This window comes from Bacillus aquiflavi (assembly GCF_019915265.1).
In the GTDB taxonomy this organism is placed as follows: Bacteria; Bacillota; Bacilli; order Bacillales; family Cytobacillaceae; genus Bacillus_BT; species Bacillus_BT aquiflavi.
In genome coordinates this window covers 749,729-1,211,101 of sequence record NZ_CP082780.1, presented here as the reverse complement: position 1 = coordinate 1,211,101, position 461,373 = coordinate 749,729, and the positions used below count along the sequence as shown (strand labels likewise).

Genomic DNA, 461,373 nt, shown 5'->3' with positions numbered 1-461,373 from the left:
TTATTTCTTCCTCAACTTCCACATCATATTCGGCCGCAATTAATTCTATTGCATCTTTATCAAGTTCTTGATTAATTGTGGTCATAACGCCTAACATAAATAACTTCTTGATCACTTCAGAAGGCTCACGATGTAGTTTTTTTGCTAATTCAGCAACTGTTAATGATTCACTATAGGTTATTTTTTGTGGGAGCGCTTGTTCCTTTTTTTGTTGGGATTGCATTTTTTGTGCTTGATCATTTGACTTGCCCTTTTGCTTTTTTCTCTGTTTATGTTTTTGTTTGTTCACATTTTTATGATCTTTTGATTGTGTATCTTTTTTCCCATCACGTACACTGCTATTTTGATTATTTTTCGAAGATCTGTTATTTTTTTGTACACTTTGCGCTTCGGATTTTTTCGGTTTTTGTGTCTTTGCTTCGTTTTCATTTTTCTTATGATAAAATCCATCAAGCTTTTGAATTGTTTCATTGTCAATGGTGGTCATATGGTTAGAAACCTCTATATTCATCTCTTTTAGTTTTGCAATAACATCTTTACTTGAAATATTTTGTTTTTTTGCGTATTCATAAACGCGCATTTTACTCATATTTTCACCCCCGCAATAATTAATCGAGCATCTCTAAAAGCTTTTTTGCAAATCCTTTATCAAGGACAGCGACAACGACCCGAGCTTCTTTTCCGATCGCCTGCCCGAGTAAGTATCTGTTTTCCACACTTGTGCAAGGGACATGATAAGATTTGCATTTGTCAGTAATCTTTTTTGTCGTATTAATTGATGCATCTAAAGATAATATTACAAGTTTTGCTCGCCCACTTCTTACTTCTTTTAAGACAAGCTCTTCACCTGAAATCACTTTTTGTGCTCGATTGGCTAAGCCAAGTAATGACAACCATTTATTTTGCATCATTCAGTAATTCTGTTCTCCTTCTCTACCATTTGTAACAATTCTTCGTAAAGAGATTCATCTACATTAACATTAAGTTGACTCGCCAAAATATTTTTTTCCTTAGCGAGAATAACTACTTCTTTATTTTTTGAAAGATATGCACCCCGTCCGGATTTTTTCCCAGTTAAATCAATCGATACGGCTCCCTCTTTAGAGCGAACGATGCGAACAAGTTCTTTTTTCGGCTTCATTTCACCAGTAACAACACATTTTCGCAGTGGGGTTTTTTTTTTTTACGCTTTTTCACGATTCACTCACCTCTTCATTCAATCTTCATCAAAAAAAAAAAAGTCAAATTCATTTTCGATTGATTCCTGTGAGAGTAAAGGTGCGTCTTCCCTAGGATATATCCCCGCTTCTTTCGCTTCCGATTCACTTTTAATATCAATTTTCCATCCAGTAAGTTTTGCAGCTAAACGTGCGTTTTGACCACGCTTTCCGATTGCAAGTGAAAGTTGATAATCTGGAACAATAACGGTTGTGCTTTTTTCAGCTTCATTGACAATCACATCTAGTACTTTTGAAGGACTTAGTGCATTAGCTACAAAAACAACTGGATTGTCAGACCATTTAACAATATCAATTTTTTCTCCTTTTAACTCGTTTACTATTGCTTGAACACGAGTGCCTTTCGGTCCAACACATGAGCCGACAGGGTCTACATCATGATGATCAGAATAAACGGAAATTTTCGATCTGTCTCCCGCTTCACGAGCAACTGATTTAATTTCTACGATACCATCATATATTTCTGGAACTTCAGCTTCAAATAATCTTTTCAACAGACCTGGGTGTGTGCGGGAAACGAAAATTTGCGGACCCTTAGTTGTTTTTTCTACTTTTGTAATAAATACTTTAATTCTATCATGCGGCTTATACTGCTCATTTGGCATTTGCTCATTTACTGGAAGCAATGCTTCAATTTTTCCTAGACTTACATAAATGAACTTTGGATCAAGCCTTTGAACGATACCTGTCATAATATCTTCTTCCCGATCAATAAACTCAGAGTAAATAATTCCTCGTTCAGCTTCTCTTACACGCTGGGTGACAACCTGCTTAGCTGTCTGTGCAGCAATACGGCCGAAATCTTTCGGTGTTACTTCAAGTTCAACTATATCTTCTAGCTGATAGTTTGGGTTAATTTTCATCGCTTCTTCTAATGAAATTTCAAGTCGAGGATCAAAAACCTCTTCAACAACATCTTTTCGGGCAAATACACGCATCTGGCCTGATTCAAGATTTAAATCAACTCGGACATTTTGAGCTTGATTAAAGTTTCGTCGATATGCAGACACGAGTGCTGCTTCAATCGCTTCAATTAATATATCCCTAGAAATGCCTTTTTCTTCTTCAAGCAAAACAAGAGCATCCAACAACTCATTGCTCATGAGATTTTTATCCCCCTTTTAATCACTTTATCAAATCTATTGAACACATTATGTGAATGAGACGGCTAAACGAGCGCTTGCGATTTTCCCGTAAGGAATGTCGATTGTTTTTTTTCTAGTTTTTACTGTTATTTCAATTAAAACAGTGTTGCCATCAAAATTTATTAGTTTACCTTCAAACGATTTATCACCATTGATCGGCTCATATGTTTTAATAAATACATTTTTTCCAATCGCATTCTCATAGTCTGTTTCTTTTTTTAAAGGACGTTCTGCTCCAGGAGATGAAACTTCCAAAAAATAGTTATGAGGAATCGGATCGATTTCGTCGAGTTTTTCACTTAACTGTTCGCTAACAAGCCCACATTCTTCAATGTCTACTCCCGTTTCTTTATCAATGTACACACGGAGGAACCAATCTTTCCCTTCTTTTACGTATTCAACTTCCACCAAGTCTAAATGAAGTTCATCAACGATCGGGATTACTAACTTTTCGACCACTTCGACTACCTTACTCATCTTCTCCCTCCTTTTTTGTCCAAATTACATATAACAGTTAAACATTATAAAAACTGTAATTTAATGTTTTAAAAAAATCCAAACAATACGAAAGAGTGGGTCGCCCCACTCTTGTTCCCGAGAGTTATTGATAGTATTTCCAATAGAACTATACCATAACCAATTTTTTAATGCAAATAGAACACGTATTTTAAGTCTTTAAGATCGGGCGATGTTCATGTAAGACTTTCTTACACGATAAAATTCTCTTAACAGTGAACTCGTTTATTCCTATTAAAAAAGCGATAATTGGTTTGCTTCAGGTAAACCGTTTAAACAACCGTGTTGATCTAGATACTCCATAATTGTTTTTGATACTTTCCCCCCCCGCTTTTGTAAATCTTCTTTTGATAAAAACTCTCCTTCTTCTCGAGCCCTAACAATATTTAACGCAGCATTTGTCCCTAAACCAGGAATAGAATTGAACGGAGGTATTAACGAATTGCCATCAATAATAAATTGATCCGCACTTGAGCGATATAAATCTACTTTTTTGAACGAAAAGCCGCGTTCACACATTTCGAGTGCAAGCTCTAACACAGTTAACATGTTTTTTTCTTTCGGTGATGCATCTAAGCCCTTTCCATTTATTTCTTCAATCCGTGCACGAATTGCTTTTGAACTGCCGACCATCGCTTCAATGTCAAAGTCTTCTGCTCGTACCGTAAAATAAGCAGCATAATAATAAAGAGGATAATGAACTTTAAAATATGCGATCCTTACCGCCATCAGTACGTACGCCGCAGCATGAGCCTTTGGGAACATGTATTTTATCTTTTTACATGAATCGATATACCAGTCTGGTACTTCATTCTTCCGCATTTCTGATTCCATTTCTTCTGTCAAGCCTTTTCCTTTCCGAACCGATTCCATAATTTTGAAGGCAAACGCGGGCTCTAAACCTTGATAAATGAGATAAACCATTATATCATCACGGCATCCGATTACTTCACTTAGTGTACAGATCTTATTTTGGATTAACTCTTGGGCATTTCCCAGCCAGACGTCAGTACCATGGGAAAGTCCCGAAATTTGGACAAGTTCAGAGAATGTCGTTGGCTTTGTGTCTTCTAACATTTGCCGCACAAATTTTGTACCAAATTCCGGTATGCCAAGCGTTCCTGTTTTACACATAATTTGTTCTTCAGTCACTCCTAAAGATTCTGTGCTGCTAAAAATTTTCATTACTTCTGGATCATCAACCGGGATAGACTTTGGATCAATTCCGCTTAAATCTTGAAGCATCCTAATAACAGTTGGATCATCGTGACCTAATATATCTAATTTTAATAAGTTATCATGTATTGAATGGAAATCAAAATGAGTTGTCCTCCATTCAGATTTTTTGTCGTCTGCTGGATATTGAATCGGCGAGAAATCAAAAATATCCATGTAATCAGGGACAACGATGATTCCTCCCGGATGTTGTCCTGTTGTCCGTTTTACCCCTGTACACCCTGATGCCAGTCTATCAATTTCAGCTCCACGCAAGTGTAAGTTATGGTCTTGTTCATATGCCTTTACATAACCAAATGCTGTTTTATCAGCGACTGTACCAATCGTTCCTGCCCGATATACATTATCTTCACCAAATAGTACTTTCGTGTAATTATGGGCGATAGGCTGATATTCCCCAGAAAAATATGACGATAGGTAACGTTTTGAAGCAATGAATCTCCACGTTTTCCCCCGCCCCGCACCGTGCATGATTCTTTCGAAATCACACGGCGCTCCATCATAACTTTTAACGATTTTTTTAATGTTAATCGTTAGTTATGACTTGAGCCCTTCCCTTAGAATAGTTTTTTCCTCAGACTTATTGGTTATTCAGTCTTCATCGGCTACCCTTCAAACGGTACTACGGCTCTACTGCCATTCTGACAAATCGTGATTATTCCGTCAGCGGTATTTTCACGAACCTCTTCAAAGGCGGTTAAGACCTCCAAGTCCAGAATTTCTCACGTTCCATATTTTCTATCCATCATAAACTTCCTTAGGTGCCCTCTAAACGCCGGTAACAGCAATATTCCCCTGTAAGGAATATAGGACTTTCATAATTTGATACTTACTCATCCCAAGTTACTAAGCTATCAGCTCTTCTAGCATTTCTACTAGATGACATTAACGACGATTCAGTCGAGGGTTCGCCCCTAATTATTAGATTCTCACCATAGAAGTTCATGGACGCCCGGCCTATCAAGTACAGGTTCCTTATTTCGGATCCTTTTCGACAGCTTCAATTCTGTTTCGGTACTTTTCAGCCGACTTCAACGAGCTTCGTACACACTTCCTCTTAACCAGTTTGTGTGCACGTCGTAGTTTAGCGGTAGCTCTTCAAGGCGTTACCCTCTCATTTAGCTACTCGAAAATATAGTTCTCCTAACATACAACGTTAGTGGTTACTCTTTTCAAGTAACAACGTGACGCACTCAAATCAATGTCAGGTACTTTATCGCCCTTAAAACCTAAGAACGTCTCAAACGGTATATCATGGCCATCCTTTTTATACTTATCCCCGCAATTAGAGCAATTTTTATCAGGCAAGTCGAAGCCGGACCCTACTGAGCCATCATTAAAAAAAATTCCGATTGCTTACAAGTAGGACAAACATAATGAGGTGGCAATGGATTTACTTCGGTTATATCTGTCATTGTCGCAACGAAAGAAGATCCTACTGAGCCACGAGATCCAACGAGATAACCATCCTCAAGCGATTTTTTTTTTACAGCTTATGCGAGATGAGGTAAATCACGGCAAACCCGTGGCCAATTATACTTTTAAGTTCCTTATCTAGCCTTTCTTGGACAATTTCAGGGAGATTCTCCCCGTATATGCTGCGAGCCTTAGCATAACTCATTTCTCGAATTTCATCATCGGCTCCATCGATTTTTGGTGTATATAAATCATCTTTAATTGGCTTTATCGGCTCAATCATATTCGCAATTTTGTTCGTATTAGTGACAACAATTTTTTTTGCAACTTCTTCACCAAGAAAAGAAAAACTGTCAAGCATTTCATTTGTCGTTCTAAAGTGAACATCTGGTAATTTGTGACGGTTTAATGGATTAGCTCCTCCTTGTGAGCTAATTAATATTTTTCGATACACTTTGTCATTAGGATTTAAATAATGAACATTTCCAGTTGCAACTACAGGTATGTCAAGCTTGTCCCCTAGCTTCACAATATTTCCGATAATTTCCTCAAGCGCTGTTTCATCTCGAACTAGCTCCAACTCTAATAAATGGGCATATACTTCTTTCGGATGCACTTCTAAATAATCATAAAAGTGAGCAGCTTCTTCAACTTCCTCAGGTGCTTTTTGCATCATCGCTTCAAACACCTCACCTTTATCACAACCTGATCCAATTAAAATTCCCTCTCGATATTTTTGTAGCTGTGAGCGAGGGACACGGGGAACACGATAAAAATAATTTAGATGTGAAATCGAGACAATTTTAAATAAATTTTTCAAACCTACTTCGTTTTGAGCAAGCAAAGTACAATGGAATGGACGAGCCCTTTGATAAGCATTTCCTTTTCCCATATTATTGTTTAGCTGGTCATGGTACTCAATACCTTTCTCTTTCACATCAGTAAGCATTCTTAATAATAAATACCCTGTTGCTTCCGCATCATATATTGCCCTATGATGCTGGGTAAGTTCAACATTGAATTTTTTCGCTAATGTATTTAAGCGATGATTTTTCATTTCTGGATATAAAAATCTCGCAAGCTCTAGTGTATCAATAACCGAATTTGCCGCTCTTTCAAAGCCGATTTTTTTATAACCAACATTTAAAAAACCCATATCAAATGTTGCATTATGCGCAACTAATACTGCATCATCTACCCATGTACGAAATTCAGATAAAACTTGAGAAACTTCTGGGGCATTTTGCACCATTTCATCTGTTATTCCAGTTAAGTTGATCGTAGTTGCTGACAACGGATGATGGGGATTAGCAAATCGTTCAAATCGATCAATTATTTCTCCATTATGAATTTTAACTGCAGCCAATTCGATGATTGTATCGTACACTGCTGATAATCCTGTTGTTTCGACATCAAAAACAACATACGTATCATCGGCAAGTAGACGATGAGCTTCGTTATAAGCAATTGGCACACCATCGTCAACTAAGTTGACTTCAACACCGTATAGAATTTTAATATCGTTCTTTTTTCCAGCACTATATGCTTCAGGAAAAGATTGGACTACAGCGTGATCAGTAATAGCAATTGCTTTATGCCCCCACTTTTTTGCCTGCGAAATTAGCTCACTTACTTGTGTGACAGCGTCCATTTGACTCATTGGTGTATGTAAATGTAATTCGACTCTTTTTTCGCTTTTAGGAGCAGTATCTTGACGTTCTTTCGGCTTAATTTCATTTACATCATTCGCAATCATAACTAAATCGCGAACAAATGTATCGTTTTGAACACTTCCCCTCACCTTTAACCACATTCCTTTACGCACTCGTTGAAACTGGGAAGCATCTTCTTTATCTCGAGAAAACATTTTTACTAATATGGAACTTGAGTAATCAGTAATTTTAAACGTCAACAACGTCCGACCGCTTCGAAGCTCTTTAGTTTCTGCGTGAAACACATATCCTTCTATTGTAATGCGACGTTCTTCATCCACGATATCTACTAACTTTCTAAATTCAGTATCATCCTTGATTTGATAGCCAATCAAAAGTGGTCCTTCTGCTAAATTCCCATCATTAGCTTCTTTTTCAGTTTCTCTTTTCTGCATTTCAACTAAAGCTTGCATTGCTTTTTCTTGATCTTCTTTTTCTTTCTCTTGCAAAAAGTGCTCATATTCATTATTGCTTAATTGATCGATAATCTTTGTTTCAATCGTGATCGGCGGAAAACCAAAACTTTCATAAATCAAGGAAATCATTTCAGCATATTTTCTTTTTATTGTTAATCCTTCCAATTCACTTTTTACGTTGATAATCAGCTTATTACCCTGTACGGTCGGAATTTGCTCATTTAATAACTTGAGTAACGGAGGGGAGATTCCTTCCATTTCCTTTATGCAACCTTGCCAATAATCAATCATTAGCTCCTTTGAACTTGAAGAGTTGGAAACTTTTATTGTATAAGAGACTGATGCGATATGTGAAAAGGCTTTTTCTAGTTTTATTATAAATTCTGAATATACATTAAAGGGGATCAAACGATTAAATAGAAAATGAAAGTGCCATTTCCGCGCCCCCTTCTCTATGACAACTTTTTCTATTTGAGCATTTTCGAAATATTTAACTACAGCATCTTCAGTTAATTTTAATTGCTGGAGTAAGAGTTGGAATCGCTCTTTTTTGCCTATGGCGTGATCGCTCATCATTCTCTCTCCTCTCAATTTCTCTTTATCTTTTTTGACATCGATTGTAAACATTCGTATTATATCATAAATTGCTTTAGCCATTATATCCATTGTATAGAATCAATCTTTATCCAAAAATAAACAGGTACCTTTTCATTGGATACCTGTTTTTCAAGAATAATTATTTGTTTTTAAATAGTTCTGCTAATGTAGAAAGAAGTTCATCTTTATGAATTTCTATCATTTCGCCGCTTTTTCGGATTTTCAGTTCTACCATTCCTTCAGCCGCTTTTTTTCCGATCGTCATCCGAACTGGTAAGCCGATTAAATCTGAATCAGCAAATTTAACACCAGGACGTTCTTTCCTATCATCAAATAATACGTCATAACGATTTTCACCTAACAGATTATATAACTCTTCTGATAGCTGTCGTTGCGTGTCATCTTTCATGTTAATTGGGATTAAGTGTACGTCATATGGAGCAATATCAACTGGCCAAATAAGCCCGTTCTCATCATTAAATTGCTCTGCAATTGCCGCGACGATACGTGAAACACCAATTCCGTAACAACCCATTATCATCGGCTTTGATTTTCCATTCTCGTCTAAAAATGTTGCATTCATCGCTTCACTATAACGGGTTCCAAGCTTAAAGACATGTCCTACTTCAATTCCCTTGGCAAACTTAATCGTTCCTTGTCCATCAGGAGATGGATCGCCTTCTTGAATAAAGCGCAAATCGACAAATTTGCTTACGTTAAAGTCACGTCCAACATTAACATTTACGAAATGATAATCCTCCTCGTTTGCGCCACAAACACCATTTACAATTGCTTCAACTGCATGATCAGCGACAATCTCCAAATCACTTACATGAACAGGACCTAATGATCCTACCGAACATCCTAGTACTTCTTTCGTTTCATCTGCTTCCGCTAACTCAACAATCTGTGCTTCAAATAGATTTTTCAGCTTAATATCATTCACTTCATGATCACCGCGGACAAGAACGAGTACATATTTGTCATCTACTTTAAACAGAAGCGTTTTAATACATTTTTCTTTCGGAGTATTTAAAAATGAAGAGATATCTGCAATTGTTTTTTGCTGCTTTGTCTCGACCTTTTGCAATTCTTTTATTGTTTCATTGCTTTTGTCATACTTCGTAATAACAGGCGCCATCTCAATATTAGCAGCGTAATCTGAAGAGTCAGAGTAAGCAATCGTATCTTCTCCTACTTCCGAAAGAACCATAAATTCATGTGTGTCTTTTCCGCCCATCGCTCCTGAGTCGGCAATTACTGCTCGGAAATTTAGCTGGCAACGCGTAAATATATTAGCATAAGCCTGAAAAATCTTTTTATATACTTCATCTAGGCTCTCAGTGTTTGCATGAAAAGAATATGCGTCCTTCATGACAAATTCCCGACCGCGTAAAAGTCCAAATCTCGGTCTTTTTTCATCACGAAATTTTGTTTGGATTTGATATAACGTAAGTGGTAAACGTTTATATGATTTTACTTCATCACGAACGATACTTGTTATTACTTCTTCATGGGTTGGACCGAGGGAAAATTCCCGTCCGTGCCGATCTTTAAGTCGGATTAATTCCGGGCCATAGGAATACCAGCGCCCCGATTCTTGCCATAGCTCGGCTTGCTGTAATGCAGGCATTAACAACTCCACTCCACCTGCGCGATCCATTTCCTCGCGAACAATTTGCTCTACCTTTTGAAGAACTTTTTTTCCAAGTGGTAAAAAACTGTAAACCCCACTTGCATTTTGCCGAATAAAACCAGCTTTTAACAATAATTGATGACTTCTTATTTCAGCATCAGCCGGAACCTCTCTTAAAGTAGGGATAAGGGTCATACTTTGTTTCATCTCTATACACCTCTTCAAATCCTAATCAATTGTAAATAAATAGTTGTTAATGCTGTTTTACAAAAAGAAACGTTGAATATCATTCCAAGTAACGATTAACATTAACAACATTAACAGAGCTAATCCGATAAAATGAACCATTCCTTCTTTATGTCGGTCAATCGGTTTCCCTCTTACCGCCTCTACAGCGAAAAATAGAAGTCGGCCACCGTCAAGGGCTGGTATCGGCAGAAGATTCATAATTCCAAGGTTGATGCTTAAAATCGCTGCCCATTTCATTAAGTAAAAAACCCCAGATTTCGCTACTGTGTCTGTTGAAACATAAATCCCAACTGGACCTGAAAGCATATCAATCGAAAATTGACCTGTAACGAGTTTTCCTAGAAGAAAGATAATTTCTTTCGTCCAATAGTATGTTTCTTGAAATCCATAACTAATTGCTTTTAATGGTGATTTTTCAACCGGATTAAAAACACCGATCAAACCGTATTTTTTTCCTTCATCAATTACTTGTTCAGTAGGAGTGACCGGGATTTCTAGCTCTTTCCCGTTACGCTCTACATAAAATTCAAGCTCATTCCCCGGATTTTTGCGAATCATTTCAGTAATATCTTCCCAGCTTGTTATGTCTGAACCATCAATACTTCGGACAATGTCCCCTTCCTTTAAGCCTGCTTTTTTAGCTGCACCATCCTCAGTAATTTTTCCTAGAATTGGTTCATTTATAGGTACACCTTGCATAAATGCAAGCAGAATAAAAACGACTAACGCTAAAATGAAGTTCATCATCGGACCTGCGAAAATAGCCATTGTTCTTTGGCCAAGCGTTTTTGAAGCAAACTGACGATCATACGGCGCGATTTGTGTTTCGATACCATTTTCAATTAAAGATGCATCCCGGCTAATCTTAAACGTCTTTAGCGTTTCATCATCGCCGTCTACATAACCCTTAATCGTTAAGTCATGTTCAATATCTGCATCCTCTACTTCCATAATTCGTGCTTCCGGGTACTTTACTTTATTATTTAAAATAATTTTATGAACCGTTTCATCGCTTTTAAATATTAATCCGACACGATATCCAGGTTTGATTTCGACCATTTCTGGGTCTTCCCCCGCCATGCGAACAAAACCACCGATAGGCAGAAGGCGAACCGTATATAATGTTTCATTTTTTTTAAAGGAAAAAATTTTCGGTCCAAAACCAATTGCAAACTCCCGGCAAAGAATCCCTGCCCTTTTTGCAAAAATAAGGTGCCCGAGCTCGTGAAAAAAAACGAGAGCGCCGATAATAATAATAAAGGCTATTACTGTTTCCACATAAATAACCACCTTTTTATAGGAGTGAATGTACAAATTGACGAGTTTCTTGATCAACTTCTTGAATAACTGATAAACTCGGATTTTCTATTGCTGTATGATCCATCAATGCTTTTTCGATTAATGTTTCTATTTCTAAAAAAAAAGTATTTTACCGCTAAGAAATGCAGCGACAGTAACTTCATTTGCAGCATTTAAGACTGTAGGCATTGTTCCGCCAGTTTTTCCAGCCTCGTATGCAAATTGTAAACAGCGGAAACGCTCAAAACTAAGCTGTTGAAAATGGAGCTTTCCGATTTCCGCTAAGTTTAAGCGATTGGCTGATTGAAGAGGTAAACGGTCCGGATACGATAATGCGTATTGAATTGGAACGCGCATATCAGGTGTGCCTAACTGTGCAATGATACTGCTATCATGAAATTCTACGAGAGAATGAATGATACTTTCCTTATGCATTAAACAGTCAATTTTCTCATAGGGAAGAGAGAATAGCCAATGTGCTTCAATGACTTCTAGTCCCTTGTTCATCATTGTAGCGGAGTCAACTGTAATTTTTGCCCCCATTGACCAGTTTGGATGATTTAAAGCTTCTTCAACCGTTACATGTTTCAATTCTTCTCTCTCTTTATCGCGAAAGCTTCCGCCAGAAGCAGTTATAATGAGCCTTTGAATATTCTTTTCCTTTTTTCCCTTGAAGAGATTGGAAAATTGCTGAATGCTCACTGTCCACCGGCAAAAGTGCAACTTTATTTCGTTTAGCGGCTTCCATTACTAGATGTCCAGCAGTAACAAGCGTTTCTTTATTTGCAATTGCAATTGTTTTCTTGGCTTCTATTGCTTGTAAGGTCGGATACAATCCCACACTGCCTAAGACAGCATTTACTAAAATATTCGCCTCATCAAAAACAGCTACTTCAGTTAAGCCCGTTTCTCCATATGTAAATTTTATTTTTGGAAATTCTAGCTTCAAGCTTTCATATGCAGCTTTATCTTGCACAGAAACAAGTTTTGGATTAAATTGTTTCATAATTTTTCTTGCTAATTCCACATTATGACCGACAGACATCGCAACAAGCTTAAATTGGTCAGCATGCTCCTTAATAACTTGTAAAGTTTGTGTGCCAATTGAACCAGTTGCTCCTAACAAACTTATCTTTTTCAAAAAGCTCCACTCCTATTTATAAAAAAAAAACATTGCTTTCTTTTGACTACAGATGCAAAAAGTGTAATAACGGCAGAACAAACAATAAGCTATCAAACCGATCTAATACCCCACCATGTCCAGGTAAAATATTACCAGAATCTTTAACATTGTAATGCCTTTTTAAAGCGGATTCAACTAAATCACCTATTTGTCCAAAAACAGATAACAATACAGTAAGAATCAGTAATTTTGGAATTGAAACATTTATATCTGTAAAGACTAAAAATAGCAAGGCTGCGATAATTGCGCACACAATTCCACCAATAGAACCTTCTATTGTTTTTTTTGGACTTATTTCTGGCCACAGCTTATTTTTTCCTAAAGAACGGCCAATAAAATATGCCCCTGAATCTGTTGAAAAAATAACGATTAATGAATAGAAGATATAAGCTAATCCAGCTTCTCTCGTTTCAATTAAATAATAAAAACCTATGCCGATATACAAAATTGCTAATGTTGAAAATGCAACATCATCGAATGTAAAGCGATTTTTCGTTACGACTGTATATGTTAAAAACAGCAGGACAGCTAATAGTGCTAGTTCTATTTTTGTATAGTTTATCTCATCAAGAAAATGCTGATATTGTTTCGGCAGCAAAAAGATCCAAAGAAGGGCTAAAGAGATAAAGCCCGGTACTGAGAATATGCTCAGCTTTCTCATCTTTAAAAGTTCATAAAGACCAATGGATGCTACTAAATATGTTGCTGCAACGAACGGTATTCCACCATAGATGATGATCGGTAATAGTAATGCTAGTGCGACAATCGCTGTCACAATTCTTTGCTTCATTTCATTTTCACACCTTTTTCTCTATCTAATTGTCAGTGAAATAAACAGATATGTTCTCCATATTTTAAACTCCCCCAAAACGTCTTTGTCTGTTTTGAAATGCTGCAATTGCTTCAAGGAAATGTGTCTCGCTGAAATCCGGCCATAATACATCTGTAAACCAAAATTCTGTATAGGCGAGCTGCCATAACATAAAATTGCTTAAACGAATTTCACCGCTTGTTCGAATTAAAAGATCCGGATCAGTTAATCCCGCTGTCATTAAATATTTGGAAAACATTTCTTCACTTATTTCAGTTTCGTTCATTATACCACTTTTGTAATCATTTAAGACATGTTTTATTGCTTCTAAAATTTCTGCTCTACTTCCATAATTCAAAGCAAAGTTTAAAATTAATCCTGTATTATTCTTCGTATCATTTATCGCCTTTTCTACAGCCGATAAAGTATGCTTCGGCAAATTCTCTTTATAGCCGATCATTTTAACTTGTACATTTTCTTCAACAAGCTCAGGAAGAAAAGTTCCTAAAAATTCTTCAGGAAGCTTCAATAAATAGTCTACTTCCATTTTAGGACGTTTCCAATTTTCTGTTGAGAAAGCGTATAATGTTAATGTTTTAATGTTGAGATTGCTTGCTAACTTGGTCACTTTTCGGACAACCTTCATTCCTTCATGATGTCCAGCAATTCTCGGCAAAGCTCTCTTCTTTGCCCATCTTCCGTTTCCGTCCATAATAATCGCTATATGTGAAGGAAGTGGTTGCTGCTTTATTTCTAAAATTTTTTCTTGGAGATCAGAAGAATGACTTCGATTCTTCCATCGCTTAATTTTATTCAACATAAGACTGGTCCTCCAAATGGGTTACCTACCCTCCAGTAAATAATGGATCCCCATCAATATCAATTGTTAAAGTTAGGGTAAACGCTTCTCAGACTGTAAATAAAAGGTGCTACAATTGTTCTTGGAGAGCCCTTTGTCTAACAATGTGAGAAGATTATTTAAATGTCTTCTCAAGCTTCGACAAAGTCAGAAGCCCGAGGGTCAGACATCCCTATTTTATTATCATACCAAAAAAATAAACAGATATCTTCATAAAAGTTTATGTATAAATGTGAAAAGTAAGAATAACAACTTTAAGATTCAGTTAGACAAAAAAACCCCCTATATAAAGAGGGTCTTCTCGTTATAAAAAGTGTTTTTGTTCTTACTTATTTAAAATGGTAGACCGTGTTACTGTAAAACATGATTCTGATAATTAAACTTCCATGATCTCATTTTCTTTTTCTTTTGTAACTTGGTCAATTTTCCCAATATACTCATCAGTTAGCTTTTGGATGTCGTCTGTGTATCCACGCAGGTCATCCTCAGTTATATCACCATTTTTTTCAAGCTTTTTCAATTCTTCATTTCCATCACGACGAATGTTGCGGATCGCAATCTTCGCGTCTTCCGCTTCTTTTTTAACAACCTTTACGAGTTCTTTACGTCGTTCTTCTGTTAATGCCGGAATAACAATTCGAATAAGATTTCCGTCGCTTGTCGGATTTAAACCTAAATCTGATTTTAAAATTGCTTTTTCTATTTCACCAATGACTGTTTTGTCGTAAGGCTGAACAACTAACATCCGCGCTTCTGGAGTTGAAATAGAAGATAATTGATTAATCGGTGTTGGTGCACCATAATAATCAACAAAAATTTTATCTAATAAAGCCGCATTTGCTCTTCCAGCACGAATACTAGCCAATTCGCGTGTATAAGCTTGGATTGCTTTTGTCATTTTATCTTTTGCGGTTGATATGACTTGTTTCGGCATTATTTTTTCCCCCTTACAATTGTTCCGATTGTTTCACCCATTACGGCGCGTTTAATATTTCCTTGTTCCATAATTGAAAAAACGATTAAAGGAATGTTGTTATCCATACATAACGAGGATGCTGTTGAATCCATTACAGCTAATCCATCTTTTAAAACATCTAAGTAGGATAGCTCTTCGTATTTTTTAGCATTTTTGTCTTTAAGAGGATCAGCAGAATATACACCGTCTACATTGTTTTTCGCCATTAAAATAACATCTGCCTCTATTTCTGCAGCACGTAATGCAGCTGTCGTATCAGTTGAAAAATACGGATTACCTGTCCCTGCTGCAAAAATAACAACACGTTTTTTTTCTAAATGACGGATTGCACGACGTCGAATATACGGTTCAGCAACTTGTCGCATTTCAATGGATGTTTGAACCCTAGTTTCGATTCCTAACTGTTCTAGGCTATCTTGCAATGCTAATGAGTTCATTACGGTAGCAAGCATCCCCATATAATCTGCTGTTGCTCTGTCCATCCCCATTTCACTACCAACTTTTCCGCGCCAAATATTTCCGCCACCTACAACAACGGCTACTTCAACATCTAATACGGCAATTTCCTTTACTTGTTCAGCAATTGATTTTATGACTGATGGATTAATTCCGAAGCCTTGTTCTCCCGCCAATGCTTCTCCACTTAACTTTAAAACGACACGTTTATATTTTGGGCTGCTCATAAGAACCTCCATATGTAGTTTAAGGTGTTGTCATATTTCTTAAAACAGGGAACACAGTGTGTTCCCTGTATACTAAATATTTACCTCTGTTTCGTCTAGCTGTGCCCTCTTACGGCTCGAATAAAAGCAGCTGTTTAAAAGGACTTTTTCATAAGCTATTTATTATTTTTTAACTTGGTTCATTACTTCCTCAGCAAAATTATCTTGGCGTTTTTCAATGCCTTCTCCTACTTCATAGCGAACAAACTCACGAACAGTTCCGCCTTTTGATTCAACAAATTGACGTACTTTTAAATCAGGGTTTTTAACAAATGCTTGGTCAAGAACACAAACTTCCTCAAAAAATTTGCTTAAACGGCCTTCAACCATTTTCGCAACAATTTTTTCCGGCTTGCCTTCATTAAGTGCTTGTTGTGTTAATACTTGACGCTCACGCTCTACTTCTTCTTCAGAAACTTCGTCGCGTGATACATATTTAGGGTTTAAGGCAGCAATATGCATTGAAATGTCTTTCGCTGCTTCTCCATCGGTCGTTCCTTCTAATACAGATAAGACAGCAATGCGTCCTCCCATATGAAGATATGCGCCGAATACATCTTCGTCTGTTTTTGTTTTTACTTCGAAACGGCGAAGAGAGATTTTCTCTCCAATTTTTGCAATTGAAGCATTAATATATTCAGAAACAATTGTCCCGTCTTCCATTTTTTGAGCAAGCGCTTCATCTACTGAAGCAGGTTTATTTGCAAGTAGTTGTTTTGCTAATGTCTTTACAAGTTCTTGGAAACCTTCATTTTTTGCTACAAAGTCTGTTTCTGAGTTTACTTCAAGAATAACAGCTTCATTTCCTTCAGATAAAATATATGTAGTACCTTCAGCAGCGATGCGATCAGACTTTTTCGCAGCTTTCGCAATCCCTTTTTCACGAAGAAAATCGATTGCTTTTTCTAAGTCTCCATTTGTTTCTTGAAGCGCCTTTTTACAATCCATCATTCCTGCGCCTGTTTTTTCACGAAGTTCCTTTACCATTTGAGCTGTAATGGCCATGTATAACTCCTCCTTATATTAGTAAGCATCAAAATACAAACCTTCACTATTTTCTTCAAAAAAAGGTGATAAAGGGAAACTCCCCTCTTATCACCTTTATCCTCTGTAATCGTTCAAGTGCCAAGCTGCATTAAAAACGCTTGATCCTTGCAAGGTAAAACATTTAAGCAGTTGTAGTAGTTTCTTCTCCTTGTTTCGCTTCTAAGATCGCATCTGCCATTTTACCTGTTAAAAGTTTAACAGCACGAATTGCATCATCGTTTGCTGGAATGACATAATCAATTTCATCTGGGTCACAGTTTGTGTCAACAATTCCTACAATCGGAATGTGTAATTTATGTGCCTCTGCAACTGCGATGCGCTCTTTACGAGGATCAATAATGAATAGAGCATCAGGCAACTCTTTCATTTCTTTAATACCGCCAAGGAATTTTTCTAAACGTTCTTGTTCTTTTCTCAATTGAACAACTTCTTTTTTAGGCAAAACATCAAAAGTTCCGTCTTCGGCCATTTTTTCGATATCTTTTAAACGTTGAATACGCTTTTGAATTGTTTCAAAGTTTGTCAACGTTCCACCTAACCAGCGTTGGTTTACATAATACATTCCAGAACGTTCAGCTTCATCTTTAACAGAATCTTGAGCTTGTTTTTTAGTACCGACAAAAAGAATTTTCCCGTTGTTACCAGCAAGCTCCTTAACAAAGTTATAAGCTTCTTCAACTTTTTTTACTGTTTTTTGAAGATCAATAATATAGATGCCGTTACGCTCAGTAAAAATATATTTTTTCATTTTTGGGTTCCAACGGCGAGTTTGATGACCGAAGTGAACTCCGGCTTCAAGTAATTGCTTCATTGAAATAACTGACATGCTTGTTCCTCCTATTGGTTTTAGTTTCCTCCGCCTACATCATTTTTAAACAGTAACTGTTTTTAAAAAACAGCACCGACTGTTTAAATCCATAGGCGTGTGTATTAACACCATTTCATAATATAGCACATGTATTATTGACAATCAAGTTATTCCTATTCATTAATACGAATTTTTTACATTATTTTAATGTTTTAGAAATGCGCTAAGATTGCTCTTCATCATAAACTCATTAAAAGCCCCCCACCTAATCAAAAAGTTAGCTGAGGGGAAATTTAACTAATTTCACACTATTCGACAAACGAGTTCTATGAGTCCTTCCTTATGCTGTGTACATTGAGACAAGCGTCTTTAAACAGTATTTAAAACTATTTGCTTTTCTACAAGCTATAACTAGTTTGCTTTTAATTTTTCAAGTTCAACTAAAAATTTATCATTTAATACTTTTATATAAGTACCTTTCATTCCAAGTGAACGAGATTCGATCACCCCAGCGCTTTCTAGTTTTCGTAACGCATTTACGATAACAGAACGTGTAATCCCTACTCTATCAGCAATCTTCGAAGCAACTAACAGTCCTTCATTTCCATTCAATTCTTCAAAAATATGTTCAATTGCCTCTAACTCACTATATGATAAAGAGCTAATTGCCATTTGAACAACCGCTTTGCTTCTGGCTTCTTCTTCAATTTCTTCAGCTTTTTCCCGCAATATTTCCATTCCAACAACGGTAGCCCCATATTCTGCCAAAATAAGATCATCATCATGAAATTTTTCCGTTAACCGTGCCAATATCAATGTTCCTAACCGCTCTCCGCCGCCATTTATAGGTACGATTGTTGTTAATCCTGTCTTGAATAAGTCTTTATTCTCAACTGGGAAAGCTGTATATTCACTTTCTACATCAAGGTTCGGTGAAGTCTCTTGAATATTAAATAAGTTTTTTGTATATTTTTCAGGAAATTGGCGATCTTCAAGCATCTTTTTCATCCGCTCATTTTCAATCTGCTGATTGACTGCGAAGCCTAATAGCTTTCCGCGGCGGCTAACGACAAATATATTAGCTTCAATTACATCACTTAATGTTTCCGCCATTTCTTTAAAATTGACTGGTTTTCCTGCTGCTTTTTGTAACATTGCATTAATTTTTCTTGTTCTCGTTAATAAGTCCATTGTTTCTTCCTCCTATATACTGCGAAGCATTATCCCTTATAATTATTATTTCGATCTTAGTAATGTTTAATCGTTTTCTTCCACTAAAAATAGATCTCTTAGAGGATAAACTGGCTTAAATCTTTATTTCTTGAAATCGCACCAAGCTTATCTTCTACATACTGTGGTGTAATCTTAACATTTCCCATTGAAATGTCTGGCGCTTCAAATGATAAATCTTCAAGTAGTTTTTCTAAAATAGTATGCAAACGCCGAGCCCCGATATTATCAGTGTTCTGGTTAACTTCATAGGCTACTTCTGCAATTCTACGAATAGCATCGTCAGAAAATTCAATTTGTATACCTTCTGTTTCTAACAATGCTTGATATTGTTTAATGATTGCGTTATTTGGTTCGATTAAAATTTTCGTAAAGTCGTCGACCGTAAGCTTCGTTAACTCAACTCGAATTGGAAATCGCCCCTGTAATTCTGGAATTAAGTCGGATGGCTTTGCCATATGGAAGGCGCCAGCAGCAATAAATAACACGTGGTCTGTTTTAACTGGCCCATATTTCGTTACGACTGTTGATCCTTCAACAATAGGTAAAATATCCCTTTGAACACCTTCACGTGAAACGTCTACGGAAGAATTCCCTGAATTTTTACTAGCAATTTTATCAATTTCATCAATGAAAATAATCCCCATTTGTTCCGCACGATGAATCGCTTCCTGAGTTACTTCATCCATATCGATCAATTTTTGCGCCTCTTCATTTGTTAATATAGTACGCGCTTCTTTTACAGTTAGCTTACGCTTTTTACGCTTCTTTGGCATAAAACTGCTTAACATGTCCTGCATATTCATTCCCATTTGTTCCATGCCAGATCCTTGAAGCATGTCAAACATAGAAGGCTGCTGCTCTTCAACATCGACAGTAACTGTTTCATTTTCAAGTTCGCCTAGTTCAAGCTTTGTTTTTACTATTTTCCGTTTTTCTTTAATAGACAGCTCTTCACTGCTTTGCGTCTGTTCTTCTTGTTGATGATTTCCACCGCCAAATAGCATTTCTAATGGGTTTTTATAGTTACTTGATTTTTTATTAGATGGAACAAGGAGTTCGACGATTCGACCGTTTGCCTGCTCCTCAGCACGTCCTTTGACAACTTGCATTTTTTCTTCTTTCACTAAACGGACAGAAGTTTCAATTAAATCTCGCACCATTGATTCAACATCACGTCCTACATAACCAACCTCTGTAAATTTAGTGGCCTCCACTTTTACGAACGGAGCACGCACTAGCTTTGCTATCCGCCGAGCTATTTCCGTTTTCCCTACCCCGGTAGGGCCAATCATCAATATATTCTTTGGAATTATTTCATCCCGAAGCTTTTCACCGAGTAAACTGCGGCGATACCGGTTTCTTAATGCTACCGCAACTGCCTTCTTAGCATCCGTTTGACCGATAATAAATTGATCGAGTCGTTCAACTATTTGCCTTGGGGTTAAATTAGTCGTACTCATTTTCGACCTTCACTCCTTTCAAGATAATTCTTCAACGATAATATGTTCATTTGTATAGACACAGATTTCCGCCGCAATTTCTAATGCGGCCTTTGCAATATCTTTTGCAGACAAACTACTTCCACTGTATTTTTTTAACGCGCGACCAGCTGATAAAGCATAATTGCCTCCAGATCCGATCGCTAAAATTCCATCATCTGGTTCAATTACTTCACCTGTTCCCGAAACTAGAAGTAAACTATCTTTATTCATAACAATTAACATTGCTTCTAGACGGCGAAGCACTTTATCACTTCTCCATTGTTTCGCAAGCTCTACTGCAGCACGCTGCAAATTCCCATTAAATTCTTCAAGTTTTCCTTCAAACATTTCGAACAATGTAAAAGCGTCAGCTACAGAACCAGCGAAACCCGCCAATACACGTCCATTAAATAATTTGCGCACTTTTCTTGCTGTATGTTTCATCACAACTGCATTTCCAAACGTTACTTGGCCATCTCCTGCCATCGCACATTTGTCATTATGATGAATGGCGAAAATCGTCGTTGCATGAAATTGATCCATTAATAAACCTCCTTTAGGAACTAAGCCCTTGGGTGATAAGTCATATATGTCCTTCGCAAATGTTCATTTGAAACATGGGTATACACTTGTGTGGAAGACAATGACGCATGGCCAAGTAATTCCTGAACAGTTCGCGAATCCGCTCCGTTATTTAACAGATGAGTCGCAAACGAATGTCTTAACATATGCGGATATATCTTCCCATTTAATGCTGTTTTTTTTATCATCTTATCTAAAATAGTGCGAATTCCTCTTGCTGTTAATGGTTCACCTCTAAAGTTCACAAATAGAGCATGATGATCTTCAGACTTACGGATTAATTGGTTTCGGCCATCCTCTATATATAATCGGAGTGAATCGCTGGCGAAACGACCAAAAGGAACATAACGCTCTTTATGACCTTTTCCTTTAATTAATACAGTTCCTAAAGACATATCAAGGTCGTGTATGTGAATTTGAACACATTCGCCTACACGGATTCCAGTCCCGTACAAAACTTCAAGCAATGCTTGATTTCTTTGTCCAAGAGGTGTTGTTACATCACACACTTTGAATAGCTGTTGAAGTTCTTCCTCATAAAAAAAAAGAGGTAAGCGACTTTCACTTTTAGGTAAAGAAATGAGAGCTAATGGGTTTTCAGTAACTACTTTTTCCCTCAAGAGAAATGTAAAGAAACTTCTTAAGCTTGAGATTTTACGAGCAATCGATTTTTTTGCTAACTTTTTCTCGTAAAGTTTTGTTAAAAAAAGTCTCACATCAAAATCCGTAACATCATTTAAATCTTTAATTGTTTGCTCAACCATGAACATAAAGAATTCACTAATATCACGATGATAATACTCAACTGTATATTGTGAACAATTTTTTTCAATTTGTAAATATTGAATAAATAACTTTAAAGAAACGTTCACATTTCCCAAAAGTATTCACCTCATTAAGGCCACTAAATATTATCATAATTAAGCGGCCATTGCAATAAAATTTACATATTTTTCATAAATTTCTGAATTGTTTGTAATGCTCTTGTTGCGTGTTGTTCATTGCGTTCTTTTTTTCCTTTAATTTTCATATTTAGTTCAGGAAGCAAACCAAAGTTTATATTCATCGGCTGAAAATTATCGGGATTTGCAGTTGCGATGTATCTAGCTAAACTTCCAATAGCTGTTTCATGAGGAAATTCAATCGGAGTTTGCCCTGCCACTATACGCGCTGCATTTATTCCAGCAATTAAACCACTAGCCGCAGATTCAACATACCCTTCGACACCTGTCATTTGTCCAGCAAAAAACAAGTCTTCTCTATCCTTTAACTGATATGTAGCTTTCAAAACTTTTGGTGAATTAATAAACGTATTGCGATGCATGACACCATAACGAACAATTTCTGCATTTTCTAAGCCTGGAATAAGACGAATGACTTCCTTCTGCGCTCCCCATTTTAAATGAGTTTGAAAACCGACAATATTATAAAGTGTTCCAGCCGCATCATCCTGCCGTAATTGAACAACTGCAAATGGTCTTTTTCCAGTATGAGGGTCTTCTAATCCAACTGGCTTCATCGGACCAAAAAGCATCGTCTTTTTACCGCGAAGAGCCATGACTTCTATCGGCATGCAGCTCTCAAAAAATATTTCCTTTTCAAATTCCTTTAACGGAGCAGTCTCAGCATTGATTAATGTGTCATAAAAGCGATCAAATTCTTCTTCTGTCATTGGACAGTTTAAATAAGCTGCCTCCCCTTTATCATAGCGAGATTTTAAATATACTTTACTCATGTCAATACTTTCTTTTTCAATAATCGGTGCAGCTGCATCATAAAAGTATAAATAATCTTCCCCTGTTATTTTTCGCAAACTCATTGAAAGTGCTTTGCTCGTTAATGGGCCAGTAGCTATAATTGTCGGTCCTTCAGGAATATCCACTACTTCTTCATGGACAACAGTGACATTTGGATGGCTTTTAACTTGTTTAGTCACCATTGCGGCAAATTCGTGCCGGTCAACTGCCAACGCTCCTCCAGCTGGAACAGAACTTGAATCAGCTGCTTTTACAATACAAGAGTCTAATAGCCGCATTTCTTCTTTTAAAACACCAACTGCGTTTGTTAAAGAATTGGCTCTTAATGAATTGCTGCACACGAGCTCTGCAAATTTGTCTGTATGATGAGCGGCTGTTTGCTTAACTGGTCTCATTTCATATAGGAAAACTTTTACACCTCGCTGTGCTATTTGCCATGCAGCTTCACTTCCTGCCAGTCCAGCTCCGATCACTTTAACTGCTTCTTTCATTTTACGTACCTCCAGTGGCTCTTATGACTTAACTTTTTATGTTCAAAAAAGCATATAAAAATATATATTACAATTAGAAAAATATGTTCAATCATCCATCTTGCATTCTACACTACGTTCTCATAAGAAAAAAGTTTCAAGCACCAAACTATTAGAAGTTAGATGTCACACTTTTTATTTTTCCCCCAACAAACAAGAATAGCAAACTACTGATGAAAAGACAATATAAAAGGGTGAGCTTGAACTCACCCTTAACTTTGCTGTTTTTCTTTATAATCACATTCAGTACACTGTACTTGAATACCTTTTTTAAGTTTCTTTTCAACGAGCAATCCTTCGCATTTTGGACAGCTTCTTGAAATTGGTTTGTCCCACGAAATAAAATCGCAATTTGGAAAGGTATCACAGCCGTAAAAGATTCGCCTCTTTTTGCTTTTTCTTTCAATAATATTTCCTTCCTTGCACTTCGGACATTTAACACCAATTTCTTTGACGATTGGTTTTGTATTCCGACAGTCTGGGAAATTACTGCAAGCCATGAACTTACCATATCGTCCCATTTTAAAGACCATTGGATTCCCGCACTCTTGACAGTCTTCTCCAGCTGGTTCATCTTTAATTTCTACTTTTTCCATTTCCTTCTCAGCTTTTTCTAAACGAGGCTCAAAATCACGATAAAAGTGATCGATGATGGCAACCCAATTTTCTTTCCCTGCTTCAACATCATCTAAATCTTTTTCCATTTTAGCTGTAAATTCGACGTCGATAATTTCTGGAAAAAACTCCAAAATTAGCCCCATAACTATTTCACCGAGCTCGGTCGGAACGAAACGTTTATTTTCTAGCGCTACACATCCGCGCTTTTGTATCGTATCAAGTGTAGGCGCATAAGTGGATGGACGACCAATTCCTAATTCTTCTAAAGCTTTAACTAACCGTGCCTCCGTATATCTTGGAGGAGGTTGAGTGAAATGCTGCTTCGGATTAATATCTTTATTAAATATTTTATCTCCTACTTTTAAATCTGGCAGCAGTCCATCTTTTTCTTCAATTTGATCATCGCTTCCTTCAACATAAACCTTCATAAAACCAGGAAACTTTACAGCAGAACCGGTCGCACGAAATACAACCTCTCCATTTTGTAAATCTACACTCATTGTATCCATTACAGCTGGGCTCATTTGGCTTGCTAAAAACCGCTCCCAAATTAACTTGTATAATCGGAATTGATCTCTTGATAAAAACTGTTTCATCTTGCTCGGTTCACGTAAGCTGCTCGTCGGTCGAATCGCTTCGTGGGCATCTTGGGCATTCACTTGTTTTTTTTCTCTTTTAACCGCACCTTGATAATATTCCTTGCCGAAAGCAGATTCAATATATTCTCGAGCTTCCGTTTGAGCAATTTCTGATACTCTTGTTGAATCTGTTCTCATATAAGTAATTAACCCGACTGTCCCTTCCTTTCCAAGATCTATTCCTTCATAGAGCTGTTGGGATAACATCATTGTCTTTTTAGCACGGAAATTTAATTTACGCGCTGCTTCTTGCTGTAAAGAAGAAGTTGTAAACGGAGGTGCCGGATTACGTTTCCTCTCTTTTTTCGTTACAGTTGTTATAGTAAAAAAGTTGTCTGATAATTTATTTAATATATTTTTAACTTCTTCTTCTGATTGCAGCTCAAGCTTTTTGGCACCAATTCCATAAAAAGCTGCTTCAAAAGTTTCTTTACCTTTTAAAAAGTCCCCTTCAATTGTCCAATACTCTTTAGGCTCAAAACTTTTAATTTCTTTTTCTCTTTCAATAATGAGCCTTACGGCAACAGATTGAACACGGGCAGCACTAAGTCCTTTTTTCACCTTCTTCCAAAGCAAAGGACTAATATTGTAGCCAACTAATCGGTCTAATATGCGCCGAGCTTGTTGAGCATCAACCAAATCCATGTCGATTGGCCGCGGGTACTTAAAAGATTCTTTAATGGCATCTTTCGTAATCTCATTAAATACTACACGGCAGTTTGATGTTGTATCAAGATTTAAGCTATTTGCAAGATGCCATGCAATCGCTTCTCCTTCACGGTCAGGGTCAGCTGCAAGAAAAATTTTCTTTGCTTTTTTTGCTGCGGTCTTGATTTCCTTTAATACCGGTCCTTTTCCTCTAATCGTAATATATTTTGGTGCGTATTGATTTTCTATATCAATACCCATTTGGCTTTTCGGCAAATCACGAATATGACCCATTGAAGCCTTAACTTTATATTTTTTTCCTAAATATCGTTCTATCGTTTTTGCCTTTGCAGGCGATTCAACAATTACTAAAAAATCTGACATTCAGTAATCCTCCTTAAGAGGGAAAATTATTTGTGTTTATTATTAAGCAGTTATTGGCTGACTAATTAGAACTATGCAATCTAGTAATGACGAAAATGCTATTATTCATCTCGCTTTATCATAAAATGAATGTTATGACAAAAGAAACGGATGGAACAAACGGTTGAAAGCGTCTACAATACTTCTCCTAATGCAGCTTGTTTTCTGGTAAATAAAAAAATATTATTTTATACGCCTTATTTCTTTAGTAAATATCCCTTATTATTAAATAACTTTCTTTCGTTTGTCAAATAACATTTTTAAAGTTTGCTGCCATAAATGAGGTTTGCCTTGCTTATAAATGAACAATTTCTTCCCTATTTTTTCTAAGAAATCGATATACAAAAGGGATTTAATTAAAAAAAATGATCGAAATCTTTTTCTAACACCTGTTGCAAAATGTATAACAGATTATCAATAATTTCAACTATTTTGATGTATTATTTTATAATACAGTAAAAACGGCTTATAAAAAGAATCTTTTTAATGTCTGTTATAGGATATGATCTAAACTTTAAGCACGAATTGTTAGTTCTTCCAAAATATCTAAAGGGGTGATCACTAATTTTGCTCCTTTTTGAATAAGCTGATTTGTACCAATTGAAAACGGACTCATAATCTGACCTGGCAGGGAGAAAACTTCTCGTCCTTGTTCTAAAGCGTAATCTGCTGTAATTAGTGCTCCGCTTCTTTTTTTTGCTTCAATAATTAACACCCCTCTGGAAAGACCGCTAATAATTCGATTCCTCATCGGAAACTGCCAACGGACAGGCCTTGTATGAGGAGGGTATTCAGACAGAATTAAATGTTGATCCATTATTTTTAAAGCCAAGTTTTCATTTTCCTTAGGATATATATGATAAAATCCCCCTGCAATCACTGCAATTGTTTTACCTCCTAAATTTATTGCTGTTTGATGAGCGTATGAATCTATTCCCCTCGCTAGACCGCTTACAATTAAAAATTCCTTTTTTATAAGCTCCGGGAATAACATATTAATAGCTTGTCTACCGTAACTCGATCCTTGTCTTGAACCTACTACTGCAAGCTTAAGATTATTTGTAAGTAATTTCATATCTCCTTTTACATAGAGAATCCAAGGAGGCTGAAAAATCTCTTTTAATAAAGGGGGATAACATTTATCAAAAATAGCGACTATTTCAATGTTTTCTGTATAATAGTGGTGAATTTTGTTAAGAAGGCGATCCGAATGTAAGTCGAGAAGTGTTTGCTTAGATGTTAAAGGGGGTAAATGTAGTAGTTGCTTTAAATCATATTCTGTAAGATTATACATCGTTTTTAATGTCGGGTCATGTTTTAATAAACGAAAAATTGACTTCCAGCCAATTCCGCGACAATGGTGCAAATGTACAAGACGCGATTTTACATCTTCCACTTTAATTCCTCCAATATTTTTTTATCTTGCAAACTTTCCTTAAAGAATTATTTCATTTTATAGGGAATTTACATAGTTGGTGGCTGAGTGAAGGTGACAGTCGAGGTTTAAAAAATTTCTCAGTTCATTGTCAGTTTGTAAAACAATAGTTTGATAGCTGAATCAATCGCCCTTTTTATAAAAAAGGACTCAGACTGTTATTGAAACGCTTGCATTTTTCGTTGTTAGCTAAGAATCTAGTTCTATTCGCCTCCATTGATTAATAAGCGCTTACAACCAGTCTGAGAAAATCATTTTAATATTTGAATCGATATATTCTTTTAATATTAATGAGTTTTACACTTTTCATATAGACCTTTTTCTTTTATAACAGAGATTAATGTGTCTCCAATGACTGAAGGTGTATCTGCGACTTTAATCCCACATTCGTTCATGACACGAATTTTCTCATCAGCCGTTCCTTTTCCGCCAGAGATAATCGCTCCTGCATGCCCCATCCGTTTTCCTGGAGGAGCCGTACGTCCGCCAATAAAGCCGACAACGGGCTTAGTCATATTGTCTTTTACCCAGAGGGCAGCTTCTTCCTCAGCTGTTCCGCCGATTTCACCAATCATAATGACTGCATATGTTTCAGGATCCTCGTTAAATGCTTTTAAAACATCGATAAAGTCTGTGCCATTAACAGGATCGCCACCAATTCCTACTGCAGACGTTTGACCAATACCAGCTTGTGTTAATTGGTGAACTGCTTCATAAGTTAACGTCCCAGAGCGGGAGACAACTCCAACATGACCTTTTTTATGAATATAGCCTGGCATAATTCCAATTTTACACTCGTCAGCCGAAATAACACCAGGACAGTTCGGACCGATCAGACGCGTTTTCTTTCCTTCCATGTAGCGTTTTACCTTTACCATATCAAGTACAGGGATATGTTCTGTAATGCAAATTGCAAGTTCCAACTCTGCGTCAACAGCTTCCATTATTGCATCCGCTGCAAAAGGAGCTGGGACATATATTACCGAAGCATTTGCGCCAGTCGCTTTTACTGCTTCATCTACTGTATTAAAAACCGGCACCCCTTCTACTTCTGTGCCACCTTTACCAGGCGTTACCCCTCCGACAATTTTTGTACCGTATTCAAGCATTTGTTTTGTATGGAAAAGGGCTGTAGAACCAGTTATCCCTTGAACAATCACTTTAGTATCCTTATTAACAAAAACACTCACAACTTTTCCCGCCTTTCTTTGTTTACCTTGCCCTTAACGCTCTGGCAAGGAGCGATATAACACACTGTTAACCTACTAGTGAAACAATCTTTTGTGCACCGTCAGCCATTGATTCTGCCGCTACTATGTTTAGACCTGACTCTTTAAGAATTTGTTTGCCCAAGTCTACGTTCGTTCCTTCTAGACGAACAACGAGAGGTACTTTTAATTCAACTTGCTTTGCTGCTTCAACGACTCCTGTAGCAATAATGTCACATTTCATAATTCCACCGAAAATATTAACAAATATTCCTTTAACATTTTGATCTGAAAGGATAATTTTAAATGCTTCCGTTACCTTTTCAGCTGTTGCACCGCCCCCTACATCTAAGAAGTTTGCAGGTTCGCCGCCATAATATTTGATAATATCCATTGTTGACATTGCGAGTCCAGCACCATTTACCATACAGCCAATGTTTCCATCAAGCGAAATATAGCTTAAATCGTATTTAGACGCTTCTATTTCTTTCGGATCTTCTTCATCAAGATCGCGATATTCAACAATATCTTTATGGCGATAAAGTGCATTATCGTCAAAGTTTAGCTTTGCATCTAGTGCCATTACTTTACCGTCACCCGTTACGACAAGAGGATTAATTTCTGCAATTGAGCAGTCTTTTTCTACGAAAGCTGTATATAAACCAATCATAAATTTAACTGCTTGGTTTACTAACTCTTTCGGAATGTTAATATTAAAAGCTATCCGTCTTGCTTGGAATGGCGTTAATCCAACAACTGGATCGATTTGCTCCTTAAAGATTTTTTCAGGAGTTTTTTCAGCAACTTCTTCGATTTCAGTTCCACCTTCTTCAGATGCCATTAAAACCACTCGAGATGTTGCCCGATCTAGTACAAGACCTACATAATACTCCTTCTTAATGTCGCAGCCTTCCTCGATAAGAAGTCGTTTTACTTCTGTACCTTCTGGACCAGTTTGATGTGTTACAAGTGTTTTCCCTAAAATTTCACTAGCATATGTACGTACTTCTTCTAAATTTTTAGCAACCTTTACACCGCCAGCTTTTCCTCTTCCGCCTGCATGAATTTGTGCTTTTACAACACATACTTCTGTGCCTAGCTCTTTTGCCGCTTCAACAGCTTCCTCTACTGTAAAAGCTACTTTTCCGTTTGGAACCGTCACCCCGTATTTTCTGAGGATTTCTTTCCCTTGATACTCATGGATATTCATTTTCCATCCTCCTATCAAAACTCATCAATAAATACACTGCGCTTTCATTTTATATAATGACACATATATTGTCTACCTTTATCGAATAAATATTATCCTTCTCGAAAAATTTCAAAAATGATTTAAGGACAAAAAAATGACTTATTTAAGTTAAATAATGTATTAATTCAGGTTTCCCCTTTATATCAGAATAATATTTAAAAGGAGAATTTTCTGTCATTTCAATGAGATTCATTATGTTTTAAAAGACTATTAATCAACAAATCTGTTATTTTTGATTGGTGCAAAACTCTTTCGATGATACGGACTAGCTCCATATTTTTGTATTCTTGCTAAATGTTCTTTCGTTCCATAGCCCATGTTGCTTTTAAACGCATATTGCGGAAATTCTTTGTCGATATTTTTCATAAATCGATCCCTCGTAACTTTTGCAATAATAGAAGCTGCCGCAATAGATACACTATTTGCATCCCCTTTAATAATCGATTGCTGTGCAATTGGCGTCGTCAGCTCGATCGCATCGATTAGCAGAAAATCAGGGAGTTTCTTTAAATCTACTATCGCGGCTAGCATTGCTTTTTTTGTCGCTTCATAAATATTTATTTTATCAATTTCATGAGCATGGATGACCCCTATACCGATACCAACAGCATGTTCTTTAATATAATTATAGTATTCTTCACGCTTTTTTTCTGATAGTTTTTTAGAATCATCGAGTCCTGGCAAAAAAAACTCTTTTGGAAGAATAACAGCTCCTGCAACTACAGGGCCAGCTAACGGTCCCCGTCCCGCTTCATCAATACCGGCTATACAATTAAATCCTTCCGATCGAATTTTTCTTTCATAAGCAGTCATTTGCATAAATTTCTCTTGAAGAAGCTGTTCTTGTTGCTTATGTTTTCGCCATCTTTTCAGTAGTTGTTTAACACCCTTTCGCTCATCTTGGTCGATTGCAGCAATAAACGGGTCTTCCTCATCGGAAATTTCAATCAGCTTTTGTTGTATTTGCGACACAGTTAGCCTTTTCATTCGTTGATTTCAACTCCTTATATATGAATACGGATAAGGATAAAGACCCTCACAATACAGGGTCTTTCAGATTAGTGACAAATGCTTGCTTTCTTCGTTTTCAGCCCATAAACGATTTGTTCAATCCATTTCCATCTTGTTGCCCACACCTCGACTGACAAGCATGTTTCAGAAAATTATTTTAATATTTCACAATCTTTATCCTTAATCTACATTTTTAGGCTTTTCAAAGGTGAGTGTGCCAAGCTTTCCGCCCCTAATATCTTTTATGATATGCTCAGTTACTTTGTCATAATTAATTTCCCCGCCAGCCATTAAACAGCCGCGCAATAAACCAATATGATCATATAGCATACTGATGCTGGTTGGATTTTCTTGAAGCTGATATCTTTTCTTTAACCTTTCTGGATACTCACGCTCTAAAAATGTTAAACCGTATAAGGCAACGTCCTGTAAATTCAAAATTGTATCTTTAATCGCTCCAGTAAGTGCCAGCTTTAAGCCGACCTCTTCTTCTTCAAATTTCGGCCATAAAATTCCGGGTGTATCTAACAGTTCAAGTTCTTTACCAACCTTTATCCATTGTTGGGCTTTCGTAACCCCTGGAGTATTTCCAGTTTTTGCTATATTTTTATTAGCGAGTCGATTAATCAGCGTTGATTTCCCAACGTTCGGAATCCCTACAATCATCGCTCTAATTGGTCTTGGTTTTACACCTTTTGCTTTTAAACGAGCAAACTTTTCATTGAGAAGTTCTTTAGCGGCATTCACAATCTCTTTTAGACCTGTCCCCGTCTGCGAATTTATCGCTAATGCCTTCATGCCTTGATGATTAAAGTATTCTATCCATTGCTTCGTATATTCCCGATCAGCGATATCCGCTTTATTTAATAGTATAATTCTTGGCTTATGTTGGATTATTTCATCAATCATTGGGTTTCGCGATGAGTAAGGAATTCTTGCGTCAACCAGTTCAAAAATAATATCAATTAGCTTAAGTTTTTCTGTTACTTCGCGTCGGGCTTTTGCCATATGCCCTGGAAACCATTGAATTGTCAAAAAATCACTCCTTTTCAAATGAATCTTCTCTTGTAAAAAAACCGAAACAATAACATTATGTAAAGTAAGTAATAAATTTATTTCACAATCCGAATGCCTTCAATCGGCCAAAAAACGACTCTTGTCTTGCCAATGACTTTTTCCATTGGAATGGCCCCGATATGACGGCTATCTTTACTAAAACGCCGGTTATCTCCCATAACAAATAAATGCCCTTCTGGTACAGTTTCACGATCGATTTTTTCCTCAAGGGTGAAAGGCTCGGTTAAGGGACCATCAATAACCTGCTTTTTATATTCCTCTAAATACGGCTCCTCATATGCTTTACCGTTAACGTAAAGTGTATCATTTTTATATTCAATTCGATCACCCGGCAAGCCAATTACACGCTTTATATAATCTTTATTTTCCGGGGCATGAAAAACAATGATATCAAATCGTTCAGGTTCACCAATCGTATAACTGAATTTATTCACAATCATCTTATCCCGATCATGGAGTGTCGGCATCATCGAAAAACCATCTACAAGAATTGGCGCAAACAAAAATTTGCGTATTAGAAAAGCTAATAAAACTGCAATAATTAGTGCTTTTATCCATTCTAAAAGTTCATTTTTCTCTTTTGGCATCTTTTTCCCCCTTGTCACTTTTAATATATACCCTTATTTTACATAATTAAGCAATTTTTAAACATAGCGATCATTATTTTTTACTCAATCGTAATAAACATAAATATGTATTTTAGTAAGAAAAAGGAGCTTGATAACAAGCTCCTTTCTGGTCTTCCATTATCGAATTTCTTTAATACGAGCTGCTTTTCCACGAAGAGCACGTAAGTAGTAAAGTTTCGCACGTCTCACTTTACCGCGACGCATTACTTCGATCTTCGCAATTTTTGGTGTGTGTAAAGGGAAAGTACGTTCAACACCTACGCCGTAAGAAATTTTACGAACAGTAAATGTTTCGCTAATTCCACCACCACGACGCTTAATTACAACACCTTCAAACACTTGGATACGCTCCCGTGTTCCCTCTACGACCTTTACATGAACGCGTACAGTATCACCAGGACGGAAAGCCGGAAGGTCAGTGCGAAGCTGTTCCTTTGTAATTTCTTGAATTAATTTGTGCATCGTATTCAACTCCTTCCAACAGATGCTCTTGCAATACATGTTTGTTGCAGCGGAACATCGTTATACAGACAAACGGCTATTGAATTAAGCCTATGTCACAAAGAATATCTTACCATAAATAAACGTTCGGCCGCAATAGCTATTATCACTGTTTTTCAAACTCTTGCAGCCATTTTTTTTGCTTATCCGTTAACTCTAGCTCTTTTAATAAATCGGGCCGCCGCAAAAATGTCCGTCTTAGCGACTCTTTTTCCCTCCAATCATCAATTAACCGATGATTTCCTGATAAAAGTGTTTCAGGAACTTTCATCCCTCTAAATTCAGCAGGTCTTGTATAATGAGGGTGCTCTAATAGCCTCGTACTAAAGGAATCATTTACATGCGACTCGTTATTGCCAAGGACTTTAGGAATAAGACGAACGACACTGTCGATAACAACCATTGCAGCAAGCTCGCCGCCTGTTAATACGTAATCACCAATTGATATTTCATCAGTCACTAAATATTGCCGAATCCGTTCATCATAGCCTTCATAATGACCGCAAATAAAAATAAGATGATCTTCACAAGCTAGCTGCTCTGCCTTTCTTTGCGTATATCGCTCTCCTTGAGGACAAAGAAGAATAACTTTCGGGTTTGTGCTATGCGATTTTTCTTTCAAATCTGTAACTGCATCAAAGATTGGCTGAGGCTTTAATACCATTCCTGCTCCCCCGCCATAAGGATAGTCATCGACAGTTCCGTGTTTATTATCAGCATAGTCTCGAAAGTTAACGAGGTTATATTTCACAATCTGTTTTTCAGAGGCCTTTTTCAAAATGGATTCTCCAAGCACTCCTGAAAACATTTGAGGAAACAATGTTAAAATATCAATTTTCATCATGACAACAAACCTTCCATCGGTTCAATTAAAATGAGCTTTTCATTTGTATCGACCTTTTTCACTACTTGCTCGATGTAAGGAATCAGATAATCATTCCCATCTCCATCTTTTACAACCCATACATCATTCGCTCCAGGAGTTAAAATCTCAGTTACTTTGCCTATTTCTTCACCTAATGTTGTAAAAACAAGACAACCGATAATTTCATGAAAGTAAAATTCACCTTCCCCTAACTCCATTAATTGGTCTTCAGAAACTTTTAAAGTCCCGCCTTTCATCGGCTCTACTTCATTAACATTATTATATTCTTCAAAAGTTAGGAGATCAAACGACTTGTGTATGCGATGGCTTTTTACAGTGAGCTGGAGTGGTTTGCTTTCCTTTTGTTTAAATAAATACAACGTATTTCCAGGTTGATAACGTTCCTTTGGAAAGTCTGTCTTTGAGATGACCCGAACTTCTCCCTTAATACCGTGTGTGTTAACAATTTTTCCGACGTTAAACCATCTTTTCATCTTTATCACCTCGAGCGAATCTCTTGAACAATTCCATCCTTTATGATAATCGTTTTCTCGTTAATAATTTCCTCCCAACAGTCACCTTCATTCACATCAACAATTCCTTGAACTTCTTTTTCTTTAAGTTCACTTCCTATCGGGAGCATATGTAGCTGTTCAATTTGAAAATCAATAATTTTCATTTTTTCTTTTCGCAACTGAATTTCTTTTTCAAAATGTTTTCTCAAATGATCACTTTGAAACTTTTTTGCTTTTTCCAACTTTTTTAACTCAAAATAAAGCTGATCACTTTCTTTATGAAGCTGGCTTTTTTCTGAATGAAACTTATTCATTAGCTCACGTTTGCTTTTTTCAGTTAAAATTTGTTTCACCATGACAGTTTGGAGAATTTTCATTACAGCACCTCCTTGTCTTTTAGAACTAGTGCTAAAAATGTGAAATAAAGGGAGGGGCAACCCCCCTCCCTTTACTCACAAATCTCTAAATAAATCTTCTTCTGTTGTGATGATCCTGCTGCATAGACAACAGTTCGTATCGCCTTTGCGACTCGCCCCTGCTTTCCAATTACCTTTCCCATATCACTTTTATTTACAAAAAGCTGATAAGTTATACGGTGATCATCCTCTGAAGCTGTCACCCGGACTTCATCTGGAAAGTCAACAAGAGGCTTTACAATTGTTTCAATTAATTCTTTCATTCTATCGATGTTTACTTACCGTTTTTAGCGCTATGGAATTTTTCCATAATGCCTTGGGTAGATAATAGATTACGAACTGTGTCAGACGGCTTTGCACCGTTTTGTAACCACTTAAGTACTAGATCTTCATCGATTTTCACTTCAGCTGGTTGAGCTACTGGATTATATGTTCCAATTGTCTCAATGAAACGTCCGTCACGAGGAGAACGTGAATCAGCTACTACAATACGATAGAAAGGAGACTTTTTCGCTCCAACACGTTTTAAACGAATTTTTACTGCCATTTTAAATAGCACCTCCGAATAGTTTTACACAAGATAATATATTAACAAAATCACTACTACTTTGTAAAGTGTTTTTTCTTTACAGACTGTTTTTACATAAACGGAAACTTAAATCCGCCTTTTTTCTTACCTTTTTGCTGCATATTTGTCATTTGCTTCATCATCTTTTTCATCTCTTCAAATTGCTTTAACAGCCGATTAACTTCTTGTATAGTCCTACCACTGCCTTTTGCAATTCGCTTTCGGCGACTAGCATTTATAATTTCAGGGTGCAGCTTTTCATCCTTTGTCATTGATTTAATAATTGCTTCAACATGTGCAAGCTGCTTATCATCAATTTGTATATTGTTTAACCCTTTAATTTTATTTGCACCGGGCATCATTTTTAAAAGCTCATCAAGAGGCCCCATCTTGCGTACTTGACCTAGCTGATCAAGAAAATCATCAAAAGAAAAGGATGCAGTCCTCATTTTCTTCTCAAGCTCTTTTGCTTTTTCTTCATCAACCGTCGCTTGAGCTTTTTCAATTAAAGTAAGGACATCTCCCATACCAAGAATACGTGATGCCATTCGCTCAGGATGAAATGCTTCAATAGCATCCATTTTTTCACCGAGACCGATAAACTTAATTGGTTTGTCTGTTACGGCACGTATTGATAAAGCCGCACCACCACGTGTATCCCCGTCAAGCTTTGTTAAGACGACTCCCGTTAAGCCAAGCTGTTCATTAAAGCTTTGGGCAACATTAACTGCATCTTGACCAGTCATTGCATCAACGACAAGGAGAATTTCGTCTGGCTTGGAAAGCTCTTTAATTTCTTTCAGCTCATTCATTAAAGTTTCATCCACATGCAAACGCCCCGCAGTGTCGATCAGGACATAGTCATAATGTTCTTCTTTCGCTTTTGCAATTGCTTGCTTGGCAATTTCAACTGGACTTATTTTATCGCCAAGGGAAAATACAGGCATATTTAGCTGCTTACCTAACGTTTCCAACTGTTTTATCGCCGCTGGCCGATAAATATCAGCTGCAACTAACATAGGGTTCCGATTATATTTTTTTCGGAGTAGATTTGCTAGCTTCCCAGTTGTTGTCGTTTTTCCTGCACCTTGCAGACCAACCATCATCACAACAGTTGGGGGTCGATTAGCAACTGCAATTTTGCTTTGCTCTTTGCCCATCAATTCAGTTAGTCCATCTTTTACAATTTTAATCACTTGTTGGCCTGGAGTTAAGCTTTGCATTACCTCTTGGCCTACAGCACGTTCGCTTACTTTTTTAATGAAGTCTTTTACGACCTTAAAGTTAACGTCTGCCTCTAAAAGTGCCAAGCGAACTTCGCGCATCATTTCTTTTACATCAGCTTCAGTTACTTTTCCTTTGCCGCGAATTTTCTGTATTGTGCTTTGCAGTCGGTCGGCTAGTCCTTCAAACGCCATGCATGCCGCCTCCTCATCTAATTTCTCAAGCTCAACAATGACAGCAAGAAGCTCGTCTGCCGAGGAAGAACCCTCACTTACAAGCTCCTTCATTTGTCTGATCAGTCTCGCTCGCTCTTGAAATTTTGTAAATAATAACAGCTTTTCTTCATACTCCTCAAGCATTAATTCTGTTCGTTTTATATTGTCAAATACTGCTTGACGACTGACATTATATTCTGCTGCAATTTCTCCAAGAGAGTAATCATCCAAATAATAGAGAGACATATAGCTTTGCTGTTTCTCAGTTAACAACGACTGGTAAAAATCATACAAGTAATTGATTCGCGTTGTTTTTTCAAGCATGCTCATCTCTCCCTTGTTAAGTGAAAATCCTTTACAAGATATAGTTTACACAGTCAGTTATTTCATGTCAAGTTCTTACCTTTACATCTGAAAAATAAAGAAACACTTTATTAATTGGTTCCCTATCAATTAAAACATTTACCTTCTCCTTCTCTTTCGGGCGTTAAGAAGACGTTTCATTCGCTCTTCCTGCAAGTACTCTTCCTTTAAATGATCTGTTTGCTTTTCATTCAGCCTCGTTTTTTCTAAAATAGCTTCATCCTTTTTTTGTTCTTCTGTAGGCAACACTTCTTTCGGGCGACTCACTTTTACCCGTTTCTTATCTTTCTGTAAACTTTCAACAGCTATTTCTATCGTCCTTTTTTGGCTCCATTTCTCAACTAAATGGAAAAAAGGCTTGAGTCCGAAACGACGAACAACAATTTCTAAAAATAAACATAAAAATGCGGCTAATATTAGCCATTGGCTGATTTCCTGCTTTTCACTAGAGCGAGAAGCTAACGGGCGAAATGATTCTTTTACATCCTTTAATTCATTCCCGATATTTTCAAGCAAATGGCGGTTTATTCCTTTTTTTAAATACTCATCTGAATATGGAATCGTAAAGCCTGTTTGGTACACATTAAAACTCCCGTCTTGTTTTGGCTGTTTTACTTGCAAAAAGTACATTCCTGGTTCATTTTGAAGAACAATTTCGTATTCTCCTGGTGCAATAACTTTCGTTGTACTGTTTGCAACAGCACCTGATTGAGAAACAACAGCCGTTTCAATCGGTAATTGTTCGCCATTTTTCGATTTTAAATGAATAATCGTTTTTCCGTTTTGTTTTTTAAGTGATAAATGAAATGGTTCACGATCGTATTTCGGTAATGTACTAGTTACAACTTTATTTACAAATTGTGGCCAATTTGACCAGCTTGCAAAATCACCAGTCCATTTCCCTGATACATCCGAAGTAAATGCAAACGTGGCTCCTAATCCATACTGCCAAGAAGCTAAAATCGGATCTCCTTTTTCACTTAAAATTTGTACTTGCGCCTTAGGTTTTGGTGTTGTCGCAATATAAGCATTCATTTCTGGGATGCCTGCTTGAAATAACGACAGCCATTCTGGATAAGGCTGCACATTTGGATAAAATGGGTTGTCCTCGATATAAGTTCTCGCTGCTATAACAGTTTCCCTCGAGAGAATACTTGGAATAACCGTGGCATCGGTGACATCGTAAAACCTTCCCGTTCCTTGTGCTGCAAGACTTTCCAACAATAAACGATCAGCATCTTGCCCTAATGCGACTGTTGATAAAGTAATATGATTCTCTTTTCCATCTACTATTAAACGTTCGAAATTTTCATGTGTACCAGCTTGACCGTCAGTTAATAGAATGATATGTTTTCGTTGGAGCGGCAGCTTTGAGAGGTCCTTATACGCTTTTTCTAATGAAGTAATAATTTCTGTCCCGCCTCCAGGGGTGATTGAGCTAATTTTTTCTATTGTCTCTTCCTTATTTTTTAACGGTTTCGTCTCAACTATTACGTGTGGTTTACTATCAAAAGCAATAAAACCGAGAGTATCGTTTTCTCGTAATAATTCTACAGAACGAGCAGCAGCTTCTTTTGCAAGGGCTAATTTGTTCCCTGCCATACTCCCAGATCGATCTAAAACAATCATTAAACCGAGAGAAGGAATTTCATTCTTGCCCTTAATATCCATATTTACCGGCAGCAACTTTTCAATTGGCGTTTTAAAATACCCCCCTAGACCGAAACTTTCCTCACCACCTAACATAACAAATCCGATTCCAAATTCTTTAACAGCTTGTTCAATCAATTTCATTTGCTGCTCTGTTATAAATGTGGCGGAAACATTGTTAAAGACAATTGAATCATATTGTAAAAAACTCGCTAAAGATGTTGGCAATTTATTAGCTGTTACCGTTTCAACAATTACTCCTGAGGCTTTTAGAATTTGCACAAGTTGTGATTCTTTTTCTTCTTGAACGATGAGCACTTTCGGCGTTCCTTCTACATTTGCAACCGTATGTAAAATGTTGTTTTCTGTATATGCGTCAACATCTGCTGTCACTTCACCTTTATAGACAAGCATCCCTGTTTCAGCAACGACATGTTTGAAAGTAAAAGCATTCTCTCCTTCTTTCACGTGGACCTTCTCACTTATCACTTGATTGTTGTTCACGGAAATATGAATTTCTGCTTCCTTTTCAGCATTACTATTCACTTTTACAGAAATCTCTGCCTTTTCTCCTTCATACAATAATGACGGAACCGATAGTTCAGTAATCGCAACGTCTTCGCTTAGCGGACGTTTCATCGGAACATAATCTAATTCAATATTTTGCTGTTTTAATAGCTTGGCAATTTCTTTGCTATTACCGCTTGTTTCATTTCCATCGGAAAATAACACAACCCGCCCACTCGCCTCTTTCGGGATGAATGAAGTAGCAAATTGCAACCCTTCTTCAATATTCGTTTCCTGTTCATTTACGTTTCCATTAAATTCTTGAATAGCTCTGTTATGTGAGCTAATGGTTTGTTCAATCGTAGCATTGCCAGCAAATGAAACGATTGCATATGAATCTTGTTCATCCTTTTCAGCGATACTTTTTTCAATTTCATTTAACACGTCTTCTTCTAGACCTTTTACACTTGCAGAACGATCGACTAAAAATACAACTACCTTTTCTTTTACTGGTAAAACTAAATGGGGTACAGTTAAAGCAAAAATTAGCAATGAAAAGACAATTCCTCTTAAAGTGACAATTATTATTTTTTCACCTTTTTTCGCTACTGAACGCTGTTGTTTTAAAAAAATGAACAGCACTGCACCTGCTGGAATGAGCAATAATAACACGAGCGGATAGTTAAGTTCTAGAGCCATGACGGTACACCTCCCATTCAAGGAACAAAATGAAGAGAGCGATTGCAGCAAGCCAGAACCAAACAAAATGATACGATCTTTTTTCCATCTCTTTATCCATTTTACGTGCTTCGTTAAAAATGAACGATTGAGCAACATCAATGTCTTTCTCGCGATCATCAAGTAAAACCGAAAAATAATTCACGTGATCCCCAGCAATCACTTGATAAACCCCCGGTTTTGACGGTGCAATAAAAGCTTCTTTATTCATTTGAAATGAAAACAGATTTTCACCTGCTTCATTAAAAATTTCCCATACAAATCCATCTTCCACGTTGAACCATTTCTCTTCCCCAGGTAAAAAATATCCTAGAAAGCTCGTTTGCTGAGAGAGCCATTGATAACTGTTGTAAAGAAAAATAGGAAAACCCGGTTGAAGCGGCCAATCAGTATTTTCAATAGCAAAATTCAAATCGATTACAGGTTGTCCGTTTATTAAACCTTTTTGAATAAGTGGAGTATCCCCGCTTTTTGCCACTACATCAAGACCTTCAATTACTCTTGTGCTTGCTGATTGAATAAACACTTGATCTAAATTAACGTATTCTAAAAAGTGATCTTTTTCGACAACTATTTGTTCTGTAAGAGGCGTGTTGTTTTCTTCTTTAGAACGAACGATCAAAAGCGGTTGTTTCGTATGTTGAATATTAGTTGTATCTGTCGTTACAATCATCCCGTTACGTTTTTTATTTACTTCGTGCAAGCTTTGTTCATTCAGTTGAATCACTTCTGCACCAATTGTTTCTAAGCCTTTAATGATAAATGGGTTGACATCATTAAGCGCATAAACGACCGGTGCTGTATTTGTAAAAATGGCCGTCTGTTTATTATCAATTTTGTAGCCATCAGCAACATGGAGGATTGCTTGATAATATTTCGCCTTCGGTAAAGTAGGGATTTGAACGACATGTTGTTCGTTCGGATTTGCTTTGACTGCTGTTTCGAATAATTTTTTCCCTTCGCTTTTAACTTCTAACGTAAAGCTGATCTCTTCATCAGCTTGATTTTCAATTACAGCCACTCCAGAAATCGTTTCATTAACTGGGGCCACTCCAAAGGATAGAAGGGAAACGTTGTTCACTTTTTCACCAATGTTATGCACCTCCGCATATTGCTCTTGTCGCAGTGTTGTAAGCTGCTCCTTGGTTACCCCATCAGAGAAAATATGGATAGCTGTATCTTTTTTTTCTGATAAAGCTTCTGCTAATTGCAGCGCTTTTTCAAAATTTTCATGTTGATACGTAAGCGTTAATTCTTTAATCTTTTTACGGACAGCGGTCATATTTTCTTCCTGCTTTACGATAATTTTCGGCTTACTTGAAGCAACAATAATAGTGATTTCTTGATTTTGAACTTGTTCAATGATCTGAAGCATTTTTTTCTTTGCCACTTCAAACCGGCTTGCTTCACCATCTTTGGCAGACATTGAGGCTGAAGAATCAACGATAAAAATAAGATGATCGCCTTTTAAGCCATCAACCTGCCAGAAAGGGCGACTGAGAGCAAACATAAGCAAAATAAAGACGATTAATTGTAACCAAAATAGTAGCTTGTTTTGCAATTTTTGTAAAAATGGACTTGCTTGCCATTCTTTCATTAATTGCTGCCAGAGCATATTTGAAGGGATAACGATTGCTTTATACTGCTTTCGAAAAAAGTAAAATAAAATAAAAGCTGCGATAAAGAAAATTAACAGAAAAAATAGCGGATTCATAAAACCCATTTTTTTACACCTCAAAACCAGCCTTTAGCGGTACAATCATGAAGCAAAATCGTTTGTAAATCTTTACTATCTGTCGTGAATAAATAAAAAAACCCGTAACGTTTACAAGCTGACTCTAACTGTTCATTATGTTCTTTAAGGCGCTTTTCATATTGTTCAATCATCGTTCGCTGAATGCTAACATTCACTGCTGCATTTGTCTCACTATCAATTAGTTTTTCATCACCCTCATAAAGGGGTATAATCTCCTCTTTACTTAACAGTTGAATAAATCGGACTTCTTGGTGAATTGACGCTAGTTTTTGAAAAATGTACTCATAATGTTCAAGCGGTTCAAGACCGTCAGTAATGATGATCGTCAGCTGACTTTTTTTCATCATATTTTTCTCAAAAAATTTTGTAAAGTTTGCTGTTTTCTCCTCCTCTGTCAGTCGTAAGATTTCGTATAAAACATGCTTTCCGTACATCGCACCTTTACGAATGAGCTTCTGGCCTCGAATTCCTGTTACTGGGATAAATGATAAACGATCATCATTTATTAAGGCGATGTAACTGAACGCTGCCGCGATTTGTTTCGCGCGTTCCCATTTTGTATCAATGACTCTCATCGAAGAGGTAGCATCTAAATAGATGGCAACAGAGAGCTCCTGCTCATCAAGAAATCTTTTAATATAATGTTTTTTTGTACGACCGTAAATGTTCCAGTCAATATGACGAACATCGTCCCCAGGCTGATAAAGACGAAAGTCAGAAAAATCTAATGAGGCTCCAAACGCTGCTGCACGCCTTGTCCCTTTATGAATTCCCCACTTTTTCTTTTTCACTTGCAATTTACGTTTCTGTAATCTTCCTAACAGTTCTTTTGATAAGATCATTAAATAGCCGCTCCCTGTTTTCGGACAGATGCTATTGCTTCTTCTATGATTGTGTCTGGGGAAATCCCGCTTGCTTCCCCTTCAAAGTTTAAAATTAACCGGTGCCGCAAAACTGGTCGTGCCACATGTTTAATGTCTCCAATCGAAACATGATAACGCCCTGAAAACAATGCTCTCGTTTTTGCCATATGAATAAGACTTTGTAATCCACGAGGTCCGCTTCCGTATTGCACAAATTGCTTTACAGATTGTGGAGCATCGTCTGAGCGGGGCTGTGTTGCACATATAATCGCTACAGCCAATGTTAAAATTTCTGAAGAAATTAATACTTCTTTGCACAGTTGCTGGATTGCGACAACTTCCTTTCCATCAATTACTTCGGTTAATTTTATTTGCTCTGTTCCAGTTGTCCTAAGCGCAATTTCTTTTAATTGCTCAGCCGTCGGGTATTCAACATGAATTTTACTCATAAAGCGATCAAGCTGTGCCTCAGGTAATGGGTACGTTCCTTCCAAATCAATTGGGTTTTGCGTTGCTAACACAAAAAAAGGGGTTAACATTTTCTTTGTTTTCCCCATAACTGTAACCGTTCGTTCTCCCATCGCTTCTAGTAAGGCACTTTGAGTTTTTGGTGTTGCTCGGTTAATTTCATCTGCTAACACGATATTGGAAAATAGCGGTCCTTCGTGGAATTTAAACCGCTGTCTTCCTTGTTCATCCGGTTGCAGGATCATCGTGCCAGTTATGTCTGCTGGCATTAAATCAGGGGTAAATTGTATTCGGGAAAATGCTAATGATAACGATTCGGAAATTGTCTTTATTAACATCGTCTTCCCTAAACCGGGAAGCCCTTCTAAAAGAGCATGTCCACCCGAAAAAATACTCCACAATACTTGATCAATTACTTCCTCTTGTCCAACAATAAATTTTTTTTTTTCTTGTCTTACATTTGCCATTTTTTCTGCTCCAGCAATAAATTTCCGTTCTATTTCGTTAATATCCGACATAGCGTCACTCCTTATTTGGATCTACATTTAAAAAATAGGCTTTTACAATATCCTCTAAGTCATGTGGAAGTTTCATCCGGTTAATACTTTCTCTATAAGCCTCTTCATATTGTCCGTATACCTCTTCATACGGTCGTATGCTTCCCTTTAAAACAAGCTCATCATTTTCTGCTTGTTGCTCTTGACCTTTTTCGAATGAGCCAAAATCTTCTTTTATATGATGATCCCCAGTAATTCTTTCAGGAAAAGTAAGAAGATGCTGAGAATTTGCATCCAACTCTGATCCTTTTTCGTTACTGTTTTCTATTTGTGAACTAATTCCCTCTTTATTACTATTACTGCTCTCTTTTTCTGCTTTCAATGAGTCTGTTTCATTTCCGCTCTCATTCTCTTTTTTTGCGTTCGAGCTTGTTTCATTTCCGCTCTCGCTTTCTTTTTCTGTGCCTATATGTTCATTAGCTCCACTATCTTTACTATCATTTTCCTGATTTTTTCCATATCGTTGAGATGAAGAAGACAAATTTGTTGTTGTAGGATTCAATCCGTTTGCTACCATCTCCTGTTTCAAATTTTCTGCTTGTGCAACCAGTTCTTTTTGAACCGCAGAAAGAGAAGCCATCCTCTCGTCTGCTTGTAATGCTTCATCTATTTTCTTTTGCATCGCAGAAACTTGTTGTCCTATTTTTCCGTTTTCCATTTTCGAGAACTGATTTAAAGCGCTTTTTTGTTCGTTATTAAGATCCTCTCGTTTTTTTTTCAGTTTTTTTCTAGCTCATTTTCTACTTGTGCTGTATCTTTCGCTTCGATTGCTTTTGATAATTCAGACAATCCAGCTTCATCAAGTTGTTGCTGCCACTTTTGCAACTCTTCTCCTTTTTCCTTTTCTTTTAATTCCTTTAATTGAAGCTCGTTCGTTTGTTTTACAAGCTCTGTTAAAGCATCATCAGCAGTATCGTGTTTACTTATTTCCTTTCTTGCTTTTTCAACTTCTTCTTTTGCGATCGAATCAGTTATTTTTTTCTCAATAGTTGCTAATTCCTTTTCGTTCTTTTTCATCAGTTGTAATTCTTTTGTTTTTTTTGCTCGCAATATTCATCTTTTTCATTTGGGAAAAACATTAATAAACATGCAATGCTTATTAGAACTCCTCCTGATAGTAAGTGTTGGAAGTTGAACATTTGTTTTTTTCTCTTTAACACTATTTGCTGCTGTCTTCTCATATGATCAACAGTATCGATTAATTGCAGCCGCTTTATCAGTCCATCCTCTTGTAAAAAAGACATCGCCGTAATGACACGATCATCAGGGACAAATTTATTATAAATAGCCGCAGCATCGTACAAATTAGGTCTTCTCTTCCATATTCGAAACATAAAGATGAGACATAAAACCCCAATCAAAATAAAAAAATACCGCAATAAAAATGGAAGAACAATGAATCTCGCAAAGATAAGGAAAATTAACAGCACACATCCGCTATACACGAGCATTTGTTGTCCTTCTTTTAAAATATGCTGCTTTGTAAGCTGATGACGGACAGCCTTCAGTAAGGTAAGGAATTGTTTTTTTTTTTTTCATCCATTCTCTCATTCCTTAGACATTTCTTTTACATTCATACTTGGGCGGAGTTTCCGAATACTTAGAAATAATGCCAACAACATAATAACTGTATATGTAATAATATAAGCGATCCAAAGTGGCATTTGATTTCCTCCTGTTATAAGATACACTCGATCTACAAGCATCACATCGAAAATGTCTAATAATACAATCCCCGGGTTAAAGGTCGCTAAAAAGTATGGAAGAAATGAAAATGTTACTTGTTTGCTAGAAATCCCCATAATAATAATTGCTAACACACCAGTCCCTACAAACAAAAACAGTGTTACCCCATATGTCGTTACAATTGAAATGATTGTTTTACGAAAAAGAGTCGAAAATAAAATGCCTATACTCCCAAATGCAAAAGTAGTAAATAAATAAAAAGCTAACGTTATCATTAATTGGCCAGGAGAAACACCTCCGAACAAAAACACAAAGCTATAAATAGGAAGACTAGCAATAATTAAGAATAATAAATATGAAAAGGCCGAAATAAGCTTGCCGATTATAATACTTGTTGAGCTTTGACTCGTTGTTAATAAAATATTTAATGTTTGTTTTTCCCGTTCGCTGCTAATGACCCCAGCAGTTAACCCTGGGGTCATAAATAAAATTAAAACGAGCTGTAAAAACGAAAGTAAATGAAACGTTGTTCGACTTTGGTGGGTCCCAAAAAAATTAACGCCAGAGCTAATTGATTCAAGAAAAATTAAGCCGAGAACGATGATACTTACGACTAATAGATAAAAGAAGATTCCTAAAAAAGATTTTGCAGAGCGGAAACGCAGTTTAAATTCTTTATTTAGTACTGGGTTTATCAATAAATTTCTCATGTTTGTTCCACTCCTTTCATCATTTCCATAAACACATCTTCGAGATTTGTTTCTACTTCAGAAAAACTAATAACTGGAATATTCTGTTTTAGGGCTCGCTGTAATAATAAAGCTTGTTCTTCTTTATCTCCTCGATATAATAACTCAAAGCTCGATTCTTCTTCGTGAACGATTACTTTGGAAACGTGATGATCGTCTTCAAAAAAAGCTATCGCTTCCGCACGATCGCCATTAACTTTTACAACAATCACTGCTTCTCCTTTTAACCTTTGTTGAATTTCGGCAACCGTTCCTTTTGTAATAAGCTTACCTTCATCAATAATCCCGAGAACATCGCACGTTTCCGCTAATTCTTTGAGAATATGAGAGGAGATGAGTATTGTCTTTCCCATTTCTTTTAATTCTTTTAAAATCTCCCTCATCTCCATCCGAGCCTTCGGATCTAAGCCAGATGCCGGTTCATCAAGGATAAGTACTTCAGGGTCATGTATAAGAGAACGAGCTAAACATAAGCGCTGTTTCATCCCTCTTGAAAGAAGATCAACATAAGCGTCTCGTTTATGAGACAAGTTAACTAATTCTAACAATTGGGGGATTAATCCATTCCGTTCTTTTACAGTTATTCCATAACTAGCACCATAAAAGTCTAAATATTCATATGCCTTTAGCTGGTCATATACACCGAAGAAATCAGGCATATAGCCGATTTGTTTTCGTACTTGCTCTGGTTCGATAGAAATATTATATCCGTTAATAAATGCTGTTCCTGATGTCGGTGATAATAAAGTCGCCAAAATTGAAAATGTTGTCGATTTTCCCGCTCCGTTTTGTCCTACAAATCCAAAGACTGTTCCTTTATCTATTTGGAGATTTAAACGATCAAGTGCTGTAAAATTGCCATATCGCTTCGTTAAATTGATGACCTTAATCATTGCAGTCCCTCCCCTTCCAATCTAATACTTGGCATTGAAACATGGATACTTTCTATTGTTGATTTTTTCAGTCTAATAATTAGCTCGCCATCTTCATGTATATAATGGTTAACATTGTCCGTAATATCGTGACGGGAAGTAGTAATTGGTTCAAATTGACCCGTTTTATGATTTAAAATCGAATAATTAAGCTCTTGATCCCAAAAACTCATTTCCAGTCTTTTAAATAATGTTTTGTCTACTCTAATTTGTTTCGGAAGATGTACAACAAAGTCGTATACTCCGTTTTCAAGTAGAGCCCCCTTTGAAGTACCATTATAGTTATCAGGCGCTACCCCATCGATAACGACTATTTCATAACTAAACATGTTTGATTCTAACCTGAACGCTCCTTCAAATTGATCATCAACTAAAAATGGCTGTGAAATTAACGATAGGGATGTTGTATCTCCTTGTTTACCTTTCATCTGCACTTTATTAACTGGGTCAGTTGTATAACCAATTATAACTGGCAAATTTTCCTTGCGGGCATCGTTTAATAAATATTCTGATGTAATGTACTCCATGCTTTCCTTTTTGACGGAAGCGATTTTTTCCTTATTTATCGCATTGAAATGATCGTAAGTAAGTTCAGTCGGAGACGATAATATTTTCTGATTCAGTCGCTCACGCACATGTAATGTTCCTCCCTGAATAACATTGCCAAGCTCATATTTCTCCTTACCAACAAGAGCGTATATATTTTCAAAATCAAAAGGTAAATTGTTCTTAATCGTTCCAACTAAAGCTCCTTCCTCTATAGTGAGGTCAACTTCAAAATGACCAACATCTTGCTTTTGTGCTTTTCCATATACGGTTCGCGTTGACCAATATTCCACATTTGGAAAAATTGTCATTCGTTCTGTTCCTGTTTCCTCAAGCATTGAAAATTGTTTTTGATCTTCAAAAGGCCGATCTAACAATTTAGGAATGCTGATAAATTCATCTTTTGCGTTCGCAAGTTGATATTCTCCACCTTTATTGGAGAAAAATGATACTGCCATATACCCATTTAATCCATTATCCTTTACACTATATACACCCAGTTGACTTATTTGCGGTTTTGAAAGCCGATCCTTTGCACCGATCCCAAACAGTGCAGCTGAAGCGACTAGTGAAAAAGCAGGAATAAGCCACCAAGCATGTTCGCGTTTATCAAACCTTCTTAAAACATAATAAGAACCAGGTCCAACGATAAGAAGATACACAATTAAAAAGATGACTAAAAAACTTATTTTAAATTGAGAAGAAAAATATTCATTCACTGCAGCAAAAATTTTATAAAGAGGATCAAAATAACGATCGGGTGATTGAGGATGATTTTTTATTTGCTTCTGATCAATTTCCTCTACCATCGTCTTAAACCAGCTTTCATACCCTTTCCACGTTGATAACTGTTCGTTACTTAATGAAAATGTTGTTTGGACAACACTTCCTTTGCCAATTTTTTTCTGAATGATAACTGGCATTGAGTCTGCTGTTTTTAACACAATTGCTTCGTTATCGACAGCACCAGTTGTTACGGTTAATTGTTGAAAATCTATTTGCTCACTTTGTTCTGTTTTTAAAAAAGATAAATCGTGAAGAGTTTGTTCTGTCTCCATTTCCATTGGGATAAATTTCGATAAATGACCTAATGTTTTGTTCATGTTAGGTGATGTACCGACGATTAAATTCCCACCGTTCTTTACCCAATTCACAATCGCTTGCTGCTGTTTTTCACTTAATTGTGAGACTGGATAACGATCAATAATTAAGAAATCAAAAAATTCCAAGCCTAATGATTCTTTTGGTAGTGTTTCTTTATTTAATTGGAACGTTTCTTCCCCGAATAATTCGCGAAGTCTATCTGGATCTTCACTTAAAATTCCTTTTGTAAGTGCTGGAGTATTTATAAATTGAGGCGCTAATTTGTCTTTTCCGTTAAACTTTATTTCCTCGCCAGTTCTCCAGCCCCCTTTATATAAATGGATACCAGCTTCATTTTGTTTTAAATATGTATAATTTTCAGATAATCCAGGAAGTGAGATCGTATACGTTTTCTTACTTCCTTTTGGTGCTTCGATCCGAACTACGTGGGCACCGCCCGTTTGGTGATCTGTAAAATAGTCGACAACTAAATCTCCGCTGAAATCAGGTCCATCGTTTTCCACTGTTATTTTTATCGGAAATCCTTTATTATTTTTAATCTTTCCATCATAACCCTCTTCAACTAATATTTTTATTAAGCTGTTCTCCGCTGAAGCTAGATTAGTAGGAAAAAAAATTAAAAAACAAACTACGATAATAAATATGTAAAATACTCTTTTCTTCTGCATCAACTTCCCCCTTTTCTAAAGCCAGACTTTTTCCCTCACTTGCTACAAGATGATAATATCTATTCATTGCTTTTTCCTTTTCCATTACCTAAAATAATATAATATTTCTTCCCGTCATTCCTCACATCACCTACAATTACATCGCCTGTAAATCTAATATTGTTTCTTTCCGTCTTGTTTACGTACAAATGTTTTTTCCCCTCTAACTTTAATGTTGGGAGGTTAAATTCATCCTTATTCGCGATTTGTTGTTCTATCTTATCTGTTAATTCATCATTTTCCCATAAATTATAATAGGTTTTCTCTACATCTTTTGTATAAAATAACGGTTCATAAAATGTTTTTTTTTTTTAATTCGTCTTCCTTATTGTAATGAAAAGAAACTTCTTTATAATCTTCATTCCTATTTCTTTTTATATACACATCAACCCCCCCGTTACATCATACAAAAAATATATATCTACTCCCTCTTAAAAATTCTGACAACGCTGGGCTATCCTTTGTTGGAAAGCCCTTCACATATGTGACTTTACTAGTATCATAGCGATAAAAAAAGAGGAGCGTACAAGCAAGTAACAAAATACAGATCATCAATCGTATTCTTTTTTGTTTCACCCCAATACACTCCTCCTTAACTTTAAAACCAATCTAAATCAACGACATAAGCTGTCGGATTCTTTTTATCCCCCTGCAAATCAATGATAACGTTAGTTGAACCGGCATCGCCAACGATAGGGGCATGATAATGTAAGCCTAAAATAATATAATCTTTATTAAAATAAACAATTTTTTAGCTATTCCTACACCTGCAGCACTTTTAATGCCCGCTTCTTTTGCGATTTTTTTAAAACTAATTTTGAATTCCGCTTCGTACGTGTCGTTACCAGCTAGATAATTTTCAATCTTTTGAATCCGTTGAATGCCATCTTCTAGTTTTCCTTTTGCTCCATTAAGATACACATATTTGCCGTCTTCACTTAAATAATCTTCTTCACCAATTTCTTTTAGCTGCTTATCTTTTCTGTCATATACGAAGCGATAGATGAATGTTTTTTCAAACCTATGATCACTTTTTACATTAGAAAATAAATCATGAAATTCATCAAGTTCTCCGCTAGCTAACGTTTTATTAAATGCCTCTGGATCGGTACTTGTCGGTACGATACGCGATAAATCTTGTTTAATAAAAAGAGCAATAGATTTATTTAACTTTTCTTCCTGATTTAAATTTTTTAAATATACAATAAAATGATCAGCATTCATATTATACAGATTAAAAACTAACTCATCATCTGGCTTAAGTTTAAATTTTTCCATAAGCTCAGGTAAATCTAATATTGTTTCTTTCTGTCTTGTTTTAACGTACAATTGATTTTTCTCTTCTAACTTTAATGTTGGGAGGTTAAATTCATCCTTATTCGCGATTTGTTGTTCTATTTTATCTGTGAATTCATCATTTCCCCATAAATTATTAAAGGTTTTCTCTACATCTTTTGTATAAAATATCGGTTCATAAAATGTTTTTTATTCGTCTTCCTTATTGTAATGAAAAGAAACTTCTTTATAATCTTCATTCCTATTTCTTTTTATATACACATGAACCCCGTTAACATCATACAAAAAATTATATCCGCTTCCTGGCATCATACCCCTTAAAAATTCAGACAACGCTGGGCTATCCTTTGTTGGAAAGCCCTTCACATATATGACTTTATTTCCACAGCCAATAAGTAGGAGTGAAGAAATAAACAACATGCAAATGACGACAGCTTTTTTTCTCAACCTTTTCACCCCCCTTTGCTTACTCTTGTTGTGTTTTTATTTACTTTTTTAATTAATTCGATAAACTCCTCATTCTCTATTTCATAAATATGAGGCGGCTTCGTAAGGCGAACCGCTCCTCCATCCACTTTATATGATAAACGCTGATCAATTAACGCTCCTAACGATTCCGCTTGTTGACTTTGTATTGAGACAGCACCATCATTTGATGATTGCTCTACATCTACTCGTCCTCCAGTATAAGAATAAGTAGGGAGACTCGTAGCCTGGACTTTGACATCATATCCTGCCACTGCGGTTATATCCATTTCTTCCAGTTTTCGATACACTTCTGGATTTGCCGCTTTCAAATAAGTCATCTCCTCGCTTAACGCTTCGCTCGTCATATCAGTATAAACATTACTATGTTCGATTCCTTTATCTACTCGTCTATTTTCTGGATTTGGATCTACATATCCACTATATTGAGTTGGCTCTTTATCAACTAATTTCTGTACCCATTTCCAGCGTAAAATGGAGACGTTATTCCCGAGCTTGCCCATCGTATTTTTATCGTACGGTGTCCCAATTGTCGTTATGCTTCGCACTTGATCAGGGTAGTCCATCGCAAATTGGAAAAACCTTCGCCCACCATAACTATGGGCAAACAAATCAATCTTTGTCGCTTCGTTCACTAATCCCATTTCCGTCAATCTTTTCGCTACATCGTCACTCGTTTCTTGACGGTGTTCGTTTTTATGTTCAGTATCGTAAACGATGTGGAGGCGTCCTTGTTTATTTTTAAATTCTTTTTTCAATCTTAATTTTTCAAATTCCGCAATTTTCTTTATTCCTCCATCTTCATTTACTACAAAATATTCATTCTTCCCTTTCCTCATTTCACGCATAATTACATCGCCTGGTTGAGCCGCTTTCTTAGCACTTTCAAGAAATTGCTCTCCATTCGATTCGATCCCGTGCACATAGACTGAGACATTTTTAAAGCCAGAAAAGTCGCCTTTTACATTGTTTACTGAGTTGTATAATCGTGTAATGTCATTTAATGCTTGGCGCAAAGGTGAGCGGTATACACGGACTGTATTTTCAAACTCCATTTCCACTTCATCTACTTCGGCTTTTAGTTCTCGATATACTTGTTGAATGTAGTCTATATCATCTATCATAAAATGACATTTTATTTCTTTCCTCGAAGGGGACATCAACTTTCATATATTTTTTTATTACGTCATCCCGACAATCTTCTAAATGTTCAATCCAACTATTAATCTTCCCTTTTATCTCTCCTGCATCGAAAGTAATCGTATCTTTGTTTGCATTGGCTGTTAAGCTTGTGTGATTAAGTTTGTTCCATTTTTTCGAGAATGCTTGTTTAAGTAAATTCGAACCGGTTTCGGTGATGATTTCATTTGCTTCGACTTGATGCTTATTGATTTTAGCAAATGGTGTGGTCTTACTTTGTTGGTTTAGTCTCCTAAAAATTCAGACAACGCTGGGCTATCCTTTGTTGGAAAGCCCTTTACATATGTGACTTTACTAGTATCATAGCGATAAAAAAAAGAGGAGCGTACAAGCAAGTAACAAAATACAGATCATCAATCGTAATCTTTTTTGTTTCACCCCAATACACTCCTCCTTAACTTTAAAACCAATCTAAATCAACGACATAAGCTGTCGGATTCTTTTTATCCCCCTGCAAATCAATGATGACGTTAGTTGAACCGGCATTGCCAACGATAGGGGCATGATAACTTAAACTTAGGATTATAAAATCCTTATTAAAATATAAGATATGTGCATGTTTTTTTACACCTGCAGCACTTTTAAAAAGCCGACTCTTTCGCTATTTTTTTAAAAAAATTTTGAATTCCGCTTCGTACGCGTCGTTACCGGCCATATAGTTTTCAATTGTTTGAATCCGTTGAATGCCGTCGGATAAAGGATCTTCTAGCCCATTAATATACACATATTTTGCCATCTTCACTTAAATAATCTTCTTCACCAATTTTCTTTTAGCTGCTTATCTTTTCTGTCATATACGAAGCGATGTCTGAAAGACTTTTCATACCTATGATCATTCTTTACATTAGAGAATAAATCATGAAATTCATCGAGTTCTCCGCTAGCTAACGTTTTATTAAATGTCGCTGGATCGGTACTTGTCGGTACGATACGCGATAAATCTTGTTTAATAAAAAGAGCAATAGATTTATTTAATTTTTTCTTCCGGATTTTTATTTACTAAATATATAACGAAATGATCATCATTCACACTAAAAAAATTAAAAATTAACGGATCTTCAGGGTTGAGTTTAAATTTTTCCATAAGTTCAGGTAAATCTAATATTGTTTCTTTCTGTCTTGTTTTAAACGTACAATTGATTTTTCTCCTCTAACTTTAATGTTGGGAGGTTGAATTCATCCTTATTCGCGATTTGTTGTTCTATTTTATCTGTTAATTCATCATTTTCCCATAAATTATAAAAGGTTTTCTCTACATCTTTTGTATAAAACAACGGCTCATAAAATGTTTTTAAGTCATCTTCCTTATTGTAATGAAAAGAAATTTCTTTATCATCTCTACTTCCATTACTTTTTGTATACACATGTATCCCATTAACGTCATACAAAAAATTATATCTACTCCCTGGCAGCTTACCCCTTAAAAATTCAGACAACGCTGGGCTATCCTTTGTTGGAAAGCCTTTCACATATATGACTTTACTAGTATCATAGCGATAAAAAAAGAGGAGTGTACAAGTAAGTAACAAAATACAGATCATCAATCGTAATCTTTTTTGTTTCACCCCAATACACTCCTCCTTAACTTTAAAACCAATCTAAATCAACGACATAAGCTGTCGGATTCTTTTTATCCCCCTGCAAATCAATGATAACGTTAGTTGAACCGGCATCGCCAACGATAGGGGCATGATAATGTAAGCCTAAAATAATATAATCTTTATTAAAATAAACAATTTTAGCTATTCCTACACCTGCAGCACTTTTAATGCCCGCTTCTTTTGCGATTTTTTTAAAACTAATTTTGAATTCCGCTTCGTACGTGTCGTTTACCAGCTAGATAATTTTCAATCTTTTGAATCCGTTGAATGCCATCTTCTAGTTTTCCTTTTGCTCCATTAAGATACACATATTTGCCGTCCTCACTAACGTAATGAGGTTCTTCAACATAATGAATTTTTTTTTTTTTTTTATCAAAAACTCCATATCCACCATTTAAAATAATATACCTATTATTCAGCTCTGTTTTATATAATAATTTTTTAAACTCTTTTAACTCGCCTTTTTTAACGCTATTTGTAAATTGTTTATAAAAAGTGCTTGTAACAACAACATCAGAAAAATCCTTTTTCATAAAAATTCCGATCAACCCATTATGATCATCTATTTTAGTATTCTCAATATTCACCTCAAATGCATTAGAATTGACAGAATAAACATTAATAATTAATTTGTCAGTAGGTGTCATTCCATATTTATGTAACATTTCTGGTAAGTTAAATGACTTTTTTCCGGCTGATGTTTTGATTGTTAATTGATTATTCTCTTCTAAAGTGACCTCTGGAAGATCATAATCTTCCAGGTTATTAATTTGATGCTTCAAATCATTTTTTGCGTCCGAACCATGTTTTAATGCCCAAAATGCTTTTTCTGAATTTTTACTTTGAAACATCGGCTTAAAATGTTCACTTAGCTGTTGATCGGTAAATGAAAAATATTTAATATTATTTAAATCTGTATTATTATTAATTTTTGCATAAATATATTCATTATTTTTCTGAAATAAATAATTCCCGTTATTTTCTGTCATATAATATCGAAAAAACTCCATTAAAGCCGGGCTATCCTTTGTTGGAAAGCCCTTCACATATGTGACTTTTTTTCCACAGCCAATAAGTAGGAGTGAAGAAATAAACAACATGCAAATGACGACAGCTTTTTTTCTCAACCTTTTCACCCCTTTGCTTACTCTTGTTGTGTTTTATTTACTTTTTTAATTAATTCGATAAACTCCTCATTCTCTATTTCATAAATATGAGGCGGCTTCGTAAGGCGAACCGCTCCTCCATCCACTTTATATGATAAACGCTGATCAATTAACGCTCCTAACGATTCCGCTTGTTGACTTTGTATTGAGACAGCACCATCATTTGATGATTGCTCTATATCTACTCGTCCTCCAGTATAAGAATAAGTAGGGAGACTCGTAGCCCGGACTTTGACATCATATCCTGCCACTGCGGTTATATCCATTTCTTCCAGTTTTCGATACACTTCTGGATTTGCCGCTTTCAAATAAGTCATCTCCTCGCTTAACGCTTCGCTCGTCATATCAGTATAAACATTACTATGTTCGATTCCTTTATCTACTCGTCTATTTTCTGGATTTGGATCTACATATCCACTATATTGAGTTGGCTCTTTATCAACTAATTTCTGTACCCATTTCCAGCGTAAAATGGAGACGTTATTCCCGAGCTTGCCCATCGTATTTTTATCGTACGGTGTCCCAATTGTCGTTATGCTTCGCACTTGATCAGGGTAGTCCATCGCAAATTGGAAAAACCTTCGCCCACCATAACTATGGGCAAACAAATCAATTTTTGTCGCTTCGTTCACTAATCCCATTTCCGTCAATCTTTTCGCTACATCGTCACTCGTTTCTTGACGGTGTTCGTTTTTATGTTCAGTGTCGTAAACGATGTGGAGACGTCCTTTTCTAAATTTATAGGCATTTTCTGTTTTTAATTGATCAAAAGTTATCGAATCCTTATTTATTACCTTGTCTCCAGATTTGTCCTTATAAACAATAAAATACTCTTTTTTCCCATTTCTCATTTCACGCATAATTACATCGCCTGGTTGAGCCGCTTTCTTAGCACTTTCAAGAAATTGCTTTCCATTCGATTCGATCCCATGCACATAGACTGACACATTTTTAAAGCCAGAAAAGTCGCCTTTTACATTGTTTACTGAGTTGTATAATCGTGTAATGTCATTTAATGCTTGGCGCAAAGGTGAGCGGTATACACGGACTGTATATTTTCAAACTCCATTTCCACTTCATCTACTTCGGCTTTTAGTTCTCGATATACTTGTTGAATGTAGTCTATATCATCTATCATAAATGACATTTTATTTCTTTCCTCGAAGGGGACGTCAACTTTCATATATTTTTTTATTACGTCATCCCGACAATCTTCTAAATGTTCAATCCAACTATTAATCTTCCCTTTTATCTCTTCTGCATCGAAAGTAATCGTATCTTTGTTTGCATTGGCTGTTAAGCTTGTGTGATTAAGTTTGTTCCATTTTTTCGCGAATGCTTGTTTAAGTAAATTCGAACCGGTTTCGGTGATGATTTCATTTGCTTCGACTTGATGCTTATTGAGAATTTGCTTCACGATCTGCTCCCTTGCCATCCTTATCAATCCCCCTTCTTTACACGCTGCATTTGATTTGAGAGTAGGTGATCTACACGCTTTAATTCTTTGACAAGATTTTCGGAATCTCCAATCAATTGTGTGACACGTTCTTTAATTCATTTATTACAAATTGGATTTTATTCTGCGCCTCTGGCCAAACCTCTGTTACATCACCCCATGGGAAGTCAGTGCTTGCAATAATATGATTTAAGAGTGAATGAAAAACTGTCAATATCTCCTCAAAACCAGCAAGGTTAGAGTGGAACGTGCTTGTTGCCTGTTCCAGCGCCGTTGGATCTAATTTAATTTCTGCTTCAACTCTTCCTGCTGAATACGTATATTGACGTTCCGCTCTTGTTGCGATCGGGGGCGCACACCCATTAATACCCTCATCAGTCGTATTTATACCAGCTATAAAGCTTTTGACAGTATCAACAAATAGCATTAATCCGAATGACGCCTCGCTAAAGTAATGAATCTGATCATCCATCTTCTGTTGAAGAGTCTGTGCTGCTGTTCCAGTATGTCGATCAAGCTCTTTCCGAAAATAAACCATCTGTTCGAATACTGTCTGAAACAAACTTTCCAACCTTACAGTTACATGAGAAATATGATCTCTCAATTCTTTATTAAACTGAAAAATCCCCATCATCCGCACCTCTGTTATCCGTACTCTCTGCCTCGATTATTAATGTTTCTAATTGCATTTCCTTTTCATCGACATAACCGTAATGATAGACAACTGCGATATCCGCATGATTAAACATAATAAATTTCTCTTTTGCATCGATAAACCCATTCGGATATTCTACAGCTGCATAATCTCTTATGATCTGATTTGTTTCAGAATATAATTGTCTTCCAACTACTAATAGACGTCTTGCATCCTTTTGTAAGCCAACAACACTTCCTATAGGAAGATATTTTTTCGAAAAAAAAACATAAGCAATCACCTTTCTATCTTTACAAAATCTTTCAAGATTTGATTATTTTCACCTTTTGTCGAAATTATAGCAAATTTTTATGACTAAGTTTGACAAAATAGGTGATTTCACCTAAAACAATGAAAAAGTCATAGACGGAAATATCTAGTCATCATCACAAATAACAAATAACATTTTTATCGGAAGAAAGTATTTATTCTGTGAGTAAACATCAGGTCTTTTAGCAGATTACAAAGTTCTATTCTATCAAGCTTAACTTTCATTTATCCTCAAATAAAAAACACCTGTAGATTCCTAACGAACATCATAGTAGGTTCTACAAGTGTTTTCCCTATCCACTTTGGTGGGGTTACCTTTTTATCAATTGATATGATCTTCTTCAACTAAATTCGCAAACAAACCGTATACGTATTGTTCTGCATCAAATTGTTGAAGATCGTCCATTTTCTCACCTAAGCCAACAAATTTCACGGGAATGTGAAGTTCATTGCGGATCGCAAGGACGATACCTCCTTTTGCCGTTCCATCGAGCTTAGTTAACACAATTCCGCTTACATCCGTTGCTTCTTTAAATGTCTTTGCTTGTACCATTGCATTTTGCCCGGTTGTTGCGTCTAAAACGAGCAAAACTTCGTGAGGGGCGCCCGGAATCTCTCTTTCTATAACCCGTTTGATTTTCTCCAGCTCTTTCATTAAGTTCACTTTATTTTGCAACCTTCCAGCAGTATCGCAAAGAAGGATGTCTGCATTACGGGCACGAGCTGCTTGAATCGCATCGTACATGACAGCAGCTGGGTCTGAACCTGCCCCTTGCTTAATGACTTCTACACCAACGCGTTCTCCCCAAACTTCTAATTGCTCTATGGCGCCTGCACGAAAAGTATCACCTGCCGCTAATAGTACATTTTTACCTTCGTTTTTGTATTTGTAAGCGAGCTTGCCGATTGTTGTCGTCTTACCTACGCCGTTAACACCAACAAATAAAATAACAGTTAGTTTGTCATCCTGAATATTTATCTGTGTTGATCCCTCTTCTCCCGCTTGATAAATCTCAACAAGCTTTTCAGATATCACATCCTGGATTTCTTTTGGATCTTGAATATTACGGCGCTTTACTTCCATTTTTAGCTCATCGATTAACTCCATCACTGTTTCAAATCCAACATCAGCGCTAATTAAAATCTCTTCAAGTTCTTCAAAGAAATCCTCGTCTATTTTCCGATACTTTGCGATAAGATGATTTACTTTATCTGCAAAGCCTTCTCGAGTTTTCGTTAATCCTTCTTTAAACTTTTCTGTAATATGATCTGCCTGTTGTGAAATCTTTTCCTTTAACCGTTTAAAAAAAATCATCTTACTTCACTCCTTTATGATGATTTTACAAGTTCTTTTGTGTCTTCAAGACGGACAGAGACTAATTTAGAGACACCAGACTCCTGCATGGTTATCCCATACAGAACATCCGCTTCTTCCATCGTCCCTTTTCGGTGTGTAATGACAATAAATTGAGTTTCAGAACTATAGCGTTTTAAATATTGACTAAATCTTTGAACGTTTGCTTCATCAAGTGCTGCCTCAACCTCATCTAGAACACAAAATGGGACAGGACGAACCTTTAATATAGAGAACAGAAGGACAATTGCCGTTAATGCACGTTCTCCTCCTGACAATAGGCTTAAATTTTGCAGTTTCTTACCAGGAGGTTGTGCAACGATTTCAACACCTGTCGTTAATAAATTATTAGGATCTGTTAATTGTAAATCAGCCCTTCCACCTCCAAATAAAGTTTGAAAAACAGCTTCAAAGTGAAGGCGTATATCAGAAAATGTTTGCACAAACCGTTTTTTTACTTCCTCATCCATCTCATCGATCACTTGAAATAATGTATCTTTCGCTTCTTCCAAATCATTTTTTTGAGCAAGTAAAAATTCAAATCGTTCCGATACTCTGTTATATTCATCAATTGCCCCGAGATTAACGGTTCCAAGTTCGTCGATTGAAAGCTTAATTAATTTTACTTTTTGCCGTGCTTTTTCTACTTCCATTGTTAATGGGTATTGTTCTTTTGCTCCTTCAAACGTTAGTAAATATTCTTCCCTAAGATGTGCGAGTTTGTTATCGAGTTCAACGTCTAAACGATTCAGCTTTACTTCTTCATCTTTTAAAATTTGAATCATTCCTTTATGTTGACGCTTTAATTCTTTTACTTCAAGTTCAAGTTGCTCAAGTTCGACTTGAATGTCGAATCGTTCTTGTCTCCTGGAAGATATTTGCTGTATTGTAGCATTTTTATCATGTCGTTTTTTTTTTTTCGCCGCTGTATCTTCTAAGGAGTTTTCACCGGATGAACTATTTTTCATTTCATCACATAAGTATTGTAAATCCTCTTTATAAACAGATACTTTTTCTTCATTTTCTCTTATTTCGGCAGATAATTGGTCAATTCGTTCACGACAATGATTTAACTGTTCTTTTTTTGCCGTTAAGTGAACTTTTAAATCAGCCGCTTTTGTTGAAAGCTCTTCTTTAGTCGTTAAATTATTATTTTTTTGAGCTGTTAATAAGGTGATTTGATTGTCAAGGTAAGCAATTTCTTTTTCAGTTTGCGAAAGTGTTGCTGCCAATTCCAGGCGACGGCTTTCCATTGTCTGTATGTCATCATGAAATTGTCCTTTTTCTAAATCATATAAAGTAAGACGTTCATTTATATTTCGTTGTTCGATCTCTATTTCTCGTATCTTGCCTTTACATGATTGCTCCTGCAATCTAAGCTCCTCACCATTTTTACGCAAAGACTCAATCTTTTGCTCTTGTGCTTGAACATCTTTTTTTAATGTTTTCACATCGTCTTCTAGCTTAGCGGTTTTTTCTTCCATCCCAACTAGCTTGTCTTTGATATCTTTTAACTCAACTTTACGGCTAAGAAGTGAAGAGGATTGTTGTTTTAATGCTCCACCTGTCATCGATCCACCTGGGTTTACAACGTTCCCGTCTAATGTAACAATTCTACTTCGATAATTGAGAAGTTTCGCTAAATCATTTGCGCCTTTTAGATCATTTGTAATCACGACTGTTCCAAGCAGGTTCGACACAACGGATGCAAACTGCTTATCGTATTGAATAAGCTTATTAGCGATCCCAATAAAGGAAGGGTGGTTTGTGATCATTTGGAATTGCATGCTAGTCAACGTTTTTTCTTTTATAACAGACAACGGTAAAAATGTTGCTCTTCCAAAGGAATTGTGTTGTAAATATTGAATTGCTTTTCTCGCGTCTTTCTCCGTTTCAACGACTATATGCTGCATCGCACCGCCTAGTGCGGTTTCAATTGCGATTTTGTATGCTTTTGGTACTTGAATTAGTTCAGCAATCGCACCATGTATCCCTATTAACTTACTTTTTCTTGCTTTTAATATTTCTCTGACACCTTGATAAAAACCTGCATAGTCTTCTTCTAATTCCTCAAGCATTTCCTTTCTTGATTTTGTTTGCTGCAGAAATTGATATGCTTTATATAAGTTTGTTTCCTGTTTTTGATAGCGATTTTTAAGCAACTCAAGCTCATGTTGTTCTTTTTTATATACGATTACTTGTTCCTGAAGCTGACACTGTAGCCTTTCAAGTGACTGCTGCAGTTCTTTTCTTTGTCCATTTATTTCTTTTCGTTCGTGAAGATATTTTTTATTTTCATTATCTAATTTTGAACTCCGAATGCTCAGCTGTTCAATTTGTTGATGTAAATAATGTAATTCATTTTTAGCATTTGCTTGTTTGTTTAATTGCTCAATGTAGTCACTCTTTAATGAGTCAATTTGTTCTTCAATATTTTCACTAAATAAAGCCAGCTGTTTATTCTTTTCGTCAAGCTCTTTTTTAAGTAATGCGATTTCTTCCTCAAGACTGTTAGCTGTTAATTGTTGTTCTTGCTTTTGCTTGTAAAATAAGGAGATTTTTTCTGAAATAGAATGAATTGTTTTCTCTAATTGATCTTTATTTTGAACTGCATTCTTTTTACGTTCCTTTAATACTTGTTTGCGGCCTTCAAGCTTTTCAAGCTCCTCACTTACGTTTAATAATGCTGTTTGCAAGCTATTAATCGATTCATCAAGTACAGACATTTGTGTACGAAGTTCTTCTGTTCTTGCTTCTTTCATATGTATAGTCGCCGAAAGCTTCACTTCTTGATCGATATAATCGTCCAACTGTTTAGAAAGCTGTTCCCAACGTTGATGTAAATCTTCAATCTCAACGACTGTAAGTGCTACTTCAATTTTTTCAAGCCCAGCTTTCTTCTCTATATATTCATTTGCAATCGATGCCTGTCTTTTTAATGGTTCTACTTGAGCCTCTAATTCATGTAAAATATCATTTACGCGATTGAGATTATCTTGTGTTTCTGTAAGCTTTGTTTCCGCTGTTTTTTTGCGATTTTTATATTTTAATACTCCAGCCGCCTCTTCAAAAATAGTCCGTCTGTCTTCTGCCTTACTATTAAGTATTTCTTCCACCTTTCCTTGACTTATAATCGAGAACGCTTCTCTTCCGAGTCCAGAATCTAAAAATAAATCGACAATATCTTTCAGTCGACATGGTTGTTTATTTATATAAAATTCACTCTCACCAGTGCGATACACTCTTCTTGTCACACTTACTTCGTGAAAATCAACTGGCAAAAATTGATCATCATTTTGTAAAATTAATGTGACTTCAGCAAAATTTAAACCTTTTCTTGAATCACTGCCAGAGAAAATGATGTCCTCCATCTTTGCACCGCGAAGTGACTTTACTGATTGTTCACCAAGCACCCAGCGAATCGCATCAGTTATGTTACTTTTCCCGCTTCCATTAGGTCCAACTACAGCTGTCACACCCGGAACAAAATCAATTTCGGTCCGTTTGGCAAATGATTTAAATCCAATAATCTCTAATCGTTTGAGGAACATGGATGATTCCTCCCTTCTCTAGATCCTAGTAAGATGTATTGAACTACAACTTTTTTATTTTTTCTAGCGCCATTTGTGCGGCAAACTGTTCAGCTTCTTTTTTTGAACGGCCTTTCCCAATTCCTAGTTCATCCCCATTTAATGTTACTCTTGAAACAAATTCCCGATTATGAGCAGGACCCTTTTCCTTTAAAATTTCATATTCGACTGTACCTGCTCCATCTTTTTTAATAAATTCTTGAAGCTGACTTTTGAAATCCATCACATGAGAAAAAGCACCAGCATTTATTTTTGGAAAAACAGATTTTTTCAAAAAGGAGATTACCGTTTCGATTCCTTGATCTAAATATAATGCACCAATAAAAGACTCAAAAACATCTGCAAGCAGTGCCGGGCGGGTTCTGCCACCTGTCAACTCTTCTCCTTTTCCGAGAAGAACGAAGTCTCCAAACGATAGTTCGTTCGCAAACGAAACGAGAGAGGGTTCACATACAATAGCTGCCCTTAATTTCGTTAATTCTCCTTCACTCATTAGCGGATATTTTTTATATAAAAATTGAGAAACAGTTAGTTCTAAAACAGCATCTCCTAAAAACTCTAGTCTTTCATTATCTTCAAACGGTTTTTTGCGATGCTCATTCACATAAGATGAATGAGTAAATGCTTGAATGAGTAATTTTTCATTATGAAATACTAAACCTAACTTTTGCTGAAATTGTCTGAATTTCCTTTCTTGAGCGCGATTATTTTTTCTACTTGCTTCATTTTCTTTTTTGCGCATTGATTATCCACCTTGCCCTGCATAAATTTAATCCACTATATATCGTTAACATAAAAATACGAATAATTGTTTGTCGGCCTTTATCATATAATAAACTTTGTACATGATAAAGCCTAGTTACAAACGGAATCTCCTAACTGTTGGCATTCGTCATGATCAGCTTATATACAACTGTTCTATTCACTTACCTCTTGCTTCACGCCTAATCGACATACGTTTTCACTCTAAAGCTGGATCTGTCTATAAACTGGAAAGCCCCGTTAAAAACGGAGCTTCCTGACTGTTGACAAACACTCGCATTCCTTGGTGCTTGCTCTTCGTTGAATGCTCATAACAATTGTTCTTTTTGGCTTCCGACTCATGCTTCACCCTTCGACTGATAAACGTTTTCATTCTGTCTGTGAGAACAGATGCGCCTACAAACTGGAAAGCCCCGTATAAACGGAGCTTTCTAATTTTTTAGTACATGCGAGCTATTATTATGAAACGTATAATTTCCTCGGCGATTACTGGATATTTTTTATGTAATTCACTGCATCACCGACAGTGGTAATATTTTCAGCTTCATCGTCGGAAATTTCCATATCAAACTCGTCTTCTAATTCCATTACAAGTTCAACTACATCAAGGGAATCTGCACCGAGATCATCTTTGAAAGAAGCTTCTAATGTAACTTGAGCTTCATCTACACCTAGACGGTCAACAATGATCTTTGTTACACGTTCTAATATATCTGCCATTCATGTTCACCTCCCCTCAAGTCATTATATTGTATTTTTTAAAAATAATAAACTTGTTAAGGATGTTTTTTTGTTACATAATCATTCCGCCATCAACATGAAGTGTTTGCCCTGTCATATAAGCACTGTCTTCAGAAGCTAAAAATGAAACTACTTTTGCAATATCTGTCGCTTCTCCAAAACGAGCAAGCGGGATGAGTTTTAACATCTCATGTTTAATCTCTTCACTTAACTTATCAGTCATATCTGTTGAAATAAACCCAGGAGCTACAGCATTGACGGTAATTCCACGGCTTGCAAGCTCCTTAGCCGTCGTTTTAGTTAACCCGATTACTCCCGCTTTAGCAGCAACATAGTTTGCTTGACCAGGATTCCCACTCACACCGACAACTGAGGCAATATTAATAATTCGCCCGCTTCTTTGCTTCATCATTTGCCGCGTTACTGCTTTTGTGCAAAGAAAAACCCCTTTCAAGTTGGTGTTAATAACATCATCCCATTCTTCTTCCTTCATGCGCATAATTAAATTGTCTTTTGTAATTCCAGCATTATTGACAAGAATATCAAGCGCACCGAAACGATTGATCGTTTCTTTTATCATGTTAACGACAGAATTGTTGTCACTTACATTACCTTGAACTGAGAAAGCCTCTCGGCCAATTGATGTAATTTCAGCGACTACTTCGTTTGCTTTATCCTTGCTCCCGGCGTAATTAATTGCAACATTTGCCCCTTGCTTAGCAAGTTCAATCGCAACTTCCCGGCCAATCCCTCTTGAAGCTCCTGTTACTAAAGCAGTTTTTCCAGCCAACTTCACACCGTTTCCCCCTTTAATACTTTAATTGCAGCTTGATAGCTTGCTTCATCTGAAACAGCGACAACTTTTACAGTTTTGTCAATTTTCCTTACAAGAGCCGACAATACTTTTCCAGGTCCGATTTCAATAAATGTATCCACACCGAGTTCGATCATATTCTTGACTGAATCTTCCCACAATACTGGAGAATATAGCTGTTCAATTAGTCTTTGTTGAATATCATCAGCTTCCGTAACAGGTGATGCAGTCACATTTGCGATAAGAGGTATTTCAGCGTCTTTAATCGTCATTTCATTTAACACTGTTTGTAAACTTTCAGCTGCCGGTTTCATTAACAGTGAATGAAATGGTCCGCTTACTTTAAGTGGGATTGCACGTTTTTCTCCCCGTTCTTTTACTTTTACAGAAGCAAGCTTAATTCCTTCTTTTGTTCCAGAGATAACAATTTGACCTGGACAATTAATGTTAGCCAATTGAACTAAATGTCCACTGCTTGTGATCTCATCAGTTACAGCTTGGAGTGCCTCTCGATCAATTCCTAGAATAGCAGCCATTGCTCCTTCTCCATTTGGAACTGCTTCTTCCATAAATTTACCTCTTTTTCGAACAGCATATACTCCTTCTTCAAAAGTAATTGCCCCTGCGGCCACTAATGCTGTGTATTCTCCGAGACTATGACCAGCAACAAAGTCGGCTTTAATCCCTGATTGTTTAAAATACTCTAAAATAGCAATACTTGCTGTTAATAAAGCAGGTTGTGCGTTCATTGTTTTTGTTAATTCATCTTCTGGTCCCTCAAAAATAATTTTTGATAATTCATAGGAAAGCTTCTCGTCTGCCTTGTCAAAAAAAGTTTTTACAAAGGGGTTTCGATCTGCTAACTGCTTCCCCATGCCAATTGTTTGTGATCCTTGTCCCGGAAACATAAATGCGACTTTTTCCATGTAAAAACTCCTCCTCTTTTTATGATTTTATACTCAATCTTATATTTTCCTGCTCTGCAACAGCTTTTATCGTGCCAGAAACATCATTTTGCACCATTTCCCGTGCCTGTCGAACGGCGTTGAATACAGCGTTTGCATTTGATGAGCCGTGAGCTTTTATTACTGGCGCTTTTAAACCAAATAAGCCAGCACCACCATATTCGGTATAATCCATTTGAGCTTTTAATTTTTTAAGATCTGGTTTTAAAACAGCTGCTGCTAGTTTGCTTTTCATGCTGCCAGTTAGTGCGCCTTTTAGCATTTTAAAAACTGACATTGCTGTACCTTCAATCGTCTTTAAGATCATATTTCCGGTAAAACCGTCAGTTACAGCAACATCAGCTACACCATCTAATAAATCTCGCGCTTCTATATTTCCAATAAAATGAAGGTTTGTATCTTTCAATAGCTCAAACGTCTTTTTTGAAAGTTCATTTCCCTTTTTTTCTTCTGTACCGATATTTAATAAACCTATTCGCGGATTTGTAATCCCTCGCACTTTTTCACAATATACTGAGCCCATAAGTGCATATTGCAGAAGGTGTTCCGGTCTTGCATCAACGTTAGCACCGACATCAAGGAGTAAAAAACCTCTTCCGTCAATTGTTGGAAGTGTTGGTGAAAGAGCCGGCCGCTCTATTCCATCAATTCGCCCGATGACAAATAATCCTGTTGCCATTAACGCCCCTGTATTTCCTGCTGATATACATGCGTCTGCCTTTTTATCCGCTACTTCTTTTGCCATTAATACCATTGATGCATCTTTTTTCCGGCGGACAGCTCTTACTGGTTCATCTGTCCCTAATATAACTGTTTCTGTATGTAAAATATGAATTCTCTCTTCATTAGTTAAATACTGTCTTATTTTTTGTTCATTTCCTACAAGGGTGATTTGTATATAACGAAAAGCTTCAACCGCTTTCATTGCACCTAAAACAATTTCCTTTGGTGCATGATCTCCCCCCATAGCATCGATTGCTAGTTTCATATACTGCTCTCATCCTTTTAATTATTTTTTGAACGATACAGTTCAAATAAGCCTTTAAATACAAGCTCCTTCTTGACATAGCTGTTTACTTCGACGACGGTCCAGTCATGAGCATTATCTAAGTCAACTACTTTTGCTTTCGCAATGACTCGATCGTTTTCTTTAACAGATTTGGTAAATTGGATATTTGCCTTTGCTGTTAAAGCAAATTCATCGTTAATGATTGCTACTGCCAGAGAATTAGCCTGTGCAAAAAGATGATGCCCCCGTGCAATTTTATTTCGTTTAAATACATGCTCTTTTTTGACATCGAAAATAGAAATTGCACTTTTATCTAAATCAATGTCGATAATTTCACCGATGATCTCATCAATAGGCAGAGAGCGAACTTCGTCAGCAAACTTTTTTTCTGCAACATTTTTTATTCTTTCCCGCAATTCAGGAATAGAAAGCTCGAGTCGATCTAAACGAATTGTTTGTACACTTACTGAGAAAAAATCAGCGAGTTCCTCATCAGTGACAAAAGGATTTTCTTTAATTGTTTCAGCAAGTAATTTTTGTCGTTGTTTTTTTGTTCTCCTCATTTATATCACCCGTTCAAGATCTTATGACTAGGTACTAATAGTAGTATATAATTTAAAAAAGTAGATTTCAACATATTACTTTTTCATATCACAACGATATTAAAGATGATTTTAGGCTCACTTGTGTGAGACTTCAGTCTGATACACTTTTAGCTGAAATCGGTTCAAATTGTTAGAAAGGAAATGAGCCAATAAATCTACAAGGTTATTGTCGTCTTAAAACTTATTTTAGTCTAGTTTTTCTCCGCGTAAAACCCCTGACTTTTCTAAATAATCCCGTAAATATGCATATTCATTGCTTTGCCAAAATTGCTCTGTTTGAACCATCATTGCTGCATCTTTTCGAGCTGTTTCAAGAGCGCGATAGTCATGGACCATGTCTGCTATTTTAAACTCGGGAAGACCACTTTGTTTTTTACCGAAAAAATCACCCGGCCCTCTTAACTCTAAATCTTTTTCGCTTAACAAAAACCCATCGTTTGTTTCCGTCATAATTTTCATTCTTTCTTTCCCTACATCTGATTTTGGATCTGCAAGCAAAACACAATACGATTGCTCACTCCCGCGGCCAACTCGACCGCGCAGCTGATGAAGCTGAGCTAGTCCAAATCGCTCGGCATCGTATATAAGCATAAATGTTGCGTTCGGAACATTTACACCAACTTCTACAACTGTCGTCGAGACAAGTACTTGTACTTCATTTACCGTAAATGCTTTCATGACTGTTTCTTTTTCCTCTGACGTTAATCGCCCATGCATTAAACCAACGTTGAAACGGTTATCAAAATAATTTGTAAGGGTCGTATAAACATCGATTGCATTTTGTACATCAAGCTTGTCCGACTCCTCAATTAAAGGACAAATAACATATGCTTGACGGCCTTTTATTAGTTCCTTCTCCATAAAAATGAGTACCCGTTCTAACATATGATGCTTTGCCCAATATGTTTCAATCATTTTTCGTCCTTTTGGCATTTCATCAATAATCGAAACATCCATTTCACCAAAAAAAGTGATCGCTAACGTTCTCGGAATTGGAGTAGCTGTCATAAAAAGAACATCAGGATTTTCACCTTTTTCTCGTAAAATTCGCCGTTGTTCTACTCCAAAGCGATGCTGTTCGTCAGTTATGACAAGCCCTAGCTTTTTGAACTTTACTTCTTCTTGAATAAGCGCATGTGTACCGACAAGAAGATGAATATCGCCTGCTTGGAGATCGGAAAGGAGTTCTTTACGTCTCTTTCCTTTAACAGAGCTTGAAAGTAATTGTACATTTACTCCAAATGGTTCGAATAACTGAGTTAGTGAATGTGCGTGCTGCTCTGCTAAAATTTCTGTTGGCACCATTAAAGCACCTTGAGATCCGGATAAAACACAAGCATACAGAGCGATAGAGGCAACTACTGTTTTTCCAGATCCAACATCACCTTGTAAAAGGCGGTTCATTCTATAAGGAGAATTGAGATCATTTAATATTTCTTGAACTACGCGCGTTTGAGCATTCGTGAGCGGAAACGGAAGTGAAGCTATAAAGGCGTTTAATTTGTTTTCGTCGTATTTGTGGATCATCCCTTTTGATTGCTCGCGTTCAAATTTTCGAAGTGCTTGCATTTTTAATTGAAATAATAAAAATTCCTCATAAACAACCCTTCTGCGTGCTTGTTTTACATCTTTAGCAGAACGGGGAAAATGACATGCGGTAAGTGCAGCTTTTTTTGGCAGCAGCCGATATTGCTTTAAAAGATGTGCTGGAAGCGTCTCTTCTACTTGATCAGCAAATTGATTAAGAGCAAGCTGAATAAAACGCCGCATTCCTTTTACAGTGATAGATCCTTTAACTGTGTAGACTGGTTCAAACATCGTTGTCATTGAATAATGGCCCCGTTTCATTTCATTCGCTGTAATCGTTTGCCGATGCTGATCCCATTTTCCAGTTACTGTTATAGTTTCGTTTATCGCAAGCGATTTTTTTAAATATGGTTGATTAAAAAAAACGACTTGAATAAGAGCACGGTCAACGAGTAAACGAACGGTTAATCTAGAGCGCTTTCTCCCATAATAAATAAGGGAAGGTTCGCTTTGTATCTTACCCTCGACTGTTACCCTTTCATTATGCTTAACGTCCATTAAATGACAAAGTCGATAATCCTCATAGCGATAAGGAAAGTGCTCAAGTAAATCGTTAATAGTATGAATATTTAATTGTGCTAAAGCATTTGCCGTTTCTTCTCCAATACCCTTTATTACGGTAACAGATTGAAGTAATTGTTCATTCACGATTAGTATGCGGAGCACCGAAAATCTTTGCTTCTAATTGACGACCAGTCGGTGTTGCCGCTAAACCTCCTTGTGCAGTTTCTTTTAATGCTGTCGGCATCGTTTGTCCAATTCGAAACATAGCTTCAATTATTTCATCACATGGAATACGGCTTTTTATTCCAGCTAAAGCCATATCGGCTGCTACCATTGCATTAGCAGCACCCATAGCATTTCTTTTCACACACGGTACTTCTACTAAGCCAGCAACAGGATCGCAAACTAAACCAAGCATATTTTTTAACGTGATTGCCATTGCCTCAGCACATTGATCAGGTGATCCCCCAGCCATTTCAACGATTGCCGCCGCTGCCATTCCTGCTGCTGAACCAACCTCTGCTTGACATCCTCCTGCTGCTCCAGAAATCGATGCATTATTAGCGACAACATAACCGAATGCGCCAGCGGTAAATAAGAAAGCAACCATTTCCTCACGATTCGGATTTAATTTGTTCTTAACTGCAAATAATGTCCCTGGTACAACCCCACCTGAACCAGCTGTTGGTGTAGCACAAATTGTTCCCATTGCCGCATTTACTTCATTTGTAGCTACAGCTTTACTAACAGCATCAAGCATTGTTTCTCCTGATAAAAATTTACCTTTTTTAATGTAAGCCTGTAATAATACAGCATCTCCACCTGTTAAGCCAGAGTGAGATTTAACCCCCTTTAATCCTCTGTTAATCGCTTGCTCCATTACTTTTAGATTTTGCTCCATCCTTCGTATAATTTCTTCCCGAGAACGTCCTGTTACATCTATTTCCTGCTCAATCATAATCTCAGAAATCTTTTTATTTTCACTCGTTGCGAGCTGAACTAATTCTGCGACGTTTCTAAACTGCATAGCGGTCTTCCTCCATTCATCAAATATGTTAATCAACCATTTTTGTTACTTGAACTACATTCGGTAATTGCTCGATTTCTTTCATTACTTCATGATTTATATTGTGATCGACTTCAATTGTCATTAAAGCTAATTTACCTTTTTCCTTTCGAGAAACTTCCATATGTCCAATGTTAATTTCGTATTTAGCTAGTACATTGGATACGTTTGCTATTGTCCCGAAACGATCGTTATGCACAACGAGGAGCGCTGGATGATGACCTGATAGTTTGAGCTCAAACCCGTTTAATTCAATTATTTCTATTTTTCCACCTCCGATTGAAATCCCGACAAGATTTAACTCGCCATCCTCATCTCCGATAACAATCCTCGCTGTATTTGGATGATTAGGAATAGCTTCTTCCTCCCGAAATTGAATAATAATCCCTCGGCTTCTTGCAATCTCAATCGCCTTAATAATTCGTTCATCAAATGTATCAAAATCTAGTAATCCACCAACAATCGCAACATCGGTCCCATGTCCTTTATATGTTTCTGCAAATGATCCATAAAATGAAATATTTGCCCATTTTGGCTCCCTTCCAAACAATTCTCTTGCAACACGTCCAATCCGGGCTGCACCAGCAGTGTGAGAGCTTGAAGGCCCCATCATTACAGGACCGATAATGTCAAAGACACTTTTATATTTCACGCTTATCTCCACCTTTACATAGAATAATTTAGTCCTATTTTATGATAATTTAGATTATAGTTGTTTATTTTTTCGAAAATTTTTTAGAGGAAAAAATAGAAGGGATTCATCCCTTCTATTTTAGTGAAACTATTCAATTGCAAAAAAAAATGCGTATAAGGGCTGGTTTCCTTTATGAACTTCTACTTCAACTTCATGATATTGATCCTCAACATATTTACTTAAATTATTTACAGCCTCATTACTTGCATCTTCACCAGATAAAATCGTTACAATTTCTGTCTTTTCATCGATCATTTTGTCAAGTAAACTCTTTGCTGTTTCAACTAGATCTTTGCTTTTTGTAACAATTTTTCCATCTGCAATTCCCATAAAATCATTTTTTTCGATTGTAAGACCATCAATATTTGTATCTCTTACAGCATATGTAATTTGACCTGTTTTCACATGCTGTAACGCTTCAGACATTGTTTGTTTATTTTCTTGTAAATCCACTGATGGATTAAACGCTAACAATGCCGATATACCTTGTGGAACTGTTTTTGATGGGATGACAACGATTTCATCATTCAGAACCTCAACTGCTTGTTCAGCAGCCATAATAATATTTTTATTATTTGGAAGAACGATTATTTTCTCTGCATTTGCTTCTTTTATCGCTTTAACGATATCCTCAGTGCTCGGATTCATTGTTTGTCCGCCTTCAATTACTACGTGTGCACCGATACTTTTGAATAATTTAGCAATTCCAGATCCCATTGATACAGTTATAATGCCGTATTCTTTCTTTTCCTTTTTCTCATCAGTCGTATCTGTGTTTAACTGGGCATTCGTCTCACCGACAATAGCAGAATGCTGCTGGCGCATATTTTCAATTTTCATGTTAATGAGACTGCCATAACGCTGCCCATATGTTAATACCTCACCAGGTTGTTCTGAATGAATATGTACTTTGACGAGTTCGTCGTCAGAAATGACGAGCAATGAATCTCCATACTTACTTAAATCTGAACGGAACATTTCTTCAGAGAATGAATGCTTTGCAAGCTTTTCAGCTTCAAACTTAACCATAAATTCTGTACAGTAACCAAATTCAATATCTTCTGTATTCATATGACTTTGCACGCTTTTATGATGTTGCGCACTGACGAGCTCTTCCATTGATGGTAATACAACTGAAGAAGGAAGGCTCTCTCCTTTTAGCTCTGCTAAAAAGCCTTCGTATACTAACAATAAACCTTGCCCGCCGCTATCAACAACACCAACAGACTTTAAGACAGGAAGTAATTCAGGTGTTCGATCCAATGATGCTTTTGCTTCTGCAACAATCTCTTCCATTATTTTAACGATGTCTGTCTGCCTTTTTGCTACTTGAACAGCCCTTTTTGCGGCATCTTTGGCGACAGTTAAAATTGTCCCTTCTACAGGCTTCATCACAGCTTTATATGCCGTTTCGACTCCAGCCTCAAAAGCTCCAGCAAATTCTTTTCCGTCTATTTCCTGTTTCTTCTCAATTGCCTTCGCAAAGCCGCGAAACAGTTGGGATAAGATCACACCAGAATTTCCTCGTGCACCCATTAATAATCCTTTTGAAAGCGATGCCCCAACTTTTCCAATGTGGCCTTGTACGTTATTTTTCACTTCCTTGGCACCAGAAGTCATTGATAAATTCATATTCGTTCCCGTGTCACCATCAGGAACAGGAAAAACGTTCAATGCGTCGACCATTTTCGCATTTGCCGCAAGATGATTTGCACCTTGAATGACCATTTCGGCAAAACGCTTTCCATCTAACAATGTTATAGACACAAATTTTCCTCCTAACTACAGGTTCGTTACACGAACTCCTTGCACAAAAATATTGACAGAATCGACAGCTAGTCCAACTGTTTTATCAAGAGTATATTTCACTTTTGATTGTACATTGTGAGCAACTTCAGATATCTTTGTACCGTAGCTGACCATTATGTACATATCAATATGAACTTCTTCATCTTCTTGGCGAACGATCACACCGCGGGTAAAATTTTCTCTCCGCAAAATCTCAGATAGACCGTCTTTTAGTTGGTTCTTTGATGCCATTCCAACAATGCCATAACAATCTGTAGCTGCACTGCCGGCAATTGTTGCAATTACTTCATTAGAAATTTCAATTTGTCCGTACTGTGTTTTTAATTCAATGGACATGAATCGTTCCCCCTTTAAAGAATTGCTCGTTGACTACTGACATTTTACTATAACCGATAGGATTTTAAAAGTCATACTTTTCCTTAAATTAAGCATTTATATATAAATGATGTCAAGGTGTTTTTCTTGAAAGCTTTTATATCAACTATTGCATTCTAATATGTTGTATGATAAATTATTAAAGTATCTTTAATGATAACAGAAAAAAAAAATCTGGCTTGTCTGGCGGATTTTTTTACAATGAGGAATGAAAAGCTAAAATATATTTTCAGCTTTACGGTTAGGAGGGAAATGACTATGCCACGTAAATGTGTCGTTACAGGTAGAAGAACTACTACTGGAAATGCTCGCTCCCATGCTATGAATGCATCTAAACGTACTTGGGGAGCTAACCTTCAAAAAGCTCGTATTCTTGTTGACGGAAAACCTAAGCGCGTCTGGGTTTCAGCAAGAGCACTTAAATCTGGGAAAGTAGAACGAGTATAACTTTTATTCATTCACGGGTTTTCCCAGTTAACGATTTAAAAGCCAAATAAAAGATAAAGTGAATTAGCAGTTTATTGCTAATTCCTTTTTTTATGCATGCTCATTCGTATGAAACAGCCATTTACACAAATGAGCCGATAAATTAATAGAGTGATAAACATTAAAAATTGCCCAGTCCCGTACGTTAAAAGTTAATATTCGAACCAAAATGAGCACCCTTTCTTCTTAAAAAAGGGTGCTGATAAATTTAATTTAATTCATAAATATTCATTCTCCTTTTTTAAAGGCCCCTAGCATGGCGCGGACAATACCGCCGATTACCTTCGGAAGTTTAATTGTATAAAATTTCATTATGTCCCTCCTCACCAATTCACGCTTACTAATCACAAATCTGGTCCTCACACCATAATATTCAAAAGGAAGAGATAAGTACTATTTTTCGCAAAAAGGCTCTTAATCAGAGCTCCTTATTATTAATAATATGCCTTTTGAAAAAGAAAAAGTACCATGTTCATTAATAAGTTCGTTACTTATACATAGTGTTGACCCTATTGGAATATGACAATCTTTTAAAGGGTATTTAAATCCTCTAAGAGTAATTCCGCTAACTGTAGGCGTAATTGGAATAAAAGAAACATACTGTTTATCTTTCATTTTTGTGATCGAATAAGTTCCAGGTTGTTTCATGGAGACAATATTTTTATTATCGATTACTTCGATGTCTATTCTACTATGTTGAATTCCTTTAATAAGCAGTTGTATATTAGCGAATAGGTGATCAAGACGACCACCTGTAGCCCCAAAAATGCGAATTTTCCTAGCGTTCGTAAATAAAGCCCAATTTAATGCTAGTTCTAAATCTGTTTGATCTTTTTCTGGTTTGAATTTTTGGATTTCGCTCACTTTTTCCTTTATCGATATCATCTCTTCAGAAGTGACCGAATCAAAGTCGCCAAAAGCATATTGAGGATTAATTCCTTTTGAAAGTAGTGTTATGACGCCTCTATCGACACCAACCCATGTAACAGAACTGTCGTCATACGTGAATAAATCAGGAAGAAATTCGCTTGGTCCTCCTGCAAGTATATTAACAATCATCATATCCCCACCGCTTAAAGTTTCAATGCATATAGTAATATCTTAATAGAACTATTTATCCACGAAGAACTGAAATAGCTTTAGCACGATCTTGTTCATTATATATCGCTGAACCGGCAACTAACACATTTGCACCCGCGGCAATACAAAGCTTTGCCGTTTCTTTATTTACACCGCCATCTACTTCTATTTCAACATTTAGTTCTTTAGACTTAACCATGTCGTTCACTTTTGATATTTTAGGTAAAACAGATTTAATAAACTTTTGTCCGCCAAATCCAGGATTTACAGACATTAATAATACTAAATCCACATCTTCAATCATATGTTGAATTGATTCAACTGGTGTTGCAGGGTTTAACACAACACCCGCTTTTACACCAAACGACTTAATAAAATGAATGGTTCTGTGTAAATGTGGGCATGCTTCAACATGTACTGTTATATAATCAGCTCCTGCTTTTGCAAATGCCTCAATATATTGATCAGGATTTTCAATCATTAAATGAACATCTAAAGGAAGTTTTGTAATCGGTCGGATTGCCTCCACAATAAGGGGACCAATTGTAATATTAGGAACAAAGTGCCCATCCATTACGTCCACATGTATGTAATCCGCCCCTCCTGCTTCAACACTTTTTATTTCTTCACCTAATGCAGCAAAGTTAGCTGATAAAATAGATGGCGCAATTTTTACCATGTTAATACCTCGGCTTTCTTTCTTTTATTTCTTGTAAAAAATTTTTGTAATTTTTATAGCGATATTCTGGTATGACTTTATTTTCTACAGCTGCTTTAACAGCACAATGTGGTTCTTTTAAATGGAAACAACCTCGAAATTTACACCCTTCACCTATATTGTTTATTTCTGGGAAAAAAGTGGCTAATTGTTGTGCTTCGATCCCGGTAAATTCTAACGAACTAAAGCCCGGAGTATCTGCGACAAACCCATTTCCTATTTCCATTAGCTCTACGTGGCGAGTAGTATGTTTACCCCTACCAAGATGTGTTGATATTTGAGCTGTTTTTAAATTCAATTCAGGATTAATCATGTTTAGCAATGATGATTTTCCTACCCCGGATTGTCCGGCAAAAACAGAAATTTTCCCATTTAAATATGGAAGTAGTTCATTTATCCCATCAGTTGTTTTCGTTGAAATTAATAATACTTTATAACCAATACGGCTATAATCATTTTTATATCGTTGTATTATTTCTGCTTGTTCCCTATTTGTAATATCCATTTTTGTTATACAAATAAGCGGATGGATGTTATTAGCTTCAATAAGCACAAGAAAACGATCAAGTAATGTAGTACTAAATTCAGGCTCTACCGCCGAAAATATTAGAACGGCCTGATCTACATTTGCAATTGGTGGACGGATAAGCTCATTTTTCCGCTCCTTCACTTCAAGTATATATCCTTCATTATCTTTTTCAGCTTGAAATACAACATAATCTCCAACGAGAGGGGTAAGTTTTTTTTTTCGGAATACTCCCCTCCCTTTACATTGAAAGACTCCATTTTCCGAAAGCACATAATAAAAAACGCTTACTGCTTTAATAATCTTGCCTTCTGGCATAGCATCACTCCTTATTGTCACCATTATTCAGGATAGGGTATTACTTCGTCAATAATCACGCTTCGATCACGGATCACCTTATAGCCCGCTTTTTCGCCGTGAGCGATTGTAAATTCAAGCCGCTTTTTAGTTGTTTCTGTCATATAAAAAGTTTCAAATGGTTCCGTCATACTTCTGTTCATATCCTCTATATAAATTTGTACTTCTTGTTGTTGCCCTTCTTCAGAAGGTTCATACGGAATCGTAATTTCTTTTATGACTGTTTTTGGCGGAATTTCCTTTTTTCCTTTTGAAATCACTACTGTAACTTTTTCGCCCTTTTTCAAAGCCGTGCCTGGTGCAGGTGATTGGGAGATCACTAAACCGCTTTGAATCGAATCATGGTATTCCTCTTGAGACATGTCAACTAATAATCCTACTGATTCAGCGTAGTCTGACACTCCCCGTCTATTATATTCTGTTAAATTTTTTAACGTAATCTTTTCTGTTCCTTTACTAACGGTAAACTCAAGTATCGTCTCTTCCGGAACGACAGCTTCACCGGCAGGAGGATTTTGCTCAAGGATCGTTCCTGGTATGCTATCACTATTAACTTCTTTTTTTATAATATCTTTAAAATTTTTGTTCTCTAATAGTCGCACAACTTCGTCATATTGGCGTTCACTATAATTAGAAAGCTCAAACTTTTCTTTTCCTGTACTTACGTACATATTAATTTTCGATCCTTCTTTTATTTTTTGTCCTGCTTTCGGTTCCGTTTTGATCACATGGTTTTCAAGAATTTCCTCATCGGTTATTTTAAAAGTTTTATCGATGCTAAAACCTGATGATTCTAATTTTGAAATAGCATCATTTACCTCTAATTTAGCTACATTAGGAACTTCAATATCTTTTGGCTTCAACATCTTTGGGAGAACAGTAACCGTTAAAATTGCAAGAACGATCAAAACAACAAAAGTTGATGTCAGTATAATGGGCCACTTTTTTCGATGTTTCTTCTGTTTTTGATTTGTATTGATATGATTTTTTTTATTTTCTTTATTATTATTATGAATAATCGTTTCATCTAAATCTGTATATTGCTCATCATTAGTAATAATAGGGATTGCCTTCGTTGCATCATCATCATTCGGCACGATGAACTTTGCTTCATTCAATCTTTCAGGATTTAACGAAGTACTTAAATCTTCTTCCATCTCCTCCGCATATTCATAGCGATGAAATGAATCCTTTGCTGTTGCTTTTAGAACGATATTTTCGACACTTTGCGGGATATCTGGATTCCACCTTTTAACCGATGGTGTTTCTGATTGTAAGTGCTTTAATGCAATTGAAACTGCCGATTCCCCGGAAAATGGAAGTCTCCCTGTTAATAACTCGAACATGACAATTCCTAATGAATAAATATCTGACTTTCTATTTGCCATGCCTCCTCGTGCTTGCTCAGGTGATAAGTAGTGGACAGATCCTAATACCGAATTCGTTTGTGTTATTGTTGTTGCGCTTAGCGCCATCGCGATACCAAAATCCGTTATTTTAACATTTCCGTCCTTATCCATTAAAATATTTTGCGGTTTGATATCACGATGAATAATATGATTTTGATGGGCATGTGAAATAGCTGAAGTTAGCTGTTTCATAATTTCGATTGCTTTTTCAACTTTAAGTGGTGAATTTTGTTGTATGTACTGCTTTAATGTTTGTCCATCGACAAACTCCATCACAATATAATATATATCGCCCTCTTCACCTACATCATAAATACTGACAATATTCGGATGAACTAAGCTTGTAGCAGATTGCGCTTCACGGCGAAATCGGCGAATAAACTCTTCATCATTTGCAAAATCAAGGCGGAGAATTTTTACAGCAACATCACGGTCGAGTATCATATCATGAGCTAGATAAACATTAGCCATGCCTCCTCCACCGATTATTTCAAGGACTTTATACCGACCGTTTATCCTTCTCCCTATTAACATTGCTCATCACCTAATTCATGATCGTCACGATACTCGACAATTACTAGGGTAATGTTATCTTCTCCGCCATTGTCATTAGCCATTTTTATTAAATTGGCTGCTTTTTCCTCAATTGAAATATTTTTCATCAACTCATCGTTAATCTCTTGATCACTTACTTTATTAGATAATCCGTCAGAACAAAGTAAAAGAATATCATCTTCTTCAAAGGTGATCGTTTTAATATCTGTCTCGACATGATCTTCTGTTCCAAGAGCACGAAGCAATACATTTTTCCGCGGATGATGCTCGGCATCTTCTTTCGTTATTTGCCCAGAGCGTACGAGTTCATTTACGAGAGAATGATCTTCCGTTAGCTGCTGAAGACCTGTTTCGTTCAAAATATAGCAGCGGCTGTCACCAATATTTGCTATCGTTGAAAACCGTTTTGTGCAAATGGCAGCAACAAGTGTTGTACCCATTCCTTGACATTCTTGATTATTTTTTGAATGGGTAAACAGTTTGTTATTAACATTGTTGATTTTTTCTTTTAACCACTGTTCTGCAATTTCGGGAGTTGTAATCTCCTTTGTTGATTTCCACCATTCCTTTAGTGTTGGAAGCGTCATTTCACTCGCGACATCACCTGCGCGGTGGCCACCCATACCATCAGCTACAATTGCTAAATAGTCTTTATCAATGTTAATAAAAACGCCTCCGCTATCTTCATTGTGGGGACGGATTTTTCCTCTATCTGTCATATATACAGCCTTCACTTTGTTTCACCTCGTCTCGTCTTTTCGTTCCTTTGCACGAAGTTGTCCACATGCTGCATCAATATCATGACCGTGCTCACGGCGAATCGTTACATTTATTCCATTGTTTTTTAAAAAGTTTTCAAATTTAAAAATTTGCTTTCGCGGTGTTCGTACATAGTTGCGCTCAGGTACATAATTTTCTGGAATTAAGTTCACATGACATTTTAAACCTTTTATTAATTTTGCTAACTCTTCAGCATGTTCAGCTTGATCGTTAACTCCGCCGAATAGGCCATATTCAAAACTCACTCTCCTTCCCGTTTTTTTAATATAATAATTTACTGCTTTCATTAATTCAGGTAGCTTATATGCTCGGTTTATCGGCATTAATCTGCTTCTTAGCTCACTGTTTGGGGCATGTAGAGAAATAGCAAAATTAATTTGCATATTTTCATCAGCGAATTGGTAAATTTTCGGGATAATACCACTAGTAGAAACTGTAATATGTCTTGCTCCGATATTCAACCCATGATCATCATTAATAATTTTTAAAAAATTTAACATTTGCTCATAGTTATCAAATGGTTCACCAATTCCCATAATTACTATATGGCTGACTCTTTCCTGAACTTCATCGAGAGCTTGCTGTACTTTTACAACTTGAGCAACAATTTCTCCAGCTTCTAAATTTCGTTTTAATCCTCCGAGAGTTGAGGCACAAAAAGTACATCCGATTCTACAGCCTACTTGTGTCGTTACACATACAGAATTGCCATAATCGTGACGCATTAAAACTGTTTCAATAGAATATCCATCATGAAGCTCAAATAAAAACTTAATCGTACCATCCGATGATTCTTGCTTGATAATTGTATTTAAAGTTGTGATCGTAAAGTTTGCTTCCATTTTTTCGCGCAGACTTTTCGATAAGTTCGTCATTTCGTCAAATGTGGAAACTCTTTTACTATACAGCCAATCATAAATTTGTTGTGCACGAAAAGGCTTCTCTTCGTTTTCCTGTAACCACTTCTTTAATTCATTGATTCGCAAAGAATAGATCGAAAGCTTTTTCGTTATTTTCTTATCAGTTGTTTGTAAATTCAACTATGACACCCTCTTTTTTATACAAGCGATAAAAAAGCCATCGCTTCCAAAGTCTTGCGGAAAAACTTGAAGTTTTCCACCATGAATAAATGGTCTTACTGCGCTAGGCATTCTCATTTTAAATTGAGGATCAAATTCAAAATGAGAATGCCCCTTTAAGAATATATCCACTACTTGATCGTTTTCTTCCTTTGCAACTGTACATGTACTATACACGAACAATCCTCCCGGTTTTAACAATGGAGCTAACGCATCCATTAACTCAAGCTGTACTTTTTGCAGCCTAGTTAAATCCTGTTCTTTTTTTGTATATTTAATGTCAGGTTTTCGCCGGAGCACACCTAACCCTGAGCATGGTGCATCTAATAGTATTCGATCAAAGGATTCTTTCGGAAAATAGTCGGCTGCTTTTCGACTATCTAATACTTTTGTCTCAATATTTGTTAATCCTAATCTTTTTGCATTATCGGAAATAAGCTTTACTTTATGTTCATGTAAGTCTAACGAAATAACCATGCCTGTTGCATTTAATTTTTCAGCAATATGCGTGGATTTACCGCCAGGTGCTGCACATGCATCAAGTATCATTTCGTCTTGTTCGATATTTAACGCATACGAAACTAGCATTGAACTTTCATCTTGAATTGTAATAAGCCCTTTATAAAATACTTCTGAATGAGCTAAATTGCCTTTTAAGCATTTGATTGCTTCTGGAATAATTGGACTTTTTTCAATTTGGTATCCTTCTTCTTCAAGCAGCTGAATACATTTTTGACGAGAAACTTTTGTTATATTCACTCTTGCCGTCTGCAATGGAGCAGTTAAGTTTATTTCACACATTTCCTTTGTTTTCAAAAAACCATATTGTTCAACCCAGCGCTCTACAATCCAGCGTGGATGACTCGTTTCAATCGATAGCCTTTCGATCGGATCTTCAATTGATTTTAAAGTTGGCACTCCTTCTCGTTGAATAGAGCGAAGCACTCCATTTACGAAGCTGGCAATTCCTTTATGTCCTCTTTTTTTAGCAATTTCAACGGCTTCATATATTGCTGCACGTTCCGGAATTTTATTTAAATAAATCATTTGATAAAGTGTTATTCTTAAAAGATGCAGCACCCAGTTATTAATTTTTTCCCTTTTTAAGAAAGGCTTTAAAAAGAAATCAAGAGTCATTCTACGCTGAAGAGTTCCATATGTAATTTCAGTTAAAAGCGCTGCGTCACGAGAGTTAAATTGATTTTTTTGATCGCAGCATTTAAGAGCAAATTGCTATATGATTGATTTTTTTCAACCGATTCTAATAACTCAAGCGCAGTTTCACGTACGTTTTTATGCTTTTTGTTCATCGTGGTCTCCTAGTCTTGTCCCTACCGTTAATTGCGCACCAGCTCCTCGTAAAAACTGTGCCGTACTCATTCGTTTTTTTTTTGCTGGTTGGAGCTCGGTAATATTAATCGCGGTTTTATTTCCAGTAGCAACAACAAGGCCTTCTTTTTCAATCGAAAGGATCGTACCAGGTTGATCTTCTGTTGCCACTTTCTTTTTTTCTCCGCACCAAACTTTTAAAACGTTTTTTTTTATTGTTGTGTAAGCAACGGGCCAAGGATTTAAACCACGTATATGGTTATAAATTTCCTCACCGGATTTTGCCCAGTCGATTTTCTCTTGCTCACGGTTAATATTAGGGGCATATGTTGCCTTTTTGTCATCTTGTTGGATTGCTTTTATTTCCCCATTTATGAGTTTAGGCAACGTTTCTGATAATAAATTTGCCCCAGCTAAACTAAGTTTATCATGTAAGGTTCCTACATTATCATCTTCAGAAATGTTTACTTCAACCTGTGTTAATATATCTCCAGCATCAAGTTTTTCCGCCATATACATAATCGTAATTCCTGTTTTTCCTTTCCCTTGCAAAATTGCGTAATGAATCGGAGCGCCTCCCCTTAACTCTGGCAAAAGCGATGCATGGACATTAATACAGCCGTATTTTGGCGCTTCTAATAATGATTTCGGCAATATTTGGCCGAAAGCTGCAGTAACGATTAAATCAGGTTGTAGCTGTAAAATTTTATTAATATCATCCTGTTCACGAATTTTTTCTGGCTGAATTACTCGTATTCCATGTTTTTCTGCCTCTACTTTGACAGGTGGCGGTGTAAGCTGTCTCTTTCTCCCAACTGGTCGATCAGGCTGTGTGACAACCCCTACTACATCAAAGCCGTCAGAGATGATCCGTTTTAAAACTGGAACGGCAAAATCAGGAGTACCCATAAATATTATTTTTGTCATCTTCCATCATCCCCTACTGTGTCATCTTTATTTAATCATGAATATTCGATTTACATCATAATATATGGATTCATATCAACAGATATTGTTAAACCGTTTGCTATATCATGCTGATAATGGTCTAACACTGCTTTTAATGTTTGACTTAGGTTTTGTTCTTGTTTGTATTTTATCAAACATTGGTAACGATATCTATTATTGATCCTTTGTATTGGCGATGCTACTGGCCCAAGGACAATCGCATTGTTTGATAGACGTGCGCGAATAAATTCGGCAATTTTACCTGTTACTGAGATTACTTTCATTAATTGTTCATGGCTTACGGTTAGCATGACAATAAAGTAAAACGGCGGATACTTATGAATTTTACGAACAACCATTTCCTGTTCATAGAAGCGATTAAAGTCCTGATTACCTGCAAGCTTAATGCTATAATGTTCAGGAGTATAGGTTTGAATAATGACTTCCCCGGGCAATTTATGCCGCCCAGCACGCCCGCTTACTTGAGTCAGCAGTTGGAACGTCTTCTCAGATGAACGAAAATCAGGAAGATGGAGCATCGTATCTGCAGATAAAACACCGACAAGGGTAATATTAGGAAAATCAAGTCCTTTTGCAATCATTTGTGTCCCTAATAATATGTCGCCCTTCCCGCGTTGAAAATTATCCAGTAATCGCTCATGCGCACCTTTCCGGCTTGTTGTATCAACGTCCATCCGAATCACTCTTGCTTCTGGCAATAACTTACCTAATTCTTCCTCTACCTTTTGCGTCCCAGTTCCAAAATAACGAATATGTTTACTTGAACATTCTGGGCATTTAGTTGGCACGGATGTTTCAAACCCGCAATAATGACATTTCATTTGCTGATTGAAACGGTGATAAGTCAAGGATATATCGCAATGAGGACAATTTAAAACGTAGCCGCAATCTCGGCAAATAACAAAAGATGAATGACCTCGCTTATTTAAAAATAAAACAGTCTGTTCTTTTTTCTCTAGTCGGTCTGTTAATTTTTCAAAGAGAAGGCGCGAAAACATCGAACGGTTACCTGCTCTTAACTCTTCGCGCATATCGATAATTTCAACTGCAGGTAAAGCTTGATTATTCATCCGTTTTGCTAACGTTAACAACTGATAAACTCCTTTTTTCGCTCTTGCAAACGTTTCAAGTGATGGCGTTGCACTTCCAAGAACGACAGGACAATTGTGAAATTTCGCCCGCTCTATTGCGACATCTCTTGCATGATAGCGAGGATTTTCTTCCTGCTTGTAACTCGTTTCATGTTCCTCATCAATAATAATAATGCCGATATTTTTAAATGGAGCAAAAATGGCTGAACGAGCACCAACAACAACTTTTGCTTCACCGCGCTGAATTTTCCTCCACTCATCATATTTTTCACCTGCTGACAAACCGCTATGTAAAACAGCTACTTCGTCACCAAAACGGCCTTTGAAGCGCTTAACCATTTGCGGTGTTAAAGAAATTTCGGGAACAAGAACAATTGCTTCTTTTCCTTTAGCAAGCACTTTTTGTATTGATTGTAAATACACTTCCGTCTTGCCACTTCCTGTTACTCCAAACAATAAAAAAACGCGATTAATTTCTTGTTCAATTGACTGATGAATTGGTTTTACTGCGTTTAACTGTTCAACAGTAAGAGGAAGAGGAACTGTTTTCGCAAATGTTCTATCTTTATACGGGTCTCGATAAACTTCTACATATTTTTCAGTTAATAGACCTTTTTTGATGAGACTTTTTACCGTAGCTTGTGAAACATCTAGCCGTGCTAAAAGTTTTTGCAATTCTACCGGCTCAAAATGATCAATGAAATAAGCGAGCACTATTTTTTGCTTCAATGCGTTTTTTTGCAATAATTTTAGTTGCTCAATTAAAATTTCAATCGAGTGAGCGGGAGAAATATATTTTACTTTTTTCTTTTTTAGCCGCTCTTTTACTTCATAAATAACTTCAACTGTTCCTCTAGCTGCTTCTTTTTGAAATAGAGTAATATGTTCATTTTTTGCAATGTCCTCCCAAGAAACTGTTTCACTTTTTTCAAAAAAAAGACGGATTTCCTTTGGAAGGATCTCAATATTTTCTCGTGATAAAAGCTTTATCTTTTTTCCATATTTTGCTTTAAATGCGGCAGGTAGCATCACTTGGAAGGCAGAGATTTTAAAGCATAACGTATTTTCTGCCAGCCAATTACCGAGTTGTAGCAACTCATCTGTTAACACAGGAACTAAATCCATTGGTTCAATGATTTCTTTTAAAGCATGAATGTCGGAATGTTTTTTTACTTCGGTTACAAACCCTTGAATTCTCCGCGGACCAAATGGGACTATAACCCTCATGCCCGGTTGAATTGTGTTAAGCCATTTATCTGGTATTAAATAATCGAATGTCTTATCTGTTTGCTTTGTAATTACGTCAACAATGACACTAGCGCCGTTCATTACGTTCATCCTTTAACAGTAACGAAATTTCACTAAGTAATTTTTGAGCGACTTGTTGTTTACTCATCGTCGGTAAGCTTTCCTTCGTACCATCCCGTTTGTAAATCGTTACAATATTTGTATCAGACCCAAATCCAGCCCCTGACTGAGTAATATTATTTGCAACAATCATATCCGCATTTTTCTTTTTTTTTTTTCTTTTGTGCATTTTCTTCAACATGTTCTGTTTCTGCTGCAAATCCTACTAACAGCTGGGTTGTTTTCCTTTGTCCGAGTTCAAATAAAATATCATTCGTTCTTTCTAATTGTAGACTAAGGTCCCCTTGCTTTTTTTTCATTTTTTGATCATAAACTATTTTTGGACGATAATCCGCTACAGCTGCAGCTTTTACGATCACATCCGCTTGATCAAAGTGTTTCATTGCGGCATCGTACATTTCTTTAGCACTTTCAACATCTATCACTTCAACACCAGAAGGTGCGGTTAGCTGAACAGGACCAGAAATTAAAATGACTTTTGCCCCAGCTTTTGCGGCTTCTTCCGCAATTGCATAGCCCATTTTTCCAGTTGAGTGGTTAGTCATAAAGCGAACAGGATCAATTTTTTCTCTCGTCGGTCCGGCTGTAACAACAATTGTTTTCCCTGTTAGTTCAAGAGTTTTTTCGTTAAAAAAGGTATGAATTAATTCAATTATTTTGTCTGGCTCTTCTAACCGCCCTTTTCCAACGTATCCACAAGCTAAGTAGCCTTCACTTGGTTCGATAAACTGATAGCCAAATTGAGCAAGCTTTTTGATATTGTTGCGAACAGCAGGATGCTCATACATATGCACATTCATCGCAGGGGCAATCCAAACAGGGGCTGTTACTGCCAATAACGTTGTTGTGATCATATCATCAGCTAATCCATTCGCAAGCTTGCCGATAATATTGGCTGTTGCAGGTGCAACAATAGCGAGATCAGCCCAATCAGCTAAATCAATATGAGCAATCACTTTAGGGTTCTTTTCTTCAAATGTATCAGTATAAACTTCATTTCTTGATAATGCTTGAAACGTTAACGGCGTGACAAACTTAGCCGCTGATTCACTCAAAATGATTTTTACTTCAGCACCAGCTTGTACTAGCTTACTCGTTAATGCAGCCGCCTTATAAACTGCAATTCCGCCAGTAACGGCAATAAGTATTTTTTTTTTCTGTATCACACGTAAATCCCACCCATTATCTTTTCATTCAAATTTTCTTATTTCATTATGAAGGATGATCATTGTTTTTTCATCTTTTTGATAGAATAAAAATAACAACCTAATGATATTAGGTTGTTATCGCACCATACAAATTACTTATTTCACAGCAGTTTCTTCTTGTTTACTTTTAGTTGTATAATGAAGTTTACCTAAATAAATCTCTTCCAATGCCTTACCGACAAATTTACTGGAAACGTAATTTTCAAGCATTGGATCATAATGATCCTGTAAACTTCGGGCACGTTTTGCTGCTACTGATACTAATGAGTATTTTGAATCGATTTTTTTTAGTAATGAATCTATCGAAGGATAAAGCATTTCTTTATTCTACCTCCAGCATTTTTTTATATCTTTCTGCTACTCGATCTCTCCGGCAATGTTCAGCCGTAATAATTGCCTTTATGCGGCTGCATGCTAATTTAACCTCGTCATTTTCGACAACGTAATCATATAATTCCATCATTTCAATTTCTTCTTTAGCCGTTTTCATCCGATTGGCAATTAATTCTTCTGTCTCTGTTCCTCTGTTCACGATGCGATTCTTTAATTCAGATAAACTTGGTGGAGCGAGAAAAATAAATAAGCCATCTGGGAATTTTTCTCTTACTTGTTTTGCACCTTGAACTTCAATTTCTAAAAAGATATCTTTCCCTGTAGCAATTGTTTGTTGGACATATTCTATTGGAGTTCCATAATAATTCCCAACATATTCGGCATACTCTAACAGTTTATCTTCAGCGATTAATTTTTCAAATTCTTCTCTTTCTTTGAAAAAATAATCAACACCATCTACTTCTCCTTCACGCGGCTTGCGTGTTGTCATTGAAATTGAATATTCAAAAGCTACATCTGGCTGTGAAAAGATCTCCTTCCTTACAGTGCCTTTACCTACACCAGATGGGCCTGAAAGAACTATTAATAAGCCTTTTTCTTGCATAAAAAAATCCTACCCTTCATCCATAATCTCATCACGATCATTCAACCTATGAGCTACTGTTTCTGGCTGAACAGCCGATAAGATTACATGATCACTATCCATAACGATCACTGCTCTAGTCCGTCTGCCGTATGTCGCATCAATTAAAGAACCTCGATCACGTGCATCTTGGATAATTCTTTTTATCGGGGCTGACTCAGGACTAACAATCGAAATAATTCGGTTTGCAGAAACAATATTACCGAAACCGATATTAATTAATTTAATTGACGTCATCTTGACCCTCCAATCATCAGTTCATTATTTTCACCGTGATGGCAAGATTCTAAACTGCCACTTATTCAATATTTTGAACTTGTTCTTTCATTTTTTCTAGTAAGCTTTTCAAATCGACAACTTGTTTGCCGATAAATGAATCGTTTGCTTTTGAACCGATTGTGTTCACTTCTCGGTTCATTTCTTGAAGTAAAAAATCGAGCTTTCGACCAATCGGATCATTTAATGCAATTGTATGTTTAAATTGTCCAAGGTGGCTTTGCAATCTTTTCAATTCTTCATTAATATCTACTTTATCTGCAAATATTGCTACTTCTGTTAATATGCGAGTTTCATCTACCTGTCCAGATAATATGTCTTCTATCTTTTTATATAGCCGTTCTTTATATTGATTGACAACACTAGGAAAATAAGTTTCCAATTGATGTATATGCTGTTCAAATTGCTGTAATTGCTCGCGAATATCCTTTTCAAGTTCATTTCCTTCAATATACCGCATTTCTATTAATTGCTGAGCAGCTTCCTCAATTGCATTTAATACTAAATCTTCTAGTTCTTCATTACCTGTATCCTCTTCTTCAATTGAAATAAACTCGTCTTTTGTTACTAAATCTTGAATAGATATAAGTTCGTCAAGTTGGTATTTTTCTTTTATTTTCATTAGCGCTCGGTAATAATCATCAAGAAGATTCCAATCAATATGCACTTTACGATTGATAAATCCTTCTCCTTCAAGCGTTATGTATACTTCTACTCTACCCCTATAAATATATTCACCAAGCTTTTTTTTTATTTTTTCTTCGATTTTTAAAAGTTGGCGAGGCATACGAATGTTGTATTCACGAAAACGGTGATTAACAGTTTTTACTTCAGCTGTAACAGAAAAGTTGGTTGAATAAACTTTACTTCTTCCAAAGCCTGTCATACTCACAACCATATTATGCACATCCATTCAAAAAAGAAGATCGATGGCTCTCATCATTAAATGAAAGAAAAGGTAATAGAATTTATTCTATTACCTTTTGTGATTATACCATACTTTATTTTGTTTTTCTTGCAAAAAGTGAACCAATTAGTAAAAAAGTCGGTAATGAGGCTAATCCAATAATAAGCAGCCAATCACGCATATCAATCGGTACAGTATTAAAAATTGGCTGCAACGGCGGGTAATATATAACGATAAGCATTAAGGCAATTGAAGAGATGACAGCCCATACTAAATAAGGGTTGCCAAATGGATTACGGGCAAAAATCGACCGCTCGCTGCGACAGTCAAAAACATGAATTAATTGTGCTAATACTAATGTTGCAAACGCTACTGTCTGCGCATAAATTAATTCTTCTGGATATTGATTATAAACTATAATAAAGGCGATAAGAGTCACCATTCCAATTAAAAATCCTCTTGAAATAACTTTCCAAGCAAGTCCTCTAGCAAAAACGCCCTCTTTCGGACTGCGCGGTTTTCTTTTCATCACATCACCTTCTGGTTTATCCAAACCTAATGCCATTGCAGGTAAACCGTCTGTTACTAAATTGACCCATAAAATTTGAATTGGAACAAGAGGTAATGGGAATGCTAAAATCATTGCAAATAACATAACTAATATTTCACCAACATTTGAAGCAAGCAAGTAGCGAACAAATTTACGAATGTTTTCATAAATATTTCTTCCCTCTTTGATTGCTGATTTTATCGTTGCAAAATTGTCATCAAGCAATACTAATGATGATGCTTCTTTTGCTACATCAGTTCCAGTAATCCCCATTGCTATCCCGATGTCCGCTGCTTTAATCGCTGGGGCATCATTCACTCCGTCACCTGTCATTGCAACAACATGGCCATTATTTTGTAATGCCTTTACAATTTTTAATTTATGTTCCGGAGATACTCGGGCAAATACTATCACATCATTAACTATATTTTTAAGTTCATCAGCTTTCATTTTAGATAATGCTTTTCCATCAAGAATTTTACCTTCATTTGTTAAAATTCCCAATTGCTTCGCGATTGCTTTTGCAGTAATTACATGGTCTCCAGTAATCATGACTGTTTTAATCCCTGCCGCTTTGCACTCTTTAACAGCCTTTTTCACTTCAGGACGCGGCGGGTCAATCATCCCTTGTAATCCGATAAACGTTAAATCTTTTTTAGCTTCCTTCTCATTTAAAATCGTTTCATTTTCTGAAACGGGTTTAAAAGCAATGGCAATTGTTCTTAAAGCAAGTGACGCTAGTCCATCCACAGCATTCTGCACCTTTGCTTTTTTTTCATTTGTTAACTGCTGTAATTGTTCATCCCATAAAATAGCTTTACATTCTCCTATTACGACATCAGGGGCACCTTTTGTTACGATAAACTGACGACCTGATTGATCTTTTACAATGACTGTCATCATTTTGCGGGTTGAATCAAAAGGGAACTCACGAATAATACTAAATTGCTTTAAGACACTTTTCCGCGTGTAGCCTGCCTTCATAGCAGCAACAAGCAACGCTCCTTCTGTCGGATCTCCATCAATCGTAAATTTATTATTTTTTTTAAATATTTCCGCATGGTTACAGAGCATCCCGAAGGTTAAAAGCTGTTGCAGTACCTTTTCTCTTTCCGGATGTATTAGCTGGTGTTTTGCATTATAAAACTTTCCCTTTGGCTCGTAACCAATTCCATCAACAGTCCACGTCTCCCCGCCACTCCATAAATGAGTGACTGTCATTTTATTCTGAGTCATCGTTCCAGTTTTGTCTGAACAAATAACAGATGCACATCCGAGTGTTTCAACAGCAGGAAGCTTTCTGACAATTGATTTTTGTTTAATCATCCGCTGAACCCCGAGTGACAAAGCAACTGTGACAATTGCCGGCAGCCCTTCAGGTATAGCAGCAACCGCTAACGATACCCCCGCTAAAAACATCGTATAAATGTCATGTCCTCGAAATACACCGATAACAACGACTAAAACTGTAAGCAGTAAGGCGACAGTTATAAGGATTTTCCCTAATTGCTCTAGACGGCGTTGCAGCGGAGTGATCATCGTTTCTGCTTTTTGCAGTAAATCAGCAATTTGACCCATCGCTGTTTTCATTCCTGTCGCAATGACGATTCCTTTTCCGCTTCCTCTTGTCACCATTGTCCCTTTAAAAGCAAGATTTTCCATATCACCAAGTTGTAATTCACTCTCATTTAAATCACGGCAGCTTTTTTGAACTGGCAATGACTCTCCAGTTAAAGCTGATTCTTCTATTTCCAAACTATTTACTTCGATTAAACGTACATCTGCACCGATGCGATCCCCATTTGAAAATTTTATCACATCGCCAACAACAACTTCCTTTGACGGAGTTTTTACCCACTGGTCATTTCGTAACACTTGAACTTGGGGTGCGGATAATTCTTTCAGCGCCTGTAGTGATTTTTCCGCTTTACGTTCTTGAAAAAATCCTAGCAGGCCATTAATCAGCACAATTGCAATAATAGCAATTGCATCAATATATTCACCTAGCAGACCTGAAACTAGCGTAGCAGCCAATAAGACGAGAACCATGAAATCTTTAAACTGGCTAAAAAATATTAATAATGTAGATTGTTTTTCTCCCTCTTCTAACTCATTAAAGCCGTATTGTTGAATTCTCTTTTTTACTTCTTGCTCGCTCAATCCAGTTTGTGCATTCGTCTTTAATATTTTTTCGATTTGATCTTTATTCATTTGATGAAATTTCATAAGGAAATCTCACTTCCCTTCAATTGTTTTTTAGGCAAATTTCTTTTATAAAAAAACAGGCGGATTCATTTCGCCCCATTTGTACAAATTTCCTTTTCTCTAAAGAAATCTTATTCAGACTCGTCCTAAAAAAAGCTATGATTAAAATCAACAATATAAGAAAAGGATGTTTTATCATGTCATTTGACGGATTATTTACAAAAGCAACTGTTGAAGAGCTTTCCAACTTGTTAGTTGGTGGACGAATTACAAAAATTCAACAGCCATATAAAAATGAAATTGTATTAAATGTTCGAGCTAAGCGGATTAACCATAAGGTTTTACTTTCTGTCCATCCAAATTATGCTCGCGTTCAACTAACGAAAGAATCATTTGAAAACCCACAAGAACCGCCAATGTTTTGTATGTTGCTGCGTAAACACCTCGAAGGGTTTTTTTTAGAAAATATTACTCAAGTTGACTTAGACAGAATCATTGTGTTTCAAATCAAGGGGCGAAATGAAATAGGGGATTTATCTTACAAACAATTAATTGTAGAAATAATGGGAAGGCATAGTAATATCATTTTAGTTGATCGTAACAAGAATTTAATTCTCGATAGTATTAAACACGTCTCCTTTGCGGTGAATAGCTATCGTGCAGTATTACCTGGACATGAATACGTCAGGCCACCTAAACAAAACAAACAAAATCCTTTTGCCGCAAACGAGACAGCTCTTTTGCAAAAAATTGATTTTAATTCTGGAAAGCTTGATAAACAGTTAGTTGCTCAATTTGCAGGGATTTCTCCTTTATTTGCAAAAGAAGTCGTTTTTCGTGCTGGAATTGCTAACCGTGTCTCATTGCCAAAAACATTTTTAACTTTAATGAATCAACTAAAAGAAAAAAAATATTTGCCTGCGATTTCGAGTAATAAAAACAAAGAAGCTTTTTACTTATTCCCACTAGCCCATTTAAGTGGAGAGAGAAAAGAATTTTTTTTCATTAGGGGATATGCTTGATCGATTTTATTTTGGAAAAGCCAAACGGGATCGTGTAAAGCAGCAAGCAACCGACTTAGAGAGATTTATCACAAATGAAAAAGCAAAGAATATAAAAAAAATAAAGAAATTGCAACGAACTTTGCAAGAAGCGCAAAACAGCAAACAATACAAACTATTTGGCGAGCTTTTAACAGCGAATCTCTATGCAATTACTAAAGGTATGAAGGAAATTGAAGTGATTAACTATTATCATGAAAACGGTGAAAAAGTAACGATTCCTTTAGATCCGCAAAAAACACCATCTGAAAATGCCCAAAAATATTTTTCAAAATATCAAAAGGCAAAAAATGCAGTGATGATCGTAAAAGATCAGATGAAACTTGCAGACAGAGAAGTGCAATACTTTGATACATTGCTGCAACAAATTGAAACAGCTGCTCCAAAAGATATTGAAGAAATCCGTGAGGAACTTATCGAAGAAGGGTATTTACGCAACCGGCAAAAAAAGCTAAACAAAAAACGCGGAAACAAACAACCCATTCTTGAAAAATATTGCGCGACCGATGGAACAGAAATCATTGTAGGAAAGAATAATAAGCAAAATGATTACTTAACAAATAAGCTTGCAAATAAAGATGAGACTTGGCTACATACGAAAGATATACCAGGATCACATGTAGTCATTAGAAGTAAAAACCCATCAGAAGCAACAATAATAGAAGGAGCAATATTAGCGGCTTATTTCAGCAAGGCGCGCAACTCAAGTTCAGTTCCAGTTGATTTTACAAAGGTGCGTCGCGTAAAGAAACCGAGTGGTGCCAAGCCAGGCTTTGTTATTTACGAAAACCAACAAACGGTATATGTGACACCGAGTGAAGAATTGGTCATTCAGCTGGATCAAAATAGCAGATCTTAATATCAAGTGATATCATCAAGATAAAAAAGTCATTCTTTGAAATTGCAATTTATTAAGACTAGTTGAAAACGCTTGTCGAGATGGGCAGCACAAGGCGGCATATATAACTGGCGTTTTAGGAGCTAACAACGAAGTGCAAGTAACGGAATGCGAGCGTTTGTCAGCCAGTCTGTAGCTCTTTAAGTGAACTTCACGATAAAGTCTCGCTAACCAAGAAAATCTTGAAAATAACAAAATTTACGTTTATTATATTTATATACATGTATAAAAAATACTTCTATAGATAAATTTTCTATGAAAAATTGGTGAAGCCATGAAAATCTTACATGCCCGTGAGATTTATATTGGCATTGAAGTCATTCAACAAACATTGAAAACCACCTATGAACAAGTGAGTAAAATTGAACATGCTGTTGAAAGAATTATTCAACTAGAAGATTCACTCAAAGGAAAAGGCGGCGAAGCGATTCGTGCTTTTTTTCAAAACGTACATAAGCCTTTCCTCTTATATCTTCAGGCATTCATTACCGATTATGATACAATTTTAGAAGAAATTAAATACTTACTCCAAGCGTTTGAACCAGCAGAAGATGGCTTTATTCACGAAAGTTTTTTAGAAAATGATGTCACGAATGGGTTAGATCGTCTTGAGAGACGAGTTACATCGATAACAAGTGAAATTAACAATGCGATACATAGTGTACAAGACATCGTCAGTTTGCCACCTATCCAAGCTGAAGAAACAATCTCTTATATCAACCAAGCGCGCCAACATAACCAAATGACGATCGAAAACCTCCATTCCTTTGATGAGCAAGCAACTCGTTTACTCGATCGCACCTGTGATGATTTGTTAATGATGGCCAGCTTTATGAAAGAAATAGAAGCGATGACTCAAAGCAGTCAATTGCCAATTTCTCATGACAGCGTATCAAAAATGATGACAAGCGAGGCTTATCGCAAGCTTTTGGGTAGCTTGGTGAAAAAGGTCGGACTTGAGCAAATCAATACGGTCGAAAGAGATCCATATGGAAACGACAACAGTATCAAATATCATGTATATGCAGACGGCTTGATTGTGATGGAAGCCGATAGATCTGGCAAAATTCATTATGAAGTTGTTCCAGCAATACCCGAAGAAATAAGGGATGGTGTCATTACTTCACCAGTTGATCGTGCATTTGAAGGTGTCATCGATGGAGCGGGAAAAGCGCTTGGCGATACGATAGACGGTCTCGTTTCTCTATACAAATTTGCCGAGGAAAATTTACAACCGGGTCATATCAATTATATCGAAAAATCCATCTTCGCTTATCAACTCATCCATGACCCAAAGAAAAAGCTAGAGGAAATGAAGGATAAAGCAATCAATTTCCCAAAATATATGTGGGAAGGGATGAAAAACGCCTGGAATCGAGATGTCTAACGGTGATGCCCACAGCCGTGCTGAATTCTTCTCCTATGGTTTAACAACAATCGGGATTGGCGTAATCGGAGATAAAGGATTAAGTAGAGCAGGTCAGCTTGGGAACGCTACAAAACTCGGTCATGTTGGAAAGATTGGAAATGTTGCAAATAAGATCCCGCCACCGATACCGATTACTAAAGGATTAACTCCCGCTTTTGCCACAGGCACAGCTAATCCGATTCCATACAATGTCATGGATGACTTGTACAATCGAATCCATCAGGCGAGTAAGGAAGCGTTTGGAGACAGTCGTGGTGGGAAAGTGTCTGGGGGTGTGGGAGAAGGTAGTAAAAGAGCCAGCGTAGTTAACCGTCCAATTCAAACTATTAAAAATAGGTATCCAAATGAAGTCCAGAAAGGTAAAACATTCAATGTTACACTTATAAATGGTAATTTAAAAATTAGAGATGGGATAAAAGAAGTAGATTTTATTATTGATGTAAATAACAATTTAAAGGTAGGAAGAGGTCACTCACATTTGGCGAGTGGTAAGGATGTTCAAGCGGCTGGAAAATTGAAAGTTGATGAGCTAGGGAATGTGAGAAAAATAACGAATGAGTCTGGTCACTATACGCCAACTCCTAAACAAGCAAAAAATTATGAACAAATTTTTAAAGAAGCAGGAATTAAAACAAAAAAAGCATGGTTAGAGATTCATCAATTAGAGCTAACGAATTCTGGTTATGTTAATTTAGGAAAATTGAAAAAAACAGAATCAATTAAATTGAAGTAAAGGAGGTAGCAGGCGTGTGTAGAGTAACTCAAATGAATGAGGAAATTTTTGCTGAAAATCTGCTTAAAACTGTTAATGAATTAAAAGAAAATCGAGGGATTTCAAGTAATAATTATAAATTTATTATAGAACCCATAGAGGAAGAGGGAAAAACTTTAGATGGCGGAGACGAAATGATGAAGCGCTTAGTTTTATCCAAAGATAATATAGGTGGAAAAAGATTATTAATAAATGATGTTGTAGGCATTTTAGGAGGGCTTTTTCCAAGAGCTCCAATTTGGATTAATGTGTCTTTTGTAGAAATAGATGGAGATACGGCTATATTTAAGTTGGAAACTAGTTTGCGTTTTAGAAAGCCAACATTGCTTAGAAATGCTGAAACAGGTCACGCTCCATTTAAAGCAATCATTTAATTAGTAGGATAACTCAATACGAAGAATTTCATTACTTTATAAATTTTCAGAAAAGAAAAAAGCTAATTCAAATGAGAAAAAGGTTCCAATAAAGGAGCCTTTTTTCATCTCGCCAGTTGATCGTGCATTTGAAGGTGTCATCGATGGAACGGGAAAAGCGCTTGGTGACACGATAGACGGTCTCGTTTCTCTATACAAATTTGCCGAGGAAAATTTACAACCGGGTCATATCAATTATATTGAAAAAGCAATCTTCGCTTATCAACTCATCCATGACCCGAAGAAAAAGCTAGGGGAAATGAAGGATAAAGTAATCAATTTCCCAAAATATATGTGGGAAGGGATGAAAAACGCCTGGAATCGAGATGTCATCAACGGAGATGCCCATAGCCGCGCTGAATTCTTCTCCTATGGTTTAACAACAATTGGGATTGGCGTAATCGGAGATAAAGGATAAAGGATTAAGTAGAGCAGGTCAGCTTGGAAATGCAGCAAAACTCGGTAATGTTGGAAAGGTCGGAAATGTTTCAAACAAGATCCCGCCACCGATACCGATTACTAAAGGATTAACTCCCGCTTTTACTACAGGCAAAGTTAATACGATTCCATACAACGTAATGGATGACTTGTACAATCGAATCCATCAAGCGAGTAAGGAAGCGTTTGGAGACAGTCGTGGTGGGAAAGTGTCGGTGAGTGTTGGGGGATCTGGTAAGGGATACAGTATAACCAGAAAGCTAGGAACAGGAAAAGTTGGAGATTTTAATAACATACAAGGTTCTACTATTGATGACATCTTGTCAAGAATTCCAACTGATGCTAAAAAACGTATTTTAACCCCACAGTCAGGGAAGGTAACTGAAGGATTTGAATATACTTGGAGGAATTCAGACGGTAAAAAAAAGACGGTCCGTGTTCATGGTCCAGATGCTTCCGCTCCAGTTGGAAGTAATGCTTCAAATGGTTGGATTATACGAGTACAGGAAGGAAAAAAATATCTTGATCCAGTAACCGGTGAATATCAGCCACGTGGCATAACAAATCCTAATAGCCCTAATTATAGTGACGATTTAGCAAATAGAACTCATATTCCTATTCAACCACCAAAAAAAAAATGATATGAAAGTGAAGTGATTTTAATATGTCTTTTGAAGGAAAATTATTTAAATTATTGAATGATAATAATTTAAATAAGGATGAAAAATTGAAGAGTTTAGGCACTATTGGAGATATTTTAGAATATGGAAATATCAGTAGGGATGAAGCTATTGAAGAAATGAATATTCTAATAAAACATCTTGTTCAGCAAGATGATAACGATATTAAAGAAGCAATTTTAAGCATTATTTTGAATGCGGAAGACACTAGATCAATTGATAAGGAATTGGATTTAGATCCAATTGTTTCCAATCTAAAAAAATTTAATGATGAATGCATTAGTTATATTTTATCAATGCTAGGTTATTCCGGGAAAGAAAAATATAGAAGCACAATTGAGCAGTTTAAAAAAAATCCCCGATTGGAAGAGGACGTAGAAGACGCTTTACTTGAGTTAGATTTTAGAATTAAAAATCAAAATTAATTGTCTATCTTGTGAATTTTTCTAAAAAATCACATGTAGAACAAAGCAGTCAAAAGCGACGTAAGAAATGTAATGCCTATTGACTGCTTTTTTTGGCTTATTATATTTGTTGGGGTTTTTACACAATTGCATGCAAAATAAAACATGCTTGAATTAATTATTTTAAATAAAAAGAGTCACTAGTATTGTATTCATAATAAAGGACACATACATGGATAAGAATAAACGAAATACATTATTTGGACAATGGTTTTCATAAATAAATTCTCAATTAATTGATGAACAGGTGAAAACATTTAAATTAGATTTCTATACGAAAATTAACCACAGAGTCATTTCTAAAATTACTTCCTTTTTCACCGTTACAAGAGGTCGAAAGCCTTTTTGGGTGATTGCCCACAGCCGCGCTGAATTCTTCTCCTATGGTTTAACAACAATTGGGATTGGCGTAATCGGAGATAAAGGATAAAGGATTAAGTAGAGCAGGTCAGCTTGGAAACGCTACAAAAAACTCGGTCATGTTGGAAAGGTCGGAAATGTTTCAAACAAGATCCCGCCACCGATACCGATTACTAAAGGATTAACTCCCGCTTTTACTACAGGCAAAGTTAATACGATTCCATACAACGTAATGGATGACTTGTACAATCGAATCCACCAAGCGAGTAAGGAAGCGTTTGGAGATAGTCGTGATGGGAAAGTGTCGGTGAGTGTTGGAGAAGGTAGTAAAAAAGCCAGTGGGGCTGAAAAGATTATTACTGATGGCAGTCATTTAGAAAATGGGGAATTAAACCCAAATATAAAATATAAAGCGGGAGAACATGGATATTCTTATGAGACAAATTCAAAGGGGGAGATAACTCATGCAAGTGCAGACGATTTGAAAATAAAAAAACACGCAGGAAGATTACCACATAATCCTAACACACCTAATAAATTACCTGGAGACCATGCAGGACACATATTTGGCGATAGATTTGGTGGCTCTCCAGAACTAGATAACTTGGTTTCTCAAGCAAGGAAAGTAAATCAAAGTGCATATAAGAAAATAGAAAATACATGGGCTAAAGCTATTGAACAAAGAAAAAAGGTCTCAGTAGATATTAAAATTAATTATGAAACTGGGACTTCACGTCCAACTTCTTTTGAGGTAAACTATTCAATAGATGGTGCTGACTATTATGAACGTATAACAAATAAGCAAAAGGAGAACTAGCTAGTGAGTAAAATATTTGAAGATGATTTTATGGATATACAAGCAGATATGGTATCACTTTGCTTAGAATATGTAGATTCCAAGGCAGAAAATATATATATTTATGCTTCTAATGAAAATGGAGTATTTTCGTTCAATGCATTTTATAAAATAAATGGAAAAATTGTGAGAACAAATGAAGTTAATAATGTGTTAGCTGAGACTAATGAAAAGATAGATGATAATAAAGAAAGAAGATTATCAGTGTTAAAAATAGGTGTACAAGATTTACAAAGAATAGTAGATTTATGTAAACAATATAATCAAAGTATACCGACAGAATTAAAGTTAAAATATGATGTCAAATCTAATAATTTAGAAGCTGATTACAAATATGAGAATGTATACTCAGATGATAATAGTTTAACTTCTTTTGATAATTTCAATGCATGGTATGAAGAGGTAAAAGCAAGTAACGTATAATGACATCTATGTTAGAAATTTTGTCTCTTCACCATTGTTTGTGATTCGGAAAAAATTCTGGTAATTAGTTAGCTAGATTGGAGCCACTCAAAATCTTTCCTTCTTCAGCTTACAAGCTGGCTAGTTGGTGGAAAGGAAGCGGTCAAGTGCTTTCCTTGACGGCTTCTTTTCCACCAACTATTATTTACTAAATGCTGAAGAAGAAGTGGCTAAGCAATCTGTTTATTGTAAGTTTTACCTGTACACTCCAAAAATACACGTGTCCTGAATCTTTGAGGATTTCTATAGCCATAAGCTCGTCGTTTAATATTCTTAATTTTATGATGGGTGCCTTCTATCCTTCCATTAGTAGAGGGGGTATGAAAGTACAGCATGGTTTTTGGGATTTTTCAAGTGTTAACGACCGTGTCAGCTAGTCTAAAGAGGACGATGAAGTAATACCGCCCTAAAATTAGCAGAATAAAGAGAAAAAAAGTTTCAAATCAAAAAAGATTGTAGGCTAACTCCATTTTAAGAGTTTACCTACAATCTTTTTACTTTGTTTCCCAATTAGTAGGATTTTTTCGCCAAGCTTTAAGTTTTTTGAGATCAGCATTTGTAATTAATCCACTTTCTTCGGCAACTGAAATTAATGTTGTAAAATCAGTTAGAGAATAAGCGTGAATGTTTGCTTTTAAAAGCTGTTCTTTTCCTTTTTCAAGTTCATAGGTGAAAATCGAGACAACCCCAAGCACGTCACAGCCTGCCTCTTTTAATGCTTCAACTGCTGTAATAACACTTCCGCCTGTTGAAATTAAATCTTCAATGACAACGACCTTTTGTCCTGCTTCTACTTTTCCTTCAATTTGATTTCCTTTTCCGTGCTGTTTCGCCTTAGAGCGAACATAACACATTGGTAAATTTGACAGATCACTAACCCATGCGGCGTGAGGGATTCCTGCTGTTGCAGTCCCAGCAATCACTTCAGCCTCTGGGAAATGTTCTGTCATTAATGCTTTTAAACCGTTAGCAATTTCTTTACGAATCTCAGGATATGATAATGTCAATCGATTATCACAATATATCGGAGAACGAATTCCAGAAGCCCATGTAAACGGTTCATTTGGGCGTAGAAAAACAGCGTTTATATTGAGTAAATGCTTTGCAATCGAACGCTTCATTTAAATTGCCCCCTCCCATTCTTTCTTTATGAATAAATAGTTTTTTCTACGGATTTTCAGCTCTAGTAATTGATCTTCCGACAACAATTGCGGAAACACCTGATTCTCTCGCAAGCTTTGGAGTAGCAACTCGCTTTTGATCTTGAGCAGCTTCAACCGCTAACCTAATACCCGGTGAAACTGTTAAGAAAGAGTTGCTTAACTTAGAATGAATTAATTGTGATTCATATGTTGAGCAGACAACACCATCAAGCCCTGAGTCGTTTGCAAGCTTTGCATAATGGAGAACTGATTGTTCTAGGGAAACAGGAATTAACTGTTCTTGTTTCATTTGTTCCTCTCCAGTGCTAGTTAACTGTGTGACTGCTATGCAATACGGGCGCTTTTTTCCAAAAGATGTCCCAGCTTCAAGCCCCTCAAGAGCCCCTTCCATCATTGCTCTTCCACCTGCAGCATGGACATTAACTAAATCACAACCGAGTCGGGCTAAACCTTTCATTGCACTTTTAACTGTATTTGGGATATCGTGAAGCTTTAAATCAAGAAAAACACGGTGGTTTTGTTCTTTTAAATAGTCAATAATTGACGGTCCTTCCTGATAAAATAGCTCCATGCCAACTTTAACAAATAACGATTCATCTGAAAAAAATCGAAGAAAGTTTTTCACTTCTTTTTTTGACGGAAAATCAAGTGCAACGATTAATGGCCGTTCCATATTTCCTCCAACTCCTTCCTGTACATTCCGAAATATGATCATATCCAAACTTCTTTAATAAACTTGGCAGTTCTTCAATTATTTTTGGACATACAAACGGATCAACAAAATTGGCTGTACCAATAGCAACTGCACTTGCCCCCGCATAAAAGAACTCAAGTACATCTTCAGCTGACTGGATGCCGCCCATGCCGATAATTGGCAAGTTTACATGCTGACTCACTTCATAAACCATCCGGATGGCTACAGGCTTAATGGCTGGACCGCTTAATCCGCCCGTTACATTTGCAATAATCGGTTTTCCAGTTTTTGTATCTATTCTCATTCCAAGTAATGTATTAATGAGGGTTAATCCGTCTGCTCCGCCCTCTTCAACCGCTTTTGCAATTTCAACTATGTTCGTTACATTTGGCGATAGCTTTACATATACAGGTACGCTAGAAACTTCTTTTACTTTTTTCGTCAACTCTTTTGCTACCTCTGGGAATGTTCCAAAAGCAATTCCGCCTGTTTTAACGTTCGGACAGGAAATATTTAACTCAAGCGCATGTACGTTAGGCGCTTGTGATATTTTTTTAGCAACCGCAACATAATCCTCCATTTGTGAACCAGCTACACTTGCAATAATTGGAACGTCAAACTGTTCAAGCCACGGCAATTCTTCTGTTAATACTTTCTCTAATCCAGGGTTTTGTAAGCCAATCGCATTTAGCATACCTGCAGGTGTTTCTGCAACACGAGGTGTCGGATTGCCGAAGCGCGGCTCTAATGTCGTCGCTTTAATCATCATTGCACCAAGAACGTTTAGGTCATACAACTGACTGTATTCCCGTCCGAATCCGAAGCATCCTGAAGCAGGCATAATAGGATTTTTTAAATGAAGCCCTGGAAGCTGTACGGCTATCGTCTTCATAATAAAACCTCCCCTGATTGGAATACAGGTCCATCGCTGCAAACCTTTTTATAAGAGTGACCATGCTCATCGCCAACTGTATGGCAAACACATGCAAAACAAGCCCCTATCCCACATCCCATTCGTTGTTCCAAGGATAAAAATACTTTTTTATTCGTAAATTTACGTTCTAAAGCCTTTAGCATTGGAGTCGGTCCACAGGTATAAAGCACATGAAAGTCCAATTGATGTTTATCAATTACATCTGTAACGAACCCTTTCGTTCCGTATGTACCGTCTACAGTTGCAATAAAGGTTTTACCAAGACGCGCAAATTTTTCTTCATAAAAAACAGCATTTTTTGTTTGAAAACCAAGAACATGAATAACATTTACACCATTCTGTACGAGACGTTTCGATAGCTCATAAAGGGGAGGTACACCAATTCCTCCACCTACTAAAAGAGCTGTTTCACCTTGATTTGTTTCTGAAACAGGAAAGCCATTTCCAAGGGAACCGAGTACATTAACGACATCCCCTTGCTTTTTTTGAGCAAGCAGAGAAGTTCCACGGCCTTCTTTTCGATAAATCATTGTAAATTCATTTTGATCGTAATTGATTGACGAAATACTTATGGGTCTTCTTAACAACGGATCAAGTCCATCTGTTACTTTTAAATGAACAAATTGACCAGGCTCGTCCATATTCGCAACAAGGTTTCCTGACAATGTAAGCTCATAAATAGAATGAGCAATCTCCTGTTGTTGGACGACTATACATGCTTCTTGTTCAATCACAGTTATACCGCCTCCTAGTTAGCATCTTTTACACCCATCGGTTCCGCCGAAAACTCAATCGACTCCAACACTCGTAAAATTGCTTCTGCCGTATCTAAAGAAGTTAAACATGGAATCCCATTTTCTACTGCCTCACGACGAATTCGAAAGCCATCCCGTTCAGGCTGTTTTCCTTTCGTTAACGTATTAATAACGAATTGTGCGCCGCCATTTCTAATGACATCTAAAAGATCTTCATCACTAGAACCTATTTTTTCAACAACTTTTACTGGAATTCCAGCTTCATTCAACGTTCGCGCTGTTCCATTTGTCGCCATTAATTGATATCCTATCGTTACAAATCGTTTTGCAATTTGTAATGCTTCCTCTTTGTCTTTATCAGCAATTGTTAACAAGACTGTTCCATAGCGATGAATTTTCATGCCTGATGCAACAAGTCCTTTGTATAATGCTTTTTCTAACGTAACATCTTTTCCCATTACTTCACCGGTTGATTTCATTTCAGGTCCAAGATTAATATCAACCCTTCGTAGTTTTTCAAAAGAGAAAACTGGTACTTTTACGTATACACCTTTTTGTTCTTGTAAAAGCCCTGGTTGAAAACCTTGTTCAATTAATGATTGACCTAAAATGACTTTAGTTGCCACTTTTGCCATCGGGACATTTGTAATTTTACTTAAAAGAGGGACTGTCCTACTTGAACGTGGGTTTACCTCTATTACATAAACATCCTCATTAACGGCTACATATTGAATGTTTAGCAAACCAATGATGTTTAAACCTTTCGCAAGTCTATCTGTGTAATCAGCAATTTTTATTTTTACATCGTTTGATAAGCTTTGAGGAGGGTATACAGCAATCGAGTCGCCTGAATGGACACCAGCCCGTTCTATATGCTCCATAATTCCAGGGATTAAAACATTTTCCCCATCACAAATTGCATCTACCTCAATTTCTTTCCCTGTTAAATATCGGTCAATTAAGACTGGATGTTCTGGATTAATATTCACTGCATTTTTCATATAATGAAGAAGCTCTTTCTCTTTATAAACGATCTCCATCGCACGTCCGCCAAGAACGTAGGAAGGCCTAACTAAGACGGGATAACCGATTTCCGCTGCAATCCCGACAGCTTCCTCAACAGATGTTGCTGTTTGTCCTTTTGGCTGTGGAATATCTAGCTCTACTAACGCATGTTCAAACTTATCTCGATTTTCAGCTCGATCCAAATCTTCAAGTGAAGTTCCAAGAATGTTCACACCACGTTCCACAAGGCTTGCAGCTAAATTAATCGCTGTTTGTCCACCAAATTGAACTACGACTCCTTCTGGTTTTTCATGATCAATTACATGCATTACGTCTTCTATCGTAAGCGGCTCAAAATAAAGTTTATCTGAAATGCTAAAATCAGTTGAAACCGTTTCGGGATTATTATTGATAATAATTGCCTCATAACCCGCTTCCTTAATAGCCCAGACAGAATGAACTGTTGCATAATCAAATTCAATCCCTTGCCCGATGCGGATAGGTCCAGAACCGAGAACAACAACACTTTTGCGCTCAGAAACAAGCGATTCATTTTCTTCTTCGTACGTTCCATAAAAATATGGGGTAGTAGACTCAAATTCGGCTGAACAAGTATCAACCATTTTATAAACAGGTGTAATTCCTTCTTTTCTTCTCCACTCGTATACTTCCTTTTCAGATACATTCCAAAGCTCAGCAATCTTTTTATCTGTAAAACCAAGTTCTTTTGATCTAATTAACGTTTGCCGATCATACGGAACCTTTGCTATCGCTTGTTCAAACGCAATGATTTCTTTTATTTTCTTTAAAAAGAAAAGGTCTATTGCGCTCCACTTATAAACTTGTTCAATTGAAATCCCCCGTCGTATCGCTTCAGAGATAAAAAAGAGCCGTTCGTCTCCTGCTTTACGGATTCTTTTTTCAATCATATCATTTGAATATGTTTCAGCATCTTTCAATTGTAAATGATAAGTATCAGTTTCTAATGAGCGGACCGCTTTTAAAAGCGACTCTTCAAAAGTGCGGCCGATCGCCATGACCTCTCCAGTTGCTTTCATTTGCGTCCCTAATAAACGGTTTGCCGACTCAAATTTGTCAAATGGCCACCGTGGGATTTTCGTGACAACATAATCAATAACTGCTTCAGAACAAGCATATGTTTGTTCTGTAACAGGATTTTTTATTTCATCTAATGTAAAGCCAATAGCAATTTTTGCGGCAATTTTTGCAATCGGAAACCCGGTTGCCTTGGACGCTAATGCAGAAGAGCGGCTTACACGCGGATTCACTTCAATGATATAGTATTGAAAGCTATGTGGATCAAGAGCAAGCTGGACATTACAACCTCCCTCGATTTCTAAAGCACGAATAATTTTTAATGACGTACTTCTTAATAATTGAATTTCTCTATCGCTTAATGTTTGACATGGTGCAACGACAATCGAATCACCCGTATGAATCCCAACTGGATCAATATTTTCCATATGGCAAATAACAATTGCAGTATCATTCGCATCGCGCATCACTTCGTACTCAATTTCCTTAAATCCAGCTATACTTCTTTCTAATAAACATTGGTGAACAGGGCTGCTTTTTAAACCATTTTTAACAATTTCCTGAAGTTCCTCTTCGTTATCACAAATTCCGCCGCCTGTTCCACCGAGTGTATATGCTGGACGGACAATAACAGGATAGCCAACTTCTTGAACGAAATTGTAAGCCTCTTCGAGATTATGGACAATTGCACTTTCTGGCACAGGTTCGTTAAGCTCATTCATTAATGTTCTAAAAAGATCACGATCTTCTGCTTTTTCTATTGCCTCAAGATTCGTTCCGAGAATTTCTACTCCACATTCGGCTAACACACCTGATTTAGCTAATTCTACTGCTAAGTTTAATCCTGTTTGCCCGCCTAAAGTCGGTAAAATGGCATCTGGGCGCTCTTTTCGAATGATTCGACTAACAAATTCATGAGTTAATGGCTCAATATAGACAACATCTGCAATTTCCGTATCTGTCATGATTGTCGCTGGATTTGAATTTATTAGTATGACTTTATAACCTTCTTCTTTTAATGCAATACAAGCTTGAGTACCTGCATAATCAAACTCCGCCGCTTGTCCAATGACAATTGGTCCCGATCCGATCACTAAAATGCTGTTTATATCTGTACGTTTCGGCATGTTATAGCACCTCTTGTTTTTCAGATTTAACCATTTGTAAAAATTGATCAAACAACTTGTTAGCATCTTCTGATCCTGGTGAAGATTCTGGATTAAATTGAACACCGAACGCAGCTATGTTCTTATGTTTCAATCCTTCAATTGAACCATCATTAACAGCAAGATAGCTAACTTCTAACTCAGTTCCTGCAAGTGAATTTTCATCTACTGTGTAGCCGTGATTTTGGGAGGTAAAAAGTATTTTTCCAGTCTGTAAATCTTTCACAGGATAGCTTGCGCCCCGATGACCTATTTTCATTTTTTTTATTTTTGCTCCACATGCTAATGCAAGCAACTGATGCCCTAAAGAGATTCCGAATAGCGGAACTTTTCCTAAAAGGCTATTAATAACACTGGCAGCTTCTTGAACATCTTCTGGATTGCCGGGACCATTTGAAAAGATAACCCCATCAGGACTTAAATTTAATATTTCTCCTGCACTCGTATGATATGGCACGACAATTACATCACAATTTCGTTTGTTAAGCTCTCGTAAAATACCATGTTTCATCCCAAAGTCAACAAGTACAACACGATAACCTCTCCCAGGACTTGGATAAGGGGTTTTTGTTGATACTTGCTTTACTTGATCGTTTCGAAGCTTCGTTGCTTGCAATCGCGGAAGAACCTCTTCAACTTTTGTATCAATACTACAAATGATTCCTTTTAATGTCCCATATTTGCGAATAATTCTCGTCAGTTTTCTCGTATCAATTTTGGCGATTCCTGTTATATTTTTTTGCTTTAAATATTCATCAATGGCTAGCTCATTCCGCCAATTTGATGGAAAATTAGCTGCTTCTTTCACAATTAGACCACTAATAGCTGGATTAATGGACTCAAAATCATCACGATTCATCCCATAATTACCTATTAACGGATATGTAAATGTAACAATTTGTCCGCAGTAGGAAGGATCAGATAAAATTTCTTGGTAGCCTGTCATACTTGTATTAAACACAACTTCACCAATCTTTTCCGTGTCACTTCCGATTCCTTCCCCTACAAATACTGTTCCATCTTCTAATATAAGTTGTCGCTTCATGCTTTCACACTTCCTTTGCTCCATACAACTTTTCCCTCGGCTATTGTTGCAATTGGCCATCCCTTACATTTCCAACCTGTAAACGGAGTGTTTTTTCCTTTCGAAAGGAAGGTAGTTGGATCAATTGTTTCTTCGTTCGTCAGATCAAGAATAACAATATCTGCTACAGCACCTGTTTCTATTTTCCCCTAAGGAAGGTTAAAAGTTTGAGCAGGCTTCACAGTTAAAAAGTCAATTAATTCTTTTAGCGATAATATTCCTTTTTCAACTAAGTTCGTATATAAAAGTGGGAACGCTGTTTCTAGGCCTACTATTCCGAAAGGTGCTAATAGCATTCCTTCTGCCTTTTCTTCTTCTGTATGAGGTGCATGATCTGTTGCAATAAAATCTATTGTTCCATCAAGCAAACCTTCAATGAGGGCATTTCGATCTTCTTTTCCTCTTAGAGGCGGATTCATTTTAAAGTTAGAATCTAATTCTGGAATATCTTCATCACATAATAATAAATGATGAGGCGTTACTTCTGCAGTAACATGAATGCCAGCACGCTTTGCATTGCGGACTGTTCTGACAGATTCTTTCGTACTGATATGACAGACGTGGTAATGACAATTAGCAGCTTCTGCAAGCAGTACATCTCTTGCAATATGCACAGACTCACATACAGACGGAATCCCATTTATTCCATGCTTTTTTGAAAAAACACCTTCATGGACTGCTCCTTTATTAATTAAACTATTATCTTCACAATGGGCTACAATTGGCATTTTCAGAGCTGCTGCCTGTTTCATTGCTTTAAGCATTTTTCCCGCTTCTTGAATACCAACACCATCATCTGTAAAAGCAAACGCTCCTGCAGCTTTTAAATCACTGAAATTCGTTAATTCCTCTCCGAGCTCACGAACAGTGATTGAAGCATATGGAAGTACACGAATAACTGCAGTTTCTTTAATCCTGTTAATAAGCCACTCCATTTGCTCCTTCGAGTCTGGAACAGGTCTTGTATTTGGCATTGCTGCAACAGTAGTAAAGCCTCCTTTTGCTGCGGCAAGTGTACCAGTTGCAATCGTCTCTTTTTTCTCGCCGCCTGGCTCACGAAGATGAACATGAACATCAATAAATCCTGGAGCAAGTAAACTGCCTTTTGCATCTATTATTTCGTCAGCAATCGAATCGATGAATTCGTTAATTTCAGTGATCACCCCATCTTCTATGAAAATGTCCACCTTTTTAAGGGTCCTGTTGCTAGTAAGCAATTGACCATTGATGATTTTTAGAGACATCTTTCTTTCCTCCCTCAACAGTTTTTAATGCTTTATTTAAAACAGCCATTCTGACGTATACACCATTTTCCATTTGTTTAAATATTCTTGAACGCTTTGATTCAACAAGATTATCAGCAATTTCCACATTCCTATTGACAGGTGCCGGGTGCATAATAATACTTCCAGGTTTCATTTGCTTCTCCCTGTCTACTGTTAAACCGTAGAGCTTATGATACTCATTAGCACTTCTTTTATCCTTATGTTCGTGGCGTTCATGTTGGATTCTAAGCAGCATGACAACATCTGATGTTGAAATTGCTTCATCGATTGTTTCATAGCGCCCTTTCCCGATTATATGATCATCAAACCATTCTTCAGGTCCTGAGAACACAACGTCTGCACCAAGTCTTAAAAGGGCGTCGGCATTAGAACGAGCAACACGGCTATGTCTTATATCACCGATAATTGAGATTTTTAATTGCTCAAATTTCCCAAATTCCTGCTGAATTGTTAATAAATCTAATAACGTTTGCGTAGGATGATGCCCACAGCCATCTCCAGCATTAATGATTGGAATGGAGATTCGATCTTGTAATTCAGTAAAATATTGATCTTTTTTTTGGCGGATTACGAGTACATCGACTCCGATAGCTTCCAGCGTTTTAGCCGTATCATATAAAGTCTCGCCTTTCAATACGCTTGATGTACTTGCTTCAAAAGGAATGACCTCTAAACCAAGTTTCCGTTCTGCCATTTCAAAGCTGCTTTTTGTTCTTGTGCTTGGTTCAAAGAACAAATTTGCTACAAACCTTTGATTTTTTTGTTTATGAAATTCACCTGTTGAAATTTTATTTGCTTCTGCTAATATTTCGTGAATTTCATCTACTGACAGCTGAGAAGTTGTTAGCAAATGCCTCATTTCAAGAAGCCTCCTTCGAATTGTTGTTGCCTTTAAAAAAACACCCTAAATCGGATGATCAGGGTGTTATGCATGTTTGTAAAAAGGCAAGAAATACATTCTAATTTGTTTGCCGTTTTTACTCATAACACCCTTTATAGCCTCACTGGACTATTATTTAAAGGGTGAATATTAAGCAATAGTTTTATTATTATCTTGTTCCGGTTTTTCAAAAATATTTTCTGTTCCAAAGCCGTCTTTGCGACCTGGCAAAATTAAGTTTAAAATAATCCCAACAATTGCTGCTAAAGCCATCCCCGATAATGACAGACGTTCACCAATTTGAATAAATGCCCCGCCTACTCCAATCACAAGAATGACAGACGAAATAATTAAATTCCTTTTAATCCCAAGATCAACATTGTTGTCGATTAACATTCTTAATCCACTCGAAGCAATAATTCCAAATAATAGAATTGAAACACCACCCATTACTGCGGAAGGAATCGTACTAATTAATGCTGTTATTTTTCCAATAAATCCGAATAAAATGGCGATAACAGCTGCACCGCCAATTACAAAAACACTGAATACTCGTGTAATGGCTAATACCCCGATATTTTCTCCATAAGTCGTATTAGGAGGTCCGCCAATAAAAGAAGCGATAATTGTGGCAACTCCATCTCCTAATATAGAACGGTGCAAACCTGGATTTTGAATAAAGTTTTTCCCGACAACTTTACTTAATACCATCTGATCGCCGATATGTTCAGCAAGAGTGACAATGGCTACAGGCACCATAATAAGTGCGACTTCCCAAGAAAATGACGGAGTATAGTGTACAAACGGAACGACGAAGTCTGGAATCTCAAAAAGTTGAGCATTTTTAACTATACTTAAGTCTACTATTCCAGCAAAATAAGCAATTATATAGCCTGCAACGATCCCGACAAGAACCGGGATTAAAGATAAAAATCCTCTAAGAAAAATCGCACTTATAATCGTAATTGCTAATGTTGCAAGTGCTACCATAAAATGAGTTGAACTGTAAACTAGTTCATTGACTGGTGCACCTGGATTTTCATACATTGCCATGTTTACTGCTGTTCCGGCAAGTCCTAAACCGATGACGATAATGACTGGACCGACGACAACAGGAGGCAATATTTTCATAAGCCAATTAATACCAAATTTACTAATAAAGAGGGCGATTATTCCATAAATGATACCAGCTAGAAAACTGCCAATCATCGCAGCTTCTGGCCCTCCAATAGATTTTGCCAATATAATTGGTGCAATGAAAGCGAACGATGAACCTAAGTATGCTGGAATTCTTCCTTTCGTAATGAGCAAATAGGCAAGTGTACCAAGTCCGCTTGAAATAAGAGCTACACCAGGGCTTAAATCAACGAGTATTGGCACAAGCACCGTAGCTCCAAACATAGCAAATAAATGTTGTATACTTAACGTCAGCCATTTTCCTAACGATGGTACATCACGGACATCTAAAACAGCGTTCGTTTTACTTTTTGTTTGTGACATCTTTATTCCCCCATCATGTCATGAGATTTCCAAAAATAAAACCCTCTTTACAGCCGTTAAATTAGGCACAAAGAGGGTATAAAAACATAACAAAAGTATTTTTTGGATCTCTTTTGTCTGTTTCCCCTTTGTCAGCCTCTCTGGACTGCTTTTAAAAGGGCTATTTAGTTTTTTCATGTATTGTGACTTGGTCAATATGATCTACTTCAATTAATTCAACTACAATTCTTTCTGAGTTTGCGGTTGGGATATTTTTTCCTACATAATCAGCTCTAATTGGCAATTCACGATGGCCTCGATCTACTAACACTGCTAATTGAATTGCAGCAGGACGTCCACAGTCTATTAAAGCATCCATCGCGGCTCGAACAGTTCTGCCTGTATATAAAACATCATCTACTAATATGACCTTTTTATCAGTAATATCTACTGGAAGATCTGCACCCTTTACAAGCGGTTCTTTATCAATTGTTTTTGTTGATAAATCATCGCGATACAGCGTTATATCTAACTCGCCAACAGGAAGCGTTTTTCCTTCAATTTGCTCGATTCGCTCTGCTAATCGCTTAGCTAAGTAAATTCCTCTTGTACGAATACCGACAAGAACAAATTTGTCTATTCCTTTATTTTGTTCAATCATTTCATGAGCTATTCTAGTTAATGCTCTGCGAATAGCTTGTTCGTCTAAAAGGACTGCTTTTTGTGTCATTTCCTCACCCTTTCTCTTTTATGACGAAACGGGTAAAAAAAAACCTCTCACGCATAGCAAGGTGAGAGGATTCACGAGTTCTATAACAGTAATAACATATTCCCGTTTCCTTCTCAGCCTCACAGGACTGTTTTAAAGGACTATTCGACTATAGTTTATCTTAATCTAAATGAATTCAAACTGTCAATAGTTATTTTCAAGCATCTTAATAATCTGTCGAAACTCATTTGGAAGTGGAGCCTCAAATTGTAAATACTCTCCTGTCCTCGGATGGTGGAATCCTAATATACCTGCATGAAGAACTTGACCTTCGATTGATAATGTTTTTCGCGGTCCATACTTCGGATCACCTGCAAGAGGGTAGCCAATATATTTCATATGAACACGGATTTGATGAGTTCGGCCTGTTTCTAATTGACATTCAACAAATGTGAATTCCTTAAACCTTTTTAAAACTGCAAAATGAGTGACAGCATGTTTTCCATCATCGATAACAGCCATTCTTTGGCGATCTTTCGGATCTCTGCCAATAGGAGCGTCAATCGTTCCATAATCATGCGGAATCACTCCATGGACTACTGCTTTATACTTCCGGATGACTGTTTTTTCGATTAACTGCTTTACTAGTTTTTCATGAGCAAAATCGGTTTTAGCGATCATTAATAAACCAGAAGTGTCCTTGTCAATTCGATGAACAACTCCAGGCCGCAATCCGTCGTTTATGTTTGATAAGCTGTGACAATGTTCTAAAACACCGTTAATGAGCGTTCCTCTTGGATGTCCAGGAGCAGGATGAACAACCATTCCTCTCGGTTTATTCACGACAATACAGTCTTGATCTTCAAAATAAATATCTAGATTCATTTTTTCAGGAATGACTTTAAGCTCTTCATCCTCTTCAATATGAATGATCATTTTATCGTTAAGGATGCATTTATAATTCGGTTTTACTTTTTCTCCGTTAACAAGAACATTTCCTTCTTTGACCCATTGTTGAACTTGGGTTCTAGACCATTCATTATTAAGTGTTGATAATACTTTATCTATTCTTTCACCAGCTTCATGTTCATGAATGGTGTGTTCCTTTTTTTCCATGTGTTTTCTCCTTTAATTTCCGCTCTTCCAGAAACATATAAATCATGAATAAGATAACACCGATTACAAGTGCAGAATCAGCAATATTAAATACTGGGAAGTCGTAACCAAAAATATATGTATTAATAAAATCGACTACTTCTTGACGAAAAACTCTATCGATAAAGTTTCCAATTGCCCCACCAAGTATAAGACCTAATGACACACCAAAAAGATGATGATTTCTGGCGGTCTTTTGAATGTAATAAATAATTGCAATAATCACAATTACTGTGATGACGTAAAAAAACCACATTTGTCCTTCTAAAATACCCCACGCTGCACCTTTATTACGATGGGAAGTAATATAAAGGAAATCTTTAATAATTTCAATATTATCTCCTAAATTCATTGTTTTAACAATTAACCATTTTGTCCATTGATCAAGTATAATAACAAAAAACGCAATTAAATAATAAATTAACACGAAGGCTACCTCCAGCTTGTTATCCAATAGGTTACCTTTGCATTTTAGCACAAATTGATAGTATGAACAAAGCTTAATTACATTAGTTAAGCGACTTTTTAAAATGTTTGCGAATAACTTCTACATCTTTTTTCGTTCTTATCGTTGGAATAATGGAAAGTATCTCAAATGGAATTAATTCGTTTGAAGTTTCACAACGCCCAAAAGTACCACTATCAATTTTATTTATCGCTTGTTCAATATCAGAAATTTCCTCATTGATCATCACTGCGACAGTGTCAGACATTTTTTTTCCGTCAAGCTGTTTTGTTAGTAATTCCTTTTTCATTTTATGAAGCTCATTATATAATCGCAGAACATTATATTCCATATCATTCCCTCCACAGTTCCTTCTAGCTATTCATTATTATCTCCGTATTTTAAAAAACTGTGTGATATAACTTTTAACAGTGTCATCATCATTTTCCGTTAAAGAGAAAAAATCCTTGAAGCAAAATACGCTTCAAGGATTTAAATTAAATGTTTACTCTCTATCCTTTAACAACCGTTGCACAACGTGGACATAATGTCGGATGGTCTTGATCTTGACCGACATGAGGAGTGACAACACAGCAGCGTGCACACGTTTCTCCTTCAGCTTTGGAAACGACAACTGCAGCGTGATCAAGCTTTAATGCGTACTCAGGTGCTTCCTCAATTGTTCCAGCAATCTCAAGATCAGAAACGATAAACAGTTGCTTTAGACTTTCTGAGATTGAATCAAGCAAATTTTTTGTTTTTTCATTCACATATAATGTAACCTTTGCTGTTAATGATTTTCCAATTAACTTCTCGTTCCGTGCCTCTTCTAATGCTTTTAAAACATCATCACGTAGTGTTAGGATTGCTGTCCATTTTTCTAATAATTCTTTTTCATTTGGAAATTCTTTCTCCTCTGGGAAATCTGTTAACTGAACACTTTTTTCTTTTACCTCCGGGATATACTGCCATACTTCATCTGCAGTATGAGGAAGAATAGGTGTAACTAATTTTGTTAAAACAATTAAACATTCGTAAATAACCGTCTGCATTGCACGACGCTCAAAATTGTTCTTCGCTTCAATATAGAGAACATCTTTGGCAAAATCTAAATAAAACGCACTTAAATCAAGTGTACAGAAATTGTTAATTGCATGATAAATACTTGCAAAATCAAACTGATCATATGAATGATCTACACGTTTTACTAAGTTATTTAATTTAATGAGCATGAATTGGTCAACTTCACGAAGCTTATTATACTCAATTGAATGTATTGACGGCTCAAAATCAGCTAAGTTTCCGAGTAAAAAGCGGAACGTATTCCGAATCTTCCGATATACCTCGGCTACTTGCTTTAAAATTGCATCCGAAACACGAACATCGCCTTGGTAATCTACTGAAGCTACCCATAGACGGAGAATATCGGCACCTAACTGCTTCGTTACTTTAGCTGGATCAATAACATTTCCTAATGATTTACTCATCTTTCTTCCTTGACCGTCTAAAGTAAAGCCATGGCTTAATACACCTTTATAAGGTGCTTTATTTGTTACTGCAACAGCTGTAGATAGAGAAGAGTTAAACCAGCCGCGATATTGGTCAGAGCCCTCTAAATATAAATCAGCAGGTCGTTGTAAATCTTCTCTTTCTACAAGAACAGCCTGATGAGAAGAACCAGAATCAAACCATACATCCATAATGTCTGTTTCTTTCTCAAATTCCCCATTTGGGCTTGAAGGGTGAGTAAAACCTTCCGGAAGCAATTCTTTTGCTGATTTTTCAAACCAAATGTTTGAACCATGTTCACGGAATAAGTTTGAAATATGCTCAATTGTTTCATCGTTAATAATTGGTTCCCCATCTTCGCCGTAAAAGATTGGCAACGGGACACCCCAAGCACGTTGTCTTGAAATACACCAATCCCCACGATCTCGAACCATATTGTAAAGACGTGTTTCACCCCACGCTGGAACAAACTTCGTATCTTTAATTACTGATAATAATTTATCACGAAAATCTTTGATCGAAGCAAACCACTGTGAAGTTGCTCGGAAAATAATCGGTTTTTTTGATCTCCAATCATGTGGATAAGAATGCGTAATAAATGAAAGCTTCAGTAAAGCCCCCACTTCATCAAGCTTTTCAGTAATTGGCTTATTTGCTGCATCATAAAATAACCCTTCAAATCCTGGAGCCTCTTTTGTCATATAACCTTTTTCATCTACAGGGCAGAGAACATCCAGACCATATTTTTGGCCAACATAAAAGTCATCTTCCCCATGTCCAGGAGCGGTATGAACACACCCTGTCCCAGCCTCTGTTGTTACATGCTCGCCGAGCATTACTAACGAGTCCCGTTCGTATAAAGGATGTTGGGCAATAATATGTTCTAGCTCACTTCCTTTTAACGTTTTTTTAATTGAAACGTTCTCCCATCCAACTTCTGTAGAAACTGCTTCAAGTAAATCCTCGGCAACAACATACTTTTGTCCCTGGACTTTTACAACAACATAAATAAACTCAGGATGAACTGAAATTCCAAGGTTTGCTGGGATCGTCCAAGGAGTTGTCGTCCAAATAACAATTTTTGTATCTGGATCAAGTACTCCTTTTCCGTCTTTTACATTGAAAGCCACATAGATTGATGGGGAACGTTTATCTTTATATTCAATTTCTGCCTCTGCAAGCGCAGATTCACTTGATGGAGACCAGTAAATCGGCTTTAAACCTTTGTAAATATAACCTTTTTTCGCCATCTCGCCAAATACTTTAATTTGTTGCGCCTCATATTCAGGTTTTAATGTAATATATGGATTTTCCCAATCTCCGCGAACACCTAAACGTTTAAAACTTTCCCGCTGATTGACGATTTGTCCATAGGCATATTCTTCACAAAGCTTTCTAAATTCCGCAACAGACATTTCCTTCCGTTTTTCACCTTTGTTTGTCAACACTTGTTCAATAGGCAATCCATGAGTATCCCAGCCTGGAACGTAAGGTGCACAATAGCCGCTCATTGATTTATAGCGGACAATAAAATCCTTTAGAATCTTATTTAATGCATGTCCAATATGAATATTGCCGTTTGCAAAGGGCGGTCCATCATGGAGAATATACTTTGGTCTATCTTTTGTTCGTTCTTGAACCTTTTGATAAATACCTATTTTTTCCCATTTAGCTTGAATTTCAGGCTCTCGTTTAGGAAGATTCCCCCTCATTGGAAATTCTGTTTTTGGCATTAATAACGTATCTTTATAATCCATTTCTTTTCCTCCTGCTAACAACTTTTGATATTCATTTTTTCATCATAAAACAAAAACCCCCTCATCCCAAAAAGGGACGAGAAGGTTTTCTCCCGCGGTACCACCCTTATAGACATTTTGGCTAATGTCCACTTATCATTCGTAACGTGAATATTCGTCAAGCCTACTAAATCAAACGTTCGACTTGAGACTCAAGGGTGATTTTCCAATTCAATTCTTACACTGGGCTTCCACTATCCCCAGCTCGCTGATGTGTGCCATCACTCACTTATAAGATGATAATGAATTGTACTGTCCCTTTCATTGTCGCTAATTTATGATTAATCTTTTAATAATTTCATTTATACTTTAAAAAATTATATGCACAACGTTATTATTTGTCAAGGATGCACACTCTCTTCTTCTTTACGTTCTAATTCAGTTGCATCTAATTCATATTCTAATAAATGATCCCAATCATCATTATTTAATAAATCCAGTTGAGCTTCAATAAGCATTTTAAAGCGTGTCCTGAATACCTTCGATTGTTTTTTTAATTCTTCAATCTCCATTGCAACCTTTCTCGCCTTTGATAAGGCTTCATTTATAATCCGATCCGCGTTTTTTTCAGCCTCTTTAATAATCAGTTTCGCCTCTTTTTGGGCGTTACGCTTTACTTCTTCTCCTGCCTCTTGAGCGACAATAATAGATTTATTCAAAGTTTCTTCGATATTCATAAAATGTTCAAGGCGTTCATTTAGCGCAGCTAATGTTTCTTCTAGCTCTTTTTTCTCCCGAATAATTATTTCATAATCCTTTATGACTTGATCTAAAAATTCATTTACTTCATCTTCATCATATCCTCTGAAACCTTTGCTAAATTCTTTATTATGTATATCTAACGGCGTTAATGGCATGAAAGCCACCTCCCTATTAACAGTCTCTTCACTATGTAATTTAATTATTTCTACAATTGGTGAGAAAATCCTTCAAAAAAAGATGATTTATTTAGACTGTGACAAACGCTCATATTATTCTTATTGTTGTTTTTATGCATATAAATGAATTTAACTTTTCTCTCATTTCATGCCTGGGCATTGATGGCAAGCGTTTGCAATTAGTCTGTTAAGCTGTTATTTTTGTATTCCTACAATCATCCGCCATTTTTCTTTTTTTGTTTTTCCATCTATCGATAAAACTTTTCCTCTTCCTCCTCCTCGAACTGAGATGATGTCACCTTCCTCACAAATAAATGAAGCTTGGCTAATAACTGTCCAGTTTACTTTAACTAATCCTTGTTGAACATACAATTGTGATTTTTGCCGAGAAATACGGAACATAGATGAAATGACTGAATCAACCCTTAATGAGGATACAGTAATTGAATGTTCTTTCCAACATTTTTCCTCTTGTATAGCCATATATAACGGGATTTTTTTTAATGTAACGGCAGCTTTGCCAATAGAACGGAGCTCCATTTGAATATATTCACTAATTCCTTCGGCAGCAAAAAATTGCACGTTATCACCATTTAATAATATATCCCCGAATTTTCCTCGTTTTAAACCAAGTGACATGAGACTTCCAAGAACGTGCCGATGCTCAATTGAAATAAATTTTTTCGGATAGTCGATTTGAAAAAGTGTAATATGAAAATCCTCTTTTTCTATAGGCAAATACTCAGGATATAGAAGTGCCCTTTTTCTTTCTGAATCATCCGTTCCTCCGAACAACTCCCATTTCACATTTGAATGCGTTCCAATCATAGCTTGTAAAATATGTTGTTCTCGCGGATCCAAAAAGTCAGTTAATTTTTGGGCGTATGCATTTTCAACATAGGTTCTCCATTGAATCACTTGGTCAATGAACTCTTTTTCTTCTTGTCGAAAATGCTGATAAATTGACATATAGCGTAACCCTCACAATCACTTTTGTTCCATATAAACAATATCTATTTTACCTTAAATATGCCCACAACGAAATTCTTATTTTTTAATGAGAAAAAGGTCCTTATATGGACCTTACAGACTGTTACAAACGCTCGCATTCTTCGTTGTAAGCACATAAGCTTTTGTTCTATTCGCTTCCGCCTCGTTGCTCGACACCTCGACTAATAAGCGTTTGTAAGCAGGTTCTCAAGCATTTGCTTCAAATATTGAGTTTGTCCCCAAGCTTAAGACTTTTATCTGAACCTTGTAGACACAAGCTTACACAAACCAATAATATAGCTGCTGCATACCTGTCGTGGCAAATCTTAACACAATGATAGCAACAATTGGAGAAAAGTCTATCATTCCAAATGGCGGGATAATTTTTCTAAATGGTTCCAAATAAGGTTCGCATATACGTGCTAAAAATTGTCCAATACTTGACTCGCGAGCGTTTGGAAACCATGACATTAATATGTAAATGATTAACGCCCAGGAATAGTAATAAATTATTTGCCCTAAAATATTCAATACTAAAGACATACTTGTCTATCACCTCTATTATAGAATATTACTCCTCTATCAGTTCAGAAATACTCCCCGCAACCTCCACATTTTCAGGAGTGCAAAGAAAGATATTTGGTCCGATCTTTTGAATATCGCCGCCTATTGCATAAACAGTTCCGCTTAAAAAATCAATAATTCTTTTCGCTTGTTCATGTTGGATGCGCTGTAAATTAACAACTACAGCTCGACGACTTTTTAAATGATCAGCAATTTCTTGTGCCTCTGCATAAACACGGGGCTCCATCAAGATTACTTTTGAAGACTTTTGTACACTTTGTAAGCTGACAATGTTTTGCTTAGGTGTATTTTTAGAAGGTTTTACCGTCTCTTCCTCTTCGATGATTTCTTCTTCCTTATACTCATCATCTAAGAAAAAAAACGATTTCACTTTTGATTTTAAACTCATATTTAACGCCTCCTAGTCATCTTCACCAACAAGAGCCGTTCCTACTCTTATCATTGTTGCTCCTTCCTCAATCGCAATTGAAAAATCATTAGACATTCCCATTGAAAGTTCATGGCACGGAGCATAATCTAAGTTTAACTTTTGGAGCTCGGTTTGCAATAGTTTTAATTTACGAAAACAGCTTCTAATAACAGGCTCATTATCTGTTAAAGGAGCCATCGTCATGAGGCCGACTACTTTTATGTTTTCAAATTCTTTTAGCTTCAAAATAAATTTTTTTACTTCTGAAGGCTCCATTCCTTGTTTCGATTCTTCCCCTGATACATTTACTTGAACAAAACAATTTATTTTCCTATTTGCACGTTTGTTCATTTCCTTTGCTAATGAAAGACGATCTAAAGAATGGACGTAATCAACTTTATGAATAATGTTTTTTACCTTTCTAGACTGCAATGTTCCGATAAAATGCCAAACGGGCTTGTCCCCTAGGGCTTCCCACTTTTCTAAAAAGCCATTATCCCGATTTTCCCCAAGGTGAATAATTCCGGCTTCAACTGCCTCTTTGGCTCTCTCTATTGAAACATATTTTGTTACAGCAATAATTTTTACATCGTTAACATCTCGATTAACTTTATGACAAGCTTCTTGTATTTGTTTTTGTATTAACTTTAATTTGCTTTCAACCTTCATTTTATTTATTGTTACCCTCCTTCCAGCCGATAAAACTCATCATTCGTCCAGTTATTCCTTGATCTCGACGATGAGAAAAAAACTGTTGATGATGACAGCTGGTACAAAAATTCGTCGTTTCAATATTTTCAGCTGGAATTCCAGCTTTTAAAAGGAGCTGTCGATTAAAGGAACGTAGGTTTAATGAATATTGTCCATCCTTTACTTCGTGATATGGCCTTTCTTCCCCTTGAGCTAAGTTTCTTTCTATTTGTGAAATAACTAAGTCATCTACAATATAACATTTTTCACAAATAGATGGGCCAATAACAACAAAAATTTCGTCCTCTTTAATCCCTTCTTTCTTTAAGCAATGGATCATTTCCCCGCTAATATTGCTGACTGATCCCCTCCAACCAGCATGAGCAATCCCAAGAGCCCTTTGTTTTGGAGCAAAAAAAATATAAAGGAACACAATCAGCAAAGCAAAGGGTTAACAAAATGCCCTTTTCGAAGGTATAAAAATCCGTCTGTCCTTTTAAAGCTGTCAGAGTAACGAAACGCTCCTTTTCCTTTATTAACAGATGTTACTTTTTTAATAAAATTTTCATGGGTTTGCTCAGCACCGACCCAATTATGAAGCGGAAACTGAAGAGTATTAGCAAAATCCTGCCGATTTTTACAAACAATTTCTTCTTCATCACCTACATGAAATGCAAAATTTGCACTGTCATATGGAAAATGACTTTTCCCATCATTTTTTGTTGTAAATCCAACAGTTAAATTTGGATTTTGCCGAGCCCAATGTTTTATTATAAAATATTTATCATTTTTTAATTCTAAAGGTTCCATATTATCCCTCAGTGTTTTAATCTAGTTTACCACAGAAAAAAGCGAAGTCACAGTAAAAACAAAGTTATCGTTTTTATTTTTCTTCTTCTAGTGGCTGCTCATGATTAGCATCCTTATATCGAACTAAAATAACATCTTCCCCTATTTTTAAAATATTTTTCCAAGGGATCATAATTGGTTCCTCTTTCCCAAAAAAACCTAGTACCTTTCCTGACCCAGTAATAATGATGGCATCTATTTTTCCTGTGTCTAAATTAATATCGATATCTCCAATGTTACCTAATTTTTTTCCATCAGAAATATTTACAACATCTTTCATTTGAAGATCGGATATTTTTACCATTTATCATCACTCCTCACTTCCTCATTATACTCTATAACACTATATGAGAGTGAATATTGAAAAAATGTGCTTTTCTAATATAAAAAGGGTTTTTAAGAGGAATCGGTGAGAATTTTACTAGGGGAACTTAGCAGAAACACTTAAAAACATTCAAACGTAAAGCTGCCAATTTGGCAGCTTTACGTTTGAATGTTTTTATTCATTTGTTTAATTGCAGCTTTTTCTAGCCTCGATACTTGGGCTTGAGAAATGCCTATCTCCTCAGCTACTTCCATTTGTGTTTTTCCTTGAAAAAATCTTTTGCGAAGTATTAACTTTTCCCGATCATTTAAACGTCTCATTCCTTCTTTTAAGGCAATCTCTTCAATCCATTGATGGTCCCGATTTTTTTCATCGCTCAACTGATCCATTACATAAATGGGATCACCGCCATCGTTGTAAATTGGTTCAAATAGGGAAACGGGATCTTGAATTGCATCAAGTGCAAACACGATCTCTTCATGAGGCACTTCTAATACGCGCGCAATCTCCTCAGCTGTCGGTTCCCGAGATGCTTCACTTATTAATTTTTCTCTTACTTGCAGTGCTTTATAAGCAATATCCCGTAAAGAACGAGAAACGCGAATCGGGTTATTATCCCGTAAGTAGCGTCGAATTTCTCCGATAATCATCGGAACAGCATATGTTGAAAATCTAACATTTTGACTAAGGTCAAAGTTGTCAATTGACTTCATAAGACCGATACAACCGACCTGAAAGAGATCATCAACAAATTCACCCCGATTATTAAAGCGTTGAATGACACTTAAAACAAGGCGTAAGTTGCCATTAACTAGTTTTTCCCGTGCTGTCATGTCGCCATTATGCATTTCTTTAAAAAGCTTTCTCATTTCCTCATTTTTTAACACGGGAAGTTTTGAAGTATCTACACCACAAATTTCAACTTTATTTCGAGTCAATTCTTTTCCCTCCTTACAGGAGCTGATGTACAAAGTTCAGTATCTCCTCGGGTGGGAAAAATATGCATGATCTTGTCTTAACCCTGTTGTTAAAAATGAGGGAAAAACAGCTTAACTTATTGATAAATTCACATATTAGCTTCAAAAAAACTTCCAAAAATTTTTCCAAAAAAATTTTTTAAACCATTTTATTGAATTCTTTTCGCAATCTTTTAATAATTCTTTTTTCTAATCTTGAAATATATGACTGAGATATCCCAAGCATATCCGCAACATCTTTCTGAGTTTTTTCCTCCCCAGTACCTAAACCGAAACGAAGTTCCATTATTTGTTTTTCTCGGTCTGATAATTGATGAAGCGCTTTAATTAAAAGCTTTCGATCAACATTTGCTTCAAGGTCCTTCGTAATAATATCCTCATCTGTACCTAACACATCTGATAATAGAAGCTCATTCCCATCCCAATCAATATTCAGCGGTTCATCGAAAGAGACTTCAGAGCGCAATTTATTATTTCGACGTAAATACATGAGAATTTCATTTTCAATACACCGTGAAGCGTATGTAGCTAACTTTATCTTTTTTTCAGGATTGAATGTATTTACTGCTTTAATTAGTCCGATCGTTCCTATACTAATTAAATCCTCGATATTTATCCCTGTATTTTCAAACTTCCTGGCGATATAAACAACAAGCCGTAAATTTCTTTCAATTAATATTGATCTTGCCGCTTGATCTCCTTTCGGTAGTTTTTTTAATAGTAACTCTTCCTCATCTTTATTTAAAGGAGGCGGCAATGCTTCGCTTCCGCCAATATAATAAATTTCATCTGTTTTAATTTTTAATTTTATTAAAATCTTATACCAGTAGTATGTTAAGCGAAGTTTTAATCGTTTCATAAATGTCTCCTCCTAATAATCTGTTTATCTTTTGACAAAAATGGCTGTATCACTTTTCGTTTCTTTATAACTAACCTACTTTCCCTTTTTGTTGCCCTGCTTTAAATCCAGTCAGCATCTTCGGGTGCACGATACATTGAAAACGATCGTCAGCAGACAGCTCCTGCATTGTAAAGGAAACGAGCGATTTTTTAACGATAAGTGTTTCTTCATCTTTTTCAATAAACATGTGGTCGGGCTTAACCGCTACGATTATTTGATGCTCTTGTCCAACAACTTTACAAGGAATAAATCGTAGTTTATTTTCTAGTTCGCTAGGAATCTCCATCGTACCAGTTAAGATTGACTCAGGATTTTCAGCTATTTGATAGATTGACTTTGGAAGCTCGTTCCGTTCTCCTTTTAAAGAGGCAACCATAACTGGTATTTTTGTTAAAGGATCGTAAAGCTGATTTCCGCTATCGACTAATCCTATAAACTGATAGGAACATTCATGAATAAAAATAGTTACGTTAACCAACTGATCGAATTGAATTTTTGTCATCTCAATATTTTCAAGCCTTTGTTTTGAAAAATGCCATGCAATTGGAAAGCCGAGCAACACGAATAACCAGCTAATAGGATCTCCGAAACCTTTTATGCTCGAGAGCATCACTGATGAAGATAATTTCATATCAAATTTCAAAAAATAATGAACGCCGATTAATGCACCTCCTATCAAGAAAGTAAATAAATAGAGGGTCATTAAACAGGTTAAGAAATAACGCATACGCTTATACCCGAATGTAATCAAAATCATGACAATCGAAAAACACAATTTTGAAATGGGGTGACCAGTAAACGTATTAAGTGGAGTGATAGTTAATAAAATAATTAGTGAACCAACAAAACCTCCAGCGAAAACCCTCCAAAGCAAAATTTTCCTTTTTAATATAGTTGCCGTCAAATAAAGGAGGAGACTGTCAAATAAAAAATTTAAAAGCCAGATTACATCTAAATAAACAGTCATAAAATCCTCCTCTTTTACCTTATATTTTCTACCTATTATTCTGTTACGAAAAAGTATAACGTACATCCCTTCTAAAAGTGTGTCATTTCCTGTAATCAAAATAGAAGAACTTTTCGCTTTTCTTTTCGGAATTTGTCTATATATGTTTCTATTCATTTATTAAACTTTTTAACGCCATTTTTTTACGTTCCTCAATGAATAGGGAATCTTTTAATCTTTTTCTTTGCAACAAAACAAAAACAGGTATAAATCCTTTTTACATGGATTCATACCTGTTTTTTATGAGTTGCAAACTACTATGTTTTTTATCTTCTACGATTTCGATTACGAAGGAAAGTAGGTATATCTAACGTATCTTCAGCAAACTGAGAGCTTGTCCCACGGGAATGTTGCTGCTCTTGAGGGGGCTCTTCACGTTGTTTCGGTTGCTCACGAGTAGCTGCAATGCTTTGTTTCAATTGTCCTAATCCTGTTCTTGTAGATTTTGCTTGAACAACTTCCTCATTAAAACCAGTTGCAATTACTGTTACGACGATTTCGTCATTTAAGTTCTCATTGATTACTGAACCAAAAATCATATTTACTTCTTGGTCAGAGGCTGATGCAACTATATCTGCAGCTTCTTGTACTTCGTAAAGACTTAAATTTGTTCCTCCAGTAATATTCATCAACACTCCTCTTGCGCCATCAATCGATGTTTCAAGTAAAGGAGATGAAATGGCTTTTTTTGCAGCTTCGGCGGCTCGATTTTCTCCAGTTGATACACCTATACCCATTAACGCTGATCCTTGATTAGACATGATTGTTTTAACGTCAGCAAAATCAAGATTAATAAGCCCCGGTACAGCAATTAAATCCGAAATCCCTTGTACACCTTGACGTAGAACATTATCGGCTTCACGGAAAGCTTCCAGCATTGGAGTGCTTTTATCAACAATTTCTAAAAGACGGTCATTTGGAATAACTATTAATGTATCTACTGCATCTTTCATTGCTGCAATTCCGCCTGCAGCTTGTGTCGCACGCTTTCTTCCTTCAAATGTGAACGGACGAGTAACAACACCAACTGTTAAAGAGCCTAAATCACGAGCAATTTGAGCAATTACTGGGGCTGCCCCTGTTCCAGTTCCGCCACCCATTCCTGCAGTAACGAATACCATGTCTGCTCCCTTTAACGCTTCTTCAATTTGCTCTTTACTCTCTTCGGCTGCCTTTTTTCCTACCTCTGGATTTGCACCAGCACCGAGTCCCCTAGTCAATTTAGCACCGATTTGCATTTTTATTTCTGCTTTTGATAAATTTAATGCTTGCGCATCTGTATTAACTGCAATAAATTCTACACCTTGAACACCATGCTCTATCATACGGTTAACAGCATTATTCCCGCCGCCTCCAACACCGATAACTTTTATTGTAGCTAGCGAATCTAAATTAGTATCAAATTCCAACATGACAAATCCTCCTAATTCGTCTATCTTCCTAAATAATAATGCTTACTCAAAAAAGTAACCTAGGAATTTTTTCACCTTTGATGTCACCTTTTCTGGCTTTTTTTCAGAATTCGATTTCGGTTGCGACTGTTTTTGAACCCGTGTATCATTTTCTTCTATGGAGGCTGCAACAGAACCGATTTTCCTTCCTTGTATTCTAGCATTTTTGTAAGCAAATTTAATTAATCCTACAGCTGTTGTAAATTTAGGATCTCGAACACCAATATAATCAGGAACAGCAATCCGAACCCTACTTTGCAAGACGACTTGAGCTAGTTCTGGAACGCCTTGCATATTTGTCACTCCACCAGTTAAAACGTATCCGCCAGGTAAATCTTGAACTCCTAACAGTCTTAATTCATGAACGATAAGCTCAAGTATTTCTTCCATCCTTGCCTCAATAATATCCGCAATTTCAAGCTGGTTAAATTGTTGGTGTTGATCGCTGCCAATAATCGGAACACTAAAAACTTCATCTTGGGAGGCATCATCGTAGAACGCATGACCATATTTCACTTTAATCTCTTCGGCATCCTCTGTCGTTGTTTTCAGTCCGATCGACAAGTCTTTAGTAATGTGATCCCCTCCAACTGGAAGAACAGTCGTTGCTTTTAAATCTCCTTGCTCAAAAACAGCGATTGTCGTTGATCCACCTCCAATATCAACTAGGGCGACACCAAGATTTTTTTCATCTTTAGACAATGCAAAAGACCCAGCAGCATAAGGTTGCAATGAGATGTCAACAATTTCTAATCCTGCACGCTCTACACAGCGTAAAGTATTATGTAAAATTGTCTTTGAACCTGTAATGATAGTCCCTTCCATTTCAAGCCGTACACCAATCATTCCGCGCGGATCATTAATTTCATCTAGTCCATCAACGATAAATTGTTTCGGGATTACATCGATAATCTCTCTTTCAGGAGGAACTGAAACTACTTGTGCAGCATCCAGCACCCTTGCTACATCCTCATTCGTTATCTCCCGATTTTCACTTGAGACTGCTACTACACCATGGCAAGGATGAAGCATGACATGATTTCCAGAAACACCAACAATTACACGCTGAATTTCCATTCCTACCATTCTTTCAGCCTGTTCTACTGCTCTTTTAATAGAATGAACGGTTTCATCTATATCTACTATCGATCCCTTTTTCAGTCCTTCAGACTTTGCATTTCCCACTCCAATAATATTTACAGAGTCATTGACCATTTCACCAATGATAACTTTTACACTGGATGTACCGATGTCAAGACTAACATAAACTTCATTGCTGTTCATTCTCTGGCACCTCCTTTAAACAATATTAAGTATATTGAACAACAATTTTTCCATATCCATTTAAGTTATAAAATAATGATTTTTATACCGTGTTATCTTAAAATTATTCGTCATAACTAGTCTATTCCCTCTTATTTTATTGAAGTTTTTTTTTTTTTTCATGTCTATTTGACCATTTGGATAATATAATCCTTCTAATTACAGCTATATTTTGAAACAATCGAACTCCAAATGCAAAAACTGCTGCTAAATATAAGTCTACACCAAGATGAACACCTAGAAAAGCTAAACTTGCAGCTAGTAGTATATTGAAAAAGAATCCAGAAACAAATACTTTTTCATCATAAATATTTTTCAGTTGTGCCCGAATTCCTCCAAATAGCGTGTCTAGAGATGCTAAGACAGCTATAGATAAATAGTTGGAATATTCTTCTGGGACTTTTATATCAGTTAATAATCCAAGAATAACACCAATTATTAATCCCAAGAATGGAAGCCACATTATGAATTGCCTCCTTTATCATGTTTAACCGGCTCCATATCACGTATTCTTATCGTCTCTTGGTAAGCGGGAATTGTGATATTTGTTTGAGGGTTAGATATGTTTACTTGTAAGTTGTCGATGAAAAGATCTTCAACTGATTTGGAAACTTGCATACGGTTGTATAGTTTTTTGGCTATTTGGTGGTTTTCTACGATAACTTTTATTTCAATTGGAAGATTGTTTAATGAATATCCATCGATCTTTGTTTCACCGTTTATATCACGGATCACAGTCGTATTAATGATTCTCTGTTCCTGAACAGAAATATACTTTGCGTTGTACATATTTAATTCATTTATTAACCGTTTAAATATTTCAGGAGAAATTGTAACAGGTGGTGCTCCTAATGGCAGCTGATCAAAAATTGGTTCAATCGTCAAAATAATACCATGACCTGTTACTTCCGTTAAGCCTGCTTCTTTCTTTAATTCTTCTAATGTTTCTCTTAAAGCCTGCTCTCTACTTTGTTTTCGCTCGGTTTCATATTTAGCTAGTTTTTCCTCATTCGATCTAATTTCACGAATGAGTTTTGCTTGAAGTTCTTTTTCCTTTAATAAATCTTCCCTAAGCTCCCACATATCACGTGTATCCCTTATAACTGGTTTTTTAACCGTTTGAAATTGAATAGCAATCATGAATCCAATTACAACTGCAATGATAATCATGCTAATGTTCTTAGTTTTGTCCACCTTTTTCTCCCTACTTTCTTAATTTCATTTTAAAATGTGGACACTTATTACAGTCAGAAAAAGAGATCAACCTCCAAGGATTGGTTCGAAAACGATCTCACTTTTCTTTTCTAATGAAAATGAAATATTATCGTTTACAAGCTGATCTTTTACTCCGCCTGTTAAATTTAAAGCAGAAAATAATACATCTGGGTCACCAATTGCTGAGATGACAAAAGGTGCAGGATATTGAAATCCATCAATTGTAATCACAGGACCATCACAAACAATATATGAATTGTATGAAAGCCTTTGTCCATTCACTGCTACAGCAGTTGCACCAGATATGTATAGTTCATTAATTACTTTAAAGACATGGTGTTCGTGAACAATATAATTATTTGCATTTTCCTCAGTAGGATCGTAATCTCCATCCGCTAAGGTCACTTCTACTCCACTGCCTTTAACTTTCACTTTTCCTAAAAACATTCGATACTTTTCTGCATCTTCGGCAAGATTATAAAATACTTGTTCTTCTTTCGCTAAATCTTTTTCAATTTCTGACAATTTTTCTTGTTTTTCAACAAGCTCATGTTGAAGCGTACGGTTTTTTTCCTCAAGCTCAATTAATTGACTGCGAAGATCGTAGCTGCGTTCCCACTGCTTATCTGAAATTTTTGCTCCTTCTGTGTCGCTTTTTGTAAGGTGATAGGAAAAGGCAAGCATATATCCTAAAATGAGAAAAACAAGCGAAAGAATAACCCGGTTACCTTTCATTTTCATTTTCACCTTCCTCCTCTATTTTTTTCTCTGCCTCTTCCTCTTCTGTAACCCCTCCTTCTTCCTCTTTCTCAGCTTCATCCTCTGTATCCTCTCCTACTTTCTCTTTCTTTTTCCCAGTCTCCTCTTCTTCGCTCTTTTTCTTCTCTGTATCTTTTTCTTTTTCGTCCTCTTCCTCAGCTATTTCCTCTTCAATTAATCCGTATTCTTTAAAAAATGACCCGACCTCTAAATCAATAATTCCTTTTTTGTTTGGATCTAACTGACCTTTAATTGCTGCGTAATGTGAAAGTTTTTCGGAAAATTTTCTTAACGTTGCACTTACTTCAAAGCCATCATTCATATAAAAAGTTAAATGATATTTATCAGTTTCTTGTGGGTTATAATGGGTTTCTGAAATAGAATTTAAAACCTCTTCTGGGAGTTTTCTAAGTTCATTAACCGTCTCATTTAACATCTCTTTTTTATCAAAGTTAAAAAGAATAAGTGAATTTAGCGACAGTTCATTTAATTTTTCGCCTTCTAAAAGCCGACCATTCTCTAATACTGGGAAGAAACTATCTCCCTTTGCAACATAAGCCATGCGTTCATACTCTCTCACTTTAAATACAACCGTATTAGGAAGTTGAATATCTACTTTTACGGATTTTATTAATGGAAGTTCTTTTAGCTTTTCTGAGATTGTCTTTTCATCCACCCTCCAAATGCTTGTTTTTTTCGATACATTACTTTGTCTAACAATTTCATCATTAGAGTAAAACTCGTTCCCTTTTACATCAACTGTTTTTACATGGCTTAGCGGTGATTGAAAGTACACAACTAATACGATGAGGGAAAAAAACAAGAATAATAGTAGAATTAATTTGCGATTTACTTTTCTTCGGCGCGGTTGCTTTATTTTCGGGACACGTTCTTCAAGTGAGATCACTTTCCCTTTTTCCATTCATTTCACCTCACCTTAATAAAGCAAAGATCAATTTTCTTTTCTTTATTGGTAAAACTTTATTTAGTAAAGATTTCATTAAATGAATCATCCTGTCTTTACTAAATTAATTTCCTAAAGACTGTTAACGGAGTTTACATATGTAGGGAAAAAATCATCAATAGTAAAGTGAAAACAACGGCACGAACACATGCCGTTATCTTCCTCATTTAACTAATCGATATTTTTCACTATACTTAACACTATATTATACAGGAAGAAATAGCGAAAGTGGAAATTATCACCTTAATGCTGTCCGACTATTTCTACTTCTGTTTCCATTCTAATATTGTATAAGTCAAGTATTGTTTTTTTAATATGTTCAATTAGCTTGAGAACATCATCTGCAGGTGCCCCACCAGCATTGACGATAAAATTCCCATGCATTTCTGAAACCTTCGCACCACCGATTGCATAACCTTTAAGTTCGGCTTGTTCAATTAATTGTCCTGCATAGTTTGGCAACGGATTTCTGAAAATACTTCCTGCACACGGAGAGTCCCATGGCTGTGTATTTTTCCGATATTCCTTATTTCTCTTGATTAAAGCGTTAATTTCCTCTTTCTCTCTCTTTTTTAGATGAAAAACAGCTTCAACAACAATTCCCGGCCGCTTTTTTTGTAAAAAACTGATGTTCGATAGGAAAATTCCATCTCTTCATTTGACAACCATTCCATTTTCCCATTATCAAATAAAATATGTGCCCTTTTTAAGATTTTTGAGATATCAGAACCATGGGCACCCGCATTCATATAGACGGCACCACCAACCGATCCAGGAATACCTGAGGCAAACTCTAGTCCGGTTAATCCTTTTTTACTAATAATCATTGCTAAACTTACTAAAGAATGACCTGCTCCCACTTGAATTTCGTTTTCATTGATTTTCAGTGTACTTAAACCAGAATCAAGTTTAATAACAGCCCCCTGAATCCCTTCATCACTTACTAGCAAGTTGGAGCCCCTTCCAATTGCTCGCCATTTAAGTTTATGTTTTCGAATCACTTCCATCGTTTTTTGTAAGTTTTCGATAGAAGAAGGTTCGATAAATAGCTCTGCAGGACCTCCTACTTTCAGTGTAGTATGATGAGCTAACAATTCGTTACGATTAACTTTACCAACATTTAAATTTATCAATTCTTCAACAATTTTTTTTTCATCATTACCTCCCTTTCTTGCCAAAGGTTAAACACATCTCTACCTTTACATTTCATCATAATTGTCTCGTAACATTCTATGCACATATATCTGTAAAACTACCTCTGTTTTTTTTCGATTAGTTCGATCATCAAACGGTAAAGATTGCTTGCAGCATTTGGCATGCCAAGATTTTTGGCTGCAGTTTTCATTTTTGTAAGTACTTCTTGATCCATGACAATATCAATCTGTTGTATTAACTTGGCAGCTGTTAAATCTTTTTCTAACAACAGTTTTGCTGCGCCATGTTCACATAACGCACGGGCATTTTTTTCTTGATGATTATTTGTGACATAAGGGCTAGGAATAAGGATACTTGGAATGCCAAGAGAAGTGAGTTCCGCTAACGTAGTCGCTCCAGCTCTAGCAACTGTTAAATCTATGCCTGCTAACACTTCTGGCATATTGTGGATGAAAGGTTTGATTACAACATTTTTAGGATTTCCTATTAAGTCTACTTCTTTCTTCACTTCGCTATAATGGGCCTCACCAGTCACATATAGCACTTGGTATGGTTTGTTTCGAAGAATATTGAGAGATTTGATTACAGCTTCATTAATAGGTCGTGCACCGCGGCTTCCTCCGAAAATTAGTACTGCTGGCATACATGTCGTTAATCCTGCAGATATTCTTCCTTTTTCCCCATCTTGATGAACAACTTCCGAAGCTCGAGGGTTACCCGTCATCACGACTTTCTCTTTCGGAAAAAAGTTTTTTGCTTCGTTAAAACAAACTGCAATCTTATCGACGTATCGACTTAAAAACTTATTTGTTAAACCTGGCACACTATTTTGTTCGTGAATAATCGTTGGGATGCCGAGCTTTGCAGCGGCATAAACAACGGGTCCGCATACATATCCACCTGTGCCAATGACTACATCAGGTTTGAACTGTGCTAATATCTTTTTACTATCTCGAACGCCTTTTAAAAATCGATAAACAGTTTTCATATTTTCAAAAGATAGTTTTCGCCTAAATCCTGTAATATGTATTGATTTAAATGGAATCTTTTCTCTTGTCACTATTTTTTTCTCCAAGCCATTTTCTGTTCCTATGTATATAAAAGAGACGTTTTTCTCTTTCTTTTGAATTTCCCGTATTAAGGCAAGTGCTGGATATATATGCCCTCCGGTTCCCCCTCCACTTACAACTACTTTCATTTTCTCACCTCATTGAAGAGATTTTAAAGAGGTTAACGTAAACCTTACATGTGCTAAAAATCACTTCTTTTTTACCTATTCTACTATATTTTAATACTTAACCGAAGCGAATCTAACAATGTCATGTAAATGTAAAATTGTCCTCAGATTTTAAAAAACTACTCATTTACTGGAGATTTAAACGAGCTCGATTATGAAACAGTCAGTCAGACTAAGGAATTATGAAAAGTGTTAGATAAAAAGAAAACCTGTCTAATCAGGGTTTCAGACTGTTGACAAACACTCGCATTCTTCGTTCCCGTGCACTTCTGTTAGTGAACAAACGTTCTATCCACTTCCATTTCGTGTGCATCCTTGACTTGACAGACATTTTCACTTGTTCTAGAAGGCGATAAGCTGTTACTTCCTAACAAACTCCTTGTATGATCGTATTCGAACAAGGGCTTTTTTAATACTTAGCATGTCGACTTATGTTGAGCAGTACTCCAACAGCCATCAACATTAATGTCAAAGATGAACCTCCGTAACTCAAAAACGGTAACGTAATCCCTGTTACTGGCATTAATCCCGTTACAACTCCAATATTTATCATAACTTGAATTGCAATCATTGCAATAATCCCGACTGCAAGAAAACTCCCATATAAATCAGGTGCACCTAGGGCAATGCGAATCCCTCTCCATAATAATAGTGAGAATAACAAAATAATAAAAGAACCTCCAATGAAGCCTAACTCTTCAGCTAAAATCGCAAATATAAAATCAGTTTGCGGTTCTGGTAAATAAAAGAATTTTTGCCTGCTTTCCCCCAGGCCGAGTCCAAATAACCCCCCTGGTCCAATTGCATATAAAGACTGAATGATTTGGAAACCACTGCCAAGAGGATCTTGCCACGGATCTAAAAAAGATGTAATCCTCGCCATTCGATATGGAGCTGATAAGATTAGTGCAACAAATCCTGCTACTCCAATAAGCCCTAATCCAATAAAATGACTTATTCGTGCTCCTGCGATAAAAATCATGATAATAGAAGTCCCAATCATCACTGTACCTGTTCCAAGATCAGGCTGAAGCATGATTAATGCAAATGCTAAAAAGACTAATGATAACGAAGGAAGAAGCCCTTTTTTAAAAGACGTAATTAGTTTTTGCCGTTCAGATAAAAACTTAGCTAAAAATGTAATCATCGCTAATTTCATAAATTCAGACGGCTGAATTGAAAATGCACCAACGCCAATCCAGCTTCGTGAACCGTTTCGAACATTACCTATCCCAGGGATTAACACAGCAATTAACAAGACAAAACAAAGGATAATAATTATTTTTGCCCACGTACGCCACGACCAATAGTCTATATTCATAATAAAGAACATAGCAATGACTCCAATCCCAGCAAAAAGCATTTGTCTTTTTGCAAAGAAAAACGAGTCTTCAAATTTATAATCTGCCCATATTGCACTTGCGCTGTAAACCATAATTAGTCCAATTGTTAATAAAGATAATGTTAAAATAATTAAAATAAAGTCGGGAGTTGATTTTTTTTTCGGCAACACAAAACACCTCAATAACAAGTTTTAGGGCGTGTCTATTTATGCCGACAATCAAAGCTTTCACATTACATGGTAAATGATTAGACAAGCCCTTACTTAAGCTTATGCACCGCTTTAATAAAAATGTCTCCGCGTATTTCAAAAGTTTTGTACTGATCCCAACTTGCACATGCAGGAGATAATAAAATCACGTCTCCTTCATTTGAAAGCGCATAAGCTTTTGGTACTGCTTCTTCAACATTATCGACACGAGAAATTGCTTTTATTCCTGCCATTCTCCCGATTTCCTCTAACTTTTCAGCTGTTTGTCCAAATGTAATCAACGCTTTTACATTGTTTAAATATGGAATTAATTGAGTAAATTCATTACCTCTGTCTAATCCTCCAGCTAATAAAACAACTGGCTGTGTGAACGATTGAAGAGCCTTTGTTGTTGCTAAAATATTCGTTGCTTTTGAATCGTTATAAAATTTCCGTCCATTTATTTCTTCTATAAATTGAAGTCGATGCTTAACTCCCCTAAACGTATGTAAAACAGTATTAATCGCGTTATTGCTAATATTAAAGAGTTTTGCAGCAGCAATAGCACACAATATATTTTCTAAGTTATGCTTCCCCGGTAAAGCGATTTTTTCAATCTGAATGATTTTTTCATCATTAAAAAAAATGGCATTATCTTTTTTACATAAACTCCATTATGAAGCTCTTCTTTTGTTGAAAAAGGAATAAGCATCGCTTTTGACTTGTGAGCTATTTCCATTACTTCTGCTTGGTCATAATTGACAATAAAATATTCTTTTTTTGCTTGATTTTTTGTAATATTCCCCTTTGCCTTAACATATTCTTTTCTTGTCCCGTGATAATCAAGATGAGCATCGTATATGTTTGTTAAAATTGCAACTTTTGGATTAAACGTATCGATCCCCATTAATTGAAAAGAAGAAAGCTCGAGAACAATTGTTTGATCGTCAGTTGCTGTTTGGGCCACATCAGATGCTACTGTTCCGATATTGCCCGCAATTAACACTTTCTTTTCTGCCGCCTTTAACATTTCATAAATAAGGGTTGTCGTTGTAGTCTTTCCATTCGTACCGGTTATCGCAATAAATGGAGCCTCAGAAATTTGATAAGCCAATTCAACTTCAGTAATAATTGGAATATGAAGCTCTTCTGCTTTTTTAACAATTGGATTGTTGTAAGGAATTCCTGGGTTTTTAACGACAAGCTCAAATCCTTCATCAAGAAGCTCAATCGGATGTTCACCACAAATAACCTTTATACCTTGCTCTAACAAGCGTTGCGCTTCAACATTTTCAGAAAAAGGTTTTTTATCATTCACTGTGACAAATGCACCTAATTTATGTAGAAGAGATGCAGCACTAACACCGCTTTTTGCTAAACCTAATACTAAAATTTTACGATGACGATAATCGTTGATCTGTTTCAATTACATCCACACCTCAATATAAATTCCGAGTACTGCCAACAATAGACCTACTGTCCAAAACGTAACAACAACCCGCCATTCAGACCATCCGACCAATTCATAATGGTGATGGAGCGGGCTCATTTTAAATATTCTTTTTCCTGTCGTTTTAAAAGAAATGACTTGTAATATGACAGATAATGTCTCTATTACGAATACTCCACCGATAATAATTAAAATGATTTCAAGCTTTGCTAAAATCGCGATCCCTGCGATCGCTCCCCCTAAAGCAAGTGAACCTGTATCCCCCATAAATACTTTTGCAGGATGAGCATTAAAGACAAGAAACCCTAAGACCGCACCTACAACCGCCACAGAAAATATGGCAATATCCGTCTGCGATTGATTCCAAGCAAGAACAGCTAATGCACCAAACGCAATTGCGGACGAACCAGAAACAAGTCCGTCTAAGCCATCTGTTAGATTCACTGCATTGGAAAAGCCTACAAGCCAAAAAATAATAAAAAATACGTAAAAGAAACCTAAATCAATAGAATAATCAAGCAACGGGATCGTAACTGCTGTTGATAAATCATTTTGCTTCAGGATTAAATAAAAAAAGACAGAAATAATGATTTGACCAATTAATTTTTGCCGAGATGTTAAACCTAAATTACGCTTCATCGCTACTTTAATAAAATCGTCTAAAAATCCTACAAGACCAAAACCAACTGTTACAATAAGTAATAAGTATGTTTTTATCGTTGGTTCAGCAAATTTCCCTGTCATTACTAAAGATGTAATAACAATAGAAAGAAGAATCATAATCCCGCCCATAGTTGGTGTCCCAGATTTTTTCTGATGTGACTTCGGTCCTTCCTCACGTATACTTTGACCAAATTTCAATCTTTTGAGAAAGGGAATAAAAATCGGAGACAGAAGTACAGTCACTAAAAAACCCATAATAATTGTAAAAACAATCACTTGCTCCAACATTTTTTACCCCCTTTGCTCTAATTTCATATACGTAATGATTTGCTGAAGATTTTCTTTCATATCAGATACACTATATGTGTCTTTTTTTTCATTAAGAAGCCCTTTTCTAGAAAATAAAAAATTTGTCATGTTACCACTCTCTATATTCTTTAGTTTAATTAAATAAAGTTCCATTAAATCAATTAAGCTTTTATTTATATCATTTGTAAAAAAAATCGGAAAATGATTTGGCTTATAGTGGGGAACATCAGTGTGTATATTCCAAATTGTCGCAATTGCACCGTTTGTAATCGCTTTGTTTAGTTCCCCAGCATTTAATCCTAAAGGAATGAACAATCCTTTAGGTTGTGAAAACTTAGCATCTGTAGCGACTGTAAAAAATTCAAGCTTTTCATCCTGAATTCCTTTTGTTTTGGGAAATAAATGTTTAAAGTCACCATACTTTAAAAGCAATTAAATTCGCTCCTTTATCGCCTCTTTCGCCACAATTCTATCATCAAAGTCAAATACTTTATTGCCGATTTGCTGGTACGTTTCATGTCCTTTTCCGGCAATGATAATCACGTCACCCTCACTTGCATTTTTTACAGCATAATTGATTGCTTTTTTTCTATCAACTATTGAAACATATTGATACTCTGCAGCTCCTGCTTCCATATCCTTAATAATTTGGAGCGGATCCTCACTTCTTGGATTATCAGAAGTAAATATTGGATCTGATCCGTATTTACAGGCAATTTTCGCCATTAATGGACGCTTTGTTTTATCACGATCACCACCGCATCCAACGATGACAAATACTCTTTTTCTTGCAAACTGCTGAACAGTTTTTAGCACATTTTCTAAACTATCTGGAGTATGGGCATAGTCAACAATTACTGTAAAGTCTTGATTTGCATCAACTAATTCAAAGCGTCCTGAAACACCTTTAACACTTTCAATTGTCGAAATAATACTCTTTAGCGGTATTCCTGATACTAAAGCTGCTGATATTGCTGCAAGTACATTATAAACACTAAACTTGCCGACCATTTGAATAGAAACATTCTCGTTTCCAAATGGTGTAATTAAATCAAAACTCGTACCAGTAGCTGTCATTTGTAAATTTTTTCCCATTACATCTGCTTCATTTTCAATACCGTACGTAAAAATATACGCTGCAGTTGCCATTTGATATTCATTTGAAATCGGATCATCTTCATTTAACACTGCAAATTTCGGTTTATTAAATTTAAAAGTATTACCGAGCTGAGAAAACAACAATCCTTTCGCTTTCTTATACTCTTCCATTGTCTTATGATAGTCTAAGTGATCTTGGGTTAAATTTGTAAATACTGCGATATCAAAATCAACCCCGTGAACCCTGCCTAAATGTAATGCGTGTGAAGAAACTTCCATAACTGCTGTCTCTACTTTTTCATTTACCATTTGTGCAAAAGTTTTTTGTAAAGTCAAACTCTCTGGTGTTGTATTTTTTGTTTCAAAAGTTTTCTCAGCAATTTTTGTATACATTGTTCCAATAAGACCCGTTTTTTGATTTGCATTTCGAAAGATGTTCTCAATTAAATGACTTGTTGTTGTTTTTCCGTTAGTTCCCGTAATACCGATAAGGTGAAGGTCGTGGCTTGGTTGCCGATAAAATGCATCAGCAAGAACAGCCATCGCCCGCTTCGTATCCCTTACAATGATAACTGGGACAGGTAAAGGCAGTTGTTTTTCTGCTATGACAGCAACAGCTCCTTTTTCTACCGCAGACATCGCAAAGTCATGACCGTCAACCGTGTATCCTTTAATACAAATGAATAAACTTCCATGTTGAACTTGGCGATTATCATTATCTATAGATTGAATTTCAGGGTTTTCTCCTTCAATTGGAACTAATGGATGTAAATATTGAAGCAGTTTGTGTAATTTCATTTTTGTATCATGTCCTCTCAATTCCGCATCAGAAATAGCTAATTAAAAATAAATCTCTCAACGCTTTAATATTTTACAATAAATATAGGCTGAAAGCTATTTTTGTTTGTTTTTTATTATTTTATGGAGCTTTTACTCATCTAAATAGACTCTAACGGTTGAGCCTTCTTTTATTTTAGCACCAGCTTCCGGCATTTGTTTTACAACTTTGTTGCCATTGCCGCTAATATCGAATTTAAGATTTACGAGTTGCTGTTTCATTTCGTTTTCTGTTAGACCAATTAAATCAGGCACTTCTATTAGAGGCGTGTCTAACCATGTTAATTCTTTTTCAATTTGTCCTTTCCTAGGCTTCACGTCAAGTGCAAGCATACTATCCTCGATTATTTTGCCTACGATCGGGGCCGCGACGGTTCCTCCAAATTGAACTGTTCCTTTCGGATTATCAACCCCGACATAAATCACGACTTGGGGATCGTCTGCTGGGGCAAAGCCAATGAAAGAAACGATATGATTATTTTCTAAATATCTCCCATCTTTCGCTTTTTGGGCTGTTCCAGTCTTACCGCCGACACGATAAGATTCTACAAATGCATTTTTCCCTGTTCCTTGGGCAACAACACTTTCAAGTGCATATCTTATTTTCTTCGATGTTTCTTCAGAAATAACACGACGTTTGGCAACTGGCGATTTTTTCATGACAATCTCTCCTGTTTGACTATCAATCAATTCCTTTGCAATATAAGGAGTGTATAATGTGCCGCCATTAACCGCAGCTGCTACTGCTGCTACTTGCTGAATTGGTGTGACGGAAACACCTTGACCGAATGAGGTCGTTGCTTGTTCAACCGGTCCAACTCGATCAAGGTTAAATAATATACCTGTTCCTTCCCCTTGAAGGTCTATTCCAGTTTTTTGTCCGAAACCAAAATCTTTGATATATTTAAAAAGTTTCTCTTTACCAAGGCGCTCCCCAAGTTCAACAAAACCAGGGTTGCATGAATTTTGGACAACCTCAAGGTAAGATTGTTGACCGTGACCGCCCTTTTTCCAACACCGCAGTTTTGCTCCTCCCACCTCTGCGTGACCCGGATCGTAAAAGTGATCTTTTTCTAAATCAACTTTTCCCTCTTCTAAAGCAGCCGCCAAAGTGATAATTTTAAAAGTTGAACCTGGTTCATACGTACTCCATACAGGTAAGTTTCGATTATATACTTCTGGAGGAACATTTTTAAAATTTGCTGGGTCAAAATCGGGACGACTAGACATCGCTAATATTTCACCGTTATTTGGATTCATTGCAATCGCGATAATTCCATCCGGGTCATACTGTGCTTGTGCCAAATCTAATTCACGCTCGACGATCGTTTGAATTCGTGAATCGATCGTTAACTTTAAATTCATTCCTTCAATGGGCGATTGATAATCATCTGCCATATCGTTCATTCGTTCACCTTTTGCATTCGCATAAAACTTTACATATCCTTTTTTACCGCTTAATTCTTTGTCATAAAATAGTTCTAATCCCATTAACCCTTGGTTATCTATTCCAGCAAACCCTAACACATGGGATAAGTAATGTCCAAATGGATAATGTCGCTTAGTATCCTCAGCTATATAAACTCCTTTTAAATTTAACGCTCTAATTTCTTTTGCTTTTTCATGAGAAATTTTTCGTCCTTCAGGAATTCGGATCATCGATTCTTTCTTTGTTATATGCTTGTACGCTTTTTCTTTCTGGATATTTAATATCGCTGCAAGCTTTTCGGCAGTTTCAACTGGATCTTTTATTTGCCTCGGGACCACGTATACAGTAGGTGCACTCATATTTGTAGCTAAGGGAACTTCATTTCGATCAATAATCTCCCCCCGCTTAGGTTCAAATGGAATATTACGGCTCCATGAATCTTTCGCTTTATCTGTTAACATGTTGCCTAATACAAATTGAACGTATCCTAAACGAATATCGATAATGATAAAAATGAGTATACCTACTAGTAAAGTAATCGCTAATCGTTTTCTTACAGTTACATTAGAAACACGCATATTTTGAATGAACCTCCTCTTTATAACTCCCATTCAAATATATGCTTGTACTTTTTTTATAGAACGATTTACGAGTCCTCTTGGGTCATGTTTTCAGATTCAGTTTTTTTATCATTACCTTCAGATTCAGGTGTTTCATCATTACCCTCAGATTTAGCTTTTTTATCATTGCCTTTAGATTTAGCTTTTTCATCATTGCCTTCAGTTTCGCCGCCATATGTCTTTGACGGTTCCTCTAACTTAACGTTTATTTCATCTCCCTTGTTCATAAATGAGCCCGGACTTAAATTTTGTTTTATCACATATCCATTTCCAGTTATCTTTAGCTTAAGTTCTGCAAGTTTCACTACTTTCATGACATCACGTAATGACCAACCTATCATATCGGGCATAATCATATTACCATCAGTTTTAATTATTACTTTTTGCCCTTCAAGTAATGTTGTTTTCGAAGGTGGATTTTGCTCTGCTACTGTTAAGCCTTCTCCAATTACAACAGCTTCATATCCGCTTTCCTCTAATAAGCTTTTTGCTTCTTCAACTGGCTGGTCAACGAGATTCGGAATTGAACGGGCCGTTGCTTTTTTAACTTCTGAAGGTTCTATATTCAAATATTGCAGACTATGTTTCATCACGGAATTAAATACCTCTGCGACAGGAACTGCACCATTTACGCCATTTTCATGAGAAGGCTCTTGGACCGCAACATACATAATCAATTTCGGATCATCTTTTGGAGCTACTCCAAGAAAGGAGTATACATATTGGTTATGACCGTATAAATATCTTCCATCTGGTCCAGGTATTTGCGCAGTTCCTGTTTTTCCAGCTACTTGATACCCGTCAATTTGATAAAGGGTACCCGTTCCTTTTGGTGAGGTAACAACAGTTTCCAAAATATCACGAACTTTTTTAGCCGTTTCAGCCGAAATTGGCGTCGATACAACTTCTGATTTTACTTCTTTCATCACTTTCCCGCTGTTCGGATCGACAATCTTTTTTAACACTTGAGGCTTTCTCATCTTTCCATCGTTTGCAATTGCAGTCATTGCTTGAATTTGTTGAATTGGTGTAACGGCTGTTCCTTGGCCATACGAAGTTGTTACTACTTCAATCGGAACATTAAATAAAATTTTACCGCCTACTTCATTTGGAAGCTCGATTCCAGTCGGACGATCAAACCCAAATTCTAATAAATAATCATAAAAAGCTTCTTCTCCAAGCTTTTCTAGGGCTATCTTTGCAAAAGCTACGTTAGATGAGCGCTGAACTCCTTCAAGATAAGAAATTTGTCCCCAGCCGTACCGATTATGGTCATGAATTCTATCTCGTCCAACTACATAAGCACCAGATTTAAATGTTTCGTTCGGATTAAAAACACCTTCTTCAATAGCAGCTGCAAGAGTAAATACTTTCATAGTTGAACCCGGTTCATACGAGTTTTCAACAGCTTCATTATGCCATGAATCTTCAATTCCTTCTCGCGAATTTGGATGAAAGGTTGGCCGCTGTCCCATTGCTAATATTTCCCCTGTTTTTGCATCAGCAACGATGCCAATTATTTTTTTGGGTTTATATTCCTCAGCCACTTTGTTCATTGAATCTTCTAAAAACGTTTGAATAATTTTATCAATTGTTAAATACACATTACTTCCGTGTTTTGGAGGCGTAATTTTTTCCTTACCATTCGGGAGCAAATACCCCCATAAATCACTTTCAAAACTGATTTTTCCATCCGTTTCTTTTAAATAACCTTCTAAACTATTTTCCAGCCCTAACTTACCAGCCGTTTTAATTTTTCCGTTTTTATCTTCTTTTTTCTCAATATATCCTATAAGATGAGAGGCAAATATCCCATTCGGATAAAATCGCTTCGTATCCCTGACAAATGTAATACCTGGAAGCTTTAACTTTTCAATTTCCTGCTTCGTTTTATTAGAAATATCCCGACCAGCTCGTCCAAATTCTACTTGATATCGTTTCTCTTTTGTTAAAATTTCATAAATATCAGGTTCATCCATATCAATATGTTTTGCAAGTGCTTTTGCTGTTGTTTTAGGATAAACAACATGTTTAGGCTTTTTAGGGTTAGTTGTCAATGATTCATCCAATATCGCAACAAGTTTGTATCCGACAATGTCTTCGGCAATAACCTCTCCTTTTCGATCAAAAATTGATCCTCTTGAAGCATCAATGATACGTTCCTTCTTATATTTTTGTTCGGCTTTTGCAGCTAGCACTTGGCCGCCGGCTTCACCAGTAACTTGAATGAATAAAAAAAAGCGGAGCAACAAGACAAAAAAAAGAGCAGACTAAATATTACAAATAATAGCGCTGCTCCTAAATTCATATTTGGCTGCTTGCTTTTCATTAGTCCTGCACAACCTTGACATTATTTTCATTTAATTTCAATCCAAGTTTCTGAGCCTTTTCCCAAATACGTTCGTAAGTACTTAATTCACTCACTTGGATTGTTAAATCGCCATTTGTTTTTTCTTGTTCTTTAATTGATGTTTTCTATTTGCTGTATTTCTTTATTTATTTCGTAAATCGAAGCTTGATAGGAGATCATTTGAGTTGCTCCAATGAAAACAGCGGCACCAAATATTAATGCAAGGATTTTTTCTCCTAATGTAAATCGTTGTTTTTTTACAACTGCTGTTGTTTGAACTTGGGTAGAACGCTGGTGGTCCTGTTCAAGCTTCCGTGCTAAATTCCCCATGTTAGTCCTCCTGTCTAAATTATAATTATTGTTTTTTTTTTTTTATCCTTAATTTTGCAGAACGTGCACGATTATTTAGCTGAATCTCTTCCTCAGTCGGGATAAACGGTTTTCTTGTAATTAGTTTTAAGCTAGGCTTATATTCCGCTGGAATCATTGGCATTCCAGGAGGTAATTGAATAGGCTCGCTCCTTTTTTTAAATGTCACCTTACAAATACGGTCTTCTAATGAATGAAATGTGATAACACAAATTCGTCCTTTCGGATTAAGTAATTCAATCGCTTGATTTAATGAATCTTCGAATACTGCTAGTTCATCATTCACGGCTATCCGAATTGCTTGAAATATCCTCTTTGCCGGATGCCCTCCTTTTCTCCTTGCTGGGGCAGGGATTGCATCTTTAATGATCTCTACTAGCTCACCTGTTGTCTCAATTTGTTTCTTTGTTCTAACAGCTTCTATTTTTCGAGCGATTTGCTTCGAAAATTTTTCTTCACCGTAGCGGAAAAATATTTTTACAAGTTTTTCATATGGCCATTCATTGACGACTTCAAATGCTGTTAATTGTGATGTTTCATCCATCCTCATATCTAGCGGAGCATCATCATGATAACTAAATCCCCTCTCCGGATTATCTAACTGCGGAGATGAGACGCCCAAATCGTACAAAATGCCATCAACTTTATAAACACCTAATTTTTCTAGCTCTTCTTGTAAAAACTTGAAATTACTTTTTATAATTGTTACTTTGTCCTCGTAAGCAGACAATTTATTTTTTGCATTTTGAATCGCAACATCATCTTGATCGAATGCAATCAAATGACCACCTTCAGTAAGTTTGGCAGCAATTGCTTCTGAATGACCAGCACCGCCTAATGTACAGTCTACATAAATACCATCTGATTTAATGTTTAATCCTTCTACTGCTTCATGAAGTAAAACTGTTTTATGTTGAAACATCTTTTCCACCTTCCAATCGAACATGTTGTCTTAAGATTGAGCAAAAACGAGATGTTAAATTATATATCAAACCCAATCATATTTTCTGCTATTTCTGCAAATGAATCCTCGGATTCAGAGAAATAATCTTCCCAAATATTTTTACTCCAGATTTCAATTCGATTGGAAACTCCTAAAATAATACATTCCTTTTCCAGCTTTGCATATTGAAAAAGCGGGGCTGATATATTAATTCTCCCTTGTTTGTCCAATTCACACTCTGTTGCACCCGAGAAGAAAAAAAACTTGTAAAAGCACGGGCATCTTTTTTTGTTAATGGTAATGCCTTCAGCTTTTCCGCTATGAGGGCCCATTCATTTAGTGGGTAGCCAAATAAACATTGATCCAAGCCACGGGTTAAAACAAATGTATCTCCAAGGCTATCACGAAATTTAGCAGGTATGATTAAACGGCCTTTGCTATCTACATTATGATGGTATTCACCCATGAACATGGCACTACCCCCACTTTCTATTTAAAATGTACCACATTCCCCCACTTTTCACCACTGTATTTTAATATTCTATGACGACCAATAAATTCCTGCTTTTATAGCTGTTATTTTCAAAAATAAGTTAAAAGTATATGCACCTTCTTACCATTACAAAGTGGGTTGATAAAAAATGATTGTTAAGTTTTGTTATCTGTTTAACTTATCGTTATTTAACAGAAAACCAATTGCTGTTTTAATCGCTCGAGCTTTAGTAATTATTTCCATTCTAGAAAATAACAAAAAAAATAAAGTGCAAAGTTATGTTCTTTATCTTTCATAACTCTACACTTTTTTGCAAAATACAGCGCGATTAAATTTTTTCTACACTATAACAACTTTGTGCTTCCCATCAAATTGATATGGCAATTTAGTTAAATCTCGAATAAAATCAAAATCATATTTATTAATATAGAAATATCCTGTTAAAATTCGTTCTTGAGGAGAGCCTAGCGGCTTTAAGGCATTTTCCACTTGCTCAAATTTTTTTAAAATAACATTATGCTGTTCTTTAAGCGATGCTTCAATCTTTTTACTCATAAAGTCTATCTGCGACTGAATGATTTGCTCGTTTTTTTGTAAAAGCGGTAACAATCCTCTATCTAATGTTATTAGTCTCTGTTCAATATTTTTATATTTGTCTCTTAAATCCCGTTTCGTTTCTTCAAATAAATGTTCAAGCGTAGTGTCTTTTACAGATTCAAGGAATTCAGCTTGTTTCATTTGTGTTCCAGATGAGAGTACTTCATAAAGATCAAGCTCTAATTCTTTCATATTCGTTTCAATTGATCGATCAAGAATCGTTATATTTAGCCGTGGAACAACTGGCGGCATTTTCAAATTAAAAAGTTCAAACGCTTTTTGAAGCTCTGCCCAATAGGCAATTTCCCCTGGACCAGCAATAAACGCCAATGTCGGAAATAAATACTCTTGAGCTAACGGTCTCGCTACTACATTTGTACTTAACTTTTCAGGGTGATTTCTTGCAAGTTCAAGCATTGAGTCCGTATTAAAATGATGCACGCCATTTTTACCAACAAAAAGCTGTCTTTCCTTATCAAACTCTAATAAAACCCGTTCTTGGTTATCATAATAAAAAAAATTAACCGACTGTGTGTTTATTGAAATGGTCCGATTAAATCCAAGCTTAGCGAGTTCCTCTTGTTGTTTAATAACAGACTGACTCAGCTGTTCCCACAAATGAATTTGTTTGATGAAGAGCTCTCTTTCAAGCCTTCTTAAGTTGTTATCTCCTGAATCGACGATAAGAAGACCGAAATCTTTAAACAATTCCATTACAATGTGAGCAAAAAAATCTACTATTATTGTAAGATTGATTCACAATCTGTTTCGTAAAATTCAGTAATTTTTTTGTGTAATTTGTTTCTCCAAACGTTTCTACAATTTCCTCAACCCATTGATAACAAATATCTTTTTTAATCGGAATATGCGAAACCATTCTTTTCTCTACACAGCTTTCTGGATAAACAAATTTCGTTAGCTTACCATTACTTTCTGCATACACATGGTTCACTTCATCATAATCATGGTCCTCTCCAGCAATCCAAAAAATAGGAACAACTGGTACACCTAGTTCTTTCTCCTTCTGTTCGGCAAGAGCGATAATTGAAATAATTTTATGCACCGTATATAAAGGACCTGTCAGTAATCCTGCTTGTTGACCGCCGATCACTACGACACTATTTTGTTGACGAAGCTTTTCAATTGATTTTTCCACTTGATGAGATGACGGAAAACGTTTCATAAAATTTGTAATCACACTTACTAACTCACCCCGGTTAAACGTTCTCTCGTGCAAATCATTCAACCGAAGTTTATAGGCTTCGTTATCTGTATGTGAATAGTTAAAAAACTTATGTATTTTTGATTGTTCTTTTGTATATTGTGTAGCAAAGCGATTTGTCGCTGGTAAAGTGAGATTTAAAATCTCCATTCATTGACTTCCTTTCTAGTGAACGATTTTATTCTTATTGAGTATAGCATTCACATGAAGGAAAATAAAAAAAATTGCTTAAAAACTTCATTCTTTGTTAACAAAATAATGCTGGCACGAAACGCAGCAAATAGAACAATGTGAAGTAAATAACTATTTACAAAAAACGAATGTAAATTATTTACTTGGACCACTTTTACCTTTTACTAAAAGATAGAAAGTGTTAATTAATGGGGCTTCGATTTGTTTCTTTCTTGCTTCAGTTAATAAATATCCTAAAATGGCATCTACTTCTGTCTGTCTGCCTTCTAGCACATCCTTCAACATTGAAGATTGATTTTTTGCAGTACTTTTACAAATGTACATAATATGCTTCAACCACTTCTCTTCGTTTTCGAGATTTAATACTTTACAAAATTCAAAAAATAATGACGTTAACACTTGGTAATATTGTGGATTTTCTATAAGCTCACCATTACGGACATTTAAAACAGCTGTTAAGGGATTAATAACTGCATTAGCAACAAGTTTTTTCGTTAACATGGTCTCATAGTTTTTTTCAAATATAAAAGGAAAGCTTTTGTCAGAATGGTGTAGTAATTGCAAAAGGAGCTCGACTTCTCCTTGATAAATAGCAACCCTTGTCTTTCCAAGTCCAGTATGCTTAACGGTATTCACATTAAGCCGATATGCTCCATGCTCAACTGTACCTAAAAAGATATTCCAATTTGAGAGTTTGTTCAATAAGTTAACATGGCTCATTCCATTTTGTAAAAATAAGATGCTGCTCTTTTTTACAGTGCGCTTTTTCGCTAATTCGACAATAATATTTGAAAGTTGATATTGTTTTACAGTAACAATAATTAAATCTTCTGTTCCGTTCCAGTTTGAAAAAGGAAGAGCGTGTACCGAGCAAACTTCCTGTTTATGATCTTTAACTACGACAATCCCTTCTAAAGAAATCTTTTTAGCCTGCTCCTCTGTTCTTGTATAAACAGTTATCTTGTTCGTTTTTGCAAGATAAAAAGCATATAACAGACCGAGTGATCCCCCTCCGATAATTCCAATTTCCATACAATCCCCTCGAAACATTTTTACTTAATATTTTAGCAGAATAAAACTTTTTATGCTCTAAATAAGTAAATCCCTTTTTCATTAAGCCGAAAAAGGGATTCATTATTAAAAAAATGAATTATACTGGATAAACTGGGTGTTTACGTGTGCTAAATTGCATTTCTTTCGTTTCATACAAATCAAATCTTTGGACGAGTATCTCTCTTAGCTGCGACGGTGCTACAATTTCATCGACAATTAATTCAGAACCTAGTTTATAAATATCAATATGTTCCTTATATTCTTGCTGTTTTTCTTTTACAAAAGCCATTCGTTCTTTCGGATCTTCAATCTCGTTAATTTTGTTCGAATAGACTGCGTTTACGGCTGCCTCAGGTCCCATGACAGCAATTTGTGCACTTGGCAGTGCGATACAACAATCTGGTTCAAACGCAGGACCTGCCATTGCATACAAGCCGGCTCCATATGCTTTTCTTACGATAACTGAAATTTTCGGAACAGTCGCTGAGCTCATCGCAGCAATAAGCTTTGCCCCGTGTCGAATAATTCCTGCACGCTCAACTTTTGTACCGATCATAAACCCTGGAACGTCAGCAAGGAAAAGTAACGGGATATGAAAGGCATCACAAAGCTGAATAAATTTAGCTGCTTTATCAGCAGAATCAATAAACAATACTCCTCCTTTAACTTTAGGCTGATTCGCAATAATTCCGACAACCCGACCGTCAATTCTAGCCAACCCAGTGATTAATTCAGGAGCAAACAGCTTTTTAATTTCAAAAAAACTATTTTCGTCAATTAACGAATCAATACACTCATACATATCGAATGGTGCATTTTGATTTTGAGGAATGATCTCTTCTAATTCACGCCCTTGCTTTGGCATTACACCAGCTATTTTTTGCGTTTTATTTTTAAAATTTGCAGGGAAATACGTTAAGTACTTGCGTGCTTTTGTAATTGCCTCTTTTTCATCGGTAACAAGGATATCCCCACAGCCGCTTATCGTACAGTGCATGCGAGCCCCGCCCATTTCTTCTAAAGTCACTTTTTCACCAATTACCTTTTCAGCCATTCTCGGTGAACCTAAATACATTGAGGCATTTTTCTCAACCATAATGACAATATCGCAAAATGCTGGAATATATGCACCTCCAGCAGCAGATGGACCAAAAAGAAGACAAATTTGCGGTACCATTCCAGATAACTTTACTTGATTATAAAATATTCGTCCTGCTCCGCGGCGATTTGGGAACATGTCAAGTTGATCAGTAATCCGTGCGCCCGCAGAATCGACTAAGTAAAGGATCGGCACTTTTAGTTTTTCAGCTGTTTCTTGAATACGAATAATCTTTTCAACTGTTCGTGCTCCCCACGAACCAGCTTTTACGGTTGAATCATTTGCCATTACACACACTGTTTGACCATTTATCTTGCCAATCGCTGTTACAACACCATCTGCTGGTAGATCACCAGCTTGAAAATTAGCAAACTTCCCATCTTCTTCATACTCGCCATGATCAAATAACAAAGTTAATCGATCACGAACAAACATTTTATTTTGTGCTTGAAGCTTTTCATGATATTTCTTATGACCGCCAGCTTCAATTTTGTGAATTTTTTCGTTTAACGATTCTTCTAATAAGTTTGGTGCTGTCATTGTTATGCCTCCTCTTTTTTATATCATTTTAAAAAAATTATTCAAAAATGATTAAAGTATCTTCTTCATTAACAAAATCGCCTACGTTAACCTTAACCTCTTTCACTTTTCCAGAATGACTACTTTCTACTGGAATCTCCATTTTCATTGATTCTAGCATTAACACCTCTTGACCTGCTGTTACTTCTTCGCCTGCTGAAACAAGAATATTTAAAACTGTACCTGCCATTGTTGCTGTAATTTCTTTCATAAAAATAATTCTCCTTTCAATTTTTTATTTAGTTAAAAATTGCTTATTCTTTAGATAAGAAGTCGAATAATCCCCTTTAATAAACTCCTCATCGCATAATATTTCTCGAAAAAGCGGAACATTTGTTTTAATACCTGTAATTTGGAAATCTTCAAAATATTCATTTGCTACTTGGAGTGTCTTTTCTCTTGAATTCCCGTTAAAAATAAACTTCGCAATCATCGGGTCATAATAAGGAGTTACGGTGCATCCTGCCTCATATCCTTTATCGATTCTTATCCCATCACCTGTTTTTATATTGAAAACGTCAATTTTCCCCGGAGATGGATAAAAGGTTTTCGGGTCTTCCGCATAGATGCGAAATTCAATCGCGTGTCCTTTTTGAATAATTTCATTTTGGAAAAGTGGAAGCCTTTCATTTCTAGCCACAATAATTTGCCACTTCACAAGATCGAGATTCGTTGTTTGTTCTGTTACAGGATGCTCTACTTGAAGACGTGTATTCATTTCAAGAAAATAAAAGTTTTCCTGCTCATCAACAATAAACTCAACTGTTCCTGCATTGACATATTGGACAGCTGCTGCTGCCTTAATTGCTGTTGCAAACATTTTCTGTTTCGTACTTTCAGATAATAAAGGTGAGGGAGATTCTTCAATTACCTTTTGATGACGTCTTTGAATAGAACACTCACGCTCAAAAAGATGGACGAGATTTCCTTCTTTATCGCCAAAAATTTGCACCTCAATATGTCGTGCTTTATGAAAATATTTTTCAATAAATAGTGTATCGATACCGAAATAAGCCTTTGCTCGTCCTTTTGTAGAAGTATAGGACTTAACGAGCGCTTGCTCATTTTCACAAAATACCATGCCAATCCCGCCACCGCCGCCGCTAGCCTTTAACATAACTGGATAACCGATCGAATTTGCCAATAAGCACGCCTCTTCTAACGTACTTACTCCCTCATCACTGCCAGGAACAACCGGAACTCCTGCTTGTTTCATCGTTTGCCTTGAGGCAATTTTATCACCCATTAGTTCAATTGTTTTTGGAGAAGGGCCGATAAAGATGATCCCGCTCTCTTCTACTTTTCTAGCAAACTCTGCATTTTCTGATAGAAGTCCATAGCCTGGGTGAATGGCATCCACTTGTTCCTTTTTCGCTATTTCAATTATTTTATCCATTTTTAAATAAGATTTGTTAACAGGCGCCTCCCCAATATGAACTGCTTTTTTCGCCTCCTTAACAAAGGGTAGATCCCGATCGGCATCAGAAAATATACAAACCGTATCGATGTTCATTTCATGACATGTTTTGATTATCCGTGACGCAATTTCTCCCCTATTCGCAATTAATATTTTTTGCACACTCTTTCCCCTTTCTTACCCCTTTTTTCCAAATCTAATATTAAAATGATAATATTTTTCGGGATAAAAGTATTTTCGACACATTTATCTCATATTCCTGCTTCATATGTAAACGCTTCCTTAATTATTAGAGGAATTTTTTATCTGTTTATTATATAATAATATTGAATATGTAGAAAGCGCTTTATTAGCAAAAAGACGATTAAACTTTAACTGAATAATACGATTGCTATAGACTAGGGGGATTTTTATGGAAATAAAAGTAGAACGATTACATGTAAATTATAAAACTTTGGATGAGTTTAAAGAGTTTAAAGAATATGGACATCAAGAACTTTCAATGTTGGAAGACTTAGAAACTAATATTATTGAAAACGACAGTGAATCTCCTTTTTATGGGATTTACTTCGGGGGAAAACTCGTTGCTAGAATGAGTCTTTATCAAATAGATGCCCAATTCGATCGTTATTTTGATCCACCGCAAAACTATTTAGAGCTTTGGAAGTTGGAAGTTCTCCCCGATTACCAAGGAAAAGGATTTGGCAAAGCATTGGTCAATTTTGCTAAGAGCTTTAATTTGCCAATTAAAACAAATCCACGTATTCAATCTAAACCATTCTGGGATAAAATGGGGTTCGAAAGTGTGACATATGATATGGACCGTGATCTTGGTGAAAATCCCCTCGTTTGGTTTCCTGAAGGGGTAAAAGAACAAACGAACGAATAAATAAAAATCGCTGTTACGGACGCTTATTTAAGCGTCCGTAATACTTTACTGCCTATTATTCGTTCTTCTATTTTGCTGGCGGATTTCTCCCCTTGCTTTTTCCATTATCTCAATTAAAGTATGGTAATCTGAAGCAATCGCATCTAATTCTGTCGTAAGTCTTTCTCTCTCTTTTGCTAACTCCTCAACCTCAGCCTCAAGCTGTTTTATTTTATCTATATTTTGTTCATTGTTAGATTGTCTATTTATTTGTGCATCCTGATATAACTTTTTTAAATAGGTTAACACCTCATCAAAAGATATAGCGCTTTTAGCAGATTCCGATTGCAATGACGCTTTTTCCTTTTTATTGGTTTCAATTGAATCTTTGCTTTTTTCCAACTGTTTATTTTCTTGCACTTGCTTTTTATACTGTTTTCGTTGCTTTTTCGCAAGCTCGATCCCTGACTTATACTGTTTTCGAACAGACGAATTCCAGCGGAAACCACATGCAGCGGCTGTCCTTGATAGCTGCTTGCCAACCTCCTCAAAAGCTTGTAATTGAGTACCTCCTTCACGTATATGACGAAGCACGATTTCAGCAAGGATTAAATCCTCATCTGGTGTCCATGCATCTTGGCGGGTAGACGGCATCAATATATCCCTCCTAGTTTTTACTTTATACATATGCAACTACTAGAAAAGATAGACTGAATCATCCTTGTTTATTTCGTTTTATTTTTTCGCGATAAAATTTGCTACAGCTTCATGGTGAGCTTCGTCTGCCCATAAAACAGCACATCTTCTCACTTCTTCGTCAATTCTCCCTTTTAAATTTGATTGCTCCCATTTTCTAATGAGAATTGATTTATATGCCTTTAATACTTCTACTTGTTTGTCAGTCATATTTTTAAGAAACTGTTCACATGCCTCAAGCGAATCTCCACTATATACTGAATCAATAAATCCTATTTGCAGAAGCTTGTCGGTATGATTAAGTTTTGCCTCCATTAGCATTTGCTCGGCGTGATTACTTTGCATTTTTTCAACTAGCATTGTACCTCCGCCCCAGCCGCTAGTGATTGCCAAATAACCTTGTACAAAACCGGCTTTTATCCCTTCTTTCGCAATTCGATAATCACAAGAAATAGCAAGCTCACAGCCCCCTCCTACAGCAACACCGTTCATAAGTGCAACTGTTGGAATTTCGAGGGTTAATAATCTGTAAAGAATATTTGACATTTTGGATAACATTCCATATGCTTGCTCTTCTGTTTTTAAACCGTGAAAGACAGATAAATCTCCCCCTGAGCAAAAAGCACTTTCCCCTGCACCGGTTATCACTAACGCTTTTACATTTTGCTCCTTTGCTAAATTGATCGCTTTTTCTAGTCCGTCCATTACTTCAAAACTAATCGCATTTCTTTTTTCATGTCTATTAATCGTAAATAATATGTAATTGTCAGAACGTTTTTCAATAATATAAGGTTCCATTTTTCCCCTCCAGTAAATACTGTTTATTTTATTTTAAAAATAATTCAGAATTTTTTTCAATCATTTTTTACTTATTAAATAATTGTATGATAAAAGCACAAGGCATAAAGCCTTGTGCTCAGACTGTTGAAAAACTCTCGCATTCTTCGTTAAGCTCATGAAACAACTTGTTCTATTCGCCTTCCGCCTCGTTGCTCGGCGCCTCGACTGACAAGCGTTTTCAATCAGCCTGAGGATATCTTGTTGACATGATCTAAAAGCAAGCTAAGCACAAGGCGCAAAGTCTTGTGCTTTTGAGATGGAAAATTAGTTGTTAATAACTTCTTTTCCTCTATATGTTCCGCAAGATTTGCATACGCGATGAGCAAGTTTCATTTCACCGCAGTTGTCGCATTTCGTAACACCCGTAACTTGTAATTTGAAATGTGTACGGCGCTTTCTTTTAGCAGTTTTAGACGTTCTTCTAGCAGGTACAGCCATTTTCCCCACCTCCTTAGAGAAAATTAAGAAAGCTATGAAGACCAAGATTGTTTGGTCTTCATAATTGTTTTTTATGTCTTCTGATTTATTTATCAGAAGAATCACTTTGATCAAAAAATTTTGCAAGTTCTGCAAGCCGAGGATCTACTGTCTCTTTTTTTGTTTTTTCTTGAATAACTTCCCAATCTTCCCCAGATTGAGGAGCAGCATCCTCATCATTTACATTCTCACTAAAAACTTGCATCGGAACTTCGAGCAAAAGGATTTCTATAATGACTGGCATAAGATCAATCACATCACCTTTTACTAAATAGACTTCCTCTTCTTGCTCATAATCTAAATCGCTTAAAAGGAAGGTTTCCGTTGTTTGTACATCAATTGGATATTTTACATCTACTAAAGTACGAGAACAAGGAAGAATCAAATACCCCTTTAAATGTAAATGAAACGTTACTTTCCTATAACTAAAGTCGACTCGACCTGTTACATGAATGGGTGAAACTTCACGAATTGTACGTTCAATTTCAGTTAGTTCATCAACACGAATAGTCTCATCAATTAAAAAGTCCTTGTTCCGATATTTTTGTAATTGACTTATTGTCCATTTCAATAAAAATCACCTCAAGGCAACAAAGGTAATTATAGCTTTCCAATAAATATTTGTCAATGTTTTTTCTTGACGGTATAATACAGCCATTAATAGTTATAGTGTAACCTAATTTATAAAAATTCTTTCTAATGAAAAAAATACTAGATGACCTTTGTAATTGTTAATATAATTATTTTTAAGGCAGAAAAGAGTATTTTTTAATGGATGATAAAGGAGAAATGCTATTTGAGAGCTGTAGGTGTAATTGTTGAATATAATCCTTTTCATAATGGACATGCTTTTCATTTACAGAAAGCAAAAGAAGCAACAGACGCTGATATTATGATTGCAGTGATGAGCGGGAACTTTCTCCAACGCGGGGAGCCGGCGCTCGTTTCCAAATGGACAAGAACGAAAATGGCGCTTGCCGCTGGCGTTGATATTGTTTTTGAGCTCCCTTATCCTTTTGCTACTCAAAAAGCAGATACATTTGCAAACGGTGCTGTATCAATTTTAACTGCTGCAATGTGCCATTCGTTATGTTTCGGAAGCGAGGATGGGGATGTAAGCGCTTTTCATGCGACAGATTACTTTCTAAAAAAACATGATCACCAATTACAAATTAAAATTAAGCAACATATGAAAGCGGGTGTAAGTTATCCAAAAGCGGTTGCCAATGCATTACAAACTATTTCCACTAATGAAAAATTAATAGATTTATCGAAGCCAAATAATATGCTTGGCTACCAATATGTTAGCGCAGTTCAAGAACAAAAAAGCTCAATGCATATATGTACAATTAAGCGTCAAAATGCAGATTACCATGATGAACAATTTTCCTCAGAAACAATTGCCAGTGCTACGAGCATTCGAAAAGCGCTTTTTTCTAAAATGGAGAATACCGAGATAATAAAACAATACGTTCCCATTTCAACGTATCATTATTTAATGAAATATAAACAATTATATGGGGATTTTCATCAATGGGAAAACTACTGGCCATTTTTAAAATTTAAATTATTGCAAAGCACTGCTAAACAATTAAAACATATTTATGAAATGGAGGAAGGGTTAGAAAATCGTTTCCTTTCAGCTGCCGAAGAAGCAAATTCTTTCTATCAATTTATCGAGAAAATAAAAACGAAACGTTATACGTGGACAAGATTACAAAGAGCGTCAGTTCATTTACTGACTAATACACAAAAAGAAGAAATGATGATGCATGGAAAAACAGCTGAATATTTACGTTTACTCGGTTTTAGTAAAAACGGAAAAACATATTTAAATAAAATGAAACATCAGTTTCATTTGCCGTTAATATCAAAATTATCTTCTTTTAAATCGGAAAAAATTGCGCTTGATATTCGTGCCTCGAAAATATTTGCACTTAGTTCAAGAAAATTATTAAAAGAAGAATTTTCTCATCCTCCTATTTTTTATGATAAACGTACTCAAATATAGTAAAAAACATGCCGGATACTTCAATTAATAAATCCGATTGAGCATTTTGTCAAAGAAAAAAGCTAATGACCTTATACTTTAGAGTAGAGGTTTTAGCTTTTTTTGAACAACTTGTAAACAAAGCGCATATTTAAAGCAATAGCATGTAGTTGATAAAAATAATCACATTGTCAATAAACATTTTTATTTACTTTCAAGCTGATTCAAATAATGAATCGCCTCATCAAATGAATCAATTGGAATAATTTTCATTTTTGTTTTAATATCCTTCCCAGTTTTTATTGCTGCTTCATAATTTGAATCTTTAGCACCATTTTCAAAAGGCGCAAAAAAGATTTCTGCTCCTGCTTTATCAGCAGCAACAATTTTTTGTTCTATACCCCCGATCCTTCCAACAGTTCCATCTGGATTAATGGTTCCTGTGCCTGCGATTTTATATCCTTTTGTAAAATCGTTTTCGGTTAATTGATTATAAATTTCTAAGGAAAACATCAAACCAGCAGAAGGACCGCCAATTTTCTCCGTATCGACCTTCACTTTCGGATCTACATTTATATCTTTGTCTTCTACAAGTCCAATCCCAATCCCAACTTTTCCACTCCCATCAGGAAAAGAGGCGATTGGGATTTTAACTGACTCTGTTTTACTGTCACGCTCATATGTTATTAATATTTCTTCTCCTTCTTTTTTATTGCTCATATATTCAATAAATTCCTGCTGCGTTTTAAACGTATTTTGATCTATTTTAAAGATGCGATCACCAGGCTGCAGCTTATTTTCTGCAGGCATATTTTCAATTATATTTAAAACATACACTCCATTATAGCGATAAGAAACTGGTATCCCCGCTTTTTTGTAGGCTACTTCAATAGCTGAAATTTTTGAACTTTCCATATAATGAAGCTGACGAATATTATACTCTTCGTCTGTCTCGTCTTTTTCTTTTACTGCTTCCAAAGGAAGGATTTCCTCATACTCCCTGAATTTCGCCAATAAGTATGCATAAATATTAGCCCTGCCTATTGATACCGTTGTTAACATAAAGTTCCCATTTTCTTCATAACCATTTTCAACTTCAATAATCTCAGTTAGATCTTGCGCCATTCCCGGTTTAGAAACATAATATGGCAAATAGTAAAATGAACTTGCAGTTAATATCATTACAGCAAGTATGAAGGAACGTGAAAATAAAGTTTTTTTTATCTTATAATGGCTCCTTCCAGCACTTAATCATTCGTTTAATTTTTTTAACTTGTTTCCTTGTTTCTTCTTCACCAATCTTAATGATCTCTTCAATATTTGTAAATGCTTGACTGCTAAACATTTCTACATGAGGACGTATCATGATATCAGAAGCGATCTCTCTATTTCTCACTAACTCCATTTGTAAAATGTCTAAACTTTGGATAATGACGTCAAAAATCGATGTGATCTCTAAATTCGTATTCACATGGGATACATCAACTGCAATGATAAATTCTGCCCCCATTTCTTTTACAACAGACACAGGTACACGATCAACAACACCGCCATCTACTAACAACCGTCCATTTATTTTCTCAGGGACAAATATTCCCGGAATTGAGATACTTGCACGAACAGCATCATCAATTGGACCCTTTGTAAAAACAACCTTTTCACCAGATTTTAAATCTGTTGTAACGACACTAACCGGAATATTTAGATTTTCTATCATTTTTCCATGTGTAAATATTTTTTTAAGCTCTTTAACCCTTTTACCAGCAATAAACCCCATATTAGGAATTGTAAAGTCTAAAAAATATTTTCGTTTAAATGCTTTTGAAAGTTTATAAAGATCATTAAGATCTAGGCCGGCTCCATAAAAACACCCGACAAGTGCCCCCATACTACTTCCTGCGATCATATCAATTGGAATTCCTTCTTCTTGTAAAACTTTAATAACACCTAAATGAGCAAATCCCCTGGCACCACCTGATCCAAGTGCTAAGCCAATCTTTGGACGTCTCAAAAAAATCCCTCCTAATAATATGTGAAATCTGTCATGATCTTAAACAGATTGAACACTCGTCTATTTATTAAGTCATTTTTTGCACAGAAAAAAGTCTGCATTATTCTTATGGTCTAAATTGAAGTTGTATGAGTATATTGAGTTATATGAGGACAGGACAAGACTAAAAACAAGGTTATTATTTATTAACCCTATTATTCTAACAAAACATTAGACTAACTGCACAGTTTTGACACTCTCGAGGGGAGGCTTAATTTGTGTTTCATTCAAAAATGAAAACAATCTTTCTTGCTTTTACTGTAACACTATTAGCTATTTCTCTAATTATTTTCCCAGAAGAATCGTTTGAGGCTTCCATTAGGGGTCTTAATATGTGGTGGGAAATTGTTTTTCCATCTTTACTCCCATTCTTTATCGTTTCAGAAATGCTAATTGGCTTTGGGGTTGTGAAATTTTTAGGTGTTCTTCTCGAACCTTTAATGCGCCCCCTCTTTAAAGTTCCAGGAGCAGGCGGATTTGTTTGGGCAATGGGCATGGCATCCGGCTATCCCGCAGGTGCTAAATTAACAACAAGATTAAGACAAGAAAGACAACTGACACAAATTGAAGCTGAAAGACTTGTTTCTTTTACAAACTCATCAAATCCTTTGTTTATTTTTGGTGCAGTATCTGTGGGATTTTTTAAAAATACTCAGTTGGGTATTTTACTTGCTTTAGCTCATTACCTAGGAAATATTAGCGTTGGATTAACGATGCGATTTTATGGGGGAAAGAAAGAAAAATGGGACAGAACTAAAGAAAAACCAGCAAAAATCTCATTAAAATTAGCCTTTTCTGCTCTCCATCACACAAGAATAAAAGACAATAGACCAATCGGGAAGCTGATTGGCGATGCTGTTATTTCATCGATTCAAACATTGCTTATGATAGGCGGTTTTATTATATTATTTTCAGTTATAAACAAGTTGCTATATCATTTACATATTACCGCCTTCTTGGCTAAAGCAGTAGAGTTTGGTTTAAAACTATTCCATTTTCCTGAATTAATGAGCATTCCATTTATTTCCGGTTTATTTGAAATTACGTTAGGAAGCCAAATGACTAGTCAAATTCAAGAGGCGACTTTATTGCAACAAGCGATTATGACGAGCTTTATTTTGGCATTTAGTGGATTTAGCGTTCAAGCTCAAGTAGCAAGTATTTTAGCACAAACAGACATTCGTTTTAAGCCATTTTTCTTTGCTAGAATTTTACATGGTTGTTTCGCAAGTTTTTTTACGTTACTTTTATGGTATCCAGTCTACGAGCGATTTAACACAACTGAACAACCTTCAAATGTTATCCCTGTTTTATTATTTTTAGGAAAATTCTTTGTCTTATTGAATACTATAATCTGCTCATTAGTATAGGTCCTATTATTACAATTTTTTCGTTAGTTATTTATGTAATTATTCTTGCGAAAAGAACGTTGCTTGTTAAAGCAAAGTAAAAAAACGAGCTCGTCCCAGACTGGTGACAAACGCTCTTCATTCTGCGTTATTTGCACTTCGTTTGATAGCTCATGAATGATATGTACTACTCGCTTCCACCTCGTGCTACGTGCCTGAACTGACATGCGTTTTCAATCAGTCTGAGGAAAGTAATTAAATTTTTGACCTTGCCTACAACCATTTAAATGAGCATGTATTATGTCCCAGACTGGTGACAAACGCTCCCATTTTGCGTTATTTGCACTTCGTTGTCAGCTCATGAACGATATGTTTCTACTCGCTTCCGCCTCGTGCTACGTGCCTGGACTGACATGCGTTTTCAATCAGTCTGAGGAAAGTAATTAAATTTTTGACCTTGCCTACAACCATTTAAATGAGCATGTATTATGTCCCAGACTGGTGACAAACGCTCCCATTTTGCGTTATTTGCACTTCGTTGTCAGCTCATGAACGATATGTTCTACTCGCTTCCGCCTCGTGCTACGTGCCTGGACTGACATGCGTTTTCAATCAGTCTGAGGAAAGTAATTAAATTTTTGACCTTGCCTACAACCATTTAAATGAGCATGTATTATGTCCCAGACTGGTGACAAACGCTCCCATTTTGCGTTATTTGCACTTCGTTGTCAGCTCATGAACGATATGTTCTACTCGCTTCCGCCTCGTGCTACGTGCCTGAACTGACATGCGTTTTCAATCAGTCTGAGGAAAGTAATACTTAATGATCAAATCCAAATTTCTTTTTAAGTGCCTTTTCAATTGACGGGGGTACTAGTAGTTCAGATATATTTCCATCATACTTTGCTACTTCTTTCACAATACTTGAACTAAGAAAAGAGTATTGACTGTTTGTCATAATAAAAAACGTCTCAATTTTATCATCTAGAACACGGTTCATTGATGTAATTTGCATTTCATACTCAAAGTCGGAAACAGCTCTCAGTCCACGAATGATTGCGTTTGCATTTACACTTTTCGCATAGTCAATTAAAAGACCTGAATAAGCATCGACTTTAACATTCGGTATATTGCTAGTTACTCGTTTTATTAATGCTAGCCTTTCTTCTACAGTAAATAACGGTTTTTTCGCTGCATTATTTAGCACGACAACATTTACTTCATCAAATACTTTTGCCCCTCTTGCAATAATATCGATATGACCATATGTAATCGGATCAAAGCTCCCAGGACAAACTGCAATGCTTGTCAAACGGATCTCCCCCCTTGTTCGCTTAAAGCCTTAAGTATAAATTGAAATGTCTATCATCCCATATGTTTCGCGGTTTCTACGTGTTAATGTTCCAATATTATCTTGTAATTCCGTCATACAATCATGTTCACAAACAATAACCCCATGTTCTTTCAAAAGTCTTCCTTTTTCAATTGTTTCAATTAATAATTGCAGCTTTTGCTTTTTATATGGCGGATCTAAAAATATATAATCAAAAACGAGTCCCCTTTTAATCAGTGCTTTTAAAGCTCTTTCAGAATCATTTCGATATATTTCTGACTGTTCTGTCAATCTACATGATACGATGTTATGCTTTATTACTTGAAACGCTTTCATATCCCGATCAACAAATATGACTTTATCCAGTCCCCTGCTTAATGCTTCGATTCCAAGGCTTCCGCTCCCTGCAAATAAGTCCAGACCCAATCCCCCATCAAAATAAGGTCCAATCATGTTAAAAATAGCTTCTTTCACTTTATCAGTTGTCGGTCTTGTTTGCTTACCGGGAACCGGTTTTAACGATCTTCCCTTGCACGTTCCTGAAACAACCCTCATTCAACATCACCGCGATCATTTTTTCGTCATGTTTCTCCATTATCCTAACATACATAAGTGTACACAACCAACAGGAAATTGATTATTTAAGTAAAAAATTTCACTTTCCAGTGTATAACTGTTTTTTTTGTGGAGATAATGTAATTAACAGCATCTACTAAGGATGTTGTTGCCAACCGCGGAGAAGACTTACGTTTCCCCATAAGTTCTTCCTCCGGTTTCTCCTCTCCCTTTACCTTCTATCCTTTTATAAAGGAATTGGAAGGATCCTGCAGAAAAATTCTGCAGGCTTTTTTCTTTTGAACATAGGCAACACTTCTGTTTTAATAGGGAAAATGATAAAGTATTTAATGGAGAAATCGGACAAAAAGGAGGAGCCCCAATGATTCAACGTTTTATCGAGCTTGGAGAAGGTTACTCAGATATATATGAGTTGCTTGAAATTGCAAAAGCAAATCGCCAACGGTTATCGTCTATGATGGCATTACATACAACCTATAATGAACGTGAAGTAAGTTCTTTAGTTGTCATACTTCAGCCAACTACTCCAGGAAATTTTCAACCGCTATATATTTGCCGAGAAGGAATTCCTTCGCCTACGACTAAACCAAATAAGCGATTCGAACTATTTCTTGAAACCGCACAATCCCTTGGAAAAAATGTTATTAAACTACATGTAAAGTCATCTGCAATATTTTCGGAAAAGGAATTATATTACCAATATTTAATTGGGATTTTGCGCATGAATCGATATATTCCACCTTTGCAGTAGGTAACATTAGTAGTACAGACATAGGTCGAGGGCTGTCTCAAAAGTCATTTTTCAATGACTTTTGAGAACCGCCCCATTTAATTTTAAAAATGTAAAGAGACAAAACCCGTTTCTACTCTCGATGTAAAATTGAGGTAGAAAGCGTATTTGATCACATCGAGGGCAATCGGTCGTTCCACAGATTTTTTTACGAAGCCTTATAAAGAGCAAGTGGAGTTCGGGATTTTGGCAATGACCTAAAATTCTTTTTAAAGTAGCTAGTATCCGCCAGTTACTTTAAAGAAAACGATCAAAATATAAAAGCAGGTGGAGAAAAACGATGTTTTGTTTTGCTCCACCTGCTTTTATTTTAGGGGCTTATTGGTCAAGCCCTTCTCTTAAATAGACGATTTTTACTTTCACTGTTGTTTAATTTACCAATTACTAATAACTCAATCATTAATCAAGTATTTCTTGTTCCAATTTGTATACATCAATTTTTCCTTTTTTGAAAAAGTGTAATCTTCCACATTGTTTACATTCCCATAAAGAGCCTGATAAAGGCATATTATCAACAAATTCCTCTACTGTTTTAGGCTCTTTTTCCAATAGTGTATCGTAATCTTCATCTAAATAAATACTATACGCATTACATGTATCTAACTTTTCATCCTCCATTAAATTCCCACAAATACATCTGACCTTCATAATTTTACCTCTTTCTTATTTTATAAATATAATTCTATCTAATATATCTTTTTCATATTTTCCAGATAATCTTGCAACTATCTCATCAATTTGTTGTTGTGTAAAGTTAGCTTTGGAAATATCATAAATTATATCCCCTGAACCATCCAGTTGTTTTAATGCCCTGTTTACCTTAGTAATCAATGTATTAATATTGTTTCCATTAAGAGTTTTCAATTCAGCAGGTCTTTCATCAACTAAAAAGTCGAATGATTTACCTATATTTGGTTTTTGGGCATAAGTTTAATATTTTTCCCTTGTTCTAATAATTGATTGACTACGTTTTTTTCATCTGGAGTGAGCTCATGAAAAGCTTTCAAAGATGTATCTAACTTTCCTTTAGTTTTACTAGTTCCCCCGCTCCCCACAGACACTTTCCCACCACGACTGTCTCCAAACGCTTCCTTACTCGCCTGGTGGATTCGATTGTACAAATCATCCATCACGTTGTATGGAATGTTGTTTACCGTGCCTGTAGCAAAAGCGGGAGTTAATCCTTTAGTAATCGGTATCGGTGGCGGAATCTTATTTGCAACATTTCCAATCTTTCCAACATGACCGAGTTTTGCAGCGTTTCCAAGCTGATCTGCTCTGCTTAATCCTTTATCTCCGATTACGCCAATCCCAATTGTTGTTAAACCATAGGAGAAGAATTCAGCACGGCTGTGGGCATCACCGTTAGACATCTCGATTCCAGGCGTTTTTCATCCCTTCCCACATATATTTTGGGAAATTGATTACTTTATTTTTCATTTCCCCTAGCTTTTTCTTTGGGTCATGGATGAGTTGATAAGCGAAGATGGCTTTTTCGATAAAATTTTAATTTTTAAAAGCTTCTTATGAATATTTGGCATTTTTTTTTTCATAAAATAAAACAATAAGTTCACTAGCATTAATCCAATGAACGATATCGTCCCACATAATGTTTTAAACAGTACTCCGCCAGAGATGATTACAGTAGCAACGGGATTAAATAAAAATTGCCTTAAAAGAGGAAACAAAATAAAAAGCAGTTGGTGCCAAAAATCCCCTAGCTTCAACATAATTTCTGAATTAACTTTTATGGTTTCAAAAGCAAAATTAGGATTACTATTTATTAAATGCTTGGTGAATGTCCATCTTTTATTTTATAATTCCTTTCTTCTAGATAGCCAAAACTAGAAAATATAGATTGCCAGCAAGAATACGAAACATTTTACGGGAACGAACTTCCAAATACGCATTCAACATAGTTATGACGAATTATGCTTTGAAAAGAATGATAATGAGTGGTTTGTGACACTAGAGGATGATGTAACATTTACTCTGAGATTGGTCGAAGTATATAAAGCGAGGATATGATTCTTGATTCAAAGAACCGATTTCGGTATTAGGACTCCCTTTTTAAGGAATTTTTTCTGTAAAACATACCGGAATAATACGCCTATTATTTTTAAATTGGAAATAAAGTGATCAACAGCACACTATGTCAGATTCATCGTATGGAATGTGAACACTAAACTGGACAAAAATTATAAGGTCTGCTGTTTAAATTCGACAGGTGTTAAATAGCCTAGTGTTCATGAATTCGAATATTGTTGAACCAATGCACATAATCATCAAGTTCAAGAACGAGCTGTTCAAGAGAAAAGAATTGAGCTCCATTAGCGAATTCTGTTTTAAATACCTTAAACATTGCTTCAGCCACGGCATTATCATAAGGGCACCCTTTCATGCTCAACGATCTCTGAATTCCAAATGTTTCTAGTGCCTCTGAGATTAGTAAATTATCAAACTCTTTTCCACGGTCTGTATGAAACATTTTGACGTCATTCAAATTCGGTTGAATGCTTGCGATTGCTTGATATACAAGGTCCGCGGTCTTATTTTCATCAGCGCTATGACCAATGATTTCGCGATTGAAAAGGTCGAAAAATAAGCATACATAATGCCACTTTTTTCCGACACGGATGTAAGTTAAATCGCTGACAATAACAGCTAAATATTCGTCTTGCTTAAATTGACGTTTCAATTCGTTCTTTACAGGCGCTTCATTACACGTTGACTGATGTGGTTTAAATTGCGCCACTGTGTTGGTTGAAACAAGTCCCATTTCCGTTCATTAACCGTCCAATTCGACGACGTGAAACATGCTTTGGTTCTGGTAACTTCGCTAATTCTTTCTTTATTTTACGTGTACCATAGTTGTTACGACTTTCTTTAAAAATAAGAGCAATTTCTTTGGAAAGCTCTTTATCTTCGGCTTTCTGCGCACGTTTACCTGTTAGATCGGCGTGATAGTAATACGTGCTTTTTGGAATATCGAGGACGTCGCACATTGCTGATACCGAATAGTTGTGAGCGTTATTTCGAATCAGATCTATTTTCGTCCCATGATCAGCGCTGCTTGCTTTAAAATATCGTTCTCCATGAGTAAACGTTGGTTTTCTTTGCGGAGGCGTATCAATTCATTTTCTTCTTCTGAACGATTATCTTTTGCTGCAAAAGAGCCTGTTTCACGATGGTTTTTAATCCAACGATCTAAAGCAGACGGTGTAATATCGTATTCTCTAGCAATATCAGCACGAGATTTGCCATTTTCATAAAGCTTCACTAATTGCAGTTTAAATTCAGGTGTAAAAGTTCGACGTTGACGTGTCATCATAGCACGCTCCTTATTTAATAGTCTAAGTTTACAGCCCCTTATTTTATCTGTCCAACTTAGTGTAGCCTATCCAGTATAGGATAATTTGGAATAGGGTGTCTGAAATAATGTGCTAGTTTTTACACTTTGCCCTCTAAAGAATTTCGCTTCGCTCTTTAAAAAAGCTTATAGCCTCGTCTCCATTTATAATTACTGGTCGTTCTAAAGTTCCCTTGTTAATATTTTTTTTCATATCAGTAACCTTAAATTTACTTTTTTTAAATTTAAGGCTACTAATTATACACTCCCAAAATTCTATTCCATTAAAGTCACATTCTTCAAACAGTATATTTTTAACTATACTATTTGAAAATACATCATCTAATTTGCAATGTTGAAAACACAAATTCCCAAAAAGGGTTTCATTTGAACTTACTTTTATTAGTGTACAATTATCAAATATCGAATTTACTATTTTACTAGCATCTAGTTCTACTTTTCCAAAGTTTACATTTTTAAATGTTATATTATTAAATTCACAACCATATAATTTTGCTCCCCCAAAATTTGTATTCTCAAAAACAGTATTACAAAAAATTGAGTCTGTAATGTATACATCTACAAAATTTAGCTGTGACAGATTATTACTTGAGAAATCTATTTCATCTAAAATTAACCTTTTTCCCTCTTTATCATTTTTATTTTTACTGAATCCATATATAAATTATGGTTGCTTATTAATAAATCGAGCTCTTTTTGGTCAATTTTTTTCATAATATATCACTCCGGCCACCAAATAATTTTATTTTCTAATCCTGATTGTTTTATAGCTCCTTCAAGTTCTTTAATATGTTCTAATTTTAAATTAGTTTTATCAACTACAACTATATCATTACCGTTCTTTTCAAATTCTTTTATTATATTTTTCATCGCATTTTCTACTTTAAATGCACCTTTTCTTGGTGAGGTTATAGGTTTTCCATCTGCTCCTATAGGATTAGATTCAAAGCTTTTTACATCAATTTTTTTACCAGTAGTAGTATCTATAAATTCAGCCTTAGGATCCAAACTTCTTTCAAGTTTTCCAAATTCCCCCCTTTGCTCCAACTCAAGACCTATAACTGCTTCTTTTTTAGACCCCTTCGTTACTGCTTTCTTTGCCGAATCATATGATAAAGCATCTAACTCCGCTTGAGTTCTTCCACCAGTATAACCTTTACCCGTTCCCTTACCAATTACATCCACATCCACCGACACTTTCCCACCACGACTGTCTCCAAACGCTTCCTTACTCGCTTGATGGATTCGATTGTACAAGTCATCCATCACGTTGTATGGAATGGTGTTTACCGTGCCTGTTGCAAAAGCGGGAGTTAATCCTTTATTAATCGGTATCGGTGGCGGAATCTTATTTGCAACATTTCCGATCTTTCCAATATTACTGAGTTTTGCTGCATTTCCAAGCTGACCTGCTCTACTTAATCCTTTATCTCCAATTATGCCAATTCCGATTGTTGTTAAACCATAGGAGAAGAATTCAGCGCGGCTGTGGGCATCTCCGTTGATGACATCTCGATTCCAGGCGTTTTTCATCCCTTCCCACATATATTTTGGGAAAGAAACATTATTAAAAAAGAGAGTCAAAAACCACTTTGATCTTTTAACCTCGTTACTGACTCTCTTTTTATTAACCATTGAATTAGTACCTGTAAAAAAACAAAAATCACCAAATTATTTTTCAAACACTTTCTATCATATCTACCAAAAGGTGCTTTAAAAATTTACCTTGCTGTTTATGATCTTCCCTTTTCGCCCTTAGAATATTCAAAATAACTATATCTTTACATCATACTTAAATTCAATTCTCTTCAAAAAAGTATCTTTATTAAAAAACTATTATTGGTTCCTTATGCCAATATTTACCGATTGGTATGATTTTAATAGTTTTTCTCTATCATAATCAATCTTTATTATTGTTGAAATATTATCCACAATTTCAAATAAAAAAGCCCGCTAATAAACGGACTATGCAAGATATGTAATGATCCTTCTAAAAACCTCATTCACTAGCGTTGCATTAATGAATATTGAAGGTTATGAGGATTCCTAATAGTTAGTAATTAATTTTCAAGCAATAAAAAATCCTTTACAATGGAAGTACAGGTGATTCCCTGTCCAAATCCAATAGTAAAGGATAACCGATATGGACAAGAATACACTAAAATCATCATTTGGTAAATGGATAACACCTATAAACTCAAAAATACTTTTTTTTGAACAAGTAGAAGAAAGTAAGCAAGATCATTATACGAAAAAACTGACAACTGTAGCCTACATAAAGCTTATGTTATGTTGCTTGCTCAATTACAAGGATTCGAGAGTCTGGAAGAAATGAGTGACGCACTGATTCATGATCCACTTCAAAAAGCCTTAGGTTTTGAATCAATCAGTAAATCTCAATTATCAAGAAAAAACAATGAAGTCAATCCAGCTATTCTTTCCCGATTATTTTTGGAGCTTGTGCACCAAATAAAAGAAATTCACTTTAAAAACGGAAAGCATATGCCATTAAAAATCATCGACTCCAGTACACTTCCATTAAACCTGACGAATTATAAGTGGGCAAAATTCCGCAAAACAAAAGCTGGTGTCAAGCTGCATTTGCGACTTGTGTTCATGAATAATGATACTGTATACCCTGAAAAAGCAGTCATTACAACAGCCAAAGAACATGACAGAAATCAATTGGAAATTCTCGTTGATGATAAGGAAGCCATGTATGTGTTTGACCGCGGATATGTTGATTACGAACGGTTCGATCGAATGATGGATGATGGCTACTTCTTTGTATCAAGATTAAAGAAAAACGCCGTCATTCGTGAGGTAGAATCCTTTTCGGTTCCTGAAAAGTCTACTGTTCTATCAGATAGAATGGTTTACATTGGCTCTACTCAAAATCGTACAGAGAATGTCTTCCGCCTCCTTGAAGTTGAGGACACAAAAGGAAACATTCTTAGGTTAATAACGAATCGCTTCGATTTAGAACCTGACGGAGTCAGCGAAATTTATCGTCAACGTTGGGCGATTGAACTGTTTTTTAAATGGCTAAAACAGCATGTAAAGATCAAACACTTTTATGGTATGGGTGAAACAGCGATTCAGAATCAAATTTATCTTGCACTCATTGCCTACTGTCTAAATGTTCTAATCCAACTGGAGATGAAAAGCAAAAAAGCCCTACTCCGGATTAGTCGTTGGTTAAAGGCAGCACTTTGGAAGCCTGCTTACATTTGGATTCGCAAATTCGACAATAGAGCAAGTCCGTAAACACATACACAGTTGCTGTCACCTAAGCATTAAATGTATATTTTTACCGAATGGACAGAGCACCTTTGTTTAGCCCTTGTTCTTTTAGCAAAAAATAACACTGGTCTATTTACAGAATATTCCGTCCTTATTTATGCAACGCTAATGAACCTCATTATATTTAAAAAAGTTTATCTTTCACATGCCCGATCATCTTTCCCGATCCATTTTTGGATAACCTTTAGGACTTCATTTGGGTATATATTTGGAGGTTATATCCATTCCTTTAAAGTAGTCGTTAATATTCGATAATTTTATAAATGAACATAAGCGTATCAAAATAATAATCTCACTTTTCTATTTTAGCCATTTTTATCTATTTGTTCTTCGTTTACCTTCAGAATCTAATAAATAGCAATTAATACAAATCTAATCTAGATACTTTTACCTCAATAAATTGATTCTTAAGTATATCTTTAGGTATATATCCATTAGATATATCAATCTGTAATTTACCAATCCTTAAAATTTTTTTTTCTATGTCTATTAGTTTCCCTTGTAAAATATGCTCATAACCTTCGTCAATTTGATTTATTACATATTTATTAGATTCAACTACATACACATATTGAATATCCAAACAGTATATATAATCTTCAAATTCTTGTCCCTCTTTTAACTCAAAAGGACAAGAAAAACATTTCAAGGAAAACTCTCCATCAGAAATTATTACATCTGCTTCTTTGGCATGCTCATCAATCCAATTTATTTTTTTTATAATTGGCATATCAATTCTCCTTTTATTTCATTAGTTTTAAACTAGGGGCTTTTTTCATTAACTCTGAAACAGATTTTAGATGAAATGTTGTTATTTCTTCTGTGGTTCTATCAAGACCAACAAACGCATATTTAGCGCTACCTTTTCCCCCAACTAATTTAACATACCCATTTAATTCAGGTACATAAGTTCCTTTTTGAATAACATGATTGGCGTCATTTAAATAGTTTTCTATTGAATAGTTATACTTATTAAATGCATTTTTTAGTTCATTACCATGTTTTTTGTAGTGTTGGTCTAATAATTCATTAGTTTTAAAAGTTTTAAATCCCCCAACACCCACCGACACTTTCCCACCACGACTGTCTCCAAACGCTTCCTTACTCGCCTGATGGATTCGATTGTACAAGTCATCCATGACGTTGTATGGAATGGTGTTTACCGTGCCTGTTGCAAAAGCGGGAGTTAATCCTTTAGTAATCGGTATGGGTGGCGGAATCTTATTTGCAACATTTCCAATCTTTCCAACATGACCGAGTTTTGCCGCATTTCCAAGCTGACCTGCTCTACTTAATCCTTTATCTCCGATTACGCCAATCCCAATTGTTGTTAAACCATAGGAGAAGAATTCAGCGCGGCTGTGGGCATCTCCGTTGATGACATCTCGATTCCAGGCGTTTTTCATCCCTTCCCACATATATTTTGGGAAATTGATTACTTTATCCTTCATTTCCCCTAGCTTTTTCTTTGGGTCATGGATGATGAGTTGATAAGCGAAGATGGCTTTTTCGATATAATTAATATTACCCGGTTGTAAATTTTTCTCGGAAAATTTGTATAGAGAAACGAGAACGTCTATCGTGTCACCAAGCACTTTTCCCGTTCCATCGATGACACCTTCAAATGCACGATCAACGGGTGAAGTAATGGCACCATCCCTTATTTCTTCGGGGATTGCTGGAACAACTTCATAATGAACTTTACCAGATCTGTCGGCTTCCATTACAATCAAGCCGTCTGCATATACGTGATATTTGATACTGTTGTCATTTCCATATGCATCTCTTTCGACCGTATTGATTTGCTCAAGTCCGACCTTTTGCACTAAGCCTCGCTTGTCATCATTTTTGATACACTGTAATGAGAAATTGGCAATTGACCGCTTTGAGTCATCGCTTCTATTTCTTTCATAAAGCTGGTCATCATTAGTAAGTCATCTAAAATCCGGTCAAGTAAACGAGTTGCTTGCTCATCAAAGGAATGGAGGTTTTCGATCGTCATTCGATTATGTTGGCGCGCTTGATTGATATGGGAGATTGTTTCATCAGCTTGGATAGGTGGCAAGCTGACGATATCTTGTACACTATGTATTGCATTGTTGATTTCACTCGTTATCGATGTAACTCGTCTCTCAAGACGATCTAATCCATTCGCGACATCATTTTCTAAAAAACTTTCGTGAATAAAGCCATCTTCTGCTGGTTCAAACGCTTGAAGCAAATATTTAATTTCTTCTAAAATTGTATCATAATCAGTAATGAATGCTTGATGGAATAAGAGAAATGGCTTATGTACGTTTTGAAAAAAAGCACGAATCGCTTCGCCGCCTTTTCCTTTAAGTGAATCTTCTAGTTGAATAATTCCTTCAACAGCACGTTCAATTTCACTCACTTGTTCATAGGTGGTTTTCAATGTTTGTTGAATGACTTCAATGCCGGTATAAATCTCCCGGGCATGTAAAATTTTCATGGCTTCACCCACTTTTAATAGAAAATTTATCTATAGAAGTATTTTTTTATACATGTATATTAATAGTAAATGTATATCCTATTATTTTCAAGGGGTTTTTTAGTCTTTTTTAACTTTCATCATGACAATAATCCATTTTGTTTATTTGCCAAAATAAAAAAACTGTTAGGAAAACATCCTAACAGCACCAGACTGCTGACAAATACTTGCATTCTCTTTTCATCTAATTCGTTGTAAGCTCATGAACTTATTCTGCTCTTTTATGATCTCGAACTTTATTTGAAATCTAAAGTAAGAGCAATTTAAATTCCCATTTTATAATCGTATTCTTTTGCTTTGTCAGGCTTAGAATTTTCATATTTAATTTTTAGAAACGGTTTATAGGATGGCTCTACTTTTTTTACAAACGTATATGACTGCAGTTTTGCAATAATTGAGCTGACGTCTTCTTGATTGCAATATAGAACGACATACTTTAATCGTTTTGAAACGTAGTGAACATTTCCGAATCTCCTTAGCATTTTTGCCTGCTTAAGTGTATAAAGCCAAACAATCACGCCTTGCCGCTGACTAAATATCATTATTTTTCCCCTAACGTATCATAATTTAATTTATTTTAACATAAGAGAATATTTAGTTGCAATGCTATGAGCAACCACAACTTCCTCCGGCTCCACAACCGCCGCCACAGCTTGAGACATGATCAAAATAAGGATTTCCAGTAGGAACTTTAACATGCTCTGAGATTGACTTGCCGATTATCTTACTAATATCGTCTAAGAGCATTTGTAATTCTGTCTCTGCCTTTTTAAAGTTCGCCACATCTTCGTCCAGATCCATTTCTCGTTTTACTTGGCGAATATTATTCATAACAAATTTATAGTCAGGATGGTATTTACCAAAACGTTGTACCTCTTCATATTGTTCCTTTATTTTTACAAACTCTTTAATTTTTTTTTGCGCTTGTTTATTATTTTTTAATTTATAAAAACAATCTAAATAAAATTCAACAGTCTTAGATTGCAAAATCATCTTTGCTAATGCTTCAGCTTCATCTAATATTTCAACTCTTTCTGTTGTAGCAAGCAATAGGCTCACCTCCGAATCTTATTTTATCACGTTTGATCCGGCGAATGCGAATGAAGTGTTTCTTAAGCAATTGTTACATAAAACTCCTTTGTTAAATGATAAGTTTTATTATTTGGGCTTACAATTTCTAATTTTATGCGATGATTACCTAACGATAATCCTTTTATAATAAAGGCAGCTGACTTTATTTCTTTGACTTTTTTACCATCAACATATAGCAATATTTTGCCTCTTTTTTTATCATGATTATCCGATCTAAAGGAAATGCCTTTAACAATACATTCTACATATAAGTTTCTTCCCTTGACATAATGATGAACATAAAATTGTTCTTGTTCTATTGTTTGAGGATGATACACTGGAATACTTTGCAACAGACTCATATTTTTAAAATTCTTTACTTCGGGCTCTGGTAAATCTCTTCGGCATGCTGTCAATAATATGATTAAAAGAAATAGATAAAACATTTTATTACTTCTCATAAAAATCCCTCCTGTTCGTTTTATTGTTTACAGACTGTTCCTTTTTTATCAATTTGAATTGCTGTATGAAATTTTAATAACAGGAGGATGACACAATAAAATAAGGGAGCATTCTCGTATACTCCCTTATAGATTATAGACAAAGTCAAGACTTGAATTCATTTCTTCAGACTGATTGAATAACGCTTGTCAGTCGAGGCACGCAGCACGAGGCGGAAGCGAATAGAACAGCCGTTCATGAGCTTACAATGAAGGGCAAATAACGAAGAATCAAGCGTTTGTCAACAGTCTGAAGGGAGCATTCTCGTATTTGTTGAGAATACTCCCTACTTTGAATTCATTGCCTGAAACATATTCATCATCATGGAAACCATTTGAATCCCGCTTGAAAATTTTTCAACTTTATGAGGAATTGTTTTTTTGTAATAATGTAAAGCAGCGATTTCTAGCTTTTCAACATCAAGAGGATTTCTTGTTAATTTGCGGTACCAAAAAGGTTGAGCGCGGACAAATTGCTTTAGTTCCTGTTGGTTATTTAAATACTCTAAAACGTCAGTCCTCATATAAAAAAAAACTCCTTTATTAATCTTTACGAAATAAAAAAACGGTGACGCGGCTGTTCATTATCCGAATTCGATTTTTCTTCAGTTTGCTCCCCCTTATTTCCTTGAAACTGTGCGATCACTCCTTGAATTGCGCCAAGTGTTTTACTTACATTTTGAAGCTGTTCCTGCATTTGATTAGGATCTATTTTTTTTAGCAGTCCCATTACTTGTGATATCAAATCTGATTTTTTCTCTTCCTTCTCCTCTGTAACAGTATGTTCATTTCTAAACATGTCCCACCTTGGATCCTCTTCTCCAAGTAAATACCACTCCTCATAAAGCTCTTGCCAAGTGGAATGACCATTTCGTACTTCTTGAATAATCTTTGGATTGTTTTGAACAAAATTTTTGAATTTTTTTACAGATGGATGAAGTTTTTTTTGCTTGCTCATTGTTTTTTCACCTCAGATTGATACTGTCGCCTATATAGTTATCATATGTGAAACGAAAAGAAAAGTGAGCCTTCAGTCTCTTTAAAAGAAAAAAACTTAGGTGAAAAGTCTAAGTTCCAGACCTGTTAACAAACGCTTGCATTTCTAATTTGTAAGCTTATAAACGGCTGTTCTATTCGCTTACACATATATTGCATTCCTCGTCTGACAAGCGTTTTCAACCAATCTTTAGGAAAATTGCTTCAAACCTAAGTTCAAATCTCTACTCTACCCATGCTTGAATAAAGTTTTGTGTATAATATTTTTTATAAATACCGATACCAATATGTGTGAATTTATCATTTAACATTGTTTCACGGTGTCCTTTACTGTTAAGCCATCCCTCAACAACCGCTGGACCATCAATATAGTGAGCAGCAATATTTTCACCAGCCGTCTTATAAAAAACTTCAGCAGTATCTAAGCGATCAGCAACGCTACCATTATTAGGCGAATTATGAGAGAAATAATTACTATCATACATATCTTTACTGTGCATATAAGCAACATTTGCTGTTTTTTCATCCCAGTAAAGCGGATTAAGATCGAATCGTTGTCTAATAATGTTAGTTAGATCAAAAATCTGTTTTTTACTGCCCTCTTCTGCTTGTGCCCATTCATCACCATCTACAGAACCTGCATCAAATAATTCTCCTCGATAAATGAGTTCATATGGGCGGTGCTTTACAAGAGTTGGCCCGTCTAAAAAACGAACACTTGATAAAGTCCCACTAAACTTATCAAAATATAATTGAACGAATATATCTCCAAGGCGAATAAGTGGACGAACATTCATGTCCTCTTCTGACAGCTCAAATCTGTATGAGCTGTCATTAAGTTCAAAAGGAATCTCCGTTTCGATTAAAATAGAGGAATAAATTTCTTCAACGGGTTGTCCTATTTTAAAAGGAGAAATATCGACATCTTCTCCGATCACATAAACTGTCACGACTTTGCCTTGTTCCACTCCGACCTGTAAGTACTTGCTGTTTGTTTTATTATAAATCCACCAATCATAACCATATACAGAAGTATCAATCCGATCTGGCTTCCCAAACTTTCCTTCTAATTCATTTGCGCCTTGGCCAATAAAAAGAGAAATACCCTCGTTCGGGCGTTCTTTTCCCGACATTTTTAATTTATCTTCATTGTTAATTGAATGATCTATTTCTAGTGAAGTATTTTCTTTAACTAAGACGTCATTGTTCTCTTCTTTAAGATCAGTTAAATAAAAACCAAAAATAAATATGATCGTTACTAAAAAAATAATTCTAAAAAGTGTACGCAGAGGGTAGCCTCCTCTCTTTTTTGTATCATTATATGAAAATAAGCTAAAATTATTATATCATCTTAATGTTTTATTTTTATATTTTATGCTTATTTTTTTATGTAAATGAATGAAATCAAGAAACCTTTTTCTTTTAGGCTCTAATTAGATAACTGATGTATGACAAAAGTTATTTTAAACTAGTTAACTGTATAAAAAAAACTATGCCATTTACATTCTCTTTAAATACGATTAATCGTCTAAATCTTATATTTTTGCAATAATTATTTTTATTAAATTTTTCCTGTTTTAAACAGAGAAAGGATGATATTAATATATGTTTCCTTATCGTAATGACCTTAGAAAAACATTAATTCCCTATTTAAAAAGTCTTAATGAAAATGATTGGTATAGAAGCACTGCTTATTATCCAAATAGTATTGCCTGGATTATTTCACATATTTCAACTAGTGAAGATTTTTGGGTAAATAAAATCGGTTTTAAAAACAATGAAATTCTAACTATTAACGAACATAGCACATCTACAGAAATATTAAATGGATATATAAAAATAAGAAAACGTACTGATAACATATTAAAAACATTAGCTTTCGATCAGCTTAATGAAATAGTAGACGTTCCAACCTTTTCTGATGGTTGGATTCCACCTTCAAAACCGACATTACATTGGTTGTTTCATCATGTGTATACTCATGAAGCTTATCATGTCGGACAGATTGCAATTATCGCAAGAATAAACGGCTTCAAACAACCATTATTTTAATTTGAAATAGATATATAGTTTACTTATATATGATAAAGACGTCTAATTAATAACTGTTCAAAAATTTCCTTATTTTTTCCTATTCATGGATGAACGTAAAAGAGGAATTAGCACTTGCCAATTCCTCAAAAATCCTTTAATGTTGCGCTTCAGACTCTGATATTTCTGACAAAGCTTCTTTTGCTTGATCATCTGTTAATTGCCTTACAGCAAAATCACCTAATGAAACAATTCCGACCAATTTTTCCCCTTCAACAACTGGTAAACGACGCACTTGTTGTTCTGCCATTATCCGTACTGCTTCTTGAGTAGACGTTTCAGGCGTAACAGTAAATAATTGATCACTCATAATTTCTTCAACTTTTGATGAAGGTGGTTGTTTTTCAGCGATACAACGTAACACAATATCTCGGTCCGTTATCATTCCGACAAGCTTTTCATTATCAACAATTGGAATAGCTCCGACATTTAATTGCTTCATTTTTTGTGCTACTTCATAAACATTGTCTAACAAAGAGCATGACTCAACATCATCTGTCATAATGTCTTTTATTTTTTCCATTAAAACATTCCTCCTTCAGAATATATTTCTTACCTTAACAAATCCATACAGCTTTTATTTAAGCAGAATGAACTATAGAAGGTCCTTAACATTTATGTAGAATATCCATTTATCACTTATTTATACATCTTTTTAACTAAGCATAATGACTTCAAAAAATATTGTAATAAAATTTAATCAATTTTGTTTCCTCATGTATACATTGCAACTTACGTGTTTTTTTACTATTATTAAATTTGAAAAATTTCTTCTTATAAAACAAAAGTAAGAGTGTCAGTAATGTTTTAGGAGGGGTAATAATGAAGTTTGAAAAAATCGGTTTAGAAGGAGTTAAGGTCGACTTAGGCCGTTTAGATGATCTTATGTATGAGCATGGAATTATTAGAGAAGAACAATGGGATTATGAGCGTGTTACTTATGACAAAAAGTTTGAATTAAAAGAAGGAGTATTTTATCTTCGTATCCAAGGTTATGCCGTTGAGGGTGATGTCGGCGCGCATAAAGCTGTTATTGAGCTGATGACTCCATTGTTAGGTAAACATTATTATCCTCATGGGGTTGAATATGGTGATGAAGAACAATTTCCAAATTCACTTGTAAAGCAGTGCGAGTCAATTTTATCCGATATTAAAAAGAAAATCGAATCTATCGTACAATAAATGAACTACAGGTAAAGCGGAAAAAAATGTGCTCTCAGGCTGTTGACAAACGCGGATTCTTCGTAGAACTTAATGAAAGATAATGTTCAATTCGCTTTTCGCCTCGTACTACGTGCCTCGATTGACAAGCGTTTTCAACTAGTTTAGCGGAAATCGATTACAATATTGACTTTGTCTACAAGCTCAAAGCGTTTTTTTATGCGCTTTGAGCTTTTATGAATGATAGAAGTACTAGACTTTGCAGTTAAATTTATAATTAATTTATTTTTTTATTGTTTATTGTACTGGAATCATATTATAATTTAATTTATAAAATGCAATTTTTTTAAAATCAACCGTTCTTTTTTTATGATAGAAAGGAGTTCTGCATTGTCTGGTTTTTTATCAAAACGATCAATGATTATTATCATTACCATAATTAGTATTGCCGTTTTAATGATCTTCATACTGCCGGTATCAGTTCCAATTATTTTGGCTCTTATTACTGCTTTATTTCTCAACCCTCTTGTAAATTTATTACAAGAAAAAGCAAAAATGAAACGGCATCTATCGGTTTTAATTGTCTTTTTAATCTTTAGTTGTTTTATCGGATTTTCCGGTTTTTTTGTGACAACAAAAGTAGTTGCAGAAGTAATTAAGCTTGTGGAGAATTCCCCTCATTACTTTAATGATCTCATGAAAGCATGGCTTAAATTTGAAACAAACTTATCAACTGCCCTGCAAGATTTACCTCAAGATTTAGTTAATGAGATTAGTAAACAAGTACAAGATTTTTTAACTAAAATAAAGGACGAACTAGTTGCTTATGTTAATATTGATAACGTTAAAGCATTATTAACAAATATTCCAAATTATTTAGTTAGTTTTCTTGTATATTTGATCGCATTATTTTTATTTTTACTAGATTTACCAAGGCTAAAAGAAGGAATATTCAATCATTTAACAGATAAAACTGCTGATAAAGTACATTTTATGACATCCCGGCTTTCCTATGTCATATTCGGATTTTGTAAAGCGCAACTTTTAGTCAGCATTATTATTTTTATCGTGTCTTTAATCGGTTTGTTTTTAATTTCCCCTGATATTGCCCTGATTATGTCATTAATCATTTGGATTATTGATGTTATACCGATTATCGGTTCAATTGTAATATTAGGCCCTTGGTCCCTGTACCACTTTTTCACTGGGGATATTGTATTAGGAACAAAATTAGCCATTTTAGCAGCAATTTTATTAATTATTCGTCGCACAGTTGAACCAAAAGTAATGGGCAGTCAGATAGGACTTTCACCATTAGCGACCTTAATTGCAATGTATATAGGATTAAAACTCTTTAATATATTTGGGTTCTTCATTGGACCTTTAGTCCTTATCATTTTCAATTCTGCAAAAGAGGCTGGCATTATCAAATTTAATTTTAAAATATAATTGAATGTGTCGTAAGAACGATTCCTTCCCCATTGCAATTTATTAGGGGGGAAGGAATCTTTTTTATGATCAAGATTCGCTAGCTTAGAAGAAATCATAAATATAAGGTTTATGGCGTGGGATCAAAGCTTCCAATGTAAGAATTTCTTTTTTTGAACCAATCAATTCATTTATTTCATGTAGTTCAGACGGTCGTTTATAACCAAATAATAAAGCAGTTAAAGCATTTATCGTTAATCTAATCCCTCTTTTTGGATCATGAAGGCAACTATCTTTCTTTTCAGATGGATAGAACTTCACTTTACCAGAGGAAATAAAATACGTGCCATTATTCCATGGCGCAAATTGATCCTTCAAATGGAGAATCACATCAGCATCGTTATGGACAAATTGATATTTACTTAAACATGTTTCTACATCAACAATTCTAGCCATCGCATACGGTGATATTTCCGTTTTTTGCTTAGGTTGTCTTAAAAAATAAGGAAAAGCATCGTGGTTTGACGTAATAATATGAACTTTATCAACCATCGAATCATGCTGACAAATAAAATTCCATAAATTAATTGCAGCCTGATAATTTAAGGAAACCATTTCTTCAATTTCCATTACTCGTTCTTTCACTTCATATAAAATATATCCTATCCCTTCCCCATCTTCATTATAGGTCACAGCTACATGCAAATCACCATAAACCATATCAAGCCACATTTCAGTTTTTCTGACAAGCATTCCAGCAAATCGCTTACTAAAGCTGTTATATATTGTTTCAACTGATTTATGATGTGAATCTTTATGATAACGTTTAATTGTTCCAGAAGAACTATCGATCATTTGCAGATCCTTTTTTTCGATCGTAATCTTTCGACGATCACAAAACACTTCCCAACCATATTTTCGATAAAAAGAAATATCAAAAGGGTGTAACATGGAAATGATCTGATCCTTCTGTTTCATGTATGCTAAGCTATGTAAAATAAGCGCTTTAACATAGCCCTTTCTTCTATATTCGGGGTAAGTCGCTACTCCCGCAACTCCTCCCATCTCCCATACTTCCTCTTGAAAAATAATGTTGAATGGAACAATATGAAGCTTTGCTGCTAAATCGTTTCCGTCGTAAATACCAAAAATATCTTGATTCTTCAATTTTTCTTTAAACTTACGGATCTGTTCTTCAGAGATTTTATACTGAAATGAGTACATCGATAAGTTAATTGAATCTTCAAAATTTTCTTCTGATAATTTCGTTATTTTCATGCCTTCACTCCTTTGACTAACAAATCTTTTCTTCACGATTCTATCATAATAAAATAAGTGCTACAATCAATATGTAGCACTCAGACTGCTTCTTTCGTTGCTTACACTTCGTTGTGTTAGCTCTAAACACTTTAACATCTTTGTTCTATTCGCTGATGCCACGTTGTTGACGCTTCGATTTCAAGCGTCAAGCGTTTTCTAGTCTTTCAAAATTCGAATACAAATATAGATTTACCTGCAAGACGAGGATTGCAATTATGAATTTAAAAACCGAGGATTGCTTTAATAACGGATGTTGTCTCTCCCCCTTGGTAAATTACGTATAGCAGCAAATAAACGGCAACGCCTGTAATGGCTGTAAAAAACCAAATAATGCTAGTAAACGGGCCAAGCTTTCGATGCTTCTTCAACTTATTTGTATATCCAGTGAATAAAGTGACAATACCAAAAACAGCACTAGTTGTAGCTAAAAAGACATGAAAAATTAAAAATAAAGTATAATAAATTTTTATATTGTCAGGACCGCCAAAAGCCGTATTACCTATAAAAATTGTTCTACTTAAATAAATGACAAAAAAAGTCAAGGCAAATAATGCAGCTAACACCATTGTCTTTTTATGCGCCTCAATTTTGCGCTTACGAATTTGCCCCCAACCGATTGCAACGGTAATTGCACTTAACACAATAAAAGTAGTACTTATCGTAGGAAGTAAAGGTAGTGAAAAGTTCATAATAACGTCCTCTCTATATTCATTCGTTTTACTAATACTTTATTATTGTATTTGAGAAACCTACTAATATCAATAAACATAGCAAATTGTCATACAACTTTTATATATGGCCAAAATTAAATTTGAATCTGACGTGCTTCATATAGCTATGAAAGAAAAACATCTCCAAGCGGTATGGAGATGTTGAAATGATTATTCGACAGGCTGTGGATTTAGTTCTGCTTCCTTCATTTTCATTTTTACTTCCATTTCCACTTCCAAAGCTTGTTCTTGTTCTTCCTGGTACCAAGCGAAAAATACTTTGGCTAAGATCGTTCCATAAACTACTTCTTGAATAACTTTCATTAGGACACCGCCTAATCTTTGATCTTCTAATAGAGACATTGTAGTAAACATCTCTGGTCCACTTAAAGTAAGACCGGCTAATGTACTAGCAGGTACACAAAGCTCCAATGCCTGTGCCCAAGCCTGAGGATCAGAAAACGTTACATACATCGGAACCTCATTAAAAATGATTAATGCACATGCTGGAGTTAATAGAACACCATCAGCAAAAATATAACCAACTTTTTTTAGTCCACTTAATGTTTGTTGTTCTGGCAATTGGTTAATTAACGGCCACCACATAAAACCGGACATAATAAATAAGAAACCCGTATAAAGTGCATGCAGGAAAAAATCCGTTTTAATAACATCAAAAACTAACGGAATATGATAGAGAGAGAAAAATCCATTAAATAAAATTAACGCAATAATGGGTTTCGTAAAAAATTTAAAAATATGCTTTATTACTGGTGCATTAATAATTGCACGCCAAATCCATTGTGGTATTCCAACAATTATAATAGGCGGAATAATTAAATAAAGAAAAGCCATTTGGATCATATGTGTATAAAAAGTAATATGTCCTAGTAAATCAATGGGTGAACCTTTAATTGTATAAAGGAGGGCAATCCCAACCGAAAAAAATATTGCTTGCTTTTTCGTTAAAGGTTCACTAGATGCAAATCGAGTGCGAAACTTTACAGTAATTAAAAAGTAACCAACCAATATCAAAATAAGCGCTATTAAAAAATAAGGGCTCCATAGTGCCCGAAAGCCGAAAATATCCAATGTAAGCATTGGTTTACCACCTCATTACTATTTAAAACATATCAACCTTAATTAAAAAAATATCCTTGCTTCAGAGATTCGGCAAATAAACAGCCTAACACAAACATGTGAATATTGGAAAAAGAAAATCGGCCACAAAAGCCGATTTTCCCTTTTTACCACCAAATAATTGTTAAAAATGCCCATACTGTTACAAATGCTATGAGAACCCCTGAATAGAGGAACAGTGCAGGTAGTTCATGCCCTTTATGACTCATGTGCATAAAGTAGTACAATTGAAAACCAACTTGAACACAAGCTAGTAAAAGGATGAACGGCACCGTAAACCAGTTAGAAAAACCATCGTAGCCTACAGCAAAAAATGCAACAAGTGTTAAAAATATCATTAATGAAAATGAAATTATTTGGTATTTCATTTCTTCAAAGTTCTTTTTCCGTCGATATTCGTAATCAATTCTTGGATTACCATTTGTTTGTTCATTCGTCATTATTTTATCCCACCAATCCCATTAAATATACGACTGTGAAGATAAATACCCACACAACGTCAATGAAGTGCCAATAAAGGCTTGCAACATAATATTTCGGTGCGTTGTATAAGTTCAAACCACGTTTAGAATTACGGAAAATTAAAGCCGTAATCCAGACTAAACCAACAGCAACGTGGAAACCGTGAAAACCTACTAATGTGTAAAACGCAGAACCGAATGCACTACTAGTAAATTTATGACTGTACTCTGTCACATAATGATAAAATTCATACATTTCTAAGATTAAAAATCCAAATCCAAGAAGGACGGTAATACCTAACCATAACTGCATTTTCTTGAAGTTGAAATTTTTCATATGGTACATCGCATACACACTTGTTAAAGAACTAGTTAAAAGAATCATCGTTGCTAAAAAGATTAGCGGTAAACTAAATAAATCCTTCGCAAGTGCATGAGATGAATCAGGCACTGAATCTTTTAAAGCAAGGTATGTTGCGAAGAGAGAGGCAAATAGAACCGTCTCTCCCCCTAAGAATAACCAAAAACCAATAAATTTATTTTTCCCTTCGAGGGTCGCTCTCTCAGGCGAGGCAGGCCAAGTTTCAGCAGTGAATTTTTCTTCTACGTGCATTATGCCTTCCCTCCCTTATCTTCATCAATTAATTCTTCTTTAGGAATATGGTATCCGTGATCATCTTTAACAGAGCGAACAACCATAGAACCGAAAGTAATCAGTAGACCGATGATTAATACAGGCAACGCCCAAGCCTTATCATCTACACGATACATTGCACCAAATGCAGCGATAAATAAACCGAGTGAAATCATAAATGGAAGAATTGAAGAATTCGGCATATGAATATCTCCAAGTGGCTCAGCAGGAGTTAACTCCTTCTTTCCATCCATTTTTTCAAGCCAATATGCATCTAACCCACGAACTAACGGAGTTTGTTTAAAGTTATAGTACGGCGCAGGTGACGATACAGCCCATTCTAACGTACGACCGTCTCCCCACGGATCGTTACCAACCTTTTCATTTTTCACGCTAGTAATAACAATATTTATTAATAAGATAAGGACAGCTACACCCATTAACATTGCCCCGATTGAACTGACAAAGTTTCCAGTATCAAGTCCTTGATCTGGTAAGAACGTAAAAATACGACGCGGCATTCCCATTAATCCAAGGAAATGTTGAACAAAGAACGTCATATGGAAGCCAATGAGGAATAATACGAAAGTAATTTTTCCTAAAGCTTCACTTAACATTGTTCCAAACATTTTTGGCCAATAGTAATGAGTTGCTGCTAATAATGCTAATACAACCCCACCTACAATAACGTAGTGGAAGTGAGCAACAATAAAGTATGAATCGTGATACTGGTAGTCAGCTGGAGCTGCTGCCTGCATGACACCGGTTACTCCACCCATTACGAAAGATGGGATAAAGGCAACGGCATATAACATCGGTGTTGTAAATTTAATACTTCCGCCCCACATCGTAAATAACCAGTTAAAGATTTTAATACCAGTTGGAACTGCAATCGCCATTGTTGCAACTGCGAAAATTGCGTTTGCAATTGGACCTAAACCAGTCGTAAACATATGGTGAGCCCAAACCATGAATCCTAAGAAACCAATTAACATTGTTGCAAAAACCATTGACGAATAACCGAACAAGCGTTTTCTTGAGAAAGTTGAAAAAATCTCAGAGAAAATACCGAATGACGGTAATATTAAAATATAAACTTCGGGGTGACCAAAAATCCAGAAGAAGTGCTCATAAATAATCGTGTTACCACCCATTGCTACATCAAAGAAATTAGCGCCAAATAAGCGATCAAACATTAGTAAAAATAGTCCAATTGTCAGCGGCGGGAATGCAAATAAAATGAGTGCAGATGTAACAAATGTTGTCCATGTGAACATCGGCATACGCATGAAAGTCATTCCCGGAGCACGCATTGTAATAATGGTTGCTAGAAAGTTAATTCCCCCTATTAGCGTTCCGCCCCCGGATATTTGCAAACCTAACACATAGAAATCAATTCCATGCCCTTCAGAAGCCATTGAAAGAGATGCATAGGAAGTCCAGCCTGCATCTGGAGCTCCGCCTAAAAACCAGGAAAGATTTAAAAATAATCCTCCTAAGAAAAACATCCAAAATCCTAAACTATTTAGGAATGGGAACGCAACGTCTCTTGCACCAATTTGCAGAGGCATAATAGCGTTCATAAATGCCAATAAGAGCGGCATAGCTGCCAAGAAAATCATTGTTGTACCGTGCATCGTTAAAATTTCATTAAATAATCCGGCACTCACAAAATCATTGTTTGGTATTGCAAGCTGAATACGAATAATCAATGCTTCAATACCACCCATGATAAAGAAGAGCCCACCAGCGATTAGATAAAGGATGGCGATTTTTTTATGGTCAACCGTTGTTAAATAGTCCCAAATGGTTGCGCCAAAGCCTTTTTTCTGAGCATAGCTACTCACGATTTTACCTCCCTTTATAAACTATTCCCCTTATTTCTCTACTTTTAGCCCCATTAAATATTCTACTAAGGCATCAAGCTCATTATCTTTAAGTTCAGGGTATTTTCCTGTCATTAAGTTACCTGGCTTGTGTGTTTCTGGATCTTTTAACCAGTCTCTTAATTCTTCTTCGTTATGTTCTAAAATACCAGCAATGCGAGATCTTTCTCCAAATGTTGCTAAGTTTGGACCTAAACGTGCTTCGGCTGGCTTAGGGTCCTGAGGTGTTACTGCGTGACAACCGATACAGCTTTGGTTAAAGATTTCTTCACCAGCTTGAGCTAATTCAGTTTCTGGCTCTGGCTCTCCCGCACCTTCCATGTCAGCAATCCATTTGTCAAATTTATCACGTGAAACTGCTTTTACTTTAAAGTCCATTAAAGCATGAGATGGTCCACAAAGTTCAGCACACTTTCCATAGAATAGGTTTCCTGCTTCATTTGCTTTATCATCATCAAAAATAAGATAAAATTGGTTTACGTTTTCGACGTTTGTATCTAATTTACCACCTGCAGCTGGAATCCAAAATGAATGTTTAATATCAGATGAAATTAGATTAAAATATACTTTTTCATCAGTAGGAACAACTAGCTCTTGACCTGTCATTACTCCATGATCAGGGTATTCAAATTCCCACCAATATAAGTTTGCACGGACATTTACTACAAGTGCATCTCTTGTACCATCTTCATTTAATTTATCCATTGGTGACACATCAGCCTGCTTAAATGTTAAAGCGACTGTTGGAAACGCAAGGACAAGTAATAAAAGAATAGGAATAACTGTCCATATTACTTCAAGCTTGTGGCTTCCTTCAATTTGCTTAGGGATTTTATTTTCTTCCCCTTTTTTCCGACGGAAGCGAATTACTACATAAATAAAGATAATTGTCACTACAAGAATAACAGATACCATAATTGTTGTGCTTAATAGCATTAATTCGTACTGTTCTTGAGCAACTTCTCCAGCTGGTCTTAACGCTGATAAAAACGGTTCGCCACAGCCGGAAAGTATGAGCGTCATTATCGCAAATAATGAGACAAGACGCCATTTCGTAAGCCTTTTCATAGCTTAATCAAACCCCTCTTTCGTGAAAAATTCTGTTTGATTGAATAAGGATAAAATAATTTCCTTTTATCATAAATTCTTTCAGAAAAAGAATAACTGAAACGGCTTAGCAACTTTTAATCAGCTATTCATTTTTCCAGCCCTAATCAATTGTGATTAGTGTAAAGAAAGAATTTCGAAAATTAAACAAGTGTTACGATCACCATTGCTACAAACATAATGGTCATATAATTCAATGAATATACAAACATGAGCTTTGCCCATTTTATATCATCTTTCATTTTGTAGCCTGTTAATCCGAGAGCTAGCCACCCAATATTTAGTGCAGTTGCTAGAATTACAAATGGAATACCTAGTGATAAAAGAAAAAATGGTAAAGGTAATAGTGCTGTTACCCAAAGGTTAATATGCCTTTTTGTTACTTTAAATCCTTTAACGACTGGCAACATTGGAATGTTAGCAGCTCGATATTCTTCCACGCGTCTCATTGCAAGTGCATAAAAATGAGGAGGTTGCCAAATAAACATAACTAAAAATAAAAACCAAGCCATTATATGCAGATCCCCATCAATTGCAGCCCAACCTATTAAAGGTGGGACAGCGCCTGAAAGACTCCCGATAACAGTATTTGATACTAATTGGCGTTTTGACCACATTGAATATAAGACAACATAGCTGAAAATCCCAATTAATCCAATCACTGCTGCAGTCAAAGTTGTGAGCATTAAAAATGCCATTCCGACTAAAACAAGGATGACTCCCAGTAAAAGAACCCGTTTAGGATTTACCTTTCCAGTAACAGTCGGCCTGTCTTTTGTCCTCGTCATTAAATGATCAATATCTCTATCTATATAATTATTGAGACTGCATGATCCAGCAATAATCAAGGATGAACCAATCAAAGTAGCAAAAACTATATCTAAATTAGTTAAAAAGCTTTGACCAGTAAAATGCAGCGCTAACCATATACCAGTAAATGTAGTAATTAAGTTAGAATTTACAATTCCAATCTTAATTATTGCTAAAAAATCTTTCCAAGCAGTTGTTTTTTTTATACTATCTTGAAGCGTCTTTCCATTGTCCGCAATGGCTACTTCTCCTACCTTGGAATTCGACATAGATTCTCCTCCCTTCTTCCTTATCCCAAATACAGCTGTCTGTATTCAACAACTACTATAAAGCATTCATCGCATCTTTGCTATATTTGTGATAAATCAACGAAGGCAAATTACACAAAAACTTCTTAACAATTTCACAAAAAAAGCGCTTGCCTATATAATTATGTTGTATCATATTCTCAGGCAAAAATAAATCATTTCTTCTGTATATTAAATCACACTTTTATTATTTTTTGTGAACCTTTTTCGAATAATATTTGAATAATTTGTGTCGAAGTGTCTTTAAGTATTCTAGAAATGACATTTTCAATTCATAATACTACTATGAAGGAGTTATCGATAGCTTCGAATTAATTGCTGGACCTTTCTTAAAAATAAGCCTCTTATTTAGTTCTAGCAGACTCCTTTTCAAGTTTCAACCTTTTCCACTATAATAAATGTGATAATTTATTAAACGTTGTAAAAACGTCTCTTTTTGTGTACGATCAATAGATAGTTGTTTAGTAAGCAATGTCTTGGTAAAAATAATATACATTCGTTATATTAGGAATGATGTCGATTATATTTTTTTTTTCATTATCGTACCTATCAATTTATTTTATGAACTTTTATTTTAAGAAGGTGAATTAGTTGCGAAGATCTCTTAAATGGTTTGCCGTGCTTACAACATTGGGAATGTTGATTATTTTGCTCGGCGGAGCATTAGTTACAAAAACTGACTCCGGAATGGGCTGTGGCACATCTTGGCCCTTATGTAACGACGAATTAATACCAAGCGAGATTACTCCTGAACTTATTATCGAGCTGGCACACAGACTCGTCTCCGGCACTGTTGGAATTATGGTTCTTATCTTATCAATCTGGTCTTGGAAAGCTATCGGTCATATTAGGGAAACTAAGTTTTTATCGATCTTATCCTTTTCATTCCTCGTCTTACAAGGTTTGATAGGAGCCGCAGCAGTTATTTGGGGACAATCAGATTTTGTCTTAGCTCTCCATTTCGGGATATCCCTTATCTCTTTTGCGGCAATCTTTTTATTAACTTTACTTATTTTTGAAGTAGATAAAAAATTTGAGGCTGAAAAAGTTGTCATTGATAGCAAAATGCGAAATCACATTATTGGTGTTACTGTATATAGCTACATCGTCATTTACACAGGTGCTCTTGTTCGCCATATTGATGCAAGCCTTGTATGTCCTGATTGGCCATTTTGTGTGAATTCACTTATTTCTCTCCCACAAAATTTATATAAGTGGGTGCAAATGGGGCATCGTTTTGCAGCGGGATTAATCTTTATTTGGATAGGCTATATCATGTTATTAGCAATCAAAAATTATCAACATCAAAAAGTAGTTTATATCGGATGGATTATCGCCTTTGTTCTAGTATCACTTCAAGTTGCTGCTGGTGCTTTAGTTGTGATGTCGAGACTTAACTTATATATAGCTTTGGCACACGCTTTCTTTATTGCCTGTCTTTTTGGAGTGTTAAGCTACTTTATTTTGTTAGCTTCACGCAGTAAAAAAAATGAGCTTGCCTTAGTGAATAAGCAAGTACATGAAGATAACAAAAAACCGGCTCCTGTCACAGTTCAATAAAAAAAGTTGCAGCCTTTAGGCCGCAACTTTTTTATTTCGCTAATTCTATTAATAAATCTCCTGTTTCAATTCCTTCTCCATTCAGAACATAAATGTCTTTTACAACACCAGTAAACGGAGCCTGAATCGTAGTTTCCATCTTCATTGCCTCAGTAATCATTAAATGATCACCTTTTACGACCTTTTCTCCCTTTTCAACTAAGACTTTAACAACTGTGCCCGGCATTGATGCCGCAAGGTGATTCGCATTTTTAGGATCAGCTTTCAGCTTTAAAGCTACTGTAGCTTTTATACTTTCATCTTTAATGATTACTTCACGCGGTTGACCATTTAGCTCGAAATATACTATTCTTGTCCCATTTGCTTGCGGTTGTCCAATAGAAACTAGCTTGACAATTAATGTTTTTCCTGTTTCAATTTCGACTTCAATTTCTTCACCTAGGCGCATGCCATACAAAAACGTCGGAGTATCAAGTACAGAAACATCACCGTATTGTTGAAATGTCTTTTCATAATCTAAAAATACCTTAGGATACATAGCGTAAGCAATAGCATCAAAACTCGTTACATGTCTTCCAATCTCGTTAAATAATTCTTCTTTTAATTTTTTAAACGGAATATCCTCAAGCAGTTCACCTGGTCGGACTGTAATCGGTTCTTTTCCTTTTAAAATGACCTTCTGCAGTTCTTCAGGAAAACCTCCATATGGCTGACCTAAATATCCTTGGAAAAACTCAATGACTGAATCAGGGAAATCAATCGTCATTCCTTTTTGTAAAACATCTTTTTCTGATAAATCATTTTGTACCATAAATAACGCCATATCTCCAACGACTTTAGAAGAAGGAGTGACCTTTACAACATCGCCAAATAGTTCGTTCACGCGACCGTACATTTCTTTCACTTCTTCCCAGCGTTTACCTAAGCCAACTGCTTTTGCTTGTTGTTGAAGGTTACTATATTGTCCTCCCGGCATTTCATGTTCATACACTTCTGTATGCGGGGCAACCATTCCTGATTCAAAATCAGCATAATACTTTCGAACATCTTCCCAATAATAAGATAACCGTTCTAGTGCTTTAATATCGACAGACGGTTTTCTTTCAGTTCCTTCAAGAGCGTAATATAACGTATTTGCACTCGGCTGAGATGTTAATCCCGCCATTGTACTTAATGCAACATCAACAATATCAACGCCTGCCTCGATTGCTTTTGCATAAGTGTAAATCCCATTTCCACTCGTATCGTGTGTATGGAGGTGAATCGGTATGTCGATTGTTTCTTTCAACTCAGAAACAAGCATGTATGCAGACTGCGGTTTTAGTAACCCCGCCATATCCTTTATTCCTAAAATATGAGCACCTTGTGCTTCAAGCTCTCGGGCAAGATTCTTGTAGTAATTCATATCATATTTTGTTCTTGTCGAATCACTAATATCTCCTGTGTAACAAATAGAAGCTTCGGCAATCTTTCCAGTGTCGCGTACTGCTTTAATCGCCACTTCCATTCCTTTTACCCAATTCAAACTATCAAATATTCTAAATACATCTATTCCAGCATATGCAGATTTTTCAACAAATTCACGAATAACATTGTCAGGATAGTTTTTATATCCAACTGCATTCGATGCTCGAAGGAGCATTTGCAATAACACATTTGGAATTTGTTTTCTTAATGTTAACAACCTCTCCCATGGATCTTCCTTTAAAAAACGATAGGCAACATCAAAAGTCGCTCCTCCCCACATTTCAAATGAAAATAATTCAGGCAGTAGCTTTGCAGAAGGTTCAGCAATATGTTTTAAATCTGTCGTCCGAACTCTAGTTGCTAACAATGATTGGTGTGCATCACGAAACGTCGTATCGGTTAGTAAAACTTCTCTTTGTTCCTTAACCCAATTTACCAGTCCTTCCGCACCATTTTTATCAAGAATTTGTTTTGTGCCATCACGATGCGGTGTATCAAAGCTTACTTTAGGAACTCTTGGAGTTTCGAAAACTGGTTTCTTTTTCTTGCCTATACCAGGAAAACCGTTTATTGTTACATTCCCAATGTAGGAAAGCATTTTAGTACCTCGGTCTTTCCGTTTTGGGAATAAGAATAGTTCAGGTGTAGAATCAATAAATGATGTATCGTATTGTCCTGTCCTAAACGCTTCATGTTTCACAACGTTTTCTAGGAAAGGAATATTTGTTTTAATTCCGCGAATTCTAAATTCTTGCAAGTTTCTGACCATTTTAGCTGCAGCGTGTTCAAATGTTAATGCCCAAGTTGATACTTTCACTAATAAAGAATCGTAATGGGGCGTAATAACAGCACCTTGAAAACCATTTCCTGCATCAAGCCGAACACCAAATCCACCGCCTGAACGATAAGCCATAATTTTTCCTGTATCAGGCATAAATTGATTAAGTGGATCTTCCGTTGTAACACGAGATTGAATAGCAAAACCATTAACTGCAATGGATTCTTGTTTAGGTATTCCAACGATATTACTATGGATTTCATATCCTTTAGCAATTAAAATTTGCGATTGAACAATATCAACCCCTGTTATCATTTCAGTTATCGTGTGCTCTACCTGTATACGTGGATTCACTTCAATGAAATAAAAGTTATCCCCAGAAACAAGAAATTCAACAGTTCCCGCATTTACATAATTTACATTTTCCATTAAAATAACAGCAGCATCACAAATTCTTTTTCGTAAATCATCCGATAGAGAAACACTCGGGGCTACTTCAACTACTTTTTGATGACGGCGTTGTACTGAACAATCCCTTTCATATAAATGGATAATATTTCCGTAATCGTCACCAATTATTTGTACTTCTATATGCTTCGGCTTTTCTATTAATTTTTCAACATAGACTTCATCGCTTCCAAAAGCTGCCTTAGCTTCTGATTTTGCTCGCTCATATGCTTCTTGCAACTCGGCTAGACCTGTTACAATTCTCATTCCTCGTCCGCCTCCGCCAAGAGCAGCTTTAATTATAATTGGAAACCCGTGTTCCTCGGCGAATTTTTTCACATCATCTATACTCAAATCAGGTCCATCACTCCCAGGAATAACAGGGATGCCTGCTTTTATTGCTTCATTTCTCGCTTTTACTTTATCACCAAACATATCTAAGTGCCTAGTTTCAGGTCCAATAAAGATCAGACCTTCTTCCTCACAACGTCTTGCAAACTGAATGTTTTCTGATAAAAAGCCATAACCAGGGTGAATGGCATCTACTTGACTATTCTTCGCTATTTCAATAATTCCTTCGATATCTAAATATGCATCGATTGGCTTTTTTCCTACCCCAACTAAATAAGCCTCATCAGCTTTGTATCGGTGATAAGAACCGGAGTCTTCTTTTGAATAAATTGCTACTGTACGAATATTCAATTCGGTACATGCTCGAAATACACGTATAGCGATTTCTCCCCTATTTGCAACAAGAACTTTTTTAATACTTCTCTTCATAAGCAACAACCTTCCTTAATGTAATGTATTATGTGAAGCGCAAAAAACGCGCTTAATTAATTTCGAATACTTTGATTTCTTGTTGAAATCACCGTTTTTACAGTATTTTGTTTTCCTTTGTTTTTATATTTTTTTTCATAATTTACAAACATAGATACATTAACTAAAATTCCTAATGAAATTGATAGTTGCAATAAGGATGAACCTCCATAGCTTACTAATGGGAGTGGAACACCTGTAATCGGAATTAAGCCAGTAATTCCAGCTAAATTAATAAAAGACTGAATGCCGATCATGCTAGATATCCCAACTGCGAGCAGGGTGCCAAACGGATCCTTGCATTTTAGCGCTGTGTAAATACCTCTTAAAACAATATAAGCTAAAGAAAGCAAGACAAAACTAACGCCTAATACTCCGAGCTCCTCAGAAATAACTGCCATAATAAAGTCAGTATGAGGCTCTGGTAAATATCCTAATTTTTGTATACTTTGACCAAGACCTAATCCAGCAGTACCCCCTGATCCAATTGCCAAATAAGAGTGTACGAGCTGCCATCCTTCCTTCTGTTCAACAGCAAATGGATCTTTAAATGCTTCAAAGCGACCTTTTTTATTTTCGCTAAACAAAGAATCCTTAGCAAATAATAATAAGAAAGAGGAAAAGACTAAGCCGATAATCGCTAGCCTTAATAAATTTTTGAAATTCATCCCACTTGAAACGACAATTGTCATGGCAATTAAAAAAATAATTGCTGCCCTACCATAATCAGGCTCTATTGCAACGAAAAAACAAACGATTATTAAATAGACAAGCGGGGGAACAACCCCTTTATTAAATTCATTTATGTACGATTGTTTTTTTGCATATACAGCTGACAAATAAATAATAACTGCTAGTTTAATAAATTCAGATGGTTGAATTGTTGCAGAACCCATTTTAATCCAACTCTGAGCATTTCCTGCTACGTGGCCAAATAAGTACACTCCCCCTAATATAAGGATAGAAGAAATCATATAATGGTTGCGATTATTTTATTGCTTTTTAATGCTTTGTAAGGAAAAATCGCAAAAAACAGAAACATAATCAAAGCCAATAATAAATGGATTTTCTGTTTTTGGTAAAAAAAATCGCTTTCATAGCCATATCTTTGGATTGCAGTTACCATACTCGCACTATATACCATTACTAAACCGAAGATAGATAGTAGAATAATCGTAACTATAAGTGAATAATCGTATGATTTCATTATTTTTTTTTTATCATTCAACATCTTCCTATCTTTCTTGTTCTATTCATAAAAAAAAATTATTATTTAATATTAAAGTATGTAACAAAACAAGAAATTGAGTTTATTATAACATATATAAATCATAAATTTAACTAATAATATGTCATATTATTTAGATTTTTTATTAAATTGTATGACACATTAAACTTATATAAAAAAACTCAAACAAATTCCTGTGAACTGTTTGAGTTTTTTTTGTTATTTTTTTAATGATGCTTCATGTAAGGCGGAAAGTTCCTTTTCCAATTCCTCGAGTATATCTTTACCCGTTTTTTTATCTATTAGACCTAATCGCACTGCAAAGTCGATTTCCCGAGATAATCCGAACATTTGCGTATCCAAAACATCTTCATAAAGAGGACATTGGGGCATAGTCAAATTATCCATCTGCACCTTAATTAGCTTTAATATTTTTTCAGCGTCAGCCTTTAATAAATTAAGCGCTTTTTCTCGATGATCAACAATTAGTTCAGACGCCAACATTGATCCCCCCGTTTTTCGGGCGATAACCCATTCTTGTCTTTAAATTTTACCGTTAAGATTAAAAAAAAAAAAAAGCAAACGATAAGGAGCGTAAATGAAAAAATCGCTTATCCACCTAGCTGAATCTAATTAAAATATACTAAATTCAAATTCATTAGCAAGCATTTCTAAAAGCTTTAATCCAGCGATACTGTTACCTTTTTCATCAAGAGCGGGGCCAAATATTCCAATCCCATAACGATTCGGAACAACAGCAAATATTCCACCTGATACACCACTTTTTGCCGGCACACCTACTTTAATTGCGAATTCACCTGATGCATTATACATTCCGCATGTAACCATAAAAGTTTTACAAATTCGAACAATATGTTCTGGTATCAATCTTTCACCACTATCTGGATCGAATCCATTTAAAGCAAACACTGCTCCGATTCGCGCCAAATCATAGCAGTTCATCTCAATCGCACATTGTTTCGTATATAAATCGATTAAACTTTCCACATCTCCCTCAATAATATTATTTTGTTTCATAAAAAAACAAAGGGCTCGATTTAAATGTGCTGTTTCAAATTCTGAACGAGCAACCTCCTCATTGTACGTTATTTGCTGGTCATTCGCTAACGCTCTCACAAATTGAATTAACCGCTCCCATTTTTCAGTTAAATCCTTGCCTTTAATCATATTAGTGACAGCTAAAGCACCTGCGTTAATCATTGGATTCAACGGTTTAGAAGGCTTTAATGTTTCAAGCTTTGCAATTGAATTAAACGGATCTCCAGTTGGTTCCATTCCTACCTTCTGAAAAACATAATCTTCTCCTCGATCCATTAAAACTAATGCTAAACTTAATACTTTTGAAATACTTTGCAAAGTGAACTTTTTCTCAAAATTACCGGCATGAAAATAACTGTTATCGGTTTTATATATCGTAATAGCTAAATCATTTCCGTCTTCTTTTCCAAGCGCAGGTATGTAATCAGCTACTTTTCCATCTTTAGAAAACCGCTTTGCTTTTTCAACGAGTAATTGCAACTCCTTATTACTTTGTATACTCAATTACGACTTCCCCCTGTCATGAATCATTCTTTTCATTCCCATTGTCATTTTTTTTGTGAATTTTGTAAAGTGACATTGTTGATTAAAAGGGATATACTTTGTAAAGATGATGTTTTTTTTTTACACACTATTATTGTCAAAAATACGATATGCATGACCGATTATACATAATCGGACGATATGTAATTTATTGAAAGCGGTGAGCAAATTGGAATCAATCATTCTTATTACGGGAAAAGTTAATTTTTCGATTACACTAGATCCGGGTGTGTGGATTTTTGATGACCGGCGCATTGATTTAAATAATTATTTTACAACGGAAAAGAATAGTATTGATGAAACAGAAGAATATACAAAATCGATATCTAAGCATTGGGATCGAGAAATTATGGAAGGGGCAGTATTTCCGCCGACCGACATTAAAAACAGAAAAAAAATTTGAAAAAGAAAAGGTATTAAATGGATCATTCGGCGTTCCTTTCAAACCTTTTTTGAAAAATGCCAGTCCGAAACAATCCGCAACTGCATTAATCATTGAACGTGAATCTAAAGAAGATGTAACTATTTCATTGGAGGAAGCGTATCAGCTAATTCTTGGATTTTCAAAAGAAGGAAAGCCATTATTAGAAAATGGGCCGATCCATGTATATTATGGTAATGGATCTAACAAAGAAAATCCTATTACTCACGTTAAAGGGTTCCGCATCATATAATTTAAAGCGAAAACATAAATATATACGAGAGAAATCGACCTTTTATAAATCAATATATTTAAATCATTTCCGAAAATTGAGCCATACAAGCACAAGTATAAAGCCTTCATGAGTTAAAGATGAACTGAGCGTTTAGATCAGTCTAAAACGGGAGAAGCAAACTCCCGTTTCTTTTAATTTACAAAAGATCTGCGGCCAACTGTGCTAAACCCGACCTTTCCCCCTTTATTAACTTAACATGTCCAGAAATCGTTTGTTCCTTAAACCTTTCAACAACGTACGTAAGACCATTATTGTATGCATCTAAATAAGGGTGGTCAATTTGTTCAGGATCACCCATTAAAACGATTTTACTGCCTTCTCCTACACGGGTAAGGATGGTCTTTATTTCATGCTTCGTTAAATTTTGCGCCTCATCAATAATAATATATTGATCAGGAATGCTCCGACCGCGAATATACGTTAACGCTTCTACTTCAATTGAACCCATTCCTGCTAAAATCGCATCTAACTCTCCCGGCTTTTTCGTATTGAATAAATACTCAAGATTGTCATATATCGGTTGCATCCAAGGTCTCAGCTTTTCTTCTTTTTCACCAGGTAAAAAACCAATATCTTTCCCAACCGGGACAATAGGTCTTGCAACGAGCAGCTTTTTATAAGCCCCCACATCCTCAGTTTGCATTAACCCTGCTGCTAGTGCTAATAATGTTTTTCCTGTTCCGGCCTTCCCGATTAACGTAACGAGCTGAATATCTTTTCTTAATAACAATTCAACAGCCATTGTTTGTTGAACATTTCGTGAACGTATACCCCAAATCTGTTCATTGTCAAACACTAGTTGCTTTACAAACGTTCCGGAATGATCTACAATCCCCAACGCTGATGATGAGGAGCCAAAAGAATCCTTAATAATTAAAAATTGATTTGGGTAAAAAGGATGGTTCGTTATCTCTGCAAGAGGAAGCTCTCCTTTTTCATAAAAACGATTTAATTCATCAAGTTCAAGATAAACTTCTAAAAATCCTGTATAAATCTGGTCAAACTCAATAACTCGATCACTTAAAAAATCCTCTGCCAGTAAACCAATTGCATCAGCTTTTACACGTACTAGTGTATCTTTACTAACTAAAATAACAGATCTTCCATTTTCCTTTTTTTGCTCTTCAATTGCTAAATTTTTTGCTACCGCAAGAATGCGATTATCGTTCGTTTTTTCAATAAATATATTTTTTGAGCTCTTGAAACGAACGGTGATTTAGCTCAATTCGAATCACACCTCCGTTTTCAAGAGGGATTTTTTCATGAAGCTTTCCAGATTCCCTCAAGCTATCAATTAGTTTTGATACTTGTCGCGCATTTCTCCCAATTTCATCCATATAACGTTTTTTTGAATCTACTTCTTCAAGTACTACTGCTGGAATGACTACTTCATTGTCTTCAAAAGAGAAAATCGAATACGGGTCTTGCAATAATACATTAGTGTCTAAAACGTATATTTTTTTCAAACTAATGCCCCCTGCTCCTCATTTCCTCGTTTCCATATGCTATTCATTTAAAATTAAAAAGGGAAGAACTTTGTAAAATATATGATTTACCGTATAAAGATAGAAGATAAATTACACAATAACGAGTAAACAAAGTATTTTTTAAAAGGCATTTTTTATTATAATCATATGCCGTTATATTATATACAACGAAGGTGGGACAACATGAAAAATTTTTTACTAATTCTCTTATCGGTCATAATGTTGGCAAGCTGTGGGTTCCAACAAAATACAACTGAAAAGAAACAAACTTCACAAAATAACAATTTAACTAGAGTGAAAAACAGTACAATTGAACACGTTGATCGGAAAACCGGCCAGGATATTTCCAAACATTTAGTTCAATTAGCTTCAAGTATTCCAAATGTGAACGACGCTACCGCAGTCGTACTCGGAAAATATGCGATTGTAGGAATTGATGTTAATGAAAATATTGAGCGATCAGAAGTTGGTTCTATTAAATATTCAGTTGCCGAAAGTTTAAAAAATGATCCTTATGGTGCAAGAGCAATCATTATTGCCGATCCGGATATGAACGCAAGACTCAACGAAATAGCCGAAGATATTAACGACGGAAAACCGATTCAAGGAATTTTGAATGAATTGGCAGACATTACAGGAAGATTAATACCTGAAGTGCCTGCGGATGTAATTGAACCAAAACCAAAAAACGCACCAGAAGAACCTAAAAAGAAACTGAACCGTCAAGAGCAGCAACAACTTGAAAAAGAACAGCAAGATCAGTCAAACAATTATAAAGATTAACAGCAAAAACATTCCAATGAAAAAAGCTTAGTCGATTAACTAAGCTTTTTTCATTGCATCCATTACTTGTTTGTCTAATCTATCTGCAGCAGCCTTGTCATATGTTTTATCATACTGTGGTTCAACGGTAATTTTTTAACCGTAAAACATCACATCTCTCACTTCATTAATTTTTTATTCTAAAAGGGCAAGCTTTAATGGAACTTCTTCTAGCTTTTCAACTTTTATAGATGCTTTACCACTTATAGAATATGTGGACTCATTTGCAATGACGTTCATCACGACAAGGCTATTTTGATTAATGTTTTGAACAATGCGCGAACGATTGTCAACTGCAAAATAAATAGTGTCTTCACTTTTTGCATAAACCCATGAAATTGCACTTACATTTGGACCACCAGTTTCAAAATCTACGGTAGATAATGTCACAAATCTTTCTTTTTGAAGCGCTTCGAATAAAGGCTTAATTAATTTTGGTTCTACTTGATTTACCATCTATTTCTTCCCTCCTTAAAACTAATACCATCATACTATTATCCCTCATGACAAGGCAAATTAAACGTTTTTTAAGAAGATAATAAAACTTTACAACACGACTTTAAAAAGAATATGATAAAAGAAAGCAAAACTGCAATTAGCAGGATTTATTTAGAAAAAACTACATCGTTATATGTGTTTAACTAAGAACGTTTCGAGGTGTTTACATGAAAGTTAAATGTGTTATTTGCGATAAAATCGATATTCTGGAAGACAATTCGTTTTTAGCTAAACGGCTGCGGAACCGGCCACTTCATACATATATGTGTGAAACATGCAATAATCGTATTACTAAAAATACCGAAGCACGAATTGAGACTGGGAATTTTCGATTGTATGAGGCAAAAAAACAAGAGGATGAATGGTAACAAAAGGGGCTGTCTCAAAAGTCATTGAAAAATGATTTTTGAGAACAGCCCTATTTAAATTAGTCTATATCATCATAGTTACGATATTTTTCAGGCTCAGCATTAATTTGTTCGAGCATTACTTCAATTAACTCTCTTGGAAAGCGCATCTTCTTTTGCTCTCCTTTTTGTTTAAAATGAATGTAATACATTATTTCATCAGACGTTACTTCTATATCAACTAAACCGTGATCATTGTATAAAATCTCGTCAAAAAGCTTTTTTGTTTCCTGAGCAGCAATATCATCTTGTCTCGCATCACTTACTACTTTAATCGTTAACCAGTTATATAAGGAGTCCTGTAAAGATTTCAAATTCATTTACCCCTGTTCTGTTGATCCAGCTTTTTTTTGTTGGCGGAGCCTAATTTTATAAATTATTAATATTAATGCTGCTACAACGAGACCTTCTGCTACAGGTAAAAACACTCCGAAAAAGGTTAAAATCGTACATCCTAGAATAAGGAGAATATAAATAATAACTGATTTACCTATTGGCAGTTTTTTTGCAAACCCCAACTTATATACGATGATCGTTAATATGATAATTGTTATATATAAAAGCCACATTCCTAATACAGGATTTTGATCAATACGATATAGTGAAGCAAAAAACGTCAGTCGCTCAGTTACATCCATGTTTTTAGATAACACTCCTTTACCGTATAACTAATTTAAACTCTCGTATTTTTTCTTTTTAGCAACTTTCTCCCGTTCACTTTTATTTAAAATTTTCTTACGAAGACGTATAGATTGTGGTGTTACTTCACAATACTCATCATCATTTAAATATTCGAGCGCTTCCTCAAGCGTCATAATCCGAGGCTTTTTCATTGATTGAGTTTGATCTTTTGTTGCTGATCGCATGTTTGTCATTTGCTTTAACTTCGTTATATTGACACCTAAGTCATTTTCACGATTATGTTCACCGACTATCATGCCTTCATAAATTTCAGTGCCTGGTTCAACAAAAATAGTTCCTCTATCTTCTACTTGGATAATTCCATATGTTGAAACCTTCCCTGTCTCTATAGACACGAGAACCCCTTGGCGTCTCCCGCCGACTTGTCCAGCCTGCATCGGCTTATAGCTATCAAAGGAATGATTCAAGATTCCATATCCATGAGTTAATGTCATAAACTCAGTTGTATAACCGATTAACCCCCGTGCAGGAATCATAAAAGTAAGGCGCACTTGTCCATTTCCGTTATTCACCATATCAATTAATTCACCTTTTCGCTCACCAATTGACTCCATGACTCCTCCCGTAAACTCCTCAGGGATATCAATTTGAACTCGTTCAACCGGTTCACAGCGCATACCATCAATTTCCTTAACAATCACTTCAGGTTTTGATACTTGAAGTTCAAAACCTTCGCGACGCATGTTTTCTATCAAAATTGATAAATGGAGTTCTCCACGGCCTGAAACAATCCAAGCATCAGGCGAATCGGTATTTTTAACTCTCAGACTGACATCTGTTTGTAATTGGTTGTTTAATCTTTCTTCTATTTTCCTAGATGTAATATATTTCCCTTCCCTACCTGCAAACGGACTATTATTTACGAGAAAAGTCATTTGTAAAGTTGGTTCATCAATTCGAAGAGGTGTTAACGGTTCTTGATGTTCGATTGGACAGACAGTCTCACCGACATTAATATCCTCCATTCCTGAAACAGCGACGAGATCTCCTGCAAAAGCTTCTTTAATTTCCTGACGTTTTAAGCCAAAAAACCCAAACAATTTTGTTACACGAAATTGCTTCACTGTTCCGTCTAATTTCATTAATGCTACTTGTTGGCCAACTTTCATCGTTCCTCTAAAAATTCTCCCAATACCAATTCTACCAACATAATCATTATAATCCAATAAAGCAACTTGAAATTGAAGACCTTGCTCACGATTATCAGTTGGAGCAGGAATATGTTCAATGATCGCATCAAATAGCGTTTGCATATTTTCTTCTTGTTTAAGAGGATCCTTGCTAGCTGTCCCATTTATTCCAGAAGCATATATAACCGGAAACTCAAGCTGCTCCTCATTTGCACCAAGTTCAATAAATAAATCAAGCACCTCATCGATAACCTCTTCTGGACGAGCAGCATCACGATCAATTTTATTTACGACAACGATCGGAGTTAAATTCTCTTCTAATGCTTTTTTTAATACAAAACGCGTTTGCGGCATACAGCCTTCAAAAGCATCGACGATTAATAATACGCCATCAACCATCTTCAAAATTCGCTCAACTTCACCACCAAAATCAGCATGGCCAGGTGTATCAAGAATATTGATTTTTGTATCTTTATAAAAAATAGCAGTATTTTTTGCTAAAATGGTAATCCCACGTTCACGCTCAATTTCATTTGAATCCATAGCACGATCTTCGACATGTTCATTAGAACGAAATGTTCCAGATTGCTTTAATAGCTGGTCTACTAATGTTGTTTTACCATGATCAACGTGTGCAATAATAGCAATGTTTCGTATATCTTGTCTATATTTCAAAAATGTCACTCCTACCTAGTAAGAACTTAAAGTTTAACTTATTATAATTTTTCATAACTAAGTAATTATATCACAATGTAGATGGTGGAAAAAGGTCTTTTTTTTATGTACAATAAAGTAAAACTTTAAAAAATGATGATTAAAGCTTTACAATCAAGGAGGAAATAAGCTTGAAACAAATTAAATGGGTATTTGTATTATATGCAGTCGCCGCAGCAGTCAGTATAGGAGGTATTGGAGTTGCCATAGCCGAAAGAAGTATTCTTGGTATTTTAAGCTGTATCATTGCTGTTATAGTCGTAATGGGACTTGGATTTAAAACAAAGCGAAAAATGCGTGAAAATGGACAGCTTTAAAACTGAAAATGTATAAAAGAGAGTGATAATACCAGCTTGTAGATGTTGGCAGCTTTAGATCGGCGATAGTTTATAAGCAGATAGGCAGATAGCGAAGGAGAAGCAACGATGAATGCAAGGGATTCTCACAGTCTGAGAGATCGATGACTTTTGATCGATCTCTTTTTTAAGCCTGTATATAATGGAAATATTTAAAGCAACTGCCCTCAAACTAGTTGAAAAACACTTGTCAGTGAAGGAGCGCGGCACAAGAAAAGCGAATAGAACAGGTATTCATGACTTACAACAAAGTACAAGCAACGATGTATGAGGGCGTTTTCAACCGTCTGAAAGTTCGATGATCTCTTTTTATTTTGTTTGTTCTTTAAAATTCGTTACATAATGATCAATAATTTCCTTATGCAGGTCGGGTTTTGCTACTAGTATTGAGCTTTTTTCTAATAAATTTATAGGTGCGCCCGTTAATTTTGTTATGACGCCACCCAATTCTTCAACAATAATAGCCCCGGCAGCATAATCCCAAGGAGCAAGACGAAGAGAAATGTATGCATCTACTCTTCCAGTGGCTACGTATGCCATTTCAATAGCTGCTGATCCATATGAACGTGTTCCTCGCACATCTTTAACTAATCTTCCTAATATAGCAGGATCAATTTTATCATTTTCAGTAACCCAAGTCGCATTTACACCAACAATCGCTTTTTTTACCGCGACACCGTTTAGTTTTGGCAGCTTTGTTTCATTTACATAAGCTCCTCTTCCTTTTATCCCACAATACAATTCATCATGGACAACATCATAAATCAGTCCAATTTTTCCGATCCCATTTTCATAAATTCCAATTGAGATAGCAAAGTTCCGTTGTTGATGAATAAAATTCATTGTTCCGTCAATCGGGTCTATAATCCAAATAACTCCCTTTAAATCAGTTAATTGATCATGCTCCTCTTCCTCCCCCATAATTCGATGTTCAGGGAAAGTGTTCCTTATTTTCCCAATAAAAAACTGTTCTGTTTCTTTATCCATATTCGTAACAAGATCATTTTCATTTGATTTCGTTTGCACAGTTAATTTTTTTTGGAATGATGCTTTAATGCTTTCACCTGCTTCTTTTACCCAATCTTTTGCGTAAGATTCAATTTCGTTCCATTTCAATGCGATTACCCTCCATTACAAAAATGACTAATCTTAAAAAAATCCACGATATTTCTTTCTATATTTAGTATAACCGATTTGTTCCAATCCCCTCTGTTAAAAAACACTCAAGTCTTAGAAAAATAAAATTGCGAACTAATCAGTTCGCAATTTATATATCCATTATATATCCTCTGATGCTTTATTTCTAAATTTATAATGCTTTTAAACGCAATAGCTCTTCCCTGATTTTTTCCAACCGTCGGATACACTTCTGTTTCTGCTCTTCGTTGTTTTCTTCCATTGCTTCAAAAAGGGTTGCTAATTCATAATCCATCTCTAATTTTAATATCGCCATTTTTTCTTTTTGTAGCACTTGTTTACGCGATGTTTTTATTAATGTCAATGATAAGACACCCCCTTCATGGGTAATTTCCTCCGAACCAGATTTTCACACCACTTTTAATACTATCTTATGAGCGCTTAATCCTTGTTGTAACAAATTTGTGCATTTACCCATGTGTAACGAAAATGTATTTTAACGTCTCCATTATGCTACAATATTAAAAAATGAATAGGAGGTGTAAAAATGTCAATTTCTCCTTTTACGAAGACTGATTTTGAAGTTTTTTATATCAATGGTTTGGAGGAGCGAATGGAGGCATTGAAACAGCACATTCGTCCTAAATTAGAAGAACTGGGGCGACATTTTGCTCCTAGTCTATCCGTATTAACTGGAGACGAACTATTTCCGCATGTTGCAAAACATGCAAGACGAACAAAAAATCCACCTAATGATACATGGGTAGCTTTTTCAAGCAACCCTCGCGGTTACAAAATGCTGCCTCATTTTCAAATTGGGCTATGGGGGTCTCATTTATTTATTTGGTTTGCAGTTATTTATGAAGCTGCAAAAAAAGAGAAATTCGGTCAATTATTACATAACAATGTACTGGAAATTATGAAAGACATTCCTGATGACTTTGTCTGGTCTCCTGACCATACAAAACCAGAAGCTAAATTACACGGGGATTTATCAAAAAAAGATTTTATCGCAATGTTTGCCAGGTTACAAACTGTAAAAAAAGCAGAAATATTGTGCGGTTATCACATACCTAAGCTGCAAGCGATTCAGATGGATGCTAGTGAGTTAATCGAGAAAATTGATTTTGTATTTAAAAAATTAATTCCTTTGTACCGTTTATCATTTAATAATAATTAAAATATTAGAGACAATTATAATCCAAAAATTGATATATGAGACGAAAACTCATGAAATATTAATCAAAAGCTTTCAATGAAGTATGGCATACAACAGCTTGAACCTCCCATATCATCCAATGGGAGGTTTCTAAATGGAATGTCAATTTACTCATGCATTTGGAAAAAACGACCACACTCTTTCTCTTTTGCCCGTTTCATCGTTTTATAAGGGGAATAACCGCTTAACTGCTCAAATTGATCATTTAATTTCTTTTCTTCAGCTTTGCTAGGGACAATTTCTTTAAGACGCCGGTAAGCGCTTAATATTTTGTCACGCGCTATTCCTTTTTCATACGATGCTTCTACACATTGGAAAAAATAAATTACATCAATTATTTCTGCTGTCGACCAATCATCGTCAATTGGATAGTCATATTCTTTTCGGTTAAACGCCTTGTTTTTCATCTTAGCTCTCACTTTCAATTTACCATTTTCGCCGAATTTCTTCCCCTGTTAGAATTATACGATCAAACAGTTCTTGAACGGTTGGAATATCTTTAATCAGCCCCATTACTTGGCCCGCCCAAGCAAAGCCCTCTTCCTCTTTTCCTTCATGAATATAACGCTTGTTTGCTATTCCACTAATATACTCTTTCAAACCTTCATACCCTGCATTTTCTTTTTCTAACATAAGGATTTTTTCAGTCCAACTATTATGAATTGCTCTCGCGGGTGCACCGATAGAACGTTTGATCACCACTGTATCATTTTCCGTTCCTTCTACAAGCTTTCTTTTGTATACATTACTTGCATGAATACATTCCTTTGTTGCAATAAATCTCGTTCCCATTTCAATTCCTTCTGCCCCTAAAGCAAGAGCTGCCATTAATCCCCTGCCATCGCCAATTCCTCCAGAGGCAATGACAGGAATGCTGACTACATCAACTACTTGAGGAATTAATACGAAAGTTCCTGTATCAGCTTTTCCAAGATGTCCTCCTCCTTCATGACCAACTACCATAACAGCATCAGCTCCGATCTCTTCTGCTTTTTCAGCCTGTCTTCTAGCTGCAACGAGTACAAGCTTTTTTACATCCACACCTTTTAGTTGTTCAAAAATCGGCGTCGGATTTCCGCCGGTCATCGTAATCACTGGTACTTTTTCTTCAATTGCCACGTCTAACATGTGTGAAAAAGGTCGACCATGCTGACCAATAGCAAAGTTAACTCCAAACGGTTTATCTGTTAATTTTTTAACTTTCCGAATCTCATCCCGTAATGCTTCTTCACTACTTAATGACATTGCCGTTATTTGCCCCAATCCTCCTGCATTTGAAACAGCAGCCGCAAGCTCAGAATATGCTAAATAGGCTAGTCCACCTTGTATGATCGGATATTTGATTTTCAATAAATCAGTTACTCTTGTTTCCCATTCCATTTCTTATTCCTCCTGATGATATAATCTACTATTTGATTTATTTCTCCTTCAATCATCAAGATTCCTGTTAACGCTGAAAAATTAATTTTACACTTTGAAGCAAGCTGTTAGAAACCAAGGATAAAAGAAAACCAAGCTATCGTTCATAAGTACAACGGGATAGGACGTTTATTCGTCTTCCTTCTTACAAATAATATTCTCTATGCAAGTTTCTTTTAATTTGCTATAATTCTCTTGTTTTTCTTTGTAGAAAACAACAACCATATTCGATGATAAAGGTGTTGATACATTTGATCCAGAGCGAAACTCCGTTATTTAGCGGCTTATTAAAACATATAGAAAAAAATCCAATTCAATTTCATATTCCCGGTCATAAAAAAGGAGCAGGAATCGATCCACAATTTCGAGAGTTTATAGGTCATAACGCCTTATCAATTGATTTAATTAATATTGAACCTTTAGATGACCTCCATCACCCAAAAGGGATGATAAAAGATGCTCAGCAATTAGCCGCTGAGGCATTCGGAGCTGATTACACATTTTTCTCAGTTCAGGGAACAAGTGGAGCAATTATGACAATGATTATGACTGTATGTGGACCTGGAGATAAAATTATTGTTCCGAGAAATGTTCATAAATCCGTTATGACAGCAATTATTTTTTTTGGTGCGACACCGATATTTATCCATCCGGAAATAGATGAAAATCTCGGAATTTCACATGGGATTTCTCCGGAATCAGTTCAAAGAGCATTGGAGCAGCACCCTGATGCAAAAGGGGTTTTCGTAATTAATCCGACATATTTCGGAATATGTGCTGATTTACAAGAAATCGTGAAAATTTCCCATGCCTATAACATTCCGGTTCTCGTTGATGAAGCGCATGGAGTTCATATTCATTTCCATGAAAAACTCCCTCTTTCCGCTATGCAGGCTGGAGCAGATATGGCTGCAACAAGCGTTCATAAGCTGGGGGGATCAATGACACAAAGTTCGATTCTAAACTTAAAAGAAGGACTCATTTCTGCTAAACGGGTACAAACGATTTTAAGTATGCTTACGACAACTTCAACTTCATATTTACTGCTTGCTTCTTTAGATGTAGCAAGAAAACGGCTTGCAACAGAAGGTAAAACAATGATAACGAGTACAATCCAACTAGCCCAATTGATTAGAGAAAGAATGAATAAAATTGATCATCTATATTGTGTTGGCGAAGAAATTACTCGATCTCAGGCAGCGTTTGACTACGATCCTACCAAACTAATCATTTTTGTGAAGGAACTCGGTCTTACAGGATATGATGTTGAAAAATGGCTTCGAGAAGAATATAACATTGAAGTAGAGTTGTCTGATTTATACAATATCCTTTGCATCATTACTTCTGGAGATACCGAACATGAAGCTGAGGTATTAATTCAAGCATTTAAAGACATCGCAAATAAGTGTAGAAATTCAGCTAGAAATACGAATGTCCAAGTACTTCTCCCAGACATTCCATTACTCGCACTAACACCTAGGGATGCTTTTTATGCAGAAACAGAGGTTATTCCTTTTGAAGAATCAATTGGCCGAATTGCTGCAGAATTCATTATGATCTATCCGCCAGGGATCCCAATCTTTATTCCAGGAGAGATTATTACAGAAGAAAATCTTTTTTACATTAAGAAAAACATTGAGGCCGGGCTTCCAGTACAAGGCCCAGAAGATGACAAATTAAACACTATACATGTTATAAAAGAACATAAGGCAATAAAATAAGAGCTAACAATTGTACTAGCTCTCATTTTATGATCATTAAACTGCCAATGATACAAAATAGAAAATAAAAAAACATACAGGACTACTCTGTATGCTGATTAACTGGAATGGTTTTACTTCTTTCCTTACTCTTCATTGTCGTTTTCTTCCTCACAACCGTGGCACTTTGCATATAAAACTGTCACTTTCTCATCTTCAAAATAATCAATTGTTGAGTTACAGCTTTGACAGACGATTGTACCCATCATTCATGCTCCTTTATGAATTTTTGAAAGCGTTTTAGAATAACCTTAACTTCATAATAAGATAACACAATTGGATTTTCAAGCCTATTTGTATGACACTTTTGTAACATAAAAAAAAATAAACAGACCGTTAGTTAGTCTGTTTAATTTTTACTCATATTGCGTGTTAAATGGCACACCTGGTATCGCGTCTTTAAAAAATTCAACTAAATCCAACACTCGTTCCTTATCTTGAATACGGAAAGTAGTTTGTAAATGATCAACATCTTCTAAATCATTAGGGTCAAGGAGGGTTGAGCGGCCAGTTTGCATGCAAACAACTAACGGCTTGCCGAAAAACATATTAGTGTACACAATTCCAAAATCATAGCGGGCATGATTCGTAGTAAAACCTACAAACCTAACTTTTACTCTTTCATGCTCATCATAAAGTTTATCGAAAACTTCCATGATCATCCTCCTTTTAAAATATTTAGAATTTTATTATAATTTAAATAAACTCATTTAGCAAGGATTTTTTTATAAAATGCTTGTTATTGTTGTCATTCGTTTTTATTCAATGCTAGAATAATGGGAGACACAATTGTCTTAACGGGAATTGGAGGGATTATTATGGCCAATAATGCATATATTAAACTTGTACCTTCATCAGCAAAAGAACATGTGTCAGTCGATGAAATAAAAGAACTATTTCACTATTTTAAAAAAATAACTAACAAAACGGGGGAGCAGCTAGATTGGGAGTATAGTAACGCTGCATTTCCATATGAAATCAAAGAAAAGCCTGAAGGCAAAGGAAAATGGTTTTATCTTTATTCCAACCATGAACGATATCACGCCATTTTACTTGGGGTCGATAAAGAAACTGTTGTTGATGAAGATGGTACAGAACGACAACAAACATATATCCAAGTTACCCTGCCTGTAACAGCTACATACGGGGATAAAGGTAAAGCAAATGAACTTAGTAAATTTTTGGCAAAAAAATTAAAAGGGGAACTCCATTTATTTAATGGACGGATTATGTACTTTTATCCACGAAAATAATTAGAAAAGAGGTTTGGAAGAAAACATTCCAAGCCTTTCACTCTTTTCTTTGTTCTATTAGGCTCTATTTTATTTATAAAGCGATTGGAATACAAGAAATTAAAGTTTCCTTTATTTGTTTGCACACTCTCCCCTTAACAGCACATTTATATTTATCTCCAATATTTTTTGCTTTAAGGAAACTTTAGCAATTCTCTCCCTATCTTTTAAAAATTTATTTGTAGCGAATTAAGCATTATGAAAAGTACAAAATGACCACCTAAGCTTAAAGCAGTTAAAATCATTGTTTTTTTTGTAGACTTGACAATACTTTTTCCAATAACAAATGCTAAATAAAAGAAAATAACAAACATTATGATTTTATACTCAATTCGGTCATATGCCGATAACCATTCGATTAACGTATATGCACTCCAAATAATAAACTGGAGCACAATCGTCAAATATTCTTTCATTAGCTACACCCGCCGATATATCATTTTTAAAAACTTACTGTCTGTAATACTTATGAAGTATAGTACTCATATATTTTTTATTTATGTAACATTTATATAACAAGTAAGAGATATCATCATAGTAATGGTAAAATATAACCATTAAGAAATAATTACACTTATACTTTTTACTTATATAATGATAAAGTGAGGCATGAAAAAATTGAAACGACTGCCGCTCTTTTTTAGCTGTTGTTTATTATTATTAACGGTCTCTTGTGAAAAAAACGAGCAAACTATCGATCTGAATAATGCAGATAACGTTAAACAAATTCTCTTTTTTTCGGATGAAACAGCTTTAACCGAAGAAGCCGAATATTATGATGCTTTACTTGATTTAAAAAAAAATTTCCCAATTGAAATAAACAATATGAAAGTGTTGATAAATTCAGAAAATAAAAAAATCTATTCTGAATTCGACATTTCTACTTCTCCAACGATACTCGTTCTTTACAATGGGGAAGTAATTGAAAAAATAAGTGGTGATGTGCCGAAGGAGGAAATCATCGAGCCGTTAACAAAGGCTTTATTACCATAATCAAAAAAAAAAATCAACTAGTAAAACATCCTGGTTGTTTCAACATGTTATTATTCACCCTCTATATCGAGAAAATAGGAAGATATCGGATATTTCTAACTTTATACATGCATCCCTCGTCTATCATTCCTATTGTCCCTTACATTAAGAAACAAGTAGACTAAGCATACCTACACAAAAAAACGTCCTTTTTGGACGTTTTTTTGTACTAAAGATTATTTTACAATATGAATTGGCGTTCCTAAAGCAACCTCAGCTGCTTCCATTGTAATTTCACCTAATGTCGGATGAGCATGGATCGTCATTGCTAAATCCTCAGCAGTCATTCCTGCTTCAATTGCAAGCCCTAATTCAGCAACCATATCCGATGCACTAGTACCCGCAATTTGTGCACCTATTACCAATCCGTCTTCTCTCCGTGTCACAAGCTTCACAAATCCATCAGTACTATTTAATGCAAGCGCCCGGCCATTTGCAGCAAATGGAAATTTTGAAGCGATCACTTCAATTCCTTCTTCTTTTGCTTGTTTTTCAGTGTAGCCAACTGTAGCAAGCTCTGGTTCTGCAAACACAACGGCAGGGATTCCAAGATAATCAATCTCAGAATTTTGTCCTGAAATAACTTCTGCAGCAATTTTCCCTTCATAAGAAGCTTTATGGGCAAGCGGCGGACCTTCGACAATATCGCCAATCGCGAAAATATTATTTATATTTGTTCTGCATTGCTTGTCAGTTTTAATAAGACCTTTTTCAGTTAACTGGATACCGACTTGTTCAAGCCCTAATTCATCTGTGTTTGCTTTTCTGCCAACAGTTACTAAAACGTAGTCAGCCTCAACGGTTTTTTCTTCACCTTTAGCTTCATACGTTACAATAACACCGTTCTCTGTTTCTTTAACAGATTTCGCCAATGCCTTTGTAACAACTTCAGCACCTTTTTTCTTTAAATTCCGTTTTACTAAAGCTGACATTTGCTTTTCAAAACCTGACAAAATATCAGGAGAACCTTCTAAAATGGTAACTTTCACACCAAAATTAGCGTACGCTGTTCCAAGCTCAGTTCCTATATAACCGCCGCCAATCACAACTAATTTTTCCGGAATTTCGGTTAAATTAAGTGCTCCTGTTGAATCAATAATCCGCTTTGAAAATTTAAATGCTGGCAATTCAATCGGCCGTGATTCTGTAGCGATAATTGCATGCTTAAACTTATACGTTTGTGCTGAATTTTCATCCATGACACGAACCGTGTTTGCATCAACAAAATAAGCTTCGCCTTTGACAATTTCTACTTTATTCCCTTTTAAAAGCCCTTCAACACCACTAGTTAGCTTTTTTACAACACTATTTTTTCATTCTTGAACCTTTGTAAAATCAACTGTTACATTTTCCGCCACAATTCCTAAATCATCTGAGTGCTTAGCTGTATCGTAACGATGTGCAGCCGAAATAAGAGATTTTGATGGTATACAGCCAACATTTAAACAAACACCGCCAAGATTTCCTTTTTCAACAATTGTTACCTTTTGACCAAGCTGTGCTGCCCGAATCGCTGCAACATAGCCGCCTGGTCCTGCGCCGATGATGAGAGTCTCTGTTTCAATAGGAAAATCCCCAACTACCATGTTTTTACGCCTCCATTAGTAATAGTTCTGGATCGTTCAATAATCGTTTAATATGATTAAGAGCATGCTGTGCAGTAGCGCCATCAATCATTCGATGATCAAAACTCAATGATAGTGCTAATACAGGAGCTGCAATAATTTCGCCATCACGTACCACTGGTTTTTCAGCAATTCGACCAATTCCTAAAATCGCAACCTCAGGATGATTAATAATTGGAGTAAACCACTGACCGCCCGCCGATCCGATGTTTGTAATTGTACAAGAGGCTCCCTTCATTTCATTAGGAGCAAGCTTGCCATTACGCGCTTTTTCAGCAAGCTCATTTATTTCTTTCGAGATGTTAAACATTGATTTGCGATCAGCATTTTTAATAACTGGAACGAGAAGGCCTTTATCAGTATCTGCAGCTATACCAATATTATAGTAATATTTATGAATAATTTCATTTGTTTCGTCTTCGAACGAAGTATTTAACATCGGATATTCACGTAAAGCACTCGTTAAAGCTTTCACTACATAAGGAAGGAAAGTTAATTTAATCCCTTTTTCCGCTGCAATTTCTTTAAATTTTTTCCGGTGAGCAACAAGCTTTTCAACATCTACTTCATCCATTATTGTAACGTGCGGTGCAGTATACTTCGATTTAACCATTGCTTTTGCAATTGCTTTTCTAACACCACTTATTTTTTCTCTTGATTGAGGATATTGTCCTTCTGGAATCATTGCCGCAGACTCTACTTCTTGTTGCTTTTCTTCTGTAACAGGGATATTTTCTTCGTTTGCCTCTACATGACCGCTTAAATATGCTTCAATATCACTTTTCAAAATCCGGCCATTTTTACCTGTACCACTGACTAAATGAATGTTTACACCTTGTTCTCGGGCAAATTTACGAACAGAAGGCATCGCAATGACACGTTTTTGTTTTTGTTTTTGTTCTTGATCTTCCGGCATTTCACCAAGATCCGTATGACTATCCTTTTTATTTTCCTCTAATTTCACATCTTTTTCTTCCTCATGCTCACCTTTAAACTGCATATCTTCATACCCGGGTGCATCAATAGAAACGAGCACATCCCCTACGATTGCGACTTGACCTTCTTTTACATGAATCTTTTCAACTGTTCCTGACACTGGAGAAGGTATTTCTACTACTGCTTTGTCATTTTGCACTTCACAAAGTACATCATCTTCAGAAAGTTTTTCCCCTTCCTTAACAAACCATTTGACGATTTCACCTTCGTGTATCCCTTCACCGATGTCTGGTAGTTTAAACTGGAATGCCAATAGATTCACCCTCCTATTTAATAAACGATACTTATATCCTCATTAAAAAGTTAATACTTTTTTAGCTGTCTCGATAATATCTTTATAGTTTGGCAACCATACCGCCTCTGCTTGAGAAAATGGATAAACTGTATCCGGAGCGGCTACGCGCAATACAGGTGCTTCCAAACTTAAAATTGCACGGTCATTAATTTCTGCAACAACATTTGCTGCGATGCCCGCTTGCTTTTGGGCTTCTTGTACAACGATTGCCCGGTTTGTTTTCTCAACAGATCTAATAATCGTTTCAATATCGAGAGGACTAATCGTCCGAAGATCAATTACTTCTGCAGAGTAACCTTCTTTTTCTAACTCACTTGCTGCTTTTAACGATTCTTGAACCATCGCTCCATAAGTGATAATTGAAATATCTTTTCCTTCTTGTTTAATATCCGCTTTCCCAAGAGGAATGACATACTCTTCTTCAGGTACCTCCTGCCTAAAGGAACGATATAATTTCATATGCTCTAAAAAAATAACAGGATCGTTATCACGAATCGCAGAGATTAATAATCCCTTTGCATCGTAAGGTGTTGAAGGAATAACGACTTTTAAGCCCGGCTGTTGTGCAACAAGTCCCTCCAAACTGTCGGCATGAAGCTCAGGTGTCTGGACACCTCCGCCAAACGGCGAACGAATCGTAATAGGTGAGTGATATCGTCCCCCTGAACGGTAGCGCATCCGTGCCATTTGTCCAGAAATTGAGTCCATCACTTCATAAACAAAACCGAAAAATTGGATTTCTGGAACAGGTCGATATCCTTGCAATCCTAGACCGATCGCCAAACCACCAATACCAGATTCAGCTAGAGGGGTGTCGAATACACGTTCTTCACCAAATTCTTTCTGCAACCCTTCAGTTGCTCTAAATACTCCCCCGTTAACTCCAACATCTTCCCCAAATACTAATACGTTAGGATCATGACGTAATTCTGTCCGCAATGCGTCATTTATCGCTTGAATCATTGTCATTTGAGCCATCGCTTACTTCGACTCCTTTTCTCTATATATTTCATATTGCTCTTTCAAATTGTACGGCAAGTCTTCGTGCATGATAGAAATTAAGTCTGTTACTTTTTGTTTTGGCGTTTCATCAGCCTTTTTAATTGCCTCTTTAATGTCTTGTTTCGCTTTTTCAATTACTTCTTTTTCCATTTCTTCAGTCCAAAGACCTTTTTTCTCTAAAAATTTACGGAATCGAACGAGAGGGTCCTTCTTTTCCCATTCATTATCTAGATCTGAAGTCCGATAACGCGTTGGGTCATCTCCAGCCATCGTATGAGGACCATAACGATAACACAATGTTTCAATTAAAGTCGGGCCTTCTCCATTAATAGCACGCTCACGAGCTTTACGTACAGCTGCGTATACCGCAAATGGATCCATACCGTCCACTTGATATCCTGGAATACCTGCTGCAACAGCCTTTTGGGCAATTGTTTTTGCAGAAGATTGCTTTTCAACGGGTGTCGAAATAGCAAAACCGTTATTTTGAACGATAAAAATTGCAGGAACCTTGAGAGCACCAGCAAAGTTTATTCCCTCATAAAAATCTCCTTGAGAAGAACCGCCATCTCCTGTATAAGTGATGACAACAGATTTTAAACCACGCTTCTTCATTCCTAAGGCAACACCAGCAGCTTGAATATATTGGGCACCAATAATAATTTGCGGGGATATGACGTTCACTCCATCAGGAATTTGGTTTCCTTGAAAATGACCGCGTGAAAATAAAAAAGCTTGATAAAGCGGTAAACCATGCCAAATAATTTGAGGAACGTCACGATAACCAGGTAAAATAAAGTCTTCCTTTTCTAAGGCAAACTGTGAAGCAATTTGAGAAGCTTCTTGTCCTGCAGTCGGCGCATAAAAACCGAGGCGCCCTTGACGATTTAACGAGATCGATCGTTGGTCAAGAATACGAGTATATACCATGCGATGCATTAAATCCTGTAGTTGTTCGTCAGTTAAATCAGGCACCATCTGGTCATTCACTACTTCTCCATCTTCATTTAAAATTTGCAGTGTTTGAAATTGTTTATCAATTTCATCGATTTGCTTTTGTCCATCAAAAAAATCGTGCTTTGTTTTAGAAGCCAATGTAAGCCACCTCTTCCCTTTCAATAAAAGTAATATTTGGAACAATACAAAAAATCGTAAATGTAAATTTTAGCTTGAAACTTATTTAAAAACAGTTTCCCACAGTTTGCCTGAATAAAAACGTTTTTCCTATTTTTCATTCTTATAATATTCTGTATCAATAAAAAATGCAACTAAATTAACACAATGAAATTATTAAATTTAACACTTTATTATATATTTAGACCTCATAAATACCATGGTATTACGTTTTTCCAATCTTATTAATGTATTTATATTTATTTTTATATATTATCAATCTGTATCATTCAATTAATAGGTACTGTATTATAAAACAGATTGTAATTTTGTCCATCTGTTATAATACTAATTAAACAAAAAAAAAAAATCGGCTTAAGAGCCGATTTTTAAACGTTATTATTTTTTATTTTTTTGATCTTCTATCTCTATCCCACTTTCTTTGTAAAAAGATCGTTTGATTTTATTATATTTATCTGTCTCTTCATTGAACTTTTTATTCGCATCTAATATTTTTGTATATGCCTTATTTATCGCTGTAACATGCTCTTCTAACTGTTCAAGAGTCAATTGTTCATCTTTAAACATCTCATATAACTGACGGTCTAATTCGATACTATCCATGTAATGAAGATAAAGTTCATCATAGGATTGATAACGATCTATCATTGTATCATATAATTTTTTTGCAAGTTTTTTTAACTGATCATCTTCCAATTTTTTAATGGGCTGCGACAGTTTTTTAAATTCCTTTTTAGAAGCTTCTATACTTTCATGTTCCTTATCAATCAACTCCGTTCTTTTTTCAAGCAAAGAAAGTGCTTGGTCAGATAGCTTGACAATCTCATCATATTCTTTCATACCGAGGTTCATTATTTTTTCATATAATTCTTTTTCCTGCTTTTCAATCTTGACTAAAGGGTCTTGCTGAGCAGCAAAAGTTTTTTCTAACGAGACGACTTTTTCTAATGTTTCATACATTTTTTCTTCATTGGTTTTATTAAAGCAAGCTGTAAGGAAAACGACCGTCATTATGAATAGCAAAGCTAGATGGTTTTTTTGCAAAATTGACACTTAGCAACCCCCTCACAAATTCACCAATCATTACTATATCGATTGAAATCATTTTTGACAATTTAAATTTGAGTAAAGCTTAACTGCTACCAATATATTCGCCGCTCTTTTTCAATATTACTAGGCTGTCGCCTATACAAAAACATTATGAATATCATACGTTGTAGTAATCGTCCGCCATAAATTTCGGGCGAAAATTATCTTGTAGGAGGAATCCCTTATGTTTGGTTACGGATGCGGATTTGGATACCCTGGTTACGGATATGGCTATGGGTATGGTAGAGGCTTTGCGTTAATCGTAGTATTATTCATTCTTTTGATTATCGTTGGCTGCGCTTGCTGGAACTAATCTGATAGGTAAAAGCTGATCACACAAATAAACATCAATAGCTATCAGTGGGGTTAACCCCACTGATAGTTACAAACATTAATGCCCATTAGCTCTCCTAATAAAATATTTACTCGTCTCATAGCATTCATGTTAACTTTTTTCCTAATCTTTGCTACACTAATGACATTATACGTATTGATTTATGGGAGTGAAATATATGATTACAATGGATGATATTATTCGTGATGGACATCCGACATTGCGAAAAGTAGCGGAGAAAGTAGCTTTACCACCATCAGAAGAAGATAAAAATATTTTAGCAAGTTTAGTACAATATTTGCTTCATAGCCAAGACGCTAAAATTGCAGAGAAATACGGACTCCGCCCAGGCGTTGGACTTGCTGCGCCGCAAATAAACGTCTCGAAAAGAATGATTGCCGTTCATGCTCATGACGAAAAGGAGAAATTACACAGTTATGCACTTTTTAATCCACGGATTGTGAGTCACTCAGTTGAACGGACTTATTTAACTTCCGGAGAAGGGTGTCTCTCTGTTGATGAAAATATACCTGGTTATGTTCCTAGATATGCCAGAATTACTGTAAAAGGTTTTGATGAAAATGGTGCCGAAGTTAAGCTTCGCCTAAAAGGCTTTCTCGCGATTGTTTTTCAACATGAAATTGACCATTTAAATGGCATTATGTTTTATGACCATATTGACAAACAGCACCCATTAAAACCAATTGAAAATGCAATCCCCCTCGAAAGATAATTGAAAATAAGGCTAGTTCTTACTGGCATTGCTCACGTCAGTAGGAACTATAGTTTAATCACCCTTCTACAATGAAATAATATTCTTTAAAACAATATTATTTCTTATTCTTCTTATTAGAAATCTGTCTTTCATCCTTCTCTTTTATTTTAAAAATTAAACTTCATTTAATGTATCTTCAAGAAATAAAAACGGTGCACAAAAGCTTACACAACTGTAATTATTACGGTTAAATTTACACAATTAATTCTTTCCATGATTAGCCATGAAAAAATAACTGATTTCATCATATAATATAATTAAAAAAGACCATTATTTAAAATATTTCTAAACACTATTTCACTTTGGACAAGGATCGTTTAAAATAAGAAGTGAGGAGATGATCCACAATGTTAAAGAAGCTTAAAAAGAAGCTTTTAAAACAGTGGAAAGATTTGCTTCGAAAAAAACAATTGCATGACTTTTAAGCCCTTCAAGCTTGCGAAGGGCTTCTTCCTTATTGTACATTGATTAGTAGTATCCCCTTTTACTTATGTGTTATATTAAAAATGATCCTCAATCATAATTAGTATTACTCACTTAATTATTTGTACATATTAGGCTTTACATTATGTTAATCTTAGCTGAGTCTTCCTTTCCGTTGTAAATATGACGGTGATGAAATAAGCTACTTTTTCGTAACGACCCATTGTTTTGGAAATTACTGCTTAAATAACATGAAAAACATGTAAAGTTTCTATATAATAATAAAAGGATTTAAATGGAGGAGCGATTTATATGATTTACAAAATTTTTTACCAAGAAATTAAAAACGAAGTGCCTGTGCGCGAAAAAACAAAAGCTTTTTTTTTTTTTTTAGAAGCTAGTTCTGAAAGGGAAGTTCGTTTAAAATTAAAGGACCGCTCAATTAATATCGAGTTTATCCAGCCAGTAGAAGGAGCTTTTTTAGAGTATGAACGTCAAAATGAAGATTTTAAAGTATTGGAGATATGATAATTTATGAAATTTGTTAAAAATGATCAAACTGCCGTATTTGCGCTAGGCGGTCTTGGAGAGATAGGTAAAAATACTTATGCAGTTCAGTTTCAAGATGAAATTATTTTAATTGATGCCGGTATTAAATTTCCGGAAGATGAGCTTCTCGGCATTGATTATGTCATCCCAGATTATACGTATTTAGTTAAGAACGAGGATAAAATTAAAGGTCTTTTTATTACACATGGTCATGAAGACCACATTGGCGGAATCCCTTATTTATTGAGACAAGTGAATGTACCAATCTATGGTGGACAATTGGCATTAGGACTTATTAAAAATAAATTAGAGGAACATGGGTTACTTAGACAAACGAAGCTATATGAAATTAAAGAAGATGACATCATTAAATTTAGAAAAACGTCTGTATCCTTTTTCCGTACAACCCATAGTATTCCTGATTCCTATGGTGTAGTTGTCAAAACTCCGCCAGGTCAAATTGTTCACACTGGAGATTTTAAATTTGACTTCACACCTGTAGGAGAACCAGCAAATCTTACGAAAATGGCTGAAATCGGTAAAGAGGGGGTTCTTTGTTTATTATCTGACAGCACAAATAGTGAGATACCGGATTTTACTATGTCAGAACGTCGTGTAGGTGAAAATATTCAAGATATTTTTCGAAAGGTAGAAGGAAGAATTATTTTTGCTACTTTCGCCTCAAATATTCATCGCCTGCAACAAGTGACTGAAGCAGCCGTTTCAAATGGGCGGAAAATTGCTGTATTTGGCCGGAGCATGGAAGCAGCTATTAACATCGGACTCGATTTAGGTTATATTCATGCACCGAAAGATACATTTATTGAACCACAGCAAATTAATCGACTACCTGCCGATAAAGTCACGATATTATGTACTGGAAGTCAAGGGGAACCAATGGCAGCATTATCAAGGATTGCAAATGGCACGCACCGGCAAATTCAAATTATTCCTGGCGATACTGTTGTCTTCTCGTCTTCCCCAATACCAGGAAATACAATAAGCGTAAGCAAAACAATTAACTTACTTTATCGTGCTGGTGCAGAAGTCATCCATGGTGCATTAAGTGATATTCATACTTCAGGTCATGGCGGTCAAGAAGAACAAAAGCTAATGTTGCGTTTAATGAAGCCGAAGTTTTTTATGCCCATCCATGGAGAATACCGGATGCAAATTATGCATGCAAAATTAGCAGTTGACTGTGATGTTGATCAAGAGAATTGCTTTATTATGGATAATGGCGAAGTACTTGCTCTAAGTGAAGATTCTGCACAAATTGCTGGCAAGATTCCTTCAGGATCTGTTTATATTGATGGCAGCGGGGTCGGTGATATCGGTAATATCGTCCTTCGTGATCGGCGAATTTTATCAGAAGAAGGTTTAGTTGTAGTCGTTGTTAGTATCAATATGAAAGACTTCAAAATTGCTGCAGGTCCAGACATTATCTCTCGCGGATTCGTTTATATGCGCGAATCAGGAGATTTAATTAATGATGCACAAAGCTTAATAACAAAACATTTAAATAAAGTAATGGAAAGAAAAACAACGCAATGGTCTGAAATTAAAAATGAAATCACTGATACGCTAGCTCCATTTCTATATGAAAAAACAAAGCGGCGACCAATGATTTTACCAATAATTATGGAAGTTTAAATAAGCACTGTTATCATGTAAAATTAGTGTACTATTAAAAAACCCCTACAAAGATTTTTCTATTTTCTCTGTAGGGGTTTTTTACTCTATAGATCAATTAACTTTTTCTCAAATCGATTGATATCAGAATCTGCTCCGATAACAATTAAAATATCATTAGCATGAATAACCTCGTTAGCGATAGGTGAAACGATAATATCTTTATTACGCTTGATTGCAACAATATTTACACCAAACTTAGCCCGGATATCAAGATCAACGATAGACTTTCCGATAATTTTTTCACTTGCTACAATCTCAACTATGCTATGTTCATCTGAGAGCTCTAAATAATCTAATACATTATTTGAAACGATGTTTTGTGCAATTCGTCTCCCCATATCTCGTTCAGGATGAACGACGTGATCCGCACCAATTTTTCGCAATACTTTTTCATGATAATCATTTTGTGCCTTTACGGTTATATGTTTAACGCCCAACTCTTTTAATATCAGTGTTGTTAAAATGCTTGCTTGGATATCATCCCCTATTGCAACTATTACATGTTCAAAATTTCTAATACCAAGACTTTTCAGCACTGTTTCATCAGTTGTATTTCCTACAACCGCATGGGTAGCAATCATAGAAAACTCATTGACTCGTTCTTCGTTATTGTCTATCGCCATTACTTCCATTCCTAACTCAGTTAAAGAGCGACAAATACTACCTCCAAACCGCCCCAATCCAATTACAGCAAACTCCTTCTTCAAACATAACGCCCCCACTAAATAGTATCTTGACTCATTTTAGCATAAAATGTTCCTTTCGTATTTGCTTATTTCACTGCTCGATTATTTTCTGCCTTTCACATATTCTGCGTCAAATAAAAATAAACGCATCAGCATAAACAGTGATGGAATGAGGAGAAATAGACCTGCAATAAAGGCAATAATAAGCGCAATCCCCATTGTCTCGTTCGTATAGCCCGAATAAATTGTAATGAAAGGGTCTAATAAATATGGTAAATGTGATGCTCCATAACCAAAAAAGGCAAAAAAGAATTGAAGCATCACAAAAATAAATGCAGTACCATAAGCTTTCTTTTTATAAATAAGATACACTGCTCCTACAAAGAATATGAACGACAATGCAAACATCCACCAAAGATCTATTGCATTTTCAAAATGACGGAGATTATGTGCTCGTAACGAAATAAACACAAACAAACTAGCCAAAATAGTCGGACCACTCCAAGTAAGCGCAAATTTCCGAATTAACTGCTTTGCCTCAATATCGTTAGCTCTATCAGCATAATACGTTAAAAATGAAGCACTAATAAATAAAACGGATACGATCGCTAAAAAAACAACACTCCATGCATATGGACTTAAAAATAATTCTTTCATCAATAGGACAACTTGATCCCCTCTTATTTCAATAAATCCTCCTTCAGAGATTGTCAGAGCCATTGAAAGTGAGGCAGGAATAAGTAAACCAGTTGCACCATATAAAAACAAGAATAGTTTATTATCTTTATACCCATAATTACCAAAGGCATAAAAAGATCCTCGAATCGCTAATAATATTAGGGCAATACTTCCCGGAACCAATAGCGCAGTGCCATAATAGTAAGCCGTATCAGGAAAAAATCAACTAAAAACCGACAAAAAAGAACACGAAAAAGACATTTGTAACCTCCCATACAGGCGATAAGTACCGACTAATAATGTGATTAATAATATGATCTTTCTTTGTCCTTTTTCCATAATAAGCAAAAAAGCCAGCACCAAAATCAATGGAAGCTACAATAACATAGCCATATAAAAATAACCATAGGACAGTAATTCCGAGGATTTCCGTACTCATTTAAAACTCCCCTTTCGTTCGAAAAATTAAATAACCTCAAAATAGTTGTTATTTTTTTTATCTGTTATTTCGATATCATGTGAGCATAACGTTCATTAAGCTCGACTTCTGCTGGCTTCTTTTTAAACATTTTATTAAGCACTATCGAAGAAATAGTTGCTAAAGCAATATAAAGAAGGATAAATAATATTAGCATTGAACCAACATTATTTGCTGTTGTAGCTCCGTTTGTTACCTTCATGTACCCTCTTAAAATCCACGGTTGTCTTCCAACCTCTGCAAAAATCCAACCAATTTCAATCGCTAACATTGATAATGGTCCACTCGCAACAATTGCCCATAAAAGCGGTTTATTGTGTGGATTTCCCTTTTTCCACTTTAAAAGCAATAAATAAACAGCAGCAATAAACAGCGTAAAGAAACCGATTAAAACCATTAGATCAAATAAATAATGAATCCATAGTGGAGGCTGTTCTTCCTTTGGAATCTGATCTAAGCCAATAACTTCTGTTTCAAATGAATTGCCAGCAAGAAAACTTAATGCTTTTGGAATTCTTATTTCATTACTAATGTTGTGGGTATTTTTATCTAACGTACCAAACAAAATCAAGTCAGCACCTTTTTCTGTTTCAAAATGCCATTCAGCAGCTGCTAACTTTTCAGGTTGTTTTTTTGCTAAAAACTTTGCAGATAAATCTCCAGCTAAAGCGGTTCCGGCTGCAAATAAAAGAGTTGCAACCATCGTTAATTTTAATGCTTTTTGCTCATATACTCCTCTTTTGCCACGAATCATAGCAAAAGCGGTTATAGCGGCTAAAATCATAGCCGAAGTTAAATAGGAGGAAGTTAACACATGAAAAGTTTTAGTAGGTGTAGCAGGATTAAACATTGCCTTAAGCGGATCAAGTTTTGTAATTATCCCATTAGCTAGTTCAAATCCTTGCGGAGTATTCATAAATGCATTGACAGTCGTAATGAAAAAAGCTGATGCTGATGAGCCGATTACAACTGGTATTGATAATAACCAATGGTATATCGGCTTTTTAAAGCGATCCCACGTATATAAATAAATACTTAAAAAAAAAAAAAATCGCTTCAAAGAAAAATGCAAATGTTTCCATGAATAAAGGAAGGCTAATTGCTTGACCTGCTATTTTCATAAAGCTTGGCCAAAGTAATGAAAGCTGAAGTCCGATACTAGTTCCCGTTACAACTCCTACGGCAACTGTAATTGTAAAACCTCTTGCCCACCTTCTTGCAAGTAAAATATAATAAGGATCATTCTTTTTTATCCCAATATATTCCGCAATAGAGATCATAACCGGAACACCAACACCAATTGTTGCAAAGATAATATGAAATCCTAAAGTTAAAGACGTTAACATCCGACTACGAAACACGCTATCAAATTCCATAAAATTTAACCCTCCATTTCTTATTGGACAATTATTTTAAAATAATTATTACTATATATACATTGTAAATGTTTAAATCATCTGAAAAACGCTATGGAAGTGACGTTTTTTTGTTACGAAAATCACAAATTTTTGTGACGCTTTCAAATAAGGGAGAAATGAAAATTTTAATCGAGTAGGAGGGGGTGATTAGCCCCCGACCTCTCACACCACCGTACATACGGTTCCGTATACGGCGGTTCAATTAAGATGAATAACGCAAAGTTTCGTAACGAATTTGCAGACTTTTCAGCCCTTGGCTTTCCCAGTAGGAATTGTCAAGGGTTCTGTGTAATATGGGGCTTTTTGAAATGCGCCAGTACCCTTTCCGGGTATTCCCCCACTCATATGCTTTTCCGTATGGGATGTTTAAGCGAGTGAGGTTTCTGACTCTTGTCCGAGGTTTCTTCCAATTCTTCCATAGACACATTCTCAATAACTATCTAACAACTTGAAGATACTTGGTGTACCTGCTAGCGCAAAATAACCACACCATCTATCCGCCTCATTTACTTGATATGACCTTCGATAGAAAGAGCTTTATTTTGTTTGGCAAACTCACTCAATCATATCTAGCCTTGTATGAGATTCGTGTTCCTCGGATCGGTGTTTTGCCTCCAGCTTCCTTCAGATTCCATGTCACCACGGACACCCTTGCTCTTGGCTAACCTCTACTTCTGTCTTCGGGGTTCGGGACTTGCACCCTATAGTTCATGCGCATGCCGGGCGCACCAAAAAAAAAAAACGATTGCTTCAATCGAAACAATCGTTTTTTACTGTTACAAACGTTCACATTCTTTGTTACTTGCATTTCGTTGTTATTCTGAACTATAGTTCTATTCGCTTACATCCCTCGACTGACAAACGTTTCTAATTATCTGAAGGAGGGTATTGACTTTAAATATTAACTTTGTCTACAAACTCCAATTGCTTCAATCGAAACCACCGCTTTTTACTTTATTCACTTTTCTCCATTTCATCTAGTACTCGATTCACACGTTTTTCAAGCATCTTCATGCCACTTCCGCCTGCTTGGAAATGACGCAATTTTCCTTCTTTATCAAATACATAATAGGCTGGCACATATTGATTCTCGAATGCATCATTCAGCTTTAACTCGCTATCAATGAAAATAGGTTGTGTAATCTCATGTTCATCAGCGATCTTCTTTATTTCATCAAGATCAAGATCATTTTCCGAGCGCGGCATATGAACAGCAACAACGTTTAATTTGTCTTTATATTGATCACGAAAATTGTTCACATGAGGCATTGCTTCTTTACATAAATGGCAGCTAACTGACCAAAAATGTATCAACGTTGGTTTTTCACCTACTAGCTGTTCTCTGGTCACTTCTCCATTAAGCCATGCAACAGCACCAGTTAATTCTGGCATTGGTTCACGTAATTTCATTTATTTTACCTCCTTAAAATGAAAATGATAGATGGTAGAAAAAGACCTAACAAGCGTTAGGTCTTTTATGTTTTCACTTTATTTCTAAATTAAACTTTAAGAGTTTCTTGACCTGGTCTCCAGTTTGCAGGACAAAGTCCACCAGTTTGAAGAGCTTGAAGAACACGTAATGTTTCGTCAACATCACGGCCAATATTGTTATGGTTAACAACAGAGTACATTAACTCTCCTTCAGGGTTAATAATATATAAACCACGAAGTGCAACTCCATCTTCTTCAATAAGCACACCATAATCGCGTGATACGACATGATTTGTATCTGCAGCAAGTGGATACTTAAGATCACCTAAACCGTTTTCTTTACGGTCAGTTTTAATCCATGCTAAGTGTGTATGAATTGTGTCAGTTGAAACACCGATTACTTCAGCATCTAGATCTTCAAATTCATCATAACGGTCTGAAAGTGCAGTGATTTCAGTCGGGCATACGAATGTAAAGTCCATCGGATAAAAGAACAAAACAGTCCATTTGCCGTTTTTCATATTTTCTTCAAGACTTACTTTCCCAAATTCTTTATTTGGCATTACTGCATCCATTTCAAAACGAGGTGCTTGCTTTCCTACCATGCGTTCTGGCATAAATAATCCCTCCATTATTTTTTTAAATGAGAATGTCTTTAGTTAATTCTCATTTGTATTACCCTCAACAATTATCATTATAGTTGATTGTAATCTTATGGTCAACATTAAATTATAATAAATTTAAAAAAGTATTTATTATCATTAACAAAAGAAAACTGTCATACTTGTTGTACCCATTTTCTATTAAATTATTTGTTAAATGACGTTTTTTTTAAAATTGTCCACATTCATCTATATATTCTTGAACAATTTCGATAAATGCTTGTACTTGTTTTAATTTAAAAGCTGATTCATACCCAAGAAGCCAAGTATCCCTTTTAATTGGTTCATTATTTTCATCTAATAACGGAATTTTAAAAATATCCTTTTTTGCTCCATTTAGCGTAATTGCAGGTAAAATAGCATATCCTATACCATTAAATGTCATTTGCTTACATGTTTCAATCTGATCAACAATAATTGTTCTTTTTGGGATTGTTTGAAACTGACGATGCCACCAATCTTGGATTTCTTGATAGTAATTTGAGTCACTTTTAAATTGAATTAACGGTCTGTCTGTTTCCAACACTTGTTCAATTTTAGTTATTTGTTTATCAACTAAAAACAGACTATCTTTAAATAAGTGAATTTTAACTCCTTTCCAAGTAGGAGTTCCACGAATAATACCTATGTGAACGTCATCTTCATATAGGGATTTTAAAATTTCACTGCTCCAGCCGGTAATAAGTGAAATTTTTGCATGTGGATAACGGCTGACAAACTTTTTTAACACTTGCGGAAGCCAGTTCTGTCCAACAATAGAAGCAACGGCAATTTTTAAAGTTCCATGTACTTTTGATTCCAACGCTTGAATCGATTCACGTACCTTTTCCTCACGGGCTACGGGCTAGTATTTCATTAGCAAAATTTACAACCATCTCACCTGCAGGAGTTAAAGTGACCCCTTTTTGCGAACGAAGAAAAAGCTTTCGATCCCATTCTTTTTCAATCGTTTGCAGACGTTGAGAAAGAGCAGGCTGGGAAACAAATAGCCTTTCGGCAGCTTTCCGCATATTCATTTCCTCAGCGAGAACAGATAATAATTGCAATTCGGAAAAATATGACAAATTCATCACCCTAATATGATATCTTTAAATTCTTTATTATTACATGATGGTTGTGAGAATTGGAGCATATGAGAGGTATTATTTGACTAGGAAAAACAGCTCCCCTACTTGGGAGCCTTGGTGTATCTATTCAACTTGTGCACATACTGATTCAATTGTTTTAAAACAGCCCGTCTTGTTAAAATCCCTTCAAAATACCCGTTTTCATCTTCAACACATAAAAAAGGATGATCAACAAGAAGCTCTAAGTAGGCATTCATTGTTGCATTAATTTTCAAACGTGGTACTGTACGGTTCATGACCTCCTCAACTCGTTTTTCTTCTAACTTTTCAAATTCAATTCTTTCTAGTCCAAGAATTGCCTCCATGATAATGGGTGTACTAATTAAACCGTGTAATTTATAGTGTGGATCTAAAACAGGGATAGCAGTGTATCCGCTCTTTGTTAAAACAAGTAAAGCATGTTCTAAGCTATTTCCAATTTGCACGTGTGCAACTCGTTCTGATGAAATCATCAAATCTTTCAGGTTATTTTCAATAAACTCCCCACTGTACAGACTGATCATAGTCGAAAACTCCCTAAAATTATTCTGTTAATCACTTTAATTTTATCACAGTTTTCGAAAGTTCGCCTTTTATATACATTCAGATAGCCTTATATTTTTTAACCTTTGCTTGTTTCAATATTACGAACAGTGTAGCTGCACTTTGGACATTGGTAAATAACATTTTGATTTGCTTGTGCTGTCAAAACCTCATCAATTTCTTTTTCAACATGACATTTTGGACATTTTACAATTGGTAGCATATAATCACCTTTCTTTATTTTTTATAGCTTTTGTATTTAGAAAAGTTTTTATCATTTATTTATTGCTAAACTGACGTGTAAGACACGAATGAGCTTAAAAAACAAACATATTGTTTAAACGTCAATATAAAATAAGGAGAGTTCACAAGTAACTCTCCTACATTTCACTGAATTAAATCAAATATTTCGATCGTAATCATATCAATATTATCAAATTGATATTTTTTCGACTTCTCTTTCATATTAAACACTTCTAATTCATATGTCTTCGTTTTAGGGTGATAGGTTACTTGGCACTTACGCTCTCCATTTACCTCAAAAAAACGTTGAGCTGCTTCACCCCCACTTGCCTGTTCCTGAAGGCTTTTTAATCTCGTTAAAATTCCTTGAAGTTGTGACATACTTCCTCTCCTTTCAAACAAAAAACACAGTTTTTTTTTTTCTTTCTCTTCCAGGATGTTTCTATCCACATGCTATTTTTTCAGAATATTCTCTCCATTCCTTTACATGTCGATATTTACAGCATAAAATAATAGAGAGTGTTTTTACAACTATAAGTTTTTGTTGAGGAGGGGATTTTTTTTTTTTTGCAGCAAATCGATCAACTCGCTGAAAAAATTTTTTTAATTGATAATTTTGATATGAAAATGAAAGAAAGAACCGGAACTTATGTGCTTGCAGAAGAGAATTTAACGATTATAGAAACTTCAGCAAGCCCTTCGATTCCATTTATTATTGACGGATTAAAAAAGTTGAATTTTTCATTATCTGATATTAAATATATTATTGTCACTCATATTCATCTTGATCATGCTGGGGGCGCAGGGCTGCTTCTCGAACAATGTCCCAACGCTACCGTTGTTGTCCACCCGAAAGGAGCCCGACACTTAATAAACCCTGCAAAGCTTATAAAAGGCGCTAAGGCTGTATACGGGGAACAGTTTGATGAGTTATTTCATCCGATTTTACCAATTCCTGAAAATAAAATTTTAATAATGGATGATAAAGATGAGCTACACATTGGCAAAGAGTGTACGTTAACTTTTTACCACACACCCGGCCATGCATATCATCATTTTAGTATTTATCATTCTGTTGTAAACGGAATGTTTACTGGCGATACAGCAGGTGTTCGCTATCCCGAACTATATAAAGATGGCGTTGAATTATACTTGCCTTCAACATCACCTAACCAGTTTAATCCGGAAGAAACACTTGAATCGATTAAACTTTATGAATCAATGAAGCTCGATTACATTTTTTTTGGACATTATGGGATGTCAGCAACCCCAGCCAAAGTCTATCAGCAAATTCATACATGGCTACCGATATTTTTAAATGAAGCAGAAGAAGCATATCAACAATCGACTTTAATGAGTGAACAAATAAAAGCAACGAAAGAACGGTTATCCATAAAAGTCACTGAACATTTACAATCATTAGGAATAGGCTTAAACCACCCAGTTTACAATATTCTTGCACTAGATATTAGTGTCTGCTCAATGGGATTGATTGATTATTTACAAAAGAAATATGAAGCAGTGAAGCATCTTTAAAAAAAGAAATAGTATTGATCCAATTCCTTTTTATTCATGCAACGTTTTGTTACAGGCTTAATCTTATGAGATCCGCAGTAAGCAAAGCTTTATGTTATGAATGAAAATCTAATAGCAAAGATTTAACATTAAGTTAAGCGGTTGACATTAAATAGTAACAGAATAATTAAAGGCATTTGTTCTCATAAGGTAGATTTCATAATTTTATCATTATTCTGCTTTGATAAAGCCCTTCATCATGACTTTTTAAACATACTGATCCAGCATGATTTCTGAAGAATATTTAACAACAGTAAAACAATCAACAGCATCAAGAAAACGTGCTTAAAGAATGTTCCTAAATTATAAAAAAAGGCGCTAATTCATGCGCCTTTTTTCTATAAGCTAGCTGCATAAACAATGATTAAAAGTAGGATAACAAAAAAAGCAGCGTAAGCAATAAAAATTGGGTTGCGAATATAAGCATGCTCTTGAGCTTGCTCTGGAATTTCAGAGTCAAGCTCCCCTTTTACCTTTTCACGCCCTCTACCAATAATCCATGTATAAATTAGAGAAAAAACTAAGATTCCTAATAAAACGATTAATATTGTCGTTAAATATAAACTCATTTTGTGTGAATCTCTCCCTTTTCGGAAAGTTAGCTTTATATTACGTTGCCACAATATAAACAAAACTATACGGGTTATAAAATCCATATTTATCCATTAAAAATGGAAGAATCAGCTCAACATAATATGATTAAAAAACAGAATGATAAGGGTGACAAAGAAAATATGGAGGATAAATATATGAAAAAAATTCTCTCTGTTTTAATTGCCCTTCCGTTGTTAGGTTGTGCTGGCACGAAAGAAACAAAAAGTTTTCGGATGGAAAACGAAACTCCTTTACCAGCAGCTTATAAATCAGGAGACAATAGGCAAAATCAATCAGCTGTTCAAAAAATTGAGCAACAAAAGACAACAGAACAAGATCAGAAAAAGGAAAAAATTATTCTAGATGTCCCGCTAATAAAGCAAAATCCCGAACTAAAATATGGCTGTGAAGTAACAAGTACAGCAATGGTTCTTCAATATAGCGGAGTTAATACAAATAAAATGGAACTTTATGAAAAGGTAAAAAAAGACCCAGACCCTATTAAAAGAGCACCAAGCGGAGACATATTAGAGTGGGGAAACCCAGCTGAAGGCTATGTTGGGGATATGACCGGGAAAACAGCAGGTTATGCAGTGTTTGATAAGCCTATTGTAGATTTAATTAATCAATACTTGCCAAATAAAGCAGTTAATTTAACGAATAAAGACTTTGAAGAAGTGCTTGCACACGTATCTAAAGGCTATCCTGTTGTCATTTGGACAACAGGCGATTATCGACTTCCAGACCGATGGGAAGCATGGAAACATGGAAATGAAACAATTGAAACCCCATTAGATCTTCATGTAGTTGTGTTAGTTGGATACGATCAAAATTACGTTTATTTAAATGACCCTCTCTCTGGAAAAAAACAAGCAAAAGTAAATAAAGAACAATTTATTTCCTCATGGAAAGCATTAAAGCAAAGAGCAGTCAGTTATAAATAAATGAAGATGGAATTGGATGATTCCCAGTTCCATCTTCAAAATTAAAACGGGAATTGATTTAACCATTGCCCTCCGTCCATTGTAATGCATTCACCATTTATATATGCAGCATGATTAGAAAATAAGAAAAATGCAAGCTCAGCAATTTCTTCAGGAGTACCAAGTCTTCCTAATGGTACACTGTTAATGGTTCTTTTTCCTGCTTCCTCCGATTCCCATAATCGATCTGCGCCTCCAGTTCTTTCAATCGGTCCTGGTGCAATTGCATTTACACGGATTCCATAACGTCTGCCCCATTCCACTGCCAATGTACGTGTCATTGAAAGTACACCAGCTTTTGCAGCAGCAGAGTGAATAACACCTGCACCAGCATTCCACGCATATGTTGCTACCATATTAATAATACTTCCTTTAATCCCCTTTTCAATCCAATATTTCCCTACTTCACTGCTGCAATAAAAAGTGCCGTTTAAAACAATGTCTATGACTACATTCCAACCATTAACACTTAATTTTTTTGCAGGACATAAGAAGTTTCCAGCAGCGTTATTAACGAGGTAATCAATCGTTTTAAATTGTTCCGTTGTTTCGCTAATCATTCTTTTAACATCATCAATATTTCTAACATCCATTTGACAAGTTAACACTTGTCCCGGATTTTGCTCAATTTCCTTTTTCGCCTCTTCTAGTTTCTCCATCGTCCTGCCTGTAATAACTACTTTTGCTCCCGCACTGGCAAAACGTTTCGCCATATGTTTCCCCATTCCACTAGAACCGCCTGTTACTATAACAACTTTATTTTTCAAATGACATACTCCTCTCCAAAAATGAATGAACATTCATTCTTTATTTTATCATAAAGAGTTGCAATATTCTAATAAAAATAAAGCTTAAATTCAAACTGATACATTACTTGATAATAAATTGAATTGATCGCTAATATTTATTAAAACAATTAGACTTTATTTTTGTAAAAATTTTTTCTAAAACGTATTCTCTAATCATGTTATCTTTATATTTTTATTAACAACATTTATGTACTTCTTTTTCTCATGATACTTTGATACTATTTTAATTATATTAATAGAATAGGTTGGTTTTAAAAAAAAAAAAAAAACGTATTTCCCGAAGATCATTTATTAAAAGAACACTAAGTACTATTTTTACAGTATTCGCTGTTGGCTCAGGCAGTTATTTTTATGCACATTCTATTGAACCAAAACTATTAAATATTTCAAAGTATACGATTCGTCACGAAAAGATTCCCGCAAGCTTTAATGGGTTTAAAAAAATTCAATTTAGTGATACTCACCTTGGTTTTCAATATACCCTTGCTCAGCTTGAAAAGTTAATCTTAAAAATTAATCAGCATGAGCCCGATATTATTTTTTTTTCAGGTGATTTAATCGATGACCCTAAAAACTACCCAGAAGCTGGTAAGCTTACTTCGATTTTAAAAAATTTAAAAGCTCCTTTTGGTAAATTTGCTGTTTATGGAAACCATGATCATGGAGGATACGGCACAAACCTTTACGAACAAATTATGACCAATGCAGGATTTCATCTTCTTTTAAATGAGGCAGCCCCCGTTGAACTATTAGATAAAAGTCAGATTTATATTGTAGGTATTGATGATGCAATGTTGGGGAAGCCGGATATTAAAACATCTTTAAAAAACGTGCCTGCTGACGGCTATAAAATCCTTCTTTCCCATGCCCCAGATCTAGCTGACGATGCGCAAACTTTTAACATTCATCTTCAGCTTAGCGGACATAGTCATGGCGGACAAATACAAATTCCCTTTTTAGGTGCACTCGTTAAACCACCTTTTGCCGAAAAGTATGTTGAAGGTATGTACAAGATTACTGGAGACGAACCGCTAACTTTATATGTCAATCGAGGATTAGGAACGACTCGTCTCCCTTTTCGTTTCTTATCACGCCCAGAACTATCCATTTTTACGCTTTCATCATCCTAATTAATCAGGCTGTCAAAAATCATTGACAGCCTTAAACTCTAGATAAACAAACTCATAAACGACTGCTTTAATCGCACTTATCCTCTTGCTACCCACTTTGCCTGTCAATTGTTTTAAGTAGTCTTTTGAGCATTTGCTTCAAATATGACTTTGTTTACAAGCTCGCCTGTTTGTAAATTTTTCAAAAATTTATCTTTGCATATCGAATGCCCACCAATTAGCTTTTCCGAACAATTTGACCATTATGGGAACGAATCATGGCAACATAATAAATGCGTCAAATAATAAACCGCTTAACACAATGGTTGAAATTTGCAAAAATGATCAAACAGCAGCTGGAAACAAAACAGCTAATGTACCTGCTAAGATGATCATAACTGAAATAACACTGTCCCCATATTTTTCATTGATCGTATGAGGGCCTCCTCTCCTCTCATCTCCTAATATTCATTAAATCGATCCCTTAACACTAGTAAAAACAACTTCGTTTAACGATCTTTCTAAATTTTTAAAGATTAGGAGTAAATTAACAGTTACTATCTTGTCAATTCAATTAAAGCAGAATTCAACTTTGTACAGGCGCAAACGATTATGTATCCCATAAAATAATAAAAGAAGCCCGCAAAAAAAATGATGAAAGGAAGAGTATGATGATTCATATCGTTAAAAATGGAGAAACTCTTTCATCTATATCTAAAAACTACAGACGAAGTATTTCTCAATTATTAGCAGCTAATCCTCAGTTAGTACCGCCTTTTTTAATTTATCCTGGACAAAGATTGCAAATACCCGGGTTACCAGATCCACAATCTATTGAATATCAAATAATTGTTTCTTTAAATAATCGAACGTTAACGTTATTGAAAAATGGAATTCCGTTTAAAACGTACCCTGTCGGAATTGGGAAAATACTTACAAAAACACCTATTGGTGATTACGTTATCGTCAATCGACAGCCTCATCCTGGTGGTCCGTATGGAGCTATGTGGTTATCGTTATCAAGAGCAGGTTATGGAATACATGGAACAAATAACCCTGCCTCGATCGGTAAAATGGTTTCAAAAGGCTGTATTCGAATGTACAACAAAGATGTACTTCAGCTTGCAAAGTTTGTGCCGAATGGAACAAGAGTCATGATTCAACCTTAAAAAAAAGCAATTGATCGTTCACTTTTTCTGCTTCTTTTTTTATTTTTTTAAAGTAAAATAATATATGGTACAGATTGACTTTTAAAATCGTTTCATTATAGGTTATAATGAAGAAAAGAGGCACTTATATTATTTTGAAAGGAGTCATCATTTTGAGTCACGACAAATATGAATCTCCACTTCGATCAACAGTGGAAAACCTCGCACAGGCCATCTTCACCGTGAATCGTCACGCTAAAACCGCTCCAAACCCTAAATACTTATATAGACTAAAACATGAAGCACTAAAAAAATTATTAAAAGAAGGAAAAGCAAAAAAAATTGGCCTCCACTTTTCCAAAAATCCAAAATTTAGTCAACAACAATCAGATGTTCTTGTTGAATGCGGAAAATACTCATTCCACATTCCTCCGTCTAAACAAGATTTCCAAACATTACCCCATCTCGGAAAACTTAATCATTTAGTGCGTAATCCAAAAACTCGACTTTCACTTAATGAAGCCAAGAAAATGTTGGAATTGTATACTTGTTTAAAAGAAGACAAGCATCATCATACAAAAAATAAGCACCGTCAGCCGCAGAAGCCTGTCTTCAAAAGACTTGGCGAAAGCTATTTTTAAATCGAGTAGGAGGGGGTGATTAACCCCCGACCTCTCACACCACCGTACATCATGTCACCACGGACACCCTTGCTCTTGGCTAACCTCTACTTCTGTCTTCGGGGTTCGGGACTTGCACCCTATAGTTCATGCGCATGCCGGGCGCACCAAAAAAAAAGATAAAAGCTCGGAAACCAGCTTTTATCGTTTTTTAATGAATCGCTTCAAATATTGACTTTGTCTCAACTCATTTTTTAAAAACGCTTTTATTCTTAATGGTTATGCATATTTTTCGTTATTTGTTTCATTCAAATCAGTTTAATTTTGTAAAACAATTGTCCTAGCAATAAGATCGTGAAGGGCCTGTTTTTTATCTGTCATTGCAGCGATCATATAGCCGATTAATAAAAAACCAGATAAAAACAATTTACTGAAACATCTTCCTGTTGCCCTCCAGAAGGAGATTCTATCGCCATTTAAATCCGTCACCTTTAATCCAACTATTTTCTTCCCTATCGTTGCTTGCCATTTTGAAGAGTGACTTACCGCATAATAAAGCCACGTAATAAGAATCGAAATGATAGCACAAAATAAAATCCCCTTCCACATCGCAAAAAAAATTATTTCCTGCTCAGCAGTAGTTAAATACCTTTCATAATAAAAAAATTCATCTAATATACCAGTAGAATCGAGAGAAAATATAAAAATAGTCAAATTAATCATGCCAATCGGGATTGATAGTATAATTGAATCAATCATATATGCGCCAAACCGGCTCCAAAAACCCCCGTAATTTGAAATATTGTTTGTTTGCTTCTCTAAACTTACATCCATTTATAAGCCTCCAATTGTGTTTGTACACTCATCTTAATGTGTCTCGAAGACAATTTCAATAATACTTATATAACAATTATTTTCAAAGCAATTTGAACTAGATCATATTTTAATTTCGACAACAAATTGTCCATTTATTTGACAAAGTGATCATTTTGTGAATTTTATCACAAACCCATAGACGAAATACTTTTTTCTCACTACAATGATATATGTAAACTAAAATCAAAACAGTTTACAAATACATTAAAAGAGGTGCGATACAAAATGAAGGGAACAGCTGTTCTATTTCAAGATGACCAAACAGTTACTTTCCTAGAAAATGTTGATCGTTCAGTATTTGAAGAAATTAAAAAAAAATGTGGATGTGAAAATTGCAACTGCAAAATTGAAAATAAAACTGTTGAATTTGGCTCTATTTCACCTGTATTTTGGTGTCAAGATGAGGTAGATTGGGATTACGGATATTAATATTGTTTACCACCCCCCCCTTTTACTCGAACTAAAAGGGGTTTTTATTATTTTCAAAATATAAAAGCCGGACTAGAAACAAGCCGGCTTTTTAACAACTTATGCCCAATACTTATAAAGAGCTTGTGTTCCGCTATTTTCCTCTCCATTATCAGCCAATTGCTCATATAATGATTTTGCAACTGATAAACCAGGAAGCTCAATTCCCAATTTTTCTGCTTCGTCAATGGCAATTTTCATATCTTTTATAAAATGCTTAATATAAAAACCTGGAGCAAAATCCCCATTTATGATACGGGGTGCTAAGTTTGAAAGTGACCAGCTTCCAGCTGCTCCTGTGGAAATGCTTTTTAAAAATGTTTCGGGATCAAGTCCCGCTTTTTCAGCATAAACAATTGCTTCGCATATTCCTATCATATTAGAGGCAATCGCAATTTGATTACACATTTTCGTATGCTGGCCTGCCCCCGCTTTTCCTTGATAAACAATATTCGTTCCAAGAGTGGCCAACAATGGAGTAACCGTCTTAAAATCAGCTTCCTCTCCTCCAACCATAATCACTAGCTTTGCCTCTTTAGCTCCAATATCTCCTCCAGAAACTGGAGCATCTAACGTATGTATTCCTTTTTTCTTTCCTTCATTAAAAATGTTTGTCGCTAACGAAGGAGTTGAAGTCGTCATATCAATAAAATAACTCCCGGCTTGTCCATTAGGAATCAAACCATTTTCCCCTAAATAAACTTCCTCAACATCATAAGGAAAGCCTACCATCGTAATGACAACATTCGCTTTTTGGGCAATTTCCTTTGGCGATGAAACCCATTTTGCTCCCCTTTTAATTAGCTCATTTGCCTTCTCTTTCGTTCTCGTATAAATGACGAGTGGATAACCGGCTGCTAAAAGGTGCGCCGCCATACTTTTTCCCATAACACCTGTCCCAATAAATCCAACTACTGTATTTTTTGGTGTTAACAAAAAACCACTTCCCTCTCCAACCATTTTTAGTTATTTATATTTTATCATGGAAAAGCAAGATGTAGATTACTAAAGTAAAACTTTAATCCTTTCAATGATCAAAAATCACGCACGAAAAAATAGCCTTCATCGGTCATCCGATCGAATCGTTCATAATCCACATAGCCACGTTCAAACACATACATGGCTTCTTTATCATTACCAGAACTTCAAGCTGATTTCGGTCATGTTCTTTTACCGTTGTAATGACATCTCTTTCTGGATAAACAGCATTTTTATCCATGATCACGAGTCGCAAATGTAGTTTTACACCTGCTTTTGTTTGACGAAACCTCGCCCATTGATAGTTAGTTAAGTTGAGTGGTAGAGTACTCGAATCAATGATTTTTAGTGGCATTCTCTTTTCACTTTTCATGTGATAATGTTGAATTTTCCACACTAAATCCAAGAACATATGAGAAAGAATGAGCGGATTGATATTATTGTTCTTTCGTGATAACTGAGATGCACTAATTGATTCAAATCCGAGTATTTTCTGAAGGTCTTCGTCTAAAAGGGCATCACTGATTTCTTCTAAGCTCTCATATTCATGAAGCTGGGCAAAAAGCAAAAGCTTAATATAAGACTCCGTTGTAAACTTCTTTGTATAGTAGTTCTGTTTTTGTTCTTTAACAAGTTCAGAAAGCTTTTGAATATTTATTGGTGAAACCCATTTACCAAATGACGTAATTAGTGTATTCTTGTCCATGATAAAGATAATTCTATTTGATAGTTAATAAAACCTTGTCTGGCTAAATGCCTTTCAAGGTTTCCTTTTTTGTTGTGGGGCTATCCAGTGACGAATAGTTCATTTTTTATGCAGAGAATATGAGTAACTCTAGTAAGCCCCATATTATGTTTTTACGAATTATATTAATTTAATATTTCATAACTCTTAAAGTTCTTCTTTCTCAATAAAATCTACTTCAATTACTTTGGTATTAGGTCAATAAAGTAGACACAAATTTTTTAGATTTTTATCCTCTACCGCGCTTTCGCTTGGTGGCCTCTTCATTCAAGAACAGAATGACTTCTGTTCTTGAATGAAGAGGAAAAGTGTATCTTGTGTTAACTTGCAGCTTTACTAAGGTACATACGTTCGTATTCGGACGGCGAAAGGTATCCATTGGCCGAATGAATTCTTTTTGAATTATAGAATATTTCGATATATTCATAGATTTCTTTTTTGGCCTGTTCTCTCGTCTTATATTTAGTTAGATAGATAAGTTCTTTCTTTAGCACACTATGAAAGGATTCAATGCAGGCATTATCATAACAGTTTCCCTTTCTGCTCATGCTTATATCCATCTCATACTTAGTCAATTTCTTTTGATAATCTTTTGAACAATATTGGCTGCCGCGATCTGAATGATGAAGAACAGAGCCAAGGGGTGGCTTCTGGCGGTTATATGCCCGATCCAGAGCGTTAATCACCAACTCTTTTGTCATTGTCTTATCCACGGACCAGCCAACAATTTTGCGAGAAAATAAATCCATTACGCTTGCTAAATAGAGCCAGCCTTCTGAAGTTGGAATATAAGTGATATCAGCGACCCATACTTTATTCGGTGCATCTACTTTAAATTCTTGATTAAGCTTATTCTCGTAGACTGGAAGAGAATGCTTTGAATTGGTAGTCGCTTTATATTTTTTAACTGTCTTTGACCGGAGATTCTCTTCTTTCATGATACGAGCTACTGTTTTTTGGCAGACAGGCACTCCTTTTCTTTCAAGGTCTTTTGCAATCTTTGGACTTCCATAAAATCCCCTGGATTCTAAATATGATTTATGAACGTGCTTAACTAAAGTTTTATGGCGTTTTGCTTTTTCACTTTCAGGGCGATCCACCCATTTATGATAGCCGCTTCGGGAAACCTTCATGACCTTGCACATCTTCTCCACACGGAAAATGAAGCGATTCTCATAGATGAATGAGAAAATTACCGATGGTCTTTCACGAAGAAGTGCATAGCCTTTTTTAAGATTGCATTCTCCTCCTCAAGATCACGTAGCCGTTTTTGCATTGCTTTTAATTGTTGAGCTTCTGTCATGTTTGGAAAAGAAGCTTCAATAAACTCTTCACCATATTTCTTTTTCCAATTGTGAATGGTATTTGGACTAATATCCAGATCCCTAGCCGTCTGGGCAACCGACTTGTTTTGTTCAATCATCATTTGGACTGTACTTCTTTTAAAATCTTCATCAAATGTTTGTCTGCTCATTTGGACACCTCATATTATTAGTTATTTTAATAATAAACTGTGTCTACTTTTGAGTCTAACATCAGGCTAACTTCACTAAGGGGTTTTATCTCCATCCAAAAGGTGGTGATATTCACCGAATCAGTCGCAAGTTTTTCCTTATAGAAAACAGGGACCTTTTGCTTTCCTAATGCGATTTTGGCTGTTGTCACTTTTTGTTTTAGGAAATCCTTGCTGTAAGGATGCCTTTTAAAATTTCTGTTGGGACATTTTTAGTTGAGCCTTTGCTAATTCCTTTTAATGTGGAAACTCCTTTTGCTCCTCTGCCTGCTTGGCCAACCACTGGTACAAATGTAGTCAATCCAAAACCCGTGACATACATGATACCCTCGTCTTCTGCTGCATCGAAAGCAGTCTGTCCGATACTTTCTACAACACTCATCGGATCACTAATAATATGTTTCATTGTTTGCTTGTATATATTTCCACTCGATCATTGGCGGCTTGCTTTAATCCTTCTGGTTCTATTATATCAGGAATGATATCGGAAAGGACAACGATTCCTGCATCAAGGACAAGCGTTAATAGGCCTTTTGCGATTTCATATAAACCAACGGCAAGCCCTTTAACAAGGCCCCATACTTTTTCTGATCCCCATTCAACTACGTCCCCTACGCCTTCGAAAAAGTTTGTATATTTAGATTTTACATTTGCGGCTTTATCATTGTATGCGTCATCGACATTTTCAAATTTTTTTACCTTGGAGGTGTAGAGATTCCATAGTTCATCCATCTTATATTCGAGGCTGTTTTTTGTTTGTTGGATGTCTTTCCTAATATTTTCTATCTTAGATTGATTCATCCGACTTGCCTCTTTTTCTGCGTCTGTTGGATCATCTAAAAAATTAAAAATGGAAGTAGGAGAATCATACGTTTTCATTAATGCTTTGGGTACGTTGTTAGCAATTCCACCCTCCATTTGCTTTAAATTAAACCATATATCATTCCTATCTACTCGCATCATGGCATTTCTTGCGATGGGAGAAATATACGCCGTTGTATCAGCTACATAGTTTTCAAATAAGGATAAGAGATCATCGACTTGGGCTTGATAATCTTTTATTTTTTCTTTAGAACCGGTGATTCTTTCATCCCAAGCATCAATACTTTTTCCTTTATTCGTTTGAATATAAGTGGAAACATCCGTGAGCGATTCCTCCGTTGTTTCTAGATTGTATTGGTATTGTCGGAGTTGCTCGATAATCTCATCTAAAACACCATAATTTATTTGCAGATCTCGTTTCATGATGAGCCACTTCCAATTTTTGCACTAATTTTCTCATCTACTTCTTTCATGTTTTCAAGTAATACTTTACCACCTTGATGGATAGCCTTCAATTGGTCAATTAAATCACTATTCATATCGTCATTCATGAATTCAACGTAAAAATAAAAGCACTTGATGTCTTTAAACAATCAAGTGCTTGCTTTTTAATTTTATAATCATGAATATTTCAAGGTTTAAAATGATTATAATAGGAGTACGAAAATGGACGAAAAGTGGTGAACATTGTAAGCCCCCAATCAAACAACGCATATTATGACGGAGCATCTCCTAGTATGATCAATGTATCAACCAAAGGAGGTGCTTTCTTAATGCCGAAAAAACCATTAACCATCGTCCCCGTCACATTACATCCCATACAAAAAGCGAGCCTACCAAACGTTTCCCCAAATTCCAGCGGTCTTTGTACCATTAAACTGGAAAATGCCGAAATCACCTTCCAAAATGGCGTAGAGGAGCGCATCATCCAAACGATCATGAGGGAGCTGATCCAGCTATGAGACAGGATTCCTACCAGTGTCCAAAATATCTATATCATTTGCGGGAAAACCGATATGCGCAAAGGAATCGACGGCTTGGCTGCGCTGATCCAAGACTCTTTCGAGCTAGATCCGTACAGCGATTCCATCTTTCTGTTTGCCGGCTGGAAAAAGGACCGGTATAAATGTTTGTATTTTGACGGAGATGGCTTCGCCATGTTGTATAAACGTCTTGACAGTGGAAAGCTACAATGGCCAAGAAACGAGCAGGAAGTAAAGAACTTAACCCAGCAAGAGCTTCGCTGGTTGCTCGAAGGGTTGTCCATTCAACAGCCAAAGGCGATTCAGCCTTCGCTAAAAGGCTCGTTTTAACATTCATCTTTCATCTGCTATTCGAACTCGTTATAATGGAAAGAGCGAAGTCGAACGGAAAGAGGTGAATGATTTGGTAAGCGATCAGCAATCCGAAAAAATGATCCGATTACTGAAAGAACAATTATCTATTGCGAATCAACAGAATCAAGAGTTATCGCAAAAGCTGGATCAATCGTTTAAACAGATTGAATCCTTGACACATCAAATTCAGCACTTAACCAAGCTCCTGTACGGATCCAAAACGGAAAGATCCAGATATAATGCGCCCGACGGGCAAGGAGCCCTGTTTGATGAGGATGATTCCCCTTTTCCTGATTCTGAGCACACAGAAGAACAAAGCCAACAGACTGTTTCGTACACTGTTGTCAGAAGGAAATCCAGGAAAAAGAGAAACGATTCCTTGTGTGACCATGTGGAGGTGGAATGCGTCCATCACCACCCCGATCAAACCATTTGTGAGTGTTGCCGGCACGACATGACGGAAATCGGTAGCACGATTGTCCGTGAGGAAGCAAAATTTATCCCCGCCAAAATGGTAAAAGTGCAGCACATTGAACATGCCTACGAATGCAAGGTGTGTAAACAGGATGTCTCTTTGCCCGCACAAGTAAAACGGGGGTATGCCCCTCAGCCTGCCATTCAACGCAGCCTTGCCGGTGCCAGTGTTTTGGCGAAAGTATTGCATGATAAGTTCATTCAATATGTGCCCCTTTACCGTCAGGTAAATGAATGGATGCGTTATGGGCTGGAAACCAATGATAAGAATTTATCCAACTGGGTCATCCGTGCGGCCCATGATTGGCTGATGCCGGTGTATGACCGGATGAAGGCATTAATGATGAGCAAATCCGTCCTACACATGTAGATGAAACCTATGCAAAAGTGATTCACCGGTCGGACGGAAAGTCCGGCCAGACAAATGCCTACAATTGGATGTATCGCACGGTGCCAAGCCAAGGTCCTGTTATGATCCTGTTCCAAAGCGCCCTTTCACGCGGAAGATCTGTCCTCGAAAGCTTCACGAAAGGATTTAAAGGAACCATGATCTGTGACGGGTATTCCGCCTACGGCCATCTGCCCCATGTACAGTTCGCCAACTGCTGGGCGCATGTTCGCCGTTATTGGCTAAAGGCAGAAAGCAAAAACGGCCAAAAGGGTGTTGATTTTTGTGACCAATTATATCGATTGGAACGGAAGTTCAAGCACCTTCCTCCCGGAAAGCTCCGGAAACAACGCCAAAAGCATTCCAAGCCTCTCGTGGAAGCATTCTTCCAATGGATCGATACGTCTCCGTTCTTCGGGAAGAGTGCCTTGGCGAAAGCAGCAGATTACACACTTAGTAGAACCGAAGGTCTGCGGGCCTTTTTATCTGATGACCGCATCGAAGTCGATAATAATCCGGCCGAAAATGCGATTCGTCCCAATGTGATTAGGCGCAAAAACTGGCTGTTTTCCGTCAGTGAAGCCGGTGCGCGAGCTAATGCAATTTGCCTGAGCCTCGCTGAAACGGCCAAGTCCAACGACATAGATTTCTATGAATATGTCAAAAAGCTGTTGACGGACTTGCCCACGTTGGACATTCACCGGAAACCTGAGATACTGGATCAGTATTTGCCCTGGTCAAAAAATATTCAGGCCACTTGTGCCAAACTATAGTAATAGCCGTCCATTCTTTGAAAAAATACAAGATCAGACGGCTATTTGGCATGCGCACCGAAAAGGTGCGCTTATTTTATTTATAATTCGGGCTTACGACGCTATTGGCTGAAAGCCGATAGTAAGAATGGACGAATAGGCGTTCAGTATTGTGATCGTTTGTTTCACATCGAACGTAAAATCAAACATCTTTCCTCAGAAGAACGTATCAAAGTTCGCCAACAAGAAGCAAAGCCCGTCGTCGATGAGTTTTTCGATTGGATTGATCGTTCACCTTTCTTCGGTAAAAATGCCTTAGCGAAAGCAGCTGAATATACATTAAGTCGTACATCTGAGTTAAAGGTCTTTCTGGAACATGGGGACGTCGCAATTGATAACAATCCCGCTGAAAATGCCATTCGTCCAAATGTTATTGGTCGGCTTTTTTCTGTGAGTGAAGCAGGTGCCAAAGCGAATGCCATCTGTTTAAGTTTGGCTGAAACAGCCAAAGCAAACGGTAACGGTATTGATTTTTATAAATATCTGGTGAAGCTGATGATGGAGTTACCAAATTTATCGTTTCATCAATAACCTGAGATTTTACATAACTACATGCCTTAGTCAGAAAATATCCAAGCCACATGTGCAAAATAGGCAACTATCCGAAAAAAACTAGCATAGTTGACTATTCGTCGTGCGCACCATAAAGGTGCGCTATTTTTTTATATTTCGGGCTTACTTAACAGCTTCTCTTATTTGTTCAATAACCTGATAGAGCCACTGAAGTGGTTCTAAACCAATAGCGGGAAAGTACACACCATCCGCACAAGATTGAATGTATTCATTCTTTTCTATATCTGAATATTCACTACCAATAAAATCTGTTAAAAAGATAATAGCAAATTCCAGATACTCTTTACTTTCCTCTGTTAATAATTCTTGTAAGGCCTCTTCTGGAGAATCAATATCTTGATGAAAAGTTCCAGCCAAGAACTGAAAAACAGGTTCTTCTAGTTTGTTAGAAGACAACATAACATCTCACCCTTTAGTATTAATTTGGATAGCCAGTTAGAATGTAATTCCCTTCTCCATCCTTTTTCAAGACAATTCTAGCATTTGTCATATTTTCAACAGTTGTAGAACCTCTTTTTACTCCACGTCCAATGACTTCGGTTCCTTCATAAGTTAAGACTAAGTTTGACTTACTTTGAGGATTACTTATCCAAGTTTCAACTGCTTTTTTGTTATTTAGATCGCTTAAGACCTTACTAGCAACTTTCTCAGCAGTAGCCCTATCTTTAAAAGTAGAAGAGCCATTAATTCTAGGATTATTTCTTATTCTTTCTAATAATTCTTCATCAGTTTTTCCAACATGTCTTTCAATCAAATGCCCACCTTTTAGCTCATGTGCAGCCAATCCACCACCAGGTGCAAGAGAACTCGTATCTCCTGGTTTAACATTATCTATACCCTTAGCACCCTTCACCGAAAACATCTGCGGGCTAACTTCACTAAGGGGTTTTATCTCCATCCCAAAGGTGGTGATATTCACCGAATCAGTCGCAAGTTTTTCCTTATAGAAAACAGGGACCTTTTGCTTTCCTAATGCGATTTTGGCTGTTGTCACTTTTTGTTTTAGGAAATCCTTGCTGTAAGGGATGCCTTTTAAAATTTCTGTTGGGACATTTTTAGTTGAGCCTTCGCTAATTCCTTTTAATGTGGAAACTCCTTTTGCTCCTCTGCCTGCTTGGCCAACCACTGGTACAAATGTAGTCAATCCAAAACCCGTGACATACATGATACCCTCGTCTTCTGCTGCATCGAAAGCAGTCTGTCCGATACTTTCTACAACACTCATCGGATCACTAATAATATGTTTCATTGTTTGCTTGTATATTTCCACTCGATCATTGGCGGCTTGCTTTAATCCTTCTGGTTCTATTATATCAGGAATGATATCGGAAAGGACAACGATTCCTGCATCAAGGACAAGCGTTAATAGGCCTTTTGCGATTTCATATAAACCAACGGCAAGCCCTTTAACAAGGCCCCATACTTTTTCTGATCCCCATTCAACTACGTCCCCTACGCCTTCGAAAAAGTTTGTATATTTAGATTTTACATTTGCGGCTTTATCATTGTATGCGTCATCGACATTTTCAAATTTTTTTACCTTGGAGGTGTAGAGATTCCATAGTTCATCCATCTTATATTCGAGCTGTTTTTTGTTTGTTGGATGTCTTTCCTAATATTTTCTATCTTAGCTTGATTCATCCGACTTGCCTCTTTTTCTGCGTCTGTTGGATCATCTAAAAAATTAAAAATGGAAGTAGGAGAATCATACGTTTTCATTAATGCTTTGGGTACGTTGTTAGCAATTCCACCCTCCATTTGCTTTAAATTAAACCATATATCATTCCTATCTACTCGCATCATGGCATTTCTTGCGATGGGAGAAATATACGCCGTTGTATCAGCTACATAGTTTTCAAATAAGGATAAGAGATCATCGACCTGGGCTTGATAATCTTTTATTTGTTCTTTAGAACCGGTGATTCTTTCATCCCAAGCATCAATACTTTTTCCTTTATTCGTTTGAATATAAGTGGAAACATCCGTGAGCGATTCCTCCATTGTTTCTAGATTGTATTGGTATTGTCGGAGTTGCTCGATAATCTCATCTAAAACACCATAATTTATTTGCAGATCTCGTTTCATGATGAGCCACTTCCAATTTTTGCACTAATTTTCTCATCTACTTCTTTCATGTTGTCAAGTATTGCTTTCCCCCCTTGATGAATAGCCTTCAATTGGTCAATTAAATCACTATTCCTATCATCATTCATGTTATCTAGTAGTGCATCTACCTTATCTATAAAGTCCGAATTAAAGGCTTTTAATCGATCTCTCGTATTAGAACGAAAGGACGTAGTGTAACTTGTAAATTCTTCTATACTACTTTTTAATCGATCTAATGTTGAGTCGAGATTCACTATATCTAGTTTAATTTCTGATTTCGCCAATCCTATACACATTCCTTCCTTTATAAAACTTCCGTCAAAGAAGATTTTTTTCCTTTCTCCATTGATTATGAATAAAAAAAACTTAGATATACCGCCTATTACCCCCACCTAAGCATATGCTTCTTAAATTCTCGCGTATGTCATATGCGAGAACCCCGTATTTCCGTACACTAATAAAGAATTTCTCGTAACGCACTGGTAGAATTAGCTATATGGGGCTATCTGAAATGAGTGGATGGAATGTCATTAATTAATCGATTTAACTCAGTAATCATTTCATTAACAATCTCTCTCATTTCTTCTTCAACAGAGACATTTTCTAAATCCATTTGTTCAAATTTTTGTTAAATTTCTCTACAAGCATCTTGTAAATTATTTATAATTCCAGCGTCCCAACCACCATATAATAGGTTATGGCAAAAATTATAATCATATAATCCCATTATGATTCACCTGCTTTTTTCTTCTGCTTCATTTCTTGTTGGAGTTTTTTCATATCTTGATTCGAAAATTCAATGGAGTTCATATCCTTTTCTACGATAAATTCCTGCTTCATTAAAAATACAAAAGCATCCTCCATCTCATCTGTATACCCATGATGAACGACCTTTTTGATTAAAGGGGTAGTAAAATAAATTTGTGATCCTATTTTCACTTCTCCCACTGGGTAGACGACCCCTCCATATGGAAAATAGCTATGATAACCTTGTGGAGCGATGAATCTTCCTGTGATCACTATTTTGGAAGGGGATGTTTTTTCTTTGTCTGGTTTAAAATAAACTGGGTCTAGTTCTACAATAGACCCTAATGGGAGCACTTCCCGTGTAATATCAATCGTATTCGATAATAACTGAACAAACGTTGTCTCATCTAACGAAAAACATTTATCTAAAAAAGAAACGGTATGTGATGAATCTTCATATGTATAGGAGAAATTGATGTGTTTACGATGTAGGTCTAATGATGTGCACTTTTTATAAGCATGATAAAGCTCTTGAAATACAGTTTTATCTTCCATGAATAGACTAAAAAACTCTTGAATGGCATGACCATACTTCAAACGGATTTCCTTTGTTAATGACTGGATTATTTGATCTACTTTTTGTAAAGCAAGACTATGTAATTGCTTATCAAACTCTTTATCCATGAATTCATATCACTCACTTTCTTCATTACGCTAAAAACACACACTTTTCTATATATATTAATTCCAAATTTGTATAATTGAAATGCTACCTTTCACCTAGTTTTATAATAAAATTATTGTATACTATTGATATGTATTCTTAATAAAAGCTAATAGGTTTAGTTAAAATAAATGTATTAGAAGGCTTAGTTGAACAGGGAGAGGAATAAAGGAAAACAGATAATGAAGGTTTATTTTCAATATCCGCTTCCGATAAAGAATTACCACCCTATCTACATTAATTTTTGCCTCTATTTATGATAAGGCTCCCCCCGCATAATCCGAAACCCTCGATAAATCTGTTCTACCAACACTAATTTCATCAACTGATGCGGAAACTTCATTTTCGAAAACGATAATTTCATATCCGCCCGTTTCAACACATCATCACTTAACCCAAGTGATCCACCAATCACAAACGCAATTTTATTTTTCCCATACGTCATTAATCCTTCGATTTTCTCTGCCAATTCTTCCGATGACAGCATCTTCCCATCAATCGCTAAACCAATGACCTATGCATCGTTTGGGATTTTAGCTAATAATCGTTCGCCTTCTTTTTGTTTCACAATTTGCATTTCTGCTTCACTTAATACTTCTGGTGCTTCAACTTCTCCGTTATGAAAACAGGAGTAAAAAGAGCTTAACATAATGGTGTCTGTGATGACGCAAAATCTAAAGGAAACGAATAACAAAGCTCTAGCTGTGAGGAAAATTCTGAAGTAAAGTAGATATAGATATTGTTTTTTAAACTTAAATTCATTTAATAATTTTTAATGTTGAATTCATCGATTCCCCACACATCATCTATTTTCCTTGTTTTTTATGTATATTTTTAACTAATAAATAATTAACTACATCTTTAAACATAAAAAACAAAATTATCCGAATATAGGAACTTTAAACATGAGCTTCTTGTTATTTGGAAGAAGATTTGAACGTACTAAATTAGGGTGTTTCCTTCCGTCATTCAGTCGTTCTACCACAGTGACGCCTAAACAAATTAGGCGCTGATATCTCAGCGCCTTCAGAAACTGCCCATCGTACAAAAAGCCGAGCAAAAATACCCGGCAAATAAAACAACCTCCAAATATACACTATCGTAATTTATTAAACTTAAATTGCTTTCACCATACCGCCGTCTACTAAGAAAGTGCTCCCTGTCATATAAGTATTTCCATCGGATGCAAGAAAAGCGACAACTTTAGCGAATTCCTCAGGAGTTCCATATCGGCCAAGCGGTATAGTTGTTTTTACCTTTTGTTCTAGTTCTACTCTAGTAATGCCTTGTTTTTTTGCGTTCACCTCATCCAAATAAGTGATTCTGTCTGTTGCAATTCTGCCTGGCGCAACAGTATTTACTAAAATATGATCTGCCGCTAATTCTTGGGCAAGCGACTTAGACAAGCCGACAATAGCTGTCCTAAACGTATTTGATAAAATTAAGCCGGGAATAGGTTCTTTTATGGATGAGGAAGCAATATTAACAATTTTCCCGCCTTGCTTCCGCAGTAATGGCAACGCATGCTTAATCATCCGAATATATGATAACAAGTTAAGTTCAAATGCTTGTTGCCAGTCGCTATCTGCAAAACTATCAAAAGAACCTGCTGGTGGTCCACCAGCGTTATTAATTAAAATATCAAGCTTGCCAAATTGTTCGTTTGTCGCTTTGATAAGCTGTTCAATTTCCTCTGGATTTGTAATATCTGTTTTTATATACGTTACTTTTCCTGAACCGAGCTGTTCAATTTCTTGTTTAACGATCTGAAGCTTCTCCCGATCTCGGCTTGTAATCATTACATTTGCCCCTTCTTTAACAAGCTCCTCAGCAATTGCTCTACCTAATCCTTGGCTTGATGCAACGACTAAAGCCACTTTTCCATTTAAATTTAAATCCATCTTTCATTCTCCTTTCTCAATAGAGACAGTATCAATATTATAACGAAAAACCAATGAAAAAACATTTAGAATATTATAAAATTAGATATTAATATTCTAAACGGGCTTTCTTAGGGACAGGATGAACCATTTGCCATACTGCCCCTTATAAGGATAATAAATTTAGCGGAAAAATGCTTTGAGGGAAAAAGACTCAACGAAAAATGCGACTAATATGCGAGATAAAAAAAATCATTTGCTCCCTATTGAAACTATTCATTACATCAGATTTGTCATATCGTAAAATTCGATTCAACATATTCGATCTTTCCTTTCACATTGTCATTATCTATATGATAGGAAAAATCTCGCTTTTTTATAACGATCATAAGAATGAAATCGTTTCATCCTTTTGATGGAATATAATTGCAACTTTATTCTCCCAGAATCAACAATCATGCTAATTGTAAAATAAATTGCATCAAAAAAACCGATTGAAGTGCTCAATCGGTCAATTGGGGGAAATTAGGTTGCAACTTTCTTTCAATTATATTCCCTCTTTATAACTCCTTAAACTTAAAAATTATTTTCAACTATATTACAATTTCAATTTGCGAACGATAGTCTCTATTACTTCAGCAGCTGTACCCATATAAAGTGCTTTTTCACTTAACTGAACTAAGTCGGCATAATTTAATTGACTAATTTGTGAGCGAATCTTTAAAATCGAATTGGCACTCATTGAAAACTCATCAAGTCCCATGCCGAGCAAAAGCGGAATGGCTTTTTCTTCTCCCGCCATCTCTCCACACATTCCTGTCCATTTTCCCTCTTTATGGGCTGCATCAATGACCATTTTTATTAAACGCAAAATTGCTGGATTGAACGGCTGATATAAATAAGAAACCCGCTCATTCATCCGATCAGCAGCCATTGTATATTGAATTAAATCATTTGTTCCAATACTGAAAAAGTCAACTTCCTTTGCAAATTGATCCGCTTGAATTGCTGTTGATGGAATTTCAACCATTATACCAAGTTCAATATTTTCTGCTATTTTAATATTTTCATGAAGGAGTTTCTCTTTCTCTTCCAGAAAAATTGCTTTCCCTTCCCTAAATTCTTGCAATGTAGCGATCATTGGAAACATTACTTTTAAATTGCCAAACACACTTGCTCGCAGAAGCGCTCGAAGCTGTGTACGAAATAAATGTTGTTGTTCTAGACAAAGCCGAATTGCCCGAAACCCTAAAAACGGATTTAATTCTTTTGGAAGTTGTAAGTAAGGAAGCTCTTTATCACCGCCGATATCAAGAGTTCTAACAATTACAGGATTCTCCCCCATTCCTTCAAGAACAGCTTTATAAGCCTCATACTGTTCTTCTTCCGATGGCAAATGATCTCGTCCCATATATAAAAATTCTGTTCGATATAAACCAATACCTTCAGCACCATTGTTAACGGCATCTTCTAAATCAGCTAGTGAACCGATGTTTGCTGCTAATTCAACACGATGGCCATCTGCTGTTACTGTTTTTTCATTTATGAGCTTTGTCCAACCAGTTTTTTGCTCTTCATAATGAGCTATTTTATGTTCATATAGTTTTACTAGTTCAGGGGTTGGATTAATATGTACTTCCCCACTTAATCCATCAATAATGATTAAATCGCCATCGTTAATTTCCTTTGTAGCCACTTTTGTCCCAACAACAGCAGGTATATCCATTGACCGCGCCATAATGGCTGAATGAGACGTTCTTCCGCCAATATCCGTTGTAAACCCTTTAACATATTGACGATTAAGCTGCGCTGTGTCTGACGGCGTTAAATCTTCCGCTACGATGATTACTTCTTCAGCAATCATACTAGGGTTAGGAATTTTTACACCCAATAGGTGGGAAAGTATACGTTTCATTACATCCCGAATATCTGCTGCACGCTCTTTCATATAGTCATTGTCCATTTGTTCAAACATTGAAATAAACATTTGAGCTGTGTCTTTTAAAGCCTGCTCTGCATTCATTTTATTCGATTTAATTTGATCTTCAATTGGATTAATTAATTCAGGATCACTTATGACAAGTAAATGAGCATCAAAAATATTCGCCTTATCCGCTCCTAATTCTTTTTCTGTCTGAACACGAATCTCCCGAAGCTCAGCTTCTGTTGTTTTAAGTGCAGAATGAAATCGAGCAATTTCTTTTTCTACATCTTCAATATTACTTTGTTTAAAGGTAAGGTTTGGTTCTACTAAACGATAAGCCTTTGCGACAGCGAGTCCACTTGAAGCGGCAATTCCTTTAATAAAGCTCATTATTGTGCTAGTCCTTCTTTTACTAATGTTTCCTCGAGCACTTTTAATGCAGTTGCTTCGTCGCTACCTTCAACAATAATTTTAATGCTTGCCCCTTGTCCTACTCCAAGAGACATCACACCCATAATAGATTTTAAATTTACTTTTTTATCTTTATATTCAAGTTGTATCTCTGATTCAAATTTACTCGCTGTTTGAACTAATAAAGTAGCTGGTCTTGCATGGAGACCTGTTTCAGCTGTAACTGTAAATTGTTTTTCAATCATCTTTATCAATCTCCTTGTATAAAAAATATTGCTGATGAAGTGAACGCTTTCATAGTATTTCATATAGCATCCAATCGATTATATTCGATAAATGAATGAGGTTATCAGACAACAGACTTCTTTATAGCAAGAATAGCATTTTCATTTTGCATAAACAACGAAAACGAAAAAAAGTTAATCTTTTTTTCACAAGTCCCGCTCTTAAATAATAAAAACTCTACTAGAAAAGAATCTCTAGTAGAGTTCAAAGCTAATCCTATGGCTTTTAAAGGATTAGCTTTTTTGCTATAAGTAGTCGCTGTCTACTCCTTAATACCTACTTTATTAATTTAATAAATTATATTACTCTCTTTTTTCATCTAACCGCCGACGAAATACTAAGGCCGAGACAGTGAATATTACAAAAGCTACTGTTGAAGCAGCAGTAACCATCTTTACCACATTTCCTATTGGAGATTTAAACAACAGAGCGATCGAGATGATTAAAACGGCACCAGTTAAACCCATTCCTAAAATTGAGAACACCAAAACCTTGTTCATAAATCACCTCACAGTTAAATCTTCATAATTCCACCTGTACTTGCTGAAGTTACAAGCTTGGAGTATCGCGCTAAGTAACCCGTTTTTACTTTCGATTCAAAACCTTTCCATTCAGACTTACGGCGAGTAAGTTCTTCCTCTGTAATTTCGACATTTAGCGTTCTTTTTTCAATATCAATGACAATGCAATCACCCGTTTGAACGAAGGCAATCGGTCCTCCCTCAGCAGCCTCTGGGGAAACATGGCCAATTGACAGACCACGCGAAGCACCGGAAAATCGTCCATCTGTTACTAAGGCAACTTTCGTACCTAATCCCATTCCGACGATTTGAGCTGTAGGAGCAAGCATTTCTGGCATTCCTGGTCCCCCTTTTGGCCCTTCGTAGCGGATAATGACGACGTGGCCTTCCTTCACTTCTCCCTTTGCAATCCCTTCTAATGCTTCATCTTGTGAATCAAAGACGATTGCCTCTCCTTCATGGCGAGTGATTCCTCCCTGTACGCCGCCTGTTTTAATAATTGCGCCATCTGGAGCTAAATTACCGAATAAAACAGCTAATCCACCGCTTTTTGAGTAAGGCTTATCAATCGGATAAATCGTATTGTAATTTTGCACTTCGCAGCCTTGAACGTTTTCCCCAAGTGTCTTTCCTGTAACCGTTAAACAATCTAAATGAAGGGCACCCTCTTTTTTTGTTAGTTCATTTAAAACCGCGGAAACACCGCCAGCTTCATGTAAGTCTTCAATATGCACATCAGAAGCAGGTGCAAGCTTTGCTAAATGAGGTACACGAGACGCTACCTCATTAATTCGTTCAAGAGGATAGTTTATTTCTGCTTCATTAGCGATCGCAAGTGTATGCAAAACAGTATTAGTTGAACCACCTAAAGCCATATCAAGAGCGAAAGCATTGTCTATCGTTTTTTCTGTTACGATATCCCGTGGTTTAATATCTAACTCTATTAGCTTCATCAACTGTTTAGCAGATTTTTTCACAAAATCTTTACGTGCTGGATCAATCGCTAAAATCGTTCCATTCCCAGGTAATGCTAACCCTAATGCTTCTGCTAGACAGTTCATCGAATTAGCTGTGAACATGCCTGAACATGAGCCACACGTTGGACAGCCATATTGCTCCAACTCTTGTAAACCTTTTTCATCAATTTTGCCAGACTGATAGGCTCCTACACCTTCAAAAACTGATGATAATGAAATTTTCTTGCCATCACTTGTCCGTCCAGCAGCCATTGGACCTCCGCTCACAAATATTGTCGGAATATTCAAGCGCATAGATGCCATCATCATTCCTGGTGTAATTTTGTCACAGTTAGGAATACAGACCATGCCATCAAACCAATGAGCTGCTACAACAGTCTCAACTGCATCAGCAATAATTTCCCTACTAGGTAGTGAATAGCGCATACCAATATGTCCCATCGCAATTCCATCATCAACGCCAATCGTATTAAACTCAAATGGAACACCGCGTGCTTCACGAATTGCTTCCTTTACAAGCTTTCCAAATTCCTGCAAATGAACATGACCGGGAACAATATCAATATATGAGTTACATACTGCAATAAATGGCTTATTAAAATCCTCCTCTTTTACTCCGGCCGCCCTTAATAAACTTCGGTGCGGAGCTCGGTCAAATCCCTTTTTAATCATGTCACTACGCATTTTTTTTATTTAATAGCACCTCGAGTCGCCATAATTTTTTTGATTATTTGAATATTTTATCATTAATCAATGGGTTATTGTGAGTTTTTCTTAAAATTATGTCATTATAACGAAGGTAGTTGTTGACAAATGCTCGCATTCATCGTTGCATGCACCTCGTTATCAGGTCATGAACGATATGTTCTATTCGCTTCTGTTTCGTACTACGTGCCTTGACTGACAAGCTTTTTCCAGTAGTCTGAAGAGGATATTTACTTCAAATATTGACTTTGTATTTCTTTTCTAAAATTTTTTTATCATAATAGAGTAAGAAGTGAAAAATTCGTATAAGGAGTATATGTAAAGATGAAATGTATTTCAACATTTGTTTCGCGGTTTTATAAATGGATCTTATCTTTTTGGATCGTCATCACAATTGTCTTAGGATACTTTGCAATCCAACTCCCTTCTCTTCTTCATGGCGATGGTTTTGAAATGAGTGGAGATTTTAAAACAGTTGAGAAAGAGTTAATCGAAACATTTAATTTTCCAAATTCAACTTTATTCTTATTATTTGAAAAAGCTGAAAAAGAATCAAAATCAGAATTTGAAGAAAAAATCGACACTACACTTGAAGAAGTCGAGAAATTGAATATTACTATGGGGATTCAATCACCTAACGTTAATCAAGAACTGAGAAAGAATGACATTTCATATGCGATTATCATGTTTGATAAAGATCAAAAAGATATGAAGCATGAAGTACAAAAGATTCGAAAACTAATTGCTCATAAAGAAAATGTGAATTTAACAGGAGCTCCAGTCCTAAATGAAGATATTAACAAAGCGAGCCAAAATGATTTAGTGCGGGCAGAAATGATTGGATTACCGGTGGCATTGATCGTACTGCTAATAGCGTTCGGCAGTATCCTTTCATCAATTGTTCCCATTATACTTGGTGTCATTACAGTCATTGCTTCTTTCGGTACGTTAACCTTCATAGGGGAAAAAATGACGCTATCTATTTTCATTTTAAACATTATACCGATGATTGGTCTTGCCCTTAGTATTGATTTTGCATTGCTATTTATCCATCGATATCGCGAAGAATTAATAATGCATAACAATAAATTTAAGGCTATTGAAACAACGATTCAAACAGCAGGAAGATCGATTGTTTTTTCTGCTGTTTGTGTATTTATCGGGATTGCAACGATGATGCTCATTAAAATTGATATATTCCAAACGATTGCGATAGGAGGTATGATCGTGATCGCAATATCAGCAATATCGGCGATTACGCTCCTTCCTTCAATACTATTATTATTAGGGAATCATCTTAACCGCTGGATGATCATAAAGCCACGCAGTCATAATACGTCATGGTGGACTCGATTTGCATATGGAGTGATGAAAAGACCAATACTTATTAGTGTTACAGCGCTTATTAGTTTAACAATAGCGATTTTACCAGTTAAAAATATTAATTTATCAATACCTGAAGCAGATTCTCTTCCAAAAGACTACGAATCTAGAATTGCGATAGAAAAAATTCAACAAGAATTCCAGCCCAAAAAAGAAAGTATCGTGTATGTAGTTGCTGAACGAAAAGATGGCTGGGCAGATAGAGATGGTTTAGACCAGTTAAAAGATTTAGTAAAGATGTTTGAAAAGGACTCACTAGTTGGAAAAGTTGAATCTATTTATGGATTAAGTCAAATAAATTCAAGTGAACAGCTGGCAAAGGCTTTGTCTAATCGTGAAACAAGCACAGCATTACAACCTATTCTTGATCAATTCGTTAAAGATGACAAACTGTTACTTCCTGTACATCTTAAAACTGAAGCGACATCAGAGAAAGCAAAAAAGTGGGTACGTAATTGGAGTAATAAAGAAACTGATATCCCTCTTCTATTTGGGGGTGAAGTAAAGTTTAATCAAGAAATTTATGATGAAATTGGGGACAAATTTGCATTATGTATTGCCATTATCGTCATTGCAACATTTTTCATCTTAATGCTAGCTTTTCGATCAGTAATTATTCCTCTGAAAGCAATATTGATGAATACAATCGGTTTATTATCAACTTTCGGTATTTTAGTTTGGCTTTTCCAAGGCGGTCATTTTGGTTTGCATGAAACAGACATCGCCTTAGTCATTCCAATTTTAGTATTTAGTCTTGTATTTGGACTTAGTATGGACTATGAAGTGTTTTTAATTTCAAGAATTCATGAATTGTATCAAAAAACCCATGATAATGATGAAGCAACAGCAAAAGGGCTTGCATTAACTAGTAAAATAATTACATACGCTGCCTTAATTATGATTGTCATTACAGGTGCATTTGCATTCACAGGTGTTGTTCCTGTAAAACAAATAGGAATTGGGATTGCGATTGCTATTTTAATAGATGCTACTATTATTCGACTTCTTCTCGTTCCAAGTTTAATGAAACTGCTCGGCCATTGGAACTGGTGGATGCCATTTGTTCGAACTAAACAGCAGTCTAAACTATAAATGAAGTTCATTTAGAAACCCCATATTTTAACATGCACTTTTAAGGGGCGACCACAAACTTCGCGGCCAATCTCAAACGAATCATTAAGCTATTAAATGAAAAAGAGAAAATGTAGGTAAAAGAAAAAGACACCTTAAATATGAAAAATCACATCGAAGGTGTCTTTTTTTAACGAAAAAACTATGCTCAAAAAAAAGCGGATAGTTTTCTACAGTGGTCTCTTTAACTATTAATAAACGCTCGCATTGTTCGTTACTTGCATTTTGTTGTTAGCTCATGAACTATATCCGTCTCTTTACCTATCGCTTCAACTGACAAGCATTTTCAAGTAGTCTTTTGGGCATTTATTTCTAATATTAACTTTGTTCCATCTAGGGTTTTTTGCAGATAAATATTTGCACAACTTTTACATTTTCCTTTACTAAAATCCCCAAGTAGTGCAAACTGTTATTTATAGTTCAATCAAAAAAGAAATGGATAGAAAGGGGAGAATTAAATTTGAAAAAGGCGGAAGTAGGGAATGTGATTGAATTTAAAGATGGATTACAAGGAATTGTTGAAAAAGTAAATGAAAACTCTGTTATTGTTGATGTAACTTACATGGACAATTACCGTGAACTTGATTTAGAGCAACGAACTGTTGTTAACCATAAAAATTACAAAGTAATTAAAGAGTCTGCTTTCTAGTAAAGAAAGAAAGCTTTTCCTCAGTATTACTTATGCAAACGCTGTCAATACCAAATTAAAAAGACATGCCGTGAGTAAGGTATTTCTAATGCCATAATTAAAATTGGCAATGCCTGAAAGCGGCCTTTTCGATTTTTCTATACATAAATCCTTTTTTTCGAAATGATTTGTCGTTTCGTTCACTATTTAGACATAACTATGAATAATTTTAACATTATTTAAACATTATTTAAAAAATATCATTAAACAAGCTTAAAAAGAATTCTTTTCCGTACAAATATGATTTAATATTTGTTAAAATAGAAATTGTTTCTTGTTAAGAAAGGAGTTTGAAGACATGAAAAAATGCGCATCCGATCTTCGATTAATTATCGGATTTTTTATTGCGCATCTTCTATTGTTTTTAACATTTGAAGATAAGTCAGTATTTTGGTATATTTTCTCTGCTTCCATGTTATTTTTAATTAGTTATTCTATTTTAAATGAAGAAATGGATGACCAAGCACCTGTTTCAAATTATTTATTTTATGGGATTATTTCTGGCCTATTATTATATACGGTATTTTGGGTTGGCAATAGCATGATCAACTTTTTTGATTTGCCATTTTCTAAACAAGTTTCAAGGCTTTATAATCGTTATGCCCCAACCGAGCTATGGCATTACATTGTTTTATTGTTCATTTTAATACCTGGAGAAGAGATCTTTTGGCGAGGATTTATTCAAAAAAGAATATTGAAATATACAAATATTTGGATAAGTATATTTGTTTCTGCACTTCTTTATGCTTCTGTGCAAATATATGCTGGTCATTCAATTCTCATTCTCGCTGCATTTGTTGGAGGACTTTTTTGGGGTGCACTATACACATGGAAAAGAAGTATCCCTCTTATTATCGTTTCTCATTTAACGTTTGATTTAATGATCTTTATCTTTTTGCCGCTCTACTAAAGGGCTGTGCTAAACAATCATTCGTGTGAGACCACAGTCTCGTATACTTTTTACCGTACATTTTAGCTAATATCACTTTAAGAGGCTTTTGACTCTTTATAGAATTTATAAGCGGAGCAAAAATCCCTTAAAAATGAGGGCACTAAAAAAGTCCTCTCAAAATGAGGGCACTAAAAAAGTCCTCAAGGAATTTCATAGCGAGTAGGTGAGCGACTTGTCGTTCATCTACTCGCCTTTTTGGAACACGTTGATTTCCGTTCCAGGGGGACGAACCACGAGCCTCCTCCTTCGCTTCGTGCAGGTCAGTACCCTCTTAAAAATTAATGGCTTTTTGTTGGATATGGCTTCATCCATAACAACACGATAAAAATCAAACTAATATAACCGAACAGCGGATACAAGTATGATAAAAGTCTGCCATAATGAACGAGACTAATGAAATAAGTAATAGTAAAAATAACCGCTATAATAATAAATCTAGGGGTAGAGATCAGGCTTTTCATCTGCCTTTCTATCCCAAAGACATTGCCAATAATAGAGGTGAAAATTTCACCATAAATAATTAATACAAAAATCCAATAAAAACCTGAAGCAAGGCTTTTCATAATAACTGCCATTGGGATATCATACACTTCAAAGTTTGGAAGCATTACTAAAGTAAAGTGACTAGAAAATAAAATCAGCGTTAATGCTGCTCCTCCGATGATACCGCCCCATTTAATTGCAGCTTCATCTTTAACTTCACTCGCAACTGGCACTAAAACAGCTTGTGCTAATGAAAGGTTAAAAGCCGTATATGTAAACGGAGCTATAGCTGATTTCCATCCATCAGCGACATACGGAATGTATAATATATTTTCCAAAAAATTAGGCAGCTTCATTGATAAAATCATTAACATAAAACTAAATGCAATCATCATCGGAACAACAAAAGTATTAACCGCAAACAACCCTTTTATTCCAACCATCATGACAACGAGCGAAAGTCCGATTGTAAAAAATACCCCTGTTGATTTAGATAAACCAAGTTGTTCTTCAAAAACAGCGCCTGCTCCTGAGAGCATAACAGCACATACACCTAATAATATTAAAAGTAATAAAACATTAACAATCATTGCAAATCTTTTCCCAAACAAAAATTCAGTTAACTGTTGATAAGAGGTTGCTTCAATTTTTACAGCAAGCCTCATAATCTTTACCCCTAAAAAAATAAATAAGTAACCACTCATCATAATGGCAATTAAACCGAAAAAGCCAAACCTTGAAAAAAATTCAACGATTTCCTTCCCAGTTGCAAAGCCTGCCCCAACAACAGTTCCGACATATACAGCAGCAATTTGTAGAGCAGCCCCCCAATTGATTTTCACAATATCTCCTCCCTATATTCTCAATATATGAGGAAAAGGACAATCAATGACGAGCATACTGTAACTTCTTTTTTCATAGTAGGAAAAGTAAAACTTTATCAATGTAATTTAAGGAAAACTATATGCAGATCACCAAAAAAATTAAAAAATAGTAGTTGAAAGTCAAAGAAGATCAAAGTATAATATAATCAAAGGTCAAAGATAGTCAAGGTCAAAAATCATAAAGGAGGTCAAAATTATGCTTTGTGAAAAATGTCAAACAAATGAAGCGAACGTTAACTTGCAAGTCAACATGAACGGTGCAAAAAAACATTATCATCTATGTCATGACTGCTATAAAGTTGAACGAGAAAAACTTGGAGCAACTTTCGGATCATCATTTAATAGTTTCTCAAACTTTGGAGGGTTTCCTTTCGAAGACTTATTTAAAAGTTTTCCACAGCCGGAAAATCATTTTAACCAAAATCATTCCGCAAATGTTTCACACAGCCAGCATGGTGGAGGATTTATTGATCAATACGGTCGAAATTTAACGCAGCTAGCAAAGGCTGGATTAATTGATCCTGTTATTGGGCGTGATGAAGAAGTAAATCGTGTCATTGAAATTTTAAACAGACGAAATAAAAATAACCCAGTGTTAATTGGTGAACCTGGTGTTGGTAAAAAAGCTATTGCTGAAGGACTAGCATTAAAAATTGTTAATAGTGAAGTTCCAAACAAATTGAAAAACAAAGAAGTTTATTTGCTTGATGTTGCTTCACTTGTTGCTAATACAGGAATCCGTGGACAATTTGAGGAACGTATGAAACAGCTAATTACTGAATTACAACATCGAAAAAATATTATTTTATTTATTGATGAAAATCATTTAATTGTTGGCGCTGGTTCGGCAGAAGGTTCAATGGATGCAGGAAATATTTTAAAACCAGCATTAGCACGCGGAGAACTCCAATTAGTTGGGGCAACAACTTTAAAAGAATACCGTAATATTGAAAAAGATGCAGCTTTAGAAAGACGCTTTCAGCCTGTTCATGTTCTAGAACCAGATTTAGACAAAGCAATTGACATATTAAAAGGAATTCAATCAAAATATGAGAATTTCCATGAAGTCAACTATTCAGAGGAAGCAATTAAAGCGTGTGTTCATTTATCACACCGATATATTCAAGATCGATTTCTCCCTGATAAGGCTATTGACCTTATGGACGAAGCAGGCTCTAAATTAAACTTACAAGCAGATAACCCAAATACAGAAAATATTGAAAAACGTTTGGCAGAAATTCATAAAGAAAAAGAAGCTGCATTAAAGCAGGAAAACTATGAATTAGCTGCAAAGCTTCGGGATGAGGAAGAAAAGCTTGAAAAGACAAGAAACGCACAGCCTGAACATGAACGGCCAATTGTAAGTAAAGCAATCATTCAGCAAATTATTGAAGAGAAAACAGGAATTCCAATAGGTAAGCTTCAGGAAGATGAACAGCAAAAAATGAAACACCTTGAAAAAAACTTAAATAGCAAAGTTATTGGTCAACAAGAAGCTGTTAAAAAAGTAGCAAAAGCAATTCGACGCAGCCGAGCAGGATTGAAAGCGAAAGAACGACCAATCGGTTCATTTCTCTTTGTCGGGCCTACCGGAGTAGGGAAAACAGAGTTAACAAAAACACTTGCAGAAGAATTATTCGGTTCAAAAGACGCGATGATTCGTCTCGATATGAGTGAATATATGGAGAAACATAGTGTTTCAAAAATTATCGGTTCCCCTCCAGGTTATGTTGGACATGAAGAAGCGGGTCAATTAACAGAAAAAGTACGCCGTAATCCGTATAGTATCATTCTATTAGATGAAATTGAAAAAGCTCATCCTGACGTACAGCATATGTTCTTGCAAATACTTGAAGATGGCCGCTTAACTGATAGTCAAGGACGAACTGTCAGCTTTAAAGATACAGTCATTATTATGACAAGTAACGCTGGAACCGGTCAAAGAACAATCCAAGTCGGATTTGAGAAAAATAACGCTGTCGAAGAATCAAATATACTTGATTCACTAGGAAACTTTTTTAAACCAGAGTTTTTAAACCGTTTTGATAGCATTATCGAATTTAAAACATTAGAAAAAGCTCATCTATTAGAGATTGTTGACTTAATGTTAAACGAGCTGCAACAAACATTAACTGAACAATCAATCAACTTAACTGTTACTGATGAAGTAAAGGAAAAACTAACGGAACTTGGCTACCACCCCGCTTTTGGTGCCCGTCCACTCCGCCGTGTGATTCAAGAACAGCTCGAAGACAAAATTGCAGACTTTATTCTTGATCAACCAAATAAAAAATCATTAAAAGCGATCATTGAGGACGGAAAAATTGTTTTAAAAACAAATGGAAAATAGAGAAAAACGCAGGGATTTACCCCCCTGCGTTTTTTCTATTTAAAAAATAAAGTAGTGAATTGTTCATTGATAGAGCTTTTTTGAGAAGATGATAAAATTATTTTAGCATGAACTCCCCTAATGCTTCACTTACATACCTTGATCGTCTACAGAATGAAGCCAGTTTTCTATTTCACTTACAACTGATTTTATACATCCTTCTTCAAACGGTGAGATTAAATTGGCTGCCTTTACAAGCTCCGTAAATGACTTACTTCCACCAAGCTTACATAAGTTCACATAATCTGTCCAAGCTTCTTGATCACGATCAATTATTCTTTTCCAAAACTGCAATGCACATATTTGAGCAAGTGTATAATCGATATAATAAAATGGCGATTGATATATGTGGCCTTGGCGCTGCCAAAAGCCGCCTCTTTCTAAATAGTCATGATTGTTATAATCTTTATAAGGCATATATTTTTTCTCAATTTCCTGCCATGCTTTCTTCCGTTCAGCTGGTGTTGCTTCATAGTTTTCATACACCCAATGTTGAAATTCATCAACTGCTACACCATAAGGTAAAAAGATCAACGCTTCACTTAAATGAGCAAACTTATATTTTTCTGTATCCTCTTTAAAAAAAAATTCCATCCATGGCCATGTAAAAAACTCCATACTCATCGAATGAATTTCACACGCTTCATAAGTGGGCCAATTATATTCAGGGATTTCATAATCGTGGCTTGAATAGACTTGGAATGCATGTCCTGCCTCATGTGTAAGCACATCAATATCTCCAGACGTTCCATTAAAGTTCGAAAAAATAAATGGTGCTTTATAATTTTCTATAAATGTACAATAGCCTCCACCTGCTTTTCCTTTTTTAGCAACAACATCCATTAATTGATGATCAATTAAATAATCGAAAAATTCACCTGTTTCTTTTGACAATTCATGGTACATTTTTCGTCCGTTCTCAATAATCCAATCGGGGCTTCCTTTAGGGGCTGCATTGCCCGTTTTAAATTTAACAGCTTCATCATAATAATATAATTTGTCGACACCAATTCGAGTTCTCTGCCGCTCTTTTAGCTTAACAACGATCGGAACAATAAATTCCTTCACTTGTTCACGAAACTTCCTAACCATCCTAGCATCGTAGTCTGTTCGCGACATTCGATTATATCCGAGTTCAACAAAGTTTTGATAACCGAGCTTTTTCGCGATCTCTGTCCGTACTTTTACAAGTTCATCATATATCTTATCAAGCATTTCTTCATTGTTTGCCATGAAACTAAAATATGCTTCAAATGCTTTTTTTCTCATATTACGATCTTTAGACTCTTGAAAAGGTCCTAATTGAGCAAGCGTCCGTTCTTCCCCTTCAAAGATAATTTTTGCCGATGCGATCAATTTTGTGTATTGTGTGGAAAGCTGATTTTCTTTTTGAAGAAGTTGGACAATCGTTGGAGAAAATGTTTTTAACTGTGTTTCAGCAAGTGCGAATAATTGTTTCCCCCATTTCTCTTCAAGCCCAGTGCGGAATTTTGAATGAATAAGTGCTTCATAATATTTTGATACTAGTCCTTCAACTTGAGGTAAAATTTCATCCATATAGTCTTGCTCAACTTTATAAAATTCATCATTCGTGTTAATCGTATGTCGAATATAACAAATATTAAACATTGTCCCGATATCATTTCGGAGACTATTAATCTCTTTCATCGCTTCGTTTTGCTCATCAATCGTTGCCGCCCCTTTAAATTGATCTAGAGCGTAATGAAATGTTTCGCTTATTTTGTCTATATTAGGGCGACTATAAGTATAATCTTCAAATCGCATGTAGCTACCTCCTATATTTTTTTGGATCTCTTTCTTAAAAAAACCATGCTTTTATAATCGTTTATGTACACTATCCGATATAAAATTTAACGTACCCATCATGCAAACTGCCTGTAAAAAACTAATATTTCTTCGCTTGCAAACCTACTTTCTTTAATAATTCAATCATGGTGTTTTGTTCATCATCTGTTAAAACGGACATTAATTCATAAATATGCTTTTCGTGCTCGGGAAAAATCTTTTCAATTAATTGTTTCCCTTTATCTGTTATTTGAGCATAAGTAACCCTTCGATCTTGAGAACAAGCTAACCTTTGCAACAATCCTTTTTGTTCTAACTTATCCACAACGTATGTAATACTGCCGCTTGCCAACAAAATTTTTCCGCCAATTTGTTGTAAAGGTTGGTTGCCTTTATGGTACAACAGCTCTAAAACAGCAAATTCTGTAGGATTTATGTCATTCATTTGGATATATTTATTAACTTGTTCATTCATCGCTTTATAAGCTCGTGATAGTACAATAAATAATTTTAATGCTTGCTTTATTTTTTCCTCCGACACATAAATCATATCCTTTTTTATGCTTCTATAAGCGTAAACAATCCTTGTGAGATCATATTATCTTGAATTCAAAGTTATTATATTAAAGACATTCTAAACATGTCAAATCATATTAGAAAAATTAGGAATCAATATCTCGAAAATTAACAGCTTTATCATATTAATGATATAATAACTTTCGGTATACAACATTTATCATAATTTGAGGTCTTACATATGAAATTTTTCAAACAAAATATATGGATATATTTATACGTTGTCCTGCTTCCATCACTTATTGTCAGTTCTATCTACATCAATTATCGAGTTGAAGAAGAATTCTCTATCCAAAAAGAAAATACAAAATGGATTGCTTCAATCCACCAACGTCAATGGGATCAGTTCATCAGTGAAACCATTACGATATTAGAAATACTTTCGCTGATGGCCGAGTCTGCTGTTGAAGATCCTGACAAAATAGAACCTTTGTTAGCTAAAATCCATCAGAAAGATCCTCGATACGGAGGATTGTATTTATTATCACAAGATGGGACTGTAATTGCAGGCTCAAACAGCTTTCTTAAAAAAGTAAATTTATCTAAAAAAGAATATTTTCAAGAAGTTGTCAAGGCGAAGGATACCATTATTTCTAGCGAACAAGAAATATTAGAAAATAAACAAAAAGTTATTAGTCTTGCGACTCCTGTTTTAAACAGCAATCGGGAATTAAGCGCTGTTCTTATTGCTCATTTAAGAATTGATTATATGAAGATTTTTATGAATACTTTAACTCCAAACATTAAAATGTTATTTGTCAATACGGATAACAAAGTAATATTTAATTTAAATATCGATGACTTACCAGATTTATCTAAGGAGTGGATATCAGTACCGATTGATCGGTTGCCTTGGAATATTAAAGTGCAGATGACTGAGTTAAATAAACAAAAAATAATTTTAGATTCAAGCTTGTTTATTATTATCATACTTATTATTGCACATATTTTATTCTTATTAATAAAATATGTTATTTTAAAAAGGCAAGCGTCTAGAGAAAAAGCACAAATCGAGGCACAAAAATTAGAGCTAGTCGGCACGTTAGCTGCAAGCACCGCTCATGAAATACGAAATCCCCTAACTGGAATAAAAGGACTTGTTCAACTATTAAATGAAAAATATAATAGTCAACAAGACCAATTTTATTTTTCAGTCATTAATAAAGAAATCGAAAGAATTAATGAAATTGTTAGTGAGTTTCTTATTCTTGGAAGGCCAACTGCACAAAAAACGGAAAAAATAGATTTGCGAATGATTTTATTAGAGTTAGAACCAATTATTTTATCAGAAGCTAACTTAAATAATATTCATTATGAATTTATCGCCCCTGATTTTCCGCTTCTGATCAATTGCACAAAAAATCATATGAAACAAGTCATTTTAAATATTTCCAAAAATGCTTTTGAATCGATGGAAAATGAAGGTTCATTAATAATTCACCTATCGAAGGAAAAAAAAGATTGTATTTTAAAAATTGTCGATACTGGAATAGGGATAGAAGAAGATAAAATTGATGATATTTTTTAACCGTTTTATACATCTAAAGACTATGGCACTGGACTAGGACTTATCGTATGTAATAGAATCATTCAATCTTTTAACGGAAACATTCAAATTCATAGTAAAAAAAATAAAGGGACGACAGTGACAATTACTCTGCCTTTAGCCTAATTTCCCAGTGTGAAACGGCTTTTAACCATCTTTAGTTAGATTTTTCAAAAACTAAAAGGTTGAGAAATATATATATATATTGTAAGATTCATCATATTAGTTTATTAAAGTCTTCTAAATTATAGGGGATTAAAACTAATCTTCTGTAATGAATAAAAAAGGAGTTTGCTATGAGTCAATCAGCTGAAGTTTTAAATCCTGTCCATCGTGTACAAGAGAAGACAACTTATAAAATTTTACTGATTATCGGTTTAACGCATTTATTAAATGATTCTATTCAAGCTGTCGTACCTGCAATGTTCCCAATTTTAGAGAAATCTATGGGGCTTACGTTTACTCAGTTAGGCTTCATCGCTTTTGCATTAAATATTGTCTCTTCGATTATGCAGCCAATAGTTGGAGTCATTACGGATAAACATCCGATGCCTTTTGCGCTCCCAATAGGACTGACATCAACATTATTTGGTGTTTTAGGACTCGCTTTTGCTCCTAACTTTACTCTTATCATTGTTTCCGTCCTATTTATTGGACTTGGTTCAGCTATTTTTCATCCAGAAGGATCGAGAGTCGCTTATATTGCTGCAGGGACGCGCCGAGGATTAGCGCAGTCTATTTATCAAGTCGGCGGAAATTCTGGACAGGCATTAGCCCCCTTAATAACAGCTCTCATCCTTGTTCCGCTCGGACAAAGAGGTGCTGCTTGGTTTTCGATTGTTGCTGCAATTGCTGTCGGGTTATTAGTCTATATTGCGTTTTGGTATTCTAACAAGTTAACCATTCAAAATGCTGCTCAAAAGAAACAAATTGAGCGAAATGGTGAAAGAAAAATCTCAAAGCACATTTGGGTCACATTATTTCTTATTTTACTATTAATATTTGCCCGGTCTTGGTATATTTCTGGAATGGGTAACTTTTACGCCTTTTATATTATTCAAGAATATTCTTTTACAATTAAACAGGCACAGCTATTTTTATTTGCCTTTTTATTAGCAGGTGCATTTGGAACTTTTTTTGGAGGACCACTTGCCGATCGCTTCGGGAAAAAGAATGTTATACTCGTATCAATGCTTGGTGCTGCACCATTAACAGCAATCCTTCCATTCGTAACGCCGGCTGTTGCATTTATCATTTTAATTGCCACTGGTTTTATCTTAATGTCAAGCTTTTCTGTTACAGTTGTTTATGCACAAGAGCTTGTTCCAGGAAAAATTGGTACGATGGCGGGATTAACTGTCGGTCTTGCCTTCGGGATGGGAGCTTTAGGTTCAGTCGTTCTAGGTTATTTATCAGACTTAATCGGTCTATCGCAAACGATTTTTTTAATGAGCCTCTTGCCAATTATCGGAATTTTAACATTCTTCCTTCCATCCGATCAAAAGCTGTCTAAAATGAACTCACTTTAAACAACTTAAAAAAGAGTAAAGAAAAGGTACCGCCCCCCGAAAGTTAGATTTATCACTCTAACTTTCGGGGGGCGGTACCAAATTGTTTCTGTTATTCTCTACTCTCTTTTCTTTTTTTGTAATGCATTTCAATACCTCACCTTGCGAGATAACCAAATTGTATTTAAGCTCACTTGCTACAATAATGAACCACCCTCCTATACCTTTTATTTTGCATCTATTCATGATAGTTCACATGTACTGTAACCTCAATTTTTTTTGAAAAATTTTAACAACTTTGCTAACCGTTTATTGATTATTTTTTATATAATTAACTTAATAGAAGGGAGGGATTGATACGTGATGTTTTATCCTAATTTCACAGAGTTTTATCATAAAGGATTAATTCCTATTGGAAAACAGGATCAAAAATGTTTAAATACAACTATGACAAATTGGCTCATCGCTTTAGAAGGTGAATGTACTAAAAATAACGAAAGTATATACCATTGGAAAGTTTCCGTATACTTAGCTGATGACGATGGCACATTTTTATTTAGTAAACCATTTTACACTTCCCCTGCTTTTCATTGTATTCACTCTGCCTTTGCTAAAGCAAAAGACCTCGAAGACTTTGGTAAAAATGATATGCTCACTTCAATCCATATATAAAATAAAAATAAGAATAAGAATCATCATTAAGTTTCATTTTTTCTTTTTAACTATATTTGTGAAAACAGACACAAATAGTGTTTTCATTCGTGATTATAAAAAAGAGTACTCTCGGATAAAACCGATAGCACTCAATTATTTACGCTAAGCGGAAGATCACTCCGTACCCGCCTTTTGGATACTCCCATTTAATATTTTGATAAGGGCAGCCAATTCTACAGCTGCCACATTCATGACATCCTTCATATCCTACGTGCATTCTTTTTCCTTCCCACTTATAAACTTCGCCAGGACAAAACAGCGTACAATATTTTTCAGGACACTTCGTTAAACATACATCATGGTCCAATACCGTTAAATGGGATTTCGTATCTGCCTTAAAACGAACTAAATATTGTTTTTCTTCAATCGTTTGTGTTGACATCACTTCACCGCCTTCCAAGCACGATAAATGTCCTGCAGTACTTTAAATGTACCCTTTTTCCCAGTAATAGATTTCATGATCTCTTTTTGCTTTTCTTTTTTCGGTGCACCATCTACAGTAAAAAATTTACTTACTGCTTGATTCATAATTGGAACATATTCTTTAAAATATTGCGGATGATTTTCAAACGTTTGTGTTGCATCTTTATATTTCTCAAGATCTTTTATAATAAAGCTGTTGTATAATGCTTCCCGATATCTGTTTAAACTACTTTCGCTAAAATTATTCTCCTCTGTTGCCATAATAATCGCTTCCCCAGCCATTTTACCTGAAGCCATTGCCATATTTGAACCTTCGCGATGGATTGCATTTACAAGCTGAGCAGCATCTCCAACAACGACAACACCATTACCGGCAACCTTTGGAACCGAATTGAAACCGCCTTCAGGGATTAAATGTGCTAAATATTCCATTGATTCTCCATCTAAAAGCAGTGGTTTAATCATAGGATGATTTTTTAAATAATCAAGTAGATCATATGGTTTAAGCTTTGCATTCATCATACTTGAAAGAGTTGTTCCTACTCCAATGTTTAGACTCTCTTTATTAGTATATAAAAAAGCCGTGCCAAGGTTCCCTTTCGTCGAATCTCCAAATATTTCAATAGTACAGCCTTGATTATCCTCAAGGTTAAAGCGGTCATTTATTTTTTCTTTCGGCAAATTAATAACTTCCATAACCGTTAATGCTACTTCATCGGGACGGAACTCTTTATGGAAACCGAGCTGCTTACTTAATAATGAATTAACGCCGTCAGCAAGAACTACCACATGGGCAAATACGTCTCCATCAGGACGATCCGTTCTAACTCCGACGACCTTCCCATTTTCAACTAAACATTCAGTCACTACTGTTTCGTTAATTAACAGTGCACCTGCATCAACAGCCTTTTGGGCAAACCATTGATCAAACTTTGCGCGTAACACTGTAAAGTTATTATATGGCTCTCTCCCCCATTCAAGACCTTTATAGCCAAACGACACAGCCGATTCTTTATCCATCATCCAAAAGCGCTGTTCAATAATCGGTCTTTCTAAAGGTGCTTCTTTCCAAAAATTTGGAATAATATCTTCCATTTGTTTTCTGTATAAAACACCTCCCATAACGTTTTTACTGCCAGGATATTCTCCCCGTTCAATAAGTAGAACGGATAATCCCGCTTTCGCACAAGTATATGCACAGGCGGTTCCAGCTGGTCCTGCGCCAACTACGATTACATCAAATTTTTCAGACATAGCTGATTTCACCGCCTTGTTCATTTTTGATCCGTTTAAACTGTTCGATCAATTTTGGTAATATTTCCAATGCATCTCCAACTATCCCATATGTAGCAACTTCAAAGATTGGGGCATTGGGATCTTTGTTAATTGCAATAATCAATTCTGAATTCTTCATCCCGACTACATGTTGTATGGCTCCTGATATTCCAATTGCAAAATATATTTTCGGTGTAACTGTTTCACCTGTTTGCCCAACTTGCAGTTCATGCGGAAGCCATCCTGCTTCAACGACGTCTCTCGTTCCTCCGACGCTTGCTCCAATTACTGCTGCAAAATCATGAATTAATTGAAAGCCTTTTAAATCACCTAGACCTTTTCCTCCGGCAACAATAACGTGTGCTTCTGCTAAATTCGCTTTTTTTGTTACGTTTTTCACAACTTTAAGTACTTTAGTACGCATGTCTTCTTCCTTTAGATCAATAGTTTCTTCAATCACTTTTCCGGTTCGTGTTTCATCTGGCTGCAATGCTTTCATAACCTTCGGGCGTACAGTTGCCATTTGCGGACGGTGCTTTTTACATAAAATTGTTGCCATAATATTTCCGCCAAACGCTGGACGGCTCGCTTCTAATAACCGCTTGTCTAAATCAACATCAAGCATTGTTGTATCAGCTGTCAATCCAGTATTTAAGTCTGTCGCAACAGCGCTGGCTAAGTCCTTTCCATTCGGAGTCGCCCCATAAAGGAATATTTCGGGTTTATATTTTTCTGCAAGCTTTATGACACATTTCATATAAGACTCAGTTCGATAGTTTTCTAAAATCTGATGATCTATTACGTATACTTCATCGGCACCATATTGGATGACCTTATCACATAGATGCATAATACCGTTCCCCATTAACACACCTGCTAATGGTACGTCAAGTTTATTCGCAAGTGTTCTACCTGCCCCTAATAATTCAAGAGAAACTTCTTCAATTTCCCCGCTATTTTGCTCGATAAAAACCCATACGCCTCGATATTCTTCAAACATTAATACCCCCCCTTTATACGTTCTGATTGCTAAAAACGAAAACTTCCTTTTTCTCCATTAAAATCTCCATAAGCTTTTGAACTTGCTCATCTATCGTCCCTTCAATTTTTTTGCCTCCCTCTAATTTTGGCGGTGTAAACATTTTTCCGACAATTGTTGGCGATCCTTTTAAACCTAACTGTTTTCGATCGACATTTTCTAAGTCGTTAACAGACCAAATAACAGGTTCATATTTTGCCGCACGAATCATATTCGGCAAAGGTGAATATTCTATTTCATTCATTTCTTTTTTAACTGTTAGTAAACAAGGCATATTCGCTTGAATTAATTCATAGCCGTTCGTTAGTTTTCTTTTTAATAAAATTACCTTTTTTTGTTCGTCCATTTCGGTCACTTCAACCACATTCGTCACTGGAGGAATATCTAGTCTTCTGGCAATCCCCGGTCCAACTTGTCCTGTATCTCCGTCAATTGCATGTTTTCCACAAAAAATTAGGCTAATTGGATTTTCTTTTTGAATTTTTTTCAATGCTTTTGATAGCGCATAGCTAGTAGCAAGCGTATCTGCTCCAGCGAAGGCTCTGTCTGAAATTAAATATCCACGATCTGCTCCAATTTCGATGCTTTTTTTAATCACTGCTGTTGCTTGCGGAGGTCCCATTGATAAAACAGAAACTGTTCCGCCAAACTTTTTTTTAAGTGTAACAGCTTCTTGAACTGCATGGGCATCATAAGGATTTAAAATGGCTGGAGCACTTCGGCGGTCAAGCGTGTTCGTTTTAGGGTTAATTTTAATGATTTTTGTATCTGGTACTTGCTTGACACAGACTACAATATGCATAAACGAAACTCCCTTCACTATATTTATTATGGTGAAAACGTTTTCTTTTCACCTATTATATGAATTGCTTATGATGAGTTATTTAAAATCATCTAAGCAATTACAACCTTTTTTAAAATTCTATGTTGTGATTTCTTAAACTTGCAAACTAAAACGAACTTTATGATAAGTTGGAGCATGATGCAAACTGTTGATAAACACTATTTTTTGTAAACTGATGCGTGATCATTTTAATCGCTTCCATCCCACTGGTAACGGAGCAATCATTCTGAAGATATTAGCTTTTTTTTTAAGATGATTATCTGAAGGTTCTTATGAAGAATAAATTTACAAGGAAATATATATTAATATTACTATATAAAAAATATGGACATATACAATGATAAAAATCACAGTTTAAAAATGAAACGTACTAACTTGTTAAAATCGGCATTTTTGCTTATTATGTGTTTATCTTAAGAAATGAAGGGAGCTTTTATGAATATAGTTATTATTGGAAGTGTACTCTCCGCGCTTGCAACTGGAGCAGGAGCTTTAATTATCTTGTTTATGAATGGAACAGTTACTCACCGCTTTCGAGATGTTTTACTATCCTTTACGGCTGGAATAATGATGTCTGCATCTACAATGGGATTGATTCCTGAAGCACTGAACTATGGAGACTTCGTCCCATTAGCAGTTGGAATAATATTAGGAGTTATTACATTAACACTGTTAGAAAAAAACATTCCACATATCGATCTGGAGCATTCAAAAAAAGGAATTGAATTTGATGAAAAAGCGATGCTGATAATTGCCGCTATTACATTACATAATATTCCTGAAGGACTTTCAGTTGGCGTCAGCTTTGCTACAGATGCAATAGAGACAGGAAATTTAATTGCGTTTGCAATCGGGCTCCAAAATGCACCTGAAGGTTTTTTTGTTGCTCTTTTTCTTGTTAACCAAAAAATAAGTAAATTTAAAGCGTTTATTATTGCTACTTTAACGGGGGCAATTGAAATCGTTACTGCTTTACTTGGATTTTATTTAACTTCTTATGTGAAAACACTTCTTCCATATGGACTTGCATTTGCAGCAGGGGCAATGCTATTTATTGTTTATAAAGAGTTAATACCCGAAAGCCATGGTGACGGCAATGAACGAACATCAACTTATTCCTTTATCTTTGGGATATTATTTATGATTTTCTTTTTCGAGCTTTTTTAACGATATGTTACCTATCATTTTACTAAAAATGTGAACAGAAAGGAATCTCCTTTTCTCTTGATTTAAATAAAATGTTTAAAACAATCTCTCTTTAGACAGACTATTTGAAAACGCTTATTATTAGAGATATCGAGCATAAGGCAAATAGAACTTATACCTAGAAGAATGCGAACGTTTACCTAAAAGTCTGAAAGGAATCTCTTCTTTTTAAATAAGTGAGATTCCCCTATTTAATCTTCTTTAAGTCGTTTTAACAACTGATTATGAAGTAACCTTCATGTGATGAATAGGCTTTTCGTATATCATCACCATTTTTTGAAATATAACTTTTACTTCTTCTTCGTGATGCCTTTTTTGAAAGGTACATTGATATTTATAAATTAGTTCGTCAAGTTCTTCGCTGCATTTTTTTGTATCATCACTTGTATACCCGTATTTTTCAGCAGAATCAATCATCCTTTCTCTCTTTCTTTGAATTTCATCCATCATTAATCTCGCTATTCGTTTGTTATTCTGGCGCAACCTTCTTTCCTCCTAATCCGTTCCCTTGTACTGTATCTATCAAAAAATAGTCTACTTGTGCATTATTACAACAATTTCTAAAATTGTAAATAGGTTCGCAATATTAGACAATCTTTTTATAAAAAAAAATTTTTCTCTCTCATTTTTTTTTTTTTTTTGTTTTTTTCGACATTAATTTTTCTCTATAAAAACAAAAAATAGTAGCATCGATAAAATCTATTAATATGCATCCCGAATATAACAATCCTAGAACCTTTTGTTACAATATTATTAAACATTTTTTTTTTCCACACTGACTCCCTCAAGAATAAGAAGTTTTTCTTTAATATCAGTTCGTTTTCCTGCATACCCAGTTAAGCTTTTATTTTTCCCGATCACTCGATGGCATGGAATAATAATTGGAAATTTATTTGCTTTATTAGCCTGTCCAACTGCCCTAAGGGCCTTAGGTCTACCGATTGACTCAGCAATTTCCTGATAACTTTTCGTTTCACCAAACGGGATTTTCAAAAATGCGTCCCACACTTGTAATTGAAACGGCGTGCCAGATTTGTAAAGTGGCAGTTGAAATATTTTTCGAGTTCCATTGAAATATTGATCAAACTGCTTAATCGTTTCGATCATCATTTGATGATCTTGTTGTATACGAATTTGCTCACTGTCTTTCCGTTTTCGAAAATTTTCTTCCCCAATATAAACACCGATTAAATGCTCATTATTTGCCACGATATATATCGTTCCAACAATACTTTCATATACAGCGTATGATAACATCATCCAACACCTCACTAACGATTTATTGGTAAATAGATATGGAAGGTTGTTCCTTTTTTAAGCTCACTTTCAACTTCAATCGTACCATTATGCTCTTCAATAATTCTATAGCTAACCATTAAGCCTAAGCCCATTCCTCGTTCTTTCGTTGTAAAAAAAGGCTCACCTAGCTTTTTTAACTTGACTTCGCTTATTCCGCTGCCTTCATCGCGGATTGAGATATGAATTCTGCTATCCTCCGTGGACTTAATAGAGATTGTAATAAATCCCCCATTTGGCATTACTTCAATAGCGTTTTTTATAATGTTGACAAAAACTTTTTTTAGCTGGTTTGGTTCACAACAAGTAATCGGTAAATCTTCCTCATAATGAGTACGGAATTGTATATTATGTAACACCGCTTGTGCACTTAATAATTCAACAGTTTCTTTCATAATCTGACGGATATCCTTTTGCAAATAGTTTACTGCTTGCGGTTTTGCTAAAATTAAAAATTCATTAATAATTGACTCAATTCTTAGCAGCTCTGTTTTAATAATATTAAAATACGTTGAATAGTCTTCCTTGACGTTAGTTTCTAATAACTGTATAAACCCTTTTAAAGCGGTCATCGGATTCCTTATCTCATGAGCGACTCCAGCTGCCAACTGACCAATTACGTTTAGGGTATCTGATTTTCTTAATTGTTCTTCCATTTCAAGTTTCTCAGTGATATCTTGAAAAATAGTAAAAATCGCTCCAGGAATAACATTATATTTTGATGAATATTCGATATGTTTTCTTTTCCCATTCCACAAAGTGAGTGTTTTACTGCCTTGATAGTTTCCTATTTTTGAAATTTGTTGAATATATTTATTTAATATCTTTTTTCCGTTTTGTCCAAAATCTATCACAGTTAATAACGATTTTCCGATTAATTCTTCTTTTTTCTTTTCGCACAAACTAGTCCCTACTTCATTAATATCAATAATTTCAAATCGCTCATTCAAGAGAACCATACCGCTTAGGGCACCATCAAAAATTTTCCGAAAGCGTTGCTCGCTCTTTCTAAGTTTCTTCTCCATCTCGTAACGCTCAATAACATTTCGAAAAATTGACATATGGTTGTTATCAGCTGATCTTAGTTTTGCAGTAAATTCTAATAATTTCTTTTGGCCATTTGGCATTAAAAACCATAACTCATCCCTAATTGCACCAGTTTTTAATAATTCATCTGCAATTTGTTTCCATTTACTATCTCCTTTTAAGATAAAATCTGTGATGTTTCGATTAATTAAGTCTTTATGACTAGTTTCAAAAATTTCACAAGCTGCTTTATTTGCTCTCTCTATATTTCCTTGATCATTCCATAAAATTATTCCGTCAAGGGCTCCTTCAAACAAATCTCGAAACAGCTGTTCATTTTTCCTAATTTTCCGTTCTGTATTCCATTTTTTAGTTATATTCCTCATAATTGACATATAAAACCCGTCAAAAACGTATGAACTAATCGTATATTCATACATCGTAGTTCCTTCACAATGCTGAATTGGAATAATCCCTGTAGCTTTTCCGGTTTGTTTTAATAAGCGTTTAATTTCTTCTAGTTTTACTTGATGCTTTTCTGGAACAAACTGAGATAATGGTTTTCCTATGACACTCTCTTTATTTAAATGAATGTTTTGACAAAAGGCAGGATTAGCATTCATAATCACACCTGATTCGTCACAAATAATAATACCATCAACCGCTTGATCGAATATATCATTAAACATATTTTGCGTCATTAATTGTTCCTCTTTTAATTTTTTACAACAAGAAATATCTTTTAATTGAAAAATCTCGATATTTTTTTCCGTATGTTGTAAAACAGAGAGCTCAATATGTTTGACATCTCCATTTTCAAGCTTAACAATTAAATCATCACTCTTGTTATTTTTCAGATTTTGTACTTGTTTATCCCAATCTCCTATAAAAATCGTTGAAAATAATGAGTTTATTTGTTTACCTAACAGATCAGATTTCTGAAGGTGAAGCAGTTGACAAACAGGATCATTAACTCTTATAATACGACCATATTCATTCACAACAATTATCCCGTCAGTAACTTTCTCAAATACTTGCTTATATAAAGACACCTGATCTATTATGTTCATATTATCTAATTCATCAACCTTAATATCTAAAAGCCTTAGAAACTCAGTCTGCTCTCTTGAATCGCTCACCGAAGCATCCCCCTTATATAAATTGAACCAGTTATGTATAATAATAGAATTATTCTACGAAAGGATTGTAAATTCCTTTTTAAAAGACCGATTTCTTCCGCTACTTTAGTTATATATTTAAAAATAACAGTATTTTATTCCTGATTTATTTTTTCGTAAATAGATATTTAGATCTATACATTAATCCTATCGCAAGACGGTTTTCAACGTTTTTTTCTTTTCCATTGCAGCAAAATAGAGTCCAACTATTTTTTTGGACTCTATTTTGCACAATATATATTTTACCAATAATACGGATATCCAAAAGGCGCACCATAGTAATACGGACTAAATAAAGCACTTCCAGCCAATCCGCCTAACACTCCTCCTAGAAATGGAGCACCAAAGAACGGACCGCCAAAAAAAGGTCTGCCGAAAAATGGTCTGCCGAAAAATGGCCTACCAAAAAATGGCCTTGGTCCAAAGAAAATCCGCTCATCGTTCCCTGCAAAAGGTGGTTCGTGTTGATAATACGGATCAACATGAACAGGGCTTATTTGTTCATTCATCATGACTCCTCCTCATTTTATTATTATATATTTTTACTGCTCAATAAAAGCATATTCAAATGATAGGTAGAAGTCGTGGGCGTATATCCTATTCATTTGAATTAATGTAAAAAAGCAAAGCGAAAATAAACTCGCTTTGCTTTTTTCCTTTTTTATGTTTAGCCTAAAAAAACAATCTTGTGCATAAATTTCACATTATAAATATGGATTTTCGTGTCTTGCTTTTAATCGTTTCCACCTTTTTTCAATTTCTTTTTCAAACTCTGTTAAAATTGATTTATTTTCTTCCTTCAATAAATGTTTCGTTTTCCCCATGTACTTTAACCATTCAGAAAGAGGGACTTGTTTTTTTTTTTGTTCGGGATCGTACGTAATCGTTGTCACTCCTTGCTCAACCTCATACAGTGGAAAGAAATTTGAATGAACAGCGGCTTCAACAATTTTTTGTCCATAACGATCATCAGATTTCCAGTTTAGTGGACAAGTAATTAACAACTTTCCGTATACTGTCCCAACATTTTTGGCATACCATTGTGCTTTTGCTGCTTTTTTAATTAAATCTTGTGGAAATGCCTCGGTACCGGTAAAAACATACGGAATATTTGCTGCAGCCATAATCTGTGCTGTATCTTTATGATGAAAAGCTTTCCCTGACTGCAACGGTCCAACATTTGTTGTACTCGTCATATGTCCGATTGGTGTTGAATAAGACATTTGCGAGCCTGTATTCATATATCCTTCGTTATCATATTCAAGCATAATTAATTTATGATTTCGAAGCGCTGTCCCGATTGCTGAGCCCATCCCTATGTCCATTCCCCCGTCACCAGTCACCATGACAAAAGTTGCATCTTGAGCAATGTTAATTTCCCCCCGGTTTTTAAGCTCTAAAAATGCTTCAAGTGTACCTGAAAGTGTGGCTGGCCCGTTTTGAAATAAATTATGAATGGTTGTCTGTTTATGAGAGCTATATGGATAAGCTGTTGTTACTACATAAGCACAACCTGTTTGGAAAAGAACAACGACATCCCCTTCAATCCCTTTAAAGAAAAGTTCAAGTCCGCTAAAAATACCACAGCCTGGACATGCACCATGCCCGGAAGCAAGCCGCTTTGGTTTTGATGTTAACGCCCTTAACGGAGGAATTTTCACTTTCAATTTATTTGTTTCCTCATCCTTTGATACATGAATCAAACCTGATTGATACACGTCTCCATATTGTGGTGTAATTACTTGTGTTAATTTCTCTTTATCATCTCCCGGTACATGGCCATAATAATCAAAAGACTTTTGGGCAGCTCCCTTTTCTTTTGCTTCAATTGCCATCATAAAAAATTTTTCAGCATCATCTGCAAAAAAATCTTTCCCGCCAAGACCAAATACTCTGCTTAAAACGATCGTCTTATTTTCTTTATCTTCTTGTAAAGCCGACTTAATTTCATTCGTCATATTCGGACCATGTGCCCCATAGGAATCAGCTCTCTCTCCAATTAATAAAGCTTTCACATTTTTTAGCGCTTGACGAATATCTTCGGCTGGGAATGGTCGAGTAATATTAGGACTAATAACACCTGCCTTTATCCCTTTCTTACGTAAACGATCAACTACATCTTTTGCTGTTTCAGCAGCAGAGTTTAATAAAAATACAGCTATCTCTGCATCAGCCATTTTATATAAATCTAAAGTTGCATATTTTCGTCCAGATAGAGTTCCGTATTCAGCAGCCACTTCCTTAAATACTTCGCCTGCTCTATACATCGCCTCTGATTGTTGATAATGGTTATTAAGAAGATCGTTTCCATCCATATGTGCTCCGATTGTAATCGGCTTTTTCATCTCCCGGACAAAATGATAATCAGTCGGGCACTCTCCGATAAATTGTTGGACAACCTTTCGCTCCTTAAAATAGTAAGTTTTTCTTTTCTGATGTGATGTAAAAAAGCCATCATAGGCAACGATCACTGGTAACCTTACTTTTGAATGTTCAGCTATTTTTAATGCCATAATGTTCAAATCATACACTGCCTGCGGCGTTCTTGCAGTTAAAATAACCCATCCTGTATTTAAAGCAAAATATAAATCAGAATGATCGCCGCGAATATCGAGCGGACCACTAATTGATCTTGTAACTAAATTCATCACCATAGGAAAACGAGTTCCCGCTTGTACAGGCAATTGTTCAAGCATATACATTAGTCCATTTGCACTTGTTGCATTAAATACTCTTGCGCCCGTAACAGCTGCACCATAACAAATACCTGCCGATCCGTGTTCACCATCAGCCGGAATTAATTTAATGTTATGCTCTCCGTGCACTCTCATTTGGTCTAAATATTGAGCAATTTCAGTCGATGGTGTAATTGGAAAGTAACCCATAACGTGATAATTTATTTGGGCTGCTGCTAAGGCAGCCATTTCATTTCCAGATTCAAAAGTTACAATTTGTTCTGCTATTTTTTCGATGTTATATAATTTTTCCTCTAATATCGCCATTATAAGATCCCTCCTGACAGATACGGAAAACGGTGGGGAGTGCGGTTCATTTCTGCATAGCCATGTTCTTCACGTAATTCACTTAAAGCGTTTGTAGGACAAGCTTCTATACATTTTAAACAGCCTTTACAATATTGATAGTCGATTCCTTTTAAGAACATTTGCTTGCGTCCTCGCTTATCCTCTCCCTCTTCCCACACAAAGCAAAAATCCGGGCAGGCTGTATCACATGCTGCACAATGAATACACTTTTCTTGCTCAAATTGTGGTAAAAATCCTTGACGAGAGCCACTTAAGTCCTTTAAAATGCTGTTTGCTTGCGCAGTTAGTACTCCGCCTATTTCTTGTGTTTCATAACCTAGACGAGCAGATGGACGTGAAAAAGTATGCCCTGTTATCTTGGCAGATGGCTGTAATGACTGAAACCTTACTTCTCTATAGCCTCTCTCAAACGTTCTAATATTTCGTTCGACAAGGTGGGGATATTTCTTCTCAAATGTTTGCCTAATCACTTTTCGCATTGCATCAGGGTTTAAAAAATCACAAATGCGGAACAATGCTCCGAGCATTGCAGTATTAACTTTTGTTTTTTCTTCAACTGCGATCGTTAGAGCATCGACAATTGCTAATGTTCCATATTCGAGCTGCAAGTCTGTTTTTACACTCTCAAAGTCTCTTTCGGAATTAATTAAAACAATCCCTTCAGATGTTAATCCACTTATTACATCTACTGTTTTATATATAGTTTCATGAAATATCCCTATTACGTGTGGTTGTTCAATTGGACTATGATCACGAATTTCAACGTCAGGATCACAAAAGCGAACAAAGCTTTTTACCGGTGTTCCTTTTTTTTCTGATCCATATGATGAAAAATTTGCTCCATTTAGCCCAAGACCTAAAACACCAGCCTCAGCTAGCATTTTGCCTGCTAAATTCGCCCCTAAACCGCCTATTGACTCTAACCTAATTTCAAAAAAACCAAGTTGATTTTTTTGCGGTAAAATAGACACATTTTTTCCCTCCCACATTCCCATGAATTTTTTGTTGGAAGAAATCCAACTACCCTCTCGCTTTAAATTTTAATTCAAGTTCACTTTTTAAGCTGTGACAAAAGTTAAATTTTCCGCATTTTATTTGAAACACCTTATTTTAAAATTTACAAAGTCATTACAAACAAGAAGGTAAGCGCGAACATTTTTATATAACAGATTACACATTGTACTATAACAGTATTAGATGAGCGGTTTTTTTCATTAAGAATTTTGTAAAGGACAAGGTTAATCCTAGAATAAACATTGCACTCATAAATTTTAAATGGGATTGACAAAGGAAAAAAGTAAGTAGGAAAGTATATGTGAAAAAGATTTAGATTTTATATAAGATCATTCGCTTTCCAATAAGCGATTATTTTTGAAAGGTAAATTAATGACTTAATCGTAATGGTTTGAACATTAAAGCTTGAGGAGGAGTTTAACAATACTTCATAAAATGAAAGATGAAATCTAAAGATCTAAGTTTTTAATAATCCCAGCAGAAAAGTAAAAAATATTATTAAGAATATACATTTATACAAGCAAGTAGCAGCGAATTTCTTTATTGAAATCTATTACTCTTTATATCTTGTTTATTGTTTGTTAAGCTTTAGTTTATTATGGAATTAGATACTGTAAAAAATTCTATGAAAATAAGTGCCTGAGGTGATGTTAAAACATCAAAGCTGGGTAAAAATACCCCCTAATCACTCTTGACAAATATGTCAATGGTTTGAAGCCAATGTAACAAGAGAGAAGGGGATAAAATGAATGCCCAACTTGCCCTTGGTACCATCGGGCAAGTTAGGTTTTTCAAGAGTCTCCTCCGCCGATTGCTGAACAACTCAAGGGCTCAGTTAAAGGCGATACTAATTAAGAAAGATTTATAAGTTACCAATAATTTGATCTTGGTACTCGATATAATCGAGGGAATAGGGTAATACAACTTTTCGAAAAATCCAACCATGTGACTTGATGGGGGCTAGCTCCACTACCTGAGCTAACTTCTATGAAGTTATCAAAGAACAATAAATAAACTGGAAATTATCTTGAAATTAGATTATAAACTAACTATACGAGGAGCGTTAATCATTAAACTTAAAAATCTACCGTTTAGATGGGCGGTTATTCTAATTTTTGTATTTCAAGCATACTTAATTTATAGAGATTGGGAGAAGGGTTTTTTAGAAAACTTAATTTCAATTTTTATTCTTGTAGGTTGTATTGGTTTACTAGTATGGGATATTGTTTTTAAAGAAGATAAATAATATAATTTTAAGCGGATTAACCCCAAAATTTTGGATAATAACTTTCTTATTCTTTCATTTGCATAGTTTTTATTTTTTTAGATTTCTCCCGTTATTCTTCAAAAAATCCATGTTGCTAGACACCGAACCTCTGCGGCATGATTCTCCTTCCGAGAAGCCAGCTGTTTCAAACATAGGCATCGCCAAACAAGGCTGTCATTCCCGCCACTTCAAATCAAGATGATGCTTTGTTTGAATACAGCCTATTATACCCGAACCTCCTTAATTACCAATGAGGTCTCCTCCTTCTTTGATATAGCTATATTTAATATCTGCCTCCCAGAGTTGCTTAGAAGCTTTAATGATGCGATTTCTGCTAATTTACGTGGAAAAGAGACTTTCTCTTGTCATTGTGGTCGTAAGATCCCAAGTTCCTTACATAAGCGATAGACATTTTCCTTGTTAATAATTAGATTATATTTTTTTGCGGAGTACTTTTTTAATTTGCGGTAACCATAGTTAAAAGCATCGCCTCAATTTCTTCCAGCAGAAATTCTTTAATATGTTCATCTGATTATTTTAAGTACCTTTGAACTTTGTTAATCCATTGATCAGCTACTTCAAGTTTTTCAGTAAGTGAGGGTTTTCTTTTTATTAAAGCAAGTAAAATCGCTATTTCAACTTCCTTTTTACCTCATACATTTTGAGTCTGTTATTTTTTTTTGGGATCATTCTTTAGAGTTAGATCCGGTAGCCACATCCACATCTCCAAATTCCCCGCCTTTATATTCACGATTCCAACAACTAACCATGTTGGGATTCAATTCATAACGACGATCTACAAGGGTAATCTTCCTATTTCTTGGGCTCTTGATGACTTGTAATTTAAACTTCTTAGGATGCTTTGTTCGCTACACGGGTGTCAACCTCATTGGTACATGAAGTAGTATAATAAATTGTCCTCGTACTATCCAAGTTCATTTTGAGGCTAATTAGAAAACACTTTTTTTCGTCTTTCTAGACAGCATTTCTAATTATCTATTCCTAGATAAAAAAATTTCACACTAATTATGTAATACATGCTTAAAAACTAAATCCGTAAAGAATTTTTCATTCTTTTTCAAATAATGTATGCATCTCTGCCTCAGACAAAACGTTTATACCTTCTTTTCGAAGTAAAGCAGCTGTTACCCCTTCTCCACTTACTTTCTCATTAGAAAAGTTCCCGTTATAAATCATGTTGCTTCCGCATGATGGACTGTTTTCTTTTAAAACAACCGCTGTAGCTCCGACTTCTTTAACACGCTTTAACGTTTCGTACGCGCCTTTAATAAATGAATCTGTCACATCCTCACCGAGACGATTGATTACTTTTGCTTTTCCGTCTAATACATCTTCACCAGAACCCCCGACGATCTCTGCTGGTTCTCGCGGCGTGTCTAATCCTCCTAATACTTCAGGACAAACAACGATTGCTTTTCGTTGTTCAACAAGTTCATTGATTTTTTTTATTAATTGATGGCCGCCGTCATAACGACAGTTGATTCCAGCTAAACATGCACTTACTACAAGCATTGTGACACTCCTTTTCAACATATCAATAATTTTTTTATATCTTAAAAGACAACGTTCATTGCACCAGAACTTTTCATTCTTTTTTCAGATTATGATGTTACACTATTTGTAAAAATGTCTAAAATAGTAGAGAGTAAAGAGAGGGTATGTTGTCATGAACATTTTGTTGGCTGAGGATGATGAACGTCTCGGTAAAATTTTACATCATTTATTACAAAAAGAATTAAACAATGTCGATTGGGTGAAAAACGGAAGTGATGCATACGATTATGCAACCTACTCCCCTTACGATGTATTAGTTTTAGATTGGATGATGCCGAAAATAAGTGGGATTGACGTATGTAATCGACTTAGAAAAGAAGGGTTCCAAGGTGGAATTTTAATATTAACGGCTAAAGATGATTTAGGCGACATTGTAACGGGTTTAGATTCCGGTGCAGATGACTATGTTGTAAAACCGTTCGAATTTGAAGAATTATATGCAAGAATTAGAGCCCTTTCAAGACGGAAAGAAAAAAGATTCGAGCAAGTGCTGCAACTTAATAATCTCTCCCTTCATCTCGACTCTCATCTCGTTATGAAGGATGGCGAACAAATCGATCTAACAAAAAAAGAATATCAACTACTAGAAGTGTTAATGCGAAATAAAGAGCAAGTATTGACACGTGAGCAATTAATTGAAACAATTTGGGGGTTTGATGCGGATATTTCAGATAACGCATTAGATGCCCTTATAAAGCTAGTCCGAAAAAAAATTGATCGTCATGATGAAGAATCTTTCATTCAGACGGTAAGAGGAGTTGGCTATAAAATGAGAGATAAAAATGTTTAATCCAGTTAGGATCAAATTAACGTTACTATATACTGGTTCTTTTTTAATACTCCTGCTTATTTTTATCGTTCTACTATCTTATTTTATTACGAATTCTATTGAAGAACAGCAAAAAGAGGAGTTAATACATTACTTTGAAAAAGAAGAAGAAGAATTTATCGAAGAATTAGAGGAGAAGGAACAGGAAGAAGTTGAACTGAAAACAGACCGTGCTGTTTTCTATTATTTATTTAATACACAGCATGATTTAATAGAGGGGAAAGAAACAATTGCCGGTTTTTCAAACAAAGCGAAAACGTTATATACTGAGAGTTCATCGTCTTTTTTTCTAAAAGAAGCTGAATATGAAGGCGCTCATTTATTGATCATGAGACAGCCATTGCAAGATGACGGATATTTACTTGGATACGTTATTATCGGGACAGAAATTACAAGTCAAAAACATCTAATTGAAAAGATTGTCTGGGGACTTATGATATTAACAATCGTCTTTAGCGTACTATTAGCAATATTAAGCTACTATTTAGCCGGAAAAGCGATGCAACCGATCCAAAATGCGTTTAATAGTCAAAAAAAATTCGTTTCCGATGCTTCGCACGAGTTAAGGACACCGTTAAGTATTTTTTATAGCTCCCTCGAACTTCTAGAACGAGAGGAAAAAAACAAACTAAGCCCATTAGGACAAGAAGTGCTAGCAGATATGAAACTGGAAGCAACATTAATGAACAAGCTTCTTGAAGATCTGCTTTTAATTGCTCGAAATGATCATCATCAGTTTATGATTAAAACAGAGCTAGTACCATTGTCAGAATTAATCACTTCCATAGGAAAACGATTCGCGGTAAAGATCCCTGCCCATTTACAGTTTATCACTCAAATAGAAGAAAACATAAAAATGATGGGCGACCCAATAAGAATCCAACAACTTTTATACATTTTACTACAAAATGCGATCGTCTATACTGAAAAAGGCTCAATCAAATTATTATTAAAAAGAACAAATGGACAAATACTTATCCAAGTAATCGATACAGGCACGGGAATAAAAAAGCAAGATTTGCAACATATTTTTGATCGTTTTTATCGTGCAGATACGTCTCGGGTAAGAAACGGAACTGGTTTAGGTTTATCAATTGCAAAAATAATTGTTGAAACACATAAAGGAAAGCTAGCAGTAGAAAGTGAATTTGGTAAGGGATCAACCTTTACGATCATATTTAATCAGTAAGCAATTAGACAACTGCTTACTGATTGAAGTTTCGCTTTTAGCATAAAATAGTTTAAACTCCCCTTAAGTTAACAGAGTTTTTAATCCGTTAACATTGAGGGGGGCTTCACTTATTAGACAGCCTTTTCCTCATTTGCGGATGTTTTTGTAACGTTGATATTTCAAGTAATTTCAATCCGAACAACAAAACAATGACTACAAAAGAACTGCCATACAAAACAACTGCCCAAGTTTGAGCTGAATCAGTTCCGATTAATATCCCGTGAATAAACATTAAAAGCCATGCAGGGTAAACGAGTAAGTGTAGAGCCTTCCAAACAGTTCTATTCATACTCTTCATCCAAAAATCAGCGGCTAATAAGATAAATAGAAAAAGAAAGAAGGAAATCGTCCCTAATCCAGAGGAGATCGGTTTATGTGTAGCAGTAAAAGGAATGAACAATTCACTGAGCGAATATTGAATATATTGATCATACAGTAAAATAACGATATGAAAGATGATCGCGAGGAATCCAATCCATCCATTTAAAAGGTGAAAATGATGAAATAATCCTTTCTTTCTTTTTAACCAACTAAATGAAGATAGCATTCCGAAAAAAATAGACATCGTCAAATAAAAGAAAGCTAAAAATCCAGATAACCTGATTAAATTCCAAACAGATAACAACTCAACGATTTCAGTCAACGGAAACACCTCCTCTCAATGTTCTCCGTTCACCGTCTTCATTTACGATGAAAAATCCAGCTTGCGGAAAAATTTCTGTAAATTGATGCTGCAACTTTTCAGAAGGAAGTAAAAAACATAATTTAGCCCCTACCTCTGCACTGAGACAATCTTCTGATATAACTGTTGCTTGGATAACGTTTGTTTCAGCAGGTTTGCCAGTTTTTCCATTTAAAATGTGATGCTTCTTCGAATTGCCATCAAACCAGCTTCGGTAAACTCGATTTGATGTTGCAATCGCCCCATTTTTAATTGTTATTTGCGCAATCTCCTTCTCTACATTAAAAGGATCGGCTATCCCTATCGTCCATTCCTTTTCTCCGTCAGACCAAACTTTCATATCACCGCCGCCATCTACAATTCCATATGAACAGTTTCCATTCTTTTCCAGCCATCGTGCAGCTGTCTCTACTGCATAGCCTTTTGCTATTCCTCCCAGATCAACCTTTTGATCTGTTTGCTTGTAAATTGAACAGTTTTTTACATCAAACAAAAAAGGTTCTTCTTCTTGAGGAACTAAAATATGAGGACTTTTTTCAGCTAAGTTGAACGGAAATGATTTATTATACCCATTTGCTTCCATTTGAAGTGACAAAGTTGGATTAAAAAGACCTTTCGTTTTGCGGCGATATTTTTCTGCTATTTGTAAACATAAGAAAAATGACGGCGATACTTTTATCCAATTTCCCTTCCTTGTTTCATTAAATTGATATAGCTCATTTCCAGAAAGAAATCTTGACCATTCTGTTTCTATATAATGAAACCAATTAACTATTTCCGTTTTCCATTTCTGCTTTGTACTACAACATACCGACACAAAAAAAGTTGTATTCATTGCTTCAAGAGAAAGTTCATCCATCTATATAACCTTCTTTTATGATCTTTTTGTTTTTCGGTCACTCTGCCTAATTTGCGTTTCATTTATTGTAAAATTACCCCAATCAAGCGCCGCTAGTTCTTTCTCTTTTTTAGAAACTTCCTGATCTTTTATTTGTTCTGTTGAATTGTTATCAGCAGCTTCATATTCAATTTGACTTAAAATAAATGCCGAGAAAGCTACTCCAGATAGACCAATAATCCAGCGTGCTTTTTTTGAATGTTTCATTATCATCTACTCCTTTTTTAATAAGTCAGTTTTGAGATTAAAAAGCTTTTCCCTTGATCATCCCACTCAGCCCTATATCCTAGTGCATTCGTAACAACGCTAATCGGAACGTACACAGATTGCTCATAAAACATCGCTTTTGCTGGCATTGGGGTTTTTAATTTATTTTCATAAGCTGCATTTGTGCCAGCTTTTACAATTAATTCATAATTGTCTTTTTCCATCAATACGATTTTACTATTACGATAAAATGTTGTTTGACTTCCTAACAGTTCAGCTATTTCCTTCGCTGGGACAAGAAGTTCACCTTCATTTGGAATAACAAAAAGCTCTTTTTCTACACCTTCAGCGTTCTTAAAAATACTTAATGTCGGTTCAGTAAAAGGCAATGTCCCCTTTTGAACAGTTACATCTCTTGACCATAAATTCCAGAAATGTGTTGGTTGATTACTATTATTTTCTCTGTATTCATGATCATTATGTCCATCATCTTCATGTTCGTCATCATCGTCATCCATCTCGTACTCATTGTACTCTTCGTATTCGTCATCCCCATCATCATCTGCCATAACATCATTCGTTCCCGGTATAATGAAACCGATGAGCAGAAAAGCACTCAATATAAACGACCATTTTTTCACCTGTCAATCCCTCCATTTTCCTTCTTTATTTTGAGTCTACTGAATGTCTCTGAAAAATGGCTGAAAAAACAGCTAACCTCCAATTAAAATAAATGGTCGTTCAGTATCTTTTTTATGTCCTATAGACTATAATAAAAAATAGATCGTCATTTTACTTTTAAATAACACTGTTTAAAAAGTTCAAGTTAACTTCAACGGAGATTGTAGACAAAATCAATAGTTGATTTTAAAAAGGCGCGCAGCACAAGACGGAAGCGAAAAGAACTCTCGTTCACGAGTCCGTTTACAATCAGTCTAAGTTCAAGTTTACTTGATCGTTTTCATTGAAAAGTCTAAAGGAGTTTGACAACTAAAATGAATATCGTTTGTTCCACCTTAAATGCTAAATATATTCATACAAACCTAGCCATTCGTTATTTGAAGGCATACGCTGAGCCTGATTTTAAAATAACACTTGCTGAATATACGATAAAAGACCCAGCTATGAATATCGTTATTGATTTAATTCGTAAAGAGCCAACTGTTGTTGGTTTTAGCTGTTACATTTGGAATATAGAAGAAACGATGAAAGTCATTAAAATGTTAAAAAAGATTAACCCTTCTCTTATTATTGTTCTTGGTGGACCAGAAGTGACTTATGATACGTTTCTTTGGATGGAAAAGATCCCAGAAGTTGACTTTATCGTAATCGGTGAAGGAGAAGAAACATTTAAGCAATTGCTTACTGCCATTCATAAATCGAAAGATTGCACAACTGTTTCAGGGATTGCTTGGAGAAACAATGGAGAGATTATGATTAATCCACAGCGTAACAAGCTTGATCTTAAAACTTTACCGTCGCCATTTCGATTTGAAGAAGATCTTCCTCATCTTTCTAAAAGAGTAACTTATATTGAAACAAGTCGCGGATGCCCGTTTAGCTGCTAATTTTGCCTATCGTCAATAGAGGTTGGCGTTCGTTATTTTGATAGAGAAAAAGTGAAAAATGATATTCGCTTTTTAATGAAAAATGGCGCAAAAACGATTAAGTTTGTCGATCGTACGTTTAACATTAGCCGCAGTTATGCATTGGAGATGTTCCAATTTCTAATTGACGAGCATTTGCCCGGCACTGTATTTCAATTTGAAATTACAGCCGACATTATGCGGCCGGAAGTCATTGAATTTTTAAACAAGAAAGCACCGCCAGGGTTATTTAGATTTGAAATTGGGGTTCAATCAACAAATGATTACACGAATGAACTTGTTATGAGGAAACAAAATTTTAAAAAAATAACGAGAACGGTCACGATGGTAAAAGAGGGCGGAAAAATAGCTCAGCATCTTGATTTAATTGCTGGTTTACCTGAAGAAGATTACACATCTTTTCAAAAAACATTTAATGATGTGTTTCAGTTACGTCCCGAAGAACTGCAGCTTGGATTTTTAAAAATGCTTCGTGGAACTGGGTTGCGTAATCGTGCTGAAGAATATGGATATATATTTATGGACGATGCTCCTTATGAAATACTCGGAAATCGTGTTCTTTCATTTGCCGACATTATTAAAATTAAACAAGTAGAAGATGTATTAGAAAAATATTGGAATGATCATCGAATGGATCATACAATCGAATATTTAGTTTCAAGAGTATTTCCAACTCCTTTTGATTTCTTCCAACAATTTGGAACATATTGGGACGAGCGTGGCTGGGCAAAAATTGGCCATCAGCTTGATGATTTATTTAAACGATTAATCGCGTTCTTAACATATAAAGGTGTCAAGGATTTGGATATAATCGAAGGCTTAATGAAATATGATTATTTCATTAATCAAAAATATAAACCGCGTAAATCTTGGTGGTCAACAAGCTATCTAAAAACGAAACGGACTCATTTATATAAACAATTTTTAAAAACACCAACAATACTAGGAAAAGAATTTGCAAATTTAAATTTGCAAGAAAAAAGCCTTTTAAAGCATAGCCTTCTTGAAGAAGTTGCTTTTGATATAAAAAAAATATATAAAATGAAGGAATCATCGAAAGATCGCCATCTTGTATCGTTGCATATTTTGATCCGATTCAGACAAAAACAACGATTTTTTTTTCTGTCAATTAACCGACTTAGAGCCGGCTAAATAATGCCGGCTTTAACATTTTTTTTCTCTGTCTTATTTTCTTCTTGCTGAGGACGTGTATTCATAAATTGAAGTTCATACATTTTTGCTGCATTTAAATCTCCAAATTCAATACCAAATTCTGAATTCGCTTTTTCCTCTTGGTTATTTTTTTTCTGTTTCATGACGATCCTGTCCCTTTCTTCCTTGCTTTGAGTTTCGATTTGCTCCCTTTATCGCTTCCTCACCACTACTAAATTCTGAAGAGAACTCCATTTCCTCAATATTTCTTTTTGGTGTTTTACTATGCTTTTCTATCGCATCAAATTTTATTTTTCTTTTCAATTTTGTGATCCTCCTTAAAAAGTGACCTCGATTTCTACATTATTTTATGTAAAGAAGACAAAATAATACGGCATCTATTTTTTAAGCAGCTTAAACAATGAAAAAAAGGAATGATTTATGATGAAAAAACAAAAACAAAAAAACCCTCTTTCTGTAAATGAAACGTTACCGCACCAAATAAATGCACCGAGCTTCAAAGATACTGGAATAAAAATGGAAGCCCCTTACAAAAATTCATTTGGGGTTACAATAGGCGATAGTAAATATGCGTCAGAAAATTCTCCACTTGAAAACTGGAATGACGAAGTGGATCCGTCGGTTATGGCAGGAGATGAATGGGTGCATCCTACAAATGATATAGGATGGAACTCGGCAGAAAACAGAGAGCTGCTAGAACAAAAAAGACGACCTAAAGGGAGCCCTTTTATGCATCCCACAAAAGACGTCAGTTATGGGAAAGATTAGAGTTTAACTTGAAGTGAATGCTCTAAGAGTAGCCTCTTAGAGCATTTCCAATGTTAACCGATAATAATTCTTTCCTTCGGATAATGATAATTCGTCTTCTTTTCCGTTCCACCAATCATAAATAAAAACGAAAGAAGTCCAATTCTTCCAATAAACATTAACGACATAATAATAAACTTGCCGATAGTCGATAAATCCGGTGTAATCCCCATTGAGTAACCAACTGTACCGAAAGCAGAGCATACTTCAAATACAATCTCAAGAAGAGAATGACCTTTTTCAGTGATAGATAAGATGACAATGGCGGCAAAACACATAAAAACAGCTAATATCATAACAGCTAACGCCTTTGAAATATCGACATCGTGAATCTCTCTTTTAAAAATTTTAATGGAACGATTTCCTCGAGCGAAATGAAATAAAAATAAAATGACAATGGCAAAAGTAGTTGTCCGAATCCCTCCCCCGACAGAACTTGGAGAAGCCCCGATAAACATGAGGCTGCCCATTACTAATAAAGTCGATGAAGAAAACTCGCTTATATCCAACGTTGCTAGTCCAGCACTTCTACTTGATGCTGACTGAAAAAATGAATAAAAAAAAGCTTTATGCCACGAAACATCACTAAAAAAATGTTGGAACTCTAAAACAAAAATCATGATGATACCGAAAATAAGCAGGCTAGCAAATGTGACTGTCGTTACCTTCGTAAATAATGAGAAGCGAAATCGCATATTCGTTTTTTTTCGACTTAAAAACGCTTTTACTTCAACTAATACTGGAAATCCAATTGCCCCCAGTGTGATTAAAATAATGACAATAAACTGAACAAAGTAATCATCAGCAAATGGTATTAATGAAGCACCAGTAATATCAAAGCCTGCATTTGTTGTTGCACTAACAGCAGCAAATAAACCGTGATAAAACGCCTCAGTCCATGTATCAAAATAATTTAAAAAATAAACACCCAAAACAGCCGCCCCTGTCAGCTCGATCCCAATGACTATTTTTAATATTTCTTTAATCAAATAGACAAGCCCTGACAGATTTCCTTGATTTTGATCAACCATAATCAATTTACGGCTTTTCAAACCTATTTTCTTCCCGAATAAAAGCCATAAAAAAGTCCCTAACGACATGACACCGAATGCACCGAGCTGAAGCACAAAAATTAATATAAAAATGCCTAATGTACTGTAAGTTTCTGATAAATCAACAACGGTTAAGCCAGTAACACTAACAGCACTTACTGCGGTGAATAAAGTATCTAAAAATGATACTTTCACACCTTCTTTATGAGCAGCTGGTAAACTGAGCAATAAAACCGATACACTAACCGCAACTAAGTAATAGCCAACAATTGCTCGAGCTGGTGTTAGTTGAGTAAATTTTTTTTCACGCGCCTTTTTCAACAATTGCTCATACCTCCGAATAAATACCCATCTAAATTAATATAGGGAAAAGTAGTAGTTAAATATCTCCAGTTTATTGCTTTGTTTTTGGCTCATAAACAACAGGCATTTTTAACGTATATTTTAAAAAAATATTTTAATTTTTAATAAAAAAAGAAGTTTTTTAATTTTAATAGCCAAATGCCTTAGCCTTTTTTATACTTAAAGTGCGACTTTGCAATTCTACTATCTCATAATACCTTTTATATAGGTTAATTTCCACCTTCAAATAAAGTGAAATGGAGGTATATTTATGCTTTCACAAAAACAAAAACAACAACTGATCGCAATTGTTGGAAAGGAAAATGTTGATGACTCAAAGGCTGGTCGTCTCGCTTATTCTTATGATGCAACACCCCTTTATCAATCATTACCTGATGCCGTTGTTTCACCAAGAAGCACAAATAACGTGGCAGAAATTGTTAAATTCTGCAATGTACATCGTATTCCAATTGTTCCTCGGGGGTCAGGGACAAATCTTTGTGCAGGAACATGTCCAACAGAAGGCGGCATCGTCTTATTATTTAAAAATATGAACAAAATAATTGAAATTGACGAAGAAAATTTAACTGTTACTGTTCAACCCGGCATCATTACCTTAGATTTAATTAATGCAGTTGAAGAAAAAGGACTCTTTTACCCCCCTGATCCAAGCTCAATGAAAATTTCAACCATTGGCGGTAATATTAGCGAAAACTCTGGGGGATTACGCGGATTAAAATATGGTGTTACACACGACTATGTCATTGGACTCGAAATCGTTTTACCAAATGGAGAAACGATAAGAACTGGAGGAAAGTTAGCAAAGGATGTAGCGGGATATAATTTTACAAGCTTATTTGTCGGCTCAGAAGGTACGCTCGGAATTATCACAGAAGCAACATTAAAACTAATCCCGATGCCAGAAACAAAAAAAACGATGCTTGCTTTGTATCAAGATATAGAGGCTGCGGCAAATTCAGTTTCAAAAATTATCGCAAATAAAATCATCCCAGCAACATTAGAATTTTTAGACAAGCCAACGATAGAAGCTGTCGAAGCATATGCACAAAACGGTTTGCCGACTAATGTAGAGGCCATTCTTATTATCGAACAAGACGGTCCACATGAAATTGTTGAACATGATATGGAAAAGATTAAAACAATTTGTCAAGCAGAAAAATCAGTTTCCGTTCAAGTAGCTAAATCACAAGAAGAAGCAGAAGCACTTACAACTGCTCGTCGCACAGCTCTTTCTGCGCTAGCTCGGCTAAAGCCGACAACTATTTTAGAAGATGCAACAGTCCCTCGATCTGAAATTGCCAATATGGTAAGAGCAATAAATGAGATTGCCGCAAAGTATAATATTACAATTTGCACATTTGGTCATGCTGGTGATGGTAATCTTCACCCTACTTGTCCTACAGATGTGCGTAACCACGATGAAATAGAAAGAGTGGAGAAAGCATTTGCGGAAATTTTTGCAAAAGCAATTGAATTAGGTGGAACAATTACAGGAGAACATGGCGTTGGCGAAATGAAAGCTCCATACCTCGAATTAAAGCTTGGAAAAGAAGGAATCTTAGCGATGAAAGCTGTTAAATCCGCATTAGATCCAAACAACATTATGAATCCCGGAAAAATATTTGCAAAAGCGAACCGCAAACGAGTGGTGATAAAAACATGACAGCTAATAAAGTCCAACAACAGTTTCGGGAGCGGCTGAATGAAGATGAATTGTTAAATTGTATGCGCTGCGGTTTCTGTCTTCCGTCATGTCCAACATATATAGAGTCAGGCTATCAAGAAACACATTCACCAAGAGGAAGAATAGCTTTAATGAAAGCTGTGGTCGACGATATGATTGAACTAGACGATGAAGTAGAACGCTCATTCAACCTCTGTTTAGGGTGCCGAGCTTGTGAGCCAGTATGTCCATCTGGTGTAAAATACGGACACTTGCTTGAAGATGTACGTGATGTCATCCAACAAAATAAACAACATTCGCTGCCAATACAAACAATTCGCCACACCGTATTTAAAAGTCTATTTCCACATAAGAATAGGTTGAGGAAAGTGACTGGATTACTTGGCTTTTACCAGCGCTCAGGCCTTCAAACAATTACTCGGAAAATTGGATTTTTAAAGCTCTTCCCGAAAAGTTTAGTCGCGATGGAAAAAGTATTACCTCAAGTGCCTGAAATGAAAAAGATGAAAAATCGTCCTGAATTTTTATCATCTAAGGGCGAAAAGAAAAAACGGGTTGCTTTTTTCTCCGGCTGTTTAATGGATACGTTATTTTTAGATACGAATAATGCCACAATGAAGCTATTGCAGTTTGCCGGTTGTGAGATCGTCATACCTAAAGCTCAGACGTGCTGCGGCGCTCTTCACGGACATAGTGGTGAAAAAGAACATGCTAAACAGTTAGCAAAACAAAATATTGAAGCTTTTGAAAACTTACAAATTGATTATATTATTACGAATGCAGGTGGATGCAGCGGCTTTTTAATTGAGTATGATCATTTATTAAAAAATGAGCCAGAATGGCAAAAGCGTGCAAAAGCTTTTACAACAAAACTGAAAGATATCTCAGAAATATTAATTGATTTGCAATTTCACAACACTTATGAACTTTCACTGGCTGAACAAACTGTGACATATCAGGACTCCTGTCATTTAAAAAATGTAATGAAAACAACGAATTCACCGCGCCAATTGCTGCAAAGTATTCAAGGTATTCATTATCAAGAGATGCAGGATGCTGATCATTGTTGTGGTTCAGCAGGGATTTATAATATCGTTGAAGCGGAAATGTCAATGAAAATACTTGATAGTAAAATGAAAAATTGTTTATTAACAAAGGCAACGACAATTGTCACCGCTAATCCAGGCTGCTTATTACAAATGAAACTTGGAGTCGAGCGTGAAGGTCTTTCTCATCAAATAAGAGTTGTCCATATAGCAGATCTTCTTTTAGAAGCTTTAAACGAGCAAGACTAACATTTCTTTATTCGTGAAAAACTTCCACGCATGAGAAAAGTTGATCAAAATCATACTAGTACTATACAGAGTGTATCCTCTGTTAAATTTCGTAAGGAGTTGATCAAATGACTCAAAGCAGAAACAAATTGTTAGTCCCTGGTGTCGAACAATTTTTAGATCAAGTAAAATATGAAATCGCTCAAGAATTTGGTGTTCAGTTAGGATCAGATACTGCTGCGCGTGCAAACGGGTCAGTTGGAGGAGAAATAACAAAACGCCTCGTCCAACAAGCACAATCACAACTATCGGGAAAATAAATGAAATGTCGGTTCATTCATAATAAATACCCATATGGCATTTAAAAATCCGGCTTTTTAGCCGGATTTTTAAGTTGTTGATGTTTTTTTTGATAAGAAGAAACCTCCTACAGCAATCGCAATGAGAACAGACCAAAAAGTTAACTTCCACGTAAGTGATTCAGGAAAATGGCGGTCTAAAACTCCTACCTCAGGGTGTGCTAAAGTGAAAACAATTAATTTAACACCTACCCAAGCAACAATGAAAAACGCAGCTGTTTCTAACGAAGGGCGTTTATGTAGCAAAACAACAAACCAGTTTGCTGCAAAACGCATAATAATTAAACCGATCATTCCCCCGAGAAACATGACTAAAAACTGTCCGCCATCTATTCCACCAATTTTAAACCAGCCTGTCGGTCTTAATGTTACTGCCAAAGCAACTGCGGCTAACATCGAGTCAATCGCAAAAGCAATATCTGCTAATTCAACCTTTAAAACTGTCAACCAAAAAGAAGCTGATGATGTTTTCTCCTTAACAACCTTCTTCTCTCGTCCAGAATATTTTTTATAAAGATTATGTCCAGCAATAAAGAGTAGATATAAAGCCCCTATTGCCTGTACTTGCCACACATCAGCAAGAAGTGAAATTAAAAATAAAGTAACAAAGCGGAAAACAAATGCACCTAGTAAACCATAAAATAACGCTTTTCTCCGTCGTTCTTGCGGTAAATGCTTTACCATTATTGCCATCACAACTGCATTATCTGCAGCCAAAAATCCTTCTAGTGCGATTAAAACTAACAACACCCACCCATATTCAAGCAACATAGTAAAATCCATTCACTTCGCCTCCAGTTATTATTGTTTGTCTTATGTTCTGTTGACAACGAGGTAATTTTTGGATTATCAAAAAATGAAGTGTTAATGGATGAAAAAGCAAAAAAGACCTCTGCCAACAGGCAAAGGTCTTGCTAAACATCGTAACATGTCAACAAAGCCGATGGAGTTATGTATCCACGAAATGACGACTTTGCTTTAGGTTTCCCTAACGCTACTCCCCTTTACAAAAAAGACTATTCATTTTTTAATATTATAACATATTTTTTATTTTGATGTTACATAAAGTTTATATTTTTTTTGCATCTCTTATTTATAATATGCTCCATCCCTTCCATAGCTTTCGTAATTGAGGGGATATTTAAATTTTGTAAATAAATAAGCAATCCCTCTAAAACAATCTTCTGTTCTTCAGCTAAATTTTCCTTCATTGCATTCGTTATTGCAATTGCTCGTTCATATTTCTTATCACCTATCTCATTTTTATTTTTTGTTAGCAATTGCTCAATTTGATTGATAAAAGATAAGGAATGATCTTTTGCATCAATACAAAAATAATCTGAGGTGTCATTTACAATTCGTTTTTGATCAACTAGACAACCTGCTATAACGTTTTCCAAACGATTAATTAAGAACGCTGAAAGTTCATCATAAGAAAATTTGTATCCGCCTTTTATCATTAAAACCGAATATTCTTTTACCATGCCATGAAAGATAATAGCACAATCAAACGCGTAAGGTTGAACTTCTTCGCCAAACAATTGAATAATCTTCTGTGTTGTAAATAAAAGAAAATCCTTTCGTTTTTTAAAGAAAAAATGTCTTATTTTTAAATTGCTATGAAAAGACTGCTCTCGAATTTGTACTAAAAGGAAGTCACGATCATGTGAAAATTCTTTAAAATGCATGGATAATTGTTTTTGAAACATTTCTTTAGGTGTCAACGTTCTTTCATATTCAACTTGTAATATTTTCTTCTGCAATAAATTATCATAATAATTTAAAATGGAGATCATTAAATCTTCTTTCGAACGAAAATAAGTATAAAGGGAACCTTTAGCAACCCCGCTATGCTCAGCAATTTCCTGCATCGATGTTAGATGGAAACCGTTTTGCGCGAACAAGCGCATTGCGGTTTCCAAAATGAACTGTTTTTTTTCATTCAAACTAACTCACTCCCTTTCGGTGAAAGGGTATTTTCAACAACAATGTTAGTCTTCTCCTTTTTTATTTTTATCATCTTTTACAAGCTTTAACAGTTCCTCTAACATGTTAGCCATATCTTCTCGGTCGTATTTGCGTTCATGTGCTGGAAGTTGCTCTTCGGCTTTTTCCTTATCTGTTTCCACTTTTTCTTCTAGTAAGTAAGCAGGTATTAAGTGTCCATCAGGGGTTGCATACATTTTGTTTAATCGTCGAGTTTCTTTATCAAAGAAACTATAAACAACCGGAATAACAAATAACGTTAAGAAAGTGCTGCTAATCAATCCGCCTATAACAGTAATTCCCATTGGCTGATTTAATTCAGTACCCTCACCAAATCCAAAAGCAAGCGGCAGTAGCCCAAGTATTGTCGTTAAAGCAGTCATTAAAATTGGTCTTGTACGGTCTTTGACAGATTCGATAATCGCATCGTATGTCCGTAAACCGCTTTTCTTTCTTTGGTTAATATAATCAACAATGACGATAGCGTTATTCACAACAATTCCTGCTAAAACAATCACGCCAATAATCGCCATTAAACTTACTGGTGTTCTTGTGATCGTTAAAGCAACTGTTACACCGATAACCATTAATGGAACTGTAAACATAATAACAAACGGATATTTTAACGATTCAAATTGTGCTGCCATTACGATATAAACAAAGACAATCGCTAAAACAAATGCAAGCAGCATATCATCCATTGATGATTCAAGAAGTTCACGATCACCGCCAAAAACTATTTCAGTTTCTTCTGGCAGTTCAAGATCAGCAATTTTTTTTTCAACTTGTTTAGATATATCGCCTAGATTCGTTGAATTAGCATATTTTAACGTAAATTGAACGGCATCTTGCTGGTTAATTCGCTGTAAATTAACTGGACCTTTTCCTCTTTCAATTGTCGTTACTTCATTTAACGCAATAAAGCTTCCATCTTGTTTTTTTTTAAGAAGATTTTTTAACTCGTCTATGTTTTGGGTAATCTCTTTATCGTACTCAACAAAAACACTATAAATATTTGAATTTTCGTCTATCATTTCAGTTGCTTTCTTTCCGCGAGTAACATCATGGACAACCATCGCAATCTGAGACGGCACTAATCCCTCATTAAGTGCTTTTTCCCGATCTACAGTTATTTGTATCTCTTCAACTTGATTCGTTAAATCTGTTGATAGTTCTGTAACATCCTTCAATTCTTTTAACTTATCGTAAATTTTATTAACAGAATCGTCTAAACGGGCCTTATCAGAATCTCGGACACTAAATACTAACGTGTTAGGGTTAGATCCTGCTGAAGATTGCACACTGAATGAAACATCTGCTGTTTTGTTCACATTTCGTGCAGCTCTTTCAACATCCTTTTTCACATCATCAACAAATTCAAGTGTTGATCGATCTCGCTCTGATAAATCTTTCATTTTCACATACAATTCGGCAATATTTCCACTTGTTGTACCGCGAAATGATCCTTCTTGAGTAGTTCCAACTAGACTTACGTAGACATCAATCTCTTCTTCATCCTTTAAGACACTTTCAATTCCGGTCATAACCTTTTCAGTTTCTGTTAAGGCCGTTCCGTTCTCTAATTCGACTTTAATATTAAAAAAGCCCTCATCTGTAGCTGGCAGAAATTGTGTACCAACTGTAGTTAATCCGTATCCTCCGCTCACTAATAAAAGCAGAGCAATTATTAACACTGCTGCCCGATGACGAAGCGACCATTTAACCACTCTCTCTACAGTTTTTAATGTTTTCGACTGTTGTCTTTTTTGCTCAACGTTTTCTTTTGGAGCTTTTAATAATCTGCTCGCAAGCATTGGCACAATTGTCAAAGCGACAAATAAAGAAGCAAGTAAGCTAAAAGAAAAGGTTAAGGAAAACTCGGTAAATAATTCGCCAATAATTCCACTTAAAAACACAACTGGCAGGAAAACAGCTATTGTTGTTAATGTTGATGCCGTAATTGCAGTACCAACTTCTTTCGCACCATCTCTAGCTGCCTCTTTCGGATCTTTTCCCATTGATAAATGACGGTAAATATTTTCTATTACAACAATTGAATTATCAACTAGCATTCCAATGCCAAGTGCTAGTCCCCCTAGTGTCATAATATTTAATGTGAAATCGGCAAAAAACATTAACACAAATGTTACAATGACTGAATATGGTATCGCAACACCGATAATAAGCGGGCTTTTTATGCTTCTTAAAAAGAAGAACAGCACAAGCATTGCAAATACCCCCCCTACAATGAGGGACGAAGTGATATTATTAACTGCAATTTGAATAAACTCACCTTGGTCAAACAGGATTTCTCTTTCAATTCCTTCGTATTGTTTCTGATCAAGTAATTGATCTAATTCTTTAGTAAATTCCTTTGAAACTTCTGCTGTATTTGCATCTGATTGTTGTAAAACACTAAGAAGAACTGAGGGTGACTGATTTGTTCTCGTGATCGTTCGATCGTCCTGCTCTGCGACGTGAACATCACTAATTTCTCCGAGCGTGATCTTTTCACCATTCATTGGATTTACAGTTACAACTAAATTTTCCAAAATATCTACGGAATCAATTGTACTAACAATTCTAGTTGTTAACTCCATACCATCCGTTAAAATAGTATCACCTGGCATCGAGATATCATTACTTTGAATGACATTTACAACATCATCCTGTGTTAATTGATAATCTTTAAGTTTTTCTTGATTTAGTTCAACTCGAACTTCTTTAATTGCTGTACCAGACAGATTCACACTTGCAACTCCATCAACCTTCGTTAACTCTAATTTTAATTGATCAGCAAGCTCTCTTAATTTATCAGCATCTTCATCAGATCGAAGTGAAAGTTGAATAATCGGAAATTGGGAAGGATCAAATTTTAGGAATCTCGGTTTTTCCACATCATCCGGAAGGATTGTTTGATCTAATCTTTGAATTACTTCATTTTGAATCTCATCAATTGAAGTCGTCCACGAAAATTCCATTAAAATCAAATTTGCACTTTCCTGTGATGTAGAAGTTATCGTCTTTAAACCAGGTAAAGTTGCCAAGCTTTCTTCGAGAGGCTTAGTTACTTTATCAAGCACCTCCTCTGGGCTTGCTCCTGGATAAGAAGTGACAACAACTCCGACTGGCGGGTCAATTTCAGGAATAAGTTTTAACGGAATTTTCAAAAAAGAAACCGCTCCTAAAATTAACACTAAAAACATTGTAACTATGGTAAATATTGGCCTTCTAATTGAAAAATTACTAATTTTCATTGTGGACTCCTTTCCCATCTACTCTTTACGACTGACCAGATAGTCATAATTATATATCCAATAATACAAATATATATGAAGAGAAAAAATGGACGCAAGTTTTAAACAATGATTCTTTGATAGATTTGTAAAAGCAAATTTCAAAACTCCGTTTGCTGGCTACTAGAAATGATCAGAAAAGTTAGAATGTGAAGCGATCCTTCAAAAGGTTTAAGAACGCTTGTCAAGAGGCGGAGCACGAGGCGAAAGAGAATAGAACATATACGAAATGTTAGCAACGAAAAATGCAGAGCTCTTTTTCAAAGTTATGGCGGCCAAACTCTGTTTAGCTGGCCGCTTTCCTTGAAATGGTTAAACCGGTAATACTAAAAACAAGTGTTAAAATTGGAGAGAGTAAGCAAAAAAATGCAAATGGCAAATAATCAACTGTTGCCACCCCTAAAATATTTGTAATAAAAATTCCACAGACACTCCATGGGACGAGTGGGTTAACCACAGTTCCAGAGTCCTCTAAAATCCGCGACAAGTTTTTTGCCTCAAGACCCGCTTTTTTAAAATGTTCGCGAAATGCGTTTCCAGTCAATAGTATTGATAAATATTGCTCGCCTATTAGAAAATTAATCCCAATTGCAGATGCAGCAGCTGAACACATAAGAGATGGTGCATTGATTAATAATCTTTTCATACTTGAAAGTAATACTGGCAAAATTGTTAGTTTAAATAATAGCCCGCCCATAGATAAAGCAAGTAATACTAGCGAAATGGAAAACATCATGCTTTCCATTCCTCCCCGTGATAATAATGCATCTATTTCTTCAATTCCGCTAGTAGATTCATATCCAAAATATAATATACTTAACGCTTCCTTAAAAGTAACACTTTGATTGAAAATGAGCCCAATAATAGTTGCAGATATTATCCCAGTTGATAACGTAATGATAGCTGAAACACGTAAAATAGCTAACAGTGCCAATATGACAAATGGAATAAGTGAATACCAATGAACAATGTTAAGCTCCAATAACCCTTCTTTTAACAAGGTTATTTTCTCAAAATGTGCAATCGCCTCTGTTGGAGACAAAAATACAAAAATAATGAAAGAAATGATAAATGCTGGTACAGTCGTCCAAGACATATTGCGAATATGGTCAAACAAATCTACATTAACAACGGTAGATGCTAAATTTGTTGTATCAGACAATGGTGACATCTTATCTCCAAAAAAAACACCTGAAACAATTGCTCCCGCTGTAATCGGCAATGATAAATCTAACGCAGTGCTAACACTTATAAATGCCACTCCTAAAGTAGCAACAGTCGTCAAAGAACTGCCAATGCTCATTCCAATAACTGCCGTTACGGTAAACACGATCGCAAAGAAAAATTCCCCAGTTACAACTTGTAGGGCACCATATACAAATGTTGGTATCGTCCCGCTCATCATCCAACTGCTTATTAACATCCCGATAAAAAAAAAAATAAGTACCGCTCCTAATCCACTTTTAGCTTCATCAACCATGCCGTTCTCAAGCTCTTTAGCAGGAACCTTTTTCATCAGCCCATACGCTATCAGTAACATCAATGCGACCATAATTGGAATATGGGGAATCATTTCATAATAAATAATTGCTGTACTCATTCCTCCTATTAAAATAATAGAAATGAACAATGCCTCTATTGGCCTCAAATGGATGTCTATATGTTTTTGCTGCAAAATCCCCACTCCTTTATTTATGAAGTTTCATATAAAAGCATTTCTCAACATTTATCATTAAATTTTTATATGATTCTATTTAAGGACAAATGATATTTACATAAAAGCTTAAACGCTTTTGTTCATTAAAGCATTCTCAATCATATATGTTCATAACACTTTATGTCAAGTAGAAACATAATAGTTGATATTTTCAAAAAACATACTAAATATTTCTCGGTCGTTAGGGAAAGCTATGAATAAATTTTACAAAGAAAAAATATGAAGGAGGAAAAAAAATGAAAATAGCAGCGCATGAATTACAAGATTTGCATGAACTGACGTTGGGTTGTGTTAACTCAATTACAAACATGTCCTACATGTTACAGCATGTGCAAGATCCTGAATTTAAAAGTATACTCGAAAGACATTACCCTTTTCATATTCGAGATTATAACATGAAGGTTGAATATTTAAATCAAACTGAGGGTGCAAAAAAATCACTTCCTTTATTTAAAGAGCAAGGAACCCTCTCTAATTATACTCAGTCGCCTGTTAATGAATACTCTCCCGTACAACCGCGTACAGTTGTTCACGACATGAATGACCGTGAGATGGCTACAGCCTATTTATTAACATTAAAACGTGCAGGAAGGGAATATGCGTATTCAGCAATGGAAGCTGCAAACCCGGAATTACGATCCTTTTTGCAAACTGCCTTTATGATGAGCTGTAGTCACGCATATGATATATGGCAATATATGATACAAAAGGGCTATTACCCACTAGAACCTGCTGACGAAACGATGATCAGTAAAATTGGTGCTGCCTACGAAACCGTACAAGAAAATCAAGAAATCATCCAACAAGCGCTTAATGAATATAAAGGATCAAATCCAATCGCCGGCAAAAGTGATCAAATGTTTCAGTAATTTTCCACAAAATAAACGAACTGGAATAAACGGATTTTTTCTAGTTCGTTTATTTTCCTTTTAGCGAAAATCGAACAATGCTGCGATCTTTTTATCTTCAGCAAATAACTCTTCAATGCTCGTTCTGCTCTTTTTAATTAATTTTGTTTCTTCTTTGATAGCTGATTGATTTGGTTGGAGAAATGATTCAACGGAAGGCATATTTAATGAGGTAATTTGCTCACGGACATCAATTCTCTGGAGTGAACCTTCATCACCAAGATATACTTCATATTCACTTATTAATAAAGCTTGATAGCTTTTCGGATTTGCCTCGATATGATGAATTTTAGATATGAGGATTCTCCTTCTCTTTTCGTAATCATCTATTAGTTCTCTCTGAATCGTTTCCTCGTAACTTTGTAATATTTCCTCTTTCTCGGCGACAATCGAAAGCCCCTTTTGGTAAATTCTAACCGCAGCTGAAATATTTACTTTAATTGTTTTTCCGTTTGCATCTACTGGATAAAGGAGCATGTCCAAACCATCATAGCCTTTCCCCTCTCCGGCAATCGCATTCAGCATCTCCTCAATACTATGACCACTGTTAATAATTTTGAGTACTTTAGAAATATTTTCATCAATAGTATCTAATCTTTTCTGCATTCTTTTATAAATCTGAAATAATTTTATCCCGATCACAATGTCGTGACCGATTTTTTACAGTCTCTTTAGTCTTTTGATCACTTCTGATGTTATCCAGAGAGCCAATCAAGTCATATATTGCTTGTAAATCTTTCTCTAGGCCTGCAATTTCTTTAACAACCGCCTTTTTCTCGCTTTCCTTTAAATAGCCGCCTTTAACTAAAGCGTTCAAAAGCGGATCAGAATTTTCAGTTAAATAACGAATCACTTGCAACACTTCGGATGATTTCTGATTCATCTGTTTAATCATTGCAGACAATTCATCATAACGAGTAAAGTATGCTTTTACCCCGGATTTTACCCCTTTTTGCATTTCAGTGATTAAATCAAGATTAATTCCGAGCATCGCCTAAGCAACTACATCTAAGCCACCTTTCTTATAATCATCGGCATATTTAAGAATATATTGCTGAATTTTAGCTGCTTTCTTATCAGGAATTTGATCGACGAGAGAACGAATTCCACTAAGCGCGGATTTGTATCTACATATTTCACATCCCCTATACCTTCAATGAAGTCCCTTTTACCGCTGGCACCATAAAGTGAAATGAGCTGAAACGAATTTTCACCTCGATGTTGATAATATTTCTCTGCAAAAGCTTTTACTTCCTCGGGTGGGAGCGAGTAAATGGCATTATTATCATTATGCTTTAATTTAAACTTCCTTCTTAATTCACTCAAGAAATCTTTATCAATTTCCGCCAACTGATAAAAATCTGGTTGCGCCCCGTTTACACCGTACAACTTATCAAACTTGCCATCTACTAAGCGGACGTTCAGATTGTTATTTTCTGCGAGCGAATGAGCAAGGGCAATCGTCATAATTTCTAAAGGACTTTTTATTAAGCCGCGGTTTTTAATTTCGTTTAATGATTCATCTAAAAATTTTCCAGTATCTCGATATTGACTTCCATCTTGTCCGCCATAAATCCCGAATAGATTATAAAGCCAGTCGACTAAATCTTGGCTTCCTTGAGAAACGATGTATAACTGTTGAATATTTTCTTTTTCATTAGAGAAGAAAATCGCAGTTCCATCATAGCCAGATTGACGGTCGCGTAACTCTTCAAGCTCATCGGGGCGGATAATAGTAATATTGGCATTAATGTCTTCACCTGTTTCCTCGAAATGAATTCGTCTCAACTCTTTTTCAAACTTTTCTTTCGACATTTTTTTACTGTTATATTCTAACATTAAAGTCCGCAACCATACTTCTTCTAATTCAAGAACTTCGTTTTGTTCTGTTTTCATTTTTTACTCACCTTCTTTTTACTTTCAATTACTATGAATTATCGCTCTCTTCCTTAGCTGGAATAAACGTAATTGATTCCATTAACATTTTTGCTAGTTGTTCAGCCTCATTAACATCTAACTGACAAGGCTTATTCTCATCATCGCACCCAATATTAAAAATAAATTGGATTGCTTGCTTACTATTTTTTGCTTTAATATAGCTAAAAAAGAAATAATCTACTAAGTTTGTGTTCTCAAATTTTTTTTCCCTTTTTGCATAGTAAATTTGCTTATCTGGTAAGCTTATTTCTTCAAATTCCCCTTCATATTTGACACGACTTTGTAAGTTACTTAAATCACTTTGATATGAATTAGGATGCGTTTCAAAGTACCATATGTTGACATAATAAGAGATGTTCTCACCAAACGGTGCTCCAATATCAATTTTTTCAAAACTTTTCTTATGAATACCATAAAATTCATCACTAAGTTGAGCATTTTCGGGGAAAAGCATTGTATAGCCGTTCGTTCCAGAGCGAAATAAATAGAAGCCTGGTTTTACTTCCTTGGTTGAATCGAGAAACTGCCGTGTGAACTCATCTTGAAATGCCTCTACTTGCGGCAACTCTTCGGGAGAAAGTTCTTTTGAGGCTTTTTGTTCATTCTCTTCGCTCTGTTTGCCTTGATTACTCATTTGACAACCTCCTATGAATAAAAGAATGACAATTAACATTGAAATATATGCACTTTGTCGCAATCGACAAACCCCTTTCAACAAGTTTGTTTAAGCATAAAAACAATGGAAATAAATATAATGATATTTTAATAGAGGCCTATTGGAAATACAACCATTTTATGTATATGAGGGGAGTGATGGAGAACTTATATTTAAATGTAAATCGTGGAGATATTTTTTAAATTACCTCCACGATTTATTCTTTCGGTTATGATGAATCTTGAACTTCTCATAGTAATTCTTGTGGCGAACACAAGCTGTATTTGCCTCAACCTTAAATTATTTATTTGCATCCATAGGATTAATAAGTTGGACATGAGGATTTTTTTCTTGGAACCATCTTAATGCAAAATCGTTTTCAAATAAAAAGACACGTTGTTCCTTTTGATCTCTTACAAGTAAACTTCTTGAATTCGATAATGACTCATCAACTTTTTCATTTCCTACCCAGCGAGCTATTTTTGATCCTAATCGTTCAAAAATCACTTCGACGTTATACTCATTTTTCATTCGATGTTCAAATACTTCAAACTGAAGCTGTCCGACAGCACCTAGTAAATAATCTTCTGTTCTCGTTTTATAAAGCTGAATAGCTCCTTCCTGTACTAGCTGTTGAATTCCTTTATGAAAATGCTTTTGTTTCATGACGTTTTTAGCTGTTACTCGAACAAATAACTCTGGTGTAAATTGTGGAAGCTCCTCATAGAAAAAGCCTTCTTTATTCGTTGTTAGCGTATCACCAATTTGATAAGTACCTGGATCATATATGCCAATAATATCGCCACTCACTGCTTCATTTACTGTACTTCTATCATCTGCCATAAATTGAGTCGATTGTGATAACTTTAACTGCTTGCCAGTTCGAGATAAATAAACTGACATTCCACGTTCAAATTTGCCTGAACAAATTCTTATAAATGCAATCCGATCCCGATGTGCAGGATTCATATTCGCTTGAATTTTAAAAACAAAACCAGAAAATTGCTGAGAGGTCGGATCAATTTCTCCACGAGATGAATGGCGTGGTTTTGGAGCTGGAGCAAATTTTAAATATGTTTCCAAAAATGTTTGTACACCAAAATTTGTTAAAGCACTTCCAAAGAAAACAGGCGTTAACGTTCCATTCATCACTCTATCTTCAGAAAATTCATTTCCCGCCTCATTTAAAAGCAGCAGCATTTCCTCTAGAACTTGATCATATAATGCAGATTGTTGTAATGGATGGTCAACTGCTAGTTCCCCAGCTTTATTTAAAGGTAAAAAAAAACGCTCTTCATCACTTTTTCTAAATTGTTCAATTCGATTGTAATACCGGTCATATATGCCGAAAAAAATCTTTCCCCATCCCAATCGGCCAATTCATTGGATATGACTCAATTCCTAAAACTTCTTCTAGTTCAGCTAATAAATCAAGTGGCAATTTACCTTCACGATCTAACTTGTTAATAAAAGTAAATATAGGGATTCCTCTCATTCGGCAAACTTTAAACAGTTTAATTGTTTGCTCTTCTATCCCCTTTGCTGAGTCAATGATCATCACCGCACTATCAACAGCTGTTAATGTTCGATACGTATCTTCACTAAAATCCTCATGTCCCGGAGTATCTAATATATTAATACGATAGCCATCGTATTCAAATTGCATGACACTTGAAGTGACCGAAATGCCCCGCTGCTTTTCAATTTCCATCCAATCACTTGTCGCATATTTTCCCGTTTTCTCTCCTTTTACTGTACCTGCATCTCGAATCGCTCCTCCAAACAAGAGCAGTTTTTCCGTTAACGTTGTCTTCCCAGCATCCGGATGGGAAATAATTGCAAATGTTCTTCTTGATAATACCTCTTCATTAAATTGTTTACCCATTTTTGTTTATCCTCTCTATTCCGGAATTACATCTGTCCTTACAATATTATCGCCACTAAAAGCGGATTGCAATTGTATTTTTATCATGTTATTTAGTATATTAAAAAATGTTAACGTGTTACAATCAAGGAGTTTTCTAATATGAAAACCTTTTTTGCATAAGGAGGAAATCATTTATGAGAAAATTAATTTTTTTTTTATTGCTATCGATTTCAGCCATTATTTTTTCAGGTTGCGGAGAAATCAATGAAACGAGCGATAAAAATATAACAGAAACAACGAATACAGAAGTTCAAGAAGTCGAAACAGATCAAGCTGCGGAGTCACATTCATTTATGAAAGCGACAGTCATAAACGTAGTTGATGGCGATACAATTGATGTTCGATTTGAAGATGGTAAAAAAGAACGAGTTCGCCTTATTCTTGTGGATACACCGGAAACAAAACATCCAAAGAAGCCTGTGCAGCCTTTTGGCCCAGAAGCATCTGATTTTACAAAAGATACACTTCTTCATCAGGATATTAAGTTAGAACTTGATGTAGAGGAACGTGATCGCTATGGGCGCATTTTAGCTTATGTATATGTTAATGAAAAAATGATCAACGAAATGCTTTTAGAAAAAGGGCTTGCTAGGGTCGCTGTATTTCCGCCAAATACCAAATATGTAGATCAATTTCGGGCAATCCAAGAAAAGGCACAAAAAGAGGAGCGAGGAATTTGGTCGCTTGAGAACTATGTGACAGATAAAGGATATGAAACGGACCATTCCGAACAGCAAAACAGCCCATCCACACAAACGAGTAATAGTTGTCAAAGCCCCACTATTAAAGGAAATATAAACAGTAAAGGAGAAAAGATTTATCACGTTCCAAGCGGGGATTTTTACGATCGGACGATAGCAGAAGAAATGTTTTGTTCAGAAGACGAAGCGGTTCAAGCTGGTTATCGCAAATCCCAACGCTAGTTACATAGCTTTTAATCGTACCCCCTATCTAGTTTAATACGATCCCTTTTTATAGAAGATATATATATCATTTTTCAATAGGAACAATATAAAGAGTATATTTTATATAAAAATAACCTGAGTCCTTGTAAATTTAGGACTCAGGCTAAAAAGGCGGCAGTTCGTTTTTGAGGTACAAGGTACTCTTTTCATCCTCTAAAACTATTAATTAAGTATTATTGAATTTTAAATAAACTTTCATTTATTTTTAAGGAAGTAGTTTTTATTGATTATACCGTTTTTTCCTATATCGTCTTTCAATCCATTTGAGGCAAAATACCAGTATTCGGATCAACGGTTGAATTTAAATTCTGAACCATTATCGAGTTGAATAGTATTCATTCAATGTTCCTTTTATCGCAATTGAATCAATCCCTCTAATTTTGTTTGAATTAGACACTTAATCATAACAGAGGGATTTTTAGTGTTCCTAATGCAAAAAAGCGAGTGCTCTAATTGGCTTTTATCAGTTTCCAATTAGGTCTTTTTCTAGTAACATGGAAGGTAACAATAAGGGGGTGATTTTTTTTTTCATGGGATAAGCAATTTTTCGGGTACAAAAAAATCAAGATTGAAGAAAAAAATGTGATGCATGTCATTGTTCACATAGACGAAAAAAAACGACTCATATGCATGTGGTCGCCGTGCCGCTCATTGAAAAATATGACGGCAGACGAAAGCAAGATGTGCTGGCGATTAACTGTAGGCATTTTATAAAAACTTGTAATGATATGGCAGTAGTTCAGACTAAATATGTGGAGCATATGAAGCGAAAAGGCTTTGATTTAGAGCGTGAACTTGAAAAGGCAAATACTAAACAGTTAGATGTTACACGTTACAAATTACAGAAAAATCAAAAATAATGAGCTATGACAGAAAAGGCATTACTAGAAAAAAGAAATGGATTGGAAAAAGTGCATTCTGCGGTTGAAAAAAATCTTGAGATACTTTCAGATGCAAAAGAGTAAATTCCATTTTTTAAAAAAGAATAGAAATTTTTCATTATAAAGAATAAATGCCTCATTTAATTCAGGAGTGATCATATACGTAAATTTTTTTTATTATTTTTACTAGCTGTTTTCATTCTATCATTCGTTGTAATGAAAATATTTACTTCTACACAACTCATAGAGGAAGCACAAGCTATGATTGTTGTGATTTTAGTAGTAGGAGCCCTTTTTCACTTCTCTTTTCTTCCTTACGTAGGCAATCGTATAATTGAAAAATACGGTGTTCGGGCCATCGCTTATATCCGTTCTTCAAAGATTAATAAGGGTATCTTTTTTGAACACGCTGGCATTTGGTCTAATCGCGTTGATGTGCAACTTGAAATCACAGGACCTGATGGTAAAAAATTTTCAGCTAAAGCACGTGATTTCATTGTGTATTGGGAAGCTGAAGCATTCCACTCTCATAAAAAAATGGTCGTTCGCTACTTCCCTATTTATAAAAAAAGAGTACGTTTTGACCCTATGCACCATAGAGAAAAACGAGAGCGTGTTGTACAGAGCTTTGAAAAAAGACAAACTAATATAAGCTTGTGACGCCTTTTAACAACTGATGAAGATGAAGCACACAAGCTTTTTCCTGTTGGTTTAAAATTTGATTAAAAGTTGGCTACCCATCAATTTAGTTTTATTCTATGCTCTGATTGCGGTCTTTTCGTAAAGTTTTTTTCATGTTCTTGCAAAAAACTATTCTTTTTTAATTATCTCACTACTGAAAGTTGTCACTTACTCCTTCAAAAACCTCTCAACCGCTTACGTCATTTCTTGCTCATAAACATCATCCGCTTTTGTCAACAAAATCATTAAAAGAGCGAAATTCACTTTTCAGAAGGAAAAAGCCAAGTTTTCTCGGGGAAAATGACTTTTTAAAAGACCAAATAAGCGATTTGAAGCGTGAAATAAAAATTGTGTACGGCGGAAAGAGCCCCCTCAAAATCGAGGGGGTTGGGGAATCCTTGGTATATTTCAAAATCTTTTTTCATTTATCAATTTGATTATTTATAATATTTTCTAATTACATTAACATATAATAACGAATTTCGGGACTAATCACCATAATTCCCCATTAATTTATTGCTACTTTGCAACGATCGGATCATCGCTGAAGAAATCTTTTGTTGAGAAGAAGCTGATGATCATTTATTTACAGCGCATAACTTTAGTTGTACATATAACACCGCTATATAGGAAAAAATAACTTTATTTAATGGGGGTGTTTTAACATGTTAAGATTCATAATTGCTTGTATGTTTCTCTTCTTTCAATTCTTTACTATCCCTGTAAACGCCGATCGTCACACTACGACTGATTTAAAACTTGCTTTTATAAGAGGGGAAAATTTATGGACTAAAATAAACGGTGTGGAAAAACAAATTACAAAGGAGGAAAACATCCTTTCTTCACCCCAATGGTCAGTTGATGGTGAATGGATCCTTTACCAACAAACAGTTCCTGACCTTGAGAAATCTCGAACTGAAATTTGGGTATACAATGTGAAATCAAGCAAAAAGATAAAAATATTTTATGATGGACAAAACCCTCAATGGGCTCCAAATCGAAATATTGTTGCTTTTCAAGGAAATGGCGTCTTAAATGTTTCTAATTTAAAACAGTTTAATAATATGACATTCGGGGTTGATACATATACATGGACACCAGAGGGAAACGGATTTATCGTTTCTTCTAGCGCTTTTCCCCGACCTGATGGTTGGACGAATCCGATCCTATATAAAGTCAGCTTAGAAAAAAAAAAAACGTGAGAAATTATTTGTCATCCCGAAAAACCTTTCAAAAGGAAGTACTATCATTCAATCCATTGATACAGAAAGGCTCACCTTTTCTCCAGATGGTCAATGGATTTCTTTTATCGTTACCCCCACCGCTTCGCTTTCAATGGATTATAATATGCTATGCGTCATCTCAAAAGATGGAAAACAATTTATAGTCGTTGATGAAGTGATTCTCCCTGTATCTGAACCAAAATGGGCTGAATCCAAAAATATTCTCGGCTACATTGCAGGCGGCGGTCGAATGACAATCGACATTAATAATAAAGCGTTAAAACTTAAAGAGTTCAAAACTTTTCATTCAACTGTACTTACGCCTCCTCACTATGCTGATATCGGCTTTACATGGGTTAATGATTCTAAAATGATCGTTTCCCGGGTCAAAGAACAAGAATGGTCAAGCGATCCACAAAAAACTTTGCCATCACTTTTTTTAATCGATTTAAAAAGCTTAAAGCAAACTGAAATTTCCTCACCAAAAGGAGAAAGTGGTAACTATGATCCATTTTACGTTAAGTCTCTTAAAAAAATAGCATGGTATCGAAAAGCAAGTTTAATGGATGCTAAAGCAAATATTTGGATGGCTAATATTGATGGTTCAGATGCTGAATGTCTACTCACAAATGTTGAGTTTGTTTCATTCTATCAATAGTATCCTTTTTTTACCTAAGGATACTATTGAAATAGAAAGAAACTTAAGAAACTTTTCTATTGCATACTTAGATCGTTAGCCTGCAACACATCACCAATTTTTTGTCCGTGTATTGTTAAGTCCGCATACATATCGAATTGAGTTGGTTCCATATTAATGATGACAAGTTTTGCTCCGTTTTCTTTCGCGAGAAGTGGAAATTGATTTGCAGGGGTGACTGTTAATGATGAACCGAGTACAATAAAGAGATCTGCTTTCTGACTTTCTTCAGTGGCAATCGTGAATGCTTTTTCCGGAAGCATTTCACCAAATAAAACGACAGACGGCCGTAAAACACCGCCGCATTCACATTGATACCTTCTTGTTAAATAGATTTCACTGCTAGATGATTTTCCACAACTCTCACAGTGAACGTTTTGAAGTGTTCCATGAAGCTCCGCAACATTTTGACTGCCTGCCTCTTGGTGAAAGCCGTCAACATTTTGCGTAATGATTGTGTTAATTAGCCCTTCCCTTTCCCATTTTGCTAAAATTCGATGCCCTTTATGCGGTTTACATTCCTTCAGTCCAATTACCCGGTGGAGATAAAATTGAAAAAAATGTTCTACATTTTGATTTAGTGCATCAACACTTGCTATTCTGCTAGGATCTTCTTTATTCCAAAGCCCATTACTAGAGCGAAAATCAGGGAGCCCACTTTCTGTTGACATACCAGCTCCGGTTAATAGTACAACATTACTTGCTTCCCTTAATAAATGAGAAAACAGCATTAATATTTGCTCCTCCTTTCATCCATCTTCATTTTAGCGAATAATCGTATACGATTCCAACGGCATGTACTCAAAAAAGGGTTATTCATTCCTTCCTACCCGACTCTCTTTCTTTTTCAATAGAATAACAGCTGATACTGCTAAAAAAAGAGAAATAGACAAGTAAATGATAGTTGCTACACGAGATGTATATAACATTTCACCTAGGGGCTGACTCGTAATCTTATACAGGGCGAGCGCGAAAAATACACCGCTGAAAAATAATCTAACCAACCCTCTTAGTTTATCCCCCAAAACTTTCACCTCGCATTTTACTTATTTTTAAAAATTATATAATATAAAATCGATAAAAGTTTGAATAAAATAGTAGATTTATAAAATTATTGCTTACAATTTTGTGAACTATTTAATATTACTAAAAAAATCCGTACTAAATAGTACGGATTTTTAAAAGTAGACTATTTGGCAAAGCGGTGTTTACCAATTACAGTAGTTACTTCTTTTGAACGCAGCCATTTATTGCTTGTTTTATCAGGGTTGAAAAAATATAAAGATCCTTTTCCGCTCCCTTTTAATGCAAGTGCTTCCATAACGGCCTTTTTGGAATCTTCGTCGGCATGTTCGTTTATTGTCCCATTTGCTACTGGTTCAAATTGTCTTTTTTGATAAATAACATCTTTAATCGTGTTTGGAAATAGTTTACTTTCAACTCGATTTAAAACGACTGTTGCCACAGCTACTTTTCCTGCATATGGTTCACCTTTTGCCTCAGCATGTACAAGTCTAGCTAATAATTCTTTTTCACTATCAGTAATCGAATCAGGTATAATCAATTTATCTCCAGGAGAAACGTTTTCTGTTTTAATAAAGTTTACATCGCGTAATTTGTTTACAGGAACACCGAATTTCACCCCAATTCGATAAAGTGAATCACCTTTTTGAACTGTATAAAATTTCGTTCCTTCAACCGTTTGTGCATTTGTGTTTATATATTTTATTTGGGGAATAATTGTAAACACTAGTAATATAGCACTAAAAAATATAATTTTCTTCACTATAAATTTCCTCCTTCTAAATAGAAATTGGTCATGTACTAACCTAACAGAATTTCTAAAACATCTCCAGACCTTAATTATTTCCATGGAAATACAGGGAAAATGATTCTTTTTTTTTAAAATAAGAGATAACTATTTTATATTTAGGTATTAAGAACTATTCTCTTCATGGAAGAATATAGTAAAATCTATTAAAGAAGTAATTACTTTACTAAGGAGGTAAAAAGTGAAGGAGATAAATAGAAAAGAGTTTTTGAAACTAGTATCAGAATCAAAGTTTTATAAACTTTATCATGAACAATTAATGTCTGAAAACGATTTTATGTTAACTCCGCTATTAGGTACAGATAGTCATCAATATGGATGGCGCATTCAATACGAATTAAAAACTAAAACGAACGACAAGTTACATATACAATTCACTTCAACTTTAACGTTTGAATATATTTTTAAAACAGCAAAACTAACTATTCTTTTAACAGATTACACATCACTGCTAAAAGATAATTGCTATCATATTCATCATTTAAATACCGATCAAAAAAAAATTGTCGATATTTCGGCAGACGTAGCCTACAAGGAGCTTTTTTCTCAAATTAACAATGAGAAAACATTGCTTCATGTTGCTCGTAAAGAACTGAATAACGACTTAGATCGGGCTTTATGCTGGCGTTGCACTCAATATCAATATGGCGGCGGTTATTATAAAAACGGCATCTATATTCCAAAATGGAAAAAATGTATTAAAGGTTATTGGTCAGATCAATGCATCGTTCGTTAGTTGATTAAAGTCAGTATCCTTTATGTTCAGATAATAAAATAGAAATAAATGGCGTATTTTTTCTTTTAACGAGTCCGACGATTGTAAGTATTAATCAGGGAGGAGCATCAGCTAATAGAGTAGAGTAGAAAACAGGAATTAGATACTGCCTTCTTTGTCCTCGGGGTTCAGGGTGTTCCACCTTACTAAGCCAGACAAGAGGGCAATTCCTTTTCCTGCTCCCCCTCATCATCAAACCGTACGTGAAGTTTTCCCTCATACGGCTTTCCGACGTTCTTCTTCCTTTGGCTTTACGGATTTAATTCGCTAATTTCACCAATATGAATTGGACTTTATTTACTGTATCTTGAAGATAGGCATGTTTATGTCGTTTATTTCTTTTCTTGTTATGAAAAAGATTTAAACGTTGTAACACATACCAGTCAATGCGATTCAACCACCTCTTGGACATTGGAGAAAATTGGTAGTAATTCTTGAATCCTTGTAACCTTCGGTTCAGTCCCTTCACCAATTCTTTTATGTCCATAAATAGTTTATGTCGTGGTTCCGTAAAATCCTTGATTTTCTTTCGCATCTTCTTCATAGCCTTCTTACTCGGGACATGGTTCATGATTAAGAATGTTCGACCACCCTTTTTACGAATGGGGAATTTTCGATGATGGAATCCCAGAAAATCAAATCCGTCACTGTCATCCCAGATGTTGACGAGTCTTGATTTCTCCTTATGTAGTGAGAGGTCAAGTTTTCCCATAATTGCTTGGATGACTCGTATACCTTCTAGCGCTTGCTGTTTTGTCCTGCACAAAATGACAAAGTCATCCGCATAACGAATAAGAGAACCTAGATGGCTGAATTTCTTTTCCCAGAGGGAATCCATCACATCTAAATATATGTTCGAAAGTAATGGTGAAATCACACCGCCTTGAGGGGCCCCCAAGACAGAATTCCTCACTTTTCCTTCTTCCATGATTCCTGCTTGTAGCCATTTGCGAATCAATTTCAGCACTTTGCGGTCACTAATTCGCTGTTCTACAAGTTTCATCAATTTATCATGGTTGATGTTATCAAAATAACCTTGGATATCGACGTCTAATACCCAATAGCTTTTCTTGCTCTCTTTCCTGATTTTCGCTATGGCTTGATGCGCATTCCTTTTGGGACGGAAACCATAAGAACAATCTTTAAAGTCAGCTTCAAAGATAGGTTCTATGACTAGCTTGGTTGCCATTTGTACAACCCTGTCCTTGATGGTTGGGATTCCTAATGGACGTTTCTTTCCATCATCTTTAGGGATGTAAGTACGTAAAACTGGTTGTGGATGATATCGATTTTCCTTCAGTTCAAGATAAATCTCATTAAGAAATCTATCCTCCCCATAGATCTCAATATTTTCCATAGTCTGAGAATCTACTCCACTACTCCCTCGATTTCTTCTTACTCTTTGCCATGCTTCCCACAAGATATCAGGTCGATAAATCTTATCATATAAGGCATGAAACCGGCGTGTCTTGCTTTCCTTGGCACAAAGGTATAATGTTTTCCAGAGTTCTTGAGCTTTTGCATAATTGGTGTAGTTAGCCATTTTCTTGGCATTCACTGACTCTTACCTCCTTGAATATATGAACGAAGTAGGGTATTGGCTTTTGCCGTCCTTCCCTAGACAACGTTGTGTTGGCATTGTCATCATTGGTACTATGACCCCCTCCGACTCCCTCTCAGTCCATCCACCACTTCGCTTCATGCTTATAGGTTTCTGTGTTACTTCTTTAGAAGTGACCGAGGAGGGTATCCCCAGTTCCGTTAACTACTTTCCTAACATGTCGTTCCCCTTACCCCGAGGGATTCTTCAGTGCTGAATTCCAAGTTCCTCACACCTTCCATGGTTTTCGCCCATGTTCACCAGGCTCAACTTCCCTTTGTCCTCAACGAGGGTTGTAATTGACGAGGCGGCAGGATTCACTTCATGTTACGACCTGCTAGGTTGCTCGCACTCACGAATGAATTACTTTGTCACAGGGCTTCAACCTTAGGATTTCTCTACCAGTTGCCTGTCAGCTACTGAGCGTCTTGGCACTTACTCAGGTTGGACTTTCACCAACTAGCAATTAACGGCCTGCTGGGCGCGCTGAACATTGAAAAATGCTCAGAGATTTTTTCGCTGAGCATTTCTTTTTAGTTTACTTTTTTATTTAAAATATTGTAATATTGTCCCTTGTTTATTATATACGCTAATCTCAGCGTACGCTCCATTTATAAACGTAATTTGCGGCGGAACATGACCACAATCAATGTCATATATAATTGGGATTTGAAGCTTCTCAGAAAGTTTCCTATAAACATCCTCAACTGTATAATTTTCAATAGGAGTATTAGCAGGACTTCTTCCGAACATAATCCCTGAACAATGATTAAACCAACCAGCTAATTACATTTGGATAAGGGACCGATGCAAACCGGCGGTTGAACATTTGTCATTTTCAAAAAACCCAAATAACTGGCTCATCTTGAATATGATTTTTCCTAAAATAAGCTACATCTCCATATGGTGTTTCAATTACATGCCTAATAATGTTAATACATTCTTCAAGCAAACGTCCCTGCGGCTTAACACGACCGCTTGGAATCGATTTCCAATTAGTTTATTCGGTTAAATTGAAGACATATGGGGCAGGTTTATCTAACTGCCATTCTTTTTGATATTTTTTTGATGAAGTCGGTTTTATCCACAAAAAAGGACGAGTCAATTTTGCACGGTCGTTTCATCTGAATATTCTCCCCTTAAATCGACTAAATTCGTTCCACGAGCAGTAGCCATACCTGTTTTTAAAGTGATAGCTAATAATAATCGACTAACATCCACTTATTTTTCATATGTTCAAAGTCAATATATTCAAGCATCTCAATTAGTAATTCTCCACCCATGGAGGAATAATAAGATGAATATTTTTATCCTGCATCATTTTATTAAAGTCTTCTGCGCGAACTTTAGCTGGAGCAGACCTTACTTGATCTTGATCCAAGCAATATTACCGCAAATAACATTAAATCCTTTTGTTTTCATTCGGTTACAGACAGTTTCCAATAGTCTATGTAATTCTTTTGGTACTCCTGATGATGGTGCAGTAACCCCTATTGGCCCCTTTTTCTAAAAACGGATATTTTATTACGCATATCCCTCCTATACTTTTTTAACAATAAAAATATAGTTAAAAATTTTTTCTTTAACTTTACGACATTCATTCCCCACCTACTCATTGGTCTACACCCTTCACATCCCTCGAAGATGAGAGACTTCGTTAAATTTAACCACGTTAAACTTTCTTATAGGGAAGGATATTGAGCGGAAATAAATTATATCCTTTAGATCTAATTATTTTTTTTGGTTTACTAATATTTCATATAGGAATTCAGAACGGAAAATAGTACACCATAATTACCTTTTATCACTTTGCTTTTTGCAAATTCTCTTTTAGTTCAGGAATAGTAAGCACTCCAAATACTATGATGAAAATGACCATCCCACTAATAAAATCTGAGGCTAATGACTTCATATTCAACAGACCTTGGACACTAATGCTGACAAAAAAAGCAATCGAAATTTTTAAAATATTTTTCAACATAATCCCTCCTGTTAAATTATCATTTTCTACATCAACTTTCAGTACTTTACAGATTAGACAACTGGAATGAAAGCGCTTTAAATTGTGCTTTAATAAAAGAATAATCACAAAGCTTAAATTAATCAATAACAATTTCATGAATTTTTAAAAAAACAATCAAAAGGGGCTTGATACTAGTTTATCAACCCTAGCTTGCTTTAAACATTTCTAAAAAAAGAGTAGTGTTTGGCAACATAAACTGCTAAACACTACTCAAATCACTGCTTCGATCAAGTTAATGATCCATTCCTTTATTATCATTTTGCTTTTTACTTTAACATAATAGTTAATTTTCACTGCAGTTAAAGATTCATTAAATTCATATATCACACTAAAAAACTATCTTTCGTACTTACTTCATAAAAGAAGAATGAAAATATTAATTAAACTAATTTTATTAAGTCATTTCTTCTAAAATAGCCTGTAAATATTTTACATGATCCTTGGAAACTTCGTAATTGAAGTCACTGTTTGTTTCTTTTAAATAAACTTTTTTTTCCTCTGTCCAGACGTCCATTACTAATGATTTATCGTTTTTAAGTGTAATAAGAATTTTATATATCGGCTTTGAATTTGGGGCTTTTTTAATTTCAACGCAATGATTTAAAATATTTGATAATTCTTCCTCCCATGTATGATCATTTTTAATTTCTACAACATGCGGCTGAAGAAATAAATCTTCTTCATCCACATTCATATGTTCTAGTGAAACCGCTTTAAAACTGACAATATCACTTGAGTTGATCTCAAGTAATTGAATCGCCTCACTCTGTCGATTATTAATAATTATGTTCTTCCCGTTAAATACCACCACCGCTAACATGAAACATGCTGCGAAAGCAAGCAAGCTCCAGATCACTTGCTTCCTATTTTTCCTTCGTTTTACATTAGAAGAAGATAACACTTTCCTTAATGTTTCTTCCTTTTGTACATGAGAACGGGGAATGTCATTTAATTGTTTAAATAACTCATCCATTTCTGAAAATTTCTTCATGAAAGGCACTCCTTTTCTTCATTTCGCGTTTTAGTGCTTGAATTGCCCTTGATGTAGTTACTTTTACTTTATTTTCATTCCAACCGAGTATTTCCGATGTTTCCTTTATAGAAAAACCTTTAATTTTCCTTAAAATAAGTACCTCTTGATAACTTAATTTTAATTGTTGAATACTTTTATATAAAAAGACTATTTTTTCGCCTTTCATTACGATTTCAGTAGGTGTAGGATCATCTGAGATGAATTGATATTTTTCAATTGGAGAAAATTTGAACTTTGCATTTTTACGAAAATAATCAATAGTTACATTTCGTGAAATTTTTACTATCCAAGTAAGCATTTTTGCTTCACCATTAAATTTATTTAAATGTTTATATACCCTAATAAAAGTCTCTTGTGTTAAATCCTCCGCAATCTCTTTTTGCTTTACAAGGAGGAAAATATAACTGTATACTTTATCACTGTACTCTTCATATATCCCCCTAAACACTTCCTCGTAATTCATGAATAGATCGATCCCCCTCTGTTAATAGTTAGACGAATAAAATAAAAAAAAGATACACTAATGGGCGATTTTCATCCAACATCATTACTACTCTAATAAACTTTGTAAAATTACTCGACAAAACTCGAGTCATATTATGACTAAATGTAAATAAAATTTACACTATTGTAAAATCATCTCTTTTATCGTCTATTCCGAAACTATACTTTATACCTTAAAAGACGTTACAATCAGTATGATTAAAGTATTATTTTTCAAAAAAAGATGATCCTCTATCTAAAGATATGTAACTTTATGTAAGATTATAAAATTCATTAAAATATTACATCTTTTAACCTATTTTTATGATAAATTTATGAAATTTAATGTGTTCAAATTAATAATAAATCATTTAACATTACTAATGACCTAATTAAATCAATTAGTTAAATCAGCCTATATTTATTTACTGAATATGAGCAAATGGGAATTTTTGTTCATTTTTTAAATTGCTTTTATTATTTTAACTTTTAATTCAACATTTTTTATGATTAGGAGCATTTTTCTATATCTATTTAACTAGTATTCTCTTTCAAAAAACAGCCCATTTTTATTATTTTGGGAATATTCAAATACTTACTCCTACTATTCGACACAGCGAAACGATATAATCGGCTATTGTTTATATTGAAACGTATAAGGAGGTGACATTCGGTCCATTAAAGCGGTTTGTCTTCTGATTTACGGAAATTATTGAAGGAGGGAATGGTTTGAAAAAAAGAAAAATTGATCGTTTTCGTTGGTTATATCTATTTATGGTTATGTTGCTAATGCTTCCATTGATGTTGCCAAACGTCGCTAATGCTGGAACAAAAGGAAAAATTAATACTTCTATTAAAGAGTCGCCGGCAAAAGAAAAAAAAACTGGAAAGCTTTTAAAACAGTTTGAAGAAAAAGATCAAGTCACATTTTTAATTAAATTTAAAGAACAAGTCAATACAACAGAAGTTGCAAAACAAGCAGAAAAAGCTACCGCTGCCCAAAATATAACATCAGCGAAAGCTAAATCAATCAAACGTTCTTCAATTGTTTCATCATTGCGAGCAGTTAGCATTGAAACACAAGAAAACACATTAAAATATCTTAAAAAACAAGAAAAGGCTGGGAAAGCAAAAGATATTGAATCGTTTTTTATCGTCAATGCAATTGCTGTTACAGCAACAAAAGATGTGATGGAACAAATCGCTTCTTTCCCAGAAGTTGATAAAGTTCTTCCGAATGAAACACGACAGCTTTATCAGCCTGAGGTGAAACAAAACTTAGCAGTCGAGCCAAAAGCAAAGACAAACTCGATCGAATGGAATGTTGATCGTGTTGGTGCCCCAGCTGTATGGGAAATGGGCATTGATGGATCAGGAACAGTTGTTGCCTCTATTGATACTGGTGTTCAATGGGATCATCCTGCATTAAAAGAAAAATATCGCGGGTATAATCCGGCAAACCCTGATCAACCAAACCATGATTATAATTGGTTTGATGCAACTGCAGGACGAACTACTCCATATGATGATCATGGTCATGGTACACATGTAACAGGAACGATGGTTGGTGGGGAAGCGAACGGATCGAATAAAATTGGGGTTGCTCCAGGAGCAAAGTGGATAGCTGTAAAAGCATTTACATCTTCCGGAGGAACTGACCGCGATCTATTAGCAGCGGGGGAATGGATTTTAGCCCCTAAAGATCAAAACGGCAATCCAAACCCTGAGATGGCTCCTGATGTCGTAAATAACTCATGGGGGGGCGGACCAGGACTGGACGAATGGTATCGACCGATGGTGCAAACATGGCGTGATGCTGAAATCTTTCCTGAGTTTTCGGCAGGAAATACAAATTTCTCTAATCCAGGAGGACCAGGATCCATTGCAACCCCTGCAAACTATCCCGAATCATTTGCAACAGGTGCAACAGATATTAATAACAAGCTAGCCGGCTTTTCACTTCAAGGACCGTCACCATATAATGAAATAAAGCCAGAGATTTCTGCACCGGGAGTAAATATTCGTTCATCAACACCAGGAAATGGCTATGAAGGCGGTTGGAATGGAACATCGATGGCTGGACCGCATGTTTCAGCAGTTGTCGCCTTGTTGAAACAAGTGAACGGAAACTTAACCGTTGATCAAATTGAAGAAATCTTAATGTCAACTGCTACTTCATTAACTGATTCAACCTTTCCAGAAAGCCCAAATAACGGATATGGCCACGGATTAGTTAATGCATATGATGCAGTTTCATCAATTATGTCTGGATTAGGAAAAATAAAAGGACAAGTTGGTAAAGACGGAGATGATTCTGATGCACCGACATTTGAACATTCAAGTCCACAAGAAACTTATGTCGGCATAGATTTGCCTTTAACTGTTACTGCGAGTGACAATGTAAGCGTTTCACAAGTCACTCTTGAGTATAAAAAATCTGATGGAAACTTTGCTACTCTTGAAGCGAAACGGATAAGCGGCGATTATAAAAACGGAACTTACCGTGCTGTAATTCCACGCGATGACATTGCCGAACCTTCTGTTACTTATAAATGGAATATATTGGATTTTGGTGGAAATCTTACTGAATCTGAAGAATACAATGTATTAGTAAAACAAGGTATATCGGTTGGTTACTTTACCGACTTTGAATCAAATCCGATCGGTTGGAGTTCGTTCGGTGAAAAAGATACGTGGGAATGGGGAGTTCCAACTTCGGGACCAAAAACCGCTTTTTCAGGTGAAAAGGTGTTTGCGACAAATTTAGCTGGAAACTATGATAACTATGCAAATATGTCATTAGTAATGCCTCCGATTGATCTTCCTGAAGGAAACGCTTTTTTACAATTTAAACATTGGCATGAGCTTGAAAACCGGTGGGATTTTGCTCACGTATTTGTTTCTACAGATATGGAAAATTGGACTCAAGCACTTCGCCTAACAGGAAATTCTAATGAATGGACAGACGGTGAAGTTGATTTAAGTGAATATGCTGGTCAACGTATATACGTTGCCTTCAATGTTACATCGGACGTTAGTGTTCAAAAAGCAGGCTGGTACTTAGATGATGTCCGCTTAACAGATACTTCTAACAACAAAGCATCGATGACTAACAAGAAAGCAAAGTCAGAAAAGACGACTGGAAAAAAAGATACAAAAGCTAAAAAGGAAAAAGTAAATCCAGATAAAATTTTACCGATAAAATCGGACAATAATGAACAAGAAAAAAGCGATAAAGTAGGAGCAGCACCTGCTTTACTCCCAATAAATGCACAAGTAAGTGTTCTTGAAACAGGCCGGTCAACAGTGACTAATCCACAAAATGGAACATATGAGTTAGTCCATTCTGCAGGTGATTTTACTGTTCAAGCTGAAGCGTATGGGTTCCGTTCTCAAGCACAGCGAGTTACCGTTAACGCAGACGGTGAGACAACAGCCAACTTTATCCTTGAAGAAATTCCAAAAGGAACAATGAATGGAGTTGTAACAAACGAATTAACTGGAGAACCTATTTCAGGCGCAACACTTATTTTAGTGGAAGATGCAGCTATTCAGCCGGTCGAAACAAATGAAAATGGTGAGTTTTCTATCACTGCCTATGAAGGAGATTACACAATTAAAGTGCTGGCAGCATCTTTCTATAATCAAGAGATGAATGTTACGATAACTGGAAATGAAACGATTAATCAAAATATCCAATTAAAACCTTTTATTGGATACCCAGGTGAGATTGGTTACGATGATGGATCAGCAGAAAATGCCCGTGCATTTTACGATGCAGGTAACGGCTGGGCTGTAAAAATGTCATTAGCTCCTGGTAATGAAAAAGCACTTGTGACTGGAGGCTTATTCCGCTTCTGGGATCAAACTTGGCCAACTCCGGGAGGAAACGAGTTCCAAGTTGCGGTCTATGATGCATCTGGATCAGATGGAGCACCTGGCAAAAAACTTGCTGGACCATTTGAGGCAACAGCTCTTCGTGATGGTACTTGGACACATGTTGATTTAAGCGGACATGGGATTATGGTTGATGGATATGGTGATTTCTATTTAGTTTATATTCAAACTAAACAACATCCAAATGCGCCTGGTTTAGCGACAGACGAGAATGGAGAACATAAAGATCGAAGCTGGCAATTAGTAAGTGGTGCATGGTCTAAATCTCCAAAAAGTGAAGGAAATTATATGATCCGCGCAGTCGTCAACTACGAAGTAACAGCACCGGTTATTACTTCACCTTCACAAAATATGTTTACAAATGAAGAAAAAATCGTTATCAAAGGAACTTCTTCACCAGCTGTAACAGTTAATATTTTCAATAATGGTGACGAAGTAACAGCTGTTGAAGCAGATGAAAAAGGAGAATTTTCGGCTGAAGTTACGTTGACTGAAGGAAAAAATGAGTTGACGGCAAAAGCTTCAACTGAAAATGGATCTACTGATAGCTCAGCTCCAATAACAGTGATTTACGATAAAACTAAGCCAGAATTAACAATTGATTCACCTACAAATGGTTCAAAGACGAATAAAGAAGTGATTACTGTTGAGGGAATTGTCGCAGATGAAAACCTTGATTCAGTCGTTGTAAACGATAAAAAAGCTTCAATATCCGATGGAAAATATAAAGCTCGCATCATTTTAGACGAAGGTGAAAACACTATTACTGTTATTGCTAAAGATAAAGCTGGTAACGAAACAAGTAACTCGATTAAAATTGATGTAAAGTATACAGCACCAACAATTAATCATTTAACTCCAACAGAAGATAAGTATCTTGATTCTGGAGATTCTATTAAAATTGAATTTGATAGTGAACCAGGATTAAAGGCAACATTTACAATTAAAATGCCGTTAACAAATACAGGTGCCATGTTATCAAATGCAAACGAGTTGCCAATCATGGAGACATCTCCAGGACATTACGTCGGCTATTATACCGCAACGAAAAATGTTAAAGCACCCGGAGCAGAAGTTGAAGTAATCGTAACAGATGACTATGGCAATGAAGTAAGACAAATCGCGGAAGGAAAATTATATATAAACAGTAAGAAATAAAGGATTAATATTAGGGCTGAACTCGTTTCAGCCCTAATATTGTAGACAAAATCAATATTTTGAGTCGATTTCTTATGACTAGTTGAAAAAGCTTGTCAGCCACGGCTGAAGAAAATAGAACAGGTGTTCACAAGTCCGTTTGTCAACAACTAGGGACTTGAACTCGTTTCAGCCCTTTACATAAATTAATAGGAATTCCACATTTAATAACTAATCCTCCATTTAGCATTCATCATTATTGGCTCATATGGTATTTTTAAACTAACTTCATTGCAGTCGTTTTTTTAAAAAAAATTAAGGAATCTTGGACTATTTTATGAAAAATGACATAACTTTTATAGTTAAATAGAGTGTAAATTAGTCTATCTAGATTGAAATTTGTTCACAAATAATGATCAATTTGATACAATACAAATTTGAACTTATCTTTTGCAAGGGGGATTTTATGAGTATACTGAAAAAGTTCAAGTTAAATCTCGTTGTTTTTGCGACTATTCTTTTATGGTTTAAAACATACCTCGTTTATAAAATAAACTTTTCGATAAATACCGAAAATATAATGCAAGAAGTGATCCTATTTTTAAACCCATTAAGTTTTATTATGTTAGTTTTAGGGATCGGTATTTTTTTAAAAGGAAAAAAAAGTAATATTTATATTTTGGTTTCATCTTTTTTAATCTCATTTGTATTATATGCAAATGCTGTATATTACAGAGAATTTAATGATTTCATTACAATTCCGCTATTAATGCAAACTAATAATTTAGGTGATTTAGGCAATAGTATCATAGCCCTCGTTTCATGGTTTGATTTCTTTTATTTTATCGACTTAGGGCTTATTTTACTAATGATTAAAAAGCAAGCTTTTCTTTCAAATAAACTATTTTCTAAAATAGAAAAAAAAGCATTTTATTTTATCACATTAGGACTTATGTTTTTAAATATTGGCTTAGCTGAAACCCAACGCCCTGAACTGCTTACAAGAACATTCGATCGCGAAATACTTGTAAAGAACATCGGAACTTACCATTTTCATATTTACGATGCCGTTCTACATACGAAAACTAAAGCACAGCGAGCAATGGCAGACGGAAATGAACTCGTTGATATTGAGAATTTCACAAATGCCCATTTCAAAGAACCAAATGGAGAGCTATTTGGAATTGCGAAAGGAAAAAATATTATTTTAATTTCACTCGAATCACTCCAGAATTTTGTCATCGGAGAAACGGTGAACGGTGAAGAAATCACACCATTTTTAAATCAATTTATTAAGGAAAGTTTCTATTTTGATCATTTTTACCATCAAACTGGACAAGGTAAAACATCTGATTCTGAGTTTCTATTAGACAACTCTTTATACCCGCTTGGCCGTGGTGCAGTATTTTTTACTCATGGCAGCAACGAATATGATACATTGACAAAAAAGTTAAAAGAAAATGGTTACTTTACCTCTGTATTACATGCTAATAATAAAAGCTTCTGGAACCGAGACGTCGTTTATCAATCATTCGGTTATGACCGATTTTACTCTCTTACTGATTTTGAAGTTTCACCAGAGATTTCAGTTAATTGGGGAATGAAAGATATCCAGTTTTTTGAACAGTCTATCCATCATTTAAAAGAGATGCCGAAGCCTCTTTACGCAAAATTTATTACATTAACAAATCATTTTCCGTTTACGTTAGATGAGGAAGACCGTTATATCGATGAATACGATTCTCAAAGCGGTACATTAAATCGTTACTTCCCAACAGTTCGTTATATGGATGAGGCTGTTAAACTTTTTATCGAAGACTTAAAAAATGAAGGATTATATGAAGAGTCTATTATTGTCATGTATGGCGATCATTATGGAATTTCTGAAAATCATAACAAGGCAATGGGGCAATTTTTAAATAAAGAAATAACACCATTTGATACTGTACAGCTTCAACGAGTCCCGTTAATTATCCATATTCCAGGTCAAGAAGGCAGAACGATTTCATCTATTTCTGGCCAAATTGATCTTAAACCAACAATACTACACTTAATGGGGATTAACACGAAAGGAGATATTCAGTTCGGGACAGATTTGTTTGCAAACGACCGAGATAACCTTGTGATCTTACGTGATGGCAGCTTTATTACAAATGACTTTGTGTTTACAAAGGAGACATGCTATGACAAATTGACGGGAGAAGTAATTAGTCCGAGTTCATGTGAACCGTACACACAACAAGTGAAACAGGAACTAGAATATTCTGATAAAGTAATTTACGGTGATTTATTAAGATTTTTTGATAAAACCCAATCCCAATCATAGTGTAATCAAAGGGAGCTGGAGGAAGGCTCCCTTTGATTTTATTCTTTATTAAAAAAGTGGTGTATGGTTTTCGCATTCAACTGCCTTTATTCGTATTCAAAATCATGATGTGATCTATCTAATACTTTAAATGCTTCAGCAACATTTTTAGCAAAAGTAAGTGGACTTTGACTTGTTGATTGAAAGTGTAAATACATTGCCCGTGGTTCTTCAAATAACCAATGATTATGAAATGCAGTAACTTTGATTTTTCTTTTTCTAAGTTCTGATATAAGTGGATTTACCTCTTCCTGCAAAAGAACTGTCTCCCCTAAGTTAAGAACTTTTCCGTGGCGAATCTCAAAAGAAAATAATTGGGGCAATACTAATGGGGAATTAGTTGGCACTCCTTCAATTCTGAACGGTATTTGGCGCAGCTTTTGGACAAAACATACTCCATCTTCAAAGCTCCCGCTTCCACCTAAAATTCTTGCAAATTCTCTACATAAATTTTTCTTCTTTTCCCAACTCTTTTTTCCACCTCCTTATCCTTCTCTTACTAACATACGTAAAATGAAAGAAAGAGATTGGACAAGTAACAAGAGACTATGGCACATTTTAAAAATTAGTGTTAACAAGCACAAATGATGGAGCAAATTCTATTTACAAGCTTTCAACATTATACATGGCATGACTAAATCTATTAAATATATAAAACTTTACAAACAAGAATGTTCTATATAGATACTTAATTTTATAGTTGATAAACTTTGCCTATCCAAAAACGATGTATATTTATCTTCGTAGGAACAACTCTCTTTATAAAAAAAGCGATAAATCAATATTGTTATCTTAGACCGTAACTATGCCTAATCCCGCTTTTTCTCTCGAAGAATAAAAAAAGATAAGCACCGCACGTGCTTATCCGAGATTGGAGACAAAGTTCATATTTGAATTTTAATTCATTCAGACTGGTTGAAAACGCTTGTCAGCCAAGGCGCCAAGCAACGAGGCGATATGAATAGAACAATAAGTTCATAAGCTTCATTTGGCAACAGTCTGAAATAAGCACGATAAATGCTTATCCCTTTTTTCTATTTGGCTTTCCTAATCCTTTTCTTAGAGAATGAATCACTTCCCTTGTTTCATCAAGGCGCATAATCGTTTCGTCATATGCTTGAGCGACAACACACATGAATAGAATATCGATAACATGAAGCTGAGCCATCCTTGAAGAGGTTGCACCGCTTCTATGTGTAGCTTCTCTCGTAGCCGAAGTATATAATCGGATATCAGCCCGTTCTGTCACTAAAGAAGTCCCATATCTTGTTAAACTAATTGTTGTAATCCCTTTTTCGTTCGCTAATTCTAATATTTTTGCTACTTCGATTGTTTCTCCTGAAAATGAAATCCCCACAACGACATCATCTTTATGTGCATTTGCAATTAAAGTAGCAACGAGGTGAACATCAGAAAATGCTGTCGCCGTTTTATCTATCCTTAAAAATTTTTGTTGTGCATCTAAAGCAATAATCCCAGATGCTCCAACACCAAAAAAGTGAATCGTTTTAGCTTTTTTTACAGCATTGACAGCCTTTGATAATTCTTCTGATCGTAAAATTTCAGCCGTCTCCTTAATTGTTTGGATCGTATTATTTGTCATCTTTTGAATCAGTGATAAATGAGATTCTTCAGGCTCAATATCACGGAAACCGACATCATCATTTTTTTTTAAATCACCAGCAATTCTAAGTTTTAATTCTTGAAAGCCTTTTAAGTTCAATGATTTACATAATCTAATTACTGCAGCACCGCTTGTTAAACTTCGCTTGCCCAATTCACTAGCTGTTAATGAAACTGCCTCTTCAGGATGATCCAGTATGTATGAGGCAATTTTTTTCTCAGAAGGAGGAAGATTGGGAAGCATTTCGGAAAGCATGACTAATCCTCCGGTAACGGACATGGGCAGATCTACCCCTTTATTCTTAATGTTTTGTAGTTAATATTATTCTCTAATTAGCTTTTTTCTTTGTCAACTATATACCACATGGAATTTTACGAAAAATATTTTTATACCCATTCAATTTGAAATTGTTTTCCTCCTTTAATAAAAGGAATAAGCGGGATGTCTTCTTCAACAATTTGCCCAATAACATTCACCTTTTTATCAGCCTGTAATGAACGTTTTGTAATTTGAAGCTCTCCTTTGTAGCGCCCGTAATTTTCGTTATCTACAGTAATTGCTCCTAAAGGTCGTTCAACAGTATGAAAAGGGGATAAATCACGAGTACCTATTTGAGCATAATTTCTAGACTCAACTGATCTAATACAATCCCTTGCTAAATCTAATCGATTGGTGTGAATGGCAGAAACGAACTGAAGGAGATCAATATTTTCTGTATAAGGTTTTGCTCGTAAAATAATCATTCCTTCGTTAAATGCAGAAAATTGTTTTAATGCAAAATCGCTTATTGTTTTATCGCCTACTAGCACCTTATCGACCAACATATCCTTTAATTGCAAATATGCAGAAAATGGTGACATATTTCGATGATCTTCTAACGTCGGTAAACGGCTAAATAAAGGACCGCGTAATTGTTCATCTCCTGGAATAAACGCCATTACTGAAATCCCTTTCATGTTTAACCAATTATTTTTTTCATGAAATTCTTCACGATCAAGGCCTGTTTCTGGACGTGGATAAAAATTATGCCACCCTTCAACAGACGATAACGATAAACCGGCATTTACCAACTTTTCCAAGCTCAAATGATTAATCGTACTAGCATTTAATGCAATTTTCATAAATGTTGAAAGCTCTACAATTTCTTCAGCATTGATCCCATAGTCAATTCTTAGCCCAGTTAATCCCCATTGACAAAGCTCGTTAGCAGTCTTTACAGTTAACCCTAGTTTTTTTAGCGACGTTTTTGAAATATCAGCAACAAGTTCCATATTAATCGATTTAGCCAATTCTCCTAAGTCGATTAATCTTTTTCTATAATAGGAATGGTCATCCTCAGGTATATGTAATGATGTAAAAATAGACTGAAATCCATGTTTTCTTACTTTACGAATGTACGATTCTATTTGATGAATCGGCTGTTCAGCTAAATAAACAGATATGCCTCGCATTCATTATTCACCCCTAAAAGTAGAGTAGAAAACAGGAATTAGATACTGCCTTCTTTGTCCTCGGGGTTCAGGGTGTTCCACCTTACTAAGCCAGACAAGAGGGCAATTCCTTTTCCTGCTCCCCCTCATCAAACCGTACGTGAAGTTTTCCCTCATACGGCTTTCCGACGTTCTTCTTCCTTTGGCTTTACGGATTTAATTCGCTAATTTCACCAATATGAATTGGACTTTATTTACTGTATCTTGAAGATAGGCATGTTTATGTCGTTTATTTCTTTTCTTGTTATGAAAAAGATTTAAACGTTGTAACACATACCAGTCAATGCGATTCAACCACCTCTTGGACATTGGAGAAAGTTGGTAGTAATTCTTGAATCCTTGTAACCTTCGGTTCAGTCCCTTCACCAATTCTTTTATGTCCATAAATAGTTTATGTCGTGGTTCCGTAAAATCCTTGATTTTCTTTCGCATCTTCTTCATAGCCTTCTTACTCGGGACATGGTTCATGATTAAGAATGTTCGACCACCCTTTTTACGAATGGGGAATTTTCGATGATGGAATCCCAGAAAATCAAATCCGTCACTGTCATCCCAGATGTTGACGAGTCTTGATTTCTCCTTATGTAGTGAGAGGTCAAGTTTTCCCATAATTGCTTGGATGACTCGTATACCTTCTAGCGCTTGCTGTTTTGTCCTGCACAAAATGACAAAGTCATCCGCATAACGAATAAGAGAACCTAGATGGCTGAATTTCTTTTCCCAGAGGGAATCCATCACATCTAAATATATGTTCGAAAGTAATGGTGAAATCACACCGCCTTGAGGGGCCCCCAAGACAGAATTCCTCACTTTTCCTTCTTCCATGATTCCTGCTTGTAGCCATTTGCGAATCAATTTCAGCACTTTGCGGTCACTAATTCGCTGTTCTACAAGTTTCATCAATTTATCATGGTTGATGTTATCAAAATAACCTTGGATATCGACGTCTAATACCCAATAGCTTTTCTTGCTCTCTTTCCTGATTTTCGCTATGGCTTGATGCGCATTCCTTTTGGGACGGAAACCATAAGAACAATCTTTAAAGTCAGCTTCAAAGATAGGTTCTATGACTAGCTTGGTTGCCATTTGTACAACCCTGTCCTTGATGGTTGGGATTCCTAATGGACGTTTCTTTCCATCATCTTTAGGGATGTAAGTACGTAAAACTGGTTGTGGATGATATCGATTTTCCTTCAGTTCAAGATAAATCTCATTAAGAAATCTATCCTCCCCATAGATCTCAATATTTTCCATAGTCTGAGAATCTACTCCACTACTCCCTCGATTTCTTCTTACTCTTTGCCATGCTTCCCACAAGATATCAGGTCGATAAATCTTATCATATAAGGCATGAAACCGGCGTGTCTTGCTTTCCTTGGCACAAAGGTATAATGTTTTCCAGAGTTCTTGAGCTTTTGCATAATTGGTGTAGTTAGCCATTTTCTTGGCATTCACTGACTCTTACCTCCTTGAATATATGAACGAAGCAGGGTATTGGCTTTTGCCGTCCTTCCCTAGACAACGTTGTGTTGGCATTGTCATCATTGGTACTATGACCCCCTCCGACTCCCTCTCAGTCCATCCACCACTTCGCTTCATGCTTATAGGTTTCTGTGTTACTTCTTTAGAAGTGACCGAGGAGGGTATCCCCAGTTCCGTTAACTACTTTCCTAACATGTCGTTCCCCTTACCCCGAGGGATTCTTCAGTGCTGAATTCCAAGTTCCTCACACCTTCCATGGTTTTCGCCCATGTTCACCAGGCTCAACTTCCCTTTGTCCTCAACGAGGGTTGTAATTGACGAGGCGGCAGGATTCACTTCATGTTACGACCTGCTAGGTTGCTCGCACTCACGAATGAATTACTTTGTCACAGGGCTTCAACCTTAGGATTTCTCTACCAGTTGCCTGTCAGCTACTGAGCGTCTTGGCACTTACTCAGGTTGGACTTTCACCAACTAGCAATTAACGGCCTGCTGGGCGCGCTAAACGATAAAAAGGGAGGCTTGCTCCCTTTTTAAATATTTTTTGCCATTTCTTCTTTAAAACCAAATAAAAACGTAAAAAGAAAACCAAAACTATAAGAAATAATGAGTCCAAATAAATATAATAAATATTTATTATCAGCAATTAACGGGATAAGGGATAGTCCTGAAACACCAATTCCTTCTGAGGCGGTTTTCATTACAGCCTGAAAAGCACCGCCAACAGCTGCACCCATACAAGCAGTTATAAACGGCCTGCCAAGTGGCAGCGTAACCCCATATAATAGCGGTTCACCGATCCCAAGAAAACCAACAGGCAAACCACCTTTTATATTATTACGTAATCGCTTGTTTTTTGTTTTCACGAAAATAGCAATTGCCGCTCCGACTTGCCCTGCACCCGCCATAGCGAGGATCGGCAATAACGGCGTATTATCAATTGTATTAATAAGTTCCATATGGATCGGCGTTAACCCATGGTGTAATCCGACCATTACGAGCGGCAGGAAAAAGCCTGCTAAGACCGCACCTGCAATAGCACCGCCTATATCTAATATAAAGTTAATTCCATTCGTAATTCCATCCGATAAAATACCTGCAACAGGCTGAACAGCATAAAGAGTCAATACTCCGACAATTAATACAGTAATCAATGGAGTAATAATAATATCTACAGAACTAGGAACAATTTTTCGAACACGCTTTTCAATAAATGTCATTAACCATGCGGCAAAAATAACACCAAACAATCCTCCTCTTCCAGGTGTTAATTGTTCACCGTAAATAGAAATTCCCTCTAAGGCAGGACTGAAAATGAACGTAGCGGCAATTGCCCCTAACACAGGTGTTCCCCCAAACTCCTTAGCTGTATTCCAACCAACTAATAGCCATAAAAATGTAAAAATCCCACTACCCATAAAGAGAAGTAATTGCATTAAAGTATTTTCTTCGCTGACACCGGCATTTTTTGCAAAGTTTGCTGCACCGTTTATAAGACCTGAAGCAACTAACCCAGGAATTAATGGAATAAAGATGTTACCAATTCTTCTTAAAAAATTTTTGAAAGGAGTATTATTTTTCTGATTAATTTCCGCTTTCTTCATACTAGCCTGTTCATTTAATGACTCTTCATGATCCGCCTTTTCTTCCCCAATATTTAAGCTAGTAAGTTTACTTAATTCCTCCGTCACTTTGTTTACCGTTCCAGGTCCGACAACGATTTGCAAAGTTTCATCTTCGATTACACCCATTACGCCTTCAATATTTTTAAGCTGCTTAACATCTACATTTCCGCTCTTTATTAAGTCGAGTCGTACACGAGTCATACAATGCGAAAGGCGCTTAATATTATCCTTTCCACCAACATATAATAATATCTCTTGGGCAATACGCTGTTCTTTTTTCATAAGACTATCCCCCTCTTATGCTAGTAAATTGCTTTTCTGACAAATCCATTTGCTTTGTTTAGCCTTTCTCTCGCTTCTTCATAAGAACAATTTAGTAAAATCATGACAATAGCTGCTTTGACATTGTTATTAGCTTTTAAGTAAAATATTTCTGCAGTTTCATAGTCAACACCAGTTGCCTCAATAATAATTCGCTTTGAACGTTCAATTAATTTCATATTTGTTGCTTGTACATCAACCATTAAATTTTCATATACTTTACCGATGCCAATCATTGCAGCAGTCGAAATCATATTTAAAATAAGCTTTTGCGCGGTTCCCGCTTTTAAGCGTGTTGATCCAGTTAATACTTCAGGTCCAGTCTCAACCTCAATTTTAATATTAGAAATTTTACCAATTTCCGAATTTTTATTACAACTAATACTAATTGTGTTTGCTCCTTGCTTATTTGCGTACTGTAAAGCTCCAATTACATATGGCGTTCGTCCACTGGCAGCAATACCGATAACCGTATCATTTTCCGTTAAAGAAAGTGCTTTCACATCCAGCATCCCAAGCTCGTTATCGTCTTCTGCACCTTCCACTGCTTTGATAATTGCTTTTGATCCGCCAGCAATAAAGGCCTGAATCATTTCAGGCGGACTTCCAAAAGTAGGTGTACATTCAACTGCATCTAATATTCCTAACCTGCCACTCGTTCCTGCCCCTACATAAATTAATCTTCCTTCATTTTCAAATGATTTAATGACAGTTTCCACCGCATTTTCAATTGCAGCAAGTTCTTCTTCAATTGCTAAAGGAACAGTTTTATCTTCTTGATTCATAACGGTTAAAATCTCTTTCGTTGTCATCATATCTAAGTTTTTTGTACGACTATTTCGTTTTTCCGTTGTTAGTTTTTCAAACATGTTAATCATCCTTATAAAAATTTTTCTTATTAAGGTCGTGTCTCAATATTTCATCGCAACACCTCCGAGATATAAGGGAATACCATATAACAATTAAATGATAACGCTTACATGAATATTCCCGTACTTTTATTATAAGCAAAAGAATTTAAGTTTCAACAAAATTCACACTTTGTTAAAATAATATTTCATTCTTGTCCTTTTATTGTTATAAAGTAGAGATCATTATCCCAGGTATTCATCATGATAAGTCACCATATATTTATGAAGAGTTTAATTATTTTGTAAAATGAGCTATAATAGTAATAGTACCTAAAAGGGAGGTCCTTATCATCGGTAATTATAGAGGTCCAAAAGAACCGATTCCTGAAGTAGAAACAGCTGTTTGGTCCTGTACAAATGAAGAGTGTAAAGGCTGGATGAGAGAAGCATATACTTTTGAAGAAAATCCATTATGCCCTTTATGCAAATCTGCAATGGAAAAAGAGATACGGATTTTACCTGTCATTAAATAATGACTTAACAGATATTAAATAACAAAATGTATAGATCATATCTCATCGGAAAAGCGTTCAAATCGGTAAACTCGATTGAACGCTTTTTCATTTTTTATAAGTAAAAATTTAAAAACAGGGAAAAATAAAGTTAAGCTAATTGGAAGGAGAAATACAAAATGTCAAAAAAGAAACAAATACAAGAAAACACTCCAACGATTGCACCTGGGATGAATGACGATGAGGAGTTAAATGAAAAGGCGAGTAAACAAGAAATTAAGCAAAATAATTATACAAGCGTTACGACACTTTCATACGATGAAGTGGATGAAAGCTAGTGGATTTGTTCACTCCGCTTATGCCTATTTTTCGGTAAGGATAAGCTCATAATAGGCTGTAAATCATAAAGTATACTGATATTAAAAAAAGAGTAGGTGAAAGGTATGCCTTATGGAAATATGTTAGAAACAAGACAGTATGGAGGAGGCTACTCCGGTTATCCTTACGGGACTTGGCATCATGGTCATCATTACGGTCATCATCATGGTCACCATCACCACCATTACCCGCATAGCCCTTGGCATTGGCACCATGGTGGTCATCAATATCAACAGCAGCATTGGGGACCATGGCAACAGCATAGCTACCAAGGATATTATTGATCATAAGCTAGGCAACAAAAGAGATGTTAGGTTATTTACCTGCATCTCTTTCATCGTGTATACACACTTTGATCTTTTTTACTAAATGCATTTATAATAAGCCCTTCCCAATTGATTTAGGAAGGGCAAAAATGAATTACTCAACAACGATATAAACGTTAAATCCAGCTGCTCTTGCTTTTTCTGCTAAAGCTTCAGCATTGCTTTTCTCAGAAAATGCACCAATTTGAACCTTGTATAAACCGTTATCTAAAATGACAATAGCATCAAATCCTTTTAGTTTTGCTTCAGCTGCTAATGCATCAGCATTTGATTTTTGCGAGAATGCACCGATTTGAACTTTATAAAGTGTCGTGCCGCCTCCGCCACTTTTACGTGTTAAGCCAAACGCACGTGCAATACCTAGAGCATGTCCACGAGCGATGCGGCTAATAAAAGTGCTGTCCTTTAATTTAGATGCATCTGTTGCATTGTCGATAAACCCATTTTCCGTTAATACAGCAGGCATTCTTGATTCACGAAGCATATGGAAGTTTGCTTTGCTTCATGCCGCGATCTCTAAAATCAACTTGCTTCAGCACTTCTTCATGAATTGCTCGTTGATAAGTTGTCGTTGGTGCCCCAACATTTGGATACACATAATCTTCATATCCTGTTCCTCCACCCGCATTAATGTGGACAGATAATAAAAAGTCAGCGCCCCAAGCGTTTGCTGCATCTGTACGTTGTTTTAGCGATAAAGTTTGATCGCCTGTACGACTCATGTTTACATAAACATTATTATATTCATTTACTAAAATATCACGAATTTTTGTAGAAATTTGTAAAGTTAAATTCTTTTCTTGTAATCCATTTCCAACTGCACCTGGATCTGTACCGCCATGACCTGGATCAATAAATATTTTTACCATTCATATCACCTCATAAGTTATTTTAATTTATTTTTATTCATTTTTACGACTATTTGCTTGTACCTTTAACTTCTAAAAACGATCACTTTTATTTACGTGTTAAACCAAATGCACGTGCGATACCTAGAGCATGTCCACGAGCGATGCGGCTAATAAAAGTGCTGTCCTTTAATTTAGATGCATCTGTTGCATTGTCGATAAACCCATTTTCTGTTAATACAGCAGGCATTCTTGATTCACGAAGCATATGGAAGTTTGCTTGCTTCATGCCGCGATCTCTAAAATCAACTTGCTTCAGCACTTCTTCATGAATTGCTCGTTGATAAGTTGTCGTTGGTGCCCCAACATTTGGATACACATAATCTTCATATCCTGTTCCTCCACCCGCATTAATGTGGACAGATAATAAAAAGTCAGCGCCCCAAGCGTTTGCTGCATCTGTACGTTGTTTTAGCGATAAAGTTTGATCGCCTGTACGACTCATGTTTACATAAACATTATTATATTCATTTACTAAAATATCACGAATTTTTTGTAGAAATTTGTAAAGTTAAGTTCTTTTCTTGTAATCCATTTCCAACTGCACCTGGATCATTACCGCCGTGACCTGGATCAATAAATATTTTTACCATTCATATCACCTCATAATTGTTTAGATTTTTCACTTGCACCATAGCCTTCTACATTTTACTGCAACATTTAAACTAAATCCGCCACTTACATAAAATCACCTCCTTAGAACTACAATCAAGCACTTATTCAGTCTTATCGATCTAGCAAAACAATGACCTAAACTACTAATAGTGCCTGTTCAAAAGGACTAAGTAATTAAAGATTCAGATATTTTTGAACAATCCCTATTATATTTACTTTAAATCTTCTTTTCTTTTTTCAGCCCGACGCATCTTATTTTCAATCTCTGCTTTTACCCATTCAGTTAATTTTGTTAAAAACCAATCAGGAACCCATTGTCCCCATCCAGCCCGGATTGCATTTGCCGTCATAGATTGAATTAAATGATAAATAATCCCGAATGATAATAGCCCAAACATGACTCCCGGCGATCCAACAATCATATCTAACAAATGGCCTCCAGCAGGAAGTAATAAAATAAAGAAGGTTCGAAAAATACCATCAATTCCATACTTGCTTAAATACGTATCATCTTTTTTCGATGCTCTCGTGCCAGATATCCAATCCATCACAACAAAGAATAATAAGGCAGCCATTGTATAAATAACTACATCCCCTTCGCCATATAAAAACTCAAAAATGGGAATTAACAAAGCACCAGTAATAGAAGCAATTGTTTTTTCAACCGACATTAAAAAGCGTTCCAACTATATTTCACCCTCCCAACTTTTTGTGTACTAGCGGCGATAAAATGCAACTTACTTATTTTTCTGTTCGAGTTGATCCTCAGCGCTATGAAAGACCTTTTATTTTTTGACTTAGAACTTTTTAAAACCGAACTTCATAAAAGGTTCTCTGTCACTCTACAATTACATCATCTATTTTCCTTTTACACATAAATAAGCTGATCTCGATATAAGATCAGCTCTCTTTAACGGTCGTCTTGATTAGTGGTGGACAATATCAGATTAACACGATCAGTTCATTATGCTCGTCCCCTTTTCTGCCAACACACTGTCCTTTCTCTGTCATTCTACAATTACATCATCTATTTTCCTTTTACACATAAATAAGCTGATCTCGATATAAGATCAGCTCTCTTTAACGGTCGTCTTGATTAGTGGTGGACAATATCAGATTAACACGATCAGTTCATTATGCTCGTCCTCTTTTCTGCCAACACACTGTCCTTTCTCTGTCACTTTACAATTACATCATCTATTTTCCTTTTAACATAAATAAGCTGATCTCGATATAAGATCAGCTCTCTTTAACGGTCGTCTTGATTAGTGGTGGACAATATCATATTAACACGATCAGTTCATTATGCTCGTCCCCTTTTCTGCCAACACACTGTCCTTTCTCTGTCACTTTACAATTACATCATCTATTTTCCTTTTACACATAAATAAGCTGATCTCGATATAAGATCAGCTCTCTTTAACGGTCGTCTTGATTAGTGGTGGACAATATCAGATTAACACGATCAGTTCATTATGCTCGTCCCCTTTTCTGCCAACACACTGTCCTTTCTCTGTCATTCTAAATAGAATTTGTATAGACTTCTATGTTTAAAGCAAGTGCAAGTTTAAAAAACGCTCTACTTTTAAGGCGATAATACTTACGCTCGCTCATTCCTAATTCATTGTAAATTTCGTAATCATACACTTCTTCAAGCTGCATATAACGCTGAATAATAATGGCTCGTTCCCAATAACTTAAACGATTAACAGCCTTGCTAATACGTGCTAAATACTCGCTCCGTTGTTTTTCTTGATCAACATTTTTAATCGCCGTACTTTCAGTGGAAGAATAAAATTCATTAGACTGTACAGGAGGAACTAACGAAAAAGTTTGTGTAATTTTTGGTTGACTTTCTTCATTTTGTGTAAGCAATAAAATTCGATATTTTTCCAATGCGGAAGAAACTGCTTTTTTAGTCGCGGTACGGTCTACAGCTGTTAAATTAATATTTAAAGTTTCCATCTTTTTACCTCCGTTTTTTCACTATTTCTGATATTTTTTTAGCATTGTAGCAAGTTTTCGCTTCTGCTCTTCAAATTCGTTATCACTAACATCTTGCTCTTGAGCTTGTTCAGTTTGTTCTTGAATAAACCATTTAGGAAGCTGTTCACGCCGTAATGGGGTTGCTCTTTTCCGTATTTGAGTTTTGTTTTTATATGCTTTTTGTGTCGTCTTAACTTGTTGTACTGTTTTTATATTTTTACTAGTCCAATCCTTTAAAATAGCTTCAACGTAATTCCATTTCATCTTTCCTTGTTCGACCGCTATTTTCATAGCTTCCAAAACTAATTCTTCTGTCAGATCGTCACACCAATTGCTTATTTTTTCCGATAAGTAGCGCCCAATCATGCCGAAGCCATTTTCTTCAAAGAAAGCAAACGGATTTTCTTGCTTACGAGCATCTGCCTTATCAACTTTCGTTATCTCAGCTGGATTCTCTGTTGTTTTCTCTGGTATTGGTCTGTTCACTTTGAGCATGTTATTAGTCCGCTTTGAACAGACAACCTGCTCATTTTGATCATGCGAATGTTCATTTTGTTCAGACGATTGTTCATTTTGAACAGAACATTTGTTCACTCCCTCTAACATGTCATAATTGATTGAATACCATTTAGTTTTATCGATTGAAGATTTATTAAAGTTTCCCGTTTCTAAAAAACCTCGTTTCTCTAATTTAGAAAATGCCCTCCTAATTGTGCTAATAGACCAGAAAGGGAATTGTTTTTGCCACCCTTCATACGTGTTGTAGACCCAATGACGATTTTCATAGAAGTGTGAACTTGATTTTATCCAATAATGCAGCTGCTGAAGAACGATTGCTTCATTTAAACCAATTTTTTTAGCAAGAATTGGGAGTACGATTATTGGTTTATCATCGAGTAAAAGTTTACTCATCTTCAATCCCCCTCGTATAGTAGTAGTAAGAGCTCTTTCTAGAAGAATTTCCATTTGATCCGGATCCTCTACAATTCACTCTAGATTCCTATAGGTTTTTTTAAAGGTTAGCCTCTCGGCTTTCCCATCAATAAATGTTTTTGTTTTACCCTTGTTTCACCCCTCTGGTGGGGAAGCCGAGGTAAAGTCAAACTATCAATAATAGATTTACATATTGTTGTTATTTCGCAGGGGGATAGTTCCCTACTGCTTCTTTGAAATACCTTTTAACTGAATATCGTGAAATGGCGGAGAATGGAGGATGCTCCAGCGTTTTACCCCGTCATTTTTTTATAGCGTTTTAGACCTGCTCATGGGACAATGGAACCCGACAGGATCGTATCAGGATATTGCTTTTCCCCCTTGCGGACATCTCGCGATGTACTGCTTAATAAGCCTGCTACCCATGGTTCATTATTGAAGGTCTAACCACTGGTTGCGCCGCCGTAAAAGAAGTGAGTGTAGCGCTCATGATGGACTTCTTTTCTTTGAGTGCTGATGACGAGGAAGACATCGATGATTCCCGTGGGCACCCAGGTCTGAACGTTCTTGATTAACTTACCTACTGGAGGTGATTGGTAAAAAAACTGAAAATAGTGTGAGGTTTATTTGTTATACTCTTTTTTAAGCACTTTTCAATGAAATCCAATATTAATTTCCAATCCACCGACTTTTAGTGCTTGACATATTACCACTGGGCTTTAATGTCTGAATAGTCGTCTAATGCTCTAGTTTTTTATACCTCAATTTTGTATTTGCCGAATTTAACATTTTATCCGCCACCCTAATCGCATCTTCAAGCCGATTAACTAAGGAAAGGTACTGTGGCATAGATAATTGCTTCAGACGATGTTTCAGTTTGTAGTTTTCGACACGCCGTTGTAAATTTGTTCTAAATGCTGTATTAAACGCGTTTCTAAAATCTTTCCATCCTTGTGGAAAAGACACACCATTTTGCACTGCATATTTTTGAATCATTTTGTTTAACCTCTGTTGTAAATCGCCGATCGTATCGATTTTATCGATATGATCAACCCTATGTTGTAAAGTCATTTGTTTTTCTAGGAGCACCTTATTTTGCTGTTCCAGAAGGCTTTGACGTTCTTTTACTTCCTTTACAGATTTCGCTTGCATAATGATAAGATCTTCAATTGACATCGGTGTTAACTTTTTCTCAAAATCAATAAAATATTGTCTTATTTTCATCCCCATTTCATTTCTTTGAATCATTGCTACATGTTTTGCTGTATCGAGAGTTAAAATATATTGTTGAGATGATTTCCCATCATTTATTTCATTTGTTTTACTCAAAAACGAGTAAAAGTCTCTCCCTTCAATAAATCCAATACTTATGATATTCCGGTGAAACCAATCGTTATAATGTGTTGAAGTAAAAAGCATCTCGTGTAATTCCTGTGCATTCACGACTCGTTCGCCTGTTTCAGTTTCATAAATTGCCAGAAAATCATTGACAATCATTTTTAAATTCATTAGCCACCCCCCTAACATCATCTTGTTTACTTGGAGTTTACCCATTATTTAAAAAAATATGATCGGGATTTGTTTTAAACACTTTTGCAATTTTTTCTGCTAAATCGTAATTTAACCGGCGCCTGCCATTTTCGAGCATCCAATAGTATTGCTTTGAAATACCTACACAATTAGCTACTTGTTGGCAAGTGAGTCCCTCGTTCGTACGAAATTTTTTTAATTTTTGTAAAATCAACTTATTACCTCCCTTCTAGTTAACTTGTTGTTAATTCTATTATAATTAACTATTTGTTAACTTTCAACTTTTTTTAATAAAAAAGTTTCCATTTTGTTAACAAACCTTTAAGTTATCTACTTGTTAACTTATAATTGTTGTATATAGAAACGAGGTGGGTTAAATGTTAGGTGAGCGCTTAAAAGAACTAAGATTGGAAAGAAAATTAACCCAAGAACAATTAGGCAAAGGGATCAACGTAACAAAAGTATCAATTTCCGGATATGAAAATGGAAACCGGACACCTGATACAGAAACCCTTCAAAAAATAGCGGATTATTTTAATGTTAGTACAGATTATTTACTTGGTAGATCTGACAATCGCAGCCGAGTGAACAGCGACGAAGAATTTAAAAACATCATTAATGACCCCGAACTTGAACGTTGGTTTAAAGAATTGCCTAAATCAGATGAAGATGATTTACGGAAATTGAAAAAAATGTGGGAAATTATTAAAAATGAAGAGAACTAATCTAATCGAAAGCAGGATAAATGACGGACAAATATTAACTATTCATAGGAATAAATAATCATTTTAGTCACTTATTTGAAACCCTATCTTTTAATTGATAGGGATTTATTTTACAATATAATAGAACATACGTTCTTTATTATGTGAGGTGACTATATGAAATATGTTTTTACCCCTCTTGAAGACTTTGTAAGAGATTTATATTTTTCAATGTCTATCAGTTCACCAGAGCAAATAAGTATGACAGAAATAGCCGAAAACCTGAACATCAAAATACATTATTATGATGAGGAAAGTGAAGCCAATAATATTGGCGGTATATACAGAATATTTTTAAACGAACAACTAACAAAACAACAGCAATGGCAGGATTTTGCTCATGAACTATGCCACATCTTATTTCATACAGGTTATCAACTGCGGATGCCGCATTACTTTAGAACGTATCAAGAATGGAAAGCAAGCAACTTCGCCTACCAATTCTGTGTCCCTACATTTATGCTAGAAAAGATAAAGCTTCCTAAAAGAAAAAATGAAGGAATTGAAGTCATTGCCCAAACTTTTAACGTTGAATTTGATTTCGCAAAAACGAGATTAGAACGTTGGATTCGTCAACAGGAGGCATTTATTTTTCATCAAAAAATAGCTGAACAAAAAGAAGCATATATGTGTAGACATCAGTAAAATATGCTATTTTAACTTTACTAAAGGAATGCTCGTAAGCGTAAAGAATTCTTTTATAGAAAAATAATCTTTAATGAGGAAAGCCATTTAACAAATGAAATCGATTGAAGGAAGCAAAATATATTTAAGACCTTATGAAACGGAAAGGATAAAGAATTATTATATAAAGCTGTATTTGATAAGGAAACTAATTCGTTTACTGGAAATACTAGACCATTTACAAAAAAAGAAATCAATAAAAAAGATCACTAGCGTTGCATAAAAGTCGTTTGAACATTCTGTAATTATATTCTTCTGGAAAAGGACCAAAAAGGTAAAGCCTTGAATAAAGGTGGTACTGTCCACTTGGTAAAAATATACAATCGGACAAAGGGACAACGACAGTTAATAGCTAGGTGCTTGTTTTTTTTTCGAAACGACGGAGCCAAATGTATGCAGGCTTCCATATGGCTGCCTTTAACCAATGACTGATTCGAAGCAATGTTTTCTTGCTTTTCGTCTCCAGCTGGATGAGTACATGCAAACAGTAGGTAATGAGTGCCAGGTAAATTTGATTTTGTATCGCTGTTTCGCTCATACCATAAAAATGTTTGATCGCTACACTTGTTTCAGCCATTTGAAGAATAGCTCTATGGCCCAACGTGATCGATAGATTTCGCTAATTTCTTCCACATCCAGATCAAATCGGTTTGTGATTAAACGAAGGATGTTCCCTTTGGTATCCTCCACTTCAAGGAGGCGAAAAAGGTTCTCTGCCCGGCTTTGAGTCGTTCCGATGTAAACCATTTTGTCCGATAAAACAGTACAGTCATCAGGCAGAGAAAAGGATTCTACCTCACGAATAACAGCATTCTTCTTTAGTCTTGAAACAAAAAAATATCCGTCGTCAGTCATGCGGTCAAAACGTTCATAGTCGACGTATCCACGGTCAAACACATACATGGCTTCTTTGTCATCGACGAGAACTTCCAATTGATTTCTATCATGTTCTTTCGCTACTGTGATGGTTGCCTTTTCGGGGTAAACTGTGTCCTGATCCATGAAAACGAGCCGTAAATGAAGCTTCACGCCTGCTTTTGTTTTACGGAATTTTGCCCACTTGTAATTCGTTAAATTGAGTGGGAGTGTACTCGAATCAATGATTTTGAGTGGCATATTCCTTTTACTTTGATGGTGATGTCCTTGAATCTTAGTAACAAGATCCAAAAACAAAGTAGAAAGGATTTCTGGTTTTAGGTCATTCGTTTTTCGAGATAACTGCGACGCACTAATCGATTCAAATCCAAGTGTTTTCTGGAGATCCTCATCAAGTAAAGCATCACTGATAGCATGTAGACTTTCCAATTCGTGCAACTGGGCAAACAGTAAAAGCTTGATATACGCTTCTGTCGTTAATTTCTTTGTATAGTAATCCTGTTTAAGATGTTCAACTTGTTTTGAAAGCCTTTGAATATTTATGGGTGAAACCCATTTACCAAATGATGAAAGTAGTGTATTCTTGTCCATAACGGTAATCCTTTACTATTGGATTTGGACAGGAACCACCTGACCTCTCCATTGTAAAGGATTTTTTGTTGCCTAAACCGATAAATGTTGAATATTTCTAGTATTTTGAATTGCCATTTTTAATTAATGCAACGCTAGTGAAAAAATATGTAGAAAAAATTATGGATGGTGATGAAACAAGAGTTGATTTTGTGATCGTTCGTTAAGAAGATAATGAACCAATTGGCAAAGTTGTCTTAAATAAAATTTATAATCGCAATGCAAATATCCGTATTAGTGTTTTTGATATTCAATATGCTAATAAGGTTATGAAACCGAAGCGATGCGATTAATGCTAGATTACGGCTTTAGCAAACTTAATTTACATCGAATTGAACCCAGGGTATACGATCACAATGAACGTGGGATTTATGTGTATGAAAAACTTGGATTTAAAAAAGAAGGTGTTTTAAGAGAATATTTATTTAGTCATCGCCGTTATTACGACCTTATTATTATGAGTATGTTAGAAAATGAGTACAGGAAGAAGTATGTGACTAAATAAACTAACATTTTCCCTAATATGATACAAATTTTATAAAAAATGAGTCGTTACTAAATTGATTTCCGAAAGAATAGAAAACACAGTCAAGGCGCCGAGTAACGAAGCGTAAGTTATCGTCCATTAGCTTCAATAAAGATTGTGAATATTTGGAATTAGTCTGGAACGTCATACTAAATAGTATGGCGTTTTTTTATCAAACTCTTACATTCTGCTTCGACAAATTTTCCTATAATTTATAAAATTCCATTTAGTAGGTTCCTCATTTATCAATTCCATCCCATAAATTGATAAATCCCACTATTTACAATAAAATCAGTCGGTTTGTCTTAGTCTAAAATAAGACAAAGGTAACTAGAACATACGTTCCTTTACTGATATTATAATAAAGAACATATGTTCTATAAACTTGAAAGGGGGTTTTTAAATGAGCTTTATTATGCCGGCTGACGGACGAATATCAAGTGGCTTCAGAACACCCGATCGGCCTACTCATCACGGAATTGACATCGCTTGTCCAAAAGGTACCACTGTTAAAGCTTCTGCTAGTGGTGTTGTCTCTCGGGCTAACGGGGGATGTTACGAAGGGAATTTAAGCTGTAATGGGGGATATGGAAATCATATTTTTATTAAACATACAGTTAATGGGAAAGATTATGAGACAGTTTATGCTCACCTGCATTCCATAAATGTATCCGTCGGCCAAAGAGTGACTCAAGGGCAAAAGATTGGCGAAGTTGGTAATACTGGCCATTCATATGGTTATCACCTACATTTCGAACTTCATCAGCCTGTCTGGAACAGTAGTAAGAGTTATGCTTTAGATCCACTAAAATATATTACGAGTAGCGGGGAGGAGAAGAATATTTATATTACAATTGGCGACCGAGGCGAAGCAGTTAAAATTGTCCACTTTCAATTAGCAGCATTAGGATATATTCAACAGGCAAATAAAGAAAGAGATATTTACGATCAATGGACAGCTGATAAAGTTAAACAGTTCCAAATAGATCAGAAGTTACAAACGCAAAACGGTGTATACAACTACTATACAGCATCTTGCTTTGCAAAACTTCTTGAGAATTTTTACTACCACTGGTACCACTGTCCGAATAAATAATAGAAAAGCCCTTCGTTTTTTGAAGGGCTTTCACTACATATCACTTGCCAAATTCACTGGCTAAACTAGACAGAATAATAAAAGTTTATTAAAGTAAACAGAGAATGCTAATGTTAGAGCTTACTCCTATTTTTGAAGTCACTTAAAAAAATAATCTGCTTTATACAATAGGGTTTTATCCTAAAAAGGAGGAATAATATTGACCGAGCTGAATATATTATTTCGCAAAAGAATAGGCATTTCAGAAGATGAAAATATTGGATTTGAAAAACTAGAACACGTTCTTGAAAAAACAGCACAATCCATTCCTTTCGAAAATTTATGTATTATTGAGAATAAGACTTATGAAATCACGAAGGAGAACTTAATTAACAAAATATTAGTCAGAAATGAAGGAGGCCTTTGTTATGAACTAAATGCCATTTTTTATTTTTTTTTAATTGAAAATGGATTCAATGCATTCTTAGTTCGTGGGGGCGTTTATAATAATGAAACTCAAGCTTTTCAACAACTAGGAAGGACCCACGTCACGATTCTTGTTAATCATGAAGGGCAAACTTATTTAATTGATACAGGATTCGGAGGTAATTTACCGTTAAAACTTGTTCCTTTAACAGGAGAATCTGTAACCTCTAAAAATGGGGAATTTCGAATTAAAAAGGAGAATAGTGTACACGGAGACCATATTCTTGAAATGAAATTAAAACATAAAGATACAGATTGGAAAATAGGCTATGCCTTTGACTCCAGTAAACCTGTTGCAGATATATCCGAACTAAATGAGATCCAAACAATAATCTGTGAACATCCAAAATCCCCCTTTAATAAAAATCCTTTAATTTCGTTGTTTACAGATAGCGGAAAATTAATTTTAACAAATACCTCATTTACACAACGGATAGATGGAGTCATAACAAAAAATAAAATGAACAATAAGAAATTCAAAGAACTTGCGAAACAGCACTTTGGAATACAAAAGGATTCAGACTGTTAATAAACGCTTGCATTCTTTAAATAGTAAGCTTGAACTTAATGAATTTGATATTACAGCCTAACTTTGTGCATTCATTTTCGTTAGCTTTTTTCCTATCAACTCCATCCGCAACAACACCCGAGATTGGCCCAAATATAACTCTTGTAAAGCTCCTGCTACTATAGTAAAAATTTGGGCCTTAGCCTATCAAATTTAAAATATACTGAACTAGTATAAGCAAATACATTTTTCGTTAAACGTTCGATTAATACTTTTTTATCTAAAAGTATTTCATTTTGTCATACCTTTTTCCATGTCCTCCTCTTCCTAAGAATAGAAACATTTATTTTCCAAATCCTATACTATCTTTAAATTTAATCAATTCAGCTTCTTATTAATTACCAATTTCCATCATTGACAGGGTAGAGGTCGTTTAGAATGACGTATGAAATAATGATCGTTAGAAATTGAGCGCTATCTGCAGGTAGCCATTGTAAACGATGTCTATGGAATATAAAAAAAGCGGTAGAAACGTTTATATAACGCAATCTACCGCTTGCTATGATCTCGATTGGGCTCGAACCAACGACCTCTACCCTGTCAAGGTAGCGCTCTCCCAGCTGAGCTACGAGATCTTATTATGAAGACAATTATAAATATATTATTTTTTTTTGAATTTGTCAAGAGATATTTTGAATTTTTATTGATCATTGTCGCGATCATTTCTTCCTCATATGGGTAAGTCCGTAGAGAATCTCTTTTTCTCTACGGACCAATTAAAACTAGTTTGCTTGTGCTTCAGCTTTTGGTGTATCGTTTCGTTTAATAACAAATTGCATAACGAGTAAAGCGATAAATATTGCTAGACCGATCATATCAGAATATCCTCCAGGATAAATTAACAGTAAACCGCCTGCAATAGCAGCAAGTCTTTCCCATGCCATTAGTTTTCTAATCCATTGGCCAATGACGCCTGCCCCAATTGCTGTCATTCCCGCTAAAGCAGTTATGACAATCCAGACGATTTCACCCCATGATGCATCAATCATTAACAGTTCTGGCGATAAGACAAACATATATGGAATAATAAACGCCGCAATTGCAAGCTTGGCCGAGTTCACCCCGGTTCGAATCGGTTCCCCACCCGATACACCTGCTGCGGCAAATGCAGCTAAAGCAACTGGTGGAGTAATGTCAGCAATAATTCCAAAGTAGAATACAAACAAGTGTGCTGACAAGTCAGGCACGCCTAACTTAATAATAGCTGGTGCTGCGATTGTTGATGTAATTACATAGTTTGCTGTTGTTGGCGATCCCATTCCTAACACAAGGGCAGCTAGCATTGTTAGTATTAATGTTGGAATTAACAACCCGCCTGCTAAGTCAACTAAACCATTTGCAAGCTTTAAACCAAGTCCAGTTTTTGTAACAACTCCAACAATAATCCCTGCTGCTGCTGTCGCTGCAGCAACTCCAAGTGCAGTACGGGCACCGTCAACTAGTGCTAAAATCATATCTTTAAAACTAATTCTCGTATCCTTGCGAATAGCACTAATTAGAATTGTAATGAGTATCGACCATAATGCAGCACGCATTACACTCATTCCACTCATTAACAAAATAATGACCGCTAATATTGGTAGTAGGAGATAAATCTTTTTAAATACTTCTTTGCGATTAGGTATTTGTTCTTTCTTTAAGCCCCGTAAACCAACCCTTTTTGCTTCAAAATGTGTCATAATCCAAATCCCTGTAAAATAAAGCAAAGCTGGAATTGCAGCAGCTTTAGCAATATCCCAATATGTGATACCTCCACCGATAAATTCTACCATTAGGAAGGCCGCAGCTCCCATTATTGGCGGCATTAGCTGACCGCCTGTCGATGCAGCAGCTTCAACTGCTCCCGCAAAATCTTTGCGATAACCGAGCTTTTTCATCATTGGAATCGTATATGAACCTGAAGTTACAACGTTTGCAACAGAACTTCCACTAATTGTACCTTGTAATGCACTAGAAAAAATAGCAACCTTTGCCGGACCTCCAGTACTTCTTCCAGCGATTGCTACAGCCAAATCGTTAAAATATTGGCCAACCCCTGTTTTCACTAGAAATGCACCGAAAAGTAAAAACAGGAAGATAAAAGTAGACGACACCCCAAGTGGTGTACCAAGAATTCCGTCAGTAGTATAGAACATCGTTTGGACTAGACGATCTAACTCTAACCCACGGTGGGCAATAAATCCTGGCATGTAAGGTCCATAAATCGCATAAACCAAAAATAAACCTGCGATTATCGTAATAGGTAACCCAACAGCACGGCGAGTTGCTTCTAATACTAATAATATAGCAACTAATCCAACATAGAAATCAAGGTCAGTAATCCTGCCCGCACGATTGGCAAGTTCGTCCAACATAAGCGGCCAATAAGAACCTACCCCAACGGCTAATATTGCTAAAATGACATCAAACCAGTGAACCTTATGCTTAATCCCTTTTTTCTTTCGCGCAGGAAAAAGTAAAAAAATAAGTGCCAGCGCAAAACCTAAGTGAATGGAACGTTGTAATTGACTCGCTAATTGCCCGAAAATGGCTGTATAAAGCTGAAAAAGTGAAAATGACAAAAGACCTACAAAGACAATCTTCCCAAAGACTCCCTTGAGATGACGGGTACGGGCCTCTGGATCAAATTTCTCTAATAACTCTTGCTGCTCTTTTTGTGATAATGTTTCCCCCTTAGTGCTCAAGGATGTTCACTCCTTTCAATAGTTGTAAAATAGTAAGTTTTTCTCCTTTTATATGGACTAACGTCCCGGGTTTTATCGATTGAGCTAATGGATATTCTTTATTTTCATAAATAATCGTATGATTTGCTCGGACTTTCCCCGTCCTTAAAAAAATGGAAGGGAAAGTCCGCCTCATATTTTTAAGATAATATTTTCCGTCACTAACAATAAACTTTTCACCTTCCCCCCCCTCAGATGGCATCCCAATCGCAAAGTCCTCAAACATGAGTTCATATTGCATCATTTCATTGTTTTCTGTCATTTTATAGCTTTCGACTACATCTGAAAGGTGGATGGAGTGTGTATATTTAATTTGAAAGCTTTTTTCGTTTGAAAAAGGAATGTAAGCTATCACTTCATCAGTATTTTCATACTTGAATACGAGCGCTTCCTTTATTGGAATGAAAATAAAAATAGAAATGGACAAAATAAAAAGGGGTATCAGAAAGAGAAGCTTTCTTTTTAACATATAAACCCCACCTGAAAAAATATTTATTACATAATAAGATTTATACTATTCTAAACAGTTCAAAAATAGCCGTTATCGTTAAATGATACAAATAAAAAACCGGCCTGAGGATAAAACCAGGCCTCTCGACCGGTCAAACTCTTATTCAACTTAAAAAGGCCTTTACTTAACTCCCTTTTCATCAAAGTATTTTTGTGCACCAGGATGTACATCAATTCCAAGCCCTGTTAAAGCATTTTCAGCCTTAATTAATTTACCTTTATCGTGGCTAATTTCATCTGTGTTTTCAAAAATGGCCTTAGTCACTTTGTATACTAAATCTTCAGAAAGATCGTCTCTAACTACGAGCATTGCTTGAACTGCAACCGTATTAACTGTCTCTTTTAAACCATAAGTGCCAGAAGGAACTTCTTCTTCAGAATAATAAGGGTATTTTTCAATCAATTCTTTGATTTTATCTTCTGCAATTGGAACAATTACTACCTTTTCAGTAGCAGCTAAACCTTCGACAGCACCAGTAGGTGTTCCCGCTGTAACAAAAGCAGCATCGATTGCACCGTCTTGAATACCGTTAACTGACTCATCGAAAGAAAGATTTTGCGGTTTAAAATCTTTCATTGTAATCCCATGAATTTCAAGAATTTGTTCAGCATTTGCATACGTTCCAGATCCAGGTGCACCAACAGACACCTTTTTGCCTTTTAAATCTTCGACAGTTTTAATGCCTGACTTTTCTGTCGTAACAATTTGAATTGTTTCAGGATATAGAGCGCCGATTGCTACTACATTATCAACCTTGTCATCTTCGAACATAAGCTTGCCATCTTTTGCATAAGAAGCAATGTCAGTTTGTGTAAAACCAATTTTTGCATCGCCATCTTTTAATGTATTCATATTTTCAGCAGATGCACCAGAAACTTCTGAGTTTGTTTGAACCCCAACTTCATCAGAAATTAATTTAGCAAAAGCACCGCCAAGCGGGTAGTAAGTCCCACCAGTTCCACCCGTAACGATACTCATAAAATCTAAGTCATCACTAGCACCTTTGTCTTTATCTTTTGCTTTATCTTCTTTATTCCCTCCACAGGCAGATAAAACCATTGAAAACGTTAACAGTAAAATCATTGCGAAAAGAAATTTTTTCCTCTTCATAAAATTTCCCCCTTTTTTATTAACATGATACTTTTCGAATTTTATTCTAACATAATCATTTAGACTATTGTCAATATGTTTTGAAAAAATTGAAATACGATTGAAACTATTCACAGCTTCGATCTTCATTTATTTTGCTGAAAATAATAGTTTTTTAACCTTTTAGCCAATTAATTCTTCTTCTTCATTAATAATTGTTTTATCTTTCGTTAGAGAGTCTTCTTCATCGCGCATTTTGTGGGCAATACGTGAAGATGCTGTGGCAGCGATACTTGCCACAATATCATCAAGGAATGTATGAACACTGCCTCCTTTTTTCGTATCTAGTTTCTTAATGATTCCAAGTTTATTTTTATCTAAATGACCGAAAGTTGTTACTGCTATACTTCCATAGCCGAGTGCTGCTCCTAACGCAATCGTTTCATCTACTCCAAATAATCCTTCATCCGATTCGATAATTGTTTGTAGCGGTTCAGACAGTTTTTTTTGTTCTGCAAGGCGATCTAACTCTACCCCTACTAAAATTGCATGTTGTATTTCTCGTTTCAATAAAACCTTTTCAACACTTTCCACACAATCAGCCAATGTTAATGTGTTATTATAAGGCGACTGCATATCATAAACGATTTCCCCGATCGCTTCAAGCGGAACACCCCTATCCTCTAACGCTTGTCTTGCAGCGATTGTCACCTTCTTACTATGAACGTGTCGACGTGCCATCCAACTCTCTCCCTTAATTCATGTTTTTAATAATGATTACGCCTATTATATTATATATCAAATGTTTTTGGGTAAATTCAGAGAAAAATATAACCTAGCTTATAAACAAAGTCAATAAGTCTCTCCACTATTGTTTGTAAATCGAGCAAAATTCCGCCAGTTAGTAAGCAAAATTTGTGTTCCGCACAGACTATCTCCTTCTTCACCTTACAAGAACGGTTTAGTTGGTGAAAAAGAAGCCAAAATGATAAAAAAGGAGCGATGAGAATTTTATCAATGTTCCCTATATCTCTCAAAAGCACAAGTTGTCTAAATCGCTAGCGGTTTTATGCCTGGCGTTTAATATTTTTTATCATTATTAGCTTCTGTGCGCCCATTTGTATACGGTGTTTTATTAGTTTTTTTACTATAATGTGATAAGATGCAAAAGGGCTACTCTATGCTAGCTGTACGATTCTATTAATAATCGGTAAAAGTCTCTGAAAATTCCTTTAGGAAATAGCCATAGGCAAGCATTTGTATTTCCAACAACTCATTCAATCTTGACTGATATTTCACTTCTATACTATTCACGATTCGCTTGATAATCATGAATGAGAAATTAACATTCTTAAGTAATAGAGTGCTTATTCTCAGCTTCACTGTTCAAAATCACTCCCTACTCTTCTGATAATTCCCCACCAAATTAGCTTAAAAACAAAGTAAAATAAAAAAAATTTGCTATAAACCCAAACAAATGAAATGATAAGCCGTGTTGCCAATAAGTGAAAGTCTCTGTAGGGATTCCAAAAAGATAGAAAAATCCATTGCTACTCCCTCTGGGGATAAATGACAGTACTACTGTTACGATCAGGCTAATAATATATAACCTCTTCTTAACTGTATCCAGCTTGCTCTTAGAACCAAAAATATTGAAGACGATAAATCCAATGACTAGTAGAAACATAAACACCTCGACTACGGCCACTTAATACACCTCATTTCAGATCAAACTTTTCATTATTTTAACATGAGTGGTATATAAAAGTTGGAATATCAATAATACTTCGAAGAGTGCGAACCTTTGGGAAGTTTAAATATAACCTTACATATCCTTAACATAAATATGTTAGAATTATAAAAAAAGATTGAATTACGGAGGATGTACGATGAATCATATTCCAAGAGGCTCGGTAAATGAAATACCAATTTTCAGCACATCTCTTAACGAGAAAATAGACCTTCTCGTTTATTTACCAGCTCATTATTCGCCAATATACAAATATTCGTTATTAATCGCTCAAGATGGACGGGATTATTTTCAGCTTGGCAGAATTGCCCGTTTTGCTGATGAACTTCACCATAATCAAGAGATTGAAAATGTTATCATTGTAGGAATTCCTTATCAAAATGTAGTCGATCGGCGTAAAAAGTATCATCCGAATGGAGAAAAAAACGAAAATTATATTCGCTTTCTAGCACATGAGCTAGTTCCATTTCTTGAAGAGCGATTCCCTACTTATCATGTAGGAATGGGACGAGCACTTGTTGGTGATTCACTTGCAGGAACCGTTTCCTTGCTTGCAGCTATTCATTATCCTCATACGTTTGGCAAAGTAATTCTCCAGTCTCCTTACGTAAATGAAGATGTTCTAAATAAAGTGGCGGCGTTTTCTGATCCACATTTATTAAATATTTATCATGTTTTTGGTAAAAATGAAACAGAAGTAAAACTAACAACAGGAGTTACAGAAAACTTTGTTGAACCAAACCGAAAGCTAGCTAACCTTTTTCAACAACGAGAATATTCGTTGTTTTCTGAGGAGTTTTTTGGAAACCATACATGGACATATTGGCAACCAGATTTAAAACGTGCATTAAAGCACATGTTTTCATGAGTCGAAAGTCATAAAGGAGAAAATATCATACATCAAATAAGATTATTTGTTATAATAATTTGAAAATAGCTAAGCAAGATATACCAAAGTATGTTTTAAAAGATAAAAAAACTGGAGGTAATGTCTATGAAATTAGGTATTGTCATTTTCCCATCAAAAAAGCTACAAGATTTTGCTAATTCTTACCGCAAACGCTATGATCCGCATTATGCACTTATTCCGCCTCATATAACTCTTAAAGCTCCTTTCGAGGCTACAGAGGAGCAGGCAAAAGAATTGGCGGATAAACTTCTTAAGTTCGGTGAAGAACACAAACCGTTTTCGTTAAATGCTTATAAAATTAGTTCATTTCAACCTGTCAATAATGTCATTTATATTAAAATTAACCATTCGGATGAGTTAGAATCTTTACATGAAGACTTGCACAGATTTACTGATAGTACACCAGAATATGCGTTCATCCCTCATATCACAATTGGTCAAAACCTTTCAAATGACGAACATTCAGATATTTATGGCCAGTTAAAAATGGTAAAAGTAAATGTTGAAGAGGAAATCGTTGATCGTTTCCACCTCCTCTACCAGCTTGAAAATGGTTCATGGACCGTTTATGAAACCATTCGACTCGGGAAGGAAGAAAAGTAGTGCACGTACAAATTGCTTCGACTGAAAAAGAACTGAATGATGCGTTTTCGATTCGAAAAATTGTCTTTGTAAACGAACAAAATGTATCGCCCGAAGAAGAATTTGATCAATTTGAAGGAAATTGTACCCACTTTGTTCTTTATGATGACACACTGCCAATAGGAGCGGGACGTCTTCGAATGATAGACGAATACGGAAAAATTGAGAGACTCTGTATTTTAAAGGAAAACCGCAAATGCGGGGCTGGAAAAATAATCATGAGCAAAATTGAAGAATTTGCAAAACATCAACAAGTTAATAAAGTAAAATTAAATGCTCAAAAGCACGCTATTCCTTTTTACACACGATTAGGTTATCAAATTATTTCCGATGAGTTTCTCGAAGCTGGAATCATTCATAGAACGATGGAAAAAATGCTTGATTAAAAGTAAAGAAGGAGCAGCTTTGTGTTATTGCACAGCGCTGCTCCATGTTTTTTATTTTTTATTAATCATATTAGCGATTGTATTAAAGTCAAGCTTTTTCCCATTGCTAACAATCGAATTTACAATTTTGTCTTCTGTTTCTTTATCTACCTTTTTCTTTGCTATTTGTGACACTCTTCTAATTACGTTGCGAACTGTTTTCTCGTCTTGGAAATTAGCATTTTGCAATGAATTGGCCAGTTCAAATACTTCTTTCATATTTACGCCTGTTTTCTTTTCAATATTTTGAAAAAATTTATTATCCATATTTTATAATTTGCCTCCTTTTTTAACTACTTTTAGTTTATGAAAGGAGGTAAAAAAGGTGATACGTTCTCAAAAAAGTGGATTAAAAATGGCGGTTTTCAGAAAGTTATAACTGTTCTATTCGTTTCCGTCCCGTGCTGCACATCTTAACTAGACTGAAAACATTTTTTCTTAATATATTGACTTTATCTACAAACTACAATGCCGTTTCCAACGAAACGGCATTTTTTTAATTAGAACCAACTTGCGCCAACAATAATGAGTAAAATAAATAATACGACAATTAAAACAAATGATGAACCACCGTAACCACCGCCGTAGCCGTAGTAACCACCAAAGCAACCAAAGCCCATATAGTGTCACCTCACTTTTAAATTATTCACTTATAACATATGTGAAGTAACTTTAATCTGCGTGGGCAGGCCTCCTATTGAAAGCCCTTTTGTCATTTATCCCTTTGATTTAAAAAATAATGCCCCTATAAAACCGAAAACGATTGCGGCTGAAATCCCTGAACTTGTCACTTCAAACATTCCTGTCAAGACACCAACAATGCCATGCCGTTCAGCCTCATGTAACGCCCCATGCACTAATGAATTGCCAAAACTAGTGATCGGAATCGTTGCACCTGCGCCCGCAAAATCAATGAGCGGTTCGTATAGCCCTAATCCATCAAGAACTGCGCCGATGACAACAAATAAACTAAGCGTATGCGCGGGCGTTAATTTTACTACATCAAACATGATTTGACCAATCATACATATAAATCCACCAACAACAAAAACCCAAAAGAACATCGCTATCATTTATTTCTCTCCTTTCTGTCTAAGTCTAAACTTGGGTTATGGCATCTCAATTGATACTGCATGAGCAATACAGGGAATGCTTTCATTTTGTTGATATGTTAATGGAGATAATAGAGCACCTGTTGCAACAAATAAAATTCGCTTATAAACGCCTTTTTTCATTTCATTTAATAAATGACCATACATTACTGTAGCAGAACTTGCTGCCCCACTGCCACCGGACTGTACTGGTTGATCATCCCGGTAAATCATTATCCCACAGTCTTTATACTGATCTTCTTTTATATCCAGCCCACTGCTTTGTAATAGATCTAAAGCGACACGGTAACCAATTTTACCTAGATCTCCGGTAACAATTAAATCATAATAAGAAGGATCTCTTTGCATATCACGAAAATGAGCTGTAATTGTATCAACAGCAGCTGGGGCCATCGCCCCACCCATATTAAATGGATCAGTAAGCCCCATATCAACCACTCTTCCTATTGTTGCGCTAGTTGTAACTGGATGGTTTCCAGCTAGGCTAGCCTCATTTGTTAAGAGAGCAACACCTGCTCCAGTTACTGTCCACTGTGCAGTTGGGGGTTTTTGTGCTCCATATTCAGTTGGGTATCTAAACTGTCTTTCCGCCGCTGCATTATGACTAGATGCGCCAGTTAAAATGTATTTAGCGCCTTGGTAATTAATTAAAAATGATGCTAGTGCTAGTCCTTCGGCAGATGTAGAACAGGCACTGAATATTCCTAAATAAGGAATTTGAACTGTTCTTGCAGCAAAACTAGTTGGGGTAATTTGATTAATCAAATCGCCGGCAATTAAAAATTGTACGTCTTCTTTTGCAAGATTTCCTTTTTTTAATGCAACTTCAATTGCGTCTTCTATTAATATTCGATGTGCCTTTTCATATGAATCTTGTTCCATCCAAAGATCTTTATGAAGAATATCAAAATCATCAGCTAAATTCCCATTTGCTTCAAAAGGACCACCAGACACACCAGTTGAAATAATTGCGGGGCGGTTTTGAAAAACCCATGTTTGATGTCCACGCAGCATTTAAAAGCCTCCCCATTGAATAAAGATTGTTTTAACTAAAGCTACAACAAAGGCAGAAAAGACTCCAAATAAAATAACTGAACCTGCAAGTTTAAACATATTTCCGCCAACACCTAAAACAAAACCTTCTGTTCGGTGCTCAATCGCTGCAGAAACAATCGCATTTCCAAATCCTGTAACAGGAACTGCACTGCCTGCGCCTGCGAATTGCCCTAAACGATCGTATACACCAAACCCCGTTAACAGCATTGAGATAAATACCATTGTTGCTACAGTCGGATTACCTGCAGTTTGCTCCGTAAAATTAAAAAAGTATATATAAAAATATGTAATTGCTTGTCCGATGAGACATATCAAACCCCCGACAAAAAATGCTTTTATACAATTTTTTAATACAGGTCGTTTTATCTCATGAGTTTGCTCTATTTTTTTGTACTTTTGCTGTTGTGGTGTCATTGTTTGCTTTTGCTTGTTCCCCACGATATTAACTCCTTTCTTAAGTTAATTCTTTCGTCATTTTTATCAATGTTTTTAATCGTTTACTTGCTTTTTTTTCATCATAGTCGGCATCTTTCATTTTTTCATTCATTTTTACCGCTTCAAGAAAAACTTTATAATCACTTGATACAGTAAATTTCTCTTTAGGGAACTGTTTTTTAAATTGATTCTTTACACTCTTTTCTAATTTTTTCATTTGAAAGCGATATAAATGTTTTACTTTATAAGCAACAAGAATTTGACTATCTCCTTTTACAATTGCAACATCGTAAATTTGCTTTTTAGATAAAACGGTTTCCTTTATTTTTTCAGCTATTTCAGCGTCCTTGTATGTTGTTTTTTTTTTTCACGACTGTTGGTGAAGGATCGGTTGTTTTAATTAATGCAAGTCTGCTTTCATCGTCTTCCTTTTGCTGACAGCCTGTAAATATAAACGTTAAAATGAGTATTACACTAAAATGCCGTACACATTTTATCATTTTAATTTTCCTTCCTATGTAAATTTAAACTCATTTCATATTGTCCACGAACATGATTGTTTTTATGAGAAAAAACAAATGGAAATTCATTGAAAACCTCTTATTTTGAATATGGGGAAAATCTCTATTAATACCTAGCGCCACAATGACGCTAGGTGCTTTAAAATTGGGGCTTAAACTTTCGCAGAATGGTTCTAGCTTCACTAGAAGTTCGATTTCTTTTTCTTTAAACTTTTTTTCCCGCATCCGCAGCTTTTCTTTACCTTTTTCGGACGGTTTTTAGACTTCTTTTTCACATCGATCCCACCCCGTTTTGTCATGATTTATGATAAATATTTCACCTAATATATCCATACTTGAATAATTGATTCGATAATTGATGCTAAACCTGCAATTGCTAACACAATTAGCAAGGGCGAAACGAAAGCTGGAAATAGCCAATAAAAAAAATAAATTCCTGTAGCTGACCATATCCCGACACACCAATAGCAGCTGATCAATTCGCCGATAAAACCTTTTAATCCTTTTTCTTTCGGTTCAAAATATATTTCTTTTTCACCATTTTCCGCTTCTTCCTCAACTATCACCATAAAAGGAGCTCTTACAATATCGAAGATCTTATCATAAACGACAAGCCGTGTTAATCGGAAACATGCTAAAGAGAGAAGGAGAAAATCGAAAAAGGTCATATTGTCCACCACGCTCACCTCGGTTCTGCTGTGAATTTTCAAAAATAGTACAGCCTAATTTCCTTAATAAAAGGCGTTTGTCCGTTACTTTCCTCCTGATCTAACAATATGTTAATAGTGTAAAAACACAAATGATTTAAGGAGGAAAATAACAATGTCTTGTGGAAAAAAACCTGATACTCATCATAAAGAAAAAGGTTGCGTATGTGAAGTCGTTCGTGCAATTAAAGATATTCAAGAAAGTGTAGTGGAAGAATGTCCAGAATGTCCTACTAGTTGTTTTCTTGAGCCACTTGGAGCGCTAGTTTCACCAGGGAAAAAACATCGTGTTGATACGCGTGTATTTATTTTAAAAAACGCAGATGGTTCCCCATTTCATGCATTCTTTAAGGGGACTAGTGAAGCATGTGTATCAATCTTCTTCCGCGTAGAAGAAATATTTGATACATGTTGCGCAACACTTCGCGTTCTCATCCCAAAATCGTCAAATAATGAAATAGTCAATCTCGTTTCAGATACAAATCCTTGCTGTATCGATCTTACCCAAGTTTGTCAAGTAGATCATTTTAGAAAAAGCGATGACTGCGTTACAGTTGATTTAAATTGTTTCTGTGCGATTCAATGTATTGCTGATGTCAATCTTAATATTTGTTAATCAATTTCTTCGGAGACCAGTCTTTGACAGACTGGTTTTTTCACACTTTATTTATATCCAATCATTTTGACTTCAAGTAATTCTGAAACAGCAATAGTTGCTTCTGTTTTGTCGTAAAGCTTAATTGTTACTGTTTTTTTATCGTCATATTGTACTAAAAATCCTTTATAAGTTCTTTCTTTTGTTTTAAATAAACATGGTACGGATGGAAGTTGTTTTGGAAAATTAGCTAAATACTGTACTCGTTCTTCTAAACCCATCTCTTTAAATGATTTTACTCGTTGAAAAGGAGATGTTTTGTTAGTCGAAATCACTTCTTCCTCATTTTCTAACTGATCTACTCGGATTTCTTCTTCAACAGGAAGAGTTCGAATCGATGTTTGATTTCTTAATCCCTTGCCGCCCCTTTTTTTAATTTTTCTGACCGATTTATTGTTGTTGTTTTTTTCATCATGTTTTTTTGCCCGTTTTGATGAATAAGTTTCTTGCATATTTAATTTAGGTTGTTTAAAAGTAGGTTGATCGATATATAATAACGGTTTTTTCACTTCTTTTTTTTCTTTAAACAATTTGTGCACCTCACTCACTTTTTTATTTATATGTATGCACTAATTTCTGAGACGTTTCTTTTCTGACAATAAAAAAACCCTGATTGAACAATAAATTAAAGTTCAATCAGGGAAATCATTATCTCGCCAAAATGTGGTATCCTGAGTCAACGTGAATATTTTCTCCTGTAATTCCTCGAGAAAGATCACTAAATAAAAACAGTGCTGCATCGCCCACTTCCTCTTGCGTCGTCGTTCTTCTTAAAGGGGCACGTTCTTCAATTTCTTTTAAAATCGAGTTAAAATCGCTAACACCCTTTGCAGATAACGTTCGAATTGGACCAGCAGAAACAGAATTAACACGAATGCCAAGCTGACCGAGATCATTCGCTAAATATTTAACACTCGCATCAAGGGAAGCCTTTGCGACACCCATTACATTATAGTTTGTTACAACTCGCTCACCACCTAAATATGTCAGTGTAACAATACTGCCGCCGTCTGCCATTAAATCCTTTGCTTCCTTTGCGACAGCAGTAAGAGAGTATGAGCTAATATTATGTGCGAGTAAAAAGCCGTCACGTGTCGTATTCATATAATCACCTTGCAGCTCTTCCTTATTTGCAAATGCTATACAATGTGCGATTCCATGAATTGTCCCCACTTCATCCTTAATTGTAGAAAAACATTTCGCTACTTCTTCATCGCTTGTTACATTACATGGTAAAATGAGAGATTCATCCCCTTCTAAAGTTGCGGCCAATTCACGTACGCTTTTTTTTAGTCTTTCACCAGCGTATGTAAAAATTAGCCGTGCACCTGCCTTATGTAAAGAACGGGCAATCCCCCAAGCAATACTGCGTTTATTTGCAACGCCCATTACGACTACTGTTTTTCCTTTTAATGAAACTGTCATGAGGAAACCTCCTATATATTATTACAAGATATTAGTACCTAGTACTAATATTAATCATACACAAACTTTAATGAATTGAAAAGATTTTATTGATCTTTATCATAAATAAAACGGACTGTTGTTCCTTTTCTCTCTTCTGAATCAATTTGAAAATCAAGATCAAGCTTTGAAACGATTTCAGAGACGAAATAAAGTCCCATTCCCGTTGACTCTTTATAATTTCTTCCATTTTCGCCCGTGAAAAACGGGCGCTTTATTCGTTTTAAATCTTCTTTTCTTATTCCAATTCCTTTATCAATAATCTCAATGGTAATTTTTTTATCATCCTCTTTAGCATAAAAATATATTTTATCGTGATAACCTTTTGAATAGCGGACAGCATTTACAATTACTTGTCCTATTGCAAATTGAAGCCATTTTACATCAGTATACATTGTCAGTTGATGTGAAATATGATTTTCCGGAAACACACCATTCACGATAAATAACCGCTTATGATCGCTAATTACTTTATTCACTAATTGATTAACATTCGCTTTCTCTATTTTAAAATCAGCCTCAAACACATCAAGTCGCGAAGCATGAAGAACCATTTGCAAACCCGTTTCTAACCGATTCAACTCTTTTCGAATTTGCCAAATAAACTCTTCCTCCTGCTCGGCTGTTAATAAATCAATGACAGATAACGGTGCCTTCATTTGATGTACCCATTGATTCATAAAAAAAGCATGCTCTTTACGTTTCTTTTTTAAATCTTCAATTTCAATATCTGATAATCCTTTTTGGGTTTGAAGATATTTTTTCACAGCTGACTGGAGCGCTGTCATCTCAGGTAGCTCATTAACCTCCGCCACCCGTCCTTGTGCTAGAATACGATAAAATTTACTGTGCCGATAAAATAGAATAATTAAAAAAGCGGTGAGTAGAAATAATCCAAGAAATAACGCATATAAAACTGTAGATAATTGGTGATAACCATCAAGCCAAAATACAGACACAACAGTTAGAAAAGAGATGATGCTAAATAAAATAAATGGGACGTGCTCCTTTAAAAACAGCTTCATAAATTCACCTCAAATTTTTCAACACTTTTTCATGGTGCAAATATATACCCTTTGCCACGAATTGTTTCGATGACATGATCAAGACCAATTTCTTCAAATTTTTTACGCAGTCTCGAAATATTTACATTTAACGTATTTTCATCAACAAAATGTTGGTCATCCCATATTTTATCGAGCATGCTTTCTCTAGTCACTACTTTTGAATGACGCTCCATTAATAAACGCAAAAGCAGGCATTCTTTATGTGTCAACAAAACAGTTCGATCTTTATATTTTACTTCAAGGCGTTCATCGTCTAAAAAGACTCCATTTACTTCAATGATTCGATCTTTTTCTTTAGTGGAATATTCACCATAGGCTCTTCGCAAATGACTTTTAATTTTTGCAATCACAATATCGTAATAAAACGGTTTCGTAATAAAGTCATCAGCCCCGTTTTCAAGTGCGTATATTTGATCAATCTCACTCGTTCTAGCGGAAATAAAAATAATTGGACATAAAGAGGTATTCCGAATTTGTCTGCACCAATAATAGCCGTCAAATTTAGGCAGATTCACATCCATTAATACTAAATGAGGCTGTATATGATGAAAGATTTGCAAAACTTCATTAAAATCTGTTACTTTAACACCTTTGTAGCCGTATTTTTCAATATGATTACATAATAAAGAAGCAATCGCTTCATCATCTTCAACAACCAATATTTTTTCTTCCATTGCCAAGCCCCCTTACGATTACCTTAACTTTGAATTCCTTTCAGTAATTTACGATAGTATACACGACGAATGAAGAAATAGTAAATCGTATGAACTGTCAAAAATCCTGCAATAACAATCGTTATTTCCTTCATAATAGAAACTTCATGAAGACTTTGAAGCGCTTTAAAGGCAAATATACTATGAATAATTGCAACTGCGATTGGAAAATAAAACAAAGCTGCTGTTTTTTTTGTAAAAATTTGTTTTAACTCTTTTTCTGCTAACCCAATATGCCTTAATATGTTAAAACGTTCCTGATCTTCTGGAAGGTCTGCATAAAGTCGAAAATACAAAAAACTACCTGCTGTAATAAAAAAGACAGCACCTACCAAAACTCCGATAAATATCATCATTTTATACACTTTCATTTCGTTCATATAATTATAGCCGGCTGACAAAAACAAAAAAGTATTTTCTTGAATCTCGCCATTTTGTCGATCAAACTCTTTATGCAATGAAACTCCTATTTTATCTGTTTTTTTTCAATCTTCTACTTTAAATCCGATAAATTCGTTAATCGTTGAAGGTAAATCATTAAAAACAGTTGAATCAACAACGATAATGTTAGAACCTAGAATAAACGCTGGAAAAATCGGGCCTTCAGTTTTACCGGTTAATGTTATCGGGCGATTAAATCCTTCTAAATAAATTTCTCTAACTGAAGAATCTAAATAGTTCGTATACCAAATAGATGGTGGAACGAGCATTCCCTCTCCATTTTTTAAATGAAGCGGCTTTAGCCCTATTAATAAAGCAGCTTGATTATAACGGTCAACGTTCAACACTGTAACTATACTCCCGCTATTCAAACTTTTTATTTTTTTTCCTTGCAAAATAACTTTTTTATAGGGAAGATTTTCTTTTATCAAGTCTCTTTCAATGATTCCTACATGTTTAGCTGCTAGCTGTTGATCATGAAAATTTGCATAGCCAACAGCAAATGGATAATTCATTTCAAAATATTTCGTTTGTGCCGTTAACGACGCTAATGTTCCAACTGCACAAAACGCTACAGTGGATATAATTGAAACTAGAAAAAACATTCTAGCATTGTCTTTAAGTTTAAAAGCTAAATCGGAAAAAAATATTAAATTTGTTTTTTTCAGCAATAAACGCTTCTTTCTTTTTAACAGTTTGATCATAAAAATACTCCATTGTGTAAACAAAAAATAAGTCGAAATAACGACCATCCCAATGACTGGGAACATTCGGTATGCAATCGTATCACCATTGGCTGTAGCTGCTAAATAATAAGCAAAAATGAGCAGCAAAAAACTTCCGATTGAGATCATCTTCGAACTGCTCGGTTCATTTTTTTGTCTTATTTGTCTGCTTAACATATGAATTAAGCGATTTTTTTTTACAAATATTGTCGCAAACAATGAGTTGATCATAAACAATAGTAAAAAAAAAACAGCAGTTAAAATAATCGCTTTTATTGGGATATAAAAGCGTAACGGCTCTATCCCCATTAATGTAGACAAAAGCAATAAAAACCATTTAGCAAAAACGAGTCCTAATAACCACCCCGGTAATAATTGAGCTTAAAAACGATCACACAACTCTCAATTATCACGATGTTCAAAAATTGTTGCTTCGTCATACCGTGAATAAATAAAACAGCAAATTCATGCTGTCTTGCCTGTAAAAACGTACCCATTGAATAAAAGACGAACAAAATCGCAAACATAAATAAAATCACTTGCGCTGCTTTCATTCCACTTGCTGCAACTACATACAATGATCCAGACCCTTCTACTTGAATATCAGGATGGAATGTAAATAAAGCATAAACAAAAAAAATAAAAATACTAAATGTGCTAGAAAAAAAGAACGGGGCAAAAACAGGAAAGTTTCGAGTTGCATTTTTAAAAGCGAGCTTGCGAAACGTCAATTGTTTCACCGCCTAAAAAGGACAATACGTCTAAAATGCTCTGATAAAAAACTGAACGTCTTTCCCCGCGAACTAGTTCATTATATATTTCGCCATCTTTTATAAATAACACTCGACTGCAATAACTTGCGGCAACGGGATCATGAGTTACCATCATAATTGAAGTTTCATCCTCACGATTTAATTGTTCGATCGTTTCCATCACATCTTTAGATGCTTTTGAATCAAGGCTTCCAGTTGGCTCATCAGCCAATAAAACTTTCGGTGAATGAATCATTGCTCTTGCAATGGCTGCTCGCTGCTTTTGCCCGCCTGACACTTCATGTATTCTTTTGTCAAGAATTTTATCAATGCCGAGTCTTTTTGAAGTGAAGGCAAGTTTTTGTTCGATCTCAGTAATATTTACTCCTTCAAGAACGAGCGGAATCACGATATTTTCTCCTATCGTTAATGTCTCAAGTAAATGGAAATCTTGAAACACAAAGCCTAAGTTCCTTCGACGAAATATTGCCAATTCACTTTTTTTCAGCTGCTGCGGGTTTTGACCATCGATTAAAATGGTACCCCTCGTTGGAGTATCAATTGTAGAAACTAAATTTAATAATGTTGTTTTTCCACTTCCAGACGGTTCCATAATACTGATAAACTCACCCTTATCCATATTAAATGATACTTCCTTTAAGGCTTCACAGTTGACTGTTCCTTGATACACTTTTTTAACATGATCTATCTTTATAAAAGGCATGTGATAAAATTCCTTTCTACCTTTAATTCACAATTGCAAAATACACTCCTATAGAAACAATGATGAAAAAGAATAATCCAAAGACAACATTTATAAACTTATGGCTCATCTGATTCACCTGCTTTTCATTATTTTCTTATCTTTATTTTAAATAAATGAGCCATATTCATAAATCGTTTTCACTTACAGGTAGCTTACAATTTTGTAAGATTCATTTTTAATGAAATAGAGACTTAAAAGGAAGCCCAAATTGCAGACAATAGGCGACCGCATTATTTTCTGCAAAACACCTTTTGTCTACAATCTGAAAATTAACTTGTTAAATGTTGAATAAATAGTGTAGCCATTTGAAAATAAATAAAAATACTAATAAGATCATTCACAGTAGTAATAAAAGGACCAGAAGCAACTGCAGGGTCAATGTTAAGCTTATGCATTAACAGGGGAACAAAAGCACCAGCTAGAGTAGCGACGAACAATGCAGCCAAGATTGAAAAACCAACTAAAAGACCGAGAAAAATATCTCCGAGCCAAACATAAATGATAATTGTCACTAATATTCCACAAGTAGTCCCTGTTATGAGCCCTGTTCCTGCTTCTCGCAATATAAGCTGTCTTTTACTTTCCTTTTGTAAATCTCCAGTGGCAATTCCTCTTACAGCAACAGCTAGAGCTTGAGTACCCGTGTTTCCTGCCATCCCAGCTATTAGTGGGATAAATACAGCTAGTATGGCTACTTGATTTAATGTTTCTTCAAATCGACCGATTAAGTTCGCAGTTAACATTCCAAGGAATAGTAAAATAATTAACCATGGAAGACGCTTTTTTGCTGCCGAAAACGGATTTTTATCAAACGTATCCATATCTGAAACTGCTGCAAGTTTTGAATAGTCATCAGATGCTTCTTCCTCCATAACATCGATAATATCATCAACCGTAATGATCCCTAGCAAATGATTTTGAAAATCGACAACCGGTAAAGCGAGAAAGTTATAATCCCGCATTTTTCTTGCCACTTCTTCTTGATCTTCACTGACAGATACAGATAAAACACGCTCATTCATCATTTTGTATATCATCATTTCATCATCATTAATAATTAAATCACGTAGTGATATAACCCCGACAAGCTGTTTATGATCATTCATAACATACACATAATAAATCGTTTCTGCCCGCGCTGCTTCATTTTTTAAAATAACCATAGCGGAACGGACTGTCTGGTTTGCTAAAATAGCAATAAACTCCGTCGTCATAATACTTCCCGCTGTCGACTCCTCGTAATGAAGTAAACCTTTAATTTCATCTGCCGCTTCTTTATCCATGATTGTTAAATAACTGACAACTTGATCTTTATCAAGTTCATTTAACACATCGACCGCATCATCAGTGTACATGTTAGCAAGCATGTCAGCAGCATAGTGAGGGAGCATTTCTGATAATATTTTTTGATAGTTTTCCTCTTCAATTTCAATATTTTCAAATACAGCCGCCATTTCCTTCGGGGAAAGATAGTGATACATTTTGGTGCGCATTTTTTCATCCATTTCTTCATAAAAATTTGCTTGATCATATGGATGCATTTGCAAAAATTCATCCCGAAACAAATCAATGTTTTCTTCTTTTAATGTTTGAACTAAAAGGCCTGTCTTTACATCGGTTTCTTGTTCATTAGCGAAGCCAGTCATAAAAGATTTACCTCCTCTCATCGTAAATGAATCCATATAATTATCGTATCAAAACAGCGCCAGTTTGTCGTTACAAGCTGACTCATTTGTAAACAATTACATGATTAAAATACATTCATTTGTCAACATTATCAGTTAACTTATAGCAATAGTCATTTATCGTTCGTATAATACTTTTTAGCCTAAGGCTATGTTATGTTACTTTATTAATTTATTGACTCATTTCCCCTGCAATATGAATTGAAGAAGAAGGGAGCTTCTCTCTCGTTTCATCCCGTCTAAGAAGGCGTGTACAACAGACTTACATGAATAAGTCTCTAAAATAACAACAATATTGTTTATCGGAGCATTTTAGGGAGGCATTAAAATAATGAAACTAGATATTATTGGTGATATACATGGCTGCTATTATGAATTTGTTCACCTGACAAAAAAGCTCGGCTATCAATGGGATAAAGGCTTTCCAATGCATAATGAAAATCGGCAGCTTGCCTTTATTGGTGATTTAACTGATCGGGGACGAGAATCTTTAAAAGTAATTGAAATTGTCTACCTTCTCGTTATTAAGCTGAAACAGGCGTACTATGTCCCTGGTAACCATTGTAACAAATTATATCGATTCTTCTTAGGAAGGAATGTGCAAATTGCCCACGGATTAGAAACAACTGTAGCTGAGAATCAAGTACTTAATGAGCAGTCACGAAAAGTGATTAGACAGAAGTTTATTGAACTTTACGAAAAAGCACCTTTATACAATATTTTAGATCATGACGGACTTATTATCGCTCATGCTGGTATTCGCCAAGCTGACATTGGAAAAGTAAATCGAAAGGTAAAAACATTTGTTCTTTACGGAGATATTACTGGGGAAAAACATCCAGATGGATCACCCGTTCGCCGTGATTGGGCGAAACATTATCACGGGAGTGCCCTCATTGTTTATGGGCATACACCTGTTAAAGAAGTGCGAAAAATAAACAATACTTTTAATATCGATACAGGTGCTGTTTTTGGAGGAAAATTATCGGCATTAAGATATCCTGAATTAACAATCGTAGATGTTCCCTCTACCATGCCTTTCGTTCCAGAAAAAATTACAACATTTGATTAGAAAATGGCGTGGCTGTCTTTTAAAAGCTGTTAGAACCCCCAAGACCTTGGGGGTCTAAGACTGTTACTGAAACCCCCTTTATTCGTTGTAAGCTCATGAACTATATGTTCTCTTCACTACCCTCTTAACTATCAGACCTTTTCAACAAGTGGAAAATCGATTCAACAATATCAATTTTGTCTACACAAGATCTTAGGGGACTTCTTCTAATAAATAATAAAGTTAAAACCTTTTGCTTGCTCATGCTTAAAACGAAAAAACGATGCGATTGCTTGCAGGAAAACGCAAGTTTTGCTCTTGGAAATAAACAAAACCTTCAACAGTAATCGTACCTTTTTCTTGTAATTTATCAATCGAAAGCTGAAATTGGCGCAAAGCTTCTGTTTCCTTTGGCATTATGCGCACATCATTAATAGGGCGAATCCAATATTCGCCTGTTTCAAATGCCTTTGTTAACCAATCTTCCCCAACATATTGCCATCCTTGAGCACCTCCGGTTCCTTGCACTGCTAATATTTCAGTCATTTCTGGAGGCAATATTTGACCGCCTAACTCAACTTTATCACTTGGATTTATCCGTAAACAGATGAATGGATTCTTTAAGGCGGTATTTCCTATGTTTTTAATTAATAAATTTCCAATGATTATAAAATGATCAAAATTTGAGTTTGGCATGACCGTATAATCAAAAATGACTTCGGCTTGTAACATTTTTGCTTGTTCTAATTTTCGGCTCGCAGTATTTTCAGCACTTTTTTCTAGCTTCCTTTTTCTTTTTTGCGGCGGAGCTGATAGCAAATTATTAAGAAGATCAAGAGACATGCACGAAATGATTGCTGTTTCATTTCCCTTTAATAAATAGCGAATCACTCCATTGGCTAACCGAAGCGCAATATTTTCTTCATTTTCAGTTTCTGTATAACAAACATGTAAGTACGGGATCGGTTCATCATTATTTTTGCTCTATTTCAACTCGGATATCGAAATCTTGAAATTCATGTAAAAAAAATAATGATTCACTTCTTTATTTGTAAGCAAATTATTATGAGTAATTGTTAGTTGTAAATCTGTACTCCTTTTCAAACGATTTGTGCATTGAAAATCAATGATTAAATCTTCATGATTTAAAGTTTTTGAACCTGCTTGAAAATCAACCACTTGCAATCCCGTATACGATAAACATGACTTTAGCATTGAATTAAATTGGGTGTAATGATTATTTACTTTTAAGATGACTTTTTTATTTTTTAAATATGAATGTAATAATAACTTTTTTTCGTTATCCTTTAACTCCGATTGAAACCCTAATTGTTCACTTAATATTTGAAAAGCTGGCAATGCTGAAGATAGAATCGTTCCTTTCAGCTTTCCATGATGATAAAGAGATATATTCATATTCATCACCCTCTTTTCGTGATATTTTTTACTATTTTATGAAGCACTTCCTTACCGCATGAGCAAATGTTTCCTCCATGTGACTTACTTACACGATTTGTTAGTCACGACCTTTCACTCAAATCATATAATTGTATAAAAATATGATTAAAGGGGGTGAAAAGATTGACGCATAAAAAGCCGCAAGTCTCCATTATCTTTCCAGCAAAAAATGAAGGCGAAAATGTGCAATCTACGCTTGACTCCTTATTTAATACAAAAACTAACATTAAATTTGAGACGATTATTGTCGATGACGGTTCGACAGATGGCTGTTGTGATTTCTTGAAAAATAACCCTTGGAAAAATCAAGTGAAATTAGTACGCACGACAGGAGTCGGTGCAGCAAATGCAAGAAATTCAGGCTCAAATATAGCTGAAGGAGAATACCTCATCTTTTGCGATGCACATTTAAACTTTGAAAACTGGTGGATTGACCGGTTATTGCAACCAATTCTTACAGGAAAAACGGATGTTGTTTCACCTGCGATTGCCTCAATAACTGAACCGGATAAAGTCGGTTATGGAATGAGCTTAAATCATCTTCTTAAAGTGTATTGGAATAAAAAAAGAAGTAATTTATTTGAAACCGCTGTGTTGCCAGGGGGCTGTCTACTTATTCCTAAAAAAGTTTTCAACGATGTGGGCGGCTTCGAAAGCGGTTTTAAAACTTGGGGCCATGAAGATGTAGAGCTTTCGATCAAGCTTTGGCTTTTTGGATATCGATGCACGATACAGCCAAACGTTAAAGTATTTCATCTATTTAGAAAATCCCATCCATATCACGTAAGTAACGATGATATATATTATAATTTATTAAGATTAGCATACTCTCACTTTAATCAGATGCGAATTCAAAAATGCAAAAAGCTTATTAAACAAACAAATCCTCTAAAAATTGAAAAGCTAGTCATTCAAGATGGGGTGAAATTACAACGACAACTTTATTTTGAAAAAAGAAAGTTTGATGATAATTGGTACTTTAATAAATTTAACATCCCTTTTTAACAAATATATGGATGCTGTCAATCATCAACGATCATTCGATTCGTTTCCCCCTCTGCCTCTAAAAAGTCATTCTTTACAAAATGGATGACTTTTTCATCTTCATTTCACTTTATCTCATTAGTATAGAAACCTATTTTACAATCACAAGGTTAAACATCTATACCGTTAATCGGTCAACCCCATATAGTAAACTAAAAGCATTAAAAGTGGGGAGAAATAATGAAAATATGTGTTATGGGACTTGGTTATATAGGTTTGCCTACAGCAGTCATGTTTGCAAAGCATGGAGCAAAAGTCCATGGAGTGGATATTAATGAAAATGTAATTAACACTTTAGTAAAAAGAGACATTCATATTCATGAACCAGGTCTACAAGAACTATTGATTGAAGTAATCGATTTAGGAAATTTCACCTTCTCAAGCGCACCTAAACATGCAGATGTATTTATTATTGCAGTTCCAACACCAATCTCTTCAGACAAAAAAGCAGATTTAAGCTTTGTTTTAAATGCAGTAAAAATGATTTTACCTTATTTACAAAAAGGGAATCTTATTGTATTAGAATCAACTGTTCCTCCAGGGACAATTCATGATAAACTCATTCCTGCCCTTAAAAAGACTCCGTTAAAAATCGGCGATGATTTATTCATCTCCCATTCACCTGAACGAGTCTTACCTGGAAATATGTTAACAGAGTTAATCTTAAACGATCGAATTATTGGGGGAATTAATGAAACTTCAAATCAAATGACAGTTCATTTATATAAACATTTTTTGAAAGGTAAACTTCACGTAACAGATTCAAAAACAGCAGAATTAGTGAAGTTAATTGAAAACACTTATCGGGATGTCAATATTGCACTTGCAAATGAGTTAGCTGTAATTGGCGAGAAATTAAACATTAATATATGGGAGGCTATTAAACTAGCTAACTGCCACCCAAGAGTCAACCTTCACTCCCCTGGTCCTGGAGTTGGGGGACACTGTATTGCAGTAGATCCTTGGTTTATTATTGAGCAAGTACCGAATGAATCACCCCTCATTTCGTTAGCTCGAAAAATGAATGATTCAATCCCGATGCGAATGACAAAAATGATCGAGGACTCAGTTAAATCAATAAAAAAACCATTAATTTGTATATTAGGTCTTTCCTATAAAGGAAACGTTGATGATATAAGAGAAAGCCCTGCCTTAAGTATTATTTCTAACTTAAAGAAAAAAGGATATCAGCTTAGAGTCTTTGATCCACACGTTAAACTGAGTTTTGAAGATCAAGTTGATCATATTGAAAAGGCAGTCGATTCAGCTGATTGTTTAGTTATCTTAACCGATCATGATGAATTTTCGAAAATTGATTTTAAAGCAATAAAAAACAAGCTGCGAAATCAAATCATTATCGATACACATAACATTTTAAATCATCAATTGCTCAAAAACGAAGGCTTTCACTGTATTCAAATCGGAACACCATTTTAAAAAAAGTTTTATGAAAGGGGATGAAAAGCATTACTCTTTCAATCTCACAATTAAAAGTCGCCTGTATATTAGATGAGTTCTCATATGAATGTTTCAAACATGAATGTAATCTCTTTCAAATTGAACATGGTAACTGGGAAAAACAATTAATCAAAAACCGGCCTCATTTATTATTAGTTGAATCAGCTTGGAGAGGAAACAATGGAAATTGGCAACGTAAAATTGCCAATTATCATGTCGATCAAGAAAATGAAGAATTAAAGCAACTCGTTTCTTGGTGTCGAAAAAATAATATTAAAACTGTTTTTTGGAATAAAGAAGACCCTGTTCATTTTGATTTATATTTTAACTCTGCCAAGCTATTTGATTATATTTTTACAACTGATAAAAATTGCATTGAAAAATACCGAAAAAAGGTTGGACATAACCGAGTATTTACACTTCCTTTTGCAGCACAACCAAAAATTCATCATCCGATAAGAGTAAATGGCTATAAACAAAAAAATTAATTCTTTGCAGGTTCATATTACGGAAACCAGCATAAAGAAAGAAGAATAGAAATGAATAAACTGTTATCCGTTGCCTCTATTTATGGATTAGAAATTTATGATCGAAACTATCATCGTAAAAGCAGCGGATTTAAATACCCCGTCTCTTTTCAAAAATATATTGTTGGTTCACTCCCTTATGATCAACTCGTCCAACAATATAAAAAATATAAAATCGGCCTTAACGTTAATTCAGTAAAAAACTCTCCAACAATGTGCTCACGTCGAATATATGAGCTGTTAGCCTCAGGTGTGATGGTCGTTAGCACACATTCAGCGGCTGTTGAGCAAATGTTTAAAAATATTGTCCAAATTGTACCTGATTATAAAACGATGAAAACTAGTTTAAAGTTTACTTTAAATCATGATGATTGGAGAGTGAAGAAAGAATTAGAAGGACAGCGTCTTATCTTTTCCAGTCATACGTATGCACATCGCCTATATACAATTGCAAAAAGTTGCGGTATTCATGTAAAAAAAACATATCAAATAAATGTTCATGTCATTAGTTATGCTCAAAACCGAAAAGATGTTAAAAACATTCTCACTTCATATAAAGCTCAAGATTATTCTCATAAAAAATTAACGATCTTTTTAAGTAAACATTTTAGTAAAAAAGAGCAAGCCGCACTAAAAAAAATCGATCATGTGAATTTTATCCCAGTTAATCATGTTAAAATAAACCTAGCAAACATCATTCGTAATACAGATTATGTATCTTACTTTAATCCTAAACATTATTATGGACGATACTTTTTAACCGACCTAGTTTGGGGGTCGATTTATTCAGGTGCTAAAATTATTGGTAAAGGCAGCTATTACAAATATTTACGTGATCACAAATTGCGCTTAATCAACAACAGCGATGAATACACATATACATCGAAAGTGTTGAATGATGGATGTATCGTTCATAAAAGTGTGATCAACAGCTCCGATATCATGTTATGTGATTTAATGATACAAAATGTGTTCTTAAAAAAGGTTCAAGCACAGCAGAAGTTTTCTATTAATGCATTTAACTTTGTGTACCATTTTGATGCCTCAACAAAAAATAAAGCACTTATTGCAAAAGTAATAAAGTAAAACATTACTCTTCCTCACTCATTTGGAATGCAGAGACAAAGTCAATAATTGACGCTGCTACTATAGACTTACTGAAAACGTTTGTCAATCGAGGTATGTAGCCTGGGGAAAAAGCAAATAGACCAGTCGTTCATAAGTTGGTTTTAACAGTTATAATTAGTGGGGATGTTCTATTTTCCCCACTAATTTTTACTTTATATGTTGATTCAATGATGAAAGATGTTGTTTAAAACTAGCGAGCCAGACGATTCTTTGAAATAGTGCCTCATAGCGGGGAAAAAGCCCCTTTTTCTTTGCAGTCTGCCAGAAGTGAAGCACTTTTTTTTTGTCAAAGAACTCCTTCCATAACTGAGTAGAGTATAAAATCTCATCTACAAAATGCCGATCATTATTTTGCCATATTCTCATCTTTTTTTCCGCCTTCTCATCACGCTTTTCCTTTTTAATATCGGCTTTATAAAATGGAATAGTCGACCATTTAGGAATTAAATAGTGAATTAATTTTTTATGCAATGTAAAGTTAGCTTTTTCTAAAGGAGTTTGCTTGAAGGCTAATGTAATAAAGCTTGGCGTAGTAAATGGTGTAAATGAATTAAAATGTCCTCCTTTCGGATCCCAACGTCCTACTCGTTCTTTTAAAAAGAAATAGTCAAGTATTTCTAAACCTTTAAGACCTAGTTGCAATGCTTCATTAATGACCTGTCTCACTTCAGCTTTTATATCATGACAAGCTTCTGCTTGATCTAAAGACAAGCTCGAAAGTAATCGCCATTCAGGGCCAACACTTCCTTTTGCAATTATTTTTTTTCGCATTTCTGGATTGGAATAATATTTTCCGATGGCTATTTCTCCGCCTGTACCACCAATTAACACATTGCTAAGTCGGTAAATACTTGCCTTCGTTATCATCCCAGTTTGTTTAACTGGAGTGTAATCACCATCAAAAACAACATGTAGCATAGACAATCTCTCTGCTAACGGGATGGGGTTTTGCTTATGATTTTGATCCTTTTTTTCAATAATATGGTGGCGGTCTTGGAGATTAATTCGCCGTAAAAGTAATTTCGCAATCTCCATTTCTTGTTTTAACGGTCCAATTGTTCTAAAGCTACAATCTATTCCTGATTTAATCATCATAGCTGAAGTCACTCTAGAATCTTTTCCTCCCGAAAGCATTGACGTGACTGGATAATCAAACATATTAAAAAAGGATTTTGTCGTTGTTAAAATACTTTCAACATGCTCTGAAAACGGCTGTTCTTCTCGTTTCCTCGGATTCACCCAAGCATCAAGACTATTTAAATTCAGATTTTTTATTTGTGTTGTTTGATTATTTTTTAAGATGATCGAGCGGCCAGGCTGTACACGATATGAACCTTTTATAGAAGAAGAATTCCCCATAAACCATCCAGCTTGCGCAAAAATATGCCACCCTCTCTTATCCATTACTGCTCTTTCCTTCGCAAAAAGGTAAAGCGCAGAAACTTTATTAGAAAAAAAATAGCCACTATCCGTTTTTAAACAATACAATTTTGCCATTCCGAGACCATCATTGAAAATTTTTAATTCCTGTCTCTTCTTATCTAAATATGAAAAAATTAACGGAGGAGTAAATTGATTAAACCGTGCGGGATTTCTATTTAATACTTCAACTAATTGAAAAGGTGCAGTTGCCTCGTTTTTATGTTTGACGATTTGTTCCCATCCTGATGGTGCATAAATTGTACAAATAGACCTATCACCATTTTCTTTCCATGCCGGAAAAGAGTAATGTTTTAAAGTTGGCTGCCAAAATATTAAGCCGATATGATCTAAACTTGAATAACCCTTTATTAGATTTTTTTTGTTAAAATGATGGAAAAAATAATTTTCGATATTTAAAATGCGTTTATTTATTTCTTCTTCACTAATATTTTTAAATAATTGATAAGCTAAAAATATTTGCAAATGATCAACTCCTCATGAAATTTCCCTTTAAAAAGGTTTGTAAAAAGATTTCACAAACTCAATGTTGTTTTTTGTTAAACTCTCCAAAAGTGTTTTATTATTGTAATTTTTCTTTGTATCATAATGCTTGCCATTAAAAAAGAGATGCTCATAATAATCTGTCAGCTTACAAAACACTTTAAATCCTTTCCAAGAAAATCTTATTTGATTTAAATTCCACTTAAAATCTTTTATCGTATTTTCATTTTTTAATGAAATATGTGTAACAAACTTTATTTCCTTCCCTTTTCGTTCCAATGTTAATAAATGATTATCAAAAAATTCCCCGTATGTTGGAGATGACCAGCCAAGCAATGGATTTTTCTTTCCTCTTTGAATATTAAATGTTCCCCCGCCTAATTGAGTAATTGATAGCAAAGGTTTAGTTCCTTTTAAGGCGATCACTTTTTCATTTTTCTTGTGTACTTTTAATTGATGATGTAAATTTAAAATAAGCTCACCTGTTGTTTGTTGATTACCTCTAATTAAATCTATGACGAGTAAATCGTAAGGCTTTAAAAAAAACAACATGCGGCGATGAGTTACCCCTTTTGTTAAAGTATGGAACCCCGATGCATAGCCGATATTTTTCGTCGCTAAAAAACTTAAAATTCCTGATTGATTAATATGTTGTCTTTTTAAATCTGTTTCTCTTTTATTTAATCTCACGGTATTGTGACCGTAAGCTGAAACAACATATTTACGTTCGGGCCGATCATATTCATAAGTAAATTTGCCTGCATCTATTAAAAGCGGCATTCCGTGTCCATACAATGTAAATGATAAATCGTCATGATGTTTGTGCACTCTCGAGTGAAAAGCCGAATAAAAAATAATTTGTGTTGTTTCCTCATCGTTTTTCCAATCACTGCGAAAAAAAGCATAGCCTCCATTACGATAAAAAGCATCTAACGGCATATTTGTCATTCCTTTTTGAAAGGAAACAATATTTGCGGATAGTTTCTTAGGCAGTAAATTTAAATATTTTTCAGCAATTTTTTTCGCTGTTTCCGCTTCACTGTCCCCGATTGTAGGGAATTGACCATTAGGGTGAAGCATAGTTAAATAAAACGTAAAAATTTTTTCTATTTTCGTTAAGAGAATTGTACTTTCTGCTTGATTCGTTTGATATAAGATGCGATAAAAGTTTAGTAATCTTTCTAACATTAAATAAATATATTGAGGTGAATGCTCTAAATAAGAGCCGTCGGAAGCAAATATACTATGCACTTGCCGCCAAAATCTTTTTAAAGCGAGGTTTTTCCATTCATTGCTCTTTTGGAGCTTGGTTAAAACATGTGCGGAAATAAATAGAGCGATATCTTGATCTAATCCATGATTGTGCTTTTCTTGATAGAAATTTGGATCTGCTAGTTTTTTCATATGATATTCTGAAATCTTAGACAATCGGTTCAACACTTTACTATTTTTCTTTTCGTGAAAAACAAGATAAAGCTTGACAATATGCAATAATCTTAATGCGGTAGAATGATCATGCCACCCCATTTCAGAAGGAGAAATTGGATGATTTGCTTGAAACCACTTTTCTATTATTTCATATGCTAAGTTTATTTTTTCATCATTTCGATCTACATAATATGAATCAATTAAAAAAGGAACACTTACTAAACAATGGTGCCAAAATAACCACGATCGATCGTGAACCTTCGTTGTCCAGAGCTCATGATCAGCCAGCTTCACTTTGCTATATCTTCCACTAACTAAATAGATCTTATTTTTATAATCAGTAAATATTTCTTCTAATCTTTTTCGGTTGCTAATCTCACTATGAACATCAGGTAAATCTTTTTCATTAAGAACTTGAATCGTCATTTTTTTCTCTCCTTGAAAAGTTCATCGGTTATTCATTTGAAAGCTACATGGTTAAAATGTTTGCTCCGCTTCGTCACATGAAACGTGCGCAAAATCTCTAATTGTACAACAGAAGTTTATATATATTATGACGAACATGTTAATTCGATATTAAAAAGTGACTTTTATTTTGTTGAAATAAGAGATTACTTCATAACGGCAAGATAACAACACATTTTTAAAATATATGATTATCGTCTAAAGTTTTCAAAGAAATAAACATAAATTATAAATAAAGCAAGCTTAGACAAAGTTAATATTTTGTCAGAGAAAACCTTGGGAGCTTGTTAGTTGATGCGCCGAGCAATGAGGCGGAAACGAGTAAGTCGTTCATGAGTTCTTTTAGTCTGATAAATAAAGGAGCTTAGATTATTACAAGGGGGATTTTTCATGGGAAAGATATCTATTTTAATCCCATTCAAATCAGATCATGGTCCGAGAATGAATGCATTTAAATGGGTGAAAGCATTTTATAAAAATACATTTCCAAATGCCGATTTATGTGTAGGTTATAGTGAAACAAAACCTTTTTCAAAATCTCAAGCTGTGAATAACGCGGCTAAAACCGCGGCTGGGGATACTTTTATTATTGTCGATGCAGATATTATTTGCAGCCCTAAAGTGATTAACGATTCAGTTAAACGCTTGAATCATACCCCTTGGATTATTCCATATTCCAAGGTGGCTCATTTAAATAAACATAGGACAGAACGTTTATTACAAACTGATCCAAAATGGCCGCTCGACTTGAATCCAAAAGATAAAATAACAAAAACTAAAAAAAACATGTTGCCCGTTGGTGGCATTAATATTTTATCAAGACCATGTTTTGAAGCAGTAGGCGGATTTGATGAACGATTCATTGGTTGGGGTGGAGAAGATGATGCGTTTGCTGCTTCACTGAATACGATTTGCGGCCATTATACGAGATTACCTCATCTTATTTATCATCTATGGCATCCTGCTTTAAGGGCTGTTGGCAATCGTCATTACAAAGCAAATTACGAACTCGCCCTTCGTTACTGTAAAGCAATTGGAAATAAAATGTTGATGAAAAAAATAATACGCGAAAAAAATAACCTCCTTAAATAGTAAGTATTAAGGGAGATTTATTTTTTATCACTATTTATTTATTCATTAATCACTTTAATTAACAGTGGATATACTGATTTATCTTGTATTCGAAAGCATCTAACAATTGGTTTTTGATTAGCAAGACTAACGATAAAATAGGCCGCCTTAGGATAATGCGCATTTAAAATATCCTCTTTAGAAGGATAAGGAAGTCCTGTTGGATGAGAATGATAAATGCCTGTTAAGCTTTCCTTTCTCTTTTCCATTAATTGAATTGTGTTTGTTATTTGATCAAGATCCATTGCAAATGAGTATGCACTTTTCTCAATATTGTCCATCTTCCAAATCGTTTCGAGCTTACGCTTTCTTCCTGATAATAAGCCGCATGCTTCGTATGGTAACTCATTTTTACAATGCCTGATCATTTCATTCCAAACAGATAATTTTACATAAACATAATCTTTATGCCCTTTTTCCGCAACAGCTTTTATACTTGGGTTTTTGCAGTGTTTTCTTTTTTGCACGTTTTTGTTTTCCGATTGAAACACTTTTAATGTGCTTGTATAGTTGTTGAATTTCATCGCGTGTCATATTTATTTATCCATCTCCTTTTAAATTATGGTTTGTTCAAATATTTAAAGGGGTCAAACATAATCATTTGCGATTGTCCTTGAACAGGAAAAGAGTAATGATTTTTAAAGTCTAAATTTTTCTCATTAGATGTTTGCCGGAACGGTCTTTTGTGTTCATTTGAACGAAGGGGCTCTCTGTTTCTTTTCTTTAATTGATGAATGATTTTTTCCTTTTGTTCAAGCTCCCTTTTAAAATTTTGTTCATTTTCCTCATATTTTTTAATTGTGTCCTCCATTTCATTTCTTTTCGTTTCATAGTAAGCTTCTTTTTCTTTATACGCAGTGAGCACTTCTTTGATTTGCTGTATTTCTGCTTTATATCCACTTTCTAATTGTTTGAAGCTTTTAAAAGTATCGTGAAGTTGATCAATGTGTTTTCTCATTTCCCCTTCTTTGTTCTCATATTCATGAATATTTTGATACATTTCCTCAAACGAACGCTGATAATCTTTTAAATGATCTTGAAAATCTGCAATCACAACATTTAATTGTTGAAAAACTCTCCTCATATTCTTTTTTAAAAATGAGCATTCCATTTTTTCCAAAACACATAAATCCACCTTCCTTTAATATTGATATTCACGTTATTTATTAGTTGTTTGTATTTATCGCCCTGTTTCTCGAGAATATTCAGCTTTTTTTCTAATTTCTTTACCTTATTAATCAATGTTTCTTTTCGTTTTTCAGAAATATTTTCCTCTGTCAGCTTATTCAGCAACTGTCCCGCCATCATAAAAAATAAGCTGATTTGTTCTTCTTTCTGTACTAATGTTGAATACTGTATTTCAGGTAAGATGTTCCTTACTCTTTCACTTTTCGCAGCTCTTGTTGTTTTTAATTGTTTTTTTTTCAACATGATCTCAGCAGCTTTATTCTTTATTTGAAGAGCTGTTGCGAGGCTTTTTACTTGTTTTTCATATAGAAGCTTCCGCTCTTGCAAACGATGAATTTGTTGATCTGATTGCTGAATCTTTTGTTTTTGCTGTAACATGACATGTTGAAATTCATCTTCCTTTTCGTGAAACTTTTTCTTCATGTATACTACCTCTATAAGTAAATCATAAAGCTCGTTTAATGGAGCATTTATTTCACGATGATGAGTTCCGATCATTTTTTCCATATCCTCACACTTTTGAACAAGGGTACTTTTCATTTTGCGTCCTTTGTCTTTTTTCATGATTAACTTATATTTAATCTCATGCAGTAAACGACGAGAATCAACTAAGGTTGTTTCATATTTCAATAGCTTTTCGTTAGCTTCGTTCGTTAAAATAAATAATTTTGCATTCCCCATATCACCTCACCTCCCACAAACACTTTATGATGACGAGATTTTATCGCCCGCCAAACCTATTAAAATTATATGTAAAATGCCCACCATTTGTTATTTAAAAAAGAGGAGAAGAAAATCTCCCCCTCTTTTTCATCATCTTATTCTCCCAGAAGATCTGCAAATGTATCACATTCATCAAAATTAGTTAAGACTCCCTCAGTTACTAAACCACTGTCAAAGACGACTACATTACTTGTGTTGCGAAGAATAAGCTGGAAAGCATCTGCTTCATCGATTGTTAATTCGTAGAATAATTGTTCTGCAGTACCATCAAAGAAGCGAGTTCCCTGTCCAATCGCTGTTAGTGAACCTTCACCACAAACGACTCTGTCGATTGTTGTCGGATCAAACGTGAAGCTAAAGTCAGGTTGTGTCGGCGTTGGTGTTGGATCTGTAAATTCAGTATCTGTAAAGGAATATGTGAACGTGCTGTCGGCTAAAGCACATTCTTGACAAATTTCTGCACGTAAATCCGAAGTCCCTGTTACAATCGTGCCATCCGTTCCGAACGTTGCAAGTGTATCGGCATTTCTTGCTAAAGCTGTTGCCTGACATTCACAGTTATTAGGCGGGGATATATCTGGACATTGCGGCGGGAACTCTAATAAGTTTAGATCACATTGCATCGGCGCTTCAGGAACAGGAATGTTGTTTGGACGAGGGAAGCAGAATTTAGCTAATACTTCAAGTTTTACTGGGAATTCTACTTGAACATCTTTACATAAAGTGACTCTTACTGGAACCATCGGGCCAAACGGATCCGGTCCCATTAAAACGCCCCCATTAGTTTCACAGATTACTTCTGTCACCCTGCAATTAACATTGTCAGCCGTTATCCCTTTTGGAACACATAACATAATTTCATCTCTAAATTGAGTGCGTACTGTAAATGTGCATACAGGCTTACCATTAATTAAAATTGTTACTGTTACTGAAACCGTCCAAACGATTAACACCCGGCCTGGGTTTCCGTTTTCTAATATGGTTACATTACAAATGACATCCTCTGGTCGAGACGGGTTACACTCAACTGTTACTGTGTCCCCTGCCGCTAAAGCAGCACTAACTGCTTGCCCGCATGCTTCATCAGGAATAAAGTTTTTATTTTCATACCGATTCGCGAAGAATACCCAGTCATAAACCTTATCTACCCGGATACATTCTGGCGCTAAGTCGTTTTGATCAAGCGGTGGAGGTGTTGGTGTTGGTGCTAGAGTTGGAAATTGCGAACCCTTAATTGGTTTACGCTTTTTCACGTATATCCTTCCTTTCTTCTCAAATGAATATTTTTATCACACTATATCCTATGGAAAGAATGATATTTGGTATAGGGAAAACACCTAATTCTTAAAATTTTTCTGTCCTACTTTTCTTTTTTAAAAAAAAAAAAATAGACGTTTTTTTAATTCAAAATGGACAAACACTAGTCGAATGACAGTTTATTAACATGTTATTTTTTCATACGATATAACATAACGAGTTAGAAAGGAGGGATTATTAAGCAGTAAACATTTTAATCTCCTTCCTCAAACCAAATGAATATTGAACGTATTTATTGAACATGTGAGTTTTCTAGATTCACATGTTTTTTTATTTTTTAAACTAAAATTTTTTATTTTTAATATGCATATTATAATGAAGCTAAATTTGCCACACGAGGAGGGATATCAATGAAACAAAGTATAAATCGCCTCAATAAAACTCAACTTCAACAACAATTAATATATTTTAAATCGGAACTAACAAAGTTTAAAAAGATGGTGGAAAGTTATCAAGAAGATTATCATTATAGCCAGCTTAAAGTTCTTAAACGTGAAAATGAGCAGTTAAAAAATGAAGCAAAACAATATCAATTGCAGTTGAGGGAGATTGAGAAAGAGACAGAAACAAGAAACAACAAACAACAGACAGAACTCGAACAAAATTATCACAAAATAGATTTTTTAGAGAAGGTAACAGTAAGACAACAAAAAGAGATAATTCAACTGCAAAAAGAAAATGTACAATATCAGGAGGAACTTCATGAGCAAAATGAGCTTGATAAAAAATTACAACAGCAATTGAAGATGTTAGCAGCAGAAAATGAACAGTTACGCGAACAACAAACGAAGTTTAAGCAAAAAAACTTACAGCAAAAAACGTATATCGATTTGTTAAATTGCGAAATAAGTGATAAAAGATTATTTGAAGAAAAAACGGCAAAAAGAATTTACGAGCTTGAAGTCCAACTATGGGATGATCATCATGCTTACAAAGAGTTACTGGAAGAAAATGAACGGCTGCATAAACGAATTGATAAGGAAATCATATTACAGCATGAATTGCATATGAAAACAAAAGATTTACAGCAAAAAATGAATTTATATAAAATAAACGAAATAGCCTATGAAAAACAATTAAATGACTTACAAAATATAAATGCTACATTATCAGCTGAAATAGCACGATTCAACAAAGAGCGCTCACATAATGAACTTGAACTCTCTGCAAAAATAAAGGAATTGCGCAATGAGCTTAACACATATAATCACAGCTCTACTATTCATAAAGATGATGAAGATGAAAACAAGCAATTACAACAACAAATAAATGAAATTATTTTACAAATAAACAAAGATGAGGACGAGTTAAATAAAAATATTTCTACTATTAACCATGTAGAGCTACAAATTAACCAATTAATGGAGGAAATTAATACAATTAAAAAAATAGGGAGTTGCAATAAATGAATCTAAACGAACTTATATATAAACAACTAAAGCATAGAAAATAAGCCGTAAATAATCGGCTTATTTTTCATTTTGCTGTAAAATTCTCATGTCTTCCTGTAAAGGAGCGCAAAATTGCAGACGTTCTTTTGTAAATGGATGAATAAAGCTAATCTTACTGCAATGGAGTGCTTGTCTAGAAATTCTTTGCTTACTTCCACCGTATAGTTCATCTCCAAGAAGCGGATGTCCAATGTATGAAAGATGAACACGAATTTGATGTGTCCTGCCTGTTTCCAGTGATAATTCTAAGTGGGTATAAGTTTCATAACGGTTGATCACTTTATAATGTGTTGAGGCCTTTTTACCATGAGGATGTACTTGCCTTTCTATAATACTGTCTTCCTTTCTTGCAATGGGTTCATTAATCATCCCGTTTTGTTTGCTTATAACGCCCTCTGCAAATGCTTCGTATATTCTTTCCACTTCGTTCTTTAATTGTTGTTGACTAAATAAGTGATGAATATGCCGATGCTTCGCGATTAATACAAGCCCTGAAGTATCCCGATCTAATCTCGTTACAATATGAACAGTGGCTTGAATACCACTTTTGTTATAATGGCCTATTAATGCATTTGCAAGACTGCCTGATGGATGCTCTCGTGATGGAATTGTATTCATTCCAGCCCGCTTATTGATGACTAATAAGTAATCATCTTCATATAAAATATGTAAAGAGATGTCCTCGCCTTGCAAACTGGCACTTGGCAATTCAGGCGGAAACTTTACCACTAACAAATCATCTGTTTCTAGTTTGTAACGTACAGTCACAGTTTGTCCATTAACAGCAATTTGCCCACCTTTAAATTTAATATCGGTCAAGGCCGTTTTTGAAATACTTTTTTCTTTTAAAAAATCGCGAATAAAAGTCCCCTCAGCAGAAGGTTCGATTTTCCATTGAAGTATAAACTGTTTTGTCATTTACGATCGTCCTTATCCTTTTAATCCCCAGAAACGAATGAGTCATGAACTCGTTTCCAAAATGGGAACGGCCGAAAACGGGCAAACCTAATTTTTTCATCAGAAACACGAAACTGAATCGACTTTACATCTTTATGAAGCAACGTTAAGTGATCGACAGTAATTTGAAAATCAGGTCCGTTAACTGGCTTAAGCATACATGTATGATGTGCTGGTAAAATGAGGGGGGAGCCGATCGTTCGAAACACTTTATTATTAATTGAGGCCATTTCAGCTACTTGAATAGCAGCAATCGATGGATGAATAATGGCTCCGCCCAAAGCTTTATTGTAAGCTGTACTGCCTGATGGGGTTGAAATACATAATCCATCTCCCCGAAAACGTTCAAAATGCTGACCGCGAATTTCTACATCCATAACAAGTGTTCCTTCAACACTTTTCACTGTTGATTCATTTAAAGCTAAATAACGAGTTTCTTTTCCGCCATGCTGATAACGAATAATGACTTCGAGTAACGGATATTCAACTATTTGGTACGGAGTTTTCGCAATGGCGATGACAAGCTTTTCCATTTCTTCAGGAATCCAATCGGCATAAAAGCCTAAATGGCCTGTGTGAATACCAACAAAAGCAGTCTTATCGAGTCTACTGCTATACCGATGAAACGCATATAAAAGTGTTCCGTCTCCACCGATAGAAATTACAATATCTGGCTGATCTTCATCATAAACGAGATCAAAATTCATTAAATATGTACGCATTTTATGCATTAACGTATTTGATTTTGGATCGCCTTTAGATGTAATTGCAAATTTCATCGTCATCATACTCCCTATTTAAATTTATCCTGAATGTCGTGGCAATTTTCTACTTTCTTGCTGTAATTCCTTTTTAAAAGTGAAAAAAACTTGTGCATCTTGAATTTCACCGCGAATTTGCGACATTTCTTCATCAAGTCTAAAAGCAGCTTCAGCTGCACGTTGAAGACGTATGCGAATCTCGTCTGGAATTTGTCCTTTATATTTATAGTTTAATGAGTGTTCAATTGTTGCCCAAAAATTCATCGCTAATGTCCTAATTTGAATTTCCGCCAATATTTTTTTTTCTCCATGAATCGTTTGAACCGGATATTGAATCACTACATGATAAGATCGGTAGCCGCTCACTTTCTTATGTGAAATATAATCTCTTTCTTCAACAATTTCAAAGTCATTACGGTTCCTTAATAACTCGACAACAATTTTAATATCGTCGACAAATTGGCACATCATCCGAAGCCCGGCAATATCCTGTATTTCTGTTTCTAGCCTGTCAAGGGGAATTCCTTTTTGATTTGCTTTATCTAAAATACTCGCGATCGGTTTCACCCTACCTGTAACAAACTCAATTGGCGAATGGGCAGAATCAAGGTCAAATTGGCTTCTCATCCCCCTGAGCTTAATTTTCAGCTCTTCAACCGCTTGTTTGTATGGTCCTAAAAACTGATCCCAATGATTCATTTATTAAACACCACCGCATTAAAAATTACATGAAAAAGTAAAGGATCTTTTTATAAAAAGAGACTTTCCACTTTATTTACCATTTCTTCACCATAATTGCTGTTTCCTTTTATATTTTCAATTAAATAATTTAATTCACCATGAAAACCATTTAAATACAAGCGCGAGTCTTTTCCAACAACAACTACGGGTAGATTTTTCGTTAACGCTATTTTCAATTCAGGCCAAATCTGTTCATGTAAAACAATGTATGTAAATGTTTCCTCATTTTCAGTTATATAAATAAACGCAAAATGATCAGAATCTACTAATACTTGCCCGCGATCTTTTAAATTTGTTAAAGATTGTTTTGTTTCAGAATACAAGTTGAGCTCCTGATCTTTAATTGATACACTGTTAATAATTATTTTTTCTCTCATTTTCTCTTACCTCCAAGCTCTTCTATTTTATCATAAAAAGAACGGTTCCCCTAAATTCACAACAACAAATTTTTAAATTATTATTAGGACTAGCTTATTTTATCTCTGACGAAATGAAACGAGAAAGAAAAGTCTAAAAACCTTTTAGCAACACTAAAAAGGCGTATGATATCATTTCACACGGATAAAGCTAAACAAGAAAAAGCAATTCTTAACCTAAACGTAATATAACGCATGAAAGGAAGGAAGAAAGACGTTGACACACCATTTAGAAATTGAATTTAAAAATTTACTTACAAAAGAAGAGTTTATCCGTTTAAAGCAATTTTTTCAGATAAAAAATGACGAGTTTTTTAAACAAGAAAATCATTATTTTGATACGAAGCAATTTACGTTAAGAAATGCAAAATCTGCATTAAGAATTCGTGAAATAAATGGCCGATTTGAATTGACATTAAAGCAGAAAGTAAAAGATGGCCATTTAGAGATAAATGAAATGATTCCTGAAGCTGCCGCAAAAAGAATGTTTGAAAAAAAATTATTTCCACATGGGGAAATTTCTAAAACTATTGAAACACTTAAGATCAATTTAACTGACATTGAGTATTTCGGCTCTTTAAAGACGATTCGAGCCGAACGAAAATATAAAGATGGCTTAATCGTTTTAGATCATAGCTTCTATTTAAACGAAGAAGATTTTGAGCTAGAATATGAAGTGAAAAATAAACAGACGGGGCAAAAAGTCTTCTTTCAGCTTCTTCATGAAATCGGAATCCCTCTAAGGGGAGCAGATAATAAAATTCAACGTTTTTTTAAACAAAAAAACTTTACAAATGAACAGTGAATCGTTTTTGCTTTAACTTATTTTTATCCATATATACTCCTGTTTTTGTTTTTTGTCATGATTAAAAGGCGATTTATTTGAGTTATAAACAGCCCATTGCTAAAATAATACATAAAGAATGGTTATTATAAGTTAAAGGAGTTAATCAACATGGTTTCTAATATACCAACACCATATGATGCAATTGGCGAAGAAATGCTTCATCAATTAGTCGATGCTTTTTATCGCCGGGTTGGAAAGCACTCTGATCTCGCTCCTATTTTTCCTAAAGATTTAACGGAAACCGCAAGAAAACAAAAGCAATTCCTTACGCAATTTCTTGGGGGACCGCCAATATATACGGCCGAACACGGACACCCGATGCTCCGAGCTCGACACATGCCTTTCGAAATTACACCTAAAAGGCAAGATGCCTGGCTTTCATGTATGAATGAAGCAATGGATGAAGTTGGGTTGAAAGGACAAATACGCGAATATTTTTATACAAGATTAACAATCACTGCACAACATATGGTTAATACGCCAGATAATACATCAATGAAAGGTGACGTGACTTGAGGGAACTAGAAAAAAAATATAATCAAGAGTCAACGACGAATGATAAATCCCATCATTGCCATGGCAGTGATAAAAAGCCTCTTGAAATTTATATGTTTATTGATCCCCTTTGTCCAGAATGCTGGGCTCTTGAACCTATTTTAAAAAAACTGCAAATCGAATATGGGTGTTATTTTTCGTTAAAGTATGTGTTAAGCGGTCGATTGGCTACGTTAAATTTAAATTCGCGAAGGAAATTTAAAAGTATTGCTGAATTGTGGGAAAAAACAGCAAGCCGCTCAGGTATGTCCTGTGATGGGGGTGTTTGGTTTCAAAATCCAATTTCCTCTCCTTTCCTTGCTTCAGTTGCAATCAAAGCTGCTGAACTTCAAGGAAGAAGAGCCGGAATTCGTTTTTTAAGGAAACTTCGGGAATTTCTTTTTCTTGAGAAGCAAAATATTTCTAATATAGATATCCTAATACAATGTGCTAAAAATGCTAATTTAGAAGTAGAAGAATTTTTATCTGATATTCATTCTGAAAGTGCTGCAAAAGCATTTCAATGTGATTTAAAGATTACTTCTGAAATGGAAGTTAACGAAATCCCTACCCTCGTATTTTTTAATGAAAATATCGAAGAAGAAGGAATTAAAGTAACAGGATATTATCAATATGATGTGTACGTTCAAGTGTTGGAAGAAATGATCTCAACTCAGCTTACGAGAAATGAGCCACCTCCACTTGAAGTGTTTTTAAAGCATTTTAAAGTAGTTGCCTCGAAAGAAAATGCTCTTGTTTATAATATGACGGTAAATGATGTCGAGCATCATATGAGGAAACTAATCTTAAAACAAGTAGTGGAACGAATCCCTGTAAAGTTCGGAACATTTTGGAAATACATTGGTCAATAATGAGAAAAGCCCTTGCACTGCTGCAAGGGCTTTTCTCATTTAACACGAACAAAGGGGATGGGAGAAATTTTTCACGGTCAAACAAAGGGGTATATGTTTGTTTGTGATCAACTTCACATCTAAAATATATCATATCACGATTTTAGATGTATGTAAGGCAATAAGTTTGTTCGTTGTTTCACAATATTGTCAAAAAAAAAGAATGTTCTAAAGGACAACTACATATGTATACATAGACGATCAGTAATGGGGCATTTTAAGGAGGAGAAGTTTTTTGCATAAAATCATTATCTGCCTACTTATTTTATGTCTTTTATTTTCTTTTTTACTGCAAGTACTTGGCTTAATGAAGATAATACCTCTTTATATTAGTTCCCCTGTGTTGTTTATATCACTTTTTATTTTCTTATATTATTTAAATGACCGGAAAAGATTTAAAGGTTTTCGCAGCAGGTGAATATTAAATAGTTTTTTTGTACCAATACATTACGATAAATAAAAATTGAGCTGCCATGTCTTTTAAACACGGTAGCTCAATTTCCTCTTCTATGATAAAATACTTTCCATTTCGGCTAATTTTTCAGCGAATACTTTACATCCATCTTGAATCGGTTTGGCACTTGTCATATCGACACCAGCCTTTTTTTTTACACTTCGATAGGAAAATCTGAGCTTCCTGCTTTTAAGAAATCAAGATAACGTGCAACAGCCGGTCTTCCTTCTTCAAGAATTTGTTTACTTAACGCCGTTGCGGCACTATAGCCTGTCGCATATTGATACACGTAATAATTGTAATAAAAATGAGGGATTCGTGCCCATTCCAAACCGATTTCTTCATCAATTTCAATTGCTTCTGTGCCAAAGTATTTTTTTTTTTTTAATGATATAATATTCATCTGTCAACAGCTCTGCTGTTAACGCTTCTCCAGCTTGAGCTTTCTCATGAAGAAGATGCTCGTACTCAGCAAACATCGTTTGCCGGAATACAGTTCCACGGAATCCTTCTAAAAAATGATTTAATAAATAAAGTCGCTTTTGTTCATCGTCTACTGTTTTTAGCAAATAATCATTTAGCAATGCTTCATTACACGTTGAAGCTACTTCAGCTAAGAAAATCGAATAGCTTCCGTACGGATAAGGCTGTGTTTTTTGTGTGTAATAGCTATGAACAGAATGCCCTAATTCATGTGCAAGTGTAAATAAATTATTTACATTATTTTGCCAGTTTAATAAAATATATGGATTTGTCCCATATGCTCCTGACGAATACGCTCCGCTTCGCTTTCCTTTATTCTCATGAACATCGATCCAGCGATTTTCAAAGCCTTCTTTTAAAACATTTAAATATTCCTCTCCAAGCGGTGCTAGTCCTTTTAAAATAATCTCTTTTGCCTCTTCATATTCAATATCCATTTTTACATTTTTAACAAGTGGTGTATATAAATCGTACATATGTAGCTTATCGACACGAAGCACTTTTTTACGAAGCTCTACATATCGATGCAAAAGCTCAAGATTTTCATTAATTGTATGAACTAAAATATCATATACACTTTCTGGTATATGATCTGCAGATAGTGCAGCATGACGAGCAGAATGATATTTTCGAACACGGGCATTAAAATTATCTTTTTTCACTTGACCACTTAAAGTGCTTGAAAAAGTATTTTTAAATTTTCCATATGTTTCATACACTGCTTTAAAAGCATCACGGCGTACTCTGGCGTCTTCACTTTCAAGAAAACTGATAAATCTGCCATGCGTTACTTCTACTTCTTTTCCCTCTTCGTCTTTAATATTAGGAAAAAATAAATCAGCATTGTTTAACATTCCAAACGTATTACTTGATACATTTAATACTTCTCCAGCTTCAGCTAATAATGCTTCTTGCTCCGCTGGAAGGACGTGCGGACGCTGTAAATTCATTTCTTTAAAAGCATGTTCATATAACTTTAATTCTTGTTTTTCCTCCATATAGCCATTAATTAGAGATTCATCAATTGCCAAAAGCTCTGGAACAATAAATGATAAGGCACTCGCAATTTGAGTATATAAATTTTTTGCTCGGTCATCTAAACCTTGATAAAAGGAATTAGTTGTATCCTGATCAGAGCGCATATGAGCATATGTATACAGCTTCCCCATCCGCTCTAGTATTTCATCTTGAAATTGAAGTGCATGATACAAAGTTTCAGCACTTTCACTAAGCTTTCCTTTAAACTCACTTACTTTCGGAATGAATGCCTTTATGTTGTCATATTCTTTATTCCATTCCTCGTCAGTGGGGAAAATATCCTCTAATCGCCACGTTTCTTCAATATTTATTTCACTTCTAGCTGGAAGTTTTTTTACTTGAGATTCATTTGTCATAAAGACCCTCCATTCAATATTTCGATGTTCGAAACGTTCCTGCTTAATCATTTCAACATTCCAAAAAACTCCATCTTTCTCATTTGTATAGGATTGCTGTCTAATCGAATGAGTCTAATAAGATTTTCCTAATAAAAAATACCTTAAGTATATCATATGTTTAATTACACCTTTTATCAATATTCACTCCACCGTATAGATGAAGAAAAGCTCGTTTTACGTTTCATGATCGCTCTCTTATGGAAATAAAGTGATCATTTATCATTGTCTCATAATAATCATCGTTAAATTGCCTCTCTTTTTCTTTTAATGCAATTATTTTTCTCTTAACCTTAAATGTATCTGTCGCTAATTTTTTCAATACATCTACTTTCTCAAGGAGATGTATATATTCTTTAATCACTTCCAAATAATGGCTTGTAGAATAAAACGGGATCTTTCTAATTTTGATATCTCCTTTTACTAATCTTCGCTTAAATACTTCATACACATCTTGAACATAAATTAAATCATTTATTTGCTTTTCTTTTAATAAATCAAGATATAAATATATTTGCCAAATAATTGGTGGGCTATAAACTAGCGGAGCTGAGGGAACAGGTAACCCAATTTCCGGAGGCAGTGAAGTGAGTGTTTCTCCATGTTGATAAAGTTCTTGTATGATCGGGTTTTTATAAGCCGTGGGAGAATGCAGCATATTTTTTTTATAAGTTTGCAAACTTGCTAACCATTCACGTGCAAACGGAGGTGCTTTAAAATGAGGAGATAACATCGTTTGAATGCTCATTTTTGATGCTTTTGCGATATCAATATTTGCTAATACATTTCGAATCGATAACGGAAGGATTTGATGAAGAGTGATAAAATGAGCTGTGTCGGGGCAATATGAACGAATGATCCATTGCTTTTTCAATATTTCGGCAAGAAACATACTTTGAAAATTTGATAACGAATAAGACCGTCCTGACTTCCGTTTTATTTGTTTTGCACCTATCACCCAAATTGGATTATAGCCATGTAAAATGTATTGTTTTGTTCTTTTCATAAATAATTGTTCACTAATTGGTGAACATTGATATTCGATGACGTACGTTCTGTTCCGATAAGTAAATAATAAATCGGGACGTTGTTGAATTTTCTTTTCATAAGGCTCAAGCAAAGGATTTACATGTTGTTGCTGCAACCAATAATATAACTGCAGTTTCCCCGCTAGGTGGTATTCCGTTTCTGGTTCCATTTGAAAACGGCATTCGCTTCCTCTTTGATGGGAAAAATGAAAAATACGTTTCGTCCCTAACTTTAAAACTACTTTCTCATTACAGCAAGGACAAAAAAATTCCTCACTTTGTCGCAATTTTAATAAGAATGGCCGATCCTTTTGATTGGCGAGTGAAAAAAGAAGACCATTCTTTGTTGTTGCAATGAGCATTTTATCCCTCCCTTCATTAATATATTTTCTTTATAAATATCGTAATTCCTCCTTTTTCGTACTATAAAAATGGCGATAAAAGACGTGACGTAGACTCAAGAAAACGTATTCCTAAATGCCGCTTGTTAAAGGTTTCGCTTTCGATTAATTTTGAATGGCGTAAATCATTGATAAAATCGTTTACGAGTGACTGGGTGCTTCTTGTGCGAAATAAAAAGGCATTAACTTCAAAGTTTAAATGAAAGCTTCTCATGTCCATGTTCGATGTTCCAATTGAGGCAAGCTCATCATCGACAATAACAATTTTGCTGTGCATAAAACCTTTCTCATATTCAAAAATTTTCACACCAGCTTGGAGCAATTGGGGAAAATAAGAGCGTGATGCATGAAACACGATCCATTTATCAGGTTTTTTTGGTACAAGAAGTCTAACATCAATTCCGCTTAATGCAGCTACTTTTATTGCTGAGAAAATATCTTCATCTGGAATAAAATAAGGCGATGCAATCCAAACTGATTTTTTTGCTGTCGAGATCATTGAAAAGAAAATATTTTTGATAACACTCCATTCAGTATCAGGTCCGCCTGCAATAAGCTGAACTCCTCCATGAATATTCTCCTCTAATTCAGGAGATAAGTACTCAATTGTTAATAAGCTTTCACTTGTCATGTAATACCAGTCTTGTAAAAAAATCAATTGCAGTGACCTAACAGCCTCCCCCCTTACCATTAAGTGTGTATCACGCCAAAATCCAAAGCTTTCTACTTTTCCTAAATATTCATCGCCAATATTTAATCCTCCGACAAAACCTAAACTCCCGTCAATCACGACAATTTTTCGATGATTACGGAAATTAAATTTACTATTTAAAACCGGAAAACGAACTGGACCAAACGGCACCATTTCAACGCCGCCATCCTTTAATTCTTGTATGTAGCGCTTAGAAAGCTGCCACGATCCAACTGCATCATACAAAAAACGAACCTTAATTCCTTCCTGTGCTTTTTCAATTAAAATATCTTTAATTTCTTGGCCAATCTCATCGTGACGAACGATATAATACTCTAAATGAATATGATGTGTCGCTTTTTTCAATGCTGCTAATATATGAGAAAATGTCTCATCTCCATTCGTTAATACTTTCGTTGCAGTAGCAAATGAAATCGGACTATTGCCAAGTTTTTGAGCTAAATAAAACAGCTTGCGCTGATGATCACCAATTTGTTTCATTTTTTTCTTCGTTGACAGGATCAAAATCGCCTTCAACCTTTAAAAAAAGCTTGTTTATCAAGGAAATATTTCTTTCGAAACATTCTCTCTTTTCGATAGTTTCTTCCAAACAGTATATAAAAGATAAATCCTATTAACGGAAAAACACCAAGAACAACTAACCATGTAACCGTTGTAGTCGGGTGGCGATTTTCAAGGAAAATAAGAAAAGCAATAAAAATAACTGATAACGAAATGAAAATACTGATTAAACCGATAACTCCACCTTCAATATAATCACGAAATAAATAAATAACAGCTCCTATAATCGCAATAAATAAAATAATTCTAACCGTATTTTTCAAAATATCTCACCTGCCAAATAAAACATCTATAATGTCTAACGATTTAACACTAAAAAAGATTCAATTAAAAGCTAAAAACCCGATTTCATATATGAAATCGGTTTCTTTAGCTAAAATGTTGTCTAATTGTGCGAAAGACATCTTTTGAAATAATCAAATGACCATATTCATCCAAAAGATGGATCGTAACCATCGTCTCATCACCGTATTCAAGCAGAATACTTAATATATTATCAATTTCAACCTCATCGTCATCATCATCAAACTCAACATATAAATAATATTTTCCTTCAAATGAATAAAGTTTTGTTTTTAACTCATCAAGTTCATACTGATGTGAGAGCGCAATGACATCTTCAAAATCTTCAAACGAGAGAAGAAATTCAAGACCATCATCGAAAGAAACGACTTCTATTTGTCCATCCTTATGTGTAAAGTGGTGATCAAGCAATTCTTCAATCCGATCATCAACAGGATGATCTTTTAATTTGTCACTAGGCACAGGTAGTTCGAATTTTTGTCCATCTTTTGAAAGCTGTGCTTTCGTAACAAGGACTTCTAAACCTTTTTCTAAAGCTTGTACTTGAATCCATAAAGGACCCTCGATAATAAATTCCTCTTCTTGATGAACTTCATCCATCATTTCCCAGAATAATTCTTCACTTCGTTCCCGATTATACCAAATTTCTTCCCTATCAAATCCTCTTTCTTCTATATCACCATACGAGATGTAAAATTTAACGGTATTTTCATTAATTCGTTCAATCTCCACGCAACTCTCTCCCTTCTTACATGTTATGGAAGGGACTAAATACCCCCAATTAATGTCAAGCTATTGTTGAACTTATCATCGTATAAATTTTAGTTTATACTTTGTACTTCTATTTTATGATAAAAACACACATAAGGGAAATAAAAGACGTCCTAATTATAAAAACAATCATTTGCCTAACAGCAGCGAACATTATTCTCACATATATAATTAAATTCCTTGTATTTTAACAAAAATTTAAACAAAACTCAATATCCACTTCCATCTCGTATAAAATTAAACAAGAAAAAGGCCTTCAACATCCTTTCGGATATGAAGACCCAATTTTTAGTTTACTAATCTTTGTGCTTCACGTAATTGGAATGTACGAACTCTTCTAGGGAGAAAGCGACGAATTTCGTCCTCATTATAACCAACCTGCAAACGCTTTTCATCAATAATAATTGGGCGGCGCAATAACCCAGGATTCTCCTTAATTAAATCAAAAAGCTCCTGTAAAGGCATTGTTTCTAAATTAACGCTTAATTTCTGAAATGTTTTTGACCTTGTAGAAATAATCTCATCTGTACCGTCCTCTGTCATCCGAAGAATTTCTTTAATTTCTTCAATTGTTAGTGGTTCAGAAAAAATATTTCTTTCTTTATAAGTAATGTTATGTTCTTCAAGCCATGATTTTGCTTTCCTACACGAAGTACAACTTGGTGAAGTGTATAAGGTAACCATTTACAAATTTCACACTCCTTCATTAAAAATTAACGTCGTTAAAAAACAGAAATACTGTACCATTATTCTTTAAAGGTTATCCCTAAATTAAAATCAATATAAACAAGTAATCTCTATTATTTATTATACACTAAACAAAATGTCCGTGGTAGATTTTTTTTACTTTTTTTTATCATTATGTAGGACAACTCCCTCCTCTAAAAAAAATCCCACTTATATTGACGAGAATTTTTAATAAAAAGTTTCATATCTTCTCTAAAAAAATTCTTTTTATTAATAATAATTAATGAGTATTTACCCTTTTTAGGCTAAATGCAAACATATTTGGAACAGGTTATTTGTTCTCAATTAATTGTTTGAAATGAAAAACAAATGAGTAAATTTTTCTTTTCCTTATAAAATTCAATTAGATTTTAAAGTCTTTACTGACCTCTTTAAATACACGTGCAATTTCGCTAAAATAAGGATATAATAAACATAGTGTAACTAAGGATGGAGGGGGATTCCATGGGTGAATACATAATGGATGTTGCAATCGTCGCCTTACTTGTTATTGGTATTACCGCAACTGTCGGTGTCATTACGAATGGAATTGGAACAGGTTTATTTGGCGGAAAAAATAAAAATGAATTTGTTGTTCAATCAAATAAAATACAAACTAATTGGAAAAGTGTCGGTGGTGGAAAAGGTAAATAATTTGATCGCATTTAGGGGCTATTTAAAAAGTCATTAACTTTTTAGATAGCTTCTTTTTTTAATTTACTCAACTTGAAAAAATTAATATTAAAAATAAAGTGAAAATTAAATAGATTTTTAATAAAAATTATTGTATGATAAAAACATGTAATGCGTTAATGTGAAAAAGTATAGAAAACGGGGCTATCCTAAAAGTAGCCCCGCAGATTTTAACTGTATTGTTTTTGATATTGCTTATATTCACTTTCAGAACAATAAACGAAATGTCCCGGATAAATTTCGCGCATTTCTAGTTTTTCATCTTTTGCGTAATTATGGACAGTTGGATCATAAGCTTTTCTTTTCCGTGTACGTTCTATTTCAGGATCAGGCAGAGGGATTGCTGATAATAAAGATTGCGTATATGGATGAATTGGATTTTTATATAAATTTTCACTAGGTGCAAGCTCAACAAGCTTACCAAAATACATGACCCCTATTCGATCACTAATATATTTTACCATGGATAAATCATGAGCAATAAAAAGATACGTCAATCCCTTTTCACGTTGTAACTTTTTTAATAAGTTAACAACTTGTGCTTGAATAGAAACATCAAGCGCTGAAATCGGCTCATCAGCAATAATAAATTCCGGTTCAACTGCTAATGCTCGTGCAATTCCGATTCTTTGCCTTTGACCGCCTGAAAATTCGTGAGGATAACGATTCGCATGCTCTCTATTTAGTCCAACCGTTTCAAGAAGCTTATTTACTCTTTCCATTCGTTCTTTTTTATTCTTAGCTAAACCATGAATGTCAATTCCTTCAGCAATAATGTCTGCTACTGTCATTCTTGGGTTTAATGAAGCATATGGATCTTGGAAGATCATTTGCATTTTGCGATTAAATTTTTTTAAAGCTTTCTTTGATTTTTTTCCGTGAACATTTTCACCATTAAATAAAACTTTACCAGCAGTGGCCTCATATAAGCGAATAATTGTTCTTCCTGTAGTCGACTTTCCGCAACCAGATTCACCGACAAGACCTAAAGTTTCTCCTTTGTAAATGTCAAATGAAATGCCGCCTACAGCCTTTACAACATTTCCTCCGCCAACATCAAAATGCTGTTTTAAGCTTTTTATTTCTAATAACTTTTCTCTTTCTGCCACTTCATTGATCCCCCTTTACTAACAAAGGAGTTTTAAAAGTATTGGATAATTGCCGCATTCGCTTCTTAACTGATTCAGGCGGTTTGATTTTCGGTGCATTTGGATGAAGCAGCCAAGTTTTTGCAAAGTGAGTATTTGAAATTTGAAACATTGGCGGTTCTTCTTCATAATCAATTGCCAAAGCGTATTCGTTTCTCGTTGCAAAAGCATCTCCTTTAGGTGGATTCGTTAAATCAGGAGGTGAACCTGGAATCGCATTAAGTTCTGATTTCTCATCATTATCGAGACTAGGCATTGAAGCGAGCAACCCCCAAGTATATGGATGACGCGGATCATAGAAAATTTCATCGACCGTACCCATCTCGACGATTTGCCCAGCATACATTACCGCTACACGATCTGCTACGTTAGCAACAACACCAAGGTCATGTGTAATGAAAATGATCGACGTTTCCATTTTTTGTTGAAGTTCTTTCATTAATTCTAAAATTTGTGCTTGTATCGTAACATCTAAAGCTGTCGTCGGTTCATCAGCAATTAATAATTTAGGGTTTGCTGCTAAAGCAATTGCAATCATAACCCTTTGTCTCATACCTCCAGAAAATTCATGCGGATATTGATTAACACGCTTTTCTGGAAATGGAATTCCCACGAGTTTAAGGAGCTCAATAGCACGATTTCCTGCATCTGATTTTGGCATATTTTGATGCTTTGCCAAAACTTCTATAATTTGTTTACCCACTTTCATTGTCGGGTTTAAAGAAGTCATTGGATCTTGGAAAATCATACTAATCTCTTTACCGCGAATTTTCTCCATTTGTTTATCCGTTTTTGGAACGAGATCTTCTCCTTTAAACAATATATGCCCGTTTGTGATTTTACCAGGAGGCATAGGAATTAATTTCATAATTGTTTGTGTTGTCACACTTTTACCCGATCCAGATTCACCAACAATCGCAAGTGTCTCCCCTTTGTAAAGATCAAAGCTGACACCACGAACTGCTTTTACTTCTCCTCCATATGTTTGGAATGAGACTTCTAAATCCTTTACCTCGAGCAATTTTTCCATTTTCTCACTCCCTTATTTTCTTAATCGTGGGTCTAGTGCATCCCGTAATCCATCACCAACAACGTTAAATGCAAATATCGTCACACTTATAAATAAAGCTGGGAAAAATAAGCGCCATGGATAATAACGTAATGCCGGCAATCCTTCTGATGCCATCGTTCCCCAACTTGCTACAGGAGGGGTTAATCCTAGACCTAAATAACTTAAAAAGGATTCAGTAAAAATGGCGGATGGAATTGTTAATGTCATGGTAACAAGAATAGGCCCTAACGAATTAGGAATGAGATGTTTTCGCATAATTCTAGAAGTATCTGCCCCTAATGTTTTAGCTGCTAAAACATACTCTTGATTCTTAAGCGACAACACTTGTCCTCTTACAATCCGAGCCATATTAATCCACCCAGTAATTGTCATTGCTAAAATCATTGTACCAACGCTTTGGCCTAAAACGACCATTAATAAAATAACTAATAATAAATATGGAACCCCATATAAAACATCGGCAATTCGCATCATAATATCATCTGTCCGACCGCCTTTATAACCTGAAAATCCTCCCCAAATAACCCCGATGAAAAGGTCTACTAAGGCAGCAGCAACACCGACAAGCAAAGAAATTCGTGCACCTTCCCAAGTACGAGTAAAGACATCACGACCAAGATCATCCGTTCCAAACCAATGTTCTGCCGAAGGAGGCTGATTTTTATTTGTTAAATCGTTTGTCGCATAGTCATAAGACGTCATATATGGTCCAAAGATTGCCATAAATAAAAGAGCAAACAGTAAAACAAGTCCTAACATGGCAAGCTTGTTTTTTCGAAATCGAATTGATACATCTTTCCAAAAAGATAAACTAGGCTTTGAAATTATTTCGGCATCCGATGTTTTCGGACCGACATGCTGAAATTTTTCTTTTGATAACTGTTCCATTTATTACTCTCCTTTCTTACCGCCTGCCAGTTTGATGCGTGGATCAATAAATCCGTACGCAATGTCGACAAGGAGAATAGAGACCAAAAGTATAATACTATAAAAAAAGGGAATTCCCATTATGACGGTATAATCACGATTTCCGATACTTAATACGAAATGAGATCCTAATCCAGGGATACCGAAGATTTTTTCAATTACAAAGCTTCCTGTAATGACTCCGGCTGAAAGTGGACCTAAATAAGATACAACAGGAAGTAGTGCGTTTCGTATTGTATGTTTAATTGTAATAGCCCATTGATTGAGCCCCTTTGCTTTAGCTGTTTTAATATAATCATTACTTAACACTTCAAGCATACTAGAGCGGGTTAAACGCGCAATAAAAGCCATCGGTGTTGATGCAAGTGCAAGTGCAGGTAATATTGTATGAGCAAATGACTCCCATCTCGCCACCGGGAACACCCCAGCTTTAATCGCTAAAAAGTATTGTAATATCGTCGCCATTATAAATGAAGGGACTGATATCCCCATTACAGCTACAATCATTGCTGAGTAATCCTGCCATTTATTATGCTTCAGTGCGGCAATGACTCCTAAGATCATCCCTAAAGAAACGGCTAACAGAATGGCTTCAACACCTAAAATAAGAGAAATCGGAAATCCTTCGTTAATTAAGTCATTAACAGTTTGGCTTTTATATTTAAAAGACGGGCCGAAATCCCATTTTGCTATTCTAACTAAATAATCAACATACTGCATATACCAAGGTTGATCCAGTCCATAGTGAGCATTTAAATTAGCCTCAATTTCAGGAGGGAGTTTTTTCTCGGAAGTAAACGGATTACCCGGTGCTATACGCATTAAAAAAAACGTTGCTGTTATAATAAGCCACAAAGAAATAATTAAGTACAGCAAACGCTTTCCGATATATCTTGCCAATCATGACACCTCCAATATTTGCTAATCGTGTTAGCAAGAAATGAAGGTATATGGAATCAAAACCCCATATACCTTCAAACTAAATAACTTTATTCAAAGTATGCCCATTTAAATTGAGCATCTCCAAGACCAGATACGACAACACCTTTTAAGCTATCGTTTTGTACCCAGCTAGTAGTATTGAAGTAAATAGGTGCTACAGGTAATTCATCAATAATAATTTCTTCGGCTTTTTTCAATAATTCTGCACGCTTTTTAGGATCTTTTTCTTTCGCTGATTCGTCTAATAAGTTTTTAAACTCCTCATTTTCCCAACCAGTTTGATTGTTTCCGCCTGCTGCGTCACGGAACATTTCAAGGAAGTTAATTGGGTCATTAAAATCAGCTGCCCAGCCTAAGCGACCAATTTGATAATCACCAGATTGAATTTTATCTAAGTAAACTGCCCATTCTTGGTTGTCAAGAACAACTTCAATCCCTAACTCAGTTTTCCACATATCTTGAATTGCTTGAGCAATTTTTTGATGTGATTCTAATGTGTTATAGGATAAAGAGATTGGCGGTAATTCAGAGGCATCTTTAAGACCGAGCTCTTCTAACCCTTTTTGTAAATACTCTTTTGCTTTCTTAACATCGTTATCCTTGAAATAACCTTTTTCATTTTCAGAGAACATTGTTGGCGGTACAATTGCCATTGCTGGTATTTCTTCTGTTTGTGTAATGTTATTAATTATCGATTTACGATCAATTGCATAAGTTAATGCTTTCCGGATGTTAACGTTATTTAAAGGTTCAACCTTTGTATTAAATTTATACCAATAAATGCCCGCAAAAGGTTCAATTTTTAAACGCCCTTCATCTTTTAAAGCTTGCATTGCATCTGTAGGAAGCTGACCGTTTGGTTTACCAGCCCAATCTAATTCACCATTATCAAACATTGATAATTCAGTGTTCGCATCGTTAATCATGAACATTTCAATTTTTTCATGTTTTACTTTATCTGAATCCCAATAGTTTTCATTCTTTTTAAGAATCACTTTATCACTATGAGACCATTCTACTAATTTGAAAGGTCCGTTAGATGTAAAGTTTTCTCCAGCATCTGTATGCCAATCTGGATTATTTTCAGCAATTGCTTTATTTACCGGATAGTAAGTGTAAAAAGCTGTTAACTCTGTGAAAAAAGGAGTAGGGTTTTCTAACGTAACTTCTAATGTTTTATCATCTAATGCTTTTATCCCTACTTCATCAAGTGAACCACCCTTAAGATTAGCAGCTTCAGCACCTTTTATATAGTAAAGCTGGTATGCATATTCTGCACCATTGTTCGGGTCTAACACCCATTTCCATGCATATTCAAAGTCTTGAGCTGTAACAGGATCACCATTTGACCATTTAGTGTCCCGTAAAGTAAATGTATAAACTAATTGATCATCTGATACATCAATTTTTTTTGCCATCGCTTCTTCAGGTTTACCATCTTTATTAATCCGTGTTAAACCTTCAAAAGCTTGCAATAAAACTGCACCAGATGTAGAATCTTTCGCTAAGCCAGGATTTAATGTTGGCGGCTCAGTGTTAATATTAATTGCTAATTCTTGTTCCGCATTTGATTTTGCTTTATCCTTTTTATCTGCCTTATCGCCATCAGCATTTCCTCCGCCGCAAGCAGCTAAGAACACGCTAAAGACGAGCAACATACTAAAAAGGAGAGAAAACCTCTTTTTCACGCTGTTACCCCCCAAAATTTTTTCCCAAACGGTTCCTTATCCGTCCATTCAATTAAGTCAACTGTACACACTAAATGTATAAAATAATCAGTTAATTTTAAATGAATAAGCAAATTTAATTTTTATTCAGTATGGTCAAAATTTATATTCACTAGTTTATATTGTACAGCTACTTTGACAACAATAATGACAGAATTTTAATAGTCCGTTTGTAAAACTTATTATAAATATTTTAAAAATTTATTGCAAGCACGATTATTATTTAAATAAATATATTTTTTATAAGAATTTTTCTGAAATTATAAACAAAAACAACTTATTTAGAAGGGGCTTTTAATTCTTTTTCTTAGTTTAACTGCTTATAATAATATAACAATTTTTTACTAAAAATAAAAGGTTTTGTTTTTCTAGTATTGTAATTTAATTTAATTAAATCCATTTATTTAGTTTTTATTACAAATGTAAACATTTGATTTTTAAAACCCTTGCTTTTACATGTTTTTTATTATATTTTATTTATAAACTAAATGATCTTTTTCTAATGGCGTTAAAGAAAGAATAGTACATTCGTTTTGAGTTTTAGAGAGTCTTGCGGCTGGTGAAAGCAGATATTCAGGGCGAGTGGAATGGACTTTCTAGCCCTAGAAGGGAAATGGTTATGATGAATCAAATTATCTTCTAGCGTTATCCTTACGTTACAGAGGCTCTAACTTTAATATATAGTTAGTAATAAGTGACTCTTGTGAGTAATTAGGGTGGCACCGCGAACCATTCGTCCCTATTTTTTGTGGATGAGTGGTTTTTCATTTTTAAGGAGGAAATGACTATGAAAACGATATTCTCTGGAATCCAGCCAAGTGGAACGATAACACTCGGCAACTATATCGGAGCAATGAAACAGTTTACTGAATTACAGCATGAATATAATTGTTATTTTTGTATTGTTGATCAGCATGCAATCACTGTTCCGCAAGATCGTCTCGTATTGCGGAAAAATACGCGTGGATTAGCAGCCCTCTATTTAGCTGTAGGGATCGATCCAAATGCAGCGACGCTTTTTATTCAATCGGAAGTACCTGCACATGCTCAAGCTGCTTGGATGATGCAATGTATTTCTTATATTGGCGAACTTGAACGAATGACACAATTTAAAGACAAATCGGCAGGAAAGGACACGATCTCTGCTGGATTGCTCACATATCCGCCGTTAATGGCCGCTGATATATTACTGTACAATACAGACCTTGTTCCTGTAGGTGAAGATCAAAAACAACATCTTGAATTAACGAGAGATTTAGCAGAGCGCTTTAACAAAAAATATAATGATATTTTTACAATTCCAGAAATTCGCCTTCCAAAAGTGGGCGCTCGGATTATGTCACTGCAAACACCTACGAAAAAAAAGAGTAAATCTGATCCGAATCCTAAAGGGGTGATCACACTTCTTGATGATCCAAAACAAATTGAAAAGAAAATAAAAAGTGCAATAACCGATTCAGAAGGTATTGTAAAGTATGATGTTAATCATAAGCCAGGAATTTCAAACTTGCTATCAATTTATTCTATTCTTAGCAACACACCAATTGAAGATTTAGAAAAACAATATGAGGGAAAAGGATATGGACAATTTAAAACAGATTTAGCGGATGTTGTTGTTCAAGCATTAGCTCCTATCCAAACAAAATATTATGATTTAATGGAATCAAGTAAATTAGATGATATTTTAGATGAAGGAGCGGAAAAAGCAGCAAAAGTTGCGAATAAAATGCTTAAAAAAATGGAAAACGCTATGGGATTAGGACGAAAACGCCGTTAACAACTATATAATAAGACTAACAAAAATAGGGATTGAATCCTGTTTATGCAGGGCTCAACCCTTTTCGTTTTTGCCTACCTTCGTTTGTTCTTGCCAATCTAAATGCCAAGCACGAAGAAGAAGCGATAAAACTTGTCGTTCATGAGTTTGTTTATCAACAGGATAAGGAGCGCAGCAATATCTAAGCAAATACCCTCAGGCTATTTGAAAACGCTTGTCAGTCAAGGCACGAAGCACGAGGCGGAAGCGAATAGAACAGGAGTTCATGAGCTTACAACGAAGTGCAAGTAACGATGATTGCGAGCGTTTGTCAACAGGCTGAGGAGCTGACTAATATGTCAGCTCCCCTCATTTACCTTCGAACCATTTTCAATTTCCCAAAGCTTCTCAAAAAACGGTTGTCCTTTAATGATATTTTCACAAAAATGAATATGCCTGCTTGTCCAACCCTCTCTTGTTTCCGCTAGCAGCTGTTCCCAAGCTTCTTCAAAAGACAACTGTTGAATATCAGCATATCGTACTGGACACCATTCTGTATACCAGTACCTTACTTCTGCGACATTTTTAGATGAATAAAGCTGATCTAATGCCATAAATAGCAATTGTTTTAACTGTCGCTCTTTTCTTGTTAATCCGTTCATTAATTCAGGTTCAGGCGATAAAATATGATGACTCTTCTTTTCATTTTTAAACTTGTTGCCGTAGTCGATGGTTTCTTGATTTTCTAACATTTCATATACAAGTTGTTCCTGTCTTGGAATGAGTCTGCTTTTTCGAATCGGGATGTTGTACCCGATTGTATCGACTGCCAGTATACCTGCTCCGTCCGACACAACAACACAATACTCTAGCTGAATTCGTTCATGGTTTTTTCGTAAAAAAGCCTTTTTATAAATGTCATTTAGTAACTGCTGTGGCAGTTCGGAAAGGTTGTTTTCAATATAATTGAATAAACTTGAATGAATTTTTAATAACGGAACTTGGTCTAGTAATTCAACACCGTCATCCTTTCTCCATTCATGAAAGTGGCATATGTTATAGCCATTTTCTTCTCCTTCAAACCAATTTACCCATACGTCATGTAAGTACAGCATTTCAACCCCTCACTTCACAACTGTCTGTTAACAAACAGTATAGGCAGTTGCAAGCAAATTTATTCCATTAGGAGTACAAATTTGGCAGTATATACATTTATTTTTTGTTATTTACAAAAATACTTGCCCAGATGATCAATAATCCTACAGGTAAGGCGATACATTCTGGTCGAGATCCAATAAATAATATATATTCAGTCAAACTATATCCTATCGGGATTAAATTTAAATGTATAATTACATGAATTCCGCCGATAACTGCTAATCCATATCCAATTAAGAAAAAAAATAACCGAAACATTTCCATTCATCCTAACATATATAAAATGAATTTTTTGATAAATGTTTTCACTAGTTGTTAGTTGAACGAATGATACCTTGTCCATATTTTATGCGCACTTTCACAATAACATGTCTGTTTTCTTCAAAAATAAAGCAAAAAAAGCCAAGGATTCCTTCCTCGGCCTTCAGACTGTCGACAGACAAATTCATGAATGACTATTTCTATTCGCTTCCGTCTTATGCGGTTGCACTTGGACTGACAAACGTTGCAAACAGTTTAAGTGCGTTTGATTTATCTCCAAACTCAAAAAGCCAAGAATTTACTTGGCTTTTTTCACATTTAATCAAGTGCTTTAGGGTCTAATGCATCCCGTAATCCATCACCAACAAAGTTAAACGATAAAACTGTTAATAAAATAAGCAATCCCGGGAAAAATGGGTACCACGGTGCTGTTGACATGACTGTATAGTTTTGTGCATCTTGCAACATGTTCCCCCAGCTTGGAGTTGGTGGCTGGATACCTAGTCCTAAGTAACTTAAACCAGCCTCAGATAAAATGACTGAACCGACAAGAAGTGTAGCCGAAACGATAATTGGTCCCAGCGCATTCGGTAAAATATGACTAAAGATAATTTTATATGATCTTGTACCAATTGTTTTAGATGCTAACACAAATTCTCTCGACCTCAGTGACAAAAATTCTCCCCTGACAAGCCTTGCAGTACCTGTCCAACTTATAAGAGCAAACACAATAATTAAATTAGTAACACTCGGTTTAAAGACAGTTACAATCGTAATTAATAAGAATATACTCGGAATTGAAATAATAATATCAACGAAACGCATTAAAATTGAATCGATGATCCCACCATAATATCCAGCTAATGCGCCCACCGTTATTCCGATAACGATCGCCCCTATGACCGAGCCAAAACCTACTAAAAGTGATATTCTTCCTCCATAAAGAAGACGGGTTAAAATATCACGGCCGAAACGGTCAGTTCCTAAAAAATATTCCTCACTTGGCGGTTTCAGCTTGTCTGCTAAATTTTGCTCTTCGAATGAATAAGGAGCAATAACAGGAGCTAATAAGGCAGATAATACAACAAGAATGAGGAATAAAGCCCCAATGACAGCTAATTTATTTTTAAAAAACTTACGCAAAAAGATTTTTGTTAGCGTATCTGGTTTTTCTTTTAAATTGGGGTTAATTTGTATATCCTCTTGAGTGATTTCTGGATTTGTTTGTGTCATTGCTAACCCCCCTTAATACTCGATACGCGGATCAAAAATTGCATATAATATATCCGCTAGTAAATTTCCGATTACGACTAATGCACCAGTAATAACTGTTAGAGCCATAATGACCGGATAGTCCCGCTGAAACGCTGAATCTATAAATAGACTGCCGATCCCAGGCCATGAAAATACTTTTTCGGTAATCGCCGCTCCACCGATAAATGACGGCAGCATTAATCCGAAAATCGTAATAATCGGAATTAATCCGTTTCGTAAGCCGTGTTTCATTACAACCGTTCTTTCTTTAAAGCCTTTAGATTTTGCCGTTCTAATATAATCTTGCTTTAGTACGTCGATCATGCTTGATCTAGTGTAACGTGTTAAGGCCGCCATATCTGCTGTTGCAAGAACAAAAGCCGGTAAGATTAAATGGTGAATCCTGTCCCAAATACTAAAGGGCGCATTTAGAGTTGCCACTCCACCTGCGGGAAACCAGCCTAACTTAACTGATAAAAACATAATCAACATTAATCCAAACCAAAAGTTTGGTATCGCTACACCTAAAAAAGAGCCTACTGTTGTTGTATAATCTAACGGTGAATAAGGCCGCATGGCAGAAATAATTCCAAAAGGGATTGCGATAATAATCGCTAGAAAAGTAGAAGTAATCATTAATAATAGTGTATTCGGTAAACGATTCATAATCATTTCACTAACAGGGACACCTTGTCTTAATAGTGATGTACCAAAGTCACCTTTCGCCATACTGCCTAACCATTTAAAATATTGAATATGAATTGGATCATTTAATCCATATTTTTCTTCAAACTTTATTTTGTCTTCTGGCTTCATCGTTGGATCCATTAACATTGATGCCGGGCCGCCGGGAGCTGCCTTCATAATCGCAAATGATATTATGGTAATTCCTATTAATAAGGGAATAGCCATCAATGTGCGTCTAATAATGTATGAGACCATCGCCTATTCTCCTTCTAAGCAATTTTTTGATATTTATTTTGAATACTAAGTTATATGTTATAGCGATAACTAGTAGAGTTTTCTATTCTAATGACTTATAAATAGCCTCAGAAAAATAGGGGAAAGGCCAAACCAGTCCCCTATTTCACTTATTAAAAATCATCCGATATTATTTTTTCTCTTGCTCTAACCACCATTTATGCGCATTATATAATTGTTTTTTCGCATGGAACTCGTAGCCATGTAAGTTTGCCGGCATCGCACGATATTCCATCGGATAGTATAGGAAACTGTATGGCTGGTCTTCAGCAAGTTTTTGTTGAATTTCTCCAAGCATTTTTTTTCGTTTTTCTTTATCTAACTCTTTCAATTGTTCTTCCATTAATTTATCCAAATCAGGATTTGAATACGCAATAAAGTTGTTTCCTGCCTCAATCCATTTTGTATGGAAAATACCGCTCGGATCAGGATCTAATCCTAAGCTCCAGCCTAAGACAATTGCATCAAAGTTCCAGTTAGGCGGATTAATATCATTAATTAGTGCACTAAATTCCATTACTTGAGGCTTTGCTTCGATCCCAACTTCTTTTAACTGTTTTTGTAAAATAACGACAATATCTTCACGAACTGAGTTTCCTTTATTCGTTTTAATTTCAAATGAGAATTTCTTGCCATCTTTTTCAAGAATACCGTCTGCACCTGGTTTCCAACCTGCTTCTTCTAACATTTTCTTAGCTTTTTTTGGATCAAAATCGAATTTCGGTACATCCGGATTATATGCCCAGCTTAAAGGCGTTTCGGGTACGTGTGCAACTTCCCCGCGGCCTTCCATTACTACATCGACGATTTCTTGACGATTAATTGCATGTGTAATTGCTTGACGAACTTTTTTGTCTTTAAACAATTCATTTCGTATGTTTGGTGCAAAGTATGTGTATGAAAACGCTAAACCTTCTTCAAGCTTTAAACTTGACGCATCTGCAAAAATTTCTACAGCTGGTACATCCGCTGGAGTAACTGCTGGCCAATAGTCAACTTCTCGGTTTTGTAATTGAGCAAGCATTGCGTTCGCATCCGGAACAATTTTATACGTAAGTGTATCTAAATATGGACGTCCGTCCCAATAATCTTCAAACGCTTCTACTTTTACGTATTCACCGTCTTTCCATTCAACAAACTTAAATGGACCAGATCCGATTGGGTTTTTCGTATTAAATTCGTGAGTTTCTAAATCAGCGATTGGCACATCACCTAAAATATGCTCTGGTAAAATACCGTAGCTTGCAAATGTAATAAATGAAAATTGGGCATCAGGTTGATTTAATGTAAATTTAATCGTATAGTCATCAACTTTTTCAACCTTTTCTAATGATTCAAAATAATTTCCGCGTTGGCCATTGTACTCATCACTTAAAGGAATGCTATAAGTAAAGACAACATCATCAGCTGTTAATGGCTCACCGTCGTGGAATTTCGCCTTATCAGTAATTTTTACTGTGTAAGTAAGTCCATCTTCAGATTCTTCAATGCTTTCAGCTAAGCCGCCTTCTGTTGTAGGCTCATACTTTAAATTAGACTGAATTAAAGTATCAAAAATAAGATCTTCAATATCACTGCTTGATGCATCAGTAGAATATAACGGATTAAACTTTGTCGGTGCTCCTGTTGACCCAACAATTAAGTCGCCACCGTATTGCGGCTCGCCGCTTTTTTCTTCCTTCTTGTCTCCTGTCTGCTTATCTTCTTTGCTTGCTTTGTCACCTGAACATGCAGCTAAAAACATTGATAGGACAAGCATTAAGCTTAATAATAACCATGCTGGTTTTTTCATTAATTTTCCCCCCTATAATAGTTTTCGTGTTTTATATTTTCTAATAAATAGAGAACGACTTTTTCGCATACCGCCCCCTTTCAAGGTTATTGTCAATTTATAGTTAATATAAATGACAAGCAACGTAGTGTTCTTTTTTAATTTCTTTAAACTCTGGACTCCGCTCTCGGCATTGTTCTGTTGCTGCTGGGCAGCGGGTATGGAAAACACAGCCCTTTGGCGGATTAGCAGGGCTTGGCAATTCTCCCTTTAACATAATTCTTTCGCGTTTCTCTGCCCCTTTCCGCTTCGGAACAGGAACAGCAGACATAAGCGCTTGTGTATATGGATGAAGCGGCTCATCATACAAATCTTTTTTACTAGCAAGCTCCATCATTTTTCCTAAATACATGACGCCTACCCGATCGCTAATATGTCTCACAACGCTTAAATCGTGGGAAATAAAAATATATGTTAAGCCAAATTCATCTTGCAAATCTTTCATTAAGTTAATAATTTGAGCTTGGATCGATACGTCAAGTGCTGAGACTGGCTCATCAGCAATAATTAAGTCGGGACTTAACGTTAATGCCCGCGCAATTCCAATCCGCTGGCGCTGCCCACCTGAAAACTCATGAGGATAACGGTTTATAAACAATGGGTTAAAACCGACCCTTTCGAGAAGCTCATGGAGCTTCTCTTCCCGTTCTTTTCGATCGTAAAGGTTATGTGTGATCATTGGCTCGCTTAAAATTGATTTTAATGTTTTGCGCGGATTAAGTGATGCATACGGATCTTGAAAAACCATTTGAATATCTTTTCGGACTGAGCGGCGCAGCTCGCTTTCAGACATTTTTTCAATGTTTTTTCCTTTAAATATGATTTCACCGTTCGTTGGTTCATAAAGGCGGATCAGCGTGCGCCCTGTCGTTGACTTTCCGCACCCTGATTCTCCAACTAATCCGAGCGTTTCACCTTTCTTTACTTTAAAGCTTAGTCCATCAACTGCTTTAATATGTCCAACCGTTCGTTGTAATAAACCTGCTTTTATCGGAAAATATTTTTGTAAATTTTTTACCTCTAATATGTAATCGTCATTTTTTTGTTTTAATTGTTCTGAAGTTCTCACTGTTGTTGCCTTCATCAATTTGCCTCCTCATTTTCATGTAAAAAGCAGCGAACTGTCCTGTTTCCGTTTACAGTCTTTAGCTGCGGCATTTCCATAGAACATCGTTCAAATGCATGAGGACAGCGTGGAGCAAAACGACACCCTTTAGGAAAATGTTCAGGCGGCGGTACATTTCCGTCAATTGATTGCAATCTTTCTGAATCTCCCTCAATTGATGGGATTGATCCCATTAATCCAATCGTGTATGGATGCTTCGGATCTTCAAATAAATCATCTACTTTCGCTTCTTCGACAACTTGACCGCAATACATCACAACTACCCGTTCCGCAACTTCGGACACTACTACTAGATCGTGAGTAATAATCAGTATCGATGTATTATACTTTTTACTCACTTCTTTCATTAAGTCTAGAATTTGTGCTTGAATTGTTACATCAAGGGCTGTAGTTGGCTCATCCGCGATTAGGAGTTTCGGATTACAACTCATTGCCATAGCAATCATCACTCTCTGTCTCATCCCTCCAGAAAGACGGTGCGGATACTCATTCATAATTTCCGCTGCCCGCGAGAATCCAACCATTTCTAACATTTCGATCGCTCTTTTCGATGCAGCACTTTTCGTCATTTTTTGTTGATATATTAATACTTCCGTAATTTGTTCACCAATTGTCAAAACAGGGTTTAATGAAGTCATTGGTTCTTGGAAAATCATCGATATATCATTTCCACGAATTTTACACATCTCATCTTCAGATAGCTTAACAAGATCTTGACCAGCAAAATTAATTTCACCAGCAACAATTTTGCCAGGGGGACTAGGAATCAATCGCATAATTGATAGAGATGTAATACTTTTCCCAGAACCGGACTCGCCGACTAATGCAACTGTTTCGCCTTTGTTAATTGTTAAATCAACCCCATCAACTGCAGGAATATCTAATTTTTTTTTCTTAAAATATGTTTTTAAATTCTTTACTTCTAGCAATGCTGTCATTCATATGACCTCCGAAAATCTCTAATAAAATAACTTAATCTATTGAAAAAACAAATAACTTAAAATAAATAAAAAACTAACAATTAATTTTCAATATAGAATTATCTTATAATTCATTTGTTTGTATAGTATTACAAAAGTCTTACATGTTCAAGTAATTTTGATAAAAATTATCTTAATTTCCTATTTTTTTTGCGCTTTACCCTAGAAAAGGCTTAAAGTAAAAGAATAGATTCATATTCTTTTAAAAATAAAATTTATTTGTTAATATAACTATTTATTGAGAAAACTGAAAATAATTCTTATATTAAAGTAGTGAATTTTTCAAAAAATACGAAGTTTTTGTTTAACATTAAAATGTTAATTAAATCGCTCTGATCGTAGGTTTACTTTATAGATACGTAGTCGGATGTGCAAACATGCTGTTAATTTCATGGAGATCATCATTTTGATGTCAGAGGTCATACTTATATTCACAATATAATGGTATATCTTAAATAGCAACCTAAAATTTTAAATGAATGTGTATATTTTATTTTACAGAATAGTCGAACTATTTCAAGTAAAAAACAGATCATGATAAAATCATCCGTTTTTTAATGAAAAGATATAGCTCCTGCTATTATTTTATGACTATCAATTTTAATTAAGTCATCAATTGTTATATCTTTATTTCTTTTAAGAAAATCTTGAACGATATGGTAACCAACATTATAACCGAGCATTTTCGGCAAAAAACCTTTACCGTACAATAATTGATTCGCCTTCCGTTCAAAATGTTTAACATGAAGATATGGTTTTATAAAACGTTTGTAAAAAAATATTGCTTCATTTTGATCATAATAACGGGTCCATTCCGAAACATATTCTTCTCCAAGCATTACGTTTACTGCACTTTCAGCTAATCCTTCCATTACAATTGTATCGAGTAAAGTAGTGTCTTTTTCCGTTTGTTTTAAATGGAGCAAACGGCATGAATGATTGTATTCGTGTATAATCAATGCCTGAATTTCTCGCTTTTTGGGGGCAAGCGGAAGAAATATAAATAGCTTTTCTTTAAATGCTAACCCAGATTTCCCTCTTAAACTTGTTTTAATGTTTTGATTTGTTTCATCTACTGGAAAAATATAAATTGGAATATCATTGCCTTTCCATCTCGTTCGTAATGTTTGAAACACGTTATTAATTTCTTTCCATTGAATAGACTTCATCCATTTAATTAGCCAGCTTTTCGTTATCTTTTGTTTTTTGTACATTCCATGTTTTACAAGATGGTGATAAATTTTGATGCCATTACTATGTGGAAAGTGCTTCATTAATTTATTACACATTTTTTCTGGTGAAAGTCCTTCTTCGATAAGCCAGCGATCTGTTCTCACGACTCCCATAAAAGCTCCCCTCTTTTCAACGCATGTTCTCATAGTTTATGAAATACGTGCCGAAAAAGTGAGAAAAAAATAAGCCGAACAAGCTCATAGTTCGGCCACAGAAAAAGAATTATTTTATATATTTTTTTAAAGTAATTGTTGCATTATGCCCACCAAAACCTAGTGAATTGCTAATTGCTGCATTTATTTCTTTCTTACGTGCTTTGTTTGGTACGTAATCAAGATCACATTCTGGATCAGGTGTCTCATAATTAATTGTTGGAGGTAAGATGCTATCCCTAATCGCAAAAATTGTAAATATCGCTTCTACTCCCCCGCCTGCACCGAGTAAATGACCAGTCATTGATTTTGTTGAACTTACAGCAAGTTTGTAAGCGTGCTCACCAAACACTTCTTTAATCGCTGCTGTTTCATATTTATCATTGTACTCAGTACTTGTTCCGTGAGCATTAATATAATCAATCTCTTCTGGTTTCAAACCGCCATCTTCAATCGCAAGCTTCATTGCCCTCATACCGCCTTCTCCATTTGGAGCTGGTGCTGTAATATGATATGCATCACCAGTCGAACCATAACCAACGATTTCAGCATATATGTTCGCTCCTCTTGACAGAGCATGTTCAAGCTCTTCTAACACAAGAATTCCGGCTCCTTCACCCATGACAAACCCATTTCTATTTTTATCAAAAGGACGGCTCGCTGTTTTAGGATCGGGATTTGTTGATAACGCAGTATTAGCACAAAAACCCGCTACCGCCATTTTTGTAATCGGAGCTTCGCTTCCCCCTGTTATCATGACATCCGCATCACCGCGTTGGATCACTTTAAAAGCATCACCAATTGAATTTGTCCCTGTTGCACACGCAGTGACTGTACATGAGTTAACTCCTTTTGCACCAAGGAAAATTGACACTTGCCCAGTTGCCATATCTGGAATCATCATCGTGACAAAAAATGGGCTGACTCTTCGGTAACCACGCTTTTGAAATGTTTCAAATTGTTTTTCAAATGTTTCCATGCCTCCAATTCCTGAGCCAATCCATACACCGATACGATGTGCATTCGTTTCATTAATCGTTAAGTTTGCATCTTGTACTGCCATAAGTGCAGCAGTTACAGCATATTGCGTAAATCGATCCATTTTTCTAGCATCTTTTCGTTCAATAAACATCTCAGGGTTAAAATCCTTTAATTCAGCAGCAACTTTTGCTGGAAAATCGTCTGCATTAATTCTTGTAAGCGGACCGATTCCTGAAATCCCTGAAATAATATTTTTCCAAGATGTTTCAGCATCATTTCCAAGGGGAGTTAATGCCCCAACTCCCGTCACGACTACCCTTCGCTTGTTCACGATTCATTCATCTCCTTATCTTTCTCTCGTCATTTGTAATGTTTTGTTAACGCCCCCATCGAATTGCAATCGCTCCCCAAGTTAAACCGCCACCAAAACCTACCATAACAATTAAATCGTCATCTTTTATTTTACCAGTTTCTAATTCTTCTACAATTGCAATTGGGATAGAAGCAGAAGAATTATTTCCATATTTATGAATTGTTTTCGCCATTTTTTCTTCAGGTAATTCAAGTCGCTGTCTAGCAGATTCCATAATCCGAATATTTGCTTGGTGAGGAACTAAAAAGTCTACATCCGTTTTTGTAAGACCTGCTTTTTCAAGGACATTTATACAGCTTTCCCCCATTTGGCGTACAGCAAACTTAAAAACTTCACGCCCATTCATTTTAACATACTCATCTTGGTACAAGTATTTACCGCCTGAACCATCTGAGCCTAATTCAAATGAAAGAATCCCTCTTCCTTCAGAAACTGGACCCATTACTACAGCACCTGATCCATCACTAAATAAAACAGCAGTATTTCTATCTTCCCAATTTGTAATTTTTGATAACTTTTCTGCGCCGATAACTAACACGTACTTGTAAGAGTTCGATTCAATAAACTGTTTTGCTGTAATCATCCCATACATAAATCCGGAACATGCCGCACTTATATCCATTGCTGCTGCCTTTTTCGCTCCTAATTTTTCTTGCAACATACAGGAGACTGTTGGAAATGGCTGATCAGGCGTTACAGTCGCTACTAAAATTAAGTCAATTTCCTCTGCGGAAATATTTGCATCTTCTAAAGCTTTCACTGCTGCCTCAAAAGCCATCTGGGACGTATCAATGTGATCCTCTGCAATTCTTCTTTCTTCGATTCCTGTTCTTGTTTTAATCCATTCATCTGACGTATCCATTATTTTTTCTAAATCTTTATTTGTCACAATTTTTTTAGGTAAATACCGACCAATTCCGATAATTCCAGCATTCATGTTAACATCCCCTTTATCCATTTTATTTTAAATGACATTACCCATATATTTATATCACCTAAACATATAATCAATTACTATGACTTGGTACTAATTTTAGCAGTATCTTTCATTTCTTTCAATATAAAATTTGTGTAATAAAATCCCTATTCATTTTTAAGATGAAATCATTTCCCGAATTGTAGAGAAAAGATGTCAACATCTTAATCGCCTTTTGTTTTTTAAAAAAATGTCTATACGTTTTTACTTCTATTTCATATTTTAATATTAAAGATCGTGAGAAAGAGGTGACATAGATGGATACAGTTAACGACGAAAAGCATGAAGACCATTTTACCCGGCTCATGTTTTCTGGAAAAGGCACTCATTTTAAGGAGAAAATAATTGATGATCACGAAAAACAAAAACCTTCTTTTGGAGATTTCATGGCCCATGTGAACTATGATGAATTAATGAAAAATGTTGAAATATTAATGGATTCAGTCGAAAGCTTCAAACCTCTTTTTAAAAAAATAACGCCTATTGTTGAAAAGTTTTTAAAACAAAAATAAGACAGCTGTCGCTTTTTTGACAGCTGTCTATTTATATTCATTTGGTAGCTTGCCTGTTTTTTTATAATTGTCTATATATTCGTTCAATCTTTTTTGAAATTTTTCATCTATTAATGGGCTATATTCTCCCATCGAAATAACTCCGTCTTGAAAATCAAAAGTTAAAGTTCCACTAGATAATTTACCATGATTAAACTTTTCTGCTACAAGCTCATAAAGAAGATCAACATGCTGAACTGTACTAATAAGCACTGTAGACTCTCCTAAATCAGATTGATCTGACACATACCCAATGGCGTATAAACCTTTCTCCTTTAGCGTCTCGATAATTGGAACATTGAATCCGTCTCCTGCTGGATATACAACATCAACATCTGCATCAAGAAGGTGCTTAAGTAGTTGTAAAGCCTTTTCATCATCATCCCAACCGTTAACATATTCAATTTTAACATTCACATCTTGATTTTCAAAGGACGCCCCCTTTAAAAAGCCGGCAATTTCCGGCTGCCATTTATAGGCGGCAATCATCCCGATCTTATTCGTTTTTGTTGTATGGGCTGCTACCATTCCGCCGAAAAAGCCCATTGAATATGCTTCAAAATTTAAACTTGTCGTATTTGGGAGATCAGCATCTCCATTAAAACTAACAAAATGTATATGGGGGTAATCGTTCGCTAGTTCGTTAAAATATGTTGCAAATTCATTTCCGTGGCCAAAAATTAAATTTACACCTTTTTGATTAAATTCTTTTATGGCACGTTCTACACTTGCTAAAGAATGTATTCCTTCTTTATAATATACATCAACATGAAACTTCGATTGAATTTTCAGCATTCCTTTGTAGCCCATTGTTCCCCACACTTGATCATTTATCGTTTCAGGAACTAACAGACCAACCTTTTTTAATTTTCCGTTTGAACTAGATTGTCCGCAGCTAGCTAATAAAACAAGGCAGACAACAATTCCCCCAAAACGCAACAACACTTTAAACATAAACATCTCCTTTTTTACCTTTTCCTAGGTAAAAGTCTTTGTCATCTCCATGTCGATCGTTTTAGGCGATATACTAGAATCTCTTTTATTCTACTCTTAGATTTGTTGATTGAAAAGAAGTATTTTCACTTTTCTCAAATCATACTGTTCATCATTCGTTCAAGCAGTTCTCTTTGTTTTCTTATTCCGATCGTAATTGGAGTCATTTGCTTTACAATTTTAACGATATTTTCTTCTAAAATAAGCTGTTGCTTATTTTCCTTATTTTTTATTTTTAAGAAACAATCATGCTCTGCAAATATTTCTTCGATGCATTTATACCAGCTATCTTCTAACTCGCTTTTTAATATAAGCGAGCATGATTTACGTTTCTCGTTTTCTTTGATAATCGCTGTTACAACATCTTCTACGTATAAGGCATCAAAAATATATTCTCGTTCTGATAAATGCCAGCCTTGTTTTTCCTTAGCAATCACCGACCTTTTTAGACCTTGGTGAAAAAGGAATACTTCTGGCTGCCACGGCCCATATATGGTTGGCAAGTAGAATATTTGTCTTATACTTTGCAAATGAAGAGACTCTATTTCATTTAAAAATTGATTCATTTCCTCGTCTTTTAAATATTGTATCGGTAATAGGAAAGAATATGTTACTTTATCTATTTGAGAATATTCTATCCATTTATTAATCGCATTAAATAGTGTTCTCTTTTGAAAACGATTTATATACGCATCATAAAAAGATATATATATAATACTTTCACTAAAAAGAGTCGACGATTGCATTAAATCATTTAGTGCGACTTCTTGGAAATTAGCATTTCTTCCGATTTCAAGCCTTTTTTCTTCTAAAAATTGATTACTATTGATTGTCTCATCATGAACACCAATAACCTCTATCCCTTCATGCAGCAGTTTATGACAAATTCCAAAGCCAAGAAACTCGTAAGTTCCAATGATAATCGCCTTGTCCATTATAACGCCCCCTGAATGTTCGTAATGTATCGTATGCACATTCAAAGCCAATTATAATAGCTCAAAAAATAAACTATAAAACCTGTTCATAACTTTTGAAAAAATCAATTATTTTTTTTCCAATGATTTCGTTTTTCTCTGGTAAAATGAGACAAATAGATATAGATGAATGATCGTTTTTTAATATTTTCTGATAAAGCTCTGATTGTCTATATGCCCTGTTTCCAGAAAGTATTTGAATCATTTTTACTGGAATTTTAGTTTTTAGTGTTGTTTCATGTGTCTTTTCAAACAGTTCTTTTTCAATATCCTTCCGATCTTTTTTATATGAAAAAGAGATTTCCTCTAATAATTTTTTATAAAAAAATTTATGATCTTTCTCTTGTTTCAAGTGGTTTTGTAAAGATAAGATCGGGTTTATAAGCACAACTGAGCGAATGTTAGATTCCATCGTTTTCATAAGCTCAAGAGCGACTAGTGCTCCCATTCCTTCAGCAAATAAATGAATTTTCTCATTTAAAATTTCAGTGCGCATCACATATTGATAAAGTCTTTTTCCGAGATCGACTGCTTTTTGATTACCCCAATTTTTACCATATAAATTCGAATAAAATATAGTATAGCCTGCTTTTTTTAATTTATTAATAATTGCCATTTTCCCTTCGTTTTGCATCCAAAAGCTTGTATGTTCATCAACAAAATGCCGTTCATCACCAATGATTAGGATACCGAAACCAGTCGGCTTCTCAGGGTAGTGGATCATGCTCCACTCAGTATCTAATTGGAAGTTTCGGTGCTCCATATTAGCAACTCCTTTTTGATGTATTCTTAATAATGTATGATATTTCACATAAAATGAATGGAGTATTGCCTAACATATGCCTTATTATCATATAGTTTTCAACAATTTATAAAAATTCATTTATTATTTTGTTTCCGTATGATAAGATAGTAAAAGATTTTAAATAGCAAGAGGTGAGAATAGTGCATTTCTTTTGGACCTTTTTCTGGACATTTCTTCTTTCTCATTTGTTAACATATGTTGTTTCTTCAATGTCAAACGTTGCCTATGATTTTAAATCAGGTTCAATTTTAGGAATAGCATTAAGTTTTATTCTTTTCTTCATTCCACTTGTACTACCGAATGGGCCTTCTGAAAAGGAAGGGCTTCATTAATTGGAAAAATGATTGTGGAAATGACTTCAATCAGTGGGGGTTTTTTTTTAGCTCCTACTGATTGTTAGTGTTCCAGCTGGCTTATAAGACTGTTAATCCCCCACCGAATGTTGTAGTGGGGGCTTTTACTATATATGACCAATTTCATTATCTAAACAGGTGCTTTATGTTCGCAAAGTCAATTGATCATTTTCCAAAATGATCTCTACTTTCTTAAGACTGCTCACTTGCCCTGATATAATCGCCCTCGCTAGCTTTGTCTCAACACTACGTTGAATATAGCGTTTTAAAGGTCTTGCACCGTATACTGGATCAAAACCATTTCTGGCGATATTTTCCTTCGCTTCTTCACTAATCGTTAGCTTAATTTGCTTTTCTTCAAGTCTAGATTGCAATTCCTTCATTAATTTTATCACGATTTCTTTTATGTCTGTTAGTGTTAACGGTTTAAATAAAATGATTTCGTCAATTCTATTTAAAAACTCTGGGCGAAAATGTCTTTGTAAACGTGAAATTACTTTTTCTTTTGTTGTTAAAGCGATTGTTTCATTATTTGTTGCGTATTCAAGTAAATCATCTGAACCGATATTTGATGTCATAATAATAACAGTATTTTTAAAATCAACGATTCGTCCTTGAGAATCGGTCACTCTGCCATCATCAAGCATTTGTAATAAAATATTAAATACATCGTGATGGGCTTTTTCGATTTCATCTAATAAAATGACAGAGTATGGATTTCTTCTCACTGCTTCTGTTAATTGGCCACCTTCTTCATAGCCAACATATCCTGGCGGTGCACCAATTAATCTTGAAACAGAATGCTTTTCCATATATTCCGACATATCGATCCGAATCATATGTTCCTCGCTATCAAATAAAGCTTGCGCAAGTGTTTTAGCAAGTTCCGTTTTCCCTACCCCTGTCGGTCCAAGAAAAATAAAGGAGCCGATTGGCCGATTAGGGTCTTTTATCCCTGCTCTAGCACGCAGAACCGCATCTGAAACAAGCTTGATTGCCTCCTGTTGTCCAATTACACGTTCTTGCAATATACTTTCTAAACGCAATAGTTTTTCTCGTTCCCCTTCGATGAGCTTTGTTACTGGAATCCCCGTCCAGCGAGCAACAATATCAGCGATCTCTTCCTCTGTTACTTCTTCACGTAATAGCCGATTTTCTTTATGTTGATGATTCATTTTATTCTCTAATTGAGTTAATTCCTTTTTTAAAGCAGGTATTCTTCCATGACGAAGTTCTGCGGCACGATTTAAATCATATTCATTTTCTGCTGTTTCTAATTCACGACGTAATTTTTCAAGTTGTTCTCGTTTTTCTCTAACTTGCTGAATTCCTTCCTTTTCAAGTTGCCATATCGCTTTCATTGTGCTTGCATTATCTCGAAGCTCAGCAAGTTCCTTTTGTAGCACTTGTAGCCGTTCTATACTTAACTCGTCTGTTTCTTTTCTTAATGCAGCCTCTTCAATTTCAAGCTGCATCACTCGCCGCGTTACTTCATCTAATTCAGACGGCATTGAATCAATTTCTGTGCGAATCATCGCGCAAGCCTCATCGACAAGATCAATCGCCTTATCAGGTAAAAAGCGTTCAGTAATATAACGATTTGATAACGTTACTGCTGATACTAAAGCTCGATCATGAATTTTCACTCCATGATGGATTTCAAATCGTTCCTTTAATCCACGCAAAATAGAAATTGTATCTTCAACATCTGGTTCACGCACAAGTACTTGTTGAAATCTCCGTTCAAGCGCAGGATCCTTTTCGATATATTTCCGATGTTCATCCAGAGTTGTTGCACCAATACAATGAAGTTCTCCTCTTGCAAGCATTGGCTTTAACATATTTCCAGCATCCATTGCTCCCTCAGTTTTACCAGCACCAACAATTGTATGAATTTCATCAATAAAAAGTAATATTTTACCTTCACTTTTTTTAATTTCATTTAATACAGCCTTTAACCGCTCTTCAAATTCACCACGGAATTTTGCGCCGGCAATTAATGAACTCATATCAAGAGCAAAAATCGTTTTATCCTTTAAGCCTTCCGGAACATCTTTACGAACAATTCTTTGCGCTAATCCTTCGACTATTGCTGTTTTACCGACTCCAGGTTCACCAATTAATACAGGATTATTTTTTGTTTTCCTTGATAATATTCGAATAACGTTCCTAATTTCACTATCTCTTCCGATCACAGGATCAAGTTTTCCTGCTTTTACTTCCGCAACTAAATCTCGCCCATATTTTTTTAAGGCTTCATACGTCACTTCAGGATTTTGCGTTGTCACCCTTTGGTTCCCCCTAATGTCTTTGACTATTTTTAATAACCTTTCTTTATTAACGTCATGTTCTGTAAAAAATGTAGCAATAGAAAATTCACGCGGATTATTTACAAGTGCAAGCAGTACATGCTCAGTCGACAAATACTCATCTTGAAATTGTTTAAGCTCCATCTCAGCCGCTGCTATTAATCGCTGTAATTTTGCTGTAATATACAGCTTCCCATGCTCAATCCCCGCACCCGATACTTGTGGCTTTTTCTTTAATGATTGAGTTAATACATTTACGAATCTATCTGCGGAAAGATTCAATCTTTCTATCATAGACGTGACTAAATTTCCCTCTTGCTCTACCAATGCTAAAAACAGATGATCAACATCAACCTCTTGGTGTTGATAACGAACAGCAATCGATTGGGCGCTCATAAAAGCTGCTTGCATTTTTTCCGTCATTTTGTTAAAGTCCATGTTTATTCCCCCTCTCTATCATTTGACTATCTTTGACCTTTATCTTTATTATATGTCATTTTTTCCATATGTAAAGTCTCCACTTCTGAGATCATCTCACGCTCGATTCATGAATCGAAAAAAGTAAAAGCCATCCGATCGGATGGCTAGACTGGTAATAAGCGCTCACGTTCTTCGCTACTTGCTTTTCGTAGGAAGTTTTCCGTTCGCTTCCGCCTCGTGCTTTCGTGCCTTGACAGACAGGCGTATTCATGTAGTCTTTTAGGAAATAATGATTGACTTATAAATTCGCTGAATAGCTTTCTTTTTTAAGGTTTTCTTTGATATGTCCAATAGCGATCATCATTGCTCGTTTCTGGAAAATATTCACCTGCTGTTAATTTTACTTTTTTCGGATTCATCACCATGCTTCCTGTTTCACCAATTTCAACATATATTCCATTATTGGGTGCTTTCTGCCCCGGCCGAAATTGTCTGCTTTGTCCGATTTTTTCTCCCTCCTTAGTTTAAACATTGTCTTTTTATATTTCCCAATTTTTTGTTATTCATTATAAAATTTTATTTAAAAAAATGAATTTCCTTTGCAAATTTGAAAGTTTTATTGTTAAACTTATATAAGTTACTTCAAACTTCAAAAATTGGAGGATATGTATGTGGAAACAACCGAGAACATTTTTTTATTGTTAAAATATTTAATTTTAGGTCTTCTGCAAGGATTTACAGAGCCAATTCCTATTTCTTCAAGCGGACATTTAGAACTTGTCCAACATTTTCTTGGAGTAGGAATTGAAGGTGTAAGCTTCGCTCTCCTTGTAAATAGCGCATCGTTAATAGCCGTTTTAATTATTTATAGAGAAGACATTATAAGACTACTCAAAAATGGCTTGTCGTACATAAAAACGAAAGATACAGCTGCTAAAAGCGATTTTCACTTTATCATTTACTTAGTTGTCGGTACAATTCCTGCAGGAGTTTTGGGAATTTTATTTGAAGACTTTATAAGTGAGAAATTGGCATCAATTAAAACAGTCGGCATTTCATTGCTTATTACTGGAGCTGCACTTTGGCTCATCCGAAATTTACGAGGACGGAAAAATGACACTGACTTATCTTTAAAAGATGCGGTGATTGTCGGTCTTGCACAAGCAGTCGCATTAATTCCAGGAATTAGTCGTTCGGGGGCAACGATTGTTGCGGCAATGGGTCTAGGAATGAAGCAAGAAACTGCATTACGATATTCATTCTTACTCTACATTCCTGTAAGTGCAGGCGGAATGATTTTAAGTTTAAAAGAGACGTTAACTGATCCTAATATTGCAACACTTGCATTACCTTATACGGTTGCTTTTATCGCTTCTTTAGTTGCTACATATTTTGCCTTAAAGTGGTTTATGAATATTATGGCTAAAGGTAACTTAAAATATTTCTCTTATTATTGTTTTATTGTCGGGACACTAGTCGTTATATTTTCCTAATCATGGGGAAATCAAAAAGTTTAATATATTCATAGAGTCCTCCAGAATGGATGAAAAATGTTTGGTAGTTGAGAAACGGAAACGAATGGAACCGTCTTCAAAAGTTCGTTTGTTAAAAGTCTATAGAGCTGATCCAGCAGGATCAGCTCTATAAAATTATTTCTTTAAAATTTCTGTTAAAATTGCTTTTTGAATATGCAAGCGATTGCCTGCTTGTTGAAATACGACTGAATTTGGTCCATCAATTACTTCTTTTGTTACTTCTAACTCGCGATGAGCCGGTAAGCAGTGCATAAATAAATAATCTTTTTTTGCATTCATAACTAACTTTTCATTGACTTGGTACTCCTTGAAATATTTAATTTTCCCTTCATCTTCCTCGTGACCCATACTCGTCCAAACATCAGTATAAATGATATCAGCTCCTGTCACCCCACTAAGGGGGTCGTTTGTAATCTTAATCGTTGATCCGTTTTCTGAAGCGATACTTTTTGCTAGTTTGATAACTGATTCGTCTGGTTCAAATCCTTTTGGACATGCAATAACACAATCCATGCCGACCTTAGCGCTAGCAAGCATTAATGAATGCGATACATTGTTCCCATCACCTACATAAACTAGCTTTAACCCTTTAAATGTACCTTTTTGTTCTAAAATTGTAAGCAAATCTGCCATCGCTTGGCACGGGTGAAACATATCTGTTAAACCATTAATTATAGGAATTGTTGCATGGGCTGCCAGCTTTTCGATAATGTCGTGTGAAAAAGTTCTAATCATAATGGCGTCTACATACTGGGATAATACTTTAGCCGTATCTTCAATCGTCTCACCACGGCCTAACTGCATATCATGACTATTTAAATAAATAGCATGCCCTCCCAATTGAAGCATTCCCGCTTCAAAAGATACTCTCGTACGTGTTGACGGTTTTTCAAAAATCATTCCTAATATTTTCCCTTGTAAAGGTGTATAACTTTTGCCGCGAAGATGTAAGTTTTTTATTTTTTTTTCATTTGCTAATAATGATTGAATTGTTTCTGTTGAAAAATTTGCTAAAGTTAAAAAATCTTGTCCTTTTAAATTAACATTTAGCGGCATAGCCTCAACTGTATTCATCCGATATTCACACCCTTTTCATTTAATAATAGCCAATTTTCAATTGAACGAACTGTCATTTCTTTTTTTGTGAAAGCGGATAAGAAAGCATTAAATGTTTCATGGCGAGAGAACACTGGAAGACGAAGCTTAATTGCTTCCGTTCTTAACATATAGTCTTTATGCTCATTGTTTGTACTTACAACTGCGATTGTATTTTTATCATATAACGATTTAAAACTAGCATCTGTTTTAATTAACTCGATTCCTAATTTCTTTACGAGTTGCTCGGTTTTAATATTTACTTCATCGCAAGCATAGATGACTTGCTTTCTTACAGGTAAATTTTTAATGATTGGAAAAAAGCTTTTATATAGTGCTTCTTCATAGCTTTCTGCTATACTAATTCCTTCTCCTGTTGATTTCATTTCTGGTCCCGTTTTAGAATCTAATCCATTCAATGCATATGTTGAAAACACAGGATACTTTATACACATAAACGGAAGATTCATTTGTTTATCTTTCATCATATCCTCAATTTTGGATTGATTAAGCCAAAGTTTTGTTGCAATTTGAACTAATGGAACCCCGGTCACTTTACTAACGATCGGAATTGTTCTGCTTGCTCTAGGATTTACCTCTAAAATATAAACATTCTCACCATCGATTATGAACTGGATATTCATTAATCCTTTGTAATGAAGCTCCTTTACAATTAACTGTGAATAATAAGTCATTTTATCGACAATATTAGCTGAAATCGTGAGTGGGGGCATAACGCACATACTATCGCCTGAATGGACCCCTGTATTTTCAATATGTTCAATAATAGTTGGAATATACACGTCCGTTCCATCAGCAACTAAATCAAGCTCTGCTTCCATCGCATCAAGATATTGATCTACTAATATTGGATAATGAATGAATTGATTATTTAGCAATTTTTGAAGGTGTTCTTGATCAGAAACAATTTCCATTCCCTTTCCTCCAATCACATAGGATGGACGGATTAAAACTGGAAAACCTACTTTTTCAATTGCCTCATACAACTGTTTCTCATTGTTAACTGTATAACCATTTATATGAGGAATATTCAATTCATCTAGTAAGCGATAAAACTTAGCACGGTCTTCAAGTGTATCGATAACATTTGCAGCTGGTCCTAAAAGACGAACACCATAGCTCTCTAATTGCTTAGCCATATTTAGTGCTGTTTGTCCCCCTAATTGGACAATCACTTCAGTGACTCCTTCTGTCTCGATAACATTTAAAATATCTTCAATAAGCAAAGATTCGAAATACAATCGATCAGCAGTAGCAAAATCGGTGCTGACAGTTTCAGGATTATTATTAATTAAAATCGTCTCGATATTTTCTTCCTGTAAAGCGTACACTCCATGTACTGAGCAATAATCAAATTCAATTCCTTGCCCAATTCGGATTGGTCCGCTTCCTATTATTAAAACTTTTCTTTTAGTAGAGCTTTTTTGCTCATTCTCTCCAAAGTAGCAAGAATAATAGTAATTTGAGTTGGATGGAAATTGTCCAGCACACGTATCAACCTTTTTATACGAAGGAACAACCCCGTACTTTATTCTTTTTTCACGTACCGCTCGTTCGCTTACTTTCCACTCAGATGCTAAATATTGATCTGAAAAACCTTTTTCTTTATATAACTTTAATTGTTCTTTTGAAACATAATCAAAACGAGTTTCTGCTATGTCTCTCTCTAATTTAATAAGTTTTAGAAACAAATGAAGAAAAAATAAATCTATTGTTGTTTTTTCATGAATTGTATCGATTTGCACTCCCCGGCGAAGTAATTCAAGAATAACGAAAAAACGTTCATCTGTTTGTTTATGAATATCGTCAAAAAGCTGATCGACTGACATTGTTTTTAAATGCCGTAGCTTTAAACCATCGTTTGTAATTTCAAGTGAGTGAACTGCTTTTTGTAAAGCACGTTCAAAGCTTTTATCTATCCCCATTACTTCGCCGGTTGCTTTCATTTGTGTTCCCAGCTTTCGATCAATGTGAGGAAACTTATCAAATGCCCAGCGTGGAAACTTCACGACAATATAATCAAGTTTCGGTTCCCAATTAGCAGATAAGCCGCCAGTGACAGGATTCATCAATTCTGATAATGTATAGCCTACGGCTAATTTAGCAGCAATTCTTGCAATCGGATAACCTGTCGCTTTCGACGCAAGAGCTGAAGAACGGCTAACTCGCGGATTTACTTCGATTAAATAATATTTGTTACTTTGTGGATCTAGCGCAAATTGGATGTTGCAGCCACCAATAATTTCAAGTGCTGAAATGATTTTAATCGCAGCCTTTTTTAACAGTGCACATTCTTCTTCTGTTAATGTTTGTGTGGGCGCAACTACGATCGAATCTCCAGTATGAATACCAACTGGATCAATATTTTCCATATTACATATTGTTATACATGTATTTTCACTATCGCGCATTACTTCATATTCAATCTCTTTAAACCCAGCAATACTTCTTTCCACTAAGCATTGACCGATCGCACTTTCTTTTAACCCGCCTTTTAAGAGTTGAAGAAACTCCTCCATTTGATGGGCAATTCCGCCCCCTGTTCCACCTAGTGTATATGCAGGTCGAACTATAATTGGAAAGCCGATGTCCTCGGCAAAACTTCGGCCCTCCTCAATTGTATGAACAACTTTGCTTTCGGGTACTGGTTCACCAAGCTCATACATTAACTGGCGAAACGCTTCACGGTCTTCCCCTTTAATAATAGAATCAATTGATGTGCCAAGTAGTTTAACACCGAAACGTTCTAATATTCCGTTACTTTCAAGTTCATATGCTAAATTTAAACCCGTTTGTCCTCCGAGTGTAGCAAGTAAACCATCTGGTTGTTCTTTTTCAATAATTTTTTCAACAGCTTCAACTGTGAGTGGCTCAAAATAAACTGCGTCAGCTTGCATCGCATCAGTCATAATCGTTGCTGGATTGTTATTAACAAGAATGACTCGATATCCTTCTTCTTTTAGTGCCATACAAGCCTGTGTACCAGCATAATCAAATTCAGCTGCTTGCCCAATAATAATCGGGCCTGAACCAATTACAAGAATAGATTGGATTGTTGTATTTTTTGGCATAAGCAATAGATCTCCTATTTTTTTCATTCATAGATGTTGTTAGCACACAAGAAACATTTTGCTCCTCTCGGATTTTCTTGACTACTGCTCTCGTATCAATATGACTAAGAAGAGGAATATTCCATTTGTCTAAATACTGTTGTAATGTGCAAGTTCCTTGATAGTGAAAAACTTGATCAGCCGCTTCATAAACGACTGCACCTGCTATAGTTGGTTTACCACTTTCAAAAGTTTGTGCTCGTATACCTACATTACCAATTAACGGATACGTAAAAACAACAATTTTATTTTCATAGTCTGGATTTGTTAATACATTTTCATATCCTGTCATTTGTGTATAACACTTTATTTCACCTGCTAGATCTTGCTCTAACGAGTTTGTTAACAATATTCCTTCATAAAAATCGCCTGTACTTAATTGAATAAAGCCCGTCATATTTCAACACCTCAAAAAAAAATTGAAAGCATAAATATATACTTTTATTTATATTTATGCAATGTATTTAATAAAAATGCAACTATTATCGCTTTAATACTTGAATTAACAGTTCGACCGCTTGATCAATTTCATCGTTACTAACATTTAGCGGAGGTAAGAGACGGATCACTTGTTCTCCAGCCGATAACACGAGAAGTCCTTCATCTCTAAGTTCTTTAAGAATTGGTCCGACTTCTTGCGTTAATTCAATCCCGATCATTAATCCTAGTCCTCTAATATCTTTAACGATAGATAGCTTACTTACTTGTTCGTTTAGTTTCTTAAATAAAAGTTGACTTTTTTCTTCAATTTCTTTTAAGAAAGAAGCTTGAAAAATGGTTTTCATTGTCGCAATTGCGGCAGAAATTGAAATTGGATTCCCCCCAAAAGTTGAACCGTGGCTGCCAGGGGTAAAATACTCTCCTAATTAATGTTTGCCGATAACCGCCCCAATTGGAAAACCGCTTCCTAAGCCTTTTGCTACTGTAACAATATCTGGTTTTATATTGAAATGTTTAAATGCAAATGATTTTCCTGTTCTGCCAATCCCTGTTTGAATTTCATCGATAATAAGCAATGCTCCATATTGTGTACAAAGTTTGCCGATTTCATCAAGAAAATCTTCTTGAACGACATTAATTCCACCTTCACCTTGAACAATTTCAAGCATGATAGCAGCAACATCATTTCCCATCTCTTTTTTTAATGATTCAATCTCATTAAATGGAACATATACGAATGATTCTAGCATTGGTCCAAAACCGGTTTTTACTTTATCTTGGCCTGTTGCAGCCATTGTGGCAAAAGTTCTCCCATGAAAAGACTTTTGAAATGTAATTATTTTATTTCTTCCTGTCGCTTTTCTAGCTAATTTAATCGCTCCTTCATTTGCTTCTGCTCCGCTATTAGCAAAGAAGACGAAATCAAGACCAGAAGAAGTTGCGAGAAGATTTGCAGCCTCTTCTTGAATACTTACTGGGAATAAATTTGACACGTGCCAAAATTGATCTAATTGTTTTTTTACTGTTTCATACACATTTTGAGGACGATGTCCTAAATTACAAACACCTATACCTGAAGTAAAATCTAAATATTCTTTTCCATTAACCGCTAATAACTTTGTGCCTTTTGCTAATTTCGGCTCGACTTCCCAACGCTGGTAAGTCGGAAATAAATGGCTCATTTTAAAACCCTCTCTTTTTCGAAAATTTTCGTTCCTAGAAATAGATCATTCTCAAAAATAGCTGTTTTCCCGGAAACAATTCTCGCTGATTGCATTCCTTTATGAATCGCTGAAATAGCAGATTCTACTTTAGGGATCATCCCTCTAGTGATCGTTCCATTTTCGATTAATTTATATGTTTCCGCAACTGAGATCGACTTAATTACTTCACCATTCATTAAAATTCCTTTCACATCTGTTACAAACAAGCATTGTTCTGCCTTTAATGCAACTGCTACAGCCGCAGCAGCATAATCTGCATTCACATTTAATTTTGTTCCTTTTTCTGTGATTGCAATCGGTGTTAGTACAGGGAGATAATTTTTTTCAATTAAATTTATCATCAATTGTTTATTGACAGCGTTTATCTCTCCTACATATCCTAGCTTCTCTTTATCTATAAAAACACCTTGAAGACATCCTCCATCACTTCCGCTTAATCCAAGTGGATTGAATCCATGTTCCTGTAGTTTAGCCGTAAGCTTTCGGTTTGTTTCTCCAGTAAGAACCATTTCAACAACACGTAGTGTTTCTTTTGTCGTTTTTCTTAAACCGTGATGAAAAATTGGTTCAATCTCATAAAGTTCAAGCATTTTATTGATGTCTGGACCGCCACCATGTACAAATATAGGAACATAACCTGTTTTCATCATTAAATGAAGGCTGTCAAAAAAAGTTGGTGAAAGTTTATCTACAATGCTGCTGCCACACTTTATGACAATGATTTTCAACTGTTCTCTCCCTCTCCCCGTTACTTAAAAAATGAAAAATAAAATTTATTACAACAAGTTTCCTTGTTTGTTTAAGTCCGATAATTGGCGTTAATTTTTACATAATCGTACGATAAATCACAGCCCCACGCTTGCCCTTTCCCAACCCCATTATTTAAATTAATAAAGATATTAATAACATCATTTTTTAAATATTCGGTTGCTTTTTCATTAGAAAATAATTGCGGCTCACTATTTTTTAATATTTGAATTGATCCAATGGCAATATCAACCATTTGAGGATTGAGACTAACTGGACATTGTCCGATCGCTCCGATAATCCTTCCCCAGTTAGCATCAGCACCAAATACAGCTGTCTTTACTAAGTTTGAACCAACAACTTGCTTTGCAACGATTCTTGCTTCCTCATTCGTAGCAGCACCCTCTACGATTACGTCAATTAGCTTTGTTGCCCCTTCTCCATCTTTTTCTACTTGCTTTGCCAAGCCTTCACAGCACAGCTTTAACAGTTGCTTAAATACTTTCCATTCTGGGTGCTCTGGAGTTAGTAGATCATTTCCCGCTTTCCCATTCGCCATTACAATAACCATGTCATTTGTTGATGTATCCCCGTCAACAGTAATTTGATTAAATGTTACATCGGTTACTTCTTTTAATGCTGAGTAAAGATATGGTTGGGGGATTGCTGCATCAGTAGTTAGGAAAGCTAGCATCGTGGCCATATTTGGATGAATCATTCCTGAACCTTTTGCAGCTCCACCGATTGTTACCTTTTTGCCGTTAATTTCTGCAGAAAAACAGCAGCTTTTCATGACAGTATCTGTCGTTAAAATCGCTGTTTGAAAATCTTCTGTATGCTTAATTGTTTGACCAACTGAAATTTGCTCTATTCCTGATTGTATTTTCTCCATCGGTAAAAAATCGCCAATCACTCCTGTAGACGCAACAGCTACGAGATGATCTTTTAGATTGAACTTTTCTGCAGTAAGTGAACGCATTTTTAAAGCATCTTGATAGCCGCGTTCACCTGTACATGCGTTTGCACAAGCACTATTTACAACAATCGCTTGAAGTTTCCCCTCTACTTCGATGCTTTGCTGAGTAACTTGTAGAGGAGGAGCTTGAAAGTGATTGACTGTATAGACAGCAGCACTATTTGCTGAAACGTCACTATAAATAATACCAAGATCCTTTTTGGAATATCTTAAGCCAGCGTGAGTCCCTGCGGCAAAAAAACCTAACGGTGTTGTTATCCCACCATTTTCGATTTCTTTTATTTCGTCTGTACCTGATAAAGTTTGCACTTTCTTTCCCCCTTTTTATGGATATAGTGGAATAAATTCTAATCCTAAAGTTTCGTCTAAACCAAACATTAAGTTTGCATTTTGAACTGCTTGACCTGCTGCACCCTTCATTAAATTATCAATTACTGAAATAATTGTTACTCTTCCAGTCCGTTCATCAACATTTATCCCAATATCACAATAGTTCGAACCTCTAACTTCTTTCACTGCGGGATATTGTCCCTCTGGACGAATCCTAACAAACGTTTTTTTATCATACATCTCCTGATAAAGTTCAATAAGCCTTTTAGTCGTTAGCTCTGCAGTTAATTGTCCATAAATAGTTGTCATAATTCCCCGTCCAATTGGGATAAGGTGCGTACTAAATGTAATCGGCCTGATTTTCTCGTTCCATTTTAGAAGCTGCTGTTCGATTTCTGGAATATGTTGATGCTCATTTACTTTATAAATGTTTATATTTTCACTTATTTCTGCAAAATGAGCTATTTTTGACGGAGTGCGACCAGCCCCAGATACCCCAGACTTAGCATCAATAATAATCGAATTTGGATCAATACAGTCTTTCATTACAACTGGAGCCAACCCAAGTAACGTTGCTGTTGGATAACAGCCCGGATTAGCAATGATCTTTCCATCAATAATATCAGGCTTATTCCATTCACTTAGTCCATATACAGCTTGTTCTAAAATAGATATTTCTGCCGGTTCATGACGGTACCATTTTTCATAATCTTCACTATTTTTTAAGCGTAAATCTCCAGAAAGATCAACTATTTTTATCTGACTCTTAGCAAATTCACCGACTAATTTACTTGAAACACTTGAAGGCGTAGCAAGAAAGACGAGATCTGCTTCTGTTGAAATTTTTTCAATATCAATTTTTTCAAGCTTTTTTTCTATTAAACTGTTTAAATGCGGATATTCTTCACTAATAAATTTCTCGCCTCTTGAAGAATGAATCGACTGTATTTCGAATACAGGGTGATAAGCTAAAATTCTTAATAACTCTCCGCCTCCATATCCTGTCGTCCCAATAATCGATACTTTCATCATCTTCTCCTCTTTGCATATTTAATCATAATTATTTATAATTATAAATTTTAATTTCTCTATATTATAAAAACTAATAGTCAGAAAATCAACTAAAAGTTTCGTTATTTTTCAAATAATTTAATTAATGATAATATTTATCCATAAAAACAGTGTTTAAACTTGTCCAAAAGAAAAATATAAAACAAATGTAAAAACTAGTTGAATACGCTTCCTAGTCAAATACTCGGAGCTCGTTAGGAATGGATTAATTAAATCTAACTAAAGAGTGTTGACTATCTTTTGTTTTTGCTTTTAAATTTATAGTAGCGATACTTATTTTCGCACCCATTAAAGGTGGTCATTTTTTATGCAGTTACTAACAAATATTTCAACAGAGCTAAAAGAAATGATACAAACAGTACATCATATTCGTAAAATCGAAAAAGGGCAATATTTATTTCAAGAAGGCTCGACAGCAAATGAGCTTTATATTGTTCAAAAAGGAAAAGTGCAAGTGAGTAAAATTGTCCCTGATGGAAGAGAACTAACGTTACGGATGTGTTCGGAAGGAGATTTAATCGGAGAGTTATCAATATTTTGCCGTGCTCCAAAATATATGCTAAATGCTAAAGTCATTGAAGATGGGGAAGTTGCCGTTATCTTAAGGGACCAATTAGAAGAAAAGTTGATTGGAAGCAATGCGGTTGCACTGGAGTTTATGAAATGGTTAAGCATACAATATAGAAAAACCCAAACAAAGTTCCGCGACCTTGTGTTGCATGGAAAAAAAGGGGCTCTCTATTCAACATTAATCAGAATGTCAAACAGTTACGGTATAAAAAAAACAAATGGCATCTTAATTAATATCCCTCTTACAAATCAAGAGCTTGCAAACTTTTGCGGTACTTCAAGAGAAGTTGTCAATCGGATGCTAAGTGAACTTAGAAAAAATAAAATTATTTCAATTCATAAAGGAATCATTACAATTCATGACATTGATTATTTAAAATTAGAAATAGATTGTGAAAACTGTCCAATAGAAATATGTAATATTGAGTAATCATGATGAAAAATCAATTAAGTCGGTTAAGCTTACACAAAACTTGCCAACGTTTGCTGAACAGTATAAGGCTATTGATAACGCTTGCATTCATCGTTGCTTTCACTTCGTTATCAGCTCATGAATAACTGTTCGTTTCCGCCTCATACTACACACCTCGAATGGCAACAAGCGGTTTCAAGTAGGTTTTTGGGCAGTTCTTCAAAAATATTAACTTGACTTTGTCCCAAGCTAAGGCTGTTTCATTTGAAACAGCCTTTAGTATTGTGACTATAGAGTACAAATTCTTCTTTAACCATATGACACATAAAAGGATTACTTTATTAATCTGTTTTTATTATACAAATGAGGCTTGATTAAATAGGTTATATAACTTGTAAGTGAAGTCATCGTTAAAAAGGTAAACAGAAACAGTAAATGGGTACGGGAAAGAATAGAAATATTCATAATTAAGTCCATATCAGGATTGAGTTGGACTAGACTTACAAACCAATAAAACAGCAACAGCGGTTCATTCGTGATACTGCGAAATATAAAGACGGAAATTCCTGAGAATAAACTTAATAACAACAAGCTCTTGACCGTACATTTTAATATTTTGCTTGCCCTTACAGAGTAAGGTGGATTCTCAATATAATTGACATCATCATCAAAACGCCACACTAATCCCATGCCTAAAATCGCAATGGCAAAGTAAGGATAGACGATCCAAAGGATTATCTGTAATATTTCCATCTTGCCCACCCCTTACCTATTGATCAAACATATACCCCTAACAACTATTGTAATAGGGGAATGAACTAATTGCTGTGAGAAAAGTTACGAATGTGTCAATATTTTAAAGTTTTTTTTCAAATGAATACGATTTTTAATCATTTGAATTGCCCAATCCAACCAGTTGTCTTCTTTTATTGAAAAGAGCAGGATGTCCCCACTCTTTTCAGGGGTATCCTCCCAAACTAAAATAGCAAAAATATTTGTTAATTGCTCTAGCAAATGAAAATCTTGACGATCACGCAGTAAAACGATTTTTGGAAAATTCGCTTTTTTATGACCCTCGATCAAAATAAGCTTTGGTTTTAAAAAACAACACAGTTCAATTTGCTCCGCTAAAGTCCACTGCTCTTTGTCAGCTTGAAACAGTAAGCGACCGTTCCCTTCAATTAATGACGCTATAGCTCCAGCATCTACATGACGTGTTGAATCTTTTTTAACGACATGAGGCTTTCCACTGCCGTGGGCATGATGTTTTATCGTCACAACATGAATACTTTCAGCAGTTAAACGCTCGATTATTTTCAAAATAGACGTTGTTTTACCACTATTTTGGTAACCGACTATTTGAAGAATAAACGGATTTTTTACCACGGCCACTCGCTACCTGTATGATCTTCAAGCATGAATACGTCTACTTCCATCCCCTTTGAAAAACCTCTCGTTCCTCCTGGTAAAATCATTAAGGCATTTGCTCCAGCTAAACTCATTACAATATTTGATTTATCAACTCCGCTTGGAGATACCATTAATCTTCCATCTGAAACTGTTACATTGCTGCGAACTAATCTTGTAAAAGGATTCACTTTTGGAAAATCAATTCCAAGAAGAGCTTTTTCTTTACGTAGATGTGGTTTTTTAGAAAATAGCATCGTTTGAATAATCGGCCTCGTAAAAAGTTCAAATCCGACATAACATGCAGATGGATTTCCAGAAAGTCCGAATAAAAGTTTCCCGTCTTTTTGCGCAACAGTCGTAACACTTCCAGGTCGCATTGCAACTTTATTAAATAACACTTCCGCACCAAGCTTTTGATAAATTCCAGGTAAATAATCGTAATCACCGACAGAAACCCCACCTGTTGTTACTAACATATCAACTTTATGTAATGCATTCTTTATCGCATCAAAACACATCTCAAAATCATCAGGAAGCTGTCCAAAATAAATCACATCAGCCCCAGCTCTTTCTATTTGTCCAGAAATCATATAAGAATTACTGTTGCGAATTTTCCCTGGTACAAGTTCATCATTTACATCGAGCAGCTCTGTTCCAGTAGCAAATAACCCGACTTTTGGTTTTTTCGCTACCGGAACCTTTGCATACCCAAATGTTGCAAGTATCGCTTGAATACCTGGATTTATTTTCGTTCCTTTTGTAACGAGCACTTCTCCTTTCTTAGCATCTTCACCTCGATAAGAGACGTTCTCTCCTGTTTTAAAGGGGCGTTTAACAGCGATAAAACTCTTTCCATTCCTGTCAAAGCTTTTTGCCAATTCAAGCATTACAACTGTATCACTTCCTTCTGGCATTTGAGCTCCTGTCATAATTCTTACAGCTTGAAATGCTTGAACCTTTTTATTTGTTACCGTACCAGCACCGATGTGATCGATCACTTCAAACTCAATTGGATTATTTTGTCGTGCTAACTCTGTATCAAGTGCTCTAACAGCAAAACCATCATATGGAGAACGATCAAAATGAGGTACATCGTGAGTTGCCTTTAAATCTTCAGACAGATGCCGCCCATAACTTTCAACAATTGAAATGTATTCAGTTTCCCCTGTTATTATGTAATCCATCACTTTTGTAATCGCCTCTTTTATTGGAATAGGCTTTCTTCTTTCAATCATCGTGATCAGCTCCTCATATATTTCAGACCTTTTCATTATATATGCACTGCTTATTTGTTCAACATGATCATCATCACACAATTTTAATCCGATGATGCCATACATTCATTATAATCAACTATGAACATACTTTTCACCGCATTTTTATATAAGGAAAATGAAAAAGAACTGGCTTTCTATCCAGTTCCCTTTTTAGACTGTTGATAAACGCCTCGCATTCTTCGTTGTAAGCTTATAAACACCCGTTCTATTCGCTTCCGCCTTGACCGACAACATGTTTAAGTCTCTAAAATCGTTTCAATATTGATTTTATTGTCTCCGCTCTCCTTTCATGTTCATCCACCAATATATGACATTTCGATTTTTTTACGATTTGAAGAAGACTTTTCGGAACGTTCGTCTGAATATTGATCTTTTCTCTTTTTCCAAATCGTTTCTATCTCCTCTTTTATTTCGTCCTCACTCATACCATTTCTTAAAAATGAGCGAACGTCATGTCCGTTGCCATTAAATAAGCACGTGAATATTTGCCCGTTGGCAGAAAGCCTAGCTCTCGTGCAACTAGAACAAAATGATTCGGACACAGATGTGATAAAACCGACATCTATGTTTGTACCTTTATATTTATAACATTTGGCAACTTCTCCAAAATAAGCAGGTTCGACTTCCTCTAATTCATAGCACTGTTGTAACAATTGAAAAATTTCTTTTTTCGTCACAACATCACGTAAAAGCCAGCCATTTGTACTGCCGACATCCATGTATTCTATATAGCGGAGCTGCAACTGTTCATTTTTACAAAAATCTGCCATTGAGACAATTTCTGAGTCATTTAATCCTTTTTTTACTACCATATTAATTTTTACACCTAACCCCGCTTCTCTTGCCGCATAAATTCCTTCTAATACTGGCTGAACGGAAACATTTCTGCCATTAATTTTTCGAAATAGGTCATCGTTTAAGCTGTCTAAACTAATATTAACCCTTTTTAAGCCGGCCTCTTTTAACGCCTTTGCATACTTCGGCATTAAAACGCCATTTGATGTTAATCCTAAGTCTCGTAAGCCTTCAATATTCGCAAGGAGTTTAACTAAATAGTGTAAATCTTTCCGCATTAACGGCTCTCCACCCGTTAAACGAATCTTTTCAACTCCCAATTGTACAAATATTTTTGCTAACCGTTCAATTTCTTCATATGTTAAAAGCTCACTTCTCGGTAAAAATTTGAAAATAGGCCCAAATATTTCAGCTGGCATACAATATTGACAACGAAAATTGCAGCGATCAATAACTGATATTCGCAAATCCCGAAGCGGTCGATTTAATTGATCTTTTATGCCTAATTTAGTCATAACATCAACTCCATTGATATAAAAGCATGTTGACCTGTATTTTAACAATCTTTTCGTCAGAATGACTGTTAATATCCTCACAAAATCGTTTTCTTAAGCGTATACAACCCTTTGTTGTTTGACAAGTCTTAATACTTCATCAATGATCATTTACTGTTTAAATTTTCTATAATCAACCCTAATAATTTATATAATATTCAGAATATTAATATTGCAATCTTGACAGTAAAGTCTCCATAAATTCATGGGGACTTTACTGCTCTTCATCCGTTTTCTTAATCAGGAATACCCAGTGCAATTTTCGCGTATCTTGACATTTTGTCTTTTGACCATGGCGGATTCCAAACGATATCTACGTTCACTTCTTTTATTTCTGGAATATCTTTTAATGCGGTTTTTACTTGGTCTACAATTGTTCCTGCTAGTGGGCAACCCATTGATGTTAATGTCATTGTTACCGTTGTTGTTCCTTCTTCATCAATTCCGATATCGTATACTAATCCTAAATTAACAATATCAATGCCTAGTTCAGGGTCAAGAACATTTTCAAGTGCTCCGAGAATATTATCTTTTAAATCTTGATCCATTTTTCACACTCCTTTTGTTCAATTTTAACCTAGTCAATGTGAGTATACAATTAACTAACATGATGAGGATAAATGTTTTTCAAACCAAGTGATTGTGTTTAATATTCCCTTACGACTTACTTTATGACCTCCGTTTTCATCGGTAATAAACTTTATCCTCTCAGGATTACTTTGATAAAGCGGTTTTATTTCTTGATAAAACTCATATGTATATGAAAAAGGAACAACTGGATCTTTTTGTCCATGCCAAAATAGAATTGGTCTTTTTGTTAATTTTTCTGGTTGAAGGCTTAAATCGTATTCTCTAATCTTTTCAAGGATACTCTCCACTTCTTTATTAGAAATTGACATCTTTATCTGTAGTTTTTCCAACTCTTGAAGCTGCCAAACTGCAAACTTTTCATAAGCTGGCATACCCATTAGGCTTACAGCTGTTTTAATCCAATCATATTGAGTTAATGCACCTAAGGTTACAATTCCCCCCATTGATGTTCCAGCAAGACCAATTTTGTTACAATCAATGATTGCTTCATTTTCGAATTGCTGTTTTATCACCGATAATTCATGAATCGTCCGAATGACAATTTCCCAAAAATGTTTCATTAATGCTTGTTCATCTAACCCTTCCGTTCTTTCTCCATGATAAACTGCTTCAGGTAAAACAACACGGAAACCTTTTTCAGCTAATAAATAAGCATAGTGAAGATTATGTTCTTTCGCACTTGTAAAACCATGAATAAAAATAACAAAAGGAAGCTGATCGTTTGCATTTTCTTTTTTTACTAAATGAAGTAATGGAATGTTGTCCACTTGCTTGTTTTCAACGATTATCATATGTACCTCCTTGAAGTATAACTTTTTACGATTTAGCTTAAAGCTGTTACCATAGTAATAAGAGTGGAAACAATGTAATTTTTAAATTCTCTCTCCCTTCAGTGTATCATGGTCAATCAATTTTTTAAAAAAAGTTACACTTTAGTTTACTGATTGTAAGTTTGCAGGACAATAACTAGAGGAGTGAAAAGAGAAAATATGGCTGAAAAATTTTTAATTGCATTAGATTTGGATGGTACTTTACTTAAAGATGATAAAACAATTTCAGAAAAAACAAAACAGGTCATTCAAAAGGCAAAAGCTGCTGGTCATATTGTCATGATTTCAACTGGAAGACCATTTCGTTCAAGTGAAATATATTATCGGGAACTCGAATTAAATACACCGATTGTAAACTTTAACGGAGCGTTTGTTCATCATCCCCTTGATTCCGGATGGGGAATTTTTCATACACCACTGAATATTAATATCGCAAAAAAAATCGTTGATGCGCTGCAGTCATTTAAATTTAATAATATCATTGCTGAAGTGATAGATGATGTTTATTTTCATTATCACGATGAAAAGCTACTTGATATATTTGGTTTTGGAAAACCAAATATTACAACAGGAGATCTACGTCAATTTTTAAAAGACTCACCAACAAGTATGCTTATTCATGCAGATGAATCTAATGTTGAAACAATTCGTAAGCATTTAACAGATGTACATGCGGAAGTAATCGACCATCGAAGTTGGGCGGCGCCGTGGTACGTCGTTGAGATTGTTAGATATGGATTAAATAAAGCGGTTGGCTTAAAAAAAGTTGCTGATTATTATGGAATCCCGCGTGAAAGAGTTGTTGCATTTGGCGATGAAGATAATGACCTTGAAATGCTTGATTTTGCTGGAAAAGGGATCGCCATGGGAAATGCGATCGATAAAGTAAAGACGATTGCAAATGAAGTAACTTTAACAAATGAAGAAGACGGAATTGCAGTTTATTTAAGTGAACTGCTAAATATTTAATTAGTTTTAAAAAAACCATGCTTTTCCTTTGTAGAACGGATCATTTTGAACATACTACTAATGAAACGGTGTAGCCGTTTCTTAGCATCTCAGGACTGGGCTAATAAACAGATAAAAGGATTGTTATAAAAAACGGAGGGATACAATATAATGGGCAAAAGAAACCGTTCTAGACGTTTTGTACAGCAAGGAAAAGATTCCGTTGCAAAACATGCTGAACGCATCCCTTATCACTTAACGTATGCAGAGGCTGAAGCACGTAAATTGGAAAACGTAAAAGAATCATCACTCGGAGGAGTGTAGCTGTTTTTTCAGGTCTTTAGTACTCTTTCCTTTAACATATCCTTTTAAAAAACAAAAGGCTGACATAAAGTCGACCCGGGAATCTCTTGAAAGCAGGAGGAGAAAAAAGATGTTTTGTTTATCTCCTCCTGCTTTATTTTAGGGGCTTATGGACACCCCTTCGTTTTAATGAATTAAAGAAACCTTTCCAAAACAACTGGATACGTATTTATTATTGCTTTCGTTTTTGGATCTCGTTCGTAAAGGAATAAAAGAAGCGTCGTATTTTTTTGAATACTTTCTTTCCGTATCGATAATTGTAACTTAAATTTCTCCCATTCTGTATCTTGTTTTTTTTTAGGTGTTAATTTCGTTTCATCTATTAATTGATCGTGGCCATCTTCAACTGTGTAAAAAAGGGATTTATTCATAAAACGCGCTTCCCCAGTGACTGTGTATTCTCCTTTCTCTCCTGAAACAGTAATATGACGAAAGACTGGATTTTTTTCAGGTATCGTCGTGTTTATAATTGATGTACTTTGTTTACTAGCTTGAATATTTACTCCATCCGCTTTTAACGCCTGTAACTGAGCAACTACTTTATAATCTCCAGCTTTCACACGTTTTCCTTTTACAGTATAATCCCATGATTCTGACCAAGTTACCGCCGATTCGGGCTTAATCGTTAAAGGTTGAATCATTTGTAAAAAAGCTCTATCTTTTGAATAACGATAAATTTCTTGACCAGATTGGTCGTAAAGCGTAATTTCATATTTTTGTGATGTAGGGAACTCAAAGCTAATTGGGTGTTTTTCATTATTTTTTAAAATAAGTTCAAAATCAATTTGCTCTTGTCCCGGCAACACATGAACGATGAATTGAAAATCCGGCACCTTTTGCCCCTCTCCCTTTCCATTCGCTTTCGTTATCATTACTTGATTAGTCCACAGCAGTAAAATAATTAAAATGAACACAACTCTTTTCAAGATAGCCCCTCCATGAGAATGTATTTATGTTTATTCTCTGCGGAAGAAGCCAAATATATTTGTTGTTTGAACAATATTTGTAAAAGCATGGGGATCAACCTTTTTAATAATGCGAACTAAATCAAACAACTCATAGCGAGTAATAACGATTATAAGCATTTCTTTGTTTTCATTCGAAAATCCTCCTTTTACTGGAACAGTCGTAATCCCACGAATTAACTTTGCATAAATGGCTTTTTTTAACTCGTCTGTATTTTTTGTGACAATCATAGCTGTCAGCTTCTGATGTCTTGTATGTATTGCATCAATTACTCGAGTTGACACATAAAGAGTAACGAGTGTATATAACGCTTTTTCTGGACCGTATAAATAACCCGCAGCCGCAATGATGATCGCATTTAAAGTAAAAAAATAGATTCCCACTGGTTTATCATTCATTCGTGATAACACCATCGCTACAATGTCCATTCCCCCTGTTGAGGCTCCCCATTTTAACGTGATACCAACCCCTATGCCGCCGATAACGCCCCCAAATACTGCATTTAATAAAATATCATTAGATGGTGCATATATCGGTATCATTTCAAGGAAAGTAGACATGAGGATAACACTTATAAAACTATATAGTGTAAATGATTTACCGACCTTTTTCCATCCTAAAATGGTTACAGGAATGTTTAATATAAATAATAAAATTCCTGTCGTAATTGTAAATGGAAGAAAATCATTTGTAATGTTAAATAGTAGCTGCGCCATTCCTGCAAAACCACTTGCATATACATTTGCCGGGATCAAAAACAAGTTCATTCCGATCGCATTTAAGAGCGCTCCTATTAAAACTACTGTAAATTTTTTGATATGGAGCCAAATCATCTTTTTCATCCTCCCGATACTCCTTTCTATATCTTTTCCCCATTTTTACTATTTTTCAACACAATTCATTGTATTTTTATTTTGAAACAGCTACACTTAATACATATATTTGTAGGAAGTAGGTGAATATTTATGTCAGTAAAGATTTTAGCTGACAGTGCCTGTGATTTACCTTTGGATTTTTTGAACAAGCATCAAATTACATTAATCCCATTAAAAGTTCATCTTGATGATCGCGAATATGAAGATTTAAAAACAATTAACCCGAAATTAGTTTATGATGCGATGCGAAGTGGTAAAGCCCCAAAAACATCACAAGCTTCTCCACAAGGATTTAAAGATCTTTTTATTGAAATAGCTAAAGAAAAACAACAAGCTATTTACATTGCTTTTTCATCTGAACTATCAGGTACATACCAAACTGCTGTCATGATAGAGCAACAAGTAAAAGATGAATATCCTGATCTTGATCTGACAATTATTAATTCAAACTGTGCGTCACTCGGTTACGGGCTTGTTGTCAAAAGCGCCGCTGAACTAGCTTTATCGGGTGCATCAAAAGATGATATTTTAATAGATATTCACTTTAACTGTAAACATATGGAACATTTATTTACAGTTGATAATCTAGAGTATTTAGCAAGAGGCGGTCGTATTTCAAAAACATCTGCCTTCGTCGGCGGCTTATTAAACATTAAACCCCTTCTTAATGTCGAAGGAGGAAAGCTCATTCCCCTTGAAAAAATTCGCGGGAGAAAGAAAGTCTTACGTCGCATATTAGAAATCATGAACGAACGTGGAGACAATTTAGGCGAACAAGTTATCGGGATTAGCCATGGTGATGATGAAAAAACAGCATTTGAAATAAAAAAGGCAATTGAACAACAATTTGGCACAAAACATTTTGTTATTAATACAATCGGCGCTGCAATCGGCTCCCATTCTGGGCCGGGCACAATTGCCATTTTTTTTTTCTAAATAAATTACCTTCCTAACCTAACTTACATACTTCTTTCTGTTGTATGAAATAATAATAGTAGATTATTATTATGTACAACTGAAAGGAGTTTTTTATCTTGTCCCGAACTTCAGATAATGATAAAAAAGCAAGAGACAACCAAGCCGATCAAGAACTTAAAAATGCCCTTAGCGAAAAGAATCGTAAAGCTGGAAAAAATCAATACTCCAAAAAAACTGATCACTTATAAATGAATTTGTATATAGAGAAAAAAAAAATGTTTACTCAAATCCCCCTAGAAGCAGGGGGATTTTTTTCCTGATTAGTGTTCTTTATTTTCATATGTCCAGCCATTCTCTTGATACACTTTCCCTTCTTTCATTAATTTTCCTAATGCCCGTTTAAATGCAGCTTTACTCATTTGAAAACGAGCAGCGATATCTTCCGGCAAACTTTTATCCCAGTAAGGCATCGCTCCGTTGCGATCCTTTAAATAACTTAAGATATTATTAGCATTATCATCAATTGTTTCTTGTTTTCTTGGCAACAAAGAAACATTAATCGAACCGTCTTCTTTCACATCGATAATTCTTCCACTCACTTTTTCACCTAAACGTGGTTCACGCTTCCGTTCTGACTGATGAATAAACCCTTTATAACCTTCTGCTGTAATAATCCAGCTACCTACTTTACTAGTACGGTATATGTGCCCGTTAATATTTTTATTTAGAACCTTTTTATCCGCTTTAATAGCTTTTTCTTTCATTATTTCATCTGACGCGAGCTTAGCGTATATACGATAATTTTTATTTACTCTTAATGTAATATATAATAAATCTCCTTTTTTCGGCCAAACTGTTTTTAAAGCTGGTAAATCCTCTGCTCCTAACAATATTTCCTTTTGAATTCCGATATGTAAAAAGACTCCGAACGTATTCTTTACCTCGGTGACAGTTGCCCAATTATAATCTCCTAATGTTACGGATGGAAGGAAACTCGAAGCGGCAACTCTATTTTGTGAATCGATATATAAAAACACTTCGACAGCTTCCCCAATACGATATTCTTCTTTCGCTTCGTTGTTATGCAATAACACATCCTCTTCTCCATTTGTTAGAAAATAACCAAAATCAGCTTGACGGCTGACAGTCAATGTCGTGATCTGTCCAACTAAATCTTTTATATGCATAAAAAAATCCTCCCTGTCTCAAATATTGACTTTACATTAAAAAATAAAAACTCTAATCACTTTTGAAAGTTGTTTGAACTGCTATATTTTACTATAATGAATGCCTGTGCTCAACAAACTACAGTATTTAAAACTAAGAAAAAGCATTATATCAACATTTATAAATTTTTTTATTATAATGGTTTGTAATTACCCTCACAAAAACTCAAATATTTGGGGGAGGTTTTTAATTAGTGGACAGGTGCTTATGTGATCATCTTAATACGATACTATTATTAGAAATATTTTCAACAACAACTCAAAGTAGCACACTCTATATGAACCTGCGCTGTGTTCTGATATATTGATAATAAACTCAATAAGGGAGGGGGAACGAGATTGGTTGTCGTAGATACCTTTTTAAAGAAAAAGCTTACATTTAATGAAATGATAGACCATCTCGAAAATAAAGGAGTTCAATTCAATATTATAAATAAAAAAGAAGCAAAAACAATCTTAAAACACTCTAATTATTTTTTTAAGTTAACAGCTTTTCGAAAAAACTTTGATAAAGATGAACTTGGAAAATATATCAACCTTGATTTTTTCTTTCTTTCGAATCTTGCATCTGTCGATATGCAACTTCGATATGTTGTCCTTCAAATGAGCCTAGATATTGAACACGCCATAAAAACAAAAATACTAACGGATGTTACTAATAATCCTAAAGAAGATGGGTATACTTTAGTTAAAGACTTTTTTACTTTTGAAAGTTCAACAATTGATCGATTTATGAAACCACTTAAACCAAAAACTCATTACAATCATGGTATATATAAAAAAAATAATGAAAATACCCCAGTTTGGATATTATTTGAAATCATTACTTTTGGAGGTTTCGTTAAATTTGTTGAATTTTACTATACTAGATTCAACAAACCAAAAGAATATAAAGATTTATATGAAGTTTTAAAACACGTAAAAAACATTCGTAACTCCGCTGCACATAATAGCCCTTTGCTTATGGATATTGTAAAAATTAATCAATTAAAAGTTGATTATGTTCGCCCTATAACAGATTTTATAAAACAAATTCCTGGCATATCAAAATCAGTTCGGAGAAAAAAGTTATCTAACAGGAAAATACATGACTTAACAGCATTGTTCTTGGTTTACGATAATTTTATTATCAACATTGAAAAGAAACGAGCAAGGTATCGTGAATTAAATGACATGTTGAAAAATTTATCACACTACAAAAAATACTATAAAAAACATGAAGGGTTTATATCTGTTTATAATTATTTTTTCAAAATTATTGATTTTTATTACGAAAAAGCGTAATATATATTTAAGGAAAAAATCGCCTCGCGCGGTTTGTACAGGTGGGGGGAACACCTTCACCTTTAGTTTAACAGTCACACTTGCTCTTCTTAGCAGGTGTTTTTTGATGCATTCAGTTAGCTATATTTCTATTAGTAAATCAAATATAGCTGAATAAAAACCAGCTCAACCAACTCATTAATTATTTGTTTTTTCGTTGCGTTCAACGCTTATTTTTTGTATTTTATTGTTTCCTTTTTTTTTTTTTTAAAAAAAGAAGCTTTATATAGTAATAACACCGTTTATTCATAACCAAATAAACAAAAGGAATCTTATAAATGTACTACATATATTCTTCAATTAGGACATCCTTAAATTGTTCATACATTTCTAATGATTTTACTAATATTTTTTTCAGTTCACCATAATCACTAAATAAAGGAGGTTTAATTATCGTATTAGGTGAAATTAGTAATCTAGAATATGCAGCCCATGGCATCCCTAATCTTAATTCATTGTTATGATAAACCACCCATATAAAAAATTTAGCACATCTACATTAATAGAAATATGAAAAGCAAAATATATGTCTTTCTTATCCCCATATTCCCCAACCTTATAAAAGTTTTCCTTTTTAACATATTTACTTGTATAACCTAATTCATTAAATATTTCTTCTATTTTTTGTTTGTCTAAATCTACAATTATTTCTTCTAGATCGTACACTTCTCTTGAGGAATTTGAAAGAGCTTCATACTTCTCTACAAAATTTATTTTTACTAATGCTTTTTCAATTTCTGGTTTAAATTTCATCATAATATCTACTCCTCAAAAAGTCTCAGTTCAACATCGTATTCTTTTGCAATTTTTCTAAAATAATCTATATTTTTTAGAATTTGATTACTGGCGGGTATTTCCAAAATGTATTTACCTTCAAGTGGTGTGCCATCTAGCTCGGAATATTTATCGGATCTAATTACTGTTCCTTTTGAATACTTCGATTCAAATTCAGACAAATATCTTCTATATGTTTCATCAGTAGTATTGTCCAAACCAGTTGCCTTTCTAGAGATGATTTCTCCACTAAAAGGATCAAAAGAATCCAATCTTTTTCCATTTCTTAAATGTATTTCAGAGTATGGATAACGACCTTCTCTAACAGCCTTTTGGTTGAATCTATTTCCTCTTGCAATTGGGGAATCACTGTTCCAAAAGTTCCTTGCTTCCTTCCAATCTAATCTATCACGTGGTGTTTTCCCTTCCTTTATTTCCCTCTTAACATAGTTTTGATAATCTGATTCTAATATATTGTCTGCAAATTTACCACTAACATTATATTCGCTAACTTTCTTACTACCTTCCCCCACACCCCCAGACACTTTCCCACCACGACTGTCTCCAAACGCTTCCTTACTCGTTTGATGGATTCGATTGTATAAGTCATCCATGACATTGTATGGAATGTTGTTTACCGTACCTGTTGCAAAAGCGGGAGTTAAGCCTTTATTAATCGATATTGGTGGGGGGATCTTATTTACAAAATTTCCTATTTTTCCAACATTACCGAGTTTTGCTGCATTTCCAAGCTAACCTGCTCTACTTAATCCTTTATCTCCGATTACGCCAATTCCGATTGTTGTCAACCCATGGGAGAAGAATTCAGCGCGGCTATGGGCATCTCCGTTGATGACATCTCGATTCCAGGCGCTTTTCATCCCTTCCCACATATATTTTGGGAAATTGATTACTTTATCCTTCATTTCCCCCAGCTTTTTCTTCGGGTCATGGATGAGTTGAGAAGCGAAGATTGCTTTTTCGATATAATTGATATGACCTGGTTGTAAATTTTTCTCGGCAAATTTGTATAGAGATACGAGACCGTCTATCGTGTCACCAAGAGCTTTTCCCGCTCCATCGATGATACCTTCAAATGCACGATCAACTGACGAGATGAAAAAAGGCTCCTTTATTGGAACCTTTTTCTCATTTAAATTAGCTTTTTTCTTTTCTGAAAATTTATAAAGTAATGAAATTCTTCGTATTGAGTTATCCTACTAATTAAATGTTTGCTTTAAATGGAGCGTGACCTGTTTCAGCATTTCTAAGCAATGTTGGCTTTCTAAAACGCAAACTAGTTTCCAACTTAAATATAGCCGTATCTCCATCTATTTCTACAAAAGATACATTAATCCAAATTGGAGCTCTTGGAAAAAGCCCTCCTAAAATGCCTACAACATCATTTATTAATAATCTTTTTCCACCTATATTATCTTTGGATAAAACTAAGCGCTTCATCATTTCGTCTCCGCCATCTAAAGTTTTTCCCTCTTCCTCTATGGGTTCTATAATAAATTTATAATTATTACTTGAAATCCCTCGATTTTCTTTTAATTCATTAACAGTTTTAAGCAGATTTTCAGCAAAAATTTCCTCATTCATTTGAGTTACTCTACACACGCCTGCTACCTCCTTTACTTCAATTTAATTGATTCTGTTTTTTTTCAATTTTCCTAAATTAACATAACCAGAATTCGTTTAGCTCTAATTGATGAATCTCTAACCATGCGTTTTTTGTTTTTAATTCCTGCTTCTTTAAAAATTTGTTCATAATTTTTTGCTTGTTTAGGAGTTGGCGTATAGTGACCAGACTCATTCGTTATTTTTCTCACATTCCCTAGCTCATCAACTTTCAATTTTCCAGCCGCTTGAACATCCTTACCACTCGCCAAATGTGAGTGACCTCTTCCTACCTTTAAATTGTTATTTACATCAATAATAAAATCTACTTCTTTTATCCCATCTCTAATTTTTAAATTACCATTTATAAGTGTAATATTGAATGTTTTACCTTTCTGGACTTCATTTGGATACCTATTTTTAATAGTTTGAATTGGACGGTTAACTACGCTGGCTCTTTTACTACCTTCTCCAACACCCACCGACACTTTCCCACCACGACTGTCTCCAAACGCTTCCTTACTCGTTTGATGGATTCGATTGTACAAGTCATCCATGACGTTGTATGGAATCGTATTAACTTTGCCTGTAGCTAAAGCGGGAGTTAAGCCTTTATTAATCGATATTGGTGGGGGGATCTTATTTACAAAATTTCCTATTTTTCCAACATTACCGAGTTTTGCTGCATTTCCTGTGGGCATCTCCGTTGATGACATCTCGATTCCAGGCGCTTTTCATCCCTTCCCACATATATTTTGGGAAATTGATTACTTTATCTTTCATTTCCCCTAGCTTTTTCTTTGGGTCATGGATGAGTTGATAAGCGAAGATGGCTTTTTCGATATAATTGATATGACCTGGTTGTAAATTTTTCTCGGCAAATTTGTATAGAGATACGAGACCGTCTATCGTGTCACCAAGAGCTTTTCCCGCTCCATCGATGATACCTTCAAATGCACGATCAACTGACGAGATGAAAAAAGGCTCCTTTATTGGAACCTTTTTCTCATTTAAATTAGCTTTTTTCTTTTCTGAAAATTTATAAAGTAATGAAATTCTTCGTATTGAGTTATCCTACTAATTAAATGTTTGCTTTAAATGGAGCGTGACCTGTTTCAGCATTTCTAAGCAATGTTGGCTTTCTAAAACGCAAACTAGTTTCCAACTTAAATATAGCCGTATCTCCATCTATTTCTACAAAAGATACATTAATCCAAATAGGTACAAAAGGTGATTGACTTCCTAATAAATTTACCGTTTCATCAATATTAAGGAATCTATTACTAATAATTTTTTTACTTAATGCCCATCTGTTTAATGCAAAATAAAAGTTAAGAGTATTGCAACCAAAATGTTAGAAGGTTGCACATAGAACAAAATCGCTAACGCGACTTAATCACGTCCATTAAGTGTCTTTCCAATTTATAATTTATGTGTTTCTTTTTTTCTAATTCTTTAATTGTTTTTAGTAAATTTTTAGCCATTTCCATTAAACAACACTATAAAAAAAATCAACAGACCACTACGTTTCCCAACGTCGCTGTTGACTTGCTTTATTGAGCATGTTGTTTTGTAAATGCCCGAGGAACTCACAAAATAGCTGATATCTTAGCCAGTCCCTCAGACGCAGTAAGCCTCACCGTTTGCTGTAATATTTAATCTTGTATCTATACTGAATTTTTTCTTCCTCCTCAGAATCAAAATAACTGAATAATCTTAGATTTCTGTAGAATAAAAATACTTCTTCCCTTTTATCCATTCCATAGTTGAAAGTGTATTTGCATAGGATTGTAATTTTTCCATCTCGACACTGTCCATAACCGTTTCATAAGCAACTGGACACTTCTCTCCACTCCAGATTGATAATAATGAAGGAACTACATACATTTTTAGATTAGAGCCTATTTGTAATGATATGAATGCATTTTTAAACAATCTTTTAGTTAAATCTCCTGGAAAAACAGGCTTCTTTTCATAATAGTATACACTAGCATCAATCCATTTCATTTCTTCTAAATAAAATTCACCAATCTCATCTAGGCTTGCTTCATCAGAAATTTTTTTTGAATATCCTAACATAAAATCTAAAGAATTTTTAATTGTTTGCTCTATTTCAGTATCTTCCCAATCTTCTAACATAGCTAATAGATATGGTACTACTTCATAGGATAATGTTTCAACAGCACCAGATGCAAAAGAATGAGCTGAAGCATCTGAAACATCTGATAAAAATTTAAAATTATTACTATCCTTTAAATCTTCATGAGTACAAACAGAGCAAAAAATTCGTATACATAGATTTAACACTCTATCATCTTTAGTTGTATTCATTAATTGAATCAATAGAGGTTTGACCGAAAAATCCCCTACCTTTAAAAGTTCTACAATAGATAAAATACATTCCTCTTCTGTTTGGATAGAAGTCAGATTTTTCTTTATAAATTCTACTTCTGTCGAACTTTTTTTTTCACCATACCACATTCCGGGTAACAATATTTTTTCTTGTGACATTATTTCTCCTCTCTGGATTTCACCTCAAACCATTCTGTTTCCGCCATCTTAATACTTTGTTTTGGAACTTTGTAACTTCTGTATGAGATGGGTTATTACCAAAAATAAAGACTCCGTTCTCTGTTTGATGTATTTTTAACATTTTGACATTTTCTTTACCATAACCTAATTCATGATAAAAATCCATATCTAAACCATTGAATTCACTACTCTTTATGGTAGATTCACCAGTGAACTTGATATTCTCAGGAACATTTTCTCCACCAAAAGATAAACCTTTCTTATGATGTCCCTTCTCTAATACTCCATTTTTCACAAGTGTATCATATTCATTTCTTACACGTGTTAATTCTTCTCCTTTAACAATCGTAGACTCATCAGGATTTGGATACCAATCAGGATTCTGCTTATACAGTTTTTTTGCATCATCATAATATGGTCCATAAACATCCTTCCCTTTTAAGACTTTTTCATCTCCATTGGCTTTTTTACTACCTTCCCCAACACTCACCGGCACTTTCCCACCACGACTGTCTCCAAACACTTCCTTACTCGCTTGATGGATTCGATTGTATAAGTCATCCATGACATTGTATGGAATGTTGTTTACCGTACCTGTTGCAAAAGCGGGAGTTAAGCCTTTAGTAATCGGTATTGGTGGGGGGGATCTTATTTACAAAATTTCCTATTTTTCCAACATTACCGAGTTTTGCTGCATTTCCAAGCTAACCTGCTCTACTTAATCCTTTATCTCCGATTACGCCAATTCCGATTGTGGTTAAACCATAGGAGAAGAATTCAGCGCGGCTGTGGGCATCTCCGTTGATGACATCTCGATTCCAGGCGTTTTTCATCCCTTCCCACATATATTTTGGGAAATTGATTACTTTATTTTTCATTTCCCCTAGCTTTTTCTTTGGGTCATGGATGAGTTGATAAGCGAAGATGGCTTTTTCGATATAATTTTAATTTTTAAAAGCTTCTTATGAATATTTGGCATTTTTTTTTATCATAAAATAAAAACAATAAGTTCACTAGCATTAATCCAATGAACGATATCGTCCCACATAATGTTTTAAACAGTACTCCGCCAGAGATGATTACAATAGCAACGGGATTAAATAAAAATTGCCTTAAAAGAGGAAACAAAATAAAAGCAGTTGGTGCCAAAAATCCCCTAGCTTCAACATAATTTCTGAATTAACTTTTATGGTTTCAAAAGCAAAATTAGGATTACTATTTATTAAATGCTTGGTGAATGTCCATCTTTTATTTTATAATTCCTTTCTTCTAGATAGCCAAAACTAGAAAATATAGATTGCCAGCAAGAATACGAAACATTTTATGGGAACGAACTTCCAAATACGCATTCAACATAGTTATGACGATTTATGCTTTGAAAAGAATGATAATGAGTGGTTTGTGACACTAGAGGATGATGTAACATTTACTCTGAGATTGGTCGAAGTATATAAAGCGAGGATATGATTCTTGATTCAAAGAACCGATTTCGGTATTAGGACTCCCTTTTTAAGGAATTTTTTTCTGTAAAACATACCGGAATAATACGCCTATTATTTTTAAATTGGTTTTCTTTGCGGAGGCGTATCAATTCATTTTCTTCTTCTGAACGATTATCTTTTGCTGCAAAAGAGCCTGTTTCACGATGGTTTTTAATCCAACGATCTAAAGCAGACGGTGTAATATCGTATTCTCTAGCAATATCAGCACGAGATTTGCCATTTTCATAAAGCTACACTAATTGCAGTTTAAATTCAGGTGTAAAAGTTCGACGTTGACGTGTCATCATAGCACGCTCCTTATATAATAGTCTAAGTTTACAGCCCCTTATTTTATCTGTCCAACTTAGTGTAGCCTATCCAGTATAGGATAATTTGGAATAGGGTGTCTGAAATAATGTGCTAGTTTTTACACTTTGCCCTCTAAAGAATTTCGCTTCGCTCTTTAAAAAAGCTTATAGCCTCGTCTCCATTTATAATTACTGGTCGTTCTAAAGTTCCCTTGTTAATATTTTTTATCATATCAGTAACCTTAAATTTAACTTTTTTTAAATTTAAGGCTACTAATTATACACTCCCAAAATTCTATTCCATTAAAGTCACATTCTTCAAACAGTATATTTTTAACTATACTATTTGAAAATACATCATCTAATTTGCAATGTTGAAAACACAAATTCCCAAAAAAGGGTTTCATTTGAACTTACTTTTATTAGTGTACAATTATCAAATATCGAATTTACTATTTTACTAGCATCTAGTTCTACTTTTCCAAAGTTTACATTTTTAAATGTTATATTATTAAATTCACAACCATATAATTTTGCTCCCCCAAAATTTGTATTCTCAAAAACAGTATTACAAAAAATTGAGTCTGTAATATATACATCTACAAAATTTAGCTGTGACAGATTATTACTTGAGAAATCTATTTCATCTAAAATTAACCTTTTTCCCTCTTTATCATTTTTATTTACTGAATCCATATATAAATTATGGTTGCTTATTAATAAATCGAGCTCTTTTTGGTCAATTTTTTTCATAATATATCACTCCGGCCACCAAATAATTTTATTTTCTAATCCTGATTGTTTTATAGCTCCTTCAAGTTCTTTAATATGTTCTAATTTTAAATTAGTTTTATCAACTACAACTATATCATTACCGTTCTTTTCAAATTCTTTTATTATATTTTTTTTCATCGCATTTTCTACTTTAAATGCACCTTTTCTTGGTGAGGTTATAGGTTTTCCATCTGCTCCTATAGGATTAGATTCAAAGCTTTTTACATCAATTTTTTTACCAGTAGTAGTATCTATAAATTCAGCCTTAGGATCCAAACTTCTTTCAAGTTTTCCAAATTCCCCCCTTTGCTCCAACTCAAGACCTATAACTGCTTCTTTTTTAGACCCCTTCGTTACTGCTTTCTTTGCCGAATCATATGATAAAGCGTCTAACTCCGCTTGAGTTCTTCCACCAGTATAACCTTTACCCGTTCCCTTACCAATTACATCCACATCCACCGGCACTTTCCCACCACGACTGTCTCCAAACACTTCCTTACTCGCTTGATGGATTCGATTGTATAAGTCATCCATGACATTGTATGGAATGTTGTTTACCGTGCCTGTAGCAAAAGCGGGAGTCAATCCTTTAGTAATCGGTATCGGTGGCGGAATCTTATTTGCAACATTTCCTATTTTTCCAACATTACCGAGTTTTGCCGCATTTCCAAGCTGACCTGCTCTACTTAATCCTTTATCTCCGATTACGCCAATCCCGTTTGTTGTTAAACCATAGGAGAAGAATTCAGCACGGCTGTGAGCATCACCGTTAGACATCTCGATTCCAGGCGTTTTTCATCCCTTCCCACATATATTTTGGGAAATTGATTACTTTATCCTTCATTTCCCCTAGCTTTTTCTTTGGGTCATGGATGAGTTGATAGGAGAAGATGGCTTTTTCAATATAATTGATATGACCAGGTTGTAAATTTTTCTCGGCAAACTTGTATAGAGAAACGAGACCGTCTATCGTGTCACCAAGCGCTTTTCCCGTTCCATCGATGACACCTTCAAATGCACGATCAACGGGTGAAGTAATGGTACCATCCCTTATTTCTTCGGGGATTGTTGGAACAACTTCATAATGATTTTTGCCAGATCTGTCGGCTTCCATCACAATCAAGCCGTCTGCATATACGTGATATTTGATACTGTTGTCGTTTCCATATGCATCTCTTTCGACTGTATTGATTGGCTCAAGTCCGACTTTTTGCACTAAGCTGCCTAAAAGCTTGCGATAAGCCTCGCTTGTCATCATTTTTGATACGCTGTTATGAGAAATTGGCAATTGACCGCTTTGAGTCATCGCTTCTATTTCCTTCATAAAGCTAGCCATCATTAGTAAATCATCGCAGATCCGATCGAGTAAACGAGTTGCTTGCTCATCAAAGGAATGAAGGTTTTCGATCGTCAGTTGATTATGTTGGCGCGCTTGATTGATCTGAAAGATTGTTTCTTCAGCTTGGATAGGTGGCAAGCTGACGATATCTTGTACACTATGTATTGCATTGTTGATTTCACTCGTTATTGATGTAACTCGTCTCTCAAGACGATCTAATCCATTTGCGACATCATTTTCTATAAAACTTTCGTGAATAAAGCCCTCTTCTGCCGGCTCAAACGATTGGAGTAAGTATTTAATTTCTGCTAAAATTGTATCATAATCAGTAAGGAATGCTTGATGGAATAAGAGAAATGGCTTATGTACGTTTTGAAAAAAAGCACGAATCGCTTCGCCGCCTTTCCCTTTAAGTGAATCTTCTAGTTGAATAATTCCTTCAACAGCACGTTCAATTTCACTCACTTGTTCATAGGTGGTTTTCAATGTTTGTTGAATGACTTCAATGCCGGTATATATCTCCCGGGCATGTAGGATTTTTATTTTTTCTCCCCCTCCTTTTAATTCTAGCACTCTATTAATATTACCAAGGTTAGGGAGAGAGTGGAAGGTTATTTTGTTTAATTTTGTAAACAAGATGTTTCGATTTTTCATTTAAAAAATTAAAAACCTACTTTTTTGTGAAGTAGATAATTATTCTTTAAATATCTTTTTTGTTAGATCGAAAGTTATCGAAGGTAACACGATGATATATTTTGTATACTTCATCAACTCCCCAAATGTATATATTTTGTAGCTTTTATCAGCCATGAAACAAATATTTTGAGCGCTTTGGACTTTAATAATTATTGTTTTTACATTCTTCATCAATTTCCCAAAATAATCCTTCAAAACTGTATAAACACTAGGGTTTTAAATGTGGCTATATTTTACTATAATTAACCTATAATAAAAAAAGTTTTTCTGGAGGTAAAGATGGCAAAAGAAAACTCATTTGATATTGTGTCCCAAGTTGATTTATCTGAAGTCACAAATGCAATTCAAATAACGATGAAAGAAATTCAAAACCGTTACGATTTTAAAGGAAGTCAAAGCAATGTAACGTTAGATAAAGAAGAGCTTGTACTTATTTCAGATGATGAATTTAAGCTCCGGCAGTTAAAGGATGTCCTTATTAGTAAAATGATTAAACGTCAAATTCCAATTAAAAATCTTGCTTACGATAAGATTGAAAATGCCGCTGGTGGCACAGTTAGACAGCGTGCCAAACTTGTCCAAGGGATCGATAAAGACAATGCCAAAAAAATAAATACCCTTATTAAAAATAGCGGGGTAAAAGTAAAAACACAAGTTCAAGATGATCAAATTCGTGTAGCAGGGAAAAGTCGCGATGACTTACAAAAGATCATTTCGGTTATCCGTGAAGCTGATTTACCGATTGATGTTCAATTTATTAATTATCGCTAATGTTATTTTACCTTATGATGCAAAAAGTACACATTCCATCCTATATGATGCCATGTAAAAAACAGCGAAATTATTCGCTGTTTCAGACTGTTGACAAACGCTCGCATTCTTTGTTGCTCACACTTCGTTGTAAGCTCATGAACGATATGTTCTATTCGCTTCCGCCTCATGCTGCGCGCCTCGACTGACAAGCGTTTTCAATCAGTCTGAGTAAGATCGATTAAAATATAAAGTATGTCTATAATCTCGGAGGAAACAGAAACAATTTTCGCTGTTTCAAACGCTCGCATTCTTTGTTGCTCACACTTCGTTGTAAGCTCATGAATGATATGTTCTATTCGCTTCCGCCTCATGCTACGCGCCGATTGACAAGCGTTTTCAATCAGTCTGAGGGGAATGGATGCTAATACTTAATCTTTACTACAAGCTAAAAACAGCGAATATATTCGCTGTTTTTACTGCTTTTTATGAACGGCCTGTCTTCGCTTTTTTCCAAACAACATATAAAAACAAGATAAAAATAACCCAAACTGCCACTGTCCCGATAATAAATGACAGCTTTATTTTAGTTTTTTCTGCAAGAACATATATTTCAGCTTCTTCTCGATCGATTACAATATTATATTTATTTTCCTCATTGCTTCGAACAAGATCTCCTGCAAGAAGCCCGCGTAATTCTTTTCCTCCTTCAATCATTTTATCGTCTAATGTAACAATTTGTGTTTTAGACGTGTTATTTATCGCAATAACAACTGTTTCTTCTTTATATGTTCTTTTAAATACCATCATTCCATTTTTTTCATAAAGAAACTCTAATGTTCCCTTTGTTAATGAAGGTAAATCCTGTCTCAGTTTACCTATTTTTGATATATAGTCAATTAAATCTTGATCTGTACGGAAATCCATTACAGCTCTATTTTCAGGGATGTCTTCACCTGCAAGCGCAATTTCACTGCCATAATAAACAATTGGAATGCCAGGTGATGTATATAAGTAAGTTAACGCTAGCTTCCATCTTGGACCTGGATGTTTATTTTTTTCTGCCGCATCATTTGTGAACCGTTTCATTAGATGGTTATCAAGAAATGTTCCCCTTAAATATTGATTTTGATCTGCAGGAAACGAAAATAACATCTGTGAAGATTGGTCAGGCATTGCGAAAGCATTTCGCAATGTTTGGGTTTTTGGATAGTCAAGAAAACCGTCAATACCCGTATTTTCAAAATTGCCGATCTCTTCTTCATGATCAGAAGTTATTTCACCTAATAAGAAAAAGTCCTTTTTCACACCTTTTACTTCTTTCACAAAATCTTTCCAAAAAGAATGAGGTGCTTGCTCTACCCCTTCTAAACGATACCCATCTAAATCAGTTTCCTCAACCCACCATTTTGCGGCATCAATTAAATACTTTTGTACATCGTTATTTTCAAGTGCTAGCTGAGGTAATCCATTCACAAGCTGATCTGAAAACCAATCCTTTTTATTAGGGTCACTCACCCATGGGTGATTTTTTCCGACATAGTTTGTGACAAAATCGACCATCACTTTCATGTCCCGGTTATGTGCTTCTTTTACAAGTTCCCTAAATTTTCCCAGTGAACCGAAATGTTCATCAGGCTTGTAATAATCAACCATCCAATAGCCATGGTAGCCTTTCTCATCATTATCAAAAATTGGTGTAAGTAGTAGAGTAGTAAATCCCATTTCTTTTAAATAATCAAGCTTATCAATAATCCCTTGAAAATCTCCACCGTAAAAACTGAGAGGATCATTTCTATTTACTTCAAAATCATTCCGAGTGTCACCGTTATAAAAACGATCAATCATTAAAAAATAAATCGTTTCATCCTGCCAAGTACGTTCTTCTTTTTCAGCTCCCTCTACAGGAAGCGTGTAAAAAAGAAGCAACGGAATTAACATGAGAGTAATGACTCCTTTTTTCATCCATGCTCCTCCTAAAAGACGTATTACGATATTAACATTAGCCTTTTCCCCTTAATACGTCAATCTGTATGCAACTTAAAAATGATTTTATTGTTTTCGTACATTTTTTCTTCTTATTAGTCAGTTGGCCATACGTCTGTATCAAAACCGCGGCTTAGAGAATATCCTTTTAGTAGAAATCGTTTTATCTCTGTAAAACAAATTAATTACGGTTTGCAAAAATTCGTAACGTTCATTTTTCAATAAATATTGCTTGTGATTCAAATATTAAGTGAATCATCCTTTTCTTTAAAACGGAATCATAACCAAAATCTTAATCATTTAGTTATAAATAAGTGACGATATGTCAAAAAAGGATGGTGAGGCAATTTTTTTGAGGTAAAGAAATGGATCAACTTGAACGAATAAAAATACTTGACCGCCAATCACGAGCTTTTACAGAAGGAACTGTCGAGTTTATTAATGAGCAATGGGTATTTTTTGATAAAGAAACGGAAGAAGCGTCACTAATTGATGAATACATTCATGAGGAAGTTGAAATTTTCCTGCAAAATCGTTGGCAAAAGGGCATTTTATTAGACGAGGGGAAAATCAATTGCAATACTGAAACTCATTGTCTCAAAGATCATGATCGGATTCGGATTCGAAATAAACTGATCTACTCGTTAGAACTATTGTTAAAACAATTAAATATAGATGCATTTATTCAATTTATCTCGTCTTTAAATTCTCTTCAATTTTCTATTTATGATTGTATTTATTGTTACAATCAATTATCTTTCTTAAAAGAGAGAACTAGACAAAATGGCGTTAACTTTTTAGTGTTCGATAATCAACATTTAATTTGTTCTGTACAGCATCATTTTTGTTACGGTGAACTAGAAAGTGATCGGTTTGAATTTACATTAAATACAGGAAAAAGAATTATTATTGAAAAAATATCTTCTTAAAGATAGACAATTAAAAAAGCCGCTTTGAAAGCAGCTTAGTTAGTTTAAATAAAATCAAAGCCAAGCGGAAGCATGAACCCTAAGTATAAAGCAACTACAAAAGTAACCACGAGTTGAATCCAAAAAATCGATGTGCTTTTTTGTTTTGCCATTCGAACGAGAATTAATTCAAACATAGAAACAACCCATAAACCGATCACCGCTTTTACAATATATAATAAGCTAATGTTCGATATGCTTGTTAACAACATCACACCAGTCACGATGATTAAAATATAAAACAATCTTAAAATCATTTGAACGACTTTAAATCCTTTTTCTTTTCCACTTTTATGTAATCCGAGTGCAATAAAAAATAAAATTAATGCCACAAACCACGCCGTTAAATGAGCATGTGTCATTTTATTCCCTCCCATAAATCTTGTTTCGTAAAATATCATAACACACGAATTGGAAAAATACTAAAAATACGCTTTCCAACTTCACAATAGTGTAAATGTTTTTTTAAATACTTATTTTTCACAGTTTATAATGCCCCATTTTCTGAGGGCACTGAAAAAGTCCTTAAAGGGATTTCATAGCGAGAAGGTGAGCGCGGCTTGTCGTTCACCTTCTCGCCTTTTTGGAACCCGTTGATTTCCGTTTAGGGCGACGCTTTCCGCGGGCGAGCGACGAGCCTCCTCCTTCGCTTCGTGCGGGGTCTCGTCTGTCTCGCTTTCCCGCAGGAGTCGCCGCCTTCCACTCCAATCAACTAGTGTCATTAAAAATATATCTTTTCTCTAAAAAATGTCCTTTTTCCTGTCTACTAAAATAAAGTAAATGCAGGTGGTGCTCTCCATAATTTCAACCTAAGAAACGCTCAATTGAAGTCCATATATGGCAATTTGTGATCTCCTCATGCCAAAAAGATAACAGGCTTCGTCAAATGAATGAATTTGGCGATTTTTCGTTTATATGAGAAGAGCTAAAAACGAAAATTGGATAATGGTCGAATTGAAATTCCTTCTATCCAGATGTTCAAGTATTGATTATGAAAGGCGATTCGTGATGTATCAGGCGTTGATTTAGTAGAGCGTTTGAAATACGATAGGTCCTTTAAATCCTTCTTACATATGGCACCAGAAGATGACGTTATCGATCTAAGTTCCCTGACAAAATTTCGTCGACTGCGTCTAAAAGATATCGGACTATTAGATATGTTAATTGGGGAAACTGTTGAAATCGCACTGGAAAAGAGCATCATAAAAAGTAACATCATTAATTGTGGATGCCACACATACAAAAGCACGGTACAATCTAAAGTCACCAAAAGAATTCTTACAAGAGGAAGCAGAAAATAGTGAGTTAAAAAATGGACACGGGTACGATACAGCATCGTCAGCGGGTCTATTTGGCATGGGGATTTCAAGGAGCCATAACGATATTTGCCGTGAATCTCAAGCAAATATTGAAGCTCATGAACGAAGAGAGTAAGAAATAGGTAAAGAAAGAAGGCACTTTCTGTTCTATTTTGAACAGAAAGTGCCTTCTTTTTATCTTGGAAACCGTTATGATATAAAAAACGCAAGTTTTTCAGTGCCCCCCATTTTATAGGGGTATTAACGTTTTTTATATTCGTTCTTAAAAACAATAATCTTTGTATCCTATTGAGATTGTTAGTTTACAAATTTCCCTTCTTTACTATGCTCTTTCCAATAATCATTGCGTAAATGAACTTTTTGGATTTTTCCAGACGCAGTTTTCGGTAGTTCTTCAACGAACGTTACACTTGTAATCGCTTTAAAATGGGCTAATTTTTGTCTTGAAAAAGCAATTAATTCCTCCGCTGTTAATGTGTGTCCTTGTCTCGTTACTACAAATGCATGAGGAGTTTCTCCCCACTTTTCATGTGGAACCGCTATCACTGCTGCCTCTAATACTGCAGGATGATCATATAACACTCCTTCAACTTCAATCGAAGAAATATTTTCCCCACCACTAATAATGACATCCTTTTTACGATCGACAATGTCGATTGATCCATTTTCATCAATAGTACCCATATCACCTGTATAAAGCCAACCGTTTCGAATCGCTTCCATTGTTGCCTCTGGATTTTTCCAATAACCTTCCATAATCCCATTGCTTCTAACAATAATTTCCCCAATCTCTTTACCGTTATGTGCAACTTCCTCGCCATGTTCATTGACAACTTTCACTTGACATCCAATCATTGCATGACCGGCTTTCGCCTTCATACTGAGCTTTTCTTTTTCTGGCAAGTGCTCTAAATGAGAGCGAACTGTAGATACAGTACTTAATGGTGAAGACTCAGTCATTCCATACACTTGAATAAATTCCCACCCTAATTCCTTCTCGACTCGACTAATAAATGCTGGAGGTGGCGCTGAACCTGCAATGACAACCCTTACATTTTGCTCAACTGTTATTTTATGCTGATCATAATATTGAAGCAGTGCGTTTAATACAGTCGGTGCCATATGCATAACTGATACTCGATGCTCCTGTAATGCTTTAAAAATACTCTCTGGAGCTGCTTTTCGTAAACAAATTTGCGTTGCCCCATTTGCTGTATAATAAAATGGCGATCCCCACCCATTTACATGGAACATTGGTAAAACATGCAATAAAGTATCTTGATCAGAAACACGGATATGATGCATCGCACTCATTGCATGCAAATAATTATTTCGATGCGAAAGCATTACCCCTTTTGGATTTCCGGTTGTGCCGCTCGTATATAAAAGACTGCAAATATCATTTTCATCTAAAATTTCTCTTTCAAAAGCTGTATTTGGTTGCTTACTTAGCCATTCATCGTAGCAAATTTCATCTGTTTCACTATCTTTATAATGAACAATAATTGTTTCGACTGTAGATAACTTATCTTTAATTGGTATGATAAGATGATACAGATCTTGATCAACAAATAAAACTTTCGATTCACTGTGATTTAAAATAAATAAATAATCATCGGGTTTTAAGCGAATATTTAAAGAGACCATAATGGCTCCAAGCTGAAAAACACCATAAAATCCTTCCAGCATTTCGACAGTGTTAGGGGATAAATATGCAACCTTATCTCCTTTTTTTATCCCTAAACTTTTTAATCCATGAGATAACCTATTCACTCTTTCATTTAAATCATTATACGTAAAAGCTCTGTCATCACAAAATATTGCAGTTTTTGTCCCATATAAAGCTACTGCCCTGTCTAAAAATTCAGTTAATACTAATGGTACGTTCATAGCTCCCACCCCTAAAAAGTATATTAGAATATTACGAATATAAAATATATTATCATATTTGTTCTTTACTTAAAATAGCGATATATGTCGAATTTTATTTATTATGTATAAATTCTCAAATTTATTAATTTTTAATCAATTTTATTACTGCAATATTGGGCGTTTGTATCACATTCTTAACACGTAAACATAAGATATAAAAGAATGAAAGAAGCTGACTTTAAGGACAGGTGATTGTTTAAGTTTGAGATGAGGATAAAATTTTAAAAGGGTGTTAGAAATGCCAGCAATTGTCGGAGCTGTTCAAGTTATTTCAGTCGGAAGCAGCGGTGTTTTCAATATTGGTGACGTATATAAAATTATGCCAGTTTCAAGTGCGAAAACTTTCGCTGGTGCTGGTTCCTTTAATACAGGAGAAAGTTTGGAAATTATTAATAAACAAAATGCAACAAATGCAATCGATCAGGATACCCTCGATCAACCGAGTATCTTAAATTTATAATTACCACCTAAGCAGGTGATTCAATTGAATTTCTACATTCAACAGTCCATCCATATTCAGATGATTAAAATTGAAAGTTTAACAAATTCATCAGTGTTACAAATCGGCAGTGCAGGAGTCATTAAACCTTCTTCACATTTATATAATACTGGTGGATTTACTGGGCCTGCTCCTGAGCTTGAACAGGATACAGAGTATTTACCTTTCGTTCCTTTGCAGGCGCCTATAAGACATTGTCAGCAATAATGTTTCATTTGAGGTGATTCGATGAGCGAAGCTGTTTATCAATATGTTCAAAGGCTTTACTCTTATGTAACTGCACAAGAAAAACGAATAAAAAAGCTTGAAAAAACGATTACTCACATTATAAATGATGTTGAAGAAATAAAAACGAAACCGCCGCTTCAAGTCGAGACAATTGAATACAAGTTTGATCAATTAAAAGTGGAATCACTTGAGGGAACATTAAATGTAGGCCTTAATCCAGCCGATCTTCAAGGGATTGACGAGTTTTCTGTTAAACAGCCTGAACCTCCATTTATAGGTCCTAAACCGATAAAACTAATGAGAGAATTAGAGGAAGAGCTATTCAGCTATCTCGAAATCGATTTACCAGCAGTTATTAATGATACAGAAAAACAATTGGGTTTAAATCTTGATGAATCATACATTGAATTTATTAAACAAGATATAAGAAAACAACTGCCTGCACGTATTAATCATTATTTAAGTGAACAAAATTCCGAGCTAAGATCTAAAGATAAACATGAAAAAGTGAAAGAAGCTACAATAGGCAAAGTTAAACATGACATTCATACAGCTGTGTTTGCCTTTTTAAGCAGGCTCCCAAAAGATCAGAAAGGAGAAGAGGATAATGGAACTGCAAATCATTAATCGCGAGTTATGTGTAGGGGACATTCATATTCTTAGCGTATCCAGTTCATCACTATTTTTAATTGGAGATTCAGAA

At 35.4% G+C, this 461,373-nt stretch carries 429 protein-coding genes, 1 tRNA gene, 41 pseudogenes and 2 other annotated features (2 of these 473 only partly in view); of the genes and pseudogenes, 107 read left to right on the top strand and 364 right to left on the bottom strand.

Going from position 1 to position 461,373, the window contains the following annotated elements:
* The 70 genes and pseudogenes from infB to K6959_RS05760 form a co-directional block, all read right to left on the bottom strand.
* A protein-coding gene (gene infB / locus K6959_RS06095; protein WP_223087929.1) for a translation initiation factor IF-2 crosses the window boundary here: on the bottom strand, positions 1 to 589 show its 5' end (the start). 1,562 nt of this gene lie to the left of the window's left edge; the window shows 589 of its 2,151 coding nt (coding positions 1-589); its start codon is at positions 587 to 589; the stop codon falls past the left edge of the window.
* A 19-nt stretch (positions 590 to 608) separates the two neighbouring features.
* A complete protein-coding gene (locus K6959_RS06090) occupies positions 609 to 911 on the bottom strand; it encodes a YlxQ family RNA-binding protein (RefSeq protein WP_163240166.1) in 303 nt (100 codons plus the stop codon).
* A complete protein-coding gene (gene rnpM / locus K6959_RS06085; RefSeq protein ID WP_218943899.1) occupies positions 908 to 1,141 on the bottom strand; it encodes an RNase P modulator RnpM in 234 nt (77 codons plus the stop codon). The genes K6959_RS06090 and rnpM overlap by 4 nt, the downstream gene beginning before the upstream one ends.
* Positions 1,142 to 1,216: 75 nt before the next feature.
* Positions 1,217 to 2,341: a transcription termination factor NusA gene (nusA, locus tag K6959_RS06080; protein WP_223087927.1), complete on the bottom strand. Its 1,125-nt coding sequence runs from the start codon at positions 2,339 to 2,341 to the stop codon at positions 1,217 to 1,219.
* A gap of 48 nt (positions 2,342 to 2,389) precedes the next feature.
* Positions 2,390 to 2,860, bottom strand: a complete 471-nt coding sequence (rimP, locus tag K6959_RS06075; protein ID WP_163240160.1) for a ribosome maturation factor RimP — start codon at positions 2,858 to 2,860, stop codon at positions 2,390 to 2,392.
* A gap of 273 nt (positions 2,861 to 3,133) precedes the next feature.
* Positions 3,134 to 4,540, bottom strand: a pseudogene (locus K6959_RS06070) (PolC-type DNA polymerase III); the annotation flags it as partial.
* A gap of 771 nt (positions 4,541 to 5,311) precedes the next feature.
* A pseudogene (locus K6959_RS06065) lies at positions 5,312 to 8,252 on the bottom strand (PolC-type DNA polymerase III); the annotation flags it as partial.
* Positions 8,253 to 8,415: 163 nt separating this feature from the next.
* On the bottom strand, positions 8,416 to 10,119 hold the full coding sequence (locus K6959_RS06060) for a proline--tRNA ligase (protein ID WP_163240156.1): 1,704 nt from the start codon (positions 10,117 to 10,119) through the stop codon (positions 8,416 to 8,418).
* 57 nt (positions 10,120 to 10,176) lie between these two features.
* Positions 10,177 to 11,439 carry an RIP metalloprotease RseP gene (gene rseP / locus K6959_RS06055; protein WP_223087925.1) on the bottom strand — a complete coding sequence of 421 codons (1,263 nt, stop codon included), beginning with the start codon at positions 11,437 to 11,439 and terminating at the stop codon, positions 10,177 to 10,179.
* Positions 11,440 to 11,455: 16 nt separating this feature from the next.
* A pseudogene (dxr, locus tag K6959_RS06050) lies at positions 11,456 to 12,601 on the bottom strand (1-deoxy-D-xylulose-5-phosphate reductoisomerase).
* 46 nt (positions 12,602 to 12,647) lie between these two features.
* Positions 12,648 to 13,433 carry a phosphatidate cytidylyltransferase gene (locus tag K6959_RS06045; protein ID WP_163240150.1) on the bottom strand — a complete coding sequence of 262 codons (786 nt, stop codon included), beginning with the start codon at positions 13,431 to 13,433 and terminating at the stop codon, positions 12,648 to 12,650.
* 64 nt (positions 13,434 to 13,497) lie between these two features.
* Positions 13,498 to 14,274, bottom strand: a complete 777-nt coding sequence (locus tag K6959_RS06040; protein ID WP_163240148.1) for an undecaprenyl pyrophosphate synthase — start codon at positions 14,272 to 14,274, stop codon at positions 13,498 to 13,500.
* Positions 14,275 to 14,689: 415 nt separating this feature from the next.
* Positions 14,690 to 15,247 carry a ribosome recycling factor gene (gene frr / locus K6959_RS06035; RefSeq protein WP_163240146.1) on the bottom strand — a complete coding sequence of 186 codons (558 nt, stop codon included), beginning with the start codon at positions 15,245 to 15,247 and terminating at the stop codon, positions 14,690 to 14,692.
* A complete protein-coding gene (gene pyrH / locus K6959_RS06030; RefSeq protein WP_163240145.1) occupies positions 15,247 to 15,972 on the bottom strand; it encodes a UMP kinase in 726 nt (241 codons plus the stop codon). The genes frr and pyrH overlap by 1 nt, the downstream gene beginning before the upstream one ends.
* A 162-nt stretch (positions 15,973 to 16,134) precedes the next feature.
* On the bottom strand, positions 16,135 to 17,016 hold the full coding sequence (gene tsf / locus K6959_RS06025) for a translation elongation factor Ts (protein ID WP_163240143.1): 882 nt from the start codon (positions 17,014 to 17,016) through the stop codon (positions 16,135 to 16,137).
* 163 nt (positions 17,017 to 17,179) lie between these two features.
* Entirely contained in the window at positions 17,180 to 17,884 is a 705-nt protein-coding gene (rpsB, locus tag K6959_RS06020; protein WP_163240141.1) for a 30S ribosomal protein S2, read from the bottom strand.
* A 393-nt stretch (positions 17,885 to 18,277) separates the two neighbouring features.
* A complete protein-coding gene (codY, locus tag K6959_RS06015) occupies positions 18,278 to 19,057 on the bottom strand; it encodes a GTP-sensing pleiotropic transcriptional regulator CodY (RefSeq protein WP_163240139.1) in 780 nt (259 codons plus the stop codon).
* A gap of 98 nt (positions 19,058 to 19,155) precedes the next feature.
* Positions 19,156 to 20,559, bottom strand: a complete 1,404-nt coding sequence (gene hslU, locus K6959_RS06010) for an ATP-dependent protease ATPase subunit HslU (RefSeq protein WP_163240137.1) — start codon at positions 20,557 to 20,559, stop codon at positions 19,156 to 19,158.
* A gap of 18 nt (positions 20,560 to 20,577) precedes the next feature.
* The gene (hslV, locus tag K6959_RS06005) at positions 20,578 to 21,123 is read right to left on the bottom strand and encodes an ATP-dependent protease subunit HslV (RefSeq protein ID WP_163240135.1); all 546 of its coding nucleotides are present in this window, start codon (positions 21,121 to 21,123) and stop codon (positions 20,578 to 20,580) included.
* A 20-nt stretch (positions 21,124 to 21,143) separates the two neighbouring features.
* Positions 21,144 to 22,043 (bottom strand): tyrosine recombinase XerC, encoded by a 900-nt coding sequence (gene xerC, locus K6959_RS06000; RefSeq protein ID WP_223087924.1) that lies wholly within the window; start codon positions 22,041 to 22,043, stop codon positions 21,144 to 21,146.
* 62 nt (positions 22,044 to 22,105) lie between these two features.
* A complete protein-coding gene (trmFO, locus tag K6959_RS05995) occupies positions 22,106 to 23,410 on the bottom strand; it encodes an FADH(2)-oxidizing methylenetetrahydrofolate--tRNA-(uracil(54)-C(5))-methyltransferase TrmFO (protein WP_163240130.1) in 1,305 nt (434 codons plus the stop codon).
* A 251-nt stretch (positions 23,411 to 23,661) separates the two neighbouring features.
* Positions 23,662 to 25,737 carry a type I DNA topoisomerase gene (topA, locus tag K6959_RS05990; protein ID WP_223087922.1) on the bottom strand — a complete coding sequence of 692 codons (2,076 nt, stop codon included), beginning with the start codon at positions 25,735 to 25,737 and terminating at the stop codon, positions 23,662 to 23,664.
* Between the two features lie 553 nt (positions 25,738 to 26,290).
* A complete protein-coding gene (gene dprA, locus K6959_RS05985; protein ID WP_163240126.1) occupies positions 26,291 to 27,172 on the bottom strand; it encodes a DNA-processing protein DprA in 882 nt (293 codons plus the stop codon).
* Positions 27,173 to 27,498: 326 nt separating this feature from the next.
* Positions 27,499 to 28,401, bottom strand: a complete 903-nt coding sequence (sucD, locus tag K6959_RS05980) for a succinate--CoA ligase subunit alpha (RefSeq protein ID WP_163240124.1) — start codon at positions 28,399 to 28,401, stop codon at positions 27,499 to 27,501.
* A gap of 67 nt (positions 28,402 to 28,468) precedes the next feature.
* Positions 28,469 to 29,629, bottom strand: coding sequence for an ADP-forming succinate--CoA ligase subunit beta (gene sucC, locus K6959_RS05975; protein ID WP_163240122.1), 1,161 nt, complete (start codon positions 29,627 to 29,629; stop codon positions 28,469 to 28,471).
* 252 nt (positions 29,630 to 29,881) lie between these two features.
* Positions 29,882 to 30,658 (bottom strand): ribonuclease HII, encoded by a 777-nt coding sequence (locus tag K6959_RS05970; RefSeq protein ID WP_163240120.1) that lies wholly within the window; start codon positions 30,656 to 30,658, stop codon positions 29,882 to 29,884.
* 204 nt (positions 30,659 to 30,862) lie between these two features.
* Positions 30,863 to 31,717: a ribosome biogenesis GTPase YlqF gene (gene ylqF / locus K6959_RS05965; RefSeq protein ID WP_163240118.1), complete on the bottom strand. Its 855-nt coding sequence runs from the start codon at positions 31,715 to 31,717 to the stop codon at positions 30,863 to 30,865.
* A 77-nt stretch (positions 31,718 to 31,794) separates the two neighbouring features.
* Positions 31,795 to 32,346: a signal peptidase I gene (gene lepB / locus K6959_RS05960; protein ID WP_163240116.1), complete on the bottom strand. Its 552-nt coding sequence runs from the start codon at positions 32,344 to 32,346 to the stop codon at positions 31,795 to 31,797.
* A 159-nt stretch (positions 32,347 to 32,505) separates the two neighbouring features.
* A complete protein-coding gene (gene rplS / locus K6959_RS05955; RefSeq protein WP_163240114.1) occupies positions 32,506 to 32,850 on the bottom strand; it encodes a 50S ribosomal protein L19 in 345 nt (114 codons plus the stop codon).
* Positions 32,851 to 32,995: 145 nt separating this feature from the next.
* The gene (trmD, locus tag K6959_RS05950) at positions 32,996 to 33,733 is read right to left on the bottom strand and encodes a tRNA (guanosine(37)-N1)-methyltransferase TrmD (protein WP_163240112.1); all 738 of its coding nucleotides are present in this window, start codon (positions 33,731 to 33,733) and stop codon (positions 32,996 to 32,998) included.
* Positions 33,730 to 34,248, bottom strand: a complete 519-nt coding sequence (gene rimM / locus K6959_RS05945; protein WP_163240110.1) for a ribosome maturation factor RimM — start codon at positions 34,246 to 34,248, stop codon at positions 33,730 to 33,732. Before rimM ends, trmD begins: the two co-directional genes overlap by 4 nt.
* Positions 34,249 to 34,253: 5 nt before the next feature.
* A complete protein-coding gene (locus K6959_RS05940) occupies positions 34,254 to 34,646 on the bottom strand; it encodes a YlqD family protein (RefSeq protein WP_163240108.1) in 393 nt (130 codons plus the stop codon).
* 71 nt (positions 34,647 to 34,717) lie between these two features.
* A complete protein-coding gene (locus tag K6959_RS05935) occupies positions 34,718 to 34,948 on the bottom strand; it encodes a KH domain-containing protein (RefSeq protein ID WP_163240106.1) in 231 nt (76 codons plus the stop codon).
* Between the two features lie 11 nt (positions 34,949 to 34,959).
* Positions 34,960 to 35,232: a 30S ribosomal protein S16 gene (rpsP, locus tag K6959_RS05930; RefSeq protein WP_223087920.1), complete on the bottom strand. Its 273-nt coding sequence runs from the start codon at positions 35,230 to 35,232 to the stop codon at positions 34,960 to 34,962.
* 92 nt (positions 35,233 to 35,324) lie between these two features.
* Positions 35,325 to 36,671, bottom strand: coding sequence for a signal recognition particle protein (gene ffh / locus K6959_RS05925; RefSeq protein ID WP_163240103.1), 1,347 nt, complete (start codon positions 36,669 to 36,671; stop codon positions 35,325 to 35,327).
* A gap of 69 nt (positions 36,672 to 36,740) precedes the next feature.
* Positions 36,741 to 37,016, bottom strand: a pseudogene (locus K6959_RS18870) (putative DNA-binding protein); the annotation flags it as partial.
* Positions 37,017 to 37,154: 138 nt separating this feature from the next.
* Positions 37,155 to 39,911, bottom strand: a complete 2,757-nt coding sequence (locus tag K6959_RS05920; RefSeq protein WP_163240099.1) for a VWA domain-containing protein — start codon at positions 39,909 to 39,911, stop codon at positions 37,155 to 37,157.
* The gene (locus K6959_RS05915; RefSeq protein ID WP_223087917.1) at positions 39,895 to 41,673 is read right to left on the bottom strand and encodes a vWA domain-containing protein; all 1,779 of its coding nucleotides are present in this window, start codon (positions 41,671 to 41,673) and stop codon (positions 39,895 to 39,897) included. The genes K6959_RS05920 and K6959_RS05915 overlap by 17 nt, the downstream gene beginning before the upstream one ends.
* Positions 41,674 to 41,684: 11 nt before the next feature.
* Positions 41,685 to 42,548 (bottom strand): DUF58 domain-containing protein, encoded by an 864-nt coding sequence (locus tag K6959_RS05910; RefSeq protein WP_223087916.1) that lies wholly within the window; start codon positions 42,546 to 42,548, stop codon positions 41,685 to 41,687.
* Positions 42,548 to 43,555, bottom strand: coding sequence for an AAA family ATPase (locus K6959_RS05905; RefSeq protein WP_223087915.1), 1,008 nt, complete (start codon positions 43,553 to 43,555; stop codon positions 42,548 to 42,550). The genes K6959_RS05910 and K6959_RS05905 overlap by 1 nt, the downstream gene beginning before the upstream one ends.
* 4 nt (positions 43,556 to 43,559) lie before the next feature.
* Positions 43,560 to 44,252: a hypothetical protein gene (locus K6959_RS05900; RefSeq protein WP_223087913.1), complete on the bottom strand. Its 693-nt coding sequence runs from the start codon at positions 44,250 to 44,252 to the stop codon at positions 43,560 to 43,562.
* 59 nt (positions 44,253 to 44,311) lie between these two features.
* On the bottom strand, positions 44,312 to 44,611 hold the full coding sequence (locus tag K6959_RS05895) for a hypothetical protein (RefSeq protein ID WP_223087912.1): 300 nt from the start codon (positions 44,609 to 44,611) through the stop codon (positions 44,312 to 44,314).
* The gene (locus tag K6959_RS05890; protein ID WP_223087910.1) at positions 44,611 to 45,045 is read right to left on the bottom strand and encodes a hypothetical protein; all 435 of its coding nucleotides are present in this window, start codon (positions 45,043 to 45,045) and stop codon (positions 44,611 to 44,613) included. The genes K6959_RS05895 and K6959_RS05890 overlap by 1 nt, the downstream gene beginning before the upstream one ends.
* Positions 45,046 to 45,141: 96 nt before the next feature.
* Positions 45,142 to 45,990, bottom strand: coding sequence for an ABC transporter permease (locus K6959_RS05885; RefSeq protein WP_223087909.1), 849 nt, complete (start codon positions 45,988 to 45,990; stop codon positions 45,142 to 45,144).
* Entirely contained in the window at positions 45,987 to 46,922 is a 936-nt protein-coding gene (locus tag K6959_RS05880) for an ABC transporter ATP-binding protein (protein WP_163240087.1), read from the bottom strand. Before K6959_RS05880 ends, K6959_RS05885 begins: the two co-directional genes overlap by 4 nt.
* Positions 46,919 to 49,279 (bottom strand): DUF7408 domain-containing protein, encoded by a 2,361-nt coding sequence (locus K6959_RS05875; RefSeq protein ID WP_223087907.1) that lies wholly within the window; start codon positions 49,277 to 49,279, stop codon positions 46,919 to 46,921. The genes K6959_RS05880 and K6959_RS05875 overlap by 4 nt, the downstream gene beginning before the upstream one ends.
* A gap of 59 nt (positions 49,280 to 49,338) precedes the next feature.
* Positions 49,339 to 49,467, bottom strand: coding sequence for a hypothetical protein (locus K6959_RS18865; RefSeq protein ID WP_262421905.1), 129 nt, complete (start codon positions 49,465 to 49,467; stop codon positions 49,339 to 49,341).
* 565 nt (positions 49,468 to 50,032) lie between these two features.
* The gene (locus K6959_RS05870) at positions 50,033 to 50,647 is read right to left on the bottom strand and encodes a hypothetical protein (protein WP_223087905.1); all 615 of its coding nucleotides are present in this window, start codon (positions 50,645 to 50,647) and stop codon (positions 50,033 to 50,035) included.
* 156 nt (positions 50,648 to 50,803) lie between these two features.
* Positions 50,804 to 51,061: a hypothetical protein gene (locus tag K6959_RS05865; protein ID WP_223087903.1), complete on the bottom strand. Its 258-nt coding sequence runs from the start codon at positions 51,059 to 51,061 to the stop codon at positions 50,804 to 50,806.
* Positions 51,062 to 51,066: 5 nt separating this feature from the next.
* Complete coding sequence (locus K6959_RS05860) at positions 51,067 to 52,224, bottom strand: alpha/beta hydrolase family protein (RefSeq protein ID WP_223087902.1); 1,158 nt, start codon at positions 52,222 to 52,224, stop codon at positions 51,067 to 51,069.
* Positions 52,225 to 52,901: 677 nt separating this feature from the next.
* A complete protein-coding gene (locus K6959_RS05855) occupies positions 52,902 to 53,042 on the bottom strand; it encodes a hypothetical protein (protein WP_223087900.1) in 141 nt (46 codons plus the stop codon).
* 382 nt (positions 53,043 to 53,424) lie between these two features.
* Positions 53,425 to 53,865: a hypothetical protein gene (locus K6959_RS05850; protein ID WP_223087899.1), complete on the bottom strand. Its 441-nt coding sequence runs from the start codon at positions 53,863 to 53,865 to the stop codon at positions 53,425 to 53,427.
* Between the two features lie 233 nt (positions 53,866 to 54,098).
* On the bottom strand, positions 54,099 to 55,028 hold the full coding sequence (locus tag K6959_RS05845) for a hypothetical protein (RefSeq protein ID WP_223087897.1): 930 nt from the start codon (positions 55,026 to 55,028) through the stop codon (positions 54,099 to 54,101).
* 17 nt (positions 55,029 to 55,045) lie between these two features.
* Positions 55,046 to 56,095: an alpha/beta hydrolase family protein gene (locus K6959_RS05840; RefSeq protein WP_223087895.1), complete on the bottom strand. Its 1,050-nt coding sequence runs from the start codon at positions 56,093 to 56,095 to the stop codon at positions 55,046 to 55,048.
* Positions 56,080 to 56,502 (bottom strand): hypothetical protein, encoded by a 423-nt coding sequence (locus K6959_RS05835; protein ID WP_223087894.1) that lies wholly within the window; start codon positions 56,500 to 56,502, stop codon positions 56,080 to 56,082. Before K6959_RS05835 ends, K6959_RS05840 begins: the two co-directional genes overlap by 16 nt.
* Before the next feature lie 94 nt (positions 56,503 to 56,596).
* Positions 56,597 to 57,154, bottom strand: a complete 558-nt coding sequence (locus tag K6959_RS05830) for a hypothetical protein (RefSeq protein WP_223087893.1) — start codon at positions 57,152 to 57,154, stop codon at positions 56,597 to 56,599.
* A complete protein-coding gene (locus K6959_RS05825) occupies positions 57,135 to 57,458 on the bottom strand; it encodes a DUF4176 domain-containing protein (RefSeq protein ID WP_262421904.1) in 324 nt (107 codons plus the stop codon). The genes K6959_RS05830 and K6959_RS05825 overlap by 20 nt, the downstream gene beginning before the upstream one ends.
* A 351-nt stretch (positions 57,459 to 57,809) precedes the next feature.
* A complete protein-coding gene (ftsY, locus tag K6959_RS05820) occupies positions 57,810 to 58,802 on the bottom strand; it encodes a signal recognition particle-docking protein FtsY (protein ID WP_223087891.1) in 993 nt (330 codons plus the stop codon).
* A 14-nt stretch (positions 58,803 to 58,816) separates the two neighbouring features.
* Positions 58,817 to 62,392, bottom strand: a complete 3,576-nt coding sequence (gene smc, locus K6959_RS05815) for a chromosome segregation protein SMC (RefSeq protein WP_223087889.1) — start codon at positions 62,390 to 62,392, stop codon at positions 58,817 to 58,819.
* Between the two features lie 43 nt (positions 62,393 to 62,435).
* Positions 62,436 to 63,173 (bottom strand): ribonuclease III, encoded by a 738-nt coding sequence (gene rnc / locus K6959_RS05810; protein ID WP_223087888.1) that lies wholly within the window; start codon positions 63,171 to 63,173, stop codon positions 62,436 to 62,438.
* A gap of 506 nt (positions 63,174 to 63,679) precedes the next feature.
* Positions 63,680 to 63,913: an acyl carrier protein gene (locus K6959_RS05805; RefSeq protein WP_163242815.1), complete on the bottom strand. Its 234-nt coding sequence runs from the start codon at positions 63,911 to 63,913 to the stop codon at positions 63,680 to 63,682.
* Between the two features lie 73 nt (positions 63,914 to 63,986).
* The gene (gene fabG / locus K6959_RS05800) at positions 63,987 to 64,730 is read right to left on the bottom strand and encodes a 3-oxoacyl-[acyl-carrier-protein] reductase (protein WP_163242814.1); all 744 of its coding nucleotides are present in this window, start codon (positions 64,728 to 64,730) and stop codon (positions 63,987 to 63,989) included.
* Positions 64,727 to 65,674: an ACP S-malonyltransferase gene (gene fabD, locus K6959_RS05795; protein WP_223087886.1), complete on the bottom strand. Its 948-nt coding sequence runs from the start codon at positions 65,672 to 65,674 to the stop codon at positions 64,727 to 64,729. The genes fabG and fabD overlap by 4 nt, the downstream gene beginning before the upstream one ends.
* 19 nt (positions 65,675 to 65,693) lie before the next feature.
* Positions 65,694 to 66,701 carry a phosphate acyltransferase PlsX gene (gene plsX, locus K6959_RS05790; RefSeq protein WP_223087884.1) on the bottom strand — a complete coding sequence of 336 codons (1,008 nt, stop codon included), beginning with the start codon at positions 66,699 to 66,701 and terminating at the stop codon, positions 65,694 to 65,696.
* 17 nt (positions 66,702 to 66,718) lie between these two features.
* Positions 66,719 to 67,285, bottom strand: a complete 567-nt coding sequence (gene fapR / locus K6959_RS05785) for a transcription factor FapR (RefSeq protein WP_163242811.1) — start codon at positions 67,283 to 67,285, stop codon at positions 66,719 to 66,721.
* A gap of 228 nt (positions 67,286 to 67,513) precedes the next feature.
* Positions 67,514 to 69,562 (bottom strand): ATP-dependent DNA helicase RecG, encoded by a 2,049-nt coding sequence (gene recG / locus K6959_RS05780; protein WP_223088322.1) that lies wholly within the window; start codon positions 69,560 to 69,562, stop codon positions 67,514 to 67,516.
* Positions 69,555 to 70,445, bottom strand: a complete 891-nt coding sequence (sdaAA, locus tag K6959_RS05775; protein WP_223087882.1) for an L-serine ammonia-lyase, iron-sulfur-dependent, subunit alpha — start codon at positions 70,443 to 70,445, stop codon at positions 69,555 to 69,557. The genes recG and sdaAA overlap by 8 nt, the downstream gene beginning before the upstream one ends.
* Positions 70,446 to 70,473: 28 nt before the next feature.
* The gene (sdaAB, locus tag K6959_RS05770; protein ID WP_223087881.1) at positions 70,474 to 71,136 is read right to left on the bottom strand and encodes an L-serine ammonia-lyase, iron-sulfur-dependent subunit beta; all 663 of its coding nucleotides are present in this window, start codon (positions 71,134 to 71,136) and stop codon (positions 70,474 to 70,476) included.
* A gap of 129 nt (positions 71,137 to 71,265) precedes the next feature.
* Positions 71,266 to 72,945: a DAK2 domain-containing protein gene (locus K6959_RS05765; RefSeq protein WP_223087880.1), complete on the bottom strand. Its 1,680-nt coding sequence runs from the start codon at positions 72,943 to 72,945 to the stop codon at positions 71,266 to 71,268.
* Between the two features lie 15 nt (positions 72,946 to 72,960).
* Complete coding sequence (locus K6959_RS05760; protein WP_163242807.1) at positions 72,961 to 73,323, bottom strand: Asp23/Gls24 family envelope stress response protein; 363 nt, start codon at positions 73,321 to 73,323, stop codon at positions 72,961 to 72,963.
* Between the two features lie 297 nt (positions 73,324 to 73,620).
* Between K6959_RS05760 and rpmB the strand changes: the two genes are divergently transcribed.
* Positions 73,621 to 73,809, top strand: coding sequence for a 50S ribosomal protein L28 (rpmB, locus tag K6959_RS05755; RefSeq protein WP_163242806.1), 189 nt, complete (start codon positions 73,621 to 73,623; stop codon positions 73,807 to 73,809).
* A 267-nt stretch (positions 73,810 to 74,076) separates the two neighbouring features.
* Here rpmB and spoVM read toward each other — a convergent pair whose 3' ends face one another.
* From spoVM to K6959_RS05675, 16 genes and pseudogenes are all read right to left on the bottom strand, one after another.
* Positions 74,077 to 74,160, bottom strand: coding sequence for a stage V sporulation protein SpoVM (spoVM, locus tag K6959_RS05750; RefSeq protein ID WP_163242823.1), 84 nt, complete (start codon positions 74,158 to 74,160; stop codon positions 74,077 to 74,079).
* 102 nt (positions 74,161 to 74,262) lie between these two features.
* Positions 74,263 to 74,910 carry a thiamine diphosphokinase gene (locus K6959_RS05745; protein WP_179959044.1) on the bottom strand — a complete coding sequence of 216 codons (648 nt, stop codon included), beginning with the start codon at positions 74,908 to 74,910 and terminating at the stop codon, positions 74,263 to 74,265.
* 52 nt (positions 74,911 to 74,962) lie between these two features.
* A complete protein-coding gene (gene rpe / locus K6959_RS05740) occupies positions 74,963 to 75,607 on the bottom strand; it encodes a ribulose-phosphate 3-epimerase (RefSeq protein ID WP_163242804.1) in 645 nt (214 codons plus the stop codon).
* Between the two features lies 1 nt (position 75,608).
* On the bottom strand, positions 75,609 to 76,490 hold the full coding sequence (gene rsgA, locus K6959_RS05735; protein WP_223087878.1) for a ribosome small subunit-dependent GTPase A: 882 nt from the start codon (positions 76,488 to 76,490) through the stop codon (positions 75,609 to 75,611).
* Between the two features lie 23 nt (positions 76,491 to 76,513).
* Complete coding sequence (gene pknB, locus K6959_RS05730; protein WP_223087877.1) at positions 76,514 to 78,472, bottom strand: Stk1 family PASTA domain-containing Ser/Thr kinase; 1,959 nt, start codon at positions 78,470 to 78,472, stop codon at positions 76,514 to 76,516.
* Complete coding sequence (locus K6959_RS05725; protein ID WP_316252529.1) at positions 78,466 to 79,227, bottom strand: Stp1/IreP family PP2C-type Ser/Thr phosphatase; 762 nt, start codon at positions 79,225 to 79,227, stop codon at positions 78,466 to 78,468. The genes pknB and K6959_RS05725 overlap by 7 nt, the downstream gene beginning before the upstream one ends.
* A gap of 6 nt (positions 79,228 to 79,233) precedes the next feature.
* Positions 79,234 to 80,313, bottom strand: coding sequence for a dual-specificity RNA methyltransferase RlmN (rlmN, locus tag K6959_RS05720; protein ID WP_223087875.1), 1,080 nt, complete (start codon positions 80,311 to 80,313; stop codon positions 79,234 to 79,236).
* Positions 80,314 to 81,662, bottom strand: a pseudogene (gene rsmB, locus K6959_RS05715) (16S rRNA (cytosine(967)-C(5))-methyltransferase RsmB).
* Positions 81,646 to 82,608, bottom strand: a complete 963-nt coding sequence (gene fmt / locus K6959_RS05710) for a methionyl-tRNA formyltransferase (RefSeq protein WP_223087873.1) — start codon at positions 82,606 to 82,608, stop codon at positions 81,646 to 81,648. The pseudogene rsmB and the gene fmt overlap by 17 nt, the downstream one beginning before the upstream one ends.
* A 50-nt stretch (positions 82,609 to 82,658) precedes the next feature.
* Complete coding sequence (priA, locus tag K6959_RS05705; protein WP_223087871.1) at positions 82,659 to 85,070, bottom strand: primosomal protein N'; 2,412 nt, start codon at positions 85,068 to 85,070, stop codon at positions 82,659 to 82,661.
* Positions 85,057 to 86,275, bottom strand: a pseudogene (gene coaBC / locus K6959_RS05700) (bifunctional phosphopantothenoylcysteine decarboxylase/phosphopantothenate--cysteine ligase CoaBC). Before coaBC ends, priA begins: the two are co-directional and overlap by 14 nt.
* Positions 86,276 to 86,413: 138 nt before the next feature.
* Entirely contained in the window at positions 86,414 to 86,635 is a 222-nt protein-coding gene (gene rpoZ, locus K6959_RS05695; RefSeq protein ID WP_163242795.1) for a DNA-directed RNA polymerase subunit omega, read from the bottom strand.
* Positions 86,636 to 86,639: 4 nt separating this feature from the next.
* Entirely contained in the window at positions 86,640 to 87,254 is a 615-nt protein-coding gene (gene gmk / locus K6959_RS05690; RefSeq protein WP_163242794.1) for a guanylate kinase, read from the bottom strand.
* A gap of 9 nt (positions 87,255 to 87,263) precedes the next feature.
* The gene (remA, locus tag K6959_RS05685) at positions 87,264 to 87,530 is read right to left on the bottom strand and encodes an extracellular matrix/biofilm regulator RemA (RefSeq protein WP_163242793.1); all 267 of its coding nucleotides are present in this window, start codon (positions 87,528 to 87,530) and stop codon (positions 87,264 to 87,266) included.
* A gap of 61 nt (positions 87,531 to 87,591) precedes the next feature.
* A complete protein-coding gene (locus tag K6959_RS05680) occupies positions 87,592 to 88,467 on the bottom strand; it encodes a YicC/YloC family endoribonuclease (RefSeq protein WP_163242792.1) in 876 nt (291 codons plus the stop codon).
* A gap of 103 nt (positions 88,468 to 88,570) precedes the next feature.
* The gene (locus K6959_RS05675) at positions 88,571 to 91,252 is read right to left on the bottom strand and encodes a calcium-translocating P-type ATPase, SERCA-type (RefSeq protein ID WP_223087869.1); all 2,682 of its coding nucleotides are present in this window, start codon (positions 91,250 to 91,252) and stop codon (positions 88,571 to 88,573) included.
* A gap of 176 nt (positions 91,253 to 91,428) precedes the next feature.
* Between K6959_RS05675 and K6959_RS05670 the strand changes: the two are divergent.
* The 5 genes and pseudogenes from K6959_RS05670 to K6959_RS05650 all read left to right on the top strand — a co-directional run bounded on the left by K6959_RS05670 (position 91,429) and on the right by K6959_RS05650 (position 96,222).
* A pseudogene (locus tag K6959_RS05670) lies at positions 91,429 to 93,151 on the top strand (Rqc2 family fibronectin-binding protein).
* A 313-nt stretch (positions 93,152 to 93,464) separates the two neighbouring features.
* Entirely contained in the window at positions 93,465 to 94,577 is a 1,113-nt protein-coding gene (locus K6959_RS05665; protein ID WP_223087868.1) for an LXG domain-containing protein, read from the top strand.
* Positions 94,570 to 95,352 carry a hypothetical protein gene (locus K6959_RS18860; protein ID WP_262421903.1) on the top strand — a complete coding sequence of 261 codons (783 nt, stop codon included), beginning with the start codon at positions 94,570 to 94,572 and terminating at the stop codon, positions 95,350 to 95,352. Before K6959_RS05665 ends, K6959_RS18860 begins: the two co-directional genes overlap by 8 nt.
* A gap of 14 nt (positions 95,353 to 95,366) precedes the next feature.
* A complete protein-coding gene (locus tag K6959_RS05655; RefSeq protein WP_163243551.1) occupies positions 95,367 to 95,765 on the top strand; it encodes a hypothetical protein in 399 nt (132 codons plus the stop codon).
* Positions 95,766 to 96,063: 298 nt separating this feature from the next.
* Positions 96,064 to 96,222, top strand: coding sequence for a hypothetical protein (locus K6959_RS05650; protein ID WP_223087867.1), 159 nt, complete (start codon positions 96,064 to 96,066; stop codon positions 96,220 to 96,222).
* 18 nt (positions 96,223 to 96,240) lie between these two features.
* Here K6959_RS05650 and K6959_RS05645 read toward each other — a convergent pair whose 3' ends face one another.
* Positions 96,241 to 96,399 (bottom strand): hypothetical protein, encoded by a 159-nt coding sequence (locus K6959_RS05645; RefSeq protein WP_163243548.1) that lies wholly within the window; start codon positions 96,397 to 96,399, stop codon positions 96,241 to 96,243.
* Between K6959_RS05645 and K6959_RS05640 the strand changes: the two genes are divergently transcribed.
* From K6959_RS05640 to K6959_RS05630, 3 genes and pseudogenes are all read left to right on the top strand, one after another.
* A complete protein-coding gene (locus tag K6959_RS05640; RefSeq protein WP_223087865.1) occupies positions 96,392 to 96,883 on the top strand; it encodes a polymorphic toxin type 30 domain-containing protein in 492 nt (163 codons plus the stop codon). The two genes, K6959_RS05645 and K6959_RS05640, sit on opposite strands and share 8 nt — an antisense overlap.
* A 23-nt stretch (positions 96,884 to 96,906) precedes the next feature.
* A complete protein-coding gene (locus K6959_RS05635) occupies positions 96,907 to 97,347 on the top strand; it encodes a hypothetical protein (protein WP_163243549.1) in 441 nt (146 codons plus the stop codon).
* 259 nt (positions 97,348 to 97,606) lie between these two features.
* Positions 97,607 to 97,730: pseudogene (locus K6959_RS05630) on the top strand (IS4 family transposase); the annotation flags it as partial.
* A 133-nt stretch (positions 97,731 to 97,863) separates the two neighbouring features.
* On the opposite strand, the gene K6959_RS18855 reads toward K6959_RS05630, so the two are convergent.
* Positions 97,864 to 97,995 carry a hypothetical protein gene (locus K6959_RS18855; RefSeq protein ID WP_258561203.1) on the bottom strand — a complete coding sequence of 44 codons (132 nt, stop codon included), beginning with the start codon at positions 97,993 to 97,995 and terminating at the stop codon, positions 97,864 to 97,866.
* A gap of 58 nt (positions 97,996 to 98,053) precedes the next feature.
* Here K6959_RS18855 and K6959_RS05625 point away from each other — a divergent pair, with 58 nt between their 5' ends.
* Together K6959_RS05625 and K6959_RS05620 are read left to right on the top strand one after the other, a co-directional pair.
* On the top strand, positions 98,054 to 98,563 hold the full coding sequence (locus tag K6959_RS05625; protein WP_262421902.1) for a DNA/RNA non-specific endonuclease: 510 nt from the start codon (positions 98,054 to 98,056) through the stop codon (positions 98,561 to 98,563).
* A 3-nt stretch (positions 98,564 to 98,566) separates the two neighbouring features.
* Complete coding sequence (locus tag K6959_RS05620; protein WP_163243546.1) at positions 98,567 to 99,025, top strand: hypothetical protein; 459 nt, start codon at positions 98,567 to 98,569, stop codon at positions 99,023 to 99,025.
* A 209-nt stretch (positions 99,026 to 99,234) separates the two neighbouring features.
* On the opposite strand, the pseudogene K6959_RS05615 reads toward K6959_RS05620, so the two are convergent.
* The 51 genes and pseudogenes from K6959_RS05615 to K6959_RS05380 form a co-directional block, all read right to left on the bottom strand.
* Positions 99,235 to 99,393, bottom strand: a pseudogene (locus K6959_RS05615) (transposase); the annotation flags it as partial.
* Between the two features lie 165 nt (positions 99,394 to 99,558).
* Positions 99,559 to 100,185: an orotate phosphoribosyltransferase gene (pyrE, locus tag K6959_RS05610; protein WP_223087864.1), complete on the bottom strand. Its 627-nt coding sequence runs from the start codon at positions 100,183 to 100,185 to the stop codon at positions 99,559 to 99,561.
* Positions 100,186 to 100,900 (bottom strand): annotated as a pseudogene (gene pyrF, locus K6959_RS05605) (orotidine-5'-phosphate decarboxylase). It abuts the gene before it with no gap.
* On the bottom strand, positions 100,872 to 101,813 hold the full coding sequence (locus tag K6959_RS05600; RefSeq protein WP_223087860.1) for a dihydroorotate dehydrogenase: 942 nt from the start codon (positions 101,811 to 101,813) through the stop codon (positions 100,872 to 100,874). Before K6959_RS05600 ends, pyrF begins: the two are co-directional and overlap by 29 nt.
* Complete coding sequence (locus K6959_RS05595) at positions 101,810 to 102,589, bottom strand: dihydroorotate dehydrogenase electron transfer subunit (protein WP_163242233.1); 780 nt, start codon at positions 102,587 to 102,589, stop codon at positions 101,810 to 101,812. The genes K6959_RS05600 and K6959_RS05595 overlap by 4 nt, the downstream gene beginning before the upstream one ends.
* Positions 102,590 to 102,603: 14 nt before the next feature.
* Complete coding sequence (gene carB / locus K6959_RS05590) at positions 102,604 to 105,798, bottom strand: carbamoyl-phosphate synthase large subunit (protein ID WP_223087858.1); 3,195 nt, start codon at positions 105,796 to 105,798, stop codon at positions 102,604 to 102,606.
* 1 nt (position 105,799) lies between these two features.
* The gene (locus K6959_RS05585) at positions 105,800 to 106,882 is read right to left on the bottom strand and encodes a carbamoyl phosphate synthase small subunit (RefSeq protein ID WP_163242235.1); all 1,083 of its coding nucleotides are present in this window, start codon (positions 106,880 to 106,882) and stop codon (positions 105,800 to 105,802) included.
* A pseudogene (locus tag K6959_RS05580) lies at positions 106,879 to 108,165 on the bottom strand (dihydroorotase). Before K6959_RS05580 ends, K6959_RS05585 begins: the two are co-directional and overlap by 4 nt.
* Positions 108,128 to 109,066, bottom strand: coding sequence for an aspartate carbamoyltransferase catalytic subunit (locus tag K6959_RS05575; protein WP_223087856.1), 939 nt, complete (start codon positions 109,064 to 109,066; stop codon positions 108,128 to 108,130). Before K6959_RS05575 ends, K6959_RS05580 begins: the two are co-directional and overlap by 38 nt.
* A 171-nt stretch (positions 109,067 to 109,237) precedes the next feature.
* Positions 109,238 to 110,587, bottom strand: a complete 1,350-nt coding sequence (locus K6959_RS05570; protein ID WP_163242238.1) for a solute carrier family 23 protein — start codon at positions 110,585 to 110,587, stop codon at positions 109,238 to 109,240.
* 160 nt (positions 110,588 to 110,747) lie between these two features.
* Positions 110,748 to 111,296: a bifunctional pyr operon transcriptional regulator/uracil phosphoribosyltransferase PyrR gene (gene pyrR / locus K6959_RS05565; protein ID WP_163242239.1), complete on the bottom strand. Its 549-nt coding sequence runs from the start codon at positions 111,294 to 111,296 to the stop codon at positions 110,748 to 110,750.
* 183 nt (positions 111,297 to 111,479) lie between these two features.
* Positions 111,480 to 112,391 (bottom strand): RluA family pseudouridine synthase, encoded by a 912-nt coding sequence (locus K6959_RS05560; RefSeq protein ID WP_163242240.1) that lies wholly within the window; start codon positions 112,389 to 112,391, stop codon positions 111,480 to 111,482.
* A complete protein-coding gene (gene lspA / locus K6959_RS05555; protein WP_262421901.1) occupies positions 112,363 to 112,857 on the bottom strand; it encodes a signal peptidase II in 495 nt (164 codons plus the stop codon). Before lspA ends, K6959_RS05560 begins: the two co-directional genes overlap by 29 nt.
* A gap of 82 nt (positions 112,858 to 112,939) precedes the next feature.
* Positions 112,940 to 113,227: a TraR/DksA family transcriptional regulator gene (locus tag K6959_RS05550; protein ID WP_163242241.1), complete on the bottom strand. Its 288-nt coding sequence runs from the start codon at positions 113,225 to 113,227 to the stop codon at positions 112,940 to 112,942.
* Between the two features lie 160 nt (positions 113,228 to 113,387).
* A complete protein-coding gene (gene ileS / locus K6959_RS05545) occupies positions 113,388 to 116,141 on the bottom strand; it encodes an isoleucine--tRNA ligase (RefSeq protein WP_223087855.1) in 2,754 nt (917 codons plus the stop codon).
* Positions 116,142 to 116,210: 69 nt separating this feature from the next.
* Positions 116,211 to 116,454: a binding site (T-box leader), on the bottom strand.
* 67 nt (positions 116,455 to 116,521) lie between these two features.
* Positions 116,522 to 117,037 (bottom strand): DivIVA domain-containing protein, encoded by a 516-nt coding sequence (locus K6959_RS05540; RefSeq protein ID WP_163242243.1) that lies wholly within the window; start codon positions 117,035 to 117,037, stop codon positions 116,522 to 116,524.
* 216 nt (positions 117,038 to 117,253) lie between these two features.
* Positions 117,254 to 118,027, bottom strand: a complete 774-nt coding sequence (locus tag K6959_RS05535; protein WP_163242244.1) for a YlmH family RNA-binding protein — start codon at positions 118,025 to 118,027, stop codon at positions 117,254 to 117,256.
* 300 nt (positions 118,028 to 118,327) lie between these two features.
* Positions 118,328 to 118,591 (bottom strand): YggT family protein, encoded by a 264-nt coding sequence (locus K6959_RS05530; protein ID WP_223087853.1) that lies wholly within the window; start codon positions 118,589 to 118,591, stop codon positions 118,328 to 118,330.
* A gap of 28 nt (positions 118,592 to 118,619) precedes the next feature.
* A complete protein-coding gene (locus K6959_RS05525) occupies positions 118,620 to 119,021 on the bottom strand; it encodes a cell division protein SepF (protein ID WP_163242246.1) in 402 nt (133 codons plus the stop codon).
* Between the two features lie 12 nt (positions 119,022 to 119,033).
* A complete protein-coding gene (locus K6959_RS05520) occupies positions 119,034 to 119,711 on the bottom strand; it encodes a YggS family pyridoxal phosphate-dependent enzyme (protein WP_163242247.1) in 678 nt (225 codons plus the stop codon).
* A gap of 1 nt (position 119,712) precedes the next feature.
* Entirely contained in the window at positions 119,713 to 120,165 is a 453-nt protein-coding gene (locus tag K6959_RS19550) for a purine nucleoside phosphorylase YfiH/LACC1 family protein (protein WP_316252528.1), read from the bottom strand.
* Between the two features lie 2 nt (positions 120,166 to 120,167).
* Positions 120,168 to 120,542, bottom strand: a complete 375-nt coding sequence (locus K6959_RS19545) for a laccase domain-containing protein (RefSeq protein ID WP_316252527.1) — start codon at positions 120,540 to 120,542, stop codon at positions 120,168 to 120,170.
* Positions 120,543 to 120,615: 73 nt separating this feature from the next.
* Positions 120,616 to 120,885 carry a YlmC/YmxH family sporulation protein gene (locus K6959_RS05510; protein WP_163242249.1) on the bottom strand — a complete coding sequence of 90 codons (270 nt, stop codon included), beginning with the start codon at positions 120,883 to 120,885 and terminating at the stop codon, positions 120,616 to 120,618.
* Positions 120,886 to 121,064: 179 nt separating this feature from the next.
* A complete protein-coding gene (gene sigG / locus K6959_RS05505; RefSeq protein WP_163242250.1) occupies positions 121,065 to 121,844 on the bottom strand; it encodes an RNA polymerase sporulation sigma factor SigG in 780 nt (259 codons plus the stop codon).
* A 178-nt stretch (positions 121,845 to 122,022) separates the two neighbouring features.
* The gene (gene sigE / locus K6959_RS05500) at positions 122,023 to 122,742 is read right to left on the bottom strand and encodes an RNA polymerase sporulation sigma factor SigE (RefSeq protein WP_163242251.1); all 720 of its coding nucleotides are present in this window, start codon (positions 122,740 to 122,742) and stop codon (positions 122,023 to 122,025) included.
* A gap of 70 nt (positions 122,743 to 122,812) precedes the next feature.
* The gene (spoIIGA, locus tag K6959_RS05495) at positions 122,813 to 123,751 is read right to left on the bottom strand and encodes a sigma-E processing peptidase SpoIIGA (protein ID WP_223087851.1); all 939 of its coding nucleotides are present in this window, start codon (positions 123,749 to 123,751) and stop codon (positions 122,813 to 122,815) included.
* A gap of 305 nt (positions 123,752 to 124,056) precedes the next feature.
* A complete protein-coding gene (gene ftsZ, locus K6959_RS05490; protein ID WP_163242253.1) occupies positions 124,057 to 125,202 on the bottom strand; it encodes a cell division protein FtsZ in 1,146 nt (381 codons plus the stop codon).
* 42 nt (positions 125,203 to 125,244) lie between these two features.
* Positions 125,245 to 126,525 carry a cell division protein FtsA gene (ftsA, locus tag K6959_RS05485; protein WP_163242254.1) on the bottom strand — a complete coding sequence of 427 codons (1,281 nt, stop codon included), beginning with the start codon at positions 126,523 to 126,525 and terminating at the stop codon, positions 125,245 to 125,247.
* A 136-nt stretch (positions 126,526 to 126,661) separates the two neighbouring features.
* The gene (locus K6959_RS05480; RefSeq protein ID WP_223087849.1) at positions 126,662 to 127,027 is read right to left on the bottom strand and encodes a small basic family protein; all 366 of its coding nucleotides are present in this window, start codon (positions 127,025 to 127,027) and stop codon (positions 126,662 to 126,664) included.
* Positions 127,027 to 127,758, bottom strand: a complete 732-nt coding sequence (locus K6959_RS05475; RefSeq protein ID WP_262421900.1) for a DUF881 domain-containing protein — start codon at positions 127,756 to 127,758, stop codon at positions 127,027 to 127,029. Before K6959_RS05475 ends, K6959_RS05480 begins: the two co-directional genes overlap by 1 nt.
* 66 nt (positions 127,759 to 127,824) lie before the next feature.
* Positions 127,825 to 128,514, bottom strand: a complete 690-nt coding sequence (locus K6959_RS05470; protein WP_163242285.1) for a DUF881 domain-containing protein — start codon at positions 128,512 to 128,514, stop codon at positions 127,825 to 127,827.
* The gene (locus K6959_RS05465) at positions 128,504 to 129,460 is read right to left on the bottom strand and encodes a cell division protein FtsQ/DivIB (protein ID WP_223087848.1); all 957 of its coding nucleotides are present in this window, start codon (positions 129,458 to 129,460) and stop codon (positions 128,504 to 128,506) included. The genes K6959_RS05470 and K6959_RS05465 overlap by 11 nt, the downstream gene beginning before the upstream one ends.
* Before the next feature lie 285 nt (positions 129,461 to 129,745).
* Positions 129,746 to 130,680 (bottom strand): annotated as a pseudogene (gene murB, locus K6959_RS05460) (UDP-N-acetylmuramate dehydrogenase).
* Positions 130,681 to 130,754: 74 nt separating this feature from the next.
* Positions 130,755 to 131,855 (bottom strand): undecaprenyldiphospho-muramoylpentapeptide beta-N-acetylglucosaminyltransferase, encoded by a 1,101-nt coding sequence (murG, locus tag K6959_RS05455; RefSeq protein WP_163242258.1) that lies wholly within the window; start codon positions 131,853 to 131,855, stop codon positions 130,755 to 130,757.
* 448 nt (positions 131,856 to 132,303) lie between these two features.
* A complete protein-coding gene (gene spoVE / locus K6959_RS05450; protein WP_163242259.1) occupies positions 132,304 to 133,404 on the bottom strand; it encodes a stage V sporulation protein E in 1,101 nt (366 codons plus the stop codon).
* A 92-nt stretch (positions 133,405 to 133,496) separates the two neighbouring features.
* A pseudogene (murD, locus tag K6959_RS05445) lies at positions 133,497 to 134,851 on the bottom strand (UDP-N-acetylmuramoyl-L-alanine--D-glutamate ligase).
* Entirely contained in the window at positions 134,852 to 135,826 is a 975-nt protein-coding gene (gene mraY, locus K6959_RS05440; protein WP_223087846.1) for a phospho-N-acetylmuramoyl-pentapeptide-transferase, read from the bottom strand.
* A gap of 3 nt (positions 135,827 to 135,829) precedes the next feature.
* Entirely contained in the window at positions 135,830 to 136,279 is a 450-nt protein-coding gene (locus tag K6959_RS05435; RefSeq protein ID WP_223087845.1) for a hypothetical protein, read from the bottom strand.
* The gene (locus K6959_RS05430) at positions 136,280 to 137,743 is read right to left on the bottom strand and encodes a UDP-N-acetylmuramoyl-L-alanyl-D-glutamate--2,6-diaminopimelate ligase (protein ID WP_163242263.1); all 1,464 of its coding nucleotides are present in this window, start codon (positions 137,741 to 137,743) and stop codon (positions 136,280 to 136,282) included.
* A 132-nt stretch (positions 137,744 to 137,875) separates the two neighbouring features.
* On the bottom strand, positions 137,876 to 139,789 hold the full coding sequence (locus K6959_RS05425; RefSeq protein ID WP_163242264.1) for a stage V sporulation protein D: 1,914 nt from the start codon (positions 139,787 to 139,789) through the stop codon (positions 137,876 to 137,878).
* A 68-nt stretch (positions 139,790 to 139,857) separates the two neighbouring features.
* Complete coding sequence (locus K6959_RS05420; protein WP_316252526.1) at positions 139,858 to 142,029, bottom strand: penicillin-binding transpeptidase domain-containing protein; 2,172 nt, start codon at positions 142,027 to 142,029, stop codon at positions 139,858 to 139,860.
* Positions 142,030 to 142,159: 130 nt separating this feature from the next.
* Positions 142,160 to 142,255 (bottom strand): hypothetical protein, encoded by a 96-nt coding sequence (locus K6959_RS19540; RefSeq protein ID WP_316252525.1) that lies wholly within the window; start codon positions 142,253 to 142,255, stop codon positions 142,160 to 142,162.
* Between the two features lie 37 nt (positions 142,256 to 142,292).
* Complete coding sequence (locus K6959_RS19535) at positions 142,293 to 142,511, bottom strand: hypothetical protein (RefSeq protein ID WP_316252524.1); 219 nt, start codon at positions 142,509 to 142,511, stop codon at positions 142,293 to 142,295.
* 25 nt (positions 142,512 to 142,536) lie between these two features.
* Positions 142,537 to 143,472: a 16S rRNA (cytosine(1402)-N(4))-methyltransferase RsmH gene (gene rsmH / locus K6959_RS05410; RefSeq protein ID WP_223087843.1), complete on the bottom strand. Its 936-nt coding sequence runs from the start codon at positions 143,470 to 143,472 to the stop codon at positions 142,537 to 142,539.
* A 59-nt stretch (positions 143,473 to 143,531) separates the two neighbouring features.
* A pseudogene (gene mraZ / locus K6959_RS05405) lies at positions 143,532 to 143,965 on the bottom strand (division/cell wall cluster transcriptional repressor MraZ).
* Between the two features lie 360 nt (positions 143,966 to 144,325).
* Entirely contained in the window at positions 144,326 to 145,297 is a 972-nt protein-coding gene (bshC, locus tag K6959_RS18850) for a bacillithiol biosynthesis cysteine-adding enzyme BshC (protein WP_262421899.1), read from the bottom strand.
* The gene (locus K6959_RS18845) at positions 145,284 to 145,955 is read right to left on the bottom strand and encodes a bacillithiol biosynthesis protein BshC (RefSeq protein ID WP_262421898.1); all 672 of its coding nucleotides are present in this window, start codon (positions 145,953 to 145,955) and stop codon (positions 145,284 to 145,286) included. The genes bshC and K6959_RS18845 overlap by 14 nt, the downstream gene beginning before the upstream one ends.
* A gap of 177 nt (positions 145,956 to 146,132) precedes the next feature.
* Positions 146,133 to 147,029, bottom strand: a complete 897-nt coding sequence (locus K6959_RS05395; protein WP_223087842.1) for a 2-dehydropantoate 2-reductase — start codon at positions 147,027 to 147,029, stop codon at positions 146,133 to 146,135.
* Between the two features lie 118 nt (positions 147,030 to 147,147).
* Positions 147,148 to 148,689, bottom strand: coding sequence for an acyl-CoA carboxylase subunit beta (locus K6959_RS05390; RefSeq protein ID WP_163242271.1), 1,542 nt, complete (start codon positions 148,687 to 148,689; stop codon positions 147,148 to 147,150).
* 37 nt (positions 148,690 to 148,726) lie between these two features.
* Entirely contained in the window at positions 148,727 to 148,939 is a 213-nt protein-coding gene (locus K6959_RS05385; protein ID WP_163242272.1) for a biotin/lipoyl-containing protein, read from the bottom strand.
* A gap of 24 nt (positions 148,940 to 148,963) precedes the next feature.
* Positions 148,964 to 150,307: an acetyl-CoA carboxylase biotin carboxylase subunit gene (locus K6959_RS05380; protein WP_223087840.1), complete on the bottom strand. Its 1,344-nt coding sequence runs from the start codon at positions 150,305 to 150,307 to the stop codon at positions 148,964 to 148,966.
* 250 nt (positions 150,308 to 150,557) lie between these two features.
* Here K6959_RS05380 and K6959_RS05375 point away from each other — a divergent pair, with 250 nt between their 5' ends.
* The gene (locus K6959_RS05375) at positions 150,558 to 151,034 is read left to right on the top strand and encodes an N-acetyltransferase (protein WP_163242274.1); all 477 of its coding nucleotides are present in this window, start codon (positions 150,558 to 150,560) and stop codon (positions 151,032 to 151,034) included.
* A gap of 45 nt (positions 151,035 to 151,079) precedes the next feature.
* On the opposite strand, the gene K6959_RS05370 is transcribed toward K6959_RS05375, so the two are convergent.
* The 4 genes from K6959_RS05370 to K6959_RS05355 form a co-directional block, all read right to left on the bottom strand.
* Complete coding sequence (locus tag K6959_RS05370) at positions 151,080 to 151,667, bottom strand: RsfA family transcriptional regulator (RefSeq protein ID WP_163242275.1); 588 nt, start codon at positions 151,665 to 151,667, stop codon at positions 151,080 to 151,082.
* An 81-nt stretch (positions 151,668 to 151,748) separates the two neighbouring features.
* The gene (locus K6959_RS05365) at positions 151,749 to 152,507 is read right to left on the bottom strand and encodes an enoyl-CoA hydratase/isomerase family protein (RefSeq protein WP_163242276.1); all 759 of its coding nucleotides are present in this window, start codon (positions 152,505 to 152,507) and stop codon (positions 151,749 to 151,751) included.
* Between the two features lie 306 nt (positions 152,508 to 152,813).
* Entirely contained in the window at positions 152,814 to 152,987 is a 174-nt protein-coding gene (rpmF, locus tag K6959_RS05360; protein WP_163242277.1) for a 50S ribosomal protein L32, read from the bottom strand.
* Positions 152,988 to 153,072: 85 nt separating this feature from the next.
* Positions 153,073 to 153,597: a YceD family protein gene (locus K6959_RS05355; protein ID WP_223087838.1), complete on the bottom strand. Its 525-nt coding sequence runs from the start codon at positions 153,595 to 153,597 to the stop codon at positions 153,073 to 153,075.
* 225 nt (positions 153,598 to 153,822) lie between these two features.
* On the opposite strand from K6959_RS05355, the gene K6959_RS05350 reads away from it, so the two are divergent.
* A complete protein-coding gene (locus tag K6959_RS05350; protein ID WP_163242279.1) occupies positions 153,823 to 155,037 on the top strand; it encodes a nucleotidyltransferase in 1,215 nt (404 codons plus the stop codon).
* A 183-nt stretch (positions 155,038 to 155,220) separates the two neighbouring features.
* On the opposite strand, the gene K6959_RS05345 is transcribed toward K6959_RS05350, so the two are convergent.
* Both K6959_RS05345 and K6959_RS05340 read right to left on the bottom strand, forming a co-directional pair.
* On the bottom strand, positions 155,221 to 156,240 hold the full coding sequence (locus tag K6959_RS05345) for a SepM family pheromone-processing serine protease (RefSeq protein WP_163242280.1): 1,020 nt from the start codon (positions 156,238 to 156,240) through the stop codon (positions 155,221 to 155,223).
* A 1-nt stretch (position 156,241) separates the two neighbouring features.
* Entirely contained in the window at positions 156,242 to 157,027 is a 786-nt protein-coding gene (locus tag K6959_RS05340; RefSeq protein WP_223087835.1) for a patatin-like phospholipase family protein, read from the bottom strand.
* Positions 157,028 to 157,284: 257 nt separating this feature from the next.
* Between K6959_RS05340 and ylbJ the strand changes: the two genes are divergently transcribed.
* Positions 157,285 to 158,436 (top strand): sporulation integral membrane protein YlbJ, encoded by a 1,152-nt coding sequence (gene ylbJ, locus K6959_RS05335; RefSeq protein WP_316252523.1) that lies wholly within the window; start codon positions 157,285 to 157,287, stop codon positions 158,434 to 158,436.
* A 799-nt stretch (positions 158,437 to 159,235) separates the two neighbouring features.
* Here ylbJ and coaD read toward each other — a convergent pair.
* Both coaD and rsmD read right to left on the bottom strand, forming a co-directional pair.
* Positions 159,236 to 159,727 carry a pantetheine-phosphate adenylyltransferase gene (gene coaD / locus K6959_RS05330; RefSeq protein ID WP_223087834.1) on the bottom strand — a complete coding sequence of 164 codons (492 nt, stop codon included), beginning with the start codon at positions 159,725 to 159,727 and terminating at the stop codon, positions 159,236 to 159,238.
* A gap of 30 nt (positions 159,728 to 159,757) precedes the next feature.
* A complete protein-coding gene (gene rsmD / locus K6959_RS05325; protein WP_163243565.1) occupies positions 159,758 to 160,303 on the bottom strand; it encodes a 16S rRNA (guanine(966)-N(2))-methyltransferase RsmD in 546 nt (181 codons plus the stop codon).
* Positions 160,304 to 160,685: 382 nt separating this feature from the next.
* Between rsmD and K6959_RS05320 the strand changes: the two genes are divergently transcribed.
* Positions 160,686 to 161,075: a DUF7147 family protein gene (locus K6959_RS05320; RefSeq protein WP_163243564.1), complete on the top strand. Its 390-nt coding sequence runs from the start codon at positions 160,686 to 160,688 to the stop codon at positions 161,073 to 161,075.
* 438 nt (positions 161,076 to 161,513) lie between these two features.
* Here K6959_RS05320 and K6959_RS05315 read toward each other — a convergent pair whose 3' ends face one another.
* The 6 genes and pseudogenes from K6959_RS05315 to K6959_RS05290 all read right to left on the bottom strand — a co-directional run bounded on the left by K6959_RS05315 (position 161,514) and on the right by K6959_RS05290 (position 166,017).
* Positions 161,514 to 161,762, bottom strand: coding sequence for a hypothetical protein (locus K6959_RS05315; protein WP_163243563.1), 249 nt, complete (start codon positions 161,760 to 161,762; stop codon positions 161,514 to 161,516).
* 15 nt (positions 161,763 to 161,777) lie between these two features.
* A complete protein-coding gene (locus tag K6959_RS05310; protein WP_223087832.1) occupies positions 161,778 to 161,978 on the bottom strand; it encodes a hypothetical protein in 201 nt (66 codons plus the stop codon).
* Positions 161,979 to 162,019: 41 nt separating this feature from the next.
* Positions 162,020 to 162,487, bottom strand: a complete 468-nt coding sequence (locus K6959_RS05305) for a hypothetical protein (protein ID WP_179959062.1) — start codon at positions 162,485 to 162,487, stop codon at positions 162,020 to 162,022.
* An 825-nt stretch (positions 162,488 to 163,312) separates the two neighbouring features.
* Positions 163,313 to 164,445: pseudogene (locus K6959_RS05300) on the bottom strand (IS3 family transposase).
* A 133-nt stretch (positions 164,446 to 164,578) separates the two neighbouring features.
* A complete protein-coding gene (locus K6959_RS19790) occupies positions 164,579 to 165,022 on the bottom strand; it encodes a pentapeptide repeat-containing protein (RefSeq protein ID WP_394373033.1) in 444 nt (147 codons plus the stop codon).
* A 182-nt stretch (positions 165,023 to 165,204) separates the two neighbouring features.
* Positions 165,205 to 166,017, bottom strand: a complete 813-nt coding sequence (locus K6959_RS05290; protein ID WP_223087830.1) for a hypothetical protein — start codon at positions 166,015 to 166,017, stop codon at positions 165,205 to 165,207.
* A 610-nt stretch (positions 166,018 to 166,627) separates the two neighbouring features.
* Between K6959_RS05290 and K6959_RS05285 the strand changes: the two are divergent.
* Positions 166,628 to 167,751: pseudogene (locus tag K6959_RS05285) on the top strand (IS4 family transposase).
* Between the two features lie 397 nt (positions 167,752 to 168,148).
* On the opposite strand, the gene K6959_RS05280 reads toward K6959_RS05285, so the two are convergent.
* The 9 genes from K6959_RS05280 to K6959_RS05240 all read right to left on the bottom strand — a co-directional run bounded on the left by K6959_RS05280 (position 168,149) and on the right by K6959_RS05240 (position 173,996).
* The gene (locus K6959_RS05280; protein WP_223087829.1) at positions 168,149 to 168,517 is read right to left on the bottom strand and encodes a hypothetical protein; all 369 of its coding nucleotides are present in this window, start codon (positions 168,515 to 168,517) and stop codon (positions 168,149 to 168,151) included.
* Positions 168,518 to 168,530: 13 nt separating this feature from the next.
* Positions 168,531 to 169,613 (bottom strand): hypothetical protein, encoded by a 1,083-nt coding sequence (locus K6959_RS05275; RefSeq protein WP_223087827.1) that lies wholly within the window; start codon positions 169,611 to 169,613, stop codon positions 168,531 to 168,533.
* A complete protein-coding gene (locus K6959_RS05270; RefSeq protein ID WP_223087825.1) occupies positions 169,613 to 170,257 on the bottom strand; it encodes an LXG domain-containing protein in 645 nt (214 codons plus the stop codon). Before K6959_RS05270 ends, K6959_RS05275 begins: the two co-directional genes overlap by 1 nt.
* Positions 170,258 to 170,559: 302 nt before the next feature.
* On the bottom strand, positions 170,560 to 170,835 hold the full coding sequence (locus tag K6959_RS05265; RefSeq protein WP_163242596.1) for a YlbG family protein: 276 nt from the start codon (positions 170,833 to 170,835) through the stop codon (positions 170,560 to 170,562).
* Between the two features lie 67 nt (positions 170,836 to 170,902).
* On the bottom strand, positions 170,903 to 171,346 hold the full coding sequence (locus K6959_RS05260) for a YlbF/YmcA family competence regulator (RefSeq protein ID WP_163242590.1): 444 nt from the start codon (positions 171,344 to 171,346) through the stop codon (positions 170,903 to 170,905).
* A 62-nt stretch (positions 171,347 to 171,408) separates the two neighbouring features.
* Complete coding sequence (locus tag K6959_RS05255) at positions 171,409 to 171,828, bottom strand: hypothetical protein (protein ID WP_223087824.1); 420 nt, start codon at positions 171,826 to 171,828, stop codon at positions 171,409 to 171,411.
* Positions 171,829 to 172,154: 326 nt separating this feature from the next.
* Positions 172,155 to 172,391 (bottom strand): YlbE-like family protein, encoded by a 237-nt coding sequence (locus K6959_RS05250; RefSeq protein ID WP_163242588.1) that lies wholly within the window; start codon positions 172,389 to 172,391, stop codon positions 172,155 to 172,157.
* Positions 172,392 to 172,417: 26 nt separating this feature from the next.
* A complete protein-coding gene (locus tag K6959_RS05245; RefSeq protein ID WP_223087822.1) occupies positions 172,418 to 172,825 on the bottom strand; it encodes a YlbD family protein in 408 nt (135 codons plus the stop codon).
* Positions 172,826 to 173,087: 262 nt separating this feature from the next.
* Positions 173,088 to 173,996 (bottom strand): CAP domain-containing protein, encoded by a 909-nt coding sequence (locus K6959_RS05240; protein WP_246234749.1) that lies wholly within the window; start codon positions 173,994 to 173,996, stop codon positions 173,088 to 173,090.
* Positions 173,997 to 174,468: 472 nt separating this feature from the next.
* Here K6959_RS05240 and K6959_RS05235 point away from each other — a divergent pair, with 472 nt between their 5' ends.
* Positions 174,469 to 174,915: a DinB family protein gene (locus tag K6959_RS05235; RefSeq protein WP_163242586.1), complete on the top strand. Its 447-nt coding sequence runs from the start codon at positions 174,469 to 174,471 to the stop codon at positions 174,913 to 174,915.
* Positions 174,916 to 175,051: 136 nt separating this feature from the next.
* On the opposite strand, the gene K6959_RS05230 is transcribed toward K6959_RS05235, so the two are convergent.
* Positions 175,052 to 175,477 carry a CBS domain-containing protein gene (locus tag K6959_RS05230; RefSeq protein ID WP_163242585.1) on the bottom strand — a complete coding sequence of 142 codons (426 nt, stop codon included), beginning with the start codon at positions 175,475 to 175,477 and terminating at the stop codon, positions 175,052 to 175,054.
* A gap of 299 nt (positions 175,478 to 175,776) precedes the next feature.
* Here K6959_RS05230 and K6959_RS05225 point away from each other — a divergent pair, with 299 nt between their 5' ends.
* Together K6959_RS05225 and ytvI are read left to right on the top strand one after the other, a co-directional pair.
* The gene (locus K6959_RS05225) at positions 175,777 to 176,136 is read left to right on the top strand and encodes a YugN family protein (protein ID WP_163242584.1); all 360 of its coding nucleotides are present in this window, start codon (positions 175,777 to 175,779) and stop codon (positions 176,134 to 176,136) included.
* A gap of 369 nt (positions 176,137 to 176,505) precedes the next feature.
* Positions 176,506 to 177,564, top strand: a complete 1,059-nt coding sequence (ytvI, locus tag K6959_RS05220) for a sporulation integral membrane protein YtvI (protein ID WP_163242583.1) — start codon at positions 176,506 to 176,508, stop codon at positions 177,562 to 177,564.
* A gap of 84 nt (positions 177,565 to 177,648) precedes the next feature.
* Here ytvI and K6959_RS05215 read toward each other — a convergent pair whose 3' ends face one another.
* From K6959_RS05215 to cyoE, 8 genes are all read right to left on the bottom strand, one after another.
* Complete coding sequence (locus tag K6959_RS05215) at positions 177,649 to 178,821, bottom strand: GNAT family N-acetyltransferase (protein ID WP_163242582.1); 1,173 nt, start codon at positions 178,819 to 178,821, stop codon at positions 177,649 to 177,651.
* Between the two features lie 263 nt (positions 178,822 to 179,084).
* Positions 179,085 to 179,552 carry a DUF420 domain-containing protein gene (locus tag K6959_RS05210; protein WP_163242581.1) on the bottom strand — a complete coding sequence of 156 codons (468 nt, stop codon included), beginning with the start codon at positions 179,550 to 179,552 and terminating at the stop codon, positions 179,085 to 179,087.
* 192 nt (positions 179,553 to 179,744) lie between these two features.
* Positions 179,745 to 180,674 carry a cytochrome c oxidase assembly factor CtaG gene (gene ctaG / locus K6959_RS05205; RefSeq protein WP_163242580.1) on the bottom strand — a complete coding sequence of 310 codons (930 nt, stop codon included), beginning with the start codon at positions 180,672 to 180,674 and terminating at the stop codon, positions 179,745 to 179,747.
* Positions 180,675 to 180,820: 146 nt separating this feature from the next.
* Positions 180,821 to 181,153, bottom strand: a complete 333-nt coding sequence (gene ctaF, locus K6959_RS05200; RefSeq protein ID WP_163242579.1) for a cytochrome c oxidase subunit IVB — start codon at positions 181,151 to 181,153, stop codon at positions 180,821 to 180,823.
* Between the two features lie 4 nt (positions 181,154 to 181,157).
* Positions 181,158 to 181,787 carry a cytochrome (ubi)quinol oxidase subunit III gene (locus K6959_RS05195; RefSeq protein ID WP_163242578.1) on the bottom strand — a complete coding sequence of 210 codons (630 nt, stop codon included), beginning with the start codon at positions 181,785 to 181,787 and terminating at the stop codon, positions 181,158 to 181,160.
* Positions 181,787 to 183,655: a cytochrome c oxidase subunit I gene (gene ctaD, locus K6959_RS05190; RefSeq protein ID WP_163242577.1), complete on the bottom strand. Its 1,869-nt coding sequence runs from the start codon at positions 183,653 to 183,655 to the stop codon at positions 181,787 to 181,789. Before ctaD ends, K6959_RS05195 begins: the two co-directional genes overlap by 1 nt.
* A 30-nt stretch (positions 183,656 to 183,685) precedes the next feature.
* Entirely contained in the window at positions 183,686 to 184,762 is a 1,077-nt protein-coding gene (gene coxB / locus K6959_RS05185; RefSeq protein WP_163242576.1) for a cytochrome c oxidase subunit II, read from the bottom strand.
* A 182-nt stretch (positions 184,763 to 184,944) separates the two neighbouring features.
* The gene (gene cyoE, locus K6959_RS05180) at positions 184,945 to 185,880 is read right to left on the bottom strand and encodes a heme o synthase (protein ID WP_163242575.1); all 936 of its coding nucleotides are present in this window, start codon (positions 185,878 to 185,880) and stop codon (positions 184,945 to 184,947) included.
* A gap of 630 nt (positions 185,881 to 186,510) precedes the next feature.
* On the opposite strand from cyoE, the gene K6959_RS05175 reads away from it, so the two are divergent.
* Complete coding sequence (locus tag K6959_RS05175) at positions 186,511 to 187,479, top strand: COX15/CtaA family protein (RefSeq protein ID WP_223087821.1); 969 nt, start codon at positions 186,511 to 186,513, stop codon at positions 187,477 to 187,479.
* Between the two features lie 31 nt (positions 187,480 to 187,510).
* On the opposite strand, the gene pyc is transcribed toward K6959_RS05175, so the two are convergent.
* The 4 genes and pseudogenes from pyc to glsA form a co-directional block, all read right to left on the bottom strand.
* A complete protein-coding gene (gene pyc / locus K6959_RS05170) occupies positions 187,511 to 190,951 on the bottom strand; it encodes a pyruvate carboxylase (protein ID WP_223087819.1) in 3,441 nt (1,146 codons plus the stop codon).
* A 56-nt stretch (positions 190,952 to 191,007) separates the two neighbouring features.
* Positions 191,008 to 192,221, bottom strand: a pseudogene (locus K6959_RS05165) (FtsW/RodA/SpoVE family cell cycle protein).
* 216 nt (positions 192,222 to 192,437) lie between these two features.
* Positions 192,438 to 192,719 (bottom strand): Fpa/YlaN family protein, encoded by a 282-nt coding sequence (locus tag K6959_RS05160; protein ID WP_163242571.1) that lies wholly within the window; start codon positions 192,717 to 192,719, stop codon positions 192,438 to 192,440.
* Positions 192,720 to 192,851: 132 nt separating this feature from the next.
* The gene (gene glsA, locus K6959_RS05155) at positions 192,852 to 193,781 is read right to left on the bottom strand and encodes a glutaminase A (protein WP_179959036.1); all 930 of its coding nucleotides are present in this window, start codon (positions 193,779 to 193,781) and stop codon (positions 192,852 to 192,854) included.
* 208 nt (positions 193,782 to 193,989) lie between these two features.
* On the opposite strand from glsA, the pseudogene K6959_RS05150 reads away from it, so the two are divergent.
* Positions 193,990 to 194,494: pseudogene (locus K6959_RS05150) on the top strand (peptidyl-prolyl cis-trans isomerase).
* Between the two features lie 178 nt (positions 194,495 to 194,672).
* Here the strand turns inward: K6959_RS05150 and K6959_RS05145 are convergent.
* Positions 194,673 to 196,002 (bottom strand): annotated as a pseudogene (locus tag K6959_RS05145) (PhoH family protein).
* Positions 196,003 to 196,206: 204 nt separating this feature from the next.
* Between K6959_RS05145 and K6959_RS05140 the strand changes: the two are divergent.
* The gene (locus K6959_RS05140) at positions 196,207 to 196,806 is read left to right on the top strand and encodes a YhcN/YlaJ family sporulation lipoprotein (protein WP_163242568.1); all 600 of its coding nucleotides are present in this window, start codon (positions 196,207 to 196,209) and stop codon (positions 196,804 to 196,806) included.
* 39 nt (positions 196,807 to 196,845) lie between these two features.
* On the opposite strand, the pseudogene K6959_RS05135 reads toward K6959_RS05140, so the two are convergent.
* Positions 196,846 to 197,301, bottom strand: a pseudogene (locus K6959_RS05135) (pyridoxamine 5'-phosphate oxidase family protein).
* 209 nt (positions 197,302 to 197,510) lie between these two features.
* On the opposite strand from K6959_RS05135, the gene K6959_RS05130 reads away from it, so the two are divergent.
* Positions 197,511 to 197,711 (top strand): YlaI family protein, encoded by a 201-nt coding sequence (locus K6959_RS05130; protein ID WP_163242566.1) that lies wholly within the window; start codon positions 197,511 to 197,513, stop codon positions 197,709 to 197,711.
* A 59-nt stretch (positions 197,712 to 197,770) separates the two neighbouring features.
* Here K6959_RS05130 and K6959_RS05125 read toward each other — a convergent pair whose 3' ends face one another.
* The 3 genes from K6959_RS05125 to typA are packed head-to-tail and all read right to left on the bottom strand — an operon-like array spanning position 197,771 to position 200,257.
* Positions 197,771 to 198,064, bottom strand: a complete 294-nt coding sequence (locus tag K6959_RS05125) for a hypothetical protein (protein ID WP_163242565.1) — start codon at positions 198,062 to 198,064, stop codon at positions 197,771 to 197,773.
* Positions 198,065 to 198,070: 6 nt separating this feature from the next.
* Positions 198,071 to 198,388, bottom strand: a complete 318-nt coding sequence (locus K6959_RS05120; RefSeq protein ID WP_163242564.1) for a YlaH-like family protein — start codon at positions 198,386 to 198,388, stop codon at positions 198,071 to 198,073.
* A gap of 30 nt (positions 198,389 to 198,418) precedes the next feature.
* Positions 198,419 to 200,257: a translational GTPase TypA gene (gene typA, locus K6959_RS05115; protein WP_163242563.1), complete on the bottom strand. Its 1,839-nt coding sequence runs from the start codon at positions 200,255 to 200,257 to the stop codon at positions 198,419 to 198,421.
* Between the two features lie 170 nt (positions 200,258 to 200,427).
* Here typA and K6959_RS05110 point away from each other — a divergent pair, with 170 nt between their 5' ends.
* Positions 200,428 to 200,613 carry a YlaF family protein gene (locus K6959_RS05110; protein ID WP_163242562.1) on the top strand — a complete coding sequence of 62 codons (186 nt, stop codon included), beginning with the start codon at positions 200,428 to 200,430 and terminating at the stop codon, positions 200,611 to 200,613.
* 348 nt (positions 200,614 to 200,961) lie between these two features.
* Here the strand turns inward: K6959_RS05110 and K6959_RS05105 are convergent, their stop codons facing one another.
* The gene (locus tag K6959_RS05105; protein WP_163242593.1) at positions 200,962 to 201,774 is read right to left on the bottom strand and encodes an inositol monophosphatase family protein; all 813 of its coding nucleotides are present in this window, start codon (positions 201,772 to 201,774) and stop codon (positions 200,962 to 200,964) included.
* 187 nt (positions 201,775 to 201,961) lie between these two features.
* On the bottom strand, positions 201,962 to 202,153 hold the full coding sequence (locus K6959_RS05100) for a hypothetical protein (protein ID WP_179959034.1): 192 nt from the start codon (positions 202,151 to 202,153) through the stop codon (positions 201,962 to 201,964).
* Between the two features lie 183 nt (positions 202,154 to 202,336).
* Here K6959_RS05100 and K6959_RS05095 point away from each other — a divergent pair, with 183 nt between their 5' ends.
* Positions 202,337 to 202,969, top strand: a complete 633-nt coding sequence (locus K6959_RS05095) for a YktB family protein (protein ID WP_223087817.1) — start codon at positions 202,337 to 202,339, stop codon at positions 202,967 to 202,969.
* A gap of 146 nt (positions 202,970 to 203,115) precedes the next feature.
* Here K6959_RS05095 and K6959_RS05090 read toward each other — a convergent pair whose 3' ends face one another.
* Both K6959_RS05090 and K6959_RS05085 read right to left on the bottom strand, forming a co-directional pair.
* Positions 203,116 to 203,415, bottom strand: coding sequence for a UPF0223 family protein (locus K6959_RS05090; RefSeq protein ID WP_163242560.1), 300 nt, complete (start codon positions 203,413 to 203,415; stop codon positions 203,116 to 203,118).
* 19 nt (positions 203,416 to 203,434) lie between these two features.
* Positions 203,435 to 204,388, bottom strand: a complete 954-nt coding sequence (locus K6959_RS05085; RefSeq protein ID WP_163242559.1) for an NAD(P)H-dependent flavin oxidoreductase — start codon at positions 204,386 to 204,388, stop codon at positions 203,435 to 203,437.
* A gap of 290 nt (positions 204,389 to 204,678) precedes the next feature.
* Between K6959_RS05085 and K6959_RS05080 the strand changes: the two genes are divergently transcribed.
* The gene (locus K6959_RS05080) at positions 204,679 to 206,148 is read left to right on the top strand and encodes an aminotransferase class I/II-fold pyridoxal phosphate-dependent enzyme (protein ID WP_223087815.1); all 1,470 of its coding nucleotides are present in this window, start codon (positions 204,679 to 204,681) and stop codon (positions 206,146 to 206,148) included.
* Positions 206,149 to 206,273: 125 nt separating this feature from the next.
* Here K6959_RS05080 and K6959_RS05075 read toward each other — a convergent pair whose 3' ends face one another.
* Positions 206,274 to 206,393, bottom strand: coding sequence for a GapA-binding peptide SR1P (locus K6959_RS05075; protein ID WP_163242557.1), 120 nt, complete (start codon positions 206,391 to 206,393; stop codon positions 206,274 to 206,276).
* Between the two features lie 150 nt (positions 206,394 to 206,543).
* The gene (locus K6959_RS05070; RefSeq protein WP_163242556.1) at positions 206,544 to 206,843 is read right to left on the bottom strand and encodes a DUF3055 domain-containing protein; all 300 of its coding nucleotides are present in this window, start codon (positions 206,841 to 206,843) and stop codon (positions 206,544 to 206,546) included.
* A gap of 162 nt (positions 206,844 to 207,005) precedes the next feature.
* Here K6959_RS05070 and K6959_RS05065 point away from each other — a divergent pair, with 162 nt between their 5' ends.
* Positions 207,006 to 207,440, top strand: a complete 435-nt coding sequence (locus tag K6959_RS05065; protein WP_223087814.1) for a DUF1885 family protein — start codon at positions 207,006 to 207,008, stop codon at positions 207,438 to 207,440.
* A gap of 206 nt (positions 207,441 to 207,646) precedes the next feature.
* Here the strand turns inward: K6959_RS05065 and K6959_RS05060 are convergent, their stop codons facing one another.
* Positions 207,647 to 207,895: a hypothetical protein gene (locus K6959_RS05060; protein ID WP_163242555.1), complete on the bottom strand. Its 249-nt coding sequence runs from the start codon at positions 207,893 to 207,895 to the stop codon at positions 207,647 to 207,649.
* Positions 207,896 to 208,088: 193 nt separating this feature from the next.
* Here K6959_RS05060 and K6959_RS05055 point away from each other — a divergent pair, with 193 nt between their 5' ends.
* Positions 208,089 to 208,472, top strand: a complete 384-nt coding sequence (locus K6959_RS05055; protein ID WP_223087812.1) for a YbbN family protein — start codon at positions 208,089 to 208,091, stop codon at positions 208,470 to 208,472.
* A gap of 215 nt (positions 208,473 to 208,687) precedes the next feature.
* On the opposite strand, the pseudogene lpdA reads toward K6959_RS05055, so the two are convergent.
* The 5 genes and pseudogenes from lpdA to K6959_RS05030 form a co-directional block, all read right to left on the bottom strand.
* Positions 208,688 to 210,097 (bottom strand): annotated as a pseudogene (gene lpdA / locus K6959_RS05050) (dihydrolipoyl dehydrogenase).
* Between the two features lie 4 nt (positions 210,098 to 210,101).
* A complete protein-coding gene (locus tag K6959_RS05045) occupies positions 210,102 to 211,385 on the bottom strand; it encodes a dihydrolipoamide acetyltransferase family protein (RefSeq protein ID WP_163242552.1) in 1,284 nt (427 codons plus the stop codon).
* A gap of 42 nt (positions 211,386 to 211,427) precedes the next feature.
* Positions 211,428 to 212,405, bottom strand: a complete 978-nt coding sequence (locus K6959_RS05040; RefSeq protein WP_163242551.1) for an alpha-ketoacid dehydrogenase subunit beta — start codon at positions 212,403 to 212,405, stop codon at positions 211,428 to 211,430.
* 3 nt (positions 212,406 to 212,408) lie between these two features.
* Positions 212,409 to 213,524, bottom strand: coding sequence for a pyruvate dehydrogenase (acetyl-transferring) E1 component subunit alpha (pdhA, locus tag K6959_RS05035; RefSeq protein ID WP_163242550.1), 1,116 nt, complete (start codon positions 213,522 to 213,524; stop codon positions 212,409 to 212,411).
* 417 nt (positions 213,525 to 213,941) lie between these two features.
* The gene (locus tag K6959_RS05030) at positions 213,942 to 214,616 is read right to left on the bottom strand and encodes a YkyA family protein (RefSeq protein WP_163242549.1); all 675 of its coding nucleotides are present in this window, start codon (positions 214,614 to 214,616) and stop codon (positions 213,942 to 213,944) included.
* Positions 214,617 to 214,836: 220 nt separating this feature from the next.
* On the opposite strand from K6959_RS05030, the gene K6959_RS05025 reads away from it, so the two are divergent.
* The 4 genes from K6959_RS05025 (at position 214,837) to rnjA (ending at position 218,386) form a co-directional block, all read left to right on the top strand.
* Positions 214,837 to 214,965, top strand: coding sequence for a YjcZ family sporulation protein (locus K6959_RS05025; RefSeq protein WP_163242548.1), 129 nt, complete (start codon positions 214,837 to 214,839; stop codon positions 214,963 to 214,965).
* Positions 214,966 to 215,164: 199 nt separating this feature from the next.
* Entirely contained in the window at positions 215,165 to 215,719 is a 555-nt protein-coding gene (gene def, locus K6959_RS05020; protein ID WP_163242547.1) for a peptide deformylase, read from the top strand.
* 777 nt (positions 215,720 to 216,496) lie between these two features.
* Positions 216,497 to 216,712 carry a DNA-dependent RNA polymerase subunit epsilon gene (locus K6959_RS05015; RefSeq protein WP_223087810.1) on the top strand — a complete coding sequence of 72 codons (216 nt, stop codon included), beginning with the start codon at positions 216,497 to 216,499 and terminating at the stop codon, positions 216,710 to 216,712.
* Positions 216,713 to 216,718: 6 nt separating this feature from the next.
* Positions 216,719 to 218,386, top strand: a complete 1,668-nt coding sequence (gene rnjA / locus K6959_RS05010) for a ribonuclease J1 (protein WP_163242545.1) — start codon at positions 216,719 to 216,721, stop codon at positions 218,384 to 218,386.
* 86 nt (positions 218,387 to 218,472) lie between these two features.
* On the opposite strand, the gene K6959_RS05005 is transcribed toward rnjA, so the two are convergent.
* The 10 genes and pseudogenes from K6959_RS05005 to K6959_RS04965 all read right to left on the bottom strand — a co-directional run bounded on the left by K6959_RS05005 (position 218,473) and on the right by K6959_RS04965 (position 226,054).
* Positions 218,473 to 219,135, bottom strand: coding sequence for a potassium channel family protein (locus tag K6959_RS05005; RefSeq protein ID WP_163242544.1), 663 nt, complete (start codon positions 219,133 to 219,135; stop codon positions 218,473 to 218,475).
* A gap of 81 nt (positions 219,136 to 219,216) precedes the next feature.
* Positions 219,217 to 220,231: pseudogene (locus tag K6959_RS05000) on the bottom strand (cytochrome d ubiquinol oxidase subunit II).
* A 64-nt stretch (positions 220,232 to 220,295) separates the two neighbouring features.
* Positions 220,296 to 221,646: pseudogene (locus K6959_RS04995) on the bottom strand (cytochrome ubiquinol oxidase subunit I).
* Between the two features lie 244 nt (positions 221,647 to 221,890).
* Positions 221,891 to 222,180 (bottom strand): annotated as a pseudogene (locus tag K6959_RS18840) (group II intron maturase-specific domain-containing protein); the annotation flags it as partial.
* Between the two features lie 462 nt (positions 222,181 to 222,642).
* The gene (locus K6959_RS04990) at positions 222,643 to 223,098 is read right to left on the bottom strand and encodes a redoxin domain-containing protein (protein ID WP_163242782.1); all 456 of its coding nucleotides are present in this window, start codon (positions 223,096 to 223,098) and stop codon (positions 222,643 to 222,645) included.
* A gap of 89 nt (positions 223,099 to 223,187) precedes the next feature.
* Entirely contained in the window at positions 223,188 to 223,736 is a 549-nt protein-coding gene (locus K6959_RS04985; RefSeq protein ID WP_163242781.1) for a peroxiredoxin, read from the bottom strand.
* A gap of 214 nt (positions 223,737 to 223,950) precedes the next feature.
* Positions 223,951 to 224,851 (bottom strand): annotated as a pseudogene (locus K6959_RS04980) (LysR family transcriptional regulator).
* Between the two features lie 98 nt (positions 224,852 to 224,949).
* On the bottom strand, positions 224,950 to 225,411 hold the full coding sequence (cbpB, locus tag K6959_RS04975) for a cyclic-di-AMP-binding protein CbpB (RefSeq protein ID WP_163242779.1): 462 nt from the start codon (positions 225,409 to 225,411) through the stop codon (positions 224,950 to 224,952).
* Between the two features lie 98 nt (positions 225,412 to 225,509).
* Positions 225,510 to 225,653, bottom strand: coding sequence for a hypothetical protein (locus K6959_RS04970; protein ID WP_163242778.1), 144 nt, complete (start codon positions 225,651 to 225,653; stop codon positions 225,510 to 225,512).
* A 164-nt stretch (positions 225,654 to 225,817) separates the two neighbouring features.
* On the bottom strand, positions 225,818 to 226,054 hold the full coding sequence (locus tag K6959_RS04965) for a YkuJ family protein (protein WP_163242777.1): 237 nt from the start codon (positions 226,052 to 226,054) through the stop codon (positions 225,818 to 225,820).
* 240 nt (positions 226,055 to 226,294) lie between these two features.
* On the opposite strand from K6959_RS04965, the gene K6959_RS04960 reads away from it, so the two are divergent.
* On the top strand, positions 226,295 to 227,209 hold the full coding sequence (locus tag K6959_RS04960; RefSeq protein ID WP_179959043.1) for an MBL fold metallo-hydrolase: 915 nt from the start codon (positions 226,295 to 226,297) through the stop codon (positions 227,207 to 227,209).
* Between the two features lie 377 nt (positions 227,210 to 227,586).
* Here K6959_RS04960 and K6959_RS04955 read toward each other — a convergent pair whose 3' ends face one another.
* Complete coding sequence (locus tag K6959_RS04955; RefSeq protein ID WP_163242775.1) at positions 227,587 to 227,817, bottom strand: hypothetical protein; 231 nt, start codon at positions 227,815 to 227,817, stop codon at positions 227,587 to 227,589.
* A 180-nt stretch (positions 227,818 to 227,997) separates the two neighbouring features.
* On the opposite strand from K6959_RS04955, the gene K6959_RS04950 reads away from it, so the two are divergent.
* On the top strand, positions 227,998 to 228,786 hold the full coding sequence (locus K6959_RS04950) for a C39 family peptidase (protein ID WP_163242774.1): 789 nt from the start codon (positions 227,998 to 228,000) through the stop codon (positions 228,784 to 228,786).
* Between the two features lie 41 nt (positions 228,787 to 228,827).
* Here the strand turns inward: K6959_RS04950 and fadH are convergent, their stop codons facing one another.
* On the bottom strand, positions 228,828 to 229,592 hold the full coding sequence (fadH, locus tag K6959_RS04945; protein ID WP_223087808.1) for a 2,4-dienoyl-CoA reductase: 765 nt from the start codon (positions 229,590 to 229,592) through the stop codon (positions 228,828 to 228,830).
* A 287-nt stretch (positions 229,593 to 229,879) separates the two neighbouring features.
* Here fadH and K6959_RS04940 point away from each other — a divergent pair, with 287 nt between their 5' ends.
* The 3 genes from K6959_RS04940 (at position 229,880) to K6959_RS04930 (ending at position 232,532) form a co-directional block, all read left to right on the top strand.
* Positions 229,880 to 230,764, top strand: a complete 885-nt coding sequence (locus K6959_RS04940; RefSeq protein WP_223087807.1) for a metallophosphoesterase — start codon at positions 229,880 to 229,882, stop codon at positions 230,762 to 230,764.
* Positions 230,765 to 231,411: 647 nt separating this feature from the next.
* On the top strand, positions 231,412 to 231,912 hold the full coding sequence (locus tag K6959_RS04935; RefSeq protein WP_179959041.1) for a L,D-transpeptidase family protein: 501 nt from the start codon (positions 231,412 to 231,414) through the stop codon (positions 231,910 to 231,912).
* Positions 231,913 to 232,064: 152 nt separating this feature from the next.
* Entirely contained in the window at positions 232,065 to 232,532 is a 468-nt protein-coding gene (locus K6959_RS04930) for a YkyB family protein (RefSeq protein WP_246234810.1), read from the top strand.
* 297 nt (positions 232,533 to 232,829) lie between these two features.
* Here the strand turns inward: K6959_RS04930 and K6959_RS04925 are convergent, their stop codons facing one another.
* Positions 232,830 to 233,345: an RDD family protein gene (locus tag K6959_RS04925; protein WP_223087805.1), complete on the bottom strand. Its 516-nt coding sequence runs from the start codon at positions 233,343 to 233,345 to the stop codon at positions 232,830 to 232,832.
* Between the two features lie 267 nt (positions 233,346 to 233,612).
* Between K6959_RS04925 and K6959_RS04920 the strand changes: the two genes are divergently transcribed.
* The gene (locus K6959_RS04920; protein WP_223087803.1) at positions 233,613 to 233,816 is read left to right on the top strand and encodes a hypothetical protein; all 204 of its coding nucleotides are present in this window, start codon (positions 233,613 to 233,615) and stop codon (positions 233,814 to 233,816) included.
* Positions 233,817 to 233,915: 99 nt separating this feature from the next.
* On the opposite strand, the gene K6959_RS04915 is transcribed toward K6959_RS04920, so the two are convergent.
* The 6 genes and pseudogenes from K6959_RS04915 to K6959_RS04890 form a co-directional block, all read right to left on the bottom strand.
* Positions 233,916 to 234,791, bottom strand: a complete 876-nt coding sequence (locus K6959_RS04915) for an NAD(P)-dependent oxidoreductase (RefSeq protein WP_223087802.1) — start codon at positions 234,789 to 234,791, stop codon at positions 233,916 to 233,918.
* Positions 234,792 to 234,901: 110 nt separating this feature from the next.
* A pseudogene (locus K6959_RS04910) lies at positions 234,902 to 235,539 on the bottom strand (IS4 family transposase); the annotation flags it as partial.
* A 359-nt stretch (positions 235,540 to 235,898) separates the two neighbouring features.
* Positions 235,899 to 237,052, bottom strand: a protein-coding gene (locus K6959_RS04905; protein ID WP_223087801.1) for an IS3 family transposase whose coding sequence is annotated in 2 segments (ribosomal slippage) — positions 235,899 to 236,800 and positions 236,800 to 237,052 — 1,155 coding nt in all. Because the reading frame shifts where the segments join, the coding sequence is not laid out codon by codon here.
* Between the two features lie 199 nt (positions 237,053 to 237,251).
* Entirely contained in the window at positions 237,252 to 237,497 is a 246-nt protein-coding gene (locus K6959_RS04900) for a hypothetical protein (protein WP_223087799.1), read from the bottom strand.
* Positions 237,494 to 238,336 carry a hypothetical protein gene (locus tag K6959_RS04895; RefSeq protein WP_223087798.1) on the bottom strand — a complete coding sequence of 281 codons (843 nt, stop codon included), beginning with the start codon at positions 238,334 to 238,336 and terminating at the stop codon, positions 237,494 to 237,496. The genes K6959_RS04900 and K6959_RS04895 overlap by 4 nt, the downstream gene beginning before the upstream one ends.
* Positions 238,333 to 238,506, bottom strand: a complete 174-nt coding sequence (locus K6959_RS04890; protein ID WP_163242046.1) for a hypothetical protein — start codon at positions 238,504 to 238,506, stop codon at positions 238,333 to 238,335. Before K6959_RS04890 ends, K6959_RS04895 begins: the two co-directional genes overlap by 4 nt.
* Before the next feature lie 180 nt (positions 238,507 to 238,686).
* Here K6959_RS04890 and K6959_RS04885 point away from each other — a divergent pair, with 180 nt between their 5' ends.
* From K6959_RS04885 to K6959_RS04870, 4 genes and pseudogenes are all read left to right on the top strand, one after another.
* On the top strand, positions 238,687 to 238,875 hold the full coding sequence (locus K6959_RS04885) for a hypothetical protein (RefSeq protein ID WP_163242045.1): 189 nt from the start codon (positions 238,687 to 238,689) through the stop codon (positions 238,873 to 238,875).
* Between the two features lie 54 nt (positions 238,876 to 238,929).
* On the top strand, positions 238,930 to 239,226 hold the full coding sequence (gene tnpB / locus K6959_RS04880; RefSeq protein ID WP_163242044.1) for an IS66 family insertion sequence element accessory protein TnpB: 297 nt from the start codon (positions 238,930 to 238,932) through the stop codon (positions 239,224 to 239,226).
* A gap of 100 nt (positions 239,227 to 239,326) precedes the next feature.
* Positions 239,327 to 240,885: pseudogene (tnpC, locus tag K6959_RS19995) on the top strand (IS66 family transposase).
* 93 nt (positions 240,886 to 240,978) lie between these two features.
* Positions 240,979 to 241,485, top strand: a pseudogene (locus K6959_RS04870) (IS66 family transposase); the annotation flags it as partial.
* Between the two features lie 114 nt (positions 241,486 to 241,599).
* Here the strand turns inward: K6959_RS04870 and K6959_RS04865 are convergent.
* The 11 genes and pseudogenes from K6959_RS04865 to ilvD form a co-directional block, all read right to left on the bottom strand.
* The gene (locus K6959_RS04865; RefSeq protein WP_163242043.1) at positions 241,600 to 241,896 is read right to left on the bottom strand and encodes a contact-dependent growth inhibition system immunity protein; all 297 of its coding nucleotides are present in this window, start codon (positions 241,894 to 241,896) and stop codon (positions 241,600 to 241,602) included.
* A gap of 19 nt (positions 241,897 to 241,915) precedes the next feature.
* Positions 241,916 to 243,070 carry an RNase A-like domain-containing protein gene (locus K6959_RS04860; RefSeq protein WP_262421896.1) on the bottom strand — a complete coding sequence of 385 codons (1,155 nt, stop codon included), beginning with the start codon at positions 243,068 to 243,070 and terminating at the stop codon, positions 241,916 to 241,918.
* A complete protein-coding gene (locus K6959_RS04855) occupies positions 243,034 to 243,582 on the bottom strand; it encodes a hypothetical protein (protein ID WP_223087797.1) in 549 nt (182 codons plus the stop codon). The genes K6959_RS04860 and K6959_RS04855 overlap by 37 nt, the downstream gene beginning before the upstream one ends.
* Complete coding sequence (locus K6959_RS04850; protein ID WP_163242041.1) at positions 243,579 to 243,887, bottom strand: hypothetical protein; 309 nt, start codon at positions 243,885 to 243,887, stop codon at positions 243,579 to 243,581. The genes K6959_RS04855 and K6959_RS04850 overlap by 4 nt, the downstream gene beginning before the upstream one ends.
* A 442-nt stretch (positions 243,888 to 244,329) precedes the next feature.
* Positions 244,330 to 245,034, bottom strand: a complete 705-nt coding sequence (locus tag K6959_RS04845) for a DUF4176 domain-containing protein (RefSeq protein WP_163242040.1) — start codon at positions 245,032 to 245,034, stop codon at positions 244,330 to 244,332.
* A gap of 290 nt (positions 245,035 to 245,324) precedes the next feature.
* Positions 245,325 to 245,681 (bottom strand): annotated as a pseudogene (rlmH, locus tag K6959_RS04840) (23S rRNA (pseudouridine(1915)-N(3))-methyltransferase RlmH); the annotation flags it as partial.
* Positions 245,682 to 246,189: 508 nt separating this feature from the next.
* A complete protein-coding gene (locus K6959_RS04835; protein ID WP_163242039.1) occupies positions 246,190 to 246,975 on the bottom strand; it encodes an SDR family oxidoreductase in 786 nt (261 codons plus the stop codon).
* A gap of 577 nt (positions 246,976 to 247,552) precedes the next feature.
* Positions 247,553 to 249,268, bottom strand: coding sequence for a phosphoenolpyruvate--protein phosphotransferase (gene ptsP, locus K6959_RS04830; protein ID WP_163242038.1), 1,716 nt, complete (start codon positions 249,266 to 249,268; stop codon positions 247,553 to 247,555).
* The gene (locus K6959_RS04825; RefSeq protein WP_163242037.1) at positions 249,268 to 249,534 is read right to left on the bottom strand and encodes a phosphocarrier protein HPr; all 267 of its coding nucleotides are present in this window, start codon (positions 249,532 to 249,534) and stop codon (positions 249,268 to 249,270) included. Before K6959_RS04825 ends, ptsP begins: the two co-directional genes overlap by 1 nt.
* A gap of 342 nt (positions 249,535 to 249,876) precedes the next feature.
* Entirely contained in the window at positions 249,877 to 250,074 is a 198-nt protein-coding gene (locus K6959_RS04820; RefSeq protein WP_163242036.1) for a hypothetical protein, read from the bottom strand.
* A 14-nt stretch (positions 250,075 to 250,088) separates the two neighbouring features.
* Positions 250,089 to 251,756 carry a dihydroxy-acid dehydratase gene (gene ilvD / locus K6959_RS04815; RefSeq protein WP_394373024.1) on the bottom strand — a complete coding sequence of 556 codons (1,668 nt, stop codon included), beginning with the start codon at positions 251,754 to 251,756 and terminating at the stop codon, positions 250,089 to 250,091.
* Between the two features lie 345 nt (positions 251,757 to 252,101).
* On the opposite strand from ilvD, the gene K6959_RS04810 reads away from it, so the two are divergent.
* The 3 genes from K6959_RS04810 to K6959_RS04800 all read left to right on the top strand — a co-directional run bounded on the left by K6959_RS04810 (position 252,102) and on the right by K6959_RS04800 (position 255,889).
* Positions 252,102 to 254,252: an MMPL family transporter gene (locus K6959_RS04810; protein WP_223087796.1), complete on the top strand. Its 2,151-nt coding sequence runs from the start codon at positions 252,102 to 252,104 to the stop codon at positions 254,250 to 254,252.
* 499 nt (positions 254,253 to 254,751) lie between these two features.
* Positions 254,752 to 254,940 carry a YkvS family protein gene (locus K6959_RS04805; RefSeq protein WP_163242033.1) on the top strand — a complete coding sequence of 63 codons (189 nt, stop codon included), beginning with the start codon at positions 254,752 to 254,754 and terminating at the stop codon, positions 254,938 to 254,940.
* A gap of 337 nt (positions 254,941 to 255,277) precedes the next feature.
* Positions 255,278 to 255,889, top strand: coding sequence for a CPBP family intramembrane glutamic endopeptidase (locus K6959_RS04800; RefSeq protein WP_163242032.1), 612 nt, complete (start codon positions 255,278 to 255,280; stop codon positions 255,887 to 255,889).
* Between the two features lie 320 nt (positions 255,890 to 256,209).
* Here K6959_RS04800 and K6959_RS04795 read toward each other — a convergent pair whose 3' ends face one another.
* Complete coding sequence (locus tag K6959_RS04795; protein WP_163242031.1) at positions 256,210 to 257,256, bottom strand: YkvI family membrane protein; 1,047 nt, start codon at positions 257,254 to 257,256, stop codon at positions 256,210 to 256,212.
* Positions 257,257 to 257,494: 238 nt separating this feature from the next.
* Here K6959_RS04795 and K6959_RS04790 point away from each other — a divergent pair, with 238 nt between their 5' ends.
* Complete coding sequence (locus K6959_RS04790) at positions 257,495 to 259,648, top strand: ATP-dependent Clp protease ATP-binding subunit (protein ID WP_223087795.1); 2,154 nt, start codon at positions 257,495 to 257,497, stop codon at positions 259,646 to 259,648.
* A 129-nt stretch (positions 259,649 to 259,777) separates the two neighbouring features.
* Here K6959_RS04790 and K6959_RS04785 read toward each other — a convergent pair whose 3' ends face one another.
* Together K6959_RS04785 and K6959_RS04780 are read right to left on the bottom strand one after the other, a co-directional pair.
* The gene (locus K6959_RS04785; protein WP_223087794.1) at positions 259,778 to 261,472 is read right to left on the bottom strand and encodes a M3 family oligoendopeptidase; all 1,695 of its coding nucleotides are present in this window, start codon (positions 261,470 to 261,472) and stop codon (positions 259,778 to 259,780) included.
* 121 nt (positions 261,473 to 261,593) lie between these two features.
* A complete protein-coding gene (locus K6959_RS04780; RefSeq protein WP_179959025.1) occupies positions 261,594 to 262,043 on the bottom strand; it encodes a MarR family winged helix-turn-helix transcriptional regulator in 450 nt (149 codons plus the stop codon).
* 207 nt (positions 262,044 to 262,250) lie between these two features.
* Here K6959_RS04780 and K6959_RS04775 point away from each other — a divergent pair.
* The 3 genes and pseudogenes from K6959_RS04775 (at position 262,251) to K6959_RS04765 (ending at position 265,795) form a co-directional block, all read left to right on the top strand.
* Positions 262,251 to 263,741, top strand: a pseudogene (locus K6959_RS04775) (ATP-binding protein).
* A 170-nt stretch (positions 263,742 to 263,911) separates the two neighbouring features.
* Positions 263,912 to 265,144: an MFS transporter gene (locus K6959_RS04770; protein ID WP_223087793.1), complete on the top strand. Its 1,233-nt coding sequence runs from the start codon at positions 263,912 to 263,914 to the stop codon at positions 265,142 to 265,144.
* A 339-nt stretch (positions 265,145 to 265,483) separates the two neighbouring features.
* Positions 265,484 to 265,795, top strand: coding sequence for a hypothetical protein (locus tag K6959_RS04765; RefSeq protein WP_163242025.1), 312 nt, complete (start codon positions 265,484 to 265,486; stop codon positions 265,793 to 265,795).
* 139 nt (positions 265,796 to 265,934) lie between these two features.
* Here the strand turns inward: K6959_RS04765 and K6959_RS04760 are convergent, their stop codons facing one another.
* From K6959_RS04760 to K6959_RS04745, 4 genes are read right to left on the bottom strand one after another with little or no spacing between them, the layout of a single operon-like run.
* Positions 265,935 to 266,219 carry a ferredoxin family protein gene (locus K6959_RS04760; RefSeq protein WP_163242050.1) on the bottom strand — a complete coding sequence of 95 codons (285 nt, stop codon included), beginning with the start codon at positions 266,217 to 266,219 and terminating at the stop codon, positions 265,935 to 265,937.
* A complete protein-coding gene (locus K6959_RS04755; protein ID WP_163242024.1) occupies positions 266,219 to 267,514 on the bottom strand; it encodes an FAD-dependent oxidoreductase in 1,296 nt (431 codons plus the stop codon). Before K6959_RS04755 ends, K6959_RS04760 begins: the two co-directional genes overlap by 1 nt.
* Positions 267,507 to 268,535 carry an electron transfer flavoprotein subunit alpha/FixB family protein gene (locus K6959_RS04750; protein WP_163242023.1) on the bottom strand — a complete coding sequence of 343 codons (1,029 nt, stop codon included), beginning with the start codon at positions 268,533 to 268,535 and terminating at the stop codon, positions 267,507 to 267,509. The genes K6959_RS04755 and K6959_RS04750 overlap by 8 nt, the downstream gene beginning before the upstream one ends.
* A 13-nt stretch (positions 268,536 to 268,548) precedes the next feature.
* Positions 268,549 to 269,376 (bottom strand): electron transfer flavoprotein subunit beta/FixA family protein, encoded by an 828-nt coding sequence (locus tag K6959_RS04745; RefSeq protein ID WP_223087792.1) that lies wholly within the window; start codon positions 269,374 to 269,376, stop codon positions 268,549 to 268,551.
* Between the two features lie 477 nt (positions 269,377 to 269,853).
* Between K6959_RS04745 and K6959_RS04740 the strand changes: the two genes are divergently transcribed.
* Positions 269,854 to 270,585, top strand: a complete 732-nt coding sequence (locus K6959_RS04740) for a ZIP family metal transporter (RefSeq protein ID WP_223087791.1) — start codon at positions 269,854 to 269,856, stop codon at positions 270,583 to 270,585.
* A gap of 261 nt (positions 270,586 to 270,846) precedes the next feature.
* Here the strand turns inward: K6959_RS04740 and K6959_RS04735 are convergent, their stop codons facing one another.
* The 8 genes and pseudogenes from K6959_RS04735 to K6959_RS04700 form a co-directional block, all read right to left on the bottom strand.
* Positions 270,847 to 271,107 carry an aspartyl-phosphate phosphatase Spo0E family protein gene (locus K6959_RS04735; RefSeq protein WP_262421894.1) on the bottom strand — a complete coding sequence of 87 codons (261 nt, stop codon included), beginning with the start codon at positions 271,105 to 271,107 and terminating at the stop codon, positions 270,847 to 270,849.
* 270 nt (positions 271,108 to 271,377) lie between these two features.
* On the bottom strand, positions 271,378 to 271,884 hold the full coding sequence (locus K6959_RS04730; RefSeq protein ID WP_316252522.1) for a methylated-DNA--[protein]-cysteine S-methyltransferase: 507 nt from the start codon (positions 271,882 to 271,884) through the stop codon (positions 271,378 to 271,380).
* 11 nt (positions 271,885 to 271,895) lie between these two features.
* Entirely contained in the window at positions 271,896 to 274,085 is a 2,190-nt protein-coding gene (locus K6959_RS04725) for a PAS domain-containing sensor histidine kinase (protein WP_163242020.1), read from the bottom strand.
* A 281-nt stretch (positions 274,086 to 274,366) separates the two neighbouring features.
* Positions 274,367 to 274,633: a hypothetical protein gene (locus tag K6959_RS04720; protein WP_163242019.1), complete on the bottom strand. Its 267-nt coding sequence runs from the start codon at positions 274,631 to 274,633 to the stop codon at positions 274,367 to 274,369.
* 195 nt (positions 274,634 to 274,828) lie between these two features.
* On the bottom strand, positions 274,829 to 277,126 hold the full coding sequence (locus K6959_RS04715; protein WP_163242018.1) for a thiamine pyrophosphate-dependent enzyme: 2,298 nt from the start codon (positions 277,124 to 277,126) through the stop codon (positions 274,829 to 274,831).
* The gene (locus K6959_RS04710) at positions 277,126 to 278,139 is read right to left on the bottom strand and encodes a 2-oxoacid:acceptor oxidoreductase family protein (RefSeq protein ID WP_223087790.1); all 1,014 of its coding nucleotides are present in this window, start codon (positions 278,137 to 278,139) and stop codon (positions 277,126 to 277,128) included. The genes K6959_RS04715 and K6959_RS04710 overlap by 1 nt, the downstream gene beginning before the upstream one ends.
* 1,675 nt (positions 278,140 to 279,814) lie before the next feature.
* Positions 279,815 to 279,880 (bottom strand): annotated as a pseudogene (locus K6959_RS19785) (hypothetical protein); the annotation flags it as partial.
* 637 nt (positions 279,881 to 280,517) lie between these two features.
* On the bottom strand, positions 280,518 to 280,982 hold the full coding sequence (locus K6959_RS04700) for a 2-thiouracil desulfurase family protein (RefSeq protein WP_163242016.1): 465 nt from the start codon (positions 280,980 to 280,982) through the stop codon (positions 280,518 to 280,520).
* A gap of 154 nt (positions 280,983 to 281,136) precedes the next feature.
* Between K6959_RS04700 and K6959_RS04695 the strand changes: the two genes are divergently transcribed.
* Complete coding sequence (locus K6959_RS04695; protein ID WP_163242015.1) at positions 281,137 to 281,814, top strand: response regulator transcription factor; 678 nt, start codon at positions 281,137 to 281,139, stop codon at positions 281,812 to 281,814.
* Positions 281,807 to 283,042 carry a sensor histidine kinase gene (locus tag K6959_RS04690; protein ID WP_163242014.1) on the top strand — a complete coding sequence of 412 codons (1,236 nt, stop codon included), beginning with the start codon at positions 281,807 to 281,809 and terminating at the stop codon, positions 283,040 to 283,042. Before K6959_RS04695 ends, K6959_RS04690 begins: the two co-directional genes overlap by 8 nt.
* 106 nt (positions 283,043 to 283,148) lie before the next feature.
* Here the strand turns inward: K6959_RS04690 and K6959_RS04685 are convergent, their stop codons facing one another.
* From K6959_RS04685 to K6959_RS04670, 4 genes are read right to left on the bottom strand one after another with little or no spacing between them, the layout of a single operon-like run.
* Positions 283,149 to 283,727 (bottom strand): ferric reductase-like transmembrane domain-containing protein, encoded by a 579-nt coding sequence (locus tag K6959_RS04685; protein ID WP_163242013.1) that lies wholly within the window; start codon positions 283,725 to 283,727, stop codon positions 283,149 to 283,151.
* A complete protein-coding gene (locus K6959_RS04680) occupies positions 283,720 to 284,625 on the bottom strand; it encodes an FAD:protein FMN transferase (RefSeq protein ID WP_163242012.1) in 906 nt (301 codons plus the stop codon). The genes K6959_RS04685 and K6959_RS04680 overlap by 8 nt, the downstream gene beginning before the upstream one ends.
* A gap of 15 nt (positions 284,626 to 284,640) precedes the next feature.
* Positions 284,641 to 284,871, bottom strand: coding sequence for a hypothetical protein (locus tag K6959_RS04675; RefSeq protein WP_163242011.1), 231 nt, complete (start codon positions 284,869 to 284,871; stop codon positions 284,641 to 284,643).
* A 17-nt stretch (positions 284,872 to 284,888) separates the two neighbouring features.
* On the bottom strand, positions 284,889 to 285,512 hold the full coding sequence (locus K6959_RS04670; protein ID WP_163242010.1) for a copper amine oxidase N-terminal domain-containing protein: 624 nt from the start codon (positions 285,510 to 285,512) through the stop codon (positions 284,889 to 284,891).
* Positions 285,513 to 285,866: 354 nt separating this feature from the next.
* On the opposite strand from K6959_RS04670, the pseudogene K6959_RS04665 reads away from it, so the two are divergent.
* A pseudogene (locus K6959_RS04665) lies at positions 285,867 to 287,611 on the top strand (B12-binding domain-containing radical SAM protein).
* A gap of 15 nt (positions 287,612 to 287,626) precedes the next feature.
* Here K6959_RS04665 and K6959_RS04660 read toward each other — a convergent pair.
* Together K6959_RS04660 and K6959_RS04655 are read right to left on the bottom strand one after the other, a co-directional pair.
* A complete protein-coding gene (locus tag K6959_RS04660) occupies positions 287,627 to 287,794 on the bottom strand; it encodes a hypothetical protein (RefSeq protein WP_223087789.1) in 168 nt (55 codons plus the stop codon).
* Positions 287,775 to 287,954, bottom strand: a complete 180-nt coding sequence (locus K6959_RS04655; RefSeq protein ID WP_163242007.1) for a hypothetical protein — start codon at positions 287,952 to 287,954, stop codon at positions 287,775 to 287,777. The genes K6959_RS04660 and K6959_RS04655 overlap by 20 nt, the downstream gene beginning before the upstream one ends.
* A 120-nt stretch (positions 287,955 to 288,074) precedes the next feature.
* Between K6959_RS04655 and K6959_RS04650 the strand changes: the two genes are divergently transcribed.
* A complete protein-coding gene (locus tag K6959_RS04650) occupies positions 288,075 to 288,419 on the top strand; it encodes a DUF3905 domain-containing protein (RefSeq protein ID WP_394373023.1) in 345 nt (114 codons plus the stop codon).
* 53 nt (positions 288,420 to 288,472) lie between these two features.
* Here K6959_RS04650 and K6959_RS04645 read toward each other — a convergent pair whose 3' ends face one another.
* Entirely contained in the window at positions 288,473 to 289,831 is a 1,359-nt protein-coding gene (locus tag K6959_RS04645) for a TrkH family potassium uptake protein (protein ID WP_163242047.1), read from the bottom strand.
* 292 nt (positions 289,832 to 290,123) lie between these two features.
* Between K6959_RS04645 and glcD the strand changes: the two genes are divergently transcribed.
* The 3 genes from glcD to K6959_RS04630 all read left to right on the top strand — a co-directional run bounded on the left by glcD (position 290,124) and on the right by K6959_RS04630 (position 293,151).
* A complete protein-coding gene (gene glcD, locus K6959_RS04640; RefSeq protein ID WP_223087787.1) occupies positions 290,124 to 291,536 on the top strand; it encodes a glycolate oxidase subunit GlcD in 1,413 nt (470 codons plus the stop codon).
* Positions 291,533 to 292,852: a (Fe-S)-binding protein gene (locus K6959_RS04635; protein ID WP_163242004.1), complete on the top strand. Its 1,320-nt coding sequence runs from the start codon at positions 291,533 to 291,535 to the stop codon at positions 292,850 to 292,852. Before glcD ends, K6959_RS04635 begins: the two co-directional genes overlap by 4 nt.
* A gap of 107 nt (positions 292,853 to 292,959) precedes the next feature.
* The gene (locus tag K6959_RS04630) at positions 292,960 to 293,151 is read left to right on the top strand and encodes an alpha/beta-type small acid-soluble spore protein (protein ID WP_163242003.1); all 192 of its coding nucleotides are present in this window, start codon (positions 292,960 to 292,962) and stop codon (positions 293,149 to 293,151) included.
* A gap of 69 nt (positions 293,152 to 293,220) precedes the next feature.
* Here the strand turns inward: K6959_RS04630 and K6959_RS04625 are convergent, their stop codons facing one another.
* The 4 genes from K6959_RS04625 to nhaC all read right to left on the bottom strand — a co-directional run bounded on the left by K6959_RS04625 (position 293,221) and on the right by nhaC (position 300,147).
* Positions 293,221 to 293,973: a TerC family protein gene (locus K6959_RS04625; RefSeq protein WP_223087786.1), complete on the bottom strand. Its 753-nt coding sequence runs from the start codon at positions 293,971 to 293,973 to the stop codon at positions 293,221 to 293,223.
* Between the two features lie 275 nt (positions 293,974 to 294,248).
* A complete protein-coding gene (locus tag K6959_RS04620) occupies positions 294,249 to 295,136 on the bottom strand; it encodes a TetR/AcrR family transcriptional regulator (protein ID WP_223087785.1) in 888 nt (295 codons plus the stop codon).
* 45 nt (positions 295,137 to 295,181) lie between these two features.
* Complete coding sequence (locus tag K6959_RS04615) at positions 295,182 to 298,433, bottom strand: efflux RND transporter permease subunit (RefSeq protein WP_223087784.1); 3,252 nt, start codon at positions 298,431 to 298,433, stop codon at positions 295,182 to 295,184.
* A 325-nt stretch (positions 298,434 to 298,758) separates the two neighbouring features.
* Positions 298,759 to 300,147 carry a Na+/H+ antiporter NhaC gene (gene nhaC / locus K6959_RS04610; protein ID WP_223087783.1) on the bottom strand — a complete coding sequence of 463 codons (1,389 nt, stop codon included), beginning with the start codon at positions 300,145 to 300,147 and terminating at the stop codon, positions 298,759 to 298,761.
* Between the two features lie 278 nt (positions 300,148 to 300,425).
* Between nhaC and K6959_RS04605 the strand changes: the two genes are divergently transcribed.
* Positions 300,426 to 301,058, top strand: a complete 633-nt coding sequence (locus tag K6959_RS04605) for a spore coat protein (RefSeq protein WP_223087782.1) — start codon at positions 300,426 to 300,428, stop codon at positions 301,056 to 301,058.
* A 60-nt stretch (positions 301,059 to 301,118) separates the two neighbouring features.
* On the opposite strand, the gene K6959_RS04600 is transcribed toward K6959_RS04605, so the two are convergent.
* From K6959_RS04600 to K6959_RS04580, 5 genes and pseudogenes are all read right to left on the bottom strand, one after another.
* Positions 301,119 to 301,703, bottom strand: a complete 585-nt coding sequence (locus K6959_RS04600) for a hypothetical protein (protein WP_223087781.1) — start codon at positions 301,701 to 301,703, stop codon at positions 301,119 to 301,121.
* A 4-nt stretch (positions 301,704 to 301,707) separates the two neighbouring features.
* Positions 301,708 to 302,088 carry a hypothetical protein gene (locus K6959_RS04595; RefSeq protein ID WP_223087780.1) on the bottom strand — a complete coding sequence of 127 codons (381 nt, stop codon included), beginning with the start codon at positions 302,086 to 302,088 and terminating at the stop codon, positions 301,708 to 301,710.
* Positions 302,089 to 302,105: 17 nt separating this feature from the next.
* The gene (locus K6959_RS04590; protein ID WP_223087779.1) at positions 302,106 to 302,993 is read right to left on the bottom strand and encodes a DUF6792 domain-containing protein; all 888 of its coding nucleotides are present in this window, start codon (positions 302,991 to 302,993) and stop codon (positions 302,106 to 302,108) included.
* Between the two features lie 31 nt (positions 302,994 to 303,024).
* The gene (locus K6959_RS04585; RefSeq protein WP_163240415.1) at positions 303,025 to 303,669 is read right to left on the bottom strand and encodes a hypothetical protein; all 645 of its coding nucleotides are present in this window, start codon (positions 303,667 to 303,669) and stop codon (positions 303,025 to 303,027) included.
* Positions 303,670 to 303,990: 321 nt separating this feature from the next.
* Positions 303,991 to 305,575, bottom strand: a pseudogene (locus K6959_RS04580) (peptide chain release factor 3).
* A gap of 176 nt (positions 305,576 to 305,751) precedes the next feature.
* Between K6959_RS04580 and K6959_RS04575 the strand changes: the two are divergent.
* From K6959_RS04575 to K6959_RS04555, 5 genes are all read left to right on the top strand, one after another.
* Positions 305,752 to 306,540, top strand: a complete 789-nt coding sequence (locus tag K6959_RS04575; protein WP_223087777.1) for a thermonuclease family protein — start codon at positions 305,752 to 305,754, stop codon at positions 306,538 to 306,540.
* 668 nt (positions 306,541 to 307,208) lie between these two features.
* Positions 307,209 to 307,442, top strand: a complete 234-nt coding sequence (locus tag K6959_RS04570) for a plasmid recombination protein (RefSeq protein WP_163243451.1) — start codon at positions 307,209 to 307,211, stop codon at positions 307,440 to 307,442.
* A gap of 282 nt (positions 307,443 to 307,724) precedes the next feature.
* The gene (locus K6959_RS04565) at positions 307,725 to 308,123 is read left to right on the top strand and encodes a hypothetical protein (protein WP_223087776.1); all 399 of its coding nucleotides are present in this window, start codon (positions 307,725 to 307,727) and stop codon (positions 308,121 to 308,123) included.
* Between the two features lie 686 nt (positions 308,124 to 308,809).
* A complete protein-coding gene (locus tag K6959_RS04560; protein ID WP_223087774.1) occupies positions 308,810 to 309,346 on the top strand; it encodes a TolB family protein in 537 nt (178 codons plus the stop codon).
* Positions 309,347 to 309,491: 145 nt separating this feature from the next.
* Positions 309,492 to 310,025 carry a TolB-like translocation protein gene (locus K6959_RS04555; RefSeq protein ID WP_223087772.1) on the top strand — a complete coding sequence of 178 codons (534 nt, stop codon included), beginning with the start codon at positions 309,492 to 309,494 and terminating at the stop codon, positions 310,023 to 310,025.
* 56 nt (positions 310,026 to 310,081) lie between these two features.
* On the opposite strand, the gene K6959_RS04550 is transcribed toward K6959_RS04555, so the two are convergent.
* Positions 310,082 to 310,795 carry an NAD-dependent protein deacylase gene (locus tag K6959_RS04550; RefSeq protein ID WP_223087771.1) on the bottom strand — a complete coding sequence of 238 codons (714 nt, stop codon included), beginning with the start codon at positions 310,793 to 310,795 and terminating at the stop codon, positions 310,082 to 310,084.
* Positions 310,796 to 311,253: 458 nt separating this feature from the next.
* Positions 311,254 to 311,805, bottom strand: coding sequence for a cell wall hydrolase (locus tag K6959_RS04545; RefSeq protein WP_262421962.1), 552 nt, complete (start codon positions 311,803 to 311,805; stop codon positions 311,254 to 311,256).
* A 271-nt stretch (positions 311,806 to 312,076) separates the two neighbouring features.
* Between K6959_RS04545 and K6959_RS04540 the strand changes: the two genes are divergently transcribed.
* Entirely contained in the window at positions 312,077 to 312,631 is a 555-nt protein-coding gene (locus K6959_RS04540; protein ID WP_163243456.1) for a hypothetical protein, read from the top strand.
* A 298-nt stretch (positions 312,632 to 312,929) separates the two neighbouring features.
* Here the strand turns inward: K6959_RS04540 and ltrA (K6959_RS04535) are convergent, their stop codons facing one another.
* From ltrA (K6959_RS04535) to K6959_RS04515, 5 genes and pseudogenes are all read right to left on the bottom strand, one after another.
* Positions 312,930 to 314,228: a group II intron reverse transcriptase/maturase gene (gene ltrA, locus K6959_RS04535; protein WP_223087767.1), complete on the bottom strand. Its 1,299-nt coding sequence runs from the start codon at positions 314,226 to 314,228 to the stop codon at positions 312,930 to 312,932.
* Between the two features lie 588 nt (positions 314,229 to 314,816).
* Positions 314,817 to 315,813, bottom strand: a pseudogene (locus tag K6959_RS04530) (S66 family peptidase).
* Positions 315,814 to 316,074: 261 nt separating this feature from the next.
* Positions 316,075 to 316,248, bottom strand: a complete 174-nt coding sequence (locus tag K6959_RS04525) for a hypothetical protein (protein ID WP_163243367.1) — start codon at positions 316,246 to 316,248, stop codon at positions 316,075 to 316,077.
* Positions 316,249 to 316,687: 439 nt separating this feature from the next.
* On the bottom strand, positions 316,688 to 317,284 hold the full coding sequence (locus tag K6959_RS04520; protein WP_223087766.1) for a hypothetical protein: 597 nt from the start codon (positions 317,282 to 317,284) through the stop codon (positions 316,688 to 316,690).
* Positions 317,259 to 317,789 carry an RNA polymerase sigma factor gene (locus tag K6959_RS04515; protein WP_163243369.1) on the bottom strand — a complete coding sequence of 177 codons (531 nt, stop codon included), beginning with the start codon at positions 317,787 to 317,789 and terminating at the stop codon, positions 317,259 to 317,261. The genes K6959_RS04520 and K6959_RS04515 overlap by 26 nt, the downstream gene beginning before the upstream one ends.
* A 794-nt stretch (positions 317,790 to 318,583) precedes the next feature.
* Between K6959_RS04515 and K6959_RS04510 the strand changes: the two genes are divergently transcribed.
* Complete coding sequence (locus K6959_RS04510; protein WP_223088310.1) at positions 318,584 to 322,864, top strand: S8 family peptidase; 4,281 nt, start codon at positions 318,584 to 318,586, stop codon at positions 322,862 to 322,864.
* 445 nt (positions 322,865 to 323,309) lie between these two features.
* Positions 323,310 to 325,169: an LTA synthase family protein gene (locus tag K6959_RS04505; RefSeq protein WP_223087764.1), complete on the top strand. Its 1,860-nt coding sequence runs from the start codon at positions 323,310 to 323,312 to the stop codon at positions 325,167 to 325,169.
* Between the two features lie 86 nt (positions 325,170 to 325,255).
* Here K6959_RS04505 and K6959_RS04500 read toward each other — a convergent pair whose 3' ends face one another.
* The 6 genes from K6959_RS04500 to murQ all read right to left on the bottom strand — a co-directional run bounded on the left by K6959_RS04500 (position 325,256) and on the right by murQ (position 332,619).
* Complete coding sequence (locus K6959_RS04500; RefSeq protein WP_223088308.1) at positions 325,256 to 325,636, bottom strand: DUF1259 domain-containing protein; 381 nt, start codon at positions 325,634 to 325,636, stop codon at positions 325,256 to 325,258.
* 593 nt (positions 325,637 to 326,229) lie between these two features.
* Entirely contained in the window at positions 326,230 to 327,087 is an 858-nt protein-coding gene (locus tag K6959_RS04495) for a MurR/RpiR family transcriptional regulator (protein ID WP_394373022.1), read from the bottom strand.
* Between the two features lie 131 nt (positions 327,088 to 327,218).
* Entirely contained in the window at positions 327,219 to 328,283 is a 1,065-nt protein-coding gene (locus K6959_RS04490) for a DUF871 domain-containing protein (protein WP_163243374.1), read from the bottom strand.
* Positions 328,284 to 328,478: 195 nt separating this feature from the next.
* On the bottom strand, positions 328,479 to 329,777 hold the full coding sequence (gene ltrA / locus K6959_RS04485) for a group II intron reverse transcriptase/maturase (protein WP_163238799.1): 1,299 nt from the start codon (positions 329,775 to 329,777) through the stop codon (positions 328,479 to 328,481).
* A gap of 560 nt (positions 329,778 to 330,337) precedes the next feature.
* Positions 330,338 to 331,711, bottom strand: a complete 1,374-nt coding sequence (locus K6959_RS04480; RefSeq protein WP_163243543.1) for a PTS transporter subunit EIIC — start codon at positions 331,709 to 331,711, stop codon at positions 330,338 to 330,340.
* A gap of 20 nt (positions 331,712 to 331,731) precedes the next feature.
* On the bottom strand, positions 331,732 to 332,619 hold the full coding sequence (gene murQ, locus K6959_RS04475; RefSeq protein ID WP_163243542.1) for an N-acetylmuramic acid 6-phosphate etherase: 888 nt from the start codon (positions 332,617 to 332,619) through the stop codon (positions 331,732 to 331,734).
* A gap of 332 nt (positions 332,620 to 332,951) precedes the next feature.
* Between murQ and K6959_RS04470 the strand changes: the two genes are divergently transcribed.
* From K6959_RS04470 to K6959_RS04460, 3 genes are all read left to right on the top strand, one after another.
* Entirely contained in the window at positions 332,952 to 333,134 is a 183-nt protein-coding gene (locus tag K6959_RS04470) for a cold-shock protein (RefSeq protein WP_163243544.1), read from the top strand.
* A gap of 158 nt (positions 333,135 to 333,292) precedes the next feature.
* Positions 333,293 to 333,451, top strand: a complete 159-nt coding sequence (locus K6959_RS04465) for a hypothetical protein (RefSeq protein WP_163243541.1) — start codon at positions 333,293 to 333,295, stop codon at positions 333,449 to 333,451.
* Positions 333,452 to 333,556: 105 nt separating this feature from the next.
* Positions 333,557 to 333,775, top strand: coding sequence for a hypothetical protein (locus K6959_RS04460; RefSeq protein ID WP_163243540.1), 219 nt, complete (start codon positions 333,557 to 333,559; stop codon positions 333,773 to 333,775).
* 136 nt (positions 333,776 to 333,911) lie between these two features.
* Here the strand turns inward: K6959_RS04460 and K6959_RS04455 are convergent.
* The 7 genes and pseudogenes from K6959_RS04455 to K6959_RS04425 all read right to left on the bottom strand — a co-directional run bounded on the left by K6959_RS04455 (position 333,912) and on the right by K6959_RS04425 (position 340,003).
* Positions 333,912 to 334,686 (bottom strand): annotated as a pseudogene (locus K6959_RS04455) (N-acetylmuramoyl-L-alanine amidase).
* Between the two features lie 91 nt (positions 334,687 to 334,777).
* Positions 334,778 to 335,318, bottom strand: a pseudogene (locus K6959_RS04450) (N-acetylmuramoyl-L-alanine amidase family protein); the annotation flags it as partial.
* Between the two features lie 234 nt (positions 335,319 to 335,552).
* Positions 335,553 to 336,026 carry a phage holin family protein gene (locus K6959_RS04445; RefSeq protein ID WP_262421893.1) on the bottom strand — a complete coding sequence of 158 codons (474 nt, stop codon included), beginning with the start codon at positions 336,024 to 336,026 and terminating at the stop codon, positions 335,553 to 335,555.
* Positions 336,027 to 336,861: 835 nt separating this feature from the next.
* A complete protein-coding gene (locus K6959_RS04440) occupies positions 336,862 to 337,305 on the bottom strand; it encodes an ArpU family phage packaging/lysis transcriptional regulator (protein ID WP_163243568.1) in 444 nt (147 codons plus the stop codon).
* A 21-nt stretch (positions 337,306 to 337,326) separates the two neighbouring features.
* Positions 337,327 to 338,238, bottom strand: coding sequence for a DnaD domain-containing protein (locus K6959_RS04435; RefSeq protein WP_163243567.1), 912 nt, complete (start codon positions 338,236 to 338,238; stop codon positions 337,327 to 337,329).
* 759 nt (positions 338,239 to 338,997) lie between these two features.
* On the bottom strand, positions 338,998 to 339,768 hold the full coding sequence (locus K6959_RS04430) for an antA/AntB antirepressor family protein (protein WP_246234548.1): 771 nt from the start codon (positions 339,766 to 339,768) through the stop codon (positions 338,998 to 339,000).
* 37 nt (positions 339,769 to 339,805) lie between these two features.
* Entirely contained in the window at positions 339,806 to 340,003 is a 198-nt protein-coding gene (locus K6959_RS04425) for a helix-turn-helix transcriptional regulator (RefSeq protein ID WP_316252521.1), read from the bottom strand.
* Between the two features lie 163 nt (positions 340,004 to 340,166).
* Here K6959_RS04425 and K6959_RS04420 point away from each other — a divergent pair, with 163 nt between their 5' ends.
* Complete coding sequence (locus K6959_RS04420) at positions 340,167 to 340,514, top strand: helix-turn-helix domain-containing protein (RefSeq protein WP_163240490.1); 348 nt, start codon at positions 340,167 to 340,169, stop codon at positions 340,512 to 340,514.
* 156 nt (positions 340,515 to 340,670) lie between these two features.
* Positions 340,671 to 341,198: an ImmA/IrrE family metallo-endopeptidase gene (locus tag K6959_RS04415; protein ID WP_163240492.1), complete on the top strand. Its 528-nt coding sequence runs from the start codon at positions 340,671 to 340,673 to the stop codon at positions 341,196 to 341,198.
* A 391-nt stretch (positions 341,199 to 341,589) separates the two neighbouring features.
* Here the strand turns inward: K6959_RS04415 and K6959_RS04410 are convergent.
* A pseudogene (locus K6959_RS04410) lies at positions 341,590 to 342,704 on the bottom strand (IS4 family transposase).
* Between the two features lie 322 nt (positions 342,705 to 343,026).
* On the opposite strand from K6959_RS04410, the gene K6959_RS04405 reads away from it, so the two are divergent.
* The 3 genes from K6959_RS04405 to K6959_RS04395 all read left to right on the top strand — a co-directional run bounded on the left by K6959_RS04405 (position 343,027) and on the right by K6959_RS04395 (position 345,359).
* Positions 343,027 to 343,248, top strand: a complete 222-nt coding sequence (locus K6959_RS04405) for a GNAT family N-acetyltransferase (RefSeq protein WP_163240496.1) — start codon at positions 343,027 to 343,029, stop codon at positions 343,246 to 343,248.
* Positions 343,249 to 343,672: 424 nt separating this feature from the next.
* The gene (locus K6959_RS04400) at positions 343,673 to 344,365 is read left to right on the top strand and encodes a peptidoglycan DD-metalloendopeptidase family protein (protein WP_163240498.1); all 693 of its coding nucleotides are present in this window, start codon (positions 343,673 to 343,675) and stop codon (positions 344,363 to 344,365) included.
* Positions 344,366 to 344,564: 199 nt separating this feature from the next.
* Positions 344,565 to 345,359, top strand: a complete 795-nt coding sequence (locus K6959_RS04395) for an arylamine N-acetyltransferase family protein (RefSeq protein WP_163240500.1) — start codon at positions 344,565 to 344,567, stop codon at positions 345,357 to 345,359.
* Between the two features lie 541 nt (positions 345,360 to 345,900).
* On the opposite strand, the gene K6959_RS04390 is transcribed toward K6959_RS04395, so the two are convergent.
* The 5 genes from K6959_RS04390 to K6959_RS04370 form a co-directional block, all read right to left on the bottom strand.
* A tRNA-Val gene (locus K6959_RS04390) sits at positions 345,901 to 345,973 on the bottom strand.
* A 147-nt stretch (positions 345,974 to 346,120) separates the two neighbouring features.
* Positions 346,121 to 348,082, bottom strand: coding sequence for a TRAP transporter permease (locus K6959_RS04385; protein ID WP_163240502.1), 1,962 nt, complete (start codon positions 348,080 to 348,082; stop codon positions 346,121 to 346,123).
* A complete protein-coding gene (locus K6959_RS04380) occupies positions 348,072 to 348,590 on the bottom strand; it encodes a DUF1850 domain-containing protein (protein ID WP_223087761.1) in 519 nt (172 codons plus the stop codon). Before K6959_RS04380 ends, K6959_RS04385 begins: the two co-directional genes overlap by 11 nt.
* 162 nt (positions 348,591 to 348,752) lie before the next feature.
* Entirely contained in the window at positions 348,753 to 349,742 is a 990-nt protein-coding gene (locus K6959_RS04375; RefSeq protein WP_223087759.1) for a TAXI family TRAP transporter solute-binding subunit, read from the bottom strand.
* A gap of 162 nt (positions 349,743 to 349,904) precedes the next feature.
* Entirely contained in the window at positions 349,905 to 350,462 is a 558-nt protein-coding gene (locus K6959_RS04370; RefSeq protein WP_223087758.1) for a phosphatidylglycerophosphatase A family protein, read from the bottom strand.
* A 1,148-nt stretch (positions 350,463 to 351,610) separates the two neighbouring features.
* On the opposite strand from K6959_RS04370, the gene K6959_RS04365 reads away from it, so the two are divergent.
* The 3 genes from K6959_RS04365 (at position 351,611) to K6959_RS04355 (ending at position 353,409) form a co-directional block, all read left to right on the top strand.
* Positions 351,611 to 352,339 carry an alpha/beta hydrolase gene (locus K6959_RS04365; RefSeq protein WP_163240510.1) on the top strand — a complete coding sequence of 243 codons (729 nt, stop codon included), beginning with the start codon at positions 351,611 to 351,613 and terminating at the stop codon, positions 352,337 to 352,339.
* A gap of 126 nt (positions 352,340 to 352,465) precedes the next feature.
* Positions 352,466 to 352,984, top strand: a complete 519-nt coding sequence (locus tag K6959_RS04360) for a YjcG family protein (protein ID WP_163240512.1) — start codon at positions 352,466 to 352,468, stop codon at positions 352,982 to 352,984.
* Positions 352,984 to 353,409 (top strand): GNAT family N-acetyltransferase, encoded by a 426-nt coding sequence (locus tag K6959_RS04355; RefSeq protein ID WP_163240514.1) that lies wholly within the window; start codon positions 352,984 to 352,986, stop codon positions 353,407 to 353,409. Before K6959_RS04360 ends, K6959_RS04355 begins: the two co-directional genes overlap by 1 nt.
* A gap of 51 nt (positions 353,410 to 353,460) precedes the next feature.
* Here K6959_RS04355 and K6959_RS04350 read toward each other — a convergent pair whose 3' ends face one another.
* The 8 genes from K6959_RS04350 to K6959_RS04320 all read right to left on the bottom strand — a co-directional run bounded on the left by K6959_RS04350 (position 353,461) and on the right by K6959_RS04320 (position 357,240).
* Positions 353,461 to 353,715 carry a sporulation-specific transcription regulator SpoVIF gene (locus K6959_RS04350; protein WP_163240516.1) on the bottom strand — a complete coding sequence of 85 codons (255 nt, stop codon included), beginning with the start codon at positions 353,713 to 353,715 and terminating at the stop codon, positions 353,461 to 353,463.
* A gap of 233 nt (positions 353,716 to 353,948) precedes the next feature.
* Positions 353,949 to 354,068 (bottom strand): YjcZ family sporulation protein, encoded by a 120-nt coding sequence (locus tag K6959_RS04345; protein ID WP_163240518.1) that lies wholly within the window; start codon positions 354,066 to 354,068, stop codon positions 353,949 to 353,951.
* Between the two features lie 96 nt (positions 354,069 to 354,164).
* A complete protein-coding gene (spoVAE, locus tag K6959_RS04340) occupies positions 354,165 to 354,521 on the bottom strand; it encodes a stage V sporulation protein AE (RefSeq protein ID WP_223087756.1) in 357 nt (118 codons plus the stop codon).
* A 36-nt stretch (positions 354,522 to 354,557) separates the two neighbouring features.
* The gene (gene spoVAD / locus K6959_RS04335) at positions 354,558 to 355,574 is read right to left on the bottom strand and encodes a stage V sporulation protein AD (protein ID WP_223087755.1); all 1,017 of its coding nucleotides are present in this window, start codon (positions 355,572 to 355,574) and stop codon (positions 354,558 to 354,560) included.
* Positions 355,575 to 356,030 (bottom strand): stage V sporulation protein AC, encoded by a 456-nt coding sequence (spoVAC, locus tag K6959_RS04330; protein ID WP_218943910.1) that lies wholly within the window; start codon positions 356,028 to 356,030, stop codon positions 355,575 to 355,577. It lies immediately after the preceding gene.
* Positions 356,031 to 356,070: 40 nt separating this feature from the next.
* On the bottom strand, positions 356,071 to 356,346 hold the full coding sequence (locus K6959_RS18820; RefSeq protein WP_262421960.1) for a hypothetical protein: 276 nt from the start codon (positions 356,344 to 356,346) through the stop codon (positions 356,071 to 356,073).
* 43 nt (positions 356,347 to 356,389) lie between these two features.
* Entirely contained in the window at positions 356,390 to 356,551 is a 162-nt protein-coding gene (locus K6959_RS18815) for a hypothetical protein (protein ID WP_262421892.1), read from the bottom strand.
* A gap of 341 nt (positions 356,552 to 356,892) precedes the next feature.
* Positions 356,893 to 357,240 carry a DUF1360 domain-containing protein gene (locus tag K6959_RS04320; RefSeq protein WP_163240679.1) on the bottom strand — a complete coding sequence of 116 codons (348 nt, stop codon included), beginning with the start codon at positions 357,238 to 357,240 and terminating at the stop codon, positions 356,893 to 356,895.
* A 154-nt stretch (positions 357,241 to 357,394) separates the two neighbouring features.
* Here K6959_RS04320 and K6959_RS04315 point away from each other — a divergent pair, with 154 nt between their 5' ends.
* Positions 357,395 to 357,895 (top strand): CotY/CotZ family spore coat protein, encoded by a 501-nt coding sequence (locus K6959_RS04315; RefSeq protein WP_163240528.1) that lies wholly within the window; start codon positions 357,395 to 357,397, stop codon positions 357,893 to 357,895.
* A 47-nt stretch (positions 357,896 to 357,942) separates the two neighbouring features.
* On the opposite strand, the gene K6959_RS04310 is transcribed toward K6959_RS04315, so the two are convergent.
* The 9 genes from K6959_RS04310 to mgtE form a co-directional block, all read right to left on the bottom strand.
* Entirely contained in the window at positions 357,943 to 358,464 is a 522-nt protein-coding gene (locus K6959_RS04310; RefSeq protein WP_223087753.1) for a CotO family spore coat protein, read from the bottom strand.
* Positions 358,465 to 358,582: 118 nt separating this feature from the next.
* Positions 358,583 to 359,359: an enoyl-ACP reductase FabI gene (gene fabI, locus K6959_RS04305; RefSeq protein WP_223087752.1), complete on the bottom strand. Its 777-nt coding sequence runs from the start codon at positions 359,357 to 359,359 to the stop codon at positions 358,583 to 358,585.
* Positions 359,360 to 359,445: 86 nt separating this feature from the next.
* Complete coding sequence (locus tag K6959_RS04300; protein ID WP_163240534.1) at positions 359,446 to 360,423, bottom strand: sensor histidine kinase; 978 nt, start codon at positions 360,421 to 360,423, stop codon at positions 359,446 to 359,448.
* A 29-nt stretch (positions 360,424 to 360,452) separates the two neighbouring features.
* Entirely contained in the window at positions 360,453 to 361,139 is a 687-nt protein-coding gene (locus tag K6959_RS04295) for a response regulator transcription factor (RefSeq protein ID WP_223087751.1), read from the bottom strand.
* 23 nt (positions 361,140 to 361,162) lie between these two features.
* The gene (locus tag K6959_RS04290) at positions 361,163 to 361,636 is read right to left on the bottom strand and encodes an FtsX-like permease family protein (protein WP_223087749.1); all 474 of its coding nucleotides are present in this window, start codon (positions 361,634 to 361,636) and stop codon (positions 361,163 to 361,165) included.
* A 27-nt stretch (positions 361,637 to 361,663) separates the two neighbouring features.
* The gene (locus K6959_RS04285) at positions 361,664 to 362,665 is read right to left on the bottom strand and encodes a hypothetical protein (protein ID WP_223087748.1); all 1,002 of its coding nucleotides are present in this window, start codon (positions 362,663 to 362,665) and stop codon (positions 361,664 to 361,666) included.
* 32 nt (positions 362,666 to 362,697) lie between these two features.
* Positions 362,698 to 363,075: a hypothetical protein gene (locus tag K6959_RS04280; RefSeq protein ID WP_223087746.1), complete on the bottom strand. Its 378-nt coding sequence runs from the start codon at positions 363,073 to 363,075 to the stop codon at positions 362,698 to 362,700.
* Positions 363,050 to 363,820, bottom strand: a complete 771-nt coding sequence (locus tag K6959_RS04275) for an ABC transporter ATP-binding protein (RefSeq protein ID WP_223087744.1) — start codon at positions 363,818 to 363,820, stop codon at positions 363,050 to 363,052. The genes K6959_RS04280 and K6959_RS04275 overlap by 26 nt, the downstream gene beginning before the upstream one ends.
* Before the next feature lie 311 nt (positions 363,821 to 364,131).
* Entirely contained in the window at positions 364,132 to 365,508 is a 1,377-nt protein-coding gene (gene mgtE, locus K6959_RS04270; RefSeq protein ID WP_223087742.1) for a magnesium transporter, read from the bottom strand.
* A gap of 370 nt (positions 365,509 to 365,878) precedes the next feature.
* Between mgtE and prpE the strand changes: the two genes are divergently transcribed.
* Positions 365,879 to 366,619, top strand: coding sequence for a bis(5'-nucleosyl)-tetraphosphatase PrpE (prpE, locus tag K6959_RS04265; protein WP_223087741.1), 741 nt, complete (start codon positions 365,879 to 365,881; stop codon positions 366,617 to 366,619).
* Between the two features lie 246 nt (positions 366,620 to 366,865).
* On the opposite strand, the gene K6959_RS04260 is transcribed toward prpE, so the two are convergent.
* Together K6959_RS04260 and K6959_RS04255 are read right to left on the bottom strand one after the other, a co-directional pair.
* Positions 366,866 to 367,489, bottom strand: coding sequence for a hypothetical protein (locus K6959_RS04260; protein ID WP_223087739.1), 624 nt, complete (start codon positions 367,487 to 367,489; stop codon positions 366,866 to 366,868).
* A 93-nt stretch (positions 367,490 to 367,582) separates the two neighbouring features.
* Positions 367,583 to 368,014 (bottom strand): hypothetical protein, encoded by a 432-nt coding sequence (locus tag K6959_RS04255; protein ID WP_223087738.1) that lies wholly within the window; start codon positions 368,012 to 368,014, stop codon positions 367,583 to 367,585.
* A gap of 165 nt (positions 368,015 to 368,179) precedes the next feature.
* Here K6959_RS04255 and K6959_RS04250 point away from each other — a divergent pair, with 165 nt between their 5' ends.
* The 4 genes from K6959_RS04250 to K6959_RS04235 all read left to right on the top strand — a co-directional run bounded on the left by K6959_RS04250 (position 368,180) and on the right by K6959_RS04235 (position 372,171).
* Positions 368,180 to 369,061 (top strand): glycosyltransferase, encoded by an 882-nt coding sequence (locus K6959_RS04250; protein WP_163240548.1) that lies wholly within the window; start codon positions 368,180 to 368,182, stop codon positions 369,059 to 369,061.
* A 219-nt stretch (positions 369,062 to 369,280) separates the two neighbouring features.
* Positions 369,281 to 370,537, top strand: a complete 1,257-nt coding sequence (locus tag K6959_RS04245) for a nucleotide sugar dehydrogenase (RefSeq protein ID WP_223087736.1) — start codon at positions 369,281 to 369,283, stop codon at positions 370,535 to 370,537.
* Positions 370,538 to 370,557: 20 nt separating this feature from the next.
* Positions 370,558 to 371,046, top strand: coding sequence for a CgeB family protein (locus K6959_RS04240; RefSeq protein WP_223087734.1), 489 nt, complete (start codon positions 370,558 to 370,560; stop codon positions 371,044 to 371,046).
* A 51-nt stretch (positions 371,047 to 371,097) separates the two neighbouring features.
* Entirely contained in the window at positions 371,098 to 372,171 is a 1,074-nt protein-coding gene (locus K6959_RS04235) for a glycosyltransferase family protein (protein WP_223087732.1), read from the top strand.
* Between the two features lie 189 nt (positions 372,172 to 372,360).
* On the opposite strand, the gene K6959_RS04230 is transcribed toward K6959_RS04235, so the two are convergent.
* Together K6959_RS04230 and K6959_RS04225 are read right to left on the bottom strand one after the other, a co-directional pair.
* Positions 372,361 to 374,118: a hypothetical protein gene (locus K6959_RS04230; RefSeq protein ID WP_223087731.1), complete on the bottom strand. Its 1,758-nt coding sequence runs from the start codon at positions 374,116 to 374,118 to the stop codon at positions 372,361 to 372,363.
* A gap of 27 nt (positions 374,119 to 374,145) precedes the next feature.
* Positions 374,146 to 375,990 carry a heparinase II/III domain-containing protein gene (locus K6959_RS04225; RefSeq protein WP_223087729.1) on the bottom strand — a complete coding sequence of 615 codons (1,845 nt, stop codon included), beginning with the start codon at positions 375,988 to 375,990 and terminating at the stop codon, positions 374,146 to 374,148.
* A gap of 429 nt (positions 375,991 to 376,419) precedes the next feature.
* On the opposite strand from K6959_RS04225, the gene K6959_RS04220 reads away from it, so the two are divergent.
* On the top strand, positions 376,420 to 377,121 hold the full coding sequence (locus K6959_RS04220) for a galactosyltransferase-related protein (RefSeq protein ID WP_223087728.1): 702 nt from the start codon (positions 376,420 to 376,422) through the stop codon (positions 377,119 to 377,121).
* Positions 377,122 to 377,159: 38 nt separating this feature from the next.
* Here K6959_RS04220 and K6959_RS04215 read toward each other — a convergent pair whose 3' ends face one another.
* The 4 genes from K6959_RS04215 to K6959_RS04200 form a co-directional block, all read right to left on the bottom strand.
* Positions 377,160 to 377,627 carry a M67 family metallopeptidase gene (locus tag K6959_RS04215; RefSeq protein WP_262421891.1) on the bottom strand — a complete coding sequence of 156 codons (468 nt, stop codon included), beginning with the start codon at positions 377,625 to 377,627 and terminating at the stop codon, positions 377,160 to 377,162.
* Between the two features lie 92 nt (positions 377,628 to 377,719).
* On the bottom strand, positions 377,720 to 378,280 hold the full coding sequence (locus tag K6959_RS04210; protein WP_223087726.1) for a hypothetical protein: 561 nt from the start codon (positions 378,278 to 378,280) through the stop codon (positions 377,720 to 377,722).
* The gene (locus tag K6959_RS04205; protein ID WP_223087725.1) at positions 378,253 to 379,029 is read right to left on the bottom strand and encodes a hypothetical protein; all 777 of its coding nucleotides are present in this window, start codon (positions 379,027 to 379,029) and stop codon (positions 378,253 to 378,255) included. Before K6959_RS04205 ends, K6959_RS04210 begins: the two co-directional genes overlap by 28 nt.
* 137 nt (positions 379,030 to 379,166) lie before the next feature.
* Complete coding sequence (locus K6959_RS04200; RefSeq protein WP_223087723.1) at positions 379,167 to 380,324, bottom strand: BMQ_0737 family morphogenetic spore coat protein; 1,158 nt, start codon at positions 380,322 to 380,324, stop codon at positions 379,167 to 379,169.
* Positions 380,325 to 380,738: 414 nt separating this feature from the next.
* Here K6959_RS04200 and K6959_RS04195 point away from each other — a divergent pair, with 414 nt between their 5' ends.
* A complete protein-coding gene (locus tag K6959_RS04195; RefSeq protein ID WP_223087721.1) occupies positions 380,739 to 381,797 on the top strand; it encodes a coiled-coil domain-containing protein in 1,059 nt (352 codons plus the stop codon).
* 60 nt (positions 381,798 to 381,857) lie between these two features.
* On the opposite strand, the gene K6959_RS04190 is transcribed toward K6959_RS04195, so the two are convergent.
* From K6959_RS04190 to K6959_RS04175, 4 genes are read right to left on the bottom strand one after another with little or no spacing between them, the layout of a single operon-like run.
* Positions 381,858 to 382,757, bottom strand: a complete 900-nt coding sequence (locus K6959_RS04190; protein ID WP_163240567.1) for an RluA family pseudouridine synthase — start codon at positions 382,755 to 382,757, stop codon at positions 381,858 to 381,860.
* A gap of 20 nt (positions 382,758 to 382,777) precedes the next feature.
* Positions 382,778 to 383,575 carry an NAD kinase gene (locus tag K6959_RS04185; protein ID WP_163240569.1) on the bottom strand — a complete coding sequence of 266 codons (798 nt, stop codon included), beginning with the start codon at positions 383,573 to 383,575 and terminating at the stop codon, positions 382,778 to 382,780.
* Positions 383,576 to 383,599: 24 nt separating this feature from the next.
* Complete coding sequence (locus K6959_RS04180) at positions 383,600 to 384,256, bottom strand: GTP diphosphokinase (protein WP_163240571.1); 657 nt, start codon at positions 384,254 to 384,256, stop codon at positions 383,600 to 383,602.
* 50 nt (positions 384,257 to 384,306) lie between these two features.
* Positions 384,307 to 384,675, bottom strand: coding sequence for a UPF0738 family protein (locus tag K6959_RS04175; protein ID WP_163240573.1), 369 nt, complete (start codon positions 384,673 to 384,675; stop codon positions 384,307 to 384,309).
* Between the two features lie 256 nt (positions 384,676 to 384,931).
* On the opposite strand from K6959_RS04175, the gene K6959_RS04170 reads away from it, so the two are divergent.
* From K6959_RS04170 to K6959_RS04160, 3 genes are all read left to right on the top strand, one after another.
* Positions 384,932 to 385,519, top strand: a complete 588-nt coding sequence (locus tag K6959_RS04170; RefSeq protein WP_223087719.1) for a CYTH domain-containing protein — start codon at positions 384,932 to 384,934, stop codon at positions 385,517 to 385,519.
* Between the two features lie 150 nt (positions 385,520 to 385,669).
* Positions 385,670 to 386,077, top strand: a complete 408-nt coding sequence (locus K6959_RS04165; protein ID WP_163240577.1) for a globin domain-containing protein — start codon at positions 385,670 to 385,672, stop codon at positions 386,075 to 386,077.
* The gene (locus K6959_RS04160; RefSeq protein WP_262421890.1) at positions 386,074 to 386,967 is read left to right on the top strand and encodes a ClpXP adapter SpxH family protein; all 894 of its coding nucleotides are present in this window, start codon (positions 386,074 to 386,076) and stop codon (positions 386,965 to 386,967) included. Before K6959_RS04165 ends, K6959_RS04160 begins: the two co-directional genes overlap by 4 nt.
* 546 nt (positions 386,968 to 387,513) lie before the next feature.
* On the opposite strand, the pseudogene pepF reads toward K6959_RS04160, so the two are convergent.
* From pepF to spxA, 5 genes and pseudogenes are all read right to left on the bottom strand, one after another.
* Positions 387,514 to 389,337: pseudogene (gene pepF, locus K6959_RS04155) on the bottom strand (oligoendopeptidase F).
* Positions 389,338 to 389,560: 223 nt separating this feature from the next.
* The gene (locus K6959_RS04150; RefSeq protein WP_163240581.1) at positions 389,561 to 390,766 is read right to left on the bottom strand and encodes a competence protein CoiA; all 1,206 of its coding nucleotides are present in this window, start codon (positions 390,764 to 390,766) and stop codon (positions 389,561 to 389,563) included.
* A 61-nt stretch (positions 390,767 to 390,827) separates the two neighbouring features.
* Positions 390,828 to 392,341, bottom strand: a pseudogene (gene cls / locus K6959_RS04145) (cardiolipin synthase).
* A gap of 106 nt (positions 392,342 to 392,447) precedes the next feature.
* On the bottom strand, positions 392,448 to 393,113 hold the full coding sequence (gene mecA, locus K6959_RS04140; RefSeq protein ID WP_163240585.1) for an adaptor protein MecA: 666 nt from the start codon (positions 393,111 to 393,113) through the stop codon (positions 392,448 to 392,450).
* A gap of 327 nt (positions 393,114 to 393,440) precedes the next feature.
* A complete protein-coding gene (gene spxA, locus K6959_RS04135) occupies positions 393,441 to 393,836 on the bottom strand; it encodes a transcriptional regulator SpxA (RefSeq protein ID WP_163240587.1) in 396 nt (131 codons plus the stop codon).
* Positions 393,837 to 394,343: 507 nt separating this feature from the next.
* Here spxA and K6959_RS04130 point away from each other — a divergent pair.
* Positions 394,344 to 394,532, top strand: coding sequence for a hypothetical protein (locus tag K6959_RS04130; protein WP_163240589.1), 189 nt, complete (start codon positions 394,344 to 394,346; stop codon positions 394,530 to 394,532).
* 209 nt (positions 394,533 to 394,741) lie between these two features.
* Here K6959_RS04130 and K6959_RS04125 read toward each other — a convergent pair whose 3' ends face one another.
* The 5 genes from K6959_RS04125 to K6959_RS04105 all read right to left on the bottom strand — a co-directional run bounded on the left by K6959_RS04125 (position 394,742) and on the right by K6959_RS04105 (position 400,348).
* On the bottom strand, positions 394,742 to 395,680 hold the full coding sequence (locus K6959_RS04125; RefSeq protein WP_223087717.1) for an ABC transporter ATP-binding protein: 939 nt from the start codon (positions 395,678 to 395,680) through the stop codon (positions 394,742 to 394,744).
* A gap of 1 nt (position 395,681) precedes the next feature.
* Positions 395,682 to 396,749 carry an ABC transporter ATP-binding protein gene (locus tag K6959_RS04120; protein ID WP_163240593.1) on the bottom strand — a complete coding sequence of 356 codons (1,068 nt, stop codon included), beginning with the start codon at positions 396,747 to 396,749 and terminating at the stop codon, positions 395,682 to 395,684.
* A gap of 12 nt (positions 396,750 to 396,761) precedes the next feature.
* On the bottom strand, positions 396,762 to 397,679 hold the full coding sequence (locus K6959_RS04115) for an ABC transporter permease (RefSeq protein WP_163240595.1): 918 nt from the start codon (positions 397,677 to 397,679) through the stop codon (positions 396,762 to 396,764).
* Positions 397,680 to 397,682: 3 nt separating this feature from the next.
* Complete coding sequence (locus tag K6959_RS04110) at positions 397,683 to 398,618, bottom strand: ABC transporter permease (RefSeq protein ID WP_223087715.1); 936 nt, start codon at positions 398,616 to 398,618, stop codon at positions 397,683 to 397,685.
* 89 nt (positions 398,619 to 398,707) lie between these two features.
* Positions 398,708 to 400,348, bottom strand: coding sequence for a peptide ABC transporter substrate-binding protein (locus K6959_RS04105; protein ID WP_223087714.1), 1,641 nt, complete (start codon positions 400,346 to 400,348; stop codon positions 398,708 to 398,710).
* Positions 400,349 to 400,886: 538 nt separating this feature from the next.
* Positions 400,887 to 401,131 (top strand) — a binding site (T-box leader).
* 43 nt (positions 401,132 to 401,174) lie between these two features.
* On the opposite strand from K6959_RS04105, the gene trpS reads away from it, so the two are divergent.
* Positions 401,175 to 402,164 (top strand): tryptophan--tRNA ligase, encoded by a 990-nt coding sequence (gene trpS / locus K6959_RS04100; protein ID WP_223087712.1) that lies wholly within the window; start codon positions 401,175 to 401,177, stop codon positions 402,162 to 402,164.
* 338 nt (positions 402,165 to 402,502) lie between these two features.
* On the opposite strand, the gene K6959_RS04095 is transcribed toward trpS, so the two are convergent.
* The 10 genes from K6959_RS04095 to K6959_RS04050 form a co-directional block, all read right to left on the bottom strand.
* The gene (locus K6959_RS04095; protein WP_223087711.1) at positions 402,503 to 403,258 is read right to left on the bottom strand and encodes a YjbA family protein; all 756 of its coding nucleotides are present in this window, start codon (positions 403,256 to 403,258) and stop codon (positions 402,503 to 402,505) included.
* A 97-nt stretch (positions 403,259 to 403,355) separates the two neighbouring features.
* Entirely contained in the window at positions 403,356 to 403,559 is a 204-nt protein-coding gene (locus tag K6959_RS04090) for a YuzI family membrane protein (protein WP_163240605.1), read from the bottom strand.
* Positions 403,560 to 403,880: 321 nt separating this feature from the next.
* Positions 403,881 to 404,795, bottom strand: a complete 915-nt coding sequence (gene opp4C / locus K6959_RS04085) for an oligopeptide ABC transporter permease (protein WP_163240607.1) — start codon at positions 404,793 to 404,795, stop codon at positions 403,881 to 403,883.
* Positions 404,796 to 404,807: 12 nt separating this feature from the next.
* Positions 404,808 to 405,758 (bottom strand): ABC transporter permease, encoded by a 951-nt coding sequence (locus K6959_RS04080; protein ID WP_163240609.1) that lies wholly within the window; start codon positions 405,756 to 405,758, stop codon positions 404,808 to 404,810.
* A gap of 169 nt (positions 405,759 to 405,927) precedes the next feature.
* Positions 405,928 to 407,589 (bottom strand): peptide-binding protein, encoded by a 1,662-nt coding sequence (locus K6959_RS04075; protein WP_223087709.1) that lies wholly within the window; start codon positions 407,587 to 407,589, stop codon positions 405,928 to 405,930.
* A gap of 103 nt (positions 407,590 to 407,692) precedes the next feature.
* Positions 407,693 to 408,712 carry an ABC transporter ATP-binding protein gene (locus K6959_RS04070; protein WP_163240613.1) on the bottom strand — a complete coding sequence of 340 codons (1,020 nt, stop codon included), beginning with the start codon at positions 408,710 to 408,712 and terminating at the stop codon, positions 407,693 to 407,695.
* A complete protein-coding gene (locus K6959_RS04065; RefSeq protein WP_223087707.1) occupies positions 408,712 to 409,692 on the bottom strand; it encodes an ABC transporter ATP-binding protein in 981 nt (326 codons plus the stop codon). The genes K6959_RS04070 and K6959_RS04065 overlap by 1 nt, the downstream gene beginning before the upstream one ends.
* A gap of 596 nt (positions 409,693 to 410,288) precedes the next feature.
* Positions 410,289 to 411,080: a DUF2268 domain-containing putative Zn-dependent protease gene (locus K6959_RS04060; protein ID WP_163240616.1), complete on the bottom strand. Its 792-nt coding sequence runs from the start codon at positions 411,078 to 411,080 to the stop codon at positions 410,289 to 410,291.
* Positions 411,081 to 411,189: 109 nt separating this feature from the next.
* Positions 411,190 to 412,431: a beta-ketoacyl-ACP synthase II gene (gene fabF, locus K6959_RS04055; protein WP_223087706.1), complete on the bottom strand. Its 1,242-nt coding sequence runs from the start codon at positions 412,429 to 412,431 to the stop codon at positions 411,190 to 411,192.
* A gap of 46 nt (positions 412,432 to 412,477) precedes the next feature.
* Positions 412,478 to 413,410: a beta-ketoacyl-ACP synthase III gene (locus K6959_RS04050; RefSeq protein ID WP_163240620.1), complete on the bottom strand. Its 933-nt coding sequence runs from the start codon at positions 413,408 to 413,410 to the stop codon at positions 412,478 to 412,480.
* A gap of 296 nt (positions 413,411 to 413,706) precedes the next feature.
* Between K6959_RS04050 and K6959_RS04045 the strand changes: the two genes are divergently transcribed.
* On the top strand, positions 413,707 to 413,961 hold the full coding sequence (locus K6959_RS04045) for a hypothetical protein (RefSeq protein WP_163240622.1): 255 nt from the start codon (positions 413,707 to 413,709) through the stop codon (positions 413,959 to 413,961).
* Positions 413,962 to 413,988: 27 nt separating this feature from the next.
* Here K6959_RS04045 and K6959_RS04040 read toward each other — a convergent pair whose 3' ends face one another.
* The 3 genes from K6959_RS04040 to K6959_RS04030 all read right to left on the bottom strand — a co-directional run bounded on the left by K6959_RS04040 (position 413,989) and on the right by K6959_RS04030 (position 416,730).
* Positions 413,989 to 414,945, bottom strand: a complete 957-nt coding sequence (locus K6959_RS04040; RefSeq protein WP_445082431.1) for a BMP family ABC transporter substrate-binding protein — start codon at positions 414,943 to 414,945, stop codon at positions 413,989 to 413,991.
* Between the two features lie 143 nt (positions 414,946 to 415,088).
* On the bottom strand, positions 415,089 to 415,928 hold the full coding sequence (locus K6959_RS04035; protein WP_163240626.1) for a hypothetical protein: 840 nt from the start codon (positions 415,926 to 415,928) through the stop codon (positions 415,089 to 415,091).
* A 73-nt stretch (positions 415,929 to 416,001) separates the two neighbouring features.
* Entirely contained in the window at positions 416,002 to 416,730 is a 729-nt protein-coding gene (locus K6959_RS04030) for a lipase family protein (RefSeq protein WP_163240628.1), read from the bottom strand.
* Between the two features lie 182 nt (positions 416,731 to 416,912).
* On the opposite strand from K6959_RS04030, the gene K6959_RS04025 reads away from it, so the two are divergent.
* Positions 416,913 to 417,104, top strand: coding sequence for a DUF2929 family protein (locus tag K6959_RS04025; protein WP_163240630.1), 192 nt, complete (start codon positions 416,913 to 416,915; stop codon positions 417,102 to 417,104).
* 164 nt (positions 417,105 to 417,268) lie between these two features.
* Here K6959_RS04025 and clpB read toward each other — a convergent pair whose 3' ends face one another.
* Positions 417,269 to 419,872 carry an ATP-dependent chaperone ClpB gene (gene clpB, locus K6959_RS04020; protein ID WP_163240632.1) on the bottom strand — a complete coding sequence of 868 codons (2,604 nt, stop codon included), beginning with the start codon at positions 419,870 to 419,872 and terminating at the stop codon, positions 417,269 to 417,271.
* 308 nt (positions 419,873 to 420,180) lie between these two features.
* Complete coding sequence (locus K6959_RS04015) at positions 420,181 to 420,360, bottom strand: YjzC family protein (RefSeq protein WP_163240685.1); 180 nt, start codon at positions 420,358 to 420,360, stop codon at positions 420,181 to 420,183.
* A 183-nt stretch (positions 420,361 to 420,543) separates the two neighbouring features.
* On the opposite strand from K6959_RS04015, the gene K6959_RS04010 reads away from it, so the two are divergent.
* Complete coding sequence (locus tag K6959_RS04010) at positions 420,544 to 421,347, top strand: undecaprenyl-diphosphate phosphatase (protein ID WP_374058343.1); 804 nt, start codon at positions 420,544 to 420,546, stop codon at positions 421,345 to 421,347.
* Positions 421,348 to 421,503: 156 nt separating this feature from the next.
* On the opposite strand, the gene argF is transcribed toward K6959_RS04010, so the two are convergent.
* The 7 genes and pseudogenes from argF to argC all read right to left on the bottom strand — a co-directional run bounded on the left by argF (position 421,504) and on the right by argC (position 430,361).
* Complete coding sequence (gene argF / locus K6959_RS04005; RefSeq protein WP_223087704.1) at positions 421,504 to 422,463, bottom strand: ornithine carbamoyltransferase; 960 nt, start codon at positions 422,461 to 422,463, stop codon at positions 421,504 to 421,506.
* On the bottom strand, positions 422,460 to 425,576 hold the full coding sequence (locus tag K6959_RS04000) for a carbamoyl-phosphate synthase (glutamine-hydrolyzing) large subunit (protein ID WP_163240637.1): 3,117 nt from the start codon (positions 425,574 to 425,576) through the stop codon (positions 422,460 to 422,462). The genes argF and K6959_RS04000 overlap by 4 nt, the downstream gene beginning before the upstream one ends.
* The gene (locus K6959_RS03995) at positions 425,503 to 426,012 is read right to left on the bottom strand and encodes a carbamoyl-phosphate synthase domain-containing protein (protein WP_223087702.1); all 510 of its coding nucleotides are present in this window, start codon (positions 426,010 to 426,012) and stop codon (positions 425,503 to 425,505) included. Before K6959_RS03995 ends, K6959_RS04000 begins: the two co-directional genes overlap by 74 nt.
* An 85-nt stretch (positions 426,013 to 426,097) precedes the next feature.
* Positions 426,098 to 427,237, bottom strand: a pseudogene (locus K6959_RS03990) (acetylornithine transaminase).
* Positions 427,234 to 428,007 (bottom strand): acetylglutamate kinase, encoded by a 774-nt coding sequence (gene argB, locus K6959_RS03985; protein ID WP_223087701.1) that lies wholly within the window; start codon positions 428,005 to 428,007, stop codon positions 427,234 to 427,236. The pseudogene K6959_RS03990 and the gene argB overlap by 4 nt, the downstream one beginning before the upstream one ends.
* Before the next feature lie 71 nt (positions 428,008 to 428,078).
* A complete protein-coding gene (gene argJ / locus K6959_RS03980; RefSeq protein WP_223087699.1) occupies positions 428,079 to 429,311 on the bottom strand; it encodes a bifunctional ornithine acetyltransferase/N-acetylglutamate synthase in 1,233 nt (410 codons plus the stop codon).
* Between the two features lie 15 nt (positions 429,312 to 429,326).
* A complete protein-coding gene (gene argC / locus K6959_RS03975) occupies positions 429,327 to 430,361 on the bottom strand; it encodes an N-acetyl-gamma-glutamyl-phosphate reductase (RefSeq protein WP_163240647.1) in 1,035 nt (344 codons plus the stop codon).
* Positions 430,362 to 430,710: 349 nt separating this feature from the next.
* On the opposite strand from argC, the gene K6959_RS03970 reads away from it, so the two are divergent.
* On the top strand, positions 430,711 to 431,403 hold the full coding sequence (locus tag K6959_RS03970) for a Crp/Fnr family transcriptional regulator (RefSeq protein ID WP_163240649.1): 693 nt from the start codon (positions 430,711 to 430,713) through the stop codon (positions 431,401 to 431,403).
* Positions 431,404 to 431,718: 315 nt separating this feature from the next.
* On the opposite strand, the gene K6959_RS03965 is transcribed toward K6959_RS03970, so the two are convergent.
* The 6 genes from K6959_RS03965 to K6959_RS03940 form a co-directional block, all read right to left on the bottom strand.
* Positions 431,719 to 432,138, bottom strand: coding sequence for a respiratory nitrate reductase subunit gamma (locus K6959_RS03965; protein ID WP_223087698.1), 420 nt, complete (start codon positions 432,136 to 432,138; stop codon positions 431,719 to 431,721).
* Positions 432,139 to 432,222: 84 nt separating this feature from the next.
* On the bottom strand, positions 432,223 to 432,777 hold the full coding sequence (gene mobB, locus K6959_RS03960; protein WP_223087696.1) for a molybdopterin-guanine dinucleotide biosynthesis protein B: 555 nt from the start codon (positions 432,775 to 432,777) through the stop codon (positions 432,223 to 432,225).
* Complete coding sequence (locus tag K6959_RS03955) at positions 432,765 to 434,030, bottom strand: molybdopterin molybdotransferase MoeA (protein ID WP_163240687.1); 1,266 nt, start codon at positions 434,028 to 434,030, stop codon at positions 432,765 to 432,767. The genes mobB and K6959_RS03955 overlap by 13 nt, the downstream gene beginning before the upstream one ends.
* A gap of 335 nt (positions 434,031 to 434,365) precedes the next feature.
* A complete protein-coding gene (moaA, locus tag K6959_RS03950) occupies positions 434,366 to 435,382 on the bottom strand; it encodes a GTP 3',8-cyclase MoaA (RefSeq protein WP_223087694.1) in 1,017 nt (338 codons plus the stop codon).
* 275 nt (positions 435,383 to 435,657) lie between these two features.
* Positions 435,658 to 435,969 carry a metal-sulfur cluster assembly factor gene (locus K6959_RS03945; RefSeq protein WP_163240656.1) on the bottom strand — a complete coding sequence of 104 codons (312 nt, stop codon included), beginning with the start codon at positions 435,967 to 435,969 and terminating at the stop codon, positions 435,658 to 435,660.
* Between the two features lie 54 nt (positions 435,970 to 436,023).
* The gene (locus K6959_RS03940; RefSeq protein ID WP_163240658.1) at positions 436,024 to 436,803 is read right to left on the bottom strand and encodes a prolyl oligopeptidase family serine peptidase; all 780 of its coding nucleotides are present in this window, start codon (positions 436,801 to 436,803) and stop codon (positions 436,024 to 436,026) included.
* Between the two features lie 198 nt (positions 436,804 to 437,001).
* Here K6959_RS03940 and K6959_RS03935 point away from each other — a divergent pair, with 198 nt between their 5' ends.
* Both K6959_RS03935 and K6959_RS03930 read left to right on the top strand, forming a co-directional pair.
* The gene (locus tag K6959_RS03935) at positions 437,002 to 437,811 is read left to right on the top strand and encodes a Cof-type HAD-IIB family hydrolase (RefSeq protein WP_223087693.1); all 810 of its coding nucleotides are present in this window, start codon (positions 437,002 to 437,004) and stop codon (positions 437,809 to 437,811) included.
* A gap of 150 nt (positions 437,812 to 437,961) precedes the next feature.
* A complete protein-coding gene (locus tag K6959_RS03930) occupies positions 437,962 to 438,114 on the top strand; it encodes a hypothetical protein (protein ID WP_163240663.1) in 153 nt (50 codons plus the stop codon).
* A 173-nt stretch (positions 438,115 to 438,287) separates the two neighbouring features.
* Here the strand turns inward: K6959_RS03930 and K6959_RS03925 are convergent, their stop codons facing one another.
* Positions 438,288 to 439,079, bottom strand: coding sequence for a BsuPI-related putative proteinase inhibitor (locus tag K6959_RS03925; protein WP_223087691.1), 792 nt, complete (start codon positions 439,077 to 439,079; stop codon positions 438,288 to 438,290).
* Between the two features lie 30 nt (positions 439,080 to 439,109).
* A complete protein-coding gene (locus tag K6959_RS03920) occupies positions 439,110 to 439,952 on the bottom strand; it encodes a YitT family protein (protein ID WP_163240689.1) in 843 nt (280 codons plus the stop codon).
* Between the two features lie 132 nt (positions 439,953 to 440,084).
* On the opposite strand from K6959_RS03920, the gene K6959_RS03915 reads away from it, so the two are divergent.
* Positions 440,085 to 440,930: a DegV family protein gene (locus K6959_RS03915; protein WP_223087689.1), complete on the top strand. Its 846-nt coding sequence runs from the start codon at positions 440,085 to 440,087 to the stop codon at positions 440,928 to 440,930.
* A gap of 98 nt (positions 440,931 to 441,028) precedes the next feature.
* Positions 441,029 to 441,160 carry a DUF3941 domain-containing protein gene (locus K6959_RS03910; protein WP_163240669.1) on the top strand — a complete coding sequence of 44 codons (132 nt, stop codon included), beginning with the start codon at positions 441,029 to 441,031 and terminating at the stop codon, positions 441,158 to 441,160.
* A 72-nt stretch (positions 441,161 to 441,232) separates the two neighbouring features.
* Here K6959_RS03910 and K6959_RS03905 read toward each other — a convergent pair whose 3' ends face one another.
* Positions 441,233 to 442,099 carry a CvfB family protein gene (locus K6959_RS03905; RefSeq protein WP_163240671.1) on the bottom strand — a complete coding sequence of 289 codons (867 nt, stop codon included), beginning with the start codon at positions 442,097 to 442,099 and terminating at the stop codon, positions 441,233 to 441,235.
* 378 nt (positions 442,100 to 442,477) lie between these two features.
* Here K6959_RS03905 and K6959_RS03900 point away from each other — a divergent pair, with 378 nt between their 5' ends.
* Positions 442,478 to 443,422, top strand: coding sequence for an Abi family protein (locus K6959_RS03900; protein ID WP_223087687.1), 945 nt, complete (start codon positions 442,478 to 442,480; stop codon positions 443,420 to 443,422).
* A gap of 486 nt (positions 443,423 to 443,908) precedes the next feature.
* Here K6959_RS03900 and K6959_RS18805 read toward each other — a convergent pair whose 3' ends face one another.
* The gene (locus K6959_RS18805) at positions 443,909 to 444,217 is read right to left on the bottom strand and encodes a hypothetical protein (protein WP_262421888.1); all 309 of its coding nucleotides are present in this window, start codon (positions 444,215 to 444,217) and stop codon (positions 443,909 to 443,911) included.
* A gap of 5 nt (positions 444,218 to 444,222) precedes the next feature.
* Positions 444,223 to 444,768 carry a hypothetical protein gene (locus tag K6959_RS03890; protein ID WP_223087685.1) on the bottom strand — a complete coding sequence of 182 codons (546 nt, stop codon included), beginning with the start codon at positions 444,766 to 444,768 and terminating at the stop codon, positions 444,223 to 444,225.
* A gap of 64 nt (positions 444,769 to 444,832) precedes the next feature.
* On the opposite strand from K6959_RS03890, the gene K6959_RS03885 reads away from it, so the two are divergent.
* Positions 444,833 to 444,991 (top strand): hypothetical protein, encoded by a 159-nt coding sequence (locus K6959_RS03885; RefSeq protein ID WP_163240677.1) that lies wholly within the window; start codon positions 444,833 to 444,835, stop codon positions 444,989 to 444,991.
* On the opposite strand, the gene K6959_RS03880 is transcribed toward K6959_RS03885, so the two are convergent.
* The 10 genes from K6959_RS03880 to K6959_RS03835 form a co-directional block, all read right to left on the bottom strand.
* A complete protein-coding gene (locus K6959_RS03880; protein WP_223087683.1) occupies positions 444,988 to 445,161 on the bottom strand; it encodes a hypothetical protein in 174 nt (57 codons plus the stop codon). The two genes, K6959_RS03885 and K6959_RS03880, sit on opposite strands and share 4 nt — an antisense overlap.
* A 298-nt stretch (positions 445,162 to 445,459) precedes the next feature.
* Positions 445,460 to 445,840 carry a hypothetical protein gene (locus tag K6959_RS03875; RefSeq protein ID WP_262421887.1) on the bottom strand — a complete coding sequence of 127 codons (381 nt, stop codon included), beginning with the start codon at positions 445,838 to 445,840 and terminating at the stop codon, positions 445,460 to 445,462.
* Between the two features lie 71 nt (positions 445,841 to 445,911).
* Complete coding sequence (locus tag K6959_RS18800; protein ID WP_262421886.1) at positions 445,912 to 446,574, bottom strand: hypothetical protein; 663 nt, start codon at positions 446,572 to 446,574, stop codon at positions 445,912 to 445,914.
* A gap of 1,000 nt (positions 446,575 to 447,574) precedes the next feature.
* Positions 447,575 to 448,369, bottom strand: coding sequence for an Imm47 family immunity protein (gene imm47 / locus K6959_RS03865; protein ID WP_163243552.1), 795 nt, complete (start codon positions 448,367 to 448,369; stop codon positions 447,575 to 447,577).
* A gap of 19 nt (positions 448,370 to 448,388) precedes the next feature.
* Positions 448,389 to 448,913 carry a hypothetical protein gene (locus tag K6959_RS03860; RefSeq protein ID WP_218944065.1) on the bottom strand — a complete coding sequence of 175 codons (525 nt, stop codon included), beginning with the start codon at positions 448,911 to 448,913 and terminating at the stop codon, positions 448,389 to 448,391.
* A gap of 181 nt (positions 448,914 to 449,094) precedes the next feature.
* Positions 449,095 to 449,268: a hypothetical protein gene (locus K6959_RS03855; RefSeq protein WP_223087680.1), complete on the bottom strand. Its 174-nt coding sequence runs from the start codon at positions 449,266 to 449,268 to the stop codon at positions 449,095 to 449,097.
* Positions 449,269 to 449,885: 617 nt separating this feature from the next.
* On the bottom strand, positions 449,886 to 450,092 hold the full coding sequence (locus tag K6959_RS19780; RefSeq protein WP_223088300.1) for a hypothetical protein: 207 nt from the start codon (positions 450,090 to 450,092) through the stop codon (positions 449,886 to 449,888).
* Between the two features lie 444 nt (positions 450,093 to 450,536).
* Entirely contained in the window at positions 450,537 to 450,932 is a 396-nt protein-coding gene (locus tag K6959_RS03845) for a pentapeptide repeat-containing protein (protein WP_223087678.1), read from the bottom strand.
* Between the two features lie 6 nt (positions 450,933 to 450,938).
* Complete coding sequence (locus K6959_RS03840; RefSeq protein ID WP_223087677.1) at positions 450,939 to 451,730, bottom strand: hypothetical protein; 792 nt, start codon at positions 451,728 to 451,730, stop codon at positions 450,939 to 450,941.
* Positions 451,723 to 452,946, bottom strand: coding sequence for an LXG domain-containing protein (locus K6959_RS03835; protein WP_223087675.1), 1,224 nt, complete (start codon positions 452,944 to 452,946; stop codon positions 451,723 to 451,725). The genes K6959_RS03840 and K6959_RS03835 overlap by 8 nt, the downstream gene beginning before the upstream one ends.
* Before the next feature lie 321 nt (positions 452,947 to 453,267).
* Between K6959_RS03835 and K6959_RS03830 the strand changes: the two genes are divergently transcribed.
* Positions 453,268 to 453,759, top strand: a complete 492-nt coding sequence (locus K6959_RS03830; RefSeq protein WP_163243526.1) for a YajQ family cyclic di-GMP-binding protein — start codon at positions 453,268 to 453,270, stop codon at positions 453,757 to 453,759.
* Positions 453,760 to 454,224: 465 nt separating this feature from the next.
* Here the strand turns inward: K6959_RS03830 and K6959_RS03825 are convergent, their stop codons facing one another.
* The gene (locus K6959_RS03825) at positions 454,225 to 455,703 is read right to left on the bottom strand and encodes an alpha-amylase family glycosyl hydrolase (RefSeq protein WP_163243525.1); all 1,479 of its coding nucleotides are present in this window, start codon (positions 455,701 to 455,703) and stop codon (positions 454,225 to 454,227) included.
* A 386-nt stretch (positions 455,704 to 456,089) separates the two neighbouring features.
* Between K6959_RS03825 and K6959_RS03820 the strand changes: the two genes are divergently transcribed.
* A complete protein-coding gene (locus K6959_RS03820; RefSeq protein WP_163243524.1) occupies positions 456,090 to 456,653 on the top strand; it encodes a DUF2777 domain-containing protein in 564 nt (187 codons plus the stop codon).
* A 44-nt stretch (positions 456,654 to 456,697) separates the two neighbouring features.
* On the opposite strand, the gene K6959_RS03815 is transcribed toward K6959_RS03820, so the two are convergent.
* Positions 456,698 to 457,054: a YisL family protein gene (locus tag K6959_RS03815; RefSeq protein ID WP_163243523.1), complete on the bottom strand. Its 357-nt coding sequence runs from the start codon at positions 457,052 to 457,054 to the stop codon at positions 456,698 to 456,700.
* Positions 457,055 to 457,529: 475 nt separating this feature from the next.
* On the opposite strand from K6959_RS03815, the pseudogene K6959_RS03810 reads away from it, so the two are divergent.
* Positions 457,530 to 457,988 (top strand): annotated as a pseudogene (locus tag K6959_RS03810) (transposase); the annotation flags it as partial.
* Positions 457,989 to 458,308: 320 nt separating this feature from the next.
* On the opposite strand, the gene K6959_RS03805 reads toward K6959_RS03810, so the two are convergent.
* Positions 458,309 to 459,901 (bottom strand): long-chain-fatty-acid--CoA ligase, encoded by a 1,593-nt coding sequence (locus K6959_RS03805; protein ID WP_163243499.1) that lies wholly within the window; start codon positions 459,899 to 459,901, stop codon positions 458,309 to 458,311.
* Between the two features lie 280 nt (positions 459,902 to 460,181).
* On the opposite strand from K6959_RS03805, the gene K6959_RS03800 reads away from it, so the two are divergent.
* The 4 genes in view from K6959_RS03800 to K6959_RS03785 are tightly spaced (at most 24 nt apart) and all read left to right on the top strand, a layout consistent with a single transcriptional unit that may run on beyond the window.
* The gene (locus K6959_RS03800) at positions 460,182 to 460,403 is read left to right on the top strand and encodes a spore germination protein (RefSeq protein WP_163243500.1); all 222 of its coding nucleotides are present in this window, start codon (positions 460,182 to 460,184) and stop codon (positions 460,401 to 460,403) included.
* Positions 460,404 to 460,427: 24 nt separating this feature from the next.
* A complete protein-coding gene (locus K6959_RS03795; RefSeq protein WP_163243501.1) occupies positions 460,428 to 460,649 on the top strand; it encodes a spore germination protein GerPB in 222 nt (73 codons plus the stop codon).
* 21 nt (positions 460,650 to 460,670) lie between these two features.
* Positions 460,671 to 461,297 (top strand): spore germination protein GerPC, encoded by a 627-nt coding sequence (gerPC, locus tag K6959_RS03790; protein WP_163243502.1) that lies wholly within the window; start codon positions 460,671 to 460,673, stop codon positions 461,295 to 461,297.
* On the top strand, positions 461,278 to 461,373 hold the 5' portion of the coding sequence (locus K6959_RS03785; protein WP_163243503.1) for a spore gernimation protein GerPD. 84 nt of this gene lie beyond the right edge of the window; only the first 96 of its 180 coding nucleotides appear in the window; its start codon is at positions 461,278 to 461,280; its stop codon lies off the right edge, out of view. The genes gerPC and K6959_RS03785 overlap by 20 nt, the downstream gene beginning before the upstream one ends.

Bases quoted from the DNA above. Each gene is read 5' to 3' on its own strand.
- K6959_RS06090 (WP_163240166.1), bottom strand. From the start codon at position 911: ATGATGCAAAATAAATGGTTGTCATTACTTGGCTTAGCCAATCGAGCA.
- rnpM (WP_218943899.1), bottom strand. From the start codon at position 1,141: ATGAAGCCGAAAAAAGAACTTGTTCGCATCGTTCGCTCTAAAGAGGGA.
- nusA (WP_223087927.1), bottom strand. From the start codon at position 2,341: ATGAGCAATGAGTTGTTGGATGCTCTTGTTTTGCTTGAAGAAGAAAAA.
- rimP (WP_163240160.1), bottom strand. From the start codon at position 2,860: ATGAGTAAGGTAGTCGAAGTGGTCGAAAAGTTAGTAATCCCGATCGTT.
- K6959_RS06060 (WP_163240156.1), bottom strand. From the start codon at position 10,119: ATGAAACAAAGTATGACCCTTATCCCTACTTTAAGAGAGGTTCCGGCT.
- K6959_RS06045 (WP_163240150.1), bottom strand. From the start codon at position 13,433: ATGAAGCAAAGAATTGTGACAGCGATTGTCGCACTAGCATTACTATTA.
- K6959_RS06040 (WP_163240148.1), bottom strand. From the start codon at position 14,274: ATGTTGAATAAAATTAAGCGATGGAAGAATCGAAGTCATTCTTCTGAT.
- frr (WP_163240146.1), bottom strand. From the start codon at position 15,247: ATGCCGAAACAAGTCATATCAACCGCAAAAGATAAAATGACAAAAGCA.
- pyrH (WP_163240145.1), bottom strand. From the start codon at position 15,972: ATGAGCAGCCCAAAATATAAACGTGTCGTTTTAAAGTTAAGTGGAGAA.
- tsf (WP_163240143.1), bottom strand. From the start codon at position 17,016: ATGGCCATTACAGCTCAAATGGTAAAGGAACTTCGTGAAAAAACAGGC.
- rpsB (WP_163240141.1), bottom strand. From the start codon at position 17,884: ATGTCAGTTATTTCAATGAAGCAATTACTTGAAGCCGGAGTTCACTTC.
- codY (WP_163240139.1), bottom strand. From the start codon at position 19,057: ATGGACTTATTAACGAGAACAAGAAAAATTAATGCAATGTTACAAAAA.
- hslU (WP_163240137.1), bottom strand. From the start codon at position 20,559: ATGAGTACGACTAATTTAACCCCAAGGCAAATAGTTGAACGACTCGAT.
- hslV (WP_163240135.1), bottom strand. From the start codon at position 21,123: ATGGATCAATTTCATGCAACGACGATTTTCGCCATTCATCATAATGAC.
- trmFO (WP_163240130.1), bottom strand. From the start codon at position 23,410: ATGAAAGAAGCAGTTAAAGTGATCGGAGCTGGACTGGCAGGAAGTGAA.
- topA (WP_223087922.1), bottom strand. From the start codon at position 25,737: ATGTCAGATTTTTTAGTAATTGTTGAATCGCCTGCAAAGGCAAAAACG.
- sucC (WP_163240122.1), bottom strand. From the start codon at position 29,629: ATGAATATCCATGAGTATCAAGGGAAAGAAATCCTCAGAAAATACGGG.
- K6959_RS05970 (WP_163240120.1), bottom strand. From the start codon at position 30,658: ATGAAAAGGCTAACTGTGTCGCAAATACAACAAAAGCTGATTGAAATT.
- lepB (WP_163240116.1), bottom strand. From the start codon at position 32,346: ATGCCAAAAGAGAAAAATGAACTTTTAGAATGGATAAAAGCACTAATT.
- rplS (WP_163240114.1), bottom strand. From the start codon at position 32,850: ATGCACAAATTAATTCAAGAAATTACAAAGGAACAGCTTCGCACTGAC.
- trmD (WP_163240112.1), bottom strand. From the start codon at position 33,733: ATGATGAAAATTGATATTTTAACATTGTTTCCTCAAATGTTTTCAGGA.
- rimM (WP_163240110.1), bottom strand. From the start codon at position 34,248: ATGAAAAGATGGTTTAACGTCGGAAAAATTGTTAACACACACGGTATT.
- K6959_RS05940 (WP_163240108.1), bottom strand. From the start codon at position 34,646: ATGAAAATTCTCCAAACTGTCATGGTGAAACAAATTTTAACTGAAAAA.
- K6959_RS05935 (WP_163240106.1), bottom strand. From the start codon at position 34,948: ATGAAAGAATTAATTGAAACAATTGTAAAGCCTCTTGTTGACTTTCCA.
- rpsP (WP_223087920.1), bottom strand. From the start codon at position 35,232: ATGGCAGTAAAAATTCGTTTAAAACGTGTTGGAGCGAAAAAGTCTCCT.
- ffh (WP_163240103.1), bottom strand. From the start codon at position 36,671: ATGGCGTTTGAAGGACTAGCCGACCGACTGCAAAGCACAATACAGAAA.
- K6959_RS05920 (WP_163240099.1), bottom strand. From the start codon at position 39,911: ATGGCTCTAGAACTTAACTATCCGCTCGTGTTATTATTGCTCATTCCA.
- K6959_RS05915 (WP_223087917.1), bottom strand. From the start codon at position 41,673: ATGGGTTTTATGAATCCGCTATTTTTTCTGTTAATTTTCTTTATCGCA.
- K6959_RS05910 (WP_223087916.1), bottom strand. From the start codon at position 42,548: ATGATCTTATCAAAAGAACTGTTAGGAAGATTACAGAAACGTAAATTG.
- K6959_RS05905 (WP_223087915.1), bottom strand. From the start codon at position 43,555: ATGTCGGATATTAACGAAATAGAACGGAAATTTATTGCTGGAGCAGAA.
- K6959_RS05900 (WP_223087913.1), bottom strand. From the start codon at position 44,252: ATGGAAAACGGAAAAATAGGACAACAAGTTTCTGCGATGCAAAAGAAA.
- K6959_RS05895 (WP_223087912.1), bottom strand. From the start codon at position 44,611: ATGAAAAAGAACGAAAAGGAATTAGCAACTATTGAGAAAAAAATAACT.
- K6959_RS05890 (WP_223087910.1), bottom strand. From the start codon at position 45,045: ATGCTCGTGTATAGCGGATGTGTGCTGTTAATTTTCCTTATCTTTGCG.
- K6959_RS05885 (WP_223087909.1), bottom strand. From the start codon at position 45,990: ATGAGAAATTTATTGATAAACCCAGTACTAAATAAAGAATTTAAACTG.
- K6959_RS05880 (WP_163240087.1), bottom strand. From the start codon at position 46,922: ATGATTAAGGTCATCAATTTAACGAAGCGATATGGCAATTTTACAGCA.
- K6959_RS05875 (WP_223087907.1), bottom strand. From the start codon at position 49,279: ATGCAGAAGAAAAGAGTATTTTACATATTTATTATCGTAGTTTGTTTT.
- K6959_RS05860 (WP_223087902.1), bottom strand. From the start codon at position 52,224: ATGATAGATGATATAGACTACATTCAACAAGTATATCGAGAACTAAAA.
- K6959_RS05835 (WP_223087894.1), bottom strand. From the start codon at position 56,502: ATGGCAAGGGAGCAGATCGTGAAGCAAATTCTCAATAAGCATCAAGTC.
- K6959_RS05830 (WP_223087893.1), bottom strand. From the start codon at position 57,154: ATGGGGATTTTTCAGTTTAATAAAGAATTGAGAGATCATATTTCTCAT.
- ftsY (WP_223087891.1), bottom strand. From the start codon at position 58,802: ATGATTTTTTTTAAACGGTTAAAGGAAAAGATTTCACAACAGGCAGAT.
- smc (WP_223087889.1), bottom strand. From the start codon at position 62,392: ATGTTCCTCAAACGATTAGAGATTATTGGATTTAAATCATTTGCCAAA.
- rnc (WP_223087888.1), bottom strand. From the start codon at position 63,173: ATGCGCAAAAAAGAAAATGAAGCAAGTAGAAAAAATAATCGCGCTCAA.
- K6959_RS05805 (WP_163242815.1), bottom strand. From the start codon at position 63,913: ATGGCAGATATATTAGAACGTGTAACAAAGATCATTGTTGACCGTCTA.
- fabD (WP_223087886.1), bottom strand. From the start codon at position 65,674: ATGGAAAAAGTCGCATTTATGTTTCCGGGACAAGGATCACAAACAATT.
- plsX (WP_223087884.1), bottom strand. From the start codon at position 66,701: ATGAAACTAGCAATCGATGCTATGGGGGGAGATCATGCACCAAAGGAA.
- fapR (WP_163242811.1), bottom strand. From the start codon at position 67,285: ATGAGGAGAACAAAAAAACAACGACAAAAATTACTTGCTGAAACAATT.
- sdaAA (WP_223087882.1), bottom strand. From the start codon at position 70,445: ATGCAGTTTAGAAACGTCGCAGAATTAGTTCAGCTCGCAACGAGTGAA.
- K6959_RS05760 (WP_163242807.1), bottom strand. From the start codon at position 73,323: ATGTCCATTGAATTAAAAACACAGTACGGACAAATTGAAATTTCTAAT.
- rpmB (WP_163242806.1), top strand. From the start codon at position 73,621: ATGCCACGTAAATGTGTCGTTACAGGTAGAAGAACTACTACTGGAAAT.
- spoVM (WP_163242823.1), bottom strand. From the start codon at position 74,160: ATGAAATTTTATACAATTAAACTTCCGAAGGTAATCGGCGGTATTGTC.
- K6959_RS05745 (WP_179959044.1), bottom strand. From the start codon at position 74,910: ATGATGATTGTTAATATACTTGCAGGAGGACCAAGCGAATTTCTTCCT.
- rpe (WP_163242804.1), bottom strand. From the start codon at position 75,607: ATGGTAAAAATTGCGCCATCTATTTTATCAGCTAACTTTGCTGCATTA.
- rsgA (WP_223087878.1), bottom strand. From the start codon at position 76,490: ATGCCAGAAGGCAAGATTATTAAAGCAGTAAGCGTTTTTTATTATGTG.
- pknB (WP_223087877.1), bottom strand. From the start codon at position 78,472: ATGTTAATAGGGAGAAGGATAAACGGTCGGTATAAAGTCCTTGAAATA.
- fmt (WP_223087873.1), bottom strand. From the start codon at position 82,608: ATGACAAAAATAATATTTATGGGTACTCCTGATTTTGCCGTTCCAGTT.
- priA (WP_223087871.1), bottom strand. From the start codon at position 85,070: ATGAACGGCGCTAGTGTCATTGTTGACGTAATTACAAAGCAAACAGAT.
- rpoZ (WP_163242795.1), bottom strand. From the start codon at position 86,635: ATGCTTTATCCTTCGATAGATTCATTACTAAAAAAAATCGATTCAAAA.
- gmk (WP_163242794.1), bottom strand. From the start codon at position 87,254: ATGCAAGAAAAAGGCTTATTAATAGTTCTTTCAGGCCCATCTGGTGTA.
- remA (WP_163242793.1), bottom strand. From the start codon at position 87,530: ATGACGTCAATTAAATTAATTAATATCGGTTTCGGTAATATTGTTTCT.
- K6959_RS05680 (WP_163242792.1), bottom strand. From the start codon at position 88,467: ATGGTTGTGAGTATGACAGGCTTTGGAAGAAGTAAAGTTTATTCAACC.
- K6959_RS05675 (WP_223087869.1), bottom strand. From the start codon at position 91,252: ATGAAATTTCATCAAATGAATAAAGATCAAATCGAAAAAATATTAAAG.
- K6959_RS05665 (WP_223087868.1), top strand. From the start codon at position 93,465: ATGAAAATCTTACATGCCCGTGAGATTTATATTGGCATTGAAGTCATT.
- K6959_RS18860 (WP_262421903.1), top strand. From the start codon at position 94,570: ATGTCTAACGGTGATGCCCACAGCCGTGCTGAATTCTTCTCCTATGGT.
- K6959_RS05650 (WP_223087867.1), top strand. From the start codon at position 96,064: ATGAAGGATAAAGTAATCAATTTCCCAAAATATATGTGGGAAGGGATG.
- K6959_RS05635 (WP_163243549.1), top strand. From the start codon at position 96,907: ATGTCTTTTGAAGGAAAATTATTTAAATTATTGAATGATAATAATTTA.
- pyrE (WP_223087864.1), bottom strand. From the start codon at position 100,185: ATGAAGCGTTCGATTGCAAAGCATTTACTCAATATAAACGCTGTTTTT.
- K6959_RS05600 (WP_223087860.1), bottom strand. From the start codon at position 101,813: ATGAAGACGATAGCCGTACAGCTTCCAGGGCTTCATTTAAAAAATCCT.
- carB (WP_223087858.1), bottom strand. From the start codon at position 105,798: ATGCCGAAACGTACAGATATAAACAGCATTTTAGTGATCGGATCGGGA.
- K6959_RS05585 (WP_163242235.1), bottom strand. From the start codon at position 106,882: ATGAAGCGACAACTTATATTAGAAGATGGAACAGTATTTGTAGGGGAA.
- K6959_RS05575 (WP_223087856.1), bottom strand. From the start codon at position 109,066: ATGAGGCATTTGCTAACAACTTCTCAGCTGTCAGTAGATGAAATTCAC.
- K6959_RS05570 (WP_163242238.1), bottom strand. From the start codon at position 110,587: ATGTCACAAACAAAAAGTAAAACGAACGCTGTTTTAGATGTCCGTGAT.
- pyrR (WP_163242239.1), bottom strand. From the start codon at position 111,296: ATGACACAAAAAGCAGTCCTTTTAGACGAACAAGCTATTCGCAGAGCA.
- K6959_RS05560 (WP_163242240.1), bottom strand. From the start codon at position 112,391: ATGGAAAAAAAGGAACACACCATTCATGAACATGAAGCTGGTGAAAGA.
- K6959_RS05550 (WP_163242241.1), bottom strand. From the start codon at position 113,227: ATGGAATATAATGTTCTGCGATTATATAATGAGCTTCATAAAATGAAA.
- ileS (WP_223087855.1), bottom strand. From the start codon at position 116,141: ATGGATTATAAAGATACGTTATTAATGCCAAAAACAGAATTTCCAATG.
- K6959_RS05540 (WP_163242243.1), bottom strand. From the start codon at position 117,037: ATGCCATTAACGCCGTTAGATATACATAATAAAGAATTTAGCAAAGGT.
- K6959_RS05535 (WP_163242244.1), bottom strand. From the start codon at position 118,027: ATGTCAATTTATCAGCATTTTCGACAAGAAGAAAAAGAGTTCATTGAC.
- K6959_RS05530 (WP_223087853.1), bottom strand. From the start codon at position 118,591: ATGTCTTTAGTATTGAATATTTTAGGGCAAATAATTTATTACTATTCC.
- K6959_RS05525 (WP_163242246.1), bottom strand. From the start codon at position 119,021: ATGAGTTTAAAATCAAAAGTGAAATCGTTTTTTTTCTTAGATGATGAG.
- K6959_RS05520 (WP_163242247.1), bottom strand. From the start codon at position 119,711: ATGAAGGTTGAAAGCAAATTAAAGTTAATACAAAAACAAATACAAGAA.
- K6959_RS19545 (WP_316252527.1), bottom strand. From the start codon at position 120,542: ATGGAACCTTTAGAATTAAAAAATGATAAATATTTTATAATAAAACAT.
- K6959_RS05510 (WP_163242249.1), bottom strand. From the start codon at position 120,885: ATGGTAAAAATATCCGATCTTCAAATGAAAGATGTTGTAAATATTTCT.
- sigE (WP_163242251.1), bottom strand. From the start codon at position 122,742: ATGAAACGATTAAAACTTCGCTTAACATACTACTGGTATAAGATTTTA.
- spoIIGA (WP_223087851.1), bottom strand. From the start codon at position 123,751: ATGACTGTTTATTTAGATGTAATCTGGCTTTTAAATTTTTTATTTGAC.
- ftsZ (WP_163242253.1), bottom strand. From the start codon at position 125,202: ATGTTGGAATTTGATACTAATTTAGATTCGCTAGCTACAATAAAAGTT.
- ftsA (WP_163242254.1), bottom strand. From the start codon at position 126,525: ATGAACAGCAATGAAGTTTATGTTAGTCTTGACATCGGTACATCCAGT.
- K6959_RS05480 (WP_223087849.1), bottom strand. From the start codon at position 127,027: ATGTGGCTTCCATTCTTGGGATTAATAATTGGTGTTATTCTTGGATTA.
- K6959_RS05470 (WP_163242285.1), bottom strand. From the start codon at position 128,514: ATGAAAGGTAACCGGGTTATTCTTTCGCTTGTTTTTCTCATTTTAGGA.
- K6959_RS05465 (WP_223087848.1), bottom strand. From the start codon at position 129,460: ATGGAAAAAGGGAAAGTGATCTCACTTGAAGAACGTGTCCCGAAAATA.
- murG (WP_163242258.1), bottom strand. From the start codon at position 131,855: ATGAAAGTAGTTGTAAGTGGAGGGGGAACCGGAGGGCATATATATCCA.
- mraY (WP_223087846.1), bottom strand. From the start codon at position 135,826: ATGTTGGAGCAAGTGATTGTTTTTACAATTATTATGGGTTTTTTAGTG.
- K6959_RS05430 (WP_163242263.1), bottom strand. From the start codon at position 137,743: ATGAAATTACACAAACTGCTTCAATATTTACATCCATTAGTTCCAATT.
- K6959_RS05425 (WP_163242264.1), bottom strand. From the start codon at position 139,789: ATGCGTGTTTCTAATGTAACTGTAAGAAAACGATTAGCGATTACTTTA.
- K6959_RS19535 (WP_316252524.1), bottom strand. From the start codon at position 142,511: ATGGGGAATTTAGCACGGAAGCTTGAACAGGACCACCAGCGTTCTACC.
- rsmH (WP_223087843.1), bottom strand. From the start codon at position 143,472: ATGTTTCAACATAAAACAGTTTTACTTCATGAAGCAGTAGAAGGATTA.
- bshC (WP_262421899.1), bottom strand. From the start codon at position 145,297: ATGGAATTGTTTAAAGATTTCGGTCTTCTTATCGTCGATTCAGGAGAT.
- K6959_RS18845 (WP_262421898.1), bottom strand. From the start codon at position 145,955: ATGGAGATTTTAAATCTCACTTTACCAGCGACAAATCGCTTTGCTACA.
- K6959_RS05395 (WP_223087842.1), bottom strand. From the start codon at position 147,029: ATGGAAATTGGAATTATCGGAGGGGGATCACTCGGTCTGTTATATGCT.
- K6959_RS05390 (WP_163242271.1), bottom strand. From the start codon at position 148,689: ATGACAGCACCAAACTTATTAGAAGAATCGTTAAACGAAAAAATTCAC.
- K6959_RS05385 (WP_163242272.1), bottom strand. From the start codon at position 148,939: ATGAAAGAAATTACAGCAACAATGGCAGGTACAGTTTTAAATATTCTT.
- K6959_RS05375 (WP_163242274.1), top strand. From the start codon at position 150,558: ATGGAAATAAAAGTAGAACGATTACATGTAAATTATAAAACTTTGGAT.
- K6959_RS05370 (WP_163242275.1), bottom strand. From the start codon at position 151,667: ATGCCGTCTACCCGCCAAGATGCATGGACACCAGATGAGGATTTAATC.
- K6959_RS05365 (WP_163242276.1), bottom strand. From the start codon at position 152,507: ATGGAACCTTATATTATTGAAAAACGTTCTGACAATTACATATTATTT.
- rpmF (WP_163242277.1), bottom strand. From the start codon at position 152,987: ATGGCTGTACCTGCTAGAAGAACGTCTAAAACTGCTAAAAGAAAGCGC.
- rsmD (WP_163243565.1), bottom strand. From the start codon at position 160,303: ATGAGGGTTGTTTCAGGAACGTGCAAGGGAAGATCGTTAAAACCGGTT.
- K6959_RS05320 (WP_163243564.1), top strand. From the start codon at position 160,686: ATGATTCAACGTTTTATCGAGCTTGGAGAAGGTTACTCAGATATATAT.
- K6959_RS05315 (WP_163243563.1), bottom strand. From the start codon at position 161,762: ATGAAGGTCAGATGTATTTGTGGGAATTTAATGGAGGATGAAAAGTTA.
- K6959_RS05305 (WP_179959062.1), bottom strand. From the start codon at position 162,487: ATGTCTAACGGTGATGCCCACAGCCGTGCTGAATTCTTCTCCTATGGT.
- K6959_RS05290 (WP_223087830.1), bottom strand. From the start codon at position 166,017: ATGAAAAACGCCTGGAATCGAGATGTCATCAACGGAGATGCCCACAGC.
- K6959_RS05280 (WP_223087829.1), bottom strand. From the start codon at position 168,517: ATGCCAATTATAAAAAAAATAAATTGGATTGATGAGCATGCCAAAGAA.
- K6959_RS05270 (WP_223087825.1), bottom strand. From the start codon at position 170,257: ATGAAAATTTTACATGCCCGGGAGATTTATACCGGCATTGAAGTCATT.
- K6959_RS05255 (WP_223087824.1), bottom strand. From the start codon at position 171,828: ATGAGAAGTAATAAAATGTTTTATCTATTTCTTTTAATCATATTATTG.
- K6959_RS05250 (WP_163242588.1), bottom strand. From the start codon at position 172,391: ATGAGGACTGACGTTTTAGAGTATTTAAATAACCAACAGGAACTAAAG.
- K6959_RS05245 (WP_223087822.1), bottom strand. From the start codon at position 172,825: ATGAGCAAGCAAAAAAAACTTCATCCATCTGTAAAAAAATTCAAAAAT.
- K6959_RS05240 (WP_246234749.1), bottom strand. From the start codon at position 173,996: ATGTCGGGAAAAGAACGCCCGAACGAGGGTATTTCTCTTTTTATTGGC.
- K6959_RS05235 (WP_163242586.1), top strand. From the start codon at position 174,469: ATGTTTCCTTATCGTAATGACCTTAGAAAAACATTAATTCCCTATTTA.
- K6959_RS05230 (WP_163242585.1), bottom strand. From the start codon at position 175,477: ATGGAAAAAATAAAAGACATTATGACAGATGATGTTGAGTCATGCTCT.
- K6959_RS05225 (WP_163242584.1), top strand. From the start codon at position 175,777: ATGAAGTTTGAAAAAATCGGTTTAGAAGGAGTTAAGGTCGACTTAGGC.
- K6959_RS05215 (WP_163242582.1), bottom strand. From the start codon at position 178,821: ATGAAAATAACGAAATTATCAGAAGAAAATTTTGAAGATTCAATTAAC.
- K6959_RS05210 (WP_163242581.1), bottom strand. From the start codon at position 179,552: ATGAACTTTTCACTACCTTTACTTCCTACGATAAGTACTACTTTTATT.
- ctaG (WP_163242580.1), bottom strand. From the start codon at position 180,674: ATGCTTACATTGGATATTTTCGGCTTTCGGGCACTATGGAGCCCTTAT.
- ctaF (WP_163242579.1), bottom strand. From the start codon at position 181,153: ATGACGAATGAACAAACAAATGGTAATCCAAGAATTGATTACGAATAT.
- K6959_RS05195 (WP_163242578.1), bottom strand. From the start codon at position 181,787: ATGCACGTAGAAGAAAAATTCACTGCTGAAACTTGGCCTGCCTCGCCT.
- coxB (WP_163242576.1), bottom strand. From the start codon at position 184,762: ATGAAAAGGCTTACGAAATGGCGTCTTGTCTCATTATTTGCGATAATG.
- cyoE (WP_163242575.1), bottom strand. From the start codon at position 185,880: ATGTCGAATTCCAAGGTAGGAGAAGTAGCCATTGCGGACAATGGAAAG.
- pyc (WP_223087819.1), bottom strand. From the start codon at position 190,951: ATGAAGAGAAGTATTAAAAAAGTTCTTGTTGCAAATAGGGGAGAAATC.
- K6959_RS05140 (WP_163242568.1), top strand. From the start codon at position 196,207: ATGAAAAATTTTTTACTAATTCTCTTATCGGTCATAATGTTGGCAAGC.
- K6959_RS05130 (WP_163242566.1), top strand. From the start codon at position 197,511: ATGAAAGTTAAATGTGTTATTTGCGATAAAATCGATATTCTGGAAGAC.
- K6959_RS05120 (WP_163242564.1), bottom strand. From the start codon at position 198,388: ATGGATGTAACTGAGCGACTGACGTTTTTTGCTTCACTATATCGTATT.
- K6959_RS05095 (WP_223087817.1), top strand. From the start codon at position 202,337: ATGTCAATTTCTCCTTTTACGAAGACTGATTTTGAAGTTTTTTATATC.
- K6959_RS05090 (WP_163242560.1), bottom strand. From the start codon at position 203,415: ATGAAAAACAAGGCGTTTAACCGAAAAGAATATGACTATCCAATTGAC.
- K6959_RS05085 (WP_163242559.1), bottom strand. From the start codon at position 204,388: ATGGAATGGGAAACAAGAGTAACTGATTTATTGAAAATCAAATATCCG.
- K6959_RS05075 (WP_163242557.1), bottom strand. From the start codon at position 206,393: ATGGGTACAATCGTCTGTCAAAGCTGTAACTCAACAATTGATTATTTT.
- K6959_RS05070 (WP_163242556.1), bottom strand. From the start codon at position 206,843: ATGGAAGTTTTCGATAAACTTTATGATGAGCATGAAAGAGTAAAAGTT.
- K6959_RS05065 (WP_223087814.1), top strand. From the start codon at position 207,006: ATGGCCAATAATGCATATATTAAACTTGTACCTTCATCAGCAAAAGAA.
- K6959_RS05060 (WP_163242555.1), bottom strand. From the start codon at position 207,895: ATGAAAGAATATTTGACGATTGTGCTCCAGTTTATTATTTGGAGTGCA.
- K6959_RS05055 (WP_223087812.1), top strand. From the start codon at position 208,089: ATGAAAAAATTGAAACGACTGCCGCTCTTTTTTAGCTGTTGTTTATTA.
- K6959_RS05040 (WP_163242551.1), bottom strand. From the start codon at position 212,405: ATGGCTCAAATGACAATGATTCAAGCGATAAATGACGCATTGCGGACA.
- K6959_RS05025 (WP_163242548.1), top strand. From the start codon at position 214,837: ATGTTTGGTTACGGATGCGGATTTGGATACCCTGGTTACGGATATGGC.
- def (WP_163242547.1), top strand. From the start codon at position 215,165: ATGATTACAATGGATGATATTATTCGTGATGGACATCCGACATTGCGA.
- K6959_RS05015 (WP_223087810.1), top strand. From the start codon at position 216,497: ATGATTTACAAAATTTTTTACCAAGAAATTAAAAACGAAGTGCCTGTG.
- rnjA (WP_163242545.1), top strand. From the start codon at position 216,719: ATGAAATTTGTTAAAAATGATCAAACTGCCGTATTTGCGCTAGGCGGT.
- K6959_RS04990 (WP_163242782.1), bottom strand. From the start codon at position 223,098: ATGAAATTACGTGAACCAATGCCAGAATTAACTGGTGCTGTTGCATGG.
- K6959_RS04985 (WP_163242781.1), bottom strand. From the start codon at position 223,736: ATGCCAGAACGCATGGTAGGAAAGCAAGCACCTCGTTTTGAAATGGAT.
- cbpB (WP_163242779.1), bottom strand. From the start codon at position 225,411: ATGATCAGTCTGTACAGTGGGGAGTTTATTGAAAATAACCTGAAAGAT.
- K6959_RS04970 (WP_163242778.1), bottom strand. From the start codon at position 225,653: ATGCTACCAATTGTAAAATGTCCAAAATGTCATGTTGAAAAAGAAATT.
- K6959_RS04965 (WP_163242777.1), bottom strand. From the start codon at position 226,054: ATGTCACAACTTCAAGGAATTTTAACGAGATTAAAAAGCCTTCAGGAA.
- K6959_RS04960 (WP_179959043.1), top strand. From the start codon at position 226,295: ATGAAAATGAAAGAAAGAACCGGAACTTATGTGCTTGCAGAAGAGAAT.
- K6959_RS04955 (WP_163242775.1), bottom strand. From the start codon at position 227,817: ATGAGTTTATATTTAACGACAATATTAATCGTTTTATTAGGAATCTTA.
- K6959_RS04950 (WP_163242774.1), top strand. From the start codon at position 227,998: ATGAAAAAAATTCTCTCTGTTTTAATTGCCCTTCCGTTGTTAGGTTGT.
- K6959_RS04935 (WP_179959041.1), top strand. From the start codon at position 231,412: ATGATGATTCATATCGTTAAAAATGGAGAAACTCTTTCATCTATATCT.
- K6959_RS04925 (WP_223087805.1), bottom strand. From the start codon at position 233,345: ATGGATGTAAGTTTAGAGAAGCAAACAAACAATATTTCAAATTACGGG.
- K6959_RS04920 (WP_223087803.1), top strand. From the start codon at position 233,613: ATGAAGGGAACAGCTGTTCTATTTCAAGATGACCAAACAGTTACTTTC.
- K6959_RS04900 (WP_223087799.1), bottom strand. From the start codon at position 237,497: ATGAAACATATTATTAGTGATCCGATGAGTGTTGTAGAAAGTATCGGA.
- K6959_RS04895 (WP_223087798.1), bottom strand. From the start codon at position 238,336: ATGAAACGAGATCTGCAAATAAATTATGGTGTTTTAGATGAGATTATC.
- K6959_RS04885 (WP_163242045.1), top strand. From the start codon at position 238,687: ATGCCGAAAAAACCATTAACCATCGTCCCCGTCACATTACATCCCATA.
- tnpB (WP_163242044.1), top strand. From the start codon at position 238,930: ATGCGCAAAGGAATCGACGGCTTGGCTGCGCTGATCCAAGACTCTTTC.
- K6959_RS04865 (WP_163242043.1), bottom strand. From the start codon at position 241,896: ATGTTGTCTTCTAACAAACTAGAAGAACCTGTTTTTCAGTTCTTGGCT.
- K6959_RS04860 (WP_262421896.1), bottom strand. From the start codon at position 243,070: ATGGATGAACTATGGAATCTCTACACCTCCAAGGTAAAAAAATTTGAA.
- K6959_RS04855 (WP_223087797.1), bottom strand. From the start codon at position 243,582: ATGAAACGAGATCTGCAAATAAATTATGGTGTTTTAGATGAGATTATC.
- K6959_RS04845 (WP_163242040.1), bottom strand. From the start codon at position 245,034: ATGGATAAAGAGTTTGATAAGCAATTACATAGTCTTGCTTTACAAAAA.
- K6959_RS04835 (WP_163242039.1), bottom strand. From the start codon at position 246,975: ATGGATTTAAATTTAAATGGAAAAGTGGCTTTAGTCGTTGCATCAAGC.
- ptsP (WP_163242038.1), bottom strand. From the start codon at position 249,268: ATGAGCTTTATTAAAGGAATTGCCGCTTCAAGTGGACTCGCTGTCGCA.
- K6959_RS04825 (WP_163242037.1), bottom strand. From the start codon at position 249,534: ATGATTGAAAAACAATTTACAGTTACAGCTGAAACAGGTCTCCATGCA.
- K6959_RS04820 (WP_163242036.1), bottom strand. From the start codon at position 250,074: ATGAACAAGGTTTTGGTGTTCTCAATTTTAGGAATGGGTTTAACTGGT.
- ilvD (WP_394373024.1), bottom strand. From the start codon at position 251,756: ATGCGTAGTGACATGATTAAAAAGGGATTTGACCGAGCTCCGCACCGA.
- K6959_RS04810 (WP_223087796.1), top strand. From the start codon at position 252,102: ATGAAATGTATTTCAACATTTGTTTCGCGGTTTTATAAATGGATCTTA.
- K6959_RS04800 (WP_163242032.1), top strand. From the start codon at position 255,278: ATGAAAAAATGCGCATCCGATCTTCGATTAATTATCGGATTTTTTATT.
- K6959_RS04790 (WP_223087795.1), top strand. From the start codon at position 257,495: ATGCTTTGTGAAAAATGTCAAACAAATGAAGCGAACGTTAACTTGCAA.
- K6959_RS04785 (WP_223087794.1), bottom strand. From the start codon at position 261,472: ATGCGATTTGAAGATTATACTTATAGTCGCCCTAATATAGACAAAATA.
- K6959_RS04780 (WP_179959025.1), bottom strand. From the start codon at position 262,043: ATGATTTATGTGTCGGAGGAAAAAATAAAGCAAGCATTAAAATTATTT.
- K6959_RS04770 (WP_223087793.1), top strand. From the start codon at position 263,912: ATGAGTCAATCAGCTGAAGTTTTAAATCCTGTCCATCGTGTACAAGAG.
- K6959_RS04760 (WP_163242050.1), bottom strand. From the start codon at position 266,219: ATGTCAACACAAACGATTGAAGAAAAACAATATTTAGTTCGTTTTAAG.
- K6959_RS04755 (WP_163242024.1), bottom strand. From the start codon at position 267,514: ATGTCTGAAAAATTTGATGTAATCGTAGTTGGCGCAGGACCAGCTGGA.
- K6959_RS04750 (WP_163242023.1), bottom strand. From the start codon at position 268,535: ATGTTTGAAGAATATCGAGGCGTATGGGTTTTTATCGAGCAAAATAGC.
- K6959_RS04745 (WP_223087792.1), bottom strand. From the start codon at position 269,376: ATGCATATTGTAGTCTGTGTCAAGCAAGTACCAGATACAAAAATCATT.
- K6959_RS04740 (WP_223087791.1), top strand. From the start codon at position 269,854: ATGAATATAGTTATTATTGGAAGTGTACTCTCCGCGCTTGCAACTGGA.
- K6959_RS04730 (WP_316252522.1), bottom strand. From the start codon at position 271,884: ATGATGTTATCATACGCTGTATATGAAAGTATTGTTGGAACGATATAT.
- K6959_RS04720 (WP_163242019.1), bottom strand. From the start codon at position 274,633: ATGAATGAACAAATAAGCCCTGTTCATGTTGATCCGTATTATCAACAC.
- K6959_RS04715 (WP_163242018.1), bottom strand. From the start codon at position 277,126: ATGGCGATATTAGAGGAAAAATTATATAACATCGAAAAAATAGCAGAA.
- K6959_RS04700 (WP_163242016.1), bottom strand. From the start codon at position 280,982: ATGCTTGTAGTAAGTGCATGTTTAGCTGGAATCAACTGTCGTTATGAC.
- K6959_RS04695 (WP_163242015.1), top strand. From the start codon at position 281,137: ATGAACATTTTGTTGGCTGAGGATGATGAACGTCTCGGTAAAATTTTA.
- K6959_RS04690 (WP_163242014.1), top strand. From the start codon at position 281,807: ATGTTTAATCCAGTTAGGATCAAATTAACGTTACTATATACTGGTTCT.
- K6959_RS04680 (WP_163242012.1), bottom strand. From the start codon at position 284,625: ATGGATGAACTTTCTCTTGAAGCAATGAATACAACTTTTTTTGTGTCG.
- K6959_RS04675 (WP_163242011.1), bottom strand. From the start codon at position 284,871: ATGAAACATTCAAAAAAAGCACGCTGGATTATTGGTCTATCTGGAGTA.
- K6959_RS04660 (WP_223087789.1), bottom strand. From the start codon at position 287,794: ATGAAACAGAAAAAAAATAACCAAGAGGAAAAAGCGAATTCAGAATTT.
- K6959_RS04650 (WP_394373023.1), top strand. From the start codon at position 288,075: ATGAAAAAACAAAAACAAAAAAACCCTCTTTCTGTAAATGAAACGTTA.
- glcD (WP_223087787.1), top strand. From the start codon at position 290,124: ATGCTTTCACAAAAACAAAAACAACAACTGATCGCAATTGTTGGAAAG.
- K6959_RS04635 (WP_163242004.1), top strand. From the start codon at position 291,533: ATGACAGCTAATAAAGTCCAACAACAGTTTCGGGAGCGGCTGAATGAA.
- K6959_RS04630 (WP_163242003.1), top strand. From the start codon at position 292,960: ATGACTCAAAGCAGAAACAAATTGTTAGTCCCTGGTGTCGAACAATTT.
- K6959_RS04625 (WP_223087786.1), bottom strand. From the start codon at position 293,973: ATGGATTTTACTATGTTGCTTGAATATGGGTGGGTGTTGTTAGTTTTA.
- K6959_RS04615 (WP_223087784.1), bottom strand. From the start codon at position 298,433: ATGAAAATTAGTAATTTTTCAATTAGAAGGCCAATATTTACCATAGTT.
- K6959_RS04605 (WP_223087782.1), top strand. From the start codon at position 300,426: ATGAAAATAGCAGCGCATGAATTACAAGATTTGCATGAACTGACGTTG.
- K6959_RS04600 (WP_223087781.1), bottom strand. From the start codon at position 301,703: ATGCAGAAAAGATTAGATACTATTGATGAAAATATTTCTAAAGTACTC.
- K6959_RS04595 (WP_223087780.1), bottom strand. From the start codon at position 302,088: ATGCTCGGAATTAATCTTGATTTAATCACTGAAATGCAAAAAGGGGTA.
- K6959_RS04590 (WP_223087779.1), bottom strand. From the start codon at position 302,993: ATGAAAACAGAACAAAACGAAGTTCTTGAATTAGAAGAAGTATGGTTG.
- K6959_RS04585 (WP_163240415.1), bottom strand. From the start codon at position 303,669: ATGAGTAATCAAGGCAAACAGAGCGAAGAGAATGAACAAAAAGCCTCA.
- K6959_RS04575 (WP_223087777.1), top strand. From the start codon at position 305,752: ATGAGAAAATTAATTTTTTTTTTATTGCTATCGATTTCAGCCATTATT.
- K6959_RS04570 (WP_163243451.1), top strand. From the start codon at position 307,209: ATGCATGTGGTCGCCGTGCCGCTCATTGAAAAATATGACGGCAGACGA.
- K6959_RS04565 (WP_223087776.1), top strand. From the start codon at position 307,725: ATGATTGTTGTGATTTTAGTAGTAGGAGCCCTTTTTCACTTCTCTTTT.
- K6959_RS04560 (WP_223087774.1), top strand. From the start codon at position 308,810: ATGTTAAGATTCATAATTGCTTGTATGTTTCTCTTCTTTCAATTCTTT.
- K6959_RS04555 (WP_223087772.1), top strand. From the start codon at position 309,492: ATGCTATGCGTCATCTCAAAAGATGGAAAACAATTTATAGTCGTTGAT.
- K6959_RS04550 (WP_223087771.1), bottom strand. From the start codon at position 310,795: ATGCTGTTTTCTCATTTATTAAGGGAAGCAAGTAATGTTGTACTATTA.
- K6959_RS04520 (WP_223087766.1), bottom strand. From the start codon at position 317,284: ATGAAGAAATTTTCAGAAATGGATGAGTTATTTAAACAATTAAATGAC.
- K6959_RS04515 (WP_163243369.1), bottom strand. From the start codon at position 317,789: ATGAATTACGAGGAAGTGTTTAGGGGGATATATGAAGAGTACAGTGAT.
- K6959_RS04510 (WP_223088310.1), top strand. From the start codon at position 318,584: ATGGTTATGTTGCTAATGCTTCCATTGATGTTGCCAAACGTCGCTAAT.
- K6959_RS04505 (WP_223087764.1), top strand. From the start codon at position 323,310: ATGAGTATACTGAAAAAGTTCAAGTTAAATCTCGTTGTTTTTGCGACT.
- K6959_RS04495 (WP_394373022.1), bottom strand. From the start codon at position 327,087: ATGCTTTCCGAAATGCTTCCCAATCTTCCTCCTTCTGAGAAAAAAATT.
- K6959_RS04490 (WP_163243374.1), bottom strand. From the start codon at position 328,283: ATGCGAGGCATATCTGTTTATTTAGCTGAACAGCCGATTCATCAAATA.
- K6959_RS04480 (WP_163243543.1), bottom strand. From the start codon at position 331,711: ATGAAAAAAGAACAGCGTATTGCCCAAGAGATATTATTATATGTTGGT.
- murQ (WP_163243542.1), bottom strand. From the start codon at position 332,619: ATGTTTGAAAAACTAACAACGGAAAAACGAAATAGTCGTACAAAAAAC.
- K6959_RS04465 (WP_163243541.1), top strand. From the start codon at position 333,293: ATGTCAAAAAAGAAACAAATACAAGAAAACACTCCAACGATTGCACCT.
- K6959_RS04460 (WP_163243540.1), top strand. From the start codon at position 333,557: ATGCCTTATGGAAATATGTTAGAAACAAGACAGTATGGAGGAGGCTAC.
- K6959_RS04440 (WP_163243568.1), bottom strand. From the start codon at position 337,305: ATGGAAACTTTAAATATTAATTTAACAGCTGTAGACCGTACCGCGACT.
- K6959_RS04435 (WP_163243567.1), bottom strand. From the start codon at position 338,238: ATGAGTAAACTTTTACTCGATGATAAACCAATAATCGTACTCCCAATT.
- K6959_RS04430 (WP_246234548.1), bottom strand. From the start codon at position 339,768: ATGAATTTAAAAATGATTGTCAATGATTTTCTGGCAATTTATGAAACT.
- K6959_RS04420 (WP_163240490.1), top strand. From the start codon at position 340,167: ATGTTAGGTGAGCGCTTAAAAGAACTAAGATTGGAAAGAAAATTAACC.
- K6959_RS04415 (WP_163240492.1), top strand. From the start codon at position 340,671: ATGAAATATGTTTTTACCCCTCTTGAAGACTTTGTAAGAGATTTATAT.
- K6959_RS04405 (WP_163240496.1), top strand. From the start codon at position 343,027: ATGCGATTAATGCTAGATTACGGCTTTAGCAAACTTAATTTACATCGA.
- K6959_RS04400 (WP_163240498.1), top strand. From the start codon at position 343,673: ATGAGCTTTATTATGCCGGCTGACGGACGAATATCAAGTGGCTTCAGA.
- K6959_RS04380 (WP_223087761.1), bottom strand. From the start codon at position 348,590: ATGTTAAAAAGAAAGCTTCTCTTTCTGATACCCCTTTTTATTTTGTCC.
- K6959_RS04375 (WP_223087759.1), bottom strand. From the start codon at position 349,742: ATGAAGAGGAAAAAATTTCTTTTCGCAATGATTTTACTGTTAACGTTT.
- K6959_RS04370 (WP_223087758.1), bottom strand. From the start codon at position 350,462: ATGGCACGTCGACACGTTCATAGTAAGAAGGTGACAATCGCTGCAAGA.
- K6959_RS04365 (WP_163240510.1), top strand. From the start codon at position 351,611: ATGAATCATATTCCAAGAGGCTCGGTAAATGAAATACCAATTTTCAGC.
- K6959_RS04360 (WP_163240512.1), top strand. From the start codon at position 352,466: ATGAAATTAGGTATTGTCATTTTCCCATCAAAAAAGCTACAAGATTTT.
- K6959_RS04350 (WP_163240516.1), bottom strand. From the start codon at position 353,715: ATGGATAATAAATTTTTTCAAAATATTGAAAAGAAAACAGGCGTAAAT.
- K6959_RS04345 (WP_163240518.1), bottom strand. From the start codon at position 354,068: ATGGGCTTTGGTTGCTTTGGTGGTTACTACGGCTACGGCGGTGGTTAC.
- spoVAE (WP_223087756.1), bottom strand. From the start codon at position 354,521: ATGATAGCGATGTTCTTTTGGGTTTTTGTTGTTGGTGGATTTATATGT.
- spoVAD (WP_223087755.1), bottom strand. From the start codon at position 355,574: ATGCTGCGTGGACATCAAACATGGGTTTTTCAAAACCGCCCCGCAATT.
- spoVAC (WP_218943910.1), bottom strand. From the start codon at position 356,030: ATGACACCACAACAGCAAAAGTACAAAAAAATAGAGCAAACTCATGAG.
- K6959_RS18815 (WP_262421892.1), bottom strand. From the start codon at position 356,551: ATGATAAAATGTGTACGGCATTTTAGTGTAATACTCATTTTAACGTTT.
- K6959_RS04320 (WP_163240679.1), bottom strand. From the start codon at position 357,240: ATGACCTTTTTCGATTTTCTCCTTCTCTCTTTAGCATGTTTCCGATTA.
- K6959_RS04315 (WP_163240528.1), top strand. From the start codon at position 357,395: ATGTCTTGTGGAAAAAAACCTGATACTCATCATAAAGAAAAAGGTTGC.
- fabI (WP_223087752.1), bottom strand. From the start codon at position 359,359: ATGACAGTTTCATTAAAAGGAAAAACAGTAGTCGTAATGGGCGTTGCA.
- K6959_RS04300 (WP_163240534.1), bottom strand. From the start codon at position 360,423: ATGAAGCTGTTTTTAAAGGAGCACGTCCCATTTATTTTATTTAGCATC.
- K6959_RS04295 (WP_223087751.1), bottom strand. From the start codon at position 361,139: ATGGAAGAAAAAATATTGGTTGTTGAAGATGATGAAGCGATTGCTTCT.
- K6959_RS04275 (WP_223087744.1), bottom strand. From the start codon at position 363,820: ATGCCTTTTATAAAGATAGATCATGTTAAAAAAGTGTATCAAGGAACA.
- mgtE (WP_223087742.1), bottom strand. From the start codon at position 365,508: ATGACTGGCTTCGCTAATGAACAAGAAACCGATGTAAAGACAGGCCTT.
- prpE (WP_223087741.1), top strand. From the start codon at position 365,879: ATGAAACTAGATATTATTGGTGATATACATGGCTGCTATTATGAATTT.
- K6959_RS04255 (WP_223087738.1), bottom strand. From the start codon at position 368,014: ATGAATATATCTCTTTATCATCATGGAAAGCTGAAAGGAACGATTCTA.
- K6959_RS04245 (WP_223087736.1), top strand. From the start codon at position 369,281: ATGAAAATATGTGTTATGGGACTTGGTTATATAGGTTTGCCTACAGCA.
- K6959_RS04240 (WP_223087734.1), top strand. From the start codon at position 370,558: ATGAAAAGCATTACTCTTTCAATCTCACAATTAAAAGTCGCCTGTATA.
- K6959_RS04235 (WP_223087732.1), top strand. From the start codon at position 371,098: ATGAATAAACTGTTATCCGTTGCCTCTATTTATGGATTAGAAATTTAT.
- K6959_RS04225 (WP_223087729.1), bottom strand. From the start codon at position 375,990: ATGACGATTCAAGTTCTTAATGAAAAAGATTTACCTGATGTTCATAGT.
- K6959_RS04220 (WP_223087728.1), top strand. From the start codon at position 376,420: ATGGGAAAGATATCTATTTTAATCCCATTCAAATCAGATCATGGTCCG.
- K6959_RS04205 (WP_223087725.1), bottom strand. From the start codon at position 379,029: ATGGGGAATGCAAAATTATTTATTTTAACGAACGAAGCTAACGAAAAG.
- K6959_RS04195 (WP_223087721.1), top strand. From the start codon at position 380,739: ATGAAACAAAGTATAAATCGCCTCAATAAAACTCAACTTCAACAACAA.
- K6959_RS04190 (WP_163240567.1), bottom strand. From the start codon at position 382,757: ATGACAAAACAGTTTATACTTCAATGGAAAATCGAACCTTCTGCTGAG.
- K6959_RS04185 (WP_163240569.1), bottom strand. From the start codon at position 383,575: ATGAAATTTGCAATTACATCTAAAGGCGATCCAAAATCAAATACGTTA.
- K6959_RS04180 (WP_163240571.1), bottom strand. From the start codon at position 384,256: ATGAATCATTGGGATCAGTTTTTAGGACCATACAAACAAGCGGTTGAA.
- K6959_RS04175 (WP_163240573.1), bottom strand. From the start codon at position 384,675: ATGAGAGAAAAAATAATTATTAACAGTGTATCAATTAAAGATCAGGAG.
- K6959_RS04165 (WP_163240577.1), top strand. From the start codon at position 385,670: ATGGTTTCTAATATACCAACACCATATGATGCAATTGGCGAAGAAATG.
- K6959_RS04150 (WP_163240581.1), bottom strand. From the start codon at position 390,766: ATGCTCATTGCAACAACAAAGAATGGTCTTCTTTTTTCACTCGCCAAT.
- spxA (WP_163240587.1), bottom strand. From the start codon at position 393,836: ATGGTTACCTTATACACTTCACCAAGTTGTACTTCGTGTAGGAAAGCA.
- K6959_RS04130 (WP_163240589.1), top strand. From the start codon at position 394,344: ATGGGTGAATACATAATGGATGTTGCAATCGTCGCCTTACTTGTTATT.
- K6959_RS04120 (WP_163240593.1), bottom strand. From the start codon at position 396,749: ATGGAAAAATTGCTCGAGGTAAAGGATTTAGAAGTCTCATTCCAAACA.
- K6959_RS04115 (WP_163240595.1), bottom strand. From the start codon at position 397,679: ATGGAACAGTTATCAAAAGAAAAATTTCAGCATGTCGGTCCGAAAACA.
- trpS (WP_223087712.1), top strand. From the start codon at position 401,175: ATGAAAACGATATTCTCTGGAATCCAGCCAAGTGGAACGATAACACTC.
- K6959_RS04095 (WP_223087711.1), bottom strand. From the start codon at position 403,258: ATGCTGTACTTACATGACGTATGGGTAAATTGGTTTGAAGGAGAAGAA.
- K6959_RS04090 (WP_163240605.1), bottom strand. From the start codon at position 403,559: ATGTTTCGGTTATTTTTTTTCTTAATTGGATATGGATTAGCAGTTATC.
- opp4C (WP_163240607.1), bottom strand. From the start codon at position 404,795: ATGACACAAACAAATCCAGAAATCACTCAAGAGGATATACAAATTAAC.
- K6959_RS04080 (WP_163240609.1), bottom strand. From the start codon at position 405,758: ATGGTCTCATACATTATTAGACGCACATTGATGGCTATTCCCTTATTA.
- K6959_RS04075 (WP_223087709.1), bottom strand. From the start codon at position 407,589: ATGAAAAAACCAGCATGGTTATTATTAAGCTTAATGCTTGTCCTATCA.
- K6959_RS04070 (WP_163240613.1), bottom strand. From the start codon at position 408,712: ATGAAGGCAACAACAGTGAGAACTTCAGAACAATTAAAACAAAAAAAT.
- K6959_RS04065 (WP_223087707.1), bottom strand. From the start codon at position 409,692: ATGACAGCATTGCTAGAAGTAAAGAATTTAAAAACATATTTTAAGAAA.
- K6959_RS04060 (WP_163240616.1), bottom strand. From the start codon at position 411,080: ATGGGAGTCGTGAGAACAGATCGCTGGCTTATCGAAGAAGGACTTTCA.
- K6959_RS04050 (WP_163240620.1), bottom strand. From the start codon at position 413,410: ATGAATGCTGGAATTATCGGAATTGGTCGGTATTTACCTAAAAAAATT.
- K6959_RS04045 (WP_163240622.1), top strand. From the start codon at position 413,707: ATGGATACAGTTAACGACGAAAAGCATGAAGACCATTTTACCCGGCTC.
- K6959_RS04035 (WP_163240626.1), bottom strand. From the start codon at position 415,928: ATGGACAAGGCGATTATCATTGGAACTTACGAGTTTCTTGGCTTTGGA.
- K6959_RS04030 (WP_163240628.1), bottom strand. From the start codon at position 416,730: ATGGAGCACCGAAACTTCCAATTAGATACTGAGTGGAGCATGATCCAC.
- clpB (WP_163240632.1), bottom strand. From the start codon at position 419,872: ATGGACTTTAACAAAATGACGGAAAAAATGCAAGCAGCTTTTATGAGC.
- argF (WP_223087704.1), bottom strand. From the start codon at position 422,463: ATGAATACAGTTGAGGCTATGCCGCTAAATGTTAATTTAAAAGGACAA.
- K6959_RS04000 (WP_163240637.1), bottom strand. From the start codon at position 425,576: ATGCCAAAAAATACAACAATCCAATCTATTCTTGTAATTGGTTCAGGC.
- K6959_RS03995 (WP_223087702.1), bottom strand. From the start codon at position 426,012: ATGACGGGCTTTATTCAATTAAGTACAGGCGATTTTTATGAAGGAATA.
- argC (WP_163240647.1), bottom strand. From the start codon at position 430,361: ATGAAAGTATCGATTATTGGGACGACAGGATATGGAGGCGGAGAGTTA.
- K6959_RS03970 (WP_163240649.1), top strand. From the start codon at position 430,711: ATGCAGTTACTAACAAATATTTCAACAGAGCTAAAAGAAATGATACAA.
- K6959_RS03965 (WP_223087698.1), bottom strand. From the start codon at position 432,138: ATGGAAATATTACAGATAATCCTTTGGATCGTCTATCCTTACTTTGCC.
- K6959_RS03955 (WP_163240687.1), bottom strand. From the start codon at position 434,030: ATGATTGAAAGAAGAAAGCCTATTCCAATAAAAGAGGCGATTACAAAA.
- moaA (WP_223087694.1), bottom strand. From the start codon at position 435,382: ATGACTAAATTAGGCATAAAAGATCAATTAAATCGACCGCTTCGGGAT.
- K6959_RS03945 (WP_163240656.1), bottom strand. From the start codon at position 435,969: ATGGATCAAGATTTAAAAGATAATATTCTCGGAGCACTTGAAAATGTT.
- K6959_RS03940 (WP_163240658.1), bottom strand. From the start codon at position 436,803: ATGATAATCGTTGAAAACAAGCAAGTGGACAACATTCCATTACTTCAT.
- K6959_RS03935 (WP_223087693.1), top strand. From the start codon at position 437,002: ATGGCTGAAAAATTTTTAATTGCATTAGATTTGGATGGTACTTTACTT.
- K6959_RS03930 (WP_163240663.1), top strand. From the start codon at position 437,962: ATGGGCAAAAGAAACCGTTCTAGACGTTTTGTACAGCAAGGAAAAGAT.
- K6959_RS03920 (WP_163240689.1), bottom strand. From the start codon at position 439,952: ATGATTTGGCTCCATATCAAAAAATTTACAGTAGTTTTAATAGGAGCG.
- K6959_RS03915 (WP_223087689.1), top strand. From the start codon at position 440,085: ATGTCAGTAAAGATTTTAGCTGACAGTGCCTGTGATTTACCTTTGGAT.
- K6959_RS03905 (WP_163240671.1), bottom strand. From the start codon at position 442,099: ATGCATATAAAAGATTTAGTTGGACAGATCACGACATTGACTGTCAGC.
- K6959_RS18805 (WP_262421888.1), bottom strand. From the start codon at position 444,217: ATGATGAAATTTAAACCAGAAATTGAAAAAGCATTAGTAAAAATAAAT.
- K6959_RS03880 (WP_223087683.1), bottom strand. From the start codon at position 445,161: ATGAAGGATAAAGTAATCAATTTCCCAAAATATATGTGGGAAGGGATG.
- K6959_RS03875 (WP_262421887.1), bottom strand. From the start codon at position 445,840: ATGAATGAGGAAATTTTTGCTGAAAATCTGCTTAAAACTGTTAATGAA.
- K6959_RS18800 (WP_262421886.1), bottom strand. From the start codon at position 446,574: ATGTCATCAACGGAGATGCCCACAGGAAATGCAGCAAAACTCGGTAAT.
- imm47 (WP_163243552.1), bottom strand. From the start codon at position 448,369: ATGTCACAAGAAAAAATATTGTTACCCGGAATGTGGTATGGTGAAAAA.
- K6959_RS03855 (WP_223087680.1), bottom strand. From the start codon at position 449,268: ATGAAAAATAAAGTAATCAATTTCCCAAAATATATGTGGGAAGGGATG.
- K6959_RS03845 (WP_223087678.1), bottom strand. From the start codon at position 450,932: ATGAAAAAAATTGACCAAAAAGAGCTCGATTTATTAATAAGCAACCAT.
- K6959_RS03840 (WP_223087677.1), bottom strand. From the start codon at position 451,730: ATGTCTAACGGTGATGCTCACAGCCGTGCTGAATTCTTCTCCTATGGT.
- K6959_RS03835 (WP_223087675.1), bottom strand. From the start codon at position 452,946: ATGAAAAATCGAAACATCTTGTTTACAAAATTAAACAAAATAACCTTC.
- K6959_RS03830 (WP_163243526.1), top strand. From the start codon at position 453,268: ATGGCAAAAGAAAACTCATTTGATATTGTGTCCCAAGTTGATTTATCT.
- K6959_RS03825 (WP_163243525.1), bottom strand. From the start codon at position 455,703: ATGAAAAAAGGAGTCATTACTCTCATGTTAATTCCGTTGCTTCTTTTT.
- K6959_RS03820 (WP_163243524.1), top strand. From the start codon at position 456,090: ATGGATCAACTTGAACGAATAAAAATACTTGACCGCCAATCACGAGCT.
- K6959_RS03815 (WP_163243523.1), bottom strand. From the start codon at position 457,054: ATGACACATGCTCATTTAACGGCGTGGTTTGTGGCATTAATTTTATTT.
- K6959_RS03805 (WP_163243499.1), bottom strand. From the start codon at position 459,901: ATGAACGTACCATTAGTATTAACTGAATTTTTAGACAGGGCAGTAGCT.
- K6959_RS03800 (WP_163243500.1), top strand. From the start codon at position 460,182: ATGCCAGCAATTGTCGGAGCTGTTCAAGTTATTTCAGTCGGAAGCAGC.
- gerPC (WP_163243502.1), top strand. From the start codon at position 460,671: ATGAGCGAAGCTGTTTATCAATATGTTCAAAGGCTTTACTCTTATGTA.